Origin of the sequence: Vibrio rarus (assembly GCF_024347075.1) — a bacterium.
GTDB classification, from domain to species: Bacteria; Pseudomonadota; Gammaproteobacteria; order Enterobacterales; family Vibrionaceae; genus Vibrio; species Vibrio rarus.
This window is the reverse complement of the sequence record NZ_AP024901.1, coordinates 288356-749728: the sequence shown is the minus strand read 5'-3', so window position 1 is coordinate 749728 and position 461373 is coordinate 288356. Positions and strand designations below refer to the sequence as shown.

At 42.4% G+C, this 461373-nt stretch carries 381 protein-coding genes, 21 pseudogenes and 1 riboswitch (2 of these 403 only partly in view); of the genes and pseudogenes, 254 read left to right on the top strand and 148 right to left on the bottom strand.

Annotated features, from left to right (window positions below; genetic code table 11):
• The 10 genes from OCU56_RS16375 to OCU56_RS16330 form a co-directional block, all read left to right on the top strand.
• Positions 1 to 266 carry the end of a TolC family protein gene (locus tag OCU56_RS16375; RefSeq protein WP_390904871.1) on the top strand. Its footprint begins 1237 nt before the window's first position, so 266 of the gene's 1503 nt are visible here — the last part of the coding sequence; the start codon falls outside the window, past its left edge; its stop codon occupies positions 264 to 266.
• Positions 256 to 1236 (top strand): HlyD family secretion protein, encoded by a 981-nt coding sequence (locus tag OCU56_RS16370; protein ID WP_261875005.1) that lies wholly within the window; start codon positions 256 to 258, stop codon positions 1234 to 1236. Before OCU56_RS16375 ends, OCU56_RS16370 begins: the two co-directional genes overlap by 11 nt.
• Before the next feature lie 5 nt (positions 1237 to 1241).
• The gene (locus tag OCU56_RS16365; protein WP_261875004.1) at positions 1242 to 2390 is read left to right on the top strand and encodes an ABC transporter permease; all 1149 of its coding nucleotides are present in this window, start codon (positions 1242 to 1244) and stop codon (positions 2388 to 2390) included.
• On the top strand, positions 2377 to 3531 hold the full coding sequence (locus OCU56_RS16360) for an ABC transporter permease (protein ID WP_261875003.1): 1155 nt from the start codon (positions 2377 to 2379) through the stop codon (positions 3529 to 3531). Before OCU56_RS16365 ends, OCU56_RS16360 begins: the two co-directional genes overlap by 14 nt.
• 178 nt (positions 3532 to 3709) lie before the next feature.
• On the top strand, positions 3710 to 5098 hold the full coding sequence (locus OCU56_RS16355) for an efflux RND transporter periplasmic adaptor subunit (protein WP_261875002.1): 1389 nt from the start codon (positions 3710 to 3712) through the stop codon (positions 5096 to 5098).
• Positions 5098 to 5814, top strand: a complete 717-nt coding sequence (locus OCU56_RS16350) for an ABC transporter ATP-binding protein (RefSeq protein WP_261875001.1) — start codon at positions 5098 to 5100, stop codon at positions 5812 to 5814. Before OCU56_RS16355 ends, OCU56_RS16350 begins: the two co-directional genes overlap by 1 nt.
• Entirely contained in the window at positions 5811 to 7037 is a 1227-nt protein-coding gene (locus OCU56_RS16345) for an ABC transporter permease (protein WP_261875000.1), read from the top strand. The genes OCU56_RS16350 and OCU56_RS16345 overlap by 4 nt, the downstream gene beginning before the upstream one ends.
• A 101-nt stretch (positions 7038 to 7138) precedes the next feature.
• Complete coding sequence (locus OCU56_RS16340; RefSeq protein WP_261874999.1) at positions 7139 to 7354, top strand: DUF4177 domain-containing protein; 216 nt, start codon at positions 7139 to 7141, stop codon at positions 7352 to 7354.
• A 2-nt stretch (positions 7355 to 7356) separates the two neighbouring features.
• Positions 7357 to 7581 (top strand): membrane protein insertion efficiency factor YidD, encoded by a 225-nt coding sequence (yidD, locus tag OCU56_RS16335; RefSeq protein WP_315973185.1) that lies wholly within the window; start codon positions 7357 to 7359, stop codon positions 7579 to 7581.
• On the top strand, positions 7581 to 7970 hold the full coding sequence (locus OCU56_RS16330) for a TM2 domain-containing protein (RefSeq protein ID WP_261874998.1): 390 nt from the start codon (positions 7581 to 7583) through the stop codon (positions 7968 to 7970). The genes yidD and OCU56_RS16330 overlap by 1 nt, the downstream gene beginning before the upstream one ends.
• A gap of 243 nt (positions 7971 to 8213) precedes the next feature.
• Here the strand turns inward: OCU56_RS16330 and OCU56_RS16325 are convergent, their stop codons facing one another.
• The 8 genes from OCU56_RS16325 to OCU56_RS16290 all read right to left on the bottom strand — a co-directional run bounded on the left by OCU56_RS16325 (position 8214) and on the right by OCU56_RS16290 (position 19379).
• Positions 8214 to 9191, bottom strand: coding sequence for a transposase (locus OCU56_RS16325; protein WP_261874997.1), 978 nt, complete (start codon positions 9189 to 9191; stop codon positions 8214 to 8216).
• Between the two features lie 124 nt (positions 9192 to 9315).
• Positions 9316 to 9873 carry a VC2662 family protein gene (locus OCU56_RS16320; RefSeq protein ID WP_261874996.1) on the bottom strand — a complete coding sequence of 186 codons (558 nt, stop codon included), beginning with the start codon at positions 9871 to 9873 and terminating at the stop codon, positions 9316 to 9318.
• A gap of 197 nt (positions 9874 to 10070) precedes the next feature.
• Positions 10071 to 11777 carry an ABC transporter ATP-binding protein/permease gene (locus OCU56_RS16315; protein WP_261874995.1) on the bottom strand — a complete coding sequence of 569 codons (1707 nt, stop codon included), beginning with the start codon at positions 11775 to 11777 and terminating at the stop codon, positions 10071 to 10073.
• A 64-nt stretch (positions 11778 to 11841) separates the two neighbouring features.
• The gene (locus OCU56_RS16310) at positions 11842 to 12972 is read right to left on the bottom strand and encodes a M16 family metallopeptidase (protein ID WP_261874994.1); all 1131 of its coding nucleotides are present in this window, start codon (positions 12970 to 12972) and stop codon (positions 11842 to 11844) included.
• Complete coding sequence (locus tag OCU56_RS16305; RefSeq protein ID WP_261874993.1) at positions 12927 to 14630, bottom strand: M16 family metallopeptidase; 1704 nt, start codon at positions 14628 to 14630, stop codon at positions 12927 to 12929. The genes OCU56_RS16310 and OCU56_RS16305 overlap by 46 nt, the downstream gene beginning before the upstream one ends.
• Positions 14631 to 14705: 75 nt before the next feature.
• A complete protein-coding gene (locus tag OCU56_RS16300) occupies positions 14706 to 17141 on the bottom strand; it encodes a TonB-dependent receptor plug domain-containing protein (RefSeq protein WP_261874992.1) in 2436 nt (811 codons plus the stop codon).
• 403 nt (positions 17142 to 17544) lie between these two features.
• Positions 17545 to 17844 (bottom strand): hypothetical protein, encoded by a 300-nt coding sequence (locus OCU56_RS16295; protein WP_261874991.1) that lies wholly within the window; start codon positions 17842 to 17844, stop codon positions 17545 to 17547.
• 209 nt (positions 17845 to 18053) lie between these two features.
• Complete coding sequence (locus tag OCU56_RS16290; protein WP_261874990.1) at positions 18054 to 19379, bottom strand: alpha/beta hydrolase; 1326 nt, start codon at positions 19377 to 19379, stop codon at positions 18054 to 18056.
• A 165-nt stretch (positions 19380 to 19544) separates the two neighbouring features.
• Here OCU56_RS16290 and OCU56_RS16285 point away from each other — a divergent pair, with 165 nt between their 5' ends.
• The 4 genes from OCU56_RS16285 to OCU56_RS16270 all read left to right on the top strand — a co-directional run bounded on the left by OCU56_RS16285 (position 19545) and on the right by OCU56_RS16270 (position 23689).
• Complete coding sequence (locus tag OCU56_RS16285) at positions 19545 to 20165, top strand: 3'-5' exonuclease (protein WP_261874989.1); 621 nt, start codon at positions 19545 to 19547, stop codon at positions 20163 to 20165.
• A gap of 390 nt (positions 20166 to 20555) precedes the next feature.
• A complete protein-coding gene (locus tag OCU56_RS16280) occupies positions 20556 to 21218 on the top strand; it encodes a potassium channel family protein (RefSeq protein WP_261874988.1) in 663 nt (220 codons plus the stop codon).
• On the top strand, positions 21215 to 22582 hold the full coding sequence (locus OCU56_RS16275) for a TrkH family potassium uptake protein (RefSeq protein ID WP_261874987.1): 1368 nt from the start codon (positions 21215 to 21217) through the stop codon (positions 22580 to 22582). The genes OCU56_RS16280 and OCU56_RS16275 overlap by 4 nt, the downstream gene beginning before the upstream one ends.
• Positions 22583 to 22789: 207 nt before the next feature.
• Positions 22790 to 23689: a DMT family transporter gene (locus tag OCU56_RS16270; protein WP_261874986.1), complete on the top strand. Its 900-nt coding sequence runs from the start codon at positions 22790 to 22792 to the stop codon at positions 23687 to 23689.
• Positions 23690 to 23832: 143 nt separating this feature from the next.
• Here the strand turns inward: OCU56_RS16270 and OCU56_RS16265 are convergent, their stop codons facing one another.
• The 10 genes from OCU56_RS16265 to OCU56_RS16220 form a co-directional block, all read right to left on the bottom strand.
• Positions 23833 to 25137 (bottom strand): TRAP transporter large permease, encoded by a 1305-nt coding sequence (locus tag OCU56_RS16265; protein ID WP_261874985.1) that lies wholly within the window; start codon positions 25135 to 25137, stop codon positions 23833 to 23835.
• Between the two features lies 1 nt (position 25138).
• A complete protein-coding gene (locus tag OCU56_RS16260) occupies positions 25139 to 25639 on the bottom strand; it encodes a TRAP transporter small permease (RefSeq protein ID WP_261874984.1) in 501 nt (166 codons plus the stop codon).
• 81 nt (positions 25640 to 25720) lie between these two features.
• Complete coding sequence (locus OCU56_RS16255) at positions 25721 to 26680, bottom strand: TRAP transporter substrate-binding protein (protein ID WP_261874983.1); 960 nt, start codon at positions 26678 to 26680, stop codon at positions 25721 to 25723.
• A gap of 458 nt (positions 26681 to 27138) precedes the next feature.
• Positions 27139 to 28443, bottom strand: a complete 1305-nt coding sequence (locus OCU56_RS16250; protein WP_261874982.1) for a TRAP transporter large permease — start codon at positions 28441 to 28443, stop codon at positions 27139 to 27141.
• A 1-nt stretch (position 28444) separates the two neighbouring features.
• Positions 28445 to 28948, bottom strand: a complete 504-nt coding sequence (locus tag OCU56_RS16245; protein WP_261874981.1) for a TRAP transporter small permease — start codon at positions 28946 to 28948, stop codon at positions 28445 to 28447.
• A gap of 74 nt (positions 28949 to 29022) precedes the next feature.
• The gene (locus OCU56_RS16240; protein ID WP_261874980.1) at positions 29023 to 29982 is read right to left on the bottom strand and encodes a TRAP transporter substrate-binding protein; all 960 of its coding nucleotides are present in this window, start codon (positions 29980 to 29982) and stop codon (positions 29023 to 29025) included.
• Between the two features lie 522 nt (positions 29983 to 30504).
• The gene (locus tag OCU56_RS16235; protein WP_261874979.1) at positions 30505 to 32130 is read right to left on the bottom strand and encodes a phosphoethanolamine transferase; all 1626 of its coding nucleotides are present in this window, start codon (positions 32128 to 32130) and stop codon (positions 30505 to 30507) included.
• A gap of 230 nt (positions 32131 to 32360) precedes the next feature.
• Positions 32361 to 32789, bottom strand: a complete 429-nt coding sequence (locus OCU56_RS16230; protein WP_261874978.1) for a universal stress protein — start codon at positions 32787 to 32789, stop codon at positions 32361 to 32363.
• 125 nt (positions 32790 to 32914) lie between these two features.
• Positions 32915 to 33808 carry a LysR family transcriptional regulator gene (locus OCU56_RS16225; RefSeq protein WP_261874977.1) on the bottom strand — a complete coding sequence of 298 codons (894 nt, stop codon included), beginning with the start codon at positions 33806 to 33808 and terminating at the stop codon, positions 32915 to 32917.
• A gap of 316 nt (positions 33809 to 34124) precedes the next feature.
• Positions 34125 to 36203, bottom strand: a complete 2079-nt coding sequence (locus OCU56_RS16220; protein WP_261874976.1) for a DUF4962 domain-containing protein — start codon at positions 36201 to 36203, stop codon at positions 34125 to 34127.
• 624 nt (positions 36204 to 36827) lie between these two features.
• On the opposite strand from OCU56_RS16220, the gene hpf reads away from it, so the two are divergent.
• Positions 36828 to 37184, top strand: a complete 357-nt coding sequence (gene hpf, locus OCU56_RS16215; protein WP_261874975.1) for a ribosome hibernation-promoting factor, HPF/YfiA family — start codon at positions 36828 to 36830, stop codon at positions 37182 to 37184.
• Between the two features lie 268 nt (positions 37185 to 37452).
• Positions 37453 to 37641: a hypothetical protein gene (locus tag OCU56_RS16210; RefSeq protein WP_261874974.1), complete on the top strand. Its 189-nt coding sequence runs from the start codon at positions 37453 to 37455 to the stop codon at positions 37639 to 37641.
• Positions 37642 to 37697: 56 nt separating this feature from the next.
• Here OCU56_RS16210 and OCU56_RS16205 read toward each other — a convergent pair whose 3' ends face one another.
• Both OCU56_RS16205 and OCU56_RS16200 read right to left on the bottom strand, forming a co-directional pair.
• A complete protein-coding gene (locus OCU56_RS16205; RefSeq protein WP_261874973.1) occupies positions 37698 to 38756 on the bottom strand; it encodes a DUF3541 domain-containing protein in 1059 nt (352 codons plus the stop codon).
• Positions 38757 to 38934: 178 nt separating this feature from the next.
• Positions 38935 to 39420: an arginine repressor gene (locus OCU56_RS16200; protein WP_261874972.1), complete on the bottom strand. Its 486-nt coding sequence runs from the start codon at positions 39418 to 39420 to the stop codon at positions 38935 to 38937.
• Positions 39421 to 40022: 602 nt separating this feature from the next.
• On the opposite strand from OCU56_RS16200, the gene OCU56_RS16195 reads away from it, so the two are divergent.
• The 13 genes from OCU56_RS16195 (at position 40023) to OCU56_RS16135 (ending at position 51932) form a co-directional block, all read left to right on the top strand.
• A complete protein-coding gene (locus tag OCU56_RS16195; protein WP_261874971.1) occupies positions 40023 to 40424 on the top strand; it encodes an ATP synthase subunit I in 402 nt (133 codons plus the stop codon).
• A 1-nt stretch (position 40425) separates the two neighbouring features.
• On the top strand, positions 40426 to 41193 hold the full coding sequence (atpB, locus tag OCU56_RS16190; protein ID WP_261874970.1) for a F0F1 ATP synthase subunit A: 768 nt from the start codon (positions 40426 to 40428) through the stop codon (positions 41191 to 41193).
• A 46-nt stretch (positions 41194 to 41239) separates the two neighbouring features.
• Positions 41240 to 41476, top strand: a complete 237-nt coding sequence (gene atpE, locus OCU56_RS16185) for a F0F1 ATP synthase subunit C (protein WP_004730405.1) — start codon at positions 41240 to 41242, stop codon at positions 41474 to 41476.
• A 67-nt stretch (positions 41477 to 41543) separates the two neighbouring features.
• The gene (locus OCU56_RS16180) at positions 41544 to 42014 is read left to right on the top strand and encodes a F0F1 ATP synthase subunit B (RefSeq protein ID WP_261874969.1); all 471 of its coding nucleotides are present in this window, start codon (positions 41544 to 41546) and stop codon (positions 42012 to 42014) included.
• Positions 42015 to 42025: 11 nt separating this feature from the next.
• Positions 42026 to 42577, top strand: coding sequence for a F0F1 ATP synthase subunit delta (locus OCU56_RS16175; protein WP_261874968.1), 552 nt, complete (start codon positions 42026 to 42028; stop codon positions 42575 to 42577).
• A gap of 9 nt (positions 42578 to 42586) precedes the next feature.
• Positions 42587 to 44128: a F0F1 ATP synthase subunit alpha gene (gene atpA / locus OCU56_RS16170; RefSeq protein ID WP_261874967.1), complete on the top strand. Its 1542-nt coding sequence runs from the start codon at positions 42587 to 42589 to the stop codon at positions 44126 to 44128.
• A gap of 46 nt (positions 44129 to 44174) precedes the next feature.
• Complete coding sequence (gene atpG / locus OCU56_RS16165; protein ID WP_261874966.1) at positions 44175 to 45044, top strand: F0F1 ATP synthase subunit gamma; 870 nt, start codon at positions 44175 to 44177, stop codon at positions 45042 to 45044.
• Positions 45045 to 45072: 28 nt separating this feature from the next.
• Entirely contained in the window at positions 45073 to 46458 is a 1386-nt protein-coding gene (gene atpD, locus OCU56_RS16160) for a F0F1 ATP synthase subunit beta (RefSeq protein ID WP_261874965.1), read from the top strand.
• 13 nt (positions 46459 to 46471) lie between these two features.
• The gene (locus OCU56_RS16155) at positions 46472 to 46912 is read left to right on the top strand and encodes a F0F1 ATP synthase subunit epsilon (protein WP_261874964.1); all 441 of its coding nucleotides are present in this window, start codon (positions 46472 to 46474) and stop codon (positions 46910 to 46912) included.
• 914 nt (positions 46913 to 47826) lie between these two features.
• Positions 47827 to 48039, top strand: coding sequence for a transcription antiterminator/RNA stability regulator CspE (gene cspE, locus OCU56_RS16150; RefSeq protein WP_261874963.1), 213 nt, complete (start codon positions 47827 to 47829; stop codon positions 48037 to 48039).
• A gap of 590 nt (positions 48040 to 48629) precedes the next feature.
• Positions 48630 to 49871, top strand: a complete 1242-nt coding sequence (locus OCU56_RS16145; protein WP_261874962.1) for a M20/M25/M40 family metallo-hydrolase — start codon at positions 48630 to 48632, stop codon at positions 49869 to 49871.
• A 185-nt stretch (positions 49872 to 50056) separates the two neighbouring features.
• Entirely contained in the window at positions 50057 to 50629 is a 573-nt protein-coding gene (gene efpL, locus OCU56_RS16140; RefSeq protein ID WP_261874961.1) for an elongation factor P-like protein EfpL, read from the top strand.
• Positions 50630 to 50909: 280 nt separating this feature from the next.
• On the top strand, positions 50910 to 51932 hold the full coding sequence (locus OCU56_RS16135) for a S1 family peptidase (RefSeq protein WP_261874960.1): 1023 nt from the start codon (positions 50910 to 50912) through the stop codon (positions 51930 to 51932).
• Positions 51933 to 51943: 11 nt separating this feature from the next.
• Here the strand turns inward: OCU56_RS16135 and OCU56_RS16130 are convergent, their stop codons facing one another.
• Entirely contained in the window at positions 51944 to 52105 is a 162-nt protein-coding gene (locus OCU56_RS16130; protein WP_261874959.1) for a hypothetical protein, read from the bottom strand.
• Between the two features lie 213 nt (positions 52106 to 52318).
• Entirely contained in the window at positions 52319 to 53671 is a 1353-nt protein-coding gene (yegD, locus tag OCU56_RS16125; RefSeq protein ID WP_261875590.1) for a molecular chaperone, read from the bottom strand.
• A 392-nt stretch (positions 53672 to 54063) separates the two neighbouring features.
• On the opposite strand from yegD, the gene OCU56_RS16120 reads away from it, so the two are divergent.
• The 10 genes from OCU56_RS16120 (at position 54064) to OCU56_RS16075 (ending at position 63332) form a co-directional block, all read left to right on the top strand.
• Complete coding sequence (locus OCU56_RS16120) at positions 54064 to 54846, top strand: DUF3450 domain-containing protein (RefSeq protein ID WP_261874958.1); 783 nt, start codon at positions 54064 to 54066, stop codon at positions 54844 to 54846.
• Positions 54846 to 56219 carry a MotA/TolQ/ExbB proton channel family protein gene (locus OCU56_RS16115; protein WP_261874957.1) on the top strand — a complete coding sequence of 458 codons (1374 nt, stop codon included), beginning with the start codon at positions 54846 to 54848 and terminating at the stop codon, positions 56217 to 56219. The genes OCU56_RS16120 and OCU56_RS16115 overlap by 1 nt, the downstream gene beginning before the upstream one ends.
• Positions 56219 to 56776, top strand: a complete 558-nt coding sequence (locus OCU56_RS16110) for a MotA/TolQ/ExbB proton channel family protein (protein ID WP_261874956.1) — start codon at positions 56219 to 56221, stop codon at positions 56774 to 56776. The genes OCU56_RS16115 and OCU56_RS16110 overlap by 1 nt, the downstream gene beginning before the upstream one ends.
• Positions 56777 to 56809: 33 nt before the next feature.
• A complete protein-coding gene (locus OCU56_RS16105) occupies positions 56810 to 57214 on the top strand; it encodes an ExbD/TolR family protein (protein ID WP_261874955.1) in 405 nt (134 codons plus the stop codon).
• A 9-nt stretch (positions 57215 to 57223) separates the two neighbouring features.
• Positions 57224 to 57847: an energy transducer TonB gene (locus OCU56_RS16100; protein ID WP_261874954.1), complete on the top strand. Its 624-nt coding sequence runs from the start codon at positions 57224 to 57226 to the stop codon at positions 57845 to 57847.
• Positions 57847 to 59019: a tetratricopeptide repeat protein gene (locus OCU56_RS16095; protein WP_261874953.1), complete on the top strand. Its 1173-nt coding sequence runs from the start codon at positions 57847 to 57849 to the stop codon at positions 59017 to 59019. The genes OCU56_RS16100 and OCU56_RS16095 overlap by 1 nt, the downstream gene beginning before the upstream one ends.
• A gap of 278 nt (positions 59020 to 59297) precedes the next feature.
• On the top strand, positions 59298 to 59549 hold the full coding sequence (locus tag OCU56_RS16090) for a hypothetical protein (RefSeq protein ID WP_261874952.1): 252 nt from the start codon (positions 59298 to 59300) through the stop codon (positions 59547 to 59549).
• 146 nt (positions 59550 to 59695) lie between these two features.
• Positions 59696 to 60673: a transposase gene (locus OCU56_RS16085; protein WP_261874951.1), complete on the top strand. Its 978-nt coding sequence runs from the start codon at positions 59696 to 59698 to the stop codon at positions 60671 to 60673.
• A 257-nt stretch (positions 60674 to 60930) separates the two neighbouring features.
• A complete protein-coding gene (locus OCU56_RS16080; protein ID WP_261874950.1) occupies positions 60931 to 61437 on the top strand; it encodes a DUF3087 domain-containing protein in 507 nt (168 codons plus the stop codon).
• Between the two features lie 293 nt (positions 61438 to 61730).
• A complete protein-coding gene (locus OCU56_RS16075) occupies positions 61731 to 63332 on the top strand; it encodes a BCCT family transporter (protein ID WP_261874949.1) in 1602 nt (533 codons plus the stop codon).
• Positions 63333 to 63947: 615 nt separating this feature from the next.
• Here the strand turns inward: OCU56_RS16075 and OCU56_RS16070 are convergent.
• Positions 63948 to 64895 (bottom strand): IS30 family transposase, encoded by a 948-nt coding sequence (locus OCU56_RS16070; protein ID WP_261873425.1) that lies wholly within the window; start codon positions 64893 to 64895, stop codon positions 63948 to 63950.
• 164 nt (positions 64896 to 65059) lie between these two features.
• On the opposite strand from OCU56_RS16070, the gene OCU56_RS16065 reads away from it, so the two are divergent.
• From OCU56_RS16065 to OCU56_RS16045, 5 genes are read left to right on the top strand one after another with little or no spacing between them, the layout of a single operon-like run.
• Positions 65060 to 66886 (top strand): TonB-dependent receptor domain-containing protein, encoded by a 1827-nt coding sequence (locus OCU56_RS16065; RefSeq protein ID WP_261874948.1) that lies wholly within the window; start codon positions 65060 to 65062, stop codon positions 66884 to 66886.
• Positions 66887 to 66889: 3 nt separating this feature from the next.
• The gene (locus OCU56_RS16060; RefSeq protein WP_261874947.1) at positions 66890 to 69070 is read left to right on the top strand and encodes a cobaltochelatase subunit CobN; all 2181 of its coding nucleotides are present in this window, start codon (positions 66890 to 66892) and stop codon (positions 69068 to 69070) included.
• Positions 69045 to 70784 carry a cobaltochelatase subunit CobN gene (locus tag OCU56_RS16055; protein WP_261874946.1) on the top strand — a complete coding sequence of 580 codons (1740 nt, stop codon included), beginning with the start codon at positions 69045 to 69047 and terminating at the stop codon, positions 70782 to 70784. The genes OCU56_RS16060 and OCU56_RS16055 overlap by 26 nt, the downstream gene beginning before the upstream one ends.
• Positions 70781 to 71257, top strand: coding sequence for a MotA/TolQ/ExbB proton channel family protein (locus OCU56_RS16050; RefSeq protein ID WP_261874945.1), 477 nt, complete (start codon positions 70781 to 70783; stop codon positions 71255 to 71257). The genes OCU56_RS16055 and OCU56_RS16050 overlap by 4 nt, the downstream gene beginning before the upstream one ends.
• Positions 71257 to 71562 (top strand): DUF2149 domain-containing protein, encoded by a 306-nt coding sequence (locus OCU56_RS16045; RefSeq protein WP_261874944.1) that lies wholly within the window; start codon positions 71257 to 71259, stop codon positions 71560 to 71562. The genes OCU56_RS16050 and OCU56_RS16045 overlap by 1 nt, the downstream gene beginning before the upstream one ends.
• A 153-nt stretch (positions 71563 to 71715) precedes the next feature.
• Here the strand turns inward: OCU56_RS16045 and OCU56_RS16040 are convergent, their stop codons facing one another.
• From OCU56_RS16040 to potA, 4 genes are all read right to left on the bottom strand, one after another.
• A complete protein-coding gene (locus OCU56_RS16040; protein WP_261874943.1) occupies positions 71716 to 72750 on the bottom strand; it encodes an extracellular solute-binding protein in 1035 nt (344 codons plus the stop codon).
• 113 nt (positions 72751 to 72863) lie between these two features.
• Positions 72864 to 73634, bottom strand: coding sequence for a spermidine/putrescine ABC transporter permease PotC (gene potC / locus OCU56_RS16035; protein WP_261874942.1), 771 nt, complete (start codon positions 73632 to 73634; stop codon positions 72864 to 72866).
• Positions 73634 to 74491: a spermidine/putrescine ABC transporter permease PotB gene (potB, locus tag OCU56_RS16030; protein WP_261874941.1), complete on the bottom strand. Its 858-nt coding sequence runs from the start codon at positions 74489 to 74491 to the stop codon at positions 73634 to 73636. The genes potC and potB overlap by 1 nt, the downstream gene beginning before the upstream one ends.
• Positions 74475 to 75590, bottom strand: a complete 1116-nt coding sequence (gene potA, locus OCU56_RS16025) for a spermidine/putrescine ABC transporter ATP-binding protein PotA (RefSeq protein ID WP_261874940.1) — start codon at positions 75588 to 75590, stop codon at positions 74475 to 74477. The genes potB and potA overlap by 17 nt, the downstream gene beginning before the upstream one ends.
• Positions 75591 to 76060: 470 nt before the next feature.
• Between potA and OCU56_RS16020 the strand changes: the two genes are divergently transcribed.
• From OCU56_RS16020 to OCU56_RS16010, 3 genes are all read left to right on the top strand, one after another.
• On the top strand, positions 76061 to 77884 hold the full coding sequence (locus tag OCU56_RS16020; protein ID WP_261874939.1) for a toxin-antitoxin system YwqK family antitoxin: 1824 nt from the start codon (positions 76061 to 76063) through the stop codon (positions 77882 to 77884).
• Between the two features lie 100 nt (positions 77885 to 77984).
• Positions 77985 to 78731 carry a phosphatase gene (locus tag OCU56_RS16015; RefSeq protein WP_261874938.1) on the top strand — a complete coding sequence of 249 codons (747 nt, stop codon included), beginning with the start codon at positions 77985 to 77987 and terminating at the stop codon, positions 78729 to 78731.
• A 29-nt stretch (positions 78732 to 78760) separates the two neighbouring features.
• Entirely contained in the window at positions 78761 to 79234 is a 474-nt protein-coding gene (locus OCU56_RS16010) for a DUF4149 domain-containing protein (protein ID WP_261874937.1), read from the top strand.
• A gap of 112 nt (positions 79235 to 79346) precedes the next feature.
• Here the strand turns inward: OCU56_RS16010 and OCU56_RS16005 are convergent, their stop codons facing one another.
• Positions 79347 to 82115 carry an ExeM/NucH family extracellular endonuclease gene (locus OCU56_RS16005; RefSeq protein ID WP_261874936.1) on the bottom strand — a complete coding sequence of 923 codons (2769 nt, stop codon included), beginning with the start codon at positions 82113 to 82115 and terminating at the stop codon, positions 79347 to 79349.
• Positions 82116 to 82476: 361 nt separating this feature from the next.
• Between OCU56_RS16005 and OCU56_RS16000 the strand changes: the two genes are divergently transcribed.
• The 3 genes from OCU56_RS16000 (at position 82477) to OCU56_RS15990 (ending at position 86205) form a co-directional block, all read left to right on the top strand.
• Positions 82477 to 84339, top strand: coding sequence for a bifunctional metallophosphatase/5'-nucleotidase (locus OCU56_RS16000; RefSeq protein ID WP_261874935.1), 1863 nt, complete (start codon positions 82477 to 82479; stop codon positions 84337 to 84339).
• Between the two features lie 303 nt (positions 84340 to 84642).
• Positions 84643 to 85515 (top strand): hypothetical protein, encoded by an 873-nt coding sequence (locus OCU56_RS15995; RefSeq protein WP_261874934.1) that lies wholly within the window; start codon positions 84643 to 84645, stop codon positions 85513 to 85515.
• Positions 85516 to 85653: 138 nt separating this feature from the next.
• On the top strand, positions 85654 to 86205 hold the full coding sequence (locus OCU56_RS15990; RefSeq protein ID WP_261874933.1) for a hypothetical protein: 552 nt from the start codon (positions 85654 to 85656) through the stop codon (positions 86203 to 86205).
• A gap of 454 nt (positions 86206 to 86659) precedes the next feature.
• Here OCU56_RS15990 and OCU56_RS15985 read toward each other — a convergent pair whose 3' ends face one another.
• Positions 86660 to 87913: an aromatic amino acid transporter gene (locus OCU56_RS15985; protein ID WP_261874932.1), complete on the bottom strand. Its 1254-nt coding sequence runs from the start codon at positions 87911 to 87913 to the stop codon at positions 86660 to 86662.
• Positions 87914 to 88028: 115 nt separating this feature from the next.
• Positions 88029 to 89492 (bottom strand): tryptophanase, encoded by a 1464-nt coding sequence (tnaA, locus tag OCU56_RS15980; RefSeq protein WP_261874931.1) that lies wholly within the window; start codon positions 89490 to 89492, stop codon positions 88029 to 88031.
• A 1014-nt stretch (positions 89493 to 90506) separates the two neighbouring features.
• On the opposite strand from tnaA, the gene OCU56_RS15975 reads away from it, so the two are divergent.
• Positions 90507 to 91847 carry an NCS2 family permease gene (locus tag OCU56_RS15975; RefSeq protein ID WP_261875589.1) on the top strand — a complete coding sequence of 447 codons (1341 nt, stop codon included), beginning with the start codon at positions 90507 to 90509 and terminating at the stop codon, positions 91845 to 91847.
• 131 nt (positions 91848 to 91978) lie between these two features.
• Here OCU56_RS15975 and OCU56_RS15970 read toward each other — a convergent pair whose 3' ends face one another.
• From OCU56_RS15970 to OCU56_RS15960, 3 genes are all read right to left on the bottom strand, one after another.
• On the bottom strand, positions 91979 to 92317 hold the full coding sequence (locus OCU56_RS15970) for a DUF1971 domain-containing protein (protein ID WP_261874930.1): 339 nt from the start codon (positions 92315 to 92317) through the stop codon (positions 91979 to 91981).
• A 9-nt stretch (positions 92318 to 92326) separates the two neighbouring features.
• Positions 92327 to 92536: a hypothetical protein gene (locus OCU56_RS15965; protein WP_261874929.1), complete on the bottom strand. Its 210-nt coding sequence runs from the start codon at positions 92534 to 92536 to the stop codon at positions 92327 to 92329.
• Between the two features lie 365 nt (positions 92537 to 92901).
• Complete coding sequence (locus OCU56_RS15960; RefSeq protein WP_261874928.1) at positions 92902 to 94971, bottom strand: alpha-amylase; 2070 nt, start codon at positions 94969 to 94971, stop codon at positions 92902 to 92904.
• 250 nt (positions 94972 to 95221) lie between these two features.
• Here OCU56_RS15960 and OCU56_RS15955 point away from each other — a divergent pair, with 250 nt between their 5' ends.
• The 5 genes from OCU56_RS15955 (at position 95222) to OCU56_RS15935 (ending at position 102091) form a co-directional block, all read left to right on the top strand.
• Complete coding sequence (locus OCU56_RS15955) at positions 95222 to 95749, top strand: hypothetical protein (RefSeq protein ID WP_261874927.1); 528 nt, start codon at positions 95222 to 95224, stop codon at positions 95747 to 95749.
• 37 nt (positions 95750 to 95786) lie between these two features.
• Positions 95787 to 96647: an aldo/keto reductase gene (locus OCU56_RS15950; protein ID WP_261875588.1), complete on the top strand. Its 861-nt coding sequence runs from the start codon at positions 95787 to 95789 to the stop codon at positions 96645 to 96647.
• 70 nt (positions 96648 to 96717) lie between these two features.
• Complete coding sequence (locus OCU56_RS15945) at positions 96718 to 97575, top strand: DUF6279 family lipoprotein (RefSeq protein WP_261874926.1); 858 nt, start codon at positions 96718 to 96720, stop codon at positions 97573 to 97575.
• Between the two features lie 213 nt (positions 97576 to 97788).
• Positions 97789 to 98934: an efflux RND transporter periplasmic adaptor subunit gene (locus OCU56_RS15940; RefSeq protein WP_261874925.1), complete on the top strand. Its 1146-nt coding sequence runs from the start codon at positions 97789 to 97791 to the stop codon at positions 98932 to 98934.
• A 4-nt stretch (positions 98935 to 98938) separates the two neighbouring features.
• Positions 98939 to 102091 (top strand): efflux RND transporter permease subunit, encoded by a 3153-nt coding sequence (locus OCU56_RS15935; protein ID WP_261874924.1) that lies wholly within the window; start codon positions 98939 to 98941, stop codon positions 102089 to 102091.
• 192 nt (positions 102092 to 102283) lie between these two features.
• Here OCU56_RS15935 and OCU56_RS15930 read toward each other — a convergent pair whose 3' ends face one another.
• The 3 genes from OCU56_RS15930 to OCU56_RS15920 form a co-directional block, all read right to left on the bottom strand.
• Entirely contained in the window at positions 102284 to 105136 is a 2853-nt protein-coding gene (locus tag OCU56_RS15930) for an FAD-binding and (Fe-S)-binding domain-containing protein (RefSeq protein ID WP_261874923.1), read from the bottom strand.
• Between the two features lie 45 nt (positions 105137 to 105181).
• The gene (lldD, locus tag OCU56_RS15925; protein WP_261874922.1) at positions 105182 to 106318 is read right to left on the bottom strand and encodes an FMN-dependent L-lactate dehydrogenase LldD; all 1137 of its coding nucleotides are present in this window, start codon (positions 106316 to 106318) and stop codon (positions 105182 to 105184) included.
• A gap of 109 nt (positions 106319 to 106427) precedes the next feature.
• A complete protein-coding gene (locus tag OCU56_RS15920) occupies positions 106428 to 108122 on the bottom strand; it encodes an L-lactate permease (RefSeq protein WP_261874921.1) in 1695 nt (564 codons plus the stop codon).
• A 163-nt stretch (positions 108123 to 108285) separates the two neighbouring features.
• Here OCU56_RS15920 and OCU56_RS15915 point away from each other — a divergent pair, with 163 nt between their 5' ends.
• Positions 108286 to 109185, top strand: a complete 900-nt coding sequence (locus tag OCU56_RS15915; RefSeq protein ID WP_261874920.1) for a LysR family transcriptional regulator — start codon at positions 108286 to 108288, stop codon at positions 109183 to 109185.
• A gap of 130 nt (positions 109186 to 109315) precedes the next feature.
• Positions 109316 to 110263 (top strand): LysR family transcriptional regulator, encoded by a 948-nt coding sequence (locus OCU56_RS15910; protein WP_261874919.1) that lies wholly within the window; start codon positions 109316 to 109318, stop codon positions 110261 to 110263.
• A 3-nt stretch (positions 110264 to 110266) separates the two neighbouring features.
• Here OCU56_RS15910 and OCU56_RS15905 read toward each other — a convergent pair whose 3' ends face one another.
• Positions 110267 to 110857, bottom strand: a complete 591-nt coding sequence (locus OCU56_RS15905; RefSeq protein WP_261874918.1) for a pentapeptide repeat-containing protein — start codon at positions 110855 to 110857, stop codon at positions 110267 to 110269.
• A 279-nt stretch (positions 110858 to 111136) separates the two neighbouring features.
• Between OCU56_RS15905 and OCU56_RS15900 the strand changes: the two genes are divergently transcribed.
• A complete protein-coding gene (locus tag OCU56_RS15900; protein ID WP_261874917.1) occupies positions 111137 to 111652 on the top strand; it encodes a hypothetical protein in 516 nt (171 codons plus the stop codon).
• 111 nt (positions 111653 to 111763) lie between these two features.
• Here the strand turns inward: OCU56_RS15900 and OCU56_RS15895 are convergent, their stop codons facing one another.
• Positions 111764 to 112078: a DUF496 family protein gene (locus tag OCU56_RS15895; RefSeq protein WP_261874916.1), complete on the bottom strand. Its 315-nt coding sequence runs from the start codon at positions 112076 to 112078 to the stop codon at positions 111764 to 111766.
• Positions 112079 to 112302: 224 nt separating this feature from the next.
• Between OCU56_RS15895 and OCU56_RS15890 the strand changes: the two genes are divergently transcribed.
• Genes OCU56_RS15890 through OCU56_RS15870 form a run of 5 tightly spaced genes read left to right on the top strand, consistent with a single transcriptional unit; the run spans position 112303 to position 117843 of the window.
• Positions 112303 to 112956 (top strand): YceH family protein, encoded by a 654-nt coding sequence (locus tag OCU56_RS15890; RefSeq protein WP_261874915.1) that lies wholly within the window; start codon positions 112303 to 112305, stop codon positions 112954 to 112956.
• 3 nt (positions 112957 to 112959) lie between these two features.
• Positions 112960 to 113253 carry a GIY-YIG nuclease family protein gene (locus OCU56_RS15885; protein WP_261874914.1) on the top strand — a complete coding sequence of 98 codons (294 nt, stop codon included), beginning with the start codon at positions 112960 to 112962 and terminating at the stop codon, positions 113251 to 113253.
• Positions 113244 to 114335 (top strand): substrate-binding domain-containing protein, encoded by a 1092-nt coding sequence (locus OCU56_RS15880; RefSeq protein ID WP_261874913.1) that lies wholly within the window; start codon positions 113244 to 113246, stop codon positions 114333 to 114335. The genes OCU56_RS15885 and OCU56_RS15880 overlap by 10 nt, the downstream gene beginning before the upstream one ends.
• Before the next feature lie 2 nt (positions 114336 to 114337).
• Positions 114338 to 116896, top strand: coding sequence for a LuxQ periplasmic sensor domain-containing protein (locus OCU56_RS15875; protein WP_261874912.1), 2559 nt, complete (start codon positions 114338 to 114340; stop codon positions 116894 to 116896).
• Positions 116890 to 117843, top strand: coding sequence for a hypothetical protein (locus OCU56_RS15870; protein WP_261874911.1), 954 nt, complete (start codon positions 116890 to 116892; stop codon positions 117841 to 117843). The genes OCU56_RS15875 and OCU56_RS15870 overlap by 7 nt, the downstream gene beginning before the upstream one ends.
• 243 nt (positions 117844 to 118086) lie before the next feature.
• Here OCU56_RS15870 and OCU56_RS15865 read toward each other — a convergent pair whose 3' ends face one another.
• The 6 genes and pseudogenes from OCU56_RS15865 to yccS all read right to left on the bottom strand — a co-directional run bounded on the left by OCU56_RS15865 (position 118087) and on the right by yccS (position 126068).
• The gene (locus OCU56_RS15865; protein ID WP_261875587.1) at positions 118087 to 119553 is read right to left on the bottom strand and encodes a DHA2 family efflux MFS transporter permease subunit; all 1467 of its coding nucleotides are present in this window, start codon (positions 119551 to 119553) and stop codon (positions 118087 to 118089) included.
• 32 nt (positions 119554 to 119585) lie between these two features.
• A complete protein-coding gene (locus OCU56_RS15860; protein ID WP_261874910.1) occupies positions 119586 to 120581 on the bottom strand; it encodes an HlyD family secretion protein in 996 nt (331 codons plus the stop codon).
• Between the two features lie 464 nt (positions 120582 to 121045).
• Entirely contained in the window at positions 121046 to 122023 is a 978-nt protein-coding gene (locus OCU56_RS15855) for a transposase (RefSeq protein WP_261874909.1), read from the bottom strand.
• Between the two features lie 162 nt (positions 122024 to 122185).
• A pseudogene (locus OCU56_RS15850) lies at positions 122186 to 122575 on the bottom strand (FAD-dependent oxidoreductase); the annotation flags it as partial.
• A 610-nt stretch (positions 122576 to 123185) separates the two neighbouring features.
• Positions 123186 to 123890 carry a DUF2057 family protein gene (locus tag OCU56_RS15845; RefSeq protein WP_261874908.1) on the bottom strand — a complete coding sequence of 235 codons (705 nt, stop codon included), beginning with the start codon at positions 123888 to 123890 and terminating at the stop codon, positions 123186 to 123188.
• A 24-nt stretch (positions 123891 to 123914) separates the two neighbouring features.
• Positions 123915 to 126068 carry a YccS family putative transporter gene (gene yccS, locus OCU56_RS15840; protein WP_261874907.1) on the bottom strand — a complete coding sequence of 718 codons (2154 nt, stop codon included), beginning with the start codon at positions 126066 to 126068 and terminating at the stop codon, positions 123915 to 123917.
• Positions 126069 to 126268: 200 nt separating this feature from the next.
• On the opposite strand from yccS, the gene helD reads away from it, so the two are divergent.
• Both helD and OCU56_RS15830 read left to right on the top strand, forming a co-directional pair.
• Positions 126269 to 128347: a DNA helicase IV gene (helD, locus tag OCU56_RS15835; RefSeq protein WP_261874906.1), complete on the top strand. Its 2079-nt coding sequence runs from the start codon at positions 126269 to 126271 to the stop codon at positions 128345 to 128347.
• A gap of 239 nt (positions 128348 to 128586) precedes the next feature.
• On the top strand, positions 128587 to 128925 hold the full coding sequence (locus tag OCU56_RS15830; protein ID WP_261874905.1) for a hypothetical protein: 339 nt from the start codon (positions 128587 to 128589) through the stop codon (positions 128923 to 128925).
• 53 nt (positions 128926 to 128978) lie between these two features.
• Here the strand turns inward: OCU56_RS15830 and OCU56_RS15825 are convergent, their stop codons facing one another.
• On the bottom strand, positions 128979 to 129434 hold the full coding sequence (locus OCU56_RS15825; RefSeq protein WP_261874904.1) for a methylglyoxal synthase: 456 nt from the start codon (positions 129432 to 129434) through the stop codon (positions 128979 to 128981).
• A 146-nt stretch (positions 129435 to 129580) separates the two neighbouring features.
• On the opposite strand from OCU56_RS15825, the gene queC reads away from it, so the two are divergent.
• From queC to OCU56_RS15660, 34 genes and pseudogenes are all read left to right on the top strand, one after another.
• The gene (queC, locus tag OCU56_RS15820; RefSeq protein WP_261874903.1) at positions 129581 to 130267 is read left to right on the top strand and encodes a 7-cyano-7-deazaguanine synthase QueC; all 687 of its coding nucleotides are present in this window, start codon (positions 129581 to 129583) and stop codon (positions 130265 to 130267) included.
• Between the two features lie 710 nt (positions 130268 to 130977).
• Positions 130978 to 131328 (top strand): helix-turn-helix domain-containing protein, encoded by a 351-nt coding sequence (locus tag OCU56_RS15815; protein ID WP_261874902.1) that lies wholly within the window; start codon positions 130978 to 130980, stop codon positions 131326 to 131328.
• Positions 131329 to 131531: 203 nt separating this feature from the next.
• Entirely contained in the window at positions 131532 to 132476 is a 945-nt protein-coding gene (locus tag OCU56_RS15810; RefSeq protein WP_261875586.1) for a bile acid:sodium symporter family protein, read from the top strand.
• 648 nt (positions 132477 to 133124) lie between these two features.
• Positions 133125 to 134402: a polysaccharide export protein gene (locus OCU56_RS15805; RefSeq protein WP_261874901.1), complete on the top strand. Its 1278-nt coding sequence runs from the start codon at positions 133125 to 133127 to the stop codon at positions 134400 to 134402.
• 28 nt (positions 134403 to 134430) lie between these two features.
• A complete protein-coding gene (locus OCU56_RS15800; protein WP_261874900.1) occupies positions 134431 to 134859 on the top strand; it encodes an arsenate reductase/protein-tyrosine-phosphatase family protein in 429 nt (142 codons plus the stop codon).
• 132 nt (positions 134860 to 134991) lie between these two features.
• Positions 134992 to 137187 carry a polysaccharide biosynthesis tyrosine autokinase gene (locus tag OCU56_RS15795; RefSeq protein WP_261874899.1) on the top strand — a complete coding sequence of 732 codons (2196 nt, stop codon included), beginning with the start codon at positions 134992 to 134994 and terminating at the stop codon, positions 137185 to 137187.
• A gap of 417 nt (positions 137188 to 137604) precedes the next feature.
• Positions 137605 to 138036 (top strand): annotated as a pseudogene (locus OCU56_RS15790) (ISAs1 family transposase); the annotation flags it as partial.
• Positions 138037 to 138201: 165 nt separating this feature from the next.
• Positions 138202 to 139326, top strand: a complete 1125-nt coding sequence (locus tag OCU56_RS15785) for an ISAs1 family transposase (RefSeq protein ID WP_261874852.1) — start codon at positions 138202 to 138204, stop codon at positions 139324 to 139326.
• Positions 139327 to 139354: 28 nt separating this feature from the next.
• Positions 139355 to 140062, top strand: a pseudogene (locus OCU56_RS15780) (ISAs1 family transposase); the annotation flags it as partial.
• A gap of 109 nt (positions 140063 to 140171) precedes the next feature.
• Complete coding sequence (locus tag OCU56_RS15775) at positions 140172 to 141374, top strand: IS256 family transposase (RefSeq protein WP_261874898.1); 1203 nt, start codon at positions 140172 to 140174, stop codon at positions 141372 to 141374.
• A gap of 973 nt (positions 141375 to 142347) precedes the next feature.
• Positions 142348 to 143472, top strand: coding sequence for an ISAs1 family transposase (locus tag OCU56_RS15770; protein WP_261874852.1), 1125 nt, complete (start codon positions 142348 to 142350; stop codon positions 143470 to 143472).
• 24 nt (positions 143473 to 143496) lie between these two features.
• Positions 143497 to 144543, top strand: a pseudogene (locus OCU56_RS15765) (ISAs1 family transposase); the annotation flags it as partial.
• Between the two features lie 26 nt (positions 144544 to 144569).
• Positions 144570 to 144701 (top strand): annotated as a pseudogene (locus tag OCU56_RS15760) (ISAs1 family transposase); the annotation flags it as partial.
• 186 nt (positions 144702 to 144887) lie between these two features.
• On the top strand, positions 144888 to 146012 hold the full coding sequence (locus OCU56_RS15755; RefSeq protein WP_261874852.1) for an ISAs1 family transposase: 1125 nt from the start codon (positions 144888 to 144890) through the stop codon (positions 146010 to 146012).
• Positions 146013 to 146164: 152 nt separating this feature from the next.
• Entirely contained in the window at positions 146165 to 147229 is a 1065-nt protein-coding gene (rfbB, locus tag OCU56_RS15750; protein WP_261874897.1) for a dTDP-glucose 4,6-dehydratase, read from the top strand.
• Between the two features lie 4 nt (positions 147230 to 147233).
• Positions 147234 to 148115: a glucose-1-phosphate thymidylyltransferase RfbA gene (gene rfbA, locus OCU56_RS15745; RefSeq protein WP_261874896.1), complete on the top strand. Its 882-nt coding sequence runs from the start codon at positions 147234 to 147236 to the stop codon at positions 148113 to 148115.
• The gene (gene rfbD / locus OCU56_RS15740; protein ID WP_261874895.1) at positions 148115 to 148999 is read left to right on the top strand and encodes a dTDP-4-dehydrorhamnose reductase; all 885 of its coding nucleotides are present in this window, start codon (positions 148115 to 148117) and stop codon (positions 148997 to 148999) included. Before rfbA ends, rfbD begins: the two co-directional genes overlap by 1 nt.
• Before the next feature lies 1 nt (position 149000).
• Complete coding sequence (rfbC, locus tag OCU56_RS15735) at positions 149001 to 149552, top strand: dTDP-4-dehydrorhamnose 3,5-epimerase (RefSeq protein WP_261874894.1); 552 nt, start codon at positions 149001 to 149003, stop codon at positions 149550 to 149552.
• Positions 149549 to 151066, top strand: coding sequence for an oligosaccharide flippase family protein (locus tag OCU56_RS15730; RefSeq protein ID WP_261874893.1), 1518 nt, complete (start codon positions 149549 to 149551; stop codon positions 151064 to 151066). The genes rfbC and OCU56_RS15730 overlap by 4 nt, the downstream gene beginning before the upstream one ends.
• Positions 151059 to 151892: a polysaccharide pyruvyl transferase family protein gene (locus OCU56_RS15725; RefSeq protein ID WP_261874892.1), complete on the top strand. Its 834-nt coding sequence runs from the start codon at positions 151059 to 151061 to the stop codon at positions 151890 to 151892. The genes OCU56_RS15730 and OCU56_RS15725 overlap by 8 nt, the downstream gene beginning before the upstream one ends.
• Complete coding sequence (locus OCU56_RS15720) at positions 151893 to 152774, top strand: glycosyltransferase (RefSeq protein WP_261874891.1); 882 nt, start codon at positions 151893 to 151895, stop codon at positions 152772 to 152774.
• Positions 152775 to 152783: 9 nt separating this feature from the next.
• Positions 152784 to 153905, top strand: coding sequence for an EpsG family protein (locus OCU56_RS17555; RefSeq protein ID WP_390904870.1), 1122 nt, complete (start codon positions 152784 to 152786; stop codon positions 153903 to 153905).
• 10 nt (positions 153906 to 153915) lie between these two features.
• A complete protein-coding gene (locus tag OCU56_RS15715) occupies positions 153916 to 154821 on the top strand; it encodes a glycosyltransferase family 2 protein (protein ID WP_261874890.1) in 906 nt (301 codons plus the stop codon).
• Positions 154814 to 155389 (top strand): acyltransferase, encoded by a 576-nt coding sequence (locus OCU56_RS15710; protein ID WP_261874889.1) that lies wholly within the window; start codon positions 154814 to 154816, stop codon positions 155387 to 155389. The genes OCU56_RS15715 and OCU56_RS15710 overlap by 8 nt, the downstream gene beginning before the upstream one ends.
• A gap of 1 nt (position 155390) precedes the next feature.
• Positions 155391 to 156536, top strand: coding sequence for a glycosyltransferase family 4 protein (locus OCU56_RS15705; protein WP_261874888.1), 1146 nt, complete (start codon positions 155391 to 155393; stop codon positions 156534 to 156536).
• Between the two features lie 280 nt (positions 156537 to 156816).
• A pseudogene (locus tag OCU56_RS15700) lies at positions 156817 to 156939 on the top strand (helix-turn-helix domain-containing protein); the annotation flags it as partial.
• Positions 156940 to 157119: 180 nt separating this feature from the next.
• A pseudogene (locus tag OCU56_RS15695) lies at positions 157120 to 157286 on the top strand (transposase family protein); the annotation flags it as partial.
• Between the two features lie 175 nt (positions 157287 to 157461).
• On the top strand, positions 157462 to 158586 hold the full coding sequence (locus tag OCU56_RS15690) for an ISAs1 family transposase (protein WP_261874852.1): 1125 nt from the start codon (positions 157462 to 157464) through the stop codon (positions 158584 to 158586).
• A gap of 268 nt (positions 158587 to 158854) precedes the next feature.
• Positions 158855 to 159979 carry a glycosyltransferase family 4 protein gene (locus OCU56_RS15685; RefSeq protein WP_261874887.1) on the top strand — a complete coding sequence of 375 codons (1125 nt, stop codon included), beginning with the start codon at positions 158855 to 158857 and terminating at the stop codon, positions 159977 to 159979.
• A 7-nt stretch (positions 159980 to 159986) separates the two neighbouring features.
• Positions 159987 to 160616 (top strand): annotated as a pseudogene (locus OCU56_RS15680) (UDP-glucose 6-dehydrogenase); the annotation flags it as partial.
• Between the two features lie 173 nt (positions 160617 to 160789).
• Entirely contained in the window at positions 160790 to 161914 is a 1125-nt protein-coding gene (locus OCU56_RS15675) for an ISAs1 family transposase (protein WP_261874852.1), read from the top strand.
• A gap of 26 nt (positions 161915 to 161940) precedes the next feature.
• Positions 161941 to 162486: pseudogene (locus OCU56_RS15670) on the top strand (UDP binding domain-containing protein); the annotation flags it as partial.
• Between the two features lie 188 nt (positions 162487 to 162674).
• A complete protein-coding gene (galU, locus tag OCU56_RS15665; protein ID WP_068697997.1) occupies positions 162675 to 163541 on the top strand; it encodes a UTP--glucose-1-phosphate uridylyltransferase GalU in 867 nt (288 codons plus the stop codon).
• A 52-nt stretch (positions 163542 to 163593) separates the two neighbouring features.
• Positions 163594 to 164598, top strand: coding sequence for an NAD-dependent epimerase (locus OCU56_RS15660; protein WP_261874886.1), 1005 nt, complete (start codon positions 163594 to 163596; stop codon positions 164596 to 164598).
• Between the two features lie 343 nt (positions 164599 to 164941).
• On the opposite strand, the gene OCU56_RS15655 is transcribed toward OCU56_RS15660, so the two are convergent.
• The 4 genes from OCU56_RS15655 to OCU56_RS15640 form a co-directional block, all read right to left on the bottom strand.
• Positions 164942 to 166105 carry a site-specific integrase gene (locus OCU56_RS15655; RefSeq protein ID WP_261874885.1) on the bottom strand — a complete coding sequence of 388 codons (1164 nt, stop codon included), beginning with the start codon at positions 166103 to 166105 and terminating at the stop codon, positions 164942 to 164944.
• A gap of 264 nt (positions 166106 to 166369) precedes the next feature.
• Complete coding sequence (locus tag OCU56_RS15650; protein WP_261874884.1) at positions 166370 to 167581, bottom strand: hypothetical protein; 1212 nt, start codon at positions 167579 to 167581, stop codon at positions 166370 to 166372.
• A gap of 9 nt (positions 167582 to 167590) precedes the next feature.
• Positions 167591 to 170494 carry a site-specific integrase gene (locus OCU56_RS15645; RefSeq protein WP_261874883.1) on the bottom strand — a complete coding sequence of 968 codons (2904 nt, stop codon included), beginning with the start codon at positions 170492 to 170494 and terminating at the stop codon, positions 167591 to 167593.
• Positions 170484 to 172061: a site-specific integrase gene (locus OCU56_RS15640; protein WP_261874882.1), complete on the bottom strand. Its 1578-nt coding sequence runs from the start codon at positions 172059 to 172061 to the stop codon at positions 170484 to 170486. Before OCU56_RS15640 ends, OCU56_RS15645 begins: the two co-directional genes overlap by 11 nt.
• A gap of 417 nt (positions 172062 to 172478) precedes the next feature.
• Between OCU56_RS15640 and OCU56_RS15635 the strand changes: the two genes are divergently transcribed.
• Complete coding sequence (locus OCU56_RS15635) at positions 172479 to 172751, top strand: type II toxin-antitoxin system TacA family antitoxin (RefSeq protein WP_261874881.1); 273 nt, start codon at positions 172479 to 172481, stop codon at positions 172749 to 172751.
• Positions 172748 to 173245 carry a GNAT family N-acetyltransferase gene (locus OCU56_RS15630; protein ID WP_261874880.1) on the top strand — a complete coding sequence of 166 codons (498 nt, stop codon included), beginning with the start codon at positions 172748 to 172750 and terminating at the stop codon, positions 173243 to 173245. Before OCU56_RS15635 ends, OCU56_RS15630 begins: the two co-directional genes overlap by 4 nt.
• A gap of 14 nt (positions 173246 to 173259) precedes the next feature.
• Here OCU56_RS15630 and OCU56_RS15625 read toward each other — a convergent pair whose 3' ends face one another.
• Positions 173260 to 173556: a hypothetical protein gene (locus OCU56_RS15625; protein ID WP_261874879.1), complete on the bottom strand. Its 297-nt coding sequence runs from the start codon at positions 173554 to 173556 to the stop codon at positions 173260 to 173262.
• Positions 173553 to 173858 carry a helix-turn-helix domain-containing protein gene (locus OCU56_RS15620; protein WP_141346783.1) on the bottom strand — a complete coding sequence of 102 codons (306 nt, stop codon included), beginning with the start codon at positions 173856 to 173858 and terminating at the stop codon, positions 173553 to 173555. Before OCU56_RS15620 ends, OCU56_RS15625 begins: the two co-directional genes overlap by 4 nt.
• A 260-nt stretch (positions 173859 to 174118) precedes the next feature.
• On the opposite strand from OCU56_RS15620, the pseudogene OCU56_RS15615 reads away from it, so the two are divergent.
• The 4 genes and pseudogenes from OCU56_RS15615 to OCU56_RS15600 all read left to right on the top strand — a co-directional run.
• Positions 174119 to 174385, top strand: a pseudogene (locus OCU56_RS15615) (GNAT family N-acetyltransferase); the annotation flags it as partial.
• 293 nt (positions 174386 to 174678) lie between these two features.
• The gene (locus tag OCU56_RS15610; RefSeq protein ID WP_261874878.1) at positions 174679 to 175446 is read left to right on the top strand and encodes a hypothetical protein; all 768 of its coding nucleotides are present in this window, start codon (positions 174679 to 174681) and stop codon (positions 175444 to 175446) included.
• A 49-nt stretch (positions 175447 to 175495) separates the two neighbouring features.
• Positions 175496 to 176434: a hypothetical protein gene (locus OCU56_RS15605; RefSeq protein ID WP_261874877.1), complete on the top strand. Its 939-nt coding sequence runs from the start codon at positions 175496 to 175498 to the stop codon at positions 176432 to 176434.
• Positions 176434 to 177102, top strand: a complete 669-nt coding sequence (locus OCU56_RS15600) for a hypothetical protein (RefSeq protein ID WP_261874876.1) — start codon at positions 176434 to 176436, stop codon at positions 177100 to 177102. Before OCU56_RS15605 ends, OCU56_RS15600 begins: the two co-directional genes overlap by 1 nt.
• Before the next feature lie 133 nt (positions 177103 to 177235).
• Here the strand turns inward: OCU56_RS15600 and OCU56_RS15595 are convergent.
• Positions 177236 to 178135: pseudogene (locus OCU56_RS15595) on the bottom strand (IS5 family transposase).
• Between the two features lie 177 nt (positions 178136 to 178312).
• Here OCU56_RS15595 and OCU56_RS15590 point away from each other — a divergent pair.
• Complete coding sequence (locus tag OCU56_RS15590; RefSeq protein WP_261874875.1) at positions 178313 to 178567, top strand: helix-turn-helix domain-containing protein; 255 nt, start codon at positions 178313 to 178315, stop codon at positions 178565 to 178567.
• Positions 178561 to 179223, top strand: a complete 663-nt coding sequence (locus OCU56_RS15585; protein ID WP_315973184.1) for a HipA N-terminal domain-containing protein — start codon at positions 178561 to 178563, stop codon at positions 179221 to 179223. The genes OCU56_RS15590 and OCU56_RS15585 overlap by 7 nt, the downstream gene beginning before the upstream one ends.
• Before the next feature lie 227 nt (positions 179224 to 179450).
• Here the strand turns inward: OCU56_RS15585 and OCU56_RS15580 are convergent, their stop codons facing one another.
• A complete protein-coding gene (locus OCU56_RS15580) occupies positions 179451 to 179753 on the bottom strand; it encodes a type II toxin-antitoxin system RelE/ParE family toxin (protein WP_261874874.1) in 303 nt (100 codons plus the stop codon).
• Positions 179725 to 179961, bottom strand: a complete 237-nt coding sequence (locus OCU56_RS15575; protein WP_017100443.1) for a TA system antitoxin ParD family protein — start codon at positions 179959 to 179961, stop codon at positions 179725 to 179727. Before OCU56_RS15575 ends, OCU56_RS15580 begins: the two co-directional genes overlap by 29 nt.
• Positions 179962 to 180258: 297 nt before the next feature.
• Here OCU56_RS15575 and OCU56_RS15570 point away from each other — a divergent pair.
• The 4 genes and pseudogenes from OCU56_RS15570 (at position 180259) to OCU56_RS15560 (ending at position 182553) form a co-directional block, all read left to right on the top strand.
• A protein-coding gene (locus OCU56_RS15570; protein WP_261874873.1) for an IS3 family transposase occupies positions 180259 to 181409 on the top strand; the annotation gives its coding sequence in 2 pieces (ribosomal slippage) (positions 180259 to 180502 and positions 180502 to 181409; 1152 coding nt in all).
• 30 nt (positions 181410 to 181439) lie between these two features.
• Positions 181440 to 181865, top strand: a pseudogene (locus tag OCU56_RS17550) (SUMF1/EgtB/PvdO family nonheme iron enzyme); the annotation flags it as partial.
• A gap of 30 nt (positions 181866 to 181895) precedes the next feature.
• On the top strand, positions 181896 to 182360 hold the full coding sequence (locus OCU56_RS15565) for a hypothetical protein (protein ID WP_261874872.1): 465 nt from the start codon (positions 181896 to 181898) through the stop codon (positions 182358 to 182360).
• A gap of 49 nt (positions 182361 to 182409) precedes the next feature.
• Positions 182410 to 182553, top strand: a complete 144-nt coding sequence (locus tag OCU56_RS15560; protein ID WP_261874871.1) for a four helix bundle protein — start codon at positions 182410 to 182412, stop codon at positions 182551 to 182553.
• A gap of 343 nt (positions 182554 to 182896) precedes the next feature.
• On the opposite strand, the gene OCU56_RS15555 is transcribed toward OCU56_RS15560, so the two are convergent.
• From OCU56_RS15555 to OCU56_RS17545, 3 genes are all read right to left on the bottom strand, one after another.
• Entirely contained in the window at positions 182897 to 184117 is a 1221-nt protein-coding gene (locus tag OCU56_RS15555) for an ImmA/IrrE family metallo-endopeptidase (protein WP_261874870.1), read from the bottom strand.
• Positions 184118 to 184126: 9 nt separating this feature from the next.
• Entirely contained in the window at positions 184127 to 184423 is a 297-nt protein-coding gene (locus OCU56_RS15550) for a type II toxin-antitoxin system HigB family toxin (protein WP_261874869.1), read from the bottom strand.
• A gap of 397 nt (positions 184424 to 184820) precedes the next feature.
• Positions 184821 to 185018, bottom strand: coding sequence for an ATP-binding protein (locus OCU56_RS17545; RefSeq protein ID WP_390904869.1), 198 nt, complete (start codon positions 185016 to 185018; stop codon positions 184821 to 184823).
• A gap of 559 nt (positions 185019 to 185577) precedes the next feature.
• On the opposite strand from OCU56_RS17545, the gene OCU56_RS15545 reads away from it, so the two are divergent.
• From OCU56_RS15545 to OCU56_RS15520, 6 genes and pseudogenes are all read left to right on the top strand, one after another.
• Complete coding sequence (locus OCU56_RS15545; RefSeq protein ID WP_261874868.1) at positions 185578 to 185892, top strand: helix-turn-helix domain-containing protein; 315 nt, start codon at positions 185578 to 185580, stop codon at positions 185890 to 185892.
• Positions 185889 to 187145, top strand: a complete 1257-nt coding sequence (locus OCU56_RS15540) for a type II toxin-antitoxin system HipA family toxin (RefSeq protein WP_261874867.1) — start codon at positions 185889 to 185891, stop codon at positions 187143 to 187145. The genes OCU56_RS15545 and OCU56_RS15540 overlap by 4 nt, the downstream gene beginning before the upstream one ends.
• Positions 187146 to 187703: 558 nt before the next feature.
• A pseudogene (locus OCU56_RS15535) lies at positions 187704 to 188246 on the top strand (DUF4172 domain-containing protein); the annotation flags it as partial.
• A 57-nt stretch (positions 188247 to 188303) separates the two neighbouring features.
• Positions 188304 to 189339 (top strand): IS630 family transposase gene (locus OCU56_RS15530; RefSeq protein ID WP_261873529.1). Its coding sequence is split into 2 segments (ribosomal slippage): positions 188304 to 188762 and positions 188764 to 189339, totalling 1035 coding nucleotides; the frame shifts between segments, so codons are not numbered across the junction.
• Between the two features lie 7 nt (positions 189340 to 189346).
• Positions 189347 to 189922: pseudogene (locus tag OCU56_RS15525) on the top strand (Fic family protein); the annotation flags it as partial.
• A 96-nt stretch (positions 189923 to 190018) separates the two neighbouring features.
• Positions 190019 to 191695, top strand: a complete 1677-nt coding sequence (locus OCU56_RS15520) for an SWIM zinc finger family protein (RefSeq protein ID WP_261874866.1) — start codon at positions 190019 to 190021, stop codon at positions 191693 to 191695.
• Positions 191696 to 191705: 10 nt separating this feature from the next.
• On the opposite strand, the gene OCU56_RS15515 is transcribed toward OCU56_RS15520, so the two are convergent.
• Together OCU56_RS15515 and OCU56_RS15510 are read right to left on the bottom strand one after the other, a co-directional pair.
• Positions 191706 to 192155 (bottom strand): HipA domain-containing protein, encoded by a 450-nt coding sequence (locus OCU56_RS15515; protein WP_261875585.1) that lies wholly within the window; start codon positions 192153 to 192155, stop codon positions 191706 to 191708.
• A 70-nt stretch (positions 192156 to 192225) separates the two neighbouring features.
• Positions 192226 to 193263, bottom strand: a pseudogene (locus OCU56_RS15510) (IS256 family transposase); the annotation flags it as partial.
• An 80-nt stretch (positions 193264 to 193343) separates the two neighbouring features.
• Here OCU56_RS15510 and OCU56_RS15505 point away from each other — a divergent pair.
• Positions 193344 to 194759, top strand: coding sequence for a hypothetical protein (locus OCU56_RS15505; RefSeq protein ID WP_261874865.1), 1416 nt, complete (start codon positions 193344 to 193346; stop codon positions 194757 to 194759).
• A gap of 211 nt (positions 194760 to 194970) precedes the next feature.
• Here the strand turns inward: OCU56_RS15505 and OCU56_RS15500 are convergent, their stop codons facing one another.
• Complete coding sequence (locus OCU56_RS15500; protein WP_261875584.1) at positions 194971 to 195072, bottom strand: transposase; 102 nt, start codon at positions 195070 to 195072, stop codon at positions 194971 to 194973.
• Between the two features lie 329 nt (positions 195073 to 195401).
• On the opposite strand from OCU56_RS15500, the gene OCU56_RS15495 reads away from it, so the two are divergent.
• Both OCU56_RS15495 and OCU56_RS15490 read left to right on the top strand, forming a co-directional pair.
• The gene (locus OCU56_RS15495; protein WP_261874864.1) at positions 195402 to 195614 is read left to right on the top strand and encodes a DUF4258 domain-containing protein; all 213 of its coding nucleotides are present in this window, start codon (positions 195402 to 195404) and stop codon (positions 195612 to 195614) included.
• A 10-nt stretch (positions 195615 to 195624) separates the two neighbouring features.
• Positions 195625 to 196062 (top strand): helix-turn-helix domain-containing protein, encoded by a 438-nt coding sequence (locus OCU56_RS15490; RefSeq protein WP_261874863.1) that lies wholly within the window; start codon positions 195625 to 195627, stop codon positions 196060 to 196062.
• Between the two features lie 272 nt (positions 196063 to 196334).
• On the opposite strand, the gene OCU56_RS17540 is transcribed toward OCU56_RS15490, so the two are convergent.
• Positions 196335 to 196409, bottom strand: a complete 75-nt coding sequence (locus OCU56_RS17540) for a Fic family protein (RefSeq protein ID WP_390904885.1) — start codon at positions 196407 to 196409, stop codon at positions 196335 to 196337.
• Positions 196410 to 196564: 155 nt separating this feature from the next.
• On the opposite strand from OCU56_RS17540, the gene hipB reads away from it, so the two are divergent.
• The 24 genes and pseudogenes from hipB to OCU56_RS15375 all read left to right on the top strand — a co-directional run bounded on the left by hipB (position 196565) and on the right by OCU56_RS15375 (position 221111).
• Positions 196565 to 196810, top strand: coding sequence for a type II toxin-antitoxin system antitoxin HipB (gene hipB / locus OCU56_RS15485; protein WP_261874862.1), 246 nt, complete (start codon positions 196565 to 196567; stop codon positions 196808 to 196810).
• Positions 196810 to 198111 carry a type II toxin-antitoxin system HipA family toxin gene (locus tag OCU56_RS15480; RefSeq protein ID WP_261874861.1) on the top strand — a complete coding sequence of 434 codons (1302 nt, stop codon included), beginning with the start codon at positions 196810 to 196812 and terminating at the stop codon, positions 198109 to 198111. Before hipB ends, OCU56_RS15480 begins: the two co-directional genes overlap by 1 nt.
• 15 nt (positions 198112 to 198126) lie before the next feature.
• A pseudogene (locus OCU56_RS15475) lies at positions 198127 to 198296 on the top strand (type II toxin-antitoxin system Phd/YefM family antitoxin).
• Positions 198289 to 198477 (top strand): annotated as a pseudogene (locus OCU56_RS15470) (type II toxin-antitoxin system YoeB family toxin). Before OCU56_RS15475 ends, OCU56_RS15470 begins: the two co-directional pseudogenes overlap by 8 nt.
• A gap of 259 nt (positions 198478 to 198736) precedes the next feature.
• A complete protein-coding gene (locus tag OCU56_RS15465; protein WP_261874860.1) occupies positions 198737 to 199003 on the top strand; it encodes a type II toxin-antitoxin system TacA family antitoxin in 267 nt (88 codons plus the stop codon).
• Complete coding sequence (locus OCU56_RS15460) at positions 198994 to 199500, top strand: GNAT family N-acetyltransferase (protein WP_261874859.1); 507 nt, start codon at positions 198994 to 198996, stop codon at positions 199498 to 199500. The genes OCU56_RS15465 and OCU56_RS15460 overlap by 10 nt, the downstream gene beginning before the upstream one ends.
• A 183-nt stretch (positions 199501 to 199683) precedes the next feature.
• Positions 199684 to 199863: pseudogene (locus OCU56_RS15455) on the top strand (type II toxin-antitoxin system RelE/ParE family toxin); the annotation flags it as partial.
• Between the two features lie 184 nt (positions 199864 to 200047).
• Complete coding sequence (gene ahpC / locus OCU56_RS15450) at positions 200048 to 200605, top strand: alkyl hydroperoxide reductase subunit C (protein ID WP_261874858.1); 558 nt, start codon at positions 200048 to 200050, stop codon at positions 200603 to 200605.
• Positions 200606 to 200817: 212 nt separating this feature from the next.
• Entirely contained in the window at positions 200818 to 202410 is a 1593-nt protein-coding gene (gene ahpF / locus OCU56_RS15445; protein WP_261874857.1) for an alkyl hydroperoxide reductase subunit F, read from the top strand.
• Positions 202411 to 203174: 764 nt separating this feature from the next.
• Positions 203175 to 203318, top strand: a complete 144-nt coding sequence (locus OCU56_RS15440; protein ID WP_261874856.1) for a hypothetical protein — start codon at positions 203175 to 203177, stop codon at positions 203316 to 203318.
• A 133-nt stretch (positions 203319 to 203451) separates the two neighbouring features.
• Positions 203452 to 204558 (top strand): UDP-N-acetylglucosamine--undecaprenyl-phosphate N-acetylglucosaminephosphotransferase, encoded by a 1107-nt coding sequence (gene wecA, locus OCU56_RS15435; protein WP_261874855.1) that lies wholly within the window; start codon positions 203452 to 203454, stop codon positions 204556 to 204558.
• Between the two features lie 385 nt (positions 204559 to 204943).
• Positions 204944 to 206581 (top strand): hypothetical protein, encoded by a 1638-nt coding sequence (locus tag OCU56_RS15430; protein ID WP_261874854.1) that lies wholly within the window; start codon positions 204944 to 204946, stop codon positions 206579 to 206581.
• A 975-nt stretch (positions 206582 to 207556) separates the two neighbouring features.
• On the top strand, positions 207557 to 208705 hold the full coding sequence (locus OCU56_RS15425; protein ID WP_261874853.1) for an ISAs1 family transposase: 1149 nt from the start codon (positions 207557 to 207559) through the stop codon (positions 208703 to 208705).
• Between the two features lie 130 nt (positions 208706 to 208835).
• Positions 208836 to 209960 (top strand): ISAs1 family transposase, encoded by a 1125-nt coding sequence (locus OCU56_RS15420; protein WP_261874852.1) that lies wholly within the window; start codon positions 208836 to 208838, stop codon positions 209958 to 209960.
• A 706-nt stretch (positions 209961 to 210666) separates the two neighbouring features.
• Positions 210667 to 211791, top strand: a complete 1125-nt coding sequence (locus tag OCU56_RS15415; protein WP_261874852.1) for an ISAs1 family transposase — start codon at positions 210667 to 210669, stop codon at positions 211789 to 211791.
• A gap of 26 nt (positions 211792 to 211817) precedes the next feature.
• A pseudogene (locus OCU56_RS15410) lies at positions 211818 to 212891 on the top strand (ISAs1 family transposase); the annotation flags it as partial.
• A 118-nt stretch (positions 212892 to 213009) separates the two neighbouring features.
• Positions 213010 to 214509, top strand: a complete 1500-nt coding sequence (locus OCU56_RS15405) for a lipopolysaccharide biosynthesis protein (RefSeq protein ID WP_261874851.1) — start codon at positions 213010 to 213012, stop codon at positions 214507 to 214509.
• Between the two features lies 1 nt (position 214510).
• On the top strand, positions 214511 to 215671 hold the full coding sequence (locus tag OCU56_RS15400) for a polysaccharide pyruvyl transferase family protein (RefSeq protein WP_261874850.1): 1161 nt from the start codon (positions 214511 to 214513) through the stop codon (positions 215669 to 215671).
• The gene (locus OCU56_RS15395; protein WP_261874849.1) at positions 215661 to 216383 is read left to right on the top strand and encodes an IspD/TarI family cytidylyltransferase; all 723 of its coding nucleotides are present in this window, start codon (positions 215661 to 215663) and stop codon (positions 216381 to 216383) included. The genes OCU56_RS15400 and OCU56_RS15395 overlap by 11 nt, the downstream gene beginning before the upstream one ends.
• A 9-nt stretch (positions 216384 to 216392) precedes the next feature.
• Positions 216393 to 217421 carry an NAD-dependent epimerase/dehydratase family protein gene (locus tag OCU56_RS15390; protein ID WP_261874848.1) on the top strand — a complete coding sequence of 343 codons (1029 nt, stop codon included), beginning with the start codon at positions 216393 to 216395 and terminating at the stop codon, positions 217419 to 217421.
• Between the two features lie 11 nt (positions 217422 to 217432).
• Complete coding sequence (locus OCU56_RS15385) at positions 217433 to 218218, top strand: LicD family protein (protein WP_261874847.1); 786 nt, start codon at positions 217433 to 217435, stop codon at positions 218216 to 218218.
• A 128-nt stretch (positions 218219 to 218346) separates the two neighbouring features.
• Positions 218347 to 219321, top strand: coding sequence for an EpsG family protein (locus tag OCU56_RS17535; protein ID WP_390904884.1), 975 nt, complete (start codon positions 218347 to 218349; stop codon positions 219319 to 219321).
• Between the two features lie 35 nt (positions 219322 to 219356).
• Positions 219357 to 220304, top strand: coding sequence for a glycosyltransferase family 2 protein (locus tag OCU56_RS15380; RefSeq protein WP_261874846.1), 948 nt, complete (start codon positions 219357 to 219359; stop codon positions 220302 to 220304).
• Between the two features lie 27 nt (positions 220305 to 220331).
• A complete protein-coding gene (locus OCU56_RS15375) occupies positions 220332 to 221111 on the top strand; it encodes a glycosyltransferase family 2 protein (RefSeq protein WP_261874845.1) in 780 nt (259 codons plus the stop codon).
• A gap of 166 nt (positions 221112 to 221277) precedes the next feature.
• Here the strand turns inward: OCU56_RS15375 and OCU56_RS15370 are convergent, their stop codons facing one another.
• From OCU56_RS15370 to malT, 4 genes are all read right to left on the bottom strand, one after another.
• The gene (locus tag OCU56_RS15370; protein ID WP_261874844.1) at positions 221278 to 221826 is read right to left on the bottom strand and encodes a sugar transferase; all 549 of its coding nucleotides are present in this window, start codon (positions 221824 to 221826) and stop codon (positions 221278 to 221280) included.
• Positions 221819 to 222730, bottom strand: coding sequence for an NAD-dependent epimerase/dehydratase family protein (locus OCU56_RS15365; protein ID WP_261874843.1), 912 nt, complete (start codon positions 222728 to 222730; stop codon positions 221819 to 221821). Before OCU56_RS15365 ends, OCU56_RS15370 begins: the two co-directional genes overlap by 8 nt.
• 53 nt (positions 222731 to 222783) lie before the next feature.
• Positions 222784 to 224691, bottom strand: coding sequence for a polysaccharide biosynthesis protein (locus tag OCU56_RS15360; protein WP_261874842.1), 1908 nt, complete (start codon positions 224689 to 224691; stop codon positions 222784 to 222786).
• 75 nt (positions 224692 to 224766) lie between these two features.
• Positions 224767 to 227472 (bottom strand): HTH-type transcriptional regulator MalT, encoded by a 2706-nt coding sequence (gene malT / locus OCU56_RS15355; protein ID WP_261874841.1) that lies wholly within the window; start codon positions 227470 to 227472, stop codon positions 224767 to 224769.
• Positions 227473 to 228022: 550 nt separating this feature from the next.
• On the opposite strand from malT, the gene OCU56_RS15350 reads away from it, so the two are divergent.
• From OCU56_RS15350 to OCU56_RS15330, 5 genes are all read left to right on the top strand, one after another.
• Entirely contained in the window at positions 228023 to 230476 is a 2454-nt protein-coding gene (locus OCU56_RS15350; protein ID WP_261874840.1) for a glycogen/starch/alpha-glucan phosphorylase, read from the top strand.
• 156 nt (positions 230477 to 230632) lie between these two features.
• Positions 230633 to 232822, top strand: a complete 2190-nt coding sequence (malQ, locus tag OCU56_RS15345) for a 4-alpha-glucanotransferase (protein WP_261874839.1) — start codon at positions 230633 to 230635, stop codon at positions 232820 to 232822.
• A gap of 322 nt (positions 232823 to 233144) precedes the next feature.
• Positions 233145 to 235325: a 1,4-alpha-glucan branching protein GlgB gene (gene glgB, locus OCU56_RS15340; protein ID WP_261874838.1), complete on the top strand. Its 2181-nt coding sequence runs from the start codon at positions 233145 to 233147 to the stop codon at positions 235323 to 235325.
• A gap of 98 nt (positions 235326 to 235423) precedes the next feature.
• Positions 235424 to 235798 (top strand): MAPEG family protein, encoded by a 375-nt coding sequence (locus OCU56_RS15335; protein WP_261874837.1) that lies wholly within the window; start codon positions 235424 to 235426, stop codon positions 235796 to 235798.
• A gap of 97 nt (positions 235799 to 235895) precedes the next feature.
• On the top strand, positions 235896 to 236750 hold the full coding sequence (locus OCU56_RS15330) for an alpha/beta hydrolase (protein WP_261874836.1): 855 nt from the start codon (positions 235896 to 235898) through the stop codon (positions 236748 to 236750).
• A 160-nt stretch (positions 236751 to 236910) separates the two neighbouring features.
• Here OCU56_RS15330 and OCU56_RS15325 read toward each other — a convergent pair whose 3' ends face one another.
• Positions 236911 to 238095 carry an NnrS family protein gene (locus OCU56_RS15325; RefSeq protein WP_261874835.1) on the bottom strand — a complete coding sequence of 395 codons (1185 nt, stop codon included), beginning with the start codon at positions 238093 to 238095 and terminating at the stop codon, positions 236911 to 236913.
• A 249-nt stretch (positions 238096 to 238344) separates the two neighbouring features.
• On the opposite strand from OCU56_RS15325, the gene OCU56_RS15320 reads away from it, so the two are divergent.
• The 4 genes from OCU56_RS15320 (at position 238345) to queE (ending at position 241731) form a co-directional block, all read left to right on the top strand.
• Positions 238345 to 238923 (top strand): class I SAM-dependent DNA methyltransferase, encoded by a 579-nt coding sequence (locus OCU56_RS15320; protein WP_261874834.1) that lies wholly within the window; start codon positions 238345 to 238347, stop codon positions 238921 to 238923.
• Between the two features lie 639 nt (positions 238924 to 239562).
• Positions 239563 to 240546: a porin gene (locus OCU56_RS15315; protein WP_261874833.1), complete on the top strand. Its 984-nt coding sequence runs from the start codon at positions 239563 to 239565 to the stop codon at positions 240544 to 240546.
• Positions 240547 to 240701: 155 nt separating this feature from the next.
• A complete protein-coding gene (gene queD, locus OCU56_RS15310; RefSeq protein WP_261874832.1) occupies positions 240702 to 241064 on the top strand; it encodes a 6-carboxytetrahydropterin synthase QueD in 363 nt (120 codons plus the stop codon).
• A 19-nt stretch (positions 241065 to 241083) separates the two neighbouring features.
• Positions 241084 to 241731: a 7-carboxy-7-deazaguanine synthase QueE gene (gene queE, locus OCU56_RS15305; RefSeq protein ID WP_390904883.1), complete on the top strand. Its 648-nt coding sequence runs from the start codon at positions 241084 to 241086 to the stop codon at positions 241729 to 241731.
• Positions 241732 to 241793: 62 nt separating this feature from the next.
• Here queE and OCU56_RS15300 read toward each other — a convergent pair whose 3' ends face one another.
• On the bottom strand, positions 241794 to 242432 hold the full coding sequence (locus OCU56_RS15300) for a D-Ala-D-Ala carboxypeptidase family metallohydrolase (protein WP_261874830.1): 639 nt from the start codon (positions 242430 to 242432) through the stop codon (positions 241794 to 241796).
• 311 nt (positions 242433 to 242743) lie between these two features.
• On the opposite strand from OCU56_RS15300, the gene OCU56_RS15295 reads away from it, so the two are divergent.
• Together OCU56_RS15295 and OCU56_RS15290 are read left to right on the top strand one after the other, a co-directional pair.
• Positions 242744 to 243163, top strand: coding sequence for a DUF1353 domain-containing protein (locus OCU56_RS15295; protein ID WP_261874829.1), 420 nt, complete (start codon positions 242744 to 242746; stop codon positions 243161 to 243163).
• 227 nt (positions 243164 to 243390) lie between these two features.
• Entirely contained in the window at positions 243391 to 244746 is a 1356-nt protein-coding gene (locus OCU56_RS15290; RefSeq protein WP_261875583.1) for an alpha-amylase family protein, read from the top strand.
• Positions 244747 to 244830: 84 nt separating this feature from the next.
• Here OCU56_RS15290 and OCU56_RS15285 read toward each other — a convergent pair whose 3' ends face one another.
• The 6 genes from OCU56_RS15285 to nhaD all read right to left on the bottom strand — a co-directional run bounded on the left by OCU56_RS15285 (position 244831) and on the right by nhaD (position 249929).
• A complete protein-coding gene (locus OCU56_RS15285; RefSeq protein ID WP_261874828.1) occupies positions 244831 to 245268 on the bottom strand; it encodes a copper chaperone PCu(A)C in 438 nt (145 codons plus the stop codon).
• Positions 245265 to 245870, bottom strand: coding sequence for an SCO family protein (locus OCU56_RS15280; RefSeq protein ID WP_261874827.1), 606 nt, complete (start codon positions 245868 to 245870; stop codon positions 245265 to 245267). The genes OCU56_RS15285 and OCU56_RS15280 overlap by 4 nt, the downstream gene beginning before the upstream one ends.
• Entirely contained in the window at positions 245867 to 246292 is a 426-nt protein-coding gene (locus OCU56_RS15275) for a hypothetical protein (protein WP_261875576.1), read from the bottom strand. Before OCU56_RS15275 ends, OCU56_RS15280 begins: the two co-directional genes overlap by 4 nt.
• Positions 246292 to 247206, bottom strand: a complete 915-nt coding sequence (locus OCU56_RS15270; protein WP_261875575.1) for a DUF368 domain-containing protein — start codon at positions 247204 to 247206, stop codon at positions 246292 to 246294. The genes OCU56_RS15275 and OCU56_RS15270 overlap by 1 nt, the downstream gene beginning before the upstream one ends.
• 97 nt (positions 247207 to 247303) lie before the next feature.
• On the bottom strand, positions 247304 to 248410 hold the full coding sequence (locus OCU56_RS15265; RefSeq protein ID WP_261875574.1) for a M20/M25/M40 family metallo-hydrolase: 1107 nt from the start codon (positions 248408 to 248410) through the stop codon (positions 247304 to 247306).
• Positions 248411 to 248498: 88 nt separating this feature from the next.
• The gene (nhaD, locus tag OCU56_RS15260) at positions 248499 to 249929 is read right to left on the bottom strand and encodes a sodium:proton antiporter NhaD (protein ID WP_261875582.1); all 1431 of its coding nucleotides are present in this window, start codon (positions 249927 to 249929) and stop codon (positions 248499 to 248501) included.
• 270 nt (positions 249930 to 250199) lie between these two features.
• On the opposite strand from nhaD, the gene OCU56_RS15255 reads away from it, so the two are divergent.
• The 3 genes from OCU56_RS15255 to OCU56_RS15245 are packed head-to-tail and all read left to right on the top strand — an operon-like array spanning position 250200 to position 253983.
• Positions 250200 to 250844: an NAD(P)H-dependent oxidoreductase gene (locus tag OCU56_RS15255; RefSeq protein ID WP_390904882.1), complete on the top strand. Its 645-nt coding sequence runs from the start codon at positions 250200 to 250202 to the stop codon at positions 250842 to 250844.
• Positions 250845 to 250879: 35 nt separating this feature from the next.
• A complete protein-coding gene (locus tag OCU56_RS15250) occupies positions 250880 to 252808 on the top strand; it encodes a monovalent cation:proton antiporter-2 (CPA2) family protein (protein ID WP_261875573.1) in 1929 nt (642 codons plus the stop codon).
• Positions 252805 to 253983, top strand: a complete 1179-nt coding sequence (locus OCU56_RS15245) for an MFS transporter (protein WP_261875572.1) — start codon at positions 252805 to 252807, stop codon at positions 253981 to 253983. The genes OCU56_RS15250 and OCU56_RS15245 overlap by 4 nt, the downstream gene beginning before the upstream one ends.
• 181 nt (positions 253984 to 254164) lie before the next feature.
• Here OCU56_RS15245 and OCU56_RS15240 read toward each other — a convergent pair whose 3' ends face one another.
• Together OCU56_RS15240 and OCU56_RS15235 are read right to left on the bottom strand one after the other, a co-directional pair.
• A complete protein-coding gene (locus OCU56_RS15240; RefSeq protein ID WP_261875571.1) occupies positions 254165 to 255295 on the bottom strand; it encodes an HlyD family secretion protein in 1131 nt (376 codons plus the stop codon).
• Positions 255295 to 255681 (bottom strand): DUF3302 domain-containing protein, encoded by a 387-nt coding sequence (locus OCU56_RS15235; protein WP_261875570.1) that lies wholly within the window; start codon positions 255679 to 255681, stop codon positions 255295 to 255297. Before OCU56_RS15235 ends, OCU56_RS15240 begins: the two co-directional genes overlap by 1 nt.
• 130 nt (positions 255682 to 255811) lie before the next feature.
• On the opposite strand from OCU56_RS15235, the gene OCU56_RS15230 reads away from it, so the two are divergent.
• The gene (locus tag OCU56_RS15230; RefSeq protein ID WP_261875569.1) at positions 255812 to 256702 is read left to right on the top strand and encodes a DMT family transporter; all 891 of its coding nucleotides are present in this window, start codon (positions 255812 to 255814) and stop codon (positions 256700 to 256702) included.
• Positions 256703 to 256764: 62 nt separating this feature from the next.
• Here the strand turns inward: OCU56_RS15230 and OCU56_RS15225 are convergent, their stop codons facing one another.
• Positions 256765 to 258210, bottom strand: coding sequence for a hypothetical protein (locus OCU56_RS15225; protein ID WP_261875568.1), 1446 nt, complete (start codon positions 258208 to 258210; stop codon positions 256765 to 256767).
• Positions 258211 to 258346: 136 nt separating this feature from the next.
• Here OCU56_RS15225 and OCU56_RS15220 point away from each other — a divergent pair, with 136 nt between their 5' ends.
• The 3 genes from OCU56_RS15220 to OCU56_RS15210 are packed head-to-tail and all read left to right on the top strand — an operon-like array spanning position 258347 to position 261740.
• Complete coding sequence (locus OCU56_RS15220; protein WP_261875580.1) at positions 258347 to 259324, top strand: YbgA family protein; 978 nt, start codon at positions 258347 to 258349, stop codon at positions 259322 to 259324.
• Positions 259325 to 259369: 45 nt separating this feature from the next.
• Complete coding sequence (phrB, locus tag OCU56_RS15215) at positions 259370 to 260821, top strand: deoxyribodipyrimidine photo-lyase (RefSeq protein WP_261875567.1); 1452 nt, start codon at positions 259370 to 259372, stop codon at positions 260819 to 260821.
• Complete coding sequence (locus OCU56_RS15210) at positions 260811 to 261740, top strand: L,D-transpeptidase family protein (protein ID WP_261875566.1); 930 nt, start codon at positions 260811 to 260813, stop codon at positions 261738 to 261740. The genes phrB and OCU56_RS15210 overlap by 11 nt, the downstream gene beginning before the upstream one ends.
• 123 nt (positions 261741 to 261863) lie before the next feature.
• Here the strand turns inward: OCU56_RS15210 and OCU56_RS15205 are convergent, their stop codons facing one another.
• Positions 261864 to 262148 carry an Lpp/OprI family alanine-zipper lipoprotein gene (locus OCU56_RS15205; RefSeq protein ID WP_261875565.1) on the bottom strand — a complete coding sequence of 95 codons (285 nt, stop codon included), beginning with the start codon at positions 262146 to 262148 and terminating at the stop codon, positions 261864 to 261866.
• Between the two features lie 259 nt (positions 262149 to 262407).
• Between OCU56_RS15205 and OCU56_RS15200 the strand changes: the two genes are divergently transcribed.
• The 11 genes from OCU56_RS15200 (at position 262408) to OCU56_RS15150 (ending at position 273949) form a co-directional block, all read left to right on the top strand.
• Positions 262408 to 263742 carry a DEAD/DEAH box helicase gene (locus OCU56_RS15200; RefSeq protein WP_261875564.1) on the top strand — a complete coding sequence of 445 codons (1335 nt, stop codon included), beginning with the start codon at positions 262408 to 262410 and terminating at the stop codon, positions 263740 to 263742.
• Between the two features lie 461 nt (positions 263743 to 264203).
• Positions 264204 to 265025 (top strand): phosphate ABC transporter substrate-binding protein, encoded by an 822-nt coding sequence (locus OCU56_RS15195; protein ID WP_261875563.1) that lies wholly within the window; start codon positions 264204 to 264206, stop codon positions 265023 to 265025.
• A gap of 136 nt (positions 265026 to 265161) precedes the next feature.
• On the top strand, positions 265162 to 266073 hold the full coding sequence (gene pstC, locus OCU56_RS15190) for a phosphate ABC transporter permease subunit PstC (protein WP_261875562.1): 912 nt from the start codon (positions 265162 to 265164) through the stop codon (positions 266071 to 266073).
• 5 nt (positions 266074 to 266078) lie between these two features.
• Positions 266079 to 266942 (top strand): phosphate ABC transporter permease PstA, encoded by an 864-nt coding sequence (pstA, locus tag OCU56_RS15185; RefSeq protein WP_261875561.1) that lies wholly within the window; start codon positions 266079 to 266081, stop codon positions 266940 to 266942.
• A gap of 40 nt (positions 266943 to 266982) precedes the next feature.
• The gene (gene pstB / locus OCU56_RS15180; protein ID WP_261875560.1) at positions 266983 to 267732 is read left to right on the top strand and encodes a phosphate ABC transporter ATP-binding protein PstB; all 750 of its coding nucleotides are present in this window, start codon (positions 266983 to 266985) and stop codon (positions 267730 to 267732) included.
• A gap of 160 nt (positions 267733 to 267892) precedes the next feature.
• On the top strand, positions 267893 to 268093 hold the full coding sequence (locus OCU56_RS15175) for a restriction endonuclease subunit S (protein ID WP_261875559.1): 201 nt from the start codon (positions 267893 to 267895) through the stop codon (positions 268091 to 268093).
• A gap of 490 nt (positions 268094 to 268583) precedes the next feature.
• Positions 268584 to 269273, top strand: coding sequence for a helix-turn-helix transcriptional regulator (locus OCU56_RS15170; RefSeq protein WP_261875558.1), 690 nt, complete (start codon positions 268584 to 268586; stop codon positions 269271 to 269273).
• Positions 269274 to 269364: 91 nt separating this feature from the next.
• Entirely contained in the window at positions 269365 to 269934 is a 570-nt protein-coding gene (locus tag OCU56_RS15165) for a hypothetical protein (protein ID WP_261875557.1), read from the top strand.
• An 84-nt stretch (positions 269935 to 270018) separates the two neighbouring features.
• Positions 270019 to 270708 (top strand): fimbrial biogenesis chaperone, encoded by a 690-nt coding sequence (locus tag OCU56_RS15160; protein WP_261875556.1) that lies wholly within the window; start codon positions 270019 to 270021, stop codon positions 270706 to 270708.
• Between the two features lie 14 nt (positions 270709 to 270722).
• Entirely contained in the window at positions 270723 to 273134 is a 2412-nt protein-coding gene (locus tag OCU56_RS15155) for a hypothetical protein (RefSeq protein ID WP_261875555.1), read from the top strand.
• Positions 273134 to 273949, top strand: a complete 816-nt coding sequence (locus OCU56_RS15150) for a hypothetical protein (RefSeq protein WP_261875554.1) — start codon at positions 273134 to 273136, stop codon at positions 273947 to 273949. Before OCU56_RS15155 ends, OCU56_RS15150 begins: the two co-directional genes overlap by 1 nt.
• A gap of 39 nt (positions 273950 to 273988) precedes the next feature.
• On the opposite strand, the gene malK is transcribed toward OCU56_RS15150, so the two are convergent.
• Positions 273989 to 275113 carry a maltose/maltodextrin ABC transporter ATP-binding protein MalK gene (gene malK, locus OCU56_RS15145; protein WP_261875553.1) on the bottom strand — a complete coding sequence of 375 codons (1125 nt, stop codon included), beginning with the start codon at positions 275111 to 275113 and terminating at the stop codon, positions 273989 to 273991.
• 693 nt (positions 275114 to 275806) lie between these two features.
• Between malK and malE the strand changes: the two genes are divergently transcribed.
• The 3 genes from malE (at position 275807) to malG (ending at position 279533) form a co-directional block, all read left to right on the top strand.
• Positions 275807 to 276985, top strand: coding sequence for a maltose/maltodextrin ABC transporter substrate-binding protein MalE (gene malE, locus OCU56_RS15140; RefSeq protein ID WP_261875552.1), 1179 nt, complete (start codon positions 275807 to 275809; stop codon positions 276983 to 276985).
• 68 nt (positions 276986 to 277053) lie between these two features.
• Positions 277054 to 278631 carry a maltose ABC transporter permease MalF gene (gene malF, locus OCU56_RS15135; protein WP_261875551.1) on the top strand — a complete coding sequence of 526 codons (1578 nt, stop codon included), beginning with the start codon at positions 277054 to 277056 and terminating at the stop codon, positions 278629 to 278631.
• 11 nt (positions 278632 to 278642) lie between these two features.
• Positions 278643 to 279533, top strand: a complete 891-nt coding sequence (gene malG / locus OCU56_RS15130) for a maltose ABC transporter permease MalG (protein WP_261875550.1) — start codon at positions 278643 to 278645, stop codon at positions 279531 to 279533.
• Positions 279534 to 279644: 111 nt separating this feature from the next.
• Here malG and OCU56_RS15125 read toward each other — a convergent pair whose 3' ends face one another.
• Positions 279645 to 279887: a hypothetical protein gene (locus OCU56_RS15125; protein ID WP_261875549.1), complete on the bottom strand. Its 243-nt coding sequence runs from the start codon at positions 279885 to 279887 to the stop codon at positions 279645 to 279647.
• Positions 279888 to 280199: 312 nt separating this feature from the next.
• Here OCU56_RS15125 and OCU56_RS15120 point away from each other — a divergent pair, with 312 nt between their 5' ends.
• The 3 genes from OCU56_RS15120 to OCU56_RS15110 all read left to right on the top strand — a co-directional run bounded on the left by OCU56_RS15120 (position 280200) and on the right by OCU56_RS15110 (position 282740).
• Positions 280200 to 280823, top strand: coding sequence for a hypothetical protein (locus tag OCU56_RS15120; RefSeq protein WP_261875548.1), 624 nt, complete (start codon positions 280200 to 280202; stop codon positions 280821 to 280823).
• 270 nt (positions 280824 to 281093) lie between these two features.
• Positions 281094 to 282377, top strand: a complete 1284-nt coding sequence (locus OCU56_RS15115) for a peptidoglycan DD-metalloendopeptidase family protein (protein ID WP_261875579.1) — start codon at positions 281094 to 281096, stop codon at positions 282375 to 282377.
• Between the two features lie 15 nt (positions 282378 to 282392).
• On the top strand, positions 282393 to 282740 hold the full coding sequence (locus OCU56_RS15110; RefSeq protein WP_261875547.1) for a hypothetical protein: 348 nt from the start codon (positions 282393 to 282395) through the stop codon (positions 282738 to 282740).
• Positions 282741 to 282836: 96 nt separating this feature from the next.
• Here OCU56_RS15110 and OCU56_RS15105 read toward each other — a convergent pair whose 3' ends face one another.
• Both OCU56_RS15105 and OCU56_RS15100 read right to left on the bottom strand, forming a co-directional pair.
• Positions 282837 to 283457: a glutaredoxin family protein gene (locus tag OCU56_RS15105; RefSeq protein WP_261875546.1), complete on the bottom strand. Its 621-nt coding sequence runs from the start codon at positions 283455 to 283457 to the stop codon at positions 282837 to 282839.
• Between the two features lie 188 nt (positions 283458 to 283645).
• On the bottom strand, positions 283646 to 284569 hold the full coding sequence (locus tag OCU56_RS15100) for a porin (protein WP_261875545.1): 924 nt from the start codon (positions 284567 to 284569) through the stop codon (positions 283646 to 283648).
• A 585-nt stretch (positions 284570 to 285154) separates the two neighbouring features.
• Between OCU56_RS15100 and dbpA the strand changes: the two genes are divergently transcribed.
• A complete protein-coding gene (dbpA, locus tag OCU56_RS15095) occupies positions 285155 to 286534 on the top strand; it encodes an ATP-dependent RNA helicase DbpA (RefSeq protein WP_261875544.1) in 1380 nt (459 codons plus the stop codon).
• Between the two features lie 687 nt (positions 286535 to 287221).
• Here dbpA and OCU56_RS15090 read toward each other — a convergent pair.
• The 6 genes from OCU56_RS15090 to OCU56_RS15065 all read right to left on the bottom strand — a co-directional run bounded on the left by OCU56_RS15090 (position 287222) and on the right by OCU56_RS15065 (position 293162).
• On the bottom strand, positions 287222 to 288556 hold the full coding sequence (locus OCU56_RS15090; RefSeq protein ID WP_261875543.1) for a hypothetical protein: 1335 nt from the start codon (positions 288554 to 288556) through the stop codon (positions 287222 to 287224).
• Between the two features lie 173 nt (positions 288557 to 288729).
• Complete coding sequence (locus OCU56_RS15085) at positions 288730 to 289284, bottom strand: DUF1415 domain-containing protein (RefSeq protein ID WP_261875542.1); 555 nt, start codon at positions 289282 to 289284, stop codon at positions 288730 to 288732.
• A gap of 1 nt (position 289285) precedes the next feature.
• Positions 289286 to 290008 (bottom strand): oxygen-insensitive NADPH nitroreductase, encoded by a 723-nt coding sequence (gene nfsA, locus OCU56_RS15080; protein WP_261875541.1) that lies wholly within the window; start codon positions 290006 to 290008, stop codon positions 289286 to 289288.
• 161 nt (positions 290009 to 290169) lie between these two features.
• Positions 290170 to 291114, bottom strand: coding sequence for a 1-phosphofructokinase (gene pfkB, locus OCU56_RS15075; RefSeq protein WP_261875540.1), 945 nt, complete (start codon positions 291112 to 291114; stop codon positions 290170 to 290172).
• Between the two features lie 32 nt (positions 291115 to 291146).
• Positions 291147 to 292109 (bottom strand): LysR family transcriptional regulator, encoded by a 963-nt coding sequence (locus tag OCU56_RS15070; RefSeq protein ID WP_261875539.1) that lies wholly within the window; start codon positions 292107 to 292109, stop codon positions 291147 to 291149.
• 153 nt (positions 292110 to 292262) lie between these two features.
• Positions 292263 to 293162 carry a LysR family transcriptional regulator gene (locus OCU56_RS15065; protein WP_261875538.1) on the bottom strand — a complete coding sequence of 300 codons (900 nt, stop codon included), beginning with the start codon at positions 293160 to 293162 and terminating at the stop codon, positions 292263 to 292265.
• 114 nt (positions 293163 to 293276) lie between these two features.
• Between OCU56_RS15065 and OCU56_RS15060 the strand changes: the two genes are divergently transcribed.
• Positions 293277 to 294044 (top strand): sulfite exporter TauE/SafE family protein, encoded by a 768-nt coding sequence (locus OCU56_RS15060; RefSeq protein WP_261875578.1) that lies wholly within the window; start codon positions 293277 to 293279, stop codon positions 294042 to 294044.
• Between the two features lie 83 nt (positions 294045 to 294127).
• Here the strand turns inward: OCU56_RS15060 and OCU56_RS15055 are convergent, their stop codons facing one another.
• Together OCU56_RS15055 and OCU56_RS15050 are read right to left on the bottom strand one after the other, a co-directional pair.
• A complete protein-coding gene (locus OCU56_RS15055) occupies positions 294128 to 294427 on the bottom strand; it encodes an isoamylase early set domain-containing protein (protein WP_261875537.1) in 300 nt (99 codons plus the stop codon).
• A gap of 172 nt (positions 294428 to 294599) precedes the next feature.
• Entirely contained in the window at positions 294600 to 294827 is a 228-nt protein-coding gene (locus OCU56_RS15050; RefSeq protein ID WP_261875536.1) for a cation transporter, read from the bottom strand.
• A gap of 608 nt (positions 294828 to 295435) precedes the next feature.
• On the opposite strand from OCU56_RS15050, the gene OCU56_RS15045 reads away from it, so the two are divergent.
• The 4 genes from OCU56_RS15045 to OCU56_RS15030 all read left to right on the top strand — a co-directional run bounded on the left by OCU56_RS15045 (position 295436) and on the right by OCU56_RS15030 (position 318945).
• A complete protein-coding gene (locus OCU56_RS15045) occupies positions 295436 to 314836 on the top strand; it encodes a retention module-containing protein (RefSeq protein WP_261875535.1) in 19401 nt (6466 codons plus the stop codon).
• A 186-nt stretch (positions 314837 to 315022) separates the two neighbouring features.
• A complete protein-coding gene (locus tag OCU56_RS15040) occupies positions 315023 to 317383 on the top strand; it encodes a Lon protease family protein (RefSeq protein ID WP_261875534.1) in 2361 nt (786 codons plus the stop codon).
• A gap of 3 nt (positions 317384 to 317386) precedes the next feature.
• Positions 317387 to 318082: a class I SAM-dependent methyltransferase gene (locus OCU56_RS15035; protein WP_261875533.1), complete on the top strand. Its 696-nt coding sequence runs from the start codon at positions 317387 to 317389 to the stop codon at positions 318080 to 318082.
• A 176-nt stretch (positions 318083 to 318258) separates the two neighbouring features.
• Positions 318259 to 318945 carry a MaoC family dehydratase gene (locus OCU56_RS15030; RefSeq protein WP_261875532.1) on the top strand — a complete coding sequence of 229 codons (687 nt, stop codon included), beginning with the start codon at positions 318259 to 318261 and terminating at the stop codon, positions 318943 to 318945.
• A 231-nt stretch (positions 318946 to 319176) separates the two neighbouring features.
• On the opposite strand, the gene OCU56_RS15025 is transcribed toward OCU56_RS15030, so the two are convergent.
• Complete coding sequence (locus tag OCU56_RS15025) at positions 319177 to 320010, bottom strand: phosphate ABC transporter substrate-binding protein (protein ID WP_261875531.1); 834 nt, start codon at positions 320008 to 320010, stop codon at positions 319177 to 319179.
• A 169-nt stretch (positions 320011 to 320179) separates the two neighbouring features.
• On the opposite strand from OCU56_RS15025, the gene OCU56_RS15020 reads away from it, so the two are divergent.
• Positions 320180 to 320548: a DUF3024 domain-containing protein gene (locus tag OCU56_RS15020; RefSeq protein ID WP_261875530.1), complete on the top strand. Its 369-nt coding sequence runs from the start codon at positions 320180 to 320182 to the stop codon at positions 320546 to 320548.
• A gap of 3 nt (positions 320549 to 320551) precedes the next feature.
• Here OCU56_RS15020 and glgC read toward each other — a convergent pair whose 3' ends face one another.
• Positions 320552 to 321769, bottom strand: a complete 1218-nt coding sequence (glgC, locus tag OCU56_RS15015; protein WP_261875529.1) for a glucose-1-phosphate adenylyltransferase — start codon at positions 321767 to 321769, stop codon at positions 320552 to 320554.
• A 267-nt stretch (positions 321770 to 322036) separates the two neighbouring features.
• Between glgC and glpK the strand changes: the two genes are divergently transcribed.
• Entirely contained in the window at positions 322037 to 323563 is a 1527-nt protein-coding gene (glpK, locus tag OCU56_RS15010) for a glycerol kinase GlpK (protein WP_261875528.1), read from the top strand.
• A 57-nt stretch (positions 323564 to 323620) separates the two neighbouring features.
• Here glpK and pyrC read toward each other — a convergent pair whose 3' ends face one another.
• The gene (gene pyrC / locus OCU56_RS15005; protein ID WP_261875527.1) at positions 323621 to 324652 is read right to left on the bottom strand and encodes a dihydroorotase; all 1032 of its coding nucleotides are present in this window, start codon (positions 324650 to 324652) and stop codon (positions 323621 to 323623) included.
• A gap of 147 nt (positions 324653 to 324799) precedes the next feature.
• On the opposite strand from pyrC, the gene OCU56_RS15000 reads away from it, so the two are divergent.
• Positions 324800 to 325636, top strand: a complete 837-nt coding sequence (locus tag OCU56_RS15000; protein WP_261875526.1) for an MOSC domain-containing protein — start codon at positions 324800 to 324802, stop codon at positions 325634 to 325636.
• A gap of 63 nt (positions 325637 to 325699) precedes the next feature.
• On the opposite strand, the gene OCU56_RS14995 is transcribed toward OCU56_RS15000, so the two are convergent.
• The 3 genes from OCU56_RS14995 to OCU56_RS14985 form a co-directional block, all read right to left on the bottom strand.
• Entirely contained in the window at positions 325700 to 326290 is a 591-nt protein-coding gene (locus OCU56_RS14995) for a hypothetical protein (protein WP_261875525.1), read from the bottom strand.
• Between the two features lie 142 nt (positions 326291 to 326432).
• A complete protein-coding gene (locus tag OCU56_RS14990; protein WP_261875524.1) occupies positions 326433 to 328640 on the bottom strand; it encodes a bifunctional diguanylate cyclase/phosphodiesterase in 2208 nt (735 codons plus the stop codon).
• Between the two features lie 20 nt (positions 328641 to 328660).
• On the bottom strand, positions 328661 to 329488 hold the full coding sequence (locus OCU56_RS14985; RefSeq protein WP_261875523.1) for a sensor domain-containing diguanylate cyclase: 828 nt from the start codon (positions 329486 to 329488) through the stop codon (positions 328661 to 328663).
• A 195-nt stretch (positions 329489 to 329683) separates the two neighbouring features.
• On the opposite strand from OCU56_RS14985, the gene OCU56_RS14980 reads away from it, so the two are divergent.
• On the top strand, positions 329684 to 330292 hold the full coding sequence (locus OCU56_RS14980) for a histidine phosphatase family protein (RefSeq protein ID WP_261875522.1): 609 nt from the start codon (positions 329684 to 329686) through the stop codon (positions 330290 to 330292).
• A gap of 98 nt (positions 330293 to 330390) precedes the next feature.
• The gene (locus OCU56_RS14975) at positions 330391 to 331080 is read left to right on the top strand and encodes a pseudouridine synthase (RefSeq protein ID WP_261875521.1); all 690 of its coding nucleotides are present in this window, start codon (positions 330391 to 330393) and stop codon (positions 331078 to 331080) included.
• Positions 331081 to 331162: 82 nt separating this feature from the next.
• Here the strand turns inward: OCU56_RS14975 and OCU56_RS14970 are convergent, their stop codons facing one another.
• The 3 genes and pseudogenes from OCU56_RS14970 to OCU56_RS14960 all read right to left on the bottom strand — a co-directional run bounded on the left by OCU56_RS14970 (position 331163) and on the right by OCU56_RS14960 (position 334630).
• Complete coding sequence (locus tag OCU56_RS14970) at positions 331163 to 332725, bottom strand: polysaccharide lyase family 7 protein (protein ID WP_261875520.1); 1563 nt, start codon at positions 332723 to 332725, stop codon at positions 331163 to 331165.
• Between the two features lie 222 nt (positions 332726 to 332947).
• A pseudogene (locus OCU56_RS14965) lies at positions 332948 to 333811 on the bottom strand (polysaccharide lyase family 7 protein); the annotation flags it as partial.
• 438 nt (positions 333812 to 334249) lie between these two features.
• Positions 334250 to 334630, bottom strand: a complete 381-nt coding sequence (locus tag OCU56_RS14960; RefSeq protein ID WP_261875519.1) for a DUF2750 domain-containing protein — start codon at positions 334628 to 334630, stop codon at positions 334250 to 334252.
• Positions 334631 to 334932: 302 nt separating this feature from the next.
• On the opposite strand from OCU56_RS14960, the gene OCU56_RS14955 reads away from it, so the two are divergent.
• The 3 genes from OCU56_RS14955 (at position 334933) to OCU56_RS14945 (ending at position 337850) form a co-directional block, all read left to right on the top strand.
• Positions 334933 to 335892, top strand: a complete 960-nt coding sequence (locus tag OCU56_RS14955; protein WP_261875518.1) for a polysaccharide lyase family 7 protein — start codon at positions 334933 to 334935, stop codon at positions 335890 to 335892.
• A gap of 413 nt (positions 335893 to 336305) precedes the next feature.
• The gene (locus OCU56_RS14950; protein WP_261875517.1) at positions 336306 to 336815 is read left to right on the top strand and encodes a magnesium transporter; all 510 of its coding nucleotides are present in this window, start codon (positions 336306 to 336308) and stop codon (positions 336813 to 336815) included.
• Positions 336816 to 336818: 3 nt separating this feature from the next.
• Positions 336819 to 337850 carry an HlyD family secretion protein gene (locus OCU56_RS14945; RefSeq protein WP_261875516.1) on the top strand — a complete coding sequence of 344 codons (1032 nt, stop codon included), beginning with the start codon at positions 336819 to 336821 and terminating at the stop codon, positions 337848 to 337850.
• A gap of 53 nt (positions 337851 to 337903) precedes the next feature.
• On the opposite strand, the gene OCU56_RS14940 is transcribed toward OCU56_RS14945, so the two are convergent.
• A complete protein-coding gene (locus OCU56_RS14940; RefSeq protein ID WP_261875515.1) occupies positions 337904 to 338722 on the bottom strand; it encodes a LysR family transcriptional regulator in 819 nt (272 codons plus the stop codon).
• An 88-nt stretch (positions 338723 to 338810) separates the two neighbouring features.
• Positions 338811 to 339539, bottom strand: a complete 729-nt coding sequence (locus OCU56_RS14935; protein ID WP_261875577.1) for a nitroreductase family protein — start codon at positions 339537 to 339539, stop codon at positions 338811 to 338813.
• 300 nt (positions 339540 to 339839) lie between these two features.
• On the opposite strand from OCU56_RS14935, the gene OCU56_RS14930 reads away from it, so the two are divergent.
• The 13 genes from OCU56_RS14930 (at position 339840) to thiE (ending at position 348909) form a co-directional block, all read left to right on the top strand.
• Positions 339840 to 340193 carry a hypothetical protein gene (locus OCU56_RS14930; protein WP_261875514.1) on the top strand — a complete coding sequence of 118 codons (354 nt, stop codon included), beginning with the start codon at positions 339840 to 339842 and terminating at the stop codon, positions 340191 to 340193.
• On the top strand, positions 340193 to 340636 hold the full coding sequence (locus OCU56_RS14925; protein WP_261875513.1) for a hypothetical protein: 444 nt from the start codon (positions 340193 to 340195) through the stop codon (positions 340634 to 340636). Before OCU56_RS14930 ends, OCU56_RS14925 begins: the two co-directional genes overlap by 1 nt.
• A 4-nt stretch (positions 340637 to 340640) precedes the next feature.
• Complete coding sequence (locus tag OCU56_RS14920; protein WP_261875512.1) at positions 340641 to 341135, top strand: hypothetical protein; 495 nt, start codon at positions 340641 to 340643, stop codon at positions 341133 to 341135.
• A 47-nt stretch (positions 341136 to 341182) separates the two neighbouring features.
• Positions 341183 to 341623, top strand: a complete 441-nt coding sequence (locus tag OCU56_RS14915; protein WP_261875511.1) for a hypothetical protein — start codon at positions 341183 to 341185, stop codon at positions 341621 to 341623.
• Entirely contained in the window at positions 341624 to 342112 is a 489-nt protein-coding gene (locus OCU56_RS14910; RefSeq protein ID WP_261875510.1) for a hypothetical protein, read from the top strand. It begins immediately after the preceding gene.
• An 88-nt stretch (positions 342113 to 342200) separates the two neighbouring features.
• Positions 342201 to 342298, top strand: a riboswitch (TPP riboswitch).
• Between the two features lie 59 nt (positions 342299 to 342357).
• The gene (gene thiD / locus OCU56_RS14905) at positions 342358 to 343179 is read left to right on the top strand and encodes a bifunctional hydroxymethylpyrimidine kinase/phosphomethylpyrimidine kinase (RefSeq protein WP_261875509.1); all 822 of its coding nucleotides are present in this window, start codon (positions 342358 to 342360) and stop codon (positions 343177 to 343179) included.
• Positions 343180 to 343234: 55 nt separating this feature from the next.
• Entirely contained in the window at positions 343235 to 344005 is a 771-nt protein-coding gene (locus OCU56_RS14900) for an ABC transporter ATP-binding protein (protein WP_261875624.1), read from the top strand.
• A 34-nt stretch (positions 344006 to 344039) separates the two neighbouring features.
• On the top strand, positions 344040 to 344792 hold the full coding sequence (locus tag OCU56_RS14895; protein WP_315973195.1) for an ABC transporter permease: 753 nt from the start codon (positions 344040 to 344042) through the stop codon (positions 344790 to 344792).
• Positions 344793 to 344874: 82 nt separating this feature from the next.
• Complete coding sequence (locus OCU56_RS14890) at positions 344875 to 345792, top strand: ABC transporter substrate-binding protein (protein WP_390904889.1); 918 nt, start codon at positions 344875 to 344877, stop codon at positions 345790 to 345792.
• Positions 345793 to 345819: 27 nt separating this feature from the next.
• Complete coding sequence (locus OCU56_RS14885) at positions 345820 to 346788, top strand: ABC transporter substrate-binding protein (RefSeq protein ID WP_261875506.1); 969 nt, start codon at positions 345820 to 345822, stop codon at positions 346786 to 346788.
• Between the two features lie 9 nt (positions 346789 to 346797).
• The gene (gene tenA / locus OCU56_RS14880; protein ID WP_261875505.1) at positions 346798 to 347463 is read left to right on the top strand and encodes a thiaminase II; all 666 of its coding nucleotides are present in this window, start codon (positions 346798 to 346800) and stop codon (positions 347461 to 347463) included.
• Positions 347464 to 347486: 23 nt separating this feature from the next.
• Positions 347487 to 348278 (top strand): hydroxyethylthiazole kinase, encoded by a 792-nt coding sequence (gene thiM, locus OCU56_RS14875; RefSeq protein ID WP_261875623.1) that lies wholly within the window; start codon positions 347487 to 347489, stop codon positions 348276 to 348278.
• A 13-nt stretch (positions 348279 to 348291) separates the two neighbouring features.
• Entirely contained in the window at positions 348292 to 348909 is a 618-nt protein-coding gene (gene thiE, locus OCU56_RS14870) for a thiamine phosphate synthase (RefSeq protein WP_261875504.1), read from the top strand.
• Between the two features lie 679 nt (positions 348910 to 349588).
• Here thiE and OCU56_RS14865 read toward each other — a convergent pair.
• From OCU56_RS14865 to OCU56_RS14825, 9 genes are all read right to left on the bottom strand, one after another.
• Positions 349589 to 350722, bottom strand: coding sequence for a hypothetical protein (locus OCU56_RS14865; protein WP_261875503.1), 1134 nt, complete (start codon positions 350720 to 350722; stop codon positions 349589 to 349591).
• A complete protein-coding gene (locus tag OCU56_RS14860) occupies positions 350723 to 352138 on the bottom strand; it encodes a DUF6844 domain-containing protein (RefSeq protein WP_261875502.1) in 1416 nt (471 codons plus the stop codon).
• A 76-nt stretch (positions 352139 to 352214) separates the two neighbouring features.
• Positions 352215 to 352811, bottom strand: coding sequence for a penicillin-binding protein activator LpoB (lpoB, locus tag OCU56_RS14855; protein ID WP_261875501.1), 597 nt, complete (start codon positions 352809 to 352811; stop codon positions 352215 to 352217).
• A 9-nt stretch (positions 352812 to 352820) separates the two neighbouring features.
• The gene (locus OCU56_RS14850) at positions 352821 to 354203 is read right to left on the bottom strand and encodes a COG3014 family protein (protein WP_261875500.1); all 1383 of its coding nucleotides are present in this window, start codon (positions 354201 to 354203) and stop codon (positions 352821 to 352823) included.
• Between the two features lie 332 nt (positions 354204 to 354535).
• A complete protein-coding gene (locus OCU56_RS14845) occupies positions 354536 to 355483 on the bottom strand; it encodes an IS30 family transposase (RefSeq protein WP_261872596.1) in 948 nt (315 codons plus the stop codon).
• A gap of 626 nt (positions 355484 to 356109) precedes the next feature.
• Positions 356110 to 357216 carry a PD-(D/E)XK nuclease family protein gene (locus tag OCU56_RS14840; protein WP_261875499.1) on the bottom strand — a complete coding sequence of 369 codons (1107 nt, stop codon included), beginning with the start codon at positions 357214 to 357216 and terminating at the stop codon, positions 356110 to 356112.
• Between the two features lie 56 nt (positions 357217 to 357272).
• The gene (locus OCU56_RS14835; RefSeq protein WP_261875498.1) at positions 357273 to 358283 is read right to left on the bottom strand and encodes a helix-turn-helix transcriptional regulator; all 1011 of its coding nucleotides are present in this window, start codon (positions 358281 to 358283) and stop codon (positions 357273 to 357275) included.
• Complete coding sequence (locus OCU56_RS14830) at positions 358273 to 359016, bottom strand: FtsZ/tubulin family protein (RefSeq protein ID WP_261875497.1); 744 nt, start codon at positions 359014 to 359016, stop codon at positions 358273 to 358275. The genes OCU56_RS14835 and OCU56_RS14830 overlap by 11 nt, the downstream gene beginning before the upstream one ends.
• Positions 359003 to 360001, bottom strand: a complete 999-nt coding sequence (locus OCU56_RS14825) for a cell division protein FtsZ (RefSeq protein ID WP_261875496.1) — start codon at positions 359999 to 360001, stop codon at positions 359003 to 359005. Before OCU56_RS14825 ends, OCU56_RS14830 begins: the two co-directional genes overlap by 14 nt.
• Positions 360002 to 360226: 225 nt before the next feature.
• Between OCU56_RS14825 and OCU56_RS14820 the strand changes: the two genes are divergently transcribed.
• Both OCU56_RS14820 and OCU56_RS14815 read left to right on the top strand, forming a co-directional pair.
• On the top strand, positions 360227 to 361060 hold the full coding sequence (locus tag OCU56_RS14820) for a hypothetical protein (RefSeq protein WP_261875495.1): 834 nt from the start codon (positions 360227 to 360229) through the stop codon (positions 361058 to 361060).
• A gap of 19 nt (positions 361061 to 361079) precedes the next feature.
• Positions 361080 to 361706: a hypothetical protein gene (locus tag OCU56_RS14815; RefSeq protein WP_261875494.1), complete on the top strand. Its 627-nt coding sequence runs from the start codon at positions 361080 to 361082 to the stop codon at positions 361704 to 361706.
• A 579-nt stretch (positions 361707 to 362285) separates the two neighbouring features.
• Here OCU56_RS14815 and OCU56_RS14810 read toward each other — a convergent pair.
• Positions 362286 to 362525 carry a helix-turn-helix domain-containing protein gene (locus OCU56_RS14810; RefSeq protein ID WP_261875493.1) on the bottom strand — a complete coding sequence of 80 codons (240 nt, stop codon included), beginning with the start codon at positions 362523 to 362525 and terminating at the stop codon, positions 362286 to 362288.
• A gap of 246 nt (positions 362526 to 362771) precedes the next feature.
• Here OCU56_RS14810 and OCU56_RS14805 point away from each other — a divergent pair, with 246 nt between their 5' ends.
• Positions 362772 to 365606, top strand: coding sequence for a putative Ig domain-containing protein (locus OCU56_RS14805; RefSeq protein WP_261875492.1), 2835 nt, complete (start codon positions 362772 to 362774; stop codon positions 365604 to 365606).
• A 153-nt stretch (positions 365607 to 365759) separates the two neighbouring features.
• Positions 365760 to 366707, top strand: coding sequence for an IS30 family transposase (locus OCU56_RS14800; protein WP_261872596.1), 948 nt, complete (start codon positions 365760 to 365762; stop codon positions 366705 to 366707).
• A 282-nt stretch (positions 366708 to 366989) separates the two neighbouring features.
• Here the strand turns inward: OCU56_RS14800 and OCU56_RS14795 are convergent, their stop codons facing one another.
• Positions 366990 to 367364 (bottom strand): hypothetical protein, encoded by a 375-nt coding sequence (locus OCU56_RS14795; protein ID WP_261875491.1) that lies wholly within the window; start codon positions 367362 to 367364, stop codon positions 366990 to 366992.
• 317 nt (positions 367365 to 367681) lie between these two features.
• On the opposite strand from OCU56_RS14795, the gene OCU56_RS14790 reads away from it, so the two are divergent.
• From OCU56_RS14790 to OCU56_RS14775, 4 genes are read left to right on the top strand one after another with little or no spacing between them, the layout of a single operon-like run.
• The gene (locus OCU56_RS14790) at positions 367682 to 368908 is read left to right on the top strand and encodes an efflux RND transporter periplasmic adaptor subunit (protein WP_261875490.1); all 1227 of its coding nucleotides are present in this window, start codon (positions 367682 to 367684) and stop codon (positions 368906 to 368908) included.
• A gap of 2 nt (positions 368909 to 368910) precedes the next feature.
• Positions 368911 to 370911 (top strand): MacB family efflux pump subunit, encoded by a 2001-nt coding sequence (locus tag OCU56_RS14785; protein ID WP_261875489.1) that lies wholly within the window; start codon positions 368911 to 368913, stop codon positions 370909 to 370911.
• Positions 370912 to 370921: 10 nt separating this feature from the next.
• Entirely contained in the window at positions 370922 to 372355 is a 1434-nt protein-coding gene (locus OCU56_RS14780) for an ATP-binding protein (protein ID WP_261875488.1), read from the top strand.
• Between the two features lie 35 nt (positions 372356 to 372390).
• Positions 372391 to 373098, top strand: a complete 708-nt coding sequence (locus OCU56_RS14775; RefSeq protein WP_261875487.1) for a response regulator — start codon at positions 372391 to 372393, stop codon at positions 373096 to 373098.
• 431 nt (positions 373099 to 373529) lie between these two features.
• Here OCU56_RS14775 and OCU56_RS14770 read toward each other — a convergent pair whose 3' ends face one another.
• Complete coding sequence (locus tag OCU56_RS14770; RefSeq protein ID WP_261875486.1) at positions 373530 to 375074, bottom strand: ParB-like protein; 1545 nt, start codon at positions 375072 to 375074, stop codon at positions 373530 to 373532.
• Positions 375075 to 375172: 98 nt separating this feature from the next.
• Between OCU56_RS14770 and OCU56_RS17530 the strand changes: the two genes are divergently transcribed.
• Positions 375173 to 375481: a pentapeptide repeat-containing protein gene (locus OCU56_RS17530; protein WP_390904881.1), complete on the top strand. Its 309-nt coding sequence runs from the start codon at positions 375173 to 375175 to the stop codon at positions 375479 to 375481.
• Here the strand turns inward: OCU56_RS17530 and OCU56_RS14765 are convergent.
• A complete protein-coding gene (locus OCU56_RS14765; RefSeq protein WP_261875485.1) occupies positions 375419 to 376054 on the bottom strand; it encodes a TPR domain-containing protein in 636 nt (211 codons plus the stop codon). The two genes, OCU56_RS17530 and OCU56_RS14765, sit on opposite strands and share 63 nt — an antisense overlap.
• Positions 376055 to 376134: 80 nt before the next feature.
• Positions 376135 to 377520, bottom strand: a complete 1386-nt coding sequence (nrfA, locus tag OCU56_RS14760; protein ID WP_390904888.1) for an ammonia-forming nitrite reductase cytochrome c552 subunit — start codon at positions 377518 to 377520, stop codon at positions 376135 to 376137.
• A 508-nt stretch (positions 377521 to 378028) separates the two neighbouring features.
• Between nrfA and nrfB the strand changes: the two genes are divergently transcribed.
• From nrfB to OCU56_RS14710, 10 genes are all read left to right on the top strand, one after another.
• Positions 378029 to 378613 (top strand): cytochrome c nitrite reductase pentaheme subunit, encoded by a 585-nt coding sequence (gene nrfB / locus OCU56_RS14755; RefSeq protein WP_261875483.1) that lies wholly within the window; start codon positions 378029 to 378031, stop codon positions 378611 to 378613.
• Positions 378614 to 378621: 8 nt separating this feature from the next.
• Entirely contained in the window at positions 378622 to 379308 is a 687-nt protein-coding gene (gene nrfC, locus OCU56_RS14750; RefSeq protein ID WP_261875482.1) for a cytochrome c nitrite reductase Fe-S protein, read from the top strand.
• Between the two features lies 1 nt (position 379309).
• Complete coding sequence (gene nrfD / locus OCU56_RS14745; protein ID WP_261875481.1) at positions 379310 to 380257, top strand: cytochrome c nitrite reductase subunit NrfD; 948 nt, start codon at positions 379310 to 379312, stop codon at positions 380255 to 380257.
• 72 nt (positions 380258 to 380329) lie between these two features.
• Complete coding sequence (locus OCU56_RS14740; protein ID WP_261875480.1) at positions 380330 to 382294, top strand: heme lyase CcmF/NrfE family subunit; 1965 nt, start codon at positions 380330 to 380332, stop codon at positions 382292 to 382294.
• On the top strand, positions 382291 to 382725 hold the full coding sequence (locus OCU56_RS14735; RefSeq protein WP_261875479.1) for a cytochrome c-type biogenesis protein: 435 nt from the start codon (positions 382291 to 382293) through the stop codon (positions 382723 to 382725). The genes OCU56_RS14740 and OCU56_RS14735 overlap by 4 nt, the downstream gene beginning before the upstream one ends.
• 42 nt (positions 382726 to 382767) lie before the next feature.
• Entirely contained in the window at positions 382768 to 383343 is a 576-nt protein-coding gene (locus OCU56_RS14730; RefSeq protein ID WP_261875478.1) for a DUF2913 family protein, read from the top strand.
• A 40-nt stretch (positions 383344 to 383383) separates the two neighbouring features.
• A complete protein-coding gene (locus tag OCU56_RS14725; RefSeq protein WP_261875477.1) occupies positions 383384 to 383893 on the top strand; it encodes a hypothetical protein in 510 nt (169 codons plus the stop codon).
• Between the two features lie 658 nt (positions 383894 to 384551).
• Complete coding sequence (locus OCU56_RS14720) at positions 384552 to 385475, top strand: permease (RefSeq protein ID WP_261875476.1); 924 nt, start codon at positions 384552 to 384554, stop codon at positions 385473 to 385475.
• A 76-nt stretch (positions 385476 to 385551) separates the two neighbouring features.
• Complete coding sequence (locus tag OCU56_RS14715; RefSeq protein WP_261875475.1) at positions 385552 to 385944, top strand: ArsR/SmtB family transcription factor; 393 nt, start codon at positions 385552 to 385554, stop codon at positions 385942 to 385944.
• Between the two features lie 68 nt (positions 385945 to 386012).
• Positions 386013 to 386456 carry a pentapeptide repeat-containing protein gene (locus tag OCU56_RS14710; RefSeq protein WP_261875474.1) on the top strand — a complete coding sequence of 148 codons (444 nt, stop codon included), beginning with the start codon at positions 386013 to 386015 and terminating at the stop codon, positions 386454 to 386456.
• Between the two features lie 270 nt (positions 386457 to 386726).
• On the opposite strand, the gene OCU56_RS14705 is transcribed toward OCU56_RS14710, so the two are convergent.
• Entirely contained in the window at positions 386727 to 388283 is a 1557-nt protein-coding gene (locus tag OCU56_RS14705; RefSeq protein WP_261875473.1) for a DUF3612 domain-containing protein, read from the bottom strand.
• Between the two features lie 207 nt (positions 388284 to 388490).
• Here OCU56_RS14705 and OCU56_RS14700 point away from each other — a divergent pair, with 207 nt between their 5' ends.
• The 3 genes from OCU56_RS14700 to OCU56_RS14690 all read left to right on the top strand — a co-directional run bounded on the left by OCU56_RS14700 (position 388491) and on the right by OCU56_RS14690 (position 393971).
• A complete protein-coding gene (locus tag OCU56_RS14700; RefSeq protein WP_261875472.1) occupies positions 388491 to 390659 on the top strand; it encodes a malate synthase G in 2169 nt (722 codons plus the stop codon).
• Positions 390660 to 390726: 67 nt separating this feature from the next.
• The gene (locus tag OCU56_RS14695) at positions 390727 to 392325 is read left to right on the top strand and encodes an isocitrate lyase (RefSeq protein WP_261875471.1); all 1599 of its coding nucleotides are present in this window, start codon (positions 390727 to 390729) and stop codon (positions 392323 to 392325) included.
• 215 nt (positions 392326 to 392540) lie between these two features.
• Positions 392541 to 393971, top strand: a complete 1431-nt coding sequence (locus tag OCU56_RS14690; RefSeq protein WP_261875470.1) for a coniferyl aldehyde dehydrogenase — start codon at positions 392541 to 392543, stop codon at positions 393969 to 393971.
• Positions 393972 to 394046: 75 nt separating this feature from the next.
• Here the strand turns inward: OCU56_RS14690 and OCU56_RS14685 are convergent, their stop codons facing one another.
• Positions 394047 to 395054 carry a DUF4382 domain-containing protein gene (locus OCU56_RS14685; RefSeq protein WP_261875469.1) on the bottom strand — a complete coding sequence of 336 codons (1008 nt, stop codon included), beginning with the start codon at positions 395052 to 395054 and terminating at the stop codon, positions 394047 to 394049.
• 204 nt (positions 395055 to 395258) lie between these two features.
• On the opposite strand from OCU56_RS14685, the gene OCU56_RS14680 reads away from it, so the two are divergent.
• Both OCU56_RS14680 and OCU56_RS14675 read left to right on the top strand, forming a co-directional pair.
• Positions 395259 to 395870: a glutathione S-transferase gene (locus OCU56_RS14680; RefSeq protein ID WP_261875468.1), complete on the top strand. Its 612-nt coding sequence runs from the start codon at positions 395259 to 395261 to the stop codon at positions 395868 to 395870.
• 58 nt (positions 395871 to 395928) lie between these two features.
• Positions 395929 to 396369 carry an RNA-binding S4 domain-containing protein gene (locus OCU56_RS14675; protein WP_261875467.1) on the top strand — a complete coding sequence of 147 codons (441 nt, stop codon included), beginning with the start codon at positions 395929 to 395931 and terminating at the stop codon, positions 396367 to 396369.
• 106 nt (positions 396370 to 396475) lie between these two features.
• Here OCU56_RS14675 and OCU56_RS14670 read toward each other — a convergent pair whose 3' ends face one another.
• From OCU56_RS14670 to OCU56_RS14660, 3 genes are all read right to left on the bottom strand, one after another.
• Positions 396476 to 397201 (bottom strand): amino acid ABC transporter ATP-binding protein, encoded by a 726-nt coding sequence (locus OCU56_RS14670; protein ID WP_261875466.1) that lies wholly within the window; start codon positions 397199 to 397201, stop codon positions 396476 to 396478.
• A complete protein-coding gene (locus OCU56_RS14665; RefSeq protein WP_261875465.1) occupies positions 397194 to 397841 on the bottom strand; it encodes an amino acid ABC transporter permease in 648 nt (215 codons plus the stop codon). Before OCU56_RS14665 ends, OCU56_RS14670 begins: the two co-directional genes overlap by 8 nt.
• Before the next feature lie 152 nt (positions 397842 to 397993).
• Positions 397994 to 398734, bottom strand: a complete 741-nt coding sequence (locus OCU56_RS14660) for a transporter substrate-binding domain-containing protein (RefSeq protein ID WP_261875464.1) — start codon at positions 398732 to 398734, stop codon at positions 397994 to 397996.
• A gap of 837 nt (positions 398735 to 399571) precedes the next feature.
• Between OCU56_RS14660 and OCU56_RS14655 the strand changes: the two genes are divergently transcribed.
• Complete coding sequence (locus OCU56_RS14655; protein WP_261875463.1) at positions 399572 to 400633, top strand: AbrB family transcriptional regulator; 1062 nt, start codon at positions 399572 to 399574, stop codon at positions 400631 to 400633.
• 65 nt (positions 400634 to 400698) lie between these two features.
• Here the strand turns inward: OCU56_RS14655 and OCU56_RS14650 are convergent, their stop codons facing one another.
• The 3 genes from OCU56_RS14650 to rnb all read right to left on the bottom strand — a co-directional run bounded on the left by OCU56_RS14650 (position 400699) and on the right by rnb (position 405104).
• On the bottom strand, positions 400699 to 401847 hold the full coding sequence (locus OCU56_RS14650) for an iron-containing alcohol dehydrogenase (RefSeq protein ID WP_261875462.1): 1149 nt from the start codon (positions 401845 to 401847) through the stop codon (positions 400699 to 400701).
• A 270-nt stretch (positions 401848 to 402117) separates the two neighbouring features.
• Positions 402118 to 402912 (bottom strand): AraC family transcriptional regulator, encoded by a 795-nt coding sequence (locus tag OCU56_RS14645; RefSeq protein ID WP_261875461.1) that lies wholly within the window; start codon positions 402910 to 402912, stop codon positions 402118 to 402120.
• 206 nt (positions 402913 to 403118) lie between these two features.
• On the bottom strand, positions 403119 to 405104 hold the full coding sequence (gene rnb, locus OCU56_RS14640) for an exoribonuclease II (protein WP_261875460.1): 1986 nt from the start codon (positions 405102 to 405104) through the stop codon (positions 403119 to 403121).
• Between the two features lie 574 nt (positions 405105 to 405678).
• Between rnb and OCU56_RS14635 the strand changes: the two genes are divergently transcribed.
• The 6 genes from OCU56_RS14635 (at position 405679) to OCU56_RS14610 (ending at position 412102) form a co-directional block, all read left to right on the top strand.
• Positions 405679 to 407604 (top strand): DEAD/DEAH box helicase, encoded by a 1926-nt coding sequence (locus OCU56_RS14635; RefSeq protein WP_261875459.1) that lies wholly within the window; start codon positions 405679 to 405681, stop codon positions 407602 to 407604.
• 415 nt (positions 407605 to 408019) lie between these two features.
• Positions 408020 to 409213 (top strand): acetate/propionate family kinase, encoded by a 1194-nt coding sequence (locus OCU56_RS14630; RefSeq protein ID WP_261875458.1) that lies wholly within the window; start codon positions 408020 to 408022, stop codon positions 409211 to 409213.
• Between the two features lie 415 nt (positions 409214 to 409628).
• Complete coding sequence (locus tag OCU56_RS14625; RefSeq protein WP_261875457.1) at positions 409629 to 410459, top strand: hypothetical protein; 831 nt, start codon at positions 409629 to 409631, stop codon at positions 410457 to 410459.
• A gap of 158 nt (positions 410460 to 410617) precedes the next feature.
• Positions 410618 to 410953, top strand: coding sequence for a PBPRA1643 family SWIM/SEC-C metal-binding motif protein (locus OCU56_RS14620; protein ID WP_261875456.1), 336 nt, complete (start codon positions 410618 to 410620; stop codon positions 410951 to 410953).
• An 85-nt stretch (positions 410954 to 411038) separates the two neighbouring features.
• Entirely contained in the window at positions 411039 to 411659 is a 621-nt protein-coding gene (locus OCU56_RS14615) for a LysE family translocator (RefSeq protein WP_261875455.1), read from the top strand.
• Between the two features lie 92 nt (positions 411660 to 411751).
• The gene (locus OCU56_RS14610) at positions 411752 to 412102 is read left to right on the top strand and encodes a YajD family HNH nuclease (protein WP_261875454.1); all 351 of its coding nucleotides are present in this window, start codon (positions 411752 to 411754) and stop codon (positions 412100 to 412102) included.
• A 70-nt stretch (positions 412103 to 412172) separates the two neighbouring features.
• Here OCU56_RS14610 and add read toward each other — a convergent pair whose 3' ends face one another.
• Complete coding sequence (add, locus tag OCU56_RS14605) at positions 412173 to 413171, bottom strand: adenosine deaminase (RefSeq protein WP_261875453.1); 999 nt, start codon at positions 413169 to 413171, stop codon at positions 412173 to 412175.
• A gap of 293 nt (positions 413172 to 413464) precedes the next feature.
• On the opposite strand from add, the gene OCU56_RS14600 reads away from it, so the two are divergent.
• The 7 genes from OCU56_RS14600 (at position 413465) to OCU56_RS14570 (ending at position 421240) form a co-directional block, all read left to right on the top strand.
• On the top strand, positions 413465 to 413857 hold the full coding sequence (locus OCU56_RS14600) for a hypothetical protein (RefSeq protein ID WP_261875452.1): 393 nt from the start codon (positions 413465 to 413467) through the stop codon (positions 413855 to 413857).
• A 66-nt stretch (positions 413858 to 413923) separates the two neighbouring features.
• Positions 413924 to 415159 carry an NAD(P)/FAD-dependent oxidoreductase gene (locus OCU56_RS14595; protein ID WP_261875451.1) on the top strand — a complete coding sequence of 412 codons (1236 nt, stop codon included), beginning with the start codon at positions 413924 to 413926 and terminating at the stop codon, positions 415157 to 415159.
• Between the two features lie 338 nt (positions 415160 to 415497).
• Positions 415498 to 418056 carry a nitrite reductase large subunit NirB gene (gene nirB / locus OCU56_RS14590; RefSeq protein WP_261875450.1) on the top strand — a complete coding sequence of 853 codons (2559 nt, stop codon included), beginning with the start codon at positions 415498 to 415500 and terminating at the stop codon, positions 418054 to 418056.
• A 14-nt stretch (positions 418057 to 418070) separates the two neighbouring features.
• A complete protein-coding gene (nirD, locus tag OCU56_RS14585) occupies positions 418071 to 418394 on the top strand; it encodes a nitrite reductase small subunit NirD (protein ID WP_261875449.1) in 324 nt (107 codons plus the stop codon).
• A gap of 85 nt (positions 418395 to 418479) precedes the next feature.
• Positions 418480 to 419301, top strand: coding sequence for a formate/nitrite transporter family protein (locus OCU56_RS14580; RefSeq protein WP_261875448.1), 822 nt, complete (start codon positions 418480 to 418482; stop codon positions 419299 to 419301).
• 122 nt (positions 419302 to 419423) lie between these two features.
• On the top strand, positions 419424 to 420197 hold the full coding sequence (gene cobA / locus OCU56_RS14575; protein WP_261875447.1) for a uroporphyrinogen-III C-methyltransferase: 774 nt from the start codon (positions 419424 to 419426) through the stop codon (positions 420195 to 420197).
• 197 nt (positions 420198 to 420394) lie between these two features.
• On the top strand, positions 420395 to 421240 hold the full coding sequence (locus tag OCU56_RS14570; RefSeq protein WP_261875446.1) for a hypothetical protein: 846 nt from the start codon (positions 420395 to 420397) through the stop codon (positions 421238 to 421240).
• A gap of 117 nt (positions 421241 to 421357) precedes the next feature.
• Here OCU56_RS14570 and OCU56_RS14565 read toward each other — a convergent pair whose 3' ends face one another.
• The 5 genes from OCU56_RS14565 to OCU56_RS14545 form a co-directional block, all read right to left on the bottom strand.
• On the bottom strand, positions 421358 to 421885 hold the full coding sequence (locus OCU56_RS14565; RefSeq protein ID WP_261875445.1) for a hypothetical protein: 528 nt from the start codon (positions 421883 to 421885) through the stop codon (positions 421358 to 421360).
• A gap of 28 nt (positions 421886 to 421913) precedes the next feature.
• Positions 421914 to 424052 (bottom strand): LruC domain-containing protein, encoded by a 2139-nt coding sequence (locus tag OCU56_RS14560; protein ID WP_261875444.1) that lies wholly within the window; start codon positions 424050 to 424052, stop codon positions 421914 to 421916.
• Between the two features lie 253 nt (positions 424053 to 424305).
• Complete coding sequence (locus OCU56_RS14555; protein ID WP_261875443.1) at positions 424306 to 424944, bottom strand: sugar transferase; 639 nt, start codon at positions 424942 to 424944, stop codon at positions 424306 to 424308.
• Positions 424945 to 425015: 71 nt separating this feature from the next.
• Positions 425016 to 426206, bottom strand: a complete 1191-nt coding sequence (locus OCU56_RS14550; protein ID WP_261875442.1) for a glycosyltransferase family 2 protein — start codon at positions 426204 to 426206, stop codon at positions 425016 to 425018.
• A gap of 2 nt (positions 426207 to 426208) precedes the next feature.
• Entirely contained in the window at positions 426209 to 427291 is a 1083-nt protein-coding gene (locus OCU56_RS14545) for a glycosyltransferase (protein ID WP_261875441.1), read from the bottom strand.
• A gap of 315 nt (positions 427292 to 427606) precedes the next feature.
• Between OCU56_RS14545 and tnpA the strand changes: the two genes are divergently transcribed.
• From tnpA to tnpC, 3 genes are read left to right on the top strand one after another with little or no spacing between them, the layout of a single operon-like run.
• A complete protein-coding gene (gene tnpA, locus OCU56_RS14540; RefSeq protein ID WP_261875440.1) occupies positions 427607 to 427918 on the top strand; it encodes an IS66 family insertion sequence element accessory protein TnpA in 312 nt (103 codons plus the stop codon).
• Positions 427915 to 428268, top strand: a complete 354-nt coding sequence (gene tnpB, locus OCU56_RS14535) for an IS66 family insertion sequence element accessory protein TnpB (protein ID WP_261875439.1) — start codon at positions 427915 to 427917, stop codon at positions 428266 to 428268. The genes tnpA and tnpB overlap by 4 nt, the downstream gene beginning before the upstream one ends.
• A 59-nt stretch (positions 428269 to 428327) precedes the next feature.
• Positions 428328 to 429848, top strand: a complete 1521-nt coding sequence (gene tnpC / locus OCU56_RS14530; RefSeq protein WP_261875438.1) for an IS66 family transposase — start codon at positions 428328 to 428330, stop codon at positions 429846 to 429848.
• A gap of 325 nt (positions 429849 to 430173) precedes the next feature.
• On the opposite strand, the pseudogene OCU56_RS14525 reads toward tnpC, so the two are convergent.
• Positions 430174 to 430395 (bottom strand): annotated as a pseudogene (locus OCU56_RS14525) (AAA family ATPase); the annotation flags it as partial.
• 205 nt (positions 430396 to 430600) lie between these two features.
• Between OCU56_RS14525 and OCU56_RS14520 the strand changes: the two are divergent.
• On the top strand, positions 430601 to 431659 hold the full coding sequence (locus OCU56_RS14520; protein ID WP_261875437.1) for a DUF1254 domain-containing protein: 1059 nt from the start codon (positions 430601 to 430603) through the stop codon (positions 431657 to 431659).
• A gap of 61 nt (positions 431660 to 431720) precedes the next feature.
• The gene (locus OCU56_RS14515; RefSeq protein ID WP_261875622.1) at positions 431721 to 432149 is read left to right on the top strand and encodes a VOC family protein; all 429 of its coding nucleotides are present in this window, start codon (positions 431721 to 431723) and stop codon (positions 432147 to 432149) included.
• Here the strand turns inward: OCU56_RS14515 and OCU56_RS14510 are convergent, their stop codons facing one another.
• The gene (locus tag OCU56_RS14510; RefSeq protein WP_261875436.1) at positions 432150 to 433472 is read right to left on the bottom strand and encodes an MATE family efflux transporter; all 1323 of its coding nucleotides are present in this window, start codon (positions 433470 to 433472) and stop codon (positions 432150 to 432152) included. It lies immediately after the preceding gene.
• 293 nt (positions 433473 to 433765) lie between these two features.
• On the opposite strand from OCU56_RS14510, the gene OCU56_RS14505 reads away from it, so the two are divergent.
• Positions 433766 to 434554, top strand: coding sequence for a glycine betaine ABC transporter substrate-binding protein (locus tag OCU56_RS14505; RefSeq protein ID WP_261875435.1), 789 nt, complete (start codon positions 433766 to 433768; stop codon positions 434552 to 434554).
• A gap of 69 nt (positions 434555 to 434623) precedes the next feature.
• Here the strand turns inward: OCU56_RS14505 and OCU56_RS14500 are convergent, their stop codons facing one another.
• Positions 434624 to 435400 (bottom strand): RelA/SpoT domain-containing protein, encoded by a 777-nt coding sequence (locus OCU56_RS14500; protein WP_261875434.1) that lies wholly within the window; start codon positions 435398 to 435400, stop codon positions 434624 to 434626.
• 599 nt (positions 435401 to 435999) lie between these two features.
• Here OCU56_RS14500 and OCU56_RS17475 point away from each other — a divergent pair.
• The 3 genes from OCU56_RS17475 (at position 436000) to OCU56_RS14480 (ending at position 442104) form a co-directional block, all read left to right on the top strand.
• On the top strand, positions 436000 to 437865 hold the full coding sequence (locus tag OCU56_RS17475; protein ID WP_315973190.1) for a polysaccharide lyase family 7 protein: 1866 nt from the start codon (positions 436000 to 436002) through the stop codon (positions 437863 to 437865).
• 244 nt (positions 437866 to 438109) lie between these two features.
• On the top strand, positions 438110 to 439165 hold the full coding sequence (locus tag OCU56_RS14485; protein ID WP_261875433.1) for a hypothetical protein: 1056 nt from the start codon (positions 438110 to 438112) through the stop codon (positions 439163 to 439165).
• 431 nt (positions 439166 to 439596) lie between these two features.
• Positions 439597 to 442104 carry a polysaccharide lyase family 7 protein gene (locus tag OCU56_RS14480; RefSeq protein WP_261875432.1) on the top strand — a complete coding sequence of 836 codons (2508 nt, stop codon included), beginning with the start codon at positions 439597 to 439599 and terminating at the stop codon, positions 442102 to 442104.
• Between the two features lie 96 nt (positions 442105 to 442200).
• Here the strand turns inward: OCU56_RS14480 and OCU56_RS14475 are convergent, their stop codons facing one another.
• The 17 genes from OCU56_RS14475 to OCU56_RS14395 form a co-directional block, all read right to left on the bottom strand.
• On the bottom strand, positions 442201 to 443625 hold the full coding sequence (locus OCU56_RS14475) for a GumC family protein (RefSeq protein ID WP_261875431.1): 1425 nt from the start codon (positions 443623 to 443625) through the stop codon (positions 442201 to 442203).
• On the bottom strand, positions 443622 to 444740 hold the full coding sequence (locus OCU56_RS14470; protein WP_261875430.1) for a glycosyltransferase: 1119 nt from the start codon (positions 444738 to 444740) through the stop codon (positions 443622 to 443624). Before OCU56_RS14470 ends, OCU56_RS14475 begins: the two co-directional genes overlap by 4 nt.
• Positions 444733 to 445500, bottom strand: a complete 768-nt coding sequence (locus tag OCU56_RS14465; RefSeq protein WP_261875429.1) for an acyltransferase — start codon at positions 445498 to 445500, stop codon at positions 444733 to 444735. Before OCU56_RS14465 ends, OCU56_RS14470 begins: the two co-directional genes overlap by 8 nt.
• Before the next feature lie 162 nt (positions 445501 to 445662).
• Positions 445663 to 447051 (bottom strand): O-antigen ligase family protein, encoded by a 1389-nt coding sequence (locus OCU56_RS14460; RefSeq protein ID WP_390904879.1) that lies wholly within the window; start codon positions 447049 to 447051, stop codon positions 445663 to 445665.
• Positions 447048 to 448463 carry a lipopolysaccharide biosynthesis protein gene (locus OCU56_RS14455; RefSeq protein WP_261875428.1) on the bottom strand — a complete coding sequence of 472 codons (1416 nt, stop codon included), beginning with the start codon at positions 448461 to 448463 and terminating at the stop codon, positions 447048 to 447050. The genes OCU56_RS14460 and OCU56_RS14455 overlap by 4 nt, the downstream gene beginning before the upstream one ends.
• Positions 448460 to 449737 carry a glycosyltransferase family 4 protein gene (locus OCU56_RS14450; protein ID WP_261875427.1) on the bottom strand — a complete coding sequence of 426 codons (1278 nt, stop codon included), beginning with the start codon at positions 449735 to 449737 and terminating at the stop codon, positions 448460 to 448462. Before OCU56_RS14450 ends, OCU56_RS14455 begins: the two co-directional genes overlap by 4 nt.
• On the bottom strand, positions 449727 to 450974 hold the full coding sequence (locus tag OCU56_RS14445; protein WP_261875426.1) for a glycosyltransferase: 1248 nt from the start codon (positions 450972 to 450974) through the stop codon (positions 449727 to 449729). Before OCU56_RS14445 ends, OCU56_RS14450 begins: the two co-directional genes overlap by 11 nt.
• Before the next feature lie 132 nt (positions 450975 to 451106).
• Entirely contained in the window at positions 451107 to 452213 is a 1107-nt protein-coding gene (locus tag OCU56_RS14440) for a glycosyltransferase family 4 protein (protein ID WP_261875425.1), read from the bottom strand.
• Positions 452191 to 453684, bottom strand: coding sequence for a sigma-54-dependent transcriptional regulator (locus OCU56_RS14435; protein WP_261875424.1), 1494 nt, complete (start codon positions 453682 to 453684; stop codon positions 452191 to 452193). Before OCU56_RS14435 ends, OCU56_RS14440 begins: the two co-directional genes overlap by 23 nt.
• Before the next feature lie 32 nt (positions 453685 to 453716).
• Positions 453717 to 454154 carry an Hpt domain-containing protein gene (locus tag OCU56_RS14430; RefSeq protein ID WP_261875423.1) on the bottom strand — a complete coding sequence of 146 codons (438 nt, stop codon included), beginning with the start codon at positions 454152 to 454154 and terminating at the stop codon, positions 453717 to 453719.
• A gap of 56 nt (positions 454155 to 454210) precedes the next feature.
• Complete coding sequence (locus OCU56_RS14425; protein ID WP_261875422.1) at positions 454211 to 454894, bottom strand: P-loop NTPase family protein; 684 nt, start codon at positions 454892 to 454894, stop codon at positions 454211 to 454213.
• Positions 454894 to 456954 (bottom strand): SLBB domain-containing protein, encoded by a 2061-nt coding sequence (locus OCU56_RS14420; RefSeq protein WP_390904887.1) that lies wholly within the window; start codon positions 456952 to 456954, stop codon positions 454894 to 454896. The genes OCU56_RS14425 and OCU56_RS14420 overlap by 1 nt, the downstream gene beginning before the upstream one ends.
• Before the next feature lie 10 nt (positions 456955 to 456964).
• Positions 456965 to 457795 carry an OmpA family protein gene (locus OCU56_RS14415; protein ID WP_390904878.1) on the bottom strand — a complete coding sequence of 277 codons (831 nt, stop codon included), beginning with the start codon at positions 457793 to 457795 and terminating at the stop codon, positions 456965 to 456967.
• 47 nt (positions 457796 to 457842) lie between these two features.
• The gene (locus tag OCU56_RS14410; protein ID WP_261875420.1) at positions 457843 to 458175 is read right to left on the bottom strand and encodes an STAS domain-containing protein; all 333 of its coding nucleotides are present in this window, start codon (positions 458173 to 458175) and stop codon (positions 457843 to 457845) included.
• Positions 458176 to 458404: 229 nt separating this feature from the next.
• Positions 458405 to 460114, bottom strand: a complete 1710-nt coding sequence (locus tag OCU56_RS14405; protein ID WP_261875419.1) for an ATP-binding protein — start codon at positions 460112 to 460114, stop codon at positions 458405 to 458407.
• 137 nt (positions 460115 to 460251) lie between these two features.
• The gene (locus tag OCU56_RS14400; protein WP_261875418.1) at positions 460252 to 460827 is read right to left on the bottom strand and encodes a heme NO-binding domain-containing protein; all 576 of its coding nucleotides are present in this window, start codon (positions 460825 to 460827) and stop codon (positions 460252 to 460254) included.
• Between the two features lie 314 nt (positions 460828 to 461141).
• Positions 461142 to 461373: the final stretch of a transposase gene (locus OCU56_RS14395; RefSeq protein WP_261875417.1), read on the bottom strand. Its footprint extends 746 nt past the window's final position; only the last 232 of its 978 coding nucleotides appear in the window; its start codon lies beyond the right edge, outside the window; it ends in the stop codon at positions 461142 to 461144.

Here is a 461373-nt window from a genome sequence, read left to right as displayed (position 1 = left end):
AGGGTTTATCTAACTCTTTGGATGTAGTCGATGCAGAGCTTTATCTTGCAAGCATTCAAACTCAACAACATGTTGCACGTTTTAACTATTTAATATCTTTAAATAAATTACTCGCCCTAAGTGGAAAAATGAACACCTTTAGCCAATATGAAAATCGCCCTAATAAAACCGTTAATACAGCGCGTTTATCTACGCACGAACTAACTACTACGCACGAACTAACTAAGCAAGGCTCAACCAAGCAAGGAGAAACCCATGTCCACTAAAACCCCTATTGCTGTTGCTGTGTTAGCTTTAGTTGCCCTGGTCGGCTATGGCTTTTATCAAGCTTACCAGCCACAACCGATTCGTATTCAAGGTCAAATGACCGCTCAGCAATACAGCATTTCTTCTAAGGTGGCAGGGCGCATTGATACGATCAATGTAAAAAAAGGCGATAAGATACATAAAGGCGAGCAAATTTTTACGATTTATAGCCCAGAAATTGATGCTAAATTAGAACAAGCTCGCGCAGGACAAGAAGCCGCTGGAGCGATGGCTGAGCAAGCGGAAAACGGTGCACGCACGCAGCAAATTTCAGCCGCTCACGACCAATGGCGTAAAGCGAAAGCTGCGTCGTCGCTTATGGAGAAGACCTACCGCCGAGTGAATCATCTTTATAAAGATGGTGTGGTAGCAGAGCAAAAACGCGATGAGGCCTACACCCAATGGCAAGCCGCAAAATATACCGAAAATGCAGCGTATCAGATGTATTTATTGGCCAAGGAAGGGGCTCGCTCAGAAACGAAAAAAGCCGCTAGTGAAAAAGTGCGTATGGCAGCAGGCGCCGTTGCTGAAGTAGAAGCCTATGCCGCAGATACGCAAATTGAGAGTAGGTTTGATGGTGAAGTGTCACAAGTGCTTTTGCATAGCGGTGAGCTAGCACCACAAGGTTTTCCGGTTGTAACCGTTATTGATACGCTTGATTCATGGGCGGTATTTAATGTGCGTGAAGATCTGCTTAAGCATTTTGCTAAAGACAGTGAAATTAGCGCCTTTGTACCCGCTTTAGATGATGAGGTTCGTTTCCGCATTACTCATGTTGCTGTAATGGGTGATTTTGCTACATGGCGGGCAACAGACAGCACTCAAGGTTTTGATTTGCGCACTTTTGAGGTGGAAGCTCGCCCCCTTGATCATCAAGGAGAGTTTCGCATTGGCATGAGTGTGGTATTAACGCTTGATGAGCAAGAGTAAATAACATGCTGGTTTTTTTAGCCGATGAGTGGCAACGGCTGCGTCAAGACAAATGGCTATTGGCATCCATTACTTGGTTGCCAATCTTGATCGCCATTTGTGTGTGGTGGATATTCTCACAAGGTATTGCCCGCTCACTGCCCATAGCGGTGATTGATCACCAACACAGTAAGCTCTCTTATCAATTAACGCATAGTCTCGATGCAAGCGATATGCTGCAAGTAAACACTCACTTTCTATCGGAAGGCGAGGCAAAAAAGGCGTTAATCGGCAGTGATATTTATGCTTATATGATCATCCCAAAGCATTTTGACCGAGATATTTTATTATCGAATCCCCCGCAAGTAAGCGTGTTTTATAACAGCCAATATATATTAGTGGGAAAGCTGATTAACTCGGCTATTGTGCGCGCTATAGGGACCTTTGATGCGCAAATTGAAACCTTAAAGCATTTATCGTTAGGTGGGCAAACGGTGAAAAGCGCTCTTGGACAGTCAGTGACAGTGCGCAATCAGATCACGCCTTTATTTAACAGCAATAGTAACTATGCCCAATTTTTGGTTTCAGCCATTGTGCCTGCTATTTGGCAAATTGTGATTGTGGTCGGCACCATACTCACCTTAGCGTTACATAAACGGCAAGGATTGATGCAACACTGGCCAGAGCAAGGAGTCTTGCGTTGCCTAGTGAATACATTATCGTGTTATATCCCCATTTATCTCATTTTAGGGATGGGCTTTTTAGCTTGGTTTTATCTCTATTTAGATTGGCCGATGCAAGGAGGATTTGGCGTGTTGATTGTGGCGCAACTCGCGACAATCATTGCCTGTATGTTGGTGGGATGTCTCTTTTTCTTTATTACCTTTGATGCGGCCAGAGCCTTGAGCTTTGCCGGTGCATTTACCGCCCCAGGATTTGCCTTTATGGGGATCACTTTTCCGGTGACGGATATGAACACTCTAGCGCAGTTTTGGCGCAGCTTATTGCCGATTAGCCATTATATTGAAGCACAAGTTAGTCAAGTGTCTTACGGCGCTGCTACTTGGCAAACCCTTGAGCATCTTATTCCTATGCTGGGTTATTTATTACTGCTATTGGTGCTGGCAAAATTAGCCAATAAAAAGATACAAGGTGCGTCCAATGAACTGGCGTGAGATTTTTAAGCAAGAGCTAAAAGCTATTTTAACTAACCCGGTGGTAGTGCTTACTATCTTTGGTGGGGTTATATTCTATTCATTTTTATATCCGTTACCTTATGCCAATCAAAAACCAAACGAGCAACATATTACGGTAGTTAATTTGGATAAAAGCAAAGTCAGCTATGATCTTGAGCGCATGGTGGATGCCACATCCCAAATTCATATTACGCAAACCGCGCACAGTATTAACCAGGCAAAACAGCAGTTTTTAGATGGTGAAGTTAGCGGTATTTTAGTTATTCCTGAACACTTCTATCGTGATCTACTGTTAGGAAAAAGCCCAACGCTCGCATTTGCAGGGGATGCGTCGTATTTCCTGGTCTATGGCACAATAGTTGAAGGACTTGCTAGAGCAGGAGGTACATTAGCGGCAAAAGCTAAAGTGGCACGCTTGGTTATGGAAGGTGAGCCACTGGTAACAGCAGCAAGCCATTACAGCTCAATAAGCCTGAACATGAAACCTACCTTTAATGCCTCTGGTGGCTATGTCAATTACGTTGTTCCTGCCGTGTTTGTGTTAATACTACAGCAAACATTAGTCATGGGTGTCGGCATAGTTGGAGCCACGATCGCCAAAAGAGAGTCTTATGCTCGTTTACTGGCAAGAGTGGTCTGTTTTAGTGGCTTTTATTATGTATTAAGCGCCTATTATTTTGGTTGGAGTTTTAATTTTTACTCTGTATCTCGCTTAGCGCATCCGCTACAACTGTTTATATTCGCCACACCTTTTTTGCTCTCAGCTAGCATGATAGGGCTGTTATTGGGCATGGTCGTTCCTAGAAGAGAACTGGTCACTGTGATTGTATTAATGAGCTCTATGCCATTGGTATTTAGCGCTGGCTTTATATGGCCATTAGAAGCCATCCCTGAGCCCATTGTGTGGCTATCTAATCTATTTCCTAGCACACCAGCCATTCAAGGCTTTTTACAGCTAAACCAAATGGGGGCGGATTTTTCTCAAGTTACCCCTCAATATTTTACGTTACTTGCACAGGTGTTTGGTTGGGCCTGTGTGGTGTTTTGGGTGAGAAGAAGGCAAGACCTTGTTAGTGAAAAAAGTAAATGCAGTTCAGTTCCCCTTGCAGACAACAGCTAGGATGAAAAATAGACGCCCTTATTTTTGTTAAATACATAGGATATCACGGCTATATGCGGTCTATTCGATATCTACTGGTTGCATATAAAGCCTTGTAAAGTAAGGTAAATACGCTAGGTTAAAGCCTTTTATTACCTTTAAAATCAGAACTTGGAAATTTATTAATAAAGGTCGGACAATGAGCCGTTGGTTACGAAACTTCATCCTAGTTACCGTTATTTTATGCGCAAGTATTTTGTCTATTTACAAGATTCATCCCGATCTTTTTAGTACAAGCTCAGATGACAGCACGTCTTACCGAACCGAATCCGTTTCCATAGGAGATATTAGCCTGAATGTCAGCGCAACAGGGACTCTTGCCGCGGTCAATGATGTGGTGGTTGGGGCTCAACTTTCGGGGCAAGTGGTTAAGGTTTATGCCGATTTTAATGACAGTGTTGAACAAGGGCAATTGCTCGCAAAAATTGACCCTGCCTCTTTTGCATCAAAAGTGGCGCAGGCCCAAGCCTTGGCTGATAAGAGTAAAGCAGATGTAGCCGCACAGCGTTTTCAAATCGAGCGCTCAAAACTGAATTATGAGCGCTCAATAAGAGAATTACAGCGAGCAAAAGGGCTTTATTCTAGTCAAAATGTCTCTGAAGATGCCATAGACGATCTACAAACTCAGAGCAGTCAAAATAAGCTTGATTGGCAGCAAAGTCTTGTTCAATTAGACATTCTTAAAGCAACGTTGGCGGCCAACCTAGCCAGTTTAGAACAAGCGCAAATTGAGCTCAATCGCACCGATATTAGAGCCCCAATTAGCGGATTTGTGATAAACCGAGAAATCGAAGCGGGACAAACGGTCGCTTCAAGCTATAACACTCCCGAACTTTTTACTTTAGCGAAAAACCTTTCAGAAATGGAAATTGAAGCGTACATAGATGAATCTGACATAGGTTTAGTTAAAGAGGGGCAAGGGGTTCGATTTGGTGTGGATGCGTTTGCTGATCGTCAATTTAAAGGTGTAGTGAAGCAAATCCGAAAAGCGCCACAAAATAATTCCGGGGTGGTGAGCTATGTTGTTGTCATTGCAACTAATAACCCTAATGGCATCCTACTGCCGGGTATGACGGCGAATCTAGACGTTGCGATTCAAAAAATGGAACATGTGCAAAGGGTAAGTAATGCCGCAATTCGTGTTGCTAGTCGTTATTCAGTCTCTGGTGATAATAAAAACAAAGGGCCCCTATCTCGTTTAAAATACCTCAATTTAACACCTGATCAAGTACAACAAATAAAGCAAGGTTTGCCTAAAACAGCAGGCAAGCCTTCAGCGAATGCTAAAAAGCAGACACAGCAAATACTGAAAAAATTGTTATCTGAAGTGCTGACGACAGAGCAGAAAAAACTGCAACAACAAATACGTAAAGGTACGGTGAAAATGGGACCTCTTCTGGTGCTTCGTGATGGCAATATGACCTCAATACAGGCGCAATTTGGCGTGTCCGATGACAAATACACCGCAGTCATCACTCCCGATTTATCTAATGAAACCATCGTTACTCAGTTTAGGGAGAATAAGTAATGAGCGCCGCCATTACTTGCCATCAAATTAGCCATAGCTTTCCCATAGGAGAAGAGCGCTTTCAAGTTCTACATGAGGTTAATTTCTCTATACAACAAGGGGAAATGGTGGCGATTATGGGGCCTTCTGGTTCTGGAAAGTCTACGTTGATGAATATGATTGGCTGTTTAATGACCCCAGAATCAGGGGCAATAGAGATACTTGGTCAAGCCACTGACCGTTTAAATAGAAACGAGCTTGCTGACATTCGTCGCGATCACATTGGCTTTGTATTTCAACAGTTCAACTTACTGTCACGAACCTCGGCTCTTGATAACGTTAAAATGCCCTTAATGTATTTAGATGATGTGGTTAGCCATGCGGATCAAAGGGCAAAAGAGTGTTTAGAGTTGGTTGGGCTTGGGGATAAACTTCACTCTCATCCTAATCAATTATCTGGTGGTCAACAGCAGCGCGTTGCCATTGCCAGATCGTTAATTAATCAGCCTGATATTTTATTAGCCGATGAGCCCACAGGCGCCCTCGACAGTAAAACAGGCAATGAAATCATGACCTTGTTTCATCGACTCAACCAGCAAGGACAAACCATCATTATTATCACTCATGATAGTGAAGTGGCCGCTCAAGCTCGTCGGACATTACACATAAGAGATGGTGAGTTGATTGAGGTCGCAGTAGCGACACCTGTTGATTTAGCTCAGGAGCAAAGAGCATGATTTTATTAAAAACGGCTCTGCTCTCTCTTAAGCGAAATATGCTGCGCTCTATTTTAACTACGCTGGGTATCATCATTGGCATCAGTGCCGTGATTATCATGTTTGCGTTAGGAGAGGGGGCGCAACGTCAAGTTGAGCAACAAATCGAGAGTTTAGGGACCAACCTTCTTATGGTGCGTACAGGATCGATTCGTGCGGCGGGCGCGGCACAAGCGACGGGAGCCACCAATAAGCTGAATATGAGTGATGTATTAACCATCAAAAATGAAATTCCTGAAATCATGGCAGTAGGGGCTTCAGTTAACAGTCAAGCACAAGTGGTGTGGGGCAATCAAAACTGGAACACGTCTATTCAGGGCACCAACGCTGATTATTTAGTTGCCGCAAACTGGCAGATCACCCAAGGACGAGCCTTTGATGAGCGTGAGGTGAAAAGCAGCGCTAAGGTTGCCTTAATTGGCCATACCGTCGCAAAAGAGTTATTTGGTAGCGTAGATGGGGCTCTGGGCGAGATGGTTCGCATCAACAAAGTGCCGTTGCACATAGTGGGTGTTTTGGGGGCAAAAGGTCAGGACATGAAAGGTCAAGATCAGGATGATGTGTTAATCGTTCCCTTAACCACGGCTAATCGCCGTATATTGGGACGCAGTGCCGGTAAGGTGGACGAAATAAAGAGAATGACGGTATCTGTGGAGAAGCAAAGTGATATGGATTTTGTCGCAGAAGAGATAGAGCGTTTACTCATTCAAAAGCACAGAGTGCCATCTTATCAACCGAGTCCATTTAATATTAGAAACTTAACGGCCATGTTAAATACAAGAGCGCAAGCCAATAAAGTATTTTCATTGTTATTATCGGGCGTGGCTGGCGTGTCGCTTTTAGTTGGTGGTATTGGGGTGATGAACATTATGTTAGTGAGCGTCACCGAGCGCACTAGAGAGATTGGTCTGCGCATGGCAGTAGGAGCAAAGCCTAAAAATATTTTGTGGCAATTTCTTATTGAAAGCGTGCTGTTATGCTTATTAGGTGCATTGCTGGGGGTGGCGATTTCCATGCTAACAATTGGTATTTTACAATACGGGTTAGGCTGGCAACTTATTGTATCGCCCTTAATTATTCTCATCAGTATCTCGGCGACCGCACTTATCGGTATTGGGTTTGGTTTTTACCCAGCCTATAAAGCTTCGCAACTTGACCCAATAGAAGCATTACGCCATGAGTAGCTGGGCTTAGTGTATTCAATTTAAATTATATTGATATGCTCGAGTAATCATTATAACATTTTGTTTTTATTGATTTTTTAGTATTTTAATTAGGTGTAAAGATGACAAGATTTTCGGAATATAAAGTGGTTCATATTGTGGAAGGGGGTTGTGGCACCATTTTACTAGGTGCCAGTGGTTTGCCTATACAGCGTATGGAAGCGGAGCTGAACAAATATGCACAAGACGGTTGGCAAGTGGTGTTTCAATTCGTTGAGCAAAAACGCTTTATGTTGTTTTGGACGCGTGAGGCTGTCATCGTCACTCTCGGTCGCTAAGTTTGCTTAAGTCTCTCTCATTAAAGCTGATCCACCGCTACCAGGCTAGTGGTGGTTCAAAACAGCTATTGAATATTGAATGTAATTTTGAGCCTACTTGCTCAGAATACACAAAACAGTGCATTGCAAAGTACGGGGCTCTAAAAGGTTGGAAATTGGGTTTGGCGCGAATAAAACGGTGTAATCAACCTGATTTGGTAGAGAAAATCCATGATGAGGTGCCGTAATGCGCTTATTTGAAACAATTGAACAGCTAGAGCAAAAAGAAGAGCAGTTGAGAAAACAGGTGAAGTTATTACCTGAAAGCCAAAAAAAAGAATTTTACCGTAGTCAGTCCCAGCAACTTAAAGATCCTGACACCTACGCCACGCTGAACTGGTTTTTTCTTGGCGGTATTCATCATTGTTATTTAGGCAAATATGCGTTATTTATTTTGGAGTTAGTGTTGCTAATAACTAGCTTAATTGGCCTTGCGCTCAGTTACTCAATTGCCCTTATTATCCTAGCACTGCTGATCATCTATGAGTTACCGCAGTTATTCTTTGCACAAAAGATAGCAAGGCAACACAATTATAAATTATCTTGTAAGATCTTTAACGAGATAAGCAGACGCTAGAGTTCTAGTGAGTTAATCCGTGAGTTACTGAGTTAATCTGCCACCCATTGTTAATCTCCTATTAAGCATACCGATAGGTATTTTTATTCCATCATCGAACAATTTGTTGCTTGTGAAGAGAAAAAGGCGCAAAGAGGGACGGTTTACTAGAAATGAGTGTGGGAAACTTAAAAAATAAGCATGTTTACTCTACCAAGGAGCTAGTTGGTATCAATCTTCAATAAAATACGTACTACAGGGGCATTAACCGTGCTTCAGATGCTGACAACATTTAGAAAAATGTCGTCGTCGTTTTTCTAAATGCTCACAATAGGAGGTCAGCTCTTCTAGTGTCCCGACGGGGCCATGGAATAAATGGCCAAACTCTACTATCAGTTTCAGCCACGTCTCTTGAGAAAGGTTCATTTTTTCAAGAAGTGACGGATGAGCTTCATCCAAACTGCCTCGCTTATCATCTCGAATAATCCGTCCGGTTTCATTCACTAAACTGAGATAATCAGATAATGAAAAGTGAATCCCTTTATCTTGATGTTGCTGCTCATTTCCGACAAAGGGTAACAAGGTTTTAGGTTGCTCACCTTTTATTGCAGCTCGTATGCGCAGTTGAATGCTGGTGTGGTTTGATTGCTCAACCGTTGTGGCCATTTTCGCTCTAATGGGGTTTAAATCCACGTAGGCCATGCAGGTTAATAGAGCCGTCTCATCAAGTAGGGCTTGTGATTTAAAGCGCCCCTCCCAAAAGCGGCCAGTGCAGTTATCTTCTTGATTTGCTTGCCGCGCTATAGGCTCATTCAAACAACGCATAAACCAACTAATGTCACACAAGCGGCTACGGTAAGTGGCGATGGCGTGTTTGAGTTGGGGGAGTTCAAACGCTTCGACTAGGTCACCTTGGACAAATTTATGCGTTAAGGCATCGCCTTTAAAACACTTATGCCACTGCTCAAGGACTTCTTTATCACTCCAATTGTTCGCTTTATCGATATCAATGCGTAACACCACATGTAAATGGTTGGACATTATGGCAAAAGCGGCCACATCAATGGCAAATACGGTGGCTAGTTTGGTCAGCAGTGCCTCAACCCAACCTCGGCGATGGTCGTAGTTTTTACCAGAATATGAATCGTGACCACAGAGGAAAGCACGCCTGACAACACGGCTACAACAGTGGTAGTAGGGCGTATCTTCAATACTAATTTGAGTTCTGCGAGGGCATGGCATAAACGTACTCCAGCATTGGTGACTGAAATGAGTTTAGTTGAGGATAGGGGTTCTTGCTATTTACTATGGGTGGCTTGGTTGGGGGGGGCTGAGGCGATGGTTCGCCTCAGTGAATTTTTTGTGATTATTTGGCGAAGTTGATAAATGGGAAGCATTTTAAGAAGCCATTATCAGCACAGTTGATCAAGCCAACTTGTACGCCTTCAATGTTTCTTGTGTGGTTAAAGATGCCCACTTGCACTTTAGATTGTTTAGATAGGCTCACGATACCGATGTCTGCTGTGGTATTGCCGTCTGAGATATTCGCAATAGAGAAGTTAACACCATTTACATTGTGAGTGATGTTGGCTGCACCTAAGTTAACACCGGTTGTTTGACCTGTGTTCCAGTTGAACCAACCCCAAGACAAACCTTTCATTTCTTTGTTTACTTTGTTGGCACCAAACATCAAGTTGAAGTTTAAACCCGTAGTGCGGTCGGTTTCAGACATACCGATGAGGGATACATCTACCCCTTTTACTTCCGATACTTTACCGTGCAGCAATGACAGTCTTAGGCCTTTAACTGCGTTATCGTTTGGCGCATTCATGTCGATGGTTGAAAACATAACGGGCGCTTGTGCACAAGCAAATGAAGAAGCCATGACCGATGCGAGTGCTGCTACGACGAGACGTTTTTTCATAATGAATGTATCCTAGGGTTATAAATAAAGTGATAAATCCATCATAGTCGTGTAAACGATTTGATATAACTGACAAAAATGGAAATTTATCTTGAGTGGTATTTATAAATTAGAGGGAGGATATTTCTCTCCCTCTAGTTTAGGTAAAGCGTAAAGGCTTATGAGCGGTTGATAGGCGGGGGTTAAACGTTAATTGCCTATAGGGATTTTGCGTGGAGGTTAGTCTTTTTAAGCTCTATTGCTCGTTCGAACAGTTCAGTGAGATGGCTTTGATGGCTGACCATTAATAGGGTGCTGTGCGGTAATAATGTGCGTAATTCTTTAATAAGCAAATAGGCGGTAGGCTCGTCAAGGTTACTGGTGGCCTCATCAAGAATGAGCAATTCGGGTTTTAAAACCAATGCACGAGCAAGGGCTATTTTTTGTTGCTCACCACCGGAGAGGGTCAACTGCCATTCAGTTTCAATATCTAATTCTGTCAATAGTGACGGTAAACCAACGAACTTAAGGGCGGTGTGATAAAGGGCGTCATCTGTTGTCGGTGCTTGCGGATAACTTAAACACTCCCGTAGTGTGCTTTTGGGCAGATATGGCTTTTGTGGTAGCAGTAGTACATTGTTGCTGTCGGTTTGATACTGTCCATCATAAAAAGGCCAAATCCCCGCTAATGTGCGCAATAGTGTCGACTTTCCAAGGCCACTTGCTCCTTTAATTAACAAGGATTCACCACCGCTCATTTGTAAATTAACATCTGATAGTAAGGTTTGGCCGTTCGGTTTTTGTATAGTCAATTCTTGACAGGTTAAACCTAGGCTTTGTGCTTTGTTTGATGTTACATGAGCACTTGAATTTGTATGTTGCTGTGACAGTAATTCACACTTGTCCATAGCTTCGATAAATTGAGTTAATCGGACGACAGTGGCACTCCATCTCGTTAAATCATCGTAACGGAAGATAAACCAGCTTAAGGATCTATAAACGCGCATAAAAGCCATTCTGACCTGAAATAGCCCACCAACAGTGATAGCGCCTGCCATTAGCGCAGGAATAGCAGCAAAGTAAGGCACCATAGCGGCAATTTGATGGTAAGTGTTTACTACCAAGCCCAGCTTTTTCTCACGACCCATGAGGGATTTCCAGTTACTGGCGATATTGTCATAGGTTGAATCGAGTTGCTGTTTCTCCCGTTGTTGTCCATTCATTAGGGCTATTTGCTCTGCACTGTCACGGCTACGTAGTAGTTTCGCTCTAAAGTTAGCCTCTCGTTTTTGCTGTTGGTAATACAGTCTATGCAGTTTATGACCAAAGAAGTGAGTGACGCCTGCGCCGAGAATAGAATAGATAATTGCTAGCCATAATAGGTACCCTGATACTTTAATATCGTCAAATAAAGGCAGTAGGAAATTGCTGGAAAGATTCCATAAGATCACACTAAATGCGCTTAAGGTCGCAACACTTTTTATGAGTCCTAAAATCAGAGTTAGCGTATCGGTGGTGAGCAGTTTAATGTCTTCTGCAATACGTTGATCTGGGTTATCCGGTTCTTCGGTGAGTGTTAATCGATAAAAGTTTTGATGATTGAGCCAGCGACTGACCAGGCGTTCTGTTAATGAGGTACGCCAACGTATTTCTACCCATTGCTGTAGCCATTTGCCATAGACTTTCATAACCACAATAATTGCGACTATAGCAATAAACTTAATTAATAAATCATAAATTAAAGGCCCTTCCAACGCAGCTAAAGCATCAAAAAACTCTTTATTCCATACATTAAGCTCCACCATCACTTGCACTAACAATAAAGATAGAGCCACAGTGGCAGCAAAAAGTAGCCAAGAGATGAGGCTAGCGCGGCTCAGCCAATAGGGTTTAGCAATAGCGAAAAATTGTTTAAGGATTGACATACATTCCCTGATAGGACGAAAGCACATACAGCGCTATAGCTGTATGTGCTTATGTGAATAAGAGTTATTGTTCTACGCGTTCTTCTGGCACCAAAGAGGCATCTATCCAGTTCTCTGTAGTGAGAATTTGCTGAGCAACAGCGTTGATCTGCTGTGGTGTGACGCCATCGACCCAAGCTAAGAAGTCGCTTGCTGAGGTTAAGCTATCGCCATATTGCGCCGCATCTTTTAGGTAATTTAACCGTTGTCTATCGGAGATATTGTCCTCAGCTAGAGCATTTTTGGTTTGCATAACGACTTCTGAAAGCTCTTTTTCTGAGACGCCATTGAGCAGTATATTATCCAGTACGGCGGTCGCTTTGCTTTTTAGTTCAGTGACTCGCATAGGATCATGACTGTAACTGAGCATGCCAAAGGCTTGATTGCGATCGCGATCAAGTTGAATGCCAAAGCGCACCGAGTAGACCCCACCAGCCGCTTCGCGCAAAGACTCTCGGAGGCGGTTAGAAATAATCCGGCTCAATAAATAAGCTTTATCGTCTAGCTCAGTGCTATAGGTCACATCTTGGTTAAAAATCAAAGAGGTAATGCCAAGAGGCTCTTTCCCTGCAGCAATGGCGATATCATGCTTACCGCCTGCTAAAGGAGGCAGGGCTTTAGCCGCATAAGCGGTCGTTGTCGGCAGTGATCCTATATAGCGCTGGGCCAAATGGATGATGTCGTCAGCTTGAGCGTTACCCACAAAAATAATTTGGTGGTTTTTGGCGCTAGCAAACAGTTGCTGCCATGCGTTAAGTAAATCGGTGGCTTGAATAGAATCAAGCTGCTGCTTAGTTAAGCTTAATCGTTCAGGATTGTTCACGTAACGCACCGCATCGATAGCCGAATTAAACTGCCCGTTGGAGCTGATCTTTCGGTTTTCTATACCTCGCGCCATCAGTAGCTTTGATGTGTGCCAAATATCCTCATCAATTTGTGGTTGAGTGATTTGTAAGTAAAGGTTTTGCAACCAATTTTCCAGTGATTTGCTATCGGATGTGCCAATAAACCCATGGCTGTTTTGGTTGATAAATGAGTTGATTCTATTAGGGTACGGGGCGTTGAGGATCGCGAGTTGATCGCTGGTGAACCCGCCATAGCCAAATTTACTCATTTGACGCAGTTGTAATGCGCTATGACGCATTGCTGCAGGCAAGTGCTGGCTTCCCCCCAACCTCGATAATCGATGCGCAGTTGGTTGTTTGTTTCATCGCTGTATTCAAACCATACTTGGGTACCATTGGCTAACGTCCAAATGTTGACCCCTTCTTTTACCTCGTGATCCACAATGTTCGCTGCCGGTGGTATGTGTGACATGAGTGGTTTGTTGACATTCACCGCCGCTACTGCTGCAGGAGGGTTGGCTTTGGCCTGATCCCAAGCGTGTTGCAGTTGCTCTGTTGTCGGCAAGTTAGCTTGATGGTCTTGCTTTACTTGAGCAATAATTAATGGATTAAGGGTGACAACTAGCTTTTGCCAGTGAGCGTTGACTTCCGCTAGAGTAATACTATTGGCAAGGGCGTCGACGATGGGTGCCTGTTGCTTAGCATCCACAAACGGTGATTGTGAGCGCAGGCGATTAAAAGTGGACATTAACTCACGACGATTGGTGGTGTCGATAAGTGAATCGGCCATTTGTTGATAACGGCTAATGATATTTTGACGCACCGCGGTTAGGTCATCTTCAGCAAATCCATGGGCAGAAAAACGACTGAGCTGAGCAAAAGCCTCTTCGGCACTGGCAAGGTAATTGTTACTACTGAGCACGACCATTAAGCGGTTATTGCGATAGTGCGTGGCCATTGGACGGCTCATTAGCATCATTTTACTGATGTTTTCTGTTTCCACATGATATTGCTCACGTAAGCGTTTGTTGAGCACTTGCATGGTAATATCGTTGAGCAGTTTATCTCTTAACTCTGCTTGAGTGGTTGGCGTGGCTTGCGCTTCTCTAAAGTTAAATGACAGCACTTCTGTGGTAATTTCATTATCCGCGATGACTTCCAAGCGCAGCGTATTGTCCAAAGGTACGGTGAGATCAGGGCGAGGAGGCAGTGGTTGTGCTGGGAGCGGTGCAAAGTAGCGATTTAGCATTTTTTCTACTTCTTGCTGGGTTGCTGCCCCTACCACAATCAAAGTCATGTTATTTGGGTGATACCAATCATGCCAAAATGCTTGTATACGGCTTGCATCCACGTGACGTACTAACTCCATATCCCCAATAGGCTCACGATCACCAAAGCGACTTCCGCTGAGCAGAATTTGTCGATTGGCTTTACCTAAGCGCGCCATCATACTTAAACCCGCACGCCACTCTTCTTCAACAACTGGGCGCTCTCGTTCTAGTTCTCCTTGCTCAAATACAACGGCGCTAGCTTGTTGGGCCAGCATATTAAAGCCTTCATTGAGCATGTGTGGGGAGTTATTAGGCAGGTGCAAGAAGTAGGAGGTGGTGTAGTACTCGGTCATCGCATTGACATCACGGCCAAACACCATACCGAGTGCTTGTTGGTGCTCGATAAGCGTATTGGCAGGGAATTGCTGTGTACCATTAAAGGCCATATGTTCGACCAAATGAGCAATGCCTTTTTGGTCTTCAGCTTCATCTAAAGAGCCAGCATGAACGACCAGTTGTAATGATACTCGGTTTTTCGGGCGATCATTTTCAATTAAGATATAACGCATGCCGTTATCCAGTTCACCTTGAATCATATCTTGGCGCACGGGTAGGGGAGTATCGTTCACTGTGGGATTAATCTGTTGGCAACCAGTTATTGCGATACAGACTAAAATTAAAAACGGTATATATTTCATAAGATAATGGCGCTTTTAACAGCGCCGATCCTTGGTAATGAATGGCTCAATAGAGATATAGTGGACAGTTATGGATTAATTGCGCAGGTTGACGTTTAACCAAACTTGTCGACCGGAGTTGTAATGTTCATTAGGGACAGAAATGCCGGCTTGTGCACCCGATATGGACGTCACCTTCTGTGTATTCAGTACATTGGTGACGCTCAAACCTAAAATAAGGTGGTCATCTAATTGGGGAGGAGTCCAGTTGACGGCCATATCCCATGTGATTAATTCATCCAGTTTCGTGCTCTCTAGCGTCTTAACAGTTTCATTATTACCCTCAATGTCTACGGAGGTGACGCCCGTGTAGCTCGTGGCCTTTTTACCCTGTTGATAGTTCACCCTGTTATTTAAAACTACCCCAGCATTTGCCCAAAACATATTGAGATCTAATGTACTTTTTAGTGGTGATTGGTAGCCACTGACATCCATTTCGCTATAACGCACTAGCTCACCATCGAGCATTACCCATTCATCTTGATAACCACTTCCTAAGTCATTGCCTTGATCGTATGTGATCCCTAAATCGCCATGACCACGACGGTAGTTATAGGCAATTTTCCAATTGGCACTAAAGTAACCCCCCGCTAACTGATATGGCCGTTTAGTGGCAACATCAAAGCTCACAATTTGGTTTTCACTTTGTATATTGTTATGCAAAGTGGCATCGTCATCAGTGTAGGTAATGCCATCGCGTTGCATACGGTAAATATAGGTGGTGTTAAGAGCAAAATTGTTGATATCAATGGCCCATGAAGCACTCAGTTCATCAGCGTAGGGTACGTCCGCATCACTTAAAACTAAGCTGCTTGGATCAGTGGTACTTGCACAATCAAGGTTACTTTGGTCTAAATTACTCCAATCACCATCGATGGCAGTACAGGTTCTCGATGTTGACGTATATTTCCCTTGCTCAGCCTTGAGTGCCCAGCCTAATAGATTGCCACTGTAGTAGCGGTTGGCACCTAGGGTCACTCGGTTGGTGCTCGCCAAGTCAAAATCCCAACTGGCGGTAAAGCGGGGTGAGAATACGGTACTATCAAATACGCTCATATGATCGATACGACCACCCATATAGACACCTAAGCGATCCCATTGCATTTTACTGTCTGCAAATAGGCCATATTGCTGCGCGTCAGCACTATAGTTAGCCGCGTTATAACGGGTTAATGAGGAAATGGAAGCGTTACCGAACATGTCTAAATACTGATAGGCCACATGTTCATCAGGGCGATCAACGCTAGCTTGCTGGTGGCTCAGTTCAACCCCAAAGCTTGGTTGGATCTCAATGGCCCCGGTGAAAATAGGATCAAAATAGAAAGCCGATTTATATTGATAGGAGTCTTGTGTTTGCTTTAAATTGCCGTAACTCCCTTGGTTATAACTGTGAATTCCATTGGCGTCTATGGTCATAAATACCGCAAAGTAATCCGTATCAGCTTCACGTTCATCAATGAGGTGGTCATAGGAGAAAGAGTTACTCCAGTGGCCATTGGCCATGGTGTAATCCACCTTAAATGTGCCACCTAAGCCAGTATGGGAGTTAACGGTTTCACTACCTTGCTGAAACGCACCATCAGGGCTGTTGGTATCGTTTAAAAAGTTATGGCTTGTGTGCCCGGCATAACGTAAATCTGTGGTGGTAAGCCATGATCCCGACTCCCAGATATGGGTAATAAACAAGTTATCCATACTCTGATCCACATCTTTGTCATTAGCTAGAGGGATTTCTGATACTTGTTTACTGACGTTAATGGCCAGTTTTTGCGTGTCGCTAATGGCGCCACCCATATGCAGTGAGTGCATTCGTTTTTGGTAGTTAGGCTGATATTCACCTGAACCATCAATAGGCGTACCGTAACCATCTTGGAAGTTGTCGCCAACTTTTTGCGACGCATTCCAATCACTATCATTCATGCGATAGTTATAATCGATAACAAACTCATCGGTGGGTTTGCGGATATGCGCATCTATCACTCCCCCAGTAAAGCCACCGTATTCTGCGCCAATGTTATGATCCAACACGTCGACACTATCAATTAAGTTGGTGTCAACAAAATACCCTGCGGTGTGCCCAGAAGAGAGGTCGTTTGCCGTATTGCTGTTACCGTCAGCAAAAGTGGTGGTGTTGTTTACGCCAACCCCATTAATGGTGTATTTAGTCTGGTGGGGTCTGGCACCGGATAAAGAAATTTCTTCAGGCTTTAAATCCCCCCCCTGCATGGCGTTTTGCGCATCATTAATACCCACTCTCGGCTCATGTTTGAGCGCTTCAGATAAGGTGGGATTGTCTTTGGCGCTTTGCTCTAGATCGAGACGATCAACGGTCAGTGCTGTGCCGGTGACAGTGATCACTTCGTGATCGCTGTTTTGTGGTGTGTTCGGTACCTGATCGGCTGCTACATAGCCACCATATAAAGCGCTGATAATCCCTAAAGAAAGTGGGGTTATTTTGTTATGACAATCCATATATTTTACAACTTCTATTACTGAAAGAGTGATCGGTTATGATGTGCGCACTAAATAGAGTATTAGCCTATCTAGTAAATGATTATGCGAATTACTATCATTTGCATACCTATCATCCACAAATAGAAAACCAGCGCAAGCAATTATTCGTTTTTTGTATGCTAAGGCCATGAATTCATTTGTTTTTGTTATGTTTTCTTGCTGGAGTAGTGTGGTTTGAGTGAAAATTGGTCACATGAGAGTGCCGCATAGCAGTGATTAAGGGGGGTGGTGGTTTATAAATAAGGAATAGCCTAATCAGTTAGGCTGATCAGTGAGTTACGATTATGGATAAAACAAGCATGAGGTGAACGGTGCACATAATGTGATGCACCGATTCTATTTAAACGCAGAAGTGGTGTGATTAAGAGTTGGCGCACTGGCCTGTGTAACCGCAGTTTTGCGATGATTGAGGCGCCAGTACGAAGAGATCCCCTTGCCACATTCGGAAATCAAAGCACCATTTAGCAAATTCTTCGCGTTTAGGTTTAACGATATCCATCTTTACACAATGTTCTTTACAAAATCTTTCCCAGTTAAGAGGTTCTAAAAAATGTTTAGGGTCGGTTTCTGTTAAATATGTTTCAATAAATAAATGACGTTTTTGAGCTTCTTGTTGTTGGGATTGGCTTAAAAGTAAAAATCGTTTTGAGGTATAGGCCATAGAGTGGGTCTGCTGTTAATGAATTCCTGATCAGAATACTGGTGTCGCTAAGGGAAGGGCAATTTTTTCCGTTAAATTAAGCGTTATATCGTGACGCACCATACACTAAAATGAAATGTGTTTTTAGCAATTAGTTTCATGTTATTAACATTTGCTTACATTTAGAAGGGGTGCGCACCCCTTCTATTATTATGGACGATTCGCTGTTTTTACGACGGAGATCCCTCATTATTTGTTGTCACATCGAGTGTTGCTAAGGTGTGATCCCCCATTTTAAATAGCTTTTCTAAGACACGTTCACCATCGGCCCGTAGACCGTCATGCTCATATTCATTGGTTATCCAAGCTTGAGAATTTGCAATATGATTTAATGTATTACAACTAAAGGCCATTTCTACAAACATATCATCAGCGTATACCGCACAACTTAATGGGACAGTATTATTGGCTAAGATCTCTGCGTCATATAAAGGTCCCCAATCGTCTTTTTGCGCTAAAATATTGGCCGCTTCTGCCAGTGGCATAAGGTTTGTATATTGGCTAAATAGCCATGGAAACGTCATTTCGCCAGTAAAATAAAAGTCTTTGTCTGCTTGATAATTAAAGTGACTGTGTTGCTGACGCACGCGATGGGCACTCCACTGAGATGAAAAACCTTGGCAATAAATTGATTCATGCAAAATGGCATAGATAGGGTGGGTTTGAAATGCCTGCTCAGCCAGCATAGCGTTAAGAAATTCATAACGAAGTTGCTCTTTGCCATTTACGTTAATAAAGGCATTTTCAAGTTGATAGTAAGTAGGTAAAAAAGTATTGCTTACCCCAAAGTTAATACCAATTTGTTGGAACTGTTCTACGGTAAATCGTTGCCCGTTAGGGAGTAACTCTTCGTTATTGAGTAAGTGATTAGCAATTTTTTGGCACTGTTGTTGCGCCGTAGGAAATTGTCTAAAGAACGCCTTGTTTTTTTGTAATGTACGCTTAAATGTGGCTTGGTAAACATCATCAATATGGGCGTCAATGGAAGGGATCCCGCCGGTGACATAGCATTGCAATAGGCTACTTGGAAATAACGATAAATAGGTGAGTGTGCAAAACCCGCCATAACTTTGTCCAAGCGTTGCCCATTGCTTAATTCCCATGGCTTGGCGAATGATTTCCGCATCTCGTACTATGCTATCGGCGCGAAAGTGACTGAGATACTTGGCTTGTTCAGGGGCGCTCAAATGAGCTAGGGTTTGGTGATTAATCACCGTGCTGTGACCGGTACCGCGCTGATCTAATAATAGAACGCGGTAGCGTTTTAATGCTGCATTAAGCCACCCACTGTGACCACCTGCTCTTGGTGAGGGGAATCCAGGACCACCTTGGAAAAAGAGTAACCAAGGTTTAGTGGTGTGTTCATCCCCCGCAAGGGTCATTTCTCTGGCGAAAATAGAGATGTGTGGTGATTGCGGGTTGCTATGGTCCAGTGGTGCTTGAAAGGTATGGCTTTTATAGATGCAGCCATCATGGATAAAATTTGGTGCCAGCATGGTCTTTCCTTGAGAAGAATAGTCAATGTACCCTACTGATATAAAAGAGTTTTGCCAAGTAATACCCAAGGTTGTGAGTTTTAGATCCTTCTCGCGGAGTGCAGAAACCGTTCACAGAACATGATAAAATCCGCCGATGATAATTTTTATGAGTAAGTGATGGGTATGTCTTGCCTAGCAAATTCGGTTGTTGTTCTTGATTTTGAAACCACAGGTCTCTCACCCAATATGGGCGATAGAGCCATAGAGATAGGTGCGGTAAAGTTAGTTGACGGTATGGTTGTGGATACATTTCAGCAATTGATGAACCCAGGTTTTAGGGTGAGTGCTTTTATTGAAAGTTATACGGGTATTTCTAATCACATGCTCAGTGATGCACCAAGTTGCCAAGAGGTGATGGGGGAGTTTGCTCAGTTTATTGAAGGGTGCAATTTGGTGGCGCACAATGCGTCATTTGATAAGCGCTTTTTGGATGCAGAATTCTCCGCTATTGGTGCTAATTATACAGGGCAATTTGCCTGTTCTATGTTAATTGCACGGCGCTTATTTCAACAAGCCCCAACCCATAAGTTAGGTGATTTGGTGCGATATACGCGCATTGAACACGACGGTGTTTTTCACCGTGCATTAGCAGATTCAGAAATGACCGCTAAATTATGGATGGTGATGTTACAAGAGTTAAGTCAGCATGGCATCCATAACCCGCAATTTTCATTTATGCAGCGATTGTCTAAAACCAGTAAGAATGCGCTACGCCCCTTATTTGATAAATATGCCAGCCGTTAATCTTTAATACTAATCGTACTAAATAACTGATCATTCTAGCTTGTTAAAATACTCGATAACTGCGTTAGAATTTTTGATTGTAGAATAACTACTTATCGAAAAATTCCGCCTTGTTTTCGAGCATTTTTCCTGCGCTATTTCTGACCACTTACTTAGTGTGATTGGTATAATCTTCTTTATTACAAACGCTCATCTTGCTTCTCTTTGCTGTCTTTAAACATCTCTTTTTAGTGGTCACTTTACAGTGTAAATGGGCCCTAAATTAGGGGATGAGGTAACTACGATAACTATCTTTTAATATTTCATTATTTAGTTATGTAAATCAGATGTTTACTATACTTGAAAATGCAACCGTGTTTGGTTGGCCGTTACCGTATCGTGGGAGAGTAAATGAAATCTGCAAAAAAACAGTATGCAGTGATTGGTTTAGGACGTTTTGGCTTGTCTGTTTGCCAAGAGTTAAGCCATGCGGGCGCTCAAGTATTGGCCATTGATATTGATGAAGAGCGAGTTAAAAGTGCCATCGCATTTTCGAGCGACGTTATCGTAGCAAACTGCACACAAGAAGATACAGTGGCAGAGTTGAAGTTGGATGAATACGATATGGTGATGGTCGCCATAGGCAGCAATATTAACGCGAGTATTTTAACGACATTAGTGCTTAAAGAAGCCCATTGTAAAACCGTATGGGTAAAGGCTAACGATAAATTCCATGCGCGAATCTTAAGTAAAGTGGGTGCCGACCGCGTCATCATGCCAGAAAAAGAAATGGGGATTCGCATTGCCAATCAAATGATTGATCGACGAGTTAAAGACTTTCATCCGCTAGGCAGTGGTTTGGCTTTAACCGAAGTGGTCATTAGCTCCGCCATGCAGGGACAATCCTTATCGCAAATGGCTTTGTGCCGAGAAAAAGGAGTGACGGTCATTGCACTAAAAAGAGGCCCAGAGATCATATCGTCTCCTAGCTTTGATAAAACACTGGAGATGGGAGATGTCATTTTTATTGTTGGACCTGAGGTTGAGCTTGCTCAAAAATTACGCTCATTATGATACCTAGAATTCACCAAAGCCGTGTTTATGCCCTAGGTGCCGAGAAAAAAGGGCAACAAGGAGGGGAGCCAAGGATCATAGTGGCGAGCTTTTTGATGATACTTTTTCCTGCAGCGATATTGCTCACCTTACCTGTTTTCTCTGTTTCAGGGTTATCTATGACCGATGCCTTGTTTACTGCCACTTCAGCCATCAGTGTTACGGGCTTAGGTGTGGTGGATACCGGTCAACATTTTACGTTAAGTGGGCAAATACTGTTGATGCTATTGATGCAGATTGGTGGTCTAGGGCAGATGACACTTTCGGCAGTGTTGCTGTATATGTTTGGCGTCCGCCTCTCATTACAGCAGCAAGCTCTCGCTAGAGAAGCATTAGGGCAAGACCGTAGGATAAACCTTAAAAAGCTGGTAAAGAAAATCATTATCTTTGCTTTGGCAGCAGAGTTTGTGGGTTTTTTAGTGTTGAGTTATCGCTGGGTACCGGATATGGGCTGGAGTAGTGGAATGTATTATGCGTTATTTCATTCCATCTCCGCGTTTAACAATGCTGGCTTCTCTTTGTTTTCAGATAGTATGGTTCATTTTGTTGGTGATCCTATTGTAATTAGTAGCTTAGCGGCCTTGTTTATTCTCGGCGGTTTAGGCTTTACTGTGGTGGGTGATGTTTCCATCAACTTACACCGTGGATTTAGGCATCTGCAATTGCATTCTAAAATTATGCTCATAGGTACGCCGATATTGTTGCTGGTGGGCACGGTTATGTTTTGGCTATTGGAAAGACAAAATATGGCGACGTTGGGGCATTTATCCACCTCACAGCAGTGGTTAGCGGCTTTTTTTCAATCCGCCACGGCTCGTACCGCCGGTTTTAATAGTATTGATCTTTCTGAACTGTCTTCGGCTGCCATGCTCTTTATGATGCTACTTATGTTGATTGGCGCAGGCTCTACATCAACAGGGGGAGGGATTAAAGTCTCCACGTTTGTGGTGGCAGCAATGGCAACATGGAGTTTTTTACGGCAGAAGAAATATGTGGTGCTGTTTCGCCGAACGATCAGTACGCAAACCATTACTCGCTCATTGGCCATTATTGTGGTGAGTGGTATTTTGTTATTTTTAGCTATGTTTGCCCTTATGATCACCGAACAAGCGCCATTTAAAGTGATTATTTTTGAAACGATCTCAGCGTTTGCTACTGTGGGGGTCAGTGCTGGCTTAACGGCACACTTATCAGAGCCAGGAAAGTTAATTATGATCGTGGTGATGATTATTGGGCGTATTGGTCCGCTGACTTTAGCTTATATGTTAGCAAGGCCAGAGAAGACTCTGGTTAGATACCCAGATGAACCAGTATTTACTGGATAGCAATTTTCCTGCGCTATTTCTGATCATTTACTTAGTGTGATTGGTACTATCAGGCAGAGAATATAAGCTAAAAGCGCGCCACTGTGCTGATTGACAGGTGATAGCACACCTCTGTATGAGTGCAGTGGCGATAATTATGACGGTACTGAGCGAACTGTCGTACACTTGCCCCATTACCCCAATTAATGGCATCAGCCAATATCAATTATGAACCACTTTTCTTTGTCACCGATCCCTGTTGGGGTTCGTTTTATGCTTTTGTCTGCGGTCGGCTTTGCATTGATGTCGGCGTGTGTGAAATACATCAGCAATTATGGGATCCCCGTATTTGAAATTGTGGCAGCCAGAGCGCTGGTTTCTTTGATCATCAGTTATATCGATGTGAAACGTAAGCGAATCTCAGTGTGGGGCAATAATAAATCGCTGTTGTTGTTACGCGGTGTAGTAGGCACGTGTGCCTTGATGTGTGTCTATTATGCGGTGACGACTTTACCCTTAGCAGAAGCCACCATTTTGCAGTATGTTCACCCTATTTCAACAGCGCTATTGGGGCTACTGTTCCTTAAAGAGCGTATTCAGCGATCTACTATGATTTGCATTGCCTTTTGTTTGCTTGGTTTGCTGATTATGGTTCAGCCGGGCATAGCAGACGGCGCACAACACTTACCTCCTTTTAGTATCATGATTGCGTTATGCGGCGCTTTTGGTAGTTCTATCGCTTATATCATTGTGCGAAAACTTAGCCAAACAGAAGACAGCTCGGTCATTATTTTTTATTTCCCGCTGGTGGCGTTGCCGGTGTCCAGCTTACTTATTTGGCATGATTTTGTGTGGCCCAGTGCATTTATCACTTTGATTTTGGTTTTGGTTGGTGTTTTCACGCAAATAGGCCAATACGGATTAACTAGGGCGATGCAAACACAAGATGCTGGCAAAGCGTCGGCGTATTCTTATGTGCAGATTGTTTTTTCTGCATTGCTAGGAGTGTGGGTGTTCAATGAAATACCGTCTATGTGGACATATATTGGCGGTAGCTTAATTGTGACGGGTGCATTGATTAATGTGGTTGGTAATCGCAAACGCAGTGATACCAATTGTACTAAATAATGGGTCATTCTAGCGTGGTATCGAGCATTTTTACTGCGCTACTTCTGATCACTTACTGAGTGTGATTAATGGTATGAGTCGTTGATCCACTGAGATGTAAGGTTCTGAGAACTAGGCCCTAAATTGTGTAGGGCCTAGTCATGTTACTTAATCAATCCAAATGCTTGTGGTAATGCAAGGCTGATTGCTGGGACAAAGGTGATGAGAAGGAGTGTCATAATCAATACTGCACAAAATGGCAGTATGGATCGGATAACACTCTCAATTCTGGCACCACTGACACTACAACCGACAAATAGCGCTGTACCCACCGGCGGTGTGGCAATACCAATACACAAGTTAAAAATCATCATCATGGCAAAGTGCACCGGATGCATACCCAGTTGAGTGGCAATCGGCATGAAGATAGGGGTGAAAATCAATACCGCTGGGGTTAAATCCATAAACATGCCTACAATCAATAAGATTATGTTCATTAGGATAAAGATAGCGATAGGGTTATCAGAAATCGACAGCATCCACTCACTGATCATACTTGGTAGGCCAGTAAAGGCCATAGCCCAAGACATAATGGTAGACGCCCCAATTAAAAACAGCATGATGCCGGTAATTTCAGCGGTTTCCACACAGATCATTCGCAACTCTTTGCTACCTAACGTTCGATAACAAAGGGATAAGATAAACGAGTACAGCACCGCAATACATGCCCCTTCCGTTGCAGTAAAGATACCGCCAATGATGCCGCCAATAACGACGACAACTAAACCCATACTTGGGACTGCGCGCCAAGTGATGACTAATTTTTCACGTAAAGTCAGTGATTGTGGTGCACTTTTATAGCCCTTGCGTTTGGCAATGATATACGCCACTACCATACAGCTAAGGCCCATTAAAATTCCCGGCACGTATCCGGCAATGAATAGGGCTGCAATGGAGGTGCCACCACTTACAACAGAGAATACAATCAATGAGTTACTAGGTGGAATAAGCAAACCTGCCGGGCAAGAAGCCACGTTAACCGCAGTGGAGTAAGACTTGTCATAGCCTTCTTTTTCTAGCTCCGGCTCTAAGGTTTTACCTACGGCTGCAGCGGCGGCTACCGCTGAGCCTGATACAGAACCAAACAGCATGTTTGCCAGTACGTTTACATGAGAAAGGGCTCCTGGGAAACGTCCCACTAATAATTTAGCAAACTGAACCAACCGATTGGCGATGCCACCACGGTTCATAATATTGCCAGCTAATATAAAGAAGGGGATGGCGAGTAAACTAAAACTGTCTATCCCGGTGACGATTTTCTGACCTGCGGTCATAAAAGCGACATTGCTTGGCAGAATGGATAGCATGATCACCAGTGAAGACATGGCGATGGCTACCGCAATAGGAATGCTAAATGCAATTAACAATAGAAACAGGCACAGCAGCCAAAATCCAATAGAAATATCCATACTATTTGCCCTCGCTTACAGACTTGTTAGGGGTAAATACCTCAACAGTATTGAGGGCAAGATAAATTAACATCAGAGTGCCTGATATGGGCAATATGCAGTAAACGTATGCCATAGGTATTTGTAAAGCTGGAGAGAATTGGGTCATGGTGCGACTCATCAATAGCACTCCACCTTTTAGCATCGCCATACTGATAAACGAAGCGGAAACTAAGTTAATAAGTAAATGCACGTATTTACGATGTGGTGTTTTAATGGCATTACTAAAGAGGGTTATCGCCAGATGGCCATTTTTACCAAAGAGATAACTGGCACCAGCAAGACCAAACCAAATCATAAGGTATCGAGCTAATTCGTCGGTAAATGAGCTCGGATCGTTGAGTACATAGCGACTAAAAACCTGCCAAGTGACCGTTATTACAAGAGTGACTATGGCAAAACCGCAAAAGGTAAGCACCGCTTTGTCTAACAAGGTTTTAAACTGACGTAAAAATGAGTACATCTTTCCTCCACGTCAAGAACAGCAAAATCAAAAAATAAGCCCTCCAAGAGGGAGGGCAAACACTATTAAAAGAGGTCTTAATTACATACCTTCAATGGCATCGATATAAGGTTTCAGTGCCGCATCTTTTTTCGCACCTTCAATCATAGGTAGTACTTTTTCACGGAATTTGCTGGTATCCACTTCAATGAAAGTTACCCCAGACTCTTTAGCAATTTTCATGTTTTTCGCGTCAGTTGCAGCCCAGATCTTGAACTCTTCTTCCATAGATTCTGTGGCAGCTTCTTTAACAATTTTTTGTTGCTCAGGGCTTAGACTTCCCCATGTAGACTCGGAGATCATGATCAGATCCGGTGTCATCATGTGTTGGTCCATGGCATAAAATTTAGCCACTTCAGAGTGCTTCATTTCCACCAGGCTTGAAATGTTGTTCTCAGCCGCATCAATGACCCCTTGTTGCAGTGCGGTATACACTTCAGTAAATGGTACCGGTGTGGCGCGAGCACCAAGAAGACGAATCATTTCCATCATTGTTGGTGATTCAGGTACACGAATTTTGAGACCCGCTAGGTCATCCGGTGAGTGAATAGGTTTAGCACTGTAGAAGCTACGAGAGCCTGAATCGTAAAAAGTGAGACCGATAAAGCCTTTGCCTTTACTCGACATCAGCAGTTTTTCAGCTGAATCGCTACGTAAGAAGGTGTGCATGTGATCCACGTTGCGGAAAAGGTAAGGAATAGAAATGGCTTTATAGGTTGGCTCAAATGATTCGGCTAATGAACCATTAATTTTCGCCATATCCAATGCACCCGTAACCACTTGCTCAGCTTGGTCGCGTTCAGAGCCTAACATGCCATTTGGAAAAATTTTAACGTTGAGATCGCCGCCAGACTTCTCTTTAACTTTGTCAGCAAAAATAACCATACCAGCGTGAGCTGCGCTATCCAAATTCATTGCGTGCCCTAGAGTCAGCGTTTTTGCATTGACGCCAAACGCTGCGAGAACAGAAGCGACTGCAAGTGTTGCAAGAGCTTTCTTCATATCATTGTCCTTACTTTTGTGTGGGTAGTTATTCAAATAAGATGAAAAACCACTCACCCTATAAGCAAGTGGTTTTATATCATCTTATATGACAATTGTGTGATTTCTCGGATTTAGCTCACACAACAAAGTAACAATGAATTATTGTGGTTTTTTTGTGCCAGCCATCACAAACAGTATCTGCAACAATGAAAATCAAAGTGAGCGTTTTGTGATTTAGCGATTTAGATGATTTTTAGTGACTTTTTGCGGAGATTTAGTACAAAGTCGCCAATGGGATCCGGCTAAGCCTTAAATGACAATCAAGCAAAATAGAAATAGAAAGATAAAAAGAAGCAATATTATATGTGGAGGAAGACGTTGTCTTGTTATTAAGTCGCGAGGTGATTAATGAGGTTATAAGTGCATATTTATTTGAAAGATGGCTATGAGATATTTCTCATAGCCATCTTGTTTTATTACTTAATTAAGCCAAATGCTCTTGGTAGCGCTAAGCTAATTTCAGGAATAAATGTGATTAATAGCAGTGTGACAATCAAAACGGCACAGAACGGCAATATTGATTTAATAACACTTTCAATTTTCGCACCACTGACACTACAACCAACAAATAACGCAGTACCCACAGGTGGGGTGGCGATACCAATACATAAGTTGAAGATCATCATCATTGCAAAGTGGATAGGGTGCATTCCTAACTGAGTTGCAATTGGCATGAAGATTGGAGTGAAAATCAATACCGCTGGAGTTAAGTCCATAAACATACCTACAATCAATAGGATAATGTTCATTAAGATAAAGATAATAATTGGGTTATCTGAGATAGATAGCATCCATTGACTGATCATGCTTGGTAGACCAGTAAATGCCATTGCCCAAGACATGATGGTAGACGCCCCGATCAAAAATAGCATGATGCCGGTAATTTCAGCGGTTTCTACACAAATCATTCGCAACTCTTTGACACCTAAGGTGCGATAACAGAGCGATAAGATAAATGAGTAGAGAACGGCGATACACGCCCCTTCCGTTGCGGTAAAAATACCACCAATGATGCCACCAATAACGATAAGAACTAAGCCCATACTTGGCACTGCGCGCCATGTAATAAGAAGTTTTTCGCGAAGGGTATGCTGAACAGGAGCACTTTTATAGCCTTTACGTTTGGCAATAATATACGCCACAACCATACAGCTAAGGCCCATTAAAATACCAGGTACGTAACCGGCGATAAATAGAGCTGCAATGGAGGTACCGCCACTCACAACAGAGAAAACAATCAAAGAGTTACTTGGTGGAATAAGCAGACCCGCCGGGCAAGAAGCCACGTTCACTGCGGTAGAGTAAGACTTATCATAGCCTTCTTTTTCCAGTTCAGGCTCTAGGGTTTTACCTACTGCCGCAGCTGCCGCAACTGCTGAACCCGATACAGAACCAAATAGCATGTTAGCCAGTACGTTCACATGAGAAAGGGCACCAGGGAAGCGTCCCACCAACAATTTAGCAAATTGAACTAAGCGAGTGGCAATACCACCACGGTTCATTATGTTCCCCGCTAATATAAAGAAGGGTATGGCGAGTAAGCTAAAACTGTCTATCCCGGTGACGATTTTTTGACCTGCGGTCATGAATGCCACGCTGCTAGGCAGGATAGATAACATAATCACCAATGAAGACATGGCGATGGCAACTGCGATAGGAATACTAAACGCAATGAGCAATAGAAATAGGCACAGTAGCCAAAATCCAACAGAAATATCCATCTTATTCACCCTCACTTATAGACTGATGGTTAGACGAAAATGCTTCAATAGTATTGAGAGCGAGATAAATTAACATCAAGATTCCAGATAAAGGCAAAATGCAGTACACGTATGCCATTGGAATTTGTAGGGCTGGTGAAAATTGCGTCATAGTGCGGCTCATTAATAATAAGCCCCCTTTGATCATTGCCATGCTAATAAATGAAGCTGACACTAAGTTAATCAGTAAATAAACGTATTTACGATGCTTAGCTTTGATAGCGTCAATAAACAAAGTGATAGCTAAGTGTCCGTTTTTACCAAATAGGTAACTGGCACCGGCAAGGCCGAACCAAATCATAAGGTATCGAGCCAATTCATCGGTAAATGAGCTTGGATCATTGAGTACATAGCGACTAAATACCTGCCAAGTGACCGTAATCACTAGGGTGACGATGGCAAACCCACAAAAGGTAAGGATGGCCTTGTCTAAAAAGGTTTTAAATTGGCGAAAAAATGCGTTCATCTTTTTCTCCACGTTAAGATCAAATAATAAGCCCTCCACAAATAGGAGGGCAAAGGATAAAAGAGAGGACTTACTTACATTGCTTCAATAGAGTCAATATAAGGATTAAGTGCCGCATCTTTTTTCGCAGCTTCAATCATAGGAAGCACTTTTTCACGGAATTTGCTGGTATCTACTTTGATGAAAGTAACTCCAGAATCTTTACCGATTTTCATGTTTTTCGCGTCAGTTTCAGCCCAAATCTTAAATTCAGCTTCCATAGATTCTGTAGCAGCTTCTTTAACGATTTTTTGCTGTTTGGCATTTAAACTAGCCCAAGTAGACTCAGAGATCATGATAAGATCCGGTGTCATCATGTGTTGGTCCATAGCGTAGAATTTAGCCACTTCAGAGTGTCTCATTTCAACAAGGCTTGAAATGTTGTTCTCTGCAGCGTCAATAACCCCTTGTTGTAGCGCTGTGTACACTTCAGTAAATGGTACTGGTGTTGCGCGAGCGCCAAGGAGACGAATCATTTCCATCATTGTTGGGGATTCAGGTACGCGAATTTTTAAACCTGCTAGATCCGCTGGAGTGTGAATAGGTTTAGCACTGTAGAAGCTACGAGAGCCTGAATCATAAAAAGTGAGGCCAATGAAGCCTTTACCTTTACTAGACATCAGCAATTTCTGCGCAGAATCACTGCGTAGGAATTTGTGCATATGGTCAGTATCGCGGAATAGGTAAGGAATAGAGATAGCTTTGTAAGTAGGCTCAAATGATTCAGCCAATGAACCATTAATTTTGGCCATATCCAATGCACCCGTAACCACTTGCTCAGCTTGGTCACGTTCTGAGCCTAGCATGCCATTAGGGAAAATCTTAACAGTAAGATCACCGCCTGATTTTTCTTTCACTTTTTCAGCAAAAACAGTCATACCTGCGTGAGCAGCACTGTCTAAGCTCATTGCATGTCCAAGGGTTAGCGTTCTAGCGCTAACGCCAAACGTTGCCAAAATTGATGCAACAGCGAGAGTTGCGAGAGCTTTTTTCATTTGAGTATTCCTCATATTTGATTTGATTAAGTATGTGATATTAGCGTTTATTAATGCGATTTCTCTTTTTGTAGTTTCGTCATCTTATATTACAAAATTGCTTTTAATATGACTCGGATCACACTGTGAAATAAGCCTGATATGGCGTGTGGTTTTTGTGATCTGTCTTGCAGAAATGCGTTTCAATAGTGAGGAATAAGGTTTCTAATTTGGTTTTATAGTGAGTCACATCGACATTTTTAATGTTTGCTGTGTATGTTCAACATGGTTTTTATGAGTAGGGGAATGCGCTTCCTTGTTATTAAGTAGTATTTATTGGTGAGGTTTGCTATCGATAAATATTCAAGATGCGAGTGATTTACTATGCATGACTGTGCATAGTAAGTGCTGTGATAGATAAGACGAATTGGCAGAGATTAGCTGGTGTGAATAGTGCAGGTTCGATAGTGAGTGTAAAATCTGGCCACTGACTGATGTGGATGCTTGCTTGCAAAAGTCAGTGGTTGGTTTGAATAAACAACGCTATTTTTGGGTGTTTTCCTGAGTAAAGAAAATAGAGTCATTATGTGAGCAATGATGGGTGTTCACTTCTAATAAAGATAATACAGAACAATAAAAGTTATCTTGACTGAAAGGTAGGTCTTTATTTTTAACGACATCTTGGTATTTAAACGGGGAAGAGTCATTGAGCCATGCGATAGCTGCCACGTGTTTTTGCACTTCAGGAGCAAAGGCATAAGGCATACCATGCAAGTAAATATCGTCTTCACCTAATGATTCCCCATGATCGCTAATGTACAGCAGTGCGGTCTCGTATTGACCAGAATAGGTATCTAACCAATCAATGCTTTGATCAATAAAGTGATCAGTAAACAAAATCGTATTGTCATAAGCATTGATGATCTGCTCGCTGGAGCACTTATCTAACTGATTGCTCTTACAAACGGGTGCGAACTGAGCAAATTTTTCAGGGTAACGTTTGTAGTATTCAGGCCCATGACTGCCCATGGAGTGCAATACCACCACAATATCTTGCTTAGCATGTTGTTTTACATAGTCATCAAGGCCGACTAGCATGCCCGTATCGCGACACTCAGGGTTACAAATAGTGTTGAGATCTGAGGATTTATACGATTGATATTCAACACGCTCAGCCACCCCTTTTGATGAAGAGTTATTGTCGCGCCATAACACAGCTACGTTATTTTCTTTTAATGTGTCCAGTACATTGAGTTTGTTATAGATAGATTTGCTATCGAAATCACGACGGGGATCAGATGAAAACATACAAGGTACAGATACCGCGGTAGACGTGCCGCAACTGGTCATATGAGAAAAGCTGATAACGCCTTTACGTTGGCTTAGTTGTGGATTGGTGGGTCTGTGATAGCCATTTAATGAAAAGTGATCTGCTCGACCTGTTTCACCGACAATTAATACAATTAAGCTGTGTTTGTTGCTGTTTTTATGCTCAATTTTGGCGTCAGGAACGACATTGATCATTTGTTCAGCCGGTTTTAATAAGTCTTTATGGGCGGTTTTAAAAAACTTGCTGAAAGAATAAATAGGGAATAGCGGCGCTGAATAAAACCGAACGCTTTTGTATTCACGAAAGAAAGAGGCGTAATTGGCAGAAAAGGGCAACAATGCCAGCACTATGATAAAGAGTGCTAAAACAATAGACAGCGCTTTAGCACGGATTTCTAGCCAAATAGATTGATAGTTGAGGGATGTTTTGCCAATAAGATAGGCGGGTAATACGGCGCCTATGAGCATGACCAACACTAATTTAATGGAGAGCAAACCAAAGGCCTCTGCGGTATCAGTTTGCCACATGTTCTGTAGCATAGTGGTATCGATTACCACACCATAGGTCCATGAGAAGTACGCCGCACTAGCGCCAATAAAAAAGCCCAAAATAAGAACGATTTTAGTGAACAAACGTCCACCCAATAGAGAAAACACCAATGCGTGTGCGGCGACTAAAAAAATGGCGACACTGATAACAAATGCGGTATTTCCCTGAGAAAGAGGGAAGGCTTTAATAAAGTGTTTAAAGAAAGCGAAATTAAACAAAGCTGAAAAAAGCACCGCGCAAAGCCATATAAGGCGGTATTGTGGCGTTATCAAACGTGTGAGTATCTTCATCAAATGACCTCTATACAACACTAACTCTATTTCTTTATGCTTCAGTATGTCGCAAAATCATAAACTTAGCTGAAAAATCATAAGCATAAAACTAAGTTTTAATAATTATAGTTATTTAGGACGATGGTATAAGGTGCATTTTAACGTTTCTATTGCCCTGAATGGGCTCATGTTACTGACCAAGTAGGCTTTGCTCCTACTTGGTATTGTTAAGGCGTGTTAAGGGAGGGTTACTGGCCTTCTAATGGAACGACCAAAATATCGATAGGTGAGGCGTGGATAAGATGTTTAGAGTAAGAAATAATACGGCTCCAAAAATCATGATGATGACCACAAATCAAAAGATCGATATCAAATTCTGCAATGGTGTTAGCTAATTTGTCACTAAGATCTCCCGTACCAATTAAAAAGTGCTTAATGGGGAGGTCTGTGGAGTCGGTGATTTGTTTTAATTGTTGTAGCGCTGCTCGTTTGATGGGAGGTTCCTGCTTATCGACTTGAATATCAACTAAGTCTGGATATATCTCACCATGTGAACCATCGATGTGAACAAATGAAACATCAGCTCCAAGTATATCAGCCAGAATACTAGCCCTATGGATAAGAACCTTACTGTCTTCTGATAACTCTAGAGCGACTAGAATGTGTTGGTATTTCATAACGGCACCCTATTGCTTTTAGTGTTAGTACTGGTTAAAGCATAGCCACTTTTTATTAAAAAGAGTGCAATAGAGCTCGCATAACGACCTTAACCTTAAATTTAATAAGGATAATGTGATCAACTTTACGTTAGGCGTGTCTTATATTCGTTAAATCCGGCCACAATGGCATCGATAACTACTTGTTGTGCATTGGTTTTTCGGGTGCGGTATCGATAAACTAACGAGATATCCCGATGGGGAAACTCATAATCGGTCATCCACTCTACAAGGCGGCCTTCTTGCAACGCTTCTTCTGCAATGAACTCAGTGACAAAAGCAAAGCCTAAGTTGTTTTCTGCCATTTCTACTACCGATTGCGCGCTGGCCAGTGACACTTTTGGGTATAGTTTCACTGTCTCAAGGTTTTGCAATTTAGTGTTATACCCTGTGATGAGCTGATGTTGTAAATGGCCGATATAATCCAACTCTTTGAGTTGGGAGAGGGTTTGTGGGGCAGAGGTGACGAAATTAGGAGAAGCCACCACTTTGACGTCAATGGACATGAGTTTTTTGGCAATGAGATTACTATCGGGTAGATCGCCTACCAACACTCCAATATCTGCATCAGGGTCTAAAGCTGAGGTATCTGTTGCGGGAATAAACTTAAGTTTAAGTTTAGGGTATTTGATAAGCAGTTCTTCGATCTGCTTTTTTATAAAATAGTGATAAACAAAATCGGTACAGTCGATAGACACTTTACCTGAGATGTCATTTTTATCATTGTTAATATTATCAATTTCTTCAGCAAGGTTGAGGTAGTGTGGCGCTAAGCGTTGATAATATTGCTCACCGGTACTGGTGGGGTATAAGTTTGTTTTAGAGCGGATAAATAATCGTGCGTTAACATCATCTTCTAAGGAGGAAATACGCCTACTCACCGTTGATAAGGGAATCTCCAGTTCTTCACTGGCCGCTTTCATGCTGCCCAGTTTTACTACCTGACAAAAGATATAAAAATTATCAAAGTGCTTAGCCATTCTATTCCTTAGCATTGACGTATTGCAGACTATTTTTAAACATACTTCACTCGAAGCAAAGTTTCGAATGATACCAGTGGTACTCAATAACGGGTCATTCTAGCTTGTTAAAATACTCGATAACTGCGTTACAATTTTTGATTGTAGAATAACGACTTATCGAAAATTCTGCCTTGTTTTCGAGATTTTTTCCTGCGCTATTTCTGAACACTTACTTAGTGTGATTGGTATTATAAGTGTAACTACATTTATATACAAAAAAGGCCCTAAATCAAGAATCTAGGGCCTTTTGCTATTTAGTGCATACTAACGAAAATTAAAGTTCGATAGTCGCTGTTTCGCCGTCTACAGTGAGCTCTAGAGTATTACCTACTAATTTATGAGACACTTCAATTTGCTCACCCTTGTTCTTATTAGGAACAAGTAGAGTCAGAATATTGTGCTCTTTAGACGCTTTGAATTCCACTTCAACGTGACGGTGAACTTCAAGATCTTTAAATTCGTATGGGTCAACTTCACCGAAGCCTTCAACATTCTTCACAGAAGTGATGTTGTCTGCAGATTCGTTGATGAAGTTCACATCAAGATGCGCGTTTTCACCACGGATAGTGAATGACTTGTCAGCGACTTCGTTAGTGAAAGTTGTGTGCATTAGCCAAGTCATGTCTTTCTCTTCAGAAAGTGTTGCCTTGTCTTGCATTACAAATACTTTACCTTGTACAAACCAAACTTTACGTTTGTAAGATTCGATTTCTGGAACAAAGAATTTGTATGATGCTGTTGCATCGCCTTCAACCATTTTGATATCTGATTCAGTATCGTAATCGGTGATGTTACCACCTGCTTCGATACAGAAACGGTCTTGGTGACCTTCAAACTTGGTGTTTTTGTTCTCGCCGTACTGACCTTTACCACCGAATAGAGGAAGGTTTTTAGAGAACGTATGACGACGCCATTTAGTATGCATGTCCACACCGAAACCACCGTAGTAGCCAGTAACAGACGCAAGTGTTTCGCCAAATGCATGTAGAGTAAATGCGTTTTGGTCACCATGAGAGTGGCTAATAGAGCCAAATGGAGAACACTTAAATACCATATGGATGTGTTCTTCGCGCTCAGTCATCTTGTTGTGGAATGCAGCCCAACCTGTGATTGGGAATACTTTCAACAATGGATCATTTGATGGCGCTTGCTCTTCTGGTGCATCCCAAAGGATGTTAAAGCGAAGATCGTCGTAACCAAAGTCCCACCAACCGAAGTTGTAGAATTTAGTGTGCGCTTCAGTGTCACGCGCTTTAAGTTGGTTGTAGTACCAAACGTATTCAGGTTTTTGGTTAACACCCGCGTAATGCTTGATGTTGTAAGCCAATTTAAGACCTGGGAAATCACCAATTGAAGACTGGTCACAGAAGCTGGCGCGCTTAGAGTGAACTGGCATGCAGTATAGTGGGAAGTCACCGGTGTTTTCGTAGAATGTTTTGTTAAACATGTCTACACCACAGTAAGCTTTCAATAGGTCAAATGCTTCACCTAGGAATGCAGTTTGTGTGTTCCAGTAGTCAGGACCTTCAGCCCAACCGCCGTCTTCACCGCCCCATGGTGGGTAGTGTACTGCGTAGTATTCTAGTGCGTATGCGATGTATTCGCCTGCTTTAGGGTGATCGTGGTAAAGCGCGATACACGTTGGGATAATAGCAGAAGAAATTGAACGAACACCGTGGCTGTTAAGTGGGTTGTTCAGTAGATCAACCGTCACTTTAAGGTGGTGCATGATTTCGTCAAGGCGAGTGATCAATGCATTTTTAACAATTTCACGCTCTTCATCAGTGAAGTGTGCGTTCAACCAGTCGTAACCCCAAGCCATAGCTGCAATTACGCGGAAAGCGGCTTCATCGTTGTAACCACGAGATGTCACGCCTTCTGGATCGTATGTAGCGAGTTTAAGAGTCCAAGCTTTTGCTTTTGCAATAAGAGCGTCGTCTTCGTTAACAATACCAGCAATAGATAGGTTACGAGTTGCGTTCATTGCCATTTGGCAATCAACGTACATTTGACGCCAGTAAGGACGCCAAAGAGAGGCTTTATCTACTGTTTCTGGTGGGTATGCTTGAGGCTCTTCAAATGGTGCTGTTTCATAGAATTTCTCTGTAGAATTCTTGATGAAATCGTCGTACATGCAGTAAGAAGGATCAGCTTTAACTTTTGCTTTAAAGTCTGCAAGGTCTGCACCTTGTACAAGAAGACGAGGACGTGCTTCTGAAAGTGTGTCTAGAAATGAAAGGTCAAAGTCTCTTTTTTGTACTTCAATAGGTAGAAGATCAACTAGGTTACCTGCTGACGTATCATTCTCTAGTTTTATTCTTCTGATAGCATCAAGCGCTTTTTCGTTGCTCATTTACGAACTCCCGTGAAAAATCGTAGTGTGGGGGAACAAATATAATTCTATAAAACTTATTGTAATACAATTAGCTGTTGAACTCGATGGGCTTTTTTAGAAAATATCTATTTTGTGACAGCCTCCGCAGGTCGGGTTTTTTATCATGTCGTGTCGCGGTGGTCTATCGTTTGTTAAATCAAGTTACAATTACGTAAACTTACAGCCTACTTTGTCAGGTTAGGGGGTACCTTTATACGCTAAATATGGCGATAAAATCCTTTATAGCATGCGGTTTGGCAAAAAATCTTGGGGTATTAGTATGACTTTATGTTGCGGGGGGAAATTATAACAAATGACAATGGGAGCAATAAAACACAGCAACCCATTCATAGCGCTTATACACATATGCTTACATTTTGTTGCGTACATGAGCTTGCCTATCCGTGAGGCATTTTATTCGCTTTAACAAGCAAACTGACCTTTTGAGACCAATATATTCTGCCGACGGTTTCGTTATTCAAGGGGTAGCGAGAAGAAAATTTCATTACAAGGAAGTGAATCACAGATGTCTTGGAGAGACCTTGGTTAAACAGGCATCCTTTGCTAAGTTTAATCCATAGAGTGATAAAAAAGGTAAACGAAATGAAAGTAAATATTCAAACACATCATGTATCCATTACCGAAGATTCACGAGTAGAGATTGAAAGCAAATTTGCAAAGCTAACCAATCACTTCCCGCAATTGATCAGTTGCGACATCATTATTACTAAACAACATGGTCAGCATGAAGTTGAGATTTTCACTAACTATGAAGGTGTAAGAGTCACCGCGAAATCCGTCAGTGAAATCATGTATCCAAGCATTACTGCCGCTATCAAAAAACTCGAAGCGGGGCTTAAAAACCGTAAAGGGCAGTTGAAATCAGACTTACATGAAAAGCCAACCAGCACGAAACCAGAAATCGCATCAGATATCATTCAGGAAATGAAATTGGTTTAATCCAACCTAAAAAATGATAAATCTTGATTAGATCGTAAAGCCAGCATGCCAATGCTGGTTTTTTTTGCTTTGATTAACGGGTATCTGCTGCGCTATTTCTGATCACTTACTTAGTGTGATTTGTATTACTGTGATAACAATAACAGCCTGTACAAATTGCAGAAACCAAGCTCACATATTTGGCAGGTGCCAATATCATAACATTTAATTGCATATTAACATTTTCCCTAGTGTATTAACTATTTATTAGCAAAATCAAAGGATTAAGATGTCTATGCATAATGAATTAAGTCTAAAAAAAGAGTTCAAGAAAAATTGGGGCTCTCTATTGGTCTTAATTTTTGTGATAGCCGCTTTTGGCTACCTATTTATAGAGTTACATAATGCCATTTCTGCCATTAGAGAAATGGATCAATTAATAGATGCCGCGCCCCAGACTCTTCCTATAGGGGGGTAAGTCATATAATCCTATTCATTACCCGCTCTTGAGTCTGCTTTTAGCCTGCCATCAGGCTAATTCTGTTTTCGTTGCAAGCCAAACGGCAAGCTTTCAAACAGTTGTGGTGTGGTGGTGGTATTTGGACCCAAGGTAGGCGCATGCCAATCCAACAACATGATGGCCAGCACATTACGATGCTCGCCATGACTAAAGTCCGTACTCCCCGTGACTGAAGGGACTAATTTTGCTTGTGGATTGATGGCTTGTTTAATGGCTTGTCTCGTCTTGTAGACAACCGGATCATCTTGCAACCCCGCCAATAAGAAACTGATGCCGACCTCTGCAATAATATCTTGTTTAGTGTCACTAATAATACGGTCGATATGAGTTCTAAAGTAATGAAATACCCAAGGGTGATCGGCCTCTTTTACCTGTTTTTGATAATAGTTAGAGTCAGCGATGATGAGATGTGTCATGCCATACAGTTTGTTTTGGTATTGCTGAGCAGATAATAGGTGATCTTCATTATCAGGGTAGGTGTGTTGGAGGGTTTGGGTAAAGAGTGCTACATAATCTCCCAGTTGCAATTGCTTTAACCAATAGGCTTGATTCGCCAGTTGGGCCGCCCAAGCTTGCACCATAATTTTATTGGTAAACAGTTCGGCAAATGGATAATGCAAAAGTCGTTGGCGGAATTTGGCATTATTGCTGTGTTGCAGTCCATAGTCATCGATTCGCGCCATATAGCGCAGAAGATCAAGACCTAAATACACATAGGCCGGGTTATCTTGAATAGTGTTAACGCGTCTGGTGCTGCGCTCATCGTTACTCTGGTGGTAATCCGCTAATTTTTGTGTGGCATATTTTGACATGGTTTCTTCTGAAACCATGTCACTGGAAAATTGATTCAGTTTTATGGAGATATTGGCGATATCTTCTTGAACAAGAATTTGGTATTTAGGGTCATGTGTTTGGCGAAACATTCTTAACCCAAAATGAGTTTGCTTATAAGGGGATAAAGTAAACAGACCTTGTTCGTAATTGTGCTTAATAGTATTGGCTTCAAACTGATCAGTTTGTGAAGCATTATCTGCAATCAATGGGTAAAGAGAAAGACCACAAAATATTATCATTGCTATGCATAGCAAGGTCGAAGCCACTTTTTTCATGCGTTTATTGCCTATAATCGATGAAAACTATGAATACATTCTAGTTTAGATGATGACTATATAAGGTATAGAGTAAGTGCAATATAGCAGATGTTGGGGTGTTCGATAAACCTTTGAATATTGTGGTATTACGCTCTACAAATTAATGAAAGTTAAGTATTTTGCTCAACAGAGCCCTACACGGCGCAATATTGTCCACATCCGCTGGAATAACAAGCACTGTATCGTCACCGGCAACAGAACCTAAAATTGCAGCATCAGAGTCAAAATCAATCAATCGAGCAATCAGTTGTGCACTGCCAGGCTTCGTTTTCACAACGATCATGGATTTATTATTTTCAATCGATTCAATTTGAGAAGCAATAGAAGAGTTAAAGCGTATCGGGCTACTTTCTGGCGTCAGATAATACACTTTTTTCCCTAATGAATTAGGGACTTTAATGACACCAAGTTGGCATAATAGGCGAGAAACTGTGGATTGGCTGATGCCAGGAAAACCATGCTCAATTAAACTTTGTCTTAGTTCACTTTGATTATGGAAGCTATTGCTTTGAAGTAATTGTTTGCATACACACTCCAGAGAGCGCGCTTGACTGGGAATACGTGCCAAGTTTGAACTGTTATCCATAGAGATCCTTTTCTAGATGGTAAATCAGATTTACTAACAGGCGACGGATATTATCACTGAAGCTAAGGGCAATATATGAACAAGATCACCTTATGAGAATAACAATGCATTGTTATTCAGTAGGTTGCATAATTATTTGCTGTTTTATTGCTCACATTTATGAGTTCTGTTTCACTAACACAGATGATTTATTATAGAGAGATATACGCCAAGTCAATGCCTCAGTTGGTTATATCGCTCTAAATAGTAGTTTTCATTATTGAATATTTACCTTGCAATTTTGAAGGTCAAATCGAGTTTGATACCGCATCTATGCAATCCGTTACATAAATGCGAGGTATAAATGAACGCATCTAGTGTCAGATGTTATGTTTCATAAAAAAGTGATCCCGTTATCATAAATGAAATGATTGATGTCGATATTTGGTATTTTGCTAGCACACATTTAGGCGTAACTTAACTCTATCGAAATGATAGCCAATGAGTTTTATATGGTTAACTTTCGTGGGGATATATAAAGAGTAGCAATGAGTAATTAATCCGTTATTTACTTAAGTTGCTGCACTATATATAGAGTTGAACTGCCAAATACGAGGTTTATTATGAGGCTGGATGGAATCAGCGGTGACATTCTTGTCGCTGCAAAAAGAGTTGTTCTTTGCCAAGTAGTATTAGCCGTCGGTGTAGTTTTATTTGAAGTGTTATTCGGTAATAAAGTAGATATGGAATCTGCAGCGCTTGGTGTCATTGTTGCAATGCTACCACCACTGTTTGGTTTTATATATGCGAGTTTAAAAGTTCAAAGAAATCCTAATTATAGCTTACGCGATCTTATGCAAATGAGTCGTGTAGTTAAAATTGTTTATACATGTCTAATGTTCATTATTGCATTCCGATTCTTCGGTTTGGATAACCCAGTAATGTTAGAAGCGTATATAGTGACAATGATTGGTTATTTCTTTGCACCATTTATTATTGGCTCTCATAAATCGGAGTACGCGTAGTATGGAAAATATTACCACTGCTCATGAATACATAGAGCATCACTTAACATTCTTAACTACAGGTGATGGTTTCTGGGCTCTCAATATAGATTCTATGTTGGTGTCTTGGATTACAGGTTTATTATTTATCGGTGCTTTTCGATATGTTGTGACTAAAGGAACCAGCGGTGTTCCTGGACGTTTCCAATGTTTAATCGAAATAACATTTGAGTTTGTAAATAATCTAGTAAAAGAAATTTTTCAGGCAGAAGATAAATTGATTGGTCCGCTGGCATTAACCACCTTTGTTTGGGTGTTGTTAATGAATGCAGTTGACTTACTACCTATCGATTTAGTACCACAAGTCACCGGCGCTATGGGTCTTAGCCACTTTAGAGACCTTCCGACAGCAGACGTAAACGTTCCAATGTCGATGGCACTAGGTGTATTTATTCTTCTATTAACTTACACATTCAAAAATAAAGGACTGAAAGGGTTTATTAAAGAGTTAACAACTCAGCCATTTGATAATCCACTTTTATACCCAGTTAACTTTGTTCTTGAACTAGTAACGCTAATTTCAAAACCAATATCACTAGGTTTACGATTATTCGGAAACATGTACGCAGGTGAAATGATATTTATCCTGGTTGCATTAATGCCTTGGTGGATGCAATGGGCACTCAGTGTTCCATGGGCTCTATTCCACATCTTAATCGTTTTCTTACAAGCATTTATTTTTATGGTTCTTACAATTGTTTACTTAGGTATGGCAGTAGAAGAACACTAATAATTCACACAGATTTAATTAACAAATTTATATATCGGAGATACAAATGGATATCGTAAGCGCAGTTTTATATGTAGCAGGTGCACTATTGATTGGTCTTGGTGCGGCTGGTGCAGCATCTGGTATCGGTAACTTGGCTGGTAAATACCTTGAAGGTGTTGCACGTCAACCAGATCTAACCCCAATGCTTCGTACTCAATTCTTCATCATGATGGGTCTTGTGGATGCTGTACCGATGATCGGTGTTGGTATCGGTCTATACATCATCTTCGCAGTAGCTTAACTGAATCTCAACAAGCTTAGTAAAGATCGATTTATAAGTATTCAAGATTTAGTTTAGTGAGGAAGGTATGAACTTAAATGCAAGCATGCTGGGACAAGCAATTTCATTCGTGATTTTTGTTTGGCTATGTATGAAATATGTATGGCCACCTCTCACAGCGATGTTAGACGAGCGCCAAAAAGAAATTGCTGAAGGCCTACGCCATTCAGAAAATGCCGCTAAAGAGCTAGAAATAGCCAAAGCGAACGGTGCTCAACTCATCGAAGATGCGAAACGCAATGTGACTGAAATGGTTGAACAAGGCAACAAACGCCGCAGTGAAATCATCAGTCAAGCACAGCAAGAAGCTGAGCAAGAAAAAGCACGCATCTTAGAACAAGGTAGAGCCGAACTAGAAGGCGAGCGTCAAAAATTACGTCAGGAACTTCAGGCGAAAATGGCAGACGCAGTAATTGAAAGTGCACAGAAGTTGATTAGTAAGAACCTGGATTCTGAAGCGAACCGAGCTCTAGTTGATCAATTGATAAGCGAAATCTAAGCGGAGGCAATATGTCAGAGTACACCAGTATTGCTCATCCCTACGCCAAAGCATCGTTTGACTTTGCTTTGAGCGAGAACAAGTTACAAGAGTGGCAACAAATGCTGTCAATTCTTGTAGCTGTGGCAGAAGAAGAAACAATCGCCAATGAAATTTCTTCAGCACAAGGTGCAGGCGCACAACAAGCCGAAGGGCTAGCCGACATCATGATTGAGGTTTGCCAAGGGCTTGTTGACGAGCATGTTGTCAACCTAATTAAAGTTCTGGCAGAGAATGGTCGTCTTGCGGTTTTAAGAGAGTTGTTCGAACTGTTTACCGAGCTAAAGGATGAACATGATCGTGTAATTCCTGTCACTGTCACAAGCTCAGAATCGCTGACACATGAGCAAGTCGCGTCACTTACTGCCGCACTTGAGAAAAAATTAGAACGTAAAGTTGAACTAGAGCAAGTGTTAGACACCACTATGGTCGGTGGGATTATCGTTCAAGCGGGCGAAACAATTATTGATGGTTCAGTGAATACATCAATTAACCGACTAGCTAGTCAACTTCACGCGAGATAGGTAACAGATATGCAATTAAATTCAAATGAAATTAGCGATCTGATCAGAGAGCGTATCGCAAAATTCAATGTGAGCACTGAAGCTCGCAACGAAGGTACTATCGTCTCTGTTCGTGATGGCATCATTACCATCAATGGTCTTGCTGACGTAATGCAAGGTGAGATGATTGAATTGCCAGGTGGTAAGTTCGCACTAGCGCTTAACCTTGAGCAATACTCTGTAGGTGCCGTTGTAATGGGCCCTTACACAGATCTTTCTGAAGGTATGAAAGTTAAAGGTACAGGTCGTATCTTAGAAGTGCCAGTAGGTAACGGACTGCTAGGTCGTGTTGTAAACACACTTGGTGAGCCAATTGATGGTAAAGGTTCAATCACTTTCGATCAAATGAACCCGGTAGAAGTGATTGCCCCTGGTGTAATCGAACGTAAATCTGTAGACCAACCTATTCAAACTGGTTATAAAGCCGTTGATACCATGGTGCCAATCGGTCGTGGTCAACGTGAGCTTATCATCGGTGACCGTCAGACTGGTAAAACAGCGATGGCAATCGATGCCATCATCAACCAAAAAGATTCTGGTATTAAGTGTGTGTACGTGGCTATCGGCCAAAAAGCATCAACTATTGCTAACGTAGTACGCAAACTTGAAGAGCACGGCGCACTGGCAAACACTATCGTAGTTGTTGCATCAGCGTCTGAATCAGCAGCACTTCAATACCTTGCGCCTTACGCAGGTTGTACTATGGGCGAATATTTCCGTGACCGTGGTGAAGATGCACTGATCATTTATGATGATCTATCAAAACAAGCAGTAGCGTATCGTCAAATTTCGCTACTTCTAAAACGTCCACCGGGCCGTGAAGCATTCCCAGGTGACGTATTCTACCTCCACTCCCGTCTTCTAGAACGTGCCGCTCGTGTAAACGAAGAGTACGTAGAAAAATTCACTAACGGTGAAGTGAAAGGTAAAACAGGTTCATTAACTGCTCTACCAATCATCGAAACTCAAGCAGGTGACGTATCAGCGTTCGTACCTACTAACGTAATCTCAATTACAGATGGTCAGATTTTCCTTCAGACTCAACTGTTTAACTCAGGTCTACGTCCAGCGGTTGATCCAGGTATCTCTGTATCACGTGTTGGTGGTGCTGCTCAGTGTAAGATCATTAAGAAACTGTCTGGTGGTATCCGTACTGCATTGGCTCAATACCGTGAATTGGCAGCGTTTGCTCAGTTCTCATCTGACCTAGATGATGCAACTCGTAAACAGCTTGACCATGGTGAACGTGTAACTGAACTGATGAAACAGAAACAATACGCGCCTATGTCAGTAGCCGCTCAAGCTATCGTTATCTTCTCTGCTGAGAAAGGTTACCTAGCGGATGTTGAACTTTCTAAGATTGGATATTTCGAACAAGAGTTGTTGGCTTACGCAAACAGCCAAAACCCTGAATTGATGGCAAAAATCAATGAGAAGGGCGACTACAATGACGAAATTGAAGCGGGTCTACACGAGATTCTGAAAGGTTTTGTCTCAGTGAAATCACTGTAAAGCTCTGGTTTGTTGACTAGAAAACGAAACAAATTAGGAGCAGATAATGGCAAATACTAAAGAAATTCGCACCAAGATAGGCAGTGTTAGTAACACTCAAAAAATCACCAGTGCAATGGAGATGGTTGCGGCAAGTAAGATGCGTAAAGTTCAAGATCATATGGTGCAAACTCGCCCATATGCCGAGAACATGCGTCAGGTTATCTCTCATGTCGCGTCGGGTTCGTTGGAGTATCAACACCCGTACCTTCAACAGCGTGAGCCAAAACGTGTTGCGTACATCATCGTTTCTTCTGACCGCGGCTTATGTGGCGGCTTGAACAATAACTTGTTCAAGAAAGTACTGGAAGAAATGCAAGAATGGCGCGCTAAAGGTGTAGAAGTTGATACCACTTTGATTGGTTCAAAGGCCATCAACTTCTTCCAACGCGGCGGTAACGTCGTAGCGCAAACTGCTGGCCTAGGTGACACTCCAAAACTGGAAGATATTTTGGGCACAGTTAACGCGATGTTGAGCCACTATGATGAAGGTAAGATCGACAGTTTGTATTTGGTTTACAACAAGTTCGTCAACACCATGGTGCAAGAACCAACAACAGCACAATTGTTGCCACACCCATCAGATGTAGAAGCTGATGCGTCTGCTAAAAAAGAGCGTCGTTGGGACTACATCTATGAGCAAGCACCAAAAGATATTCTTTCTGAATTGTTACACCGATACATTGAATCGCAAGTGTACCAAGGCATCGTAGAGAGTATCGCGTGTGAGCAAGCCGCTCGAATGGTCGCAATGAAAGCCGCCACAGACAATGCTGGTCAACTGATTGAAAACTTACAATTGGTTTACAACAAAGCGCGTCAGGCAGCTATTACCCAAGAACTGAGCGAAATCGTTTCAGGCGCCCAAGCGGTATAGGGTTCGAAAAGAATTTGAGGATTTAGACATGAGTGTCGGAAAAATAGTTAAAGTGATCGGTGCGGTGGTTGACGTCGAATTCAGCCACAATAACGGTCCTCGCGTTTATGACGCATTGAACGTAAAAGGCGACGAATTAGGCTCGCTAGTATTAGAAGTTCAACAACAAATGGGCGGCGGTATCGTTCGCTGTATCGCGATGGGTACCTCTGATGGTCTTCGTCGTGGTCTTGAAGTTGAAAACACAGGTTCTCCAATCACAGTACCAGTAGGTGAAGAAACGCTTGGTCGTATCATGAACGTACTGGGTCACCCTATCGATGAGTGTGGTGAGATTGGTCAGAAAGAAAACTACGAAATTCACCGTGCTGCCCCTTCTTATGAAGAGCAAGCAAACAGTACTGAACTACTAGAAACAGGCGTTAAGGTTATCGACCTTATCTGTCCATTCGCTAAAGGTGGTAAAATCGGTCTGTTCGGTGGTGCTGGTGTTGGTAAAACAGTAAACATGATGGAGCTTATCAATAACATTGCTAAAGCTCACTCAGGTCTATCTGTATTTACGGGTGTTGGTGAACGTACTCGTGAAGGTAATGACTTCTACTACGAAATGAAAGAAGCGGGCGTTCTAGACAAAGTTGCCATGGTGTACGGTCAAATGAACGAGCCACCAGGAAACCGTCTACGTGTTGCGCTAACCGGTCTTACAATGGCTGAGCGTTTCCGTGATGAAGGTCGTGACGTACTGTTGTTCATCGATAACATCTACCGTTACACCCTTGCGGGAACAGAAGTGTCAGCACTTCTAGGTCGTATGCCTTCAGCGGTAGGTTACCAACCTACACTGGCAGAAGAAATGGGTGTGCTTCAAGAGCGTATCACTTCTACTCGTCAAGGTTCGATCACGTCTATCCAAGCGGTATACGTACCTGCGGATGACTTAACGGATCCATCGCCAGCAACCACGTTTGCTCACTTGGATGCAACCGTTGTATTGTCTCGTAACATCGCAGCGCTAGGTCTTTACCCAGCCATCGATCCACTAGACTCAACTTCACGTCAGCTTGATCCTCAAGTTGTTGGTGAAGAGCACTACAACATTGCACAAAAAGTTCAAACAACGTTGCAACGTTATAAAGAACTTAAAGATATCATCGCTATCCTAGGTATGGATGAGCTATCTCAAGAAGATAAGCAAACTGTATCTCGTGCTCGTAAGATTGAACGTTTCTTAACTCAGCCTTACCACGTAGCAGAAGTATTTACTGGCCAAAAAGGTGTGTTCGTTCCACTAAGCGAAACTATCTCTGGCTTTAAAGGCTTGCTAGAAGGTCAATACGACGATATCCCAGAACAAGCGTTCTTGTACTGTGGTTCTATCGACGAAGTGCTTGAAAAAGCGAAATCTATCTAAGAGGCGCAGTGCTATGGCTATCGGAGTTACAGAGAATACATTTCAACTTAACATCGTAAGTGCGGAAGGTACGCTGTTTTCAGGGCCTGCACATGCCCTTGCGGTTTCAGGTGCTGACGGTGAGTTGGGTATTCGCCCAGGTCACTCACCACTTCTAAGTAAAATTAAACCAGGGGTAACGGTTTTCGTTACTGGTGAGAAACAACAAGAGCAAGTGCTTTATGTTTCTGGTGGTTTAGTTGAAGTTCAACCTGATGTAGTTACCGTTTTAGCGGATACAGCATTGCACGGTAAAGATATTGACCGTGCTCGCGCTGAAGAAGCAAAACGCGCTGCGTTAGAGAACATCAACAAAGGCGAAACTGACGCTAATTTTGCTCAAGCTCAGCTTGAGTTAGCGAAAGCGATTGCCCAGTTGCGCGCTGTAGAGCTAACCAGCTCTCGTCGCCACTAAGAGCTTTCGGGCGCAGAGTTTTCGGACTCACTATACCAACTTGAGTTCATTCTTGAGTTGGTATCAGTTAAAAAACTGATTTGTTCTTCTATACTTATAAGGTAGTAAAACAGATCAGCTATTTCGAGTAAGCGGTTTACTGTAAGACTTACACGGAAACAACAGTTCTTTTAGCAGAGAAACTCAGAACAGTAGTAGTTCTGATCCCCTAAGGCCTCAGGTGACTCACCCTCTCTCTGAGGTCCTTTCCTTTGTGACGTTTACAATTCCATTAATCGTACTAAATCACTGATCATTCTAGCTTGTTAAAACACTTAATAACGGCGTTGCAATTTTTGATTGTAGAACAACGACTTATCGAAAAATCCCACCTTGTTTTCGAGCGTTTTCCTGCGTTATTTCTGATCACTTACTTTGTGTGATTAGTCTTATTCCAATCATAGCCAGTATCGGAGCATTTAGCATGGCTGAAATGAAGTTTGCTCAAGGGTCAAGCAAATGCCGTTGATGGTTTACGTGAAGGAAGATAGGCATGGTAGCCCCTTTTATCCTGTTCCATTGATTGGGCTAAAATGTATCAATGTATGTATTCATTAATGCGTCTATGTTGCCTCAATGTGCGCTTATCCTAATGAATTCAAGGGTCGATGGAGCAAGTGGGTTGCAGGTGAGAGGAAAATCACTCTTAGAGAATAAATAAACGCTTTACAGTAGCAATATATAGTGTATATTCCACTTTCACTCTGTGATTCAGAGTTATTAATGAAATATAAGTTAAAAGCAAAACCCTCAGTATTCCTTCGTTAGTGTAGTCATCCTCAGTGTTTCCTTAGCTTCATCGTAACATTAAATAATTCAAAATTTCAGCGTCTCGCAATATCGCGAAAATAAATGATTTTTATAAGGGACAGATTATGTCTAACAAAACTACTGGTATCGTAAAATGGTTTAACGAAGAGAAAGGCTTTGGCTTTTTGACTCAAGACAATGGCGGCCAGGACGTATTCGTTCACTTCCGTGCTATCGCATCTGAAGGCTTCAAAACTCTAGCTGAAGGCCAAAAAGTGTCTTTCACAGTTGAGCAAGGTCAAAAAGGCCTTCAAGCTGCTGACGTTGTAGCTCTTTAAGTTACAGCTATCTAAGCTAAGTTAGAATACTCTAATTTTTAGTTAGCGTAGATGATGCTTAAATCATCTACGCTATTTTTTACTTAACCCATTAGCAATTTATATCGTAATACCGCAAATAAATACCTCTCTAACATCTACAAACCGTAAACCTGCAAACTGTACATGTCATCAAGTTAGTTATTTCCTTCGCTACATCAATATAAATATCTATACGTCTATCTAATTCAGCGACCGTGGATCTCTGAAAAAGTATTGGTCGTCTTTAATTTAAGGAAATGTATGTCTCGTTCTATTGGACGCAAACGCTTTTGGTTTCAAAAGTTGCGCACGCAAACAAGCATCAAATTTAAAAAAGCCAGTTAATATAAGTTAACTCCCTGTCAGGTTATTCGACTCAAGCCGTTTTCGTGATCCAGAACGCTTTGAGTATAACCTTGTTATGTTCTCCTTTATTCCTCGTTCTGCCATCCTTCTTTCTGTCTCTGCTACAGCAATTAATAAACGTATTTTGGCTTACTGAATGCTACGTGATTTGTAAACCGCTTGAATTCATAGGCTTCTGGTATTAATTTAACGGCCAATAGTAAATGGATAGAGAAGTACCAATGACAACAGAAAACAGTAATACCCCTGTATGGGCACAACCGATGCCACAATCTCAATTTGAATTTATGTCGAAGGTATTATCAGCACCTTCCCCGATTGGCTTTGAAGCTGCAATGAGTTACGGCATTATCAAACCAGAATTTGACGCTTTTATGCCGCAAGAGTGGGGCACTCACCAATTTAAAGGTAATGCGAGCATCGTTTTTGATTCACATCCTGGACGTGACGATCTCACCAGCGTGATGATTGTGGGCCATGCAGATAAAATTCGTATGCAAGTACGTAAAATTGATAACGATGGTAAGGTGTGGATCAACACGGATTCCTTTTTACCAACCACATTGATTGGCCACGAAGTACAAGTCTTTTGCCAAGACCCGGCCAAATTAGGTTGTTACAAAGTGATCAAAGGTGGAACCGTCGAATCTTTGGGTGCCATCCACTTCTCAACACCTGCACAGCGCACTGGTGAGCAAGGTATTAAGCCAGAATCTATTTATCTAGAACTGCAAATGCATGGCGACGATCGCAAAGCTCAAGTAGAAGCGCTTGGTCTACGTGTTGGTGACCCTATTTTACTTGATCGCCCTATTAAACGTGGTGTTGCACCCGATACTTTCTATGGTGCTTACTTAGATAACGGCTTAGGCTGTTTCTCTGTTGCAGAAATTGCCCGCACTTTTGCCTCTGAAGGCTTAGACAATGTACGCGTTCTTTACACTATCGCCACTCATGAAGAAATTGGTCGTTTTGGCTCAACGCAAGTGGTTGGTGAGCTTAAACCTGATGTGTTGATCGCAACAGACGTAAACCACGACTATGAAGCAGCGCCAGGCATTGGTCATCGCAATATGAACCCGTTACAAATGGGGAAAGGTTTTACTGTGGGTCGTGGTTCTGTATCGTCAGAATTTTTGGTGCAAACCTTAGAAACCTTATGTCGTGAAAAAGGCATTCCAATGCAGTTAGATTTTTCTGGTCGAGATATGGGTACGGACGGCATGGCCGCCGCTCTTGCGGGTGTGGATAGCGCTGCAATAACCATAGGGTATCCGATCCGCAACATGCACACCTCATCAGAGTCTGCGCATACGGGCGATCTATTAGCGTCCATTGAGGCCATTAGCCAACTACTACGCCACTTCAATACCATGAATGATGGCAAAGGTATGACTCGTGACGATCTTAAAAACAGCCATATCAGATTAGATAATCTGTCATAGTTTAACGCCTTGAAGATAAAGCGCTCATTCTTTGAGCGTTTTTTTATGCGTGTCATTTAATGTCTTTTCATATAATTAAGCTGATTTTGTCTATATCAGTCACAATTAATCACTAGAGGGTGATCAACGCTTTTTGACCTTGTATACTCTGCAAGGAACGATCTTAATGAGACAAGGGAACCATCATGCCTAAGGCAAGTGAAATCAAAAAAAGTGCAGCGATTGAGCACAACGGTAAAGTGTACTTCGTTAAAGAAATCAATAAACTAACACCAAGTGGTCGTGCTGGAGCTAGTTTGTACCGTATGCGTATGTATGATGTCGCAACAGGGGCGAAGGCGGATGAAAGCTTTAAAGCCGATGAAATCATTAACCTTGCTGATTTCAGTCGCCACCCTTCAACATTTTCATACATCGATGGTGATGAATATGTATTTATGGATAGCGAAGATTATACGCCGTATAACTTTAACCAAGAGAGCATTGAAGAAGAACTTCAGTTCATCAATGAAGAGACTCAAGGTATCTTTGTATTGCTTGTGGATGGCAACCCAGTGGCACTGGAACTTCCATCAGTCGTTGAGTTAGAAATTATTGAAACTGACCCTTCCATTAAAGGGGCATCGGCTGCAGCGCGTACTAAACCTGCAACGCTAACAACAGGTCTTATCATTCAAGTACCAGAATACATTGCTGGCGGTGAGAAAGTTCGCGTTAATACTTCCGATAAATCATTCATGGGCCGCGCGGATAAATAAACCCGCTCGTCTTTCAGTACACAGTAAACGCAGTGGCTTATGGTCGCTGCGTTTTTTTTATGTTCTATTGTGAACTTTCCTACCGCTATTGAGTATAACGAAGCACAGTAAGATGTGTTTTGTTGCGCAGTTAATCCTATCTATCTTATTGTGTTCAACTTTATATTTGTTACTATATTGCTACAATTTGGTGATAATTCTGTTTAATTTATTGTTATTGAAAGGGCATTTTTACCTGATCAATGATGAACAAATTGAAAGTGGTATGGAGGATTAAGGTATGAATGTACGGATGGCATTGCAAATAGCGATTTGTATGACGGTCGTTCTCACTCCTGTTAAAGCCAGTACTGCCGAAGGTGACGCAAGCACCTACATTGTCAATGGCAGTGAGGTATCGGTGCAAACTTTCCCCTCCTTTGTGAGCCTGTTTTTTGATCAGTTTGACTCATCGGGCCTTTATCAAAATTATTGTGGCGGAACGATTCTCGACCCATACCATGTACTCACCGCGGCCCATTGTGTAGAGGGGGACTCTTACTACTACACATACACCTCTATTGCACCGCAATTGCAACATGAACAGCAAATCTTCAGCCCCTTTCGCGGTTTAGAACAAGTAGAATTAATTCGTGGCAGTGAGTTCTATTACCCAGATACATTTGTTGATAGTGCGTCTGCAAGTTGGCCTGATGACATTGCCATCATTAAATTAGAACAGCCAATGGCGGTGAGTTCGGCAGATTATGCTCAGTTAGCCACATTAAGCGATAAAGCCAGATACGATATTGTGGGTACCCCCATGACAGTGATCGGCCATGGTTATACGCGCTCTAGTAGCGATGATACGCAAGCACTGCAAGGTGTTACACAGACTCTACTTTCTAACATGCAATGTGCATCAGCAAATATCAGCAGTAACCAGCTGTGCTTACAAGGTGCCTTTAACAGTGTTAGCGGGTTATTAGATTCTACATGTGGTGGAGATTCTGGGGGGCCATTGTATTGGTATGATGGTAGCCAGTACATTCAGGTGGGCATTACGAGTTTTGGCCCTTCACAGTGTGGTGATCCGGATGCCGACTACTCCTCAGCGTATATCGAAGTGGCGGAGTATCGACAATGGATTGCCGCTGTATTGGATGGGCGAGTAACACCAAAAATTATTGTAACGGAGTTTGACCGAGAAAATTATACGCCCGAAGAGGACTCTGACGATTTTGCAACGCAGTCAGCTGGGGCTATAGGTTGGTTTTGGTTATGCATTGTGTGGCTAGGTCGACGACGGACGTTATTGCCGTAAAATTACGCCATTTACGAGTCTTTGGCTTCAATGGCGCAATTGGCAAACGTTATTTGTTCTTGACGTGCCACTTGATCGGTTTGTTGAGCATCTTGTGAGGCATCGTATAGGCCGTTCATAAAAAAGCCTACAATGACACCGAGAATAACAAATTGAATGGGCTTCATGTTCATGGCGATCCTTACAACAGTAACAGCGGAACCTTTATCATTAATCTTAGCTTTAAACGTCTTAGTTATCAAAAAGAGTGCATATCGAAAGCTCAGTCACAAAGATGCACACTACTTAAAGCCCAGTATTTGAAAATTTTAACTAACTTGGGTGCTTAGCTACACATTAGAATGCATACTATGTGATCGAGAGTATGTAATCAGAGGCATAGCAAGTTATTTAAAGCAGACCTGCGCCCAACGAGCTAAGCCAGAGGTGACAGAGCCAAAGTAGTTACCGCTGACGATGGGCACCTTAGGTAATAGGTTTTCTACCGCCTCTCGCAATACTCGAGAGCGCGCTGAGCCACCGGTCATAAAAACCACATCTGGAGTAATTTGAGATTGGCGCACTGCCTCTAGCACTAATTTGCAGATTTTTTCCTTGGGCACGCTAATGGCTTGTTCCATCTCTTTTTGGCGCATAGGGATGGTAATGACTTCACTGAGTAAATTAATGGTCGCCTCAAAAGAGGGGCTGTCTGAGAGGGCGATTTTGGCATTTTCTGCTTGTGAGACAATGCCATATCCTAGTGCCCCTTGATGAACCTCAAGCATGCGAGCGAGTTTGCTTGGTTGCTGTGCCTCTCTGCGCAACTGCTTTAAGAAGGCGAGATTTTCTTTACTGTAAAATTCACGTTGAGCTTGTACATTGTTGATCAAAATAGAGTGCCAAAACTGGCTAATGGGTATTTCAAGGCCAGAGTGTTTACGGCTACCTTTGCCAAATTCGGTCATAAAATGTTTAAAAGCAATATGTATATCCAGATCATTTCCGCCAACCATCTGACCTGTGTGCCCGAGTAACGTCTGTGTTCTATCCCTTTTCCCTACCCAAGACGGCCCCATTTGGATCATGGAACAGTCGGTGGTTCCCCCACCAATATCGACCACTAATACGTTGAGATTTTGTGTCAGGCTGCTTTCGTAATCGAGTCCTGCGGCCACTGGCTCAAATTGAAACTCTACATTTTTAAAGCCTGCTCGCGTTGCGGCGCGAAGTAAAATATCTTGCGCCTGTTGATTGGATTCCTCGCCACCACGGCCTAAGAAATTCACCGGACGACCAATAACCGTATCGTGGAGATCTTGCTGTAACGTGGCTTCTGCTTGGGATTTTACGTTTTCCATCATGGCGCAGACCAAATCTTCAAAAAAGGCCAGTTGCACATCTTTTAATCCACGAGCACCAAGGAAAGATTTAGGGGATTTGATGTAGTACACATCTTTTGGATCTTGTAAGTACAAATCCAGAGCGGGTTGGCCAAACAGTACTTCCTCTTCCAGTACATCAATCCCTTCTTCGAGATTGGTGCGAATGGCGCGTTTTAATATGGCTTTACCTGTATCCGTGATCGGTAAGATATTTTTATTGCGAAATAGATATTCAGACACGGATTCAGAGGTGGGTGCGCACAGTGTGGATGAGATATATTTCTCCCCATTGGCTAAGGGGATTTGAATAGCTTGGTTATCTCTAATATGGGCGACAGAGCAGTTTGCTGTGCCATAATCAAAACCTATTGCCACTGTTTGTTTTTGCATCTTACAGTCCGAGTCACCGATAACAGGGGCGCAATTAAACACTGTTTGGCTTTGTTGGGTCAAGTGATAGGGGAAAAATGTAATCTTATTGCATCACTTGTGGTTTATCTTTAGTATAACGATATTCGGTTTAAATAATATCGCTTCTCATTTGCGTTAATGGCATAATATAAGCGTTTCAATACTTTAAATGAAATATACCTTGCTAAAAAAGGATGAATCAAAATATCTCAGCAAGGTTTTCTTGTATTATATGCTCAGGTATTAGTTCGCAGAATTCATCATCATAGTAAGTGCAGTAATGGCGTGGGCACACACTCACTTTGGTGGCATGCCGTATTAAAAATAAGCTAAATCAAAGATTTAATGAGATAAATATGAACCACAAATCAGTGCGAGCGATGTTAGTTGCAAGCCTATCTATATTAAGCACTTTGGCTTTTGCCTCTCAGCAATCCAATTTGCAAAAATCACAGAATATAGAAACTCAGATCACCAAAAATGCAGCTGATAGCCAAACCAAAGTGGCTAAAAGTAGTGATGAATCCATAAAGTTAGCAGGGGATATTGCGGCTCTACAACAAGAGATCAATAATCTAAAGGTGTATCAAACTCACCTTAATGGCCTTATTACTAGCCAATCTGCTGAAATTAACAGTTATCACCAACAAATAGCGCAAATAGATGAAATAAGACAGAGCATAGTGCCATTAATGTACGCCATGCTCGACGGGTTAAAGACCGTTTTGCAAAACGATCGTCCTATTCGTAGCGCTATGCGCCATGCGCGATTAGAAAAACTTACCACTATGATGACCCAGGCTGATATTAGTGATGCTGAAAAGTATCGCCGTATTCTTGAGGCGTATCAGATTGAAATGGATTACGGCACTAAGATGGCCGCGTATTCAGGTTCTATTGTCATCGATGGTCAATCCATTATTGTTGAAAAGCTGTACCTTGGGCGTATTTCATTAGTGGCTCGCTCTAAAGATCATCAAGGATATTGGGCTTGGGATAACAGCCAAAAAATGTGGATAGCTCAAGACCGAAGCATAGGTCATTATATTGATAAGGCGTTTGATGTGGCGGCCAAACAAGCGTCACCTTCGTTATTAGTCTTGCCTGTGTCTGTTGCTAAAAGCGAGGGCAGTAAGTGATGAAATCTTCCAATATTATGATCACTTTGCTAGTGATGTCTCTATTTTCAGCTACTGCGAGTTATGCCAATCAGGACTTGCTGAAACAAACAGTGACAGCTAAGCAGGTGGAGCTGAAACAAAACCAACAGCGCGAACAAATTTTTAAAGATAAAGAGCAACAACTTAAACGTGAATATAAGGCGTTACTTGCGCAGCGTAAGACACTGAATAAAAGCATCGAATCATTAACTAAGCAATTTGATGAAAACGAGCAAACATTAGCGGATAAAGAGAAGCAACTGACTTTAGCTACGGGCAGTTTAGGGGAGATCTTTGGCGTGGTGCGTCAAGGGGCTAAAGATGTTCAGTTAGAGCAATCACGTTCGGTGGCCTCAATTGGTTTAGATGAGGATATTCACCTCATTCAGGCCATTATTGATGCTAAGTCCATCCCTTCTAAAGATCAGTTATACGGTTTGTGGCACGCCTATGAGAATCAAATTAGCAATGGTGCGCAAGCCTCGTTACTTACCGTGCCCTATGTGAATGGTGCGGGTGAAGTGCATAACAAGCGTGTTTTACGTATGGGGGCGTTTGCTCTTGCTGATGAGAATGGCTATTTAGCATGGGATACGGCTAAACAAAGGGCGACATCTTATTTGGTGCAACCCAGCAACGCTTTATCTGTGTCATCTGATCTGACTCACGGTACGACGCCAGTTTCCATTGATGCCACGCGCGGCGCGTTACTTGAACAATTAGCCAATAACCCCACCATAATGCAACGCATCCAACAAGGTGGCGTTGTGGGTAAAATCATCCTGAGTTTGTTAGCCATTGGCCTGCTCATTGGCGGATACCGTTCTATGGTGTTAGTGGCGATCAGAGCCAAGATTAATAAGCAATTGAAGCAGGTAGAGACACCGACAGCTGATAACCCTCTGGGGCGTATTATTTTAGTGCATAACGTGGATGAGAGCCCCACTATTGAGGCATTAGAGCTTCGCTTATTAGAAGCGGTGATGGATGAGCAAGAGCAATTAGATAAAGGCATTTCAACGGTGAAATTGCTGGCGGCGATTGCGCCTATGTTGGGGCTACTGGGTACAGTCACTGGCATGATTGATACCTTCCAAACCATCACTCAGTTTGGTAATGCGGATCCGCGCATCATGGCGGGTGGTATCTCCATGGCCTTGATCACGACCGTACTAGGTTTAGTGGCAGCGATGCCTCTGTTGCTGGTGCATAATATGTTATCTAGCTTATCTACGAGCATTCGTAATGTGATTGAGAAGCAAGGGGTCGGCCTGGTTGCACAGAGCGCGGAGCAGCAAGCAAAGCAAGGTGTTAATTCAGTTTCATTAGCAAACTCGGTGAGTCTGGGCTAATGATTGATCTGGTCACCAATTTTACTTGGTTGAGCGACCTTAGCCTTATTAACTCAATTGAGCAGTTAATGTTTCGTGGCGGCCCAGTGTTATGGTGGTTGGCGGTTGTGATGCTGTTTTTTTGGGTTTTGGTGCTGGATAGAGTGCTGTACTTGGTATGGGTTTTTCCTCAATACCAGCAACAGTGGGTGTTACAGTGGCAGGGACGTACTGACCGTCATTCATGGTTTGCTTTATCGCAAAGAGAGTCGTGGTTGGCGCAATCGGAGTTAGCCCTTAAACGGTGGCTATCCTTAATGAAAGTGTTGATTTCTCTGTTTCCTATGCTGGGTTTATTGGGAACCGTTACCGGTATGATTTCCGTGTTTGACGTGATGGCGGCACAAGGAAATAGTGAGCCTCGATTAATGGCGGCGGGCATATCAATGGCCACCATTCCAACCATGGCCGGCATGGTGGCCGCCTTGGTGAGTATGTTTGTATATTCGAGATTATGCGAAATGGCCGATCGCAAACAACTGCATTTAGAGCGCTTGTTGCGCATTCATACTCAATAGTTAATTAGTGAAGCATTTAGAGGTTTTATTCCAATGAGATTAGGGCGACGTCGCGAGAAAAATGAAGAAGCGCAGGTTGATATGACCTCAATGCTCGACATCGTATTTATCATGTTGATCTTTTTTATTGTTACCAGTTCTTTTGTTCGAGAGTCTGGAGTTGAGGTCAACCGTCCTCAAGCGGCAAACGCAACTAGCCAGCAAGATGCCAGTATTTTTATTGCCATTACCGATAGTAACCAAGTGTATATTGATAAACGTTTGGTAGATTCTGAACGCGTACAAGCGACATTAGAGAATCTATTAATCGATAAACCTGACGCTTCTGTGGTCATTCAAGCGGATAAATTTGCGTTTAACGGAACGGTAGTGGAAGTGATGGACGGGGTGAAAGGGGCTGGTATTGAAAAAATTGCCCTTGCCACTACGGCAAAATAGAGACAATAAATGAAACGACTATTTATTGCTCTGCCCATAGCGCTGTTGCTGACGGTATTTGTGTTTGGTTTTATGACTTGGCTAGTGAATTTAGGTAAAACGCCTTTGCAGGTGACTAAGCCATTATTGAGTTTTGATATTGTGCAAGTGGAGCAAGAGAGCCAAGTGCAACGACGTCAAAGACAGTTGCCGGAACCGCCACCAAAGCAGGTACAGCCTCCCAAAATGAAATCCAGTCATTCCAGTAATGTTTCGAGTACACCAATGGCATTAAGTCATTTTGAACTGCCACAAGTGTCCATTGATACCTCGGTCTTAGGCCTTGCTATCTCAGCTCCTGGACCTTTGAGTATTGGGCAAAATCAACAGGCGATGCCTCTGAGTCGAGTAGAACCTAGGTATCCTGCACGGGCACTGAGCCGAAAAATAGAAGGGTTTGTGGTGATGAGCTTTACGATCAACCCAAACGGCAGGCCAACGGATATTCAAATAGAGCAGAGCCAACCTAAGCGAATTTTTGACAGAGAGGCAAAAAGAGCCCTTCAGCGTTGGAAGTATCAACCACTTATCGTGGACGGAAAGGCCACGGCAAGAAAAGGGCAGACGTTAAAGTTGGAGTTTAAACTGCAATAATGACACATTTAGCGATTATTTTAAGTTTGGTGTTTAGTGTGCTGTCGATGCAGGTTAATGCTCAAGAGCTAAGCCGTTCGGTAGCCAGTAAAGTTCACCAAGCCTATGAATTACAAAGTAAAGATAACAATGCCACCGCGATACAGATCTTAGAAAAAATCCGAGGCAGACACGCCTATGACACCGCTGTTGTACAAAGGATGCTGGGTATTTTATATTGGCAACAGAAACAAAATATCCAAGCAGAAGAGGCATTATTTCAAGCGGTAAAGGTGAATGGGCTGCCCATTGAGCAACAAATAGAAACGCAACGTATGCTGGGTGATATTCAGTTATCTAATGGGCACACAGACAAAGCGTTAATGACATATCAGCAGGTGATTGCACAAAATAATCAGCATAAGGTTCTTGATGCTAAAAGTATCCAGTCAATTTGGCTACGCATTGCGCAAGGTCATTACCGACAGCAACAATGGCAGGAGGTTACCACTGCTATCGGTGGTTATCACAGCAGTGGCGGTAAAGTGACGGTACCTGTGCTTAATTTACAGTTGGGTGCGCAGTTATCATTACAGCGTTGGCATAGCGCGCTAAAATCGACACTTATGTTAAGAGGTTTCGAGCCCAAGCAATCACGCTGGTGGTTACAAGCACTGAATTTGTATTTAAGGGTTGAGAATTTTCCACAAGCGTTAGCCACATTAAAGCAATACGAACGAGCAGGGTTTGCATTAAGTGATGCTCAATATCGATTAATGGCGCAATTGTATGCCAAGCAAAAAGTACCTCAGAAAGCGGCTGAAATTCTGCATCGATTAAATAAACAAGATAACCGTCAAGGCAAAGATCTCGCGATGGAAGCCCAATATTGGCAACAAGCAAGATATTGGTCACACGCTCTGCAAGCGTGGTCACGAGCAACGAGTCTGGACAGCCAGTATCGCTGGTCCTATATTCAGCTTTTGATGACAAATAAAAATTATCAGACCGCATTAGTGGAATTAGACAAAGTGACAAGAAGTGCCAGAAGAGAGCTTAGTCGTGTGAATGCCTATTATCATTTAGGCAAGTTTCCGCAAGCACTGCACTATGCGCAAAAGGCCAATCAAATCAAAACCAGTGAAAGTACGTTAAGTTGGATACGCTATCTCAATCAACTAACACAGCCCTAGTCAGTACCAACGTATTTTCGCAGCTGAATTGAACACTATTTGCCGGACAGCCATAGTTAAAACCTAGAAGGCGATTGTTTTGCGGAGCACTGTTTAGTGGACAGCCATGACTATTTTCTAGACAGCCATAGTTAAAATCTAAAAGGCGGTTGTTTTGTGGATCACTGTTTAATGGACAGCCATAGTTAACATCTAGAAATGAACGTCAAAGTTGCATTTAACCATAAAATATCGCACCATCTACCCATGAAACATTTGCTCAATAAAGAATATAATTAATGAATAATGACGCTGATATCATCACAAGCCTAGAAGAGTTAGAAGCTTTCTTAATTGCGGTAGAAGATGGCGGTTTTAGCCTCACCAACATCTCAGGCATCGCCCTAGCCACAAGCAACAAAGACGGACGTCGCTTTGTCGCAGTATTAGATGATCAACATAAACTACTCATGTCCCGCTGGGTAACGGAAGATGTCTTCCAAACAGGACAAGATCTAGTAAGACGTGGCCCAAAACGTAAAAACCACTAACCCCAAATCATACCCGTGCCCAAAGCACAGGTATGCCCCCCAAACATGCCCCCCATGTTATGCCCCAAACATGCCACCCATGTTAAATCGTATGTTTCGTACAATCGACTAAACTAAATGGAGTATTTGAATGAAGGAGCAACCCAATGCCTCGCCCTCGAAGAACTCAAATTAGTCTTGAAGATACGCCTTATTATCATTGCTGCAGTCGCGTTGTCAGGCGCGCGTACCTTTGTGGCGACGATACTTACTCCGGGAAAAATTACGACCATAGACGTGGTTGGGTTGAATCATTATTACTAAAACTCACATCAGTATTTGCCATCGATGTTGCCGCTTTTGCTATTATGTCCAATCACTTACATGTGGTGTTACACGTTGATATTGAGGCCGCCAACGACTGGAGTGACAGAGAAGTACTTGAGCAATGGCATCAAATATTTAAAGGCGATGAACTCACTCATCGCTTTGTTAAAGGGCATTTACTGCCCCCTGCAGATACCGCAATATTGCAGCATAGGATTGCTACTTATCGAAGTCGTCTTTGTGATATCAGCTGGTTTATGCGTTGTCTCAATGAGCCCATCGCACGCCGGGCCAACCAAGAGGACAACTGCTCTGGCCGATTTTGGGAAGGACGATTTAAATCTCAAGCCTTGCTCGATGAAGCCGCGCTCATTACCTGCATGGCTTACGTAGATTTAAATCCAATTAGAGCCAAAATGGCCAAAACACTTGAGCAGTCAGAGCATACCAGCATTCAACTTCGCATTCGGGGTGCTTTAAGAGGAGAGCAACCTAAACGTTTACTGCCTTTTATAGAAAATGAACAGCACAATCAACCTAAGGGCGTGGCTTTTCCGCTAAGTGACTACTTACAACTCATTGATGAAACAGGGCGGTTAATTCGGGATGATAAGCGTGGCGCTATCAGTACTGGTAGTCAGGATTTACTAGTAAAAATGAATATTGCCCCCGATAACTGGATGACACTTATCACTCAATTTGGCCACTTGTTCCATGGCCCTGTTGGGACACTTGAAGAACTGACATCTTACTGTGAGCATTTAGAAAAACGGCGACGGCATTTTGCAAATTGTTGCCGATACTTGAAAACCAGTTAATTGAAGCGTTAATTAACTTAAGAGCCCCCCAAAAATCCCCAATTTGGCTTTGGGCGAGTATTTATATGCAAAAATCCCATGATTTAATCTGATTAGAAGCGTTTGGCTAAAAAAATGCACTTATCCCCTTATTTTCATAGTTATATATTGTCTAAATAATTTTAATGCAGAGCAGAGTGGCACTTTGAGTCTTAAGTGCTTGTTTTAAAATGGGTGGCTCGATAATCTTTTGTGTTTAGTCGTTGGTTGGGGGAAAAATGCAACTGAAGAAGGTTGATAAGCGGGTGTACCGTTCTCGTTTAAATGTGGTGATTGTTGCTTGTGTTGGGTGTCTTGCTATATTGAGTTTGAGTATTTCTCAGGTATTAATTCAGATATTTCCATCGGGGGAGGGGACTCATTTCCATTGGAACCTTCTTGGTGTTGTGGTGGCCGCGGGAATTTTAGGCCTTACTTTAATGAGATTGAAAACGCATTCATTGATGGTTGAAGTGGCTTATGTATGGGACTTAAAGCAGGCACTAAATCTGATTTATAGGAAGAATAGAAAGCTACTGCTTGCTGCAAAACAAGGTAATAAAGAAGCCATGTTAGCGCTTCAATTTAGTTACGAAGGTTCTAGGCAGTTATGGACACTAGATGATAATACCATCACCATGGACAGTTTAAACCAAGCACAGTTACAACTTGATGAATGGGTTGAACTGTATGGGGTGCAATTAGATATAACGCAATATCAATCTGAAATACTGAAAAAGTTCTAAATTTAATGTTGTTGTCGATAAACCTATAGTAAGGTTAAATACACATCATTAATAATGTAACACTTTATTAGTTTATTAACTTTAATGTATGTTAATTACAATATAAGCCTTTGTTTTTATTCATTATGCAAATTTATTTGCATATGCAATGCATTATTATGTGTATTTGTGTGAAATAGGGTTAACTGTTATTATTCTTAGTGCAGAATTTGCTGCACTATCTAAACGGAGGACAGTTCTGTTGTTTTTCTCGATGAAGAGAAATTTGGAAACGCAACCTAATTTTTATATATATGGATGATAAAAATAAGAAGTACAGTATAGACACTACGGATTATGAAGTAGGTCAAGACAATATTCAAAAATGGGGTTTCGATATACACAACCCCGTATTCGGAACTAGCGCCGCCCTCATTATAATTACCCTCATTAGCCTTCTTCTCGTTGGCCCATCAACTGCTTTAAATACATTAAACTCACTTAAAAATAACATTATTGAACAGTTTGATTTGTTCTTTATGTGGTCAACAAACTTCTTTTTAGTCTTTGCTTTCCTGCTAGTGATTTCGCCATTTGCCAAGATCCGCATTGGCGGAAAGAACGCCAAACCTGAGCATAGTACGCTATCGTGGATAGCGATGTTGTTTGCCGCTGGTATGGGGATCGGTCTGTTATTTTGGGGCGTTGCAGAGCCTGTTGCGTATTTTACGGATTGGTATGGAACGCCATTAAATGTAGAAGCCTATAGTACAGAAGCTAAGTCTCTCGCTCTTGGTGCCACCATATTTCATTGGGGTTTGCACGGCTGGACTATTTACGCGGTAGTGGCACTTTCACTGGCCTTTTTTACATACAACAAAGGGCTTCCTCTATCCATAAGATCGACTTTTTATCCCATCTTTGGTGATCGCGCATGGGGTTGGATGGGGCACATCATTGATATTTTGGCTGTTTTATCAACCTTGTTCGGTCTCGCGACTTCGTTAGGTCTCGGTGCTCAACAAGCTACCAGTGGCTTTAATCATGTGTTTGGTCTAAATGGTGGCATCGGAACCCAACTTGCAATTATCGGTTTCGTCACCTTTCTTGCGTCGCTCTCTGTTATGCGAGGTTTAGATGGCGGTGTGAAAGTACTTAGTAATATCAATATGATAGCTGCATTTATGTTGCTAATATTTATTACTATTGTCGGTTGGAACTCAGTATTACCATCCCTATGGGATACCATTTCTGGTTATGCGACTAATTTTATTCAATTGAGCCTGCCTACCGATAGAGAAGACGGTGTTTGGATGCACGCATGGACCGTTTTTTATTGGGCATGGTGGATTTCTTGGTCACCATTTGTAGGTATGTTTATCGCTCGTATTTCTAAAGGTCGAACCGTGCGTGAGTTTTTAATTGCCGTTATCTTTATCCCAACATTGGTGACCTTAGTTTGGATGTCGGTATTTGGCGGTATTGCGATTGATCAGGTCATTCATAAAGTCGGTCTCCTTGGAATAAATGGCTTAACTGATATTTCATTAAGTTTGTTCTATGTTTACGATGCGATGCCATTTAGTTCCATACTTTCAATACTATCCGTAGTATTAATTTTGATCTTTTTCGTTACCTCTGCAGATTCAGGATCTTTGGTTATCGATAGCATTACCGCTGGCGGTAAAGTGGATGCACCAGTGCCTCAGCGTGTATTTTGGACCTGTATTGGTGGTTCTATTGCCGCAGTCATGCTCTGGATTGGAGGGAAAGATGCGCTCCAAGCCTTGCAATCGGGGGTGGTTGCAACAGCACTTCCCTTTGCTGTCGTACTACTCACTATGTGTGTGAGTTTAGTTCGAGGCTTGCTGACTGAGTTGCCTAGCTACAAAAAAGAGCAACTACAAGCGCAATAACTTTCGATTATAAAATAAGAATTAAGCCCGTAGCGTACAGTGTTTGATACCATTGGCCACGGGCTTTTTAATAAGCTAAAGAAAGAGAGTTATTCATGTTTTGTAGTTGTATTTTTGTGTTATGAATAGAATTACTTCACTAAAATATTCGTCTTCTATATAGGTGATAATCCTGTTAAGTACCTCACTGTTGTCATGTATGCTGATGAGTAAAAATAAGGTATTTAATCCATCCTCACTTAACCCTCATGAAATAATATACCAGCAATGACAGGTAGCTCTAATTATCTGTAGATTTTCTATAATATTATTCATAATTATAGAGGGTATATGCTGTAATAATGTATAGTCACCAAAATAAATATGTTAATGGTTAGGATAAATAGCGGGTATAAAATTTCCTAGGCATAACATAAGTCCATTTAACCTTACTTAATTATAATTAAGATAGGGGGGTTATATATAAATCATGTACAGAACAATTCCTTGAAATAAGAATGATATGTTGTAACATAGCTGGCGATTATAGTTTAAATTAATGTATTATGGAATTTCATGAATAATGTTCGCTTAGTCCCTCCCGAATTCAACTCCGAAGTGCGACATTCTTAATATTCAAGTAGCCTCCATCATTTCTCTAAAAATGACAGCAGGTTGCTTGAACCCTAAACACTTTTTTGGACGATAATTAATTCGTTGTTGCGCCCTTTCAATATCATCATCACTGACCGTTCGTAGATCTGTTCCTTTCTTTACGTACTGTCTCAACAGGCCGTTAGCATTTTCATTCGCTCCTCGTTCACAAGAGCTGTAAGGGTGTGCGAAGTACACATCGGTTTCTAATGCCTGTGCTATTTCTTCATGACCTGCAAACTCACGACCATTATCTGCGGTAATAGTATGAACTAACGCTTTATAAGGCATCAGCATTGCTATGGTTGCGTTAGTCACGTCTTTTGCTGACTTAGAGGGCACTTTCTGTGTCAGATAAAAACGCGTTTGACGCTCTAAGAGAGTGACAATTGCCCCCGTTCCATGCTTGCCTAAGACCGTATCAATTTCCCAGTCACCAAAGCGTTCACGACTATCAACAATGTCAGGCCTTTCATCTATTGAAACTGCGTTTTTGATTGCAGGTGCTTTCTCTGTCTTGCCCCGTCGATACCGCTTATGGCCTTGGCGCAAGTGCTTAAATAGCTTTCCACCTTGTCGCTTATTACGAGCGACGAATCGGTAAATCCACTCATGGCTCACTTTAGCCCCTGCGCGGGTTAAGACATTAGATATTTGCTCTGGACTCCAATCGATAGACAACAGAACCTCAATAAAATCTATACGCGATTGAGGTACTTGATACTTACGGGCTTGCCGTCGTTTTTCTATTGATTGATGATGTGCTTTGTCTGGCCGATATTGTTCTTTCTTGCTACATCGTTTCAGCTCTCGATAAACGGTTGAGCGATGGCATTTAACTGTCTTAGCAATTTCAGATATTGAAATTCCCCGTTCCAAAAGGGCAGAAATTTGATATCTTCTTCCCTCGGTCAACTGCTGATAATTCATAGTAGTACTGCTTGTTTCTTTGGCGAGAAGAGCGTACCACTTTCGGCAGTTGGCTTCCTCTTCTATGCCTTTCCATGAATGTCGCAGTTATTATCTGAAATCGGGCTTTAGCTGCTGCTTTTTTTTCTTTGACTGTATTTGCTGCGCAAAGTACAGATGAAGTTATGGTTGTTACTGCAACCTCTTATAAAACGAAAGTCTCTGAAGCACCAGCAAGTGTTTCTATTATTACGAAAGAAGAATTGGCGTTAATGCCATATCAAAATTTAGCTGATGCGCTTGTAACGACCTCCGGCGTTAATATTGCTGATATAGGGCAAGGGCGTCAGGGTATTGAGATTCGAGGAATGGATGTTTCACAAAGCTTGATACTAATTGATGGTCGTCGTATTAGTCGTGCTTCAGATATGCTAGGTCACTCCAATTTCGAACTGCAAAATATCCCGGTTTCTGATATTGAGCGTATTGAAGTCATTAAAGGTCCTATGTCTGCACTTTATGGTTCGGATGCCCTGGGCGGTGTGGTTAATGTGATTACAAAACCAAAATCCAACGAGTGGTCAGGCAGTGTTCGCGGTGGTGGGTCAACTGCGATGGACAAAGACGGCAATACTGGAAATATTGAAGTTAGTGCCTCAGGTGCTCTTATCGACGACACTGTTTTGATGAAAGTGACGACTGGGCATGCTTATCAAGGTCTGATTGAAAACCGTAACCATGAAAATGAAACCGATATTGCTGGTAATCGCAATACATTTGTAGATGTTGAGTTACAAACTATCATAAGCCCGCAGCAAGAAGTGGATGTCTATACTCGCGTTGCACAAACAGATAGTTGGTATGACTCAAATGATGATGCCACGGGTAATAAAATCCGCAGTACCACAACTTACGATACCTTTGAATATGGCGTGACACATTCTGGTTACTGGGACTTTGCTGATACTCAACTGCGCGTGTATGGCTCTCGAGTATCTCAAACCAATGAAAAATCAATCGGTGTCCCCAACGATCCTAATGATGTAGATGAAGACATTGTTGATGGCTACATTCAATTTTTTGCTTTCGATATTCATCACGTAACACTGGGTGGCCAATGGAGTGAGCAGCGCCTTGATAGTGTTGACATTACCACAGGTGGCGGTTCGGCAAACCAAGGTGCGCTATTTTTACAAGATGATATAAGCCTAACGGATGAGTGGTCTCTGCTATTAGGTGGCCGCTATGACAATCATGCTGATTTTGGTAGCCATTTCTCTCCTCGTGCATATTTAGTGTATAAACCAACACAAAATTGGACTTTAAAAGGTGGATACGGTGAAGGTTTCAAAGCCCCAACCATTAAGCAATCCTCTCCAGAATACTACAGTACTGCTGTTGGTCGACCATTTGATCTTAAAGGCAATGCAGACTTAAAGCCGGAAGTGAATCAGTCGTATGAAATTTCGGCAGCGTATAATACTGAACGCTGGGGAAGTGCGGTTACATTGTTTCAAAATAATGTAGAAAATCTTATTGATTTGAAATGTATTACAAGCTGTGGTCGCCCTGTTGCAGGTTTAACAATATATCAATACTTCAATATTAATGAAGCTGAAATCAAAGGTATTGAATGGTCTGGTAATGTCACCTTATCTCCTGCTTGGTACGTAAATATGAACTTGACCCTGCTGGATACAGAAGATAAATCAACAGGTGAAGTCATTGAGAACAAGCCAAAATCACAAGCTTATTTAGCCATTAATTGGAAAACTACAGAGCAGTTAACCACTCAAGTCAGTATGCGCCACATAGGCTCTCAAAGTGACGAAGGTGAAAAGTTACCGGCATACCAAGTTTATGATTTTTCTGCAAACTACAGCTTAAAGAGCTTTGATATATCTATGGGTGTCTCAAATTTACTTGATACCTACTTAGAAGATGAATCGCCGTTTTTCACTTATGCAATCCAACCTCGCCAAGTATACCTAAACGGTACTTACAGGTATTAATGGATGTATAAATTTATCAACAAAGCAGCCATGATTATTGGCTGCTTTTTACTGTTTTTGTCAACGCCTGCTTTAGCAACAAAAGTCGCTATAGTGCATACGGATTTTGTCTCTCATACCAAAATAGAGCGCCTTAAACAATATGCTAACAATCAACAAGTTGAATTGGTTAGCTACACTCCAGCGGAATACAATGTTGGCCTGTTAAGTGATGTTGATTTAGTGGTATTAGATACCCCTCGTAGACCCGATCGTCAAAGGTTGATGGAGATTGTTTCATCCATTCCTGAGACTAAACGTTGGGTAATGCTGGGTGGGGGGGCACCAAGTGCAAGCGATCAAATGGACACAGGATTTCATCGTATTCTCATGGGCTATTACCTCAATGGCACAGTGAATAATTATAATGCTTTTTTTGCTGCTATAGATGCGAAAAACAAGGGTAAATCACTTAAAAACTTACCCAAAGTCGAACATGTGCCCTCTCATGGTATCTATTACAATGAAGGGACCTTTGTTGATCTTAGTGCTTACCTAAAAGCAATTAAACACAGTAGCAATAGGCCACTAGTCGGTTTTGTTACTGCGCGAAACCAAATTACCAATCAAGAATTTGAACCGCTCGACCAACTTATTGAAGCAGCTAATAAAGCCAATATCACGCCTGTTATTTTCTACTTAGATAATGAAAATGGCTTAGATTGGCCATGGAATAACATCAAACCAACCATGCTAGTCAATATGACGCACTTGCAAAAAGGTGAACAGCGTAAGAGTGAACTGGCAAAGCTGAATGTGCCCATGATCCAAACTCTGCATTTTCGTAGTGGTAATCTTGATGACTGGCGAAATAGTGAGGTAGGAATCGACCAGCGCAGTGCCTCGGTAATGCTTTCTACTCCAGAGACCTGGGGGCTTATCGATCCATTGGTGATTTCTGCTGAAAGTGATGGTGATAAGCATTATATCCCTGAGCAATTAGATCTGCTGTTTGGACGCGCCCATTCCTATTATCGCCTGCAAACTAAAGCGACCCAGGATAAAACTTTAGCGGTGATGTTTTGGAATGCACCGGCAGGGGCTGAAAATATTTCAGCTTCAAACCTGAATATTCCCCTTAGTATTTCGAGCATTGCTAGCGGGTTACGTGAGGAAGGCTTTGATATCCCTGAGATTGAAGAGCAAAAAATTATTACTGATGCAAAAGAGTTGTTATCTGGTTATTACCAGCCACAAAAGCTCAAGCAACTGCTAGATAAGGGCTATGCCGTTGCTTTACCTTTGAGAGCCTATATTCGTTGGTATAAAACCATGCCGATGGAAACGCGCGCTTTTATCAATCAATGGTGGGGACACCCATTAAGTTATAAAGGGTTGCTGCAAGTGAACGGCGAGCCTGCCTTTGTCTTTCCTTTACTTAAACAAGGCAATCTGTGGTTGCTTCCACAGCCTCCTCGTTCCGGAAAAGTGGGTCATGCGATTCACGCAGTAAAAGAGCCACCCAATCATTTATACCTTGCGGCATACTTGTGGCTTCAACTGCAATATCAAGACAACAAGCTAGATGCATTAGTACACTTGGGCACTCATGGCACACAAGAATGGACACCGGGTAAATCCAGAGGTTTATCCAGAAATGATTTTCCGTTTTTAACGTTGGGCGATCTCCCTGTTTTATATCCATACATTCAAGATAATATCGCCGAGGCGATACAAGCTAAACGTCGTGGGCGTGCGACCATTATCAGTCATCAGACACCCACCTTTGGCCCTGCGGGGTTGTATGGGGAATACGTTGAGTTAAATCGTCTATTAGGAGATTACAAAGCAGCGCTTCCAGGTTCGGTTAAAGATGAAATTCAACGATCACTACGAGATAAAATACTCACATTGAATGTCCTTGATGATATGGGTGTCTCGATTAATCAGCAGGCAAGTAAGCTTGATAATCACTTTGACGATGTGTTGGATGAGCTTGAAGAACATATCGACAGGTTAGCTGCATCGTCTGTGCCATTGGGTTTGCATGTGTTTGGGCGGACAAAATCTCGAAAAGAGATTTTGTATACCATCATGCAGCAGCAAGGTGATGATTATCTAAATTTATTTATGGGTGTCTCAAATAACGCATCAAATAACGCAAGCTTAAATAACGTGGGTGTCTCGATTAATTCATTCAAATAACATGGGTGTCTCGATTAATTCAGCTGATTTCTGGAAGCAGTTTGAAGGTGGTTTAGATTCTCTTGAGCAGACTCAGCCTTATTTGTGGCTAAGCAAGACGCTTGAAGATCCTAGCCAGGTGGAACCGGTTCAAGAGGCCGTTGCAAAAAGCATGGTGATCTCTTATCAATCTCTGTCAAAGCCAGGTGAAATTGAGGCTCTGATTACCGGTATGAATGGCGGATTTATCAAAGCGGGCAGTGGCGGAGATCCATTGAAGAACCCTTCTACAACCAGTGGTACTAACTTGTTTGGCTTTGATCCAGCCAAGGTGCCAAGCTCTCAAGCCTATAACGCCGCAGAAAAAGAGCTACAAAACTTATTGGATGCGCATTTAGCGGAAAATGGACAATACCCGAAAAAAATCGCCTTTTCGCTATGGGCAGGAGAAACTCAGCGCCACTTTGGCATGCTAGAAGCGCAAGTATTACGCGCGCTGGGATTAAAGCCTGTTTGGGATCGAGGGGGGAATTTGCAGCGTCTAGAGATTATCCCAACAGCAGATCTGACTCATCCGCGTATTGATGTGGTCATTCAAGCCACCTCTGTCTATCGCGATCAATTTGATGGTTTCATGCTAAAGCTAAGTCATGCCATTGAACAACTTAGTCAGTTAGATGACGGTAACGCCATTGCTAAAAATAGCCAAAATCTCAGCGATAAGCTCAGAGATCTAGGTTATAGCAGCGAACGTGCATCCATGTTGTCGGCACTGCGCATTTTTAGTAATGAGCCGGGTGATTACGGTAGCGGAGTTAACCACCTTGCGGTTCAGTCTCAAGACTGGGAAGACGATGATGCCCTTGGTAAGCAATTTACCCATCGACTTCAGTACGCTTATGGCACCCAAGTATGGGGTGAAAAATTGGGTGACACCAATTTATTTGAGTCTCAGTTAGCTTCTGTTGATGCGGCGGTTATGACTCGAACCAGTCGTCTGCACGGCTTGCTATCAACGGATCACCCTTTTGAATATCTCGGTGGCTTAGCTGCTGCTGTACGTCGAGCATCTGGTCAAGATCCTTCTTTGTATATTAATGATTTAAGAGAGTCTAACAGTCGCACGGTCTCTGCTGGTAAGTTTATTGCCGAAGAGCTCAATGCCCGCTACATGAACCCCGTTTGGATCAAAGCGATGCAAAAGGAAGGCTATGCTGGCGCACTTAACATGCTTGATATCACTAATAATTTATTTGGCTGGCAGGCAACAGCGCCTGAAACGGTCGGTGATTATCAGTGGGAGGCATTAAGTGAAGTGTATATTGATGATAAGCACGATCTTGGGATTAATGAGTGGTTTGAGCAACACCAGCCTGCCGCCCAAATGCAAATCATTGAACGTATGTTAGAAGCGGTGCGTAAAGGCTATTGGGAAGCTGATGAGGCAAGGTTAAAAGCACTACTTGAGCGACACCAGCAACTTGAGTCAATGGTGGATTATCATCAAACCCATAACGTGACCGCTGAGTTTATTGAGCAGACCGCCACAGGCTTTGGTCTTTCCGGTATGGCAGGTCAAGCACCGACTATTTCAGGCAATGTGATGCAAGAAATTCCAGCCTATGAAGAACCCTCCATGAGTGACAAAAAGATGTTGTTCCTCATCATTATTATCTTTGTCTGCATGGCCTTTGGGGCTGTGCGACAACACTTTATATATCGAGATTTAAAATGAACCAGTTAGAAAGCCTAATTTACCAATTTGCCAGCTTATTCATGCAGCCTATTATGGTGCTGGTGATTATTATTGCCGTTTATTCGCTCTATAGCGTTGGACGCTTTGGCATGGAATTTATTCAACGTCAGCGATCCAGTTATGTGCCAGTATTACATCGTTATGCTCAGGCGAAAAATGTCTATCAAGGTGATCAGCTAGAGCTTTGGATTATCAAGCAGTTAGAACCATTGCGTATTGTAAGTCGTTCTGGGCCTATGCTCGGTATTGTCACGACCATGATAGCCATTGGTCCTGCATTAGTTGCCATGGGAGAAGGGGCAATTGATAAGGTGGCACAAGAAATGATCGTCGCATTTTCCGCATCGATTCTCGCGCTTATTGCCGCCAGTATTACCTTTAGCATTATGACGATTCGTCGTCGCTGGATGCTTGAAGATATGTGCGCGATTGAGATCAAGGAGCAGCAGTAATGCGTTTCCTAGAATCTGATGATGCCGATGATCCCATCTTATCGATAATCAATATGGTGGATCTGTTTGCCATTATTATGGCATTTTTAATGATATTGAACGTAACAAGTAGCCAACTACCTGACAATTCAGTATTAATTGAAAATCCCGGGCAAGATAACATGAAAATCACCATTAAAGATGGTGAAACCATGACCCGCTATGAAACTTCTGACGAAATTGGAGAAGGGGTAGGTAGCCTCGCTGGGCAAACCTACATGCTAGATGATGGGAGACTCATTTACGTGCCCGCAGATAAAAAGTAGTTAATGTGGCCTATGCCGTTCTTATAATCATTTGCTTACGCCAAACGGTATAACAAGTACTCTACTCTTTATTAAGCGAAAAAATAAGCCCGTGATGACATCATCTACGGGCTTGTTCATATATAAGTAGCTGTTAGAAAAGCGTAATTACTGTTAATTCACTTTCAATTTTTGATAATACTCTTCATATAAAACATTGGCATCACCAACCGAATCTTGCCAAACACCGTTATCTAGCGCCTCTTTCGGCGGGTAAATATTAGGATCTTCAGCGAACGCTTTAGGTAATAAGGCCTGAGCGCTAGCAACGGGTGTAGGGTAACCAATTTCTAATGCAATTTTGGCCGCATTTTCAGGGCGCAGAAGGAAATCGATCATCATGTGCGCCGCTTTTGTATTTTTCGCGCCACTTGGAATCGCTAGGCTATCCATCCATAAAATAGTGCCTTTTTTCGGCCATACTATATGGATAGGTGCTCCTTCTTGGCGGGCCATATAAGCGGAACCATTCCACAGCATACCTAATGACACTTCTCCCGCCATATAAGGGTTAGCAGGAAAATCAGAGTTAAATAGCAATACATTAGGCATTAGCTTTTTGAGCTCTTCATAAGCGGCTTTAATTTCATCAGGGTTGGTAGTGTTAGGTGAATAACCCAATTTAGATAACGCAATGTGGAAGACTTCGCGGGTGTCATCAATCAGCATTAGCTGACCTTGCCACTTTTTATCCCACAGATCGCTCCATTGGCTGATAGAGGATTTATCTATCATGTCGGTATTCACCCCAATGCCGGTTGCGCCCCAAATATATGGGATAGAGTAACTGTTATTAGGATCGAATGGCTTATTGAGAAAGTTAGGATCAAGATCGGCAAAATGTTTTAGCTGTGTTTTGTCAATTTTTTGCAACATGCCTTCTTTACGCATTTTAGAAACGAAGTAAGTCGAAGGCACAATCAAATCATAGCCTGAACCTTGCGTCTTGAGTTTAGCGTACATGCTCTCGTTAGATTCATAGGTAGAATAAATTACCTTGATACCAGTCTCTTTAGTGAAGTCTTTTAGCACTTGATCTGGGATATATTCTGACCAGTTATAAAAATACAGTTCTTTTTCCGCCGACCATGCGGATAGGGAGAACAGTGTCGCTATTAAAAGGGCGCTCGCATACAGTTTACGTTTCATCACATTTCCATATTTTAGTTACTTCATCGCTTTCATAATAAAGCTTGAATGAACGAGAGTAGTTAACCTGCAGATGGTTATGATCCGCAGGAGGGGAACTTATTTATTTTAGACTATTTCACTTTTTCTCGCGCAATAAGCTGCGAAATTATCACCAAAATTAATGACACAATCAGCATCGAGGTCGCCAGTGCATTAACCTCAGGAGAGATACCCACTTTTACCATTGAGTAGATTTTTAAAGGCAATATCTCATAAGCTGGGCCTGTGACAAAGGAGCTGATAATGACGTCATCTAATGACAGGGTGAAGCTCAATAACCAACCTGCGGCTACCGCTGGCATCGCCAGAGGTAAGATGATTTTTTTCAATATGGTCCATTCACCAGCGCCTAAGTCTTTGGCCGCTTCTAACATCTTGACGTTAAAGCCATTTAAGCGGCTGTAAACGGTGACAACAACAAATGGCAAACAAAATGTAATGTGCGCTATCAATAAAGTGAAAAATCCCAATTGCGCGCCAATAACCAGAAACAGCGCCAGTAAAGAGATGGCCATAACAATATCAGGGGACATCATCACTACAAACAACATGCCATTGACCGCTTTCTTGCCTTTAAATTGATAGCGAAACAGAGCTACTGCGGTGAGGCTACCTATTAAGGTGGCAGCGGTTGCAGAGAACACGGCAATATTGAGAGAGTGCCACGCGGCCTGCATTAAGCTGTCATTATTTACCAAGCTTTCATACCATTTAGTGGTAAATCCGCCCCATTTCATGCCAAATTTATTGGCATTGAAGGAGTTGGCAATTAGCACAATGATGGGCAGGTACAAAAATGCGTACACTAAACTCATAAAGCTAAATCTAACTGTGCGTCCCATTAGTCCAGCTCCCCTTTTCTATTTAATAGCTTACCTGCTCGATAGTAGGCGTAGAGCATAATCGCCATCACTAAAGTTAACGCTATGCTAGTGGCTGCACCAAAAGGCCAGTCGCGGGAGTTGAGCACTTGGCTTTTGATGACATTACCAATGAGCAGATTTTTAGCCCCGCCCAAAAGGTCGGCCACATAAAACATCCCTAGGGCTGGTAATAACACCAACAAGCATCCGCCAATGATGCCAGGCATGGTCAGTGGCAGTATGACTTTAGTAAAGATGCGCAGTTTATTTGCCCCTAAATCTTTGGCCGCCTCAATATAGGTTCTATCTAACTTTTCGATAGCGGAATAAAGGGGGAGAATCATAAATGGCAGCAAAATATAGACCAAGCCAATCATCACCGCTGTTTCGGTGTACATAATTCGCATTGGTTTGTCGATAATATCTAAGGCCATTAACGACTTATTAAAGATGCCTTGAGTGCCAAGGACAATTTTTAAACCATAGGTTCTAATTAAGGAGTTAGTCCAAAAAGGTACAATCACCAAAAACAGCATTAATGGTCGCCACTTTGTGGGCATTTTGCTAACAATATAGGCAAAAGGGTAGCCGATAATGAGGCAAAGCATGGTCGCGATGCTGGCCATATAAAATGAATGCCACAGCACTTTGGCATACAAAGGATCAATCAGCCGAGCATAGTTATCGAAAGTGAAAGTCAGTTCGATAAGATTCGCATCATCACGAGTTAAAAAGCTGGTGGCAATGATCATTAGGTTAGGCACTAAAACAAACAGTGTTAACCAACAAACAATGACGGCAATGATGACGTTTTGCAGATTAAATCTCTTGTTCATCACGCAATACGACCTCCCAACTTTCCACCCAAGTAATGGCCACTTTTTGCCCTAAGGAGTGGTCAACGTCTGGGTCGTCTTCGTTAAAAAACTCACTGATCATTACTTTTAACCCAGATTCAAGTTCAATGACGGAATCTAAGGTCATGCCTTTATAGGTGCGCTCAATAACATGCCCTACAATGCCTTTTTGCTCCGACTCCTTAATCTCTTTTAGTCTCAGATCTTCTGGTCGCAGCAGTACTTGCAGTTTTTCTCCGCAGCGAATGGCCTGATCAAAATAGATAACAGAATCAATGCCTTCAATAGTTACGTTGATGCGCTTGTCATCAATGCGTTGTTTTGCCAACGCTTCAAACACATTAATTTCACCTATAAAACGTGCGACGAATAAGTTTTTAGGCTCTTCGTAAATTTCACGAGGCGTGCCGTCTTGTTCTATAACCCCATCTCGCATCACGATAATGCGGTCTGACATAGAGAGGGCTTCTTCTTGATCGTGAGTAACAAAAATAAAGGTAATGCCCAATTGACGTTGCAGTTGCTTGAGCTCTATCTGCATTTGCTTTCTTAGCTTGTAATCTAAAGCAGATAAAGATTCGTCCAGTAATAACACTTTAGGTTTGTTCACTACAGCGCGAGCAATAGCGACACGCTGTTGCTGACCACCGGAAAGCTGACTAGGTTTGCGCTGACTCATCGAGCCTAAGCGCACCATTTGCAGTGCTTCCATCACCCTAGGTTCAATATCCGCCTCAGGTACTTTTTGCATGCGCAAGCCGAAAGCCACATTTTCAAATACACTCATATGAGGGAATAAAGCATAACTTTGAAAGACAGTGTTGACGTGTCTATGCTCGGCAGGAATGTTGGTAACATCTTGGTTATCAAGAACAATATTGCCACTATCCACGTTTTCAAACCCTGCAATCATACGCAGCACTGTGGTTTTGCCACATCCTGAAGGCCCAAGAATGGTAAGAAATTCACCATGATTGACGTCTAAATTGAGGTTGCTAATAATCTCTTTGCCATCAAAACTTTTGCTTACTCCAGTTAAACGAATAACGGGCGGTTTAGTGGGTTGTTGTGCGTTCAACGTTATGTTCTCTCCAAACGATGGGATCTAGTGGTTAACGGTAACAGGCCAAATACTCATTTATCCCTTTCAGCCATTTTCTGCATCTAGGATGTCATGGGCATTGGAAGATTATAGGTGATTGTAAGAAAATCGACTTGTAACAAAACAAATAGATTAAATTTATGTGTCTATATGCCTATGATTTGGCAGTACTTAAATGAGTAATTGGTATTAAGGAGGGAAGAGTAACGAAAGAACGCACAATTATCAATTTCGGCACCTTAGATATCAAAATAACAGTCTGTGCTCAATGGATTAAAATAGGCTTCATATTACCAATATGAACCCATTAATTACCGGGTTTTGCGGATTTACGTCAATCGCCATAGCACCCATTTGATGACATTTTACTGAACATACAGCGTTGTGTCGTAGTGCTATCGTTGGCCAAATTCTATAACTGTATTTGCCATTGGGATTTTACCACTATGAACAATCATACCCGCCTGCTTATTGCCTTAGCGCCCCTAACTCTTGGGGCTTGTGCCTCGATGTTTCCTAAAAGTGGTGTGCTTGAAACTCAGTTTGATAATGGGGCGTTCCAGTCTAGCTATACCTATGTCAATAATCATATTGATGGTAAATGCAAAGTCTCCACCACGGATAATCCGCGTAATACAGAGATTTATGAGGGGACGTGTAAGCGTCCGGTACCTGAAGGATTTACTGGGGTAAAAAACCGTTATCAGCTAGGTAAAGTGATTCAGCGTTCTGAGTTTGTCGATGGCCTTAACAGTGGCACGAATACTTTGCTTTATCCCGACGGCTCAACAAAAGCGGTATATCAGGTTGTGGATGGTAAAAAGTCAGGGGACTGCACCACTTATGATGAGCGAGGCAATATAACCTCACAAGGGGTATGTTCAGTTAAAGGATTTGTCGGCAAACAGAACACTTGGTATGACTCAGGAACGCAAGCATCAGAAGTTGAAGTACTAATAGATGGGACGATTACACAAGAAACCCATTGGTATGAAGATGGTCAAAAATCTCAATACATTATCAATGATGAAGCTAAAGCAAACGCCTATGTAGAACAACATAATTTAATCTCAGTTTCAATCATGAGTCACTCTATTGAGCAACAATGGGATGAGAATGGAAACTTAATTAAAGAAGGTGTAAATAGTCTGGAAGGATTTAGTGGTTATTATTATGAATTTTATCCTAGCGGTAATTTGAAAAGTAAACGCCAGGTTTTCCACATATTATTAGCAGAGGACGAGACTGACTGGACACATACTACGTATTTCGATAATCCGAATCACACTATTAAAATTAAATATATTGCCGATCAAAAGATGGTAAATATCGCTAAACTTAAAGGTGAAACCAAAATATTTTTTGAAAATGGTAAGTTACAATGCCGTATAAATGCCTCATTGACTGAAGATTTCAAACATTATAAAGAAAGCTACGTTTGTTACCACCCTAACGGTCATAAAAGTGCTGAGTTTACTCAGGTTGATAGTAAACAAACTGGCGTTGAGAATATGTGGTGGCCAAACGGCATTAAGAAGTCTGCTATCACCTATGCTAATGGATTGGAAAGTGGTGTCTGCAATGGTTGGGATGATAAGGGACACAAAGTGTTAACCGGTTCTTTTCGTATTGTTGATGATAAATCCGTATTTACAGGTAAGACATTCTTCCCAAATAATGATGGAGATACAATATCTAGAACCATTATCGATGATAAGAGTCACGGTTTAGTGTTTGTTTTGAATAAGAAAAGTAAAAAATTAAAATATACGGCATTGTTCAGTCATGATTCACTATTACTGCAAAACCTTAATAGTAAAGCCATCCCTCACCGAAATAAACTTGGTGAAAGAATGTATGGATTTGGCACTTTTAAAGATCAATATGCATTTTCTGTTAATGACATGAATATCCATAATGTCACTGTGAATTATGCTCTTATTACACTTAGTAAAAACAATCAGCAACACCTTTATTTAGGATTTGAAAGTTTAGATAGAGATATCTGTAAAACGGCTGATGAGTTACCACACGCCATCAATATTAATGGACAGAACATAAAAGTGAATACTTGGTGTGCTAAAGATTCTTTAGATGGCATTCATCATTATGCTTACGTCACGCCATCCACACCAGCAGGTGTTAAGTACGTATTAAAAGCCTTTAATCAGAAAAAGAGCATCCACATGAATTATTGGGGCATGAAAACTGAGATCAGTGCTCACGGCTTTAGCAAAGCTTGGAAATCCAGTGGTGGTGATGCGTTGTAATTGAGTGTGTTAAAGAGCCACCATGAAAATTATCATAAACTGGGTTATGGTAGTGCCAGTAATAGCGACCGACCCAACAGTGGGCTAACCCAAGGTTTTTATGATGAATTATCAATTAGAAGTGGATCTGCATACCCATACTTTAGCCAGTGATCATGCCTATAGCACTTTGCATGATTATGTTCGTGAAGCGCCAAAACGAGGGATTCGTTTGTTTGCTAATACCGATCACGGTCCTGAGATGGAAGACGCGCCACACCGCTGGCATTTTGTAAATAGTTTAACCTTTCCTCGTGTTGCCGATGGTGTGGGCATATTGCGCGGTATAGAGAGCAATATTAAAGATCTAGCAGGGAATATTGATATTGATGAAGCGACTCGGGCCAGTTTAGACATTATTTTAACTGGATTTCATCCACCCGTATTTGCGCCACAAGATATTGATGCCAATACAGAAGCGATGAGTAACGTAATCAAAAGCGGTAAGATCCATGTTGTGACTCACCCCGGTAATACTCGCTTTCCCATCCATATAGAGCAGATTGTAAAATTGGCTGCGCAGCAGAATGTAGCGCTTGAGATTAACAACAGTTCATTCTTATATTCTAGAAAAGGCTGTTTTGCTAACTGTCTGAAAATTGCGCAATTGGCTAAAAAATATGATGCGCCACTCAGTGTTGGCTCTGATGCGCATAATGCTTGGGATCTTGGACGTTTTGATAAAGCGAAAGCGTTGATCACTGAGGTGGAATACCCTGCAGAGCGTATTATAAACAATACGGTTGAGTCGGTATTTGCCTACTTGGCAACGAAAGGCATTGATATTGCCCATGAATTTGAACTGTAGGTGTTTGCACATGAGAAAGGTTAAACAGGATGTTTAAAACAGTATCGGTCGCTTATGTCACTTTGCTGACGATTATTATGGGGTTTGCTTTGTTTTCTGGAGCGGTGGTAGCCCCAGTTATTTTTAATTCGGATGCTTTTCTTGGCGGTGCTCTTTTGAGTCGATTTCAAGAAGGTCTGTTGATGACTGAGGTGTTTAGGCGCCTATGTTATCCATTAGTGATAATGTGTCTGCTCTCTGTGATGTTTGAATTCGCTTATACCTTTAAGCGTAAACTGGATCTCATCGCTTTAATTTGCATGGTCTTAATGGTGTGCACAGGTTTGCTATTTGCCTTTTATTTTGTGCCACACATTATTCATATGCAAAATCAGGGTCCGCTTGTTACACAAACGGCGCAGTTTGCTTCTATTCACAAATTATCAGAAGTGTGCTTTAAAATTACGGTGCTTTCCGGTATTTGTTTGGCGATGCGACATGTGTTTAAACTAAGTAGAGGCTAATCCTCCGGATTTTTGAACCCTTAGATTTCGCCAAATGAAGCAAAATATGCGTAGTTAAAAATACAAAAGAGAGCATCACGCTCTCTTTTGTTTTAAGTACCTGTAGCTAGTGTTATTTATTTAGCTTAGCGCGACGGCGTAATACTACTGCGCCCGCCAGCAATATCAGCATCAACCCGTCTGTGCTACCACCGCTTGAGCCTTGTGCGTCATTGCCACCGTCTTGTGATTCATTATCACCGTTGTCATTGTCACCACTATCCGACTCGTCCCCAGAGTCATTATCCGAACCGTCCCCGGGACCATTATCAGGGGTATTGTCAGGGGTATTGTCACCGCCATCCTCTTCTGAATCATCCCCATCAATGTCAGCGTCATCTTGTGTAAATGCAAACACAATAATGGCTGGGTCGTGGTCAGAAGAACGGTAAGAATCGTTGTATTTTTGTAGGTCACCACTGTATTCGCTTGAGTACTCAAAGAGAGAGGACTCTACAGCATTAATAGGCCATACTTGCGCGTCAACCACATGCTCTTTTAGCTCAGCGTCTACTAAAATGTAATCCAGTGTGCCTAAAGTATCATTATAAGAGTAGCTGTAAGTGTTGGGATTCATCGCTTCGATAGCATCATGATAACCAAACGAACCTTCAATTAACGCCCCGTTATCCCCATGAAGCGGTGTTCCATTGCCTGCGTCACCACCAATGTAAGTATTACGCGCTGCATAGATTTCATAGTCTGCAGGTGCATTGTCACGGTTGGTCAATACTAAGATAGGATCTTCTTGGCCGTAGCTGTTAAGGTCGCCCATAACCACTTTGTAGCCGTCAATCTTATTGAGTTCTTGCGCCAGTTGGTAAGCGGCGGAGACGCGGAAGTGCTCACAGCTGCCTTGAATGTTCACGTCGTTTTCTTGATCAGTCGTGGCTTCATCTTCCCAACACGTCGAACCTTTTGATTTGAAGTGGTTGGTCGAAATCACCAGATCTTTGTCAGCATTTTCAACAGCAAAAGAAGCCGTGAATGCATCACGCTGATAAGCACTCTTAGTGCTACCATTTTCTGTTACGTGCTGCTGTGGCAGCTCAATCACGTAAGTGTCATTTAGCGTAGCAGTGCTAGGGCGATAAATGATTTTGTTCGTGATGGCATCAGTACCCACAAAGCCTTCGCCTTGAAGATCGTTAGGCATTGCAATCTGGTATTGATCAGCTTCGTCTAGGCGGCTATTTAGTGCTTCAACCAGTACATGAATAGCAGAGTCTTCGTCAAAACCGTTGTTTTCTATTTCAATTAGACCGTAGATGTCAGCGTCGATAGCCACCAATGCAGAAACGATTTTCTCTAATTGCACATTAAATTCAGCAAGGCTTTCTGCGCCACGGTTGCTGTTGGTTGGGTTATCGCGACCACCAAATGGAGAGTTGAAGAAGTTGAGAACGTTGAAGCTAGAAACAACTAACTCTCCTTCTTCTAGGTTAGGCGCTAGAGAGCGTTCGTTGTCAACAAAAGTGCCGTTGTCAGCCGTGTTGTGTACATATAAGCGGTATTCAGAATATGAGTAGCCCAGTACGCCAGTTAAGCCTTCTTCACTAAGCTGAGCACCAACACGGATATAGTCATCACTGGTGCCTGTACCGTTGTCTTGTGCAAAGTTAGGATACCAAGGTACAACGCCGTCAGCGGCCTCAATGGATGACTCTACAAATAGACGACGCTCAGCATTGCTTGCATCTTGCGCGCCAGCGCCAGCGGTGAGTGGGGTGTTAACCTGGTTTGGATGGTAGTTGACGGCTTGATGCGCAAGTACCATGTTGTTACGGTATGCGCTGTAATCAAAACCAAAAGTACGAGTAACATGCATATCCGTTGCATTGTTGACGCGAACCAGCATGCCTTCGTAACGCTCTAGCGTTTGTTCGAAGTTTTCATCACTGTCAAGAGCGGTAATGGTTGTTGGCTCGATGTTTTCACCTTCGCCAAGCACTTCAACAAATGCAGGTGTTGAGGTAGAACCTAGCTGAGTCCAAGAGTAGTGCTCTTGCACTTTTGCGATAACCGCAACTTCGTTACCAACCTGGATATTGCTAACATTAGCGTTAACAAAAATGCCGTTTGAAGCATTTGAGCTAGTGTCTGCTGCTGGATCTTGCATAAAGAAGCCAGTCAGCAAGTCATTACCTAAATTTGAGGTTTGTACGTGAGTAACGATACCCGTGACTTTAAACGTTTCATCTGACTCATATTTATAATTATCTGGATCTGTGTAAGGAGAATAGATGCCTTCGCCTTGCAACTGCATGATGGTTGCTTCTTGTGCAACCGGAGGTTCAGGGACTACAGCGCCTTCGCATGATGGCTCAATGTTGCCTAAATCAGTCCAATCATCTTTAAGCAGAGTAAACCACTGAGCCTCATTCCAAGTCCCATTTGCTTGATAGTCACAGCGAACAAAAGTGATGTCTTTATTAAAATCACCCGTTCCGCCCATTCCGCTAGGGCCAAATAGGTCAATAACTTCACCATTGAGAATAAGACGAAGAGGATCATTACCGTTAAAATTAGCAATAGTGCTGTTAAATGCATCTACTCTTAAGGCAAGATCGTCAGCAACATCAACATGCCCAACCACAAAGGTTTCAAACGGTTCAAGGGTGATGCCATCTAGTGGGTAATCGGCCGTCCAATTGCCATTGAAATTGGTTTCTTTTTGCAAGACATAACCATCTAAATTGACAGCACTCTCTCCTACATTGGCAATTTCGATGGCCTTATTGTGGCTAGAGCCTTCGATAACTTCTGAGATGATAATATTAGCATTGGCACTGCTTGCTAGTAAAAAGCAGGGTAGAGACCAAGCCATTTTTATTTTATTCACTATGTATCCTTACTTCGGGTTATTTTTCTTGTGCGGAATACTAAGTATCGAATATTGCAGTTTTGTTTAATTATAATTATTTATAAGTTTTTATTTAAATATTAATAAAAGTGAAATCTTTCTCAGTAGAAACCCATTAAGTTATTGAAAATCATTCACTTATCCCTTGCGTTGCATGTGTCTGGTCTACTCCAGATTACTATCCATTGCTCGCGCGAAATAATCTTAATGTCCATTTGAATGTGTCTTTATATTTAATTATATCTGTAATAATTTCGTAATTAATTACCTTTACGATGCAACGCATATTCAAGGGAATATTATTAATTATAAAAATGAAGTTATAAGTATGGAGATTAAAATGAAAAAGAAACTATTAGCAATAGCAGTGGTTACAGGCTTGGTAGGCTGTAACTCTTCTAGTACCAGTAATGATGCGCAAGATAGAGAAACATTTAATCTTCGTATATTGCACATTAACGATCATCACTCGAAACTGGATGCAACTGAGGTTGAATTAAACTTAGGTGGCGTTGCTACCGAAGTGGAAATAGGTGGTTTCCCACGCCTAGTGAGCAAATTTAACGAATTGCAAAATGACAATACGCTACGCTTGCATGCCGGAGACGCTATAACGGGCACTATGTATTACAGCCTGTTCCGCGAAGAGCTACCTGATGCCTTGATGATGAACCAAGTCTGCTTTGATGCATTCGCACTAGGTAATCACGAATTTGATGATGGAAATGAGCAACTTGCGCATTTCATTGATACTTTGCAAAACGGCGAAGATGCTTGCGGCACGGAAGTGCTTGCCGCCAACATCGAAGTGCCTTCTACAAACCCAATTTACGGTCTGTACGCACCGTATAAAGTATTTGACGTTTCAGGTGAAAAAGTAGGTGTCATTGGTATTGATATTGCCGCTAAAACGCAGGCTTCTTCATCGCCTTCTGAAGACACCACTTTCCTTGATGAAGTGGAAACATCACAGCGTTATATTGATGAGTTACAAGAACAAGGTGTAGACAAAATCGTACTTCTGACTCACTACACTTACACTAATGATGTTGCTATGGCCAAGCAACTAACGGGTGTTGATGTCATTGTCGGTGGCGATAGCCATACTCTACTGGCGGATAATGCACTACATACTGACATAGGTTTTGGCAGCGCATCGGGCGAATACCCAACAGTGGTATACAATGCTGATGGTGACGACGTTTGTATAGTGCAGGCTTGGGACAATAGTCTAGTCCTTGGTGAGCTCAATGTCAGCTTTGACGCACAGGGCAATGTCACTCAATGTGCGGGTACGCCTCACTTGTTACTTGGCGATACTTTTGTCAACACAGCAGAAGACAGCGATGGTATTCATAGCGAAGAGCAACTTGACACGATCAAACAATACATTGCTGAGAAAAAAGAATTAAGTTCGGTAATAGAAGATGAAGGGACTGCACAGAAGTTAGCGACGTTTGCCGCGCTAGTGGATGAGAAGATGGAAGAAATCATCGGTGACAGTGAGGGGCTGCTATGTAATGAACGTACGCCAGGCTCTAACCATTCATCAGGTGCATTATGTGTAGAAGGCAGTGCTGAACGTGACTTCATGAATGCTCATGGCAGCATCATGGGCAATGTGGTAGCAGAGGCGTTTGTGGATATGTCGATTCGTTCTGATATTGCTATTCAAAACAGCGGTGGTGTACGCGCCACAATCGAAGAGGGTGATGTATCGGTAGGTCATGCATTTAATGTTCTTCCGTTCACTAACTTCTTGGTTAACCTAGATATGACAGGTCAAGAAATTATTAATACTTTGGAAGATGCCATTGATTCAGTGATAGTTAATAATTCAAGCGGCTCATTCCCTACGGCAGCGAACCTGCGTTTTGATGTTGATATGAACGCTGAAAAAGGTAAGCGAGTGACTAACGTAGAAGCACGTCGTAAAAATACGGATGGTTCATTTGCCGATTGGCATGCCATTGAACTTGCTGATAGCTATGTAGTAGTGACTAATGATTACATTGCCGCGGGTAAAGATGGTTATGACTCCTTTGTTCCAGCATTTGAAGATGCCGATCGCCGTGAAGACACAGGCCTGCTTTACACGGATTCTTTGATTAACTACATCAAAAAATTAGAAAGTAACGGTGAGAAACTGCAAACTCCTGACGTATCAGAAATGGCAGTGCAAAATTTTACCGCGCTAAACTAAGTAGTCGATAAAAAAGAGAGTATTAGTTAGCCAAGGCATTGCGCTTTGGTGATGCAAAATACTGTGAAGGGGCTCATTACGAGCCCCTTTTTCATGGGACTTAGGTTGTAGTTTGTACTTTTTGTTTGTAAACAGGGTGGGGCAACGCATTCCTTGTTTTACCGAAGGTTCAGTCTCGTTTTGTCGAGGAGAGATTAAATAAGTTATTGTTAACCATAGGATTAGCGATGATCTTCCTAAGATAACTAGCATTGTTAAAAAGTGATAACACGCGTGCTCGTTTTTACGTAAAGTGTGATATTTATGCATTGTGTTTCAATGGTTTGTGGTAGTTTAAAGAAAAATAGGCCAGTAGAAAAACGAGCAGTAAGAGTGTTAGGCAAATGGAGAATCGTTGTGCCCCAATCTAAATTTGAATCTTCTTATCTTAAGGTTGAACGAGCAGAAGAAATTATTGATGAAATTATTTCCTTGCTTTCTAGTAGCCCCCCGTTTCTTTATGTTCTAGAAACTGATCTTGGTAGCTTTCAACGAGCAACGTTAGCCAAAAAGAATGGAAATGCGTTGGCAAAGCTCGTCGTTCGTTGCGGAGAGTTATTTCATAACCTTCGATCAGCAATTGATCAAGCATACTATGAAATGGTTTCGCCCGTGACTCCAGAAGGGAAGGAAAAATCAATACAATTTCCATTTTCAAAAGATGAAGTTGCTCTCGACAAAACAATTAAGTCACGCCAAGCAGAAAATGCTGGGCCTGCGTTTGTAGCAGCGATTAAGCAATTAAAGCCATACTCGTCTACTGGCGGGAATATGTTTCTTACCCTGCTTCATGAAGTCAATGTTACCGACAAGCATAAATTTCCGGCGCCTGCCGGAAATTTTTCGAGAATAGATAGCGCTACTATTCAAGAGCAAGTCCTTGATTTTCCGGGTGGAATTACCAACGGGGGAGCTGGAATGTGTGCAAAGGATGTTGTATGGCGATCCCAGCTATTCAATACCAAAGATATTGGAGAGCAGGTTCCCCCTTTTATGAATCTTTATCATAAGGTTTTGGATTTGCCTGTGGAGGTATGGTTTTATCTTGCTTCTCCGAGTTACTCAGGAGAAATTGTTTCAACTATGAGGGAGCTGGTATCAGAAACGAAGAAGGCGTTGATAGCAATGGATGTCTAGCAATGCCTAACAAAAAGCTGCACGCTGACATATACTGCTACGTTCGTTTTTGTGCATGTCGCTGCGCTCAATTTTCACACAAAATCGCTCTCTGCAGTAAGTGCAGGTGAGCTTAGCGCTATAAATTTAGGAGGATCAGTGGAAGTTGTAGCAAATGAAAGTCTCTCGGTATGCAAAGAATTATTACCGATTATTGCAAGTTTAATTACGGCTATATCTACTTTGCTAGGTGTATTTATCGCCAGTCATTTTAATCACAAAAATAATCAGAAAATTGTCGAGAAAAATATTGCACAAGATAAGCTCAAAATAAATCTAAGTAAGATAGAGGAAATTTATGAGCACTTTTCTATATGGCAGGCGTCGATAGATAGTTTTCAAATGGATCATCTTGTATTTTATTCTGGAAATTATACTGAAGAACAGTTTTATGACGCTATAAAAAAGGAGAGCAGCAAGGGTGTCGGAGACAATTTCAGAAGACTCCAAGCTCTTTGTGATATACATTTTCCTGAACTAAAGACCCCATTAAAAGATGTATTAAAGTCTAGAGATTGTTTATCTGAATGTTATTTTGGTAAAAAGCAATCCCAAGGGGCATGTGATCGCTTAATATCAGCGCATAAGGAATTTGAACAAGAAGCAGAAAAATTCAAGAGTACTCTAAGTTCGGTAGCAAAAAATTTATAACGATTAAGGATAAGTGTCGCCCGGCCGACACTTTATCAGGGTGTTGAACAAGCCCAATCGTGTAGTTGTCTTCTATTAGTAAATGGGTCATGTAGGCTTGGTGATCCCAATGCACGCCATATCATGTTTGCAGCAGGGGCATGAACGTTTGGCCTTGATTCGCGTAGTGGTTTATGGGATAAATTGCCAAGTGTGAGGTGAGAGCATTAATATAATAATCCATCTTAATCGTCGAGCACTGGCATGCATCAGGCCATAATCACGTCATCGTTTTTGTCCAATAATATATTGGATTTTTGTGGTGGAGGGTGAGCCATAAAACAACAGAAAAACGCCTTAATGAGTCTGGAATGACTGTACATTAAGGCGTTTGGGTGCATTTGTTAGGTTAAAGCAACGGCAAAGTACATTTTGTGCGAGGTTTTCAGGCTAAGCCGTACATTGCCTCTGTGTTTTAACCTGTGAAACTAGGCAGTAGCCCCACCATCGACAATAAATGGAATATGGCGGTTAGCACACCAAAAGCAATCACGGCAAAGACCATAGCGTTGCCGCCAGGGGCTTTAAATGAAGACTTATCTTTATGTGTTTTACGCGCTTTATACACCAGCAGTGCAGGGATGATACATGTCCATACCGTTGCTGCCGCTCCTGCATAACCAATGGCAATAACAAAACCAAATGGGAACAGTAGCGATAAAATCAGTGGTGGAAGGAATGTGATGCACCAAGTTTTCGTGCGCCCTTGCTTGTTATCTTCAAATTTAAACAAGTCCGCAAGATAATCAAAGACACCCAAGCCTACGCCAATGAATGAAGACAAAATAGCGGCCATAGAGAAGGAGTTAATGGCATTGCCTACTTTCTCTGACTCAATGACCGAATTTAATGCTCCTAGTAAAGCGTCAATGTTGCCACCTTGCTCAATTACGGGAATAAATTGCTCACGTGGTAGGTTGCCAAAAATGCTAAACAACCAAAGGCAATACAAGCCTAAAGCGATAGCTGTGCCTAATAAAATGGCGCGACTGGCTTTATGCTCATTACCATAATATGCGCGCATTGAGCTTACTGAGTGGTGATAACCAAAAGAGGTAAGCGCTACAGGCAACATAGCTAATACATAGGGTGTGTACTGACCATCGCTATTTATGGAATCAGTTAATATAGCCAAATCAACATTAGCCGCTAAGCCCGAGACACCAAAAACAAAGCTCAAAATCATGAAGGTAATCAGTACCACTGAAATACGATCAACTGCGCGAGTGGAGTGCCAGACAAAAGTGGAAAAAATTAACACAAACAGCACTGAAGATATCTGACTGCTCATGCCTAATATGTCTTGTAGGATCAAACCGGAAGAAGTGATATAGGCATACAGTAAAATCCCCCCGACAAAGTACACAGTTAAGTTATTTAATACATTAACTTTACTGCCTAATATATCCTTAGTGACCGTATTAAAAGAGGCTTTTAAATCGTACTCTTTATACGCTTCTAACAGCATCCATCCCGATAGGGTCATGACGACCATAGTTAAGGTAATGGCAAATATTGATAATGCAGTCCATGCGCCTGCACCCGCACTAGGTAGTCCGAGCATTCCCGCTCCAACACACACACTAGCAATAATACAAGCCCCCCCAATGAGAGATGGACTCTTGTCTTTGACATCTTTCTGCGATGACAAATTGATACTCTGTTCCATGGAAAATCCTTTGTTTCACGTTATTGGAATGATTACCCAAACCTATTTTTGTATGATGGTTTTTTGGGTTTTACTTATAAATAAGGCCTCACAACGAGGCCTTAACTTTGTTTTTTTATACGGTTTCCAACACCTTATCTTCGACTTGCTTAGTGGTGGCCGGCTCGATTTCTTTTAGTCGAGCGGTAAAGTGACGCAACACTTGAGGCTCATAGGTAAACTCAAGCCCTTTAACGTTAGCGGCATTTTCTTTTACCTTTTGGAACGCTTCAATGACAAAGTCCATATGTGTTTGCGTGTAAGTTGCACGTGGAATGGTTAAGCGCAGCAACTCCGCCGGACAAACATGCTGTTTGCCAGTGGCTGGATCACGACCGAGTAGCAAAGAGCCAATTTCTACCGCGCGGATACCCGCTACCTTATACAGCTCACATGCTAACGCGTGCGCAGGGAATTGACCTGCAGGGATGTGCGGAAGCAGTTTACCCGCATCAACAAAGGCGGCGTGACCACCCGCTTGCTGACAAACAACGCCAATTTTTTCTAGGCCATCCACTAAGTATTGAACCTGACCAATACGGTAAGCGAGCCACTCTTGGCGCATACCGTCATATAGGCCAACCGCAAGACGTTCCATTGCGCCGCCTTCTAGGCCGCCGTAAGTTGGGAAACCTTCTTGAACCACACAAAGGGTGCGACATTCAGTGTAAGAGTCCAACATAGAGTCATCTTTAAAGCACAATAGACCGCCCATCTGTACCATGGCATCTTTTTTAGCAGACATAGCCAATGCATCAGCGTACTTATAGGTTTCACGAGTGATGTCTAAAATAGACCAATCTTTATAGCCTTCTTCACGTTGCTGAATAAAGTAAGCATTTTCAGCGTAGCGAGCGGAATCCATCACGACAGGAATGTCGTATTTTTGCGCTATTTCATAGACGGCTTTAAGGTTAGCAATAGAAACAGGCTGACCTCCAGCCGAGTTACAAGTGATGGTGCTGACAATATAAGGAACGTTATTAGGGCCTGCTTCTAAAATAGCGGCTTCTAGTTTTTCAAGGTCAAAATTACCTTTAAAGTCTGCATTTACAGAGGTATCAAAAGCTTCTTCGGTGTAGACGTTTTTTGCTACACAGCAGTTCACTTGAGTGTGACCCTGAGTGGTATCGAAGAAGTAGTTAGATAGGGCAACCATTTTGCTGCGATCTAAGCCTTTTTCTTGTTCACGCTTCTTAATGAGCACCGGAATATAGATTTGCTCAGCACCGCGACCTTGGTGAGTCGGAATAGTATGCTGGTAACCGAAAATATCTTTTACGGCATTAGACAATGCGTAATAACTGCGGCTGCCACTATAAGCCTCGTCGCCCATCAGCATTGCCGCTTGCATTTTTTGCGTAATTGCACCGGTACCACTGTCGGTTAATAGGTCGATAAACACATCATCACTATCAAGTAAAAATGGGTTCATACCTGATTTAAGAATGGCTTGTTCGCGGTATTCACGAGTAGTGCGTTTTACAGGTTCAATAACACGAATGCGGAATGGTTCTGGTAGATGCTTAAAGTTTTCCATAATAATACCTATAATTGTTATATTTAATTTTGTTTTATTATTAATAAATAGTTGATGTGAAGAGTCGCACCAATTATTGATGTTTTATTTAATGTGGTAATTTGATGTAGGCTAATAATAACAAGCAATAAAAATGGGTAATACAAAACACCTCAATACATAAAATATGCCTGAGCGTTTAAATAATTATTTTTATTGGAGGTTTAACTCACATTAGTTAAGCGTATAGGCAATAGGATATTAAACAATAAACTATTGAATATTCACATTTACCAGTCAGTTATTATTAGCTTGCCCCTAGAGGGCAATAAAGAAGCTACTCTGAAGAAAGATGAAATGACAACTGATGATCAATATTATACCAAGCTAACATAGTTAACTCCGCCTTACATTGAGATTGAAGAAATACAGACATTGGACAACACCTTTTTACGTTGCAATATATAACCTGATGCCATTGATACTAAATGAAACTTTTATTAAATAAAATCTAAGTTAATTGTATTTGTGATGAGATAACAATTAGTGATCACAAATTTTTGCCACTTGTTGCATTTCTTGACTTGTAGAAAAAATAATCAGACAGTATGGCTTGCTTTTGAGCTTTGTAAAAAGGTGGGTTTGATTTGTGGGCCATGATAGAGCATGGACAAATGCATGAGTGAACGCTTATCGACCAATCATGACCATCATCTCCACAAGAGGCCGTGAAATCGTCCTTAATGGCATCATTGTGGCATCTAGGGCATAAAATTGGGTTCTATAATGCAGGGGGGTTCATATAACCTATAGATCTAAATGTGCTAATCAGATTTTTTTTATATCCTTTTTGGTGCATGGATACAACCTAGGTGATTAGCTATTGCACAGGCAAACGTTTAGCTGTATTTTCTCGCCACTGAAATTTGTACTAATATTTTATCGAAAAACGGCAATACTGGGTCGTTTTTCTAACAAAACAAAGGAAATAGCATGTCCAAGAATACATCAATCCAGCAAGAAAAGGAGGCTCAGATGGCCCAAAATGCTCAAACTGGAAGTTGGCTTGATCGATTCTTCCTCATTACTCAGCGTGGTAGTAATGTTCGCCGCGAAGTGATTGCTGGCTTAACCACTTTCCTCGCCATGGTGTATTCGGTCATTGTTGTTCCGAGTATGTTAGGTACCGCAGGGTTTGACCAAGGTTCGGTCTTTATTGCCACTTGTTTGATTGCCGCTTTCGGTTCATTGCTTATGGGTCTATGGGCCAACCTGCCTATGGCTATTGGTTGTGCCATTTCATTAACCGCATTTACTGCATACAGCTTAGTGTTAGGGCAAGGGGTGTCGATTCCTGTCGCTCTTGGCGCTGTGTTCTTAATGGGTGTGGTGTTCACGGCAATTACTGTCACAGGCATTCGCCAATGGATTTTAACCAACTTACCTGAAGGTATCGCACACGGTACCGGTATTGGTATTGGTCTATTTTTACTGCTTATCGCAGCCAGTGGTGTGGGTCTAGTGATTAAAAACCCTGTAGCGGGTTTACCTGTCACACTCGGTGAGTTCACCTCTTTCCCTGTAATGATGTCAATGCTGGGTCTAGCGGCTATTTTTGGCTTAGAAAAACGCCAAGTACCTGGTGGCATTTTGATTGTGATTGTGGCTATCTCTATTATCGGCCTTATCTTTGATCCAAGTGTGACCTTTCAAGGTATCTTTGCTCTACCAAGCTTTGGTGGTGAACACTCTCTAATTGGTAGCATGGATATTATGGGCGCTCTTAACCCTATCGTATTACCAAGTGTTTTAGCGCTGGTTATGACGGCGATTTTTGATGCAACGGGCACCATACGTGCGGTAGCAGGCCAAGCTAATCTACTGGATAAAGATGGCAACATTATAGATGGCGGCAAAGCATTAACGTCAGATTCTGTTTCTAGCATTGTTTCCGGTGCTGTAGGTGGCGCGCCAGCTGCGGTATATATCGAATCTGCAGCAGGTACAGCCGCAGGGGGTAAAACAGGTCTTACAGCAGTGGTTGTTGGTGTCTTGTTCTTATTCTTACTGTTTCTTGCTCCAATCAGCTATCTAGTACCAGGCTACGCAACTGCACCTGCACTTATGTATGTGGGTCTATTGATGTTAGGTAACGTTCGTAAACTGAACTTTGATGATTCTGTGGACGCTCTATCTGGCTTAGTTTGTGCCGTATTTATTGTTCTTACTGGTAATATCGTTACAGGTATTATGCTTGGCTTTATGTGTCTTGTTATTGGACGTATTTTTGCAGGCGAGTGGAAAAAACTGAACTTTGGCGTGGTGTTAATTACCATCATGCTTGTTGTGTTCTACGCTGGTGGTTGGGCTATTTAAGCCAAGCTAGCGATGGCATTAAACTAGAATGCCAATGATGTGATGAATACCCAGCCAAATTGGCTGGGTATTTTTTTGAGATCAATACCGTGGGTTATGCCTGCTCATTCACGCAGAGTTTGCACTACACGTTATTTTTTACTGTTAAACATTTTCTGGTTACTTTTATCAGAATCAGACCAAAAATTAATATTGAACTGTGCATCATCAGACAGTTCAATACGATGCCAATACTGTGGCGGGCTGGTGGCAAATTGGCCAGCGTTAATGACCACACGGATCTCAGGCTCAGTGGCGTGCTCATCGGCAAAACCAAAATAGGTAACGGTCCCTTCCATAACACACAGCTGCCCGAATACCTCGGCTGCGGTATTGTGATGGGTGAGTAAAGCCGGTGGTACGTTATCTGTTGTAAAAAAGGGAGTGGAACGTTGAATTGTCCAATTTTTCGGGATTCGTAAATGGCTCATAATATTCTCCTACACATGTGTTGGTGCGATTGAGGTAAAAGTGACTGTGTTTGTAGTGTCAAAGTGAGAGGGTTTCACTACGCAAAACAGCAGTTTTAGTTGAGTAAAAAACCGATTAAGCCATGATTGGCGCTGGGCAATACCGGTGTGTGCGGCGTGGCAACGTACTTGTTCAATAAAGGCTTCTTCAGTTTGATTTTCTAAAAACATTTGTAGCATAGGCTTCTCTCTTGAGTTTTTTCACTTCAACGAATGACGTAATGAGTCAGTTAGTTATATAGATAGCAAGAGCCGTGCCAATAAATAAAACCCTATAAAAACAGAGCGTTAAGAATTATCAATATAGAATGTTGTCATTTAGATAAAATGGAAAGATTCTCTTAAACACAAATAATTATCATTTTGATAATTGATTTATTTATAAGGGGCGCTTTTATAAAGCGTTGTGTTGAGGTCAAAATAGAAAAACAAGTGTGTAATCGCGCTGGGGGCGGACCAAGTGTAAGCATGCGTATTGCGAGAAGAGAACATTCGTTGTGTGCCCCACATATGATGCAGGGCACACTTTGCGTCAAGTAAAAACGTTAGTTTCCTGAGTAATAAACAATGACCGCGTCGTTCTCTAAGGTTCTAGAAAAAGCATAGCCACGAGCTTGTTTGAGATCGGTATGCACGCCGCCGCCAATGGCGGGATGACGCTGACGAAATTGACCTAAGGTTTGCCAATGATGGAGCAAAGCTTGCCTTTGGGCATCTAAGGTCCACAACATATCAGAGCGTGTTCCTTGGTGGAAATCATCAGCGTAAGGGCCAATGTCGCGGGCAATTTCATCGCCATAATAAATTTGAATTGCTCCCGGTGACAATAACAGCGCATTGGCCGCGTTACGTTGCATCTCAAAGGATTTAAAGCGAGCAAAAAACAATTCAGTATCGTGAGAGGACATATAACTTACCGGCGTGTAGCCAGGGTTTTGTTGGATCTCTGCACTGTAATTGGCGTACGTTTTACGCATATCAGAAAAACACACCGCCCCACGATCAAGCTGTTTTTGCATGTCAAAGTTAATTAATGCATCAAAACCTTCATCGGCATAAGGGGAACGATAGGCGGAGTGAGCCCATACTTCACCCATCATCCAAAACGGCTGTTGAGGTTGTTGATTGGCTTTCTGCCATTGCGCCAGTTTTGCGCTGGCTTGCGCCTTAAGATCAAGCCAAACCTCACCTTCAACATGTTTAACCGTGTCAACACGAAAGGCATCAATGCCAAAACGTTTAACCCAATCGGTTTGCCATTCGACGAGGTAATCGGCTACGGTATAGTGCTCTTTTGCCACCACATGGGTTCCGGGATTGTCTAATAACCATTGTGGCGGGGTAACAAATTTATCTGACTCGGTTTTAAAATCAGGCAGTCCGGCTAAGGTCAGTGTTTTATCACCTGTACCGGGTTTGTCGTATCCTGGCAGGCCACTGCGCACCCAATCGGCTCCCCACCACTGGGACCAATTCGGGCTTTTATAATCAATGAGTTCATGGGATGAGTGCCAATTATTACCCGCTTTAGGTTGCCATTGCGTCACATCTTGCGCTTTGCCTTGTTCGGTAAGCACATCTATATGGTCAAATTGCAGATCTGCTAAGGTGGCATAACCGGGATGGTTGATCACCGCATCTAGCATTACTTTCATGCCGCGCTTGTGTGCTTCTGCAACTAAGGTTTTTAAATCCTCATCGACACCAAAGTTTTGGTCAATTTTGGTGAAATCTCGCGACCAGTAACCGTGGTAGGCATAAAAGGGAAACGTGCCTTTATCGCCCCCGCCGACAAAACCATGCACTTGTTCTACTATTGGGGATAGCCAGATGGCATCCGTGCCAAGGGATTGAATGTAGTCTAACTTATCAATGACGCCCCGTAAGTCCCCCCCATGGAATGTCCCTATTTCTTGTTGCCCATCTTGACGACGCCCATAGCTATTATCATTGCTTGGCTCGCCATTATTAAATCTATCCACCATCACAAAGTATATATTGGCATTGCGCCAGTCTAACTGGGATGGCTTGTTGTGTGCTCGTTGTGCCTGTTCAAGGAGCATGATGCCACCACTTGCGCGACTAGGATTTAGTGTGACTTTTCCATCACTCACCGTAGCCGTTTGTCCGGTTAATGCTTCTTGTATCACTGTACCGTCGGCAAAGGTGCCCGCGACGTTGATTTCAGCTGGCATGTCGGTATAGGTTTCGCAGCCTACCTTTGGCAGAGGACGTACAAACTGGGATTTTTTAGAGGCGGTAGGCTGACGTTTGATGGAGAGAGTGTGTAACTGCTCATCATAGCTGATGGCATAATCGCCAGAAAAGCGAATAGTCAATGGCAGTTCGGTTTGTGTTTGGCAATTTAATGCTAAAGGGGTATTAAAGCGTATTTTTTGAGAGTCTGGCGCACGACAGTCTCCTTCTAGTCCATTGACTTTAAATAGATACTTATTTTTGTTTAAGCTAACAATTAAAGGCGTTTCACCACTGAGCGGAAAGTCTCTAGCGGTGGTTGACGTCGTAATAGATATATTAGGGCCGGCGTAAATGAAAGGGCTATGTAATGCCATAGCCGATAATAAAGCGCAGCAAGTGAGACTTTTATTCATCATGAGTTTTGTATCCACTTTTAATTTAAAATTTATTATTGTTATGGGGAAGTAGAATGACTAAGTCATTAAATTAGCTCAAATAAATAGAGTGGAATTTGTAATGAAGATCATTAATTGCGTAACTGTAAAGGTATAATTGGCTAAGAATGCTTTGTTATAGTGTACTTAAGATCTCATATTGAAGGCTGTTTCTGTGCGTTATAAAAATTGGCTATTATTAATAGCAAGTATACTGTTATCAACATCAGTAATGGCCGCACTTAATCCTTATTGGTACCTCGCTTTTATTTCATCACAACATCCATTTTGGACAGAACAAGATTTTCGCAGCTCTGGGCAATGGTTTGATTGCGCCGAGGATAAGACCCCACGATTTTGCACCGATAGAGTGACCCTTCATCATACATCCGTATTCGCTGAAGTAAGTTTTGCCTCACCGTCATCGCCTATATTGGAAGTGAACAGTGAATTTTCATTAACCCACTTTAATGGGTTGCAATTGGGCTTACGTCAAGACGGTTTTCAGCTCATAAAAATAGACATTGCGGGAGTGCTACTGGATATCGAACAACAAAGACAACAGCACAGTTTTGCAGAGGTAGATAGGCAAGTGCTGTCGTTGATTCATCGCCATAAAGCCACCACTTCACGTACCCTTTATTGGCGCAGTGACGATACCCAGCGCACAGTACTGTGGAAAAGTGACCAAAATGGCATACATCTCATCTATGCTCATAATGAGTTAATGACATCGCTTGGAGTGACCAACAGTGAATAGCACAAACACGGCTTGCAATGAGGCAAATTTATCGGAGATGGTACAAGGGTATTGGCGAGTTGCTGATTGGGATATGACCCCACAACAGCGTCTTTCCTTTTTACAACAGCATATAGAAATGGGCGTGACCACAGTGGATCATGCGGATATTTATGGCAATTATGAATGCGAACGTCTATTTGGTGAGGCCATTGCCTTAGAGAAATCCATTCGTCAGCAGATCCAAATTGTCAGCAAATGCAATATCATGCTATGTGGCGATAAAACACCGCAACGCAAGATCAATCATTACAACTCATCGAAACAGCACATTATTCGCTCAGCGGAGAATTCACTACGTAACTTGCAAGTGGAGCACCTTGATGTGCTGCTGCTCCATCGTGCTGATGCATTGATGGAGGCCGATGAAGTGGCCGAGGCATTTACTCAGTTAAAGGCATCGGGGAAAGTCAACCATTTTGGCGTATCCAACTTTACTCCTCGTGGCTTCGAATTACTGCAATCGCGGTTAGATGCTCCTTTGGTCACCAATCAAGTGGAAATTAACCCATTGAATTTTACTGTGGTGGACGATGGCACCTTAGATCTGATGCAAACATTGCGCATTAGGCCAATGGCTTGGTCATGTTTGGCCGGCGGTGCTATTTTTCATAACGATAACCAACAAGCACGGCGCGTAAGGGAAACCCTTGAGGACATTAGGCAAGAAATAGGTGCGAGCAGCATTGATCAAGTCATTTATGCTTGGGTACGAAAACTGCCGTGTAAGCCGTTACCCATTATCGGTTCAGGGAACATTGAACGGGTAAAATCCGCAGTGCAGGCATTGCAACTTACTGTGAGTAATGAGCAATGGTATCGAGTATGGGTGGCCGCAAAAGGTCACGGGGTGCCTTAGCAATACCAGAGGAGCGGGGACTGCAATCCACAACCGCTCCTAGTTCTGCTTCACTTTGGAGTCAACGATTATGGGTAGGGTAATACTCCCTCAATGGGCTTTAGTCATAGGGCTAGTCATCACGTTAAGTGGTTGTACGGCGAAGCTGCTGTATCGAAATATCGATTGGGTGATATTGGAGTACGTAGAGGATTACGTCACACTAAATTCACAGCAAGAGCAGAACCTAGAACTGCAACTGCAGCAACTGACCCAATGGCACCGAACCGAGGAACTGCCTCGATATCAGAGGCAATTGCAAGGCTTATACGATGCCAATTTATCGACGATAGATATCCCGTTTATTGAACAGCAACAACAGTTATTTCAAGATCATATTAAGCGACTAGCCCACAGGGTAACGCCAAACCTCTATTTGCTATCGCAATCACTGACTCAGGCTCAAATTGATGAATTTATTGATAATTTAACCGAGCAACATCAGCGATATAGTGAAAAATTTTCTAAAAGAACGCCACAACAAGCAAGGGTGCAGTATTTCGAGCGAATTGAGAAAATTTTGCGTCGTTGGCTAGGTCCACTGTCTGTTGAGCAGCAAGAGATCGCCATGCACTGGGCAAACAATATCGAATCGAGTCATCAACAATGGGCGATGTATAGACTGAGCACTCGTGATCGAGTTCAAGCTATGTTTGCCGCTAGAGGCGATGCACGCTTTTTTCAAAAAGAACTGACAAGCCTTATTAATCAACCCCAGCAAGGGTATTCCATTACTTTGACCCAACGACTTGAACGAAATCGAGCCTTAGCTCATCAAAGCATTGTGCAGTTGTTATCCACCGCGTCAGACAAACAAAAACAGCATTTTCGTCAACAGGTCGGTGAGTGGTTAGAGCTGACCGAAACCTTACAACAGAAGCCAAAATAAACGCAGATTATGATTGTTTGAGATATTTTTATCTTTTTCTGCCATCAAACAATCAATACTATTACAAGTGCAACCGATTGCGTAACAATTGGTTACACTTGCATGGTTAATCTCTTGGTTTTTCAATAATACACTGATTGATTATTCGTCTATTTAATTAGTACAAATGCAATGCTAGTTGGAGAGATTGTGGGTTCTGAGAAAGGTTATTCAATGAAAAGATCTTTACTGGCAGTGAGCTTAGCCAGCACTTTGTTTTTAGTCGGTTGCGGTGAGTCTGAAAATGCACAACCTAGTGCGGTGGCACCAAGGGTAGTGGTCGAAGCGGCGAGCGTGATTGCCCATCAACCTAGCAAATCCTATGTAGGACGTATTGAAGCGGTAGAAGATGCCGATATTACGGCGCAAGTGTCAGGATACTTAAAAGAGCGTCATTTTAAAGAAGGGCAAATAGTTGAAAAAGGCCAACTGCTGTATAGCATAGAACCGTCATCGTTTGCCGCTCAAGTTGCCAGCGCCAAAGCTCAAGTTGCGCAAAGCTCAGCGCATTTAAAGCGTGCCGATAACGATTATCAGCGCGCGAAAAACCTGCTCCCTAAAGGCAGTATCTCTAGGTCTGAATACGATACGAAATACGCAGAGCAGTTAGGCGCGTCGGCGCAATTAGAAGCAGCCAAAGCGGAACTGCTATTAGCGGAAGTCAACCTCTCTTATACCAAAATTACCGCCCCGTTCAGTGGTCGTATTTCTGACACTAAAGTGAGTATCGGTGATCTACTTTCCCCTTCGTCTGGCACCTTAACGACCTTAGTTAGCCTTGATCCTGTGCATGCGGCGTTTCAATTGAGTGAGCGTGAACGCCTTGAGCTTGGTGTGGATAAATACGAAGGAGATGGGGAGTCCGATAGTGGAGAAGTGGAAGTGACCTTGATGTTAGAAAATGGTCAAGCGCACCCACAAAAAGGTCGCCTAGATTTTGTGGGTAACCGTATCGATTTAACCACAGGTACGCTGGCAGTGCGCGCTTCCGTGCCGAATTCTCAGCACACCTTGTTACCCGGTCAGCATATTAAGGTGATGATTGCCGCCACACAAACCCAACCGGCCATCGTTATTCCTAGACGCGCCGTACAAACGGACATTGCAGGAGACTTTGTGATGCTCAAAACCGACGGCAATATTGCTGAGCGACGTAATGTGGAGTTGGGGGTGCAAACCCCGTCGGGCGTGATCGTGAAAACGGGTTTAGCGGAAAAGGATCAGGTCATAGTGGGGGGATTGCAACGAGTGCGTAATGGTGCTCCAGTGCAAGTGGCCGAAGCTAAGCCACAACCTGCTAGCTCACAAGCGTCGGAGTAAAGATATGCTGAGTCGATTTTTTATTCAGCGACCGAAGTTTGCGCTGGTTATTTCTATTATTTTAACCCTTGCTGGGGTGATTTCTTTAGCGGTTTTACCGGTGTCGGAATACCCTAAAATCAGCCCGCCGTCGGTAAGCGTAACCGCCTATTACACTGGAGCCAGTGCCGAAACGGTAGAGCAGGCGATTGCTGACCCCATAGAAACATCGGTTAATGGTGTTGAAGGCATGATTTACATGTCCTCGAAAAGTGCCAACGACGGCTCATATAACTTGAATGTGACCTTTGAAGTAGGCACTGATCCGGATATGGCGCAGGTCAATGTGCAAAACCGCGTCACGCAAATAGAGTCAAAACTGCCACCGGAAGTCCGTTCGGTGGGGGTTACGGTGAAAAAGCGTTCACCAGACATGTTAATGGTGCTGAACTTCTACTCCCCTGAAGGGAAGTATGACGATCAATTCTTAATCAACTACGTGAACTTAAACATCAAAGATCAGTTGACCCGCGTTAAGGGCATCAGTGAAGTGAATGTGATCGGGGGCGGTGAGTTCTCCATGCGAGTCTGGTTAGATCCAGAAAAGCTCGCCAGCCTAGGTTTAACCACCTCGGATGTGTATAGCGCTTTGTCTGAGCAAAACATTCAAGTGGCTGCGGGTAAAGTGGGGGCTCCCCCTTATGATGCAGCTACAGATGTGACCTTTAACTTAGTCACCAAAGGGCGTTTAGAAAGCGTAGAAGAATTTGAAAACGTGATGCTACGAGCCAATCACAACGGTTCGGCTGTCTATCTAAAAGATGTGGCGCGAGTTGAGCTAGGCAAGAAGTTTTATGATGGAACAGGACAGTTTCGTGGTAAAGATGCGTCTATTGTTATTTTAAGTTTGCAGTCAGACGCCAACGCCTTAGAAAGTGGCGAATTGGTAATGCAGATGCTTGATAACATGAGCGTTAACTTCCCCGACGACTTGAGTTACGAGAGCAGTTACGATACGACGCTGTTTGTGGAAGAGTCCATCAAAGGGGTAGTGAAAACCTTAATTGAAGCCATTTTATTAGTGATTGCCGTTACTTACTTATTCTTAGGTAGCGCCCGTGCCACCTTGATCCCAGTGGTGGCCATTCCTGTCTCCTTGATCGGTACTTTTGCGGTGATGCAAATCACCGGCTTTACCATCAATACAGTCACCTTGTTTGGTTTGATTCTCGCGATAGGTATTGTTGTGGATGACGCCATTTTGGTGATCGAAAACGTCGATACCACGATGGCAAAAGATCCCAGTTTATCACCTAGAAAAGCCACATTAATTGCGATGAAAGAGGTGACCGGTCCCATTGTGACTTCAACCTTAGTGTTGCTAGCGGTGTTTTTACCTGTGGCGATGCTACCGGGTATTACAGGGATCATGTATCGTCAATTTGCGTTAACTATCTGTATTTCGGTGGTGATCTCGTCTATTAACGCGTTAACTTTATCCCCAGCATTGTGCTCTTTAGTGCTAAAGCAAGGGGGAGGCAACACGTCCGGTTGGTTTACCGCCTTTAACCGAGGCTTAGATAAAGTGACGGCGGGCTACGGCAAGTTGGCGGGACAACTGGTGAAAAAAGGCATTTTGCTGGTGGTTTTTTTCATCGCAGCGTTAGTGGCAGTAGGCTATTTCGCAAAAACCACGTCAACGGCGTTTGTCCCACAAGAAGATAAAGGCATCTTGCTGGTTAACGTGCAGCTTCCTGATTCTGCTTCGTTGTCGCGCACAGAAGTGGTAGCGGAAGAACTCGTGACCCTCTTTGAAGAAGAGCCAGGGGTGGAAGGTATTACTGTCGCGACAGGCTACGCCTTTATGACCGGTGCGGCGGCATCCAATGGCGCTTCTTTGTTTATCAAGCTAAAAACTTGGGATGAGCGAGCTCAATTAGATGGGGATCACTCCTCTTTTGCCATATCCAAACGTATTAATGACAAAGCCACCACTCAGATCCCCGATGCGGTTGTGTTTGCCATGGGGCCACCTGCGGTGCCGGGCATGGGCTCAGCATCAGGCTTTGAGTTTGTACTAGAAGATACCTTAGGTCGCAGTCGAACCGATTTAGCTCAGCTAATGAATGATGTCATTCAACAAGCGAATCAACAGCCAGAAATCGCTTATACCTTTAGTACCTTCCGGGCCAATGTTCCGCATTACTATGTAGACATTGACCGAAATAAAGCAAAGCAGTTGGGGATTTCGTTAACGGATATTTTCCAAACGTTGCAAGGGAATTTGGGGTCGATGTACGTGAATGATTTCACTATGTTGGGCAAAAATTTCCGTGTCACTATGCAAGCGGACAGCGAATATCGTTCATCAATGGATGATTTGGGACGCTTTTTTGTGCGTAGCCAACAAGGGGTCATGGTGCCATTGAGTACCTTGATCACTTATGAGCAAGTGTTTGAACCGGATGTGGCTTGGCGTTACAACATGTATCGCTCTGCGGTGATTCAAGGGCAACCTGCAGACGGTTACTCTAGTGGTGATGCCATAGCGGCCATGGAGCGAGTGGCGGCGGAAATGCTACCTCAAGGGTATCAATATGAATGGACGGGAATGGCTTATCAAGAGAAGCTTGCGGGTAATCAGGCGATTTATGCCTTTGCTTTGGCTCTGATCTTCATCTACCTGTTTATGGTGGCGCAGTATGAAAGTTGGACCATCCCCGTCGCTATTATTTTGGTGGTGCCCGTGGCGACATTGGGTTCATTCCTTGCGCTCAATTTGGCGGGTATTCCTCTCAATTTATATGCGCAAATAGGCTTGGTTCTGTTGATTGCGTTGGCGGCGAAGAACGCCATATTGATTGTCGAATTTGCCAAAAATGAACGTGAAGAAAACGAGCTTGAACTGGATAAAGCGGCGGTAATGGGAGGCATCTTGCGCTTTAGAGCGGTGAACATGACCTCGTGGTCGTTTATTTTGGGCATTTTCCCGCTGGTATTTGCCGCAGGGGCAGGGCACATTAGCCAAAACTCCTTGGGTATTTCGTTAGTGGGCGGACTGCTATGTGTGCTACTTGCCGGAACATTATTGATCCCCGGTTTCTACGCTTTGATCCAAAAACTGCGTGAAAAAGCCCATGGGGGAAGCACTAAGCTCATTCCAATTGATGATGAATAGTTAAACGTACTAAATAGCGGGTCATTCTCGCTTGTTGAAACTCTGGATAACTGCGTTTTTCCTGCGCTATTTCTGATCACTTACTTCGTGTGACTAGTATTAAGAGCTCATCGCGTTTTAATTAAAAGGTTGCAATGAAAAGGGTCATGCATAATTGCATGACCCTTTTGCGTGGCTTACAGGTTAAGCGTTTTATGGAGCGCTAGAGACCTCATCGAGCAAATACAAAATAGATTGGTAGGGCACGCCGCTGTGATGTGATAAACCAATTTCACAGGTTTTACTGTTACTAAAACCGCGACGGCATTGGTCAGGCACTTGCTCTTTAAGAGAGTGCACCGCCGCTCGGTTGAGCTCTGGGGTGGTAAAACCTTTATCCCCCGCCCAGCCACAGCATTGAATATGCTCAGGCACGATCACCTTTGAGGTGCAAGCATTGGCTAGAGTGCGTAGAGTGGGTTCTAGCCCCATACGTCGTGAACTGCAAGTGACATGCAACATGACCGGTTCATCTAAGGGCGTGATGGCTAAATGGTCGAGTAAGTATCGCTCGGCAAATCCAGCGGGTTCCAATATCTCTAGGGGCTGACTAAATTGCTCAATGCTGCGTTTTGCGCAAGGGCTGGTATCCATCAGTACAGGGTATTTTCCTTGTTCGCTGGCTTGCCACAATACCGCTTCTAGTTGACGGGCCTTGTTGGATGCAAGGTCGTTTATCCCTTTGCTGTCATACGGCATACCGCAACATTGTTCGTTTAATTGCTGGGGAATAATGACCTCAAAGCCGGCTTTATTGAGCAATGAAAGCGTGACCTCGGTTAAGGGTCTTTGGTCTGGCGCATCGTTTTGCTGGCCCATATTACGGCTGGCGCACGATGGCATGTACACCACTTTTTTATGGTCATTATGCGGGCTATTAAGCGCTTCAGTTTGTAGGTCAAAATGATTAGCTTGAGGGTACTCTTTTAACCAAATAGGAGTGCAATCTTTGCTGACAGAGCGTAGGCCATTGGCCACTTTAGCCACGGTTTTTTCACCGAGCACTTTTGCCGCTGACTGATTGATCTTTAATCCTGTTTTTGCCAGTTTACTGGTGCTGGCAAAGTGGTCAGCGGTCCATTTGGCGGTCCATTTAACAATCGGGGATAGCTGTTGATATTTGGCCGTGCGCAACTGCTTAATAAGATCACCGGTGTTAATGCCCACCGGGCAGCGCTCTGCGCAGAGACCGGTGGCGGCACAGGTGTCAACACCTTGATAGTTAAAGGTCTGTTCAAGCTCTGAGTATGACGCTGTTTCCCCAGCATTTTTCCTACGTTGCAATTCACGGTACAGCACAATGCGTTGTCGAGGAGACAAGGTTAAAGTTCTTGATGGACACACAGGCTCACAAAACCCACACTCAATACAGCGGTCGATAATGGCGTCTGCGGCAGGCATCGGTTTGAGATTTTCAAGGTGCGAATGCGGGTTGTGGTTAATAATAACTCCAGGGTTAAATAGCCCTTGCGGATCAAATAGGGTTTTGATCTGCTGCATTAAGGCGTAACCCTCTTGCCCCCACTCCAGTTCTACATACGGCGCCATATTGCGTCCCGTGCCGTGTTCTGCCTTTAATGACCCTTGATACTTAACCGCCACTAATTCGGCGACATCATCCATAAAGTGGCCGTATCGCTCAATTTCGGATGGTTTATCAAAGCCTTGGGTAAAGACAAAATGCAGGTTGCCTTCTAAGGCATGGCCGAAAATGATCGCCTCACTGTACAGGTACTTATCAAACAGTGCTTGCAGATCGCGAATGCCATTGGCTAAGTTTTCCACAGGGAAGGCCACGTCTTCAATAATGACGGTTGTGCCCACTTCACGTACCGCACCTACCGCAGGAAACATGCCTTTACGGATCCCCCATAGGGTGGCCACTGTAGTGCTGTCGCTAGTAAAGGGGACAGATTGAATAATGGTGTAATCGCAAAGGGTTTGCATCACAGTATCACACTGAGCATTTAACTCCTGTTGCGTGCTCCCATGAGATTCAATCAATAGAGCGGTGGCATCGTTATCCAATGTTTGGATAAAGGTGGGCATGCCAGCGTTATCTGCCACGGAGCGTAGCGCCCGTCCATCCATTAATTCTACTGCGGCAACGGGCAGTTTAGACAACTCGGTGACCGCCAGACTGGCTTCTTCTATGGTCGAAAATACCAACAGCGCAGAGGCTTTATGGGCGTGTTCAATAACGGTGTTATAGGTGATCTCAGCAATAAAGCCGAGCGTGCCTTCTGAGCCAATCATTAAATGTTGCAGCACATCAATGGGGTTTTGATAGTCTACTAAGGCATTTAACGCGTAGCCTGTGGTATTTTTTAAGCGGTATTTGTGCTTAATTTTGTTCGCTAGTTGCGGGTTATCTTTTACGCTATCACACAAGGCTTGTATCTCTTTAATCAGCTCTGGTTTGCGGGCGATAAATTCAGAAACGCTCTGTTTTGATCCCGTATCAAGGTAGGTGCCATCGCTTAATACGAGTTTCATGCTGGCAACGGTTTTGTACGAGTTATGCGCGGTTCCACAACACATTCCACTGGCATTATTGGCCGCGATACCACCTATTTTACAGGTATTGATAGACGCCGGATCAGGGCCGATTTTACGCTGGTAAGGCGCTAAGTATTTGTTGGCATCTGCGCCGATAACTCCCGGTTGAAGGACAATCTTGCGCCCTTCATCGAGTATTTCATGACCACGCCAATCGTCGGTTAAGGTAATTAATACGGAGTCAGATAATGCTTGGCCTGATAAACTGGTACCGGCGGCGCGAAAAGTGCAGTGCACAGCAAATTCGCCACAACAATGGATGGCAAAGATCACTTCATCAAGGTTTTTCAGTTGCAATACAATGTTTGGAATGAGTCGATAAAAACTGGCATCGGTACCATAAGCCAGTCGCTTTGCCTGTTGAGTAATGATGCGCTCGGCAGCAATTTTTTGCGCCAGCCGTGTTGCAAGTTGTTGATAAGTGCCGTCTGAGAGTGTCTGGGCCATGGAGTCGTCCTAGTTTTATATTACAGCGCTGAAAATGGTGCTTATTTACAGTGTGATCAGAGAGTCGCTATTGAGCTCTTGTATGGATTTGGCTCCGGTCAATGTCATGGCGACGCGCATCTCTTTTTGGTAGAGATCCAATAAGTTCTCCACCCCTTGCCCCCCTTGAGCAGCCAAAGCGTAAACAAATGAGCGTCCTAGTAAGGTGCAATCGGCCCCTAATGCCAGCATTCTGACCACATCAAGGCCGGTGCGAATGCCTGAATCGGCAAGGATTTTTATCTCTCCTTTAACGGCATCTGCGATACGAGGAAGGGCTTTTGCCGTGGATAACACCCCATCAAGTTGGCGCCCGCCATGGTTAGATACCACAATACCATCCGCGCCAAAGCGAACCGCATCTTTGGCATCTTCTTCATCTAAAATGCCTTTAATGACCATTGACCCTTGCCAACTGTCACGAATCCACTGCAGATCTTTCCAAGAAATAGAGGGATCAAAATTGTCACCTAGCCAACCGATATAATCTTCAAGTTTGGTGGGTTTACCACGATAAGTCGAAATGTTGCCCAGATCGTGAGGTTTACCTAACACGCCCACATCCCATGCCCAGCTTGGGTGGCACACAGATTGCGCCATGCGACGCAGATGAGCATTAGGTCCGCTCATGCCCGAATGCATATCTCGGTAACGGGCGCCGGGGACGGGCATATCAACGGTAAAGACTAAGGTGGTGACGCCAGCGGCTTTCGCCCGCTGTAACACATTGCGCATAAACCCGCGATCTTTCAACACATAAAGCTGAAACCACATAGGGCGCTCAATGGCAGGGGCCACTTCTTCAATAGGACAAACGGATACCGTGGATAGGGTAAATGGAATGCCTTTTTTCTCGGCCGCTTTGGCCGCTTGTACTTCACCACGACGGGCATACATACCCGTGAGCCCAACAGGAGCTAAGGCAATGGGCATGGCCAGTTTTTCGCCAAACAGTTCTGTCTCTAAACTGAGATCGGACATATTTCTTAGCACCCGTTGCCTAAGTGCCACCTCGGCAAGATCTTGGGTATTGTGCTTTAAGGTACGTTCATCATAGGAACCACCATCAATGTAGTGGAATAAGAAAGGAGGCAGCTTTTTTTTAGCTACAGCGCGGTAATCAGTGGAAGAGGAAATAATCATAATTGCTGTTCTCGTATCTTCGTGATTGAAATAAGGGTCAGAAGTTGCTGGCGCTTTGAGTATAGGGAACAAGATAAGGGCACATATGCGCCCTTATTTTTTGCCACAGTTAGGTCATTAACAGGTCGCTAAATTGCAATCCATAAATGATGAGCATGCCGATAATGCCCGTCATGATGAGGTAGTAGATGGTTGGAATAATGGTTTTGCGCAATACCGCCCCTTCACGACCTAACAGGCCAACCGTTGCCGATGCAGCCACCACGTTGTGAATGGCAATCATGTTACCTGCCGCTGCGCCTATGGCTTGTAGGGCTACCATAATGACAGTGGAGATATTCAGAGTTTGCGCCACTTCAAACTGGAACTGGCTAAACATCATGTTAGAGACGGTATTTGACCCTGCAATGAAGGCCCCTAGAGCACCAATGGTGGCACTGAGCATAGGGAAGGCGCCACCAACGAGAGCGGAGGCAAAGTTTGCGGTTGTCACCGGCATACTCGCTAGATCAGCCCCATTGATACCAGAGTTAATAAAGATGCGTACCATAGGAATGGTAAACAGCAACACAAAGCCAGCACCGATGAGGGTTTTACTCGACTCACCAAAGGCATTGCTAAGGGCTTTCATACCACCGGACTGCAAAAGTACAGCCAGCAAAGCCACAAAGACTAAGATGCCACCCGGTAAATAAAGCGGTTGGATAGATGTGCTGATACCCACTTCACCTAAAATATTGGCGAAGGAAAGACTCACGCTTTGTAGCATGCCTTTAAACTCTGGGCTAACACGGCTAGCAACAAGGATGACAGCAAGCATGACATAAGGGGCCCATGCTTTAGCCAAACTCATTGGCGTGCCGGTTGTTTTCTCTTTTAGATCAATCTTTAAAGAGCCTAACCATTCTGCTGGCCATTTATCTTCGCTATCAAAGTCCCACGGCTTTTTAGGCACTAAGAAACCTTTTTTGGCTGCTGTAACCACAATAGCCAAACCAATCATTCCACCAATTAATGACGGGAATTCAGGGCCAAGAAAGACACCAGTTAAAGCGTAAGGAAGAGTAAATGCAAGGCCGGCAAATACAGCGAAAGGCAGAATATCTAGCCCTTCTTTCCAACTGCGATTTTTGCCAAAGAAACGCGTTAGCATCACCGCCATTAATACCGGAATTAGGGTACCCACAATGGCGTGAATAATGGCCACACTTGAGGTGATTTGTTGTAGGTAAGCCTCCCATGTTGAGCCGTTTACCAGTAGCGACTCACTAATGTTGTGGGTATCTAATCCTCGGTTGACTCCGACAATAATGGGCGTCCCCACAGCGCCAAACGAAACTGGAGTGGACTGTATCATCATGCCCATTAGCACAGCGGCAAGGGCCGGGAAGCCAATGGCGACTAACAGTGGCGCGGCAATAGCTGCCGGCGTACCAAATCCAGAAGCCCCTTCAATGAATGAACCAAAACACCAAGCGATGATAATGGCTTGTATGCGACGGTCACAGGAGATATCAGTAAAGCCATTGCGTATAACTGTGATGGCTCCGGTGTGCTTGAGAGTGTTTAATAAGAAGATAGCACCAAAGACAATCCACAATACTGAGACAGTAATGCCTAAGCCTTGAAAGATAGAAGCGATCACGCGATTTGCTGACATATCCCAACAGAGCAGTGCAATGGCCACCGTTAGAGCAAATGCCACAGGCATGGCTTTTTTAGCTGGCCAATTGAGGCCAACTAACAATATTGCCGCAACGACAATGGGTGAGAAGGCCACTAAGGCCAGTAGGGTTTCACTCATGGGTTTCCTTCCTCGTACGTTTGCATGGCACGGACAACATTGACGTTACCTCCATGAAAGTATCTTGTGATGAATTTGTTAATCGAGCGTGAATTTAATCCTTTATTTTTTATTGATATAGAGAAATAATGAAAATGATTATTTCCAAAAATGATGTAATAACATGCGAGCAGACGATTTAATTCTATTTTCTCAGGTTATAGAATTGGGTAGCTTTAGTAAGGTAGCTGAAAAAAATAACCTTACAAATTCGGTAGTTAGCAAAAGAATTGCTCGATTAGAGCAAAATGCAGGGACACAACTACTGTATCGAACCACCCGCAAATTAAGCCTCACAGAAGCGGGTAAGATATTGTTAAATAAAGCGAAAAGTGTGACTCAAGCCACTGAGGAAGCCAAAAAAGCGGTGTCTGGGTTGGGACAGAATATTTCGGGGCACATTAAGATGTCGGTGCCGACGATTTCGGGTGAGCTCATTTTGGCGGATGCGGTCGCGGAGTTTTGCAATCAAAACCCCGGGTTATCGGTGGATATGTCCCTAGAAAATCGCTTTGTGGATTTGATTTCAGGGGGGTATGACGTGGTGATCCGTACCGGATACTTAGAAGATTCTAGCCTAATTGCACGGCATATCATTGATTCACAATGGGTGGTGTGCGCGTCGCCCAGCTATATTGCGCAAAACGGCAAACTGCATCATCCTCGTGAGTTGGTTAAGCACAACTGTTTGCAGTATGCCTATCAAACCACAGGAGCGAGTGAATGGCAGTTTAAGGGCGCTGATGGCAACTACCTAGTGAAAGTATCTGGAGGGTTTTCCACTAACAATGCCACGGCATTACGTCGCTCTGCGCTGGGTGGGCACGGGATCGCTTATGTGCCAAGGTGTTTGGTGTATGATGATTTTTTAAATGGCGATTTGATTGATATCTTTCCTGATTTGGTGGGGAAAAAATTAGGTATTTATGCGGTGTACCCTTTTACTCGCCAACCCCCTAATAAAGTAAAAAGGTTGATTGAGCATATTCGTCAGCGATACTTGGCACTAGGGCACTGTTTTTGATGAGATTCAGAGGATGGCTTTCATCGCCTTTGACGTCTAAAATGGCAGAGGTTACAGGACTTGCGCTTAATAAGCGTAAAGCGCAATCAATACAGTAGAGAGTGAAAATGGTACAACATAGGAGAGTGGCATGTCATTGAGTCTACAGTTGGCCCTTTTTCGCGATGTGGTGCAGCAAGGTTCGTTCACAAAGGCCGCCGCCTTGCACGATATGGACAACTCGGCGCTATCAAAACAGATCAAAAAGTTGGAAACGGATCTTGGGGTGCAGTTATTAAATCGCTCTACACGCTCTTTCTCTCTCACCTCTGCCGGTGAGGAAATTTTACAGCAAACGCATGTGCTTATGGACACCCTCACTCACATTCATAGCATTGCTGATTCCTATCACAGTGAGCCAAAAGGCACATTGCGTATTACCTCCCCCATCTTTTTTGGCCAACAGTACCTACAACCAGTAGTGACGCGATTTATGAAGCAATACCCTGATGTACAAGTGATTTTGTCCTTAGATGATAAACGGGTCGATATTATTGCAGACCAATTTGATCTGGCCTTTCGGGTGGGGAAACTAAAAGAGTCAAACCTCATTGCCAAGCAGATAGCTAAAACCAATTTTGCATTGGTAGCATCCGAGGATTTTGTAGAGCTGCACGGATTACCGACAACGCCTCAGCAACTATTGGCGCTGCCTGCGGTGGTGTACAGCAATGGCAGTGTGACCCTAGACCGAGTTCGTATTAGTGACACCGCTCATTCATCTAATATGGTGACGTTGAGAATGCAGGGCAATTATAAAGTGAGCGATGTACGCACTATGATGGGCGCAGTAAAAGATGGTTTGGGCTATGCGCTCATTGATCTATTTAACTTAGACCGACCCATCGCACAATCAAAATTGCTACCATTGCTGACCGATCACCGATTATCCACCATGGATACGGGGATTTATGCTATGTATCCGCATCGCAAAAAAACCTTACTCGCCAGTGAATTTATTCGATACGTGGAAGATCATATTGGTTCTCCCGCCATTTGGGAGAGCCACATTCCTCATTATTCCACCTTGTACCAGTAACGCTTAATCTACCAGTTCGATATCGAGGCTATCTAACAGGCTTAGGGCTTCGTAACGAGAGAATTTGGCCCCTGCTAAGCGGTTATTATTAAGATCAATAGCCATATTTGATGATTCGGTAAAGTTCACTTTCTCAAGGTTTGAGCGCATAAACAGGCTGTGAGTAAAATCGCAATAAGTAAGGGTAGATGAGGAAAAATCCCCCTCTCTAAAATCGGCGTCATGCAGTTTGCACTCCACCATAGTTAACTCTTGCAAGGTCAAACCAAACCATGAGCAATCATTTAAAATACACTGTTTAAATGTCAGTTCATTATCGGCGTGAAAACTGGGCCAGTGCGCGGTAGTCCAGTCGATGCCTACCAGTTTACTCTCACAAAATGTGACCTGATACCAACGACAGTTGGGAACTTTAATTAAGCTCAAATTACAACGAACAAAGCGACAATTAATAAACTGACAATGCTTAAACTGTGTTTCGGAAAAATCACAGTCAACAAACTCGCACTCTTCAAACTCAATATCATGAAAAATCTGAGCAATATCGGTCTGTTTGGCAAAATGTTCATCGTAATATTGCTGCTGGTTTTTCATAAACGTTCCTAGTGACAAATAAAGGATAACTTTACCCTGCAAACGCATCATTAGCGAGGGCTATTTCGCTGCATAAAAGACGGCAAAATGCTAATGAGTGACAGGGTTTAATTTCAGCGCAGCGTCAATGGGATAAGGCAAAAGTCTAATAAGTAAAGACTATCATGTTGGTAATCTTTACTTATTAGTCAAGGGGAGGGTGGGGCTTTATTATCGGCGCAAATTTTCCCACGAATCACAAGGTGTGCGCAATAACTTGTGATGTTAAAAAAGCCGTTAATGATGAAGCGTTTTATAATTGTTCTTTTTATGCCATTTATGGTGCAAGGTCACGATTTGCACTTTTCCCCTCATATTACCGTTGGCCCTATGTATGGTACAGGGATCAGTGGTTATGGTGGTCAACTAGGTATCACAAATGTGTTTGGTAACAATACGCTGTATGCAAGTGTTGAGCAGATTGAGTACCGATATTTTACAGATGAAGAGAGGTGGAATACCTATCGTATAGGTATCCAGCACCCTTTAAAGTATGAGCCTAGAGTACAGTTTCAATTTGAACTAGGAAGCATAGATTATACTGGCTCCCGAGACTTGGCTTGGGATCTTCAGTCTCGCAGTGGTCATGGTATATCTTCATCTACTGCTGTGGTGTTTAAATTTAATTCTTATTTTGCGGTCAGAGGCGGGATTTCGCTGAACTATGTAGATCATAAAAATACATTTTTGCCTTACTCGGTATTTGGCAATATAGACTTAGGCATAGTATTGAATACGAATTTTAATGGCCACTAAAATACTTAAAGTTGGTTTTTTAGCGTGTAATGATAGGGGGGTGGTAGATAGGCAGAGATAAAAACGCGAAACCGGTGCGGCGTCGCGTTGTCATTGTACAAACACTAGAGGCTATTTTTTGCCGTGTGCTTGTTTGTCTTCTTCCGTTAGTTCGCGAATTTTACGACTAATTTCACGGCGAGTTTTTGAAATTTCAGCGCTGGTAATGATATGGTCATCAACACGATCTTCGTAGTCAGCTTTCATGTTTTTCACAATCATAATGATTTCATCGTGACTCATATTGGGCTTGATGTAATCCATTAAGTTGTCTAAAAGGTCGGCACGTTTACGGTTATCGCGAACTTTCTTTTCGTGATCGAGGATTTCTCGTTTCAGTTTGTTTTTACGGCGTGCCAAATTTACAATTTCATATACGTTGTTCATTTTTTACCCTTAATGCCAATATTAACTAACGAAATTAAACCACAAGCGTTAGTAAACTTACAGTGTGAAGTTCACGCAGTGACCGTTGTAGTACTCTTTTCTTTCTTTAACCATTTTTTTCTTTTTTTAGTGACAAAACAAGAATGATTTCACAGACTTGTTATCCCATCCTAGACGATACTTACACAATCTTAGTAAACAATATTTAAAGATGGAATTTGAGAATGTTATTGCAACTATCTGCGCTCGAGGCACGCATTATTGGCTGTCTGATCGAAAAAGAAGTCACGACTCCGGATTATTACCCGCTGAGCTTGAATAGTTTAACGGCGGCTTGCAATCAAAGGAGCAATCGCGATCCTGTCATGGCGTTAACCGATGCACAGGTACTTGATGGTATTAATGGATTGATCGAACGCCGTTTAGTGAGTGACGATAGTGGCTTTAATAGCCGTACCGCAAAGTATCAACACCGCTTTTGTAATACAGAATTTGGTGATTTACAGTTTAGTGAACAAGACAAAGCCATAGTTTGTTCTATGCTGTTACGTGGGGCTCAGACTCCAGGCGAGTTGCGTACACGCACAACACGTTTAGCGCACTTTGCGGATGGAAAAGAAGTGGAAGCGACCTTAGAAAAATTGGCTGCTCAAGATTTTCCTATTGTGGTGAAATTGGCAAGAGAGCCAGGAAAGAGAGAGTCACGTTATCAGCACTTGTTTTGTGGTGAAGTGGACATGGCGGCATTAGCCAGTGAAGCGCCAGCAGTTGCTAGCTCTGTGCCAATGCGCGATAAAATTGTGGCATTAGAACAAGATGTGGCTACTTTGAAAGAGGAAGTGGCCGAGCTGAAAGCCTTGTTTGAACCTGCGCACTAAGTGATGAGCAAGGAAGAAGCCACTTGGTTTGTTTATTTAATTCGTACACGCCATAACGCATTATATTGTGGCGTAACGAATGATCTCCAGCGACGCTTTGCGCAGCATGTTAATGGCACAGGCGCTAAAGCATTGCGAGGAAAGGGGCCGTTGAGCCTAGTTTGGTCTATTAAGGTGGCGAATAAATCACAGGCATTAAAAGTCGAATATAGGATCAAACAGTTGAAGAAACCGCTCAAGGAAAGTTTGGTGTCTGGAGAAAATCCAAAATTGTTGGAGTCTATGCTATGCGAGTGATGTTAGCTGCTGCGTTATTGTCATTTTATGCGTCCGAATGTATGGCTACCACCACAGTTTTGCGCGAATACTGGGAGTATGAATCTTATCTCAACGAGCACCCTGAGCAAAAGAAGTTAACACAGGAGATGACGTTGCGCATCTCCAACCCGCCTATTAGCGCTAACATCATTCAAGATAGACCTATTGAAATAGATATTGTGTACCCAGGGTCGCAATTGTCTGATTATTGGTGGCGCAACATTAAAGCCTTGGAGCTAAGGCTAAAAGAGCTCAATATTGATTTTCGGTTGCGTAAATACTCATCCCGCCCCAACATTGACCACCGTCAAGAGGGAGAAAGCCTGAAAAAGGCGCTACAAAATGAACCTGATTATCTCATTTTTACCTTAGACTCTAGTCGGCACAAAAAATTTGCTGAAAGTGTCTTAAGTAGTAATAAAACCAAGTTAATTCTGATTAATATTACCACACCCATTAAGCAATGGGATGAACGTCAACCCTTGATGTATGTGGGGTTTGATCATGTAAAAGGGAGTATATTGCTTGCCCAAGAGTACATGCGCAACTACCCTGAGCAGGCCAATTTTGGGCTAATGTATTTCTCGCCGGGCTACATTAGTGAAGCGCGCGGTGATACCTTTGTAAAATACATCAAACATCAAGGGGATTATGCGGTGAAAACGGCCTATTTTACCCATGCGAACCGTGCTTCGGCCTATGAAGCTACCTTAGCGATGCTTGATCAGCAGCCCAATATAGACTTTATTTACGCTTGCTCTACGGATGTGGCGTTTGGCGTGAGCGATGCGTTGGCGGAGTTAGAACGAGAAGATGTGATGGTGAATGGCTGGGGGGGAGGGTCTGAAATAGAAGCCATTAAAAGTGGTGATCTCGACTTTACTATTGTGCGTATGACAGATGAAACCGGTTTGGCCATAGCCGAAGGGATTAAGCTGGATTTGCAAGGTCTACCCGTTCCGAAAGTATTCTCGGGCAAGTATCAAGTACTCACTAAAGACGATGATCCGCAAATTGCACGGGATCTAAAATTAAAAGCCTTTCGATATTCAAATAGGTAGGTATGAAGCTAGTGGCTAGGAAAAAATCTCTGACGGCCCAGATTATTCGCGTGTCTTGGATTTCTTGGTTTGTGGTGATTGTGGGTTTTGTGTTTTATAACTATCAGTTAGGAACAAAAACCTTTGAAACTGAGTTAGAGAGAAACTTCAATCAAACGGCGCGTATTGTTAAGCAGTTGATGGAAAATCGCCTGCAAACGATTCAAGTAACCCAAGATATTACTGCAAAATCGACCACTCTTATCGACCTTTTTGATGCTAAAAACTACCAAGCTATTGATAATTACATGCTTAAACTTGAGGAGTTTGACCCTAATGGTGCGTCGGATTTTCGGTTTATATATCGTTATGGCGATTTGGCTTGGGATGACGGCAGTGCCGCATTTTATGGTTTGACCCATGCGCAATTATTAGCTCTAGGAGAGAAGGTTGATTTTAATAATAGTTGGTACTTCTTAGGGCCTTCGGTAAAGCTGGGTAATAAGCATATTATGATCCGTCGTTCGCCATTTATTAACCCTAAAAGTGGTGAAGTTGTTGGGCATTACTACGTAGGTTTGGTGATGGATAACAACGTAAGTTTTTTACGGGATGTAGTGATCGATGCCGATGTCAGTGAAATTATGCTGGTGGAAGGGGGGGAGATCATTGCCTCTTCCTCACCGGTAATCAGCAAGAAACTGCAACAAAATGAACCCGTTAAGCTGGCCGATCAAACCTTTTTTTCCTCTGAAATGATGAGTCAGGTAGACGTGATGGTCGGAGGGGTAGTTAGCCCAATTCATGCCGTTTTCATTCAAAATACTAGCCGATTAGATACGCTTGAAGTGAGTTTTGCGGCCTCTTTGCTGTTTGCATTATTGGCGGTTACAGCATCCGCTATTGCCATCACTCGGTTTGTACAGCGCCGGGTAGAAAAAGAGCTTACCAGTGTAATGGTGTTGGCTGATAGCTTTGATAGCGTCAAAAAGCAGCTCAGTTTTAAAGGTTCGAATATTATCGAATTTGATCGCTTAGGTAATACCTTGTTGCAGAGTATTTTGCGAGAAAAACAAAAAGAAACCTCGTTTAAAAATTTGTTTAATTTTGCATTATTACCAACGGTGCTATTTAGCAATAATAAAAACATTTTAGAGCTTAACCCTGCCGCCATTGAGGCATTTGAAAATGACCGACACGCTGTTGCCTTGAAGACACATCTCGATCAGCATTTAGATTTTGTTTTACAAACGCAAAAGCATACCGAAGTAGATATCTCTTTAGGGGAGCAAATTTATCGCTGGAGTATTGTGCCTATTTTGGTGGAAGGTGCTGCTCCTACCTTAGTGGTACAAGGGCGAAATATTACCCAGTTTATTGAAGCCGAGCGTCAAAGTGAGCGTGCCCGTAAAGAAGCGGAGCAAACGGCGGCGACACGAGCGGAATTTTTAGCCAAAGTCAGCCATGAAATCCGTACACCGTTAAATGGCATCTTAGGTATGGCGCAATTATTGGCTCAGAATGTGCAGTTGGATGAACAAAAAGTTCAAGTACAGATATTGAATCAAAGCAGTGAACATCTACTGAATATGTTGAATGATATCTTAGATTTTTCACGTATTGACAGTGGTGGTTTGACGATTGAACAGTTGGATTTTCCTCTTAACCAAGTGATCAAAAAAATCGAAAGCTTTGCTCAACCTAGTTGCATGCAAAAAGGCTTGAAGTTCTCCCTAGTGCGCAACTTTGATGATTCGATTATTGTGCATAGTGATCAGCTCCGTTTAACGCAAATTTTGCTTAACTTACTCAGTAATGCCATTAAGTTTACTGCGCGCGGTGCGGTGAGTGTGGATGTGCAGTTGCGTAGTGGGCAAGCGGGACGACAAGAGCTGTATTTTTCGGTAAGAGATACGGGCATTGGTATTGCTGAGGATCGATTGGAGTCGGTCTTTTTAGCCTTTACTCAGGCAGATATTACGATTAGTCGAGAATACGGCGGTACGGGCTTAGGGCTAAGTATTGTGCAGAGTCTGGTATCTCATTTAGAAGGAGACATTACTGTTGAAAGCCAATTAGACAGTGGCAGTTGTTTCTCGGTGACGATGCCCATTAAGATCATCAATGAGGTGCCTATTGCTCATGATGATGGCCATCAGTGCTCCGTTAAGGGGGGGCAGATAGTGCCTGCTGCATGGTTTGAACCGCGAAAAATTCAAGTATTATTGGTTGAGGATAACAAAACCAATGCTTCAGTCATTCAAGCATTAGGAAAACGCCATGGATTGGTTTTTGATTGGGTGACGGATGGCTTACAAGCCATCGAAAAAGTGAAAACCAACACCTATGATGTGATATTTATGGATAACCAGATGCCGTTTATGGATGGTATTGAGGTGACACAGAAATTACGTGAGCATTGGGGAGTGACTACACCGATCATTGCTTGTACTGCGGACGGGTATCAGTCCACCGCGGACGCATTTATGTCGGCGGGGGCCAATGCGGTGTTAGTTAAGCCAATATTAGAAGATAATCTTTTACTTACGTTGCAACAGGTTTTGGAGTCAGCGCAATGCTAAATTATCAAGAGATTGATGTTCCGTTTCAGTACCGTCACTGTTGCTGGTTTTGTGGTGAACCCAGTAATGATGCGGTGGATTTTCCTAAGGTGAACAGCGCTTATTTGGCTCATGTGCCACTAACGTTACCCGCATGCAAAGAGTGTAAGGTGTTGAGTCAGTCTTGTGTGACGGATTCTATTTGGGATTTACAATTAGAAGTTAACCATGGGCTCATGAAACGCTATGCCAAACATTTAGGTATTGGAGTAAATTGGACCCAACAAGAGCTTGAGCAAACCTGCTTAGAGGGGACATCTTTTAAAGGTTTTACTGACAGCGCTTGGATGATGTATGAAATAGCCAAAGGGCGAGTGGATTTTTCTGGCTGGTCTCTGGCGATTAATGGCGTGCCATTGGACATCATAGACGAAAGTTGTGGTTTTGAGTTTGCAGGCTCTCGATTTATTGATTTTGAGGCTGCGGTGGCATTTTATCAGCGCTCAGAATCGTTGAATAAATATTTATTAGAAGGGCTGGTGGCAATTTTAGGGCAGTCGCAATTAGCATATGCGTTACGTATAGCGCGCCTGCACCCTTCCATCACAAAGCGTTCTGCGGATAGCGTATTATCGGAAATTGCTCAGCAACAGCAAGATACAAAAGCGATGATCAATGCTGAGGTAATTTTGACACCACTGACATCTGTGACATTAGACGATGTATTGCCGGTGACCATAGACAAGCAACAGGCGACGGCGGAAAGCATCCTGTGGGCAATGCACAGAGGCATACAAAATTTGGCCCAATTGCAACAATGTGAGGACGCCTTTTTTGAGCAATACGAACACCTAGGTGGTGTGGTGGCATTTCAACTTTATCATGGCTTGCAATTATACCTAGAGGCAAGGAGCAACCCTAATTGGTGTGAGTCTCACGACCCTAACCACCAATTATGGCCTAAATAAAATCGAGACACCCATGATAAATCATGGCTTAGCAGTGAGTTTAACTGGGACACCCACAATAAAAGTTTCTTTAAAATCCAGGCATCAAATGATTGATTGATTATTGAGACACCCATGATTACGAGCGTGCTAAGAGTTAGAGATTGTTAATCGAGACACATATACATATTGATAAAAATATCATGGGTGTCTCGATTAAAAGGATTTAATTTAGTCGCAAGGGGCTGATGAGCTGTTTTATTGTTAGATGTTTTGTTTAGGGATCTTGAGTAAAAACAATATCGGGATGATGAGAACAAACATCATTGTGATAAACGAGAAAGTATGCACAAAAGCAATGATTTCAGATTGCTTCTGTACTTGCTCTTGTAAGATAGTTTGTGTGGTAGGATCGTTTAAGTTTAACCCTGTATCACTCAGCCATTGTTGAAGATTGGGATTGTATGGGTTAATCGATTGGCTTAACGAATTCCATTGCTCTTGTGAGCTTCTAAACTGATAGGTTGTAGCAATAGAGATACCGAATGAGCTGCCAATTGTTCTAAACAAGTTAAAGATACTTGCACCTGCTACACCTTGATCTGGTTTTAGTGTTGTGTAGGCAATAGAGGATAGGCTAGAAAAAACTAACCCCATGCCACATCCTTGAATGAGGCTTGGTATGATCAGCCAATAAAAGTCTATATTTTCTGAATATTGGGACATAGTAATGCCTGCAATACCGCACAAAATTGCACCGGATGCGACCATTCCTTGTAGGCGATTATTGTTCATAAACTTGGCTGTCGCAATAAGAGTGATTGCTGCAGCAATCCCCCTTGGTGCCATTAATAGCCCTGTAGTATCAACAGGATAGTTAAGAACGCCTTCTAACATCATTGGTAATTGTGCAGTTAAACCAAATAAAGCACTGGCAAAAATAGCCATCATTAAAGAGCCTAATGCTAGATTTCTATTACTGAGCATCCAAATAGGTGCAACAGGGCTTCGCGTTTTGAAACTACGATGAACAAAGAAGGCAATACCAACAAATGCCATTACCATACTGATCTGTATGACTCTAGATTCAAACCAGTCAAGTTGGTTACCTTGGTCTAAAACCATTTGTAGCATACCAATACCAACGGCCATGGAAATCATGGTGGGCCAATCGATGACTGCGGTGCGTTTATTTGATGCCTTAACAAACAGATAGATCATGGTTAGGCAGAATAAACCCACAGGGACATTCACGTAGAAAACCCAACGCCAATCCATGTTTTGAGTTATTAAACCACCTAATGTTGGGCCTAAAATAGGACCGAGCAGAATACCAATACTAAAGATAGACATCGCTTTGCCACGTTCATTAGCAGGAAAAACCGAAATAAGTAATGATTGAGATAATGGAATAACTACAGCGCCAAACATCCCTTGAATAATGCGAAATAACACCATAGTTTCAATGGATTGAGCTTGACCGCATAAAATAGATGCGATCATAAAGCCTGTTACAGCAGTCAGTAATAAACGGCGCTCACCAAGTTTGCTGGAGAAAAAGCTGGTTAATGGAATAAAAATGGCTTCTGCCATGGTATAGGCAGTTAACACCCAAGTGATAGTATCTGATGTCGCGCCAAGCGCCCCTTGCATTTGAGGAAGTGCGACATTGGCAATGGTCATATCGAGTAAAACCATGATTGCAGAAGTCATCACTGCAATCACAATCATAGTACGCTTGAAAGGTGTGATGTTTTCCACGACTATTCTCCAGCCGTTGTATCCACAGTTACTTGAGTACTAGAACCAATTCTTAATATTGGTGTAGAAGATAAATCATCGGTAATGATAATTTTAACTGGGAAACGTTGGCCTACCTTCACCCAGTTGCCAGTGGCATTTTCTGGTGGAAGTAATGAAAAACTAGTACCACTGGCTGGAGATATTTTATCCAACTTACCGTGCCATACTTGGTCTGGATACATATCTATTTTAATTTCAACAGGTTGCCCTTCAGATAGGCGTGGCATTTGTGATTCTTTGAAGTTAGCTTGAACCCATTGGCTATATTGTTTTACCACTGGAAATAGGGGTTGCCCTGTGGAGACAAAAGTACCTAAATGTATTTTTACGTCGCCGACATAACCATCAAAAGGTGAACTAATTTCTGTATAGCTAAGTTCGAGCTCTGCCTTTGCAAGATGAGCTGCAGCTTGCTGTACAGCTGCAGAGGCAACACCTTTTCCCCCCTGCGTATCAATGGCTTGTTGTAATCCAGCTTGGGCGGCATGAAGGTGCGCTTGAGCATCAGCAAGACGAGTACGGTCAGTATCACCTTGTTGGATAGGGACTAAGTGTTTCGCGACTAATACTTGCGTTCTTTTATATGTTTTTTGTGCATTAAGTAGATTTGCTTTCGCTTCATTGAGTTGAGCTATGGCCGCGTTAACCCCAGATTCTTGAGATTTATTTTGCTGAAGTGCTGCTTGATAAGCAGCCTGAGCTTCTTTTACCGCGATAGTATAAGGTTGAGAATCCACAGAAATCAGGTGATCACCCATATGCACAAACTGAAAGTCATCAACTGAAATTTTTGTAATACGCCCTTGTACAAGAGGAGTTACAGAAACAGTTTTACCGTGAACATAAGCATTTTCAGTTGATGGGTGAAGGTCACTGTAGTGCCAGTAATATGCAATACCACCAGCAAAGGCTAAAAGGATGATAGCGGTAATGTACCCTTTAATGTATTTCTTCATGACCAACCTAGTTTGACGTCAAATAATGATGATAATTCAAGGGGCTAGACTATAAGCTCTAATATGGGCATTGAATATGCGAAAAATTGCACACTTACTTTTAATTTCTGAATTCTAATTCAGTCGATATTATATTGACTACAAACGTAATTAATGTGCATCCGCCCCCTAAATCATAGATAATAGCGCTCAATTTTCCACCACCCTCCAATCATAAATCTGAAAACATAAGTTGCAACATAAGTTGCCACCCATTCTAATTCAATAAGATAGCATTGTATTTTTAGGTAATCGTATAGCAGGTACGCTTAGGTTCTCGATATATCATGAAAAAGAGTGAATTACAGTGTGACGGGCGTAGCGATATCGTTGATAACAAAAAAAGGTGATTTATCGCATGCAGGAACTCACCCAAAGTAAAATTGGGGGGATTTTTGGGGCTTATAAATTAATTAATGGCTCAATTAACTGGTTTTCAAGTATCGGCAACAATTTGCAAAATGCCGTCGCCGTTTTTCTAAATGCTCACAGTAAGATGTCAGTTCTTCAAGTGTCCCAACAGGGCCATGGAACAAGTGGCCAAATTGAGTGATAAGTGTCATCCAGTTATCGGGGGCAATATTCATTTTTACTAGTAAATCCTGACTACCAGTACTGATAGCGCCACGCTTATCATCCCGAATTAACCGCCCTGTTTCATCAATGAGTTGTAAGTAGTCACTTAGCGGAAAAGCCACGCCCTTAGGTTGATTGTGCTGTTCATTTTCTATAAAAGGCAGTAAACGTTTAGGTTGCTCTCCTCTTAAAGCACCCCGAATGCGAAGTTGAATGCTGGTATGCTCTGACTGCTCAAGTGTTTTGGCCATTTTGGCTCTAATTGGATTTAAATCTACGTAAGCCATGCAGGTAATGAGCGCGGCTTCATCGAGCAAGGCTTGAGATTTAAATCGTCCTTCCCAAAATCGGCCAGAGCAGTTGTCCTCTTGGTTGGCCCGGCGTGCGATGGGCTCATTGAGACAACGCATAAACCAGCTGATATCACAAAGACGACTTCGATAAGTAGCAATCCTATGCTGCAATATTGCGGTATCTGCAGGGGGCAGTAAATGCCCTTTAACAAAGCGATGAGTGAGTTCATCGCCTTTAAATATTTGATGCCATTGCTCAAGTACTTCTCTGTCACTCCAGCCGTTGGCGGCCTCAATATCAACGTGTAACACCACATGTAAGTGATTGGACATAATAGCAAAAGCGGCAACATCGATGGCAAATACTGATGTGAGTTTTAGTAATAATGATTCAACCCAACCACGTCTATGGTCGTAATTTTTCCCGGAGTAAGTATCGTCGCCACAAAGGTACGCGCGCCTGACAACGCGACTGCAGCAATGATAATAAGGCGTATCTTCAAGACTAATTTGAGTTTTTCGCGGGCGAGGCATTAGGTTACTCCTGCATTCAAATCGTGCATTTAGTTTAGTCGATTATGCAAAACATGCACTGTCGTGTAGGTGGGTGGCATAATTTAATTACAGTTTGATTTAGTTATACATAAATAAGAATTAACAATGGGTGGCATGATTAAATACGATTAAATAAGCTTTACTAGCTGGTAGAGTGTGGCGAGGGCTGAGGTAGTCATATAAATACAAACCGGCCCGGATCATCCAAGCAGGGCGAAGGTGAGGGCGATGTGGCAGGCGAAAGCGCATGGGTTTGATAATATGCGGAGCCTTTTTTAGTAGCACTTCTCTTTCTGCTAAAGCTTCAGACACTAGTCTAAATTGGTAGTGTTCTAAATAGCGTAAACCGCCATGAAGTAATTTAGAACTGGCCGATGAAGTCGCGCTAGCAAAATCTTCGGCTTCAAATAGCGCGCAAGAGAGTCCACGACAAACGGCATCCGCAGCAATACCGACACCATTAATGCCACCGCCTACGACAATAATGTCGAGTACATCTTGGGGAAGAGGATCGATATGTTGTGAGTCCATGGGCAATGTATCCTATATATCTTCTCATACCGGTGTCTGAACCGTTCGCAGTCAGCAATACCAATCGTACTAAATATCGGGTCATTCTAGATTGTAAAAATACTCGATAACTGCGCTACAATTTTTGATTGTAGAATAACGACTTATGGAAAAGTTCTGCTTTGTTTTTGAGCATTTTTTTGATCACTTACTTGGTATAATTTAACAGCCTAGTGAGTGTTAACACTTGATAACCGCGCGAAATTTTTGCTTGTGAACGGTATTGCAACGACGGTTATTCGCTCTAATAAAGAGTTTAAGACATTATTTACGATAAATCGGTAGGGTTAACAGGATTTTAGTGTCGTTTGTGAAGGGGGTAATCAGGCAGTGCATTTTCGCAAATGGCGCCCAAAAAAGGTGAGGGTCAAACTTTGTTGCTATGCCGAGTTGCTATCGCTATTACAACAAGGCATTTTACAGCAAGGCCTTGCAATTATCCGCCGTATTTTAGCGTTGGGAACTAAAAGCTGACATAGCAAGAGGAAAGCTGAGACAAGGTAGAATAATGACTCATCCCACCTTGTTTTTAAGAGAATTCCTCGCACTGTTTCTGTTTACGAGTTTGCCGCTATTTCTGGCCGTTTATATACGCTTTAAAACGGGCTTTGGTAGCATCATCGGCTTTGTTGTACCAAAACATCAGCATCTCTTCTTCGGTGGTAGCGGTACTTGCACCCGAGGTCGGAGCCTTAGTCTCTGCGCCTGTTGGTGAAACGGGTATTACAGCCACCTCTGTGCCCGAGGTTTGTGCAGCAGCAACCGCAGCATAGGCAATACTATTGGCCGTAGCGACAGCTGCAACACTGCCAGAAGCATTAAATTCAACCATTTCCGCTGCATAGTCACGACCAATTTGCATGCCGTTGTGCATCAATTTATCTTGAGCTATTTCAAGCTGATTTCCAGATTTATCAATTAACTGCCACTGAGGGTTTTTGTTAAATTGACGAGCCTCTCTGGTGTTACGATATCGAGGAAACTGAAATTTAAGCTGTTGATCATCCGCTGCAAATTTCGCCACAATGACATCAGAGGTCACTTTTTCTACTTTTTGCCCTTGCTTAAACATAGGCTGGTAACGAAATACGATTTGGTTTTCGCCATCGGGTAATATAGCGGTAGAAGTGGATGAGAAAAAACCACCTTCAATGATAGGTTTTGCACCATTGACGAGTAATAAGTCTACATGCTCAGGCAGGTCAATTTTAATGTCTGCAAATGCAGGAGCAGTAAATGAAAGTGCTAGTCCAGTTAGCAATATTTTCTTATACATTGATCATCTCTAATAGTTATAGGCTCAAGACCTGTTTGATTTTGAAAACGTCTGACTGAGTGTTTCAATTTTAGGTAACATTCTGTGTATCAAATGCAGTTGTTGCAAGATCATCTGTGCAGATGTGCCATCACTCTCACGCCATTGGGATAATTTTTGTTGAATATGATTGCTATCAAACACTTTTGCATCAAAGGTTTCATCGCGCAGCACTTTTTCAATAGCCACTAGCTTAACATGGATCTCCTGATAAGCATCAATCACTAATTTATGAGTGGTGGCGTCATTTAGTTGGGTGCGATGTGCCCCTAGCGCTGATACATAACTGAGCAAAGCATGGCTTAGCGTTAAAAAACGAAAGCTTTCGTTCACCGCCAGTTGATACTTGCCCGGCTCTGCCAACATATTACTAATTGCGGCACTCAGGTTTGCATCATGACGATGGGCGGCACGGCGGGCAATTCGATAAGTTAAGTCGTCCGCTTTGCCTACTCGATATTGAGCAATCGTCTGCCCTAAATAGTCATTATTGGCTTGAATGGCACTGGCCATCAGGGAGGGTATTTTCTTGGATTGCCAGTCGGGTAAAATGAAATACACCGCAGCCACAGCCAGCACGCTGCCGATCAGGGTATCAATCAAACGTGGCACAATGACCGCATATCCGGCCCCAAGTTGAGAGAATAGAAACAGCACTAGCACGGTAATAATTGCCGTGGCATAGGCATAATTTTGTAGGCGGAAAGCAAAAAACAGGACGCTAGTTACCACTATAACCAATAACTGACCTTCTACTTCTGGGATCATGGTAAGCAAAATAACCCCAATAATTAAGCCGGCGAATGTGCCACTGATCCGGTGAAAAAGCTTTTGCTTGGTGGAGCTAAAGTTAGGCTGACAAACAAATAAAGTGGTCAGCAAAATCCAAAATCCATGTTCAATAGAAAACGCTTGAATGATGAGGTAGCCCAACGTCAGCGCCGTTGCCAAGCGAGCCCCGTGACGAAATAGCAAGCAAGAGGGGGATAGATTATCGCGCACTCTTTGCCACATCTGTTTGGCCGTGTGCGCTGCTTTGTCGTCCAATACACTATCTATGGAAGGCACGTCTGGGTTGTTGATGTTATTTAATAAGCGATCAACAGTGCATAAGTTATTAAATAGATACTGTAATTGAGCTAACGATTGTTGCCATTGAGGATTGTTTTGCTGTTGCAAATGACTCATTGCACCTTGCAGTTCATCTAAAGCAATCACCGAGTCTTGGCTACGGATATAGGGTTGATTTAGGCGTATGGAGCTTGCAATGCGTTGACACTCTTGAGCGTAGGTTTGCAGTAAATGCTTAAAGCGAAACAGCACATCAGAGCGCTCAAAATGCCCAGCTAGGTCTCGATAGCGATAATGGCTAGAACTTAACCGTTCATGGATGTCTTGAGCTAAAAAGTAGATGCGTAAAAAGCGGTCACTGGGCCCATCCACATGTCCCTTTTTGGAGCGCACCAACAAAGTATTGCGACACAACTCTAGGGCTTCTACCGTATTGGCATTGAGGCTCGCCTCCTTGATACGCATAGCTTGGGAGCGATTATCTATGGAGGGGTGAAAACGATTACTTTTAGCGTGTAAATAGTGGGAGAGTTGCTCAAAAGTTTGCGCCAAACTTAATTGCACCGGTTGCATGGGCCACAAGGTTTGCCATAGCAGGGAGAGCAAATAAAACCAGGCCGCTCCACTTAATAATAAAATAGGCTGCGTCCAAATGTCGGCGCTTTGTTCTGCGCCAAGCATAGTATAAATGGCAATCAGTAACGAACCGAAGGCAATGCTCGCGTAACGGGTACCCACAGCGCCAAGCATTATAAAAGCAAACGTTGAGCAAAATAAGCCAATGGCAAAAAGTGTCGGGTATGGGTATAAAATCTCAATAGAAAAGCTGGCAATGGCAAAGCAGATAAAGGTTAATGTCAGCGCTTTGAAGCGGCCCCATAAATTCTCATCGGTTTCGGCAAGGGCGGCGGCAATGACACCCAAAACCAGAGGCGTAATTGCGCTGTATTGTTTGAAGTACCAACAAGGGATCACCACGCCTAACATGGTAATGAGGATCAATAAGCTGTAATTGATGGTTTTACTCGCCCAAATATGGCGAAAAGAGACGAGTGTCTTTACTGTCATTTAGGCTAACCTTTTCTTATATAGGGATATTTTACACAGGCTTGAGTGGTTTTGCACTTAATTGCAGTATAGGTTTGTGTTTTTATCACCTTGTTAATGAATAAAAAATTAAAATTTATATCCCGCTTGATGCGCGAGGCAAGTGAATCATAGTAGACTGAGCAAGTTCCCTCTCTTTTGCAAAGGACAAGAAAGCGCACATGCAGTTGCAAGCCACCTCTTCGGCCAAATTTTTTATACAAGACGAATACTTTGCTATTAAGTTAGATAAAGATCAGCTTATTCTCACTTCCTCACATAACAAAACGTCGATCCCATTTTCGGAATGGAACGGTAAAACGTTAATAGAGCGTGGGGTGAAATGGGGTCATTTAACTTTTTATGGGCATCCACAAGTTCAGGCTAATGGCGATAGTGTGCAAAATGCATGGCAGGTGCAAGGGTTACCGTGGGGCGAACTCAAATCCTTTAGTCGTACTGCAGTGCAATTTTATGAAAAGTGGCACCGCTTACAATGCCGTCAGCTCAATTTATACTTGCCTAAATGGCTGCAAAAGCTGCATTTACTGCGTCAACAACCCGCTTATTTAGCTAACTCTCAATTGGACGCTTGGCAACAGATGGTGCACAGCGACTTGCAAGAGATGAACATCAGTCTCAATGATGCCACGCAACGCATGGCGGACGGCATGCAAGAAGTGAATGCTTGGCTCAACCCAACTTATGACGTGGTGGCGGAGCGCAACCAAGTATGGCTCGATAATGAGATGAACAATTGGCAAGTGTTGTTTAATCAAATCGAGACGTCTCCGCTGAATGCCTCTCAACAAAAATCCGTATTATTAAACAACGATCATAACTTGATTTTAGCCGGTGCCGGTACCGGAAAAACCAGTGTGCTTATGGCTAGAGTGGCGTATTTGCTGCAAAGTCACCAAGCACAAGGGGAAGAAATTGCATTGCTGGCATTTGGTAAAGATGCCGCCGATGAAATCGCTCAGCGCCTGTCGGATAAAATTGGGGTGACGGCGCAAAAAGTGAATGTCAGCACTTTCCATAAAATGGCGCTGCACATCATAGAGCAAGTGGAAGGTCAGCGAGCCAATGTTTCACCATTGGCTTATGAGCAATCACAAAAACAGCAGTGGTGCTCTCTATGGCTCAAAGAACATTGGACCAACACTACCAACTTTAAGCGCTGGCAAAAACACCTGTCATTGTGGCCCATTGCCTTTTTAAAAGGGGATGTAGAGCTAGCCAGCCAGTTTGAAAATCAAAAGTTAATTGCTTGGCTTGATCAACAAATTGAACAGTTGTGCGCCATGGGTGTAACCAAAAAGACCATTCAACAGCAGTTAGTAGAGCATCCGGAGTACTCTAGATTAAACAGTGAGTTACAACTGGTGTGGCCATGTTACCAAGCGTGGAAGCAGTACCTAAAAGATCAAAGTGAGTTGGATTTCCACTCCATGATAGAAAAAGCCACTCATTATGTGCTGAAAAATCGTTTTAAAGCCCCATGGCGTTATGTGATGGTCGATGAATACCAAGACATCTCTCCTGCACGCTTGGCGTTAGTGGAAGCCATTGTCAATCAAGTGTGTGAACAGGGTAGGCGCTCGTTGTTTGCGGTAGGGGATGATTGGCAATCTATTTATCAATTTGCAGGTTCAGACGTTAATCTGACCACGCAATTTATAGAGCGTTTCCCGCATGCTACGACGCACTTTTTAGACACTACCTATCGCTTTAACTCACAAATTGCTGAGGTGGCGGGTGAATTTATTACTAAAAACCCACAACAATTGAGCAAAACACTGATTGCGCATAATCAGAAAAAGCAAAAATCGGTATCGGTTGTGGCGGAAAAGAAACTCGAGAAACTGCTACGTCGCATTGGTAACACGGATATCTCTTTATCAGTATTGGTATTAGGGCGTACACATAAAGATAAGCCGAAACAATTTGCACAATGGCAAAGGGACTACAACCATTTACAGTTTACTTACATGACTTGCCATGCCAGTAAAGGTAAAGAAGCGGATATCGTGCTGGTAATGGGCGTGAATGAGAACAACTTCCCACAAAAAGAGCGCGCTCCACATTTGGATGTGGCCTTAAAATCGAGCAATGAAGCTTTCCCATTTGCCGAAGAGCGCCGCTTGTTTTATGTGGCATTGACTCGTGCCAAAAAAGAAGTGGTCGTTTGCTATGACTTGCAGCCGTCCATATTTGCCACAGAGTTGCTAGAAGGGGCGTACGCAGTAAGCAAAAAGTAGCCTTTTTCTCATCCGCCATCCGTATTCGCTGTCTTTATTAAATAGACATTTTATTAAAGACAGCGATCCTGCTCATCTACTATCGACAATTGCGTAAACCTGCAAAATGGTATCTCTGCCGACTGTATCAGCATTTAACCGTTATAAAGCACTAAACCTGTAAAGTGCTGACCATTTGTATCGCGCTATACTGTATACAAATGTTTAAATAGAAGAGCAGAAGAACATAGCAGGAGAGCATGGTGAACATAAAAGGGATGGTGATTGGCTCGGCGGTTGTGGCGTTGCTGTATATGGCTTTTGTTAGCAATACCTTTTCATTGCGAAGTTTACAAGTTCACGCCTTACATGCTTTGCAACAGGCAGAACGTTTTATTGCAAGAAAAGGGGCAACGCCTTCTGAAACGCGGGTAGTGACAAGTCGTACAAAGAGTAAAGCGGAAGAAGTATGGGAAGAAGATACCGAGGATGACACTAACTTGTTTATAACCGATAGCAGTGAAGAGACAGTATCTGCTCAAGGTTCGGCTAATAAGCCTCGCATCAGTGCATCGAAAACCCATAATAAGAGAGAGTAGTAAGCCACGAAATATCAGTGGCTTATGCAGTAAATTATTGTTTTTCGCAATGACTAAGTGCGATTTGCAAGATAGTGTTCATAATCAGGTATGGAAATATCCACTTCTTGATCTAAAAGAGCAGAATCAAACAAGAAGTGTGCAGTAGCACGATTGGTTGCAACTGGAATATTCCAAACACTGGCAATGCGCAGTAGGGCTTTGACATCAGGGTCGTGAGGCGCGGCATTTAGTGGATCCCAAAAGAAGATCATCATGTCTATTTTGCCTTGCGCAATTAAAGAGCCTAGCTGTTGATCGCCTCCCATAGGGCCACTCATTAGAGAGTCAATTTCCAGGCCAGTGGCATCACTTAATAGGTGCCCAGTGGTTCCGGTGGCGTATAAAGTGTGGCGAGCCAGTTTTTGTTTGTTTTCAGTTGTCCACTGTAGTAGTTCTTGTTTGTAGTGGTCGTGTGCAACTAAAGCAATGTGCTTTTTAGCCTTCATAGTACGGGTGGTTTTTTGCATGCTAAATCTACCTAACTTTGTTGTTGTTACATTAGATACTACCACTAGTCTGCTTGAGTGTGGGATTGGATAGTTAAATTTATTTTTTAGCGCAAATTTGTTAAATTGAGCGCGATTAACATAACAGAATCAGAGATATATAAATAATGAAAAAAGCCGTTGTTATCTTCAGTGGAGGCCAAGACTCCACCACATGTCTAGTGCAGGCGTTGACTCAATTTGATGAAGTACATGCCATTACTTATGACTATGGGCAACGTCACCGCCAAGAAATCGATACAGCAAAACAGTTGGCCAAAAAATTGGGGGTAAAAGCGCATAAAGTAATGGATGTGACCTTGCTCAATGAATTGGCTGTCAGTTCATTAACCCGAGATGATATTCCCGTCTCTAATGAGCTTGGCGAAAACGGTTTACCCAACTCATTTGTCCCAGGACGCAATATCTTGTTTCTAACCCTAGCGGGTATTTATGCCTACCAAGTAGGAGCCACAACGCTTATCACTGGCGTATGCGAAACGGACTTCTCAGGCTACCCAGATTGCAGAGATGAGTTTGTAAAAGCCATGAATAATGCACTCTCCCTTGGTATGGACTATCCGCTGCAAGTGCAAACGCCACTGATGTGGCTAAACAAAGCAGAAACCTGGGCCATGGCCGACCATTATGATGCACTGGCAATGGTGCGCGACCATACGTTAACTTGCTACAACGGCATAGTAGGAAGTGGTTGCGGAGACTGCCCAGCCTGCCACCTACGTGCAAATGGCCTGCTAGACTACCAACAACACGCCGAACAAGTAATGGCGTCATACCGACAAAAAACACAGTAACCCTACGCACACCATCACTCACCTCTGAACGCCCCATTTTGAAGCTCATCACTTATTCACCATAAGTAATGAGCCTCACCCATTAAGCATTTAATCAAGACACCCATACTTAAAGCCCCTCTTTTAAGCTCTTTTTAAAAGCTCTTTTTAACGGGACACCCATGATTAAAGTGAGCTGGTAACTCAAGCAAATAAAGATAGCTAGATGCGCTAAGTATCTACGTAAACAGCAAGTTAGATTAGCCATTAAGGTTAATATTTATCGAGACACCCACCATTACTTATCAAGACACCCATCAATAAATGTGCAAAAAAATAACAATGACACCCATAGCTAAAAGTGGATTTAATAGCCCTTAAGCTAGCTTGCCTAGGACCTCCATCATCTCGTTTTGCAACCTATACACCCAACAGACAAATTTCAAAAAAAGAGGAACTGAAAAAATTTAAGTGGACACACATAATTACCCCCATCAATCTGCAAAAACAAAGAAAATCTTGCCTATTGGCCGTACATAAATGACACACCAGCCAGTGTCTAAGCGTTAGAGTGACCACAGAGTCAATTTATTAGAAGATTTTATTAAGCCACCCATTGTAAACAGCAGAATACTAGCAATATGCAAACAGTAACCTAACGATAATCTGACAATGAAGAAACACAGCAAAGAGACACTAGTGACCCCTGAATATGACATTAATTAAGCCCCATGAAATTTACCGAACAAGATCGCGCCGCACTTTACGAAACTTGGATGTCACAAAAAGCCAGAATGCGTCTAACGCAAATGGATATTTCACGAAAGCTTGGGGTGTCTCAGACGGAGTTTGGGCAATTGGTGCGAGGTCGTGCCCCGTTAACCTACCCATTTGTCAGTCGATTTTGTGAATACTTAAAAGTGGATCCTGCCTACGTCATCCCGTCATTAAGAATCAATGTAAGCGTCGAAAATAATGTGGTAACGCTATGCTCGCGAATGTCAGTAGATGGAGATATTCGTAATGTCTACGTAGAAGGCAATCAGGTGGTGGTGGAGTACGAGCATAGGATCGGTAATTAGCAGGGAAGGGGCTTTCAATAGTTAGCACCTCTTTTTACAAATGATGGAATAGGGTTACCAATCAATCTTATTTTTACTGGCTTAAATAAAAGAAACTGGGTAGCATCTCGCCTAGTTTTGTCAGTACTGGCTTTTGTGAGCGCCAAATTTAGAGATGTAAGATGCTATTAAGCAAGCTGAAAAAAGAGTGGTTCTTGGTAGGAATGGTATTGGCCATTATATTGGCAATACTCACCCCTCAGTGGGGAAAATCCGGTGGGGTGCTGCATTTAGACCGCATAACTGTGCTCGGTATCGCTCTGGTCTTTTTTCTACATGGCTTAGGTTTGTCACCAAAGACGATTGCCGATGGCGTAGCAAACTGGAAATTACATATTTATGTACAAGGGGCCACCTTTGTTGCTTATCCCTTAATCTGGCTACTGTTTGGTCAGGGGTTTTTAGCCAGCATGCCAATGGCACTGGCGCTAGGTTTTTGCTATTTGTTTGTACTGCCCAGTACTATTTCATCATCCGTTGCGATGACCGCCATTGGCAAAGGCAACCTGCCTGGTGCCATATTTAATGCCTCTCTTTCTAGTATTTTAGGTGTGCTGATTACGCCACTGCTCATTCACTTGTTTATGGATATGCAAGGGGCACAACTCCACCTGATGGATTCCGTACTCTCCATTTGCAAAATGCTGTTACTGCCTATGTTAGCAGGGCAGTTATTGCGACCGTTACTCTTGCAATGGAGCCAGAAACACAAAGCAATAGTAAATAAACTGGATAAATATGTGATCCTTATTATTGTCTACGGCGCATTTTGTGATTCCATTGAACACGGCGTATGGCGTAACTTTTCTGTTTCTCTATTAATTATGTCCCTTGTAGTATGCATAACTGTACTTCTAGTAATGGTGCATAGCATTCAGTGGGGAGCGAGAAAATGTGGTTTCTCACTGCCTGATGAAGTGACTGCGGTATTTTGTGGCTCCAAGAAAACCCTAGCTGCTGGCATTCCTATGGCCAAAGTCATTTTTGCTCATGACCCTAATTTAGGCATGATATTGTTGCCTATCATGCTCTATCACCCCATTCAAATTTTCTACTGTGCAATTTTAGCGAATAAATATGCGCAAAAAACAGAAATTGCAGAGAGTTAAAAACATACAGAATTGTATATGAATTACAGCTTTGTTTATTGGCTAAAATGGTAGGGAAATCGAAATGTTGTAAACATTAAGTAACAAAACCCATGTGGCAAACCGGTAACACATGGGCACCACTAAATTTTTTTGAATTATAATAATATTATTTGAGTGGGGGACTAAATAGGCGCATAATACCACCTATAAAGTGTTACAAAATGAAACTAATGTCTTATTGGTGTCACATTGATAGTTGAAAATATGTCGGCTGTATAGGAAGTGGGATGCGCAGGTTAAATTGCAAGTGTGATGCAGATCACAACTGTATAGTGTTGGTCCCTTGAATCCACAGTGTTTTCTTCGCTATCCATTAATTCTTTTTGTATGATAATAGCCAGTTATACTTCTAGCTTACACCTGTAAATATTCTAAATAATTAGAATATCAATAATCACATTTACTACGGTGATTCTAAAGAAAAACATGTATTGCAGATGTAACTAAATTATCAAAATAGTAACAAAACAACAATTTGGCTCGCAACACATTACCGAATGGTGGAATTTCGAATAATCCTCTGGGCGGTAGCGTACCTACTTCTCCTTTTTTCCTGTACTATGCTGACACTTGTATACAGAACAACCTGCTTTTAAGTTATTAATTATGAAACCAATATTCAAAACTGTGTTGCCATTGGCAGCACTATTAGCTATCTCTGGATGTACTATGCCAGGCTCCAGTGTAGATCTGGGTAATAAGCAGGTGTACAACACCGTTCCTGATGAATCAAACATGACGGAACAACAACTGGCCGACACACCAGTCAATGTGGTTAATGTTTACCCGTTATCGCCTTCTTTTGTTAATCGCTATGCATCGTTTACTCAAGTTGAAGCACACTCTCGTAGTAATCCAACATTAGATGCTGAAATAGCGGGCTATGAATATGTAATTGGGCAAGGCGATATTTTAAACATTACCATTTGGGATCACCCAGAGTTAACCATCCCTGCCGGTGCTTACCGCAGTGCCCAAGAAGCCGGGCATTGGGTTCATGCTGACGGTACTATCTTTTACCCTTACATCGGCTTTGTTAAGGTGGCGGGAAAAACGGTATCGGAAGTGCGTAAAAACATTTCAAAACGTTTAACCAAATATATAGAAAGTCCACAGGTAGATGTCAATATAGCAGGCTTCCGCTCACAAAAAGCCTATGTGACTGGCGAAATTCGTCAGCCAGGTTATCAGCCATTAACTAATGTCCCTCTTACCTTCCTAGATGCCATTAATCAGGCAGGGGGATTAACTGGAGATGCCGATTGGCGCAATGTTACATTAACCCGTGATGGCAAAACTGAAACCTTATCTTTGCATGATTTAATGCAAAATGGCGACTTAACAGAAAACCGTTTGCTGAAACGTGGAGATATAATCCACGTACCTCGTAACGATGCACAAAAAGTATTTGTGCTAGGCGAAGTCAACGATCCTAAACTGCTTAAAATTGATCGTTCAGGTATGACATTAACTGAAGCGTTAAGCGAAGTGGGTGGAATAAATGAATTGTCGGCGAATGCTACCGGTGTTTTTGTAGTGCGAAGCGGTAAACGTGACAAATCACACGAAAAATATCTAGCTCAAGTTCGTGAGCAATCACTAACTGAAAAAGAGAAACAACAAAAAACTACATCAAGAACCGAACCTACTAAGCAAGGTAAGCAGACTAGACCAGAAAGAATTGTCGCTAATGTGTATCAGTTAGACATTAGTGATGCAACAGCATTAGTTACTGGCACTGAGTTTGAACTTGAACCTTACGACGTTATTTATGTAACTGCTGCACCTATTGAGCAATATAATCGTGTTGTGCGCCAGTTATTACCAACCATTGGTGGTTTAAATGATGCAACAGAAGTCGCGGCTAGAATTCACAACTGGTAATATTACATTTACGTAAGGGACGAAATGAATGTTTGATAATATTTTAGTGGTTTGTATTGGTAATATTTGTCGTTCACCGATTGGTGAAGAACTGTTAAAGCAAGCTTTGCCTGATAAGAAGATTACATCTGCAGGCCTTGGTGCATTAGCGGACAAACCAGCCGATCCAAAAAGTGAACATGCGTGCAAAGTTCATGGTTATTCCTTGTCGAAACATAAAGCAAGGCAAATTACCTCTGAAATGATTACCGACAGTGACTTGATTTTAGTGATGGAAAAGAAGCACATATCAGAGATTACTAAAATAGATCCCTCAGCTAGAGGAAAAACTATGCTTTATGGCCACTGGCTAAATAAAGAGATCCCTGATCCATATAAACAAAGTATGGAAGCATTTGAGCATATTTATACTTTAGTAGAGAAATCCGCAGAAGCGTGGGTGAAGAAGTTAAAATAGTTAAATGGATCTCTTTAGAGATTTAGCCACTCCAAATCAGAGCCTTACAATCAATCAAGGTTGCACGAACTCAAAATTTAGGCCAAAGGGATAACTACCTTTGGCCACATTTCATCCGGAACAAACAACTCTATGACTCAAGAAACTCGTTCAAAACGTCCACAACAGACAGCACAACCTGATGTTATCGATTTAGGTAAATTATTAGGGTTATTGCTGGATGGAAAGTGGATAATCCTATTTACCACTTTTGTCTTTGCTATTGTAGGTATTGGGTATGCACTTCTCGCGACACCTATTTATAAGGCAGATGCACTGGTTCAAGTAGAACAAAAGTCTTCGGGATTTTCAGCTTTAACTGAGGGCATGAGTGATATGTTCGCCCCAGAATCTCAAGCAACAACTGAGATTGAAATAGTTAAATCTCGTATGGTGCTAGGTAAAACTGTAGATAAATACAATCTAACGACAATAGCAACACCTATTTATATACCCGTGATAGGTAAAGGATTAGCCAAACGGTTTGGTGATGAAGCTGAAATTAAAGTTGAACGATTTGATATTCCAGATTACGCAGATACAGTTGGCTATACTATAACCTTAGATAATGCAGAAGCAGGGGAATATAGTCTGCACCAAAACGATAAATTAGTGTTAAAAGGTAAGGTAGGGGAGCTTGCAAAAGCTAAAATAACACCAAATCAGAACGCACAAGGTATATCTCTATTCATTTCACATATCCGCGGTAAACAAGGTCAACAGTTTAGTTTAGGTAAACGTAGTAAGCTAGATGCTACTCAATGGCTCAGTAGTTTATTAACAGTGAGTGAGCGTGGTAAGCAATCGGGTATTTTATCATTTGGCTTCGAGGGTGAAAATAAAGCATTAATCATTAATATATTAAATGACATTACCAATAATTATTTTTTACAAAATGTTGATCGTAATGCTGCAGAAGCCGAAAATAGTCTTAAATTTCTTTCTAAAAAACTACCAGAAATAAAAGAACAATTAACCATTAATGAGAATAAACTAAACCAATATCGTCAAGATAACGAATCAGTAGATTTAGGCTTAGAAGCACAATCTAAGCTAAAAGTGATGGTTGAACTAGAAGCACAACTTAATCAGCTTACATTCAAAGAAAGCGAACTGTCACAGCGTTTCACTAAACAACACCCTGCATATATTGCGGTACTAGAAAAACGTAAAACATTAGAAAATCAAAAGCGCAGAATGGAGGCAGAAATCAAGAAAATGCCTAAAACTCAGCGCGAAGTATTACGTTTAACACGTGATGTAGAAGTCAATCAGCAAATTTATTTGCAACTGCTAAATAAATCACAAGAGTTGAGTGTTGTAAAAGCAAGCACAGTAGGTAACGTTCGCATATTGGATAAAGCAGAAGTTTACAGCAACCCAATTAAACCTAAAAAACCGCTTATTGTAGTATTAGCCACATTGCTTGGTGGGATGCTAAGTGTCGCATTTGTACTGCTTAAATCGGCTTTCCATAAAGGTATAGAAAATCCTGATCAAATTGAAGAACTTGGTTTATCTGTTTATGCCACTATTCCTAAATCTGACCAGCAGCTTAAAATTGATCAACTTACCATTAAAAAACACAGAGGCAAAAAATATGCTGCAGGTGAACTACTGTTATCTGAAGTAAACCCAGCAGACCTTTCTGTAGAAGCATTACGCTCACTGCGTACCAGTTTGCATTTTGCAATGATGGAAGCTAAAAACAACATCATTATGATTACGGGTCCTTCACCGGGTATAGGTAAATCTTTTGTATCATTAAATTTGGCTAATATTATTGCTGCTTCAGGGCAAAAGGTATTGGTTATTGATGCAGATTTACGTCGAGGCTATCTGGGTAAGCATGTAAAACTACCACATAAACTTGGCCTTAGTGATTTGTTGGTAAATGATAAAACCATTGATGAAGTGATACATAAAGACTTTACTCATAATCTAGATGTAATGACTAAGGGTAAAACACCGCCTAACCCTTCAGAGTTACTAATGCATGCTCGTTTTGAGGATATGTTGCAGTGGGCTAGTGAGAATTACGATATAGTTATCTTGGATACACCTCCTATTCTTGCAGTTACAGATGCAGGTATCATGGGACGTCATGCGGGAACCACATTGATGATCACTCGTTTCGCCGCCACAGGTACTAAAGAGCTCGAAGTAGCAGTAGACCGTTTAGACCAAGCAGGAGTAGCAACCAAAGGTATTATTTTGAATGCGGTAGAAAAGACTGCATCTAGCTATTATTCTTACGGCTATTATAACTATGCGTATAAGAGTAAGTAATCGCAGAAATTCACACTAAGTTGAGTTTTGCCACTCAGAAGAAGACCAGAGTACATTCTGGTCTTCACTAAAGTTCGATGCAAAATATGCCTAGGCTCAATAGCCTATGAAAGGTTCAAAAGAGTTATTTTTAGGGACCTATTGGGGCAGTTTTTGGAAAAGTAGTAGAAGCCAGGTTTTATAAGGGATAGCCTGTAATGGCAGGGAAAAATCATGTAGATGCCCATGTTTAAAGGCTTCGTGACAGGGAAAAATCATGTAGATGCCCATGTTTAAAGGCTTCGTGACGTATTGAGTTCACAATTTTTGAACTTCATTCGTTAGCGTTATCACATAACAATCAATGATCTGATGATCGATTTGTAGATCATTTTCAGTGTTATCTAATACCTCCATAGATAAATTGGAGGTCCAACAATGAGTAACCAGCACCCATTTATGCATTTCGATGTCATTCCAGATTACCGACAACAAGGCAAAGTCGAGCACAAGTTAACTGATATCATTCTGTTAACAATTTGTGCTGTGCTTTCTGGTCAAGATGACTGGAAGGCGATTAGTCTTTACGGTGAAGCTAAGTTGGATTTCTTGAAGCGATTTGGCGATTTTAGTCATGGTGCTCCATCTACTTCGACGATAGCTAGAACGATGGGTATGATTAGTGCGACTCGACTTCAAAAATGCTTCATTGAGTGGATGAAAGATTGCTGTGAGTTAACCAAAGGTGAAGTGATCGCCATTGATGGTAAGACTGTCAGGGGCTCTTATGATGACTCTCGTGGTCTTGGCGCAATTCACATGGTAAACGCTTTTGCGACTGAAAATGGCGTTAGTCTCGGACCAGGGAAAAATCATGTAGATGCCCATGTTTAAAGGCTTCGTGACGTATTGAGTTCACAATTTTTGAACTTCATTCGTTAGCGTTATCACATAACAATCAATGATCTGATGATCGATTTGTAGATCATTTTCAGTGTTATCTAATACCTCCATAGATAAATTGGAGGTCCAACAATGAGTAACCAGCACCCATTTATGCATTTCGATGTCATTCCAGATTACCGACAACAAGGCAAAGTCGAGCACAAGTTAACTGATATCATTCTGTTAACAATTTGTGCTGTGCTTTCTGGTCAAGATGACTGGAAGGCGATTAGTCTTTACGGTGAAGCTAAGTTGGATTTCTTGAAGCGATTTGGCGATTTTAGTCATGGTGTTCCATCTACTTCGACGATAGCTAGAACGATGGGTATGATTAGTGCGACTCGACTTCAAAAATGCTTCATTGAGTGGATGAAAGATTGCTGTGAGTTAACCAAAGGTGAAGTGATAGCCATTGATGGTAAGACTGTCAGGGGCTCTTATGATGACTCTCGCGGTCTTGGCGCAATTCACATGGTGAACGCTTTTGCGACTGAAAATGGCGTTAGTCTCGGACAACACAAAGTTTACGAAAAATCCAACGAGATCACCGCTATTCCAGAGTTGCTCGAACTGCTTGATATATCAGGCTGCTTGGTCACTATTGATGCTATGGGATGCCAAAAGAAAATCGCTCAAAAAATACTAAACAAAAACGCAGATTATTTGTTGGCGGTAAAAGGAAATCAAGGTCGTTTGGAGCAAGCATTCGATAATTATTTCGATATGAACATGCTCCAAAAACACGATGGCGACTCTTACAGCACGCAAGAAAAATCCCGAGGTAGACAAGAAACCAGGTTGGCATTAACGAACACGGATTTAAGTGTTTTAGGTGATTTGGCGTTTGACTGGCCAGAGCTAAAAACAATGGGTATCGTCGTTTCTGTTAGACAAGAGGAAACAGTGGCGAAAGAGTCAGAAATCACAGTGAGATACTACATTAGCTCGAAAGATTTAAATGCTAAGGAATTGTTAAATGCAACGCGTTCACATTGGTTGGTCGAGTCGATGCATTGGTCTCTCGATACGACATTTGGTGAAGACGCGTGCCGAAAACGGGCAGAAGAAAGTGCAGAGAACTTTGCAAGGATCAGACAGATGTGTTTGAACATGCTGAAGAGTGAAACGACTTTGAAAGCGAGTATTAAGCACAAAAGAGCGATGTGTGCGATGGATTCTGAGTACCTTTTGAAGGTTCTGGCAAGCCTTTATTGACGGGGATGTTCGTGATTTTTCCGTGAGTCTCGGACAACACAAAGTTTACGAAAAATCCAACGAGATCACCGCTATTCCAGAGTTGCTCGAACTGCTTGATATATCAGGCTGCTTGGTCACTATTGATGCTATGGGATGCCAAAAGAAAATCGCTCAAAAAATACTAAACAAAAACGCAGATTATTTGTTGGCGGTAAAAGGAAATCAAGGTCGTTTGGAGCAAGCATTCGATAATTATTTCGATATGAACATGCTCCAAAAACACGATGGCGACTCTTACAGCACGCAAGAAAAATCCCGAGGTAGACAAGAAACCAGGTTGGCATTAACGAACACGGATTTAAGTGTTTTAGGTGATTTGGCGTTTGACTGGCCAGAGCTAAAAACAATGGGTATCGTCGTTTCTGTTAGACAAGAGGAAACAGTGGCGAAAGAGTCAGAAATCACAGTGAGATACTACATTAGCTCGAAAGATTTAAATGCTAAGGAATTGTTAAATGCAACGCGTTCACATTGGTTGGTCGAGTCGATGCATTGGTCTCTCGATACGACATTTGGTGAAGACGCGTGCCGAAAACGGGCAGAAGAAAGTGCAGAGAACTTTGCAAGGATCAGACAGATGTGTTTGAACATGCTGAAGAGTGAAACGACTTTGAAAGCGAGTATTAAGCACAAAAGAGCGATGTGTGCGATGGATTCTGAGTACCTTTTGAAGGTTCTGGCAAGCCTTTATTGACGGGGATGTTCGTGATTTTTCCGTGGGCTTCGTGACGTATTGAGTTCACAATTGGTAGCGTTCAAAGTTCTGTGTCATTTCAGTAGAATATCCAAAACAGGAGTGACACATGACCCAACCATTTGATTTTGACCAAGCGCTTAAAGCACTTCAAGCAGGAAAAAGCCTTACGGGTAAAGACAGTGTACTTGGCCCACTTATCAAGCAACTTACTGAAGCTGCTCTGACTGCTGAGTTAGAGCAGCATCTTGAGAACGATCCCATCTCTAACCGCAAGAATGGTAAAACATCAAAAACAATCAAACATCCTTCAGGTAGCTTTGAACTCGATGCTCCAAGAGATAGAAACGGCACTTTTGAACCACAGCTCATTAAAAAGGGGCAAACAACATTAACTGATGAGATAGACCGTAAAATTCTCTCCATGTTTAGCATGGGCATGAGCTACCGAGATATCAATAAACACGTTGAGGATATGTACGGCATTAACGTCTCAAGTGGCACAATAAATAGTGTTACAGATAAGCTTATTCCTGAGCTTAAAGCTTGGCAGCAACGCCCCTTAGACAGCCATTATCCAATAGTTTGGCTTGATGCTATTCACTATAAAGTCAAAGAGGATGGCCGTTATATCAGCAAGGCTGTTTACACGATTTTAGCGTTGAACATGCAAGGTAAGAAAGAAATATTAGGGCTTCATTTATCAGAAAATGAAGGGGCTAACTATTGGTTATCGGTGCTGACCGATCTGCATAATCGTGGTGTTAAGGATATCCTAATTGCTTGTGTCGATGGGTTAACAGGTTTCCCTGAGGCGATAGCGACTATCTTCCCAGAAACAGAAACCCAGCTGTGCGTAATCCACCAAATCCGCAATTCCATGAAGTATGTCGCCTCAAAAAATCAGAAAGCCTTTATGGCGGATTTGAAGCCTGTTTATCGAGCGGTAAGTAAAGAAGCAGCTGAGCTTGCACTTGATGAACTAGAAGCCAAGTGGGGGGACATATACCCACTGGTCATCAACTCATGGCGCAGAAAGTGGAATAATCTCTCGCATTACTTTAAATATCCAGAGCATATACGCAAGGTGATTTACACGACTAATGCGGTTGAGGCCGTCCACCGTCAATTTAGAAAGCTGACTAAAACGAAGGGCGCGTTCCCTAACGAAAATAGCTTGTTGAAGCTACTTTATGCTGGCATATTGAATGCGTCTGAGAAATGGACAATGCCAATCCATAATTGGAGCCTTTGTTTATCCCAGTTAGCCATTTATTTTGAAGGGCGTTTAGACAGCGTGCTAGAAATTTAAAAATTAACCTGACACAGAATATTGAACGCCCTCTCACAATTTTTGAACTTCATTCGTTAGCGTTATCACATAACAATCAATGATCTGATGATCGATTTGTAGATCATTTTCAGTGTTATCTAATACCTCCATAGATAAATTGGAGGTCCAACAATGAGTAACCAGCACCCATTTATGCATTTCGATGTCATTCCAGATTACAGGGAAAAATCATGTAGATGCCCATGTTTAAAGGCTTCGTGACGTATTGAGTTCACAATTTTTGAACTTCATTCGTTAGCGTTATCACATAACAATCAATGATCTGATGATCGATTTGTAGATCATTTTCAGTGTTATCTAATACCTCCATAGATAAATTGGAGGTCCCAGGGAAAAATCATGTAGATGCCCATGTTTAAAGGCTTCGTGACGTATTGAGTTCACAATTTTTGAACTTCATTCGTTAGCGTTATCACATAACAATCAATGATCTGATGATCGATTTGTAGATCATTTTCAGTGTTATCTAATACCTCCATAGATAAATTGGAGGTCCAACAATGAGTAACCAGCACCCATTTATGCATTTCGATGTCATTCCAGATTACCGACAACAAGGCAAAGTCGAGCACAAGTTAACTGATATCATCAGGGAAAAATCATGTAGATGCCCATGTTTAAAGGCTTCGTGACGTATTGAGTTCACAATTTTTGAACTTCATTCGTTAGCGTTATCACATAACAATCAATGATCTGATGATCGATTTGTAGATCATTTTCAGTGTTATCTAATACCTCCATAGATAAATTGGAGGTCCCAGGGAAAAATCATGTAGATGCCCATGTTTAAAGGCTTCGTGACGTATTGAGTTCACAATTTTTGAACTTCATTCGTTAGCGTTATCACATAACAATCAATGATCTGATGATCGATTTGTAGATCATTTTCAGTGTTATCTAATACCTCCATAGATAAATTGGAGGTCCAACAATGAGTAACCAGCACCCATTTATGCATTTCGATGTCATTCCAGATTACCGACAACAAGGCAAAGTCGAGCACAAGTTAACTGATATCATTCTGTTAACAATTTGTGCTGTGCTTTCTGGTCAAGATGACTGGAAGGCGATTAGTCTTTACGGTGAAGCTAAGTTGGATTTCTTGAAGCGATTTGGCGATTTTAGTCATGGTGTTCCATCTACTTCGACGATAGCTAGAACGATGGGTATGATTAGTGCGACTCGACTTCAAAAATGCTTCATTGAGTGGATGAAAGATTGCTGTGAGTTAACCAAAGGTGAAGTGATCGCCATTGATGGTAAGACTGTCAGGGGCTCTTATGATGACTCTCGTGGTCTTGGCGCAATTCACATGGTGAACGCTTTTGCGACTGAAAATGGCGTTAGTCTCGGACAACACAAAGTTTACGAAAAATCCAACGAGATCACTGCTATCCCAGAGTTGCTCGAACTGCTTGATATATCAGGCTGCTTGGTCACTATTGATGCTATGGGATGCCAAAAGAAAATCGCTCAAAAAATACTAAACAAAAACGCAGATTATTTGTTGGCGGTAAAAGGAAATCAAGGTCGTTTGGAGCAAGCATTCGATAATTATTTCGATATGAACATGCTCCAAAAACACGATGGCGACTCTTACAGCACGCAAGAAAAATCCCGAGGTAGACAAGAAACCAGGTTGGCATTAACGAACACGGATTTAAGTGTTTTAGGTGATTTGGCGTTTGACTGGCCAGAGCTTAAAACAATGGGTATCGTCGTTTCTGTTAGACAAGAGGAAACAGTGGCGAAAGAGTCAGAAATCACAGTGAGATACTACATTAGCTCGAAAGATTTAAATGCTAAGGAATTGTTAAATGCAACGCGTTCACATTGGTTGGTCGAGTCGATGCACTGGTCTCTCGATACGACATTTGGTGAAGACGCGTGCCGAAAACGGGCAGAAGAAAGTGCAGAGAACTTTGCAAGGATCAGACAGATGTGTTTAAACATGCTGAAGAGTGAAACGACTTTGAAAGCGAGTATTAAGCACAAAAGAGCGATGTGTGCGATGGATTCTGAGTACCTTTTGAAGGTTCTGGCAAGCCTTTATTGACGGGGATGTTCGTGATTTTTCCGTGCTGATATCATTCTGTTAACAATTTGTGCTGTGCTTTCTGGTCAAGATGACTGGAAGGCGATTAGTCTTTACGGTGAAGCTAAGTTGGATTTCTTGAAGCGATTTGGCGATTTTAGTCATGGTGTTCCATCTACTTCGACGATAGCTAGAACGATGGGTATGATTAGTGCGACTCGACTTCAAAAATGCTTCATTGAGTGGATGAAAGATTGCTGTGAGTTAACCAAAGGTGAAGTGATCGCCATTGATGGTAAGACTGTCAGGGGCTCTTATGATGACTCTCGTGGTCTTGGCGCAATTCACATGGTGAACGCTTTTGCGACTGAAAATGGCGTTAGTCTCGGACAACACAAAGTTTACGAAAAATCCAACGAGATCACTGCTATCCCAGAGTTGCTCGAACTGCTTGATATATCAGGCTGCTTGGTCACTATTGATGCTATGGGATGCCAAAAGAAAATCGCTCAAAAAATACTAAACAAAAACGCAGATTATTTGTTGGCGGTAAAAGGAAATCAAGGTCGTTTGGAGCAAGCATTCGATAATTATTTCGATATGAACATGCTCCAAAAACACGATGGCGACTCTTACAGCACGCAAGAAAAATCCCGAGGTAGACAAGAAACCAGGTTGGCATTAACGAACACGGATTTAAGTGTTTTAGGTGATTTGGCGTTTGACTGGCCAGAGCTTAAAACAATGGGTATCGTCGTTTCTGTTAGACAAGAGGAAACAGTGGCGAAAGAGTCAGAAATCACAGTGAGATACTACATTAGCTCGAAAGATTTAAATGCTAAGGAATTGTTAAATGCAACGCGTTCACATTGGTTGGTCGAGTCGATGCACTGGTCTCTCGATACGACATTTGGTGAAGACGCGTGCCGAAAACGGGCAGAAGAAAGTGCAGAGAACTTTGCAAGGATCAGACAGATGTGTTTAAACATGCTGAAGAGTGAAACGACTTTGAAAGCGAGTATTAAGCACAAAAGAGCGATGTGTGCGATGGATTCTGAGTACCTTTTGAAGGTTCTGGCAAGCCTTTATTGACGGGGATGTTCGTGATTTTTCCGTGTGCAAGGATCAGACTGATGTGTTTGAACATGCTGAAGAGTGAAACGACTTTGAAAGCGAGTATTAAGCACAAAAGAGCGATGTGTGCGATGGATTCTGAGTACCTTTTGAAGGTTCTGGCAAGCCTTTATTGACGGGGATGTTCGTCAGGGAAAAATCATGTAGATGCCCATGTTTAAAGGCTTCGTGACGTATTGAGTTCACAATTTTTGAACTTCATTCGTTAGCGTTATCACATAACAATCAATGATCTGATGATCGATTTGTAGATCATTTTCAGTGTTATCTAATACCTCCATAGATAAATTGGAGGTCCAACAATGAGTAACCAGCACCCATTTATGCATTTCGATGTCATTCCAGATTACCGACAACAAGGCAAAGTCGAGCACAAGTTAACTGATATCATTCTGTTAACAATTTGTGCTGTGCTTTCTGGTCAAGATGACTGGAAGGCGATTAGTCTTTACGGTGAAGCTAAGTTGGATTTCTTGAAGCGATTTGGCGATTTTAGTCATGGTGTTCCATCTACTTCGACGATAGCTAGAACGATGGGTATGATTAGTGCGACTCGACTTCAAAAATGCTTCATTGAGTGGATGAAAGATTGCTGTGAGTTAACCAAAGGTGAAGTGATAGCCATTGATGGTAAGACTGTCAGGGGCTCTTATGATGACTCTCGCGGTCTTGGCGCAATTCACATGGTGAACGCTTTTGCGACTGAAAATGGCGTTAGTCTCGGACAACACAAAGTTTACGAAAAATCCAACGAGATCACCGCTATTCCAGAGTTGCTCGAACTGCTTGATATATCAGGCTGCTTGGTCACTATTGATGCTATGGGATGCCAAAAGAAAATCGCTCAAAAAATACTAAACAAAAACGCAGATTATTTGTTGGCGGTAAAAGGAAATCAAGGTCGTTTGGAGCAAGCATTCGATAATTATTTCGATATGAACATGCTCCAAAAACACGATGGCGACTCTTACAGCACGCAAGAAAAATCCCGAGGTAGACAAGAAACCAGGTTGGCATTAACGAACACGGATTTAAGTGTTTTAGGTGATTTGGCGTTTGACTGGCCAGAGCTAAAAACAATGGGTATCGTCGTTTCTGTTAGACAAGAGGAAACAGTGGCGAAAGAGTCAGAAATCACAGTGAGATACTACATTAGCTCGAAAGATTTAAATGCTAAGGAATTGTTAAATGCAACGCGTTCACATTGGTTGGTCGAGTCGATGCATTGGTCTCTCGATACGACATTTGGTGAAGACGCGTGCCGAAAACGGGCAGAAGAAAGTGCAGAGAACTTTGCAAGGATCAGACAGATGTGTTTGAACATGCTGAAGAGTGAAACGACTTTGAAAGCGAGTATTAAGCACAAAAGAGCGATGTGTGCGATGGATTCTGAGTACCTTTTGAAGGTTCTGGCAAGCCTTTATTGACGGGGATGTTCGTGATTTTTCCGTGGGATGTTCGTGATTTTTCCGTGGGGCTTATGAAAAATCGAGTCATTTTTCGTACATAAAATAAAGTGTAATTAATATATCTTTAAGTTCTTAAAGATATTCATGAATAAAAAAATTAAGAGAATCAGATGAAAATACTCGTCAGTGGTGGCGCTGGATTTATAGGTTCAGCGGTAATTCGTCACATCATAAATAACACTTCAGACAGCGTTGTTAATGTGGATGTATTAACTTATGCCGGCAATTTGGAATCACTTAATGAAGTGGATTCGAATGAACGTTATGCATTTGAACAAGTAGATATATGTAACCGTAGTGAGTTAGATAGAGTTTTTGCTGAGCACAAACCCGGCGCAGTAATGCACCTGGCTGCAGAGTCACATGTTGACCGTTCTATAGATGGCCCAGCTGCATTCATCGAAACGAATATTGTTGGTACATACACACTTCTTGAAGCAACGCGTTCTTACTGGAATACTCTTGAAGATAATAAGAAGCAAACATTCCGATTTCATCACATCTCTACAGATGAAGTGTATGGGGATCTTGAAGGTACTGATGATCTTTTCACTGAAACGACTTCCTATGAGCCATCAAGCCCTTACTCTGCATCAAAAGCCTCTAGCGACCATCTAGTCCGTGCTTGGCTTCGTACTTATGGTTTACCAACAGTAGTAACGAATTGCTCAAATAACTACGGGCCTTATCACTTTCCAGAAAAGCTTATTCCTTTAATGATTCTTAACGCGCTAGATGGAAAGGCGTTACCTGTTTATGGTGATGGTATGCAAATCCGTGATTGGTTGTTTGTGGAAGATCATGCGCGTGCACTTTATAAAGTAGTGACTGAAGGTGAGGTAGGAGAAACTTATAATATTGGCGGCCATAATGAAAAAGCCAATATCGAAGTAGTGCAAACTATTTGCCTACTTTTAGAAGAATTAGTACCGACTAAACCTGAAGGTATTGAAAACTACCTTGATTTAATAAGCTACGTCATAGACCGTCCAGGACACGATGTTCGTTATGCCATTGATGCATCCAAAATTGAACGTGAACTAGGCTGGAACCCACAAGAAACGTTCGAGTCTGGCATTCGCAAAACGGTTGAATGGTATTTGAATAACAAGCAATGGTGGAGCCGTGTCTTAGATGGTTCGTATGCAGGTGAACGTCTTGGAACTGGGGAATAAAGTAGTGAAAGGTATTGTATTAGCAGGCGGTTCAGGCACAAGACTGTATCCACTGACACGTGGCGTATCAAAACAACTATTGCCTATCTATGATAAGCCGATGGCTTTTTACCCCATTTCAACGTTAATGTTGGCTGGAATTAAAGATATCTTAATAATCACCACACCCGAGGATAACGCGGGGTTTAAGCGTTTGTTGGGTGATGGTTCAGATTTTGGTATTAATCTAGAGTATGCGATACAGCCTAGCCCTGACGGTTTAGCTCAGGCATTTTTGATTGGTGAAGAGTTTATTGGGGATGACAATGTTTGCCTAGTACTAGGTGATAACATATTTTATGGGCAATCTTTTACTCAAACTCTGAAAAATGCTGCCAACCGTGATAGTGGTGCGACCGTATTTGGTTATCAGGTGAAAGACCCAGAACGTTTTGGTGTGGTGGAATTTGATGAGAATAACAAAGCCATTTCTATCGAAGAGAAGCCAGAGTCACCAAAATCGAACTATGCGGTGACCGGGTTGTATTTTTATGATAATCGCGTTGTGGAAATGGCAAAACAAGTGAAGCCATCTCATCGTGGTGAACTGGAAATTACAACGTTAAATGAAATGTACCTTAAAGATGACTCATTAAATGTTGAGCTATTAGGTCGTGGGTTTGCATGGCTTGATACTGGTACTCACGATAGCCTGTATGAAGCAACCTCATTTGTGCAAACGATTGAAAATGTACAAGGGTTGAAAGTGGCTTGTTTAGAGGAAATTGCTTGGCGTAACGGTTGGTTAAGTGATGAGCAGGTTTTAATATTGGCAAAACCAATGATGAAAAATGAATATGGCCAGTACCTCACTCGCTTAGTCAATGATAAACAAGGTACTAAGTAATGCGCGTATTAATTACCGGTTGTCATGGACAAGTAGGTTCTTGCCTTACTCAACAGCTTAATGAATGTGGAAATATAACAGTCTTACCACTAGATAAAGCTCATCTTGATATTACAAATCGAGATGCAGTTTTTGCAATAGTTGAAGAGTTTCAGCCAACAGTTATTATTAATGCAGCAGCGCACACTGCGGTTGATAAAGCTGAAGAGCAAATTGAATTGTCTTATGCGATAAATAGAGATGGACCTAAATATCTTGCGCAAGCTGCTGCAACGGTAAGTGCCATGATGCTGCATATTTCAACAGACTATGTGTTTGAAGGCAATAAAGTTGGGGAATACGTAGAAACTGATATTACTAACCCACAAGGCGTTTATGGTGCTAGTAAGCTCGCAGGTGAAATGGAAGTTGCAAAGGCGTGTCAGCAACATGTTATTCTACGTACCGCATGGGTATTTGGCGAGCATGGCAATAACTTTGTTAAAACGATGCTTCGTTTAGGTGCTACTAGAAATGAATTAGGGATCGTGGGCGATCAGTTTGGTGGTCCCACTTATGCCGGTGATATTGCTAAGGCACTCATTCAAATTGCTCAACATTTTGAGCGAGGTGATAATGTTGAAAGTGGGGTATACCATTTTTCAGGTTTACCTCATGTTAGCTGGCTTGAATTTGCAGAGACTATTTTTGCTCAGGCAGCAAAGCAGAAAGTTTTAGATAAAAAACCAACGCTAAACGGTCTCACTACTGAACAATATCCGACGCCTGCAAAACGCCCAAGTAACTCGAAGCTACGCACTAACAAAATTCAAGAGACGTTCTCAATTGAGGCCAGTGATTGGTTAAAAGCACTTAATAATATCCAAGCATATACGGAAGAATAAAATGAAAGTGATTGATACAAAAATTCCCGATGTCAAAATCATAGAGCCTTCAGTATTTGGTGACGAACGTGGCTTCTTTATGGAAACCTGGCAGCAGAAGAAGTTTGAAGAATTAGTTACGGGCAAGCCTACACAGTTTGTTCAAGATAATCACTCAAAATCAAAAAAAGGTATTTTAAGGGGGCTTCATTACCAAACTGAAAATACTCAAGGCAAGTTGGTACGTGTGGTTTCTGGTGAAGTATTTGATGTTGCTGTCGATATTAGAAATGACTCACCTACATTTGGAAAGTGGGTTGGTGTATATCTTTCAGCGGAAAACAAGCGTCAATTATGGGTTCCTGAAGGATTTGCGCATGGTTTCTACGTAACGAGTGATGAAACTGAGTTCGTGTATAAATGTACCGATTATTATAATCCGGATGCTGAAGTTTCAATAATGTGGAATGATCCCGGGATCAATATCGACTGGCCTATTGCTGATAATAAAGATCTGTTACTATCCGAAAAAGACAGCGCTGCTTTACCACTTGAAATGAAGCCTAGGGTATGAAAAAACAAGTTTCAAAAAATATAGCTATAAATTTCTTTTCTTTTCTTTGTAATGTATTGGTTGGAATATTATTAACACCTTACTTAGTGAGTAAGTTAGGTGTTGTAGCTTATGGCTTAATTCCAATGGCTATGATATTTACCGATTATATAAACGTCATAACACAATCAATAACGTCATCAATAAATCGTTTGTTAACTGTTGCAATAGAAAAAAAGCAATATACTGATGCTAAAATAATATTTAGTACGGCATTGTCACTAATGACGATGTTTGCAATATTTCAATTTATTCTGGTATATTATCCAATTTTAAACTTAGATAAAGTAATTAGTATCCCTGACAATATACTTAAGGATGCGAAGAATTTGTTTATATTGGTATTTGCTAATTTTTCTCTATCGCTTGTAACTTCAGTTTTGTCAGTATCTATGTATGCAACAAATCGCCTAGATATAATGCAATCTTTACAAATAGTACGTGCTATTTCACGAGTGCTTTTTATTGTGATTTTATTTTTATATTGGGAAGTTAGTCTAACAGCAATAGGAATAGCATCAGTTATTAGTGGTATTGTTGTTATAATTATGACTTTAATAATATCAAGAAGACTAACACCAGAGCTTAAGTATAACTTATCATGCTTTGATCTTGGAAAGTTTAAAGAAATAAGCGCATTCGGAGGTTGGATATTAGTAAATCAACTGGGTTTTTTGCTATTATCAAAAGTTGATCTAATTATACTGAATCGATATGTTGGACTTTATGAAGCTGGTGTGTATTCAGCTATAATGCAAATTATTAATGTAGTTAAAAGTTTTGCTTTAGTCTTTGCTGGAGTAACTGGCCCTATGGTTATGATTTATTTTGCAAATCAAGACAATGATAAAATAATATCAGTAACTAAAACATTTATTGGGTTTCTTACCTTGAGTATTGCAGTTAGCATTGCTGTAGTTGTAATGAACTCGTATTCATTAATGGAGTACTGGTTAGGGGAAACGTACTCGGAACATGGTCAACTCCTTAGTTATATGCTCATGAGTATATTGCTTAGTTTAGGAATGCTACCTATATTTTCTGTAAATGTAGCAATTGGTAAAGTGAAGATACCTGCATTATTTAGTTTATTTTGTGGATTACTAGGTTTGACTATATCATATTACACCGCTAATTATACTCAACTGGGTGTGTATTCTGTGGTTTTAGGAACATTTATTTCATTAACACTCAAGAATGCTATATTCTCCCCTTTATATGTATCTCAATGCCTGGGTATTTCTTACAACACTTTTTTTAATGCCCAGTTGAAAGGACTGATAATGTTTGCTGTTTCTTTATTATTTTGTAAGTTATTTAATAAGTATGTTGTAGTTAATAATATGTCAGAGTTGTTTTTGGTAATGCTTACTCAGTTTTCGATATTGATTGTTTTGTCTGTGTTTTTTTACGATAAAAAAGATAAATCGATGTTGACTGATTTATTAAAGAATAAAGTGAGAAAAAATGAATAAGATAATTTCTATAGTTGATTTGTTAATTGCGTTCATAAAATTCAAATTGGGAAAAGTTGTTTTTGTTAAATATTATAGTAGAATTACAAATGTTGGTGATGTTCTAAATTTAGACTTAATTGAGCATTACTCGAATAAGAAAGTTTTAAATACACGAGGATGTTCAAAGTTACCGCACTATCTTGTCGTAGGTAGTGTAATCCATAATATGAATGAAAAAACGACTGTTCTTGGTAGTGGACTAATAGAGCGAGAATACATAAATCATATTAAATCGCTTGGGCAAGTAAAGGTTGTGCGTGGGGAACTGACAAAGAAAGCTCTTGAAGAAAATTTTGATATCAAATTGGATGATTTACCTTTAGGAGATCCTGCAGTATTGTTTCCAAAAATTTACTTACCTGAAGTATCAAAAACGCACTCTCTTGGTTTAGTGTTACATTATGTAGATGAAGACCACCCCATAAAAGAAGTAGTAATTAAACTAGGTGGAAAAATAATCTCAGTAAGACAATCACCAAAAAGTTTCATTGATGAGTTAATGGAGTGTGATCACATTCTTTCTAGTTCCATGCATGGACTGATCTTGGCTGATTCATATGGAATAAAAAATAAAAGAATTATACTTAGTGACAAAATAACTGGGGGGGATTATAAGTTTATTGATTACTATTCTACAACAAATAGGCCATATGAAGATTTTTTAACTATATCTAATGAAGTGAAAGCACAAGATATAACAGATTGTATTAAAAAATGTACAGTTAAAACATTCACATATGATATAGATAAACTTGAAAAAGTTTTTTTGGAAGAGAATTTTTAAATGTCCTTTCCAATTATAATTATGACCAAGGATGAATGCGAAGATCTAGAGACGACCGTAAGGTCAATTTTAGATACAGTTAGTATAGATATTCATATATTTATTGTGGATAATAACTCTAAATTAAACGCTCACAGAAAGTTATTAACTGAACTTGAAGAAATCGAAAATATTTCTGTTAAAAGAAACTCCACCAATAGATGGATATTAGGTCTGAACGAAACAATTATGGACATTTGCTCCCGATTTAAAACAGACTATTTTGTTTTGACCGATGGTGATATTGATTTTTCACAATGTAATCCATCTAGTTCTTGTTGGTTAACGTATCTAATTGAGGAAATGAACAAGAATATATCAATAGGCAAGTTAGGAATATCATTAAACTGGGATTATTTAAAGTCTGAACCTGAGCTTGCAAATATTCTTGAACAAGAGAAATCACTGTATAATAAAAATAAGATGATTGGTAATCTTTTTGTATCTCAAGTAGACACCACTGCAGCAATATATAGATGGGACTGGTCAATCGAGTTTTCACCTAAATTTTACCCAGATCACATCCGATACCTTAGGCCTGAATTATATTCTTGTAGAACACCAAGAAGAATCAATGTTGAGCATCTTGGTTGGAAAAAATACTCAGCAGGCAATTTATGCAAAGAAAGAATAGATGATAAAGTAGGTTGTTTCACGTTGATTGGGGGCAGTATTACTCCTGAAATAAAAAGCCAAGCATCATTTTCGGTAAGACTTTATCACTCGTTGTTTTCAAGAGTAATACATAAGGCATGGAAATTTAGACGCTACTATATGCTTTACAGATATATAACTTTGAAAGGAAGAAAGTTATTTGATGGACAAGAAAGTACAGAGCTATAGGTATTTATAATGTTTATATTTAGAAATGAATTACTTACTTTATACTTTCTAGTATATATATGCCTACTGCTATTATCGTTGTATGCAAACTATAAAAAAAGTAAAATTATCGACAACACAACTTTTGTTTTGTCAGTAATTATATTTATCTTATTTATATATTCCAGAGATGGCTATGGTGTAGATGAACCAACTTATTTAAAAGCATATGTTGATTATGTTTCATCTCCTTCTAATTTTAGGTTTGATTACTCTTTTCGTACTCTATACTGGCTTTTATCCGTACTTGATGTGTCTCCTACTGCTTTCAATGAAGTTATTGTATTGCTAATGTTAGCTTTTGTTTCATGTATTGTGTGGATATTTACTAGCTCACAATCTCGGTCTATAACTTTAGTTCTACTTTTATTTAGCTCTACATATCTAGATTTATTTTTCAACGCATATCGACAAGCTTATGCTCTTCTATTTCTTTTGTTTTCTTTTTCATTTCTATTTAGACAAAAACTAGCTTTATTTTTTGTATTAGCAGTTATTTCATTTGGATTTCATTGGTCAGTACTCGTAGTATATATATTATATATTATATCCAGATTAATTTCCTTAAAATGGTTGAAATATATATTATACACATCAATAATATTCACTTTAATAGCTTTGTTTAGACCGTTAGGGATTATTGGATCTATAGTTTATATTGTGAATTTCCTTCCAAGTAATTTGTTTGGTGATAATTTAAATAGGATATTAATGTATCTTCAGAGTACTGAGTATTCATTTTACAGTCTAAATCTATTTGGTCGAATACCTACAATAATGCCTGTTATGGTAGCCTTATTCTTTAGTGCGTTTTTTTTTGAAAGTATAAAAAAATCAAGATGGTTGCCACTAATCATATTGCTATCAGTCTATTGTGTCTTGCTCTTAGAAATGGCATTCAGTTTCCGTAACTATTATTGGTTATTACCATTATTTCCTTTTCTTTGTGCAGACTTTATAAATGAAACAGAAGCAAAAGTTAAAAATACTGATGTCTCTAAGCTAATTATTGTTGGTGGGTTGCATTGTTCACTAACTATTATTTCTTTTTTTTCATCGCCATTGCTGCCCTTAATGTTCAGATTTTCCTAGAGATTTACACATGATAAAAATCGCTATCTTACTTTCCACATATAATGGTGAAGAATTTATAAAGGAGCAACTTCAGTCTATTCTTGATCAAGACACTGATTTTCACGTTGATATACATGTTAGAGATGACGGTTCCAAAGATGGTACGGTTGAACTTATTCGCGAGATGAACCCTGCGAACACGAAAGTCTATCAAGAACAAAATGTGGGTGTTATTGATAGTTTTTTTGAATTAATATCGATGATCGATGATTATGATTATTATTTCCTTTGTGACCAAGATGATGTTTGGTTCAAAAATAAGATTTCAACGGCTACACAATTTTTGACGAATGACAACTCTAAATTATATTGCTCTGCTCTTGAGGTGGTAGATAAAGCTCTAAATCCTATCAAGATCATTAATCAAAGAACATTTATTACATACAAAAATAGCCTGATCGAATCTGGTGCTACTGGTTGTACTATGGCATTCACTAACGAATTTAGGACTGAACTTTTATCCGTATATAAGATGATAGATAAAAAAGATATCATTATGCATGATAGTTTGATTATCAAGGTAGCAAGCTTATTAGGTAATGTAAGTTATGATACAGAGCCTCGTATAAGTTATAGACAGCATGATAGGAATGTTATAGGTGCTTCTAGTTCAGGCTTTGGTAAAACTCTTAGTGCTATTAAGAATTTGTTTGATGTAAATAAAAGAAATTTACAAATCAAGGAATCACTATCAATAATAAATTGCTTAAACAAACTAAATTATGACCATCCTTGTGACGATTTATTCTTAGTAAGAAGTGGCTTCTTTTTAAGATTAAAATTTTTAGCTAAAAACAAATATTATAAAAGAAATAGGTTGTCAAGTATGATTTTTAAACTCTTCGTTTTTATAGGAGTGTTTAGAAATGCATAATTTTTTTACTGGTAGAAGTATAACCTATGTGCTTCATCCATTTATATTTGTTTTATCTTCTGTATTGAGAGTATTGCCGCTTTGTTTTAGAATGTTATTTTTTGAAATATTTAAAAATTTTCCGACAAAGATTGGTGTCTTTATTAGACTGATAATTTTAAAGTCTATGTGTAGGTGTGGGAACAACATTTATATTGCTTCTAATGTGACTATTAAAGGATTTGAACAACTAACACTGGATGACAATATATCAATTCATGAGAATTGTTACCTAGATGCAAAAGGGGGATTAGATATTGGTAGTGACGTGTCTATTGCGCACAATTCTTCAATTATTACGTTTGAACATATGTGGAGTGATCAAACAAATCCTATAAAGTATAATAATCTTGAGTTAAAATCAATTAGTATTGGATCTGATGTATGGATAGGTTGCGGAAGCAGAATTTTAGCTGGAAGCAGACTTTCTGACAGGACTATAGTTGCTGCTGGTTGTGTAGTAAATAATGTTTACGATAGCAATGTCATTATTGCTGGTATTCCAAGTAAAGTTTTAAAAGAGATTTGAGATGAAAACAATTTTTGCACATGACCATCGGTTTATAGTAAATAGTGATAATAATGTTTATTCAAAGGGGAAAGTTAAGCGTGAGATGTTTGATCTCTATTTAAATCATTCAGATTTAATTACTGTAGTATCGAGATTCGAGCAAACGGAACTATCTACTATTGAGTGTGACAACAAATTTAATGGAATAAATAATGAAGTTATTAACTTTATTGGATTTAAAAACCTATCTAATCCAATAGAACTATTTAGTAATAACCTTAGTTCTATGTGCGAAATTATCGCCGATTATGATTTTGTTATAGCAAGGCTTCCAAGTGAAATTGGTTTGCTAGCTGTAAAGTCTGCAAAAAAACTTGGTATTCCTTATGCTATTGAATTTGTAGCTTGTCCTTGGGATGCGCTTTATCACTATGGAAGGTTAGAAGCAAAGTTATATGCGCCAGTATTTTATTATAGAAATAGGAAAGCAGTTTTAGATTGTCCAAATGTGGTTTATGTCACTTCAAGTTTTTTACAAAGTAGATATCCGACTAATGGTAATTCCTTTGGAGTTTCTGACGTCGAAATCGACTGTGATACAAAAGTTCATCATATAAAGGAGTTTACACCATCAAAAAGAATTTCTTTAGGTCTAATAGGTTCCCTTGATTCTCCTCACAAAGGGATTTCTGATGCTTTAAAAGCCCTTCGATTACTGTTAGATAAAGGATATGACGTTGAGCTTAATGTTCTTGGTCCTGGTGACAATCTTCGTTGGGCTAACAGTATAAAGGGAATTGAGTCTAGAGTAAGGTTTCTAGGAACGAAAAAACCAGGTAAAGAAGTTCAAGATTGGCTGGCATCGCTAGATATATATATTCAGCCATCTCTGCAAGAAGGACTTCCACGTTCTATCGTAGAAGCGATGAATTGTGGATTGCCTATAGTAGCAAGCAATGCCGGCGGTATTCCAGAGTTGATACAAAAAAATTTTATACATAGGAAAAAAGATTATACAACTTTGGCTAAAATGATTGAAAAGTTATTCAATAGTTATGAATATAGGCAAAGCTCAAAATTTAGTATAGAAACATCTGAACAATTTGACTATCGGGAGTTATTTTCAAAGCGCAGTCACATATGGAAATCAATACTGACAAAATAGTCTTAGTCACTATAAATTTACGTCATTTGTAATGAAAGGAAAATACAAAATACTCATGTATTTTACGCCCCTTTCACCTCTAACTAAATGTAGATACCATATCTCAGAACCGAGTACAAACCTAATTTAAGGCTAATGCGGATTGATACCTTGTTTGGTTCTTTATTATACCAATCTAAGTAAAAATATGATCTAATTGAGGCGTTCACAATTAGGACTAATCGCTATGGATAGCCTTAACGACATCGACTTAAAAAAAATTGCGAGCCAGCAAAAATCCATGCAGATGAAAATGAGATTGCTGGCCCTTGCTCATTTCAAAGACGGGCACTCTCGCACTCAGATTGCCAAGTTTCTTAAGGTAAGTAGAACCAGCGTTAATAAATGGGTTCAAGTCTTCCTCAGGGAAATCGCATGAACATTCCCATTTTTAAAGGGTTAAGCCAGCGAAAATTTTTCAAACACTAGTCCATTTATTACTTATTTCATCATATACGTCACATCTGTATTGCTTAATAAAGGATCAGATTGTAGATCATTTTGATTGCTGTCTAATAGCTTCATATTCATTTGGAGCCAGACAATGACAAAAATGACCAATCCATTTATGCACTTCTCAACGATTAAAGATTACCGCCAAGCTGCAAAAGTTAATCATAAATTGTCCGATATAATTTTGCTGATAATTTGTGGTGTTTTGTCAGGTCAGATACCTGGGAAGGCATTAGCGATTTTGGTGAAATACGATTGGGCAGGGAAAAATCATGTAGATGCCCATGTTTAAAGGCTTCGTGACGTATTGAGTTCACAATTTTTGAACTTCATTCGTTAGCGTTATCACATAACAATCAATGATCTGATGATCGATTTGTAGATCATTTTCAGTGTTATCTAATACCTCCATAGATAAATTGGAGGTCCAACAATGAGTAACCAGCACCCATTTATGCATTTCGATGTCATTCCAGATTACCGACAACAAGGCAAAGTCGAGCACAAGTTAACTGATATCATTCTGTTAACAATTTGTGCTGTGCTTTCTGGTCAAGATGACTGGAAGGCGATTAGTCTTTACGGTGAAGCTAAGTTGGATTTCTTGAAGCGATTTGGCGATTTTAGTCATGGTGTTCCATCTACTTCGACGATAGCTAGAACGATGGGTATGATTAGTGCGACTCGACTTCAAAAATGCTTCATTGAGTGGATGAAAGATTGCTGTGAGTTAACCAAAGGTGAAGTGATCGCCATTGATGGTAAGACTGTCAGGGGCTCTTATGATGACTCTCGTGGTCTTGGCGCAATTCACATGGTGAACGCTTTTGCGACTGAAAATGGCGTTAGTCTCGGACAACACAAAGTTTACGAAAAATCCAACGAGATCACTGCTATCCCAGAGTTGCTCGAACTGCTTGATATATCAGGCTGCTTGGTCACTATTGATGCTATGGGATGCCAAAAGAAAATCGCTCAAAAAATACTAAACAAAAACGCAGATTATTTGTTGGCGGTAAAAGGAAATCAAGGTCGTTTGGAGCAAGCATTCGATAATTATTTCGATATGAACATGCTCCAAAAACACGATGGCGACTCTTACAGCACGCAAGAAAAATCCCGAGGTAGACAAGAAACCAGGTTGGCATTAACGAACACGGATTTAAGTGTTTTAGGTGATTTGGCGTTTGACTGGCCAGAGCTTAAAACAATGGGTATCGTCGTTTCTGTTAGACAAGAGGAAACAGTGGCGAAAGAGTCAGAAATCACAGTGAGATACTACATTAGCTCGAAAGATTTAAATGCTAAGGAATTGTTAAATGCAACGCGTTCACATTGGTTGGTCGAGTCGATGCACTGGTCTCTCGATACGACATTTGGTGAAGACGCGTGCCGAAAACGGGCAGAAGAAAGTGCAGAGAACTTTGCAAGGATCAGACAGATGTGTTTAAACATGCTGAAGAGTGAAACGACTTTGAAAGCGAGTATTAAGCACAAAAGAGCGATGTGTGCGATGGATTCTGAGTACCTTTTGAAGGTTCTGGCAAGCCTTTATTGACGGGGATGTTCGTGATTTTTCCGTGCGAACTCCAACCGATGACATGTCGGATCTCATGCCGTGGAACATTGAAATCGGTGAAGCTGATTAATACTTCACTGGTTAATTAATCGCTTACGATGAAAACTACCTAAGTAAGGTTCTCGGAAGCGTTGCATAACGGTGATGTTCATGCGATTTCCGTGCTCTCAAACTCAATCAATTTAGATAAATTACAAAGTTAGATATCCAGTTGTACTGGTTCAGAATATAAAGGTTAATATCAAAAATGAGTTCATCAAAAACCGTAGTTATTACTTCTAATACTAGTTGGTATCTTTATAACTTTCGGAAAAATACAATATTAGCCTTGGTCAAAGAAGGTTATCAAGTTATCGCTGTTTCTCCCAAAGATGATTATTCTAAAAAGCTAGTAGACTTAGGAATTGAGTATCAGCCTATTGAAATTGACCAAGGTGGTACTAATCCAGTTAAAGATGTTGGTACTTTCTTTGGGTTTGTTAGTTTATATAGAAAAATACGTCCGGATGTAGTTCTGAACTTTACGCCAAAGAATAATATTTATAGTACTTTAGCCGCGTCACTTTTTGGGACTAAATCTATTAATAACATTGCAGGACTGGGTATGGTATTTATCAATGAAAATATCACAGCCAAACTTGCTCGTTTTTTGTATAGAATTAGTCAACCTAAAGCACATACCATTTTCTTCCAAAATAATGAAGATAAAGAGTTGTTCGCTCAGCATAAATTAGCACCGCTTGATATCACAGATAGAGTGCCAGGTTCTGGTGCAGATTTGACTCGGTTTTCCTTATCTCCTAGCGAAGATGATGGTGTTGTTCGCTTTTTGCTTATTGCTCGTATGCTTTACGACAAAGGCATTGGGCACTATGTAGAAGCCGCTCGTGAGTTAAAAGAAAAGCACGGTGATAAGGTCGAATTTAGGCTTTTGGGCTTTCTTGATGTTAATAATCCTTCAGCTGTATCTAAACAAGATATGCAATCTTGGGTAGATGAAGGTATTGTTAATTACTTAGGTACCTCTGATTCTGTTGAAAAAGAAATAGCACAAGTCGACTGTATGGTATTGCCGTCTTTCTATCGTGAAGGGGTACCTAAGTCACTATTGGAAGCATGTGCAATGGGTAAGCCTATCGTTACAACTGATAATGTCGGTTGCCGAGAAACCGTTGATGATGGCATCAATGGCTATTTGTGTGAGCCTCGTAGTACGTCTAGTCTTGTCGATAAATTAGATCTTATGATCAATAATTCTCATCATGAGCGGTTATTGATGGGTCATGAAAGTAGAATTAAAGTTGAGAAGGAATTTGACGAAAAAATAGTTATTCAGAAATATTTGCAGGCTGTTAAGTCTGCTATTAAGTAGGTAAAAAATGAAAATTGCAATCGCCGGTACAGGATATGTTGGTCTTTCCAATGCTATGTTGTTATCTCAGAACCACTAAGTTACTGCTGTAGATATCATCGAAGAGAAAATTGATCTTCTAAACAATAGACAATCACCTATAGTGGATGCAGAAATATCAGATTTCTTAGCGAATAAAGATTTAAACTTCACGGCTACCTTAGACAAAGAGTTGGCCTATAGTGATGCAGAGTATGTAGTGATTGCTACCCCTACGGATTATGATCCGGAAACCAACTACTTTAATACATCTTCCGTTGAGGCTGTCATTAAAGATGTAATGGTATTTAATCCAAATGCCATTATGGTCATTAAGTCCACAGTGCCTGTTGGTTATACAGCTCGTATTAAAGAGGAATTAGGCTGTGCTAATTTAATCTTTTCTCCTGAGTTTTTACGTGAAGGTCGTGCCTTGTATGATAATTTGCATCCCTCTCGCATTATCGTTGGTGAGCAAAGTGAACGCGCAAAAGTCTTTGCCGATCTCCTAGTTGAAGGTGCAGTAAAAGAAGACATAAAAGTGTTGTTCACTGACTCAACTGAAGCAGAGGGAATTAAATTATTCTCCAATACTTATTTAGCTATGCGGGTGTCTTATCAGGGAAAAATCATGTAGATGCCCATGTTTAAAGGCTTCGTGACGTATTGAGTTCACAATTTTTGAACTTCATTCGTTAGCGTTATCACATAACAATCAATGATCTGATGATCGATTTGTAGATCATTTTCAGTGTTATCTAATACCTCCATAGATAAATTGGAGGTCCAACAATGAGTAACCAGCACCCATTTATGCATTTCGATGTCATTCCAGATTACCGACAACAAGGCAAAGTCGAGCACAAGTTAACTGATATCATTCTGTTAACAATTTGTGCTGTGCTTTCTGGTCAAGATGACTGGAAGGCGATTAGTCTTTACGGTGAAGCTAAGTTGGATTTCTTGAAGCGATTTGGCGATTTTAGTCATGGTGTTCCATCTACTTCGACGATAGCTAGAACGATGGGTATGATTAGTGCGACTCGACTTCAAAAATGCTTCATTGAGTGGATGAAAGATTGCTGTGAGTTAACCAAAGGTGAAGTGATAGCCATTGATGGTAAGACTGTCAGGGGCTCTTATGATGACTCTCGCGGTCTTGGCGCAATTCACATGGTGAACGCTTTTGCGACTGAAAATGGCGTTAGTCTCGGACAACACAAAGTTTACGAAAAATCCAACGAGATCACCGCTATTCCAGAGTTGCTCGAACTGCTTGATATATCAGGCTGCTTGGTCACTATTGATGCTATGGGATGCCAAAAGAAAATCGCTCAAAAAATACTAAACAAAAACGCAGATTATTTGTTGGCGGTAAAAGGAAATCAAGGTCGTTTGGAGCAAGCATTCGATAATTATTTCGATATGAACATGCTCCAAAAACACGATGGCGACTCTTACAGCACGCAAGAAAAATCCCGAGGTAGACAAGAAACCAGGTTGGCATTAACGAACACGGATTTAAGTGTTTTAGGTGATTTGGCGTTTGACTGGCCAGAGCTAAAAACAATGGGTATCGTCGTTTCTGTTAGACAAGAGGAAACAGTGGCGAAAGAGTCAGAAATCACAGTGAGATACTACATTAGCTCGAAAGATTTAAATGCTAAGGAATTGTTAAATGCAACGCGTTCACATTGGTTGGTCGAGTCGATGCATTGGTCTCTCGATACGACATTTGGTGAAGACGCGTGCCGAAAACGGGCAGAAGAAAGTGCAGAGAACTTTGCAAGGATCAGACAGATGTGTTTGAACATGCTGAAGAGTGAAACGACTTTGAAAGCGAGTATTAAGCACAAAAGAGCGATGTGTGCGATGGATTCTGAGTACCTTTTGAAGGTTCTGGCAAGCCTTTATTGACGGGGATGTTCGTGATTTTTCCGTGGGTGTCTTATTTTAATGAACTGGACAGTTATGCTGAATCATTAGGATTAGATGCTCGTCAAATAATCGAGGGTGTTGGTTTAGATCCTCGTATTGGCAACCATTACAATAACCCTTCATTTGGTTATGGTGGTTATTGCTTACCTAAAGATACTAAACAGTTGCGTGCAAACTATGCAGATGTGCCAAATAATATTATTGGTGCAATCGTTGATTCAAACACTACTCGTAAAGACTTTATTGCTGATTCTATTTTAAAGCGTAGCCCTAAAGTTATAGGTATCTATCGTTTGATTATGAAGTCTGGTTCTGACAATTTTAGAGCGTCTAGCATTCAAGGAATCATGAAACGCCTTAAAGCCAAAGGCATTGAAGTTGTTGTGTATGAACCAGTCTTGGATGAGGCTACATTCTTCAATTCAAAAGTCATCAAGTCATTAGAAGAGTTCAAATCAAGCTGTGATGTCATCGTTTCTAACCGCATGGTAAATGAAATCAAAGACGTTGCCGAAAAAGTGTACACACGTGACTTATTTGGCAGTGATTAAGTGTTAATTCAATACAATGTTTAGGCTTTAAATTTATTGTCTAGACATTCATCGAATAGACTCTTCCTAGTTCTAAATTATCCATCTATGATTTATATGTGCTAGTAAAGTGAACAGCAAGAATGTTTATTAATAAATAGAGTTCACAATAGGGCTCATTTAAAACAATACTATTATTAAGGCTAGATATGATTAAACACTGCTTATTTCCTGCTGCGGGCTACGGTACCCGCTTTTTGCCTGCAACTAAATCAATGCCAAAAGAAATGATGCCTATCGTCAACAAACCGTTAATTGAATATGGCGTTGATGAAGCTATCCAAGCAGGCATGACCAGCATGGCAGTTGTAACTGGCCGTGGTAAAAGTTCACTCATGGATCACTTTGATAAAAATTATGAGCTTGAGCATCAAATTCAAGATACCAATAAAGAACCGTTACTTGATGATATCCGTTCATTGATTGACTCGGCGCATTACACCTTTATTCGTCAGCGTGAGATGAAAGGCTTAGGACACGCCATTTTAACCGGTAAAGAGTTAGTGGGTGATAACCCATTTGCTGTAGTGCTGGCTGATGATTTATGTATTAACGAAAGTCAAGGTGTACTTGAGCAAATGGCAGCGCTTTTTCGACAGTTTCGTTGCTCGATTGTCGCAGTGGAAGAGGTGCCTGAATCTGAAACTCATAAGTATGGGGTAATAGCGGGCGAACACTTGAGTGATGATCTTATACGCATCACTGATATGGTTGAAAAGCCAGAGCAAGGCAGTGCGCCAAGTAACCTTGCCATCATTGGTCGTTATATCTTAACTCCAGATATCTTTGATATTTTGGAAGAGACAGAACCTGGTAAAGGTGGTGAAATTCAAATCACAGATGCACTTCTAAAGCAGGCTCAATCTGGTTGTGTTATCGCGTATAAATTCAAAGGTAAACGTTTTGATTGCGGTAGTGTCGAAGGGTATATCGATGCGACCAATTACTGCTATGAACATGTTTATTTAAAGGGAAGTAAAGTGAGTATTAATAAATCTTCTACAAAGAAGCTTTAATCTTAACATCTCAAAATAGTACTTCTGTAAAATGTAATTCAGGACAATTAATATGAAATATTTAGTCACTGGCGCTGCGGGTTTTATTGGTAGCGCCGTTGTTGAGCAATTGACAGCTAAAGGGTATGACGTTGTAGGCGTCGATAATCTAAATGATTACTATGACGTGGCGTTAAAACACGCTCGCCTAGAGCGCATTGCACATGAAAAGTTCACGTTAATTGAGCTTGATATTGCTGATCGTGAAGCTGTCGCTAAGCTATTTTTAGAACAACAGTTTGATAAAGTGATTCACCTTGCTGCGCAAGCAGGTGTGCGCTATTCAATTGAAAATCCTCATGCGTATGCTGACTCTAACTTGGTGGGGCATCTTAATATTTTAGAAGGGTGCCGTCATAATAAAGTGAAGCACTTGGTTTATGCCTCTTCTAGTTCGGTATATGGCTTGAATGCTAAAACACCGTTTTCAACGTTAGATTCTATTGATCACCCAGTATCTCTTTATGCGGCGACTAAAAAATCTAATGAGTTGATGGCACATAGCTACTCACATTTATACGATACCCCAACCACAGGTTTACGTTTTTTCACTGTGTATGGTTCTTGGGGCCGCCCAGATATGGCACCGTTTATCTTTACTAAGAAGATTCTTGATGGTGATACCATTGATATTAATAACAATGGTGATATGTGGCGAGACTTTACGCATGTGGATGATATTGTTGAAGGTGTGATTCGTATTGCTGATGTTGTTCCGCAACGTAACCCCGATTGGACAGTAGAAACAGGCTCTCCCGCTACAAGCTCTGCGCCGTATTCGGTTTACAACATCGGACATGGCTCGCCAATTAACTTGATGGACTTTGTTAAAGCCATTGAAGATGAATTAGGCATTGAAGCGAACAAAAATTTCCGAGGCATGCAACCTGGTGATGTTTATCAAACATACGCAGATACTCAAGACTTGTTCAAAGCAACAGGCTACCAGCCTAAAGTAACGGTCAAAGAGGGTGTTGCGGAGTTTGTTCAGTGGTACAAAGAGTTTTACAATAAGTAAAATTATTTCTTAACTATACTATTTCTTTACTAGCTTAATCGAGTCATTATTCGGCTGGGTAGGAATTTCAGTTTATTGCCACAGCGCAAAGTATTTAAACGGCAACTAGCTTCATGTTAGTTGCCGTTTTTTTTAGTACAATATTATGCAATATAGGTTTGTAATACCAATGCCATTAATTAATTTATCAATTGACGACGTAGCAGGCTTAAACGAAAGAGCTTAAACAAATTTAAAACCGATCTGACAGCTAATGTTTCACTCTTCCGAGATGTAACTAAGCTGGCATAGTTACATCTCAGGTTGTCTGTTCAAGTTTTTCAAGTGAGCCATTGAAAGAACGCTAAAGCCCTTCTTTATTCATCAATGCATTAAACGCACTGCCGTCATTTCGCGAAGCATTGGCGACATAAGGGGCATACACCTCAAACAGTAGTTGCGTATCGCTGTGCCCAAGCATCTGTGAAATATAGAGCGGGTTTTCTAGGGCCGCAATATGAAGCACCGCCGCCGTATGACGCGTTTCGTAGGCTCTACGTTTGGCAAGTCCGGCTTTTTTCAGCGTGGGATACCAAACGCCTTTACTTATCCAATGAGTATCTAATGGCAATCCTTTGTCATTGGTAAATACATAGTCACTGTCAACGTCACAGCGCGTTTGTTGACGTTTCAATGCCGCAAACAGCGCATCACACATCTTCAAATCACGTCTTGATTTAGGCGTTTTCACATCACACAGCTCCCCATTGACATAGTTATGCCTGACTTGAATGAGGCGATGGTCAAAATCCACGTACTTCCATAAAAGACCATGCACCTCACAACTGCGCATGCCTGTCCAAAAGCGCAAAATAAAGTAATCTCTCCACTTCTCATCCACCGCAGCTAAAAAGCGCTTCACTTCGGCAATGGTGAGCGGTTTCGAGTTGGCCTTTTCTTCCTTTAGTGCGCGATAGCGACGAAGCGGATACTCAAATTTAAATTCGTCAGCGGCCAGTCCCACCATGGCAATGATGGGCCATAAGATGCTGTTAATACGGCGATTCGACAGTCGTCTTGTGCCGTCAGGCTTGGTGTCTTCCATCAATTGATTGCGATAAAAATCCACTTTGGCCAGCGTAAACTCACTCATCAGCGTATTACCAAATTCGGGGATCAAGTAACGCTCCAGAATGTTGCGCATGGTGTTTTGATAGCTGGATTTCCACTTAGGAATTTGGCGCTGGTACCACTCTTTCGCGAAGTCCTCAAAGAAAGGGTACAAACGGTCGGGGTGTTTGCCACGCTGCAAAAGCTCGAATTTGGCAACCTTTTTGCTGTGCGGAAAATAATCGCGGTACTCAAAGCAATTTAAGTCTATCTCCGCGTTCATGCGTTTAAGCATGGCTTTGGCCTTGGCAAGGTTACTTGGCGTTGCCATCATCTTAGTGCCTTCGCGAAAACGCGTCCCATAAAGGTGTAAATCAAACTGAATGCGTCCATTCGGACGGATACGAATGTGAGCCATAATGGCCTCCATCAATTAAGTGCTACCCTAAACCGATGGCATTCGTTAGAATTTATCCATCGGCTGGTTCTGGTTTAAAGTTCCTGCAGCCGGTACGGAGGGAAGTGGTGGCCGCCACTTCTCTCCAACTGCGAGTTTTCTCTTTTCTTCTTTCACTTTTCACTTTCTCTTTTAGATAGCCCTCCTGCTTCTTTTCTATTTTTACCTCTAGCCTAACATCGCCTTTTTATTTCCAAAATCGACACTAAGCCTTTGTTTTTATAGTTAATCGTTAAAGTCGCTAAACAGATCCTTTTGCGCCGGTTTCATGCTTTGATGGTATTCAATGGTCTCCTCGATGGACGCTAACCCTTGCGGGCTTAACTCAATCGCCACCGTCGAATAAGGATGCTCTGCGCCGGTGTCTTTATACAGCCCCAAGACACGACTGCCATCAGGGGCAAGCAGCACTTGCAGATACACCTCTCTGGTGGAGAGTTTTCTGTACTGCGACAGCGCCTGTTTAAACTCGGTGGCTCTCAGGCTATAGAGCATTGGCGCATTGTTTGACGGGACTTTGTTTTCAAACAGCCTATGACAGGCTTCTTTATCGGTGGCACTGCCAATCAAAATGCCCTCTGGCGACACATACAGCGAGGTTTGGTTTTGCTGATGCAAGGTATCGACTTTGCTGTACGCGGTGAGCTCGCCCGCATGTACGCTAAATGTCGACTCCATACGGTATTGAATGGGCTTAGCCTTGATATCCGCCTCATCAAAGTGCAGCGCAAAACACACAGTGGTGATCTCATCGGAGAAATACGCCACCTCGCTATCGACGCACACATAAATGCCGTGAGCGCGAGAGTGGCGACACAGCGCTTTTAACCCCGCGACACTGGCGTTATCCACCTGCAGATCAATACTGGGGTTATTTTGATACGGCACGTCGAAAGTATGCAGCGTCTGCTCGCTGATGATCTCTAATTGCTCCTTGCGATGATTGAGCCTAAAGAGTGACAGTGCAGGGTGGGCGAGGGTGTGACTGAGCGCGCTTTCAAGCCAGCATTTTGAGACGAGCTCAAACCCGGCGCTTTGCACCGTCTTTAACAGTTCAAGATGGGTGTCATTGGCCGGTATGGCCTGCGCATCACGCCAGGTTGTCTGGTTCACCATCATGGTTAGCATCGGCAGTCGGCGGTTTTGATATTCCACATTCAGATGAATGGACTCCGCTCGGGTACAGCTCTCAAACAGTGGCTGGCAAAACATTTTAAACAAGCTGGCATTGATGGTGAATTTCCCGGTTTTCAGGCTGCACTCATCATCAATAGTCAAGGCGATCATATGCAGGTGCGACGCGCAGCCGGCAATGAGGATCAAGGTGCTCGCCTTGCGATCCACCACAAAGGTGACGCCACTTTCAGGGCCCTTAAGGTTAAGGGACTCCACAAACGCTTTAAGCTGCACGTGATACTGGGAATGAAATGTAAGCATAAGACCACCTTAAGTAAGAGAGTGAATGATGAAGTCAAACAGTAATGGACTGTGCAACGTGAAGGTGAAGGTCACGGTAAAGCGGCTGCTGCCACAAGGCACGGTCTCTACCGTAATGGGCTCAGAGCCTCTGGCGTAACGCCTTTTAATCAGCGCAAGCTTTCGCTCTGGAGGCTGCTTTCGGTTTTGCGCCAGATGAAACGACACATCAAAGCACGCCAATAAATGGCTGCGAAACAGCGCGTTAAAGGCTTCACTGTTTTTTTGATTGCACGCAAAGCTCACGGTAAAGGTGCGCGCCCCTGTCACTGTGATTGGACCCAGCTCGCACAGCGCGGTGCGCTGTCGGTTTGAGAGCCCAAACGAGCGATGCTGGCCGCATCGCTGCCAAAACACACTGATGTCGCTAAAGCGCTCACTGCCGTCTTGAAGGGCGGTAAGCAGCTCACGGGTTTGCCAGTCAAGCGCGGTTACCCCTTTCGCGCGAGCGCTGGCGTAATGGGTTTGATACGAGTTATACAGCGCGCGATTGTCCCACTCTCTGACCAATTCGTTACTGCCGTAAATGGCGGGTGTATCGGGCGCGTAGTAGTAACGAAGACGTCGCCCTGAGGGTGTTGTCAGTAGCGCGTCGATCAGCATGTTCTGGCTTAGCGTCACGACATCCTGCCCGCTCGGCGCTTGGCTAAGCTGCTTCGCTACCTTGGGATGTGACAGCAAATAGGCCGCAGTGCGTTTACCTAATAGGGCTTGCAGTGCGCAAATTTTATACGCTTTGGGGTGAGAGAAACACTCAGGAAGCCACTCCGCGCCGTGCAGATAACTCTGGCGAGTCGTGGCGTAATAGCGATGACCGAGCTGATCACTCATCACATCGAGTAAAATGCCATCGTTCATCTGTGAGAACGGTTTCTCTTCGAGCCAAAAAGCAAAGCGGGCCTCGCACGCCTCCTTGGTCAGCAGCTCTTCACTCATGCCATCGCAATGGGCATGCGAGTGAAAGTCGCACGCAAGGCTTATCCCTTGTAAAAACAAAAGGTGCGCCCCGGAATGGCGCAGGTGATGAAAACGCACCTGATTGCCATACAGCGCTTTGAGCACTTGCGTCACTGGATACAGATAGTGACGCTCCCTTGAGCTTAAGGTTTCACCTTCAAAGCCGATGAGCGGGGTGTGCGGTGCGCAAGACTGTTTGATTTGAATGAGAAGCGCCACTAAGTTGGCCGCGCTTTCAGGCATGACCACGAACACAAACCGCGATTGCCTGTTCTTGGTTTTTCCCTCAAGGGTTTGCGTAATATTCAGGCGAAATTGCGTACCGGTGGCCGAGGGGCGCATCACATCTTGCAGGCGAAGCCTAAGCACTTCTCCGCGGCGAAGTGCACCGTAAAAACCAAGCAGCAATGCTACTGCGCTGCACAAGCGTTGCAAATGAGTGCCGTGGTCACTTTCCAGAAGATGATGCGCCGCGTGATGCACGTGATCGGTTCGCAGCCTATAGGCATCGACATTCTTTGGCAGAGTAGGGCACTCAAACTGACTGACATCCAAATGATCGGTCAGGGCTTGCTGCGACACACTGCGAAGGAAGTTGTACACCAACCATTGCTGCGCCTCATTCTCTTGTGACTCGAACGCGGTTTTGGCCCAATCATCGAGTTTATGAGGATCGCTCGCCTCAAGGTACGACAGCGGGCGGGGTAGCTTTGAATAAATGCCAGTGTATTTGTACAAAGTGTTATGACCCAGATTAGGACAAATTGCGCCGCCATGCACAATCAACTCACGGGTAAACAGATACATCAAGGCGGGCACAACGTCATCGAAGGGCCATTCTATCGGCGACTCTGCGGCGAGCTGCGCCTTAAGACTCGCCCTTGGCTCATCTTTTGATCGTTTTAACAAGGCACGATGGGGCCACTGTGCGCCGCGTTTTCTCGCACTGGGCACAGACCCACTAGAATTCGCGTGGCGAGGTAACACATACAGCTGTTTTAACGCCTCTCGGGTATGCGCCTTGCTAGGCAGCACAGGATGAAACGCGCAGTGACGGCTCGGCACTGCCATATCAAAGAGTAGCTCTGGCGGGTACTGATGCTTGCAATGCCAAATGGCCTGCATCGCCAAATGCCACTGTCTCGCTGTTATGGGCTTAGCATAAGTGCGTGCGAGCAGTGGATTGCCAGGCACCAGCGCACGCACCATGTCATCAAGGCCCGCTAACAAGGCGGGCTCAGAGACGCGGTGCGAAGGTTGTCTGCGTCGCCAATAGTGCTGCAGTGCCACGTACGCGACAGGCGTTAAAGCGTAGCGCGTAAAGCTAAGCAGTTGCTGTTTGTGCTTGATAGGGTGCCAAAGAGCCAGTGTGAGCCTATCGTCGATGACTTCGATGCGAGGTTTTTTGCCCTTGCCCTTGCCCTTGCTCTTACTACGGTCACGGCGCAGCACGGCCAGCCACGTCGCCAAAGGAAGTGGAGCCACTTCGATGGCGAGCAGTGAGATGAGCTCACACGCCGATAGAGTTTTGACGCGCTCGGCCCAAGGCGCACGTTGATAGTGCCCAAATAATGCGCCGCCTAATTGGGCATGCTTCATCACCTGCACCAACCACTGATGCTTGTGATCTCGATACACATGCGCCTTTTGCTCTGGCAGTTGCCATTGGCACACTTGCTCAAGATAGAGCAACACATGATTGAGCGCGCGCTTTAGCAGGCGTTGACGTCCCCCAAAGGTGCTCTTGATCGTCGCTTGAATGGGGTCAAGCGAGGCTTGAGTGAGCACACGAGAGGTGTCGCTATAGAGCGCAATCTGCTCAATGATCGTGTCATAGTGAGCGCTATCTAGCGCCTCGAGCCCCATGTTATGAAGGTGATCTTGAATATGGCTCACGGTTAATCCTTTATTCTTCATGATGGGCCTCGCAGGTGTGAGATGTGCTTTGGTTTAGGGTGTTTCTGAACGTGCTAGGCGAATCGAGCCCTAGCTGATGGGCAAGCCGATTCAAGTGGTCTTGGGCAATGTGCTGGCTCGCCGGAAAGCGGTGCTCATTGCCTAAGTGCTCACCAAACTCACTGTGCCCCATTAAGCGGTCGATCAGTTGCGTGGATAGAGTCGGTAGGGTTGCGGTCAACGCCATTTGTGCAAAGGTATGGCGAAGCTGATAAGGCACCACAGACGCATCGGGTGAAAACGACTGCATTGCCAGTCGAACGGTTTTGGCCGTGAGTGGCTGCGCCTTGAAATTCTCATCCAGCAGGTACCAAAGACACAAGGTGTTTGGGGTCAGTGATAGGTGCAGACACACAACGTGTTGCAAAGCTAAGTACGCTTTAAGGGCCTGTGAGAAGAAATCACACAGCCACACAGTGCGATAGCGCCCTTTGTCGAACACCATAGCGTGGCGGCAGTCATAACACTGGCTCGCGTCTATTGAAATGGCATGCGTGGGCCTCACGCCGGTCAGGATTAAAAACTGAAACGTGATTTGATAGGTGCGCAGATTGTAATAGTGTCTGAGCCCCTCTGGCGTCGACACAGTGCGATACGCCTCACTGACGCTATCGGCGAGCACATGAAAAAACTGCCGTGTATCGTCCACCGACAGCGCTCTGTCAGAACCCATCACAATGGGCGCAATGGGTTTATACACATAGGTGCCGTTGGTTTGCACTCGCTCAAGTTGCGCAATGGTGCCACTGTGTTTTAGATAATCCGGTTTCTTTGTCTCTGGCTTAAACACAAAGCCAAAGAACTCCGTTAACTCATACAGACGGATTGCATCCGTAATGCGTTTGAAATAACGATTGTGCGCCTCAAATACCTTAAAGCGTATCTGATCGCTGGTTTCTCGTTGGTACGACTTCGCTTGATGATGGTGGTCTTGATGACGCGGTAGCATCACGCTTTTTGCAATGGTAGAGAGTTTAGAATCGCTTTGCCCCATGTGCATCCAATAGCGAAACAAGCGATCTTTTCTCACGCGAGGGTAACAGGCGAGCTTCCCTAGCGTTTTCCACTTGCGAGACAGATCCTCGCACAGCGCTTGATGCTGTTTATCCGTGAGCAATGCCCCTGAACTCGATGACAAGGCGTCCACAAATAGCGCATTAAACGCATCAGGAATGGGCTGCCATAAATATTCAGAGCCCCCCTTATGGAGATAGCAGAGGGCGTATTCCACTCTAGTGACATTGTTGGTGCGCACAGGCCTTAGCGTATGCGCCTCACATTGAGCCTTGCCAGTCACGCGTGTGAGTGTTGGAAGGTGCGCAATGTTGTCACTATTAATCAGCTCATGCGTCAGCCACCAAGTCAGAAACGTAACAACTTTGCGTTTACGAACCGTATCAGAATCGCCTTTGCGATGAATACGATGCAGTGCAATGGCCAGGGTGGTGGCAATGCGCTGCGCATCAGGCGCAACCCCGCCACTGTTGTTGCCGCGATTTCGTTTTTGTTGTGCAGTGAATTTGCTCATTACACCCTCCTTGGTCAGCTGATTGGATTCGTGACTTCCCCAAAGACGTGGAATCTTTTGGGGAGTTCATTACCAAAATATCAGTGAATTTTTATTTCCAAAATCGGGGGGAGTGAGAGGGTTTTGACAAATAGATGAAGATGTTAGGGCTTGTGGTATAAGGCTTTAGAGGTGTAGAGGGCCGTATAATATAATTAGGTATACATGGTTATATAAAAATAAACTTATAGAATAATTGGTAATATACCCGGTAATTTACGAGAGTCTGAGCCAGACAGTATTTAGGTTGAGGGAAATGATCTGTTCTTTGGAAATAGAGTGGTTTGAAATAGGTGCCAAAGTGACACGTATCTTGCTTGTTGTCGAGTTTAAGGTAATAATATTAATGTGCCACTTTGACACAGAAGGAGAAGCATTATGGCCACTACTTTACCTCGTATTACTGCTCGGGTGGATGTCGATACCCAAGACTTGCTGACCAAGGCTGCGGCAATAGCCGGTATGTCCAGTATCAACTCTTTTGTATTGAGTGCGGCAATTGAAAAAGCCAAACAAGTGATTGAGCGTGAGCAGGCTTTAAAATTGAGTCAGGCTGACGCGATGCTGTTGATGGATGCCCTAGATCGTCCAGCTAAATCGAATGCCAAATTGAAAGCAGCGTCTGATCGGTACGAGAATAAAACACAATGATGAACTCGGTGCTTCTCGATAAAGCTAAACACGATAGAAACCGGTTCAACTGTGGTATCGATGAGCTAAATAACTATTTAAAGGTGATGGCGAGTCAACAAGCAAAAAAAGACAATACTAGAACTTTCGTATTGGAAGATGATAGAAACAATTCACATATCATCGGCTTTTATACACTCACAATGACACCAATTGACTTAAAGGCATTACCCGATAGGCTACAAGAAAAGCACCATTCTTCGACATCGGGTGGCCTTATCGCTCGCCTGGCTGTTGACAATCGATATCAAGCGAGAGGTTTTGGTGAGTGGTTACTTATTGATGCACTAAGAAAGCTGGTAGCTGCGAGCGACAGCGTTGCGTTTCCAGTCGTGATTGTTGATGCTAAAGATGGTGCAAAAGACTTTTATGAAAGATATGGATTTCAGGCGTTTAGTGATACAGAAAATAAGCTTTTTATTACTATCTCAGATGTTAGAGAAAGCTTAGGTTAGTTAACCGCTCGCTTTTAGTTAACGAAGACATTGTCAATGCGATACCAAAGTGCACGACTCCACCATCTATCAGGCGATGAATCGAGAAATGCACGAAAGTTTTTATCGGCTTCATCGTTGTAGAGTTCACCGGAGTGAAGCGTCAGGATTGGATCAATTTGCAAGCGATAGGCTGAAGTTAAAAATACTTTATCGTAGGTAAAACTAAACACGCCACCCCTGCTTGAATCGCTGTAAGCAAGCTTCCCTATTAGCAAAGGCGCTTCCATTGGCAGCCAGTCGGCATAGACTTCAACGATTTCACGGCTCATCTTGAACCTTCCAGTAATTTTATATTTTGCAGCTTGATACCCACCTCATCATGGGCGGCCACTTCTGCAAAATTACTCTCCATGCCAAGAACGGCCATAACCTTTAAGTAAGTGCCTATGGCAACGCCAGGATCACCTGCGAAGACTTTGTTCACCGTTTTATGATCAAATCCAGTACGTTCACACAGCAGCTTCTTTGTAAAACCACGTCGTTTCATCGCCAACAGCAGGTCTTCACCAAAATGAGTCAGGATTTTGCGCTGCTTTGGAAACAGTACATTGTGCAAATTACGCTTAGCCATATCACCAATCTAAGGGACTATATTCCCATTATTTAATCATTACTGGGAATATAATCTCATCTTGAGATTTAAGCAACTCCATTAAGTTAAATGTGGGACTATATTCCCATTTAACTCAGTATAATTGGATTTATATCCTACTTTTAGATTTAGTTTGCGCGTTGGCCAAGGCGTTGATGTGAATCCCAAAGGCTATAAAAGTGTAATTCGAGTTATAGCATAGCCCGTTAACAATCTTAATTGGCGGGAAATGACTATGTAGCGTGACTTACTCAACACTGCCAATACAGAGAGCAAAGAAACTACCTAGATATCCAGTACCGGTTTTTTTATTAGCTCAATTAGCTGTGCACAAAGAATTTCATGGTTCAGGACTTAGGAAGATCAGTTAAATTCGCGCATTAAATTACTTGTGGGAAGTGAATCACCACATGAGAGCGTACGCTATTGTCGTCGATTGTCTTTCATCTGCTGCTCAAACATTCTATGCAAAGTTTGGATTTGAAGTATTGTGCGAGCACAATTGACGCATTGGTATGTTTTTGCCAATGAGCACGGTAGAGCAACTTTTTAATCAATGATAGGCCGTTGAACTATGGTGAACGCAATTGCACCTCATGCCTTTATTAAGTAATGCCTTGGATAAAATAGTAATGGGCATTTTTGTGTGTAAGAATTGGCTGCAAGAAACACTTGGGTTTGTCTGGTACACTCGGTTTTCTACATTGCTTTTATGAAAACGCTCTTTTATCTAAAGAAGCCAAAGTTTCAGAGTGCACAACTCATTGCTAATCCATCTCGACTCGACGATAATTTAACTATGAGTTCGTTAGAGGGTTATAGAATGTCGAGCAAGATGACCAGTATGGTTTGGGACCTAAAAGCAGTAGTAGGTGAAAGCAAGTTTTTATTAATGGCTTTGGCAGAGCTGGCCGATAGAAATGGCAACTTCCAAACTACATATGCTGAGCTTAAGTCGTTAACTGGTATTAGTAGCGGTGCAACCAGTACGATACTTCATCATTTATCTAGTAATCATATCAAGGTAATTAGTTTGAGTAGCCGTCGAATGAATAACAACAGCAATAACGTTGAGGGAAGCTTGCACTTAGAAAATAACGCGATGATTTCACCGCAAACGGCGCCTCCTGTTCCTGATTTATATGCTCAAGCGCAAACACAAAGAGATAATTTTAATAGACAACCTCAAAAAGGTCGGTTGAGCCGCAGCCAAAGGGCTCAAGTCGCCCCTTTAGATAAATTGGCTAAAGAAAAGACTTTTCATAAAATCCAGATTCACGAGCAAGAGGTTCATGATTGGGCCGAGGCGATCTTGTTCAAGATGGGCATGGGTGGCGATACTGAGATATGGAGATCGTTAGTGAAAGACGTGCATGAGTCAGATGATGAAATTTTCACGCTTAGTCAGCTAATAAACCGACTGTATCAGAAAATCAGTTTTTATAAACAATCACGACTGTCCGGTGGCGCTAACCATCCATATTCTCGACCAGCGAAACAATCGGCTATGAGTGAATTTGAAGAAAGGTTTAGAGACTATTACACGACCGATGAGTTTGATGATTAATCGGTTCACGCTAACTTTTTGTACTTTAGATATTACTAAGTGATTCACGATGAATAATAATGACCGCGATAAAATAAAAAAAGTGAGTGACGTTATAGGTACGTCCTTTGAAGAGCATTTAACTAATGTTGGAAAGCAGTCTAAGCAATCCTCGGTTGGAAAGGTGAGAGAGTCGAATGCGACGAGTTATGGCATTCGTAACCAGAATTCACCAGCAGCAAATCGAAACAGAACGACAGAATTTAAATATAATCCTTCTAACCGTCGAGGTTTATCGAACCCTAACGCTCAAAGGATCTTTGATGAATACCATAGGCGTGGTCAAAGCGAGCAGATATTACGCATCTGGTCAATGCTGTTGCAAGCGTTTGACTCAAAGATGAAGCATTATTTTGGGGAGGAGCCAGACAAGCATTTTATGCGCTTTGCCACCGAATTGACTCCTGATGCTTGCGTACGTCTGCATGATAATCTGCTCGAACGTTTAGATGAAGATCGAGAGTGGCCACCATCATTGGTTCGGCTAAGGCAGTTGGCTAACTCCCCGACCAAAGAGGTAATGTATCAAGCTAGGCAACGCCTTTTCCATTCGCCGGTTCCTACGGCTGAGTTGGATCGTGTAGAGCGATTTGTCAAAAAACATAAAATGCGGGAAGTCAAAAGCCTTTCCGAGAAATACTTTGAAAAAGAGTTTAATCGTAAATACATTCAGTGGTTTAGGGATGTGATCTTCGATGACATGGATATTAGACTTGAAGAGAAACAACGCGAGACCAACCAGTACGTGCATGCCTCTAATGAGTCCAAACACGATCAGAAGGTGGATAAACTCATCTCTGAGGGACGGGCGTTTGATGGTCCTTTAGGGAGTCGCATACAAGCGATGTTGAGTAAAAGTCACGTTGATGTAGAGGAACTCAGTGATGAAGAGGTCAAACATTTTGGCCATTCACATACCGGGCCTACAGACAATGTGGATCCAACCTGATGCGTGATTTCGAAGTTCTTGAAGAAGGCGAAGGGTACTTTCGATGCAGAGTTGACGGTAGAAGTCATTGTCGCATTATCATCGATGATTTCAGTAGGGACCTAACGGCAGGTAAGCACAGGCTTCATGTCGAAGAGATCACAGATAGGTATGTCCACTTTGCTCATGACGCAGTGTTCAGGCTTACCCTTCCGCTCTCAGAGCAAGACTCGATAGAGATCTGTACGCTGAAAGCTGGAAAAAAGAATGCGCTCACCTACAAAGAGTGTTTACGATTAGGGGGAAAGTGGGAGCCTATTATAAAAGAATGGGTCTTTTCGTCCTCAGTCAAAGACAAAGTTGAGCACTTGAAAAAGATCGTAAAATCCAGACAGAAGCTAGTTGAAGTTGAGTTCAAAGAAACCCTGTCACACCTTGGTAGAAGCTTGACCGTATTCGGTTATGATACAGTCAAAGGAATGAGAGTGAATAATACGCCTATATTGGGTGCAGGTATAACTCTAAAAAAGGGTGATATCACCTTTATCAACAGCCCCGTCAGTAAAGTGGTGATTCGTTCAGGAACGGTGCTGCGTTTAAAGGTGCCTGAGAAAATGTTGGAATCTGCAATATTTCGTGAAGACTATCTTGCGGCGGCAAATATAAAAGTGTTGAAACAACCAAAGTGAGTCTAAGGCTATACTGAGTCAAAATGGACAGAATTAAAAAGCACAGTGTAAAAGGGGGAGTTCTGACACTCCTGAACAGTTTGCAAACCTGATAGACAAAGAGTATGTTTGCCAAAGGTCACATATCGAACTCTTAAACAACATACTGAGTTTCAGGCATACCAAGCCCTGTAAGCTTGTTCAGCGCTTTGATCACAACCTGAGCATTGTAATTTCTTAGGTTTAATTTCCCACCTAGCAATGGTTTTACTCGGTACATTGCTGTCACTGATAGTGAGCGCTTGTGATAGCCATACCGTTTTTTCCACTTCTTGTTGGAGCCGTAGAGCTTTTGACAAGCTACTGCTAAATTGCGAGGGTGTCTCCCAGAATGCAGCCCCTTCTCGTGGTGGGATAAGCGCAACCGCTCGCTTAATCCGTATCGCATCATGACAATTCCTTGTGCCATAAGCACCATCACCTGATATTTCAATTATTTTACGACGCGTCTGCTTGAGTCAGTTGGGGAGCACTTCGGCATCGGTTACGTTAGATAAACTCAGCCCTGCTGCGACTATTTCGTGAGCGCGGGTATCTACTGCAATATGCAGTTTACGCCAGACCCTGCGCTTCCCATCAGTAGCATGCTTCTTGACCTTCCATTCATCCTCGTCATAAACCTTGAGGCAGTGGCATCAATGGCTAGATGTTGTATTACTCCTCTGGTGTTGGTTTTAAATGAAACCTCAACGTCCTTAGCTCGGCGGCTTATACAGGTGCAGTGCGGGCAAACAAGCGGGATGTTAGCCAGCTTAAATACAGATTCTAGGAAACCTTGTAGCGCTCTCAATGGCATAGAGAAAATGCGTTTCACCATCAGTGCGGTAGTAATGGCTAAGTCGCTGAATCGGCAAGGTCTACCACGCTTGCCTTGTTTGTTTTGTTTCCACTCAGCTATCGTTTTCTCATCAATCCAAAAGGTCAGAGAACCACAATTGATTAAGGCTTTGTTGTACTGCTTCCAGTTAGTTGTTTTGTAACGAGGTTTAGGTATGAGGCTACGACGATTGATGGGTGTAGCTGATCAGATCGTAGCTTCTAGATTTAGTTCCATCAATTTAAGCAACAAAGCCAGTGTAAAGGGCACTTATACTCTAGTTAGTATATTAAAGGGTATATACTGACTAGAGTATAAACTATGTTTTATACGCAAGTCAGTATAGGAAAGGATATGTACGTCAATAGTCCTAAGGCGCTCGCTTCATTTGTTCGGGAACAGCGAAAAATGCAATGCGTGTCGCAAGGTGAAGCGGCCGCCAAGGTTGGTATGCGCCAGGCCACTGTGTCCGAGTTTGAAAATAAACAGGACACTACCTCTATAGAAACCGTATTCAAGTTACTGAACTCACTGGGCCTTGAGGTGCACATTCTTCCTAAAGGGGCTACCTCTGAATCCAACCTGAGTGGTGAGGACTTGGAATGGTGAGCAACCTGACTGTTTTGATGAACGGTCTGCGCGTTGGCACGTTAAGTAAGGCGAGTAATGGTGCTCATTCGTTTGTCTACAGTGAGACGTGGTTGACACAACGAGGTCGTCGCCCAATCTCTCTGTCGTTACCATTGCGAAGCGACCGCTTTGAGGGTGATGAAGTTTTCAACTTTTTTGACAACCTCTTACCTGACAACCCAGCAGTACGCGATAGAATTGTGGCGCGTCACCAAGCCTCGACCACACAACCCTTCGATCTGTTAGCAAAGGTGGGACGAGACGCAGTAGGAGCGATCACTTTATTGCCAGAAGATGAGCCCATCCCTGACCATACGATCATTGATGCTAAACCGCTGACTGATGATGAGGTAGAAGCGGTTTTGAAAGGTTATCTCTCGGATGCACCGTTGGGCATGATTGATGAACAGGACGACTTTCGAATCTCGATTGCGGGTCAGCAAGAAAAGACCGCGCTGCTTTGGCATAACGGTTGTTGGAATATTCCTAAAGGGCTAACACCTACCACTCACATCATTAAGTTGCCGATAGGGGAGTTACCCACCGCTCACTGCGACCTTTTGGTCGCCAACGATATGCGAGTCTTAGCTGTGGAGCGCTTTGATCGTCGATTATCAAGCGATGGCAGTCTCTAACTCGAAAGTGCTCCATTATTGGCTAGACCTTTTACTCATTCACACCCTGTTCATGGGTTTTTACCATACTAAAACTTATCCACTCTTCTCATGCTGTTAATCCCCGTGATGTATCACGGGAGTAGATTCCACCTTTCCTTCAGCGTTAGCTAACCTTAAGCTCTTTTTCGATCAGTTTGTAGGTGTTTGAGGGGCACAAAAAAGCCTCGCGTTTGGCGAGGCTTTGGTTATCTAAATGTTCTGGATGCATCTCGATAAAAGTTTTCATGACTGCCCAACGCCAATAAGGTCAGGACTAACGTCCCGTCTTCATCGTAGTTGTACCCAAGCAAGGTGAGCTGCTTGTTCATCTTAAACTTGTGCACCCTAAGAAAAGACAAATCGCCTTTCTTCATCACGCCAATAAAAGGGTTTTCTATAACCTCTTTCACTGCTTTATCTAGATCTTGTTTCTGGTTTTTGTGTAGCTTTTTTACGGTCTTGGCAAATGTCGTAGTTTGCTCAATCTTTGTTACTTTCGCTAAATTCATAAGAGGTCGTATTCCCGTGCTCTAATTCGGCTTTAGCGATGATTGCCTGCAGTACGAACTCGTAGGTTAAGTCAGGGTTATCCTCCATGATCTTGCCTATTTTCGCCCAATGCTCAATTTGCTTGGGGGTCGTTCGATTTAAAGCTGTTCCAATGGTTGCAGCTCTATCTACTAGGCTCTCATCAAGTCTAACGCTTGTAGTAGCCATATGTATTACCTTGGTCGATGGTCATTTGTTTGTTGATACCAATTGTAGCGCATTGCATCATATGTGGCAACTTGCAACAAAAGTCCTGCTGGTGGGCTTTTTCACTTCTCATCAGTGACTAATGAACTTAGCCTCTAAGGTCGTGCTCTTCTGATGTATCCCCCATATCTGAGATAATGCATCACTTACTAAATTAGAAAAAGCTTCTGTCCAGAAGCTTCATAGACCTGAATTTTGATCTGCTCCAGAAGTTTTGGACACTGAGTTAAGTGAGTATAATCACTAACGAGGTGAACAATGACAACTAAAAAAACACGAATCAAACATGCTCTTGAATTCAAAGCCGAAGCGCTTAAATTAGCAGATAAAGTCGGTGTCGCTGCTGCCGCACGACAACTATCGTTACATGAATCTCAAATCTATGGATGGCGTAAAGCCGTCAAAAAAGACGCGAAAATCAGCGATAGAGAAAGAGAACTCGCCACTGAAAATGCCAAACTCAAACGATTACTGGCTGAGCAAACTGAAGAGCTAGATATTGTAAAAAAGGCCGCCACCTACTTCGCGAAAAATCTAAAGTAGATTGTTATGAGTTTATGCTCGAACACCTTATGCAGTATAGAGTTGTCCGTATGGTTAAGGTGTTTGGGGTTTCTCGAAGTGGGTTTTATTATTGGATTGATAATCGCCATAAAGTCACTCAACGCAACGAGCACCGAAAGCAGCTTGATAGCAAAGTTAGAGAAGTCTTTGATGATAAAAAAGAACGCGATGGTGCAAGGCGTATTCAAAAAGAACTTGAGGCAAATGGTAATAAGCACGATGTAAAAACCATTGCCGCGAGCATGAAACGTCAGAGCTTAATCGCGAAGGCCGCCCGTAAGTTCAAATGTACAACAGACAGTAAGCATAGGCTTCCTATTGCCTCGAACTTGCTTGAGCAAGACTTTAATGCGACAGCACCAAACCAAAAATGGGCTGGAGATATTACCTATCTAGCGACAAGCGAAGGTTGGATGTATTTAGCGGTTGTTATCGACTTGTACTCACGGCAAGTAGTTGGTTGGTCAATGGGCACCAGAATGACCGCGAATCTGGTCTGTGATGCGCTATCAATGGCATTGTTCCGTAGAGGCATGCCCGAAGGGGTGATTATCCATAGTGATAGAGGTAGTCAATATTGTTCAAAAGACTACAGAGACTTAATCTCAGCTCATAATCTAAAACAAAGTATGAGTAGGAAGGGGAATTGCTGGGATAACGCATGTGTTGAAAGCTTTTTCCACTCAATGAAAGTAGAAGCCGTCCAATACGAGCCGATAATGACGCGAGAAGAGATGCGCCAAGCACTTTTTGAATATATCGAAGTTGATTATAATCGAACAAGAAGGCACAGTGCTCTTGGGTATGTAAGCCCAGTTAACTTTGAAACACAATATGTCGCTTAATGCGGTGTCCAGTCTGACTGGAGCAGATCAATATCAGCTGCAATCAAAACTAGAACAGGAGCGGATTTAGATCTTGGCACTGGATTACACCCTGCATTTATTGTAAATGGCAAGCCTATCAAGCGATTTTGGTATGCCAAGTATATTGCTAGTCACGGAACTGGTGGTACTTGCTCTGTCATTCCCGACGTACAGCCGTGGACTTATGTTGATTATGATACCGCAAAAAAAGCATGCACTGATAAAGGCTCCGGCTGGCATTTAACGTCGGGTCATGAATGGGCAGCTGCAGCATTATGGTCTATAGCTAACAACTCAGTCCCGAGAGGGAATACGCATTACGGACAATCTCATGAAGAACACTTTGAAACCGCCATTCGTGGGGACGGTGAAACTCCCGGGACCAATACTGGCATAGGGAGAAGCAATACAGGTTCAGGTCCCTCTTCATGGAATCACGACGGGACTGTCGCTGGAATATGCGACTTGGTCGGCAATGTTTTGGAGTGGGTAGATCAGCTTAAGCTAGTCGATGGTCTAATAATATCGACGGCAGATAATGACCCTTCAGTAGATGAGGCGAATTGGATATCACAGGAGGCATTTCTTGATGCTGTTGCTGATATAACGCTTTCCGATAAAGTTACTATTAGAGATGGTGTTGCTGGTGATAGCAGTAATTCTGGAGCATCTCGTCATAAATTGATTGCAGATGTCACGCTATCAAATTCTTACACACCAAACTTACTGTTGCGGCGTCTCCTCATTGAGTTTTCCGCTAAACCTCAAGACTTGGGGGCGTTGTACATGCGAAATTATGGCGAGCGTCTTCCGATTCGCGGTGGCTACTGGGCCTACGCGTCTAGTGCAGGGCTTGGGGCGCTTCACTTCAACGCTTCGCGCTTGAGCTCGGACAGTAGCATCGGCTTTCGTCCCGCTTTCTTTGAGTAATGTCTCATGCTCTTTGCTTGCAGTGCGATAGCACAGATTTGGATAAATAATGAATGATACACCCGCTCTTATTCTTGATGAGAAGATACGAGCCATGCTTGAGTATGGTTATGGTGCAATATTGCAATTTCCAAAATATGAACGGCATGTGTTGGGGGCTGAAATTAAGCCCCTAACTTACGCTAGGGACTAGGTTGCTTGTTATTTCTTTTGGCAATCACAGATTGGAATAGGAAAAGGTCGCCCTTTAGAGTAGATTGTTTTCCCATTCACAGTGCGCGAACGACGAAAGATAATACTGCAAATATTGCCGCAGTGCTGACATGTTGTAGTAGCCATAATGGCACCTCTATTTTTATTATGAGAGGCCACCCGGGCATAATGCCTTGTTCAATATGAGCAAAAGGTCTATAATTTTATTGCTTGTAAATTATAGCAACTTCGGGTTCTCTCGTTGATGTTATGTCTTTGTTTATGCGTCAACATGAACTAAGACGTTAATAACCCTGTCCTTTTAAGGATGGGGTTTTTTACTTTTATGTGAATTTAAAGTGCTTTCTTACCTCTCCCTGCCCAATCAATCTTGCGAATGTCCTGTAGTTGCCATCTTCTTTCCGGAATCTTCCAGCCAAAATTGAAGGTGATCTATTAGCTAGCTTTGCTTGATACTGAACGTGTGCAGGAGACACTAAAGCTGGTTTTATTTCTCTCCATAAGCTCGAAGGAATAAGCGTTTCTCTGGCTGAATCATCAGCTTCTTTCTCCATGCTGTCTAATTCCAAAGCATGCTGTTCGGTATCATCATAAAATACCTCGTCTTTGTTCAGGTGCAGTTTAACGTGATACAGCTCGTGCATTAAGGTAAACCAGAAGTTATCTTCTCTGTCGTATCGAAGTGTTAAAGCAATTATTGGATGGTTGTTTTTCGACATAAAAGCTGCACCATCAAGATAGGTCTTTGGAAGGTGCTTCTCTATTACTAGATGAATACCTATATTATTGAGCTTTTCTTTTGCTAATGGAGCACCATTGTTAAGAGTTGATAGTGAAGCCAGTTGCTTCATAAAATCATCAGTTAGTAGGGATTTTTCATATTTACACTCTAGTCTTTCATCGAGCGATTTTTTATGGACAATAGCAAACCAAGCAGATAGCGCGTTTGGATCCATTGCTTTAGCTGAGTTGCCATGAACAGCTGTTTTTAAAAGTGCTCTCTCAGGAATAACACCAAAACTATCAAGTAGTGGTTTTACTAAATCTTCCGCGTACTCTTTTAGGTCTTTTAAAGCACTTGATACATGATGCTTGCTGTCAGTAAAGTAACCATTATCTGACATTTGGCGTAATGGGAACTTCGCATATTGAATTTCTGGTTGGCTCAGATTTAATTCCGATTGCTCTTGAAGTAAGACTTCTCCAGAAATACCCAGACCATGATGCAGTTTACGTAGCATTTCAGCGCTCATTGCGCGTTTGCCATTTAATATTTCTGATACTCGAGATGCAGGCCCAAAGTATGCTTGCATATCTTTACGGCTCAGTTCTCTTTGATCCATTTCAAACTTTACGGCTTCTAGTGGTGTAGGCAGTTCAATTGGAAATGTGTTTGATTCATATTGTTCAATTAGAACTCCTAATACTTCAAGTTCATCAGACCCTGTTGTGCCTTCGGTATAGTCATGATTCATCAGGTCCATTAGACGTGATAATGCCGCTTGATGGTCTGAATCATTTTTTATTACCTTGAAAAAGCTCATAATAGACCCTTAATTGAATTTCTTTTTGCTGTATTCAGCATGAGTTTCAACCCATTCAACAACAACCATCCCATTTTTACCATAGCGCACTTTTACAACAAGCCTGTGGTGATTACCTTTTATATTAAAGATGACCCTGTTATCGCTCTGGCCCAGAAAATCTGCGCTAGAGAAGCGCTCCTTGACATCATGGGTGTTCTCCCATTCCGCATGGAGAACAGCATTCTGCCATGCAAGTAACGGCTTCTTGGCGTCAGCATGTTTTTTGATGTACTTCTCTAGTTTATCTCTGCCAAGTAACTTCATCGGATGATTTATACATAAGTGATAACGACATATTAGTATCCAAAAATGATAACGTCAATATGTATGTTCTCATTTGTGATAACAGATTTAAGTATGACTCTGAACTGTGCAAATAAACAGGCATGATATCTATAGAGCTTTTCAAGGGAGAGTGTCATGGGTTTGTGTGTCAATATTGAGGAAAGATCCTTGATGGTGGTGCAAGTAGTGTTTATTGCGTGGCTGATATTAATATTGGTACCAGATTTTGACGACGGCAATGTACTAGCCAATTTTTGGCAACACAAGATGTGCGCCCACATTTATCTGACTGGTTCGCCTGAGCGAGCAAAGATTAATTACTAAAGCGCATTAAATGAAACACCACTCTTTATTTCACTTCACCCGCTTCTTTATTTCACTTCACCCGCTCGGCTCCCCCAATAATACTTTTTCTATCGGCTCCAAAGAAGAACGGAATGAGCTTGAGTAGACTTGTTTTTCCCGCACCATTTGAGCCGGTGACTCGTGTGGCGCCGTTAAAGTCGAATTCGCTGAGTAGGTGCCCATGAGGTTTGCTGTTGACTGTGATTATTCTTTTAAGGCCTGGGGTCATGGCGTATCCTTTAAATGCAGAACGAGTAGATTGAGCGATCTTAATTTCAGATAGATACAAATAGCACATCTAAGCGACAAAATCAGTCTCTAAAAGTTCATGGTAAAAATCTGCTCGGCACTTTATAGAATGACAGACGTCATCAAAAAGTTGAATGGGAAAAATTAACAAGCACTTTAAGCCTCACAAAAACAGTTGGGTGGCCTCAGCTTTGCTTCCAATTGAGAGCTCTACGAATGTTCTTGAATTGTCTAAACCATCTCCAACGTGTTTTACCGTAAGCAAGTTTTAACGCCCTAGGCATTTGTTAATTAACTTACAGCTATAGTGAACAATTGACCTGCTTATCTAATTGAATTTCTGATACGACAAAATTTCAGTGTAAAGTCCCGGTAAACCCTTCAAGATTGAGTACAGTGCGAAAGTGGCTCTTTCATTATAAACAACTTAAAAGTTGTATTGATGCAAATTAACAACTGAAGAGTTGTAAGTGTTTAAATAAACAACTAATATGCTGTTAATGATTTAATGTACAATAATTAGGCTGTTTGAGGGTTGGATGAAGACGATTGATGACATAGCTGAGCTGCTTGTTGCACAACGTAAAACGTTGGGAATTGAACAAAAAGACATGTATATGCGCATCGGTATGAAGCAGCAACAGTATCAGCGCATCGAATCTGGTAGTGACGTTAGATTGTCGACCTTACTGAGGGTTTTAGAAGGACTAGATTTAGAACTTTCGATTGTCCCAAGGAGTAAAAAGGTCACTTCTACCCTTACCGAGTCTACTGGCAACCATGCAAAGAACGATGAGTTAAAAGACGACTCTGATGATCTTAGCTTTTGGTTTAACTCTGAGGACGAGGTATGAACAAACCACTAGAGAAAGTGGAAGGCCTTGCTATTTATTTACACGGCAATCGTGTGGGTGTCATCGCGCATTATGCGGGTGGGAAAAACATCCTTACCTTCGACCCTGACTTCATAGCGATATCTCCGCAGGCGCGTCAGGTATTTACTCTTAGGCAATTATTTGACCCTGATTATCTGAGTAAATCACAAATTCGAACAGATAAAATCCCCCCAGTGTTATCGAATCTACTCCCAGAAGGGGCATTGAGAGAGCTTACTGCTAGGGCACTTCAGTGTCATATCAATAATGAATTTACGATCTTAGCTTATATGGGGGCGAATTTACCTGGTGCGATTATTGCAACGCCAATAAATGCAGGTGACGTTCCGAAATGGGCATTAGAGCAACGATTATCTACTGCGCCTCAACAGATCAATGTGAGACATACAAATAGTAAGTTTTCTCTTGCTGGGGTACAGATGAAGTTTTCGTCATCATTTAGAGATGGACGTTACCACATTGATAAAGAGTTTTCTGGGGATATGTGGATCATCAAAACACCCTCATCTGTCCACCGTGGCGTTCCGCTGAACGAATTTAGCTGTATGAAACTCGCTGAAATGGTGGGAGCTGAGATACCAGAGGTTCGATTGATTGAAATGAAAGAACTGGAGGGGATGCCGAGTATCAAGTTACCTGATGAGCAATACGCGTATGGGATAAAACGTTTTGATCGGAGTGACATTGGGCGTATCCACACCGAGGATTTTGCTCAGGTACTCGGTTTGTATCCTGCAGATAAATACCAACGCGTCAATTACGAGCAAGTGGGTAAGATAGTGTATCAATACAGCGATCAACGGTTGAAGAACATTCAGCAATTCGCCAGAAGACTTCTCATCAATATATTGTTGGGAAATGGCGATGCGCATTTGAAAAACTGGACGCTGATATACTCTGATCAGAGATCTGCAACTTTATCACCACTTTATGATGTGGTATTTACATCTCCTTATATCGTTGGTGATAGCCTTGCCCTTAACTTATCAGGCACCAAGAATTGGTTTGATATTTCTTTGGATGACTTCAAGTTATGGGCTGAAAAAACGGGTGCTCCTTGGGTTGCGATCAAGCCCCATCTTTTGGATGTTCTTGAGAGAGCTCGAAGCTATTGGCCTGATACGCTCGAAACATTACCCATGCTGGATGAACATAAAATCGCACTTAGAAAGCATTGGTCTCAATTGACCCCAGATTTTAGATTGATTTAAATGAGGGAGCAGCATCCGTGTAGTGTGACTTTTTCTATTTATCTGTGTTGAGTAAACCTAATGTAAATAGAGTTACTGTAATTTCTATGACAGTAGATCGGAAAGTATTGAGCGGTGTGATGATGTGATTATGAAGCCTATTCGAATCATATTGTGATTAGATTATCTGGTGGATTCGAATCACTGAGGTTTTTGAACTGCGAGTGAAACTGTCTCAAAACGACGATTTCGGAGCAAAAAGTGTCTCACCTCAGTTTGGGATTGCCATAAAAATTATTTATAATCAGTGTCTTATGTGAGTTTCTAGAATCCCTTCGAATACCCCTAACTTTTGCTCTGATCCTCGAAACTGCATGTTTAATTCATCTAAATCAATTGCTTACCTAGTCACCATGTAATCGAGATCCTTTTTGAGACGGTTGATCTGTTAAAAAAGTGTCTCAGTTTACGTTTAAGGCTTGCTATATGGGCTAGTGTTGACTTTTGATTTGAAACTACACTTTATTCTAATCATAATGTGATTAGAATAGAGTGTATAAACGAATCAGAGAGTCAGATATGTGGATATGGGAACAATTGGATTGGCCTGATTTTCAATGGGATAGGGAGCGTATCGAACCTATTTTGCGTGAGAGCAGGTTGAACCAGGGAGTATTGCTGGGAAAGATGTCGACTCAGTCGCTCGACCATAAACAAAGTATGCTCGATACCTTGTTAGCCAACATCGTTCATTCAAGTGCGATTGAAGGTGAAAAATTGAATGCGTTTTCGGTTCGCTCCTCACTCGCGAATAAGTTGGGGGTGTCGGAAGAAAAACCGTTTCCAACCACTGAGCAAACCGATGGACTCGCGGACATCATGTTAGATACTATCGAGCGTCTAGAAGAGCCTCTGACGTTAGAGCGTATATTATATTGGCATGAGAAACTGTTTCCGAGTGGGTATGCGTTGTTCAATCCCGTGGTAGGCGGAAAGTGGCGAGGAGATGCGCCGATGCAAGTCGTGTCAGGACGTATTGATAGACCGAATGTCCATTTTGAAGCACCACCACGAACGGTGCTGGAAAAGGAATTGGGTCAATTCGTAGAATGGTTTAATACCATTCTGCCTAAAAATATGATCTAATTATATCATTCGAATATAGCTCACTTAACCGATATGAATGACTTAAGAAATACTGACTTTAAATCACTTGCCCGTAAACAAAAGTCGAATCAAATGAAGATGCGTTTACTTGCACTTTCTCACATACAAGATGGTCACTCACGAACACAAACTGCCAAGTTTCTTAAAGTGAGCCGAACAAGTGTTAATAAGTGGGTCGCCACTTTTCTTGAGCAAGGATTTGAAGGTCTAAAAGATAAACCTAGAACAGGTCGACGTTCTTATCTTTCATCTGCGCAAAAGCAGCAGTTATCCATATTTATTAATGAAAATTCCGTCAAACCATCAGGTGGTCGCCTGACTGGCATGGATGTCCGTAGTTATATCGAAGATCATTTTGGCAAAACGTATCACCTTGATTCCGTCTATGTACTACTGAAAAAGCTCGGCTTTTCATGGATAACCTCACGCTCAAAGCATCCTAAGCAATCCAAGCAAACCCAAGAAGATTTTAAAAAAATTCCAAATCGAAACGATCTTTAAGATCCCCGGCCATGTTGCTTTGAATACTGTCGATGTTTGGTTTCAAGACGAAGCTCGATTTGGTCAACAGAACACAACGACCAAATTATGGGCGACGAAAGGAACAAGGCCAGAAGCCATCCAGCAAAAACAATTTGAATACAGTTACCTATTTGGTTCCGTATGCCCTAGTCGAGGGATTGGTGAAGCTCTCGTTGTTCCGTGTGCCAATAAAGAAGTCATGCAATTGCATCTAGAGCAAGTCTCGAAAGCAACGTTATCTGGCAGGCACGCGTTAGTGGTTATGGATGGTGCAGGGTGGCACACGGAAGAGTTAGCAGACAATTTAGAGAATGTTTCGATTCTCAAAATTCCACCATATGCACCAGAGTTGAACCCTATAGAGCAAGTGTGGAGTTGGATGAGGCAGCATCACTTGGCGAATAAAACATTTACTGGTTTCAATGACATCGTAGATTGCGTAAGTAAGGCATGGAATGACTTCTTAGCCCTACCAGAACGAGTTACAAACATGTGCACAAGACAGTGGATTAATCTGACCAACTAATTAAGCAGAATGGTATAACATGTCTAGAACGGATGCCCTTGTAGACCCTCTATTAAGGGCTGCCATCACGCATCTTTGGTTTGTTACCTTGCATCCGCTTGATGATGGCAATGGGCGTATCACTCGCCTTCTGACCGATTTGGCATTGGCCCAGGCCGATAAGCAATCGGTTCGTTTTTATGCCATGTCTGTGGGGATCATGGCTAATCGCAAAAGCTATTATGAAACACTCGAACAAACCCAGAAAGGTGACCTTGATATCACTGAGTGGATAGTGTGGTTTTGTAAGGTCCTCAATGAAACGTTCGCTGATGTCTTAAATGAGATTGATCTGACTATACAGAAAACCAATTACTGGAGGAAAGTTGAACAGTCAAAGCTCTCATCTGAACAAACCAAAGTACTTAATCGACTATTAGATGGTGATTTTCCTGAGGGGATAAATACCAGTCAGTACCATAAGGTCGCAAAGGTCAGCAAGCCAACCGCCACTCGGCACCTTGCTTATTTGGTAGAAATAGGGTGTCTAAAGAGGACTGATGCTGGTGGTCGAAGTACAAAATATGTGCTCAATATAGCTTGATATACATAGGGTGGCACAGGGTGTTACTGTGGCGGGAGTTTTGTTTGGGTGAAGTCTCCTCAATAGGTCTAACAACTCGATAAAAGGAAGAACATTGTGAATCTTGGAGAACTGCGAGAGTGGGCAGGTATTGCGACCTTTGAGCGTGGTGAGCGACTGGCCAAATATGAACAGGTCTACCACTGTCGTCACCATAATGGGCGCATTACCGCACAGGTACAAGGTGAAAACCTTTACGATGTCTCGATCATCGGCGAGCACATCAAATGTACGTGCCTTGCAGCCTCTTACCAGCCCATCTGTAAGCATGCCGTCGCCACCTTGCTAGTGTACTGGGGGCAATACACCGCAGCGCAGGCACCACTGGTGCAAAACGGTCTGACTCTGCCTGATGAACGCGAGGTGCACCGTTGGCTTGCTTCGCTTGAAAAAGAGCAGTTACTTAAGATGTTCCACGCACAACTTGAGGACAACTCAACACTGTTTGAGGCTCTGCAGTACCGCTGTTACGTTGAAACGCAAAATGAGTCACTCACCGCCAGACAAGTCACGGATTTGATTGATGACGCCTTACCCTATGATAATGCCTGGGACTACGATGAAGCCGGTGCCTATTTTGAGGCCTTAGATGATAAATACCACGCACTTGATCAGGCACTTGCTGCCTTGTCTGATGATGAGTGCTACCCTGTGGCTTGGCATGGGATCAAGCGCCTCAACACCGTTTGTATCGACTACGTTGATTCCACTAGCGGTGACTACACCCCCACCTTAGCGCTATTTTTACAGCACTTGTTAGACTCCCTTATGGCAAGCAGTGCCGCGCTCACCGATAAACTCGCGTTCATCATCCCAATCATTGAAGCACCAATTGATATCAGTGATTCATTCTTAAAGATCTTAGACAATAACGTGCCAGCCCTCGGTATGGCCCTTGAGCAAGCCCTTCATTCGGATGCACTCTTTGAAGCTTTACCATCATCTACGGCGAGCGAAATTTGTCGCCACTACAGCCATAAGGCAGCGACACAAGAACAGTGGCAAAAAGCCATTGAATGGCAGCTCAAAATGGAGCTCGATTGGCACGATTGGCTAAACTTAGGAAAATATCACCTCAGGCTTGAGCAATACGCACAAGCTCAGCACTGCTTAACCCAAGCGGGTGAAGCGGTGCAAAACCCAGAGCATACCTCACTGATTAACTTTGCATGTCAGCTCGCAACGGTACAGGGACAAGATAAAAAAGCTTGGCAGATCCGCTGGCAACAGTTTGAAAAACGCCCTAGCGCAGAAACACTAAAACCGCTACAAGCCCTGATGCCTACCAAAGGAAAGCTCAAGGAGCAGCAACAATCTGATGTAATTGAGTTACTGTTGCGACGCACCAATTCACGCTCTCATTCTCATACAGACGTACCGTTATTGGTGGAAACGGCTCTGAACTACCAGCGGATCGATATCCTATTGATGTGGGCGCGTCACCAAGCCGTGAGTGCTTACTTAGGTGTAAGCGTCGCCGATAGTCTGCCTTCAAAACACTATGATGTCGCCTGTACACTGTATCACACAGCCATTACGAATAAGGTAGAAGAGACAAATAACAGCGCCTACCTTGAAGCGGTAAAAATGATCGCTAGATTTAAAATAATGGCCTGCGTTGATAAAACGCAACATGAACTCAACTGGTCCCGATTTGTCCGGCAGTTAAAAGAGCATATGAAAAGAAAACGAAACTTTATTCGTTATTTGGAGGAGCGCTTTACGTTTCAATAAGCGAGTTCTGTCACATAATGTCCACGTGTTCAAATTGATTTAAGTCATTATGACGACTATCAATCCATTTAATCACCTTCATGATATCCGCTTCGGGCATAAAACTATTTCTGTAGATATCTTTAATTTCATCCGCCCGCGCACAAAGCTGCTCAATCAACTTTTTAGCTAGTTTGGGGCGAATTCCAATATTGTTCGCAAACGTGAGGAAATCATAGCCTGTATAGGTACAATGCGATGTATAGTCGCTGGTATTCCCATTATCGCCTTCTTCGCTGGCTAATAGCGGCAATGCTAATGAAGCTTCATTGGCAATGTAGTCTGGGTACGGGGCTATAGATACATAATCATAAATAGGGGCTAGCTGTGCATAGCCTTTCTCGGGCAAAAGTAAGCCAATATTCCGCAAATGAAAGTCATTGTTACCAAGATAGTACGCTGTTAGTACCCGATTAAACAGCTCCCTTTTGAAGGATAAGCTACTGTCTACACGAGAGATGAGGCTGTAACAGATTCTGTGTAACTGACATTTAGTTTATGTGCTTCTCGACACGATCTTCGAACTCGATGATAAATCGACTCATCGCCTGACGCCAGTTTTGAATGGGCATCGTCCATTTTTTACTGGCATCTTTAATCGCTAGATAAACCATCTTAGTTGCCGCTTCATCATTTGGGAAGATTTTACGCTTCTTCAAAGCCTTACGTATCACGCTGTTGAGTGATTCAATCGCATTGGTTGTGTAAATTGCTTTTCGAATATCTTGCGGGTAGTTAAATAGCGTATTCAAGTTTTGCCAGTGATTGCGCCAAGACTTGGTTATTTGAGGGTACTGGGCGTCCCAGGTTTCACCAAAACGCTCTAATTCAAGTAACGCTTCGTCTTCTGTTGCAGAACGGTATACTCGCTTCAAGTCAGCCGTGACGGCTTTATAGTCTTTCCAAGAGACGTATTTCAGAGAGTTACGTACCATGTGAACGATGCATAGCTGAATATGTGTTTCAGGGAACACGGTATTGATAGCATCAGGAAAACCTTTGAGGCCATCCACGCAAGCTATAAGTATATCCTCAACGCCACGTTGGTTAAGCTCCGTCAAAACATTAAGCCAAAACTTTGCACCTTCGTTTTCTGCTATCCACATGCCCATCAATTCTTTTTGCCCATCAGTATTAATTCCAAGGGCAAGGAAGATGGATTTGTTGATAATACGTTTATCTTGACGCACCTTAATCACAATGCAGTCAAGGTATACTATGGGGTAAAGGGCATCAAGCGGACGGGACTGCCACTCAACAATTTCATCGATGACGGCGTTTGTCACTCGCGAAACGAGACTCGGTGAAATCTCAGCACCGTACCATTCCTCAAAGGCATTGACGATGTCACGCGTGCTCATGCCTTGTGCATAGAGCCACAGAATCTTATCGTCCATAGATGTAAATCGAGATTGGTGTTTTTTAACGAGCTTAGGCTCGAAAGAGCCATTGCGATCACGAGGTGTATCGAGTTCGAACTCCCCATCTTCGGTTTTGATCCGCTTGCTACTCTTTCCGTTACGGCTATTTCTTGATTTGGATTTGAACCGTGATATTTAATCATCGGTATGCTTATACCCAATTAACTTGAAGATGCTGGTTTAAGAACTTGGAAATTATCATTTATCCTGAACGTAGACACGGTAACTCCATTCGCATCCCAGAGGATTTGTTGAAATGCCTCATGCCAATTATCCCGAAGCCTCCTGAGTTTAGTATTGAGGTTGCCTCTTTTGACGCTGAAAACATCATGCTGTTAGAGTCTTCGAAGCAAACTGAGAGTGAACTGAATGCTTTGATTAACCTTATAAAGGATAAAAAATTAAAAGTAAGCGCAAAGACAGGCATGCCATCAAAAGCGCTTTTGAAGAAACTATCGAGTCAACTCAATGAACCGTATTCAGAAAGTGTTGGGGAATCATTAGAGACAATAAAAGCGTTTTGCTGGGTGCAGGTATTGAGGGCGTCTTCTTGGATAAAGGAGAGTCATGGCCAGTTAAACGTTAACCTGAAAACCGCGACGCTCCAACAAAAAAACAGTGATGCCATGAAGCAACTGTTTTGGGACTGGCAACAGAACAGTCAGTTCGACGAATTCTCACGTATTAATGAGGTCAAAGGGCAGAAAGGCAAAGGTCAGCGGTATTTTACCACGCCAGACAGTCGAAGAGAGGCGTGCACTGAAACCCTGAAAGCTTGTCCTGTAGGTGAGTGGGTTTCTTTTACTGATTTTTTGAGATTGATGGCCGCGAAAGGACACTATTACTTAGTGACTGAAGAACCATCATTTTTATACATTGGCGATGCGCATTATGGACGTATCTATGACGAAGAGTCGTTAAGCAATGTTCATACCCGATGTCTAATAATGGAGTATTTCGTGACTTTGGGTCTGGTTGATATCGCCTACTATCGCCCCGAAGAGGCTTCTAATGACTATTACAACCGCATCGGACACTTCGATTTAGATTATTTATCTATTTATGATGGACTGCAATACCTACGTTTAACCGAACTCGGAGCTTATATACTTGGCCTTACTGAGGATCACAGCGAAGCATCGAGTAGCGAAACCCCCGTGCTTTTATTGTCCAATAAGCGAATACATTTTATGCAACCTCCTACCTCGATTGAGAGAGTTTTTCTTATCAATTACGCCGATGAGCTTGCTAATGATGTTTGGCAATTATCGAAAAATAGGATGCTAGCATACATCGAAAACGGCGGTGATTTACAAGAATTACAAGCGTTTATCCAAGCTAGGGATGAAAAGCCCTACCTACCGACGGAGATAGAAAATATCTTTAAAATGCTGGATGCAAATAAGCAAGCCGTAAAAGTGGTCGGCCGAGTGTTATTGCTAAGATGCAACTCAGAAACAACCGCAAACAATATCGCCTCAACCCCTCAGTTGAGTAAATGGTGTCAACGAGTTGGCAAAGATCAACTGATAATTCCGGAGAAGAAAGAGTCACAATTCAGGGCGCTGATCCATGAGTTGTCTTATGCAATGCCAATTGATTAACGTGTCCTTAGGTACATTTTAATCCGACGTTTACGGTTTTTGGTGTAAAGCATCGATTATATGTCGGTGAGTATCTGCGAAGCGGCTCGCCATTATGGTGTCTCTGTTCCGGCAATGAGGCGCGAGGACAGGCGGCTCGGGTTTAGTCATGAGCTTATTTTCCAGTTTTGTCAGTGGTCAGGTGCTAAGGTTATCCTTCATGAAGGTTCGCCTAGCCCTGATCTTCAATGTATTTTCTCACGGTGTCAGCACTAGCATTTCCAACAGAACAAACGAAATAACCGTCCGACCCAAAAGTCCTCTTTTTCCAAATCGTTGCTTTAGCTTTGGTTGCTTTGACCTTGTTATTTTAGTAGGAAAGGTCAAAACTTATTCGATTGAGTTGATAACTCATCATCGAAGGATAAAAGACGACAAAATGTTGCCTAATAATCGTTATGACTATTTATCAAATCTTGCGTTTAATCTTGTTGTACCTCATAATTTAAACTATCAAATTGATAGGTTTCCCGTATATCAAAAAGTAAACTTGAGGGAATAGATGAGTTTCCGCTGACTTCAGCGTCAGCCAAGAAACTTATCAATGAACTGGCAAGTCATCATACCGCTAGAGTCTTTATTGGCTCACATGCTCGAGAGCGCATGGAGCAACGTGGCGTGACTCGCATGCAAATATTCCAAGTGCTTAGCAATAAGCACAGTAGAATAACGGAAGCTCCCCATCAAACACCTAGAGGCGATTGGAAATGTAACCTTCAAGGTATGGCTGCTGGTGAAATCGTAGAAGTCGTTGTTTCGCTGAAGAGACACGAAGACGATCCATCTGCATTTGTTGTTACGGTTATAGTTAAGTAAAGAGGCTAATATGTATCACTATAAAGAAAGTGGTCTACCGTATGTTTATTTAGCAAATGGTTTCACTATCGACAAAGTAGAGGATGAAGAGTTTGTTAGTATTGATAACCTTTATGAGCTACATGCTCTTATTGGTCGAAATATTGTATCTCAGGTAAGACCAATATCTCATCAAGAGTTCAAGTTCATTCGTATTGAACTCAATATGTCTCAAAAAGCGCTTGGTCATCTGTTGGGTGTTGACACTCAAACTGTCGCTCGTTGGGAAAAAGGGCAATCTGTCATCCCGAGAACCGCAGACGTTACTCTTCGAGCTATGTTTGCGGAGTTCAATGACGATGACAGCCAAATAGGTCTTCTGCTCAATATGCTTTCGGACTCCGAAATTGAATCAACAATGGCTGAATTGCATCTAGAAGAACAAGATAACAAGTGGCGTGTCGCATAGTCATAACAAATTAGATAAGGCGGCTTAGCCGCCTTAGAAGCTCAGTGATCAGCTAGAAAGAAGCTATGCTGTCGCTGAGTAGTTCACACATCAATTCATTAACCGCACTCCGGCAATGTCTGAGCATCAGGCATAATCCCAACATTGCTATTCGAGCGATTTTGTTTTTGTTGTGCAGTGAATTTACCCATTACACACTCCCTTGGTAAGCTGATTGTGTAACTATCTCTGTTTTGGTCGCATTGTGACTAAATTAAACATAAAGCTATCTTCTACTTAAGAGCATGACCAAGTGCGGTTAAACGGTATCTCTGCGAACGGCTACGTGGTTTTTCAGGGATAGTCATTTCAATATTCCCACTAAAGGATAAATGAGTTTTTATCCTTTAGTGGGGATAATATGGACTTTATCCTCTAGTGGGGATATAATTTCAGCTATCCCCACTAAGGGATAATTAAATATCTTGAAGGTGTGCCTTAACTCTATGGAAAGCTGGAACAAATGATATATAGCCCAAAACAATTAGCAGATATGATGCTACTGATACGCCAGAAGAATGGATGGACACAATCAGAACTAGCAAAAACAGTGGGTATCAAGCAAGCGACGATCTCGAACTTCGAAAACAACCCTAACAAAACAACTCTTTCTACCTTCTTTAAACTTGCCCAGGCAATGGATCTCACATTGAGTATCCAAGAAAGATCACAGGTAGCTCCGTTAAATGAAAATGATGATAATTGGTAATGCAGAAGCTAACCGCATACATGAATGGTGAACTTGTTGGCACTCTAGAGAAACAAAAGAATGGTGCGCACAGTTTTCAATATGATAAAAACTGGTTGACCAATGCGGTGACTCGGCCAATCTCATTGTCTTTAAAACTTCAATTACCAGCCATCACTTCCGATGCAGTTATAAACTATTTTGACAATCTCTTGCCAGACAGTCCTCAAGTCAGAGATAGAATCGTTGCTAGGTACAAAGCACCATCCAAACAACCCTTTGATCTCCTGAAAGAAATAGGAAAAGACAGTGTTGGTGCAATTGCTTTACTTCCTCCAGAAGTTCTTTATAAAAAAGAGCCACTTAGCTACGAAGTTCTGAATGAAAAAAAACTAGAATCGGTTCTTTCTGCATACAAGTCTGATATTCCACTCGGTATGCTTGAAGAAGAGGAAGACTTTAGAATCTCAGTCGCAGGTGCTCAAGAGAAAACGGCTCTACTATTCGTTGATGGGCAATGGTGTATACCGAAAGGTCACACGCCGACGACCCACATAATCAAACTGCCTATTGGAGAGATCCAGCAAGCGAACGCGACCCTCGATCTCAAGGATAGCGTAGAAAACGAGTACCTTTGCATTGAGCTAGCTAGAGCTCTTGGTTTCGCAGTTCCCAACGTTCATATAATCAAAACTGGCAGCATCAAAGCTTTAGCGGTAGAGCGTTTTGACAGGCGCTGGACAAAAGACAGAGCAGGATTACTACGCTTGCCTCAAGAAGATATGTGCCAAGTATTTGGTATGCCATCGTCGATTAAGTACGAATCTCAAGGCGGTCCAGAGATAGCACAGATAATGGAGTTGTTAATGGGATCAAGCAATGCGATAGAAGATCGATATAACTTCATGAGGTTTCAAGTCTTTCAATGGCTCATTGGAGCGACAGATGGGCATGCTAAGAACTTTTCTATCTATATTGATAGGGGAGGAAGCTATAGACTTACTCCATTCTACGATATTTTGTCAGCTTACCCACTACTGGGGGGGAAAGGGCTCAATATCAGAAAGTTAAAGCTGGCGATGGGATTGAAGGCAACTAAAGGCAAGAAGTATGAAATCTGTAAAATCCTACCTCGCCACTTTTTAGACACAGCTAAAGTTGTAAACTTTAGCCAAGACACTATGCAAGAGGTAATTGATGAAATGAAAGGTGCTTTGCCTAAGGCAATGTTACAAGTCAGTGCTGCATTGCCTGAAGACTTTCCTGAGCATATCGCTAATTCAATTTTTGAGAATACTGAGAAAATAGTTAAGAAGATTTAGGCAGACACAACAGTCATTACACGCCGCGACTCTGAAGATGCTGTGGTTATGTCATTAGACTACTACACAGTCTAATGGAGACAGTGCTCTTACTACGCTCTCCCAAAAATGTTGAGCACCTAAACCGATCAATAGCACAGTACCGTGCTGGTAAAACAACCGCTCGAGAGTTAATAGATGAGTAGCAGTCAACGTTTACTATCGTCGACTGATGAGGCTTGGAGTGACTATCTGTATTGGTAAACCAGAGCAGTTAAAAGAGAATTTATAGCGTTTTGGTCTCGCCGCATTGACGACACTAATAGACTTGTTTACGCAGTCGATGATCAAGCCATTACAATAATTTCGTTACCACTACTAAATTAGCAAAGTCATTGAATCACTTTTGTCCGAATGTGAGTTTAGTGGTTATGTATGATTGTGTGATCAGGTCAAATCGAACCACTGATTTTGTCAGACTAAGTATGAACCAGTACATATAAAGTCACATACAAGCTACGATCATAATCCTACCAACTACAACCGATTTTTCGTATCGCAGATCCAAAAAGATAATGTATATCTATTGACTACACACAAGAGCCGTATAGACTGTATATTAAATAGATATACAGAGGATGGTGCCATGGCAACAAAAACAGCGCCAATCAACATGCGAGTATTACCATCGGTAAGAGACATTATCGATGCCGCTGCAAGTTTAAAAAAAGTCGATAGAACCGTGTTCATTCAACAAGCCGCTCTCAATGAAGCCCATAGCGTACTGGCAGAACATCGGGATTTTGTTCTTGAAGCAAAGGCTTTTGAAGCATTCGATAACGAACTTAGCGCAGAACCACAGACTCTTGAAGGCATTAAAGACCTGTTTAAAAGGAAATCGCCTTGGGAATAAGTGCACCAACCCTGCTCACTAATGATCACAAGATTAGTGCCTTTCAATGTGGCATCGAAGAACTCGATATTTGGTTAAGAAAACAGGCTTTAAAGAATCAAAAGCGGGGAACCGCGAGGGTGTATGCTGTCAATAACACTGATACCCATCAAGTTGTTGGGTATTATGCCATTGCCATTGGCTCTGTTTCCAGAGAGCAAGCATTTAGTTCACTACGGAGAAATAGCCCTGATCCCATTCCCATGGTGATTCTAGCCCGGCTTGGGGTAGATAATGCCTATCAAGGTCAAGGCATTGCAGCGGGTCTTTTAAAAGATTGTATCATTCGATCAGTACAAGCAATGAACGCTGTCGGTGGGGCAGGAATCTTAGTCCATGCTATTGATAGTGGTGCGCAAATGTTCTACAAGAAATTTGGCTTTAAAGAATCGACATTTGATCCTTTAGTACTTATGGCAAGGATCTGCGATATCGAAAAATCATTGTCAATAGACTGAGGTGACGGCCTACTTCCTTAAAGTGACTCCCAACGCATGGCATTTTTCATTCCATCGTTGGGTTTTATTTTACGGTGGCCTGGTTAAGTTTCGAATAATGGAAAAACCAACATACCTCAGCTCATGAAGGGTGAACGTTTCTTAAAGGACTTGTAATTAAACAATGCCAAAAGACACTACAAATTGAGCAAATTAGCGCCGTTTCATTTGTACAAAATCAAAAGGTACACCAGCAATAACTTGTCTGAAGAGCAGTGGCAGATTTATAAGGAGAGGCTGTTATCTGGATTTCAGATGCTCGCCGAAAATCCAGAGTTAGGTAAGAGTTGCGATGACCTTTACCTCGGAGGATTCTATTTCCCTGCGCTATTTCTGACTACTTAATGACTGTGATTGATATTATTTATCGTTTTGCTTTTTCAAAGATAGGAACTACCTATTGAATCTATAGAAATATCCAACTTCACTAATTTTCGGTGTGAATGCAATATATCTCCATCGACGCGGGATAGCGTCATACACAACAAATTAGAAAGAGAGTCAAAGCATGATCAACACAGAAATTAAACCATTTAGCGCAACAGCATTCAAAAACGGCGAATTCGTAGACATTACTGAGCAAGACGTTAAAGGCAAGTGGGCGGTATTCTTCTTCTACCCTGCAGACTTCACATTTGTATGCCCAACGGAACTGGTTGACCTGCAAGACCAATACGCAGAGCTTCAATCTCGCGGCGTAGAAGTTTACTCAGTATCAACTGACACTCACTTCTCTCACAAAGCGTGGCACGATACTTCTGACAAAATCGGCACTATTGAATACTTCATGGTAGGCGACCAAACAGGCAACATCACAAACAACTTTAACGTGATGCGTGAAGGTCAAGGCCTAGCAGACCGCGCTACGTTCCTAATCGACCCTGAAGGCGTTATCCAAGCAATGGAAATTACAGCTGAAGGCATCGGTCGTGACGCTGAAGACCTTCTACGTAAGGTGAAAGCTGCACAATACGTAGCCGCTAACCCAGGTGAAGTTTGCCCAGCTAAATGGAAAGAAGGGGAAGAGACTCTAGCACCTTCTCTAGACCTAGTAGGCAAGATTTAATTTAAGCCTAGCGAAATAAGAGTCGCTAAAAAGAACCGTTAAATGTTTCTACAGGCGCGCTTCGGCCTCCCTCCTAAAGGGTCGTTGCGCGCCACCCTTTCAAACCATATACATCACAATATTTGCCGACTTGCGCCCCCTTTTTATTTTCCTTTTTCAGCAAGAAGGTATGGGTTAATACCCAAGCACAGAATTTAAGAGCAGGCACGATTATGTTAGATCAAGCAATGAAGCAGCAGCTAAAAGCATACCTAGAAAACCTAAAAACCCAAGTTCAGTTAGTGTTGAGTCTGGATGACAGCGATACCGCACACAAACTTCAAGACTTAGCGAAGGATATCGCCTCTCTCAGCGATAAAATTGAAGTCACTCGTGATGATAACGCAAGCACTCGCCACCCTATCATGCAGGTGGTGAACCAAGATAAAGGCACTGCGATTGGCTTTGCTGGTTTACCCATGGGTCACGAATTCACGTCACTGGTACTTGCACTGCTGCATAGTGGTGGTCACCCTATCAAGCTTGAAGCTGACGTAATTGAGCAAATTAAAGAATTAGATCAACCGCTTAATGTAGAGATTTTCATCTCACTATCGTGCCAAAACTGTCCAGAAGTGGTTCAGGCGTTTAACATGATGTCCGCCATTAACCCGCTGATTAAGACAACCATGATTGATGGCGCAGCATTTCAAGATGAAGTGAAGTCTCGTGACATCATGGCCGTGCCAAGCGTGTTCATTAACGGTGAGCTATTTGGGCAAGGCCGTATGTCACTGGCTGAGATTTTGAACAAGGTTGATTTGGGCGCTGCAGAAAAGAAAGCGGCGAACCTCAACCAACAAGCACCGTTTGATGTTTTGGTTGTTGGCGGTGGCCCTGCGGGATCTTCAGCGGCAATTTATGCTGCACGTAAAGGCATTCGCACGGGGGTGGTTGCTGAGCGATTTGGTGGGCAGGTTATGGATACCATGGCCATTGAGAACTTTATCTCAGTGAAAGAAACCACGGGTCCTAAGTTAGTGGCAAGTCTTGAAGAGCACGTAAAAGAGTACGGCGTTGATATCATGACAGAGCAGCGCGCAGCGAACATCATCGCAGCCGACGACACAGAAGACGGTTACATTCATGTTGAGTTAGAGAGCGGCGCAACATTGCGATCTCGCACTGTCATTACCAGTACAGGTGCTCGCTGGCGTGAAATGAACGTGCCGGGTGAGCAAGAGTACCGCAATAAAGGGGTTGCTTATTGCCCACACTGTGACGGTCCTTTATTTAAAGGGCAGAAAGCAGCGGTAATTGGGGGCGGTAACTCAGGTATTGAAGCAGCGATCGACTTGGCCGGCATCGTGGAGCACGTAACAGTACTGGAGTTTGCCGATACACTGCGCGCAGACCAAGTGCTTATCGACAAAGCGAACGCGACGGCAAACATCGAAATCATCAAGATGGCACAAACAACGCAAGTGCTCGGCGACGGCAACCGTGTTACGGGTCTGGAATACAAAGATCGCAATACGGATGAACTGAAACAGATTGAACTGGCGGGGATCTTTGTTCAGATTGGCCTAATGCCCAACAGTGAGTGGTTGAAGGGGTCAAAAGTTGAGCTGTCACCACGCGGTGAAATAGAAATTAACGCTCATGGCGCAACATCAATGAAAGGGGTGTTCGCTGCGGGTGATGTAACAACCGTACCTTACAAACAGATCATCATTGCGATGGGTGAAGGGGCGAAAGCAAGTTTGGGCGCATTTGATCACCTAATCCGTAACCCAGCGCCAGTTAAAGAAGCTGAGAGCGCATGATGTGTAAACTAAAAAGCGTTTAGGCTTAAAATATGTCAACTCAAATCCCTTGAATATTTGTTAAGTTAACCTTTTACTTTTAATGACTTAGTCAGAATTTAGACGCCACTCCTATGGATTTAGGAGTGGTTTTTTTGTTATTTTATGTGGGTTGATAAAGTATAAAAGGCACCATGAATGGTTATACTTCCACCTTAAACGATTCACAAACATCCTCTATCTGCATCATTCTCATCCATAAGGGCTTTTTTGAGGGGGTGATACAGGCCTAACACGTGCCTTTCACCTTCAATGGGGTCAAGTGCATTGGCGCTCTGCAATTTTGTAGTAATAACAAGATGCTTTCACTTATCCACTTAATGCCACTATGGGTGACAACTGTCTTGTAGGAAGCTGACAAATGCTTTGGCTACGGTTGAAAGAACGTGTTCATTGATTGAACTTACCACTCGCTCTGTAAATAGTGACTCCGTTAATAATTGTCTCTCATGTTCGCTCTATCTAAAAAGAATCTTTATTCTCATGAGTGCATAAGGCGGTGCAAATTAATGATATTCGAGTATTCATAACTGTGATGAAGTAGGTTGATTTTATAAAAAGCTATGATTATTTAAATATATTGTATGACTTTATAAATGGCGGTGGTATTGTAGGACAAGTGATACATAATATGGATGTTTGACCTCAACCGTACCTGCTTTTTATAACTGCAAATCACCACGCAACACTTATTCGCGTCGTTGCGAATCTTGAGATGAAAGTCGATGAGATCTTCACATGGATGGGCGATTTTTTATGAAATGTACCTAGGTTTTAAACATTCCATCAGTCAAACAAGATTGACGCCTTTCTTGTTTACCACGCCAACGGTAGGGGATGATTTTCTTATTCGTTCTAATGAACAATAAATAGAGAAATGACCCATTACTGTCATATTGGTGTGTTAACTTGTGCGCCCCAAATGTCTGTTTTTTATTATGTTGTACGTAAAAGCGTTCGTGTCACTTACCTTATATTTGTTATTTGCACAGGCTTCAATTCATGTCCCTTTTTGATTATTTTATTGAATTATCGATGTTTTTCTTCTTATCACTTGCCGTGCTGTACTGCATGCGAAAAGTGGGCTACGCAATCGGTCTAGTAGATAAACCTAATGCACGAAAATTGCATCAGGGGAGTGTACCACTGGTAGGGGGGATCTCCATTTGTATTACGGTCATGTACTTTTTGTACGTGAACAGAAATCACATCTTTAATGCGGAACTTTTTGCGGCGTGTTTGTCTGTGCTGGTACTCATTGGTGTGGCCGATGACCGTTTTGATATCAGTTATAAACTGCGTATGGGCATTCAAGCTGTTCTCACTTTAATTATGACCCACTACACAGGACTGACACTTACCCATATTGGTAATGCATTAGGGTTTGGTGTTTGGGAGTTCCCGAAATACGTGGATACAGTAGTGACCTTGTTTGCCGTGATTGGAGCGATTAATGCCTTTAATATGGTGGACGGCATCGATGGTTTACTGGGTGGATTGACCATTGTGGTGTTTGCTTCATTAGGGATTGTGTTTTGTGCGCACGACTTAATGCAGGCGGCTTATTTTACTTTAGTGCTGATTGTGATCATCATTCCTTTTGTTTTGTTTAACCTCGGATACTTTGGCAAGGTACGTAAAGTATTTATGGGTGATGCGGGTAGCATGATGATTGGCTTTACTGTGATTTGGATTTTAATCGGTGGTACCCAAGAGGCGCAACATGGCCAATATGTCATTAGGCCAGTAACAGCACTTTGGCTTATTGCAGTGCCTTTGATTGATATGATGGCGATCATGATCCGCCGCATCCGTAAAGGGCATTCACCATTCCATCCTGATCGTGAACATTTTCATCACATTATGCAGCGCATTGGTTTTACACCAAGAGAGTCGCTGGTAGTGATTTGTCTTGTGCAGATTATATATTCTACTATTGGCTTGTTAGCTGAGTACGCCAATGTGCCTGAGTATATTATGTTTTATACGATTGTGCTGTGCTTCTTATGTCACACTTATTGGATGACGCACTCGTTTCAAATGGCAAAAATTGTAAGAAAGTGGAAAAAAACACAAAACCTGCCAAGTGAAGAACAACCTACCTCATAATGATGCAGCACGGTTAATACCGTGCTGATGCAATAAGAAATGAAAAAACCAATAATGGCATTTGCTGTTATTGGTTTTTTTCGTTTTAAGCTAAGCCAATTATCACACCAAGTAAGTGATCAGAAATAGCGCAGGAAAATGCTCGAAAACAAGGCAGAATTCTTCGATAAGTCATTATTCTACAATCAAAAATTCTAACGAAGTTATGGGGTATGTTAACAAGCTAGAACGCCCCGTGGTTTAGTACGATTGGTATCATTACTTTGAAAGTTATAAGGAATGAAAACAAGAGTTTCTGTAACACTTGCTAACGCAAGGGAGAGTGAAAGACGGCGTGTGTCACTGCATAATATGCGCCTCAATCCATACCTCTGCAATGAATGTCATGATCGACGACCCACAACTTGAATCCTTAGCCGGTAAGACCTTCTTTGAGCAAGGCCAAGCACTGGCCAATCAATATAAAGTGACCATACAAAGCCAAACGGATCTCGAATTACGAGCACAGGTGGCGGATGATGTGGTCTATACCGTGCACATAGATTGTGAGCACCACTTTCACTGTGTGTGCAGTTGTGCTGAGAGTCGTTATCACAGCGTGTGCCAACATGGGGTGGCGGCTGTGATTACAGTGCGAGATAAGCAACAGGCGTGTCAAGATCTGCAACTTTGGCTTGCAGAGTTTCCGGTTGCTGAACTGGCGAAGATCACCTATTCATTGATTGCCCATGATCCTAATGTGTACAGTCGTTGGGTACAGAAAATGACCATAAGCCAGGCTCGTTTGTCTGTGAGCGAATTAAAGCCGTTGATTGATGATGCATTGCCAAGGGTTTCCATATGGAACTTTCCCCATGTTGCCCAGTACTTTGGTGTGGCATTAGAGAAAATGCACACTGTACAAGAGGCAATGCAATGGATGCCGTTGAATGAACAATGGGAAGTGGTGGAGTATGCCGAGACGCGTTTCTTTAAAGCGCTGCAAAATATAGAAGACACACATAACCTCCAGCAACCATTGTTTCATTATTTACAGCAACAGCAAAAAGCGTTGTTTGTCACCCTAGATTGGGATGACAATCAAAAGGTGGATTGGTTATATGCCCGTTTTACTCAACAAGAGAGCTTAATGTCCATTCCAAGGGACGTTGAGTGTGCTGAACTCAATACTGTTATCCAATTATTTTTACAGCGTTGTAGACAGGCATTGCAACAAGAGGAAATTGGCCATGATCTTGCGATTCATCTTGCCGATCCGTTACTTAAACAAGCGACACTAATAAAAGATTGGGCTGAACAAGTTCATATTTTATCGTTTATTGCATCTCGTAGCGCTGATTATTTACAGATGGCGAAAATCTGTTTGGCACATAATGATGCACGGGAAGCCAAACGCTGGCTGACAAACGCCGAGAACCTTGCTTATAAGCATTGCGACCAAATTGAATGTGTGCGTGTGGAAATCGACATCTGCATAGCACTGCAACATTGGGTCCGTGCGTGGAATTGCGTGTTAGATGCTTTTAGTGGTCGTCCCTCATTTGCCACCTTTATCGCCCTTGAACCATACTGCCAAATACTAGAACAAGACAGAAACGAGTTTGTTGACTGGTGCGAAGGGTATCTGTTTGATGTCTTCAATAGGGCAGAAAATCGTTGGTTACAAAAGCAAAGTAGCGCGCAGTTGATCTTATTTTATCTCTATTTAGACAAAGCACAGCAAGCAAAAGACCAAGCGGACATCTGTGATGGACCTGACGATGTGATGTTTGAGTTGTGTGAAGCCGTAATTAATGAACATGTAGAATGGGTGTTTGACCGTTACTTTCTGATGATTTCACAACACATCGACCTCGCCACCTATAAGGATTATGTAGAGGCCAATGAACTTATAAAGCGCATTGAGAAAGAAAGTTCGGGTTTTAAGGAGAGGGAGCGTTGTTATGCCATGCTGATAGGTCGCATCAAAGAAACGTATAAACGTAGAAGAAGTATGATGGCATTGTTGAACAAGAAAAACTAACCACACAGCAAATTATAGTTTGGGTAATTATTCATGTGCCAAAGTAAGGGAGGCTTTGTGATGCTGCTTATCATTGCCTCTGTTTAAGCGAGAGTCCACAACCAGGCAGGAGTCAGATAGGAAAGTGATGGCGAGTTGTGTGGCGTAGGTAAAATGCTTAGCCAATTAGAAATGATGCGATAACATGCAACAAACTATCAGGTGTCATAACAAAGTATCAATAAAAAAAACATACAGAGAGTTGAACTGGAGAAGGTTATTTACCTTTGGTGCTTGAAATTCTGCCTATTTCAACGCTACAGTGTATGTAAGTTATTGATATATAGTAAGAGCTGGTGGAATTTCTGTTCTTGTTTTTAAAGGCTAGTCACCACCTTTTGATTATGTGATCATACGCACCTTTTGATCGCGCGCTATTGTTAACCCACTATTGACACGCGTCAGAATAAACGGCGTAAGGTTATGTTTTTAATTGGTATTTAAAATACTTTTTTGAAAAGGGGAGACATGACTCGGCGACCCAATAGAGTGAAAATCACTCAGTTAGAGCTTGGAGTGTGTCACTTAAACGGGTTGTGTGGAATAATCACGTAAAATTTGTCATTAATATTCAGTGCTTATTGGGGCTTTCCCAAGGGCGGTAGCGTGGTTGAATGTCTCTCATTTGCTGTTAGGTTCAGGGCGAACAAGTGGTATTTTCGCACTGATTCTTAAATTTTCCGGATGACATTACAAAAAATAGTTTGATGCGGTGAACTGGCGTGAGCTTATAATGTTTGAGGTGAAAACTAGGGGAGAAATTCAGGGAAAAATCATGTAGATGCCCATGTTTAAAGGCTTCGTGACGTATTGAGTTCACAATTTTTGAACTTCATTCGTTAGCGTTATCACATAACAATCAATGATCTGATGATCGATTTGTAGATCATTTTCAGTGTTATCTAATACCTCCATAGATAAATTGGAGGTCCAACAATGAGTAACCAGCACCCATTTATGCATTTCGATGTCATTCCAGATTACCGACAACAAGGCAAAGTCGAGCACAAGTTAACTGATATCATTCTGTTAACAATTTGTGCTGTGCTTTCTGGTCAAGATGACTGGAAGGCGATTAGTCTTTACGGTGAAGCTAAGTTGGATTTCTTGAAGCGATTTGGCGATTTTAGTCATGGTGTTCCATCTACTTCGACGATAGCTAGAACGATGGGTATGATTAGTGCGACTCGACTTCAAAAATGCTTCATTGAGTGGATGAAAGATTGCTGTGAGTTAACCAAAGGTGAAGTGATAGCCATTGATGGTAAGACTGTCAGGGGCTCTTATGATGACTCTCGCGGTCTTGGCGCAATTCACATGGTGAACGCTTTTGCGACTGAAAATGGCGTTAGTCTCGGACAACACAAAGTTTACGAAAAATCCAACGAGATCACCGCTATTCCAGAGTTGCTCGAACTGCTTGATATATCAGGCTGCTTGGTCACTATTGATGCTATGGGATGCCAAAAGAAAATCGCTCAAAAAATACTAAACAAAAACGCAGATTATTTGTTGGCGGTAAAAGGAAATCAAGGTCGTTTGGAGCAAGCATTCGATAATTATTTCGATATGAACATGCTCCAAAAACACGATGGCGACTCTTACAGCACGCAAGAAAAATCCCGAGGTAGACAAGAAACCAGGTTGGCATTAACGAACACGGATTTAAGTGTTTTAGGTGATTTGGCGTTTGACTGGCCAGAGCTAAAAACAATGGGTATCGTCGTTTCTGTTAGACAAGAGGAAACAGTGGCGAAAGAGTCAGAAATCACAGTGAGATACTACATTAGCTCGAAAGATTTAAATGCTAAGGAATTGTTAAATGCAACGCGTTCACATTGGTTGGTCGAGTCGATGCATTGGTCTCTCGATACGACATTTGGTGAAGACGCGTGCCGAAAACGGGCAGAAGAAAGTGCAGAGAACTTTGCAAGGATCAGACAGATGTGTTTGAACATGCTGAAGAGTGAAACGACTTTGAAAGCGAGTATTAAGCACAAAAGAGCGATGTGTGCGATGGATTCTGAGTACCTTTTGAAGGTCAGGGAAAAATCATGTAGATGCCCATGTTTAAAGGCTTCGTGACGTATTGAGTTCACAATTTTTGAACTTCATTCGTTAGCGTTATCACATAACAATCAATGATCTGATGATCGATTTGTAGATCATTTTCAGTGTTATCTAATACCTCCATAGATAAATTGGAGGTCCAACAATGAGTAACCAGCACCCATTTATGCATTTCGATGTCATTCCAGATTACCGACAACAAGGCAAAGTCGAGCACAAGTTAACTGATATCATTCTGTTAACAATTTGTGCTGTGCTTTCTGGTCAAGATGACTGGAAGGCGATTAGTCTTTACGGTGAAGCTAAGTTGGATTTCTTGAAGCGATTTGGCGATTTTAGTCATGGTGTTCCATCTACTTCGACGATAGCTAGAACGATGGGTATGATTAGTGCGACTCGACTTCAAAAATGCTTCATTGAGTGGATGAAAGATTGCTGTGAGTTAACCAAAGGTGAAGTGATCGCCATTGATGGTAAGACTGTCAGGGGCTCTTATGATGACTCTCGTGGTCTTGGCGCAATTCACATGGTGAACGCTTTTGCGACTGAAAATGGCGTTAGTCTCGGACAACACAAAGTTTACGAAAAATCCAACGAGATCACTGCTATCCCAGAGTTGCTCGAACTGCTTGATATATCAGGCTGCTTGGTCACTATTGATGCTATGGGATGCCAAAAGAAAATCGCTCAAAAAATACTAAACAAAAACGCAGATTATTTGTTGGCGGTAAAAGGAAATCAAGGTCGTTTGGAGCAAGCATTCGATAATTATTTCGATATGAACATGCTCCAAAAACACGATGGCGACTCTTACAGCACGCAAGAAAAATCCCGAGGTAGACAAGAAACCAGGTTGGCATTAACGAACACGGATTTAAGTGTTTTAGGTGATTTGGCGTTTGACTGGCCAGAGCTTAAAACAATGGGTATCGTCGTTTCTGTTAGACAAGAGGAAACAGTGGCGAAAGAGTCAGAAATCACAGTGAGATACTACATTAGCTCGAAAGATTTAAATGCTAAGGAATTGTTAAATGCAACGCGTTCACATTGGTTGGTCGAGTCGATGCACTGGTCTCTCGATACGACATTTGGTGAAGACGCGTGCCGAAAACGGGCAGAAGAAAGTGCAGAGAACTTTGCAAGGATCAGACAGATGTGTTTAAACATGCTGAAGAGTGAAACGACTTTGAAAGCGAGTATTAAGCACAAAAGAGCGATGTGTGCGATGGATTCTGAGTACCTTTTGAAGGTTCTGGCAAGCCTTTATTGACGGGGATGTTCGTGATTTTTCCGTGTTTTGAAGGTTCTGGCAAGCCTTTATTGACGGGGATGTTCGTGATTTTTCCGTGGGGAGAAATTGAAGCATTTGCAGCAGATAATGGTGTTTTGTTGATAGAATCCCAGGGAAAAATCACGAACATGCCCATGTTTAAAGGGTTCGTGACGTATTGAGTTCTCAATTTTTGAACTTCACTAGTTAGCGTTATCACATAACAATCAATGATCTGATGATCGATTTGTAGATCATTTTCAGTGTTATCTAATACCTCCATAGATAAATTGGAGGTCCAACAATGAGTAACCAGCACCCATTTATGCATTTCGATGTCATTCCAGATTACCGACAACAAGGCCAGGGAAAAATCATGTAGATGCCCATGTTTAAAGGCTTCGTGACGTATTGAGTTCACAATTTTTGAACTTCATTCGTTAGCGTTATCACATAACAATCAATGATCTGATGATCGATTTGTAGATCATTTTCAGTGTTATCTAATACCTCCATAGATAAATTGGAGGTCCCAGGGAAAAATCATGTAGATGCCCATGTTTAAAGGCTTCGTGACGTATTGAGTTCACAATTTTTGAACTTCATTCGTTAGCGTTATCACATAACAATCAATGATCTGATGATCGATTTGTAGATCATTTTCAGTGTTATCTAATACCTCCATAGATAAATTGGAGGTCCAACAATGAGTAACCAGCACCCATTTATGCATTTCGATGTCATTCCAGATTACCGACAACAAGGCAAAGTCGAGCACAAGTTAACTGATATCATTCTGTTAACAATTTGTGCTGTGCTTTCTGGTCAAGATGACTGGAAGGCGATTAGTCTTTACGGTGAAGCTAAGTTGGATTTCTTGAAGCGATTTGGCGATTTTAGTCATGGTGTTCCATCTACTTCGACGATAGCTAGAACGATGGGTATGATTAGTGCGACTCGACTTCAAAAATGCTTCATTGAGTGGATGAAAGATTGCTGTGAGTTAACCAAAGGTGAAGTGATCGCCATTGATGGTAAGACTGTCAGGGGCTCTTATGATGACTCTCGTGGTCTTGGCGCAATTCACATGGTGAACGCTTTTGCGACTGAAAATGGCGTTAGTCTCGGACAACACAAAGTTTACGAAAAATCCAACGAGATCACTGCTATCCCAGAGTTGCTCGAACTGCTTGATATATCAGGCTGCTTGGTCACTATTGATGCTATGGGATGCCAAAAGAAAATCGCTCAAAAAATACTAAACAAAAACGCAGATTATTTGTTGGCGGTAAAAGGAAATCAAGGTCGTTTGGAGCAAGCATTCGATAATTATTTCGATATGAACATGCTCCAAAAACACGATGGCGACTCTTACAGCACGCAAGAAAAATCCCGAGGTAGACAAGAAACCAGGTTGGCATTAACGAACACGGATTTAAGTGTTTTAGGTGATTTGGCGTTTGACTGGCCAGAGCTTAAAACAATGGGTATCGTCGTTTCTGTTAGACAAGAGGAAACAGTGGCGAAAGAGTCAGAAATCACAGTGAGATACTACATTAGCTCGAAAGATTTAAATGCTAAGGAATTGTTAAATGCAACGCGTTCACATTGGTTGGTCGAGTCGATGCACTGGTCTCTCGATACGACATTTGGTGAAGACGCGTGCCGAAAACGGGCAGAAGAAAGTGCAGAGAACTTTGCAAGGATCAGACAGATGTGTTTAAACATGCTGAAGAGTGAAACGACTTTGAAAGCGAGTATTAAGCACAAAAGAGCGATGTGTGCGATGGATTCTGAGTACCTTTTGAAGGTTCTGGCAAGCCTTTATTGACGGGGATGTTCGTGATTTTTCCGTGACAACAAGGCAAAGTCGAGCACAAGTTAACTGATATCATTCTGTTAACAATTTGTGCTGTGCTTTCTGGTCAAGATGACTGGAAGGCGATTAGTCTTTACGGTGAGGCTAAGTTGGATTTCTTGAAGCGATTTGGCGATTTTAGTCATGGTGTACCATCTACTTCGACGATAGCTAGAACGATGGGTATGATTAGTGCGACTCGACTTCAAAAATGCTTCATTGAGTGGATGAAAGATTGCTGTGAGTTAACCAAAGGTGAAGTGATAGCCATTGATGGTAAGACTGTCAGGGGCTCTTATGATGACTCTCGCGGTCTTGGCGCAATTCACATGGTGAACGCTTTTGCGACTGAAAATGGCGTTAGTCTCGGACAACACAAAGTTTACGAAAAATCCAACGAGATCACTGCTATCCCAGAGTTGCTCGAACTGCTTGATATATCAGGCTGCTTGGTCACTATTGATGCTATGGGATGCCAAAAGAAAATCGCTCAAAAAATACTAAACAAAAACGCAGATTATTTGTTGGCGGTAAAAGGAAATCAAGGTCGTTTGGAGCAAGCATTCGATAATTATTTCGATATGAACATGCTCCAAAAACACGATGGCGACTCTTACAGCACGCAAGAAAAATCCCGAGGTAGACAAGAAACCAGGTTGGCATTAACGAACACGGATTTAAGTGTTTTAGGTGATTTGGCGTTTGACTGGCCAGAGCTAAAAACAATGTGTATCGTCGTTTCTGTTAGACAAGAGGAAACAGTGGCGAAAGAGTCAGAAATCACAGTGAGATACTACATTAGCTCGAAAGATTTAAATGCTAAGGAATTGTTAAATGCAACGCGTTCACATTGGTTGGTCGAGTCGATGCATTGGTCTCTCGATACGACATTTGGTGAAGACGCGTGCCGAAAACGGGCAGAAGAAAGTGCAGAGAACTTTGCAAGGATCAGACAGATGTGTTTGAACATGCTGAAGAGTGAAACGACTTTGAAAGCGAGTATTAAGCACAAAAGAGCGATGTGTGCGATGGATTCTGAGTACCTTTTGAAGGTTCTGGCAAGCCTTTATTGACGGGGATGTTCGTGATTTTCCCGTGGATGAAACGGCTTTCATAAAGTACTCGGAAGGCTTGAATGACGGAGATGTTCATGCGATCACCGTGTATATATAACAGTAAAGAGCAATAAATTTGAATTTAAATAGAGCTTTCAAAAATACAAGTTTTATGTATATAAGACTGATTATTGTAACATTATTATCATTATTAATTGTAAGATATTTATTAAAATATTTAGGAGTGTTAGATTTTGGGATATTTAATCTAATTAATGGTGTAATATTATTAATGGGATTTATCAGTACTGCAATTTCCATTGGAGTACAAAGAAGTATAAGTTACTCGATACCCCTAGGGAAAGACAAAATATTAGAATCATATAATAGTAATTTAGTCCTTGTAAGTTTAGTGGCAAGCATATTATTAGTTACCGCATTAGTATTTTCAAAATATATAGTACAATCATTAAATATACCTATAGATAAAGTCGACTCTACATTAATATCATTTAAAGTGTTAGTTGTCATAATGTTTTTAACCCAAATTGGTTCAATCAATACAGCTTTAATCCAAGCAAATGAAGATTTTCATCTTGATGCATTATTAAGTATTATTTTTACTACCTTGAATTTGGCTTCAGCATACAGTTTACAGTTTATAAATGATAATCAAATAATTACCTATGTATATAGTTTATTATTTATAACAATAACTGTTGAGCTTATAAAACTCATTTATACTAGAAAAAGATATCTAAATGTTTTCTTTGATTCGAATAGTATTTCTTATAAAGAAATACTATTGTCGATGAGTTTTATTGGTTGGATGTCAATTGGGACTGCATCAGCAAGCGCTCGAGTCAATGGTACCAACATAGCTTTGAATCTGTATTTTGGACCAATAGTCAACTCTGCATATGCGATTGCCAATCAAACTGCATCTAAAGTACAGTTATTGTCAACAAATATAATAGCAACGTTAAAGCCAATGATTTACAAGTGTGAATCGAGAGGAGATAGAGAAGAGTTATTGTCCTTAAGTACCTTTGCGAGTAAATGTGGTCTAGTAATGATCATGATACCTGGTCTTGCATTCATATTTGAAATGGAAACAGTTTTAAATTTGTGGCTAGGTGATGTTCCTGAATATACAAGCACTTTTTGTAAAGTCATGGTATTAACTATTATGGTTAATATGATGACAAATGGATTGCAAGTTGCAATACAAGCTATTGGTGATATGAAATTGTACCAGTTAGTTGTTGGTGGATTATCATTATTAAGTCTACCGATAATTGTGATTTTAGCTAGTCAAGGTGTTGAGGCAGAACCGTTAATATTGGTAGCTCTAGTTATAGAGGCCATAGCCGTGATTGCAAGAGTATATATATTGTCGATTAAAGCATCCTTAAATTGGAAGGTTTATATAATTGATGTTATTTTCAGTGCGATTATTATGGGGCTTCTATTAGGAGGAATACTTTACATTGAAACAAGAGTTATTGAACCTAGTATAATTAGAGTTCTGTATTCAACAGCAATATCAGTGATCTCTGGAGCTATATTAACCTATTTAATAATGTTAAATAGGGATGAAAAAATGATTGTCAAAAAAATACTTATGAGAAGATAATATGAAAAAAATAGGTGTTGTTTCATTTAACAAATACTCACATCATATGAATTATGGCGCGGTGCTTCATTCTTGGGCATTTCAACAGTATTTAAATAGAGAAAACTTAGATGCTCAAATTATTGATTATATGCCGAAAAGCCTAGAAGGATACAACATTAAGTATCCAGTATTAAATGTTTTTAGAGAAGGGGATACTTTAAGGCATAGAGTGTCAAGTTTTGTTCATGGAATAATATCATTTCGTACAAATTTGATAAAATATGATAAGTTTGAGAGGTTTTTTGAACAACATTATAAAATGTCAAATCGAACGTATAGTTATAATGAATTAATGCAATTAGAAAAGTTAGACGAAAAATATGATACGTTTATTTGTGAAAGTGATGTTATTTGGAAAATAAATTCTACTAAAGGTTTTGATGAGGTATTTTTCCTTGAGTTTCCTGCAGCAAAAAATGCAGTAAAGGTTGCTTATTCCCCTTCAATAGGGCGAGATAGTATGACCAAGACTGATGAATTGAAATTTTTAGATAAAATTAAGAAGTTTGATGCAATTAGTTTAAGAGAGCGTCAAGGTTCTGAATATGTATCAAGTTTACTTGAGAAAAATGTCGATTGGGTTCTAGACCCTACACTTTTATTAAATAAAAGTGATTATGAGAGAATTGTTTCTGAACCGGCTAAAAAAATAAAAGATTATCTACTTGTATATAATTGTATGCAAAATAATAGACGGATGCTAAAGCAAGCAACGGTATTAGCTAAAAAGAAAGGGCTAAAGTTAGTTGAAATTAGTAATTTCACTGCGAATAAATACTTATTTAATCATGAGGTACTTAGCTCTGTAGGTGTAGGTGAATATCTATGGTACTTCAAAAATGCAAGTCATATAGTGACTAATGCATTCCATGGTGCATGTTTTTCTATTATATACCAAAAAGACTTTAATTTATTCCTGCGAGACAATTCTGATTTTAGAATGCAAAACATAACATCAGCCTTGGATTTAAAAGAGTGTTTGATTGGATTGGAAGATAGTATTAACCTACATCAAAGTAATATTAACTACCAAGAAGTTGAAAAGAAACTTTCTATTCATCAAAATAGGTCTTATTCTTATATTAAAAATAATATTATTGAGGAAAATTATGACAAATAATGTTGCTCTTATATTTGCTGGTGGTGTTGGTTCCCGAATGGGTAATAAAGGAAGACCTAAGCAATTCTTAGAGGTTCATCGAAAGCCAGTAATAATTTATACAATTGAACATTTTGAAAAAAATGAAAATATATCGTCTATAGTAGTTGTATGTAAACAAGATTGGATTGATTATTTAAAAAAACTAATTGTAAAGTTTAATATTACGAAAGTTAAATTTATTATTGAGGGTGGTGATACAGGACAAGAATCTATCTATAAAGGATTGAAATGTATTAGTAATAACTATCCAAGTGAATCAATAGTTTTAATTCATGATGGAGTTAGGCCAATAATAAATAATGAATTAATTGATCTTAATATCAATGCAGTTAAGCAATATGGAAGTGCAATCACTTCATGCCCTCCAGTTGAAACATTTGTTCAAGTTGATATAAATAAAAAGGTGAAAGGTGTTCATAACCGGAATTTGTCTAGATTGGCAAAAGCACCGCAGAGTTTTTATTTAAAAGATATATTATCTGTACATGATAAAGCAATAGCAGATAATTACACAGAAGCTATAGATTCATGTTCATTAATGAACCATTATGGATTTAGTGTACATTTAATAGAAGGTATTTCAGAAAATATAAAAATCACAACACCAATTGACTTTTTTATTTTCAAAGCTATTTTGGATGCAAATGAACAAATGGCTATTTTCAATTAAGGGCTTTTAATGAATAATTTCACTAATGATTTTGATACTTTAGTAAACCGCCATGATAAAGAATTCGAAAAACTAAAAGATAAAACAATACTTATCTCTGGTGCGCTTGGAATGTTAGCCGCTTGTACTGTTGATTTTTTACTTTTTTTAAATGAAAAAGGCTATAATATTAATATCATTTTATTGGGTCGTTCCAAAGAACGCTTAATCGAAAGATTTGGCATGGAAAATGATCATTTGATGTTTTTAGTTCAAGATATTAAAGATGAAATTACTTTAACTTCTAATATTGATTATATTCTTCATGCTGCTGGTAATTCGAGCCCTTTTTATATTAAAAATGAACCTGTAAATATAATAGAAGCAAATGTCTTAGGTTCTTTAAATATTGTTAACCTTGCTAAAAAAAATAACATCATTAATTGCCTTTTCACATCGACTAGAGAAGTCTATGGCAATGTTCAAGATAAAGATGAAATTTATGAAACCACTATGGGGTGTTTTGATCCATTAGATGCACGTTCCTGTTATCCTGAAAGCAAGCGTATGGCCGAAAATATATTTAAGAGTGCCAATATTCAATATGGAATCCCATTCAATGTTGTAAGAATTGCACATTCTTATGGTCCTGGAATGAAGTTAAACGATGGCAGAGTTATGTCTGATTTTATAGGTGATACTTTACAGTCAATAAATATCAGACTTAATAGTGATGGCTTGGCTATACGTTCGTTTTGTTATGTAACGGATGCTATAAACGCAATGTTGTTAGTATTACTAAAAGGTGAAGTATCAACGGTATATAATATAGCTAATGAAAAAGAAGACATAACGATCTTTGATCTTGCAAAAGAAATCATAAATAAATCAGGAAAGGGTATAGAATTAACAAGAATTGAGCCTGTCGATGGACTATATTGTAATTACCCTCGAACTCGATTAAATACTGATAGAATTGAACAGTTGGGTTGGATACCTTTAGTTAACTTATCAAACGGAATTGAGAGGACACTAAATAGCTTTAGTGATAAATTATGAATGAATTATCAATGAAGGAATTACGTCAATTTCAAATAAAGATCTTAGATTATGTTCATGAATATTGCTCAGCGAATAATTTAAAATACTCTCTAGCCGGTGGTACTATGTTAGGCGCAATTCGCCATAAAGGCTATATTCCTTGGGATGATGATATAGATATTATGATGCCACGAGAAGACTATGATTTTCTTATCAGTAACATTACCAAGTCTATTCCAAACTTAGTCTCATATTCTTCAATGCCTGAAGGTGATAAGCCGTATTTTAAAAATTGTGGAAAATTAGCCATTAAAAACACATTACTTGTTGAGCCAGATGCACCTTCATATATAGATGGGATTGGAATTAATATTGATATATTTCCAATAGATTATTTCTCTGGATCAAAAAAAATAGCATCATATAAATCTAATTCTTTTGTGTTATTTAAAAAAATATATTTCTCAAAATATATTTTTAATGAACGATTTAATAGTAAAGTGTCAAAGGTTGCATATATTATTATGGGGAAATTCCCTGGTGTTAACCTAATCGCTAAAAAAGCTATCAACAAATTTTTTAATTTCAATAAAGTTAAATCTAATTTTGCTATTAGTACTGGTAGTGTTTATTATAAAAAAGATATCTTTGAAAAAGAAATATATGATAATTACTCTAAATACACATTTTGTGGAAAGCAATATAATGGCATTCAAGATTATGATACATATCTTGGCCAGTTATATGGAAATTATATGGAGTTACCCCCTGAAGAAAAGCGGGTGTCACATAACGTTAATGCGTTTGTGAGGTAAAATTGATTTACATTATCTTACTATCATTACTAACAATACATTTAGCTGTTATTGATAAAATTACAACAAAGACTTTTCATTATAGAGCATTTATTGTACTTATACCTATTATAGTAATATATATTGCAGTGGCGAGTATACAGTATGATATCGGAAGAGATTATTTTTCATATTCATCTATATATAATAACTACCAATATGAGTTAGGTTACTATCTAGGAAATCATGAATATATATTCTCTGGTATAGTGATCATGCTTAATAAATTAGGGTTATCATCACAGTATATATTTGTCACATATTCTTTACTACATTCTGTGTTACTGTTTGGTTATCTTTCTTTGGTGAAAAATAAGTATAATAAAGTAAGTCTAGCTTTGTTATTTTTTGTGATGTTTGTGATAACAAATTTCTATCATTATCAAATGAGTCAATTAAGACAGTATGTCGCAATTATACTCTCTCTCTACTTTGTCTTTTTTCTGGTAAATGGAAAAATTTTAAAAGCATTATTGTTTTTTTGTACTGCAATATTTTGTCACCCTTCATCATTTATAATGCTTATTTTTATACCTTTGAATTACATATCTAAGTTTAAAAGAAAATATACATTAGTTTACTTTTTAGCTTCATTTATTTTGTTTGGTTTTATATATGTATACTGGGGAACTCTTTCATCTTTATATACTGGTACTTATGCTAAATATTTCCAAACTAGTTTGAATGAAGGTGTCGGATTAAAAACAACAATACTAAAATTAGTAAACATACCTGTCTACATAGTTTTTTATTACCTCTATCTAAAGCATGGTCCAATATGTAAATTCACTCAAAGTAATTTTTTTAAATTTAATGTTACAGCTTTCTCTTTTTTATACATGTCAATAATACTTGTTGATATTATTGGACTTTATCCTAGAGTGTATGCATACTTTATTTGGTTTAATATATACCCTATTTATTATGTTTGTAAGTATTTTTGTTTAAAAAGACGTTGGTTGGAGTTTGTTTTGGTTACCTGTTTCATTTCATTACCATATTTGTATAAAGTTATCGTTTACGCTGATGATGTATATAAGTATAAAACAATTATGTTTAATTAAAAAAATTAATACCAAATCAAATACAAGAGACTGAGATGTTATTATCGATAATTATTCCTGTATATAATGTAGAAAACTATATAGAAGACTTACTTAATTCCCTTTCTTGCGATAAATTTGATAATACAAAGGTTGAATTTATCTTTGTAGATGATGGTTCTCCTGACAACTCTATAGACATATGTAAAAAGCATATAAGCTCTAATATGAAGCTATACACAAAAGAAAATGGTGGATTATCTTCTGCAAGAAACTATGGTTTAATACATGCATCTGGAGATTATGTATTTTTCATTGATTCAGATGATGTGATATCTTCTACTGCTATTGCTCTATTATTAGAGACGATAAGTAATCAAAGTGTGGACTTAATTTCATTTAACGCATTTAGATTTAAAGATGCTCCATCATTAGTAACTAGTCATATAAATTGCTCTGTAAAAAAAATAGAGGATTATTACACTAAACCTCTTTATGCTTGGAATAAGGTGTTTAAACGTAGCCTTCTTCTTAATTTATCACCACTATTTCCAGAAGGGAAAGTATTTGAGGATATATCTACAATACCCTTATTGATAAATATGACACGTTCATTTGTTCATATAAACGAACCTCTTTATGGTTATCGAATTAGGGAAGGTTCAATAACCACGACAAATAGCGCTGTTCTTGGTAAGCTTTTAGAAGCTTTAGAGCTGCTAAAAATAAGATCTAATACATCTAATTATGCCAACATTTGTATTGTTAAAGAATGCTTTGGTATTGTTATAAATTTAATTAGAAGTGACGATTTTAACAACGACTATTCTAATGCTAATGTTTGTATTAAACATATTATTTCTAGAAATGAATTTATTTCTGTATATAGAACTCAATCATTTAGAAGTATTATTACGTTTATGATTGTATATTTTAAATTGTTTAAATTACCATTAAAATTATTGAATATATTTTTCAAGTATTTGATTAAAATACGCGCTTAAATAAATCGTTCTGGAGACAAACACTTAATGAACTGTTCTGAACTATCAATGGTATCAGTTATTATGCCATCATATAATAGTGCTACAACGATTGATAAATCAATTGAGTCAGTTTTATCACAGTCTTATGCTAATTGGGAACTTATAATAATTGATGACTACTCAACTGATAATACAGTTGAGTTAGTTAATACATTTTCTGATAAACGTATAAAGTGCATAGAATTAGATGTAAATTCAGGATCTCCAGCTAAGCCCAGAAATATTGGTATTGACCATGCCAAAGGTGATTATATAGCTTTCTTAGATTCTGATGATATTTGGTGTAATAATAAATTAGAAACTCAAATCAATTTAATGGTGCAAAACGACATTAGTTTTACTTGTTCTGGTTATAGATTAGTAAAATCTGGTATTGTTATTAGTAGTTACGTGCCACCTAAAGAGGTGACGTATAAAGATTTACTTACTAACAATAGTGTTGGGTGTTTGACTGCTATGGTACGTAAAGATTTATTAGGTGATTTAAGGTTTCCAATTTGTGGACATGAAGATTTTGCTTTATGGTTAAAATTAGTTAAAAAGTCAAAAATCATTTATGGGATGCAACAAAATTTAGCGGATTACAATTTAATTGAAGGTTCGGTGAGTTCGTCGAAATTTAAGTTAATACCATTTTTTTGGAATATATATAGGAATGAAGAGAAACTATCTATTTCATTGAGCTTATATTACTGTATTGGTTATCTTATTAATGTAATACTGTTCAAGTATAAAAAGACATCTAATACAAATCGTACTAAATAGCTGATCATTCTAGCTTGTTAAAACACTCGATAATTGCGTCAGAATTTTTGATTACTTACTTGGTGTTATTGGTATAACTAATACTTATCTTTGTTAGAAAAAAGCCCTTATTTATAAGGGCTTTTTTTTGTTTCATATATAGGACTGATGCATCAGTTATATTTAACTACTTTATTGTGTCGCCACTTCCTTTTCCCGTGACCGTTTTTAAAATCAGTTCAAAATAAGTGGTCAACTTCATATTATCTATCATTGTTTTATCGGTTTTTGCCAATAACTCGGGTGTGGACATATCTATATTATTTACTTGTGACAAGCCTGTAATCCCTGGAAGAACATCATATACGCCATGTGCATCCCTAACTTCAATCAAATCTAATTGATTCATTAAGTTTGGTCTTGGTCCCACTAAACTCATTTGCCCTTGAATAACATTAATTAGCTGAGGTAATTCATCTAATTTTGTTTTCCTCAAAAAATGGCCAAAAGGTGTAATTGAGGCGCTGCTTGCTAAATGACTGGCCACAGATTTTGTATCGACTCCCATAGTACGGAACTTAATAAGAGTAAATGGCTTTTTATTTTTTCCCATTCGTGTTTGTATAAATACAGGTGATCCTGTATCAAAATACCCAATGATTGTGACAATAATTAAGATTGGAAATAGAATTAAAAGCCCAAAAAATGCAAAGAGAAAATCTAATATTCTAGTCATTATTGCTCTCATGTAGTTGTGTCATTGTTTGTGCCATAGTGTGTGGTGGCACCCAATCTAAAATCTGTTGTGATTTATCTGAGTTAATGGATAAATCTTTAAAAAGTTGTGTATACAATCCTGGCTTTCTAATTAACGCAAAAGCAAGTTTTGCGAGTGATGGTGGAATAGGGAGTTGTATGATTTTTTTCCGTAATCCTAGTGCGATTTGATTGGTAAAGTCTTTTGTGGAAATTGCAGTACTTTCTGAACCTAAAAAAATGTTGCCTGCCGCATTTGAATGATTTGAGCAAGTAACAATTAGGTCGACTAAGTTTTCAACGGAGATAAAACTTCTTTTGTTACTAGACAGACCAAATGGTAAAAAAGGCGTTTTATTAATTAATTTACATAGTAGACCGAAGTTACCTGGTGCCTTGGGTCCATAGACAAGGGTAGGGCGGATAATGACAACCTCTAGTCCAGTTTGTTGAGCTAGCTTTAATAGTCCATTTTCAGCATCTAATTTAGATCGTGCGTAATCATTATGCGGCTCAGGTATTGAGTTATCATCAAATGTACCAGACAAACCTAACACGCCAATAGTACTAATAAAAACAAACCTTTTCACTCCGGCATTAATGGCATCTTGGGCTAATTTGATGGTGCCTAAATGATTGACTTCATTATATTCTTCACATGAGATATTGCTCTTATGGGCGATACCGGCAAGGTGTACTACGACATCGATATTTTCTAAGCAATGAGTCCAATCAGTATCTTTATTAATGTCACCAATAACCGTTGTTTCATGTAGATCTAAGTTGGTCGGTTTTCTGACCACCGAAGTTGCATTTGTTCCCAAACGTTTTACTAACGTTGAGCCAATAAATCCACTTGCTCCAGTGACTAAATATTTTTGCAAAATATACCTTTAAATAAATGAGTTCATTTTAGTGTGTGGTTTATTCGAAACCATCAAGCCTGGTGGTGATCCTTTTTGTTCCATAGCAAATCACTGATACCATCGCTTGGAGTAAACTGCGTGGGTGCATTAATCAGCAAGTCCCTAATCGCCTGATGATCAAAATTATGGCACGCTTTATCCATGTCATCCAAAATTACTTTGAACTCGGCAAAGCTTAAGAAGCTCTCTTGAGCGGTCATAATTCTAGTATGAGCGGTATCTTCCACATTGTTTCCCACCAACAGCTCTTCGTATAACTTCTCTCCAGGGCGTAGGCCTGAAAATTTCAATTCAATATCACCATTTTCATTATCTTCATTTTTGACTTCTAAACCGGAGAGTTGAATAAGGTTGCTTGCAAGATCGACAATCTTAACCGGTTCTCCCATGTCTAAAACAAACACATCCCCACCTTTGCCCATAGAGCCCGCTTGGATGACCAGTTGAGCCGCTTCTGGGATGGTCATAAAGTAACGGATGATATCGGGGTGGGTGACCGTCACAGGCCCCCCTTTGGCGATCTGTTTCTTAAATAATGGGATCACTGAGCCTGAGGAACCTAATACGTTACCAAATCGAACCATGCAAAAACGGGTGTTATGGTTGGTTTCTGCGGCAAGCGCCTGTAATGACAATTCAGCCATGCGTTTACTGGCTCCCATCACGTTGGTCGGGCGCACGGCTTTGTCCGTTGAGATAAGCACAAAAGATTCGACGTTGGCCTTAATGGCCGCTTGCGCGGTTTTGTAAGTACCAAAAATGTTATTTTGAATGCCTTCAATCACGTTGTATTCCACAAGGGGTACATGCTTGTAGGCCGCCGCGTGATAGACAGTTTGTACAGCAAATGTGTTCATGACATTCAGCAGACGACTGCTGTCTTGCACTGAGCCAATAATAGGTAGGATGTCGATGTTTAATGCATTGTCCTGGCAGAATACCTGTATCTCTCTGTCTATTTGGTACAGTCCAAATTCTGAGCGTTCAAAAAGCACGATGGTTTTAGGGTGTTGATTGATGATTTGGCGGCATAATTCTGAACCAATGGAACCACCGGCACCAGTGACCATTACCACCTTGTCTTTGATGTTCGCTTCCATCAATGATTGTTGCGGAGTCACCGGATCGCGGCCCAGTAGGTCTTCAATAGCGACGTCTTTGAGTTCATCTATTTTTGCTTTGCCGGAGATGATGTCACTCATATCAGGGATGGTGAGTACTTCGGCAGAAAGGTGGACGAGTTCATTGAGTATTTCTTTACGTCTGGTGCGCGTTGCACTTGGCACGGCCAGTAAGATTTGTTGCACGTTGTAACGGTCAACTAAGCGCTCAATTAGGTTGACGTTGGCAACTTTAATTCCCATTAGTACGGTATTTTCTAATGTTTTATCTTCGTCAACAAAACCAATGACTTTATGGGTATCAGAGGTACGCAATGCATAAGCAAGTTGCCTGCCTGCGGAGCCTGCACCATAGATCAATACGCTTTTACTGGTTTTAGAAAACGACTGGCTAACTAATACCCGCACAATGAGTCGCACACCGCCACAAGACAGTGCTAAAAAGGCGCCATAAATAACGGGTACGGAGCGAGGTACGGCGGAATTGAAATAATACGCCAGCAAGCCAATGGAGATGGTGGAGATGATCGTGCCCAGGCTGACCACGTACAATGCATGAAACGTGAGGTAGCGTAAGACGGCACGATATAAGCCGAGCTTAGTAAAGGTAAAAATAGTGATCAGTAGGGTAACGATTAATACATTGTGGTTGTCGTATTTTGGTAACCACATTAAATCACCCAATCGAGCCCAATGTGCGGCGTAATAGGATGAAATAATAAAGAAAGAGTCTATTAAAACGCTGATAATGCGTTTAGAGGCTCGTGATAAGTTCCAAATGTATTTGAGTTTAAACATTGAGTTACATCTTTCAAACTGTCCAACCTCTATGTTAACCGCTAAATGCTCTTATGTCTTCTATATACGTGCGAATTAATATCCCATTAAACGCAACAAATTTTCCGCAGTCTCTATGGCTTCCTTCCTATTTGCTATGTTGAGCTTCTGATAAAGGTTGCGAATATGTGTCTTAATTGTTGTGCCGGCCACGTCAAGCTCTTGAGCGATTTGTTCGTTACTAAAGCCGGAGTAAATGAGGTTGAGTACTTGCCATTCGCGCTGTGTTAGGGGACTGGTGCGGATGAGTTCTGGGATGTTTTTATGATTAACCAGTTGATTTACAAAGTCTTCATCAAAGTGAACTGCACGACTGCGCTGTTTGTTGCCTATCTCTTTTAATAACTGCAAAGCACGATGTCGTTCTAAGTCGCCAATTTGTGTTTTGTTAACCAGTTTTTCTAGTAGTGTATTGATGGAGGCGCCATCAATAATAAAGTTGCCGACCATTCCCGTTTGATTGGTTAAGGCCAATGCCTGCTTGAGTTTATCGCGAGCCATGGTTTCATTTTCTTGTTTAATGTACAAAACAGATTCCACGATCAGGTTACGATTGTTGTCAGTGACGAGTTTATGTTCGATAGCTTGCTGTTGTAGCAGAGTAAGGGTTTGCCGTGCATCATCAAGCCTATCGCAAGCAATTTGAGCACGGGCGATATTGCGCCATTGCAATTGGTTAAAGTGATTGTTTGCGTCCTGTGGTTGCTCTGTTTGTACCAACCAGTTATGGATAGCCGACGTGTCGTTACTCGCTTGCCAATACAGCAGTAAAGAGAAGGAGGCGTTGGCCGACCAATCCACATGATAGTTGGATTCTAAAAGCAGTTCTTCAATTTTTTTAACAAATCGACCGGCTTTATCCAGCTCCCCTCGACCTAACGCAATTCGAGTCAACATTGAATAGCTATGTAGGTGTAAGCTCTCTTGATCGGCAAGCACATCAATGCCTTTAAACGCAGTTTGTTCCGCTTCATCTAAGCGGTTCCAACACCATAAAATTTGTGCCCGGCCACGCAATAAATGCTCATGTAAAGGCACTTGTTGAAAGTGATGTTCTTGAATAACTTTGAACGCTTGGTCTTGCAATTCAAACGACGCTTGCGTGTATCCTTGCGCAAGTAATATTTCGCTTTGTTGGATCAGCGCCCACAAAACGTGGTGGTACACTTGATATTGACGCGCCAGCTTTTCTGTTTGCTGCATCATGGGAAGGGCGCGGTCTAATCGCCCCAGAACGTGGTTTACTTCGCCAATAACCGAAGTACCTACGATGCGGCTTCTAAAATCGTTGTTGTCAATTTGGCTGAGTGCTAATTCGGCCAAATTGAGCGCTTCTTCAGGGTTTCCTTGGTTAATGGCCACCTGTGCTCTTAGTGCGCTCACTTGCCCTTTTTCTTGGGTGGAGAGCGTGATGTTTCGTTTGTTTAATTCGGTTTTCGCTTCTGACAGTAAGTCACCCACGTCGTTGAATCTGTGTTGGCTTTGCGCCAGCCACGCTCGCAAAAGGGGCAGTTTTGCGGTTTGGTAGAGTTGTTCGGTATCCAGTTCATCAATGGCTTTTTCAAGGGTACTTAGCTCGCCACTATTGAACATATGCCAACCGTGTTCTTGCATGATATGGGCACACAATTGTGGGTCTTTACTTCGCTTGGCATGTTGTAATGCTTGCAAAGGACGGTTGTGTGTGAGCCAGGCGTTGGCAGCCTTACTTTGTAATTGAGCTTCTTGATGTGGCATATGCAAGAGACGTTGATGATTTAAAAATTCACTGAATAAGTAATGGAAGCGATACCAGTGTTCATCCACGGAATCAATGCTCAAAAACAGGCCGAATTTGCTGAGGTTATCCAGCATGTTTAAGGCATCATCGCGACCGGTTACTGCGTAGATTAATTGGTCATTAAAGTTATCTAAAATGGAGCATTGCATAAGAAAGTTTTGGATATCACTGTCTGCAGAGTCAAACACCTCTTCGGCAAGATAGTCCCAAAGATGAGAGTGGTTAAACTCATTCATACAGTGCAGTGATTGCTGAATAGGCTTATTACATTGCTGGGCTTGGACGGCAATTAATTGCAATGCAGAGGCCCAACCTTCAGCGTAATTGCGCACTTTATCTGCAGTGGACTCATCAATGTCTTCTTTCATTCTGAGATTGAAAAAACGAGTGGTCTCTTCTAAGTCAAACGCTAAGTTGCGATCGTTTATTTCAATCATCAGATCCCGAACTCGCAGATTGGCAGTACCCAGTGGAGGGTTGGAGCGGCTAGTGATCACAACGGTAATGTTGTCAGGCATGTGCTTGATAAAAAAGCGCATGGCTTGGTGGATGTCTTCGTTAGTGATGAAGTGGTAGTCATCAAACACTAGATAAGATTGATGAACATTGTTGGTCAGTTCTGCAAAAATTTCGCCAAATAGGCTGTGCAGAGACGAATATTGTCGTTTTTCAATCAAAGCTTGCGATTGCAGGCAACTGTTTCCTGTGGCGTTATTTAATACTTGGATAAAGTAGTTAATAAAGCGGTAGCTGTCATTATCGCTCTCATCGAGATTATACCAACCTACATTTGGTTTTTCGGCGAGCCATTGTGCGGCCATGGTCGTTTTACCGTATCCTGCCGGTGATCGTAGCAACACTAACTTATAGCAAGGCGCTTGCTGTAACAATTCCAATACTCTTGGGCGCACAATCGCATTGTGTAAGCGTCCTGGACGGGTGAGTTTTGAAGGGATCCACATGGTGACTGACCTTTTGTTAGTGTTGTGTACGGTAATAGACATGCTTGGCCTGATGAGTCGCGGTTAATTTGCACGAAAAACGTATAAGCAAATCAATCAGTGCTGCATATGCTGTGCTCACTTATCCTGCAACGTATCAAGGTGAGAATCCTCAATTATTTGCTTTCTACGCCTCTGTTTTGTGATGAATATCTCTAATAGGCGTTTTTTGTGAGGTCACTCTTACTGGCTCTGCACAAGCTGTGCGGTGTTTCTTTGTCTTTGTAAAAAAATAGCGTGACCGAAGTCGTGTTATTGGCAACGGGCAATTTTACATCTCTCAAACATTCTTATTCATCCAATGCATTGTTGTGCATATTTTTGTGACCTAAGTCCTGTTATGTGCGTCGCATCCCCCCTTTTTTGCGAGCTCGCGCAATAAGTGATTTTTTCTCCTCCCTACGCCCTCATGACTCCTCCTATTGGCCTTGGTGGTTGGGATGATGAAGGAGAGACGGGGTTACTAGATGATGAGTGTAGATGAACAAAACTAAGCGAGAGAGTTCCTATTATGAAACCAGCTCAACAAAAAAAGTTCGATAAACAGCATTTTCAAGCCAGCGTTAAGAAACATCTAACCGCCACTTATGCGACGACGGAAGAAAACGCATCCACACGTCAGTGGTATTTAGCGATGGGCCAAGCGCTGGCGGAGTTCACGACCCTTGATTTGTTACAAACGGAATCCGATAAGAAAATCACTCATGCAAAGAGTGTTAACTACCTTTCTCTTGAGTTTCTTATTGGTCGTTTAACGGGTAATAACCTGATCAGTATGGGACTTTATCAACACGTTACGGATGCCATGCAGGAGTTGGGTTTTAATTTAACGGATCTTTTAGAAGAAGAGCGTGACCCATCATTAGGTAACGGTGGTTTAGGTCGCTTAGCCGCATGTTTTATGGATTCATGCGCAGCCCAAGAGTACCCAACCGTGGGTTATGGCCTGCACTACGAATACGGTCTATTCAAGCAATCATTTAAAGAGGGCGCTCAACAAGAGGCTCCCGATGCTTGGCGCGGTATTGATGGCTATCCGTGGGAGTTAGTTCGCCCTGAAATTGCTCAGGAAATTGGTTTTTACGGGCAGGTTGAAACTGTGATTGAGAACGGCGAAGAGAAACGCCGCTGGGTACCGGGCATGACAGTGAAAGCGATGCCTTGGGATCTGCCGATTGTGGGCTATGAATCCAACACGGTTTACCCACTTCGTTTATGGGAATGCCAAGCTATTGCCCCTTTCTCTTTAGAAAGTTTCAATAACGGAGATTACTTTGAAGCTCAGCACTCATTAATTGATGCGGGCAACATTACCAAAGTGCTGTATCCAAATGATAACCATGAGAAAGGCAAAACACTGCGCCTGATGCAGCAGTATTTCCATTCAGCGGCCTCCATTCGCGACATCTTGCGTCGCCATGAAGCAGCCGGTCACGCCTTAGTGGATCTGCCTAAGTACGAGACAGTACAGTTGAACGATACGCACCCAACGGTCGCTATCCCTGAACTGATGCGCATTTTGGTGGATGAAAAAGGCTTTGGTTGGGATAAAGCCTGGTCTATTTCCACTAAGACGTTCGCATACACCAACCATACCTTGCTTCCTGAAGCACTAGAAACCTGGTCTGAGTCGCTTATCCAGCGTCTGCTTCCGCGTCATATGGAAATCATCTATCGCATTAACCACGAATTTCTAATGGAAGTGCGTGCTAAATGGCCTGGAGATGTAGAAAAACAACGCAAACTGTCGATCATCCAAGAAGGCTTCCATCGCATGGTGCGCATGGCCAACCTTTGTGTAGTGGGCTCTTATGCGGTAAACGGCGTAGCGGCACTGCACTCGGCACTGGTTAAGAAAGATCTGTTCCCAGAGTTTAATGAGTTGTACCCAACACGCTTGCATAACGTGACTAACGGTGTGACACCGCGTCGTTGGTTGAAGTTCTGTAACCCGGGCTTGTCTGCGCTTATTACGGAAAAAATTGGCGATCAGTGGGCGGCAAACTTAGATCAGCTCTCGGATATCTCTAAATTTGCCGATGATGCAGAATTTCAGCAGCAATACATGACGGTGAAGAAGCACAACAAGCAGCGCCTCGCCAATTGGGTTAAAGAGAACATGGATATCGAACTGGATACCAATGCCATCTTTGACGTGCAAATCAAGCGTCTACATGAGTATAAGCGTCAGCACCTCAACATGTTGCACATCTTGTCTTTGTACCACCGTTTATTAAACGATGCTGATTTTGATATGACGCCACGTGTGGTGTTCTTTGCTGCTAAAGCTGCACCGGGTTATCACTTAGCCAAAGAGATCATCTACGCCATCAACAAAATTGCAGACAAGATCAATAACGATGTGCGCATTGGCAACAAGCTAAAAGTGGTGTTTATGCCGGACTACCGCGTAAGCCTTGCGGAAATCATTATCCCAGCGTCGGATGTGTCTGAGCAAATCTCTACTGCAGGTAAAGAAGCCTCCGGTACTGGCAACATGAAAATGGCCCTCAACGGTGCGCTGACTATCGGCACTATGGATGGCGCTAACGTTGAGATCCGTGAAGAAGTCGGTGATGAGAACATCTATATCTTTGGTCTTGATGTGGATGGCGTGAACGAAACGCGTGCTAAAGGCTATAACCCATTTGACTATTACAACTCGGATCACTTGCTAAAAGCGTCGATGGATCTGTTGTTGGGTGAAGAGTTTACTCCGGGTGAGCCAGGTAAATTGCGCGCCACATTTGACAGTTTGTTAGATGGCGGTGACCCCTATCTTTGTCTTGTGGATTTCGCCTCTTATGTGAAAGCTCATGAAGAGATGGGCGAGCAGTATAAAGATCAAGCGGGTTGGGCGAAGAAGGCCATTTTAAATACGGCGTTAGTGGGCAAGTTTAGCTCCGACCGTTCAATTCGTGACTACGTGAACAACATCTGGAAACTCGAGCCGGTTCACCGTTAGTCATTAAAGTGAGGGCGTAATGCCCTTGGTATAGCGTCATCTTACGTTGGTATAAGGTGGCGCTATCGCAACTGTTAAAGCGAAGCATAAACAGCGTGGCTGTTTATCAAAACTCAATTACTTGTTTGAAGGCGTGTTTCGTCTTCGGAGAGAGCGATGAAAGAACAATCTGTATTAAAAAAAGTCGCTGAAATGGCTCGTATTTCCGATAGCTATGTCAGTGCTTGGGGAGACCAAGCAAATGTTGAAGACGACACCATTGAACAATTACTGACCGCTTTAGGCTACGATACTAGCTGTGACGAAGCACTGCTGAAATCTGCCCAGAAAAAACACAAACAAGAAGTGTTGTCGCCAGTATTGGTGGTGCGTGATGGGGACGCGCTGGAGGTGGAGCTGTATTTAGGTGCCAGTGCTCGTGAAAGTGAATTTGCATGGCGCTTAGAAACCGAGCAGGGCACTGTCCTTGAGGGGTATCTTCAATCTCAGATAGTAAGAGATGATCGCAAACAAGGTGGACCTTTGGTATTTGCTCTACCGGCGGACATTGGCTGGGGCTACCATACTTTATATGTGACCCGTAAGCGCCGTAAAACCCCTTATCAAATGAGCTTGATAGTGACGCCAAAAGCGTGTTTTAAACAAGATGACATCGCTAAAGGAAAAAAATTGTGGGGCCCAAGTGTGCAACTTTATACACTTCGCACCCCGCATAACTGGGGCATCGGTGATTTTGGTGATTTAAAACAGTTAGTGGGTGATATTGCTGCCCGTGGCGGTGATTTTGTGGGTTTAAATCCCATTCATTCGTTGTTTCCTGCTAACCCAGAAGGCGCCAGCCCTTATAGCCCGTCTTCTCGTCGTTGGCTTAACATCATGTACATTGATGTGAGTTCAGTGCCGGAGTTTGCTTTAAGTGTTGAAGCCCAGCAAACCGTAGGTAGCGCCGAGTTCCAATTGCGCCTGCAAAAGGTTCGTGAAGTTCAGCATGTCAATTATAGTGAAGTATCCGCCCTTAAAATGGCCGTGTTACCGCTGTTGTTTGCCCAATTTAAATCACGTCATTTAGCGCATAACACACCACGAGCACAAATGTTCTTACGTTTTGTAGAGGAAGGTGGGGAAAGCCTTGTTCATCAAGCCGCCTTTGATGCCATGCATAAAACATTACATGAAGCGGATGGTTGCGTGTGGGGCTGGCCGGCATTTCCTGAAAAATATCGCCATTTTGATAGCGCTGGAACAAAGAAATTCATTCAAGAAAACCAAGATCTGATCAATCTTTATATGTATCTGCAGTGGGTTGCCGATACGCAAATTAATGAAGCGCAATCTTTAGCAAAAGAGAAGGGCATGACGTTGGGGCTATACCGAGATTTAGCGGTAGGTGTGGCAGATTCAGGTTCTGAAACTTGGGCGGATAAGGGCAATCTCATTTTAGATGCCAGTATTGGTGCACCGCCAGATGTATTGGGGCCTCTAGGTCAAAACTGGGGTTTACCACCGCTGAATCCACAACAATTACAAGCTACTGGGTACGATGCGTTTGTGCAATTGTTACGTGCCAATATGAAGCATTGTGGCGCGTTGCGTATTGACCATGTATTGGGACTGTTGCGCCTATGGTGGATACCAAAAGGTAAGAACGCGACGCAAGGGGCGTATGTGTATTACCCCGTACAAGATATGTTGGCCATTTTAGCGTTAGAGTCACACCGTTTCCAATGTGCCGTTATTGGCGAAGATTTGGGCACAGTACCCGATGAGATTGTTGATATTTTACGTGATGCTGGCGTGCATTCTTACAAGGTATTCTTCTTTGAAAATAAAGCCGATGGTGGCTTTATTAAACCATTAGATTACGCTGCTCAATCCATGTCGGCATTGTGTACTCATGATATGCCGACATTGCGTGGATTTTGGCATTGTGACGACTTAAAGTTAGGTGAGGAATTAGGTCTCTATCCTGATCCTGAACAATTGCAAACGTTGTTTGCTGATCGTTTAGCATGTAAGCAAGGGATCTTAAATACCATCAGAGAATACAATCCACAGTTTTTATCTACTGGTATTGGTGACAATGCGCAATGGGTTCCTATGGATCGTTATCTGGCGGATGCCCTGCAGTTGCATGTGGCAGCCGGTTCGTCGGCGCTTCTTAGTGTGCAGTTGGAAGATTGGTTGGAGATGGATAAACCGGTCAACATTCCGGGCACAGTAGATGAGTATCCTAATTGGCGTCGTAAGCTTTCAGTGAATCTGGAAGAGATGTTTGCTCGTGAACCCGTTAACCACATAGCAAAACGTTTAACAGAAGTTCGTGATCAAGCGTCAAAAAATGGCTAAATGCTCATTTTATTATGAAAACTAACGCACTGCTCAAACTTTCATTTTGGTAATTTTGTTACAGTCCGATAGGGACTGAAATGCCCGCTTTGTATGCGGGCATTTTTTGTTGCTCATTTTGTGATAAACGAACGACAATTTGACACTGGGTAGACGTAAATTCGTTTAAGTACAGTCAATAAAGTGTATGTTTTTGTTAACAATATAGCTTAGTGGCATCAGGATCGCTAAGATGAACAAAAAATGGCTAGGGTGAGGGAAGGCAACTTTCACACACTCTCAAAAAATTATAAATAGAATGAATTATCGAAGGAGAATGGGCGTGCAAAAGGCTCAAGACAAATTTACCACGGCTTATGAAAAGTTGAGTCAGGCAGCGCTGACCGACCCGTTTTCACTGTTAGGTCCATTCGTGCGTGAAAAAGGACGCAATTTAACCGTTTGGATGCCGGGAGCACACCGCGTGGCCGTGCTTGTAGACGGTAAACGTATTGAGTTAGTGCGTGATGAAAGAGACGCGTTCATTTTAACTCAAGAATGTGATTTAAGGTTTACTCATTATCAATTAGCGGTTCATTGGGGCAACGACGTTGAGCAAATCATCGATGATCCGTATCAGTATCACGCTTTGTATGAAGAATTTGATCATTTGCATACACCCAAAGAGATGTATCAGCACATGGGGGCTCAGTTCATCACTTTACAGCGTGATGGTAAGAGCATTGCCGGTACGCGATTCTTGGTTTATGCCCCTCATGCCCAAGCGGTGAGCTTAATTGGTAACTTTAACCAATGGGACGGTCGTCGCCACCCTATGCAACGTTTGGATTACGGTATTTGGGGGATCTTTATTCCTGAGTTGGCCGAAGGTACTCAGTATAAATTTGAGATCAAAGGCCCGCAGGGTGAAAGTTTGCCACATAAGCAAGACCCGTGGGGTTTTCAACATGAGCAGCACCCATCCTTTGCTTCCGTGACGTACGATCAAAACAAATACCAATGGCAAGATAAGACTTGGCAAACTCGCCCTGTAACAGAAAAACGCAAACAAGCGTTGTCTTTTTACGAGTTGCACGCGGGTTCATGGAAAAGAAACGCGCAGGGTGAATTTTTAAACTACCGCGAATTGGCCGCTGAGTTGATCCCTTATTTGGTTGATTTAGGCTATTCACATGTTGAATTGATGCCTATTTCAGAGCATCCGTTTTACGGTTCGTGGGGGTATCAGCCGATTGGTTTGTTTGCTCCGACTAGTCGTTTTGGTTCCCCTGACGATTTCAAATACTTTGTGGATCAGTGTCACCAAGCGGGCTTAGGTGTGGTGCTTGATTGGGTACCGGCGCACTTCCCTTCGGACGATCACGGTTTGGCCAACTTTGACGGCACGCCTTTGTATCATGATCCCGATCCTCGACGTGGCTGGCATCAAGATTGGAACTCGTTCATTTACGACTTAGGGCGTGAGCATGTACGCCGCTTTATGGTGTCGAATGCGCTGTTCTGGTTTGAGCATTATCATATTGATGGCATTCGTGTGGATGCGGTGGCGTCTATGTTGTACTTGGATTACTCTCGAAGTCACGATCAGTGGATACCAAACCAAGATGGTGGCAATGAGAATTACGACGCCATAGCCACCTTAAAGTGGATGAACGAAGAAGTGTACAAACACTTCCCGAACGCTATGACCATTGCTGAAGAGTCAACGGCATTCCCTGGGGTATCAGCACCGACATTTTTAGGAGGCCTTGGCTTTGGTTTTAAGTGGAATATGGGCTGGATGCACGACAGTTTGTCGTACATTCAACAAGATCCTATCCATCGTAAATATCATCACAACACCATCACATTCCCGTTAATGTATGCACACAGTGAAAACTATGTGTTGTCGTTATCACACGATGAAGTGGTGTATGGCAAAGGGGCTATCCATGACAAAATGCCGGGTGATGAATGGCAAAAAACCGCCAACTTACGCGCTTACATGGGCTATATGTACGCCCAGCCGGGTAAAAAGCTTAACTTTATGGGGGCTGAATTTGGCCAAACGGCGGAATGGAACCACGATGATCAACTGCAATGGTTCTTACTGGATTATGAACGTCACCAAGGGGTGTTGAATCTAACTCGAGATTTGAACGCTTTGTATAAACAGCAACCGGCGTTGCATGCCCTTGATTATGACCCGCGCGGGTTTGAGTGGCGTTTGCAAGATGAAGCAGAGGCGAGTGTTCTTGCTCATGAGCGTATTGATGAGAACGGAGAGCGAGTGCTGGTGGTTTCTAACTTTACCCCTGTACCTCAGCATGAATTCCGTTTGGGGATCCCTAATGAGTCTCAATATGAACTGTTGCTCAATACCGATGATGCTAAGTACCAAGGCTCTAATGTAAGCATACCGGCACTCTTGGTGACAGAAAATATTGAAAGCCAAGGTTTGTCACAGTCTGTGCCTATGGTGTTGCCACCTCTTTCTACTGTGTTTTATAAGAAAGTTAACTAGTATAGACGCTTATCACTACGATTATCTTTAAGCCCAGTTAAGCTGGGCTTTCTTTTATCACTGACTATGATGATGGTGGGGATTGCATAGGGAGAATTATGATTACGTCATTATATGCGGCGATTTTGGCCGGTTGGATTTGTTACTTATCGGTGCAAGTCATTAAGCAAAGAAGAAAGCATCAAGTGTCTCACTCTGATGGGCAAGTGGACGATCTTGCCGTTGCCCGTGGCGCACATAGCAACGCGACGGAATACATTCCTATTGGTCTGATCCTATTGCTCTTAGCCGAGCTGAATGGTTTGCCATTATGGGCCTTGCATCTATTAGGCGCAGTGTTTGTAGTGGGGCGCTTTGCCCATGGTTACGCTGTGCTTAATAAGAATATGAAAGCGCGGATCTTTAGCATGTTGACCACGTTTGGTGTGATAGGCGTGCTTATGGTGATCAATATTTGGCAAGTATGGATGTAAATGCGCTTGCCGCGATTAAAAGCATTTTATTACAACATCTTATAATGAGATCAAATATGTTAGAGTAAGCATTCTATTACGTGACATATGGACCACCATGAGCGACAAGATCTACTTTAATACTTCTGAAAAATTTAATTTGCGCCGTTCTTTGATCAACATGGGAACGCGAGTTCACCATAAAGTGGCGCCAAAACATGCACGCAAAGTGGCAAGACAACTGCTATTAACCCCTGTGCGCAGTCAGCCAAAAAATGCAGAGCCAGAAGGCTTGATGAAAGGTACGGTGGCGTCAATGCATGGGGAACTGACCACTTATACTTTAGGCACTGGTCCTGTATGGGTGTTAAATCACGGTTGGTCAGGCACAGCCAATCAGTTTTTCCCGTTAATGGAATACATTGCCCAAGCAGGCTTTACGGCTTTGGCCTATGATCAGCCCGCTCATGGAAGCAGTGGCGGTGCATATGGTCACATCCCAGCGTTTGTTCAAGGGTTAGAGGCGGTTTTAGATAGTGTGGAAGAGGTGGCAGGCATTATTGCCCATAGTATGGGGACGGCCTCTACAATAGAGTGTAAGCATCATAAAGCCATAAACAGCCCTCTATTGCTCATTGCCCCCGTTTTAGAATATTTAGATAATTTATTTGGTAGTGTGCAACGGTCGGGTTATTCAATGAAGTTGTTTGAAGAAGTGGTGAAAGAGGTGAGTGTGGAGTATCACTACCCAATTCATAGCATTGACCCTTACGGGAAATTAAAAATGCGTACTCAACCGACCATTATTGTGCATGATAAAGCGGATAAATTCACCAGTTTTGCTGTATCCCAACAGGCCGCTAATGAAATGGACAAGGTGACACTCGTCGCCACTCAAGCCTTGGGCCATGGTCGAATTATGAACAGCGATCCTGTGAAGCAGACATTTATACAATTGGCCAATAGGAAGTAAAAGGCTGGGCTGTGTGATTGGCATGACTCATTGACACAGCGATGTTATTGGCTCTTCACCTTTGTGGCGTTTTCACTTTTTTCCTGTCGCTTAGATACCACAACGCCCAGTAATGTGTTTGGCATTACTGGGCGTTGTGTATTTTGTCCTTAGAGAAGGATTAGCCTGGGTGTCCATCGGCTCTGGCTGTCATGAGCATTTTGCCAAATTTTAATAGATATAGGCCAAAGCTCAGCATCCAAAGCACGGTTGCCACATCCAACAGCTGTAGAGTAAATTGTGGCCAGATGCCAACCCCAATACTTCTTACAAGGGCCGATAACATCAAGGCGGCAAAAGCGATGTGCATGGAGGGGCCTTGATAAATATTTCTGCCAGTGTGTCCCATCGTCACCCGCGCAATCATTGCTAAAATCAACCCAGCTAATGCTCCTATTGCAAACAGATGCAAAGACGTGTGTGCCAGCCACTGATTGGTGGTGAGTCCTTTGAGCAACAGGTAACCTGGAATACAGGCATAAGCGGCATGTAATGACCATACTAAAGGCTCAGTCAGTGTGGTCCAGGGTTTCCACCGCAACACTTTAATTAACTGAAACACCCCTGCCAAAATAAACAATGGTGTTTGTAGCGTTTGCAAAGTAATAGGGAAAAAGCTTAAAACGAACAGCAGCATTAAGGGTAAATTACCCGCCACTTCAATCCATAATATAGGTTGAGGCTTATCAAACTGGAAGCGACGGGAAGTAAAGAAGGGGATAACACGTCCACCCATCACCGATAGCAGCAACATGAACCACCACAACATAGCCTGCCATACCGCGCTTGAGGTAAAAGGGGCCAGCCCATTAATGGTCGCATAACTTGCAAAATTAGCCACAATGGCTAACGCAAATAAGGGCACAAAGAATAGATTTCGCCAGCCTTTGGACTTAAAGACTCGAATGGCAATTTCATAAGCCACAGCAAGTAGAAATAAGCTTTCTACAATGGCAATGAGCCATAATGGGGCAGGAGTCCAAAATAAAATTCGTGGCGCGAGCCATAGGCCGACAATCACACCTAAACGAGTACTTTTCGTGCCGTTAATACCGGTCCAGTTTTGTACAGCAGTTAAAACAAAGCCTGCCACAATGGCCATGGCAAAACCGAACAACATTTCATGGGCGTGCCACCATAGCGCCGGTGCTCCTAGAGCTGTAGGTTGACCATGCTGAAAAGCATAAATCCATACAGGGATGGCTATAAATGCGTATAACGCGCCAAGCAAAAAAAAGGGACGAAAGCCAAGTCTTAGCAAGGGAGTGATGGCTTCCTCTTGTGCTTTATCCGTAATATTTAACATGGTCAAAACCTTAAAGTTGCAAATGAGATGCAACTTTAAATTAGAGTGCAACATAATGCAAGTATAGCCTTGACCTCAACGGTGCGTGTAAACTCTGTTTTGAGCAAGTTATGGGGAAGGAGTGATGAAAAATCAAGCGTCACATGATCGACGCCCAATATCTCTTTGTATTACATGTAATTTGGTATCTTTTTTTAGCAAGATTTGCTTTACTCAGCGTACGCAACAAATTTTAGGATGGATAGTCATATGAAGCACAACTGGGATGATTATGCTGCTCAGTGGGAGAGCGATCCTGCCACCGCTCAATTTTCAGATCAGGCCTTTGCCGAACTGCAAGCGTTACAGTCAGTGACGGGAGCCAATATATTGGATTTTGGTTGTGGCACCGGTTTATTGAGTCAACGAATGGCGCCTTTAGCGAAAAGCATTGTGGCACTGGATGCCTCAGAAGCCATGATTGAAGAGTTGGATAAAAAAGCGCTACATAATGTAGAGCCAGTTGTGGATGAACTCACCCGTGGTTTAGTTGCCCAACACCCCGCATTTAGAAAGCAATTTGATATAGTGGTTGCCTCTTCGGTGTGTGGTTTTGTTGCGGATTTTAAAGAAACGGCGGTCATCATTCACTCTTTGCTAGATGAATTGGGTGTCTTTGTGCATTGGGATTGGCTAAGTGACGATAGCGACCAAGGTTTAACGCAGCAATCTGCCCACTCTATTTTGCATGGTGCCGGCTTTACTGATATAGAAATTTCAATTCCGTTTGATATTAAAATGAAAGATGGCTCATCAAAACCGGTATTAATGGGCGTGGCTTACAAATAACATGATTATTCAGCAGAGATTTTAGCGCAGTATACGCATATTGCTTTATTCTATAAAATCATGACTCTCTGCTGGATTATTTAATTCTCTACTCGTTATTATTATATTTATTTTCTAACTATTGTTAATACTAATCGTAGTAATTAATGGAGCATTCGAGCTTGTTGAAACACTTAATTACTGTGATTGGTATAATTCGAAAATACAAATTCGAAAGTTGATGTTTTCTGTTGCATTTCTACCTTAATGTTGATGCCCATGCCTGAGCATCCTGTACCTTTACTCTTCTTGTTACTATTTTCAATCACCCACTACCACGACTAAAGAACGCATATACAGTTCACAAATGGACTTAAATAGGCAGTAATATGCATTTTTTGTGATCTATGCACGCTTTTTGATTGGTTTATTAAAAAATCATTACTACGCTTTTTATAAAAGGCAATCTTTGTTTTGAGTGAAAAATGATCACTAAAACCAAATATGGGGGGCATACACTATCTATCTTCCACAGGTTGCTTTATAGCAAAAAGCCTTGAGCGATTTGCATCATAATAAAAAATAAGTCGATTGAGTTGTACGATATTTACAGTGTTTTTAACACAACTTTTTATACACATAGGTAAATGGAAAGACATTATGAAAAAGACGTTATTAGCAAGTGTAATTGCAGGTGTGACCTTTGCCGGTCAAAGTTTTGCGGTAGAGTTATATAACAATGATGGCTCTACGTTCTCTGTGGGCGGTCATATCTCTATGGGGGTGGGCAATGATGCGGACGATGATGTTAAAGTTCAGTCTGTATCCCCCCGTATTAATATTAACGCCACGCAAGATATAGGTAGCGGTTTTACCGTGGATGCTAAAGCCGAGTGGGGGCTTAATACGTTAGAAGGTGGAGATAACTCCTTCTCAACCCGTCTTGGTTACATTGGTATAACCCATGATATGTGGGGCCGAGCGGTGGCTGGTACACAATGGTCCCCTTATTATGATGTGGCAGGTGTTGCCGATATGCCTATCGCCTTTGCCAATGACTTTTTGTACACCAATCACTATAACTTAGGTTCTGCTCGTGCTGAACGAATGCTCTCCTATCGTAAAACCTTCATGATGGGGGATAACTTTGGTCTAAATTTAGGTGCGGGTTGGCAGGGTAAAAACAGTGATGGTGGCCTGGATTATGGCAATCGTGGTCAGATAGCACTGTCTGCAGATTTTGCAGGTGTTAGCGTGGGTTATGCATTTAATACCGGTGCGGTGTCCTATGACAATGATGATGCCATGGCCAACGTACTGTCGGCTAAATTCGGCTCATACGGAGACGGTCTCTATTTAGCCGCTGTGTATGAAATGGGACAGCAATTCCAAGGTAATTTTGATTCCACCGCTATTGAAGCCATTGCCGCCTTTGCGCTGGCCAACAGCCTGAATTTTTCATTGAACTATGAATCAGTAGAAGATGACGACAGCAATGAAACGTTATTGAGTCAAATGGCCCTACAGGTTGAATATAACTTTACGCCGAAATTTATTGGTTATGCAGGTTATGAAATTGACTTAGGTGATGATGTTTCAAGTGATGATAATCTATACGCACTAGGTGTTCGATACCTCCTATAATTCTTTTTTAGAACACTATAATATAAGGCAGAGCATTGGCTCTGCCTTTTTCTTTTATTAGCTTATTTCGGTTTTTATTGGGGCTTTCATATAAACTTGCTACAATCCGTGCCTTTCTCTATTTAGGTCCTATGACCCACGCACAGAAGAACGTTATGACTACTGAAATCTACAAAGAATTTATGTTTGAAGCCGCTCACAAACTGCCTCATGTACCAGAAGGGCATAAATGCGGTCGTTTGCATGGCCACTCATTTCTAGTTCGTCTTTATTTAAAAGGGGAAGTGGATGCGCACACAGGCTGGATTATTGATTTTGGTGATGTTAAAGCACAATTTAAGCCTATTTATGAGCGTCTTGACCATCATTATTTAAATGACATTGATGGCTTAGAAAACCCAACCAGTGAGGTATTGGCCAAGTGGATTTATCAGCAAACGAAACCACTGTTGCCACTGCTAAGTAAGGTTGAAATTAAAGAAACCTGTACTGCTGGTTGTATTTATACGGGTGAGTAATGTGCTTAAAATAAACGAGATGTTTGAAACCATTCAAGGTGAAGGCTTTTTTACTGGTGTGCCTGCGATCTTTATTCGTTTGCAAGGTTGCCCGGTAGGTTGTGCTTGGTGTGACACTAAGCAAACATGGGATATTGACCCTGAGCGTGAAACCGATTTTGCACAAATCATGGTGAAACAAAGCGATAATGATGATTGGTGTCAGCGAAGTGAACAAGACTTGGTGCGTTATTGTGTAGAGCATTACCGTGCTAAGCATGTTGTGATTACCGGTGGGGAGCCATGCCAGTATGATTTGCGCCCGTTAACATCGCTGCTAGAAGACAATGGTTATCGCTGTCAAATAGAAACCAGTGGCACCTTTGCTGTTCAGGCCAGTCAAGGGACGTGGGTGACGGTATCGCCAAAAATTGCCATGAAAGGCAAACTGCCCATAGAGCCAAGTGCTATGTCTCGGGCGAATGAGATTAAGCACCCTGTTGCTAAGCAGTCAGATATTGATGCTCTCCAGGCTTTATTGAGTAGCAGCACATTGCAACCGCAAACGGAGATCTTGTTGCAACCTATCAGTCAAAAGCCAAGAGCAACCCAGTTATGCATTGATACCTGCATTGCCAATAATTGGCGATTATCGGTGCAAACACATAAATATTTAGATATCGCCTAGAGCTTTAAAGGTAATCCCTATCGCCCCTAACTGCTATACCTCTGCAGTTAGGGGGCTCTGCGCTACCAATGCCGATATCCGCAGGTATCTATGTGGAAACGTACCCCAGAATAAAGCCCCATTCCCATATTGTGTTCTTTGCCAACACTTTTATAAATACTCCATAGCTTTTTATGCAGCTCCTCTCGAGTGAGGGGATTGATGGGGACTAAATCTAATGCACAAAAGCTCAAGTGTTTACTCTTAGTGGCCCCTCCTGAGGTCTGATTATAATATTGAGTCCTATCACCAGAAACGGGCACTAGCGGCCCTAATACGGGCTCTACATGCTGTTGAATAAACTTTACTGTGCGCACCATATTGGGCACCAGTTTTCGTTCGGGAACAGTAAAGACTGAGGTGCCATTCATGGCCCAGTTAGTTCCTTGTAACAAAATAAGGTGTAAGGGCATGGTTTTTAAAGGCACTTCTGTTACACCTGCATCCTTTAACTGCTGGGCAATTTCATTTACTCGATCTTGAGCGCCGTTCATCAGCATCCAACCGCGAAATGCTGCGCGGGTGGGCACCTTATACCCTTTAACATCAATGACTAAATCACTGTATTCCAATTCATTTTCTGATTGATACAGCTTTAAGTAATCATTGGAATAGGCAGCAAAACTGATACTGAAAATAAGTAAGTAGATAAAACGAATCATTATGGCTCTCCCTTGCATTTTATGATCCCAGTATAGTCGCTGTGGCTATGACAGCAGTAAACCGCGCCTAATTTGCGCAGGCAAACTCAGTTTAATTTAGCTGTGTCCTTTGTAAGTAATTGTTTTAAAAACTAAAGGTTACAGATAAATGAATCTAGAAAGAGGCACATTAATGACTTATGAGCTTGTTACCTTTCTTATATGATCATAATCACGATTTGTCAGTTCAGCTGTGACGTTACCTATTTTGGCCTCCAAAACGCGCAGAAATCCACTAACGTTATAATCACACCCGTTAATTGGAGCCGTTAATGTCTCAATGTATTTGTTATCGCGCTGGGTATAAATACCAGCTAGCAGAGGATTTTGTACTTCATGTGGAAATGTTTCCCAAGCAAAGCGTGCAACTGAAATTTATTCAACTAACCGAGCAAGGGCGGCTGACAGTACGGGCAGGTTATGCGTGGGATGGTCCTTCGGGCCCTGTGGTGGATCGTTCCGATAATATGCGGGCCTCATTGGTTCATGATGCCCTGTATCAGTTACTTCGCTGTGAGAAGCTGCCTATGGACGATAAAGACCATGCCGACCGTTTATTCAAACGCTTATGCATCGAGGACGGCATTGATGAGATTACCGCTCATGTGTATTACCTCGGCCTGAAACTTGCTGGCAAACCGGCCGCAAGTCCGCTCAATAAAAAGCCGACGTTGCAGGCGCCGTGGCGTTAAATGAAAGAGGGTAACGGGTGAGTAAAATTGGCTATCTCAGCCCTAAGGTAAAGCCTCGACGCAATGAAACGGTTGAATCTCTGCGCCCTAGCCATGGTCATCTCACCCTTTAATTTTATGCTAGGGAGGATTTTGCTATTGGCATATATCTTGTAGGGTATCCCTACTGGCTAAAAAAGCCGCCCAAGTGGTAAAGGTGTTGTATGCGAGATCTCATGACTTTAACTATGGATAGTGTAAGGGCGACGGATGTGATTCTACATGCGTTTGATTGGCCCTATAAAGAGGTAGCAGAGAAAGCTCTGCAAATGAGCCAGTTAGGCTACAAAGCGGTGTTAGTCTCACCGCCAATGAAGTCGTTACAGCATGAAAAAGGCACGGCGTGGTGGCAACGATATCAACCGCAAGATTATCGAATTATTGATAATCAGCTAGGTAATACTCATGATTTTAAAGCCATGATTGAATGTTTGCAGGCCGTGGGCATTCGGCTATATATCGATGTGGTCTTTAACCATATGGCGAATGAGTCGGACCGTCGTAGGGATCTGCAATACCCCAGTCAATGTGAGTTGGAAAAGTACGCCAAGCATATGGAATACTATCAATCATTAGCCTTGTTTGGGGATTTGAGCCAGCCCTTATTTACCGAAAACGATTTTGTTGAAGCCTTTGATATCAAAGATTGGCGAGACAAATGGCAAGTGCAAAACGGCAGGATCAGCGACGGCGCCCATGATCCCGGATTGCCCACATTACGAGATTGTGAACATGTAGTGCAGCAGCAGCAGTCCTATCTGTTAGCGATGAAAGCGCTGGGAGTGAAAGGCTTTCGCATTGATGCAGCAAAGCATATTTCTATCGAGCAGTTACGTAAAGTTTGGACACGAGACATCACCGAAGGGGTGCACATTTTTGGTGAAATTATTACCGACGGTGGTGCAACCAAACAAGAGTATGAACTCTTTCTAAAGCCCTATCTAAGAAAAACCAAATTAGGGGCCTACGACTTCCCGCTCTTTAACACCGTATTGCATGCGTTAAAACCTGAAGGGCGCATGTCGGCTCTGATTGATCCATACAATGTGGGTGAGGCGTTGAAACGACAAAGAGCCATTACCTTCGTTGTGACTCATGATATTCCTAATAATGATGTCTTTCATGGGCTTATTATGGCGCAAGCGTCAGAGTGGTTAGGTTATTGCTATATTTTGTGCCGAGATGGTGGCGTACCTTTGGTGTATACCGACTTAAATCCGAGTGCTATTACCGATGATCAAGGTCAGCCTCGCTGGATGAACGCTTGGAGCGATCCTCGAATGAAAGTATTGATTGATTTTCATAACTTTGTTCACGGCTTACTGATGCAGGTGTTGGAAGTGAGTGATGATCATTTACTGTTTAGTCGCGGAGACCGTGGCTTAGTGGCGATCAATAAAGGCTCTACCGCCAAGGTGATTCGTTTGCGCTGGAATAAGGATATGTTTGATTTGGTCCAGCAACAGCGCCATTTATCCACTGAAGGGTACCTAGAGTGGGAAGTTGCCGCCAAGAGTTACACTTGCTTGATTAGCCCTAGCTAAGTGCAAGTGCTACTTGTGCCCGTAGACGCTGAGTATTGGCAGCGTTTACGGACAAAAAGATAACAGGGAGAGACCATCGCCAGATTAATGCTTCATCATCTTCATTTTTTTTACCGGTACAGAGAGGTTTAACACTCGGCCACTATCAAAAGTGAGGGTCAGTGGCACAATCATCCCTTCTTTAAGAGGTTCTTTGAGACCAAACAACATGACGTGCAATCCATGGGGTTTCAGGACCGTTTTGCTTTTGGCTGGCACGTTAATACGTTGTAGCTTACGCATTTTCATGATGCCATCTTGCATGGCGTGGGTATGTAATTCCGTGACTTGCGCCATAGGCGTGACGGCTGAAATAAGCGCACGATCATGTGTCGTTGGGTTGTCAATGGTGAGGAATATCGCGCTGGTGGTTGAGGTGGGTGGCGTCTCCTTAGCAAAGGCATCGGACACTTCAATCAAATTATGCGCGTAGACAAACGGTGACAGCAGAACAAGGATTAAGGCAGTAAAACGGGTGATCATAGTCGGGTCTCTTTAGTTATGGTGTTTATAGTTTGGATGAGAGGAGCCGGAGTCAGAGTATGGGGGACTTTAGCGAGCTCGCTTCCATTGGGTGATAGAAAGTAGAAATAAGAATTATGGTCAAGGGTGTATTTCAGCGCAGAATCTTCCAATTCAGTCTTGATATAAATGACCCCATATTTATTCGCCAGCGCTTCTAGGGTAGCGGGATCGGCTCGGTAGCCTTCAAAATTATCGTGGAAGTATTGAGCGTATTGATGAACGTCGTCACCTGAGTCTCTTTGTGGATCTAAGGTCACTAATATAGGACGAATTTGGCGTAAAGTGTCCTCAGGTAACTGGTTGAGCGCCGCCCCAAGCATCGCTAAAGAGGTGGGGCAGACATCGGGACAACGGGTGAAACCAAAATAAACCACGTTGATGCGCGGATCATCGGCATTAAACAAAGGCACTGTGTGTCCATTCACTCCGCTGACCATAGGCTGGTTAGCATAGTGGTTTTGTTGGGCGGTTTGTTTTTGCTTGTGATTGTCAATAAAGGCTTTGACCCCAAAACCTAACCCTGCGGCAATGATTAGGGAAAGCATCCAGCTTCTACTCATTTTTGCATCCTTACTGAAATAGGTAGCGCGTCGTTTTGTGATCGGATAGAACCAATCCACGTCATGGCGTTACTATGGCAAACGGGCAACAGTAACTGACCGGCAAATGATCCGTCGTCTTGCTTGGCCAGTACAAATTTGGCGGTACCCATAGACATTTCTTTGCCTTCCAATTCGACCCAGATTTGTGCTTGCGGGTGAGAAGGCCATTGAACGTGGATGTCCACGGGCTGCATGGGAGAAACGACATCTTCAGCTATGGTGATGGTGGCATTGTTGATGTTGCAGGGTTGCGTTGACAATTGACAGTAGTGAGTAGCGTCAAGGTCGGTAGGTGTTTGCAGAGCGTGGTAGATGTCGTTGGCAAAAAAGCCTAAACCCAGAGCGAGGAGCACGGTTAGGCTTTTAATCATTTTGGTCATTATTTATCTTCGGCGAATTTTTCCAAAGCTAATACTAAACCAATTGCAAGTAACATCATGACAATAGCAACCACAAGTTGTGATGATGCCCCTGTTATCAATTCAAAATTGTGAGGTAGAAGGTTGTGCTGAAGGAGTGGAACTTGTTCGCCACTGGAGTTGACACGCCAAGTAAGCGTTTGTTTCCAAGGCCAAATTTTTGGCAATGTGCCAACCATTAATCCCACCAAAAACATAAAGGTGACATCTCTAAACCGCTTAAGCAACCAAGAAAGTAGGTGCGAAAAACTGAGCAAACCGCACAGGCACCCGCCCATGAATAAGATCAGAAAACCAATATCAAGTCCTTTTAAGGCGCCTAATACAGGGCTGTACATGCCAATCAATAATAAAATAAAGCTTCCTGAAATACCGGGTAATATCATCGCACAAATGGCGATAGCGCCGGACAACATGATATTGATGGCAGTGGGCTCTAAATGCAGCGGGTTTAGCACCGTAATGGCATAAGCCAAGGCGACGCCCAGAGCAAGACTTAACCAGCGGCTCAATGAGAAGGAGTGGACTTGTCGCATTATGTGCCAAACAGAGACCAATATTAAGCCAAAGAAAAAAGACCACAATGGCACAGGGTGGGTGACTAACAACCAAGAAAGTAGCTTTGCTAAGGTCAACAAACTGGTAAAGATCCCCGCAAATAAGGAGAGCAAAAACAGCCCATTAATATGCTCAAAAGCCCCTTTAAGACCTCGTTCACGAATCACTTGTATAAGAGAAGGATTAACCCGTCGAATGCTTTCTAGCAAGGTGTCGTAAATACCAGTAATAAAGGCAATGGTACCACCAGAAACGCCAGGCACGACGTCAGCGGCCCCCATAGCCATTCCCTTAAGGAAATTAATGAAGTAATTCATAGAGTTAGATTTAATGCTTAATGTATGTGTAGGCTATTGTAAGGGAAATGCCAGATGGGGGGAAGTGAGAAGAGAGGGGCGAGGGCCCCTCGGTTATTTACGCCCCTAAATACCCCACCAACACTTGACTGATTTTACGCATGTCGTCAATGGCAATGTACTCTTCTGTGGTGTGTACCTTAGCCATGCCAGTGGATAGGTTGACGATAGTCAGCCCTTTTTCGGCAAAGACATTTGCATCACTGCCGCCTCCGGTTGAGGTGACGATGGGTTGGATATCTAATTCAGTAAAGACGTTCTTCACGGATTGAATATGCGGATGAGATTCGTCGATTTGAAACGGGTTATAGGCGCGAGAGGATTCGATATGAATCTGCGCACCATGTTTTTCTGCGGCCGCTTCAAAAGTGGCCACCATGTGAGCGGCTTGCTCGGCCAATTTTGTTTCGTCTAAAGAGCGGGCTTCTGCTTCAAGATAAAGACTTGGCATGACAATATTGGTGGCTTGGCCACCTTTGACCACACCAATATTGGCTGTGGTTTCAGCGTCGATGCGCGATAGTTTCATATTGGAGATAGCGTCTGCGGCCACCGTTAGGGCGTTAATGCCTTGCTCTGGGGCCAAGCCTGCGTGCGCAGGTTTGCCGGTAATGGTGACTTTTAGGTTTTGTTGTCCGGGCGCGACTGCAATGATAGTGCCGATGGGGCCACCAGAGTCGAGTACGATACCTGTTTTAGATTCGATTTTAGTGCAATCAAACAGTTTTGAGCCCTTTAAGCCTCCTTCTTCAAAGACAGTGAAGGCAATTTCAATGGTTTTGTGAGGGAGGGCATTGTTTTTAAGGGTGTGCACCGCTTCAATAATGGCCGCAATACCGGATTTATCATCGCCACCGAGAATCGTCTCTCCTTGGGAAGTGATAATGCCATCATGGATCACCGGTGTAATACCATTGCCCGGGGTGACGGTGTCCATATGACAACTCAGTACAACACTACCGTCTAAAGTGCCGGGTAACTTGGCGTAAATATTAAAGCCATTAGATAAAGAGTCAGGAACCGCTAAGCGCTCCACATCAAACCCCAACTGCTGCAGTTGGGATTCAATGTCGATGGCGACGTTTCTCTCGTTACCCGATTCGCTATCAATTTTTACTAAGTGTATAAAGTTATCGACTAAACGATGTTGATCTATCTGTGTCATGTGTCTACTTCATATTGATTTATAATGCAGCTAGTTACACATATCGCGTGCCACATTTTGTTGATTTAAATCAATTTTCACGACGATTTTAGAATAGGTGTCCGTTAATCCAAAGGTGCGTGACGATACTGGCTGCGTAGCCGAGTGCAATCACCGGCATCCATTTTAGATGACCAAAGAAGGTGTATTTACCATGGGCGGCGCCCATTAACGCCACACCTGCCGCAGAGCCAATAGACAATAAACTGCCCCCAACACCGGCGGTTAAAGTGACTAATAACCAGTTCCCCATAGAGAGTTCCGGCTGCATGGTCAAAATGGCGAACATCACCGGGATGTTGTCTACTAGTGCGGAGAGTACGCCCACCATAACGTTGGCCCAAATAGGATCCCACTGGGTGTACATAATTTCAGATACGAGCCCCAGGTAGCCTAATAAACTTAACCCCCCAACGCACATAACAACGCCGTAGAAGAACAACAGCGTATCCCACTCGGCATGGGAGACACGTCTAAATACATCAAAAGGCACCACAGAGCCTAAACGTTTAAGGGCTTTTTTATCGTCCTCTGCTTCTGCTCGAGCTCTTTTCTTCGCCAAAGAGGTCGGCAGGGTTTTGCGCAGATAAAATCCAAAAAATTGCAGGTATGCAAGACCCATCATCATGCCGATAACTGGCGGGAAGTGCAGTAATCCATGGAAGCCCACGGCGGTGGCGATGGTAAGAATGAACAAGCAAACAATTCTACGCGCGCCGCGTTTGAGCTCAACGTGTTCATGTACCGCGTCTGGGTTGGTTTTCGGCACAAATAGCGCCATGATCATTGCCGGTACAATATAGTTCACCACCGATGGGGTAAAGAGCGTCAAGAATTCCATAAATTGGACATGCCCTGCCTGCCATACCATCAGTGTCGTAATGTCACCAAACGGGCTGAATGCTCCGCCGGCGTTGGCGGCGATGACGATATTGACACAGGCTAAGTTAATAAACTTTATGTTTGAGCCACCCACTTTCATTACCACAGCACACATGAGTAGCGCCGTTGTCAGGTTGTCGGCAATGGGAGAAATAAAGAACGATAAAATACCGGTAATCCAAAACAGTGAACGCAGATTAAAGCCTTTACCTACCATCCATGCTTGCAGTGCATCAAATAGACGTCGCTCTTCCATGGCGTTGATATAGGTCATGGCGACCAGCAAAAACAGCAATAACTCTGAATATTCTAACAGGTTATGATCTAAGGCTGACTTAGCAAGATCTATGTGTCCGAGGCGCTGAAAACTAAAGCCAATCAAGATCCAGATAAGTCCGGCGGCTAACAGCACCGGTTTGGATTTTCGAAGTTTTAGCACCTCTTCTCCCATGACCAAGCAGTAGGCCAATACAAAAATAATCACAGCGGCATAGCCCACGCCAGATTGGGTAAAATCGGGCATGCTTACATTGGAATGTGAGGAAGACGCCAGTGCCACAGGGGATAGCAATAAGGTGATTAGCATCAAGCCAACCATAGACGAGAAAGATTTCACTGCGACTCCTTGTAGACAATAAATCAAATTAAGAGCAGGGACGCTATTTTCAATGTGCGCACGAGAAATAGCGAACTTTTGCATACAAATATTCAACAAATATAACAATTCTATGGCGTAACTAACCCATATTGAGTCGAATGCTTGAACTGAGTCACTGTTTATGCGGTTTTATCTTTTTCGACCAAGCTTGTTTATTCCTGATTTTACTATTAATTTTAACAAATTAACCGTGATGCAGTGAGGCGTATTATGAGTGACGAAACCGACTACCCAGTAATGAAGGGTGTTGCTAAACGGGTATTGCTGTTATTTGCCCATCCTTCTCAATCTCGCTCAGAGGTGAACGGTCAGTTGTTTGATGTGGCAAAGAGCATCGCAGGGGTTACCTGTGTGGATCTCTACCATGATTACCCTAAATTCAACATCGATATTGATAGAGAGCAACAAAGACTGATGGACCATGACGTCATTATTTTTCAGTTTCCTCTGTATTGGTATTCCACCCCGGCAATTTTAAAAGAGTGGCAAGATTTAGTACTGGAATATGGATTTGCTTATGGGCATGAAGGGTGCGCTTTACACGGTAAATCTTTTTTATGCGCCATTACCGCCGGAGGGCGAGAAGAGGCGTATCAAAGTCAGGGTTATAACCACTTCACCATTCGAGAGCTTTTGCATCCAATTGAACAAACCGCGGCCTTAACGGGCTTGCAGTTTTGGGCCCCTTTTGTGCTGTTTAATTCACGTACCGCCATAGAGCAAGGACGCCTTACGGTGCATTTACAACATTGGGAGGCTCTGTTGCACGGCATCGTCGCGGATAAGGTCGATACTCAATTGGCGCAATCGTTACCACAATTAAGCGGTAATTTATCCGCAATATTGCCTCAATAGCAGAGCATGAACAGTCTTAACTACGGAGCATTGCAATGACCGACTACTTTTTACAAGCCTTCATCTATTTAGTGGCGGCGGTGATTGCCGTGCCCATTGCCAAGCGTCTTGGCTTAGGGTCGGTACTGGGGTATTTGATTGCCGGAGTGATCATTGGACCGGTGACGGGCTTGGTTGGGGAGGAAACCACCACCATACAACACTTTGCTGAGTTTGGTGTGGTGATGATGCTGTTTTTAGTGGGCCTTGAACTGGAACCTAAGATGTTATGGGGGATGCGCAACCGTTTGTTGGGGCTCGGGGGATTTCAGGTGCTGGGTACGGCCAGCATAGTGATGGGCATAGCCTACGCTTGCGCGGTGCAATGGCAGGTGGCCTTGGCGATAGGCTTGATATTTTCTCTCTCCTCCACGGCCATTGTGCTACAAACTTTCAATGAAAAAGGATTGAGTAAAACTCAAGGAGGGCAAAACGCTTTTTCTGTATTGCTGTTTCAAGACATTGCCGTTATTCCGATGTTGGCCTTTATACCGTTATTGGCCCTACCAGAATTAATTGAGCAAGCGCAATGGGCGGTGACCGAGCACAGTGAACACCATCCACCATTGAGTTTAGTGGCAGGCTTACCCGGTTGGGCATATGGTTTAGTAATTACCGCTTCCATTGCTGTGGTGGTCGTAGGTGGGCATTATGCCAGTCGTCCTCTATTTCGCTTTGTGGCCGCTTCAGGCTTACGTGAGATCTTTACTGCAACGGCATTGATGTTGGTTATTGGTATTGCCGCGTTGATGGGGTTGGTAGGGTTATCTCCTGCATTAGGCACCTTTTTAGCGGGCGTGGTGCTTGCAAACAGCGAGTTTCGACATGAGCTTGAATCCAATATTGAGCCGTTTAAAGGCTTATTATTAGGATTGTTTTTTATTACGGTTGGCGCGGGAATCGATTTCAGTATTTTGTCTCATCAACTGCTACTGATTATTGGGCTGACACTGGGTTTAATGTTGCTTAAAGGCGTAGTGCTGTGGTGTCTGGCCATCTGTTTTAAAATAAAAGGCACCAATCGTTGGTTGTTTGCTCTCAGTTTGGCTCAAGCCGGGGAGTTTGGCTTTGTGTTGCTAAGTTTTACGGTGCAAAACAATGTGCTACCCAGTGACATTGCCACAATCTTATCCCTAGTGGTTGCCTTGTCTATGTTTTTAACTCCGGGGCTGTTTATCTTATTCGATAAGGTCATTGTGCCTCACTATGAAAAGCAAAATAATGCCACCACAGAAGCGGATGTCATTGATGAACAAGGGACCGTTATCATCGCAGGGGTGGGCCGGTTTGGACAAATCGTTAACCGATTATTGGTGAATAATGGCGTGAAAACCGTAGTACTGGATCACCAAGCTACGCAAGTGGAAAATTTACGCAAAATAGGCACAAAAACCTTTTTTGGGGATGCCACCAAGCCAGATTTACTGCATACGGCAGGCATAGACAAAGCAAAAGCGCTCATTGTCGCCATCGATAACCAAGAAGCCTCATTGGAGATGGTTAAATACGTCAGGCATACCTACCCACAAGTAAAAGTGATTGCTCGTGCCTTTGATCGTGGCCACATCTATCAATTGCGTCAAGCGGGAGCACATCATATAGAAAGTGAGACATTCCATTCTGCCCTTGAGGTTGGAACGGTGGCTTTGCATTGTATGGGTTTTCATCCCTTTCAAATTGAACAACAACGTCATTCTTATATTTACGTAGAGAAACAGAGTTCAGATAGTTTGTATAATGCTTGGTTGGACGATTCTGAAAGTGAGCGATTTGATAATAACTTTATTAAATTGTTTATCGAGTTAGAAGATAAAATTCGAGATGCCATGAGCTCCGAACGCCATGACAGTAATTCGCGATCCGAGCGCGGCTGGACACCTCCGCCTAAGGGATACGCAGACCAATTTGAGGATAATGAGCAGTGACACAAGGTAAATCATGGCAAACCCCGCAGAATTTTTTAATTCTGATCTCGATTGTTGTGCCCGTTGCGTTTGCCAGTTGGATGGCACTATTAAATAATTTTGTGATTGAGAAAGCCCATTTTGATGGCGCTGATATAGGCTTGTTGCAGAGTGTTCGCGAAATTCCGGGTTTTTTAGCATTTAGCGTGGTGTTTGTGCTTTTGTTCATTAAAGAGCAAAAATTTATGCTGATCTCTTTAGTGATGCTGGGCTTAGGCACGTTATTGACCGGATTTTTCCCGAGTCTAACGGGCTTATTATTGACCACCTTATTGATGTCCAGCGGATTTCACTATTTTGAAACCCTCAAGCAATCTTTGTCGTTACAGTGGTTAACGAAAGAAGAAGCCCCAGAAATGCTTGGCAAGTTAATTGCGGTGGGCGCATTGGCGTCTTTGATCACCTATGGCGCTTTGTGGATCATGCTACAAGTGCTGAAATTGGACTATTCGTTGGTGTATGCCATAACGGGCGGCACTGCCATAGTGCTGGTGGCCGTGATGGCGCTGTGTTTTCCTCAGTTTAAAAGCGATACTGTGCAAACCAAAAAGCTAGTACTTAGAAAACGTTATTGGCTCTACTATGCCTTGACCTTTATGAGTGGTGCGCGTCGGCAGATATTTACCGTCTTTGCTGGATTTTTGATGGTCGAAAAGTTTGGTTATTCCGCAGCGGATATTGCGTTGTTGTTTTTAATTAACTATACGTTCAACTTCCTATTTGCAAAAAAAATTGGCCGTTTTATCGGTAAAATCGGTGAACGAAAATCGATGATGTTTGAATACATAGGATTAGTGTGTGTGTTTGTGGGTTATGCGGTGGTGAAATCTGCCCATTGGGCTGCCGCTTTATATGTGATTGACCACCTGTTTTTTGCTTTAGCTTTAGCCATTAAAACCTACTTTCAAAAAATTGCCGATCCTGCGGATATGGCTTCAACCGCTGGCGTCAGTTTCACCATCAATCACATTGCCGCCGTAGTGATCCCCGTTACCTTTGGCATGATATGGCTAACCTCACCTTCGTTAGTTTTTGTTATCGGCGCTGCAATGGCCGGTGTATCGCTGCTATTGTCATTAAATATCCCTTCTAAACCCAGCGAAGGTAATGAAGTTAGGGTGCTGAGTTGGGGTTAGGGGCCTAGAGTTTAGGACCTAGGTTGACCTATGGCTCTAGGGGGAGCTGAATTTTGATTTATCACTGTCAGTAACTGATCGACTTAGCCGGTTAAACGTGTTTTGCTGCGCTATTTTGACCATTTACTGACGGTGATTGATATTATAGAGCTCACCAGTCCTTTAGAGCCTAACTGACGAGTTAATGATCTAAGTACAAGTAATTTTGCCAACTTTTCATTCGAATTAGAATTTTACGCATGATGGATACGTGATGGAAGCTATCAGAATAGACGGCGACTTCAACAGAGGTACCTAATGGCAAATGGTACTCAGAGAGATCGTCGTTTATGCGTAACTTCACCAGAGCACGTCCTTGAGCATTGAGTGCTTGCGTGCCAAGTAAGCGCCCCGATGCTTGTATTTCACCTTCTGCCATGGCGGGAATCACATTGACCACTTCACCGCTAAAGACTTTTCCGGGTAGGCTTGGAAACATAAATTCTGCTGCAAAACCTGGAGCGAGACGTTGTAATGAGTTTTGCCTAAATGCGGCCACATAGTAATGCTCCTCGGCATGGATGAACACCATAGAGGGCGCTAATGGTAAGGGGACAGCCATTTGACCGGGACGCAAAATTAATTGGGTCACATAGCCATTGGTGGGGGCTCTGACTACGGTTTGGTCTAAGTTAAACTGCGCTTTTCTGACCTCCGCCATTAACCTGGCAACGGTGGTGTTTTCGCCATCGACTTCTGATTCAAAGGCAATACGTGCGCTGTTTTCCATTGCAATCTCAGCTTCGAGATCCGCTTGGGCCCCTCGAAGGTTTTGACGACGTGTATCTACTTGTTGTGCAGTAAAAGCGCCTTTCTTATATCCCGCATAATAGCGGTTAAACTCTCTTTTGATTCTATCTCGTGTGGCTTCTGCGCGAATGACTTCAGATTGCGCGGCTTTGTAAGTGGACTCCAGTTGATAAACCGCTTGAACAGCGGCTTCAAGATCCGCTTTTTTTCTAAGTAGCTCCGCTTCATAGGGATCCGATTCTATGCTAAATAGCGGTTCACCTTTGACGATGAAGGTATCTGGTTTGACATTCACCTCAATTACACGGCCTCGCACTGTCGGAACGACGGGGGTCGTGTTATAAACTTGGCGGCCTACTTGAGTAAATGGATGGTTGTAATTCATTAACAGGATCAGTGTACCTATGAGTACCACACCACCTAATACTGCGGTGGGAACCGACCACTTATTTAGTGGGATTTTAAATATTTTAAAGATGGCAACGCAGAAGGCGGTGTAGGTCAGTATGAGTAGTAAGTCCATTACGCATCTCCCTCACTGGTTTTTTGAGCAGGCGCTGTTGATGCTTGATGGCGTGTTTGTTCGAGATCAGCCACTTGTTTTGTTAAATCTTGTACTTGTTGGCTAAGTTGCGTCAAATCATGATGAAGATCGGATTGCTCTTGCTTAATTTGATTCATACCCCAACCACGGTCGTCACGCCACAATGTGGCCCATATCCATAAAAAAGGCCACAGAGTGTGCAGGGTAAAGAGACTGATCCATCCTGTGACATGAATGGCATCTTGATGAGGGTGGTTGCGCTTTTTTGCTATTTCATACGGAATATCATGAATGACAATGATTCCGTAAAAAAGAACAAGAGCAACAAATATGAGCAACCCTAAAGCAACGTAATCGAGAAACATGTTTCATCCTTGTAATGTTTGTTCGAATATTGTTGCTTTATCTTCCTGCTTTTTGTTAACGAATACAACTGTTTTATGGTGTGTAGAGGTGATTTATGTGCTTGTTTTGTAAAACTTTGAAGGGGCAAGTTTGACGTTTTTAGGTGAAGGGGCGGCATTGGGTGCCGCGTTAGTTTGGGCCATTGCGACTTGGATGTACGGTCAGTGCAGTCATCGTTTTAGTGCGTTACAGCTGAATATGATTAAAGGGGTGGTTGCCTCTGTCATGATGACAACGGTGTTATCTATTTTACCTGCACCGAGTCTGCATATTTCGCAACAACATGCGCTTATTTTGGGGGTGTCAGGGGTGATTGGTATCGCTGTTGGTGATAGCGCCTATTTTGCGGCGCTTAAGCGTATAGGGCCAAACAACACCTTGCTTTTAGAGTCATTAGCGCCGCCATTGTCGGGCTTACTTGCTTTGCTCTTTCTTGGGTTGGGATTAAGCCTGTTTAATTGGTTGGGGGTGTTAGTGACCACCATCGCCGTCACTGCAGTCGTGTTGCAACCATCATCAAGGCAAAACACCCTTTGTAAATCTGGGATTGCTTTTGGTTTATTGGCCAGTGTTTGCCAGGCCAGCGGTGTGGTCATTTCTCATTTTGCATTGGTGGCAGGTGATGTAAACCCATTACTGGGGGCATTAATTCGTTTATCCATTGGTGTGTTGTGCGTCGTTATTTTTGTTTCTTTAACCCAAGCTAAGCCTTTTAGCGCACTGTTTTCTTCTTGTAAATCCATGTCAAACTCCGATAAGTGTACGCTGCTGGCGGCTATTGTCGTGGGGACATTTTTAGCGTTATGGTTACAACAGGTTGCGGTTAAATATGCCAATCCAGCGATTGCCCAAACCTTAATTGCCACCAGTCCTTTATTTATGCTGGTGATCTATAAAATCAAAGGACAACGCATTTCAAGGCGCTCAATCGTTGGCACTCTAGTGGCCATTCTTGGTGTTGCCATGTTATTACTGGGCTAATATTCGCAATAGGGTGCCGTTGTTTATTACCGTTGTTTATTGCAATGGTTCATTGAAGCGGTTTATTGGAGCAGTTGTTCCAGTGATAAGGGTTTTTCTGAAATACCCGCTTTTACAGCAGGGGTTTCCCCCGGCTTATTTTGATGACAGAGGTTGTGCCACGCTCTGTAAATGTCGAGCAGTGGTAGTAAACCTTCAGGCCTTCTTTTTCTGCGCGGTTCATTGACACAGCTTTTAAACATAGCGTGAAAACGATCCATATATTGGCTGATCGGGCTGAGTTTAGGGAGTTGATGGGCTTGTTTTAGGCTCAGGTGTTGTTCCACTACTTGGCAAATGGCTCGTTGCTCGGCTTTACCTCTTAATCGCCACTGCTCTGATAGCGACCAAGGTTTATCATACTTATTTATCGATAAAACCTGCGGTTTGCTGCCAGCTTTGTGTTCGGACCACTGGGCATCATCCATTTGATATATAAGATCTAAGGCATTGTTGTGGCGTAAGCGTGGGGAGCCGTAAAGGGCCCCATTGGCCAGCATAGGTTCAAAAGGCATGCTAAAAACGACGTGCTCTTTATCATCCATCCATTGATCTAACTGCATAAAATGCGCCGTTGCACTATATAGCGGTGTCACCAGCAATGAAGTGACGGGGTAATTGAGCTGGGTTTTATTGTGTAAAGGATTACTACGATGACTTCTATTGTGGTGATTTACTCGCCATGCCTGAAGCACATCGATTAAGGCATGGCTCGCCGGATGAGAGGGAGCGGTATTGATGCTCGTTACTGTGTCCTTGGCTATCAATCGACGGCTATTGGCGCGGTTTTTGTGACTTAAATTGAATGTTTGCTGCGGCACATAGTGCGAATCGAGATCGGCACTGCATATCCATAACACACCATTGTCACTTTCAGGTTGTAGGTGACAATAGTCAGTACCCAACAACAAGCGTTTTGCTGAGTTGTGCCAATGATGGTCAAAGACGGTGGATTTTTGACGGCACATATTGGCCATGGATTTGAGATGGTCATTGAGTGTTTTAGCTTGTATTGTCAGCTTATCGGCCACCTCTTTTAAACTAAACCCCGTAAGAATTAACGCTAAAATGGTCACATGCACTTTTAGGTGTGGATTGGTGACTGAAAATCGGTCCACTAACGTTTTTTGGCACGCTTTGCAGCGATAGCGACGTTTATCGCCACTAAAACCGAATGCGTAATACTGCTCGGGATAGAGCTGAATATTGTGTCCAAGATTCGGGCATTTTTTGTTGCTACAAGAGGACAGGTTATGTTGGATGTATTCATCTTGGGAGCGGATTTCGTCACTGAGTTCATCGGGCCACATAATGGGGGAGATGCGATGGCAACGAATACAGGCAATTTGAGGATTACGGCGATCTTTAGCCATGGAGTAATCAGTGGCATTGACCGAACCAAACGCTGAGCAGGCCGGGTTGGTACAAAAATTTAATGCCAATAAGGGGGCGGAGATGCTTTCAGACACGGCGTCGGTTTATGATGAATGATGCTCTGATATTACCTAATTTTTAAGTAAGTACTATTTATTTAATCTAGAAATGCTCCATTGCGCGCGTTACTGCGTACAACTCTTTATTGTAATTAATAACAGGGATTGAATGATGAGCAATACAAGCTGTGAACCGACCGAGAGAACCTCTATTAAAGTTGGAATAAGCGCCTGTGTATTAGGGCAAAAAGTACGCTTTGATAGTGGTCATAAATCCAATAAGTTTGTGACTGAATCTTTAACACCTCTGTTTGAGTTTATTGCTGTGTGTCCTGAGGTGGGAATCGGTATGAGTGTGCCACGCCCAGCGATTCGTTTGGTGTCTAATGAAGAGCGCTTAGCGTTAGTGGAAACTAAGGACAGTAGCAAAGAGTATACCGATGAAATGATGGCGTATTCCCAGCAAAAAGTGCAACAGCTTAAACAGCAGGATCTTTGCGGATATATTGTGTGTGCCAACTCTCCTACCTGTGGCATGGAAAGAGTGAAATTGTACTCCAAAGGCAGCGCCACAAAAAACGGAGTAGGTTTGTACACGCACACCTTAATGAAACAAATGCCATGGTTGCCTGTTGAGGAAGACGGGCGCTTAAACGATCCGGTATTAAAAGAGAACTTTATCTCTAGGGTGTTTGGCTTAAAGGACTTTTACGACTGTATGGGGGGGAAACCGAGTCGAGGCAAGATAGTGGCTTTTCATTCTCGTTATAAGTTGACCTTAATGGCCCATGATCCGCGCGCGTATAAAGCGTTGGGAAAACTGGTGGCCAATGTGGCTGACTTTGCCGAGGATGAATTTTACGACCTGTATCGATTGAAGTTTATGCAAGCGTTAACCCAACGCGCCAGTCGCAAAAATAACAGTAATGTGCTTATGCACATTCAAGGGTATTTTAAAAAATGCCTCTCATCTCAACAAAGACAAGAATTTAGAGATGTCATTGACCAGTATCGACAAGGCTTTCTGCCTTTGTTGGGCCCGCTAATCTTAATTAAACATTATCTGTCGCTATACCCTGATGGTTATTTGCAAAGCCAAAAATTTCTGACTCCTCATCCTCAAGAATTAAAGTTACGTTATAGCTTGTAATGTTAGCACTCATGGATACAAGGGGTTGTAATAAAGGGAGAGGGCATGAGAAGTTTACTTTGGTTACGTAGAGATTTACGCACCATAGATAACACCGCGTTGATTGCTGCTATTAACGCCACTTGCCAAGAAAGTGAGGGGGCACAAGGCTTGATGGCGCTGTTTATTGTTACCCCAGAACAATGGCATCAACACGGGCTTTCGCCAATACAGGCCCAGCTAATCGAGCGCAGGTTACAGGCATTATCTTCTGAGTTTCAGGCATTGCGCATCTCATTACGTATTGAGGTGGCCGAGTCTTATAAGCTGTGCCCTGACATAATAGCGCGGTTATGTAAGCGCTATAACATAGGGCATGTTTTTGCCAATCAAGAGTATGAAATTAATGAGCTAAATCGTGATAAAGCGGTGATGAGCATTACCCAAACACTGGGGGTTGAATTTTGTGTGTTTGCGGATAAATGTGTGCAGTCACCCGGTCAGGTGCTCAATCAAAAGGGGCTCTATTTTAAAGTGTTTACACCGTTTAAAAATACTTGGTTAAAGAGTTTTAATCGTCTTTTTATAGCGGTAGCCCAGCCCAAACCATTACCAAGCAATGATTTATTTGATGATGTAGAGGTGTCCATTGACCTATCTGCCTATTACCCAACCGAGGGAGCCAAGAAAGTCACACCATATTGGCACTCGACCAGTAAGGCCATCCTCGAGCAGTTACGAGCCTTTACTGGGAGCAAGGCACAGGATTATCAGCACCATAGAGATTTTCCAGCGCTGCAGGGAACCAGCCAATTGTCGGCCTATTTATCCTTAGGCATGCTTTCGGCTAGGCAATGTATAGCCAGTTTGTTAGATGGGCAAGATGTGCATCAACTCAACCAAGGACAACAAACTTGGCTAAATGAGTTGATATGGCGAGAGTTTTACCAACATCTCATTTATTTTGAGCCAAAGTTGTGCCAAGGGGCTTGTTTTGTGCCTTGGGGTAAGCACCTGCAATGGTTGGGAAACCCACAACATTTTGAGCTATGGCAACAAGGTAAAACAGGCTATCCGCTGGTGGATGCAGCCATGAGGCAATTAAATCAAACGGGTTGGATGCACAACCGCTTACGTATGGTGGTGGCCAGTTTTTTCACTAAGGATTTATTGCTCGACTGGCGTAAGGGAGAAGCCTACTTTATGAGTAAGCTAGTGGATGGGGATTTTGCTGCTAATAATGGCGGTTGGCAATGGGCCGCTTCCACGGGGTGTGATGCCCAGCCTTACTTTCGCATTTTTAATCCAGTGACCCAAGGGCAAAAATTTGATCCACAGGGAGATTTTGTTAAGCGTTGGCTCCCGGAGTTGAACCCGGTGCCCAGAAAATATATTCATTGCCCTTGGTTGTGGGCTGATTTTGCCAGTTTGAACTATCCTAACCCTATAGTTGAGCATAAACAGCAAAGGGTAAAGGCTTTGCGCATGTATAAGGAAGCTAAGGATCGTGGGAGTTAAATGGGTTTGTTACATTGCGGTATTGTTGAGCCTGTGTCTAGCGCAGAGTGCCTGGGCGGCGACGTTTTTATTGCCTACTGATGGCAGTCAAGTGGCTGGTCGATTACAGCGTCACCAAGTGCAAAAAGGGGAAACCTTTGCCTTGTTGGCTAAGCGTTATGATGTGGGACTACTGAGCTTAATTGCCGCCAATAGGGGGGTTGATCCTTTCTTGCCTGATGATGGCGAAGTATTAACCATTCCTACCCGTTTTATTCTGCCAACGGCTAAGCGTGACGGCATTGTGATAAACCTAGCTGAATTACGCTTATATTATTTTGATCCTGATGGGCAACATGTACATGTGTTTCCGGTGGGGATAGGGCGTATTGGGCGTGAAACCCCACAAATGATTACCTCAATCAGTTCACGAATAGAAGGCCCGACATGGACACCGCCACAGTCAATACGTATGGCGTATGAGGAGCAGGGCATTGAATTGCCAGAAAAAGTCCCCGCAGGACCGGATAACCCTCTTGGGGAGTATGCGTTACGCTTACGTTATGGGGCGGGACAGTATTTAATTCATGGCACTAATAAAGAATTTGGTATTGGTTTAAGGGTGAGTAGTGGCTGCATAAGGATGGAGCCGGGAGACATAGAGTGGTTGTTTAAGCAAGTGCAACGAGGAACAAGAGTGCAAATTGTCAATCAGCCGGTGAAAATAGCCGTGGAACCGGATCAAAGTGTTTTTGTGGAGTCTCATGAACCATTGACCGCAAAAAACGGCATGAAGCAAACGTTTGATTGGCCGTTAGAGTTGCAGGTTTGGTTAGATAGTTATCAACAGGCCAGTGCTCGAGTGAATGCGGTGATACAAATACAAACGGGTATGCCTACTTTGGTTTACGACGGCAGTTATACCCATCGCTCTAAATAAGTGATCAGAAATAGCGCAGGATAAGTGATGAAGGTGTTATTGATAGGATGATGCAAAATTAAAAAACCAGCATGTTCAAATGCTGGTTTTTTATTTTAAGTACTGTGATTAATGATAGTAAGACTATTTTGTGTACGATTGTGCGACATTATCTAGGCGTTCGTTAGCACGAGCCGATTCGTCTTGTGCTGCCATTGCTGCCTCTTTAGCGGCCATCGCGGTGGCTTTGTTATCCGCAGAGTCTTTTTCATGTTCCGCTTTAAGTGCGGCTAAGTCTTGCTCTAGTTTCGATACTCTAGCATCGGTATCGGCCATTTTAGCGGTTGTTTCTTCATCTGGACCTGAGGCACAACCAGCTAATAATAAAACCGAGCTAACCCCTGCTGCGAGTAAAAATTTATTATTCATACGAACTCCCTGATTTTTTTTAGTAATGCCACTTATTTCTGCTGGCATAAATAGTGTAGACGTAGAATAAAATATGTTCGAATAATTTATAAAAATTAGTCAATTGCCAACAATTTGTGCGCTATTTAGTGTCGAATCACAGGATATTTTGTGATCTAAATCGTCAAGTAGGGTATTATGAGCCAGATTTTTATATAGCGCGTTTCTTATTATCTACTCTTGAATAGGAAGCGGACTACCCCCTACTTAGGAGAGCACTTTGAAGTTTAGAGAATTAGGCTTAGACAATCGTTTAATGAAGAATTTGGATCACTACTCATTTAAGAGTGCGACCGAAATTCAGCAACAGGCTATTCCTGTCGCGCTTGCGGGTAAAGATTTACTGGCATCGTCTAAAACTGGTTCAGGCAAAACCTTAGCCTTTGTGTTGCCTATGCTGCATAAAGCGCTGAAAAACAAAGCGTTCTCGGCTAAAGACCCCCGTGGTGTTATCCTTGCTCCAACACGAGAGTTGGCCCGCCAAGTTTATAATGAATTGCGTACTATGTTGGGCGGTCTTTCCTATACAGCAACCTTGATTGTTGGGGGAGAAAACTTTAACGATCAGGTGAAAGCACTGCGTAAATACCCGCGTTTTATCGTGGCAACACCGGGACGTTTGGCCGATCATCTGGAGCACCGCTCACTGTTTCTTGATGGCCTAGACACTTTAGTGCTAGATGAAGCCGATAGAATGCTTGATCTTGGTTTTGCTCCTGAGCTTCGTCGAATTCATAGCCTTGCCAAACATCGTCGTCGCCAAACTCTAATGTTTTCTGCGACACTCGATCACGCTGAAGTGCATGATATGGCGATGGAAATGCTAAACAATCCAAAACGTATCTCCATAGACAGTGGCAATGCCCATCACACTGATATTGAGCAGAAGTTTTATTTGTGTGATCACTTAGATCATAAAGAAGCGTTGTTGCATCGCATCATTGATGATGCTGAGTACAATCAGATCATGATATTCACGGCGACGCGTTCGGATACTGAGCGTTTAACGGCAGAGCTGAATAAAAAGAGCCTTAAAGCTGTCGCATTAAGTGGTGGCTTAACGCAAACTCAGCGCAATACGATTATGAGCCAGTTTGAGCGTACCGTATTTAAAATTTTAGTGACCACGGATATCGCCTCTCGTGGTATCGATATTGCTAATGTGTCTCACGTGATTAACTTTGATATGCCAAAGCATACCGAGGAATACGTGCACCGTGTGGGCCGTACTGGCCGTGCGGGTAATAAAGGTACAGCATTGTCACTGGTAGGCCCTAAAGATTGGGATAGCTTTAAGCGTGTGGAAAGCTTCTTACAACAAGAGCTGTCATTTGATGTGCTGGAAGGTTTGAAAGGTAAGTTTAAAGGCCTTAAACCGAAGAAACCGGCATTCCGCGGTAAAGCGGGCAAAAAAGTGAACCCATCTACCGCCCCTAAAAAAGTGGCTAAGAAACCCGTTAAACGAGATAAAACCTTCCATACCAACGTGGCTGTGGGAGATGCTGTCTTTATACCTAAAAAGAAAACGCCACCTAAAGTGGACAATGAAGATTAATTTATTGTGATTGTAATGAGCGAAGCCATAGTGCTTCGCTTTTTTTTTAGGTGAATTATTAGCGTGTCATAATACCAATTCCCGCTCCTTCTACTGCCTTTCATCAACAAGCGTTGTTTAGAAAAGCAACTGTCTGTCTGATTTTTATTCTTTGCCTTTCTTTTGTTTAAATGGCCCGTCACATAAGTAACTCATTGTTTATATTGAATTTAAGTTAATCTCGCCTCGTTTTCTTTGCGTAATATGGGGTCATTGATACTGATTATTTATCGTTCAGCAACCTCGTAGCCTACCTGCGTGAACGAGCAATAAGAGGGGGCAAAGGGCGTTAAAATTGTCATTTACCTTTCAAAGAACTGAAACATAAGTGTCATGCAACACCCTTAAAGTGTCCCTCGTCGATTAAACAAACCCGCGACAATATGAATGTCGTGAAACTGATCCCCATTAAGGACAAACAGATGAAAAAGACAGTAATCGGTGCAGTAGCACTTGTAGGCGCACTATCAATGACTCCAGCTGTAGCTAAAGAGACAATCTCTGCTGTTGGTTCAAGCAGTGTCACTCCACTGATGGAAGTTTTCTCTGAAACTTACATGAAGTCGAACAACAACGTATTTATTGAAGTGCAAGGCCCTGGTTCTTCAGCAGGTGTACGTGCGGCTAAAAGCGGTACAGCAAACCTAGGCATGTCTTCTCGTAACCTTAAAGATTCTGAAAAAGAGCCAGCACTGAAAGAGCTGACGATTGCTCTTGACGGTATCGCTGTTGTTGTTAACCCAGCAAACGCTGTAAACAACCTAACGTCTGAGCAAGTTAAAGGGATTTACAAGGGCGAAATCTCAAACTGGAAACAAGTGGGTGGCGAAAACAAGCCAATCGTTACAGTTACTCGTGACACTGCGTCTGGTACTCGTGGCGCATTTGAAGACATCATGGGCCTTAAAATGAAGATTAACGATGTCACAGTATCGGCTATCTCTCAACGTGCACAAGTGGCTAACGGTAACGGCGCACTGAAAACTCAAGTGGCTTCTAACCCATACGCAATTGGTTACATCTCTCTAGGTACTGTGGATAGCACAGTTAATGCAGTGGCGATTGATAATGCAGCCGCTTCTGTAGCCAACGTTCAAAACGGTACTTACAAAGTGGCTCGTCCTTTCCTAGTACTGTACAAAGACGCACAAACGTCAGCTGAAACGAAAAAGTTCCTAGAGTGGATGCAGTCTGCTCCTGCTCAGAAGTTGGTTTCAAGCAAAGGCTACATCTCAGCTAACTAATACAAAAGATTGAAATTTTGCTCAGCCTGCAAAGGCTGAGCTTTTACTCGCACCCCACAGCTGTACATTTTTGTATCTGCCTTTGGGTTTCGTGCGTATTTAGATTTACCATCGCAAATTAATAGTGAATTTTTCAATGAAAAATGAAAATGTTCAAGCTTCGGCTTTTGCTTCTTCTTCATTAAGAGAAGCCCGTGGCGTTGACTGGAGAGAGCGGATCTTTCACGGATTGTTCTTGTCCAGTGCAGTTATTGGCATTGTTTCTCTTGCCATTATCGCTTACTTCATCGTTAAAGAGAGTATCCCTGCCTTTCAAGTAGCCGGTGTGAGCGGTATTGTTATGGGGCAAAATTGGCTGCCACCTGCATTATATGGTGTGGCAACAATGATAGTGGCCTCATTAGTCTCCACTTTAGGCGCGGTTATGTTCGGCGTTCCAGTTGGCGTACTCACCGCGATATTTATTGCCGAAATCGCGCCAAAACGTGTGGCGAATATTATCCGCCCTGCCATCGAGCTACTAGCGGGGATCCCATCTGTAGTGTATGGCTTCTTTGGTCTGGTTATTATTGTTCCGCTAATTCAAAACATTTTTAATGTCCCTGCGGGTAACACCATTTTAGCCGGTATTATCGTGCTAGGTGTGATGATCTTGCCAACGGTAATTACGGTATCAGAAACGTCTATTCGCGCGGTGCCTCGCACCTATAAAGAAGGCTCTTTAGCCCTTGGCGCTTCAAAAATTTACACCATCTTCAAGCTTCTCGTACCTGCGGCGCGTTCGGGCATTATGACGGGCGTTATTTTGGGTATTGGGCGTGCATTAGGTGAAACAATGGCGATTATCATGGTTATGGGTAATGCTCCAGCCATGCCAGAGGGTTTGCTTGATGCCGCGCGTACATTAACCGCCAATATCGCTATCGAAATGTCCTATGCCAGTGGCATTCACGCCAACGCCTTGTATGCAACCGGTGTTGTACTTCTGGTCTTCATCATGATGTTAAACGGTGCACTGTTGTACCTTAACCGTCAAAAAGCGAGATAATCACCATGGATACAGTAAAACTCAAACAATCTCGCCAGCGTAAAGATCATATGCTTAGTGCATTTGTATGGCTATCTGCTGGTTTAACCGTCGGCTTTTTGTTCTGGATTATCTGGTACATTTTGTCCAATGGCCTGCAATTTGTGAACTGGGATTTCGTGACGGGTGACTACACGCGTACAGGGGATTCTCAGGGCATCTTCCCAATGATCGTTTCAACAATTTATATGGTTATTGCCTCCATATCCATTGCTGCACCATTGGGAATTATGACGGCTATCTACCTTACTGAGTATGCAAAAGTAGGCAGCAAGTTCGTTAAAGTGATTCGTTTTTGTACCGAATCATTGGCGGGTATCCCGTCTATTATCTTTGGTCTGTTTGGTATGACCTTCTTTGTGACCATCCTTGGGTTAGGTTTCTCTATCCTGTCGGGTGCTCTCACGTTAAGTATTTTGATTCTGCCAGTGATTATCCGTGCAACGGAAGAAGCACTTATGGCGGTACCTCAAACTTTCCGTGAAGGTTCGTATGCTTTAGGTTCTTCAAGAATCTACACCATTTGGCGCTTGATTTTACCAAGTGCGATGCCAGGCATTTTAACGTCAGTTATTTTAAGTATCGGTCGTGTTATTGGTGAGTCAGCACCTGTGTTTTTGACCGCAGGTATGGTGGCACGTATCCCAGAATCGTTATTGGATTCTGGTCGTACATTAACTGTGCACCTATATAAGCTAACTACAGAGCTATTTACGATTGATGAATGGAACCAAGCCTACGGTACGGCAACAGTACTGATTGTGGTTGTTCTGATCATTAATATGCTAACCAAACTTATCGCTAGCCGCTTTAATAAAGCCACTTACTAATTGCAGCGAATAGACCTAAAGAATTTAAGAGATACAAATAATGAACAAATTTAATATTGAAAACCTAGATCTTTATTACGGCGAGAACAAAGCATTAAAAAGCATTAACTTGCCTATTCCTCTGCGTCAAGTAACGGCGTTAATTGGTCCATCAGGTTGTGGTAAATCGACGTTATTGCGTTGTCTGAACCGTATGAATGACTTGATTGAAGGGGTCAAAATTGACGGTTTGGTTGAAATGGATGGCCAAGATATTTACGGCAATATTGATGTGGCAGATCTGCGTATCAAAGTGGGCATGGTATTTCAAAAACCCAACCCATTCCCTATGAGTATTTACGAGAACGTGGCTTACGGCCTACGCGCTCAAGGCATTAAAGACAAGAAACACATTGATTCAGTAGTTGAGAAGTCACTGCGTGGGGCAGCGCTTTGGGATGAAGTGAAAGATCGCCTTAAATCCCATGCGTTTGGTTTGTCTGGTGGCCAGCAGCAACGTTTATGTATTGCGCGGACTATTGCTATGGAGCCGGACGTGATCTTGATGGATGAGCCTACCTCAGCACTGGATCCTATTGCCACGCACAAAATTGAAGAGTTGATGGAAGATCTTAAGAAAGATTACACCATAGTTATCGTGACGCACTCAATGGCACAAGCGCGTCGTATTTCTGATCGTACGGCGTTCTTCCTAATGGGAGAGTTAGTTGAACATGATGAAACGCAAGTGATATTCAGTAACCCAAGAGATGATCGCACTCAGGGTTATGTTAATGGCGATTTCGGCTAATCATTTGATTAACTGCGCTATTTTTAAACAAAGTTAACTATAATAATAAGCGATGGACTTTTGCCCCTCAATATAGAGGGGCTTTTTTGCGTTTGCTTAGGATTGACCTTGTTATCTAGCCTAAGTAAACTTACATCAGTTTAGATATGAGGTATAAACAGTGAGTGATTTCGAAAAAGACCTAGAAGCTATGGTTGAAGAGGCGCAAGACCAGCCTGAGCAACAATTGCCCTCTATCGAAGAGCAAAAACAGATTGCCGCCGAGCTGAAAAAACTAGAAGAAGCGGGTGAGTTAACCCCTGAAGTGCTTGAGCAGTATTTTGGTAAATTCTACGCAAAGAATGAAGCGCCGGTTCATTAATCCCAATCGTACTAAATAACGGGTCATTCTAGCTTGTTAAAATACTCGATAACTGAGTTAGAATTTTTGATTGTAGAATAACGACTTATGGAAAAATTCTGCCGTGCTTTCGAGCATTTTTCCTGCGCTATTTCTGATCACTTATTTAGTGTGACGGGTATAATATACCGAGCCTAAAAAGACCGAGTTTATAGAACTCGGTCTTTTTACAAATAAAGCATGAATGTGATAAAAAATATTATATATATACCTTTTTATTCTAAAAAACATTAAATAAAACTCCTTTTTAATATCAATATCTTAGTTGTTAATCAATGTTAGTCTCTGTTTTAAATAACTAGATTAAATTTGAATAACCCCAATAAAGTCCTACCTTTATAGTGCCTTCAAACGGAATTGGAATAACGCACTATTTGTGTTTATTTTTCATCATGTTGATTATTTCAAATAGACTCCTTCCGTTTGTCGATGAGACGTTTAGGGAGGAACTATGTCTCTTTCATATGCTTGTGGATATGTGGTAACACGCTCAGATGAGTTTGCTAGTGCATCAATTGCTATATTCAAACAACATTTCACCGAAACTCGATTTTCTGCCTTCACTAGTGTGAGTGACTGTTTCTGTCTCAATAACAATCGTCAATCGCGCTCCATTTATCTCATCGATGCGCAAACGGTGAGTAATCCCGTTCGAAGTGGGGTGAATCCTGTGCATGAACATGGTGACTGGTTGGCTGTTAATGTCGATGAACGAAACTTTCAAGTCGGTGACTGGATCATGAATGGTTTTTCTGGGGTGGTGATGAAGAAGTGCTGTTTGGAACAACTCGCGCCTGCGGTGAAGGCCATTAACAATGGTGAGTTATGGTACAACCGGCAAGATCTGAGTAAATTAGCCAAAGCCTATGTGGCCAATGAGTTTGATCCACATGTTGCGGCCGACGACTTTGCGTTAGAGCACGCTTTAACGCCAAAAGAGCGCCACATTTGTCTCATGATCTTGAAAGGGCTGAATAATCCGCAGATTGCAGAGTCAGCCAATGTGAGTGTTAACACGGTAAAAACCCATGCTTCCAGTGTGATGAGAAAAATAAATGTACATTCAAAAGCTGAGCTGATTGCTCGTGCTGTGCAACAAACGGTAAATTCACCCAAAAATCACCCTCTAAATGGCCGTTAACTCACCAGATAGGGTGACGTGAAAAAACCTAAGCAACACTATGCTTTCCTCGCAACGTGGGTAAATGTGAACATTAAGCGAGGGATTGAAAATGAAGAATATATTTTTTACAGCTATGTTGGGGTTAGCGCTATTTGGGTTGATTATACCCGATGCTGACGCAGGTAAACGTCATAAGCACCGCATGTGTCATAACGGTGGTGGCCCTGGTGGTGGTGGAGATGATCAGGGTGATGATCCAGGTGATTCAGTGTTGTGTGAAATTGAGTTACCGTTAGAAATATCTGGGGACGTCCCTTGTGAGTGTGAGCTTGAAGTACAAGATAATGATCTTGATGTCTTCTCATCTGGGAAAAATGTGTCCGGTTTAGCTATTGGTTCTGTCAGTGCTTATTGTAATACGACAGCAGGCTTTAGGGTGACAATGACGTCAGATAATGGCGGTCTAGCGCATGATAAATCAGATGCGTTGCTAGATTATACTTTAGATGTGGCGGCTATTTCGTTTACCCCATCGGAAGCGGATAAAGATCTGGTAGAAGATATTCCTGAAGCAAATGCTCTTGAAGATGTGGCTGTTGAGTTAACAGTGGATGCAACTGGTGCCTTAGAGGGTAATTATTCGGATACAGTAACAATTGAGGTAGCGGGTATTTTGTAGTGCGACGTTAATTGTAGATGTTCTGTAACCTTTAATGAGGCGAGTATTTTGTACTGGCCTCATTTTGATTTCATTGGAGGAAATATGAAGGTTATTTTGGGAGTGTGTTGTATTTGGTTGTTATCGGTTGGCCATGTCTTGGCTTATCAAGTAACGCCTATGTATTTAGAAATGGAGTATGTGGGGTCAAAAGCTCAATCGAGCTATCAAGTGACGAATAATTCGAGCAAAAATGTATTAGTCCAAGTGTCCGCTTATAGGGTTGTGATTGACCCTAATACCAGTGAAGAAACCATCACTCCAGCGGATGAAGACTTTTTAATTTTACCCCCGCAAGCCAGTGTTACGCCAAATAATGTGAGGCGTTTTCGGGTACGGTATTTAGGCGGCGAGCAGGTCACTTCAACTCAAACTTACCGAATCGTGTTTGAAGAACTGCAGACCTCAGATGGTGATAAAAGCGATTCACAGGTGAAATTCCTGTTCAATTTCTCTACGGTAGTGTTTGTATCACCTACATCAGAAGAGTGTACGACTAGGTTAAACTCTAGAGTTGAAGGGGATTTCTTAGTATTAAAAAATGAAGGCAACTGTGTGTTGAATATTGGCCAGGCAAAACTGACTTTTTCAAAGGATGGTAAATCAGAGAGTTCGAGTTGGAATAATTTAAAATTTGAAAATAACTCTATTTATTTGATACCTAATTTGGTTAAAAGATACAAGTTGCCAGTGCAGTTCCAAAATAGCGATGCAGTTGAGTTTGATTTGAACTGATTCTTGGTTTCTATATGAAATTTCATATAGTAGTCATCTTATTATTAATAAGCTTTTTTGCGATAGGAAAAGAGTGGACCTTTCCTGTTCCATTGTATCGCGGACAAACACTTATTTCTGATGTGAATATTGTAACGGATGGTACATCATTTAATGGTGTGAATGCGACGGAATTACAGTCGCGTTTAAGAAATTATATTACAGCTGAAATATCACAAAAATTATTGGACTTTGGTAATAAAATAGTCACTCAAGAGGAACTGAAAAGTATAGGGATTAATATTGAATTTGATAATTTAGATTTAAGTTTAAATTTATCATTAGCAGAAAACAATGCTAAGAAAAATCAGTTAAGTTTCGATATCCCCTATGAGTCACCTATTTACAGTGAATCGGGTTTTTTTTCTTGGCACAATATATTTAATGCTACATCAACATATATAGATAGCAACCAAGACATTGATCCTCTTAACTGGCGCTTAGAATGGATAACCGCGACTAATATTGGCGGATATAAAGGGCTAAATATAGATGGATCTATTTATGTTTCTCCGAGCAACCGTCTTGGAGAGGATAGCATTGATGTCTATCGAGGTGATGTGAGGGCTTTTGTTGACCGACCAAGTTACCCATTGCGCTTTACTATTGGTGATATTCAACCCTATAACACAGGACATTTGCCGTCAGTGACGTTAGGAGGTTTTGCCATGGAGCGGTTGTGGAATAGGTTGCAACCGACACGAAATATTCAAAGTGGGGGTTCGCAAGATATTTACTTGGTCGAGAGTGCTAATGTAGGGGTTTATATTAATGATACATATTATGGCGATATACGTTTACCTCCTGGGCGCTACAGTATTGATGACTTGCCGTTACGTCAGGGAAATAATGACATAAGACTAGAAATTAGATATCAGTCTGGTCGTAGAGAACAAATATCTTACAGCCAGTTTTTTAATACACGGTTATTAAAAAGTGGCTATAGTGATTATGGCATTTATATTGGTGTGTCATCGAGTGTAGAAAACAGGAAATATCAGTATGATAAAGAACAATATATAGTTCAGTCCTATTATGAATATGGCATTAATGATTGGTTTACCTCTGGATTAAATGGTATTTATCACCCGCTAGGTCAAGTGGCAGGAGTGACACTTGGTTTAGGTGCTGGTGGTGGAAGTGTGGGTTTTAGGGGCAGCGCTTTAAATTATACTGATGTGGAAAACTTTGGGGCAATTGCCTCTATAGATTATACCAGTTCAATTTTTGAGGGGGTCAGTACCGGTGCAGAAAACTTTCGAGTGAGTTTAGAGACCTTTTATGATTATAGGTCGGTTCCTTGGGACACAACCCAAGATTTGCTTACCGGTTCTAGTGCCATTATTGACTATACGTATCAATTTACTAGCACTTTAAATATTAACCCTTCATTTCAAATTGATTCATTGCGTTCGCCTAATCGATATGAACTCACCGCTCAACTCGATGTGGAATGGGTTTATGATAACTTTGATATAACCGTTGGCACTGAATATTTACAAAGTTTTGATGTTGTAGAGCGTAATGAGACGAATTTTTATTTTATTGTGGAATGGGACTGGTACTCAAATGATGGGGATTATGAAGCACTGGCTCAATATTTTAGTCAGGGCAATCGTTCTAGAGCCAGTTTTACCAAGTACAGTAACAACTCAGTAGGCAGTTATGGTTACCAAGTGGCGGGGGAATACAGTGATGCTTTTGAAGATTATGAGATGCGAGCGGATTATATTGGTAATCGATATTCCGCTGAGATGGATGTTGAGCGTCTTGTAGATAGAGAGAGTGGCTTTGAAACCAATACGGTTTCAGGGCGTATTTCAAGTGGCTTTACTGTGGTGGATAGTGACTTTTCTTGGAACCGAGGCTATCGAGGGCCTGCTGCTATTGTCAATATTCATGATTCGCTAAAGGTTCCTGTGCATATTAATGAGTATATAGATTCAGAACCGGAAGCGACAGCTACGGCTGCGCTCAATAATACCGTTCCTTTGTACGGTGGGCACTCTTCTAGTTCGTTTGATGTGGTGATTCCGGATGCACCCATCGGTTATGACTATGGTTCAGGATATTACCAAATCACCCCAGGGACTTATACTGGGCATACGGTTTTGGTGGGGTCAGATAATACAAAAACCGTTATTGGTTCTTTGCTTGATGCCGCGGGAAACCCGATAGTACTTAGAAATGGAGTGATAGAGGGGCAAGGGCTTAGCCGCAGTATTTTTACTAACAAGGCGGGGCGATTTGCCATTGAAAGAATGGGCGATGGGGAGTTTTCAATCACTATCATAGGTTCTCCTTCGTTTCATGGGCAGTTGATCATCGAGGACAGTGAAGACAATTTGATCTATTTATCGCCTTTGACTTTACAGGAGGTTAAGTAATGAGATTATTTATTAGCATATTGATATTTCTGTATACCCCTTGGGCTATGGGGCAATGTACGGGCAGTTGGGGGGTATCCACTAAGAAAACCTATTCTAACGATCCTCAAAGTGCGCCAAAAGTTAGGGTGGTGATTGAACTTAGTGATGCACTAAAAAAATGCAACCTTGAAGGGGTGGTTGTAAAAACAGAAGAGAGTGGTCAGTTACGTTTTCGCCATAAGCAAAGTACTTTATTGGCGAGGGTGACCGATGAGTCGGGAAGGGCCTATACAAGGCTAAACAATAAACGCTTGTTTATTCCATTCAAGGGAAATGCCTCAAGACAAACGTTTGAGTTGAGATTTGACGATATAATGCACAGTACGCCGGGGACCTATTCTGCCAGTATTGCACTTCACTTAGAGGGGGCGAGTCGAGGGTCGAAACGTGTTAAATCATTTGTACAAATTTATCCCTATTTGTCTATGGACATACAGAGTACATCCTTAAATAATAATACCTTAGATTTAGGGGTGCTAAAGTCGGGGCGCTCAAAAAGCCTCGATCTGACCATTAATTCCAATACGTCTTATTCTTTATCTATTGAGTCAAAATATGGCGCCTTGCAACACGAAAAGAATGAGAGTAAAAAAATTCATTACTCCATAAGTTTGGATGGCAGAACGGTCCCTTTTGATGCAAAGATGGCGTTTTCATCGCCACCGTCCGCAGGGCATAAAAAACAAATGCAATTTAAGGTGGGATCGGTCTCTGGTGCAGTGGCTGGGCGTTATAAAGATTATGTAACGATAACAGCAACCGCGAGGCCGTAACCGCTCCCTTTACAGTAAGTGAGCGGTGTTGATGCAGGGTTAAGCCTCAGCTATTGTGGCTCCAATTTCTTGATGTAGGCGACGACAAGCACGGCCATCATCATGAAACAGGTGACAACGTTTAGGGTCAATACCAATAGAGTAGTGGTCACCCACCTCCACTTGTAGTGTATCGGGCTGGCGGAAGTTAATGTCTGTGTCGGCGCTTTCAACGGACAGATACACTTGTGTTTCTTGCCCCAGTTTTTCAACAATCGTTACTTCACCGCTAATCGTCGCTTCTGATGAGTCGGACATGAGTAAATGTTCTGGGCGGATGCCTAAAGACATGCGTTGGCCAGGTGTTACTGTGCGGCCGTCCACCGGAATAGTAAACGCGACTTTATTTTCTAATTCTACTTTTACGTATTCACTGCTGGCTTCAATAGCATGTACGCTGATGAAATTCATTTTCGGTGAGCCAATAAAGCCGGCCACAAATCGGTTTTGCGGGTAGTGATATAAGTCTAAAGGGCGTCCCACTTGAGAGACATAGCCGCCATCTAATACCACGATTTTATCAGCCATAGTCATCGCTTCGACTTGATCGTGAGTTACATAGATCATAGTGCAACCCAACTGACGTTGCAGTTTGGTGATTTCACTGCGCATTTGCACCCTAAGTGCCGCATCTAAGTTAGATAGCGGTTCGTCAAGTAAGAAGATATCGGGTTGAGAGACTAAGGTTCTGCCTATGGCCACACGCTGGCGCTGCCCCCCTGAAAGGGCTTTTGGTTGTCGGTCTAATAAATGCGTTAATTGAAGAATATCGGCCGCGTGTTTTACTCGTTTCTCAGTTTCGCCTTTATCTGCTTTAGCTAACTTCATGCCAAACGACATGTTGTCATATAAATTGAGGTGAGGGTAAAGAGCGTATGATTGAAACACCATGCCCACTCCACGTTTGGATGGCTCAACGTCGTTCATGCGTTGTTCACCAATGTAAAGGTCACCAGATGTAATGTCTTCAAGGCCGGCAATGCAACGCAGTAACGTTGACTTACCGCAGCCTGATGGACCAACGAATACCACAAACTCGCCTTTATGAATCTCTAGATTGACGTTTTTAGAAATTTGCACATCGCCATAAGACTTATATACATTTTTTAACGTGACACTGGTCATTTGAGTCCATCCTCAATAATAAATTTTTCACTTAATGCTTACCTATGACGAGTCATAGCATAGGCGCAGTAAAGTAGGAATCTGCCATTATTTTATTAAGTACCTTGCTAAGGTTGGGAAGAAAAAGGTGATGATCACTAAACATGAAATTAACCCTTCCCCCCTAGAGGGATTAATCACCGTTAATTTTTAGTGTCATCACCTAACCATTTTAAAATTATTATTATATTACAGTCACTTGTTTGTATTCCCCGGTATGGATTTGTTCACACAAACTAAGGGACTGATTCTTCTTTTAAAATGTAAATCTAACTATCTAGTTAGAAAAGGTACTTATCTATCCATAATTTGGATGAGAGTAGTTTGGGGGATTTTTTAGGGAAAGGCATCATCCTGTATGACGAATAAATAGGGGGGAGGAATAGGGGTGGAGAGAGGTCGATGAGATTGAGTGGAAATCGGACTCATATCACTTTTACAACAGTCGTTGTGGTGACGTGAGTCACAAGCATGTTCTTTCTGTGAATGGGGTCACGCACCTTGAGAGAGGGGGATCACGAAAATGGGCTCACTGTGCTAGGGCGTAGGAGTCAGGATGATGATGAGTAGACGTGACTAGCGGATGATAGAGACTGAAACTTGGCTTTCACCGATGACGATAGCCCTACATAAATAATAAAAAAGGATTAACCGATGAAAAAAGCTCTAAGTACAGTGGCACTTGGCACCTTAGTTGCCCTTGGTTCTTTTGGTGCGCATGCAGCAATAGAAGAAGGTCAGCTGACAATTTGGATTAATGGTGATAAAGGCTATAACGGCCTTGCTGAAGTAGGTAAGCGCTTTGAAGAGGATACAGGCATTAAAGTGACTGTGGCTCATCCAGATGGTTTAGAGTCTCGTTTCCCACAAGTGGCTGCAACGGGCGATGGTCCAGATATCATTTTTTGGGCTCATGATCGATTCGGTGGTTATGCTGAAGCGGGTCTACTTGCAGAGATCAAACCGTCTAAAGAGACCAAAGAAGGTATCGTTGACTTTGCATGGGATGCGGTAAGTTTTGACGGAAAAACCATTGGCTATCCTGTGGCCATTGAAGCTCTTGCTCTTATCTACAACAAAGATCTAGTGAAGACGCCACCGAAAACATGGGAAGAAGTGGAAGCACTGGATGCTAAGTTAGCCAAAGAAGGCAAAAAAGCCATCATGTGGAACTTAAAAGAACCGTACTTCACATGGCCATTAATGGCAGCAAACGGCGGCTACGCATTCAAGCACACTGATACCGGTTATGACGTGAAAGATGTGGGTATTGATAAGCCTGGCGTAAAAGATGCAATGAACTTTATTAAGTCTCTAGTGGATAAGAAAGTGATCTCTGCGGATATGGATTACTCCATTGCCGATTCGTCATTTGCCAAAGGAAATGTGGCCTTAACGATTAATGGACCATGGGCTTGGGGCGGTTACGACAACAAAGTGGATTATGGTGTAACGACCTTACCAACATTTGAAGGCCAGCCGTCTTCTCCATTTGTAGGGGTTCTGACCGCAGGTATCAGTTCTGCGTCACCTAATAAAGATCTCGCGGTTGAGTTCTTAGAGAATTACCTACTGACAAACGATGGTTTACGTGAAGTGAACAATGACAAACCATTGGGCGCAGTCGCACTGAAATCTTTCCAAAAAGAGTTGGCTTCTGATCCGCGTATTGCCGCGACAATGGCCAGTGCCGAAAACGGTGAAATCATGCCGAATATCCCACAGATGAACACGTACTGGGGTTCTGCTAAGAATGTGATTGTTAACGTTGTTGACGGTCGTCAAACCGTTGATGCCGCATTAGCGGATGCTAAGCAGCAAATGCTTAAGTAAGCCCTTTTTAAAGAGGGGGTAACCCCTCTTTATTTTTTGTCTATTTTCTTCGCTAGTAGGTTCTTATTATGCAGACAGTTCAATCTTCTGATTCTGTTGAGACGCCTTCCTCTACCACTAATACTAAAGCAGTATTGAAGTGGGGTACTCTTGGTTTGGTGGGCATTATCAACGGTTACGCGACCGTGGTGATGCATTTCCGTGGTGAGACGGCTTTTGCCCTTCTTACTCTGATTTTAACGGCATTAGCGCTGTATATTTTTGGTAGTAAAAAGACCTACGCTCACCGTTACATATATCCGGGTATTGCCGGGATGATCCTGTTTATCCTGTTTCCATTAGCCTATACGGTCAACTTAGCTTTCACCAATTACAGTGCCAAAAATCAATTATCTTTGGAACGAGCTCAATCGGTATTGGAAAATCGCACCTTTCAAAGTGGTGATAGTTACCCATTCCAACTGATCAAAACCAGCAATGGGCACATTCTTACCATCCAAGATGGTGATGTGACTTTAGCCACCCAAGAATTCAATTTAACCAATGATATTGTCGGTAACGATTTCAATTTGGTTGAAATAAGCGCTAACGCTATTTCTGGCGATAAAGCGTCCATTAAAAGCATCATTCAAGCTCGGCCAATATTAAGTAAAATTGATTTAATTAAACCCAGCGGCGAAGCGGTTCGTATGAGCGGTCTGCGTAAGTTTGCCGGTGTTGAATCTCTGTTTACCCTGCAAGACGATGGTAAAACCATGGTCAATAATGAGACGGGTGAAACCTTCATGCCAAATATGGATGTAGGTTACTATCAGCCCGTTGACAATAACGGCCAATTTGTCGGGAATACCGTTTCTCCTGGTTTTATTGTTGGCATCGGCACCGCAAACTTTGAACGCGTATGGAAAGATGATGGTATCAAAGAGCCGTTTATCTCCATCTTTATTTGGACCGTTGTATTTTCGGTATTAACGGTGGTGTTTACCTTGGTCATCGGCTTAGTGCTGGCCAGTGTGGTGCAGTGGGAAGAGTTGAAAGGGCGAGGCTTATACCGCGTGCTGTTGATACTGCCGTATGCAGTGCCGGCTTTTATCTCTATTTTGATTTTTAAAGGATTGTTTAACCAAAGCTTTGGTGAAATTAATTTAGTGTTAACGCAACTCTTTGGTATTTCCCCTAACTGGTTCTCGGATCCTGCATTAGCGAAGACCATGGTCATGATTGTGAATACATGGTTGGGTTTCCCATACATGATGATTTTGTGTATGGGGCTGTTAAAGGCCATACCGGATGATTTATATGAAGCGTCGGCTATTGATGGTGCAGGGCCATTTAAGAACTTCTTTCACATCACGGTGCCGTTAATGATCAAGCCAATGACTCCGTTATTAATTGCAAGTTTTGCCTTTAACTTTAATAACTTTGTCATGATCCAACTGTTAACCAACGGTGGACCAAATATGATTGGCACCTCCGAGCCTGCCGGGTATACAGATCTGTTAGTGAGTTATACCTATCGCATCGCATTTGAGGGAAGTGGCGGTCAAGACTTCGGTCTCGCTAGTGCTATCGCAACACTCATTTTCTTACTGGTGGGCGGTATGGCACTACTTAACCTTCGTTTCACTAAATTGTCTCAAGATTAAGGAGCAATATAATGGCTATGGTACAAGGTAAAAACCTTAAATACCGTGTGTGGGCAACACACATTGCTCTGTGGGTATTTTTATCGTTAATCATTTTCCCACTACTGATGATCATTGCAATTTCATTTCGTGAGGGTAACTTTGCGACGGGCAGCTTGATCCCTGACAATCCATCGCTTGAGCATTGGAAATTAGCATTGGGCTTTTCGGTAACGCATGCGGATGGTTCGGTCACGCCCCCTCCATTTCCTGTATTAACTTGGTTATGGAACTCAGTGAAAGTGGCTGGGATCTCTTCGATTCTCATTGTGGCGCTATCCACCACATCCGCGTATGCCTTTGCGCGTATGCGATTTAAGGGAAAGAGCACCATCTTAAAGGCGATGATGATTTTTCAAATGTTTCCTGCGGTACTGGCGCTGGTGGCCATTTACGCACTGTTTGATAAATTAGGGCAATATATTCCTTTCCTAGGGCTGAATACCCATGGGGGGTTGATCTTCTCGTATTTAGGAGGGATTGCGCTGCATGTGTGGACCATTAAAGGTTATTTTGAAACGATTGATAACTCCTTAGAAGAGGCCGCCGCCCTTGATGGCGCCACGCCTTGGCAAGCATTCCGCTTAGTGTTGTTGCCTCTGTCTGTGCCCATTTTAGCTGTGGTCTTTATCTTATCTTTCATCGGTGTTGTCGGTGAGGTGCCGGTAGCTTCGCTATTGCTATCGGATGTGGGTTCTTACACATTAGCGGTGGGAATGCAGCAATACCTCTACCCTCAGAACTATTTATGGGGTGATTTCGCCGCGGCGGCTGTGCTTTCTGCACTGCCGATAACCATAGTGTTTTTACTGGCGCAGCGTTGGCTAGTCGGTGGGTTAACCGCGGGTGGAGTGAAGGGCTAAGCGAGACTCTGTGATAGATAAAGGGCAACAAATAAAAGGGAAGCGGAAATGCTTCCCTTTTTTACGTTTGAGTACATACAGTACATGGTGGTTGACGACTGACGTAAGCACTCAGATCTTTTCTAAGCTCGATGGAGCATGACCTAAATGCTGCATCAGTACATAAATACTTTCTTGATGTAGGGCGACCTTTCTAAAAAGGTGAGCGAACACGGCACCGCCACCAAAACATTGATTAATATAGTGCTCAATTTGTTGTTCTGAATAGCCTTCCACATACATGCTTCTGACCCAGTGATACTCCACAGATTTTTGATTACGAATCACATCAATGCCTAGTTTAACCTGTTCCATTTTTCCTCTTAGAGTGTATTTACCCGCATAAAAATGTTGATAACTGGGGCTATGACGACTTTATCAATGGATTAAAACAGATAAAAATGAATAAATGATTACAGTCTCATTGCATTGCCATGACTCATAGGTAGTGAAAGTGTTTAAATTAAAAACAATAACTTAGGCTTTTGTGATGGGGCTCTGTTTTTGCCACTCATTATATGCAATCAAAGATTGATAAAAGTCAGTGATAATTAAGTGTATTGCTTGTTAGAATATGCTCCGAATAGCTCTGCTCATTGGTAGATAGCTGAGGTCGAGGTGAGTTAAGTGCAGTTTAACATTTTAAAAGTCATTACAATCTGCTTTAGCATCGCGGCAAGTGCGACGGCTAGTGCAGGAGTGAAGAATCACTTTATGGCAAATACCGGTTTTGCACCCTCACAATCAGTTGCTCTTGATAGTCAGTGCGGGCCTTCTCAATTTGATTTGCCGACATCTTTATTGGTTAAGCCGGGCGCATTAACCGATGTGGTAATGCAATCAAATGTGCAATTCCTGCGCGGTATAGAGGATCCGTATCTGTATGAATCTGGGTATACTTATGATCAGGTCAAAGGTAAGTTTTTCTTAGATACTCATTGGTTATGTGAAATTAAGCAGCAGGGTTCACATCCTGCATTGTGGATAGTACCGTCCATTGTGACCACCTCAGGCAGTGGAGTCTTTTACTATTTAGATGTGAATGAAAGAAAGGCTGACCACTACTCAATTGCTCAAGAGTTATTTTTGGGTGACCGCATTAAAATTGAATCCTTGGTTTATCATCATGGCGTGGTTGAGTTGAGCTTCAAACAGCACTCTTTGCATCAAGCTATGGCAGAACATCCGAATGAGTTGATTACTAAACGATTTGTAATCAAAGGCAACCAGCTGGTGGATTATTCTGAGTGAACTTTTTATCTATTTTGTTGTTTAACTGTTGAGAGTGTAACAGCATTCATAATGACGAAAGTATCCATTACATCGCTGTGGTTTGCAGTACTGCGGGTTTTTTAGTGAGCTTACTGATTGTAAATGAGTAGGCGCCCATTGTTTGTTTAAAAATTTTCTTAGTAGGAGGCTTATCTTCTGCTACTTGGTTTCATTGTTATTTTAGTAGGTATATCGGTGTTTAAGCTTAATCAACTGAGTCAACAGTCACGGTCAAAAATCAAGAAGGCCATGTTGATTTTGCCATTCATTATTATTGCTGTTTGTGTGATTTTGTCACATTCAAAAGATCAACGAAAATATGTGCCATTAAATATACAAAGCACCGCTGCGCCTAAGGCAGAGGTGAAGAGCACGCAGGGGAAGGCACACACCAAGACTCACCATGTTGCATCGGTACCTAGCTATAGTTACACCATAAAAAATGGTGATAATTTGAGTGTCATTTTCTCTAAGCTAGGTCTGTCGTATAAAAGTTTACTAAGTATTATGGAAGAAGATCTTAACCATCTTTCTTTAGATACGCTTCGCCCTGGTAATAAGTTACTGTTTTGGATCGATCAGTCATCGAGTACGCTGACAAAAATGCAACTGCAGTTTAATCCTGCGGATATTGTTCAGTTCACTCGAGTAAAAGGTGGCGCTTATTCCTATAAAGATATTTCCATCAAAGGCGACTGGAAAACCACCGCTTTGGTGGGGAGTGTACATGGCAGTTTCTCTCAATCAGCACATAAGTTGGGCTTGAGTATTACCGAAATTCGCACCATTACCGACTTAATGAAAGATAAATTAAATTTCACTCGTGATTTACGTGCAGGAGATAAATTCTCTATCGTACATAAAGTTCAGTCAGTGAGAGGCGTGAAAACGGGTTCCCGTGAGCTTGAAGCCGTTAAAATTGTCAATCGAGGTCGAGTGATCAGTGCCTTCTTACATACAGATGGTCAGTTTTATGATGAGAATGGCGACAGTTTACAACGTGCGTTTATGCGCTACCCATCGAAATACCATCGCATAACGTCTAAGTTCAACCCGTATCGCTTACACCCTGTTACTGGGCGTGTGTCACCACACAATGGTACCGATTTTGGTGCGCCATCAGGATCGGATGTATTAGCTACTGGCGATGGTAAGGTTATCTTAACCCGTGACCATCCTTATGCGGGTAAATACATCGTTCTTCAACATGGTTCTACCTATAAAACGCGTTATTTGCATTTAAGCCGAATTTTGGTGAAAAAAGGGCAGTTTGTAAAACGAGGTGATCGTATTGCGTTATCCGGTGCCACGGGTCGGGTTACCGGTCCTCACCTTCATTATGAATTTTTAGTGCGAAATCGCCCAGTGAATCCAATGACGGAAAAAATCCCAATGGCGGAGTCGGTAGCAAAAAGCGACATGAAGAAATTTGCAGCAAAACGCGACAATTTAATGCAGATGATGAAAGAAAAAGAAGTATTACTTGCGAGTCAACATCATTCACAGAATAATACGTCTCATCAATCTTTGTAATCTAGGTGTATATCAGTGAACCAGAATGAGTTTAATCAACTAGTTAAGTCAGTCAGCGAATGTGCTGCTCTCCCTGAGGCGCTTACTTTTCTACAAGAGTGCGAATATGAGGAAGTGGCAGAGGTGGCTTTGTCGTTAAAAGGGCAATTTGCCGTTGCTGAAGTTGAAGGTGAGCTACGTGTTTATCACGTCACCACACAACAAAAAGGCGATGATCTGGAAGAGTTTGTTGAACACATAATGAATACCGATGAACATGTCATTCGATTTGTGGCTTGGTTCTTTGACGCCTACTTTGATGTTAAGCAAAGCGAAACTTATAAATTGGCGGGTAAAACCTATAGACAGCCAAAGCGCAACTAGCGGTTTCGAGTTGTTCTGTTTTTATTAAAAGCCTCAATGTTTAATAGCATTGAGGCTTTTTTATACCCTATATGGTATTAATTGTATCGCTTGCTATCAATCACTACCTGTGCGTGTTGGGATGCCGACAACGTTATCAGGAATCACCGTGTGCTGATGTTCAGCTAGCCACTTCTGTAGTTGATCTGCGCCGCCAATATACTCTCCATCCATCCAAATTTGTGGCACGGTTACTGGGGTTTTTTGTCCAATATGGGCTTTGACTTCAGGGATCATGCGATAGAGCGCGGCACTGTCTTTAACCACGTCGTAATAGGTATAATTAATGCCTGATTCATCGAGTATTTTCTTTGCTTTAATGCAATAAGGGCAACTGGCTTTACCAAATACAATATTGCCTTTTAGCTGATCTCGTTGTGTCCATTGTGCAATCACCGATTGAATCAGTACCCCACGATTTAATGCTTCTCCTTGGCTTACTACTTTGCCTTCTACCACTAATATGGGCGCATGCCACGCACCTAGCTTTAATGGCTCCCACCAGTGAGATAACCAATCTTTTACTTCCAGCTCAATGTCGACATCTTTGAGTTCATTGTCAAAGGTATCTTGTAATATGTCTTTGGTTAGGGTGCATTCTCCGCAAGGGATATTGACTTTAAACGGCCCCCATTGGCCAGCCCAGCGGTATAGGGTAATTTTAATAGGGTTGCTCATGGTGCGTTTCCTTGTGGCAACGATAGGTTATTAGAGTAGAACAAGTAAAGTAGAAAAATCTTTCAAAAATAGACAACTAGGGGCGTTTAAAGGAAAAAAAGCCAAGTTAATGATAACTTGGCTCTGTTTATTCGCTCATTAGGCTTTTTTAAACCTCAACCGTAAGGGTTGAGGTAAGGTGTGATAGATTAAAAGTCGTAACGGATGCCCGCTTGAATTTGGTCATCGTCGCCTTCTACTTGCTCAAACTTGTAGCCAGCATAAGTGCGTAGGTTACCGTTGAATTTGTAAACAGCTTCGATAGCCGCATTATCAACAGTCGCATCGTCAAGGCCGTCAACATCTTGATAGTTATAAACGGCAACAAATGTCCACTTGTCTAGTTTGTATTGAGCTGAAACTTCGAAAGAGTTAACGTCTTGGTCAGCAACAGAACCCAAAGCGTATAGACCGCCTAGAGTTAGGTCTGCAACAGAGTATTGAGCCGCGAAGTTGATTTGGCTATCGTCATCATTGCCGTTTGTTTGTGCAACATAACCTAGACCAAGTTCAAGTCCAAAATCAAAAGCATATAGACCGGCCACACCATAGCTATCGCTGTCTTTTTCATCGTTTGCTAGGTAGTTAGCTTGAACTGCAAAGCCTGCAAACTCACCTGAGTAAAGGAAGTTATTAGCACGTTTGTCTTTGTTACCATTAACAATATCAGCCGCGTCAGCACCAAAGGTTGCCATGGTATCGGTAATGTCAGTCAGCATGACTTGCGCTGAGTCTTGTTTACCGTAAGAGAACTCACCAATGTTAGTGCCGATACCTGCAAATACGTAACGGTTAGTAATGTCAGCATCGGTATCAAACTGAGCTTCGTATTTACCAAAGCCATATAGATCAGTAGTAATCTGAGATTTACCTACAATGTTTAGACGAGCACGTGATTTATCTTCAAATGCGCTATCGCTGTCTGATTTATTATTATCAGAGATGTTAAAGCGCGCTTCTGCACGACCGCCGATTTTTAGCTCAGAAGCATCATCTTTATAAACAGTTGCTGCCGCTGCAGAGCCAGAAGCCATTAGAGCCAAAATTGCAGTAGTTAGTGCTGCCTTTTTCATGTTCAATTCCTATTGTGTATAAGTTGAGTGCATACTCAGTTGATGTAATTGGGCAAGAAGCCGTTTGATTTGTGGCTAATTTAGAGCTCAAATATGAATGTCTAATGACTCATAAATGAAAGAGCGGTGACGCTTTGATGACGAATAAGTGAATCGGTGAATAATTAACCTATTGATATCATGGGGATTTTAGATGTGAACTGGGCACTATAAAGCGATGGGGTAGGGTTTTAGCTGTGATTAACTAATTGAAAATAAAGATAAAAAACAAAAGAATGTGCTATGTCATCCTGTTGACGGTGAACTTAAATCACTTTGTTTATCTTCTGCTTTTTTTGAATCGCACCAATATTGCGATTCAGATCAAGTTATTACATTAACCGTGATCGTGGTCACTCTTTGTTGTGAGTGCCTTTTTAGTGGGCGAGGGAGGTAGGCTAAGTGGCTAATCGTTTTGCTGTCTTTATTCGGTGTTAAGAGCGCTTGTGCTACGCGGATAGAATTAGCGCTTGCATTTCAGTGGTCTACCCTTTAGGGTCACACCCGTAATATACTGCTGTATCCAATTCATATAAGGAATCTCCCTTGAGCGACAATAAATTTTCAACATTATCTTTATCTCAGCCTCTGCTCGATAATTTGGCGTCGATGGAGTATTCCGAGATGACACCAATTCAAGCGCAAAGCCTACCTTTAATGCTCAATGGTAAAGATGTGATTGGGCAGGGTAAAACAGGTTCAGGTAAAACCGCAGCTTTTGGTTTGAGCCTACTCACCAATTTGAATGTGAAACGATTTCGCGTGCAGTCTTTAGTCTTGTGTCCAACCCGTGAGTTGGCGGACCAAGTGGCGAAAGAAATTCGTAAGTTGGCGCGTACCATTCATAACATTAAAGTACTGACATTGTGTGGTGGTATTCCAATGGGGCCACAAATTGGATCTCTAGAGCATGGGGCGCACATTTTAGTGGGCACGCCTGGTCGTATTTTGGATCACTTAGAAAGAGGCCGTATTAATCTCGCTGAGTTAAATACTTTGGTGCTTGATGAAGCGGATCGCATGTTAGATATGGGGTTCCAAGATGCGTTAGATGCAATTATTGCCGAAGCACCAAAACAGCGTCAAACCTTGCTATTTAGTGCCACTTTCCCAGAAAAAATTCAACAAGTCGCTTCGCGCATCATGCAAGATCCACAATTGGTGAAAGTCGCATCGACACACGATAAAAGCAGCATCACTCAGCATTTCTATAAAGTAGACAATAACGACCATCGTCTGCAAGCATTACAGACATTGTTATTAGCGCATCAGCCAGAGTCGGCGGTAATATTCTGTAATACGAAACGTGCCGTACAGGAAGTGGCCGATGAACTGCATTATAAAGGTTTTAGTGTAATAGATTTACACGGGGATCTAGAGCAAAGAGAGCGCAATCAAACGTTGGTTCAGTTTTCTAATAAGAGTATCTCTATTCTTGTTGCGACGGATGTGGCCGCTCGAGGTCTGGATGTAGAAAATCTGGATGCGGTCATTAACTACGAGCTTTCCCGTGATCCTGAAGTGCATGTGCACCGTATTGGTCGTACTGGCCGAGCGGGCAGTAAAGGGGTTGCGTGCAGTTTGTATAATGAAAAAGAGTACCATCGTGTTGCACTGATTGATGAATATATGGACACGGAAATCGTACCTGAGTCTTTGCCTCAAGCGAATGACGCTAAAGCACTACAACCTGCGATGGTAACCATTGAAATCTCTGGTGGTAAGAAACAAAAAGTAAGAGCCGGTGATATCCTTGGTGCTTTAACCGGACAAAACGGCATTGATGGTAAGAAGGTGGGTAAGATCAATTTATTTGATATGCGTGCCTATGTCGCGGTGGATAAGTCAGTGGCTAAAGTTGCGCATAAGAAATTAGAAAATGGCAAGATGAAGGGACGTAAATTTAGAGCTCGTATCCTTTCGTAATGGTGGCTGAGGCCATGAATAAACTCAGTTGTTAATGCTTTTAATGCCCTTATATCTTTTAATATAAGGGCGTTTTTTTTTCGACTAATATAAAACTAATCACCCATGTGTTTTCAACACAAGCCTGTGCTTAAGATGATTAATTCATTTGCAATGAGTAGATAAAAATCCGCCTAAAATCACAAAAGAACAGATTCCCTTGGATTAATACTTTGCATAAATAGGCGTTTTACAAGAAATTAAATGCTGTAAAATACCCCCAAAGTAACTTTTATGCATAAAATGCCTGTTATTGATAAGGGCAGTTATGAGTTTGTTCATAATGTAATGTGTTATAACTAATTGTTGCATATGCATATGCATATGATAGGCTATATAAATCTGATAGATTAATCATTAGCACTGACGTACAGTCAATCTAGGGGACTGATAAATGGTACACCGCTGTAAAGTTTGTAAAGCACAACTGCCTTACCTGCGAGAACGAAGAAGCATGTTAGAAAAATTTATTCTACAAAGAAATAAGCGTAAGTACATTTGCTTAGACTGTGGAGAAGTCAACTTTCGTCACTAAGCGTCAGTTATAGATGGATGAGTAAAGGTTATGTCTCATCTTTTTAGCTAAACAAAAAACCGTGCTATATAGCGCGGTTTTTTATTTGTGTTGCTGTTATGTCCTAACGCAAATTACTTGGCAAAGTTCTGAGTCAAGAAATCGATACCACGAACGCCATTGGCTGTGATGACTTTAAAAGAGAGCCCCGTTGTGGTTGCCCAGTCCGCCATTTCATTTTGGCAATGCCCAGCATGTCCTGTAAAACTATTCGCACCTGCATTGTTATAATATGGGTTATTTGGGTTGGCATTTTTAGGTGCCATATAACCATAGATGGCTTTTAGTGCGCCAGTGAAAGGCGCGCCCCCTAATGGGGAAACGGAGAATGCATTTTGCGTTTGATGATGCTGCTCAAAGTGGCCTTGCTTGTTGTTTTGTTGTTGTAAGTTAGTGTTGTCCATCGCAAATTTATATTCTTGATCGCTCCAAGCCAGTGGGGAGGTTGCTGGTTGCATGCCAGGTAGAAAAGTTTCAATGCCTTCACAATAACGTTTTTCAGAGCGGGCACAGTTAACGGCAATCATGGTTTGTGCTTTTTGACTGTCGAGATCGGTGCCTTGAGGGATATTGATAATACGACACCACTTATCACTAGCTACAGCGCCTCCAGGGGTATTGCCAAATACCGTTCCAGCTAATAACTTTGAGCGGTCAAGTGTATTAAAGTCCACCATTTCAGCTGGGATGTGCTGATATTTAACGCGGTTGCCTGCTAGAGTGACAAAATCATTGCCCGCATGTTGAGCTCCTAGCTGCCATTGTGCAAGCCATGCGGAGCCAAACTGCTGTTTAATACCGTCGGCCATACTTGTCAGTAGAATTTGGTTCGCTTTTAGTGTCTGCTGATGGGTTAGGTCGGTAATGCTGCCAGAGTCGATAATGAATTGAGTGTTGATATGGGCATGTTTGAAATTATAAGAAAAAACGTGTGTGTTGCTTGTTCTACAACCGGAAGAGTATTGGTATTCGCTTAGGGTACCATCGATAGTCATACCTTGATTATCAAGCACAACGGTTATTGGCGATGAATCATAACAGTGCCAATTTTCTAGTTGCAGCGTCACAGATCCCGTTTCAGATGAGGTTATGGGATGGTTACCATCAAATGTTAGATTTTGTTGGATACCTGTGTTTGATTGCTTGGCAAAGACGCCCGGTTTGAGCCATTTAGCAATGCCTTCAGTGATACCAGCATTGATTTTTTGTGGGGTAATTTTGTCTTGTGCTGAGAAAAAGTATAGAGCGTTTAAAGCGGTGTAAAGGCTAGAATCGTTTTTAAACTCAAAGCTTTGCGATGTGGATTCTACAGCGTTGAGGTTTGCGGATGGAACATGTTCTGTCTGCCCTCCACAGGCACTCAACATAAATAGACTTGAGACAATAGCCGTTACTTTAAATAGATGCATACAAACCCCATTATTTTGATATTAGCCTGAAGGCTAAAGTAATAGGATGAATTATAAAGAAAAAGTACTTAAGAACGGCAGATGAAGCAATGTTCTCATATTTGCGCAATATCACAGAAATTGGCCTATGGACGTGAGCGCAATGTCTGGAGAGTCATGCTTTTGACTGTCGCCTATGTAAATAGGTAGGGAAACAGCGTGTTTTTTTGTTGTTGGGTGAGGCTTTCTACACGCTCAATATTATTATCAGGAATGGCTTCAGGGTTAGGGTAGTGCTTTAGTTCCTTTTCCATCGACGCTTCACGTATTAAATGAATGGTAGGGTAAGGAGAACGGTTGGTGAGGTTTTCTGCATCTTCAGGCTCGGTGCCACCAAAGCAGTAGTCTGGATGAAAACTGGCAATTTGGTAAATGCCTTCGTAGTCTTGTTGTTTAAGTAGTGCATCTACCCAGTCTAGAAAGAAATTGTAATCCATAAAGTCAGCAAGCAAATGACTGGCCACCACCAAAGTGGTTTCCAACTCCTCGGCAGTGTGACTGTCTAATTGCTTGAGTTCTAATAAAATAAATTCGAGTAGCGCTTCTTCAGAGTTGGCGTCAGATACCGCAATTTTTATCTGCTTTTTCTTGTTGGGCTTGTGTGCAAAAGGACACAGGTTCAGTCCTATCACAACCTCTTCGAGCCACTGCTGGGTGTGCGTTTCTACACTTTTTAGGTCAGTTTTCATATTATTTGGTGTTGAACCCTTGTTGTTGTAGAAAGTCATGCATAAATGGACGTGCTTCTTTACTTAATATTTGCGTAATTTGTTCAGACCAAGATGCGGCTTTTTTGTTGTCAGTGCGTGTGGCGTAATATTGTTGAATGTGCGCGTCATACAGCGCCAGTGCATTTTTATCTATAGCTTGATAGGTTTCTTGATGCAGCACAATTGATTGCGGTAAACGAGGTTTGATTTCAGGTTGTTGGTTGGGGTAACCCAAGCACAAGCCAAACAAAGGAAGAACATGTTTGGGTAGGGCTAAAAGATCCGTGACTTGTTGCGGATTATTTCTCAGGCCGCCAATGTACACGCCCCCTAAACCTAATGATTCAGCTGCTGTTAGGCAGTTTTGCGCCACCATAGCCGCATCGATGGAACCTATCAGCGTTTGCTCTGAAAAACCAAGTTGCGCTTGTGGGTGAATACGTTGATGACGATGAAAGTCTGCGCAAAAGACCAAAAACTCGGCGCAATCCTCAACATAAGGTTGTCCACCGGCGTATTGCGCTAACTTAGTTCGACTATCTTTCAGAGTAATACGAATAACGGAAACACACTGTATAAAGCTAGAGCTTGAGGCAGCAAAGCCACATTCTAAAAGGGTATCGAGTAACTTAGGCTCAATAGCTTGCTCGGTAAAAGAGCGAATTGAACGGTGTGAGAGAAGAGTATTTATAGTGCTATTCATCGATCTTTCCATGCAAAATGATTGAGGTCCAGAGTAACAATAATGTGCAACAGAGCAAAGTAACTTTATGCCTATGAATAGTCAGTGCCGTCAGTGAGGAAAAGAACACCAAGATACGAGGAGATGGTGGCTATGCACTTTCTACATTCAATAATGGCCGATTATGGAAACACTGTTACGCTCACTTGTTTAATCATGTGTTGTAACTGGGCGGGGCGGGTTGGAGTACCCACACCCACTTGAGTCACCGCTAATGCCGACAGAGCGGTTGCAAGTTGCAGGGTGCGTTGTTGACTCATGTTTTGCATATGTCCCCAACACAGGCCGGCCACTAATGTATCTCCCGCGCCTACAGTGCTAATGATAGGAACTTTAGGCGGTTGCGCGATGAGACATTGCTGATTATTTTGCCAAATGACGCCGTGTTCACCCATAGAGACCACCACATTGTCTACTCCCATCGCCATGACTTGCTGAGCCACCTGTTGGCAATGCAGTGGCGTGGTTAAGGGGTGACCTATGTAGTTGGACAGTTCATCATCATTGGGTTTAATCATCCACGGCTTGGCTTGGATGCCAGCCAATAGAGCTGCGTTGCTACTATCAAATATGACTTTCTTGTTTTGTTGTTGCAGCGCTGTTATCCATGAGGCGCAACGCTGTGCGGATACTCCCGGTGGTAAGCTACCGGCGATAACAAAGTAGTCATGGTGTTGGGCTAATTCAAATAAGGTGATTTCTAAGCGCTGAATATCGTCTTCAGTGACACTGATGCCGGGAAAGTTAATATCACTGACTGTGCCATTATCTTCTATGAGTTTTACGTTGGTTCGATTGTTGCCGTGCACGCGAATGAATTTATCTTGCCCTTGGATATTTTGAAACAGTTGTTCAAATAGTTGCGCGTTGTTCTGTCCTAAAAAACCGGTGACGGTGACATCGGCTCCCAGTTCACTGAGCACTTGTGCAACATTGATCCCTTTACCTGCGGCATGCAAGGTGGCGGAATCGACGGCGTTGACCGTACCCAGAGTCACATGAGTGAGACTGCCACTAAGATCTAGGGCAGGGTTGAGGGTGACGGTGACAACCTTGTTGGTATGCATGAGCGTTATCTTTTTGTCGGTAGTGAAATGGGTTATGCGCGGTTATCAATGAGAAAGGCTTTATTGCGCAAGGTATTTAAAATGAGCTGTTTAAACCATTGATGTGCGGCACTGTTTAAGGTGCGCTTGTGTTCAATAAGATACACGTTAATGTCCATTATCGCTTGCCCTTTTAATTCAAATACTGGGGTTAAGCATGCTTTGAATTCGTTTAAGTTACGCAATGTATGGGTTGAAATTAGCAGTTTGTCGGTTCCTTGCATCGCGTCAACCAAGGTATTGAGTTGACCACTTTTAAAGACCACATTACGTTTTAACCCTTTTTGCTCTAAGTAGAAATCAACGGGGTTATGTGTTCCAAAGATGGAACGAATATCCAAGTTAAGATCAACAAATGGGTAGTTAAGGCAGTCATTAAGTGTGACGTTTTGCTGTTGAGTGAGGGGGTGAGTGAGGGGAGCATAAAATACCGCGTGAGTATGACCAATCTCTTCACAGGGAAATTCGTCACTTTGGCTAGGTTTTTCTATATGTATGGAGAAATCGACGGATCTATCTTTAAGTAAAGCGGTAGGGTCTAGAGCTGCTGGGTATTCCACCAGACTGGCATTGGGGGCTTCTTGCATCAATTGTTTTATCAGCGGCACTGATAATTGTCGACTCATGAGAGGAGGCAAGGAAATTTTAAAGGTTTGGTCGCAGCTTTGCGGTGAAAATTGAGTACTATCAATTAACTTACTGACACAGAGCAGTATTTCGCTTAATGGCTCTTGCAAGCTCAGAGCTTTAGCTGTGGGCTGTAAACCGGATGATTCACGATAAAATAGGGGGTCATTAAACACGTCGCGGAGTCTTTTTAATGTTCGGCTCATTGCTGGTTGTGATAAGAATAAAACTTCGGAAGATCGTGAAACGTTCTTTTCTTTTAGCAACACACTTAATGACACGAGAAGGTTTAAATCGAGCCGTGATAATTGTTGTTCGAGAGTTTTCATGCTATCCACTTTAGTTATATTCGGGGCTTATAGAAAAATTCCTATTTATGAATATTACTATAGGTAGGGAGAGTAAAATTTCAACATCTTGAGGTGTTTGTCTTGATCAGACAGATGCAATATCCATTAAGTAACGCTGATTTCAGATAGGACTCAGGTGGCGGTGGCTTGATTAACCGATTGTTCGATGAGGGTGATAAATTGCTGATAGCGACTTGGCAGCGGGCGATCTTTTTTGTAGATCAGATATAAGCTGTCTTCGACTTTGTTCATGGGAGTATGCACATACAATTGTGTATAAAAAGGCGATGAGCGCACGGCACTAAGGGGCAGTACCGTAAAGCCAATACCGTGCACCACAGGATACAGAATTTGGCTGATTTGATTAATATAGGTGTTGTGGCGTAACGTCTTTAGGGAGACGTCATTGAGTTCTTGATTGTCACACTCTTGTAGATATTTACCTAGGTAGGTAGTGGCATCTGGGTGATCAACCAGTCCCAGTTGTTGTAAGGTTTCGCTTGTCACTGGATGGTGATGACTTTTAGGCAGCACCAAACATAGCTCTTCTACCCCAAGGTGTTTAACGGTAAATTCTCCTTGATCTGGTGTTTGAGTGACCAAGCCAAATAACGAGTGATCTTGTCGCACTCTGTCAAAGATGCGTTGATTTGGTGCCGCTTCAAAGCGCACTTCTAACTGGGGATGCTGGCTCTGTAAGGCGATGAATTTTGGGTACAGCCATTGGGCTAAAGCGCCGGAGCAGGCCAGTGTGATACTGCCACTATAGGGGTCGTCGGTTTGTAATGTGTCTAACAGTGCTTGTTGCTGTTCAATGAGTTGGCAGGCATAGCGATAGACGGTGTGCCCTTGCTCGGTGAGTTCAAAGCGCTTGCCTTTTTTAATCAGTAAAGGGGCATGACAGGCCTGTTCGAGTTTTTGAATATGTTGAGTGACCCCAGGTTGAGTCATAAACAGCGTTTCTGCTGTACGAGTGAAATGATTTACTTCCACTAAGGTTTTAAACGTTTTTAGCCAAAGGGGATTCAACATATTAAATAAAATTTATTTATGAATATATCTATAAATCATAATTTTTTGTGCAGGAAATTCAAGTACCACTTACAATTAAAATGAGTCATAACAAAAGGAAGTGCTGTGGGTATAGTGGATGTTACGCTGCTTTTTTTGGCAGGCATTGTCGGTGGGGTGATGAACTCTATTGCCGGAGGAGGCAGCTTTGTTACGTTTCCGGCGTTGATGCTGTCGGGAGTGCCGCCAGTGATGGCGAATGCCAGTAATACGTTGGCTTCGGTAGCCGGTTATCTTAGTGGTGCTTATGCTTTTAAAGAGGATATTTTAAAGGATAAGGGGAATGTATTTAAGGTATTAGTATGCAGTGTATTGGGGGGAGGTATTGGCGCTTGGTGTTTGATTCACGTTGAAGAAAATACCTTTTTAAAAGTGGTTCCATGGTTACTGCTTTTTGCTTGCGTACTGTTTTTAGTGGGGGCTCGTTTAAATAGATTTTTGCAAAAAGTCGCCACAAAGTATCAACATGCCTCAAAATTTGGCGCGTTTTTTATAGGGCTAGGTGTGCTGGTTATTTCCATCTATGGCGGTTTTTTTAATGCGGGTTTAGGCATTATTTCATTGAGTTTGTTAGTGATTGCCGGTTACCGCGATATTAATACCATGAATGGCGTGAAATTGTTAATTTCTTGTGGCGTATCGCTCACGGCGGTGGTGATTTTTGTTGTGCAAGGTGTGATTGCTTGGCCGGCCACTTTGGTGGTATTGCTGGGGACTTTGCTGGGCGGGTATTATGCCGCTAGAATTTCACGTCGACTACCACAAGTATGGGTGAATCGAACAGTGATAACGATCAGTGTGTCAGTAACCGGTTACTTTTTCTACACTAGCTATTTTGCATAAGTTTTGGGATGAGGATGCCATTAGAGTTCTTCTGCTAGTGAACTCTAATGACATGAATTTTGCTTGTTAGCTCTTAGTGCCGATTAGGCTTCTGCTGTGCACAACATGCTGTTATCTGTGCCACAATCATTAGGCACATAGGCATCGGCTTTTGGATCATTTTCCCATATTTCACCATCGATAAGATAACGGAATTGGAACTGCTCATTTTTTGGAAAGCGCGTTTTAAAGTTGAACGCCTTTTTTGCTTTACTGTACTTCATCATCACGGGTTGCCAATCGGTAAAATCCCCGGCTATTGCAATAGATTGCTCTGTGGCTTTTGGCCATTCAAAGGTCACTTCAACTTCATCTTTGGTTTTGAAAAATCGTTTTTTCAGCATGGTTTAATTCCTTGTGTAAGTAACTCGATGCATATGTGATTTTCAAGGATCAAAATATGAACTTCAAGTATTTTTGTATTTTTGTAACTTAATTTTATATTTTTATAAAATGTTTGTGATTTTCAACAAAGCTATGGGTCACAGTCAATGGCTGATCAGTACATACTGAGCATTAATCATACTCATTAATGCATTGGTAGGTAGCACGCCATATGAGATCACGAGAATGTTGTATTGTATTTAACAGTTCTTTCCCCGTGATCTGAGGAATGGCCAGTAATACTCTTAAGTCCATCTCACAGTCACTGGCCTGATAGGCACGAACATGGGTAAATGTGGTTTGTTTATGTTCTCGAAGCATAGCGCTAGTGATACAGATGCCAAATGAGTCTTTATTCATGCCTAATCCCTCCTTATATGAGCCTCGACGTATAATAGCAAGTACCACTTTATGGGTATAGCATTTGTTGGCTAATTATTGAGCTTGATCAAATCCTATTATCGGCATATTTCACTCAAGCAAAGATCGTAATTTACGACTTTGTAGTCGTTAATATTGACATGTTATCTGACAAAGCATTTTGCTCTGTCTAGATTCGTTCTGATATTCTGAAAAATCAGTGAAGCTTATTTATTAAGGATAAAATAAACGATTACATTTTGTTGAATCCTTCTTAATGACGCATTGCATAATAATCGCCATTTGTAGCGGTAATATTTTGCCTGTGGCCATCTTCTTACCATGAAACGCATGAAACTATCTAATAATCAATGAGTTAAATTGATCTAGCGGTGTCATACCTGTTGTTGGATAAATGACCGATAATCAATGCCTGTAAAGTCAATTACATAGAGATAATTTTGTTGTATAGATGTTAATTAAAAGGTTTTAAATTCAGTCTAAATTGTTATTATGTTAAGTGTGAAGGTTAAAGTAACAACGTAGTTGTATTGTGGAAGTACTGTCTTGCTCAAGGAGTATCAAGACAGAAGACAAGGATGTAGGTTATGAAAGAGCAAATACTGATCACGGATGTTTCTGTTGTAGAAGCGCAAGGCAAGGCAATTGTTATCAATGCGTCCATCCCCGCCAAACCGATTCAAAAGGGTGACACTCTGCAAAAAGGGGACGTGTTGCTCATTGGTGATGATTCTAAAATCATGGTGCAATATGGCACAAAAGCCGAAATTTTTGACCAAGCGTGTGCGGTGTGTGTGGCCAGCGTACCTGCAGATGAAGCAACCGACGTTGCTTGGACACAAATAGACGCCTCCCTGCAGTTTCAGCAATTTCCTTCTCAGTTTTCTCAGCAAGATATTACCTTTTTACAAGACGCTATCGCCCGAGGTGATGATCCTTCCGCAGTACTCGATGCCATGGTGGCAGGCCATCATGTGGATGCACAAACCTCCGCCAATGCTGGCTTTGTTTCTGTCGATATGACGCATGTGGAAACCCACCCGCAAACCTACTTTGAAACCGATGCGCGGGTGATGAACGCCCCTGATATTGACGATGATGGCCTTACTATTAACTTTGCTGAAGGTGGGGGGGAGATAGCCTTAAGCCTAACCGAAGGCTCCCTTAGTTCACTGGCAAATTCACGTGACAGTGACCCCTCACAGGGTTATCCACAAACCACCAAGGGCAGTGTATTTATAGAGCAAGCTACGTTTGCTTTAGATCCGCAGACCTTTATTGTTTCCCCTATAGATGTGGACTCGGTGCTTGCCGAGTTAAACGCTAAGATTACCAGTGGCGGTGAAGCGGTGCTGTTTGTGTATGACGAGGCACAAAACAGCTTAGTGGGGACGCTCAATGGGGAGGAAGTACTCTCAATTACTATTGAGCAAACTGTCCTTGATCGTGGTATAGAACTGACGGTCACCACTTTAGTCTCCCAGCCGATTGATCACATAGATGCTGGGGGCCAATACGTTGTTATTAACAATGACCAATTAACCATTAATTTTGCCATAACAGGTCAGGATATTAGTGGTTTTGAGCTGATCAATCCGGTGCAATTTAGTGTGGTTGTCACCGATGGCGATAATAGTGTTGTGGACGCGGTGGTTAGCGATGAAGTGGAAGCAAACGGGGCGAGTACGAATGTATTAAGTGGTGAGTTATATCAACTGGGCAGTGACAAGCTCGAGACGGTGGTATTTGACCAAGAATCATTGGCACTGTTTGAGGGCTTATTGTCCAATAACTCGGCTACTACAGCCATCCTCAGTGATGATGGCACAGTACTGACGATTGTGCTAACCGCTGAGTTAACGAGCAAAGTATTTGAAATTACCTTAGACCGTGATGGTGGCTATACATTAGAAGCATTTCAAGCCATAGAACAAAACTCCCTTGATACTTTAAGTGTTGCGCTGCCAGTTACCGTCACCGATAAAGACGGTGATATGACACAGGGATTTTTAACCTTAGGTCTAACCGATGGTGATGACCTAAGCATCAATAGCGTTATTGCGCCAAGAATCTCAGAAGATGATATTGGCCTAACGTCTCCTTCTGCAACAGGAGACATTGGTCTTGTCCAAGGAAGCGATAATGTGGAATCAATTATTATCGCCCCTTCGGTATTGCAAGACAGTGCGTGGAATCTATTAACCTCAAATGGGGAAGCGACCGCTCTTAGGCTGGAAGATTCTACGGTTCAACAAAACGGGGTTGGGGATCGCGTTCAAGATACCTTAGTGGTGTATTTGCAAAGTGATCCTAGCACCATTGTGATGCAGGTGGTGGTCAATGTTGATGGCACCTATCAAGTTTTTCTCAATCAAGCCTTAGATCAAGATAGTGCTAATCTCACTTCATTACAGTTACCCATTGTTGCGGTGGATACCGATGGGGATTTCAAGCAAGAAACGATTAGCATTGACATTGAAGATGGTCGCGATCCAACCGGGCAAGATAGTCTACTCGATTATACGGAAATTGTGGGTGAATACAGTACGTCTCGTGAGATCGTTTTTACTCAAGGCAGTGACAAAATAGCTGATGTTTCTTTTGCCGCTAGTGTGGAGTCCGATCCCACTTGGCAGAGTATTGTTAGCAATGGTGAGCAAACTAGCGTTACTGTGATTGACGGGAAAACCATTCAAGTCAACACCTTAGACGGTGATCCGGTACTGCTAGTGACCATTGATAATGATGGTCAGTACACTCTTACTCAGTATCGCGCCATTGAACAAGACAGTGATGTGGTTAATTTAATTATTCCAACCACGGCCACCGATACTGACGGTGATTTCGTGACGCACAATATCACTATCACAGTGCGAGATAACGTCAGTCCATCAGTGGCCCCTAGTGAGGTGAGTTATCAAGAAAGTGGTGAGGCAGGACAAAGCCATACCGGGCAAATGGATTTTACTGTTTTAAGTGATGCCATTGAAAGCGTGCAATTTCTCCCTTCCAGCATCGTTGCGCCTATTTGGGCCGATTTACAATCTAATGGTGAGGACACTACGGTTAGCTTGTCCAGTGATGGCACCGTCTTGACCGTATCCACGGCCACGCAAGATGTGCTTGTCGTGACCATTAATCGCGATGGCAGTTATAGCATTATGCAAAACGCTGCATTAGAGCACCCTGGCATGGGAGACAGTTCCGATAATCTCTTAGTATTACCCATTAGTGTTCTCGCCACCGATTTTGATGGGGACACGGCCTCAAATAGTCTCACTATTAATATTAGCGATGGTCTAGATCCCGCAGCCTCTGACAGTAGCATTCAATATATTGAGTTTGGCGATACCGTACGCACGGTTTCAGCGCAAGTGGTGATTACTAAAGGGGCAGACGCTATTGCCTCTGTTGTTATCGATCCACAATTGGTCAATGACCCTGTGTGGCAAGGTATCACTAGCGGCAGTATGGCCACCGAAGTCAAAGTGGAAGGGAATACGCTGACGGTGTATTACCTTGATGCCGACAATGGCAATGCTCAAGTTGATGTACTGACGGTGAGCATAGATATCGATGGCAATTACACTGTGACTCAGTCTAAACCCATTGACCAAGACCCAAGTACAGATCAAATTTTACTAGAGATCCCAATATTGGTGACGGATGCGGACACCGATGTTGCCACGGCCACTATCGGTGTCACCATTATTGATGGCGCTCCACCTATGGTCAGCGATCAAACCGTGACTTTTACTGAAAAAGCCACTCAGCAGAGCTTCTATGACCAATTTTTGATTGTGGTGCAAGATGATCCTATTGCTGAAGTGGTGTTCAATGCAGAGGCGCTTAATAACGATGCGGTGTGGAGTGGCTTAGTCAGCAATGATCAACCCTTGAGTTACTCTCTGAGTGATGACGGCACCTTACTGACCTTGTATGTCACAGGAGATAGCAGCAATAAAGTGCTAGAAGTTGAGCTGGAAGATTTGCAGGGCAACTTTAGAGTCACCCAATTCCAAGCATTGGATCACAGTGTATTAGAAACATTATTGTTGAATTTACGCGTGGATGTGTTTGATACCGATGCCATGAACAGCGAACCGCAAATTGCCAATATTACCATTCAAATCACTGACGGTGATGATGCGAGCATAGTGCCAAGTACCGCGCCAATCATCAGCGAAACTGGGCAAGAAGTGGCTGTGAGCGGAACCATTAATGTCCAGCCTGGCAGTGATGATGTGTTTAGTGTGGTGTTTGATAAAGCCAGTGTTGAAAGTGATAGTGATTGGACGGGGTTATTGAGTAATAACCAAGCCCTGCAGGTGGTGGTGACTGATAACGGCCTAGTGGTGAGCGTGGTAGGAAACGCATCGGATGTGGTCCTAGAGGCGACGATTAACCCAGACGGCAGTTACACTGTCACGCAGTATCAAGGGTTAGAGCATAACGGCAGTGATTCTATCATCTTAACCTTGCCCGTAATTGTGACCGATACGGATGCAGACTCAGTCACAAGCAATATCACCATACAGATTAACGATGGCATCGACCCTGTTGTGGTCGATAGCAGTGTGGCGCTGTTTGATAACGATACCGCAAACCCGGTGACAGCAAAAGGGGATGTGGGATTAGTGGTCGGTAGTGATGCGATTGAATCGCTGGACGTGATGTTAACATCGGCCGAGTTGCTTGCGTGGCAAGGGATCACCAGCAATGGTATGGCGACAACACTCACCACCTCTCAAGGCCGTTTACTCGTCGCTTTAGAGGACGGCACCCAAGTATTAAAATTTGAGATTGGTTTAGATGGAGAGTATTCCATTACCCAATACCTGCCGATTGATCAGCCTACAGACAGCAACCAAAATAGGCTCTCTGTTACCGTGACGGCCACCGATACAGACCAAGACGTCGCAACGTCAGTGATTGATGTCGTGATTAATGACGGTTTAAATCCAAGCTCTGCCAATGAGGTGAGCACCGCCCTTGATGAAAATGAGATCAGCAACCCAGCACAAGGGCCAGAAACCGGCAATATTGGACTCACCGAAGGTATCGATGCCTTTGCCAGTGTGGTGTTTAATGGCGCGGTGGAAACCGACGATGCATGGCTTGCCTTACAAAGTGATAATCAACAAACCGAAGTTAAGATCAGTGAGGATGGCACAAGGGTCATCGTGCATTTGCAAGGGGATGAAAGCGCTATTGTGCTTACTGCCACCATTAACTTTGATGGTTCATACACCATTGAGCAGTTCTTGCCATTAGAGCAAGATGTTGATAGCAATCTCAATGAGTTAACCTTACGAGTGGATGCGACAGATACCGATGGTGATATCACCTCAACCACCATTGTAATCCCGATAACAGACGGTAAAGATCTGCAGATCTCAGATGCCACTTCCACCCTTGATGAAGACCAAATTGGTGATGTTAACTTCCAACCCCAACAAGGCAGTGTAAACCTAGTCGCAGGTACGGATTTAGTGGAAGCCATTGCCATCGATAACACGGTATTAAATGACCTAGACTGGACCTCTTTGACCAGTAATGGAGAAGGGGTGACCCTTACGCTCTCTTCCACCCAGCAAGTGGGCAATGGAAATAGCGTGAACGACACCTTGTTGGTCAGTCGCACCGATAATGACACTCCGGTGTTAAAAATTATCATCAATCTCGATGGCACATACACCATTGAACAACTGCAACCTTTAGATCAGTTAAATGGCGATGCATTAGATCTTACTCTGCCTATCTCTGCGAACGATGCCGATGGTGATGTGGCCACCGCCAATATTACGATCACCATCAACGACGGCGCAGACCCAGTAGGCGCTGACAGCACCATTAATTTGCAAGAGACAACCGGTGTGGTGACGGGCAGTGAGCAAATCATGTTCAGCGCAGGAAGTGAAGATATTGCCGATATCTCCTTTGCCGCCGATGTGCTTATGGACGCCAATTGGAACGCATTGCAAAGCAATGGTGAAGGGGTGACCGTTGCATTAACGGACAGCAAAACCTTAGTGGTGACCTCGCTATCGGGTAAAGAAGTATTACGAGTGACTATCGATAATGATGGTCGTTATATGGTTACGCAGTCACAACCCATTGAGCAAGATCCAACAACGGATCTAACGAAACTGCTGTTGCCGGTGATTGCCAGTGATTCTGAAGGGGACAGTGCCACTGCTAATATCAATATCAATATCAGCGATAATGTGCCCCCCATTGGCCTAACCAGTACCACATCTTACACAGAAACGGGTGAGGTAGGGCAAACTCACACGGGAAGCATTGTTTTTACTCCCGGCAGTGATAGCGTGGAAACTATGGTGATCGATTCTGCTGTTGAATCGGACCCGATATGGAATGCACTGACCAGTAATGGACAAGCCACCAATCTCTCCCTTGATAGCACAGGTAAGATATTAACCTTATCCAGTGTGACTGGGGACAAGGTACTGGTATTAACTCTGGCCGATGATGGCAGCTATACCTTAGTGCAAAACGGGGCATTGGATCAGCGCGCGCTGGACGATATTAGCGATCTCCTCGTTCCTGTTATTGGCACGGATTACGATCAAGATTCGGCTACGGCCAACATTAGTATCAAGATAAGCGATGGTAAGAATGCTACGGTCGAGGCCAGTTCACTGAGTTTAGATGAAGATGATGTCGCCGATAACAGCGCCACCGATACGGGCAGCATTAATCTGCAAAAAGGGAGCGATGCCATTGCGTCGGTTGAGTTGACCCTTTCTGATGAGCAACAAGCTCAATGGCAGTCATTGACCAGTAACGGGCAACAGACTCAGCTGATCATTACCCCAACAGGGGTCACGGTACAGTTAGCCGATGGTACACCTGTACTGGCATTAACCATTGATATAACAGGAACCTATACATTAACCCAGCTTGGTGCTCTTGACCAAGTGGATGATGTGAATACTTTGCAGGTTGGCGTAACGGTCACTGACAGCGATGCAGACCCAGTGTCAACGGTGATAGATATTACCATTAATGACGGTGATGAGTTTGCAATCTCGCCAGATGATGCGCAATGGAATGAGGATAGCCTAGGCGATGGTTCCGTATTGCCTGTCACGGGTGCGATTAACTATCAAGGAAGTGATGCCATTGCTAATGTGGCCCTTGAACTGACCCCACAGCAACTTGCCCCTTGGAATGCCATTACCAGCAATGGCGAGGCAACGTCATTAACGATTACCGATAGTTCGATTACGGTAACGACCAGTGGTGGCGAGGTGGTGCTTGAGTTAGTGGTGAGTACCGACGGCACTTACACCATTAATCAGTTCGCCGCCATAGATCAAGATAATAACGATCTCATTAACCCAGACCAAACGGTATTAGGCGTGGGCATCATAGTGACGGATACGGATGGTGATATTAATACATCGCCTGTTTCCTTTACCATTAGCGATGGCACGGATCCTGTTATCCTCAATGATACGGCTGATCTGTTTGAAAACGACATTGGTGATGTCACCAAACAGCCCTTTGCGGGTGATTTAGCCTTAGATTCTGGTATTGATTTAGTCACAAGCATTGCGATTGATGCTGGCGTCGTCGCCGTAGATAGCCCTTGGCAGTCGCTAACCAGTAATGGGTTAGAGACAAGCGTTGCCTTGTCATCCACCACGCAAACGGGGGTTAATGATACCCTGACTGTATCCCTGCTTGATGGCACAGTAGTGATGACGGTGACGGTTAATTTAGATGGCACTTACCGTATCGATTTACGTGAACCTTTAGATCAAGATGAGACGAATCTAACGCAATTGACCATTCCAGTACAGGCGACCGATAGTGACTTAGATGTGAGCGATGCCGTTATCACGGTTAAAGTGAGCGATGGGGATGATCCAAGTGGCACAGAGAGTGAGGTGGTGCTCGATGAGATAGTCGGTGAGCAGTCAATCAATGGCACTATTGATTTCGTTGCAGGCAGTGACCAGATACAAAGCTTGAGCTTTGATCCCGCCAAAGTGCCCGATGGGACATGGGATGCTTTAACCAGTGAAGGAAGCCCAACCTCAGTGGCTTTATCTAATGGTAATAAAACCATTACCGTCACGAACGCGATGAATGAAAAAGTTCTAGAAGTGACCATTGGCGATGATGGTCGTTATGTGGTGACTCAGTTCAAACCTATTGAGCAAGATGAACTCACAAACCTAACGGATCTGGTTTTACCTGTGCTTGCCAAAGACTCTGATGGGGATTTTGGTAGCGCGAATATAAACATTAAGATTAATGATGCCGGTGATCCGCTAGGCACGGATGTTAATGTGAATTTTAAAGAACAGGGCTTGCCTCTTGAAATCACAGATCAAAGCATTGCATTTAGCCCCGCCAGTGACGCAATTGAAAGCTACACCTTTGATGCCACGTCAATTACCAGCGATGCATGGACAAACTTAACCAGTAACGGTGAATCGACCTCAGTCAGCATTGTGGGTAACACATTGTCGGTGACGCTAGACAGTGATCCTGATGCGGTGGTTTTAGCGCTGATCTTAGCCAGTGACGGCACCTTTAGTGTTAAGCAATCTCTGCCTTTGGATCAGGATGTGCTTAGCAATGTTAATGATTTAACCGCCACGGTTATCGCCACCGATTTTGACGGTGATAGCTCCAGTGCCGACATCATTTTGAAAATAACCGACGGTGCCGATCCTCAAATTTTAGACTCTACCATTAACTTTGTTGAGGTCACGGACGGCACCACCTTCACCGGTATTATGACGGTCAACAAAGGCATTGATGACATTAAGAGCGTGGAATTTGCTCCACTGGCGGTAGATTCACCTTGGCATTCCATTACCAGTGATGGTCAGCAAACGGATCTATTGATCACGGACAATGAAATCACTGTGTATAAATCAGGAGATACCACACAAGTGGTATTAGTGGTGAGCATTGATAGTGAAGGCCGTTATGTCATCACCGAAAGTGATGCCGTTGACCAACCTGTGGGTGGACCCCTTGAGCTAGAACTTGAAGTGGTGATTACCGATACCGACCTTGATGTGGATTCCGGCACACTGAAGCTGAATATTTTTGATGGTGCCGATCCTGTGGTGCTGGACGGCGCTATCGACATTGTAGAAATTTTCGGTGAACAAAGCTTCTATGAAAGCTTTGAGATTATTGAAGGTACCGATGAAATTGTCTCTATTACCTTTGATGATGCCATTGAATCGGCTGCAGCATGGACCGGTTTAGTCAGTAATGATCTTGAAACCAATGTCGTGTTATCGACAAGTGCCGATAATGGTTTACCCGGCCTGACGCTATTGACCGTGTATATTGGTGATGACCCGACTAATAAGGTGTTAGAGGTTGAAATCCTTGATCTAGACGGTAACTATCGCGTCACTCAATACCAAGCGTTGGATCATGAAAGCCTAGAAAAACTGTTGTTAGATATCCCCATTTTAGTAGAAGACAGTGATGATATGAACGGCCCGATTGAGGCCAATATTGCCTTAACCATCTCCGACGGTGATGATCCTGAAATCGGCAGTGATACCCAATCATGGAGTGAAGACGATTTAAGTACGCTGTTCCCTATTTATTCGGATTTAGGCCTAGTGATGGGCAGTGACGACATTGCGAACATTCGCTTTGAATTAACCGCCGAACAGCAAACCGCCCTAGAAAATTTAACCAGTAATCATTTAGCCACTGACGTCACTGTGACTGACTCTACCATAACCGTGAGTCAAGGGGGCAACCCAGTGTTAGTGGTCACACTCGCCGAGGATGGCTCTTATTCCATAGAGCAAACCTTGCCGTTAGATCAAGACGATACGGGAAAAACTCAGCTTATCTTTGATGTGGTGGTGGAAGACAGTGATGGTGATGACAATATTGATGCCATTACCAATCGACCTCCCTCTGCGATTGATATCACTATTAGCGATGGGACGATCATTACCACAGATCCTGCGGACGTGGCATGGAGTGAAGACGAAATAGGGCAAGTTGGTTACGAATTTAGCGGTGATTTAAATTACCAAGGCAGTGATGCCATAGCGTCTGCGGTGATAGATCTGACTCCTGAGCAACTCACCGCTTGGCAGAGCATTACCGTAAATGGCCAAGCCACGGTATTAGAACAAGGTTCACAAACCCTGATCGTTCGCGCAGGTGGCATGATTGCCTTGCAATTGACCTTAAATGGCGATGGCAGTTTTAAGTTAGAACAGTTTATTGCCGTTGATCAAGATAACAGTGGCAGCGATCAAAGCGCATTAAGTGCAGGGGTAATCTTTACCGATACGGACGGGGATGTGACGCCGTCAAGTATCAAGGTCACCATTGATGACGGCACGGATATTTCGAGCAGTAATCAAAGTGAAAGCTGGAATGAAGATGATATAGGCGGCAGCACACAACCTATTTCAGGCGATATTGAGCTAACGTTGAGTCCTGATGACTTGGCCAGTCTAGACTTTGAATTAAGCGATGCCGAGCGCAGTGAATGGAATGCTATAACCAGCAATGGACAACAGACCTTTTTGCTAGAATCTGAACGTTCCCTTGAACTGCAACTTGCCGATGGCACTGTCGTGCTGTCATTAACTATGGATATTGACGGTAATTATCAAATTGAGCAGCTAGCCTCTGTTGACCAAGATGCGTCGGATCTCACCAAACTCTCTGTGGGCACTATTGCCATTGATGGTGATGAAGATGAAACGCGCAGCAGTATAGAGATTACCGTCGAAGATGGCACCAATATAGGATTAAGCAATCGTCGCGTTATTTTGAATGATGATGATATTGGCACAGTCAGTTTGCCGATAACAGGAGACATGGGGTTAACCCAAGGCAGTGATGCTCTGGCCAGTTTTGGCTTTAACTTAACGAACGGTCAAAGCAATGCACTGAATGCCATCACCAGTAATGGTGAGGCCACCTCTTTTACCATCACAGAAAATGGCACCTTAATTACGGTGTCATTGAGCAACGCCCCCGAGAGCAGCGTATTAACTATTCGTTTAAACACGGACAGTGATGGTCAGTTTGACGGCACTTTCACCGTTGACCAACAACAAGCCATTGACCAAACGGCCAGTAATGATCGCTTGAATCTTGCTCTTCGTGTTGAGCTTAAAGACAGCGACGGTGACATCACCCGCGCCAATGCCCAAGTGCGCATTAATGATGGTCAAGACAGTACTTTTAGCGATGAAACCATTGAGCTTGCCTGGAATGAAGACAATATTATTGGCGCGGTTGATTTCCCCGTGACAGGTGATGTTGGCTTAACAGCAGGAGCGGATGCCATTGAGTCTGTGACCTTATCATTAAGCGCCTCTCAGCAAAGTGCTTGGGATGCACTGACCTCTAATGGCATACAAACCAAAGTGGTGATCAGTAATGATGGGCAAACGCTCTCGTTAGTCACCGATAACGACGCTGAAGATATTGTCTTTATCGGCACCATCGACATGGGGGGCAATTATCGCTTTGAGCAATTATTACCCCTTGATCAAATCGCCGCCGATGATAGTAATCGTCTGGCAGTCACCGTCGAAGCAATGGATACCGATAATGATGTGGTCAGCAAAGAAATTGGCTTAGTGATTAGCGACGGCACTGACCCTGATGCGACGGATCAAAATGAAGCCATTGACGAGAATGTCATTGTAGATGTGGGTGCCGATCCCCTCAGTGGCACTATTGATTTGGTAAAAGGCATTGATGCCGTTGCGAGTGTGACATTTAACCCCAGCGTATTGAACGACACGGCTTGGACTGGTTTATTGAGCAACAATCAAAGTGTTGAACTGCTGCTAAGCGCTGATGGCACAACGTTCACTGTGCATATTGCAGGTGATAGCTCTGCGGTGGTATTGCTTGCCACAGTCAACCTTGATGGCAGTTACAATATAGATTTACGCCAACCTCTAGAGCAAGACAATGCCAGCTTAGATATTAACGATTTAACTTTGATTGTGCAGGCCACAGATAGCGATGGGGATGTCACTTCAGCGGATCTCAATATTGAGATTGCCGATGGGGATGATCCGCAAATAGATACGGCGCCAGCGTTAACGCTCAATGAAAGTCATATCGACCAAGGGGATACTGGGATACCACCAATACAAGGGGGCAATAGCCCAGATGGCGCATTGGAAGTGGGCCGTTCAGCTGTCACGGTAATTAAAGGCACTGATGATATTGAAGCCTTCTTTGTGGACAGTGCCAATATTAAGGTGAGCTATGTCGATGCGGGAGGGCAAACTCAAGCCTTTGCGCTGACCTACCAAGGGGTTGCAGTGACATTTATCAGTGTTACTGGTGGTTATATGGGGGTGGCGAATGTCAACGGTGCACAGCTTGATATCTTATCCATTCAAGTGAATAACGACCAAACCAGCAGTGACTTTGGCCAGTTTACTTTTGAAATCCTTCGCGCCATTGATCACCCGATAGCAGGGGTCAATACCGAGCTTACATCCGCCGATACCTTAACGATTAGTGTCCCTGTGTACGCCCAAGATATGGATGGGGATAATTCAACCACTAAAGATGTCATTGTGAGTGTGGTGGATGATGTTCCTGAAGTGATCGAGAAATCCATTTCCCTAACTGAAGGGAGTGATAGCGCCACGGTGAACGTGTTAAAGCAAAATGGTCTCACCACTGAGGGGTCCGATGATGGTGCACTGACGCAAATTCAAATTGGTTCGACCATTTTAACCCTAGATAGCGATGGCGGATTCCAGTCATTTAACCTATACAGCGATGGCAGCGATCCGGCAAACCCAGTGGATAGTACTTTGCTTATGGGCATAGTTGAAGTGCACCCTGACGGGCGAATACGTTTCACTCCAGCCGATGATGTCAAACAAGAGGGTAACAGCGTCAGTATTGATGTGCAGGTTACAGCCACCGACAGTGATGGCGATACCAGTACCAACCCAGTCACGATTGAAGTGGATGATATTCGCTCGCAAATTACCCTATCTACGGCCAGCGGCTCTGAAGACGCGGGACGCAGTATCACAACAGGCGATAGCAACGCGCAAGATAACTTGCCCGCTGAGGATAAACCCATCCAGGTTGAGATCCGTGTGGATACGGGGGACTTTGATAATGATGAAGCCCTTGGTGCCATCACCATTAACAATGTGGATGCCACGCAAGGGGATTTCTATTACTTTGATGGTGCAAACTACATCGCTTTAACCGTTGTGGATGGTGCGGTAGTGCTGAGTAAAGATCTGCTGGCAAGTTCAAGTTCGGATAATGAAAACTGGAGTGTGGACAATTTATTCTTTGTCCCTGCTCGTCATCAAAGTTCGGAAGCGGCGGAGTATCACTACGACTTTAGTGTTGAGGTGTATCGCAATAACGCCGTCAGTGAAACGTTAGACGAAACACTGTCTGTAGAAGTGAAAGCCATCGCCGATACAGCCACTTGGGAGCCTTCTAGCGGTAACTTTACAGTGAACGTTGATGAAGATGGCGATGATGCACTGTTGCAGATTTTGGCGCAAACACAAGATAAAGACAGTTCAGAAACCCTGACCTATGAAGTGAGCTTTGTGGCTGACTTTGGCCAGCAGTTGTTAATTGATGGGGTTGTGCAAACTGCCGATGCCAACGGTCTGTATATCATCTCCGCGGATGATATTGGTAAAGTCACGGTCAATCCAGCCGATGACTGGAGTGGAACCATTCAGCTGAAAGTGGTCGCCATTACTACAGAAGCGGACAGTAATGCGCAGCTTGTCGAAGCGCGCTCAGAGGAGCGTTATTTCACGGTGAATGTGAATCCGGTGGCTGACGATGGCGCTCTAGTGGTATCACGTATTGTGATTGATGAAGACACCACAACGACGCTGGATCTGCATATAAGAATGAATGCACCTTTAGATGCGGATGGTTCTGAAAGTTTGTATGTGCAAGTGACGGGTTTAGCGGACAGTAACGGCAACTTAGCCACGTTAAGTTGGTTAGGCGATGTTGATGATAACCCGATTGTGGAAGTGTCACCTGGTGTGTATGAAATTCCATACGAGATGCTGTCTATGGTTGAGTTTACCCCTTATACCAACAGTAATGTGGACTTTGCAATGACGGTGACTGGCATCATTCGAGATGTCAGCGAGCAAATACAAAATGTGGATGAAACAAGCGGTAATGGCACCTTAGTGACCGTGACGAACGATCGAGTATTGGATTCAAGGCAAATCGTTGTGGATCTAAAAGGGGTGCCTGATGCCCCCTCTATCAGTGTCGATGGCTTAGGGGATAGTTGGCATCCTATTTTTGATAGTAATGGCGTCCCTAAAGGGGTGGAAACCCTAGTGGATGAAAATAGTGATGTTCCTCTGAACTTTAAAATCTTAAGTGGCGAGCTTAAAGATACTCCTCTAGATGATTCAGAGTCGGTCACTGTGCTGATCTCAAATATTCCCGATGGTGTCAAAGTACTGGATAGCGAAAATAACGAAGTTGATTTGGTGTTTGTGGGCTATGACTCTGCAGGAGGGCCCATTTATCAGGCGAATTTAACCGAAGCGGGGATCAACACAGGGGTTATTTTACGTCCAATCGCCTCCTTTACTGGCAATATCGATCTCACCGCCACCATAGTGATAACTGAAAGTGACGGTGCAGTGAATATCATTGAAGGGGATATTATCATTAACGTTCAGCCGGTTATCGATGCGAAAGATAACTTTGAACGCACCTCGAAAGGGGATGAAGATACCTTTATTGAAGTGGATTGGCATCCAACCGGACTCGACTTCCCAGATAGCGATGAAGTGATTACGTTACTTACCCTTACCGGCTTTCCTGAAGGGGCGGAAGTGCGGGTGAATGGCTCTGTGGTGGCGGTGGATGGTAATGGGAATATAGTGATTAGCGACAGCAATGGCTTAGCTGATCTTTTAAGCGGTGTCGGCATTGTTGAAGTGAAACCGCCTAGTGATGACAGCCGTGATTTTCAGTTAGGTGTCACCCTTGAGGTGAGAGAAGATGATTATGAATTTAGTGACGGTCAATCAGAGTATGAAAACAGTGCCAGCGACGTTATTAACGGCACGGTTGATATTGTGGTGCGTCCAACGGTCGAGAGTGATGCCAACCTGTTTGTTACCGATGTAGACGATAACATGATAGGTGCGGTGGACAACCCCATTGTTGCCGATGCCAGTGGCATGATTAACTTCACTATTAACGATGTTAAAGAGGATGCTTACAGCATTAATTTTGAAGATAGTGATGTCACACAAGCGGAGCAACAGGCTAAAGATAAGCTCGACCTTGACCCTAATGCAACACTGACCGCAGAAGAGCAGCAAGAGCTTGACCAGAATCCCGATGAAATTATAGAAGAGCTGGTGGTGGATTTTTCAACAACGGATCAAGGGATTCTTGATCAGTTAGTGATCATTGGCGCGGTGAATAATGGTGATGGGAAATGGGTGGTCACTAATGAAGAAGATTTTACTATTATTGCCCCAAGTGGTCTGAAGATACCTGGCGACGGCGATGCGGACTTCTCTAACATCACCATTACACTCACCGCTTTAGTGTACGACAAAGGCGAGGAAGGGGAACAAAGCGTTCGCCAGCAAAAAGAAACGGACATCACTCTGCGTTTTCCTGAATCGGTAGTAGTGAATGATTCCATTGCCGCAGAGGTGATTGCCAATACCGATCCCGATGACATTATTATCGGCACCGAAGATCGCAATATCGATCTTGGTCAACAGATCATGGATAAAAACCTGTTGTCTACCACCTCCGACCGAGATGACGTCACGGATCTCTTTACCTTAGTGTTTGCTGAGTCGGATTTGCAAGGTTTTAGTATCCTAGGGGCGGAATATGACTACACCATTGGTGAATATGTATTTAAAGGCACAGTGGATGAAGCGGGAAATATCCTTGGTTTAGAAAATTTGATTCTGGTACCACCGCAAGATTATGCCGGAGACGTTAACATCAAATTTACCGCTATTACCACAGACACCAAATCCGGTGATGAAAGGTACCATGATTTGATTTTGCCAGTGGCAGTATCCCCTGTAGTGGAAGCGGACCAAGTGGTTTCTGTGGTGGTGAAAGGCACGGCCGGTCTTGATCAGGATTTGCAACCTATCGGTGCCGATGGCACAGAAGAGTATCAAGATGGTCTGGCCTATGAAGACGGTATTATTCACCTTGATATTGGTGTGACCTCGACAGATATTGATTCTAGCGCAGATAGAGGGGTTGAAAGCTTTCAAACGGTGACTGTCGCTTTAAAAGACCCATCGGAAGGGGTGCTTATTGATCCGCAAGGCAATGAAGTCAGTTCATTTACGTTGACCTATGATGCGGCAAACCCTAACGCCATTGAAGATTTCTTAAAAGATGTGCAATTTAAACCGGCAGAAAATTTCCCTACGGGAGATAACGATAATACCGTGGAATTGTCCATTTCTGGCACGCTCAATGATGTGACTGTGTTTGATGAAACGGCAGGTTATGATCACCCCTCTGACACGGACTCTGGAAAACCGTTTAATGGTGAGCTCTCCTTTGAAGTGATTCCGGTGGTGGACCCTATCGTCATTGAAGGGGGGGATCGCTCGAATAAGATTGTCATTACAGGGAATGAGGACAGTGCCATTTTCCTTGATCAGATCCAAGGTACGCCTTTCAAGGTTTCTCTTGGAGACGATGACGGCTCTGAAGAATTTGTCTCCATTCGTTTATCGGGTATTCCAGAGGGCTTTCTTGTCAAATCCACCAGTGAAAATGACGCCGATGGCTTTGTGGTGAAAAATAATGGTGATGGTTTTTGGACCATTCAATTAAACAATCCATCAGTGACCTCGGTGTCGTTTAGTGATTTAGAAATCACTCCAGCAGAGCAATTTAGTGGCACGGTAGATCTGGGAATTATTGTCTTTACTCAAGAGAAACTACTGGGGGTGCCAGTTGAACACAACGCTAACTTTACCTTAGTGGTTAACCCTGTTGCTGATGCCGTGGATACGGACATTGATACTGCCGCTGTTGGGGTGGAAAACCAAGATATTGCCATTGACATCAATGCAGCCATTGTTGATGACCGCTATTCGCTCTCCGGGGATGGCAGCGGTTCGAATTATCTCGAAAGCGCCCCTGAAACCTTGAGAGTAACCGTACTGGATGTGCCCGATGGTGCGAGCATTCGTTTAATGGATGGCACGGCGTTTATCAACAATGGTGATGGCAGTTGGACGTTAGATGTGGATGCTCAAGATCTTGAGATGATTATTTTTAATCCGGGCAACAATAACAATTTAAATTGGGACCCTGCGCAAATCACCATCCAAGTCCAATCTGTTGAATACGACATCAATAATAATGAAATCACGGATAACAACGCCATTTCAGAGCAAGTTGTCGACCTAACGATAGAGGCGGTAAACGACCAACCCGTGTTCGGTGGTTTGGCGGATCTGACGTCTATCGAAGATGACCAACTGAATATTAACGGACTTTCTATTGCCGATCCCGATACACAAGATAATCCGATGGCGGAGTATACGTTTACCATTTCGGTGGACAGCGGATTGCTCAACTTTATTGACGATGCGCAAGATCTCTTTGGTGTGGTGCTGTCGAGCACAGATCCAAGCGCCAGTATCACCCTTACGGGAACGGTGGATGCCATCAATGCGGCTTTAGCCGATGGTGTGAGATTTAATCCACTGGATAATTTTTACGGAGTAGTGAATGTCACCGTTGCGGTAAATGATGGTGGAAATAGCGGTGTTGAAGGCGAACCGTATACCAATGATGATAGTTTCATTATTACCGTTGAGGCGGAAAATGACCAACCCGTGATTGACCCTATCAGCGATCAAACCGTAGCGGAAGAGGATGTATTGGACATTACCTCTATTCAGATCAGTGATGTGGATAGTGCCACTGAGCCTGATGCGCCTTATGTGGTGCTGTTATCGGTTAGCGATGGTGATGGGACCTTTAGTTTCACTTCTGATGCGATGAGCTTCGGTGTGACCGTCACCGGGGATGCCACATCGGGTTTGCGCATTGAGGGAAGCGTTAGCCAAATTAATCAATTTTTGGCCTCAGGTGTGACCTTTACACCGGCCAAAGATGTGACTGGTATCGTTAGCGTCACTGTGCTGGTGGATGACCAAGGTAACTTTGGCGTGGTGGGTGAACCCAATACCGCATCTACCCAGTTTGATGTCAATGTGACCCCCGTTAATGATGCTCCTGAGATTTCTGTTATTGCGGACAAAAGTGTCATTGAAGATGGCGTGTTAACGATTAACGACATTCAACTCTCCGATGTTGATATCAGCGATGTTCCAGACGGAGAATTTAAGTTTACGGTGATGGCAAACGGTGAGGGGAATTTCGATTTTGCTCAGGCCGATAAAGATCTGTTTTCAGGCACGGTGACCATTAGCGATGGTCAGTTGGAGTTGCTAGGGTCATTAGATGAGATCAACACGCTATTAAACAGTGGCTTGTTGTTTACGCCAAACAGCGATTTTTCTGGGGATGTGACGGTCAATGTGACGGTGGATGACCAAGGAAACGTTGGCAGTGGCGATGCAAAAATTAGCAGCGAAGCCTTTGATATTACGGTTATTGCGCAAAATGATGCGCCCATTAATAGCATGCCGAGCACCATTATTGCCGAGGAAGGGGCCACCAATAAAATTGTGGGCATTCAAGTGTCAGATGTTGATTATGTCGCCGCCAATAGCAATGGGGAAATAGAAGTGATTATTGCTGTGGATGTGGGCGTGCTTGAGTTGGTCACTTCTAACAGTAACGTGACGATTTTAGATAACAATACCAGCACCATTACGCTAACGGGACCCATTACCGAAGTCAATGCCGTACTGGCGGAGATGGATGCGGACAAAGGTCTTTTCTATACCAATGCACAAGGAACTAATAGTGCAGAGTTAACGGTGACCACTAATGACAATGGTATTTTTGATGATGTGGATAACAGCAACAAACAAGACAGTGATACGGTACCGATTACCATTACACCGGTCGCCAATGCACCTAGCTTAACCTTAAATAGTGATTCTCAGCGCAGTTTGAATACGGTGATATCGGAAAGTGCCTTAATCTCGAGAGGGATCCCATTATTAGGGTTGATGGCAGCATTATCCGATGCCGATGAAACTCTGACTATTGAGGTGAGAGGTTTAGACAGCGCTTTATCGGTGCAGTCAACGTCCGGCAATGTACAGCCTGGTAACGAAGTGGGAAGTTGGATTTTAGATGCCGCCGCCCTTAGTGAGGCAAGCATAGTGGTGACAGAGTCAACGGTGCTACCAAGCGCTGCCATTGCCTTTGATGTAGTGGCGGTATCAACGGAGAGCGATCCCAATATCTCAGCACAATCGAGTGCTTTGAATTATACCGTGGCTGTTGTTAGTGATGGGGAGGATGTGGATGCGTCACTGGCTACGCAAGCGAGCAGTGTGGTTGATGGCGACCAAGACTCCATCTTACGCGGCTCCGATTTTGACGATGAACTTATTGGCGGAGCAGGCAACGATACCTTATTGGGCGGTTTAGGCTCGGATATTCTTACCGGTGGCGAGGGGGAAGATCTGTTTGTTTGGCAAGAAGTTGATAACGGTCAACAAGACGTTATCACCGATTTTGACCTAAGTGAAGGAGACAGCATTGATTTGCTCGGGGTGTTAGATGAGCTTAGCTCAGTGCCCGATCTGAACGATCTATTAGATAACTTTGCCAATACTCAAGAGCTCACCGCTACCTTGATTGAAGATAGCGACGATGTGCTGGTCAATGTGGCATCCGATGCTGACAGTCAGTCAATAGTGGTGAAAGGGTTAAATAATCAATTGGATTATGGCGGCGATCCGGATAAAGATCTACTGACAGCGATGTTTGAAAATCAAGTGTTCAAATACGATGGCAGTTAAGGTGAGCGTTCTTTACTAGCAGTCAATGCATCAAGGGAGCTATTGGTCAATAAGGGCCAATAGCTCACTTTGTCACATTAAATTGCCCGTATCAGTATTACACTAAAGCTAACTATCGCACTCAATGGGACCTTGGCGGTATTACTGCCTCGTTATCCTATTTTCCCTTTCTTACATGAGGTGACTATGGCTACAACGTCTTTAAGCCCGCAAGCACTCTACCGCGAAGCATCGCTGGATGAATTCTCCTGTAAATCCACCAAAGATGTGCCCCCCATAGATGAAATTGTTGGGCAAGAAAGAGCGCAATCGGCGGTAGAATTTGCCATGTCCATTCGTGAAAAAGGCTACAATATCTACGCCATTGGCCGCAATGGATTGGGTAAGCGCACCATGATTTTACGCTACCTAAAACGCCACCCCTTTGATTTACATGAACTTTATGATTGGTGTTATGTGGCGAATTTTGAGGATATTCGTATTCCAAAAGTTCTCAAATTGCCTCGCGGGGTGGGGCAAAGTCTACGGGTTGATCTCGAAAAACTCATGACCAAATTGCTCAAAGGAATCCCATTAGCTTTCGATAATGAGATGTACTTTTCCCGTGCGGATAGGCTCAAAAATCAATTAGCGAAAAAGCAAAGCCTTGCCTTAGAAGCATTAACCAAACAAGCCAAACAGAAAAGTATTAGCTTGACGGTGACCAATCAAGGTGACTATCAGTTTGTGGCGTTAAATGGGGAAGAACCTTATACGGAAGAGTCGTTTGAGCAACTAGATAAAAAGACTCAGGCAAGCTTTGAAAAAACCATAGATAACCTTGAAATCGCCTTGCGCCACATCATTCGTGATCTCACCGAATGGGAAGAAGAGTACACAGATAAAATCCAAAAGCTGAATGCGGATGTGACCTTAGAGGTGATAGGGCATTTTATCAAAGCGTTGCGTGTAAAGTATAAAAAACATGGGGTTATTAAGCAGCACTTAGCAGACTTGCAAGCAGACATAGTGGAAAACGTCGATATCTTTTTAGAAGAGAGCAATGAGCAAGGGGAAATCGCTACCGCATCCTTAGATAAAAAACTGCCACGCCGCTACAAAGTGAATGTATTGGTTTCTCAACCTAAAGAGAGTTTGCCGATTATTGTTGAAGAAAGCCCCAATTATCACTCGTTATTTGGCTATGTGGAAACGGCAACGTTTAAAGGGACAGTGTTTACGGATTTCTCTTTGATTCGAGCGGGGGCATTACATAAAGCCAATGGTGGCGTGTTATTAATGGATGCGGTAAAAGTGCTAGAGCAGCCATATGTTTGGGACGGATTGAAACGTGCCTTGCGATCGAGGGAGTTGAGCTTAACCGCCCTTGAGAAGCAAGTAACTATGACAGGTGCGGTTTCTTTAGATCCTGAGCCTATTCCATTAGATGTAAAAATTATTTTGTTTGGTGATTATCGAACCTACCAATTGTTGCAGCATTACGATCCTGAATTTGCTGAGTTGTTTAGAGTCACCGCCGATTTTGAAGATGAAATGCCACGAGATACGGACTCGGAACTGCATTATACACGGTTTATTTCCAGTATAGTGCACGACAATAAACTGCTTCATTGCGATAAAAAAGCCATTGCACGCATTATTGAACACAGCTCTCGTCTGGCCGGAGACCAAAATAAAATCTCATTGCATTCCGCCAATATTGCCAACTTATTGCGGGAGGCAAACTACATCGCCAGAACCGCTAGAGCCAATATTATCCGTGGCACGCATGTAGAAAAGGCCTTGCGTAATCAACTTTCTCGCGTGAGCCGTTTACAAGAAAGTGTTATGGAAACCTTTGTTAATGGCACCACCTTAATTCATACCCAAGGGGAAGCCGTAGGGCAGGTGAATGCTTTGTCTGTGCTGAGCACCAGCGATCATATGTTTGGTGCGCCTAATCGCATCACCGCCACCACCTCTTTTGGCAGTGGAGAAGTGATTGATATTGAGCGTAATGTCGATCTTGGGGGAAGCATCCACTCCAAAGGGGTGATGATTTTATCCGCTTATCTCTCTTCGGTATTTGGTAAAACCGCAAAAATCCCGCTCACCACTCATATCACCTTTGAGCAATCTTATGGTGGAGTGGATGGCGACAGCGCCAGTATGGCCGAATTTTGCGCGGTAGTGTCGGCATTTTCTAAACAAGCCAACCGACAAGACATTGCCATTACCGGTTCAATGAATCAGTTTGGCGAAGCGCAACCCATTGGCGGGGTTAACGAGAAAATCGAAGGTTTTTTTGATGTGTGTAAAATTAAGGGGCGTTTAGATAGCCAAGGGGTCGTCATTCCACAATCAAATGTGCATAATTTGATGCTGCGCGCCGATATTGTTGAAGCGGTGGAAAAGGGCACTTTCCATATTTGGGCCATTGAGCATGTGGCGCAAGCCATTAAGTTGTTTACTGGTAAGGATGCGGGGATTGTTAGTGATGAAGGCAGTTACCCTATTGATACTATCTATGGGATAGCCCAAGCCAAATTAAACGCGTTAAGGAAATAAAGTGTGAGTAACCCTATGTACACAACTCATGCCACAGAGTATGCCAAGGTGGTCAAGAATAACATCTATAACGCTCATTTAGAGCGGCCAACAACCTTATCGTTATTAGATATTCAGCCTCAACAAAAGGTACTGGATTTAGGTTGCGGTTCGGGAGAGCATGCTAAGGCGATACAGAGCCAGGGTGGTGTGGTTACTTGCGTTGATTTGTCACCGCAGATGATTGAGCTTGTTAACGCTAATATCCAGCCACATCATGCCTACGTACAGGATCTATCCGCGGGATTGCCTAATGAAGAGGAGGGAACTTATGATTGGGTTATTGCCCCTTTAGTGATTCATTATATTGAAGATATCACCGCTTTATTCAAAGAGATCAAACGCGTATTAAAGCCCGGTGGACAATGGGTTTTTTCCACTCACCATCCATTAAATGATTTTGCTGTCTCCCCTAGCGGTAATTATTTTGCTTTAGAACACATTAGTGAGCTGTGGGACACCATTGGTAAACCACTGCCGGTAAGTTACTACAGAAGAAGCTTACAAGATTTGTTTGCCGCCATACATGACGCAGGTTTTGTGGTATCACAACTGTCGGAAGGGGCACCCTCGCCGGAGATCGCCGATAGGGATCCTGAGACCTATTTACGCTTAACTACACAGCCAAGTTTTGTGTATATGCGTTGTTTTTTACTATAATTTTCCATGGATTATTGAATAATTTTAAAAAAAACATGAGATAGAGTCAGATTTTAGGGTAAAGTGCAGTTTTTATTGGTATTTTTACCGCGAAGTAGATGTCTACGTATTGAGTTAAAGTGTGATTTAGTTCAAAATTGCCGAGTTATGGCTAGTTTAGCTTCACTGGAGCGTGCATGAAAGTTGTTGATATTCTTAAACACAAACGAGGATCTCTTTCGAGACATCATACGGAGTTTATGGATAGGATGTCCCCATCTCTTAGAGAATACTGGAGTGAATTGGTGAATCGCGCCCATGCGCAGCACTTGTTTCGCTCATGGGGCAAAGATTTTCAGTCGCCAGCGGTGAATGAAGAAGTCGATAATCCTGTTAAAGATACCATTGAGATGAATCCCGCAGCGGAAGCGCTGTATTTGGAATTGTCGCAAAAATTGGGTGAAGAACTGCATGTTGGCGAATGGTTTGAAATTAACCAAGAGCGTGTGGATGCGTTTGGTAAAGTGACCGAAGACATGCAGTGGATCCATACTAATCCTGAAAGAGCGCAGCAAGAATCGCCTTTCAAGAGCACCATTGCCCATGGATTTTTAACTTTAGCCTTGTTACCGCGTTTATCCGATGCCGTTGATCCGGAAAAACCGTTGTTCCCAACGGCAAAAGTGACCGTCAATATGGGGATGAACAGTGTCCGATTCCCGTATCCGGTAAGAGTGGGAAGCAATATCCGTGCTCGTAGTAGTCTATTGAAAGTGACCCCCATTCAAAAAGGTTTGGAAATAACCCGTGAATTAAAGGTAGAGATAGAAGGGGTACGCAGACCAGCATGTGTTGCTGAGTCCGTGATCCGATTGTATTTTTAACCGATTAGCCCAAATCATAAAAAGCCAAACGTTATGCGACGTTTGGCTTTTTTTATGACATTATTTTTTAATGCCAATTGTAGTCATACCTATCGTACTAAATAACGGGTCATTCTAGCTTGTTACAATACTCGATAACTGCGTTATAATTTTTGATTGTAGAATAACGACTTATGGAAAAATTCTGCCTTGTTTTCGAGCATTTTTCCTGCGCTATTTCTGATCACTTAATTACTGTGGTTGGGTATAATTAACAAACGGGGTATAGCCTTGGTTTTCCACAATGGCGCGAGCCTCTTTAGAGGTGACGTACTTAGCAAACTCCAGAGCTTTTGGGTTGTTCATTTGTGGATGATAAAAAATAAGGAATGGGCGAGCCAGTTCGTACTTCTTATTTAACAGGTTGGTAGAATTAGGCACAATCCCATCAAAATTGAGCGGTTTAACAGAAGCATCAATGGATCCCATACTGATAAAACCAATGGCTTGTGGGTTATCACTAATGAGGGTTTTCATCATGCTATTGGTGCTCACCACTAGGCTTTTGGGATCGATGGTGGAGACTCGGCGGTCGTTGAGTACGCGAGTTAATCCCACTTGATTTTCAAAGGCAAAGCGAGAGCCCGATGAGGTTTCACGGGTGACGACGGCAATGGCTCGATCTTGACCCCCTAACTCTTTCCAATTGGTAATTTTGCCCGTATAGATGTTATACAGTTGCTCACGGGTAATGTTAGTTACACTATTTTGCTGGTTAACGACTACGGCTAAACCGTCATAAGCGAACTGCTTTACAATCAAGTTGTCTTTATATTCACGCTCAGTAAGCAGTCTTGAGCTCATACCTAAATGTGCGACGTTATTTTTTACTAAAGTCACCCCTGCGGTAGAACCTACACCTTGTACTGCGATAAAGGTATCACTGTGGGTGTTGTTAAAGTTTTCCGCCAAAATGTCCATTACGCGAGCAACGGAAGTGGAGCCACTGACATTGACTTCTGCTGCTTGTACATGAGTGGTAATAAGTGTCAAGGCCATGGCTGCCATAGTGATCACTTTAAACATAACTGTCCTTCTTCAAACTATAATTAAATATCTGCATAGAGTAAGAGGCTTGTGTTACAGGCCTGTGACATTGGCGGACAATATGAGCCAATTGTTGCGCTATGATTGAATTTATTTTTGGCATATTTTTTTGCGTGGCAAAACTTAGCAAGTCATGTTGAGGTTACTAATGGCGTTATCTGAGATAGAGCAGCATCAATTAATTAAACTGGCGGGGGATACTTGCCAGTCTCGAAATCACAGTGTCTGTGTTGAGTTGGCTAAGGCGGAGTTTGAATTAGTGGATAACGGCATTGAGTTTTACCACAGCTGCTTTAAGCTCGACTCTAGCCAGGCGGACTATCGATATCTGGTGGCGAAAATAGTGTGTTTAGATACGCAGTGGCACTTACTGGTGGCGCATCGAGATCCTTATGAAATGTTTGAAGGCTGGCATGCCTATCCTGCACGGTTGCATGCCAATGAGTCATCTCTTGGGAATCCATTGCATCGTTTGATGAAAGAAGTAGAGCAAGATCCCCAAGGGTTGATTTGGTGACGCTTAATCGAAGCGATACCCTTCAGGAACCACAACAATGCCTTGTTCTGAAATAGTGAAACGTTCGCTATCATACTGTTTATCATAGCCAATTTTCGTACCATTGGGCACAGACACATGCTTGTCGATAATGCAGTTTTTAAGCTGGCAATGTTCGCCTATTTTAACCTCATCAAATAAAATACTGTTCATGATCGTTGCGCCATCCCCCACTTTTACATTGGACGATAAAATGGAGCGCTGCACCGAGCCGCCACTAATGACGACGCCATTGGCCACAATTGAATTAATAGAAATCCCTTGATTGCCGGTCACCGAAGGAACGGTTCGTGATGGTGGACGCTGGCGCTCGTAGGAGCGAATGCCCCAATCATCTTGATAAAGATCGATGGGGGGAACGGGATCTAATAAATCCATATTAGCTTGATAGAAAGAGTCAATGGTACCCACATCTCGCCAGTAGGTATCTTGGGACACACGCCCTTGTTCAGAACCAAATCGATAAGCATACACGCTCTGGGTATCAATCAGTTTGGGAATGATATCGTGGCCAAAATCGTGGCTCGAACTGTCAATGACAGCATCTTGCTCTAGTGCTTCAACTAAGGCATCCATACTAAATATGTAAATGCCCATAGAGGCCAAACTTTTATTTGGATCGTCAGCTAAAGTCGGTGGCGTGTGGGGTTTTTCGAGAAAAGAGATAATACGGTGATGGGTATCGGTATCCATGACGCCAAAGGCGCTGGCTTCGGTAACGGGCACTTCCATACAGGCGATGGTTAATGCCGCTCCCGTGTCTTTATGCTGCTTTAGCATGGGTTTGTAGTCCATACGATAAATATGGTCACCAGAGAGTACCACAACATGTTTGGCTTCGCTGCGTGATAGTAGCCATAAGTTTTGATAGATAGCGTCTGCTGTGCCTTCGTACCAAGTTTCCCCTTTGCGCATTTGGGGAGGCACGGCGGTGATGTATTCCCCTAACTCTGGGTTAAAAATGGACCACCCATCGCGTAGGTGTTTTTGTAGCGAATGAGATTTATATTGAGTGAGCACTAATAAGCGTCGTAATCCAGAGTGCAAACAGTTACTGAGTGTAAAATCGATGATGCGGTATTTACCACCAAAGGGAACGGCAGGTTTTGCTCTATCTTGGGTCAAAGGGGCAAGGCGAGAACCCATTCCTCCAGCCAAAATGACGGTTAATGTATCTTGCATGACGGCATTTCCTTATTAGCTCATTAGTATTGTTAATTAAGCAAAATCCGCGCCATAATTTAAGTTGTTGTTTTGTAAGGAGTATTGTTAGGGCTAAAAGAAATATGCACCATATAGCATAGCGGTTTATTTTACTTGCACTTTATTGGTGCGTAGCTGTGTAAGAGGGGGCGGTACAAGTTCTAAAGCAGGTCACATCTCGATATTGGTTTTTATGCCAATCTTAATAGATGGATCGCAATACCTAATTATTGATAGGAATTTAATATGACTTCAGGCTCCTATATCATTGCCTTAGATCAAGGGACCACCAGTTCAAGAGCGGTTGTTTTTGATGCCCAAGCCAATATTGTGGCGTCATCACAAAGAGAATTTACTCAGTATTATCCACATACGGGTTGGGTGGAGCATGATCCCATGGAGATCTATGCCTCACAGCGTTCTACGCTTATAGATGTACTGGACGAGTTGGCTATTGCACCGCAGCAGGTGTGTGCTTTAGGCATTACCAACCAAAGAGAAACCACCATAGTGTGGAATAAAGAAACGGGCAAACCTGTCTATAACGCCATTGTGTGGCAGTGCCGCCGTACCAGTGCTCTATGTAAAGAGTTGAAACAACAAGGTTGGCAAGAGTACATAAAGCAAGCGACAGGATTGGTTTTAGATCCCTATTTCTCGGCCAGTAAAATCAAATGGATTTTAGATAATGTGCCAGGCGCTAGAGTTTTGGCCGAACAAAGCAAGTTACTGTTTGGCACTGTAGATACTTGGCTGATGTGGAAATTAACGCACGGCAAGGTGCACGCCACCGATTATAGCAATGCCTCTCGTACTATGATGTTTAATATCAATACCATGCAGTGGGATGAACAGATCCTAGAGTTATTTGGTATTCCTAAGTGTATGCTGCCAGAGGTGCAGGCCTCCTCTAGTTATTTTGGTGAGACATGTATTGGTGAAGGGGAAAGCTTACGCATTGCTATTGCCGGCGTTGCAGGGGATCAGCAAGCGTCTTTATTTGGTCATCGCTGTGTGGATTCAGGCCAGGTAAAAAACACGTATGGTACAGGCTGTTTTTTGCTGATGAATACCGGTCAAACCAAAGTGGACTCGCAACATGGATTGCTGACGACATTGGCTTGTGATGCAAATGGTCAACCTTGCTATGCGCTGGAAGGGGCGGTGTTTATGGCGGGGGCGTCAGTACAGTGGTTAAGGGATGAATTGCGCTTACTTAATGAAGCGAAAGACTCTGAGTATTACGCCAATAAAGTGGATTCTTGCGATGGGGTTTATGTGGTGCCGGCATTTACTGGATTAGGGGCACCTTATTGGGACCCTTATGCCAGAGGCACTATGGTGGGACTGACTCGAGGTACCAGCGCAGAGCATATTGTGCGTGCCACTTTAGAAAGTATTGCCTATCAAACCTGCGATGTTATTCAAGCTATGCAGGCCGATTCTGCCATTAAGTTAGAGAGTCTTAGAGTGGATGGCGGTGCGGCAAAGAATAACTTTTTGATGCAATTTCAATCGGATATTCTTGATTGTGAAGTGCAACGACCACAAGTGACAGAAGCGACGGCATTAGGCGTGGCTTTTTTGGCCGGTTTAACGGTGGGAGTGTGGAAAGATGTTATGGATTTAGACGCTAAGTGCGAAATTGAAACGCGGTACTATCCGCAGTGTGATGACAAGAAGCGCAAACAGCGCTATGCCGGATGGAAAAAAGCGATTCAGTGTGCACAGATGTGGAGTCGTCTACAAAGTGAAGAAGATGAAGATAAATAGGGTGGTGTAAATAAATTAAAGGTTGTTAATAACAACCTTTAATTTGATGAGCAATGCTTATGCTTTCACTTTCCAAGATAGGGTTTCGCCACCTTTAATTGGCACAACGATATCCTGACCAAACGGCATGCTTTCGGCTACTGGCCACTCTTCTTTTACTAAAGTGACGGTGTCGCTGTTGCGTGGCAGATTATAAAAATCAGGGCCATTATGGCTGGCAAAAGCTTCTAAATTGTCAAGTTTACCTTCTGCTTCAAATACTTCCGCATATAACTCTAGTGCGGCGTGGGCCGTGTAAGATCCAGCACAACCACAAGCGGTCTCTTTGCGGCCTTTAGCATGGGGGGCAGAGTCGGTACCAATAAAGAATTTTTTATCACCACTAGTTGCCGCTTCTACTAATGCTTTTTGGTGTGTGTTGCGCTTTAGGATCGGTAAGCAATAAAAGTGCGGACGTATGCCTCCCGCTAGCATATGATTACGGTTATACATTAAGTGATGGGCGGTAATGGTGGCCGCCACATTGTCATTGGCATTTTGAACAAACTCTACCGCATCGGCCGTAGTGATGTGCTCTAAGACAATTTTAAGTTTAGGGAAGTCATTGACGATAGGTGCAAGCACGGTGTCTAGAAATTGCTTTTCGCGATCGAAAATGTCCACATCGTGAGAGGTTACTTCACCATGAATAAGCAGCAAGATGCCTTGTTTCTCCATCTCTTCAAGCACAGGGTACACTTTCTTAGCATCGGTGACACCTGAATCAGAGTTGGTGGTCGCGCCAGCAGGGTAGAGTTTACAAGCGACGATTTGTCCTGATGCTTTGGCTTGCTGGATGTCTTCTTTGGTGGTGTTATCTGTTAAATAAAGAGACATGAGCGGAGTAAAGGTTTCACTATGGTTGTGCTCATTAATACGCGCTAAATACGCTACCGCTTGTTCGGTATTGGTTGTCGGCGGGACGGTGTTTGGCATCACCAAAGCTCGACCATTGTATCGACTGATATCACGTACCGTGTCTTTGAGTACGTCGCCATCGCGAAGGTGAACATGCCAATCGTCAGGGCGTGTAATGGTTAAGTTGGTCATAAGTGTGCTCCCGCCAAAATAGTCAATAAGAAGAAACCGTGTTGTGGTAAGGTAATTAAAGCCACGCAAACGATTACTTGAATGCGGGCGAATAATAGCGAAAATGCGATAAGATTGCATTAACATTGAGAGAGTTAGAGGTATAAAGTGAAGGATATCGCTCAATTATCGGGAATAAATGTTTATCCCGTAAAGTCTACGTCTGGTATTGCTCAATCTAGGGCTTGGGTGGGTTTGGAAGGCATCAGTTTTGACCGCCGATTTGTGGTTACGGATCTTGCCGGAAGAATGGTCACCGCACGAAAATACCCGAAGATGGTCACCATAAAAAGTACCCTGTTAAGCGATGGTATTGTGTTGCAAGCACCGGGTATGACACGCCTTCATCTGTCTGTTAACGATTTTCAACGTGATGAATTTGAATGTAAAATTTGGAGTGACCGCTTCTTAGCTTATACCACAACCGAACAAGCTAATGCTTGGTTTAGCCAGGCCATAGGTTCTGATGTTCAATTATTATATTGTGGTGAAGAGTCTAACCGCTATCGTGAAAAATTAGACACTCGAGTCAGTTTTGCCGATGGTTACCCTCTGCTGGTCATTTCACAAGGCTCGTTAGATGAGCTTAATCGCAGAGCCTCTTCTCCTCAGTCGATGGCGCAGTTTCGTACTAATCTTGTTATTGATGGTGTTGACGCTTTTGCGGAAGATAGCTGGGAAAAAATTGCCATTGGTGAAGTGGAGTTTAGAGTCGGTAAACCTTGCCAACGTTGTGTGTTAACCTCAGTGAACCCCAACACTGGAGAAAAAATGGCAGCCCAAGAGCCCACCGTCACTTTATCCAAATTTAGAGCCAACGAAAAAGGCGCCATCTTCTTCGGCATGAACTTAATTGCCCTAAACGAAGGTGTAATCGAACTCGGTGACAAACTAAAAATACTAGAAACACGCACCCCTACCATTTACCCAGACACCCATAATTAATCAACAGCCAAAAGGGACACTGTATCAAAGCATACAGTGCCTTTCATGAGACTCATAATTAAATTATTTGGTTCTATTATTAAACCAACTTTTTTTATCAACATAAATACCATTTTTGATTAGCTCATCCTTGGAAAGGATATATTCCTTATTACTTTCTGTTTCGTACATTTTATTAACAAGTGCAGTTGCCATTTTAGTGTTATTTAATATATGTGACAATTCATTTATTAAAAAATAGTGTAAGGAACTGCCTTTAAAATCCGGTTCAAAATGAGTATTTAAATTGCCTTTATAGGGTTTATGTAAACTAATTTTTGCTTTTTCAAATAATGATGCACTTTCTCCAGAAAAAAAAACTAAGAGACAACTTGATTCACAATAAGTTTCTACTCGTGTGTTTAAATGACGTACACTAATAAATTTTGCTAATTTAAATGCATCTATAATTAAACCCCCATGTGATTGTAAAATAATATTTCTGATATTTGAATGATGAAGATTATAATTATACTCAAATTTACGAGTTTCTTGCTTGTCTATGTCACCATTAACAACCAATGCATCCCATTTCTTTACAAATTTGTAAGAGGCAGATAAACAACTATAAGAGAATAATAAAGAACTAATTAGTATAAGAGATTTAATATGCATTAACTTAATAAACCTTATGTATTGGATACGTTTAAATAAATATATTATCGTTGACTTATTGAATTACTTTCTAATAATCAATTTGACTAAAACTAAATGTATAAAACAGGCAAATTAAATAACACTTAGTGGTGATACTATATCATCGATTAATAAATAATGATAAATCAGCCAAATTTAATGGTTTAGAATAATAATATCCTTGGTATATATCACACCCATTCTGATGTAGAAAATCTAGCTGTTGATAGTTTTCAATACCTTCAGCTAACACAGTAATACCTAGGTCCTTACCGATTTTTATAATATTTTTAACCATTATATTATCTTTTTCATTATCAATCACATTATCAATGAAGCTCTTATCGATTTTTAGCTCATCAATAGGAATTTCTTTTAATAATGATAGAGAAGAGTATCCAGTACCAAAATCATCTAATGAAAGGAGTATATTTTCTTGTTTTATGTCATTAAAAATAGGTAATAATTTATCCATTCGCTCAATAAATAAATTTTCAGTTATTTCTATAGTAACTTCCAAATAGGAGCTTTTAAATTTATTTAGCTTAGAACGCAGTATATTAATAAAGTTGTCTTGAACAAACTGACAAACAGAAATATTAATGGAAAGTTTAAAAGAAATATCGTGTTCCTGCTGGAAAGCAGAGATTTCTTTCAATGACTGTTCAATTATAAACTCTCCAAGTTTTGGCATGATACCTATTTTTTCTGCCGCAGGGATAAATAGGTTGGGTGAGATAAAGCCTAAAGTTGGGTTTTTCCATCTAACTAAAGCTTCAACACCATATAGTTCACCAACTTTATTAACTTGAGGTTGATACATCATGCTAATTTCATTGTTCACAACTGCTCTTTTCAGTTCAGATTCCATTTTTATATTGTTAATAATGTTGTTATTAATTTCATCAGAAAATAAAGTGAATTGATTATTTGTGTTTTTTGAAATTAACATACAATGACTTGCGTAGCTAATTAATGTGTTAATATCAACTTTCTGTTTTGAATCACACGGAACTATCCCAATAGATACGGAAAGATCAATATGTGAGACATTAGATGTTTTTTTAACACAATATGTACGACACAGCTCTATTGATAGTCTTTGACAAAAATCTTTAATTTCATTTTGATTCTCGACCAATAATATAAATTTATCAGAAGTGGCACGAATAGCAATGCCATTAATATTCGTTACAAATTTATTTAAACGTTTACTGATCTTAATTAATATTAGATCACCAAATTCATAGCCATATAAATCATTTACAATTTGAAAGTTATTTATATTTATATAAACCATAAGAAATCTATTGTATTTCTTATGTATATACTTACTTGTCAATATGTTACGGTTATATAATCCTGTTAATATATCATGCTGGGATTGATATAGTGCAGCAGAAATCGCTTTCATTTTTAATCGATCATTCCATTTGAAAACAATAAAAAGAATAGCTATAAAGAATAAGTAGATACAAGAATAAATACAGGAAGTCTTAATTAAATTAATAGTAAGTTGTTTAGTTGATGATGTTGAATAAAACCATAAATCAAACTTTTTATTATAAGTTAGTATTGCATTACCTTTTCTAATAAATCCACTAGACTCATGTAATGTGCTTAAGGTATGAGATTTGAAGATACTACTGAGATCACGAACAAAAGAGTCATTGTAAATAACAGGGTATTTATTTATTGAAATATGACTGCTAAATAAAGTTAGGAAACTATCATCAAAAATTATTTCTTGTTTGAATTTTTTATCAACCTCTTTATTTAACTTCTCTGATAACTTATATAAATCAAACGCTATTGAAAACACACCAATCGTTTTTCCATTTTGATCTATTATTCTTTTTCTTAAAGGAACAATCCATGTTTTAAGTTTATTATGGTAGTAAGGTTTGCAAATAATGACATCATTTGTTTGAGTTGACTTTATAAAGTCATTTTTAGTGCTTGTATTATTTAAAGGATTAATAGAAAATTGATTATTTAAATTACTACTAAGTGATTTTATTTTGCCATTAGCATCACTAAATGCAAATCCAATAATTAATGGGTTATTAGAAATGATATTATCAATAAGAGTATTATGTAGATCTATATATATATGCCTGTCGGTACTGATTAACTTTAAAATTGACTGCAGTTGAGATAACTTAGATATAGTATATGATTCAAAAAGTTTAGATGTATATAATTGTTTGGTTTGTAGCTTTTTTACTTCTTGGTGATGTAAATTTACGACACTGAATATTACTATAAATAAACTAATTAATGAAATGAAATTAAATATCATCCAGTTTTTTTTAAAAGTTTTAATCATATAGAGACCATTTAATATAATTAGGCATAGCTAACTTTATTTTTACCTGTTAGTTTTGAATGATATAAAGCATTATCAGTAGTTTTAAGTAAATTCTTACGATTGTTATTGCATGAATAAATAGTGGCGCCTAAACTTATGGTTATCACCGTATTATCTAAAATAGATGTAGATTCAATTTTATATCTTATTTCTTCGGATACATTTTTCAATGTTGATTTGTCATTAATATTAAACAATATAATTGCAAATTCATCACCTCCAATTCTATATACTTTGCCTAATGGATTAATAATATTTTTTAAAATATCACCAATTCTAGATAAGACTGTATCACCACAATTGTGACCATTTAAGTCGTTTATTTGTTTAAAATTGTCGATATCTAAAATAATTAGTCCGTAATTGACATCTGGCTTATCACTTAAAGTTAAATGTAAATCATTTTCAAATTTTCTTCTATTACAAACCAGAGTCATTGAATCTATATTGGATAAGTATTCAAGTCTTTTTTCTTCTGTTTTATTTATAAATAATACGGCAAAACCTGTTATGATAAGCTTATCTTTAATTGGAGATAAAGTTGCGGAATAATAATGTATAGTCCCATTATTATTGATGAAATAACCGTTAAAATTCACAGTTTCATCATTTAAAACTTGTTCAATATATTGTTTATTTATCCCAGAGCCTTTTTCACAAGGTAGATCTGACATAGGTAAACCAATAGATTCGGCTTGTTTTATTTTGAAAATATTAGCCCCATATGAATTTATATATGTTAATTTATGATCTAGATCAAAAGCACAGCAGATAACAGGAGCAGTGTCTATTAAATCAAAAAGCATATAGGTCAGCACTTTAAAAATTAAGTTACATTAAATTTAACATGATAGTCGAATAAATAATATGAGATAAAGTGATATCTTAATTTACCTATATAGTAAGCACTTTTTAAGATCATACATAGAGCTTTTATTGATTATAAACGTAGCTTTGTGAGACAGTGCTTCAGAACAATATGTATAAGGTTAGAAAGCATTATGACAAGAATCATTGTATTAAGGCATGGGGAAACGCAATTTAATTTTGAACGTAAGTTGCAGGGGCATTGTAATTCGCCATTAACCAACAAGGGTACTGTGCAGGCTAAAAACTATGGGATTGTGTTGCGCGAGCATCTGTTAGGTTGTGAGTTTGAAGTGCATGCCAGTCCTTTGGGAAGAGCGATGCAAACGGCTCGATTGGTGTGTGAGGAAGTAGGCTATCCAGAGAAGGCCATTTTAGAAGATGTGAGATTAAAAGAATTTAATTTGGGAGACTGGGAGAAAAGAAGTATTCCTACCCTTGTTCAAGAACAACCGGATCTTCTGGCGAATAAAGACTGGTATTTACAAGCTCCTAACGCTGAAACCTATGATGAGGTGAGAGCGAGACTGAGCAGTTGGCTTGTGGACACACCTAATGAAAAAGATTTAGTGGTTGTGAGTCACGGCCTTACGGGGATAGTGCTTAGAGGTTTATTGTTGGGCATGGAATACAATGAAACTTGGCAGCAAGATTTACCTCAAGATGCCTTTTTTATCATAGAAAACAATAAAGTAAGACGAATTAGCTGTACTGATACTCCCGAAATGGCGGAAATGCTCTGATGTGAATCATGACAGATTACAGATATAGCCTGAGTGATTGCTAAATTGGCGTAGAGTAGCATAATGCACATCTATTCTCTGCTTGAGCTTTGTTCATTATGCGCCTTGATAAGTTTGTTTGTAAAAGTACCCAATTAACTAAAGATGAAGCCATTGCACGCATTCACTGTGGTGACGTGCTCGTCAATCAAAGCGTCGTAACGAATGAGTCCACTCAGGTACATGAAAATAATGCCATTTTATTGAATGGCTTCCAGCTAACACCGCGTGATTTTCGCTATATCATGCTGAATAAACCCGCGGCAACCATCTGTTCAAATATTGATGAAGTCTATCCATCACTGTTTAATTTGTTAGACATTGACCATGTGTCTGAATTGCATATAGCCGGCCGTTTAGATGCAGATACGACAGGAATGGTGCTGATTACCGATGACGGGCGCTGGTCATTTAACATTACGAGACCAACCTGCCATTGCGCAAAAGTATATCAAGTGACGTTATCTAAGGCGATCACTGACGATGCTGCCATACAAATTAAAAGTGGCATAAAGCTACAGGGCGAGGACAAATTAACCTTACCAGCCAATTTAGTTGTAATTAATTCAAAAGAAGTATTGTTAACCATTACCGAAGGGAAGTTTCACCAAGTTAAGCGAATGTTTTCTGCTGTAGGTAATCGAGTTGTTTCTCTGCATAGAGTAGCGATTGGTGAGGTGTCATTAGATATAGACGTGGGGCAGTGGCGTTATTTAACTGCACCCGAAATAGAGTCCTTTATTAAATAGCCTCCAAACAAAATTAGATAAAATAAAAAAGGCGCTCACATTATGAGCGCCTTTTATCATTTAAGCGATACTTTAGTAAATATTATTTAGCTTTGTAAGTATCGTGAGATGTTTCAAGTTTGTAGAAAGTTGCTTGAGCGTAGTCATCTAGGTCGCCGCTGATGTTTTGGTTGTAAACACCTGCTTTGAAGTACATGTAACGACCACCTTCATCATAGCCACTGTCGCTCATATCAACAACTTGAACAACGTCGTCATGACCTTTACGAGATAGTGTCACTGTCATAGTGTTAGCAACAACTTTGATTTGGTAGCTGAATTTTTCACCTAGAGCGATACCAGTATCACCAACTTCAGCAGTCATACCACCAACTAGAGGGTAGAAATCTTCTTTAGTTGCGCCTTTGCTTTCGTGTGCAAAGTAAACCGCGCCTGTTGCTTGGTTTGGTAGTTTACGGTAGTAAAGACGAATTGGCTCATCGTTTTTATCGTGGATTTGACCAATGATAAAGCGACCTACTTCGTTAGCATTACCAGTTGTTGTAGCGTGGTCGATTTTTAGTGTTGCGTTTAGAACACCATCGATAGCGCCAGCAGCTTCTTGGTCTGCAATAGGAGCTGAGCTGAATACCCAGTTGTTTTTGTTTACGCCAGTAGTGCTGATTGAGTAATCACCACGACGCAACATTTCACGTAGCTCAGTACGAGCGTATTTAGTATTTTTTGAAGTACGAACACCTTTAACATAAGCGCGGAAAACCATGCCGCCGTCGTCAGCTGTGTAGAATACTTCTGGGTGTTGGTAACCGTTAGCTAGGTCCCACTCACGAACGTTGTCTGGCTTGCCATCTTTATCATGGTCAAATGGTTGAGATAGGTACCAGTGCGTCATATCGAAGTTTTCGCTTGGCGCATTAGCTGCTAGAGGTGTTGCTGGTAGGCCAGTTGGTACTGGAAGTGCACTGCGAGTGTCACATTTTACAGTAGTCTTACAAGGGTAAACCGCTGGTACACCAAAGTTACCTTTACGTAGGTCTTTACGTGCTGCTTTACGTGCTTTCTCTGCTGCTTTCATATCAGCAATCATTGTTTGCTCAGCTGCAACAACATCTGAAGTGATGATTTGGTTAGCAGGACATGCGTTGATGCCACAGTTAACAGCCGCTAGCTCAGTTACACTGTTCCAACCATTTTTAGTGTTACCGTGACCGACATATTTAACGTAACGTGCTTTAACAGCAGGAGCAAATTGGAAACGCTCAAGGCCAATCGCTTCACCAGAACTGACTTGGTCAGCTAAAACGGTTGTCCAAGTTTTGCCATCTTCACTAAATTGAATGTCGAAACGAGTTTGACGCTGATTACCTTTACTGAATGCCGCTTGAACTGCGTCAAATTCGTGAACTGAACCGTAGTCTAATGTAGCTGACTCGCCGTCACCCGCTGAAGACCAACGAGTAGTTAGATCTTGGTCAAATAAACGGTCAGGACCGTTACCATCGTGGCTAGAAGCCGTGATTGCAACAGGAGTCAGTAAAGCTGCACCTGTTTCTTTGTTGTTAGGAAACTGAGGCGCTGTTGAGGCACAGCCCACTGCTACTAGGACAGACGTCGCTAGTAAGCTTTTAAGATAGATATGTTTCATTTTTATATTCACCTAATGAGGATAAACTAACAATGTTTAGTGCGATATATGCACGATGTTAATGCCATATGTTGATGGATAAGTTACTGCTAACTGACATCCATCACTTAAAAAATTCTTTAGAATCGATGTTTCATCGTCCTGAGCACATAGAATACATATTTTAATAATACAAATGTAAGTAAGTGTTAATAAATGCGATCAAGATCTAATATGAGGGCGCTAATAGTGATCTATGTTCAAAGAACGGAAGCTTACATCAAAGATTTCACTGGAATATTCAGGTTTAAATTGTGGATAAATACCCGCTTTAAAGTAGAAAGCTATTTCGGGATCAGTCCAATCTTCGGATAGCTTAACGGTTTTACCGTTTTTATCTTTGTAGTTTTCGCCCCAAGGAAGAAAGTGGTCTACTGCGTTCTTACCATTAGCGTCAAAAGTGGCAAGATAAATCCCATCCTCATCTGCGCGAATAGTGTATGACCATTCTTCGCCCGTAGCGTAGGTACCTAATTCGACACTGAAGTTATAGCAACTGCCACAGCTCTCATTATCTAGTTCATAGTCATTATTTAAAATAACGCGCACCGGTCGATCATCTCCTTCCCATAGTAGCTTGACCAACGCTTGGCTTATTTTCCAGCCATGAATTTGCCCTAAAACCACTTTGGGTTGGTCCATATCAGGATGTTGCTCAATTTTAAGTGTGGCATTGAGTTCGTGAGTGGAAACCTTTGTTCTAATGTCGTCTAGATACCAACTGGTATCTTCATTGCTACTGCTGCAATTGGAGCTATCAGAGCTAATATAAAGCTCACGAAACTCAGAGCGTATATAGTTTGAGTTCTCAGTGGTAGAGCCGTAACCCATATCAGCTCTAAAATGCATACGTCCATCTTCTACAGAAAAATAGGCGATATCATAGGCCGCGTCGTATATAGGTTTTTCATTTGTAAGAACATCTTTCGAGTCATTACAACGGTCTGGCATGATTTCCGCAGCACCTTCACCGCCTGAATTATACCAATCGTCTTTACTGGCAGGGATAGTCAGTTTCCAACTCTCAATATTCCAATTAAAAGAGCCATCTTCTGGCGATTCTTCAGGTGGTAGAGGCGAGTTATCCTCTGGAGGCAGAGGTGAAGTATCTTCAGGTGGTTGTGGCAAAACATCTTCAGGTGGCGTGTTATTGTCGTTGTCAGTATTATTACTGCCGTCACTACTACCACCACACCCGCTTAATATCGCAGAAGTAAGGGCTAAAACTAGAGCTGTCTTTTTCATGTTCTTTTACACTTCGATCAATAGATATATGCAAATAATTGTATTTGTACTATTTTATGTCAAATTGTAAGGTTTGAAACTGTGAACTAATACGAGTTGCACATGCCACTCTGTGAGTGTGCTCTTAACATTTTTTTAGAAAAAGTGATTTGCTTTTACCGTTTATAAAACTCTAGGGTAGGTAAAAGAGAGGGGTGGGGAGGCCGAAGAGGTGTTCGGCCTTAATGCTAGTTTTTAAGATTATCGTTTTAATTTAGACTCTTGCTTAACTAATTCCATTTCAAACTCATCAGGAAATAGCACAATGCCTTCTCCTTCTTGATCGGGAAACACCACCAATGATAACTCATCGTCTTCCAATCCATGGGTCCAGCGACTTTTCCATTTCGCTATAGAGATAGGCTCTGCCGTAAATCCTTCCCACTCACCCGTCGCCCATTGCAAAGCGTGCTCTTTTGTTGGCCATACCGGTACACAATCTTCATCTTCAGTATTTAGCATGACACTGCCATGCTCATCAATGAGTAACCAGATAGTTTTATGAGTGACGGCGGTTTTGAAAAATAGGTTAAAACGCTCAGCAGGATCGCGTGAAATAGAAGGAGTATTAGCAGAAGTCATTAATGGCCTTTAGCAAGTAATTTTGGTGTAGGCATACTATAAACGTTTTTTCGCAGTTTGTATGATTTGTCCTGCATAATTGCCCACAACAAAGTATAAGAATATTCATGCATAAATATTCAAGTGAGCATATTAACGGATTATTCTTTACAAGAAAAACAATAGAATTGATGAATATACTATCAGTTATTTTTGTATTTCATTATAAAAAGTACGATCTAGATCACAGTTTAAAGGTGACGACTGCGAGGAAATGAGGCTAATATCTTTAGTAATACAATACGACAAAGAGTGTAAAGATAATGATGAACTTTAAGACATTAAGCACTACAAAGAAAAGCAAGAAACTGGCTCTCGGTGCTATTGCTACTTTGGTGACGGCTTTAACTATGAGTGCCGGCGCGCATGCGGCCACTAAAGCTCCGTCAGATAGCTTTGATCTGCTAGGTTGGAGTATCAGTGTTCCTGTTGATTCTGATGGCAACGGTAAATCAGATCAAATAAAAGAGAAAGAATTATCCAGTGGCTATTCTGATTCAAAATTCTTCTACCTAGATAAAGACGGTGGCATGGTATTTAATGCGCCAATTTCTGGTGCGAAAACATCTAAAAACACTCACTACACACGTTCTGAACTACGTGAGATGATGCGTCGTGGTGATACGTCGTTCAAAACCAAAGGTGTTGGCGGCAACAACTGGGTATTCTCTAGTGCGCCAAAAGCCGATCAAAAAGCCGCAGGCGGTGTTGACGGAACATTAGAAGCAACTCTTGCCGTTAACCACGTAACAACTACGGGTGAAAACTGGCAGGTGGGTCGTGTGATCATTGGTCAAATTCACGCTAACAACAACGAACCTATTCGTTTGTACTACCGTAAATTGCCACAAAATAAAACCGGTTCAATTTACTTTGCTCACGAACCACGTAAAGGTTTTGGTGACGAAACTTGGCATAACATGATTGGTGATTCACTACCAAACTACTGGCATCAAGATGCGAAAGCGGTTGAACCTACTGATGGTATCGCTCTTAACGAGAAGTTTAGCTACAGCATCAATGTGAAAGGCGATCTACTGACTGTAACGTTAAAACGCGATGGCAAAAAAGATATCGTGAAAACAGTCGATATGTCTAAGAGTGGTTACGGTGAAGGCGGTCAATACATGTTCTTCAAAGCGGGTGTATACAACCAAAATAAATCTGGTAAAGCAGATGACTACGCACAAGCGACGTTCTATAAGTTAAAAGTGACTCACTAATTAGAGTCTGCTTTGGCAGTTAACCATCATTATTGATGCAACTTCCATCTCTATTAGCCCTCTTTTAAAGAGGGCTTTTTTGTACTTAAATTAATGAGACCAATCTCAAAATTAACGGATCATTCTAGCTTGTTAAAATACTTGATAACGGTGTTGCAATTTTTCAATGTAGAACAAGTACTTATAAAAAATATCGCCGTGTTCTCAAGTGCTTTTCCTGCGCTACTTCTGAGCACTTAATTACTGTGATTAAAACCCCATAAATACATGGGTAATCCACCATTGTAAGATCTTCCACAAACACCGAGTGACCGGTGCCGATCGTGTTAATGTTTAGGAATAACGCATATTCCCAAACCGCACCGCTATTACATTATGATCTCTTGCGAACCCATCACTAGAAGCGAAAACGAATGTCTGTTGCCTCTTTACCTACTGCCAATGATGGCAAAAGGAAATTTATTGCTAGGAGCATCATTTTACTTCTCTCATACCTGTTAAAGGCCGTTATTGTATTTAGCATCATTGCAGGTGCGTCTATTGCGTTGTCCTATATGGGCAGTATTCATGGAACGGATTTACCGGCCGAATACTTCAGTAATGGGCATTCTACGATCATCACTTTGCTCGATTCTGAAGTTTTTATGGGCTTTATATTTTTTGTCACATTCTCTGTTGTGATTTATGTGTTGTATCTACTGTGGCAACTGCACGAAGTGGCAGTACACAAGGCATCAAAAATGTCGAGCGCGCATACTCAAATTGTGTTTGCTTTATCGTTATGTGGCTTATTTATAGATAAAACTTGGTGGGTGCTGGCCATTATCATCGCCTTTACCCGTTGGGATGTTATTGGTCAATCAGTCTCTAAAGTGATTGGCAATGGTCTGACTCACAATAAACCCAAGTCAACTGAGGAATAAGTCATGAAAGAGATAATGCTACCTTACATCCTTATTTGCTGGATATTAGTAAAATTGGGCGTAGTTAAATGGAGCTTAAAAAATGCCACGATTATGGTTTGCACAGGGGGCCTTATTGCTGCATCCCTGTTTGTGGCTCATCGTTTTTGGTCTCCTGCGGATCTAACCGATAGCACCACAGTCAAAGCGCCTCACGCAGTATTGAGTCCCTTGTTCGGTCAAGAAGTGGATCAAGTGTACGTCACCCATAACCAGATGGTGAAAAAAGGTGATTTGATTTATACCTTGCGTTCAGAAGATACAGAATCGCAAATCGACAGTTTAGTGGCGCAAAAGAAGGCCAGTGAAGCGGAGATCTTGTCATTGAGGCATCAACAAACCAATGATCAACGTACATTAGTGCGTTTAGAAACACTGAAAGATTTTGCACAAGAGTCGGAGCGTGACGATATTCGAACGCGCATTGAAACAGCAGAAGCTAAAATTGCCGCCGCTCATGCACAAATAATGAATATAGAGGCGCAAATGGCCACTGCACAATGGCAAAATGACCGCCGTGAAGTGCGCGCACCGTTTGACGGGCAACTCTCTATTACGAATGTCACGAGTGGAACACGTACCGGTAATATGCATTTATATGCCACAGATAAGAAGTTTGTGGAAATGCGCATTCCAGAGCAAAGTTATCGCGGGATTAAAATTGGTCAGTTTGCCGAGTTTTATGTGGATGCCTATCCAGGAGAAATTTTTAGAGGACGCGTACACAGCATCACCACAGGTACTGGTGAGGCCCAAGTTCAAGTGCGCCAAGGTAGCCAGCATGTTAGGCAGCATGTGGGAAATAACACCAATAACCATGGTCGAACTATCGTCATCGAATTTAATGAACCGCAAGGATATAACATCCCCATTGGTTCAACGGGGTCGGGCTGGGTTTCTGCTGATAAACCTCACTCAATGCTAGGGTTTATGGATATTATTGGCGCGGCTACCGTTCGCTTAAAAGCGTATAAAGCGTATTTATCGGCAATGTAAATTCCGTTATTGCCAACATGACATAGCCCAGTCTGTTGATTGGGCTTTGCCCATTATGCCGTGGTGTTGGCTTTTAATTCCTCAGACACACACTTTTCTATCAGCTTGACAAGCCAAATGTTTTTGGGCGATTTTCGTTTCGATGCTTTTTGTACTGTGGCGGTATCAATACCAAGGTCAGGGATATCCGAGTCCGCTTGATACGCTTCATGACGCATGGTGTAAGCAATATCCATTAACTCTTTCATTAACATATAGTTATCGACAAAAAGGGTCGCCTCTACATCAGGAAGTGCCCTTTGAAATCTATTTTCATAATCGTTCACCCCGGAGGCAATGTACTTGATGTATTCTCCTTGTGTATTGCCCATCACAATGCCACAGCCGTTATACAGTTTCTTTTGCGATAACGTTTGCGGTTTATCACTTAATATATGAATCCCCATATCCACTTCTTCATCTAAAATCATGCTTTCAGATAATTTATTCCAGTTGCGCATTTCTATAATGGCATCGGTTTGTTGTCGGATATTTTCAATAATACGTTTACCAAACCGAATCAACATAGGCTCAAGTATGTGTAAAACAATGCGATCAACATTTTTGGGTGAAAATTGTTCTGGCTCTAAAGAGTGGGAGAGTTGTTCAAGGGCTGTGTGTAATTTAGGTTGAATGCTAAGCGCATACGAGGTTGGGGCGAGCCCTTCGGCACTGCGCGTAAAGAGTGGGTCGTCCAACTCATCGCGAAGTTGGGCAAGCACTTTAGACACATAGGATTGCGAGCGTCCGAGCTTCTTGGCGGCCCGCTGCGTTGAGTGCGTTTGCATTAACGTCAAGAACACGTGCAGTGAGTTTAGATCTGTAATTCTCATCCATTTGCCTATCTTTATTTATTAGGTTAAAGATAGGCAAATATGCAACAAAATCAATAAGTTTATCAAGTTTGATACACGGGAATTTTTAGTGTGTAAAAATAACTTCTGTGGCGGGTACTCGATGACGCTCTCCATAAATGCCCTCATCGGTACGCTTGCCGACACTGATTATCATAGTGATTTCATCATTTTTACCTAAACCAAGCAGTTTTTTACTCCGTACAGAGTCAAAACCCTCCATTGGACAAGTGTCGTAACCCTGATCGCGAATGGCCATCATAAATGTCATAGCCGCGAGTGAGGTACTTTTGTGCAGGCAAACCCTAAGATCTTGTTTAGTGACTTCACGAAACATAGGCTTTTTTAGTCCTAAACAGGTGACCAATAGTTTGCGTATACACCCTTTGATCCCCCAAGGGTCATTACTGTAGATGAAGGGAATGAGTTTTTCATAATATTTTGTGGCGCGTTTGGCTATGCCATCAATGCTGCGGTGAGCAAAATTTTCTCGGATTTGCGCCGCATTCATTGCAGCACGTTGTTGCCATTTATCCGGTGTGGTAACGAAGACAACCAACTCATTAGCGGTAGTGGCCGCGTTTTGCCCCATACACAATCTGGCTAACTGCTCTCTTTTCTGCTGATTAATGACACGATGAAACTCCCATAATTGCATGTTACTGCTATTGGGGCTTAGCAGGGTCAGATGCAAAGCGTTCTTTATAATATCATGATTAAAATCTGTGGTTTGATCGTATTTGCGCACGGAACGTCGTGAGTGGACCAATTGCTTAAAAGAGTGGTGTTGAGTCATAGGGATTGAGTATGAAAAATGATGCACGAGTTCTAACACGTTACAGCACAGCAGACAATGGCTTTTCGGCGTAGCAAACCTCACTATTACCTAAATGAATATCAGCTATTTATGTAAATCATTGTTTATTTACGCGGATAAAAAATAAAGTAGCTCCATGAAAATTAATAGTAATAACTAATGTTTAAACTAGAAATGATAATCCTTGCATACCATGTACGGGGAACGTTTTATTTTAATGTAAGTGATGCGTATTAATTGCCTGACCATATTATTTCTGTTTAACAAATGGGGGTTAACATGAAAAAACAGTGCTTTGCTGCTGTTGTTATTTGTTGTATTGGCATTGCCATGCCAGCTATGGCCAATGTACATAAATGGAAGGAAACAGATTTTCAAACGTATTCAGATAAAGCCCATGTGAGTTTTATTTTAGTTAATCGTTATCATAAAACAGCGGATTTTTATTTAAGTATAGATGATAAAAAATTCCCTAATAAAATTACATTACAGGCTAATCAAGATATTAAGCTAGATATCTCGGTGAATACCCCAGCCAGTCAAACAACAAAAAAGCAAGTGTGTACATTAATGGATACTGGCAGTGCTAATAAGTATGAGGTATGTACGCACCTTAAATTTAGGAGAATGTGATGGTGATGAAACACTATATAGGGTTGGCTGGCATCCTTCTTTGTAGCAGTGCATTGGCTAATCCTATTCCTAGTTTATCGAACCCGTCGGGCACCGATCGCATTCGTACCGAATCAGGGGCCTCGTGCGAGCAGGCGGTATCTACCGGAAAAACCTTTCAGGTGGGTACCTATGGAGCACAGGGCAATGAAGACAGTGACAATTATTACGACAACTATTATCACCAAAACCAGGATGAGGCAGGGATATACGCCGCAGTAACCATTCAATTTGGTGGAGAAGATAGGGTCGACTGTACTCGCTTGTATGAATATGAATTACGTCAGCGCAGTCGAGAGGAAGAGTTAGCTGAGGCAGAGCATGAGCTCAAGTTACTGCAAATTCAGGCGGAGAAATACCGTCTCTTAAAAACCAAACAGACCAATACAACATTTTCGGAGTAACTATATGTTGAACAAAAAACACCTGCTTTACATAGCAGCAAGCTGCGCTATCCCTTTGAGCACACTGGCGATAGCGGCTGATAATGGTGATCACAGTGATGCCACCACGAAATTTTCTGTAGAGGTAGAAGGTGAGTGCGGTGTGTCTTCTCAAAATGAAGGTACTTTGGCTATAGGGGATAATTATGACAATGGTTCATCGGCGGATCTTATGATTAATAATAACCAATATGCCAGCGTTGATCTTGAGTTTCATAAGCTGGACACCTCCAATGGAGTTAATGATGACCTGTTGTATTTTAAACTTGATGGCGCGGGTATTGATCCTAGTGAGAAGTCCGCTTCTGATTGGGACAAAGAGCGTGTGCAGATAAGTTTTGCGGAAGATGAAACCGTTAGTGTATGGGCGCGTACTTCTCAGTACCTACCCGATGGTCAAAATACGGTTGAAGTGACATGGCGACTGCATTGTCATGGTGATGCTGCAAAAATTCAGTAACAATCTGGCAGTTGATTTTTAGTCAACTGCCTTTTTTAGAGGTGCTAATGTTGCGTTGGATTCATTTAATACTGTTAGGCTTTTCTACGTCAGTGATAGCAAATTCAAATATAGAACCACAACAAAATAATGCCCAAATGGGGATGGATACTGAGCAGGTAAAGTATTTAGATAAGTATTGCCATCAAGGTGCAAAATATCATGAGCGACGTATATTTGATGCTATTTCAGATTCAGAGTTGATTAATTGGAGTAAAGTAGATTTGATTGATATATCAAGTCGATTAAATTACACCAGAACCTTAGTTGAGGATAATCACCCACAAGTGGTGAGTTGCGATATTGTGATTAATTACTTCTATGATGATAAGGATATTATTATTAGCTCACAGTACCGCGTACAAACCCAGAGTAATAAAACCTTAACCAGTACCAACATTACGAGTAAAGCGGTGAATGATTTCATGGTTCGAGTTATGGTTAATTAAATGAAGTATCTATTAGTTTGTTTGTTATTTTTCATGGGTACGTTTTCAGTGAGCGCTCATCATGAATTAAATATGAGAGCGTTGCAGCACAATCAGCATGATGTAAATAAGCACAAAAACAACCAATGTCATCTGGAAACCATCAGAGACTTAGGGGATATCGTTTTTGGTGCCCATTTTGATGGTAGCGCCTCGCAGGTCAAATTAAACGTGGATAAACACAGGCGGCGGGTGTTTCTGAGACTGAAAAGAATTGAAATGATGAGTGGGACGAATGAGGTAGCGAATCATTGGCTACAAATCCAAGTAGATGGTGACGAACGTTTTACTGGAGATATCGATTACTGGCAGCGTGGGGTCGAACTCAGTCCCCAAGCGTTTACCCAAGATGGGTATCTGGAGGTGAGATTAAGAGTCAACATGGCTAAAAGTCGCGCACCTGCTGGACGCTATGAAGCAACATTAACATGGGTCCTTTACTGTGAATAATGTGAGTTTTTGTGTATGCGAGCAGTAATTTCTGTTTGGTGGTGATTTTTAGTTTCAACAATATATTGACTCTGTTAGTATCGCTCAATCGTATTAGTCGGGGAGCCAATAGGCTGAGATCACAATAGTGAACCCGTTGAACCTGATTCAGTTAGTGCTGACGTAGGGAACTAATCGCTCTACATGTCCTCCTTGTGTTGGCTGATAGGCATTGGTTTCGTTCGTCGAGCGAAAAGGAAGTGTCTGTGTCACAATCAAAAAAAACTCCCATTGTATTAACTATTGCTGGCTCTGATAGCGGTGGTGGTGCGGGTATTCAAGCGGATATCAAGGCCATTTCAGCCACTGGAAGCTATGCTTGCTCTGTCATTACTGCTTTAACGGCGCAAAACACCCAAGGCGTGAGTGGCATTTTGCCCATTCCTGCTGAATTTATTGAGCAGCAACTTGATGCGGTATTTAGCGATCTTGATGTGGTTGCGGTAAAAGTGGGCATGTTAGCAGAAGCCTCCCTCATTCACGCTGTCGTTAACAAGCTTAAGCAGTATCAGCCTCGCTATTTGGTTGTAGACCCTGTAATGGTCGCCACCAGTGGTGATTTATTACTGCAACAATCCGCTATTGAAACGCTTAAAACGCAATTGCTCCCTTTGGCCGATGTGATCACTCCTAACTTACCTGAAGCGGCGACCCTGCTTGGTCAAGCCTTACCCACAACAGAATCACAAATGAACGCCATGATAGAAGATTTACGCGCATTAGATTGCCAAGCTGTACTTCTTAAAGGGGGCCATTTAGAGGGGGAAGCAAGTAGCACGGACTTATTGATTACCCCAGACAATGTGCAAACCTTTACGGTGCCGCGCGTGAATACGCAAAATACTCACGGCACAGGGTGCACTTTGTCATCGGCCATTGCCTCATTTATGGCGCAAACGGGGTCGTTAAGTGAGTCTGTGACTTTGGGCAAAGCGTATATTTCTAATGCTATTGCTCACGCTGATGAATTAGGTGTGGGTCATGGTCATGGTCCTGTGCATCATTTTTACGCTTTAAACGGTAAGTAAATTGGCCATGTTACCATCGCAACAGCGAGAGTCTCACACAGGGTTGCCTGAACAGATGAGTGCTAAATCGTTTCAGGGCATCGTTATTGAGAGCGGCTATTTACAGTTTTCGGATGCCACTTCTCCTTTGTTTAAACAACTGAATCTGTGTTTTGCCAAAGGAAGTTGGAGCACGGTACTTGGTAAAAGTGGCTGTGGAAAAACCAGCTTATTGCGTTTGCTGGCAGGACTTTTGCCAGAAGACATACAGTGGCAAGGGCAGATCCACAGCAGTTTCCCACAACAACTGTCCGATTCTATTGCCTATATGGCCCAGCAAGATTTGTTGATGCCATGGCTTAGTGTGCTCGATAACGTCTGTTTTAGTGACCGATTCAGTGACAAAAAACTGAGTAGGCCACAATTGGCAGAGCGCCGAGAGCAAGGGATGACATTGCTTGAACAACTGGGCTTAGCAGGGCAAGAGAGTGCTTCTCCTAGGCAGCTATCTGGTGGTATGAGGCAAAGAGTGGCACTGGCGCGCACCTTGATGCAAGATAAGCCGGTGGTATTAATGGACGAACCGTTTTCCGCTTTAGATGCGGTGACCCGTTATCGCTTGCAAGATTTGGCGTGTAAAATGCTGGAAAATAAAACCGTGGTACTGATCACCCACGATCCTCAAGAAGCCCTTCGATTAAGTGACCATATTTATCTTATGCAAGACACGCCCATTGGCATTGAATCTGTGCCCATTCCACAGGGGGCTACGCCGCGACTGATTGACGCGCAAATGGCTTCCCTTCAACAGCAGATTATTGAGCAGTTAGGAGGCCGAGATGACTAATCAAGTGCTGGCTCAACAAGGATTTACCGCCCGCATGAAGGCCAATGGCTCCCATGTAATTCGGTTGCTCATCTCTTGTTTGGTTGTGCTAGGGGTATGGCAAGGGGCCGTAACAGTGTTTGATTTACCCAGCTTTATTTTGCCTGAGCCCATCTCGGTATTTGCACGTCTTGGCAGTCGTAGCGATGTCCTGCTCCAACACACAATAGTCACCTCACAAGAGATTGTCTTAGGGTTATTACTTGGTTTGAGCATGGGGCTGATGTTTGCCCTGCAAATGTTGTTATTTGAGCCGTTACGCCGCTGGTTACTACCCATTTTAATCGCTTCTCAAGCCATTCCTGTTTTTGCTATTGCACCTATTTTGATGCTTTGGTTTGGCTATGGCATTACCTCAAAAGTGGTGATGGCGGCATTGATCATCTTTTTCCCTGTGACTACCTGTTGTTATGACGGTTTGAGAAATACCCCCAAGGGCTATCTTGATCTGAGCAAAACCATGGGAGCAACCCGCTGGCAGCAACTCACCCAAGTAAGATTACCGGCAGCTATGCCGGCATTAGCTTCGGGGATTCGTGTCGCGGTAGTGGTGGCACCCATTGGCGCCGTCGTGGGGGAGTGGGTAGGCTCTAGTGCCGGTTTAGGCTATTTAATGCTACAAGCCAATGCGCGAATGATGATCGATGAGATGTTTGCCGCGTTATTTATTCTGGCTCTTATCTCGGTTACCTTGTATTTCATCACCGATAAGTTACTCAATAAATTTGTCCCATGGCAGTTTGATTAACGGCCATTTTTTATGTCATTAAGGAAGAGACATGCGTTTATATAAAAAGAAACGGACAGCTTGGATAGCGGCGACGGCCGTAATGTTGAGTTCCCTCCTGTTTAGCTCAGCAAGCTTTGCCAAAGATAAAGAGTTAACGTTAATGCTTGATTGGTTTGTTAACCCAAACCATGGGCCTATTATCATTGCCAAGCAACACGGGTTATTTAAGGCGCAAGGACTAAAAGTCACTATTCAAGAGCCTGCCGATCCCAGTGTGCCATCCAAACTGGTCGCGGCCAATCAAGTGGATTTAGCCATATCCTATCAGCCCTCTTTTTTGATTGATGTGGCCTCAGGTTTACCTTTGGTATGGAGCGGTACGCTGCTGGCGACGCCATTAAACACCTTAACCGTATTAGATAACGGCAAGATCAACACCTTATCTGATTTGAAAGGAAAAACCGTAGGTGTATCGGTATCGGGGAGTGATGAAGCCATTATTGGCCGAATGCTTGGTCATGAACATATAGACGATTCCGATATAAAAATTGTTAACGTAGGGTGGGCGCTTTCATCATCATTAGCCTCCGGGCGAGTGGATGCCATTTGGGGCGGAATGCGTAACTTTGAGTCTCATCAACTAGAGCTTGAAGGTTTTAAATCAAAAAGCTTTTTCCCAGAAGAGCACGGCATTCCTCCTTACGACGAACTGATGTTTGTGGCAAACGCTAAGCATTACGATAAGGAGGCCATTCAACGCTTTAACAAAGCGCTAGAACTGGCCACACAATACATTGTCAATCACCCAGAAAAAGCTTGGAAAGAGTTCATTACCTATAACCCAGATACATTAAATAACGAGCTTAATCATAGAGCATGGCTAGATACATTAAGCCGATTTGCATTGCGACCATCAGCGGTAAATAAGCAACGTTATGAGGATTACAGCCAGTTTATGTACGATTTGAAAATTATTTCTACCATCCCCAATAGCAACACCTATTTAATTGATTTTTAACTATTATTTTAGGAACAAGGAAGCCTTATGAAACGATTTACATCAAAGTTGTTTACTGCAAAGCTGTTTGCCGTACTAGCTAGTACCCTTTTGCTTTTTAGCCCACTTTCACAAGCTAAGCAAACAGAATTGACCTTAATGCTCGATTGGTTTGTTAATCCAAATCATGGGCCTATTGTGATTGCCCAGCAGCACGGGTTATTTAAAGCGCAAGGTCTAAAAGTGAATATCCAAGAGCCGGCCGATCCTAGCGTGCCCGCAAAATTAGTGGCGGCCAATAAAATTGATTTGGCGGTCTCCTATCAACCCACTTTAACTATAGATGTGGCCGCAGGTTTGCCGTTAATTCGCAGCGGTACCTTAATTTCTACGCCACTGAATACCTTAATGGTGATTGATAATGGCAAGATCAATTCATTAAAAGATCTTAAAGGGAAAAAAGTCGGTATTGCCATTGCTGGCAATGAAGAAGCGACGGTAGGCACCATGTTGCGCTCGGCGGGGTTGCAGTTCTCTGATGTGGAAATTATCAACGTTGGCTGGGCGTTATCGTCATCGGTAGCGTCTGGCAAAGTGGATGCGATATGGGGCGGACTGCGCAATTTTGAAAGTAACCAACTGGCTTTAGAAGGCTTTAAAGCTAAAGCATTCTTCCCAGAAGAGCACGGCGTTCCCGCTTATGATGAGCTTGTGTTTGTCGCTAATGCGAATAGCTATAATGCCGATGCATTAAAGCGTTTTAACGCGGCCATTGAGCTTGCAACGCAATACATAGTTAACCATCCAGAGAAAGCGTGGAAAGAGTTTGTCGCTTACAACCCAGACACACTTAATAACGAATTAAACCATCGTGCTTGGCAAGATACGTTGACTCGATTTGCCTTACGACCAGCGGCGGTTGATCGTCAGCGTTACGATAATTACGCCCAGTTTATGTTTAACAATAAAATTATCTCTAGCGTACCGAATAGCGCTAAATACTTGCCAACATTTTAAGGTGATTTAATGAATACTCAGCAACTTATTCAAGCATGTCAGCAAGAGTGGCAAGCGTATATTGAACATGATTTTGTGCACCAGTTGGCCAATGGCACACTGCAACATGACGTGTTTTTACATTATTTAAAACAAGATTTTTTATTCTTAAAGCAATACTCCCGCGCCTACGCATTGGCTATTTATAAAGCAAAAAACCTTGCTCAAATGCGCCATGCACTGCCGAGCCTTCATAACCTGCTGGACTGTGAAATTGGTCATCACATTGAGTTTTGTCAAAAGTGGGGTGTCAGTGAGCAAGAGATGGAAGCGGAAACCGAAGATTTTGGTACGGTTGCCTACACTCGCTATGTATTAGATACCGGGAGTGCAGGGGATTTAGTTGATCTTTACGTTGCTCTTGCGCCATGCGCCATTGGTTATGGCGTGATTGGTGACAACCTGGCCCAGCGCGAAACGACAGTATTGCATGGCAATCCTTATCAGAGTTGGTTGGAAATGTACGCTAGTGAAGAGTTTCAACAAAGTGTTGTGGCGTGCATTGACAATCTTGATCAGCTTATTGCGGATATTCCGGACCAAAGCGAGCGCGCTAAAGAATTAATTGAGGTGTTTAGAACGGCAACCCGCATGGAAATTGCGTTTTGGGAGCAGGGCTATAACGCGGTAAAATAGGAATAAGGGATTTAAAATACATGATGGATAAGAAGCAAATCGTTGCCAGTTTACAAATGCTGCGTGACAACAAGCCACTCGTTGTGAATGTCACTAACTATGTGGTGATGAACAATACTGCTAATGCACTGTTGTCTATTGGCGCATCACCGATTATGGCGCACTCCGCTCAAGAAATGTCAGAGATGATGGGCTTTGCTGGCAGTTTAGTGGTGAATATTGGTACCTTAGATAGCGTATGGATCACGCGTATGTTATTTGCCGTTGAACAAGCCAATATTAATGGAAAAATGGTCATCCTTGATCCTGTTGGCTGCGGCGCAAGTGTGTTACGTACTGAGGTTTCTCGACAAATAGCAGAGCAGGCCGATAAGCTGATCATTCGTGGTAATGCCTCAGAGATTATTGCCCTTGCTGGAGATCACGCTCAGTCAAAGGGGGTCGATGCCCTTGATAGCAGTGATTCGGCGTTACATGCGGCAAAATTTTGCGTAGAGCAATACGGCGCCAATGTGGTGATTTCTGGTGCCAGTGATTATGTCGTGACCTCTGAGGTAACCTATAAGCTTGATAACGGCCATCCTATGATGCCTTATGTCACCGGCATGGGCTGCTCTCATACGGCTATTACTGGGGCATTTGCCGCGATTGGTGAAGTGACAGGCGTTGCGGCTACTGCAATTCTTGGAGTGGCTGGGGAAATTGCCGCAGAGAAATCAGCAGGCCCAGGTTCATTACAAATGAATCTACTAGATGCTTTATATCAACTGAATACGGATACGCTATTAGCCCGTTTAAAGTTTGCTACCGTTTAATTGGAATAAATCTATGAACCCTTATGAACTCTACTTTGTTACCGACGATCAGCAAGATCTTGATACCTTGTGTCAAGTGGTAAAACAAGCTATTGCTGGTGGGGTAACTATGGTGCAAATCCGTGAAAAACACGGTGATGTACGTGCATTTATTGCCAGAGCACGAGCGGTCAAAAAAGTAATGGCAGGGACAGGTGTCCCTCTTATTATTAATGACCGTGTAGACGTTGCCCTAGCTGTGGATGCATGTGGTGTTCATTTGGGTCAATCGGATATGTCCGTGGAGGATGCTCGCCGTTTATTGGGGGAGGATAAAATCTTAGGTCTATCCGTTGAAAGTGAACAACAATTACTCAATGCACAAGCATTATCGGTAGACTATTTAGGGGTGAGCGCTATTTTTGCAACGCCCACAAAGCGCAATACAATAAAGCACTGGGGTATTGAAGGCTTAACTCAAGCGGTGAAAATGTCGGCCAAGCCTTTAGTGGCTATAGGTGGCATTAATGACAGTAATATCCATAGTGTGGTCAGCACTGGCGTCGAGGGCATTGCGTTGGTGTCGGCCATCTCTGCCGCCGACGACCCAAAAATCGCCAGTGAGAAACTGTTGCTGAAGATGCGCTCATAGCTTATATACCACTGCCAATCGAACCTATTTCATACCAAAGCCAGTCAAATAATCACCACAGTTTGGACTCTTATTATTTCTAAAAATAATAGAGTCTGAACGAGTTACTCGCCATCAAATGATACCTTCCAATTTATGTCCGATATTGAGTTTTGCAACATCAGCAAAGGATCTGAGCCATCGTTCATCTGAAAATATGGCCACCCATTGTAAATAACAGCATGGAACACCGTAGCTAAAAGCGATTCCCTGCTGAAGTTGCTGTGCCTGACCTATAAATGTTAGGAACTCAATGTATGCGCTAATGAAGGTTTAACTATGGGTGTCCATATAAATCGCTAAGGATAAAAATATGGCCACCCATTGTAAATAACAGCATGGAACACAGTAACTAGAAGCGACTCGCTGTTGAAGTTGCTGTGGCTGACCTATAAATGCGAAGTGCTCAATGTATGCGCTAATGAGGTTTAACTATGGGTGTCTATATCAATCTTTATGAAGAAAGGTGTGGTAGTACGCCTATAGATATATGGATCAATCTGGGCTGAAAAGAATCTAGCCCAGATTGAATCTGACAGGTACTGAGTTTAAGAGAGTCTCGCCTTGCTTGTCTGATTGATATAATCAGTACGTTTGTACTCCATCATAACTATGCGATATATAGATCGAATAAAAAGCATTAAAGAATGATTCCACCTACTGATGGCGTGTCGTCTTTTTTCTTAATTGGTAATGCTTTAGGCTTTGCTGCTGATTTTGTTTGTCGAGGAGCATAAGTAGACTTTCTCGCTATACTCTTCGATTTAATCGCACTTGCATCGCCTTTAATTACAGTAACGTATGCCAGTTTAGGCAAAACCTTCGTCACTTTTACTGTAGCCACTTTGATTTCATCACGACCAAGGCTTTCTTTAGTCACAGGGTCAACAAACTTTTCACCTAGACTAAATACATCGTAGTACTGACCTTTTTTGACCGTTGAACCACCAGAGTTAAGTACCATTGAACCATTATCACCAACAAGCAACACTAAAGGGTAGATATTGTCTTTCAATTGGGTAAATACTTTCTTTGAAGCAATATCGACAAGTAAGCTCAAGTTATTTCGACTAGACGTTGTTGGAATTGTTGCAGACCATTTAACTTGGTTATTGATGACATCCACAATACGAAATTCAACGAGCACTTTAGAGCTGTAGTAAGTTTTGACATCTTTAATTTTCTCGCCTGTTAATTCAACTATGCGAGAATTATCCACAACACGTTTATGTGTCTTAGCTGAAAGGACTTTTCCCGTAATAACGTATTGAAGCGTTGGATCTTTCTGATCACTTAAGACTTTAAACTTACGATCTTGTACAAGGAATTGTTGTACTTTTTTACTGATAGTAGAGCCTTTAGGTCCTGAGAATTGTCTAACAGCAATAGTACGACGGTTAGAGTTAAGATCTTTTATCTTATCTCTTGGGTCAACTTTCACGCTAACTTCAAGTCTCACATTACAGAAATCATTTAAGCACTGTTCATTTAAAATTCGGTACTTAACATTCCCTTTTGCGGTTGTATGAACACCATCAATCATCGCTTCTTTTGCTTCGCTCTTTTCTCCATTTGAAGAATAGGTCGTAGTCGAAATTCGAGAGCTATCAATGGAAACGCCAGATACTTGTTCTACAGCCCTACGTAATCCTACATCAATCGCTTGATCTAAAGTTTCAGCTTGTCCAGTAGTCACCACTTTTTCGTAGCTCGCAGCCTGCCCAGAGGATGCACCAAATAGAAATGCACAAATTAATAAAAGCTTTTTGATCATTTAAAAATCCGCCGCATCAAACGTATCTTCAGATTCGGCAGAGTGTCTAGAGCTTGCCACCTCTTTTTGTACTGCTTGATCTAGTTGCGTTTCGCTCTTACCACTGGCTAAGTTCTTCGCATTAGTCACTTTCTTTGGGTGCCATACAAGTACAGAGCCTACCATTTCATGCCCCGTTACAGGGTGCTTACGACGCCAATCATATTCAACACTCACACCTGTCATATTCTGAATGGAAGACTGCATTGCAGCACGCTCTTCCATACTTTCAATCAAAGACTGTGTTAAGCCTGAAGAGGTAGAGCGAACAGAGTCGACAATCCATTCAAATTTTTCACTTTCACTTTTTTGTGTCTCTATTGACGTTTTATTCTTTAAATCACCATTGAGGTTGTAGGCTCGTGATAGGTTGGCCCAGGCATTGTTGGTGGCAAACTTCTTGGCAATCTTACGCTCAATTTTCTTTTTTGTAGGTGATTTTGAATAAGCCACACCAGACTGACCATATGCCACAATCATTGGGTAACCTTCAGCGTCATAGAGCACGTCTGTACCGGTTTTAAGATATAAAGAATCTTTCTTAGACGACAGCATTTGGTGCAAGGATGCAAACTGCTTGTTGGCTTTATATTCACGAGGAGCAACTTCACCATGCGAGTCAATCATCGCTTTAATTTCATCACGCTTATTAGCGGATAAAACCATGGCTACACCGATAGTACCATGTCCAGATTCGGTAATTTCTTCGTATTGCTTAACCACTACCATGCCAGATAGATTACCGTAAGAAGAACGGACAGTTTGCTCAACAACAGATTGCTTATACAGGTCTCGTTTTATTGAAGGTGTTGCAGCGTTAAATTGCTTAGGGTCAATGCCCATTTCATTTAATTCACCATCAAGCTTACCATCAAGAACAGCAATAACTTTATCAATGAAACCTTCCATTTTAGAATCAGTTTTGAAATCATCTTCTGTTGGAGTTGGAAGACCATTATTGCTTGTCATTGATGAAATTACATTGTTGGTAACACTCGTATTTAATGTTTCTAAGTATGATATACGAGCATTCATCACTGCCTCCTCTAGTGCACGCTCACGGTACTTTGCCCAGCGAGCGTCATTACGATCAACACTTAATTCAGCAGTACCGCTAAAAACAAAAACTTTATGTGCTTTACCTGACTGCTTTAAGCTACTTTTCACTTTAGAGATATAACGATCGAGCTTACCTTCAACAACATCGAGGGTATCAACATCTTCTTCTACTTGAACAACATCTTTATCCGATTGCTCACCTAATACTTCTGCTGATACTTCTGCCGTTGTGGTTGTGTCAACTAATTCGTCTGCCAAAACAGCAGGAGCGCTTGCGCCTGTCAGCATCATGGCTAATAGAAGTTTATTAAATTTCATGGGTCACCTAACTTTCTTAATAATAATGGATAGCCAAAGCTATCCATTATTTATGTGTTACTAATCAATCACTCTATTACCAGCTTACGCTAGCACCATCAGAAATTTTTCCGACTACACGTTCGCCTTCCCAATATGCCAGACCATTTTCTATATTAGTCATTGATAGTTGAAAGTAGTATTCGATGCGAGTGTCGTTATTATCTAACGATGTATTACGTTGTAGAATTTTTCCTGATAGGCTAAAGTCGGGTGCAAACACTTGGTTATCACCTTTCACTGTCGACTGCTTAACCATTTTCGAATCTTTTAATTCACGCATCTTCTTAGTTGCGTCATCTTCACCGAATGCAGTCGTAACTAAGAACTTACCTGATTGAAGTAAGTTAACGCGTAAACTTTTTGTTAGTTGGTCTGTGTCTAAACGCTGCATAGTGTCATTTTCGATGTCATTTACGTACACGATGTAACGACCACCTTCATCTGCCTGAGGGTGGGTCATTAATTTACTTGCGATGATCTCGTTTGACATCTCATTAGCTGCTTTTGAGAAGTCAGCGTATGACAGACCTGCGACAACATTCGTTTGAGTGTCTGACGCGTCGATATACGTTGTTTTTGTTGCACAACCAGAAAGAGTTAGAACTGCAACTGCAAGTACCAGTTTTTTCATTGTATGTCCTTAGATATTAACTACTTTGATTGTCGGCTCAATTACCGGAGAAATCGCTTTTACATAGATGATGTGCTTGCTTGCATTTGCATCAAGTTCGACAGGGATCGTGAATGCTCCCGCTTTAATTTTAACTGTGTTATTTTTTGCATCGATACGTGTGGCTTGATACTCGCTTGGTAATGCTGAGAATGAACGGATATCAGCGCCCGTTGTTAGCATCTGTACCATTGCGAATGCATTACCCAGTAACGGATCATGATCTTTCACTTGTTTCTGAGCGATAGTTTTCAATGTGGCACGAGTAATTTCACGAGCAAGAATATATGGGAAGTCTTGGTCGAACTCTGCACCAATGATCCTATCCATGTCTGCGATAGTTTCAGTATTGTGCCCTTCAATAGTGATGTTATTCAGCGCTTTTCCTCGTTCTTTTAGACGTGGAATGGCAATACCTGTGTATGAAACGTTGTTAGAAAGGATGAAAACAGGGAGGTCAATACGCTTTTCTTCGCGTACTGTTGATTGACCATTTTCGAAGATAACCCAAACTTTGTTTGCTAGTTTATCTTGGTCATTTGAACGAACCATAGAACGAGCAAGCTCATAATCAGCTTTCGCCGCTTCAGAGTTGGTTAAGGAATATACACGCTTGAACGAATCAGCCGCTTTCTGGAAGTCAGATTTATTTTTACTAGTAAGAAGAAGGTTTAGACCATAAGAGTAAGTGGTAAAAGGGTTTATGTAGCCTTCATAAGGTTTCCAATGGCCTTGGTCGATACCTGCATTAGCTAGAATCTTCTTGGTTGTTCTAGATTCCATTGATTGCTTTACAAGCGCACCCGACTCTCCCGCTTCTTCTTTGATTTCAGCTTGGCGTTTTTTAATCACATCAGCGAAGTACTTAGCTGCGCGGCGTTGGCGCTCTTCAGCACGGTTTAATTCCACACGAGCGTTTTGGTAATCATTTTGAGAAATGAAGTTCCAAGCTTTAATGGTGTTAGACATGACGCCATCGTAATGAGCTTGCTCATAAGAAAGCATCGCATCATTACCGAGCATAGATCCCACCAGCTCAGCGCCTTCTACTGCTGCGCTTTCAGTATCCTCACTCTTCATCATATGTTCCGTAGAATCTAATAACTTAGTGGATAAGTCATACTGTCCTACGTAGTTTAACGTAGCGCCTGCTTGAAGCGTCCATAGAAGGTCACTGGTTTCACCAGACTTTTCATTATAACCTGCATGATCAAGAGCCACTTCAGCCGCTCCATTATAATCACCGGTATTGAGCTTATTGTTAAAGCTTTCAAAATCATTTTTTTGCATCATTGATGTACAGCCTGAAAGCATAAGCATGCTTACTAAGCCACTGATAAGTTTTAATTTCATAGCACCTGCATTCACAACAATAAATTTATTGATTGCGAATATACTTGAATTATTAACTATTCACAGTATGAATTGATTGATATTTGATCTACCTCATTAATATCTATATTTCTTTATAATTCTGTGGGGCATTAACAGGCAGTTTGACTTTTCTATTAATATTAATATACCAATCAAATACATATTTAAGATTTTTCAGTTTTCGTATATCAAGAGTCTGGAGGATGTGCAAAAAATATTTTGATGAAAACTAAAAACATAACAAATAGAAGCGCTTTGTTAATAAAAGAATGAAACCCGAATTCAACTCCGAAGTGCGACATTCTTAATATTCAAGTAGCCTCCATCATTTCTCTAAAAATGACAGCAGGTTGCTTGAACCCTAAACACTTTTTTGGACGATAATTAATTCGTTGTTGCGCCCTTTCAATATCATCATCACTAACCGTTCTTAGATCTGTTCCTTTCTTTACGTACTGTCTCAACAGGCCGTTAGCATTTTCATTCGCTCCTCGTTCACAAGAGCTGTAAGGGTGTGCGAAGTACACGTCGGTTTCTAATGCCCGTGCTATTTCTTCATGACCTGCAAACTCACGACCATTATCTGCGGTAATAGTATGAACGAACGCTTTATAAGGCATCAGCATTGCTATGGTTGCGTTAGTCACGTCTTTTGCTGACTTAGAGGGCACTTTCTGTGTCAGATAAAAACGCGTTTGACGCTCTAAGAGAGTGACAATTGCCCCCGTTCCATGCTTGCCTAAGACCGTATCAATTTCCCAGTCACCAAAGCGTTCACGACTATCAACAATGTCAGGCCTTTCATCTATTGAAACTGCGTTTTTGATTGCAGGTGCTTTCTCTGTCTTGCCCCGTCGATACCGCTTATGGCCTTGGCGCAAGTGCTTAAATAGCTTTCCACCTTGTCGCTTATTACGAGCGACGAATCGGTAAATCCACTCATGGCTCACTTTAGCCCCTGCGCGGGTTAAGACATTAGATATTTGCTCTGGACTCCAATCGATAGACAACAGAACCTCAATAAAATCTATACGCGATTGAGGTACTTGATACTTACGGGCTTGCCGTCGTTTTTCTATTGATTGATGATGTGCTTTGTCTGGCCGATATTGTTCTTTCTTGCTACATCGTTTCAGCTCTCGATAAACGGTTGAGCGATGGCATTTAACTGTCTTAGCAATTTCAGATATTGAAATTCCCCGTTCCAAAAGGGCAGAAATTTGATATCTTCTTCCCTCGGTCAACTGCTGATAATTCATAGTAGTTCTGCTTGTTTCTTTGGCGAGAAGAGCGTACCACTTTCGGCAGTTGGCTTCTTCTTCTATGCCTTTCCATGAATGTCGCAGTTATTATCTGAAATCGGGAATACCATAGGTGCAAGGGAAGTTGGTAGCCCTGACTTATAAATGCAAGATTTTCAATATATACGTTAATGAGAGTCTAGTTATGGTTGTCCTTATAAATCTGCATATAAACCTTCTGGCGATTAAAAATTATCCAGTGAGCAACTGTTGCTGAAGTTGCGTTCATAGTTTGTATACCACTGCCAATCAGCTAATTTCAAGCCAAAACCAGTCAAATAATCACCACAGTTTGGACTCTACCATTTCTAAAAATAATAGAGTCTGAACGAGTTACTCGCCATCAAATGATACCTTCCAATTTATGTCCGATATTGAGTTATACAACATCAGCAAAGGATCTGAGCCATCGTTCATCTGAAAATATGGCCACCCATTGTAAATAACAGCATGGAACACCGTAACTAAAAGCGATTCCCTGCTGAAGTTGCTGTGCCTGTCCTGTAAATGTTAGGAGCTCAATGTATGCGCTAATGAAGGTTTAACTATGGGTGTCCATATAAATCTTTTATTTTGTTTGAAACTTAATCACATTCAACAACTGCATCCAGAACAGTCATAGAATATACAATATTTAAGACTGACATTACCTCACCTGCTAAATCTGAGTCATGATTCAGTGGCCAACGTAAAGTAGCAGAGTTATCGTTACTACCTTCCCAAAAATCAACGGTTTTGCCTTTTAAAGCATTTTGAATATTACTAAATAGAGTAGGGTTTTGATCTTTATTAATATAAACCTGAAGATAGATGAGTTTACCTTCATTTCTTTTTCCTTGCATCGCCTTTGGGCTACTAAATAGTATGACGTTAACTGGTGAATTAGCAAATCCATATTTAAAAGTAGGCAGTGGTTTGAACCAAGTTTCTTTTTTATAGAAAAAAACATTCCCAAACTGTTCTTTGCATTGATTGGTAATCTGGGTGTTTAAATCATAGAGACCATCTATGAGTAAGTCCCACATGCCACTAATCTCAGCCATATTTTCTAGGGCAAAGGTGAAGTTTGGGTTCTTGTTTTTTTGCATGGCTAGCCTCTCTAAATGTAGTAAAAAATCACGTAATACAAATACCCATTTATTAATTTCACTTAACATAAAATGAGTGTGCAGGTTTTTTGAAACAGTAGTTTTTAGGTCGTTGAATGAAATTCCCACCCATCGTTGCGCAACCGATGGGTCATTAACCTTCCCTGAAGGAGATAAAATCGCATAAAAGACCTCCTTGTTAAATTCTGAGCCTAATTTTTCACCGTAACTTTCGTATTCATTGAAAGGGTTCACTTGGTCATGTTCGACCTTAACTTCAATAATGACGAAGTAATCATTGTATTCAAGTACTAGGTCAAGTCGCTTGTTGTTTTCAGTGGAGACCTCTCTGTCACAAGTTATAGGTAGTGAAGTTTCAGTTATATTTTTATCTGAATTTCGGTTGATTAATTCAATAATGCTGTTGCCAAATAAATTTGCCATACCGTGTTGTTCTGTGCTATTGCAGAAAAATGCTATGATGTCACTGGTTGGATTTTCAAAATGACCTCGGGTGCCAATATCGAATATAGTTTTCTCGCTTTCAATCACGGGAAGATTACGATATTTATTTAGTAATATCTCAAGTTGTTCTAGTTCCATTCATTAACCTCATTGTCAGTACATAACTCTTCAGATTTAGTGCCATTACAAAGTTTTTATTTATATAGCTTTGTCATTTTCTCGAGCCTACCGCGTATTTCATCAATTAATAGTTGTGGCTCCATGATGACGGCGTCGACAGAGAACCTAAGGACCCAACCCACTATGTCATAGGTAGGCTGAGTTTTCAGTGTCACTTGATGCCATTCTTCATCCAATGGAATGACTTCTTGAGAAGGGTGAAGTTGACCATGCCGTACCCAGTCCAATGCAAAGTGACGTACTTTGATTCGGATAGTGGTGGGTTGTTTTAATAATATCCAGCCCGTCGGATTGGCATTGATATAGTCATGTAATCTAAATGCCTTTGGGGCTTGATATGGTAAATAGGTCTGCTTTGCATCATGCATACGTGTGAGATTAAAAAGTTGTGGTTTCTCGGGAGTTTCAGACTTAGTTGCCACTAAGTAGTGTGCATGTTCACGTACAACAATAGCTAGAGGGTTTAAGATATAGGTACTAGCGTTTTCGGCATCAAGTTTTTGATAAAGAAATTCTAGCTGCGTTTCGTTGATAACAGCTTCATAGACTTGCTTGATGAGTTCCGCATCTATTGGAATGGTGGTATGGGGGTGTTGACCATCGACAACATGTAGCTTCTCTTGCCATTTTCGTAAATTGTTTCGTCCACTCAATACTTTTTTGGCTTTGTTGACACGAGTATCGAGTATATCGATTGATTCTGGCGGGACGATACGACGAAGTGTTTTTTCGATAGTTAACAGTAGAAATGCTTCTGTAGGCTGCATCGTTGGTACTAGTTCAGAATTCTTGTGTGCGTGTTTCCAAGTATTCCCATCAGGTGTTCGCTTACTGTCTATATCGATAATGTGTTGCAGTTTGATCAGGTCGCGTTCAGTCGTGCGCTTGGTAACATCAAATCCCTCGTCAACAAGTGATTGATGTAATTCATGTGTCGAGATACCAGCAGCGTTAGGGCTAGGGAGTTTACGGCAAAGTTCAAACAGTCTTAGCACCGTGCTGTTAATGGCATTATTATTGGGCATATTGGTCGATCCTGTTCTCGTAGTTAAGAAATATTGAAACTCTTAAGCTAGATATATTTAAACACTCAGGTCGAATTCTGACAGCACCAGATAAGCAGCAAGTGTCTGGAAGTCGTTGTTCTAAATTGTTCATTGCTAATTCAAACTCATTAAGTTGGGCATCTATACCACCAAAGATAATCAGTAGAGCCGTGGTTGGCTGGAAGTGTTGGTTTCCGACAGCATTCTCTATGGCTTGGGTGATTCTGGATTCCCCGTAACCTATGCCTTCGTAAAACTCAGTTTTTGTCATTTTGCTAAACAAGCAACGAATGTCTGCAAAGTCTAGACAGACAAGCCCTTCATGTTCGATAGTCTCAATCAAACGACAGGTGAATAGATCTATTGTTTCACGTGTTTGAACTAAAAAGCCATCGCTTAAGTCACCCCAGTAAGGTTGGCTTTCTGTCGATTGACTCGTAATGATAACTATCTTGCTTTTAAATTGCTTGAGACTTGCCCTCAGTTGTTCGATTTCTTCGATAGTGAAACTTGTATCGTCAATTATGATCAAATCTGAGCGGGCCACATGAAAAAGTAGTATGTCTTGTGGTCTCGCTATGGTAATTCTGTGTAAAAGACAAAATAATGAAACCGAAAGCACGGGAATATTCTTTCTTATGAGTAAATATTGAACTAAATCAACGTCCATAGCTACCGGTAACCTAGATGAGATTGACTCAGTGGTACTCATGTGAATCCCCTTGGATGATAGTTAACGGTTGACTTAATGTTTTAGGCTGAACTCCTGCAAAAATGGCATAAATGTTTATATCTTCAGTTTTGTTGTCAGAGATAGCGGTGCCTATGATTATTGGGATGTCGCTATTTAGATTGTTAGTTATTAACTCTCCAATATCGTGAATATCTTGCAGGCGCAATGTACTGCCACCGCTGATGTTAATCAGTGCAGCTTTAGATTTACTTAAATCGTATTCATCTAATAGCGGATTTATTAATGTGGATTGAACCGCCTCTTCAACGCCACTGACTTGGCTTCCCTTTCCGTAACCGATGACTGTTGCACCAGCCCCTTTTATTACAGTTCTGACATCCGCAAAATCAAGATTAATATAACCGCTAGTCTTAATGAGGGAATAGATACCTAGTAACGATTGTTTAAGGGTTTGATTGGAGTAATCAAATGCTTCTACTAACGTACTGGATTTTGCTAGATGCTCAAGGAGTTTTTGATTTGACACGGGTATCACGGCATCTGCATTTTGCAATATGGATTTTAGAGCACTTTCTGAAAAGTGTTGTTTCTTTTTTCCTTCAAAATGAAAGGGAAGAGTAGTAATAATAACGGTTATTGTATCTGATGCCTTTAAAGCTTCAGAAATAACAGGAATAGCGCCGGTAGCAGTACCTCCACCTAATCCACCACAAATAAAAATGATGTCGTATTGTTCAAGTGAACGAACAATGTCATCCAATGCTTCTTTCATGGCTAATTCACCCATTTCAGGATTAGAGCCTGCACTGCGCCCCATGGTTATAGTTGTTCCAATTGGTTTTTTTGTAACACACTCACTGGAAACTAAACCCCTAGCGTCTGTATCAAATACAAATAAATCGACATCTCTTTCGACAGCGTTTTTAATGTGCTCAACAGTGTTGTGGCCACAACCGCCAACGCCCACAACGGCTATTCGGTGAATATACTCAGGTAAAAACATGCAGTGTGCTCTCTATTTTGTATTTAGATTCAATAATAAATTGAAGTGCGACACTCAGTGTCGCGGATGGTTGTTTAAATAAAAATTATTTGATCTTAGATATACATACACCGGAATATGATGAAGTTTAGAGTGAGTCACAAAAATAACATTCACCATGACAATAATAAACTTAAAGCGGTTAAGAGGGAGTACTGTATTAGGTTTCATCAGGGAGAAAAAAGCATGCTCAAAGCAATACTGTATGGAAAGGCAGGAAGAGTTGAGATTGGACAAAGCGAAAGTGTTAGTTGGCTCAATTTATATAAGGCTAGAGAAGACTTGCTCACTTCCACTGTGTTTGAGCGAATCGCGTATTTATCAGAAGCCATGAGAAAGTTAATCATAACTGAATGGTTTGAATTCGATCATAGAGTAATTGGTATTAATCTAGGTGATTTTTTGGGGATTGATTATTGGCCTAGGTTTGCTCACCGTCATACTCTCGGCACAAATACCGTGGAACCAGACTTGATACTGCGATTTTCTCATTGCAATATCGTTGTGGAAATTAAGCCCCCGAACGGTGGTGTGCAGTATTTTGAACAATGGGAAAAAGAGATAGAATCCTTTTTGCAAAATAAGGAAGAGAATAAGCCACTTTATTTTTTAGCCATAGGAAATATTGGTAAGAAACAACTCTATGAATGGGCACCTAAACTATTGACAAAATTTGAACCCCTTAAGTCTGTAGCAGGTATTAAGTGGGACTTCGTAGCACAGAGATTAATACAGCATAACAATAGCCTAGATATAAGGTGTCAAGACAAAGCAATTCTTAGCGATATAATCCTAGGATTAGAAATATATGGTATACAAACAAACCCTTTTCTTTGGAAGGATTTCTATAAGATGTCTATGCCAAATTTGTCTATCGATGAGGTTAGATTGAGCAGTAATACCTTAGATAAGAAATATCATAGTAAGTTGGAGAATATGGTTTTTGAAAATACAAATATGCCTATATTGGACTTGACCTCATTTGCAACATCAATTCAAACACTCGAAAAAAACATCTAATCATAGAAAGGACTCTAATATGAGCAATGATAACGAAGCGATCCTATTACAAATGCGAACTGCACATAGAATATTGGTGGGTTATTATCAGAGGTTGCTACCTTGTATTGAAAAAATTGCGCGGGAACTTGATGCTGACTTCTACTATTGGGGACCAAAAGATAATACCTTCCCTAGGTCTAACACCAATCCCTTCCAGAGGTGGCAGTGGGATTTGTTACCAGCGATGAATGGTCGGTACTTGTTTAAGAATATAGATGACACGAGTAAAACTAAATCTGGAGATTATGTTGTTGAGTTCTTAGTTATTAATGATGATGGTTATTTATCAGAGCATAGAAACGTGGAACCTGATGCCTTGAGTCTCAACATTTCAGTAGAAAAGGCTAACAGCATATTGAGAGTGGGGATTTACACAGCGTTAGAAGATAGTGGCAATAATTTCTATAGTCTCTGGGAGCACCTTGATTATCCCAAATACAGTAAGGATGGTAACACCATTGAAATTAACCAACAGAAAGGCTTTGCTGTTGGTGGGGTTGAGATACCAATTATCAAACTAGTTCAAGAAGAGGGATTAGCAGAAGTCGGTAAGATCTTGCAGAAATTGTTAGATGAAGAAAAAATGGCCACCCATTGTAAATAACAGCATGGAACACCATCGCTATAAGCGATTCCCTGCTGAAGTTGCTGTGCCTGACCTGTAAATGTTAAGAGCTCAATGTATACGCTAATGAAGGTTTAACTATGGGTGTCCATATAAATCGTTTTGAGTTATACAACATCAGCAAAGGATCTGAGCCATCGTTCATCTGAAAATATGGCCACCCATTGTAAATAACTGCATACATGATTACAGGAGATACACAGTTTCCCTAAATACGTCTCTGACAAACGTTTTAATACTGGATTGAAAAGTGTAAGTGTTCACAAACACGTTCAATATACTCGTTGACTTCTGACTCTAAGAATCGAACGCTATTATCTCCAAATTGAGCAGATGAAATGAATTCTTGGCGTTTTATTCAGCGATCAAGTGTTGTTTTTGACGTTTGTAATATTTGTAGAACATCGGCTTTGCGTAGACACTGCGACATGTGATTTCCTTATTTTTGTTATGATTTGATTACATCGTAAAACAAGGAACGTATCTCGCGATCTTGAGATGAGATACTTTTTTGAAAATTTTTAAGCATTGAAAAAGTGAATGCTATCTAACTTAAATCTATATTTCTTCTCCAAAGAAACTGCCTACAGGTGTTTGTAAAACATCAGCAAATGCTTTCAGCATTTCGTCTGTTACACGAATCATACCAGACTCAATTTTTGCAATTTTACTTCTTGTAAGGTCAATCCCTTGCAAGGTAGAAATGCGCTCGACATCTTGTTGAGATAACCCTTTGCCAAGTCTCATCTCTTTGATTTTAATGACATCATTGTTCTTTCTGTTTGTGATATTAGTCACGTTGTAGATACACTGATCTTGGTGCATCTATATATAACCGAATTGTGTACTACTGTGTACTACTGTGTTCACCCATATGGGTGCGCGTGATTCTTAACCTGTATGTTGATAACTAAATCACCTAAAAAGCAAAAAGAAGGTTGGTTTTTTATCTCGGCAGAATAAGTAAAAGGATTGAATGAATTTAATTAACTCATTCACTAAGTAGTGGTGTATGCCACAGATAACGTCAACCTAGGAAGACAAATGCAGAAGTACCATTATGTAGCTCTCTCCATTGCTGCTTTAACAGGCTGTGATAGTGACTCAAGCAACACATCAAATGATCCAACTCCAGAAGTAACTACCTTTACGACCACGGCAATTGATGGTTATCTGAAAAGTGCCGCAATTTATGCCGATCGCAACAATAATAGCGTGGCTGAACAGAGTGAATTCATTGGTAAAACCGATGAAAATGGTCAACTTAAAGTACCTGTCACTCAGCGAGATTTTGCACTAATTGTGAAAGCGATTGCAGGTGAAACTGTTGATACATCACGTGGCTTGGTAACTGATTCGTTCGAGCTAACCGCTCCAGCGGGTTTTGATGTGGTGAGTCCGATGACGAACCTCGTCGCAGACCAATTGGCTGGAAATCCAGGGCTATCTGTTGAAGAAGCAAAAACAGCCGTTGTTGAGTCGATTGTAGGCGATAATATTACCGCCGATGAGCAAGATGTGTTTGGTGATTACATCGCTAATATTGAGACTGATGTGGTTGCTCAAGCCATCAATGCCATTGGTGAAGCATTGGTCGATCTTGAGAAAGATGGTACTGAAGTGGACATCGAGCAGCTCCTTTCTGTTGTTAAGAAAATCGCTGAATACTTGGAAGTTATCATCGAAAATGAGCAGCCAATTGAAGATTTTTCACCTGTGATTGACATCCCTGAAGAGGGTGAACCTGTAGTAGAAGAAAACTATCGTCCAGGGGCAATAGCAGGAATACCAGATCAAGAAATCGAACTTGGTGAATCCATCACTCCAATTTCGGTAGCAACGTTATTTAGCGACCCTGATGATGATGCAATAACTTACCAATTTTCTGACCAGAACGGTCTGTCTCTGAATGAGTCTAACTACATTCAAGGCCAGCCAGAAACAGCAGGTCAATTCACTTACTATATTACTGCCACAGATGAGCATGGTTTAGTATCGAATGCTGTTGTGTTTGAATTAACAGTCACAACACCAAATAGCGCTCCTGTTACAGATAGTGGCGTACAAGTTAGCCTTCAAGCTGAATTAGATGTTCTTTCGGTAACAGTGGGAGAAGTTTTAAATGATTCTTTCGACATTTCAGAGCTATTTACTGATGGAGATGAGTTAACGATTTCAACTCAAGTTATCAGCTCAGAATTCGCGATTTCTGCAAATGTTTCAAACGGCGTGCTTACACTAAGTGGTACTCCCGCTAAATCTGGTGCGTTCAGTTTTATGTTAATTGCGACAGATGGCGTAAATGATATACCTGCAATAGCGGAATTTGCCTTTGAAGTATCTGAAGCTGTTGTAGAAGTTAAACACCCTCTGGAAGAGACTGTTTGGTACTACGCTGAGCGCGGTAGCAGTGACGGTGACAATGATGATAGTAATGACTACACGCGCGTATGGTGTGATGCAATACAGCTAATGGATGGCAAAGTTTACATGGGCGTTCGTGCTGCTGCAAACCGCACAAGCTGTGAGAACATTGAATTAGAAGAGTTTGAAGGTGCTTCTTACACAGTCGTTGACGGTGTACTGTCTGTGTCCTGGGATGATAGTGAAACAGATACACCAGATATCAGAACAGAAGAGTTTACTATTCTTGACGATGGTTCTTTAATCGCAGAAAGTGCGATGATTGCAAACGTTTGGGGTGAAAGAAAAGTTCTATTTACTAATAGTGCTGATCTAGAAGAGCGTTTGACGCTAACTTCTGACTACTCGAACGGCAACACCATGTTCCCTATTTATTTGCCAGACCCACAGGGCGGTGACGATCTTGTTGGTTCAGTATCTGTTACAGCTCAAATGAATATTGAGGAATATGGTTACCAAGCTGATATAGATATTTCTTTCAAAAATGCTGATGGTAATGACATTACTTGTGCTGTAATTGAAAGCAAATATAATTCTTTCGCTGTAACTGGTAACTTTGAATCAGGTGCAACTCAATATTCAACTTATGATTGTTTTAATATCGAGCTAGAGGGTGGCATTCGTGCTGGTGTAGAGCTTGATCTAAGCTTTGATAACTTCAAACAAAGCGAGATTTATAGTGTGATTGGTAAGTCATCCGATTTATCAGATGTACTGTTTAATGTTAAATGGGTAGGTAACTCTAGTCCTGTTGACCCTGAGGAACCTGTAGACCCAGAAGAGCCAATAGAACCAGCTGAGTCACCATTCAAAGATATCGATGCAGAAGCATACTTAAAGGGCAAGAAAGTATTCGCAAATTCGGTTAGTTTTTCTGATGATGCAAATTTAAGTAATGGCTCTGAGTGGACATTCTCGGATGCTGAAACTTATCAAAATAATACTTGGTCATATGATGGGGATAGTGATGAACTAGTTTATATCAGCGATGAGTTTACTTTTGCTTTATCAACATTATCGGACAAACCTGATCTGCAAGTTTACGTGTTGGGTGAGTTTGCAGGTGAAGGTACTTTACTTAGTTCAGATGTAGCGGGTCAAACTTTTTATGTATTGCAAGATGATGCTGATTATGGGAGTGACTCTAATGCCAACCCAGATCCAATACTAATTGAGTATGCATTTAATAATGATGCTACTGGTACTCTTGCGGTAGGTGAAGAGTCATGGCCTCTTACTTGGACTGTAGTGGATAATACATTGGCTATTACAACGAATGTCGGCGAAGGTATTGAAACTTGGAACTTTTACCCAACCAATATCAGTAATAGTGACTTTTTGTATCTAGTTGAGGAAGATGCGGATAATAGTAATGTAACTTACTCTATGCCATTTGGTAAATCAGAAGAAAAGACGAAGGAAATCTTTGATTACTGGGTTGCAAGACAGCAATAATCTCTCCGTTTTGACGATATAAATTGAAGCCAGCCAAAATAGCTGGCTCCCGATTTCAGATAATAACTGCGACATTCATGGAAAGGCATAGAAGAAGAAGCCAACTGCCGAAAGTGGTACGCTCTTCTCGCCAAAGAAACAAGCAGAACTACTATGAATTATCAGCAGTTGACCGAGGGAAGAAGATATCAAATTTCTGCCCTTTTGGAACGGGGAATTTCAATATCTGAAATTGCTAAGACAGTTAAATGCCATCGCTCAACCGTTTATCGAGAGCTGAAACGATGTAGCAAGAAAGAACAATATCGGCCAGACAAAGCACATCATCAATCAATAGAAAAACGACGGCAAGCCCGTAAGTATCAAGTACCTCAATCGCGTATAGATTTTATTGAGGTTCTGTTGTCTATCGATTGGAGTCCAGAGCAAATATCTAATGTCTTAACCCGCGCAGGGGCTAAAGTGAGCCATGAGTGGATTTACCGATTCGTCGCTCGTAATAAGCGACAAGGTGGAAAGCTATTTAAGCACTTGCGCCAAGGCCATAAGCGGTATCGACGGGGCAAGACAGAGAAAGCACCTGCAATCAAAAACGCAGTTTCAATAGATGAAAGGCCTGACATTGTTGATAGTCGTGAACGCTTTGGTGACTGGGAAATTGATACGGTCTTAGGCAAGCATGGAACGGGGGCAATTGTCACTCTCTTAGAGCGTCAAACGCGTTTTTATCTGACACAGAAAGTGCCCTCTAAGTCAGCAAAAGACGTGACTAACGCAACCATAGCAATGCTGATGCCTTATAAAGCGTTCGTTCATACTATTACCGCAGATAATGGTCGTGAGTTTGCAGGTCATGAAGAAATAGCACGGGCATTAGAAACCGACGTGTACTTCGCACACCCTTACAGCTCTTGTGAACGAGGAGCGAATGAAAATGCTAACGGCCTGTTGAGACAGTACGTAAAGAAAGGAACAGATCTAAGAACGGTTAGTGATGATGATATTGAAAGGGCGCAACAACGAATTAATTATCGTCCAAAAAAGTGTTTAGGGTTCAAGCAACCTGCTGTCATTTTTAGAGAAATGATGGAGGCTACTTGAATATTAAGAATGTCGCACTTCGGAGTTGAATTCGGGCTTTTTTTTCAAGGTTCAACTAGTTATTAACATTGAATTATTTGAAAAAAATACTTAGCTAATCCGAGGCTGTAACTGAAGAAAAATATGGGCACCCATTGTAAATAACAACATGGAACACCGTAACTAGAAGCGATTCTTTGTTGAAATTGCTGTGCCTGATCTATAAATGCTAGGAGCTCAATGTATGTGCGAATGAAGGTTTAACTATGGGTGTCCATATAAATCTTTTATTTTGTTTGAAACTTAATCACATTCAACAACTGCATCCAGAACAGTCATAGAATATACAATATTTAAGACAGACATTACCTCACCTGCTAAATCTGAGTCATGATGCAGTGGCCAACGTAAAGTAGCAGAGTTATCGTTACTACCTTCCCAAAAATCAACGGTTTTGCCTTTTAAAGCATTTTGAATATTACTAAATAGAGTAGGGTTTTGATCTTTATTAATATAAACCTGAAGATAGATGAGTTTACCTTCATTTCTTTTTCCTTGCATCGCCTTTGGGCTACTAAATAGTATGACGTTAACTGGTGAATTAGCAAATCCATATTTAAAAGTAGGCAGTGGTTTGAACCAAGTTTCTTTTTTATAGGAAAATGAAAATATGGCCACCCATTGTAAATAACAGCATGAAACACCGTAGCTAAAAGCGATTCCCTGCTGAAGTTGCTGTGCCTGACCTATAAATGTTAGGAGCTCAATGTATGCGCTAATGAAGGTTTAACTATGGGTGTCCAAATAAATCTATGATGGGTGTCCATATAAATCTATTGTGACGACTTGTATTATTTCTACACATTTAACACACAATTCAACTAAGCTTAGTTATATATTATATTTATCAGTCACTTAAGTTTTTCTCGCATCTCAATCTTCCCTCACATTTGTTGGTTATCCTAGTTACAGTTAGATAGATTAGGAAACTGCACATGAAAAACATCAAACAGTTAGTGACAATCTCTTTACTTGTTATCGCTACCGGTGCCGTCGCTGCATATTTTTATTTTAAGAATGATACCTCAACCGTGACTTATTCTACGGAGGCTGTTCGCGTCGGAAACATTGAAGATGTGGTGCTAACTCACGGTGTGTTATACCCCTATAAAATGGTCAATGTTGGGGCTCAAGTATCCGGTAAATTAGCGTCGATAGCCGTCACGGTCGGCGATACACTCAAAGCTGGCGATGTTATTGCTAAGATTGATAGTCATTCACAAGAAAATGCACTGAAAGAATCCTATGCATCACTCACCAATATCAATGCGCAATACCGTGCGAAGCAAGCGCAGATTCATCAGTCAGAGCTTTCTTTTGAACGACAAAAAGCGATGTTGCTAAAAAATGCTGGCTCGCAATCCATGTACGATGCGGCAAAAGCAGAACTGCTAGTTTATAAAGCCGAGCTTGATCAGCTGGCTGCGGAAAAAGAGAAGGCACAGATCAGTGTCGATAATGCGCAATTGGACTTAGGTTATACCACGATCGAATCACCCATTGATGGCACCGTTGTTTATGTTTCTGTTGAAGAGGGGCAAACGGTTAATACCAATCAATCAACGCCTACCATTGTTGAAGTTGCTCAACTTGATGTTATGACAATTAAGGCGCAAGTGTCTGAAGCCGATATTATCCATATCGAGAAAGGGCAAAAAGTGTACTTCTCTATTCTAGGCGCGCCACAGCACAATTTTTATGCTGAATTAAGATCGATAGAGCCAGGGCCAACCCTTCTTACTGGCAACGATAGCGAACTAAATATTGGTGACAATGACGCCATTTATTACAACGCCGTATTTGATGTCGACAACACAGAACAGTTGCTTCGTTTTGGTATGACAGCGCAAGTGTCGATTGTGTTAGATGCTGCGCAGAAAGCGCTATTGGTGCCATCGCAAATTTTAACTCACAAGCTTTCGGGTGAAAATCGTTATCGTGTGCCTGTGTTAGTTCAAGGTGCATTAGAAATGCGAGATGTTGAGATTGGCATCAATAATAAAGTGTATGCTCAAGTGCTCAGTGGTTTAGAGCAAGGCGACCAAGTAGTTATAGGTCAAGCCAACACCAAATCGTCATCAAGTTTTGATATGTCATCGACATTAGGGCAAGAAAAAAGCCGACGAAATAATGGTAGGCCAGGTAATGGCGGGAGACCTTAAGTATGAGTGACGTACTATTAGAAGTCTCAGGTCTTAGTCGCCACTTTCCTGCTGGTGATGATCAAATAACGGTATTGAACAACGTTAATTTGAGCATACGCCGCGGAGAAATGATCGCGATCATAGGAGCATCCGGCTCGGGTAAATCAACCTTGATGAATATTTTAGGTTGCTTAGACACGCCAAGTGAAGGGGCTTATATCGTTAATGGTCGCGATACATCAGCAATGAATCCTGAGCAATTGGCCGAATTACGACGTGACTATTTTGGCTTTATATTTCAGCGTTATCATTTGTTAGATGATCTCACGGCTATCGGTAATGTTGAGATTCCCGCGCTGTACTCGGCAGAAAATAAAACGTCCCGCCAAGCGCGTGCAGAGCAATTGTTAGATAGGTTAGGACTCGCTGACCGTATGGATCATAAGCCAAGCCAACTCAGTGGAGGGCAACAGCAAAGAGTCAGTGTTGCTCGCGCTTTAATTAATGGTGGCACGGTGATCCTTGCTGATGAACCGACCGGTGCGCTCGATAGTCACAGCGGTAAAGAAATGATGCGCCTGCTGCGTGAGTTACATCAACAAGGGCATACCATTGTTTTGGTGACTCATGATCCTAAAATTGCTGCCACTGCTGATCGCGTTATTGAGATCTCGGATGGTGAAATTGTCAGTGATATAACCTGCGATGCGAGTGACGACTTAACGCAGGATCCCGTAACAGTGACTTCATCAAGTGTTAAAGACAATCCAAGTATCGAAGATGAAAATAGCCCAAGTAAATTCCCATCAAAACCCTTCTCCGCTTCATGGTTTAGTGTTGTTGAAGCGTTCAAAATGTCGTTGTCAGCGATGGGCAGTCATCGGTTAAGAACATTTTTAACGATGTTGGGGATCATCATCGGCATTGCATCTGTGGTGTCTGTGGTCGCGATTGGTAATGGCTCTCAAGCTCAGGTATTGTCTCGAATGGCTTCAATGGGAACCAATACCATTGAAATCAAACCCGGTTCTGGGTTGGGTGACCGACGCGTAGGACGAGTTAGAACGTTAACGGTAAATGATGCCAAAGCCTTAACTCATCTACCCTTTGTTGATAGTGTGACACCGACCGTGCGCGCCAATGTTGCGGTGCGTTATGGCAGTAAGGCGATCACAGCAGAAGTGCAAGGCGTTGGCCCTGATTATTTTCGCGTTCGGGGTTTTAATGTTGCGCAAGGGCAATTATTTAATGAGCAGAGTGTTGATGCACTAGAGCAAGTGGCGGTTATTGATCATAATACCTTTAATGCGCTTTTCCCTGATGGTGATGCGCTTGGCAAAGTCATCTTTTTAGGTCGCTTGCCGGTACGCATTATCGCGGTGACACAAGCAAGGGAAATGGCATTTGGTAATAGCGACGCTCTGAATGTATGGCTGCCTTATAGTACAGTAAACTCACGTATCTATAGCCAAAATCACGTTAATGAGATTACGGTTAGAGTGAGCGATGACGAGTCCAGTATTGCAGCTGAGCAAGCCATAATCAACTTAATTAAAATGCGTCATGGTGTGCAGGATTTCTTTACCGTCAATACAGATACGGTAAGAGAAAATATTGAACAAACCTCGTCTTCGATGACTATGCTCATTTCGGCCATTGCCTTTATTTCATTGGTGGTTGGTGGTATTGGTGTTATGAATATCATGTTGGTGTCGGTAACCGAACGAACCCGAGAAATCGGCATTCGTATGGCCGTTGGCGCAAGACAGGCCGATATTTTAAGACAATTCTTAATCGAAGCTGTTTTAGTTTGTCTGTGTGGTGGCGTTTTGGGCATAGGATTAGCTTATGCTGTGGGTTTAATTATTTCATCGACGGGCAGTGGTTTGAGTATGATTTATTCCACAAACTCAATTACCGCCGCTTTCATTTGCTCAACACTGATTGGGGTTCTCTTTGGTTTCTTACCTGCCAGAAATGCAGCAAGATTAAACCCTGTAGACGCGTTATCTCGAGGATAAGGAAAAAACGTTGAAGGTACATTATAAACTGAAGCTCATTCATAAGTTCTTTTTCGCTTTTTGCATCACCAGTTTTGTAGCGGTGTGCGTTATGCTCGCTCTGATCATGCAAAACCTGTCATCGGGATTTCATGATTTTATTAAGGAGGCAGAATCGAGCTATATCGAACAAGTAAGCCAGAAGTTGGGTTATTATTATCAAGCGAATGGCTCGTGGCAATCATTAAAAGAAGATGAGAATAATTGGCGACGTTTAGTTGGCACTCGAAAAGGGGATGAGGAGAGTGAGTCACTCTCTTTGCCGACCGATACCACAGGGATGAGCCAATTACTGCAAACGCAGAGAAGACTCAGTTTATATGATGCTAATAAAGTGGTCGTGATAGGCAGAGACCGAATTGGCGAAGACCGCTTTACTCAAAGCATAGTGCTAGAAGGGCGCGTTATTGGTTGGTTAAGTTATATTCCTTCACAATTGGCCGATCACAGCCCTGCCAATGTATTTTTGGCGGAGCAATACCAAAGCTATATTGCAATTACCTTGATTGTTATTGTGGTTGCGTTTGTGACCGCCTGGATTTTCTCTCGTCATTTAGTCGCGCCCATCTTTAGGGTGAATGAAGGTACGACACAGTTAATTCAAGGTAATCTTGCAACAAGAGTGCACAGCAGTAGTAATGATGAACTTAGTTTATTGACTGACAATATTAATGTTCTGGCTCAGACATTGGAGCAGAACAAAACGGAACGTTCTAAATGGATGTCAGATGTAGCTCATGAACTGAAAACCCCACTCACAGTGGTTCGTGGGCAGCTCAACGCCATTCAAGATGGGATTTTTAAAGCGGATGAAAAACGTTTACAGGTGATGATTGAGCAAATTGATGGCATGGGTCATTTAGTGGATGATATTTACCAGTTGTCCAGTAGTGATATTGGCGGTTTATCCTATCAAAAATCGTCATTCAACCTTGTTGAACTTGTTAAGGATACCTTACTTGGTTTCAAGGTTAAAACTGATGACTTAGGGCTGAGTTTACAGTGTGAATCCTTATATACAAAAGAGAATGCAGCGTGTCTTGTGGTTGCCGATCGGGAACGTTTGACACAATTATTTAGTAATATATTGGAAAATAGCTGTCGTTATACCAACACGCCGGGAAGCATCGCGTTATCGCTTAATCAAGATAAGAATACCGTTACGGTGATTATCGAAGACACGTCACCATCTATACCTGAGCAAGACCTGACGCGAGTATTTGAGCGTTTTTATCGAGTAGAACAATCACGCAGCCGAGAGCATGGCGGTTCTGGTATTGGTTTAGCATTGTGCCATCAAATTATTGAGGCGCATCAAGGCACTATTTGTGCGTCAAAATCAGTTTTGGGCGGTGTTAAAATGATGATAACTCTGCCGGTACATCACCAAAGCTCATCAATATAATGGCTCGCAATAGACGTCGATAGAGGATAAATAGAATGAATACGCACATTTTGATTGTGGAAGACGAGGAATACATTACCGAAGTCTTAATCGCGTATTGCCAAAATAGCGGCTTTGAAGTGACCCATCTTGCATCGGGTGCAAAAGTGGTAGAGACGGTGAAATCGCACACATTCGACTTAATACTGCTTGATTTGATGTTGCCCGATATGGATGGCATCGAGATTTGCAAACAGGTACGCCAGTTCTCTCAATTACCCATCATTATGGTGACCGCAAAAAGTGAAGAGATTGACCGATTAATTGGTTTAGAGCTCGGAGCCGATGATTATATTTGCAAGCCATTTAGCCCTAGGGAAGTGATTGCGAGGATCAAAACCGTACTGCGCCGCACTCAAGTTATCACTCCAAACCAAACAGCTAAACCCAGCACCGAATTAGTATTGGGACAATTTGTATTGAAGCCCGACGAATATGAAGCTCGATTTGGTGGCAATTTTCTCGATTTAACGCCTAAAGAGTTTATGTTACTTAAAATATTGGTTGAGCATCCAGGCCGAGTATACAGCCGTGATGATATTCTCAATGCGCTTTACAGTGATCTTGCAGATGTATCAGACAGAAATATAGACACCCACATTAAGAATATCCGCAAAAAAATACATGCGGTTGCACGAACAGCAAACCCTATCCGCTCGGTTTATGGGGTAGGGTACAAATTGCAGCATGAGAGTTTTAAATAACTTATAGACAGCTTGATCAAACTATGTGTCGATTTGTACTATTCGTAAGCGCATCCAAAACCCCACACTCTCGCTTTGTGGCTGAAATCGTAAAGAAGAAAGCACCAGTAATGTATAAAAAAAATATGGCCACCCATTGTAAATAACAGCATGGAACACCGTAACTAAAAGCGATTCCCTATTAAAGTTGCTGTGCCTGACCTGTAAATGTTAGGAGCTCAATGTATGCGCTAATGAAGGTTTAACTATGGGTGTCCATATAAATATCTCACCTTATGATATGAGATTTTTAACAAGATTTTGTCTAATACCTTCGCAGCGAAGCATGTGGTGAGTCCTGTATATGTAGATACCTTTCTACAACGCCAAGAAAAAAGCCCTCATTGCAACGCAACGAAGGCTTAAATCCATTCCAATAATCTGACTGCCGCTTAATTCACAACGTAGTGCTTTCTTGCAGCGTCAAGGATCTTGGTTGCTTCTGCTTCATTGCCCCAGCCTTGAAGTTCCATGCCACCGTCTGGGCCTTTGTAGTTTTCAAACCATAGACCAACGATGTCTTTTACACCTGGGTAGGTAGTGTTTAGCTCGTTTAGAGAAGCCACATCTTTAAATGGAGAGTCGTTAGTGAGTACGCCAATAAGTTTATCGTCTTGCTCGCCATCATCTAGCATTTTCATCACACCGATAAGACGTACAGGAACAACGTCACCACGTGGTACTGACTGACCAAGAATAATCACATCTAGCGGGTCGCCGTCACCACCAAATTCTTTGGGTAGTGACGTACGTGGGATAGAACCGTAGTTCCCTGGGTAACCAAGGTAGTTTACCACGCGTGGTGCGCCTTTTTTGTGTTCCCAGATAACATGCTTGTCATTGTCTTTGCTTAGTTCCCACTTAGCGGAAGTCCCTGTTGGGATCTCTACAATTGCATTAACGATACCATCAGCAGAGGCTGCCGGGTAATCATTAAAGCTTGTGTTTGCTTCAAGGGTAAATTGGTCTACTTGCTTGAGTGTAGGAGCTGATGCCGCTGCTAAGTCATAGCTTAAACCATTGGCGGTAGATGTTGTTTTATAACGCAGCATGTAGTCAACCTTACCGCGCTCTTTGAACAGTTTATCGAAGCCTTTTTGATTGTATGCGTCAAACTGCCCCATATTCTTAACAGAAAGCTTTGAACCACCAACATTGTTGGTATCCATAGATAGGATATGGTTACTGACCGCATTAACGGCCTTTGCGTAACCTTCGGTAGAATTTAGATCAAAGTCTGCGGTATCAATCGCTTTACGTACTTCTTTAGACCAGTAGAACTCTAAGAAAGGAACTGTCTGTTCTGGCTTGTTCCAACTCACACCACGAGAAAAGTACATCAGTGAGCGGTATTGATCGTTAGCGAAGTTGGTTAGCCCAAGAGAGGTTGGAAGTTGTTGATAGCTAATCGATTCACCGTTGTTGTCAAACAGCCATGTATTGCCGTCTTTAGCCATTTGGTTCCAGAACGCATCCATGTTTTTGAGGTTGCGGTAATCTTTATCAACCACCACATTCACATTGAACGATGCGCCACCTTGCGGCATGCGGTAGAACACATTGAACGTATGGTGACCATCAGTCAGGTAGTATTCACCGTTAGGGGCGATAGCGACTGTCTTCATGTCTTGTTTACGTGTACCTGTTTCCATTTCACAGGTGAAAGTTGAAGAAATATTCGGGTGTGCTTGGTCTTTGATGCTCGCTACGCCTTTTTGGCCGTTGGCTTCGCAGATTTCATCAAACATCTTTTCTTGGTCAAATTGGTAACGACCCAACTTGTACATAATTTGATCATAGCCCACAGATGGTTGAGTTGGTTTTAACTCATGGAGACTAAGGTTAATAACATCGCCTTCAGAGACATTGCTTGCGTGAGTTGGTAAAGCGAAGATAGCCAGAGCGCCAATCGTGGTAAAGATCCCGGTCTTATTCATAAGTCCTTCTATAATATGGAATGAAAATTCATGCGTTAAATTAATATGCAATCGTGACATAAATATTTCATTCTGATAAAGAAGATGTTGCAGTCGTTGTGGGATGGGTGACTGATGTAGGCCTACCGATCAGAGCGAACCTGAACAAGGCAACGTTCCGCGATGCAGATTTACGAAACGCAAACATGAGCCACGTGCAAATGCTAGACATTGATTTGTATGGTGCAGCTCTATTTCGAACCGATTTCAGTCACGCTAATCGGAGCGATAGCGCAATCAACCGTGTTGACACTAGCCATTATCAAGCTACGGAATCCAAGTCAGCAGTGTATTTCAGAAGCTTTTTATCGAATAAAAGACTGAGCCTGATTGATGCTACTGATGACTTTAGCCCTATCAACGCCTAAACGGCCAGAATCTAACATCATTGTCCAATGGACTATAGCTTGTTCATATCTCGCACTCATAAAGTGGTCTGAAGCTATCAGTTGCAGCGCTGTTTCGTTGAATGGATCCATCTCTAGAGTCATGTCCAATAAACGGCGTACATCAGATGTGATGGTTTGTGAGTTTTGATAATACTGGGCAGTGGCTAGAGCGGAAAACTGTCCTGCGTAAGGGACTTTAGAAAGCCTTATTGCATAATCAAAGCAGGTCGTTGCGGAGTCAAATTCATATTGGCTCATATAAAGCTGACCTAGTTCGAACCATGCATTGGCATCGTTAGGGCTGTCAGTTAGCTGTCTCTGTTTGTCCTCCATCACTTGTTCAATGGTGAGAGGCGCTTTAGCAAGAGGTGGGGAAGGTAACTCATTTTTTAGAACAAACCAAACACCAGATGCCAGAGTAAAGATAACTACAGTCGCTAAACTTGAAAAGGAAAGACTGGCAGTATTTGACAGCTGTTTTCGCAGCGCTGCATAGAGTATGCCTGCAGTGATTAAGACCAAGCTGAATAATATAGCTGCCGTACTTTGCATTGATTCTCCTGTGACAATGAGGCTCCGGAAATATCGGAGCCTCGGTTAGGTTATTGTAGCCTGCCTATTTTAAGTGGCGTTTAATAATTGGCTTCACGTGTTTGAGCATCTTCTTCCCATTTTGGTACTACAGTTTTCAAGAAGTGTTCTTTCTCTGCATTCATCGCATCCATATCCATACCAAGAGCCGCTTGTGCTTTCTCTTTGGTCGAGATATCAGGAATTTGTACTGGGTCTGTAACCCCTTTCTTCGCAAGAAGTCGAATGGTCTTCGTTCTAGCATCTGCTGCTCTATCAACAGCCGTACCTAGCACTTCTAATGCAATCTCAGGAGCGTGCATGTGTATGCCATGTGATGCGATAGCGTAATCCCAGCGCCATTGAGCATGTCGAATATCTTGTAGAATAGGCTCCATCTCTTGTTTAGTGGCACCTGCATCCCAAGCTGCTTTTGCCTCAAAGTGAGCAGCAACAATTTGCTTCTCAGCAGTCAGTTTCATGTTAAGTACTTGCGCTTTACGCGTTGAAACTATGCCTTGAAGCTGTTCTTTACTTTGGGTATGGCAGTTAGCACAAGTATCCTCGAAGCGGTCTAATGGGTTACCAATCTTATGGTCTGTGTACACCGTGCCGTCTTCGCGCTCAACTTTAGGCATATGACAGTCAACACACACGACGTTGTTTTTACCGTGAATACCGTCACGCCACGTTTCGTAGCCAGGGTGTTGAGCTTTCAGCATTGGGGCTTTAGAGACGCCATGCGTCCAATCGGAAAAACCAATGGCGTCGTAATAGAGTTCCATCTCGCCGACACTTGTACCCATATCCCAAGGAAATTTAACGGCGTTTTTCGCGTCTTTAACGAAGTAGTATTCAACGTGGCATTGTGCACAAACACTCGCTTGTTGATCTAATCGAGATTGCTTTTCAAATGGCTTGCTAATCGCTTGCATGGCGCGATCGACATAAGGGCGGGTAATGGCTAGCTCAGGCTCTCCATTTTTGAATTTCTCACTACCTGTATCATGACAGTCAGAACAGCCAATAGGGTTCACGATTTCGCTACCAAGACGAGCCCATTTACCTTCAAAATATCCATCTTCACCACGTTCATCAATGATACGAGCAACGTCAGGGCTCTTACAGCTCCAACACGCCATTGGCATAGGACCAGAATCGGCATCAGTAGGGCCACCAGTACGTAAGGTTTCCCTTACATCATCAATGGCATAAAAATGCCCACGGGCTTTATTATAATCTTTGGCAAAACCATAGCCCGCCCACATGATCACCATATTCGGGTCTCCTGCGAGCGCATCGTCTATTTCTTCACTTTCGCTGGTGGCTTTCCAGCTATGGTATTGATCTGGATGTGCATCTTCGAATGCTTGATTACGCGGATCAATGCGTACTCCATCCTCGGCAGACGCAAAAGCACTGCAGGTCAAAAGACCTAACAAAGCTATAGGCGCGAAAAACCTTACTTTCCACTGTTTGTTCACAATGCTATCTCCATATTCTCATTTTATGAATTGCGTTGTGGGGCAGGTTCCTAAAAAGAATTGGAGGTGAAGCCTATACGGTTGAGCAATATAGACAACGACATAAGTGTAAGTGAAAAATAGCAGAGCTCATTTGTTAACATAACTTAAATTGATTTATATCAATTTGCCGAGTAGACATAGGTCACAAAAGGTAATTTAAATGTTAAATCAAGGTTAATGAGATTAAATGTCATTTAAAATCAGTGGATTACTACTGTTTTTAATGATGTTTTTTCTGGGTCTGTCTCACTAATACACATAATTTAATTAGGTATGTAGCGCATTTGTTATTATTATTAATTAAAGCGTTGTGGCTTATCCTAAATAAGAATTGATTGCACTTGGCTTCAGTAATATAGAGCCGAGAGGTGTTAATTAGTGATCGAAATAAATTGGACTCAATTTTATCTCGATTTAAGGAAAGGATACGATGGGCAATGTTAAATTGACCATAGGTACAATGCTTCAAGTCTTACTAGCACTGTGTCTATTTGGTTATTCTATTAATGTTTTGGCCAAAGATAGTGCCCCAAGTGATTCAGCGACATCAGAACGCTATAAAGTAGAGTTTACAAGGGACAAAGATTACAAATGTATTCAATGTCACAAGGACTCTAAACACACTTTATCTGGATCTCATGGACAAAATGTCATCGATGCAATGGGTAAAGAAGCCTATTGTACAGATTGTCATAGTAACATCGGGCCAGATCATCGCGACGGTGGATCAACCGTCATCAAATACTCTGATGCACAGTCTCAAGCAGGGACGGATAAGCAACAGTTATCTCCTGAAATGATTCTTAAAGCCAACAGCACTTGTATGGATTGTCATACGTCTGAAAGCTTGCGTGAATCAAGTTGGACACATGATGTGCATGCCAAAAACTTAACATGTTCGAATTGTCATATCGTTCATGGGACCGATGCTAAGGTATTGTCCTATGATCATAAGGCTGTCGTTGGTATGTGTGTCGACTGTCATTCAGACTTCAACCACAAGCGCGAAGAGTAGGAGATGATATGAGTTGTTCTAGAAGAAACTTCATCGCTGGCGCAGGCGCCGTCATCTTTACTACAGGCGTTGGCACAACGGCGGCTTTATCTAGTCGACACTCGTTTGCCAGTGGGGAAGAAGAGGCGAAGATCAAATACGGCATGCTTCATGATGAAAATGCCTGTATTGGTTGTACAGCTTGTACCGAGGCATGTCGAAAAGTGAATAATGTTCCTGAGGGAGTGAGCCGTTTAGAGATTGAACGCTCTGAGCCTATTGGCGCATTTCCCGATGTGGAATATCGGTTTACGCGAGATGCTTGTCAGCATTGTGAGAACCCGCCTTGCGTGTATGTGTGCCCAACAGGAGCAGCATACAAAGACGAAGCAACAGGCATTGTCGATGTTCATAAAGAGAAGTGCGTAGGTTGTGGCTATTGCTTAGCCGCATGTCCTTATCAAGTTCGCTTCTTCCAACCAGAGACGAAATCAGCTGATAAATGTAATTTCTGTCGTGATACCAATCTCGCAGAAGGTAAGCAACCTGCTTGTGTAGAGAGTTGCCCAACCACTGCATTAGTGTTTGGTGATCTCAATGATCCTAACAGTAATATCAGTCAAGCAATTAAGACGAAGCCTGTTTATCGTGACAAAGTCACTTTGGGAACTAAGCCTCAGATGTATAAAGTGCCGTTTGATAAGGGGGAGGTGTAATATGAACAGTGCATTTCATTTTGATTCTTTGGTTTGGGATTGGATCATTGCTATCTATCTTTTCCTCGCAGGGATGTCCGCAGGTGCAGTAATTGTTGGCTTATACCTAAAGCGCAAGGTAATTACTGGTGACGCATCAGAAAACGGCATCATGAAGGCCATCGCGTGGCTTGCGCCATTTGGCATTATTGTGGGTCTATTGATATTGGTATTCCACCTGACCAAGCCTCTTCATTTCTGGAAAATCATGATTTACTACAACCCAACGTCGGTCATGTCGATGGGTGTTGTCCTATTCCAAGTCTACATGGTGGTATTGTTTGTTTGGATTGGCATCATCTTTAGAACCACGATCATGAACTTCTTGGGCGGTAAGTTTCAGTTTGTGGACGGTTTGCTGCTCAAGTTCAAAAGCTTTGAGAATGGTATTGAACTGTTCTTAGGTTTCTTAGCTATAGCCTTAGCGGCCTACACTGGATTTTTGTTGTCAGCGTTGCAAACCTATCCAATGCTGAATAACCCTGTATTGCCTATTCTTTTCTTGTTCTCTAGTTTGTCATCCGGTGCTGCGGCATGTTTGTTGTTTGGCATACTGGTGTTCAAGGAGGATGCGCATAGCTCCAGTGTGGCTTGGATTCATAGTTTTGAGCGTCCAGTGGTACTGTTTGAACTGTTCGTGCTAGTGACATTTTTTACTGGGCTCATCTTCACTGGTGGACAGCATGAAGCGGCCGCTTGGAACGCCATAGGTGGAGGCTTCTGGTCTAACTGGTTCTGGTTTGGTGTGGTGGGTATAGGTATGTTGTTGCCACTGGCAATGAACTACTTTAGTCCTTCTAGCACTAAGCATAATCACGGATTTATTCTTACCGTGACCATTTTAAGTTTGATTGGTGTCCTGATGCTACGTACCTTTGTGCTTTACGCAGGACAGATGACGGTTATTTAATTTCCGTCTGGTTATTACCCAAGCATCTTGGATTCTTTCCAACTGCTTGGGTTTGTTTTTATAGGAAAACGGATGCTAGCGAATCTAGGGTTGTTTTGTTTGATTCTGACAGCAGTTGTCAGTAGTTGTGGCGCAGGAATTGGGCTCTATAGTCTTTTACTGCGCAAGCAAACCCTAGTGCCCGCTGCAATCTCTTGCTCTTTCTCCGTTGTTGCCTTTCTTTTTGCTGGGTTATCACTGTTAGCACTAAGTGTTGCTTTCGCTAGCGATGATTTTTCCCTTTCTTATGTTTCAGAAAACTCAAATAGTGCCTTAGCGTTACCATTTAAGATCGCGGCTACTTGGGGGGGACACCAAGGCTCAATGTTGTTTTGGGTGGCCATAATTTCTGGTTGGGCTGTGCTAGTTTCTAGGCGCAATAGTCACCTTAGTGATTTTCATGCTAGCTGGCTAATGCTGGCGCTGGTATCCATTTTCAGTTGGTTTACTTTGTTTGCATCCAACCCCTTTGCATTGAATGAAGTGTTGCCACTTGAAGGGCGAGACCTTAATCCAATGCTTCAAGACATTGGCCTTATTATTCATCCACCTTTGTTATATGTAGGTTATGTAGGATTTGCGTCCGTACTAGCACTTACCTGTGGCTACTTGATAACGGCTAAGTCAGAAGAGGATGTCTTTGAGCGTTTGACCCGCCACACCTTATTGGCTTGGGTTTTTCTTAGTGCGGGTATTATTGTTGGTTCGGGATGGGCGTACTACGAGCTAGGCTGGGGCGGTTGGTGGTTCTGGGATCCTGTTGAAAATGCGTCGCTTCTACCTTGGCTAACCGCCACAGCGCTAGTCCATTCAGTGATGGTTAGCCGTAAGCAAGGGCAGTTAAAAGTATGGACCTTCTCACTGGCTATCGTGACATTTTGCCTGAGTATTTTAGGCACGTTTATCGTTCGCTCTGGTGTATTAACCTCAGTGCATGCGTTTGCGGTTGATCCAAGCAAAGGGCTGACATTGCTGGGTATTCTGAGCTTGGTGTTTGTTAGTGCCTATGTCTTGCTTATTAATCGCAGCACTTCAATAAAGTCCAATGCTATCTCACGATTTGCTACTAAAAACACCTTGATCTTATGGGCTATCAACCTGTTTGTATTAGCAACCGCAATTGTTCTTTTGGGTACGTTCTACCCTCTGCTATACCAACTGTTTGGCTTAGGTAATATCTCAGTGGGTGCGCCTTACTTTAACTTGTTATTTGCGCCATTAACCATCATTGCTCTAATGACTATGGCGTTAAGTCCACTACTCAAGTGGCAGGCACAGCCGGGTGTTTTTCCTCGAAAATTAGCATTAATAACGGGGTTAGTGAGTGCCATACTGGCTTTGATGTTTATTCGTTACTACATCCATCATGACAATGAGGTCGCTGCCACATGGTCGACCTATTCGTTTATCACCACTTGGGCTGTAGTTTGGTTGATCGTTACTCACGCTCTTCGCTGTTTTCGAGTGCGCAAACAGACATGTCGATATAAGGTTTATTTAGTCTCGATTGCTCATATTGGCGTTGCGATACTGGCCTTTGGAGCCAGTATGAACAGCCATTACTCTTATGAGTTGACGGCCAAACTTGGCCCGCAAAATAGCATGCAATTTGGCGACTATAAGATACATTACCAGCAGACCCAACTCTACGTTGCTCCAAGTTTTACCGCAGAACAGGCTGTTATTAAGATTACTCATACATCAGGGAATAGTGTGATAGTAAAGCCAGAGAAGCGACATTATCCCGTTCGCGTAATGGATATGACAGAACCCTCTTTGACGCCGTATTGGAATGGAGATGTTTATATTACCCTTGGAGAAAAGCTAGACCCTCAACACTATGCTGTTCGAATTCAGTTTAAGGCCTTCATTCGTTGGATTGGTTTGGGGGGGCTATTGGTGGTTTTCGCAGGTGTTGGTTTACTTGTGCGAGGAGTGTTGGTTAAACAACTTCATCTTCGTAATAAAAGAGCCATAACGCGGGAGTCTCACGCATGAGAGCACTATGGCACTTGACGGTATTGTTGGTATTAAGCCTCGGCTGTCTATCCGCAGTTTTTGCTGCGGGCTATCAAGCTATTTCTCACCCTGTCGATCTGTTTGAATTTGATTCTGTAGCTCAGCAAAAGCAGGCGATTTATCTGGCCAAAACCTTGCGCTGTCCCATGTGTCAGAATCAAAATTTAATCGAATCTAATTCTGCGGTGGCTAAGGATATTCGACTTAGGGTATTTGAGTTGATCAAGACCGGAAAATCAGATGATGAGGTGAAAGAGTATATGGTGGCGAGATACGGTGAGCACGTCCTTTATCAGCCTTCATTTAGCATTAAGAACGCCATGCTGTGGGGGATTCCTATCTTGCTTGGGTTGCTCATGATTGGTTTTGGTATTGGGGATATCAAACGCTCAATACGAGACATAGTATGAGCAACTGCTACCCGAACATTGTACTCTTTGAGTTAAAAATACATGAGTTATGCAGTACAAATTGAGGCTATGACCTGTCACAGTCTGCTTCACTTAGAAATGCAGAAACCCGACACAAAAGGTTTTCTAAGCACTGAAAAACGTAATCAGATACTTGTTAAGTACCTAAAGGGGATAGTGAAAAGCCCTAAGTACAAGTTAATCAAAAAAGAAATTAAAACTCTCATTCTACTTGGGAGGAAAAAGGGGCAAGACCTAGAATCACGTATAGTTGCACTACTGGTTCTAGAGAAGCCAAAGGGTAACAATGACTTAGAGCATTTCTATTTCTTGATTAAGGATATCGAGCGACAACTATCCACGTCGGTACAATACTCACCGAATTTTAAACTGGAAAAACAAGAAACTAAGCAATCAGTAGAAATATTGATTCACCATGCAGATCTGCATAACTGTTTTGATGATAAAATGACGCTAACAGACACACTCGACTGGCTTGTTAGAGCATCAGCAACAAAAGAAGCAAAGCTGTTGAACATCATAGGCACATACAAGATGTTTGCTGTGGAGCATGAGAGGAAAGAGGAGTTGTTGCGAATTAAGCTAAAGAAAGCGTAAGAAGCAACATGTTTTTCTAAGGGATGGTGAGGTTTTGAGCATGGAAAGAAAATTTATCGTGGCCACAGCACTTATGACGCTATCTAGCATGGCTGTAGGGTCGGATGGCTCAACAGTCATCGCAAAAGAGCGATATAGTGCCGCATATCACCGAGCGTACGAGGAAGGTCAGTCCTGCGTTGCTGTTTCACATACTGGTAATGCGCTGGAGCAGGCAGTCATAGCGATCACATCCTATGATGATGGCAGACGCAAGCTTTTACTGTTACTAAAGCGCAGTCAAACGGGCATAATCGCCAACTTCGACCTGGACAAATCAGTACGCTTTACCACATATACCCATGACGACAATATAGAGTTCGAGCTAAAACCCACAGGACTTCGCTCATGGGCGGCTGATACTGACTTCTACCCTGAGATTAAGACAAACATCAACTCACCAATCAAATTAACGTTGAGTCAAGGGATGCTGACTAAAGACTCTTTTTTCTATTTTGATGACGCAGTTATTCAGTCTTATACCGCATGCACTAACCAAATATCAACATAACACAGCTACCATGATCGCCAATCAGAAAAGCTAAGCCTTGTAAGTCAAAAGCGAGCATGGCTTAACGTATCACTTGTAATAAACATAAACTTGGGATGCCTTGCCACCAGTCATAGAAACTTAGAATGAGCGAGTTAGCTTTGGACTATCAGCCATGACCAGCCGACACCTCATTCCCTATGAATAATTTGATCACCTTTAATTACACCGTTCATTGTAAAAAATATGGCCACCCACTGTAAATATCAGCACGGACACTGTAGCTAAAACCGATGCCCTGTTGAACTTGCTGTGTCTGACCTATAAATGCTAGGTGCTCAATGTATGCGCTAATGAGGTTTTAATTATGGGTGTCTATATAAATGCTTATATAAATGTTCTTCTTGGTCGCCTTAATAGCGATAGAAACGTCGATAATGCTTTGAGCATCCCCCACAATTTCTTCATCAATATTTTTAAATACCTCTCTTTATCGACAGCCTCATTTTATACTCAACGTTATGATTCATAATGTTTTATTAATTATGAAGGCTGTTTTTTCGACAAAATCCTAAGACCAAAAACACACTGATAATGCTCAAACTAAATATACATACTTGCACGATTGTGCATGTATGTATATTATGACGCATCTTTCCATTTACTAGAGATTACAATTGTGGATGCTAAATTAGTTATTGCGTTAAATGAGTTCTTTCATGTGGCCAAAGGGCTGGTCGTTATCATCGCTATAGTGTCGGTATTGACGGGTATCGTACGAGAGTATATCCCTCAAGATAAACTCCAAGCGACGCTGACCAAACATGATAAATGGGGAACCTTATTAGGTGCTTTGTTCGGAATGCTAACCCCATTTTGTAGCGCATCCGTGATTCCTGTGACTATGGCAATGGCTTCAATGGGGACATCATTAGGAACTGTAATGAGCTTCATCATTTCGGCACCACTGTGTAATTTCATCGTATTAGCGATGGTGTATGCGGCATTCGGGTTGAAGATCACAGTGGTGTACTTCTTAGTGACATTTACAGCTGCAGTGCTGGGTGGTTACTTGATTTCGAAGTCACCTTGGAGAAACGAGATTAAACGTGGTGCTGAACTTGAAGGCACTAAAGGTAAAAGTTGCTCAAGTAAAAGCACAACCAACACTTGTGGCACAACCCCCTCATCAGAATCAAGAATGCGTAATGCAATGGGCGGAGCTTGGTCTTTGTTTAAGCGAATCATCCCTTATGTACTATTGGGTGCCGTGATCAGTGGGTTTTCAGCGGTATACCTGCCAGCGGACTTGGTAGAGAAATATGTGGGTGGCGATAGCTTCCAATCTATTGTGGTCGCTTCATTCATTGGTATCCCGCTTTACTTACGTATCGAGATGGCGATTCCGCTACTTAACGTATTAATTGCAAAAGGAATGGGCTTAGGTGCCGCATTAGCCTTAATTATTGGTGGAACAGGTGCCAGTTTGCCTGAAATCGCGCTAGTATCAGCAGTCTTAAAAAGAAAAGCCGTAATCGTGTTTGTAGGAATCGTCTTAACGACAGCCATCATTGGTGGCTCTATCTTCAAATATGTTGTGTAAATTCGGTTGCTCAGGATAGTATAAAACTTCGCGTCGCTCATAGTGAGTAGCGTGACTCAGTTGAAAGGGTAAAACCATGATGGATGAAAAATATATTGATTCACTAAAAGCCTTATCAGAACCAAATCGACTACGATTGTTCTGGTTGTTCCTGCATGTGGATGAATGCATGGCGGTGGCTGAAGCAATGGACATCATTGGTGAAACTCAATACAACGTGTCTCGTAATCTTAAAATGCTCTACAAAGCCGGCCTGCTGAACCATGAAAAGAAAGGCAAGTGGGTGTTCTACACCTTAAAAGATCAAACCACTCCGCACTGCAAAGCCTTGGTCGACTCAGTGAGATATTTACCCGAAGACGATTTCAAAGAAGTCGTCAAACGCTGCCTGATCCGTTTATCAATGCGAGTTGATGGCGAATGTGTCATTGGTCCAGACAGCGAGATATGGCATAGCAAAATTAGCTAGCTCTTAACAAATAAGATGCAATAAAGGGATACTCCCGCTATCCCATGTCGAACATGGTGGTGTGAACTATGAATACTTACACTCAGCAAGAACTTAATTATATTCTCGAACAACATAAACTTTGGCTGACAAACCAAGGTGGCCTGCGTGCACAATTGCGTAATGCCGACCTAAGTCACTTAGCACTTCAAAACCTTGATCTGCGTTGTGCCAACCTAACCCGAACCAACTTTAGTGGCGCAGATCTATCGGGGACAAACATGGATGAGGCTGACATCACTTACGCCAATTTTAGCCATGCGAACCTGAACAAGGCAACGTTCCGCGATGCAGATTTACGAAACGCAAACATGAGCCACGCGCAAATGCTAGACATTGATTTGTATGGTGCGGATCTATTTCGAACTGATTTTAGTCACGCTAATCTGAGCGATAGCGCAATCAACCGTGTTGATACTAGCAACACCATTATCAAGCTACGGAATCCAAGTCAGCAGTGTATTTCCACATGAAGTCGTTCATTTAAAAAGATGGAAATTAGCAGGCCGAGGCGTAATTAATGGGTTTTTACAAAGAATATGGCCACCCATGGTAAATAACAGCATGGAACACTATAGATAAAAACGATCCCCTGTTAGAAAAGCACAATACGTATAGTCGCATCAAACCTGCAAATGGCCTTGTTCATGACGCTGTAGCTTAGAGGTTACAGAGTCAATCTTGGCCACGTATTTGAACCTCAAGCCATAGAGTGCCATTACTGATGGCATCGATACCTTCTGTTATGACAATGTATTGGCGACATCCTCGTCTTTATCAGACTGTCTTTTGCACTGTGGCTGGCGAGGGCATACCGAGCCTCTGGAGCAAATTAGCCTTGCGCTGTTATCCATGCCTCTTTTAATCCAGTTAATATTTAAGATGCGTCCCACCGTAAGAAGTAGCTCTTTAATATCTTTGGGGATAGGTCCCGTGCCACCGTTGTGAATACAGGACTGCTTAAGCCTTTGCGCCACATCTATGGCGTCAAATCCTTGCGCTTGAATGGCTGGATTAAGGTCAACACCACTGCATAAAACATGCGAGTTACCCGCAAAATCTTTTACTTTTACCGATTCACAGCAGTAGATGTGTGGTACATCGTTTTGTAGCAAAATGGAAATTTGCGCAACGCTGACATTAAAGTCTTTGTCTTTGGTCGTCATGCGAAACACGGACCAATGCTGACACGGATCTTCCACCATTTTCATGTTGCCCCAAGGCAAAGGGATGCCGTTGCCTCTATATACGGCTTTTAACGTTCCTGGATGATACGCATCAAAATAGTGCCAGTGAGGGTAAGGTGAGACGGCCGTCATACGGCGCATAGCGATAGATTCTGACACGCCGGCTAATTTACATACGCTAATATCGTATCCACTGCGGTCTAACAACTGTCTAAATGGCACTTTAGGGCACAGTAGTGCACCAGCAAAAAAAGAACATTCAAAATCGCGCCATGCATGCAATATTTTTGTGGAATCCAACTCCGCTGATCCCGCGTCTAAATTCTCATCACGCACCCCGTAACTGGGTTTACTGTCAGACATCAAGTTACTTTTTTCACCATCCCCGTGATGAAGCACCATATGACCAATATTCACCGCCAGATCATATTTAAGACGCTTAGGGTCTTTTTTCAAAATACTGTTGATGTGTAATTGGTTAGGGGCTTTGAAATAGGAGCGCACTACGCGCTGTTTTTCTTGCCCATTGTCTTCGGTGACGCTTTGCGGCAGTGCTTTGAACCATTTTACTTTTAGACCAATATCGGAGCAGATCTCTAACAGATCATCCACCGCAAGGGGCATTCTTTTTTGACCAATTTCTTCTGCCGCGCGCTCTAAATCGGGAAAATGATTTTGATGGTGCTCTTGATGGGCGCGGATCAGTAAATGCGCAAACTGGCGTCCTGTCGTGCCTGTTTGAGCGAGCATTTCGGGAATGGCAATTTGTAATATTTCTTTAGAAAACAAAAAACTAGGTTCAAGTGCCATGCCGGTGATCCCACCGCGAGTGCCTTTGTCTGGCACCAGTTCATTTTGTTCATTGCTATCGTCTAAAAACCAATTAACCGGTTTTTGAAAGACACTGGCAATCACTTCAAGCATGTCCTCACTGGGGACGCGTTTGCCTCGTTCAATCATAGATAAATAAGACACAGACGGGGCTGATTCTGCATCAAGCTTCACGCAGCGCGACGAAAGATCCTCAAGAGTGAGGTGATTACGTTTGCGCAAATTGCGGATTTTTGTACCCAGAAAATGCGACTGTCGAAATAAGCGAGTTTGTGTCTTCATATTTGTAAAATTTACACTGTGTAATTCTATTTGTGAAATTTTAGTTAAATTTTAGTTAAAGTAAAAATGTAGAGAGAAGAAATTCGATAGCGGTAACAGAATGCGCTTTTTTCTTTGCTAAGTGGGCACGCGATAAAGCGATAAGTAACAACCAGCTAATGAGCACTTCAATAGCAGTGACAAAAGACCAGCACGAGGAATAATGCCATGAATGTACCAATGACTAAGCAATGCCAAATACAACAAAGTTTTTGCCAGTTTATCAATACTGAAGTGCTGCCACTGGTTGGTTTAGATGTGAACCAATTTTGGAATGATTTTACGCAATTAGTCAGTGAACTTACCCCCATCAACCAAGATTTATTGGCTGAGCGTGGTGAAATGCAAGAGAAGATCAATGAATTTCATGCCAATAACCGCTCATTTAATGCCCAGCAGTATCGTGCCTTTTTAAGCCAAATTGGTTACTTGCAACAAGAGGGGCCGGACTTTTGTATTGAAACCTGCAATGTTGATCAAGAGATAGCGACATTGGCGGGCCCGCAGTTGGTTGTGCCAATCAAGAATGCTCGATTTGCTTTAAATGCTGCCAATGCTCGTTGGGGAAGTTTATATGATGCTTTATATGGCTCCGATGTGATTGCACAAACGGAACCGGGCATGAAAGCGGGTAAGAAATACAACCCAGCGCGAGGCAAACATGTGATTGCTTACGCCAAAGACTTTTTAGATCGCGTGTTCCCACTCGATCAAGGTTCTCATCACGATGTAGAGAGTTACACCGTGTATTTTAATGGCCTACTGGCGCACTTCCCTGACGGCACACACACAGGTTTGAAGCGTCCTTGTCAGTTTGTCGCAGCCAGCGATCCTGAGCGCGAACCGACCTCGATTTTACTAAAAAACAATGGCTTACATGTTGAGATTATTATTAATCGTCAAGGAAAAATCGGTAAGCATGATTTAGCTCATATAGACGATATTAATATTGAGTCGGCACTGTCCACCATTATGGATCTAGAAGACTCCATTGCGGCTGTAGATGGCGAAGACAAAATTGACGCGTATCGCAACTGGTTAGGTTTGATTACCGGTTCACTGCATGCCTCTTTTGAAAAAAATGGTCTCACGCAAATCCGCCGTTTAGAAGGGGATAAAACCTATACCGGTCGCAGTGGTGAAGATTATAACGTACATGGCCGCTCTCTATTGTTGATTCGAAATGTGGGTCACTTGATGACGAGCGAATTGATGATGTTGGACAATGGCGAGCAAGCACCAGAGGGCATTATTGATGCGGTAGTCACCGCTTTAATTGCTGCTATCGAGATTAAAAACCCCGAGTTATGCCGCATGAAAAACAGCCGTACCGGTAGCATCTATATTGTGAAACCTAAGATGCACGGCCCCGTAGAAGTGGCGTTCTCTTGTGAGCTATTTGACCGCGTAGAGCGCATGTTAGGTCTTGAACCCAACACCATCAAAATTGGCATCATGGATGAAGAGCGACGCACTTCACTCAACTTAAAAGAGTGTATTCGAGTGGCTAAATCTCGAGTGTTTTTTATTAATACAGGCTTTTTAGACCGCACAGGAGATGAGATCCATACCAGTATGCAAGCGGGGCCTTTCCTTGCGAAACAAGAGCTTAAACATCAAACATGGATTGATGCTTATGAAAAGAACAACGTCTCTATTGGCTTAAACAGTGGTTTTTCTGGTAAAGCACAAATCGGTAAAGGTATGTGGGCGATGCCTGATGAAATGGCGAAAATGATGGAGCAAAAAACCGCGCACCTTGAAGCCGGCGCGACCACCGCTTGGGTACCCTCACCGACAGCGGCCACCTTGCATGCTTTACATTACTTAGAAATCGATGTGAAACAACAGCAACAACGCCTCTCCGCCAATAGTGAAGATTATAAAGACGGTATGTTGACCATTCCATTGATGGCTCAAGAAAATCAACTGACAGAGCAGGACATTATTCGCGAGCTAGAAAACAATATTCAAGGCATTTTAGGCTATGTGGTGCGTTGGGTTGAAATGGGCGTTGGTTGCTCGAAAGTACCGGATATCAACAATACCGCGCTGATGGAAGACCGAGCCACCTTGCGTATATCAAGTCAACATATCGCCAATTGGCTTAAGCACAACATCTGCACCGCAGAGCAAGTGTGCCAAGTGCTGGAGCAGATGGCCAGCACCGTCGATGAGCAAAATGAGGGGACGTTTGGTTACTACCCAATGACACCTAATACCGCCACCAGTAGGGCATTTCAATGCGCTAAGGCATTGATTTTTGAAGGGGCGCAACAGCCTAATGGTTATACGGAGCCGCTATTGCACCAATACAGATTGCAAGTAAAACAATAACAAGACACCCCAAGACTTTTACCTGAACACCATTGAATTAAAACAGATACAACGGAGAGAGAACATTATGGATAATTACAAATCAGTCATTGAAACCGCTAAGGGAACGATTGAGCAGCAAGGTCAAACATGGGCAGCCATTAACCCGGAATATGTGGCGCGCATGAAGCTGCAAAACCGTTTTAATTGTGGCTTAGATATTGCTCGTTTCACGGCAAAAATTATGCGTGAAGATATGCAGGCCTATGATGAAAACAATGCCAATTACACCCAATCTCTCGGCTGTTGGCATGGATTTATTGGTCAACAAAAAATGATTTCAGTGAAGAAACATTTTGCTACGACACGCGGTCGTTATCTGTATCTTTCTGGCTGGATGGTGGCGGCAATGCGTTCAGAGCTCGGGCCACTTCCTGATCAATCTATGCATGAGAAAACCTCGGTGCCAATGTTGATTGAAGAGCTGTATACCTTTTTAAAACAAGCGGATGCTCGTGAGTTAAACCATCTTTATAAAAGCCTTGATCAAGCACGTACTTCAGGTGACGCTGTCACGGCTCAATCGGTACAAAATCAAATTGATAATTTCGAAACTCATGTTGTGCCTATCGTGGCCGACATTGATGCCGGCTTTGGCAATGAAGAAGCCACCTATCTTTTAGCTAAGAAAATGATAGAGGCAGGGGCCTGCTGTATTCAAATAGAAAACCAAGTCTCCGATGCTAAACAGTGTGGCCACCAAGACGGCAAGGTAACCGTACCCCATGAGGACTTTTTAGCGAAGATCAACGCGGTACGCTATGCCTTTCTTGAGCTCGGCGTGGACGATGGAGTGATTGTTGCGCGTACCGATTCATTAGGCGCAGGTTTGACACAAAAAATACCGGTAAGTCAAACAGAAGGTGATTTAGCGGACGTGTACAATTCGTTTATTGATGGGGAAGAAATTACAAAACTCGAAGAGCTTGGTTGCGGTGAGATGGTCATCAAGCAAGGGGAAAAATACATTAAACCGACGCGTTTACCTAACGGCCTAGTACGCTTTAAACCAAATACAGGGGAAGATCGCGTGGTGCTCGATTGCATTACCTCTTTGCAAAATGGCGCTGACTTGTTATGGATTGAGACAGAGAAGCCTCACGTACAGCAAATTGCCGGTATGGTGAACCGAATTCGCGAAGTGATCCCCAATGCGAAGCTGGTTTATAACAACAGTCCATCGTTTAACTGGACCCTTAACTTCCGTCAGCAAGTGTTTGATATGTGGAAAGAGCAAGGGAAAGACGTGGCCGCTTATGAGCGTGAGAAACTGATGAACAGTGTTTATGATGAGTCGGAACTGGCGCGAGAAGCGGATATAAAAATCCAAAACTTCCAACAAGATGCGGCCCGTGATGCGGGAATATTCCACCACTTAATCACCTTGCCAACGTATCATACCGCGGCTCTATCTACCGATAACTTAGCCAAAGATTACTTTGGTGAGATGGGCATGTTGGCATACGTCAAAGGGGTGCAACGTAAGGAAATTCGTCAAGGATTGGCTTCGGTGAAACACCAAGATATGTCCGGCTCCAATATTGGTGATGATCATAAGGAATATTTCTCTGGGGATCAGGCGCTGAAAGCCTCCGGTGAAAATAACACCATGAATCAATTTGCCTAAAATAGCGTTAAGGCATGTTTGATGATGAAAGGTCGCAACTTAGGTTGTGGCCTTTTTTGCTTATTGAAAGAGGGGCTGATTCACATTCCTGATGGTTGCTTGGTTAAAGTGGAGGTTTATAAGAGTAAAGGATAGGAGTAATGATCCTAGTCACCTACAATTTTTAAAATATAAGTAACATTTGAATTACTATTAATAGAAAAAGGAACATGCGTATGGGTCACCTTAATTTGGTTCCAGACAATTCTCTGAGTCAAAGTCACGATATCAAGGTGCAGCTACAGACGCTGAAAACCCGTTATTCGGCAAATAGAAATCCCACTTTAGCGCAAAGAAAACAGCGTTTATTATTGATAAAACAATCACTACTTGACCATCAAAAAGCGCTGGTGGCCGCTCTGTGCAAAGACTTTGGCTACCGTTCAGAATTTGATTCGGTATTGTCTGATATTATTCCCACTCTGAACCATATTAAATATACGCTCAAACATTTATCGCAATGGATGAGCCCCTCCAAGCGGCATTCAGGACTACTGTTAACCCCGTCTAAAGTGCGCGTGCAATACCAAGCTGTGGGCGTGGTGGGCGTGATATCCCCTTGGAACTTTCCAGTGATGTTAAGTCTTCCTCCTGTGGTTTCGGCTATAGCCGCAGGTAACAAAGTGATGCTCAAGTTGAGTGAGTTCACTCCGCAAACGAACCAAGTGATTGAAAAAATATTTTCAGTTGTGGATGAGGAGGTGATAGTGGTGCAAGGGAGCGCAGATATGGCAGCTCGTTTCAGCGCATTGCCTTTTGATCATATGTTGTTTACCGGTTCTACGTCAGTGGGGCGCATGGTCGCGCAAGCGGCGGCGAAAAATTTGACACCCGTAACCCTTGAGTTAGGGGGCAAATCCCCGGTGGTGATAGCGCCGGATGCATCACTCGATAAAATTATTGATGCGGTGCTACTTGGCAAGTGCATTAATGCCGGACAGATTTGCGTGGCCCCAGATTATGTATTAATTGAACAGGATCGAGTGGATGAATTTGCTGAATTATTTATCCAACGGTTTCATCGTTATTTTGCTGAGGATATGACGCAATTTAGCCACATTATAAACTCGCGCCAATATCAACGTCTGCAAGGGTACTTAGAGCAAGCTAAGGCAAAGCCCTCTGTGCGTGTGATTCCTGTCGCTGAACCACAAAGCGAGGCAACAAATAACCAATTACTACCCCATTTGATCATCAATCCAGATGCGGATTTAGAGGTGATGAAAGAGGAAATATTTGGCCCTATTTTGCCCATAATTACTTATCAAACCATTGATAATGCGGTTGAATTTATTAACGATCGTCAACGGCCTTTAGCCTTATATATCATGAGTGACGACAAGCAAACTATTGAGTATGTGATCAGTCACACGCACTCAGGTGGAGTGGCAATTAATGATACTCTGTTTCATGTAGCAGCAGATGATGCACCATTTGGCGGCATTGGCCACTCTGGAGTGGGTCATTATCATGGTGAAGAGGGTTTTAGAACATTCAGCCATGCAAGAACGGTATTGCATACGCCAAGTTGGTTAATGAGATCGAAAATCATAATGCAACAGCGGCCACGAGTGTTGTCGGTAATGAAAAAAATCTTTGTTCGCTAGTTGTCAGTTAGGGGTTAGGGTGAGGCTTACAAAGCGGAATGGCAAGTCTGCGTATCCGCTTTTTTACCTTACTGCCTACATTGGTTCATTGAAGTTGACGGTGACAGTCGCATTGGCCGTCACCCTTACTGCTTCATCTGCCTGCTGATAAATAGTAAATTCGTCTATGGATGGTAAGGTGTCTTTATTGGCAGAGCAGGTGTAGCCAAGGGAATAGGCCCCTTCGCCTAAGAAGCCTACCTCGTATTCGAATAAACCTGACTGCTCATTGTATGTCACCGTTGCCGAGGTTGTGGGCAGAACTTGGTTGTCTAATGGGGTGCCATTAAAGCCGAGCATGTTGGCTTGTGTTACTGTGCCGCTATAGACATAAATCCCATTGACTGTGTTGTCGCTATCTCCAGAGGCGCAATTGGCAATAACGTCTTGGCTGACGACGCCTTTAATATGACCGGCTTCAACATGATTGACCAACTGAACGGAGGTTCTTTGAATCGTATAGTGAGCATCTTGTCCTGTGGGCTCTTTTAATCCTTTTCTTAAGTCAAATTCCGCCACAAAGTGGTTATTGCCGTTGTTAAGTGAAAAGGTTTTGTTGAAATAAAGTACCCCAGCATCCGCCTCTTTGCCAACACCTTGTGGGCAGGCACCATCACCTTGCACCTGCAATGGCGCAAGGTGTCCTGATTGTGCGTCATCACCAATGATGACGTGGGAGAGGGCACTATTTTGCTCTTCACCATCTAAAGTAAATAAGCACAGCTTGTAATCACCTGCTGGTACTAGTTGATCTGTTACAAGAGGCGCGACTTTGCTCCCTTGATAGTCCAATAAATCCACCGCAATACTTTGCTGCCCTTGCGCAAAATTTAACGTCAATTCAATGGGGTCTCCCGAGCCTACCGGCAATAAGACTGCCCGTGGATAAAACACAGTTACAGAAGCAACATCATCGATAGCCGCATCGGATACGGCAAGGCTAAAATGAGTTGGGGTATTACTGGTTGAATTATCGTCGCCACCACAGCCATAAAGCGTGGTGATGAGGGCGATGCTCAGTGCTAGGGGTTTAAGCCATTTCATACTAGTGTCCATACATGGGAATAGAATAAGTGTAGCTGAAATATGCTAATGGTTGCATTGTGGTGAGTGTCAGTAATGTGTCAAGGTTTATAAATGAGTCAGCATAAATAAAAATCTAGGCTAGACTCTTTGTAAGCCATTTTTATATGGTACAAACGCCTATTTTATTTTGTGTATCCAATTGTTTTTATAAGGGAATAATTAATGAAGTTATATGAATCGGCCGCGACACCAAGTTGTAGACGCGTTTCCATTTTTCTCAAATTTCTCGGAACTGACGTAACAAGAGTTGCCGTTGATCTTAAAGGTGGCGAGAATATAACCCCTGAATTTCAAAGTAAAAGTGCCAGTGGTACCGTGCCATTGCTTGAATTAGACGACGGTACTTATATCAGTGAATCTACGGCTATTTGCCGTTATTTTGAGCACAGTGTGCCCAATAATATGCATCTTTTTGGCCGTCCGGGTTTGGAGAGTGCACAGGTAGAAATGTGGCATCGTATCGTGGAGTTTCAAGGTTTGATTGCGGGTTTCCAAGCCTTCAGAAATATCACGGGTTTTTACTCCGACAGAGAACACTGTGTCAGTGAATGGGGAGAAGAGTCAAAAAGTCGCGCCATCGCTTTTCTTGATAAATTGGACAATCGTCTAAGCCACTCAAGCTATATTGCTGGGGGTATTTTGTCTGTTGCTGATATTACGGGCTTTTTGTTCATCAACTTAATGAAAGGTGCGTTTAAGGTAGATATAGAGGGAGGGTATTCACACATTCACGTTTGGCATACTAAACTTGCCGCTATGCCTGAGTTCCAATAGCAGTTAGAATGGACGCAGAATGCGAGAGTGACTCGTAACACGACATGTTGGAAATAGTGTGGACCATTTAGAAGAAGAAATCGAAATTGAAGCCATTGGCGTTGAAGTCTCGACTCAACCGGTAGAGCTGTATAAAGTATTGAAAATTGCCGATGCTGTCGGTGGTGGTGGTGAAGCGAAACAAGCCATCAGTCAAGGTTTTGTGGCGGTCAACGGTGAAATAGAAACACGTAAACGTCGTAAGCTGGTGGACGGTGATTTAGTTCAGTTTGATGAAGAGTTCTATTTGGTTATCTATGTAGATCCAGCTGATGCTCCTGAGGTGGAGTACGTAGATAACAACTACGATGCTGGTGATCAAGGTTATGATGAGCCACTAGAATATGTGGATGCCCAACAGTTTGAGTCGCCCACTCAGGAGACCACGGCTTCTTCTGCAGAGGATGACGATACATCTGTCAGCCCAAGAACGGGTCGTAAATCTATTGATTTCTTCTGATCAGAGCAAGATAAAAAAAGGCCCAGCTACTTATAGCAGGGCCTTTTTTGTATTTGTGCTTTAAGCGGATTTTGTTAACGAGTTAATTGGTTAACAAAATAGCAGATTAAAGTACTTTTGATAAAAAGTCTTTAGTACGCTCATTTTGAGGGTTATCAAAGATTTCGCAAGGTTTGCCTTGCTCAATAATTTTACCGTCTGCCATAAAGACAACGCGATCACACACTTCACGAGCAAAGCCCATTTCGTGAGTGACTACTACCATAGTCATACCGTGTGAACTGGCAAGATCTTGCATTACTTGTAGTACTTCACCTACCATTTCTGGATCGAGCGCAGAAGTAGGCTCATCAAACAGTAGTAGGCTAGGTTTCATAGCAAGAGCGCGGGCAATAGCGATACGCTGTTTTTGACCACCAGACAAACTTTTAGGATAGGCGTCTGCTTTATCTTGTAGGCCCACTTTATCGAGTAGGTCAAAGGCGATAGCATCCGCTTCCTTTTTGGTGCATTTATTTAAGGTCAGTGGTGCAAGAGTAATATTTTCTAACACGGTTAAGTGCGGAAATAGGTTGAATGATTGAAACACCATTCCGACACGTTCGCGAAATTTATTAATGTTAAGATTTTTATCTGCGAGATCATCACCTTCAATGATGATATGTCCGCCATTCAATTCTTCCAATCCATTGAGACAGCGAAGCAAGGTGGACTTACCTGAGCCAGAAGGGCCAATAAGAGACACTACTTCATTTTCGCCTACATTAAAGTCAATGCCGTTTAGAACAACATTATCACCGAAAGCTTTTATTAATCCATCTACCTTAATCATTGCTCAATCGTGCCTCAATTTGTCTAAAGATAGTGCTCAAAATAAAGATAAGAGCAAAGTATAGAATACCGACCATGGTCCAAATCTCAAAAGAACGATACGTTGACGAGATAATGATTTGGCCTGATTGGGTTAATTCATTTACGCCAATTACTGTCAAGATAGAGGTATCTTTTAAAGAAATAATGAACTGGTTTAGGATCGCAGGGATCATATTTCGAAACGCTTGTGGCAGAACCACTTTAATCATTGCTTGGGTGTAAGGAAGTCCTAGGCTTCGAGCCGCTTCCATTTGCCCAACATCAATGGCTTTAATGCCACCACGGAAAATTTCTGCCATGTAGGCACCCGCATTGATACTGATCACGATAGTACCGGCAACTTCTGCACTCATGTGGAAACCAAGGTAACCGGTCATGCCGAAGTACAAAAAGAAGGCTTGAACAATAAGAGGTGTACCGCGCACAACGTCGATATAAATCTTGGCGATGCCACGTAAAAAAGTGTTGTTGCCGATATTAATAAGGCCGAGTACTAGGCCAATGATTGTTGCAAAAAATAACGAACATACCGTGATGATGAGAGTGATTTCCAACCCATCAAGAAAGGCAGGTAGGCTATCCGTGAATAGCTCAAACATACGAGTTTCCTTGTGTAACGAGGTAATCTGATAAAGACAATTCCGCTTATTCAATAAGAGGCATAGCCAATCAGCTTACTTAGGAAAGCAAGGAGGAGTTTATAAATAAACTCCTCCTTGAGTGAAATTATATAGCGATTAAGGCTTTGATATTATTGGTATTTGTTGAGAATTTTCTCGTAAGTACCATCAGCTTTAATTTTTGCTAGGCCGTCATTGAACTTGCTAATAAGTTCAGCGTTTTGACCTTTTTTAACACCAAAACCAAATTGAGCACTAGTTAGTTTGTCACCAGCCAGTTTCAACACAGGTGTTTTATCTAGAGAAATTTTATAAGCAATAACCGGGTAATCTTCAAAAGCCACATCGGCATTACCATTGATTACTTCTTGGAACATAGAAGCAGAATCATCGAAGTAACGAATAGTCGCATTTAATTCTTTACGGTTAGAGTTGGCCCAATCCGCAGATGTGGTGCCTTTTTTAACAGCAAAACGTTGATCTTTCAGATCGGCTTTAGTAGCGATTTTGCTGTCAGCTTTAACAACAGGGACAACACCAGACTCATAGTAGCCATTAGAAAAATCTAACACTTTTGCGCGTTTTTTGGTAATTGTCATACCCGCAATCGCACCATCAAGTTGGCCTGAAACAATGCCAGGAATGATGCCATTAAAGTTCATTGGGGTAAGCTCGTATTTAAAGCCTTCGGTTTTCGCAATAGCGGCAAGAACGTCAACGTCAATACCTGTATATGCGCCGTCTATTTTGAAAGAGAAAGGTGCATAAGCGGCATCAGTGGCAATCTTATACACTTTTTCTTTAGCAAAGGCAGTTGAACTCGTTGCAACTGCTGCTAATAGCACTGCAAGCGTGATTGAAATCTTTTTCATTTGCTAGTTTCCTTTATATTAAGCCTCGGTTAAGAGGCGAAAGCAATGAATGAAAATATAGCTTAAGGAACAAAAAATCAAGTAATCATATTAAATGAACTGTTATCAATATGCATCAATGTTCATTTTAACTTCTGTTTGAATAGATATTCAATCCATAAGTTTCATATGAATAATGCATTATTTATTATGATGTTATGCATATTTAAATTCAATGGTCTGCTTTGTCACAACTCATAATAAAATGCCGAATAAAAACCATGTAGAGCCTGTGCTATATAGAATATTAGATTTTGAATTTAACGGTTGCTAAAGTGTTTTTGTGTTTGCAATGAAAATTAACGCGCTGTTTTTGACTGATTATTCTTTAGGTTGAAAGAATATCCACGCCAGATCTGGCGATTTGTGCCTTTTTCGACCACTTGGGGGGACTGTCACTCATGGGTAAAAAATCACTGAGGCAAAGGGCGGGGTTGCTGGTGAATGTTCACTAAAATCCGATTATCTGCAGAGTAAAAACACAGATAAATACACCTCGCCTAATGAGTTAATGTGCATATTAAATGGCGTCAATTTATCTGTTCAGGTTTAAACGATAAGATCATGGGTTATCTATAATAATGATGTTTTACTCTTCATATATAGTTTGCGGGAATAGGTCGGGGTGTGTTTTGAGTTATTTTTATTACAAACACTGCGTTTAATTAACAATTAGTGCAAATAATAAATATGTGATATTACTTTTTATTATTTCTTGCTGTGGAAATACTCTTTATCTTGTATGGTGTGCTCAATTTAATAAACATTATTTCTAGTTTATATAAGAAGCGACTTCCTATGCCTTTATTACGAGTGTTCATTATTTACTGCACTTGCTTCTTTGTGGGTGTGCTATTTGATGCCTTTCATTTTCCAGCGGCAACGTTATTGGGGCCTATGGTGATTGCCATTGTATTTAGCTTACAGGGTTGGCGTGTGAGTACCCCTAAGTCTGCAGTGTTTATGATTCAAGCTGTGATTGGACTTGTGGCGGGAAAAGCCCTTAATGTCACTATTTTACAACCGTACTTGTCCAGTTGGTGGGTATTTATGGCAGTGGCATTATTGGTGCTAGTAGTGTGCCAGATGATGGGATACAGCTTGGCAAAATTGCGCGTATTACCAGGGAGCACGGCCATCTGGGGTTGCGCTCCTGGGGGAGCGTCGGCCATGGTGTTAATGGCAGAATCTCATGGTACGAATCCCAGTTTAGTGGCATTTATGCAGTATATACGTGTGGCTATGGTGAGTTTTTTGGCCGCCGTAGTGGCTCATTTCTTGTCTTTGTCTGCTGATATTCACCCAAGTATGCACATGAGTCATTGGCTGGATCATTACTCAGTGAGCACTGTGATACAAACGATACTGATTATTGTGCTGGCCTCCTATTTAGGGGTTAAATCGTGCATACCGGCAGGGTGTTTATTAGTGTCAATGCTGGTGAGTGCATTGTGTATGAATACACATGCGGTTGATTTACAAGTACCTGTATGGTTATTGGATCTCTGTTATTTGGTGTTTGGGGTGAACATTGGCATGCGCTTTAATCGAGGCATAGTAAAAGAAGCGTGGTTTGCATTGCCAAAGATTCTACTGTCGATTGTGGCTTTGATTGTTTTATGTGGCACTATTGCGATGCTATTAGTGGTGGGTTTTCATGTTACCCCCTTGACCGCGTATTTGGCTACCACACCCGGTGGCCTTGATGCGGTAACGGCCATTGCGCTTTCCAGTCATGGAGAGGTAAATCTTGGCTTTGTGATGAGTATGCAAATTGTTCGGTTATTACTGGTGGTGTTGTTAGCACCACCCATGGCCAACTACGCTTCAAAACGATTTAATCGTCATTACAGTGCTTAATGTGAGCGGCCTTACTCATTATTTTAAACAGTAAGACCGCAAATCACTCTAGGCCGAGGTGGAAACTAGCCGATAGCGCTCTCTAAAATGAGCTGCATCTCTTGTAATGTAATGGATTGATTTTCACCTAAAACCAGCATGCCATGAGACTCCAGTTGCGCCAGAATATCTGCAATGACTTGAGTTTTATCACCGCCGTGTTCAGTGAATCTTGTGGCAACCCCTAAACTCAAATAGAAGCCTTCAATTTCAGCAATGGTACGTTCAGCAAGATCCGTTGTTGGTTGTAAGCCAAATACATTGATGCCCATTTGCTCAAGTTTGGCGCGTTTAAACTCAATTTGGTTACGCAATAACGACGGTTGAATAATGGTCAGGGAGCGAGCGTGATCCACCCCATATAGGGCGGTGAGTTCATGGCCTATCATATGTGTTGCCCAATCTTGTGGTACCCCAGTACCAATTAAGCCATTGAGCGCTTGATTGGCACTCCACATCAAGTTGGCTCGCCAAGCATCGTCATCGTGATTGGAAAAGTTGTCACCCAATTGCTTGAGGTTTTTGAGTAACGCCTCAGCAAACCCGTCTTGTACCATCCCTTGAGCAGGCTTAGTGATATATTGTTCGCACACATGTACCCAAGCATCCACTAGCCCATTAATTAATTGGCGTTCGGGAAGGGTTTTCATGGCATCAGGATCCAGTACTGCAAATTGTGGCTGTACGTGAGCAGATAAGAAACTCAATTTATCTTTAGTGGCTTTTTTGGTGACAACGGCCGCTTTGTTGGACTCAGATCCTGTGGCAGGCAAGGTCAGTACAGCGCCAAGAGGCACCGCTTTTTTAACTTTGTGCTTTCCGGTTAGAATATCCCAGCCATCGCCGGCATAGCATGAAGCTGCAGCAATGTATTTGCTACCATCAATCACCGAACCGCCCCCCACTGCAAGTAAATAGGTAATGTGATCTTTTTTGACTATTTCAACGGCTTTATCAAGGGTCTCAACGGTAGGGTTAGATTCTACACCAGAAAATTCTTGCCATTGATGATCTGACAGTGCTTGAGCAACTTGATCATAGATGCCATTGTTTTTAATCGAACCGCCACCGTAAACAAGCAACACGTTACTGTGAGGAGGAATAGCCTTAGCGATAGCGGCTATTTGCTGTTGACCAAAATAGATTTGGGTCGGGTTTGAATAATTAAACTGCATGTAAGGATCCTTTTATGAGGTCATCACATTATAAATTAAATAACTGTGTGACGGAGAATAAGCGTGATAGCAACCGTACTAAGTAACTGGTCATTCTAGCTTGTTAAAATACTCGATAACAGCGTTAGAATTTTTGATTGTAGAATAACGACTTATCGAAAAATCCTGCCTTGTTGTCGAACATTTTGCCTGCGCTATTTCTGATCACATACTGAGTGTGATTGCTATTATTTTCTGATATTGGGCCTAGCTGAAGGAAGTGACCTTGAGCTAGGGAGTGCGCCGTTCTTTTCTAAATACCTTTGGCGTACAACCGTAAACGTTCTTGAAAGTATGGCTGAATTGAGCCGCACTGCTGAAGCCACATTGTTTGGCAACGGCATTAATTTGGCTGCGTCCCGAACGTAAAATGGTAGCGCCTTTATAGGCTCGTTTGTGTTGTAACATTTGGCTAAATGACAGCCCTTCTTGTGCCAGTTTACGTTTTACACTTGAGATGGAAAGAGATAAGTGTGTAGCAAGCATAGGCAGAGTTATTGGCTGATCCAACTGAGCCTCTAAAAAGTGTGACACTTTCTCTGAAAATGGGGTATCGGTCGCCTGTTTCAGCAAGGCCGTTATACTGGGCTGTTTAGTCGTTAAATGTGCCAGAAGTGCCGTTAATAATGTCTGCTGAATGTGCCCAGAGCAGGCCCCATCTTGCAAGCTTACCTGTAATGTTGTTAGTAATTGTTGCTCTAATGCACCGCATGGGATGCTCGGATGCCCCTTTTCTGAGTAACGCTGTTTCGAGTGAGTGGCAGAGGGGGCGCTGTTGAGAAAGGTGTCTATTGTATTGCGCCCAATGATGATGGCTTGCGCGTCATAGGCGTGATTGTTTGTTGCCAGTAACCCTTGAGTGGCACTCACTGTTATGTGTCCTGCGGGGATGGTATAGGGTATCGAGTTACACTGTAGAACAAGAGCGCCAGAATGGACCAGCACTATGATAATGGGTTGGTGAATCAGTGGGTCTAAGTTTGGGGGATGGGCACTTGAAAGGTGTAAATAACAAAAATCTGGCAAGGTAAAACCCATATCAAACGGAGATGATATGAGAGTACGTTAATGTATGTTAAATTGCTTTGAAGGGGATCGAAGCTTTACAAAAAAGAAACGAAATCTTGTGGGGAGGTACCCAAAAAAACAAGCCTGTAATTGATGAACCTAAAGGCTCTTACAGGCTTGTAGACAGCACCCCATCAGTAAAGTGATGCTGTATTCAGCTTACGCTAGGCTTGATGAGTGGGTTGGTCACTAAAGACTTCTACCGGCTTGGCCACAATATTACGCTTATCAATATTAACCTCGGTTAGTACCACTTCAAGCACATCGCTGAGTTTGTAAATCACCTCGTTGTCGATAGAAACCGTGCCTTGATCAGCATTGGATTCAATACGCTCTTTATTATCCATAATCAGTGAATTAGGAATGAAGGCCGCCGCCCCATTTTCCAGCAGTCTTACCCGCATGCCACTACGGCCAATATCAAAGATTTCCCCTTTGAATGTGCTTTCGGCCTGTACATCTTGATGCAAAGTACGGGCATATAGCCAATCACTTACTTTACGCTCCGCCATTCTGTGGTGTTTACGATGCAGTGCCAATTCGTCACCCAGTTCATCATCAGGGGTTTGCACTGGGGCTTTGTTTAAAATGATGGCTTTAAGAAGACGGTGGTTGATCATATCGCTGTATTTGCGAATCGGTGAGGTCCAAGTGGCGTAAATATCAAGCCCCATAGCAAAGTGTGGCGCTGGAGTATTGCCCATTTCACCATAAGCTTGATGTTTACGAATGCGATTGTCTAAGTATTGTGTCTCTTGAGAGCCCAACCAGCGGCGCAGGGCGCTAAAGCCTTCTAAGCTCACGACACTATCGGCACTAAATCCTTGCGCGCCATACTCAGTGACAAGATCAATAACATTGTTGATCTTGTCTTCTTTTAATCCTGAATGAGTATTAAACATCCCCATACCTAGAGTGTCACTCAGTACACGACCGGCACAAATATTGGCGGTGATCATCGCCTCTTCAACCAGTTTATTAGCACTTCGACGATAATCCGCATGAATGGCGATAACGTCATTGTCTTCGCTTAACTCGAAGCGGTAGTCTGGTCTGTCTGGGAAAATCACGGCATTAGTTTGACGCCATGTATTGCGAGCCTTAGCCATTTGTGCAAGATCGGTCACCACCCCTGCAATAGCGGCATCTTTGGCCCAAGCTTCATCACTATTATTGTCAAGGTAGTCGGAAACCGATGTGTAAGCCAAGCGTGCATGAGAGCGGATATTAGCAGCAAAGAAACGAATATCATCTTGAATGGTGCCATCTTGGGCAACCGTTACCGTGCAACATAGGGCAGGGCGCAGTTCATCTTGAATAAGAGAACAAAGATTGTCCGCCAGATCTCGCGGTAACATCGGGATATTGCGACCCGGAAGGTAGATGGTAAAGCCGCGCTGACGAGCCACTTTATCCATATCATCATCGGGGGTAATGTAGGCTGTAGGATCGGCAATGGCGATAGTGAGCGTAAAGTCACCGTTGTCTTTTTGATGGGCGTATAAAGCATCATCCATATCTTTGGTGGACTCACCGTCGATAGTGACAAAAGGGATGTGGGTGAGATCTTCACGAACTAAGTCGGCATCATCGTGCAATTGCCACTCTTCAATACCCATAGGTTCCGTGTTGGGCAAATCATTTTCCGCAAGGGTTACCCACCAAGGAGCAATTTTATCATTGGCATCGGTGATCTTCTCGGTAATTTCGACCATGAAGCCGTTATCCCCTTTTAGGGGATGTTGGATCACCTGCGCGACCACCCAATCACCTTCAGCAAACATGTCGTGCTTAAGGCCTTTGGCGGTTTTCGCTTTGAGAGACAGGTTTCTCAGTTGTGGTTGGTCCGGTACCACATTGAGTCGACCTTTAAACAACTTAATTCGGCCTATAAAGCGTGTCACACCTTGTTCAACTAGCTGATCGGGTTCGGCAAATTCTTTGTCATTTTCACTACGAATCAGCGCCACGACACGATCACCGTGCATACATTTTTTCATCTGAGGTGGCGGAATGAAATAACTGGTTTTGTTGTCTACTTCTAGGAAACCAAACTTCTTATCTGTGGCCTTAATGGTCCCTTCTTTAGTAGGGATAGTATCTTTGATCTGCTGTTTTAGTTGAGCGAGCAACGGATTATCTGCAAACATTGAGTATTTTATTTATCTTCATCAATAGTGGGTGGCTAATCATGTGCCTTGGTTGCGCTGTGTTACAAAGCGCAAAGGGTAGGGCGGATATAGGGGCTATATTAACGATTCTTGAGGCAAATGTATAACTCCCTCAGTTTGCGCTGTCTTTTGTCTCATCCACTAAAATAAAAAGGGCGCATAGACAAGGAAATAAATAGCGGTTTAGGCGGACTTATGGCCCTTTCTTTTCTTATTATGGCCTATTTGACGGGTTTTCAGGGCTGAAATAAAGGGCGTGACACACTAAAAATGGGTTAATAGATGGACATAAATAGGCGATTTTTAAAGCATAGCTACTGCAAATGGGGTAAATTAAAACACAATTGTCTGTAATTTGTGATCTGATTCAATTTTTTCTTGTAATTATCTGTTTTATAGGGCAGAATTCGCCACCTTATTTTGTCCCTAGCGGCTTGATGCGTTTTATATACTTATCCCTTCTGAATGGATTTAGTGTGTATTGCTGGATCGGTGTATGAATTTAGAGAGCACCTGGGACCGTTTTTATGAACACACTTATAGTGGGATCCCGATGCAAGAATCTGAAATTAAATTCAGCGATTTAGAACTTAACGAACAAATCCTTTCTGCCCTTGACGCGATGGGTTTTGTTTCTCCTACACCTATTCAATCCGCTTCAATTCCATTGCTTCTTGAAGGTAAAGATGCGCTAGGTAAAGCACAAACAGGTACAGGTAAAACAGCTGCTTTTTCTCTTCCTCTTCTTAATAAACTTGAACTAGACCAACGTAAGCCACAAGCTATTATTTTGGCACCAACACGTGAGCTAGCGATTCAAGTCGCAGCAGAAATCAAAAACCTAGGTAAAAACATCCGCGGTCTTAAGGTTCTTGAAATCTACGGCGGTACTTCAATTGTTGATCAAATGCGCGCACTTAAAAACGGCACGCACATTGTTGTAGGTACGCCAGGACGTGTACAAGATCTTATCAACCGTGACCGTCTGCACCTTGATGAAGTAAACACTTTCGTTCTTGATGAAGCCGATGAAATGCTAAACATGGGCTTTGTAGAAGACGTAACTAATATCCTTGAGCACGCACCAGCGTCTGCTCAACGCGTATTGTTCTCTGCAACTATGCCTCCAATGCTGAAGAAAATTGTTGAGCGCTTCTTGCGTGATCCTGCATTTGTTGACGTGGCGGGTAAAAACCACACTGTTGATAAAGTAGAGCAACAATTCTGGGTTGTTAAAGGTATCGAGAAAGACGAAGCGATGACTCGTATTCTTGAAACTGAAGACACTGACGCTTCTATCGTATTCGTACGTACTCGCCAAGACACTGAACGTCTCGCTAGCTACTTATCCGACCGCGGCTTTAAAGTGTCTGCATTACACGGTGATATTCCTCAGTCTCAACGTGAGCGCACTGTAGACAACATCAAACGTGGCGTTATTGATATTCTAGTGGCAACTGACGTTGTTGCTCGTGGTCTTGACGTGCCTCGTATTACTCACGTATTTAACTATGACATCCCATTCGATGTTGAGTCTTACATCCACCGTATTGGTCGTACTGGCCGTGCTGGACGTAAAGGTAAAGCGATCCTTCTTGTTCGCACCAACCAAATGCGTATGCTTCGCACTATTGAGCGTGTGACTAAGTCTTCAATGGAAGAGATTCAACTTCCACTACGTGACCAAGTAGCTGCAGCTCGTGTGAACAAGCTTGGTCTTGAACTTGAAGCAGACAAACAACACTCATCACTAGAGAAATTCTCTGAGCTTGTTGAAACACTGCAAGCGAACCTAGAAATTGATGCGGCAACGTTAGCTGCGATTCTACTTCGTCGTCAGCAAGGTAAGCGTCCTTTATTCTATGTTGGTGAAGATCCAATGATCTCAGCTATTGAGCGTGATAAGAAACGTCGTGCTGATCGTCGTGAAGGCGGTCGTGACGGTGGCCGCGATGGTCGTCGTGAAGGTGGTCGTAGCTACGGTGGCGAAACTAAAGATTGGGATACATACCAATTACAAGTGGGTCGTGATCAAGGCGTTCAAGTTAAAGACATCGTTGGTGCTCTTGCAAACGAACTTGGCCTAACTAAAGGCTCTATCGGTGCAATTAAACTGGCTCAAGGTCATACTTTTGTTCAGCTTCCTAAAGCAATGAATTCTGAAACTGCGGGCAAACTACGTAAACTGCGTATTCGTCAAAAAGAAACGGCAGCAGAAATCTCTGATTTCAACGACTTCCGTGAGTCTCGTGGCGGTCGTCGTGATGGTGGTCAGCGTCGTAGCGGCGGTGAAGGTCGTCGCGGTGGCGAAGGTCATCGCGGTCAACGTGATGGCGGAGGCTACCGTGGTAACCGTGACGGTGAGCGTAGCGGCGGTGGTCGTGATGGTGAGCGTCGTTTCGACAGAAACCGTGGTGGCGACAATCGTGGTAACTTCCGTGGCGAACGTGGCCATTCTCGTCGTAACTCTGGCGAGTAATTAATCACACAAGCATAACGAACCGAGGCATGGATAATGCCTCGGTTTTTTTTTGCTTTAAAATTATATGCAACACTGTCATTAGCGCATTCCGCTGACGAACGTCATTGGACTATCAGTTAATGCAGTGGTCTGTTTGTATGATTAAACCCGCATATTTACTCAGGATAAAGTGAACTTTAACCTTGCAAAGATGGTTAGTGAAAGGGAGCGAACACCTTTTTATACTTATAGTTATTGGATTTATTCTTTTTTCATGAAAAATTCGACGGTTAAATAAATTTGCAGATTGATCCAGATCAAAGTATCTTATTTTGTATGATTTTTTAACTAAAAAAAATTTGAATAATTTCCAAATTATTTGATAATCATAAACACAGATTGAATGCCCCCTCGTCTAATTAGGATTTAACTCATGTCAAACAAGAACGTACTCGTTATCAATTCAGGCAGCTCTTCATTGAAGTTTGCTGTTATCGATTCTGAATCTGGTGAAGCGCTAATCAGTGGACTAGGTGAGTGTTTCGGCCTTCCAGAAGCAACTATCGGATGGAAGTTCAACGGTGAGAAAACACAAGAAGCAATTACTGCTGCTGGTAATCACCATCAAGAAGCTATCAACCGTATCGTTAAATTGATGGAAGAGTTATCTCTTAAAGAGACAATTGTTGCCGTTGGTCACCGTATCGTTCACGGTGGTGAAAAATTCACTAGCACTGTTCGCATCGACGAAACAGTACTTGCAGAAATTGAAAGCCTTTCAGATCTTGCACCTCTTCACAACCCAGCAGGTGCTAAGGGCATCAAAGCGGCTATGGCTGCATACCCTTCATTGCCTCAGTTTGCTGTATTTGATACTGCATTCCACCAAACAATGCCTAAGAAAGCATTCACTGGTTCTATCTCTCATGAGCTATATGACGACTACCGTATCCGTCGTTACGGCTTCCACGGTACTAGCCACTACTTTGTGAGCCGTGAAGCTGCTAAAGCATTGAACAAGCCAGTAGAAGAAACCAATATCATCACTGTTCACCTAGGTAACGGCGCTTCAGTTTGTGCAGTTGCAAATGGCGAATCTGTTGATACTTCAATGGGCTTCACTCCACAAGCAGGCCTAATGATGGGTACACGTTGTGGTGACCTTGACCCAGGCGTTATTGAGTTCCTTCTTAAGAAAGGTTGGTCTCAAGAGAAAGTATTTGAAACCCTATACAAAAAATCTGGTTTCCTAGGTGTGTCCGGCCTTACTTCTGATGCTCGCGGTATCCTAGAAGCAATGGCTGAAGGTCATGAAGGCGCTAAACTAGCATTCCAAGTATTCACATACCGTGTTGCTAAATACGTTGCTTCTTACCTAGTACCACTAAACGGTCTAGATGCCATCGTATTCACTGGCGGTATCGGTGAAAACGCATTGGATATCCGTAGTGAAATCCTAAGCAGCCTAAACATCCTTGGTTTTGTTGAAGACAAAGCGGGTAACGAAGCGGCTCGTTTCGGTGCGGCAGGACAAATTGGTGAGTCTAAACTTCTAGACGCTAAAGTTCTTGTTATCCCAACTAACGAAGAATTCGTTATTGCTAAACAATCTGTAGAACTTATCTAAGTTAGATTGCATTACACTGATAAAGGCGCCCCTATTTAGGGGCGCCTTTTTTATTGGGTAATACCAATCGTACTAAATAACGGGTCATTCTAGCTTGTTAAAATACATGATAACTGCACTACAATTTTTGATTGTAGAATAACGACTTATCGAAAAATTCCGCCTTGTTTTCGAGCATTTTTCCTGCGCTATTTCTGATCACTTACTTAGTGTGATTGGTATTAAATAGTGAAAATTAAAATGCAAACTCATAAAAGTGCCCTGAACTGGTAAAATCACTGGCAATATTAGTTTCATAGTGTCCAGTTTATAGGGGAGCCAACTCGTTATTTTGTGTTTCGTTTAGTATACGCAATACAAAATAGGCCCAGAGTTCACCTTTGATTAAGACAGCAGAAGTAAAGCGGAGAATGTAATGGCAGATTGTCGACTTTGTGGAGCACCAGCGGGCTTTTTGCGCTGGAAGCATAAAGCGTGCAAATTAAAGCACAGGGATGCCAAAAATAACATTAGGGAACTCGTTGAAAATAAAGGGGTGACTGGGGGGGATCTTAAGCTGTTAGAGCAGGAGATAGTGTATCACTCTGAAGAGGGATACGTTGATATGGACACCGCCACTCAACTTATGATTACCGGTTGGGAAAATGCCGTTGAGCGTGCATTTGAAGATGAAATCTTAAGCGAAAGTGAACAAACTAACCTGACTAATCTTGCTGATTACTTTGAAATGTCACCTGCTGCACTGGATAAAAAGGGTGCTCACACCAGAATGGTGAAAGGGGCGGTGATCAGAAATATCCTTGAGGGTCGGATCCCCGAAGAGTTAATCGACCTTGGCACCCATCCGTTTAATTTGCAAAAGTCGGAAAAGCTGATCTGGATCTTTCAAGATACGAATTATTACGAACAAAAGAAGAAAACGAAGTACGTGGGTGGGTCGAGTGGCGTCAGCGTTCGCGTAGCAAAAGGTGTTTATTTTCGCACCGGAGGCTTTAAAGGTAAGCGCGTGGAAACCACTGAGACTGTCCATGTAGGTAAAGGTTTATTGGGTGTGACCAATAAGCACATTTATTTCTTCGGCAAAGGTAAAAGTTTCCGCATTAAGCACGAAAAAATTGTTTCCTTTGAACCATTTTCAGATGGCATCGGGGTACAACAAGACAAAGCTTCGGCGAAACCACAATCCTTTATTACCGGTGACGGTTGGTTTACCTATAATTTAATTGCCAATGCCGCGCAACTGTAATCGCCTTTAACAGATAAGTGCCGATTAAGTCCAAACAATACCGGCTATGGGCTAGACAAGCATAAAGCGCCGGCCTTAGTTTCATCTAACGCCGGCAATGGTAGCCAAGCCTAACAGAGAGCTGTACACTGCTTTCTTTGTCAATTTTAAGAGAGCTCATGTCTAAATTTTTCTACCGTGGTACACCGGATATCATGAATAACTATGGTAAAAGTGGTTATAACCCAGATGCTACGTTAAAGCTGGGTAGTGAAGGTGCGCCGCTGTCTCTTGTGGTGGCCACAATAGAGCGAAAAGACCAAGTTCAATCAATGGTGGATGAGCACAATTTATTTGCCAATATCGACATTGATGCCTCTGTAGAAGAGAATCTTTCTGAGTTAGATGCTGTATTAAATAAGCCTAAAACGCAACGTTTCGAAAAAACCCCGCAACGTAACGATCCGTGCAGTTGTGGCAGTGGTAAAAAGTACAAAAAATGCTGTGGTCGCTAATAGACTGATTTTTTTGCTAACCATTACATTTATTGCCATAGAAGTAACCTATTAGCATTATTTAGTAAATATCAGGAGTAAAGCCATGGAATGGGCGACATTATGGGTATTTATCCCCACGTTTTTCTTTGTTTCAATCACCCCAGGCATGTGCATGACCTTAGCACTTGGTTTGGGCATGAGCATAGGTTATAAACGTACATTATGGATGATGCTGGGTGAGGTATTTGGTGTTGCCGTGGTGGCGATTAGTGCGGTGCTTGGCATTGCGACAGTGATGATCAAAATGCCAATGTTGTTTATGGCATTTAAAACGGTGGGGGCCTTGTATTTAGGATACTTAGGTATTCAAATGTGGCGTTCAAAAGGCAAAATGGCCTTATCTAATGATGACCTCACCCCATCAAGTACCTCGAACTACGGTTTAATGGCGCAGGGTTTTATAACCGCAATCGCCAATCCAAAAGGGTGGGCTTTTATGATCTCTTTATTGCCTCCTTTTGTCAGCCCTAGCATTGCTCTTGCGCCTCAGTTGATTATTTTAGTGAGCATTATCATGCTGTCAGAATTTATCTGTATGACGCTTTATGCCTCCGGTGGCAAGGGGTTAAGAGCTATGCTAGCCAATCGTAATAACGTCAAATTTATGAATCGAATCTCAGGTACGCTAATGATGGGTGTCGGAATTTGGTTGTTTATGAGTTAACGGTTCAATATTGATTTGTCTCACCTGCACAGCCTGACAAAGTATGCTAATTTATCCGTTATATCGATAATTTAATTAATCTGGGAATAAAGATGTCTTCATCATTAGATTATACAGGCGGCAGTGCGGCTTATGCGCGCAAAGAAGCGGGCTATCGCGATAAAGCGCTTAAGTTGTATCCTTGGGTTTGTGGTAATTGTGCACGTGAATTTGTTTATTCAAATCTGCGCGAGTTAACGGTTCACCATAAAGATCATGACCACACCAATAACCCTGAAGATGGGAGCAATTGGGAGTTATTGTGCCTGTATTGCCATGATCATGAGCACTCAAAATATACCGATCATGAGCGTTACGGTGTCGATCCGGTGGCCAGAGCGGATGATCATAAAGTCGCCACTCATAACCCATTTGCAGATCTCGCTAAGATGATGAAAAAATAACCCAATCAGCGTGTGCTTTGAGACGGTATTGCAAACGGCCTCTGCTCATCACATAGGCCGTTTTTTATCTTTATTCATCTATGCATTGTCGCAGATAATTTTTGACGTCATGGCTGGCAAAGCTTTGCTCGACACTGTTGAGGTAAATGATTCGATAATCTTCTGCAGATAGAGAAAACAGCTCACACACCTTTTGCACTTCTTGAGTCATGGTGGTGTTGGAGACCGTTCTATTATCTGTATTGATTGTGATCGCAAGACCTTGCTCATAAAAACGTTTCGCAGGGTGTGATTGAAGGTCATTAACCGCTTTGGTTTGCACATTACTGCTAGGGCAAGTCTCTAAGCCTATGCGATTATTTTTTACCGCCGCGTAGCCACCATTATGGTTAATGATATGGATGCCATGTCCCACGCGTTCCGCGTGTAGGAGTTGCACCGCATCTTGTACATTCTGTCCATCCCCTTGTTCACCAGCATGAATGGTGACATGAAATCCTTTACTGCGGGCATAGTGGGTGTACTCGATAAAATCGTGGCAGAACCCCGGCAGCTCAGCGCCTGCTAAATCAAATGCTTGCACACCATTGCCCAGCCATTTAGCCCCTTCCTCTATCACCTCATTAATACGCTCTTTTGTCATAGTGCGTAAAATACATAGGATATAGTTCCCGTGAATATCATAATCACGTTCGGCCCGTTTCATCCCTTTTACCACCGCCGCAATGATTTGTTGGATAGTGAGGCCTTGAGTGACATGCAGCAGTGGGGCAAATCTCACTTCCAAATATTTGACGTTTTCTTTAGCGGCATCTTCAAATACTTCATAAGAGATACGCTCTAATGCGTGCTCGGTTTGCATGACTTGCAGCGGCAAATCAAAGCGAGTTAAGTACTCGGTTAAGTCGCTGCAGGTTTCCGGTGCAATCATTAACTCACGGACCACCTCAACATTATTACTCGGCAGAGAGAGGGATTGAATCTGAGCAAGGTCAATGATGGTTTGTGGACGAACGCTACCGTCAAGATGGCAATGTAGGTCAATTTTTGGCAGAGAGAAAAAGTTCATGAGTTCTCAACATAATCAAATAAATGAACGAGATAGGGGCAAAACTGCAAAAAGAGCCCGTGGCGAATGAGGTGATAATGGCACCCTCATATAAGCAAGTAAAGTATGGGTAAACAGAAAAACATTAGCAAACGTTTGCTTGGTAATGAATGTGCTCTCTTAGTGTAACAATAAGTCGGTTGCTCTTTACTTGTCGAGGGTAGTATTATGCACAACCTTGCGTAATGGTGAGTATGACTTAGTGTGTTGTTGAGTTTGAGTTATCACTATCATTTAAATTTAAGCGTCGGAGTTTGAAAATGAAGAAAATTTTAGTATCGATCTTTTGTGTATTTTTGTTAGCCGCTTGCTCAAGAGTGAACCCTATTCTTAATGTCGATAATGCACCTATCGGCTACGATTTGCAGTCCACTCAAGTCAAAGCCGCGATTGAACAAGCGGCTAAAGACCGTGGCTGGATTGTTACTGAGGTGCAATCTGGTGAGCTCAAAGCCGATCTGTTGGTACGTAGCCATACGGCTCGCATAAACATAACGTATGACGAGAAGTTTTACTCAATTCATTACCTTTCATCCACCAATTTAAAAGCCGGTAACGGTAAGATTCATCGAAACTACAATCGCTGGGTCAATAATCTAAACGTGGATATTCAAAGAAACCTAGCAACGATTGCGGCTGCCCAATAGCGATCGTTTAGGTGAGCGTGCGGATACGCCGTACGATTCACGCAATTATGGACGATAGAGTATAAAATGGATATTGAAAACAAGCAGGTGGTGATCATTGGCGCTGGGCCTTCTGGCGCCATTGCGGCGGCCTTACTGCACGCGCAAAATATTGATGTATTAGTGATTGAAAAGACACTCTTTCCTCGTTTTTCTATTGGTGAAAGTTTGTTGCCAGCCTGTATGGAAGTGATTGAACGAGCGGGCATGATGGATGCGGTCATGCAGGGTGGATTTCAGAACAAAGATGGGGCCGCTTTTCGTAAGCAAGGGCGATATAGCCAGTTTCACTTTCATGATAAATTTTCCGCAGGCCCCAGTACTACCTGGCAAGTAAAGCGAGGGGACTTTGATAAAATACTGGCCGATTCTGCGCAATCTCAAGGGGTTGAAATACGTTATCAAAGTGAAGTGCTAGCCCTTGAGGTTCAGCAAGAGCGCACGCTTATCACAGTGAAAAATCATCATGGCATACAGTATGCGATTCAAGCGCAGTATGTATTAGATGCGAGTGGTTTTGGTCGAATTTTACCTAAATTATTGCACTTAGAGAAACCGTCTTCTTTTCCAATCCGTAAAGCCATTTTTACCCATATAAAAGACAATATTTGTCCATTAGACTCTGTCCATGACCGTAATAAAATACTGGTTTGTGTGCATCCTCAGCACAGCGATGTATGGTATTGGCTCATTCCTTTTGCCGATGGCACCTGTTCATTAGGTGTGGTGGCACAGGCGCAGTTTTTTGCCCAAAGCGAAGTCAGTAATATTGACCTAATTAAGCGTTTAGTAGAGCAAGATCCTGATTTGTCCCAGTTATTGCAACAGGCTCAATATCCGAATCCTGCAGGGGAGTTGTGTGGCTATGCGGCCAATGTAAAACACCTTGCCACCGATCGTTATGCACTATTAGGTAATGCTGGAGAGTTTTTAGATCCCGTATTTTCATCGGGTGTGACCATAGCGATGAAGTCAGCAGAGTTGATAGCGGACTGTGTGGTGAGAAAAATGCAGGGCAATGACGTTGACTGGCAGAAAGAGTATGCCGATCCTTTGATGATTGGAGTCAATGCGTTTAGAACTTACGTTGAAGGTTGGTATGATGGATCTTTTCAGGATGTGATTTTCCATGAACCGGCTAATGACAAGATTAAGCAAATGATTTGCTCTATTTTAGCTGGGTATGCTTGGGATGAGTCCAATCCTTATGTCCACAAATCGCAACAGCGATTGCGCACACTGGCGGAAATTGTCCGTACATAAACTCCATATTGACGGTATTCTCAGGGCCTTACTCTCATTGCAGATTAAGGCCTCTTTTGTTATTGAACACGGTTCATATTGATATTTTTTGTGTTACATAAATGAAGTATTAAATACCGTTTATTTTAACAGCAAATGTGGAGTATTTATGCTTGCCTGTCACAAAGTGTTGCAAGTCAAAGACATACGAATTATTCAATAAATCAGATACTTATTTGTGGGTTTGTATTACAAATACCTAAAAAGAGGTATATTTGTGTGATCTTGATCATAGTCAATTTTGTTATGTGATTCCTACTTACAATCGCGCCAGTTTTTATATTTTGTAAGGAACCACTATGAGTAAGACAAAGCTGGTTATTATCGGAAACGGTATGGTGGGGCACCGTTATATTGAAGATTTGCTTGAGAAAGCCGATATTTCAAATATGGACATCACGGTGTTCTGTGAAGAGCCACGTGTCGCCTATGATCGTGTTCATCTTTCTTCCTATTTTTCTCATCACACTGCAGATGAACTCTCTTTGGTAAAAGAAGGTTTCTACGACAAACATGGCATTAACGTATTAATCGGTGAACGTGCCATTAATGTGAACCGTGAAAATCGAATCGTGCATTCTAGTACCGGTCGTGAAATTGAATACGACAGGTTAATTATGGCCACCGGCTCTTACCCATTTGTGCCACCCATTAAGGGGAACGAGAGCAAAGATTGTTTTGTATATCGCACCATTGAAGATCTTAAATCCATAGAAGCGACGGCGAAAAACAGCAGCGTGGGTGTGGTTGTTGGGGGCGGATTGCTCGGTTTGGAAGCCGCAGGGGCGTTACGCGCTCTGGGCGTTGAAACTCATGTGGTTGAATTTGCGCCGAAGTTAATGGCCGAGCAGTTAGATCAAGCAGGGGCGAATCAGCTTCGTAATAAAATAGAGCGTATGGGCGTGAACGTTCACACCAGCAAAAATACTCTGGAAATTGCCCCAGAAGGAAAAACCTTACGTAATGTGATGCGTTTTGCTGATGGTACTGAACTGGAAACGGATTTCATTGTTTTTTCTGCCGGTATCCGACCTCAAGATAAATTAGCCCGCCAAATGGGCCTAGATATCGCCCCTCGTGGGGGGATTGCCATTAACAATCATTGCCAAACTTCAGATAACCACATCTACGCTATTGGTGAGTGTGCTTCTTGGAACGAACGATTTTTTGGCCTAGTGGCGCCAGGTTACAAAATGGCGACAGTCGCGGTTGATCATCTCTTAGGTAACGAGAGCCAATTTACCGGCGCTGACATGAGCGCGAAGCTGAAACTATTAGGTGTCAAAGTTGGCTCCATTGGTGATGCTAACGGTCGCAGTGCTGGTTGTAAGAGCTACGTTTATCAAAACGAAGAGCAAGAAGTGTATAAGCGCATCATAGTGTCTGCAGATAACAAAACACTGCTTGGTGCCGTCATGGTCGGTGATACTTCCGATTATGGGGACTTGTTGCAATTGATGCTCAATGAGATTGAATTACCAGAACATCCTGATGCTCTGATTCTTCCAGCCCATGCGGGCGCAGAAAAGCCCACATTAGGCGCCGACGCTTTACCTGAAAGTGCGGTAATTTGTTCTTGTTTTGATGTGACTAAGGGCAAAATAGCTCAAGCGGTGGCCGACGGTCATCATACGGTAGCGGATATAAAAGCGGAAACGGGCGCAGGCACAGGTTGTGGCGGTTGTCTTCCTCTTGTGGCGTCAGTGCTGAATGCTGAGCTTGCTAAAGCGGGTATTGAGGTGAAAAGTGACGTTTGTGAGCACTTTGCCTATTCTCGCCAAGAGCTATTTCATCTTATTCGTATTGAAGAGATCAAAACTTTTGATGAGCTATTAGAAAAATACGGTAAGGGTTATGGCTGTGAAGTGTGTAAACCACTGGTTGGTTCTATTCTAGCCTCTTGCTGGGGTGAGCACATTCTTACGCCGCAATTGGTAAAATTGCACGACACCAACGATAACTTCTTAGGCAACATTCAAAAAGACGGCACATATTCGGTTATTCCTCGTATGGCGGGGGGGGAAGTGACGCCTCAAGCTTTGGCGGCCTTAGCGGATGTGGCGGCGCAATACCATTTGTACACTAAGATCACGGGCGCGCAACGTATTGGCTTATTTGGCGCACAAAAAGATGATCTTCCTGCTATTTGGCGTCAACTCATTGATGCCGGATTTGAAACAGGCCAAGCCTATGCTAAAGCACTGCGTATGGCTAAAACCTGTGTTGGTGCTAAGTGGTGTCGTTATGGGGTACAAGATTCTGTGGGCTTAGGCTCTATGATCGAAAACCGTTACAAAGGGATACGAACGCCTCATAAAATGAAATTTGGTGTGTCTGGTTGTACCCGTGAATGTGCCGAAGCTCAAGGTAAAGATCTGGGTATTATTGCCACTGATGCGGGTTGGAACCTGTATGTGTGTGGTAACGGTGGCATGAAGCCTCGTCATGGGGATTTATTGGCAACAGACTTAGATGAACAGACTCTGATCAAATACATCGACCGTTTCATGATGTTTTATATACGCACCGCAGCGCCACTGCAACGCACCTCAGTATGGTTAGAAAACCTTGAAGGTGGGGTGGATTATCTGCGCGAAGTGATAGTGAATGACAAACTGAACATTAACGCACAACTCGAAGCGGATGTGGCTAAGTTAGTGGCAGAGTATCGCTGTGAATGGACCGATACGCTCAACGATGAGCAGCAGTTAAAGCGTTTTTCTCACTTTATTAATTCCGATCTTCGTGATGATAACCTCGTGTTTGTTAATGAACGAGACCAACACCGTCCTGCGACGTATGCGGAGAAACATCCCCATGGCAAAGGCGATATCTTTCACCAAGCCATTACCGAATAACAGGAGCTGACATCATGAGTTTTGAATCCATATGTAATATCGAAGATATCGTACCAGGCACAGGGGTGTGCGCATTAGTGGCAGGCCAGCAAGTGGCCCTTTTTAGACCATCTAATGAGCCACAGGTCTTTGCCGTGTCTAATTGCGATCCTTTTGCTCATTCTAATGTTCTATCTCGAGGCTTGATTGTGGAGCATAAAGGTGAGTTATGGGTGGCGAGTCCATTGAAGAAACAACGCTTTAATTTAAGTACCGGTGAGTGCATGGAAGATGCGCGCTTTAACATTAAAGCCTATTTTGCCCGCGTGGTGGATGGCGTGGTTGAAGTGTCGGCATAAGAAATTGCATAGCGAAAGGGCTCCTTTATTTAAAAAGCAGGGGAGCCTTTGACTATACAATTTTAACTTTTATGTGGATGACAAAATGAATGATTTAAAACCGGCAGAATTTGTGCAAACAATGATAGATATTGGTGAAGCCAAAGTAAAAACCAGCGCGAGAGATCTGGTGCTAAGAGGCATTATGGCCGGTATTATCTTGTCCATTGCTGTGGTGGTGGCGATTACGGCCATTGTTCAAACCGGCGTAGGCGTAGTGGGGGCTTTGGTGTTTCCAGTCGGCTTTTGTATTTTGAGCTTAATGGGGTACGACTTAGTCACCGGCATGTTTGGATTAGCGCCATTAGCGAAGTTTGAACAACGGGCTGGAGTTTCTTGGGGGCGTGTTTTTCGTTGCTGGGGACTGGTTGGTTTAGGGAACTTGATTGGCTCCTTGCTGGTGGCGTATTTGATTGCCTTATCTTTAACTGCCAACTTCTCTATTGCCCCTAACGCCATCGCGCAAAAATTTATCGCCGCCTCTACCGCCCGCTCTGCAGGTTTTGAGCAGTTAGGCTTTGATGGTTGGATTACCTGTTTTGTACGCGGCATCTTGTGTAACTTGATGGTGTGCCTTGGGGTTATTGGCAACATGACTGCGCGCACTGTGGCAGGCAAAATAGCGGCAATGTGGTTGCCTATTTTCATCTTCTTTGCTTTGGTGTTTGAACATACGGTGGTGAATATGTTCTTGTTCCCACTGGGTATGATGCTTGGTGCGGATTTTGGTATCGCGACTTGGCTGAACTTTAATTTGATCCCAACGATTTTGGGTAACATTGTTGGCGGTTTAGTCTTTACTTGTATTCCTTTGTATTTGACACATGCGAAAACGGCGCCTTCCCTTGACTCGAAGACTCATGCTTAAATGATGAGCCGAGTATAACCGCAGCAACTACAACAGTCGTAACCACTGGGCAATAGGCATGAGAGTCGTGGTATGACACCGGTTGGCAGGTTGTGTTTTGCCGAAGATGAGAGAGCGTTACTATGACAGAAAAATCAATATCAGCAAATCAAGGTGGGTTTGTTTCTTTGGTCGGAGCAGGCCCGGGGGATCCCGATCTGTTGACAGTAAAAGCGCTGCGCTTGATTCAGCAAGCTGACGTGGTGGTGTACGACCGCTTAGTGTCTGAGGAAATCATGCAATTGGTTAATCCGGCAGCGGAGCGAGTGTATGTGGGGAAGCAGTTAAACTATCATTGCGTACCGCAACAGCAGATTAATCAAGTGTTGATTGAGAAAGCGCAACAAAATTTGCATGTGGTGCGGTTGAAAGGGGGCGATCCGTTCATTTTTGGTCGTGGTGGAGAAGAGTTGCAAACACTGGCTCAAGAGCACATCTCTTTTGAGGTCGTTCCGGGGATCACCGCAGCTTCAGGGTGTACGGCCTATGCAGGGATCCCATTAACCCATAGAGACCATGCGCAAAGTGTCCACTTTATCACCGGGCATGTGAAAAAAGAGGGGATGGATATTGATTGGCCAAATTTGTCAAAGGGTAACACCACATTAGTCTTTTATATGGGCTTAAAAGAGAGTGGTAATATTGAGCAAAAGCTACTTGCGTCTGGCTTATCTGCCGAGACCCCTGTGGCCATTATTGAGCGGGGAACAACGCCAAATCAGCGTGTCCTGACCGGATGTTTGACACAATTGTCACACCTTGCTCAGCAAGCCATCAGTCCTGCCTTGATTATTGTGGGAAGTGTTACTCGTTTACATTCGCAATTAAACTGGTTTAATCCCTCCTCCACGCACTGACCTGATGCCCATTCTTGTGTGTGGAAAACCGAGTATTGGCTGATGGCATTTAACTTTGCACCACAGTGCACGGTTTTGTTATCCAAGTGTGCAAGAGTGCATAAATAACACTATGGTTAAATGGATACACTCTACGAGTCAGGTTTAGGATGAACCTTCTCATTAGTCTGTGAGCCTTTAGCAAGGATAGCTAAACTATGAAAATACCTCTCTTCAGAGCAGAAACACAGTCAGTGTGCTTTTTCTGTGGATTATCATTGGCAACGGCACTGTCTATTTACCAAGGGTATTCTGCCCGTATTACCCCCACTTCGTTTTTGGCCAACAGTTGGCAGTGGTTATCCAGCATTCTTTTTTGTTGGGGCCTGTTGTTGCTTTTGTTTACAAGTGCCAGGCCGACCGTTCGCGCCGTATGGGCGCTGGTGGCCATTGTTGCCGCTTTGGCGGTAGGGCGCTTTATGGGTTCACAATCCATAAACAGTGTGATTCCGTCCTTTTCATCGCGATCCAACCCGCCTTCGTTGCCCGTTTTACATATCACGTCACCTGCGCCATTAGTATTAACCGAGGCCATTGATTTAACTCAAAGTTACCAGCAGGCTATCATGGCGTCAGGTTGGCATTCTATTTTAGATCTCTCTCGCTTACAAAATGACACTGATTTGGTGGAGAGTTACGCCATTATCAATGATACCTATTCGGTGATTTATCAACATTTGTTGTTAGCACAACAGCAAGTGCATAAATTGGAATTAACCCATTACGATAATGACGTAAATGGGGGGATGGAGCGGCAATATGTCGATGCGCAAATTGTTCATTTACAACAACAAAATGAAGGTTGGAGCATTGAACTTTCTATTTTAAAGCAGGTACAAGTTATCATTCAAATGCTGGATATGGGGCGTGAACAGTGGACCATTCAAGATGGTTTGATCGTGTTTTTCGCCCAAGGGGATGAACAGCATTATCAAGAGACTATGCAGCGCATAAATGGATTGATAGAACAGAAAAACGCCTACCAAGCGTCTCCCACATTATAAATGACAATCTACAGTTTGATGAATGCTTGACCGTCGTTGCGCATTGTTATGGAAAAGCATTCCGTCTAGGTCTGAGTTATACACTAACAGGGAATGCTTATCCTATTTGAGAAGGGATCAGTATCTGATCTGATCCTCGGTGGTGCTTATGATCTTTTGTATAGGCTCTGTCCCATCATAGAACCAAATCTCAGCGAGTATAGAGCGGTATTGCTCGGCGTAACTTACCTCAATGTTGCCTTGCCCATTATTTAGCGCGCCATTTGCAATGCGATACGCGTAATTAGGTTGCCATGTACCATCGGTATTGAGTGCATAGTCACTATACAAGGAGATATAGGCGCGTTTGCGGCTAAAGTTGCTGATGTCGATGTGCACCGTTAGTGATTGCATGGGATCATAATTAAAATCATTGGGAATGGATAAATCTTGCATCGAACGTTGTGGGGTGTGTATCTCTTGTGCTGCGGTCTCGATGCTAGGTTCCTCGGTGGGTGAAGGGGTGGCGATGGGATCTTGTACAGGTGTTTCTTCTATAACGGCAGAATCTGTACTGCTATCGCTATTACCACCGCTGCCCCCGCCACAGGCGGTTAGCATTAACATTGCCATAAGGGTGCTTGCTTTGTTAAGTGTGTTCATCATCTAGTCCTTGATCTATTGCGCTGTAGGGTTAACGTTGATAAATGCGTGATGTCACTGAGCGGTTGGCTTTATGCCAGGTGGTGTTTTGTTCCCCCCCTGATTCGGCATAAGCGGCAAATTCAGGGTAGGCATGCACTAAATCCACACGCTCAATAGGCCATTGCCACTCTTCGGTCATTAATAGCGCCCAAGGAAGATGGGTGTGCGTTTTAAAGTAGGTGCCTTGATCTGGCTCACTGGCATCCACTCCTAGGTTAAACATTGCGTCACCGTTAAATTTTTCTGTCGGGGCGTAATCGGGTAAATGGACCTCCCATTGACGACCTGGTTGGAAAGGCAGTCCCTCACCATGGTAATAACCTGGGGTGGCAAAAATGAAGGGGTCGTAAGGCATGGCAATTAAGCCACTGCGATCACTGTCACTGTGCAATGTAACGTGCAGTTCAAAGCTAAAGTTTTCCTGCTCTACACAGTGAGATTGAGTTCGGAAAAAGGCGCAACGACTGCTTTTATAGTGGGTTAAGTCGTTGTCTATTATGAAAATGGCTTCATTACTGTCGGTCTCTAGTCCATGATCCTCAAGCAATATACCGTTGTGATATTGACGCGTTAATAGGCTATCGATATCCGTTTGTAATACACCTTGTAGGCGTATCGCAAAGCCATTGTGATAGTCGGCTCCTACTGCGGCCAGTCGTCCTTGAATCAGGGTTTTCTGCACTTGATTGTCACGCAGTATTTCCGTAATACGGTAATGCATCACCACGTCGTTCATATCGTAATCGGCGGTGTAGGGCCAGTTATCTTCGTAGGCTAAGGTGGCATACCCCTTTTCGTTAGGGAAGTGCCTAATGGTAATGCCGTTGCTCGATACTGTGATAGGGTGATCTTCTACTTCTCCTGAGGTTGCTCCGCCAAAGTAATCGAGCCCTGCTTGCTGACTAAAGCGAAAACGAGTCCAGGTTCTACCATCAACAGCGTTATAATCCACCGTATAGGGAAGGGCATTAAAGCCGGTTTCTAGTTGAACATCGGAGAAAACTTTTTCGCCCTCATCGTCAAAATCACCATCTTGGTTCCAGTCAAACCACGCCGATAAGTAGCCTGATGTTGAAGCTTGTATATTCACGATAGAATCCAATCCCGGCTCTATGGCGGTTACAAAACCGACGCCATTTTCATCAGCGTGTCCTGTGGTGTCATCACTTAAGGGGGCAATGAGGCCATCTTGTTCACCGTCTGGAGCTGTTGTGCCTAAGAAAGTCACACCATCGAGTTGATGGCGAGGGCCATTATTGGCAAGGGTGGTAAAGTAGCTATCGGGAGCATCCGCAAAATCAATGCTGGAATCCTCATCAATAAGAGGGGCATTGGCACAACGGGCCCCATCGTTTTGTGATGAACTAGGACCGTCGGCAAATTTAACCGCGGGGACAATACCTTGTGCCATTTTGTTGGCATCGGAAAGATCCACTCGATATACGTGTCCATCTTGATTTCGAGAGACGTAGTAGTTGCCATTGACGTCAAAATACCCTGCGCCAAATGTGCCGGTTATGCCCGTGTCACCAATGGCGGTAGCCGCTCCGGTACTTGTGTCAAAGCGATACAAATAACCGCTATTGTTGTCGATACCGTACAGTTGGTCATTACCAGGATGAAAGGCAAAGTCGGTTAAGGTGATAGTGGCTGTGGTGGTGATTTTTTCTACTACCAAATAAGCATCGGGATCATCACTTAGCGGTGCTAAATCAATTTTAAAAAGACCTTTTCCTTTTCGATACAGAAAGTAGACATTGTTCGCGACATCTCCCACATAAAATGTATGGTCGGTGGGTAGTCCGATGGTGTTGAGTGTTTGTGCTTGAAAATCCTCGCCTAATCGTACGATTTGCTTATTGGTGGTGTCATAGCCATAGATGTAACGACTGGTAAAATCAAAGCCGACGCCATTGATGTTGGCGTTCAAGCCAGTGTCACCTTGCTGTAGTGTCGTTTGGCCGGTAACTAGGTTAATCCCATATACCTGCACTGGATTAGATTGGAACAAATAAGCCTTGCTTGGACAGGTTTGAAACGCCCCAGCATAGACGTTAGCGCTGAGTAAACAGGCGCTGGCGATGAGGCGACACCATACTTTTTTATTGGAGCCTTTTGTCTTTAACATGTGGATATCCCTATACGTTGTTGGCGGCAGAAGCAGACCATGTGAAATGTGTTGTGTTTTCGATTTATTGGTTACTGCTAAGGGTAACTATCCAAGATGTGTGCCAGAAAATAGGGGGCATTTACGTTTAAATTGGCCTAACAATACGGTTTTGATTCTCAAAATGAGAATCGGTGCATTAGCAGAAAAAAAGCCCAACAAAGTTGGGCTAAAAGGGGGAGCAAGAAGATGTTGTCGTCAGGATGAGGGACGGTTATTGTCCCCGTCCGTCTAACATAATACGCAGGGTTTTTACGGTAATGTGAAAATCGGTAATGAACCAATTCCATACAGAATGGTGCGATAAGGCGTAGCTATGATCATAACCCACCTTTGAACGCACATCTTCAATAGAGGTGTCATACCCTTGATTGACTTGCGCTAATCCGGTGATGCCAGGGAGTACGCCGTAGGTGCGATCAGCAAAAAATGGGATGTGTTGTTCTAATGTTTTATAAAACACGGGGCGTTCAGGGCGAGGTCCAATGAGGGACATTTCTCCTTTTAATACATTGAACAATTGCGGAAGTTCATCAAGGCGGGTTTTACGCAGAAAGCGCCCCACAGGGGTGATTCTAGGATCATGCTGTGTTGCCCATGCCGCGCCTTTGGCCTCGGCATCTTGATACATGGTTCTAAACTTTATAATTTCGAACAGAGCCATTTCGTTGGGGGTGGATTTACCCACTCGCAGTTGACGATAAAACAGAGGGCCTTTAGACGTGCTTAAAATGGCAATGGCAATGAGTGGTAGTAATGGAATGAGCGCCGCGATACCAAGCAGTGAGCCGCTTATATCAAAAAAACGCTTGCCGATAGTAATGGTGTTATTTTTCTTCGTCAGTGTATACATGCTGGTTTCCTTTTTTAGCAAACAGGGTTAGACGCACTTATGACATGGGTTGGTTAGTGTCCAAGTTACAACTAGGTGCTGTGATGGCGGTTGATGAATAGATAGCGCAGCCCACCAATAAAATTTGCTGTGTGTCCCATCAACAAGTAGTGAATTAATGCCAATGGTTTAAAGCGAATTAGGGTAGGGAATATCAGGCAAGTGAGGCTGCTGGCGTAGATAAGCAGTTGTAAAATTAACGCCAGTTGAAAAAACCACATATGTTGTAGTAGCAGGCTGCTAAGCAACGCGGTAAGCAATAGGTATGGAGTAAGCAATCTTAATCCTTTACCGGAAAAGAATGCAAAAGCGATGCGTTTAAACTTAGGATGAAAAAGGGAAAATAAAGTGATCACTTGCTGCATATTGCCTGACGAAATGCGTAAGCGACGAGCAAAGTCATGTTGAAGAGGTGTGGGTTCCATTTCAGTGGCGATAACTTTGCTATCATAGTTGGCTAAATACCCTTGCTGTACGATACGCATAGGTAAAATAAAGTCATCGTTAATACTGTTGGCCGCTAGAGGCTGAAATAAATGACTGCGGAAGATATAAAAAGCCCCGTGGGAGCCGATGCTGGTGGCTAAGTCCGCCTCTGCGGATTTTATTTTACTCTGGTATTGCCAATATTGGGCTTCACCATCGCTAGCATGGGAGTACAGGGTATATATGCCATTGACCACCCCCACTTTATGATTGCTAAAGTGCTCTTGTGCAATTAATAAGGCATCAATAGAAATCAAAGCGGTTACATCACTGAGCACAGTGAGATCTGAAGTGACACCGGCCATTGCCTGGTTGATGACCGCCACTTTACCTTGATTTTGTTGATACTCAATGACTTCAAACAAGGTATCGGAGCATATGGCTTCTTGGATGGTGGCCTTGGCAATCTCTGCCGTGTTGTCGCTGCAACCATCACAGATAATCTTTACCGAAAGTTTATGTTTGGGGTAATCCAAAGAGGCGGTGTTGCGGATCTTGTCCGCTATCCATTGCTGTTCATTAAAGGCTGGAATAATAAATGTCACAGTAGGGCGCAGTTCATCTTGACGCATCTTTTTAAAGTGTCTCTTGCTGTGCCTGTGATTGGAATGACTGGCTTTGTGTATTTTGTTGTGGGCGATAATTTTCAGTAACAAAGGGTAGCCGAGGTGATGATACACAATAAGAGTGCTGGCGGTGACAAATAGGGTGATGAGTAGGGCATCGAAGTTAAACATACTTACGCTCCTATATTGATCAAGTGTTGATATTGAGTGACGGTGTCACGGATATCGTGGTGATTTACTACAAACTCTCGCGGGGAATGTGCTGAAGGTTTAAAGGCTTTAATTGCAAAAGCCAGTTTCTTTGCACTATGGGGCGCAACTAAAAAACCACTATTGGGACACAGAGTTTCTGCCGATGCCCCCACATTAGTGGCCATTGTGGGGGTGCCACACGCTTGGGCTTCAATGGCGCTAAGGGGGAAACCTTCATGTCGAGAGGGCAGACAAAATAGATCCAAGCTTTGATAAAACAGCGGCATATTCGACACTCTTCCTAGAAATATCACCCTATCTTGTACCCCTAACTGTTTGCTTAGTTGCATCAGTTGTTTTTTTTCTGAGCCGCTACCTGCGATAACAAGAGTGAATTTTTGCGGAAGTTCTACCATGGCTTTGATTAAAATATCGTGACCTTTTACTCGTTCTAACCGCCCAGCACTGCCGATAACGGTTTGTTGTAGTGGGAGATGCAAATGGTTACGGGCGGCTTGTTTATTGCCTTGCACAAAATACTGGGTATCAATGCCATTATGAATGGTGGTTAAGGGCGAATAAGCAAATAACTGTTTAAGGCGACGCTTTACGGCGTTGGCATCGGCGACTAAATGCGGTTTTACCCACATCAGTAAGGCTCGTTGAATTTGTCTATGTTTAAAACGGTTGAGATGCCACACATCGTGTTCGGTATGAAGTTTGGTTTTAATGTGACACTGTGTGGCCGCAAGACCACCATACAGTAGCGGACCAATATGATGAGTATGAACAACATCGACGGATAACTCTCTAAATAGACGACACAGTTCAACTAGAGTGTCGAAATGGAATGAGTCCGGTTTATTTAAAAATATGAGTTGGTTAGCAAAAGGCTGCAAGCGAGGCCAGCGCGCTAGAGCGTGTTGTTTGTCCCCTTGCAAGCTAATGATATAGACATTGTGCCCAGGATGACTGAACGAGACAAAATCAAGGGCAAGACTCTCAATGCCTCCCGGAGCTAAATGCTGCACTACATGAACCAGAGTTTTACGATCATTTTGCATATCTCATCCTTACGCTACGCGTGCTATCTACAGCATTGACTTGCTGTATTGGGTATTACCTTGCACGTTGCACAAGTTGTGCCAACTTAAATGGGATGAAAATGTCAAAAAAGAGGGGATAAATTTTATTCTGAGAATCATTTTGATAGCTTGGCAATAGAATTAATCAGGACACCCACACTAAAATTCCTCATGCCCGCAGGCACCTTAATCAACAGTGAATGGCTGATTAAGGGTAAGCGCACCATAAACCCCACATTCTAATCGCCTATCACGAATATTAAGATCCAGTCTCCAATAAAGAGGAGATTTAAAATGGCAAAACGACGCACCAAACAAGAATGGCAAACGCTTATCGAGCAATCTGAATCGAGTTCATTATCTACACTAGCATTTTGTAAGATCAATGAACTCAACCCCTCCACATTTTATGCTAAGCGCCAGCAATTCAATAAGACTGACGTATCTCAAGGCTTTGTTCGGGCTGAAGTCATCGAGAAAACAACGAAGTATCAAGCTCAAATAGCTACCGCTAATATGACTCTTCTCGTCAATGATGTTGAGCTGAGCATTCCGCAAGGTACGCCAGCGGCCTATCTTGCAGAGCTTATCGGTGCCTTATCATGAAACACATGCTCAGCGCTCCAGAGATTTATCTATATCGTGAAAGCGTCGATTTTAGAAAGTCCATCAACGGTCTTGCTGCAATTATCGAAAGTGACACCGACTTACCTTTAGGAAGTGGCGCACTGTTCCTGTTCACCAATAAACAGCGCGATAAAATCAAAGTCTTGTATTGGGATAAAACAGGCTTCGCCCTTTGGTATAAACGCCTTGAGAAAGCCAAGTATAAGTGGCCTGCAAAAGAGAAAAATGAAGTGTTTACCCTGACCCAATTCGAGCTTGATAGACTGCTTTCTGGCTTCACTATTATCGGCCATAAACCCGTCAAAATAAACGATTTTACAATGACTTAAGCGATAAAAAAGCCTTATATACCAAGCGTTAACGGCACGGTTTTAGTATAATTAATGCCATGAAAAAGACACCAAATATCAACCCGGAAAGTCAAGATATTGCCGAGCTACAAGCGATGGTAGCCGCACTGATGTCGGAGAAAAATGACTGGAAACAAGAGCGTCAATCTCTACTTGAGCAACTTAAACTTGCCTTCGACCGCCAGTTCGCGAAACGCTCGGAGGCGTTAAAACCTTACGATGAATCACAAGGTGACCTTTTTAACGAAGTGGAATGTGAAGCTGCTAAGGAAGAAGAAGTTGAGGTGACGACCACCACCACAACGAAGAAACGTGGTAAACGCAAGCCACTTCCAAAGACGTTACCTCGTGAGATTATCGAACTCGATATAGACGACCATGAAAAGCAGTGCGCTTGCTGCAATCATGACCTTCATAAAATCGGTGAAGACCGCAGCGAGAAATTAGAGTTCACGCCAGCGGTACTCAAAGTACTGGAATACGTTCGTCCTAAATATGCTTGCCGCGAATGTGAAAAAACAAGCGACACTAGCCGTATCGTTCAAAAGCCAGCACCGCAGAGCATTATCCCTAAAAGCTTCGCAACAGAAAGTTTGTTGGCTAATATCATCCTTGGTAAATACCAATACGCAATGCCACTTTACCGCCAAGAATCTCTGTTTACTCAGTCGGGTATCGAGCTATCACGTACCACTATGGCAAGATGGGTTATCCAAGTCAGTGAGAAGTTCATTCCACTGTATGCCGCCTTGAAAGAGCAGTTACTTAAACAAGTGGTCATTCAAGCTGATGAAACCCCACTTAATGTGCTTAAAGAAGATAAACAGTGTTACATGTGGCTCTACTGCTCGGGCGCGGACTCGCCACAAGCTGTACTACCGAATGTAAAAAACATAGTCTTGTACGACTATCAAAACAGTCGCGCGAGGGCGTGCCCTGCGACTTTTTTGGGTGACTATGGCGGTTATCTACAAACGGATGGTTATAGGGCTTATGATGGTCTTAGCCAAGTGACCAATGTTGGTTGTTTAGCCCATGCTCGGCGTAAGTTCATGGATGCGAAGAAGCTTCAAGGCAAAGGTAAGTCTGGTAAAGCACTGGCTAAAATCCAGAAGCTCTATGGGATAGAATCTCGCTTAAAAGGAGTATCTGCGCAGAAACGAAAAGCAGAACGTCAACAGCATGCCAAGCCGATACTGGATGAGTTGTATGAGTGGATGACGACTCAACAAGTGATAGGGTCTAGCTCACTGGGTAAAGCGATTAAATATACGCTTGGGCAATGGCCGAAGCTTATTCGCTATATCGATGATGGTCACTTATCGATAGACAATAACCGTGCTGAACGCGCAATTAAACCGCTGGTCATTGGTAGGAAGAACTGGTTGTTCTCGAGCACACCAAATGGGGCTGACGCGAGCGCGATGCTTTACAGCATAGTCGAAACAGCCAAAGTAAATGGTCTTATCTTGTACGACTATCTGGTCAAATGCATGCAGGCGCTAGCGAAAGCTGAACCTAATATCGATGCACTCCTACCTTGGAACTTCAAACACTAACAATATCGCCCCGTGGGATCATGGGGCGCATACGATTAAAGTGCCTGCGGGTACATGTATTCATGTCCATCTGCGACGAAATTTATCTGGAAAATTTACCTGGACACCCATACAAAATTTACCTGGACACCCATACTAAAAGTCCTCAAATTAATCAAGACACCCACACTAAAAGTTCCCCTGCACGCATGCTTTAATCAACAGTGAATGGCTGACTAAGGTGTCTGCGGATGATATGTGCTCATGTGCATCTGCGATGTTTTATTTTGGTTTTTACAATGGGTGGCCATAATTGTTCCAGCCACAATTGTTCACATTTGTTATGTTCCACCTCTTGGTATTCCTCGGTTCCTGTGACGTCCGATGGTAGCAAATTTGGGGTAAATTGGACTCGTCCCAAATCCACTTTTAAAGGCGATGCCAATGCTTTTATGGATTGTGTTTTTGCTGTGCCCAGTAAGCCTTCTAAAAGTACGTTGTCGTTTGTCTACAGGGCAACGAGCAAGGTATCCACCATGTATTGTTGACCTATCACGGATAACGTCATCTGCTGTTTGTTCTTATTAGGTTACTGGATTCTATAGAGATAGGGTTATGCTTTTAACGAATATCTCTTATCACTTTAAGTCAGTGGTCTTATGAGAGTGATGGGCTAAACTGAGAAACATGCAAGACACAAATCAAGTTAATATTTAACGGTTCCACTATTAGTTTGACGTGTTTTATTTGAAGTGAACGTATAGGAAAACAGAATGAATAAATTGACACTAAGCATAGCTCTAGGAGTGAATATCATTGCGTTACCCACTCTTGCTGCCACTGAAGTGACAACGTTGAGCGATTTTTTTAATGACAAAGGTGAAGTGACCACTAAAGATAATTACGCTGTCTATGAAACGGCTCGTCAATATTTAAAAGTTCAGCAAGCGGCGGGTGTCAATAAGTTTCAACACAAACGTGTGTTAACTCCTACAGATCAACAACCTGTAGTGCGTATGAATCGAGATACCTTCTACTCGATGGCAGTGATCAATGTCTCTCAAGGTGCTACCGTTACCTTGCCAGAGATCCCTGAGGGCAAATACATGTCTATGGAGGTGATTACACAAGATCACCGGATTCAAGCTATGCAGTATGGTGCAGGGACATTTGATCTCTCTACTCATGTAGGTGATCATGTGTATATCATAGTGCGAACGGACGCCACGTTTACTAAAGAAGAAGTGCATGCCATTCAAGATAAAATGCGCATAGATGCCAAAGCTACCGAACCCTTCTTCGCACCACAAGTGAAAAAGAGCACTTTTGAAGAGGTGGAAAGAGATCTTAAAACGGAAATGCCGGTACTGCTTAAACGAGATGGGGCCCAAGCCACGTTTGGCATGTTTACCGATCCTAATGATCAATCTAAAGAGTTGTATACCAAAGAAAAATACGCAGTAGGTGCTGCCATTGGTTGGGGGGGAGCGCAGATGCAAGATAATATTTATGAAGTCTCTGGGAATTACCCAGCAGATGTGTGCCATCAAGCCACATTTGATGACCCTAAAAACCAAGCATTTTGGTCGGTCACTGTTTATAACAAGCAAGGCTTTATGTTTGATGATGTAGCGAATGTGAGTTCCAATACCGCGACCAAAAATGCAGATGGAACGTACACCGTCAGTTTTGGTTGTGGAGATGATGCGCCAAATAACATCAAAACAAAAAATGATTCTGGGGTATTTAACCTTGCATTTCGTCATTATATGCCGAGTCAAAAAGTGCGAGATGGCTTTCGCGTCATACCTTTGTTAAAAGCGGTTAAATAACCAAAATATCAATATTTGAAAGCCTCACTTTAACACTGTGAGGCTTTTTTCTTAGACGTAAATAGGTAGCAGGGTGACACAACAACATATTGGAAATATCGCCGTAGTGGTGGATAACTATGATGAAGCCATAGAATTTTATACCAAGAAACTGAGATTTACTTTAGTTGAAGATACAGACTTGGGGGACGGAAAGCGTTGGGTGCGAGTGGCACCAGCACACTCACAAGGGACTCACTTATTGCTCGCTCAAGCCAGTAATTCACGGCAACAACAGGCGGTAGGCAATCAAAGTGGCGGTCGGGTATTTTTGTTTCTGCACACCAATGATTTTTGGCGAGATTACCACTTTATGAAAGAAAAAGGCGTCGTTTTTGCTGAAGAACCAAGAACAGAAGCCTATGGTACCGTCGTTGTCTTTCAAGATCTTTATGGCAATAAGTGGGATTTATTAGAGCTAACCCCTTCGAAGACCAGTGACACTCTATGATCAATCGTACATTAACTCTTTGGCCTTATTACTATCAAATTCGCGTAAGAATTTTTTTGCTTGATGGCGCATAGGCACTATTTTTAATGCCTGCTCAAATACGGTTATGGCATATACCCAAAAGATGGATGCGTCCAGTACTAACACGGCAAAGGCACATAGAGGAATGGCAATGACCCAACGTGTGACAAAGTTGATATTAAACACCGCCGTTGTTTTACCTAAGGCACGCAGTACCTGCCCATGCACTGTGGTGTAGCCTTGGATCAGTGGCATTAAAATATAAAGAGGGGCAATAGTGGCTAACGCCTGATAGGTCGTGTCCGAATGGCCTGGGTAGATGTCATCAATGAACAAACTTAAAACAAACGATACCAAAGCGATGATGGCCGACACCGCAATGGTGACCTTGATACTTAAATTGACATCTGCATCTAACGTTTCGAGATTGTTTGAGCCAATAGCTTGGGAGATGGTAATGGCTGAGGATACGGCCCATGCCACAACAAATTGCGCTAGAGATGAGAGCCAAGGGGTGACCATAACCACGGCAGCATAGGCTTCGGTGGGTAATTGGGTGTATAAAAATCGATATGCGGCCAGTCCCATAGCCAAGACCATCATATTGGCTGCAATAGGGGATATTTCTTTAAAGTGCAGGGCAATATTGCGACGTATTCCTTGCTTTGCTAAAGCTAAAGAAAGTAGAGAGTTTCGTTGATATTTAAGACAAACTAATAGAAATACCATTCGTATGCCAAGGGCAAAGATAGAGCCCAATGCGGCCCCCGCCACACCGATACCAGCAAAACTTCCCAAGCCATTAATGAGATAATAGGAAACGACAGCATTGATCGGCATCGTCAATAGGTAGCTTAGTAGTGGCAGCTTAGTTTTGCCCATTGCGTTATAAAGAGCGATGGAAACTTGCGAGATCCCAGTAAGAAGCAAAGCGTATTTGATGATAGAGAGGTAGGCATCAATGTCACTATAAAGGCTACTTTCGTGGCTCAGTAATTTAATCAAAGGCCACTTAAATAGTGAAATTAACGCAAAAAAGAACACAGCAACAGATAGATTGATAATGATGCCGGATAAATAGGATTTGGATACCAGTTGATTTTTACCCGACCCCACCGCTCGCGAGAGTACATTTTGCGAGCCATTGGCCAGAGCATTTTGCACCCCTAACATTAAAGAAACAATGGCACTGGCGATACCCATGGCAGCCAGTGAGCCTTCACCTAATGGTGAGATGAGCAGGGTATCTATCATTAACATCCCTTGCATAAGCAAGGCGTTAATGGCGATAGGCCAGGCCATTTTGATGTTCTTTTTAATGTAAGAGCGGTGGTTGGACACGGACAAGCCTTTTGGTCTTCATTTGAGATAATAGGTGTTAATGTAGGGACCTAAACAGATATTTTATCAACTTAGAATAGAGAATAATTCAAATATTAGCCTGTTTATCCACGGTTAACAGCAATCTATGATACCACTTCTCGATAGCAGGCAATGGCTAAAGAGAGGCTTTATATGGTGGTAGGGCAATGGTCACCTCTCGCTATATTTAATATTTTACGCGCATTATGTGCCCTTGTATAAGTGAGATTTACATGTCTGAAGTTATTAACCTTGGCGTTACCGATTTATCTTTTCACCGCGTGACAGCATCGTTGGTTTTTCATGTTTTAAGCGATATGGGCTTTACTGTTGAGCGTAAATATTCAGCACATCAAGATAACTTTGCTCGATTAAAGAGTGGTGAAATTGATTTGCTTGCATCGGCATGGCTACCGTCGAGCCATGGTATCTATAAAGCAGATGTGGAAACCGTCATTCCAGTATTGGAGTTGGGTCTTCATTATGAACCCTATGCATTATGGGGCGTGCCGGATTATGTGCCGCAGGAGATGGTTGCTCAAATTAGTGATTTAACGAAACCTGAAGTGGTGTCTCGTATGAATAAGCATATTCAAGGGATCAATCCAGGGGCGGGGATCACGCGTTTTTCCATCCAAATGATGAAGGATTATCAATTAACGCAAGCAGGTTATGAATTTTCTTCCGGTACTGAAGAGGCGTGTTTTGCAGCGTTTGAGCAGGCGGTATCAAAACAGCAATGGGTAATAGTACCCTTATGGAAGCCTCAATTTTTACATCACAAACACAATATTCGTGAATTGATTGAACCAAAAGGGGCATTAGGTATTGTGGATAGAGCGGTACTGATGGTGCGTCAAGACCGAGCACAAAGATTTACTGAAACGCAATTGGCTACATTGGACAGCTTACGCTTTTCTAACGAGATTATTGCTGAGTTAGATTATAAAGTGAGTCGAGAAGGTCAGGAGTTAGACCAAGTCACTCGCCAGTGGCTTGATACCTCTTTTCATCATAGCTAATGGCAATACTGATAGGTCGCCTACATTAAACAATGTTAGGCGACATTTATGCACAGAGCCTTTATGGGATTAAGCGGCCTCAATATTGGTGGTGATATAAGGTAGCCACGCTTGTTGATAGAGCTCTTTTGATTGGAAACGGAAGCGTTTTAATTGTGATTGTTCTAATGGCGTCAAATCACGCTTTTCTATTGCAGCTAAGCGTTCCATTTTCTGCACTTGTTCATAAATATGGTGCTCAGGCCCATTTTTTACGTGGGCAATGTCTTTTAAGTGCAGTTGAACTTCTGCAATCATATTTGTTTTAGGGAGTTTTACTAATACATTCAAATCACGATAGCCTGATGGCGTTGGTTTTTTGAAGCGGTTTTTAACTTTCACTACCGACCCTTCACGTTCTAAAATTTCATAAACATTCATTAAGCTCGAAATATCGTTAGCAACAATAGTGGCACGAGCCAAGTCGGTGATTCGTTCAGCTTGACCATTGAGCTCAAACATGACTTTCTGTTTTGCCCGTGGCAAAGATTTTACACCAGAAAAATACGCATCAGATGAGGTGAGTAACGCGGTGCTTTTGCACAAGGTTTCTAGTTCTAATTGCGCTTGATGTGCTTTGCTATACAGTACATCAAAATCGGAGTAGGGCTGACGGGGGGAGACATCCATATTAGGAATGCCGTATAGGCCACTCAAGCTATGTTTAAATTTAGCTGAGCACACTTCTCCTTGATTATTACCTAACTTAGAGTTGTCGTTGTTTGGCGCAGTAGGGACTGCAGCAAATGCTGGAATACGAGTTAGTACTAGCAGAGATAGTACAGCGGCACGCAAGAATAAGCTCATTGGCTCTCCTATTTTGTAGTGACTCAAAACGGTAAAGTTAGAAGGCAGAGTTAGGACAAAATATGTTCTATTTAAGATATTGGGCGCTAAACTCAAAACCCAATGGTTTGAGCGCTTTTTCATCAATTAATGTGAATGCCATCACAGCTTGTGTCGGGTGGGGCTAACAGGGATTGAGTGTGATCATTTGCAAAAGTCTTTTTTGAACTTAAAGACAATATGCATCACGTTGCTCTTTGGTTATGAGAATGACAGCGTATGCCTTCATAACATGATAAAAATCGGCGAATAAGGGTGTTAAAGAAAAAGGTGTGTTTATCAGTTAATTATTTTCACCGTACAGCATATTATAAAGATATTCTGATCCTAAATAGAGTTTTATAACGTGATCGCTGTGGTATTTCTTTGCAGGCAGTTGTAAATTCTTGCTGTTTTTGTCTTAAATACGACTTAGTTAAAAGTTTTGCATGCTCGGCAAGGTTATAAAAAAAGGGTGATAGCAAATTGTATTAAAATATGATCAGCGCCATGTCTCTCTATAAAACAAGGTGTTTATCATATGGTTATCGCACTTTTTTAATTTATTCAGGATAATAATCATGAGTTACAAAACAAAAGTAAGATATGTCACCGTAGCGGTCGCTGCCGCTTTGTCTCTATCGGTAATGTCTGCGGCAAACGCTGCTTCTGTTAATATTAGCAATTCAAGCTTTGAAAATGGTTTCTCTCATTGGAGCGACACGGATCCTTCCGCTGTTTCAGGTGATGCTCATAGTGGTAAAAAATCCGCTAAAATTACCGGTTCACATGGTAAATTCGAACAAACAGTTACAGTGCAGCGCAACCATAGTTATGAGTTGACGGCTTATGTTCGAGATTCAGGTGAAGTGGGTGTTGTTGTTAATGGACACCGTTATTCAGATACTAGTAGTAGCCACCATGAATATAAAAAAGTGACCGTACCGTTTAACTCTGGTTCAGCAAACAAAGTGACAGTATATGGTGCTTACCATAGTGATGAAGGCCGTTTTGATGATTTCAGTATCACAGAGGTAAGTGGTTCAGCACCAAGCCATCAAGCGACTCAACCAAAAGTCACTCAGACTGTTTCGCATCCTGAACATCATAATTCGCAATCACAAAAACAACAGCTATTGCTGATTAAATCGGCAATGGACGATGGTAGTAACGATGGGCACTCTCCTAAAAATACCATTGACGGAAATACATCTTCAAACTCTCGTTGGTCATCTGAGGGTGTAGGTAAGAGCATTACTTATGATCTTGGCCAACAAGAAAAAGTACAAAAAGTCGCTATTAAATGGTTTAAAGGTGACTCACGCAGCTCATACTTCCATATCGATACATCAAATAACAAACGCGATTGGACTCCTGTGCTAGAAGGAGGAATGTCCTCTGGTGATAGCTCAGGCTATGAAAATGTGGATGTGACTGATACTAACGCACGTTATGTACGTATCACTGGCGAAGGGAACTCTGATAGCTCTGAATGGAACTCAATTATTGAGACTAAGATCTACGGTGTACAAACTCATGCAACGTCACAACAACCGGTGGATAACTCAATTCCTGCTTCCTTGTTGACTAAAGCGCATACGATTCATGTAGATAATTCAATCCCTGCTTCATTGCTGACTAAAGCAAATACGATTCAGCATGCTAGCAACTCTCAATCATCACATCATGCGACTAGCGTAGCCCCTGGCAATGCTGAATATCCATCTGATGTAATGAGCAACTATAAGCAATGGAAAATTACTTTCCCTAATGGTAAAGAAGACAAACAGCTTTATCATGTAACCAATGAGTTTTTCCATGTGAATGACCAAGGTAACGGTATCGTATTTAAAGCGCCAATCCGTAGTAATAATGGTACAACGCCACATACTCACAATATCCGTTCAGAATTAAGAGAACGTACTGTTGATGGTAGCTCTGATATTTTCTGGACAACCAAAGGCACACACGCTGTTTATTCTAAACAAGCAATTACTCACTTACCTATCGTTAAAAATGAATTAGTAGCAACACAAATTCATGGTGATAAATCAAGCGGTATTGATGATGCGATGGTAATGCGCCTTGAAGGTCAGCACCTATTCTTATCATTTAACGGTGGTAAATTGCATCACGATGTAACCATTGAAAATAACTACAAACTTGGTACAGAACAAGAAGTTATCTTTAAAGTGGTAAATGGTAAACACTATGTTTACTACAGTGAAGACGGCAATTTGCAACAAGCTTATGAAAATGGCAATGCAGATCAATACCTAGTTAAAGATGGTGCAAATGACTATGTAATGGATCGTAGCTATAAAGATGCTTACTTCAAAATTGGTAACTACACTCAGTCTAATGCAAAAGCTGAAGGTGATTACACGGATAACCCACAAGATTATGGTGAAGTTGTTGTGTATGACTTCTGGGTTAGCCACGATTAATATAAATCTTTAAACCTATAGATTTAAGGATAAGTTTAAAGGCTAACAATATTGTTAGCCTTTCTTGTTTTAATATATTGAAATTAATATAACTGTTAAAAACAACGGTTCAGTCTAGTGGGTTTAATAAATATACTGAAATTGTAGAATCAAGATATTAATAATTGAATCCATTGCTGAAATAAATAAAGGTACGTTATTAATAGACGATGGAATTAATACTCAATTAGAGTTGAGGTGCTCAATGAAAAGATGTTTTATCAATAACAAGTGTTGTTCGTTTATATTAAATTTTTTTATCTGTATGTCGATTGTTTTTACTCACAACGCTCTGGCTAAAGGCAAAAACTATGCCGACCAAAGTAAAGCGCTAGGATTTATTATAGGGCAACAATACACTTTAAATAGAATAAAAACAGAATACCCACAATTGACATCTCAGGTATCAATAGCAGAGATAGAGTTCCATCGCTCTTTTGGGTTAGCGGAAAGAAACCTGAAGAATGAACTGAAAGCCAAACTTGCTGATTATCCCTCCTATATCAATCGTGTAAGAAGCGAAGCTTACCCCATTCTAAAGTTACAAAAGCTTAGCTATGAAATTGCCAATCAATTTATCCATGAAGTTAGGGTAAGATCTCAAGGTAAAATAGAGAGTTCAATACTTAACACCTTGTTAGCCTACCAATATAAAGACAATCCTGAAATTGAATTTATAAGGGGGTTTAAAGACATTTATCGAACAAAAGGGCATGCAAAGTCAAAAGGATTAGACGTTCAAATCGAATATCCGAAAAGCTGGTCGATACAAGAAGGGAAAAGGCCTAATATAATTAAATACTTTAATAACAATAATGGGAATGGTCTTGTTTCTGCAGTGATAATGACGCGTGATTTTTTAAAAGGTATGCAAGGTGCCTTAACAAAGCATGAAGTTAAAAAGATTAAAACAAAGAAAGGCAGTAGAGAGTTAGCATCGGAGATATTTTCAAAAAATACAGTTTCAGAAATGACCCAAGGCATGAATAATGTAAGAGATTTAAAATCAAAAAGAATTGTAATGGATGGTTGGCCCGCCGCTATGATTGAATTTATAGGAGAGAATAAACGGTTAGATGTTACTATGACTGTGTATACTAGAATGTATATGACCATATATAAAAACTATATGATAATGTTACAGTTTAATGTTGGTAAGTCACCAAATGAAAATAGTAAACAATTCAAGGAAGAGATTAATAAATACTCTCCGTTGTTTGTTAATATGGCAAATAGTCTTGTGATTCAAAGTCAATACTAGAAAGTAAGTAATATTTCCAGCGTCCCTTATATCGTACCCAATGCATATTAATGGTATTGATATGCCCTTATGTGAATAGTGATATAGCAAATGTTTTCCAATTCAAGATAAATAGGGAATTGTGACATGGCAACAAGATGGAAAAAATGGATATTGATATAGTAATGATAATAAATTTACACCTTATAGCCATGATTGAGTCAATTATTAATGTATAAGAAGTTGATTTTATACGGGATAAGTTTCACTTGATTTCAAATTAACAGGAATTTTCCTGACGAATTTATTTAATATGAAGCGATACGACTATGAGTCGTTTCTAGTATAAAATATTTTCAGTGCGTCTATTAAAGTAATGTATTGGAAATTAAATGTTATTCAATGTCAGTGTTTGTTAGATAAGATACTTGGCGTTAAAAAATGCACCATTAATGATGAGTATTTATGTACCTCTTTTTTGGATGCAATTATCTGTTTATAAAGGTATGCCTGTGTTCAATAAGAAATTTTTAACTGTAGCCGTGTCTGCAATTTTGTTAGCAGGTTGTGGTGGAGAAGGCGGTTCTTCATCCGCTTCCGCGACAACTGCAACGTCTACTGCTACCTCATCTACCGTTACCCCCTCTACTATGAGTAAAAAAAGCCAACCATTCAATGTGACGGTTATTGATGGTTACCTTAGTAACGCCGAAGTATGGTTAGATGTTAATGGTAACTTTATTCATGACAATGGTGAGCCTATCTCAATGTCAGGTCGTTCAGGTTTGGCTGTGCTGGATGTAACAAACATTGATAACCCTTCTTCTTTTCCTATTGTTGCACAAGCGAATAAGCAATCAACCAAGGATGAATCAACAGATAATTTAGTCACCGTTGATTATGTGTTAGTCGCCCCTCCCGGCGAGAACATTGTTACCCCGTTATCTACCTTAGCCTATTTGAAACTATTGCAATCAAATGCAAAAGATAACGCATTAAATGCTAACAGCGATGACTTTAAAGAAGCGAAACAGAATGTGGCCGCATCTGTTGGCATTCAATCTGATGATGTTATGGGGGATTACATTAAAAGAGGTGATGGGGATGCGCTATATGCTGCCTCGAATATTGTCGCCTCTGGAGTGTTACCAAAAACGCCTGCTGAGGCTGCAACCTTATCTCAAAGCTCTAAAAGCCGCCACTTCACTGATAACCTGATACAGGTGACAGCAGAGATAAAAGCGGCCATTGACTATGCTAATTCACATGAAAACAATCAAGATATCGCTTCTATGGCGCCGGTTTATAAAGCCGCCGGTGATAATCAACAATGCGATTCAGGTTTCACTCATGTTGATGGTACGACGGTGTGTGAAGTCGATTCAGACAAAGATGGTGTTGCCAATGCCATCGACGCTTTCCCATTAGATGGCACTGAATGGCTAGATACGGACTCCGATCATATTGGCGATAATGCGGATAAGGATGATGATAATGATGGATTGCCAGATAGCGTCGAAAAACAAAACGGCACTAACCCATTATTGAGTGATACCGATGGGGATGGCGTCTCAGACATGCACGATGCGTTCCCATTAGATAACAGTAAAACTGCTACCGTTTCCCAAGTGGCACAGACTCAATCTCAATCTCAGCCGAAACCTCAACCGCAAGGTCAGCAGTTATTAGTGATTAAGGCGGCTGAGGACGACGGCAGTAATGACGGACACTCACCTAAAAACACGATTGATGGTGATACAACGGCCAATTCTCGCTGGTCATCTGAGGGGGTAGGTAAGAGCATTACTTATGATCTTGGTGCGCAAGAGCAAGTACAGACGGTTGCAATTAAATGGTTTAAAGGTGGCTCACGCAGTTCTTATTTCCATATAGATACATCCATTGATAAGCAACACTGGACTAAGGTATTAACGGGCGCGGCCTCATCAGGTGACAGTTCAGGTTACGAAAATTTTGATGTTACTGACACTAACGCCCGATATGTGCGTATTACGGGCGAAGGTAATTCAGATAGCTCTACTTGGAATTCAATCATTGAAACTAAGATCTACGGTGTAGCAGCCAATGGGCAGTCAGTGCCACAGCAACCTCAAGTGGATAACTCCATTACCGCTTCATTACTGACAAAAGCCAACACCATTAAACCAGTCAGTGAACATCCGCAAACCTCTCAGGCGACACAGAATGTCGCAACAGGTAATGCGCAGTATCCTTCTGATCTAATGGGTAACTACAAGCAATGGAAAATCACCTATCCAACAGGTAAAGAGCAGCATAATCTGTATCATGTTAGCAATGAATATTTTCATGTTAATGATGAAGGTAATGGCATTGTATTTAGAGTGCCTATACGCAGTACCAATGGTACAACCAAACATACCCACAATATCCGCTCTGAACTAAGGGAGTTGACGGCCAGTGGCGGTGATAATATTTATTGGACCACGAAAGGCACGCATATCGTCTATTCACGCCAAAAAATCACTCACTTACCGATTGTGAAAAGTCATTTGGTAGCGACGCAAATTCATGGTGATAAATCCAGTGGTATTGATGATGCTATGGTACTTCGCCTAGAAAATCAGCACCTATTCCTATCATTCAATGGGGGTAAATTGCGACACGACTTAACTATTGAAAATAACTACAAACTGGGTACAGAACAAGAAGTTCTCTTTAAAGTGGTGAATGGTAAGCACTATGTTTATTACAGCGAAGACGGTAAATTGAAACAAGCTTACGAAAATGGCAATGCAGAGCAATACCTCATTAAAGATGGTGGTAATGACTATGTGATGGATCGTAACTACGATAAGGCCTATTTTAAAATTGGTAACTACACACAATCCAATCCTGGAGCGGAAGGGGATTATACGGATGATCCACAAGACTACGGTGAGGTGATTGTGTATGACTTTATGGTCAGTCATGAATCATAAATCACCTGTAAGTAAGATTATTATCTAAAAAATTAAAGGCTAACCTTGTTGTTAGCCTTTTTTGTGGGTATCAATCCTGCCGTTACACTTACGTCCTCAATGGTGTGCAGGGGCGACTGTGATGACCGCAATGGAGGTGACGAATTGTGCGTCACTTTTGTTTCTTATCGTGGTATCAAAAAGCTCGAATAATAGTGCCAAACCAATGCCTAAACCCAAACCGCCCACGATTCCCATGATGAGGTAAATAACGGTTGGCCAGTTAGAGGGGGAGCTTGGTGTAAAGGGTAAGTCGATGATTTTTACCCGCTTATTTTCTTCAAATACCCCCAAGGCTCCCGTTAACTGAGCCATCTCATAACGTTGCACAAGCTCTTCATACAGTTGTCGTTTCATTTCTACATCACGTTGTATACGATAAATTTCTTTGACATTGTCACCATAGCCTTGGGTTTTTTGTTCCAATTTGGCAATCATGCTAGTGAGTCGCTTCGTCTCTTCACTGAGGGCTTCAAAACGGCTTCGCACTTGTTGCAAGTTTTGCAGTTGGCTCATTAACAGTGGTTGAATTGCGGTGATATCACGCATGTTTTGACTGCTGGCCATATTACGCAGTTGGTCGGTATTGAGGCGTGGCTGGTTTGAGCTTAGCAACACTTCTCTCTCTTGTTCTAAGCGGGTTAACTCTCTTTTCTTGGCCTGGACTAAGCTGTGATTTTCTGTGTACCTGGCTTGCAGTAACGTTAACGCGCTACGAATTTCGATGATTTTGTCTTCTATGCGACCCACTACCGGGTTGGTACTTGAAAGCTGTTGATCCAGTGAGTCTAAGCTGCGTTCCACCCCAAATAACTCCGCTTCTTTTTCCGCTAAACTCTGTTTTAGTACGGCGATGCGAGCGTAGCTTTGTGATTGTATTTCAGGGGTGAGGGACGAATGAATATTGGTATAATCCGCCAGTTTTTGTTCCGCTTGCTGCAGATCTTTAAAGCGCTTTTCTATATGTTGGTTTAAAAAGGTACTTGAATCGCGAATAGAAGATCGTTCTGGGGCCAGCAGTTGCTCTATAAAGTGGTGACTCACCGATTGTAATAGGGCTTTCATTCCCACGGGAGAGTGAGCGGAATACTCTATTTTGAGAAGATCTTTACCTTGTTGGATGACATTAAGGTTAGCGGCTATATTACCCATCACTTGATCTTTTTCATAATCAGAGCTGTTTTGGTCAATTAAGCCCAGTTCCGTGGCGACCAGTGACAAAACATGGCGACTTTTGAGCAAGGTTTGCACCGCATTTAAGCGATCATTGAGCATTGTTGAGACGGCGAGATCTTGTAAAAATGGATTCATTTTCGCCGTTTCTTGGATCAGCATGCTGGTATGTGCCTTGTATTGAGCCGGAGCCAGTTTTGCTACGGCAACCGCCACAAACGGCAAAATCAGCGTTGGAAGTAAAATGATATAACGGCGACGCCAAGTGCTGATGATAATTTGTGCGATTCGTTTCTTTAGTTCGATCATAACAACTCCAAAATCCAATCAACAAATTGTGCTCTGTGTTGCCAACTTTGCTGTTTCACGCTGTGACTGACGCTCGGGGTTAAATCTTGATGTGTATGTAACGCTTGGCAAAGTTCTGACGCTGAGCGGATGATATTTATTTGATCATTAAAGGGTTTTAATGCGGGGAATGAGGTACTGATAATTGGGCGACCACAGGCAATGTATTCCATTAATTTTAAAGGACTGCATGCTTTTATTTGTTCATTTAACACAAAAGGCAGTAGGCTCACTTGCCAATGTTGACAGTAGCTAGGCAGTTCATGGTGTGCGCGTGGGCCGAGTAAATGGATGTTGTCTCGCTTTGCAAAGGGGTTATATCCCAGTTCATTTTGACCAATAAACACAAAGTTCCAATGCGGCATCGCAGCAGCTGTGGCATTGATCAAGTCATAATCTAACCAATTAGATAAACTGCCATAAAAGCCGGCGATGGGTTTTGCTGAGGGTAAATCCACGGCACGGGGTGCAGGTTGGCTAAAGCGTTCGTAATCCACACCATGCTGTAACAACTGTGTTTTATAGGCAGGAAAACGGCGCTGCATAGCATGACTGGCGGTCAATATGAGATCGGTTTTTTCGGTGAGTGTCTGCTCATGGTTTAAAATAGTTTGATGATCCACTCCCGCCAGTGCACCAAAATCATCCCCGCAATAATACACCACAGCAGAATCACTAATTTGTCCACACAGATCAGCGGCAGTGGGCAGTGAAGTCCATAAAATCGGCTTATTAAATTGCAGTGTGTTTAATATGGGGGTCAGTTGAGAGGCCATCCACTTTTTAGCCAATGACCGCTCCCAGTGATATCGAGGGGCAGGTAATGTTTTAATATTAATCACATTTATATTATCTGGAATAAGGGACGTCGATGGCTTTGACGGGGTGTTATTGACATGACTCGCGCGCAGTTTGCTGCAAGCTCGCTTGAAATCGTGCAATGAAAATCGCGGTTTACGTAAGCCGATAGAGTTTACCCAAACAATGCGACGCTGTGGATTAAGACGGCTAATAATGTGTTGAGTGCTCGATGGATGGCCACCAAAGTCTTCACCAAATACAATGAGATCACGCATGAGCCTCTCCTTGTGTGACCGTGCATTTTTGTGAGTGCTCAAGGTGAGAAGGGGCAATGCTTTTTATCACCTTAGCCGGAACGCCTGCGGCAATCACATAAGGGGGAATGTCATGAGTCACGACACTGCCTGAGGCGATTATGGCTCCTTCTCCTATGGTGACTCCCGCTTTTACGATGCAATTTGTCCCAAGCCAGCACTCTTTTTTTAAAATAATGTCACCAATTTGCTGGAGATCGTCCGGCTCACCATTGGCACGTCGTTGTGCATCTAGCGGATGTCCGGAATAGCCAAATAGATTTGCTTTACCTGCAATGCGCACGTTATCTTCAATCACCACTTGAGTGCCTACCGCAATAGTGGTTTGCCAGCCAATACCCACATTTGTGCCAATGGTCAAGGTGGGGGTATCTGTGTGGGCGCTGGCACTCAAGGTTGTATGTCCTGAGATGCGACAACGATCACCTAGAGTAATCGTGAGAGGGCCACTAACAAAAGGAACGCCCCCATAAAGGTAAAGTCCCTTGCCACAGCGTAGACAGCGTCCTTTAAATGCTGGGGTGTGCAGAAAGACTCTAAGTAGAAATTGCACGCTATTTCTGCAGGCCACATACAACAAGTAGGCAATACGATGAATGAGGTGAGGTAAGGGAAGATCGCAGGTAATAACCGTTTTGGCCAGTGCAAATATTTTGCGTCCTATGGGATTTTGGGTGGTTTTTAATTGCTGTTTGAGCTGATTTACCGTTAATACTTTCATGAGCATTCCTTACTGTGTGGTAGCACGTTTGCTTTTTGCAAAAGGTGTTAAAAAATAACGACGTGCGTACATTTGCATTTGTTCCTTGTATACAGTGAGTAATACACAGAGCGTGCCAATAAAATTATTTTTTAAAATCAGATGGTTAATTTAATGTGGTGTTTAATTCTCAATCTGAGAATCGTTTTGCACTATGCGTGACACACAGATGATCAATGCCGCTAAAATGTAAATAGGCCACACAAACGCTTGGGTAAGAAAGGTGCCTGAGACAATGGTGCCGATTAAACCTGCATAAACGGCGTTGGCTGAACTGAGCAGGTATGGAGAGGGTGAAGAGAGGCGGCAAAGACGAGTCAGGGAGTGCTTTGCTGTGCGTAATAAAGAGATAATTAAAGTCACAAAGACAAGCAAACCTAAAAAACCAGTTTCTGCCAGAACACCAAACCAAGTGCTATGTACGGCATGGTTTAATCCATCCCAATGTGAGCTATAGAAGTAATAATTAGAATAAAAATTGTTGATGCCGACCCCAGTAAATGGATTATCTAGGGCCATTTTTCCTGCCGCTTGCCATGCGTATAAACGTCCCATAGAGGAGGAATCAATCCCTGTTTCTGCCGCCCCTCCTGAGGCACGCTCAGAAATTCCAGCGGCCATATATAAGACAAACAACCCCACAGAACCCAGCGTTATCAGTAAAGTTTTACTGCGAATGGCTTGGTGAATAAAGAAGCCATATACCGCCACCATTCCCAGCAGACCCCCGCGACTTTGTGTGGCAATAATCGCCATGGACAGCAACAGTAAAACCAATACACCGACAATTCGGTTGCGCCGTTTGTGTTGACGGTTGAAAAAGAAACTGGCGCAGAAGGCGAGGGGAAACAACAGTACTAATGCTAAATCGTTCGGATCCCCAAGCATAGAGCCAAAGTGTCGGCCAATGGTCACTCGGCTTCCTTCCACTAAACCGATGCCGTTTACAGAATTAAACAGAGCAACACTGGCCACTAAAGCGCCCGCAAGGACGATGGTCCAACACATTTTCGCCAGTTGCTGTTTTGTGGTGATAATCCAAATAATGGCGACAGTCATTAGCATGATTTTCCAGTAGATCCCTTTAAACATGCTAATGGCTTCAGTGCGATTGGTCGCAAAGATCAACCCAAGGGTGACTAACAGCCAAAACAGTACTAGCCAGCCCATTGTAGGGTGCCAATAGAGGCGAAGTGTTCTGCTGACAAGGGCATGCCAGCAAAGAGACGCTAAAGCCCCAAGAGACAAAAGTAAAGGTAACTTCAAGGGCATTAATAGAGGGATCACTTCGTGGATACGAAAAAATGAAAACACCACAAACAGCGTCACAAACCAAAATAGATGTCGTACCACCACCAGCATAGCCAAGGGTAATAGGCACACTGCCAAACCCAGTATAGGATGAGGCGCTCGCCACCAGAGCAAAGCCACCATGCTTATAACCAATAACGTGGTGATTGTGGCTGCGTTAATGAAAGGGGACGTTTCAGGGGAGATGTGGGTATGTTTCATGCGCCCGCCTTATTAAAGTGCGCGCTATATTCCTTTGGATAGCGAAAAATAAGGGCAAGCGTCATAACAGAGAGCACGACAATGCCACTTTCTATATAGACATTGTTAGGCAGACATTGCAGGCTGATTAAACCCGTTAACGTGACGAGAGGATACAGGCCCATTCTGATATGGCGATAAGGAAGCGCATGGTAGCGTTGAGAAAGGCAATACAGTAATAAGGCTCGAATTAACTGGGCTGCGCCAATGTTGAGCATGATCATCCCCACCCCCCATTGATACGTAAAGCTACAGCACAATAAAGTGCTTCCTGTGGTAGCCAGGTTGACCTTAAAAATAATAGGGGTGTTGTGACTGTGCAGTAGACCCAGGTTTACCAACTCAGCCAACTCTTTACCAAGTACCATAAATATGGCCCCTACCAGTAACTGTCCAGCCATAGCGTAGGTATCGGTTAGCGTGAAGGTGAGCAGCCATTGCCCTATGACTGCTATTGCAGTGGCTAAGGCGCACACATATACCACACCAAACTCTGTGGTATGTGCCGCCTTTATTGGGGCTTGTTTGGCCATCACAAAACGTTTTGGCATCCACCACATACCAAAGGGCTGCACTAGGACGCACATCGCTAAGGCAAATTTAGCCGCGATGGCATAGTGTCCTACCATGGCCAGTGATTCGCCGTGCAGCATAAACCAACGCTCAGCACCGTTTAAACCAAAGGCGATGAGCCCAGATAACATCAGAGGCAACGAATAACGTAAGCTAGTGTGAATAAAAGCCCACTGAGGGCGTTGTAGCGTTAATTGCCCAGAAGAGATCAATAACAATAGCTGCATGAGGTGTGCCAGTAATCCGCCCCATAATACCCCAATAACGCCAAAATCTAATTGTAGCGCCAGCAACACTAGGGTCACTTGTAACAGGCTCGTACCCATGCAGATGCGGCAAAAGTGTTCAATTTTATCCTGCATTCTCAGCCAGGCAAGGGCAATAGCAAGGGCGCCTTCTATGGTCAAAGAGAGCCAGACAATGAGCAGTGATTGTTGAGAAATAGGCCAGTGCTCCTGCCACTCAAGTGACGCGGTCACTATTAGCCCGAGTAATGAAAAGGATAAAGAAATCAGCAGGGTAAGGGTAAATAACTGATTGGCAATGAGACGTTTGCGGTTGAGACTCTTGTGTTTGGCGCAGTAGCGGTACAGCGCTTCATGTAAACTTGCCGACAGTAATATGCCAATAAATGAAGCACTCACGGCCAGCAGTTCTAACTCACCAATTTGCATCGGAGAAAGAAAGCGCGTGGTAATGGGCAGCATAATCAAGGATAAGCCTTTCATAAAAAACAGCGCCAATCCGTAGCCGAGCATTTGCTTTTGCATAGGAGAAACAGACACAGGTAGCAGGCTCATTGTTGCTCTCCTGTATTATGGGGGCTGCATTTTTTCAGTTGTTGTGGCTTTAGATGATGTTGTGCCGATGGTACTGGTGGCAAATGGGCATGTTGAGCGTGTTTTTGCAGGGAGGACGACGCGTGATAGTGACGCTTTGCCATTGCCTTTTTGTTTGGGGCCGTATCGATGGCGTTGCAGATGGCCGCATAAGTCTGTTTGGCAAGATAGCGAGCCGCGATTTTTCTGCCTTGTTGGGCGATAGGTTGCAAGCGTGCCAAGTTATGGGTGAGTGACTGCATGCACTCATTTAAGCTGTTCGCATTATTGCTATCGTATTTTAAGCAGTGCACGCCATCTTGAAGCTGTGTGTCCCAAAAAGCGCCGTCTCTTGGGATCAGCACAATCAAGCCTGCGGCTAAAGCTTCTAAAGTGGAAAGGCCAAAGGGTTCATTGATGCTGGTGGAGATATACACATCGCACTGAGCGCGAATGGCATCAAGGTTATTCGGTTCATGGTACCAATGTACTCCGCTAAGGGTTGGATCAATGGCAGATTGCTCCGCTTGACCAACGGCAGGGCGGATATAACAAATATGTAAGGCACTTTTATTCTGCCATTGGGTCATATTATGCGCCTGTAATAGCAGATCTAATCCTTTCCATTTTAGTAAGGAGGCAGCCCAGTAAAATTGTACCTGCGGTGTGGTGTGACAAAAACGGTGCAAGGTTGGATAGTGTGCATCATCTAAGCCGTTGACAAAGATGTTTAAATGGTGAGGTAGGCTTTGGTTATGCGTCAGTTGTAGACAATGGCGCAAACTGCTCTGCGCTGCGGGTAAATAAAACGTTGGGTAGCCTTGGGTTAAGCACCACTTAGTTGCACGGCTTTTACCTACAGGGCCATGGATCAGTTGAATTATTTGCAGGGCAAAAATGTGGCCAATGACGTAACCGGCAAAGTCTACACCAGGCCCTGAAGCCAGCAATAGACTGACTGGTTTACAGCGCGTGCTAATGGCGACATACGCAGTAAAGAGCGCTAAGTAGAGCATTAAAAACAGTTGCTTTAACCAGTACCCTTGTCCCTGTGTACACCTTGCAAGGCACTGTGGCAGGCAAAAGTAGCGGGTGTGGCTGTGCGTAGTATGTGGCTTTTGCCAACTGTGTTTGGAGGCGCTCAATATATAATAGTGCGTATGGCTATTCGTCCATTGCATGGCGAGTTGTGTGGCGACCTTTGATCCGCCGTGATAAGGGATTGGGTCGAAAACAATGCAGTGATTACGCTTCATGTAGCCCCCTTTGTTTTTTAATGAATAAGGCTTTTATGGGGTTAAGGCATCGAGTCTTGCAAAAAGTCCTTACGGGACGAAAGAGTGCGCAACTCCAGCTAAACCAAGTTTGTTCGACTTTGCCTGATATTAATTGGCTATATATGGCTTGGATATGGGCCGTGTTACTTGCTAGAGAAAAGCGCTGCTGGGCGATTTTTGCGCCATTAATGGCCAGTGTGTTACGCAAAATGGGATCGCTAAGTAGTGTGCCAATGGCGTCCACCATCTCAGGAATGGCTTGCTCGCCTTGGTTATACAATAACCCTGTGTGTTTATGTTGGATCACTTCTGGTATCCCCCCAACATTAGGGGCCACAACGGCAAGCCCTGCTTGGGCCGCTTCTAGTAATACGAGGCCAAAAGCTTCACTGGTTGCGCCACTGACAAAGAGATCGCATCCTCCTTGTAGCCACTGCTGAACATTAGATTGTTCACCCACTAAATGAACTTGGTTTTGCAGTTGTAATTGATGGATCAATGCGATTAGATTCAGACGCTCGCTCCCTTCTCCAACAATCACCAGATGATGCTGATGTTGATTGTTGTTTAAAAGAGCAAGGGCCTGAATGAGTTTATCAAAGCCTTTGCGTTTAATGAGCGAACCGACACTGATCAGCACTTTTGCTTGGTGTGGGATCGCCAGGCGAGAGCGTATGTTTAGGCATGGACTTTGATTCAAATATTCAATGCCGTTATGCACAACAGACAGTTTATGTTTGGGATAACCTTCTTGTAGTAATGAGGTGGCCACTGCATGGCTTACCGCTATGATGCGTTGGGCCGAATGCAGTGTCAGAGTGAATCTATCGTGTAAATTGTATGGACTATGAAGTTGGCACAGCATAGGAACGCCTTTGGCTTTTGCGACTAAGGTCATCCATTGGCATGGGGCACCGCTATTAACATGAATTAACTTAATTTCATGTTCATCAATAATTTGTGAGGCTTGTTTGCACAATGACATCCAGTGTTTAACATTGAATGTGCCTTGCTGGAGATGAATAAGTTCAAAGGTGTCGAGATAAGTGAGAATCCCTTGGGCCTGTAACTGTTGCTTCATCACTTTATTATTGGTCCACACCACAGGAATATAATCGTGGCACAAAGTGCTTATTAAATTGAGCAAACAGGACTCACTACCGCGAATCCATTGCTCCCCATAATGCACAATAAGTAGGTGTTTAGCCTGTTGCATTGTCTCTCTCCCTGAAACCTAATAATCACATGTATTGATGGTTAATCAGAGAGTTGCAATTACAGTGCCAATTTTAACTCATTGTTTTATTAGCAATTTCAGGGAGAGATTATGCGGTTCTCATATTGAGAATCAAATTGATGAACGATACATTCTATTGTGCAGGTGTTGGCTATAGAGGGGGATAATCTTAGGTATTACCGCTTTTGTCGAATAATGATGTTGGATGGTTTGTCTGGCATGATGAGACAAGAGTGCCCGTTCATTGTCTGTGCACTGTAACCATTCATTTAAGTATAAAGAGAGCTGCTGCATATCATCGGCTATCCAGCCATTTTTGCCATGTTCAATAAGAGCATTTAAAGCCCCAATATTTAAAGTGAGCACAGGGATCCCCCGAGACATGGCTTCTAATGCCGTCATAGGCAATCCTTCATAGCGAGACGTAATAATGAGTAGCCCAATGTTATTCCAAACCTCATGCATATCCCGTTGAAAGCCCAATAGATGAACGTTATCAGAACGCTCCTGTGTGAGTGTGGCCATCATTGGACCATCACCATACACATAAAAAGGGTGATCTAAATGTTGCAAGGCTAAACCACACAAGCGATCGGGGCCTTTTTCATGGCTTAAGCGACCCACAAAGGCCAATTGAGTGCCAAGGGTGCGTGGCGCTTCATTCATAGAGACAAAGTTGTTGAGGTGCAGGCTTTGGCTAGGTAAACGAGATTGGATCTCGGGGCTGACACACAGGCTGACATCAGACAGTAGGGCGCTGTAACGATCTAACATATCATAGAGGCGGACTTTGCCTTTAGGGATCTCTCCTGCATGATAGGTGGTTAATTGCCGAGTGCGACCTTGGGTGGTTTTTACTGCTAACTTACTGATGATACTGGCTTTATAGCCATGCGCATGTACCGCAATAGGATGATGTTGCGCCACTGCCATTCTCAGTTGCTGAACGTGCTGAAACAGGGATGTGGTATTTTGCTTATTAGTGGAGGTTAGGGCGCTTAAGTAACAGTAGGGGATATCCCACTGCTGCAGTTTTTCGATGATGGCCGAAGGGGGGGAGTAACGGGTTAATAAGATCACGCGTAGGGGAATGGTGTCATGGACAAGGCCTTTAGCCAATTCAAGCACATGAGTTTCTATGCCCCCAAAAGTGAAGCTGTCTAATAACAGCCACACTTCATTATGATCATGGCCATTATTGGCTAAGGTGTTGTGCATCTTCCGTTTCCCATTGCTGTTTTTTGCGATAGACAGTCGACGGGCTAAGGTCGAGTAAAACCGCCGCGTTTAATACGTTACCGTCACAGTGTTGTATCGCGTTTTGAATGGTCTCTCGCTCTACTTGCCACATAGGCTTGATGACATATTCTTTAGTTTGCGTAGGCTCAGGCGTTATTACGGGATCTGGCGCTATGACAGCGTTGGTATCAACTGCAACGGAAGGGGACGCTGTAGGGGGATTTTGAGTTGAATTGTGTACAGTATTTACGGCAGATGGCGCAGGTTTAGCCACAGGATTGACTTGATTCAAAGGGGGCGGTAAATGACTGGCTTCCACTTTTATCCCGTCATTAAGCACCACAACATTACGCATGACATTTTGCAATTGTCTCACGTTGCCAGGCCAAGGGTAGGATTTCAAAATGGATTCCACGTCGGCGGATAAGCCAGTAAAACGTTTATCATCTTGTTTGGCATACAGTTTGACGAAGTGTTTGGCTAGGGTAACAATGTCTTTATCTCGTTCACGCAGAGGGGGCAACTCGATAGGGATCACATGCACTCGATAGTAGAGATCTTCGCGAAAATGCCCCTCTTGGATTTGTTGTAAAGGGTCTTTATTGGTGGCGCAGATGATACGCACGTCGGCTTTTAACTCTTTACTGCTACCTAATGGAGTGACCGCGCCCGTTTGCAAAAATCGCAGTAGCTTCTTCTGCATCTCTAGCTCCATTTCACACAATTCATCGAGGAATAATGTCCCACCATGAGCTTGCATTGCCGCCCCTTTGCGGTCGGTCGTGGCGCCAGTAAATGCTCCTTTAACGTGCCCAAAAATTTCACTTTCCATGAGATCTCGTGGGATCGCGCCACAATTAAGGGCTACGAAAGGTTTATTGGCTCGTTTACTTTGCTTGTGGATGGCTTCGGCGCACACTTCTTTCCCCGTGCCACTTTCACCATTAATAAATACGCTGGCTGTGGTGGGGGCGGCGGATTCAATGATTTTATACACCGCTTGCATCGGTAGGCTTGCGCCAATAAAACCGTGAAAATGAGGCCGATCAAACTTGCTTTCCAATGTGTTGACTAAGGATTGTAATTTTGAACGCTTAAGGTGTAGGGCTACGGAGGTTTTGAGGCGGTCGGCAGTAATGGGTTTTTCTAAAAAATCATCCGCGCCTTTTTGTATCAAATGGACTGCGGTTTTGACTGAGCCGTGTGCTGTGGCAATGATAACTGAGGTTTGAATATCATTGTGTTTGATCCAATCAAGGATCTCTTCGCCACTGGTGTCGGGCAGTTTAAGATCGAGAATAACCAGTTGCGGGCTATGGTGCTGAATAAATCGCTTGGCATCTTTGCCTGTTTCTACATGAAATAGGTCATAAGGTTCGTCTTTGACATATTGCTTATATAATATGGCCAGTGAGTTAGAGTCTTCAACGAGAAGTACTTTTGGTCCCATAAAACATCCTTTTAAACCAATTATTTACTAAGTTATAGCTGCTCTTTCAACTGTTGCAATGCTTGCTGAGAATGAAAGGCGAGATCCTTGAGTAAGCGAGCACTATTGATGGCATCTGAGTGCGCCTTGCAAAGACACGCCTGTTCAATACTTTTTGCTAATTGCCCAAGAGCGCAGACACCCATAGCTAAAGAGGTGCCCGCTAAAGTGTGCGCTTCAAACTCTAGGGTGGCGTAGTCTTGTTGTTGCAATGCTTGCTCAATGATCGCTAATCGCGTTTGAGATTCTTGTACATAGCTGTCAATAAGAAGGGGTAAGACCTCGATACTGGTATCGCTAATGATCTGTTGAATGACGTTTTCATCGATAAGTTGTTCTTTTGCCACTATCGCGTCCTGTGATGGTTGAGTGTAGTTACAATCTTTAAATGAGGCTTGTTTGTAAATGGAGTGTAGCCATTTCTTTAACATTTAGTATTCCTTGAATGACGAATGATTTCTAGCTTAGTTAGAGACATTTTTGATGTTTATACGGTTTGCTTGAAAAGTTGTGCGCGATTAATCACTTTGTGTAACCATTGCTGCAAACGTTGGGGGAGAAAACGGCAATACTTTATGGCTGTGAGTAATTGAAAAGCGAAGGTTTGTTGAAAGTATTGATTCACAATGACGCCACACACATTGGCTTTAGCCTGCTGTAAATACTCAAGGGCGACACACAACTCTTCTTGGGTGGTTACACCGCCGCTGCATGTAAGCAGTGTGGCGTCACAGGCATTGACTATCGCTGTATTATTACTTTGTGTTTGCGAGTTATGTAAGCTCCCAGCATCAATGACAATTCGCTCATAATCTTGTTGCCATAGCTGCATTTGTTGCGCCAATGCGCGAGGCTCTTGATAGAGCCTGAGTTGCGATTGAGTGGTTGGGGCCACGAGACCGGCAAAGAGTTGACGTGTGTGTTGATGGGCTATCCACTCCCCTTGATTTTGTTCTGATTGCAGGGGACATTCAAAAGCAGGATTATCTAGGTTCAGGTCGAGCAGTAAGGTGCGATAACCGGCTAATAGGTAATGTTCTGCAAGGGCTGTGGCAAAGTGGGTAACACCGGTCTTACCTTGGTCTCCTATGAGACAAATCGTTTGGGTGTTGTCCTGTTCTAACTGTAAAACCAGCTGTTCTAATTGTGCGGGCAGTGGACGGCGATTCATTACAAGGCTCCTATTAATACGATGGTGGTCGCAATGCGTAATACGTCATCTAAGCTGTCTCGTGCCTTTGACATAAAACTCTCCCTTTGGTGCGGGATGTAGACGGTGTCGCCTGAGCGGATCACGGGCAGACTGCGGAAGTTAGCGGTTTTACTAAATTCTATGAGATCAAATGTGCGGGCGTGATGTTGACAGCAAGACATATTAACGACGCTGATTTTCTCAAGGTAGGCTTGTTCACTGGGGCCACCTGCTTCGGCCAGTAAGTCTAAAATGGTCATGTTGTCATCAAATACATAACGTCCCGGCTTATTCACTGCACCTAAGACACGGACAGTGGACTCCTTGGAGCGGTCCAACCAATTTTTGTCTTTTTCTGGGATATAAATGGTGTCGCCAGTGGTGACTACGGGCAGCAATGACTCATCACCTGTTTCAAAGTAAAGAGAGAGATTTAATTTGCTTACTCGAGAGTAACTCTTGTCTCTGTGGGTGATGCGTATGTTGTGGATGTCCGCTTCACCAGTTGGGCCGTCAGCGGCGGAAAGGATATCGAGAAAGTGCATTTCTTTGGTAAAACGATAACGCCCTGGAGCATTCACTTGCCCAAAAACATAAATAGAAGCATCGGACTTTTGGCGTACCCATTGTGACTTATTATCGGAAGGGTCTTGAGGTAAATCATGCACTCGTATTATGGAACCGGCAGCAATATTGGGCAGTTGTGAGCGTTTCGCACCATGACGAATATACGCATCTAAATCAAACACCTGCACCTTACGTTCGCTATCGACGACTTCAATGCTGGTGGTATCTGCCCGAAGAGTTGGGCCACCCACATGCGCGAGCAAATCCATTAAATCCATTTCATCGGACCATTCGATACGGCCAGGGCGTACAACCTCACCAATGATATTGACGGCGCGATCAGGGGCTATTTTTAACCACGATTTTTCGTTCATATCGGTTTTTTCGGGAACGAAGATGGCGTCTCCGTTATCAATTTTGGGGGGACGAACGCCTCCTAGTCCTTCAGTAAAGTCGGTGAGGTCAAACTTAATCACTCGGCCACTGGCTTTAATAAGACGAATTTGCCGAGATTCCGCGAATCGAGTGGGGCCCCCAGCATTGGCTAGAATATCCATAAAGGTGGCATCAGGCTTACTTTCAAAAGCACCAGGTGCGGCCACTTCCCCCATGACGTATACCATATTAGCCCCTGATTTAATCTCCTCTTCCATCTTAGGCACAAACACAATAGCCCCAGGAGTTAAACGTGGAAGTAAGGATTCATCACCGCTATCCAAGTAGCGCTTTAAGTTAAAAATCATAGGGTTATCATCAGATATGACACGGATTTGCTCTACGCTGGCGTAGCGAGTAACGCCCCCAGAGCGCATAATAATATCCACTAAATCCGTATTAGGCTTGAAGGTAAATGAACCTGGGGCATTCACTTCACCAAATACTTTAATGGCTTTTTGTGAATCGGCGCTATCTCCTGCATTAGCCAATTTTGCGGCATCAAACTCTTGTTCAATATTGCCAACTAAGGGAGATGCAGGGACAAATATGGTATCTAACGATTGCAGTTTGGGTAGGGCGGAGTCATCCCCAGAGTCTAAGAAATTTTTGTAATTAAACTGGTTGTTTTGCTTGCCTCGTTTAATGTGTAATTTGTTCAATTGGGCGCCCGGACGTAAACCTCCTGCTGCATACAGGGCCATTTGTACGGTGGATGATTCTGGCAGTGTATATTCCCCAGGAGAGCGTACATAACCTTGAATAGAGATCAAAATTTGACGTTCTGCTACGTAAATTCGCGCGTTGGATAAATCACGAAAGACCTCAGATAACGCGCTAGATACTACGGTTTGCAATTGGTCTTCTTCGTATCCGGCAACATAAGTAGGGCCCACTTCTGGCAGGTTAATTCGCCCAGATTTATCTACCTGAAAACCTTGATTAAGTGTCGCTTCTCCCGGTAGGTTCACTTGGATTAAGTCACCAATTTGCACCGGTTTAGCCCAAACACTCATGCTGATGCTGACCATTAACATAACGACAATCTTAAGGACGTTCATAGTCGACTCCTTGGGCTTTAGTTGACACAATATCAATGCTCACTCGACGATTGGTTAGGCGAATAGCGGGACTATCGCCTTCCGTTAGGGGGAGGGTTTCCCCTACAGATAGGGTTTGTATTCGAGCGCGAGCTAGGCCAAAAATAACCAGATAGCGCTGTACTTGTTGAGCGCGACCCATGGCCAGTTGCTCATTTTTCATGGCGCTGCCGGTCATATCGGCATGACCCGTTACGCTAAGGTTTAAATGGGTGTGTTGTTTTAATAATTGGGCGGCCTGAGCGAGATGCCCCATATATTTGGGATTGATCTCTGTAGAGTTGATAGCAAATTGGTTGTCAACATTAAGCAAGGTGACAAGTTGAGTAATAATGGCTTTATCACTTTGAAATGTGGCATTTTTTGAGGGGGGAACGCATTGAGTTTCATTGGTGACGTAATCTAATTGCAGCTCAAGTTTATTCAGGTTTTTTCGTAAAATTACGATGTCGTTGGCCGCATCCAGTAATAGTCCAGCCTCCAGTTCACGGGCAATGCGTTTTTCTTTGGTTTCGGCTTGTACCACGGAAGCGGGGAAACACCATTCGGCCCCCTGATTGATTAAGCTATCCAATTGCAGACGTGCAATATGAAAATCAAAGCGCATTCCATGTTCGGGGCCAAGAGGCTCATCAGGAAAAACGGGAGAGAAGTCAGACATGACACTGTGTTCACCCAAGCCACCTTTGCCTTCATCGGGGTAACTGCTACAACCCATCATGATGAGTGTGCCAAGTAATGTACTGCTGAGTTTGAGTTGTTGAGTCCAGGTCATCATTGCTCTCCTACCTTTGATAGTGCGATTCACATCCATGTGATTGATAATCAATGTGTACGTTTTGCTTGCTGAGTGCTTAGGGGAATGGCTTGGCCGATTCGCAGCAATTCCATCATTTTTAAAGGTTGGCCGTGGACGTTTTTAATGCTCATATTGCGGTTGCTTTCAATTAAGCGTTTATAGAAGTAAACAATGGCACCAATGCCGGAGGTATCCATAAAATCGACATGTTCTAGATCGATTTCAATTTGCGGGTGGGTGTCATCACTTAATAGGTCGTCAATACAAAGTTGGGCTTCTTTGCTTGATTGAGCATTAAAATCACCAAATACGGCGAGAGTGAGTAGCTGTTCATTGGATTCAATTTTGCGTAATTCCATTATGTTTTCTCCGTTTAATGAATCGCTCACAGAGCGTATTTCAACAATGTCAGGAGAACAGTTGCAGAATGCGTGCCAGAAAAATTATGATTAAAAATCAGGGGCTTACGGGGTTGTCTCAAAATGAGAAATGCAGATTCTTATTTTGAGAATAAAAAATAACGGGGTAAAAGGTATTATAAAGCTCAGCTCACTACGGCGAAGTGAGCTTTATATAGGGTAGGAGTGACTAGTGTTGGCACCATTTCACTAGCATATTTTGAATATCTGCTGAGCGATAAGGTTTGGTCAGTACATCATTCATACCGGATTTAAAACAGAGCTCTCTTTCTGAAAGAGTCGTACTGGCTGTGAGCGCAATTATTGGCATATCCATGCTTAACGAGCGGATCTTTTTGGTGGCTTCAAATCCATCCATTTCAGGCATGCGACAATCCATTAGTATCATGTCGTAGCGTTTATTTTGCACTGCAGTGACCGCTTCAAGGCCATTATTTGCAATATCCGGTTTTATATTGAGCTTGGTCAGCATTTCATTAATGATGATCTGATTCATACGAATGTCATCCACCACCAACATCGATAAATTTTGTGGTAACAATTTATTGATCTGCTTTGCGGGATCTTTAGCCGCGCTAGGTAACGCCCTCACTTTTCGCAAAGGAATACGCCCAGTAAATGTCGTCCCCACATTAACCGCACTGCACAAATTAATAGAGCCACCCATTAATTGAATGAGTTGATTACAGATAGCTAGGCCTAATCCAGTGCCTTCAACATTGCGTTTACTAGAACGATCCACTTGAGTAAATGGCTGGAAGAGTTTGCTTTGCGCGGTATCACTGATGCCTATACCTGTGTCTTTAACTTGAAAGTGCAGCTGTTTATCTTGCCAGTCTAAAGTTAATGTTACCGAACCTTGATCGGTGAATTTAACGGCATTACCGATTAAATTCACAAAAATCTGAGTGATTCTTTCCATATCGCCTTCAACAGCGCATGGTACGTTGTCACTGATTTTTATATCAAAGGAAAGAGACTTTTCTTGGGCTTTTGAGGTGAAAATGCTCGATAAAGTATTAATTAATGACTTTATTTCAAACTTTCTTGGCAATAGAGTAAACATATCTGCGTTGATTTTACTGTAGTCCAGAAGATCATTAATAATGACTCTCAGGAACTCACCAGATTGAATGAGATTTTGTACTAATTGTTGCTGGTGGGTGTCTAATAGAGTGTCTTGCAGTAATTCAGAGCTTCCAAGTAGTCCGTTTAAAGGGGTGCGAAGTTCGTGATTGATCATGGCGAGAAAATCACGAGTCGCCCGTTCTGAATGTTCCGCTTTTTTGCGTGACTCTATGTTTCTATAGATAATTTGCTGGCGGTTTACTGCACGGCACAGTAGATCGGCCACTAACCTTAAGGGTTGTTCAATAAATTGATTATCTTGTTCCGTATCTTGAATTTTTAGACTTAGAAGGCCAATTTTCTCTCGATTGACTATCAATGGAATGTCCAATTGGCTGCCGTGCCATTGCAACTTTAAACTGTTTGGATCAACGTTAATCTCAGAGCCATAAAATGGCTTTTTAAGCCCGAGCATCAATTCGGCATTTAATTTTAAATAACATGCACGAATTAACGTACTTTCACACACTTTAGCAACAAAATTAGACAATATGATGTCATCTAAATGGTGGTCTAAAAAGGCTCGACCAAAGTAGATGAGTAGGGCATCTATTTGCTGCTGGAACTCCAATTTTAGAATATCTTGTGCGGAAGATTTTTCTAATTGAGCCACGGCCAGTTCAAGTTTTTGCTTAGATTCGAATAGCTCTAAGCTTTTTTGTTCGAGTAACGTTTCTGCTTGCTTACGAGAGGCCACTTCTCGGGTTAACTTCCTTTGTAGCAGCTCAGTGTCTAAATTGGGTGTCGTCATACTCAAATACTCAGTATTTAGGCTTATCGCCGTAAGTAGCGGTTCAGTTGTAGCGGGTATTAATATTTGATGAATATGTTTTTTCTAGTAGAACAATGGCTTATGAATAATATAATCAAGTGTTTTTTGTGCGCTATTTATGCAATGTTCTTACTCTGGTTGGTATGGTTTGGGTTCACTAAAGTAATATTGAAGCGTACTTCACTGCCACTTTCGTTGAGCGGTTTCATTTGTATATTTAAAGTTTGACCAAAATGGTTGGCACACCCTTTAATCAACCCTAAACACACGTGGGACATGCAACGGGCACTTTTGTAGTTGAGAATAAGCTCAGTTTCAGTTTCTGAAATGAACTCAAAAGCAGGAGGTACGGCGTCGGGGTACAGTTTTTTAACTTCCACATGAATGTAGTCTTCCACATGACGTATGAACTCAAAACTGGTAGTACTGTGCGCAATGGCCACTTCTTGTGGCATGGTTGCCAATAGCTTTTTAAACACAGACTCCCCAAAAACTTGCTGTAACTGCTCGGCTGGTACATCAGAAGTTTTGCTTAGATTAACAATAAGCTTAACGAGGTCATTATGGTCATAACTGCCAACAGAAGTGTAAATTCCTTGATCTTCTGACATTTCAAGTACTTGGTCTAATACCTCTAAACCAAAATGGTGTTCCACTAACTCTAAAAACTCGGTAAAAATGATTCCCTTCATTATCGCATCCTTAACAATAACATCACCTTAAATACGATTCTTGTACAAACGGGCAATAAAGACAACAAAAATCTAGCCACCCATATCAAAAATCTAGCCACCCATATTAGATTTGGGCACCAATTTATCAAAATTTATTAAGCCACCCATTTATTCGTCTCATCTATCATCAGAAATCAGGTGCTTGGGTATTACATACAGACTGATTGGAGGATGTTTCATGGTAGATAAATCGCTAAGGAAGTGACACTTTAAATAACAGGGGATATCAAACCTGTTAGTGATAAGGTTTGAGTAATAGCGGTAAAAACGTATTAACTTATATGGAGGTATTTACAGCAAGAAGCAAAATGTCGTCGTCTTTTTTGCAAATGTTGGCAGTAGCAAGTGAGTTCTTCAATACTTCCTACAGGGCCATGAAAGAGTAGACCAAATTCCATCGTTAACTTAATCCAGTTTTCATGGGGAATATCCATCTTATCTAGTAACTTTTTACTGTTGCTACTGATAACACCACGTTTATCGTTATGAATAATGCGCCCAGTT

Bases quoted from the DNA above. Each gene is read 5' to 3' on its own strand.
- OCU56_RS16370 (WP_261875005.1), top strand. From the start codon at position 256: ATGTCCACTAAAACCCCTATTGCTGTTGCTGTGTTAGCTTTAGTTGCC.
- OCU56_RS16365 (WP_261875004.1), top strand. From the start codon at position 1,242: ATGCTGGTTTTTTTAGCCGATGAGTGGCAACGGCTGCGTCAAGACAAA.
- OCU56_RS16360 (WP_261875003.1), top strand. From the start codon at position 2,377: ATGAACTGGCGTGAGATTTTTAAGCAAGAGCTAAAAGCTATTTTAACT.
- OCU56_RS16355 (WP_261875002.1), top strand. From the start codon at position 3,710: ATGAGCCGTTGGTTACGAAACTTCATCCTAGTTACCGTTATTTTATGC.
- OCU56_RS16350 (WP_261875001.1), top strand. From the start codon at position 5,098: ATGAGCGCCGCCATTACTTGCCATCAAATTAGCCATAGCTTTCCCATA.
- OCU56_RS16345 (WP_261875000.1), top strand. From the start codon at position 5,811: ATGATTTTATTAAAAACGGCTCTGCTCTCTCTTAAGCGAAATATGCTG.
- OCU56_RS16340 (WP_261874999.1), top strand. From the start codon at position 7,139: ATGACAAGATTTTCGGAATATAAAGTGGTTCATATTGTGGAAGGGGGT.
- OCU56_RS16330 (WP_261874998.1), top strand. From the start codon at position 7,581: ATGCGCTTATTTGAAACAATTGAACAGCTAGAGCAAAAAGAAGAGCAG.
- OCU56_RS16325 (WP_261874997.1), bottom strand. From the start codon at position 9,191: ATGCCATGCCCTCGCAGAACTCAAATTAGTATTGAAGATACGCCCTAC.
- OCU56_RS16320 (WP_261874996.1), bottom strand. From the start codon at position 9,873: ATGAAAAAACGTCTCGTCGTAGCAGCACTCGCATCGGTCATGGCTTCT.
- OCU56_RS16315 (WP_261874995.1), bottom strand. From the start codon at position 11,777: ATGTCAATCCTTAAACAATTTTTCGCTATTGCTAAACCCTATTGGCTG.
- OCU56_RS16305 (WP_261874993.1), bottom strand. From the start codon at position 14,630: ATGAAATATATACCGTTTTTAATTTTAGTCTGTATCGCAATAACTGGT.
- OCU56_RS16300 (WP_261874992.1), bottom strand. From the start codon at position 17,141: ATGGATTGTCATAACAAAATAACCCCACTTTCTTTAGGGATTATCAGC.
- OCU56_RS16295 (WP_261874991.1), bottom strand. From the start codon at position 17,844: ATGGCCTATACCTCAAAACGATTTTTACTTTTAAGCCAATCCCAACAA.
- OCU56_RS16290 (WP_261874990.1), bottom strand. From the start codon at position 19,379: ATGCTGGCACCAAATTTTATCCATGATGGCTGCATCTATAAAAGCCAT.
- OCU56_RS16285 (WP_261874989.1), top strand. From the start codon at position 19,545: ATGTCTTGCCTAGCAAATTCGGTTGTTGTTCTTGATTTTGAAACCACA.
- OCU56_RS16280 (WP_261874988.1), top strand. From the start codon at position 20,556: ATGAAATCTGCAAAAAAACAGTATGCAGTGATTGGTTTAGGACGTTTT.
- OCU56_RS16275 (WP_261874987.1), top strand. From the start codon at position 21,215: ATGATACCTAGAATTCACCAAAGCCGTGTTTATGCCCTAGGTGCCGAG.
- OCU56_RS16270 (WP_261874986.1), top strand. From the start codon at position 22,790: ATGAACCACTTTTCTTTGTCACCGATCCCTGTTGGGGTTCGTTTTATG.
- OCU56_RS16265 (WP_261874985.1), bottom strand. From the start codon at position 25,137: ATGGATATTTCTATTGGATTTTGGCTGCTGTGCCTGTTTCTATTGTTA.
- OCU56_RS16260 (WP_261874984.1), bottom strand. From the start codon at position 25,639: ATGTACTCATTTTTACGTCAGTTTAAAACCTTGTTAGACAAAGCGGTG.
- OCU56_RS16255 (WP_261874983.1), bottom strand. From the start codon at position 26,680: ATGAAGAAAGCTCTTGCAACACTTGCAGTCGCTTCTGTTCTCGCAGCG.
- OCU56_RS16250 (WP_261874982.1), bottom strand. From the start codon at position 28,443: ATGGATATTTCTGTTGGATTTTGGCTACTGTGCCTATTTCTATTGCTC.
- OCU56_RS16245 (WP_261874981.1), bottom strand. From the start codon at position 28,948: ATGAACGCATTTTTTCGCCAATTTAAAACCTTTTTAGACAAGGCCATC.
- OCU56_RS16240 (WP_261874980.1), bottom strand. From the start codon at position 29,982: ATGAAAAAAGCTCTCGCAACTCTCGCTGTTGCATCAATTTTGGCAACG.
- OCU56_RS16235 (WP_261874979.1), bottom strand. From the start codon at position 32,130: ATGAAGATACTCACACGTTTGATAACGCCACAATACCGCCTTATATGG.
- OCU56_RS16230 (WP_261874978.1), bottom strand. From the start codon at position 32,789: ATGAAATACCAACACATTCTAGTCGCTCTAGAGTTATCAGAAGACAGT.
- OCU56_RS16225 (WP_261874977.1), bottom strand. From the start codon at position 33,808: ATGGCTAAGCACTTTGATAATTTTTATATCTTTTGTCAGGTAGTAAAA.
- OCU56_RS16220 (WP_261874976.1), bottom strand. From the start codon at position 36,203: ATGAGCAACGAAAAAGCGCTTGATGCTATCAGAAGAATAAAACTAGAG.
- hpf (WP_261874975.1), top strand. From the start codon at position 36,828: ATGAAAGTAAATATTCAAACACATCATGTATCCATTACCGAAGATTCA.
- OCU56_RS16210 (WP_261874974.1), top strand. From the start codon at position 37,453: ATGTCTATGCATAATGAATTAAGTCTAAAAAAAGAGTTCAAGAAAAAT.
- OCU56_RS16205 (WP_261874973.1), bottom strand. From the start codon at position 38,756: ATGATAATATTTTGTGGTCTTTCTCTTTACCCATTGATTGCAGATAAT.
- OCU56_RS16200 (WP_261874972.1), bottom strand. From the start codon at position 39,420: ATGGATAACAGTTCAAACTTGGCACGTATTCCCAGTCAAGCGCGCTCT.
- OCU56_RS16195 (WP_261874971.1), top strand. From the start codon at position 40,023: ATGAGGCTGGATGGAATCAGCGGTGACATTCTTGTCGCTGCAAAAAGA.
- atpB (WP_261874970.1), top strand. From the start codon at position 40,426: ATGGAAAATATTACCACTGCTCATGAATACATAGAGCATCACTTAACA.
- atpE (WP_004730405.1), top strand. From the start codon at position 41,240: ATGGATATCGTAAGCGCAGTTTTATATGTAGCAGGTGCACTATTGATT.
- OCU56_RS16180 (WP_261874969.1), top strand. From the start codon at position 41,544: ATGAACTTAAATGCAAGCATGCTGGGACAAGCAATTTCATTCGTGATT.
- OCU56_RS16175 (WP_261874968.1), top strand. From the start codon at position 42,026: ATGTCAGAGTACACCAGTATTGCTCATCCCTACGCCAAAGCATCGTTT.
- atpA (WP_261874967.1), top strand. From the start codon at position 42,587: ATGCAATTAAATTCAAATGAAATTAGCGATCTGATCAGAGAGCGTATC.
- atpG (WP_261874966.1), top strand. From the start codon at position 44,175: ATGGCAAATACTAAAGAAATTCGCACCAAGATAGGCAGTGTTAGTAAC.
- atpD (WP_261874965.1), top strand. From the start codon at position 45,073: ATGAGTGTCGGAAAAATAGTTAAAGTGATCGGTGCGGTGGTTGACGTC.
- OCU56_RS16155 (WP_261874964.1), top strand. From the start codon at position 46,472: ATGGCTATCGGAGTTACAGAGAATACATTTCAACTTAACATCGTAAGT.
- cspE (WP_261874963.1), top strand. From the start codon at position 47,827: ATGTCTAACAAAACTACTGGTATCGTAAAATGGTTTAACGAAGAGAAA.
- OCU56_RS16145 (WP_261874962.1), top strand. From the start codon at position 48,630: ATGGATAGAGAAGTACCAATGACAACAGAAAACAGTAATACCCCTGTA.
- efpL (WP_261874961.1), top strand. From the start codon at position 50,057: ATGCCTAAGGCAAGTGAAATCAAAAAAAGTGCAGCGATTGAGCACAAC.
- OCU56_RS16135 (WP_261874960.1), top strand. From the start codon at position 50,910: ATGAATGTACGGATGGCATTGCAAATAGCGATTTGTATGACGGTCGTT.
- OCU56_RS16130 (WP_261874959.1), bottom strand. From the start codon at position 52,105: ATGAACATGAAGCCCATTCAATTTGTTATTCTCGGTGTCATTGTAGGC.
- OCU56_RS16120 (WP_261874958.1), top strand. From the start codon at position 54,064: ATGAACCACAAATCAGTGCGAGCGATGTTAGTTGCAAGCCTATCTATA.
- OCU56_RS16115 (WP_261874957.1), top strand. From the start codon at position 54,846: ATGAAATCTTCCAATATTATGATCACTTTGCTAGTGATGTCTCTATTT.
- OCU56_RS16110 (WP_261874956.1), top strand. From the start codon at position 56,219: ATGATTGATCTGGTCACCAATTTTACTTGGTTGAGCGACCTTAGCCTT.
- OCU56_RS16105 (WP_261874955.1), top strand. From the start codon at position 56,810: ATGAGATTAGGGCGACGTCGCGAGAAAAATGAAGAAGCGCAGGTTGAT.
- OCU56_RS16100 (WP_261874954.1), top strand. From the start codon at position 57,224: ATGAAACGACTATTTATTGCTCTGCCCATAGCGCTGTTGCTGACGGTA.
- OCU56_RS16095 (WP_261874953.1), top strand. From the start codon at position 57,847: ATGACACATTTAGCGATTATTTTAAGTTTGGTGTTTAGTGTGCTGTCG.
- OCU56_RS16090 (WP_261874952.1), top strand. From the start codon at position 59,298: ATGAATAATGACGCTGATATCATCACAAGCCTAGAAGAGTTAGAAGCT.
- OCU56_RS16085 (WP_261874951.1), top strand. From the start codon at position 59,696: ATGCCTCGCCCTCGAAGAACTCAAATTAGTCTTGAAGATACGCCTTAT.
- OCU56_RS16080 (WP_261874950.1), top strand. From the start codon at position 60,931: ATGCAACTGAAGAAGGTTGATAAGCGGGTGTACCGTTCTCGTTTAAAT.
- OCU56_RS16075 (WP_261874949.1), top strand. From the start codon at position 61,731: ATGGATGATAAAAATAAGAAGTACAGTATAGACACTACGGATTATGAA.
- OCU56_RS16070 (WP_261873425.1), bottom strand. From the start codon at position 64,895: ATGAATTATCAGCAGTTGACCGAGGGAAGAAGATATCAAATTTCTGCC.
- OCU56_RS16065 (WP_261874948.1), top strand. From the start codon at position 65,060: ATGGTTGTTACTGCAACCTCTTATAAAACGAAAGTCTCTGAAGCACCA.
- OCU56_RS16060 (WP_261874947.1), top strand. From the start codon at position 66,890: ATGTATAAATTTATCAACAAAGCAGCCATGATTATTGGCTGCTTTTTA.
- OCU56_RS16050 (WP_261874945.1), top strand. From the start codon at position 70,781: ATGAACCAGTTAGAAAGCCTAATTTACCAATTTGCCAGCTTATTCATG.
- OCU56_RS16045 (WP_261874944.1), top strand. From the start codon at position 71,257: ATGCGTTTCCTAGAATCTGATGATGCCGATGATCCCATCTTATCGATA.
- OCU56_RS16040 (WP_261874943.1), bottom strand. From the start codon at position 72,750: ATGAAACGTAAACTGTATGCGAGCGCCCTTTTAATAGCGACACTGTTC.
- potC (WP_261874942.1), bottom strand. From the start codon at position 73,634: ATGGGACGCACAGTTAGATTTAGCTTTATGAGTTTAGTGTACGCATTT.
- potB (WP_261874941.1), bottom strand. From the start codon at position 74,491: ATGAACAAGAGATTTAATCTGCAAAACGTCATCATTGCCGTCATTGTT.
- OCU56_RS16020 (WP_261874939.1), top strand. From the start codon at position 76,061: ATGAACAATCATACCCGCCTGCTTATTGCCTTAGCGCCCCTAACTCTT.
- OCU56_RS16015 (WP_261874938.1), top strand. From the start codon at position 77,985: ATGATGAATTATCAATTAGAAGTGGATCTGCATACCCATACTTTAGCC.
- OCU56_RS16010 (WP_261874937.1), top strand. From the start codon at position 78,761: ATGTTTAAAACAGTATCGGTCGCTTATGTCACTTTGCTGACGATTATT.
- OCU56_RS16000 (WP_261874935.1), top strand. From the start codon at position 82,477: ATGAAAAAGAAACTATTAGCAATAGCAGTGGTTACAGGCTTGGTAGGC.
- OCU56_RS15995 (WP_261874934.1), top strand. From the start codon at position 84,643: ATGCATTGTGTTTCAATGGTTTGTGGTAGTTTAAAGAAAAATAGGCCA.
- OCU56_RS15985 (WP_261874932.1), bottom strand. From the start codon at position 87,913: ATGGAACAGAGTATCAATTTGTCATCGCAGAAAGATGTCAAAGACAAG.
- tnaA (WP_261874931.1), bottom strand. From the start codon at position 89,492: ATGGAAAACTTTAAGCATCTACCAGAACCATTCCGCATTCGTGTTATT.
- OCU56_RS15975 (WP_261875589.1), top strand. From the start codon at position 90,507: ATGGCCCAAAATGCTCAAACTGGAAGTTGGCTTGATCGATTCTTCCTC.
- OCU56_RS15970 (WP_261874930.1), bottom strand. From the start codon at position 92,317: ATGAGCCATTTACGAATCCCGAAAAATTGGACAATTCAACGTTCCACT.
- OCU56_RS15965 (WP_261874929.1), bottom strand. From the start codon at position 92,536: ATGCTACAAATGTTTTTAGAAAATCAAACTGAAGAAGCCTTTATTGAA.
- OCU56_RS15960 (WP_261874928.1), bottom strand. From the start codon at position 94,971: ATGATGAATAAAAGTCTCACTTGCTGCGCTTTATTATCGGCTATGGCA.
- OCU56_RS15955 (WP_261874927.1), top strand. From the start codon at position 95,222: ATGGCCGCACTTAATCCTTATTGGTACCTCGCTTTTATTTCATCACAA.
- OCU56_RS15950 (WP_261875588.1), top strand. From the start codon at position 95,787: ATGGTACAAGGGTATTGGCGAGTTGCTGATTGGGATATGACCCCACAA.
- OCU56_RS15945 (WP_261874926.1), top strand. From the start codon at position 96,718: ATGGGTAGGGTAATACTCCCTCAATGGGCTTTAGTCATAGGGCTAGTC.
- OCU56_RS15940 (WP_261874925.1), top strand. From the start codon at position 97,789: ATGAAAAGATCTTTACTGGCAGTGAGCTTAGCCAGCACTTTGTTTTTA.
- OCU56_RS15935 (WP_261874924.1), top strand. From the start codon at position 98,939: ATGCTGAGTCGATTTTTTATTCAGCGACCGAAGTTTGCGCTGGTTATT.
- OCU56_RS15930 (WP_261874923.1), bottom strand. From the start codon at position 105,136: ATGGCCCAGACACTCTCAGACGGCACTTATCAACAACTTGCAACACGG.
- lldD (WP_261874922.1), bottom strand. From the start codon at position 106,318: ATGATTATTTCCTCTTCCACTGATTACCGCGCTGTAGCTAAAAAAAAG.
- OCU56_RS15920 (WP_261874921.1), bottom strand. From the start codon at position 108,122: ATGAGTGAAACCCTACTGGCCTTAGTGGCCTTCTCACCCATTGTCGTT.
- OCU56_RS15915 (WP_261874920.1), top strand. From the start codon at position 108,286: ATGCGAGCAGACGATTTAATTCTATTTTCTCAGGTTATAGAATTGGGT.
- OCU56_RS15910 (WP_261874919.1), top strand. From the start codon at position 109,316: ATGTCATTGAGTCTACAGTTGGCCCTTTTTCGCGATGTGGTGCAGCAA.
- OCU56_RS15905 (WP_261874918.1), bottom strand. From the start codon at position 110,857: ATGAAAAACCAGCAGCAATATTACGATGAACATTTTGCCAAACAGACC.
- OCU56_RS15900 (WP_261874917.1), top strand. From the start codon at position 111,137: ATGATGAAGCGTTTTATAATTGTTCTTTTTATGCCATTTATGGTGCAA.
- OCU56_RS15895 (WP_261874916.1), bottom strand. From the start codon at position 112,078: ATGAACAACGTATATGAAATTGTAAATTTGGCACGCCGTAAAAACAAA.
- OCU56_RS15890 (WP_261874915.1), top strand. From the start codon at position 112,303: ATGTTATTGCAACTATCTGCGCTCGAGGCACGCATTATTGGCTGTCTG.
- OCU56_RS15885 (WP_261874914.1), top strand. From the start codon at position 112,960: ATGAGCAAGGAAGAAGCCACTTGGTTTGTTTATTTAATTCGTACACGC.
- OCU56_RS15880 (WP_261874913.1), top strand. From the start codon at position 113,244: ATGCGAGTGATGTTAGCTGCTGCGTTATTGTCATTTTATGCGTCCGAA.
- OCU56_RS15875 (WP_261874912.1), top strand. From the start codon at position 114,338: ATGAAGCTAGTGGCTAGGAAAAAATCTCTGACGGCCCAGATTATTCGC.
- OCU56_RS15870 (WP_261874911.1), top strand. From the start codon at position 116,890: ATGCTAAATTATCAAGAGATTGATGTTCCGTTTCAGTACCGTCACTGT.
- OCU56_RS15865 (WP_261875587.1), bottom strand. From the start codon at position 119,553: ATGATTGTGATTGCAGTGATGACTTCTGCAATCATGGTTTTACTCGAT.
- OCU56_RS15860 (WP_261874910.1), bottom strand. From the start codon at position 120,581: ATGAAGAAATACATTAAAGGGTACATTACCGCTATCATCCTTTTAGCC.
- OCU56_RS15855 (WP_261874909.1), bottom strand. From the start codon at position 122,023: ATGCCTCGCCCGCGAAAAACTCAAATTAGTCTTGAAGATACGCCTTAT.
- OCU56_RS15845 (WP_261874908.1), bottom strand. From the start codon at position 123,890: ATGTATAAGAAAATATTGCTAACTGGACTAGCACTTTCATTTACTGCT.
- yccS (WP_261874907.1), bottom strand. From the start codon at position 126,068: ATGACAGTAAAGACACTCGTCTCTTTTCGCCATATTTGGGCGAGTAAA.
- helD (WP_261874906.1), top strand. From the start codon at position 126,269: ATGCAGTTGCAAGCCACCTCTTCGGCCAAATTTTTTATACAAGACGAA.
- OCU56_RS15830 (WP_261874905.1), top strand. From the start codon at position 128,587: ATGGTGAACATAAAAGGGATGGTGATTGGCTCGGCGGTTGTGGCGTTG.
- OCU56_RS15825 (WP_261874904.1), bottom strand. From the start codon at position 129,434: ATGCAAAAAACCACCCGTACTATGAAGGCTAAAAAGCACATTGCTTTA.
- queC (WP_261874903.1), top strand. From the start codon at position 129,581: ATGAAAAAAGCCGTTGTTATCTTCAGTGGAGGCCAAGACTCCACCACA.
- OCU56_RS15815 (WP_261874902.1), top strand. From the start codon at position 130,978: ATGAAATTTACCGAACAAGATCGCGCCGCACTTTACGAAACTTGGATG.
- OCU56_RS15810 (WP_261875586.1), top strand. From the start codon at position 131,532: ATGGTATTGGCCATTATATTGGCAATACTCACCCCTCAGTGGGGAAAA.
- OCU56_RS15805 (WP_261874901.1), top strand. From the start codon at position 133,125: ATGAAACCAATATTCAAAACTGTGTTGCCATTGGCAGCACTATTAGCT.
- OCU56_RS15800 (WP_261874900.1), top strand. From the start codon at position 134,431: ATGTTTGATAATATTTTAGTGGTTTGTATTGGTAATATTTGTCGTTCA.
- OCU56_RS15795 (WP_261874899.1), top strand. From the start codon at position 134,992: ATGACTCAAGAAACTCGTTCAAAACGTCCACAACAGACAGCACAACCT.
- OCU56_RS15785 (WP_261874852.1), top strand. From the start codon at position 138,202: ATGAGTAACCAGCACCCATTTATGCATTTCGATGTCATTCCAGATTAC.
- OCU56_RS15775 (WP_261874898.1), top strand. From the start codon at position 140,172: ATGACCCAACCATTTGATTTTGACCAAGCGCTTAAAGCACTTCAAGCA.
- OCU56_RS15770 (WP_261874852.1), top strand. From the start codon at position 142,348: ATGAGTAACCAGCACCCATTTATGCATTTCGATGTCATTCCAGATTAC.
- OCU56_RS15755 (WP_261874852.1), top strand. From the start codon at position 144,888: ATGAGTAACCAGCACCCATTTATGCATTTCGATGTCATTCCAGATTAC.
- rfbB (WP_261874897.1), top strand. From the start codon at position 146,165: ATGAAAATACTCGTCAGTGGTGGCGCTGGATTTATAGGTTCAGCGGTA.
- rfbD (WP_261874895.1), top strand. From the start codon at position 148,115: ATGCGCGTATTAATTACCGGTTGTCATGGACAAGTAGGTTCTTGCCTT.
- rfbC (WP_261874894.1), top strand. From the start codon at position 149,001: ATGAAAGTGATTGATACAAAAATTCCCGATGTCAAAATCATAGAGCCT.
- OCU56_RS15730 (WP_261874893.1), top strand. From the start codon at position 149,549: ATGAAAAAACAAGTTTCAAAAAATATAGCTATAAATTTCTTTTCTTTT.
- OCU56_RS15725 (WP_261874892.1), top strand. From the start codon at position 151,059: ATGAATAAGATAATTTCTATAGTTGATTTGTTAATTGCGTTCATAAAA.
- OCU56_RS15720 (WP_261874891.1), top strand. From the start codon at position 151,893: ATGTCCTTTCCAATTATAATTATGACCAAGGATGAATGCGAAGATCTA.
- OCU56_RS17555 (WP_390904870.1), top strand. From the start codon at position 152,784: ATGTTTATATTTAGAAATGAATTACTTACTTTATACTTTCTAGTATAT.
- OCU56_RS15715 (WP_261874890.1), top strand. From the start codon at position 153,916: ATGATAAAAATCGCTATCTTACTTTCCACATATAATGGTGAAGAATTT.
- OCU56_RS15710 (WP_261874889.1), top strand. From the start codon at position 154,814: ATGCATAATTTTTTTACTGGTAGAAGTATAACCTATGTGCTTCATCCA.
- OCU56_RS15705 (WP_261874888.1), top strand. From the start codon at position 155,391: ATGAAAACAATTTTTGCACATGACCATCGGTTTATAGTAAATAGTGAT.
- OCU56_RS15690 (WP_261874852.1), top strand. From the start codon at position 157,462: ATGAGTAACCAGCACCCATTTATGCATTTCGATGTCATTCCAGATTAC.
- OCU56_RS15685 (WP_261874887.1), top strand. From the start codon at position 158,855: ATGAGTTCATCAAAAACCGTAGTTATTACTTCTAATACTAGTTGGTAT.
- OCU56_RS15675 (WP_261874852.1), top strand. From the start codon at position 160,790: ATGAGTAACCAGCACCCATTTATGCATTTCGATGTCATTCCAGATTAC.
- galU (WP_068697997.1), top strand. From the start codon at position 162,675: ATGATTAAACACTGCTTATTTCCTGCTGCGGGCTACGGTACCCGCTTT.
- OCU56_RS15660 (WP_261874886.1), top strand. From the start codon at position 163,594: ATGAAATATTTAGTCACTGGCGCTGCGGGTTTTATTGGTAGCGCCGTT.
- OCU56_RS15655 (WP_261874885.1), bottom strand. From the start codon at position 166,105: ATGGCTCACATTCGTATCCGTCCGAATGGACGCATTCAGTTTGATTTA.
- OCU56_RS15650 (WP_261874884.1), bottom strand. From the start codon at position 167,581: ATGCTTACATTTCATTCCCAGTATCACGTGCAGCTTAAAGCGTTTGTG.
- OCU56_RS15645 (WP_261874883.1), bottom strand. From the start codon at position 170,494: ATGAAGAATAAAGGATTAACCGTGAGCCATATTCAAGATCACCTTCAT.
- OCU56_RS15640 (WP_261874882.1), bottom strand. From the start codon at position 172,061: ATGAGCAAATTCACTGCACAACAAAAACGAAATCGCGGCAACAACAGT.
- OCU56_RS15635 (WP_261874881.1), top strand. From the start codon at position 172,479: ATGGCCACTACTTTACCTCGTATTACTGCTCGGGTGGATGTCGATACC.
- OCU56_RS15630 (WP_261874880.1), top strand. From the start codon at position 172,748: ATGATGAACTCGGTGCTTCTCGATAAAGCTAAACACGATAGAAACCGG.
- OCU56_RS15625 (WP_261874879.1), bottom strand. From the start codon at position 173,556: ATGAGCCGTGAAATCGTTGAAGTCTATGCCGACTGGCTGCCAATGGAA.
- OCU56_RS15620 (WP_141346783.1), bottom strand. From the start codon at position 173,858: ATGGCTAAGCGTAATTTGCACAATGTACTGTTTCCAAAGCAGCGCAAA.
- OCU56_RS15610 (WP_261874878.1), top strand. From the start codon at position 174,679: ATGAGTTCGTTAGAGGGTTATAGAATGTCGAGCAAGATGACCAGTATG.
- OCU56_RS15605 (WP_261874877.1), top strand. From the start codon at position 175,496: ATGAATAATAATGACCGCGATAAAATAAAAAAAGTGAGTGACGTTATA.
- OCU56_RS15600 (WP_261874876.1), top strand. From the start codon at position 176,434: ATGCGTGATTTCGAAGTTCTTGAAGAAGGCGAAGGGTACTTTCGATGC.
- OCU56_RS15590 (WP_261874875.1), top strand. From the start codon at position 178,313: ATGTACGTCAATAGTCCTAAGGCGCTCGCTTCATTTGTTCGGGAACAG.
- OCU56_RS15585 (WP_315973184.1), top strand. From the start codon at position 178,561: ATGGTGAGCAACCTGACTGTTTTGATGAACGGTCTGCGCGTTGGCACG.
- OCU56_RS15580 (WP_261874874.1), bottom strand. From the start codon at position 179,753: ATGAATTTAGCGAAAGTAACAAAGATTGAGCAAACTACGACATTTGCC.
- OCU56_RS15575 (WP_017100443.1), bottom strand. From the start codon at position 179,961: ATGGCTACTACAAGCGTTAGACTTGATGAGAGCCTAGTAGATAGAGCT.
- OCU56_RS15560 (WP_261874871.1), top strand. From the start codon at position 182,410: ATGAATGATACACCCGCTCTTATTCTTGATGAGAAGATACGAGCCATG.
- OCU56_RS15555 (WP_261874870.1), bottom strand. From the start codon at position 184,117: ATGAGCTTTTTCAAGGTAATAAAAAATGATTCAGACCATCAAGCGGCA.
- OCU56_RS15550 (WP_261874869.1), bottom strand. From the start codon at position 184,423: ATGAAGTTACTTGGCAGAGATAAACTAGAGAAGTACATCAAAAAACAT.
- OCU56_RS17545 (WP_390904869.1), bottom strand. From the start codon at position 185,018: ATGACCCCAGGCCTTAAAAGAATAATCACAGTCAACAGCAAACCTCAT.
- OCU56_RS15545 (WP_261874868.1), top strand. From the start codon at position 185,578: ATGAAGACGATTGATGACATAGCTGAGCTGCTTGTTGCACAACGTAAA.
- OCU56_RS15540 (WP_261874867.1), top strand. From the start codon at position 185,889: ATGAACAAACCACTAGAGAAAGTGGAAGGCCTTGCTATTTATTTACAC.
- OCU56_RS15495 (WP_261874864.1), top strand. From the start codon at position 195,402: ATGGAGCAACGTGGCGTGACTCGCATGCAAATATTCCAAGTGCTTAGC.
- OCU56_RS15490 (WP_261874863.1), top strand. From the start codon at position 195,625: ATGTATCACTATAAAGAAAGTGGTCTACCGTATGTTTATTTAGCAAAT.
- hipB (WP_261874862.1), top strand. From the start codon at position 196,565: ATGATATATAGCCCAAAACAATTAGCAGATATGATGCTACTGATACGC.
- OCU56_RS15480 (WP_261874861.1), top strand. From the start codon at position 196,810: ATGCAGAAGCTAACCGCATACATGAATGGTGAACTTGTTGGCACTCTA.
- OCU56_RS15465 (WP_261874860.1), top strand. From the start codon at position 198,737: ATGGCAACAAAAACAGCGCCAATCAACATGCGAGTATTACCATCGGTA.
- ahpC (WP_261874858.1), top strand. From the start codon at position 200,048: ATGATCAACACAGAAATTAAACCATTTAGCGCAACAGCATTCAAAAAC.
- ahpF (WP_261874857.1), top strand. From the start codon at position 200,818: ATGTTAGATCAAGCAATGAAGCAGCAGCTAAAAGCATACCTAGAAAAC.
- OCU56_RS15440 (WP_261874856.1), top strand. From the start codon at position 203,175: ATGAGATCTTCACATGGATGGGCGATTTTTTATGAAATGTACCTAGGT.
- wecA (WP_261874855.1), top strand. From the start codon at position 203,452: ATGTCCCTTTTTGATTATTTTATTGAATTATCGATGTTTTTCTTCTTA.
- OCU56_RS15430 (WP_261874854.1), top strand. From the start codon at position 204,944: ATGATCGACGACCCACAACTTGAATCCTTAGCCGGTAAGACCTTCTTT.
- OCU56_RS15425 (WP_261874853.1), top strand. From the start codon at position 207,557: ATGAGTAACCAGCACCCATTTATGCATTTCGATGTCATTCCAGATTAC.
- OCU56_RS15420 (WP_261874852.1), top strand. From the start codon at position 208,836: ATGAGTAACCAGCACCCATTTATGCATTTCGATGTCATTCCAGATTAC.
- OCU56_RS15415 (WP_261874852.1), top strand. From the start codon at position 210,667: ATGAGTAACCAGCACCCATTTATGCATTTCGATGTCATTCCAGATTAC.
- OCU56_RS15400 (WP_261874850.1), top strand. From the start codon at position 214,511: ATGAAAAAAATAGGTGTTGTTTCATTTAACAAATACTCACATCATATG.
- OCU56_RS15395 (WP_261874849.1), top strand. From the start codon at position 215,661: ATGACAAATAATGTTGCTCTTATATTTGCTGGTGGTGTTGGTTCCCGA.
- OCU56_RS15390 (WP_261874848.1), top strand. From the start codon at position 216,393: ATGAATAATTTCACTAATGATTTTGATACTTTAGTAAACCGCCATGAT.
- OCU56_RS15385 (WP_261874847.1), top strand. From the start codon at position 217,433: ATGAAGGAATTACGTCAATTTCAAATAAAGATCTTAGATTATGTTCAT.
- OCU56_RS15380 (WP_261874846.1), top strand. From the start codon at position 219,357: ATGTTATTATCGATAATTATTCCTGTATATAATGTAGAAAACTATATA.
- OCU56_RS15375 (WP_261874845.1), top strand. From the start codon at position 220,332: ATGAACTGTTCTGAACTATCAATGGTATCAGTTATTATGCCATCATAT.
- OCU56_RS15370 (WP_261874844.1), bottom strand. From the start codon at position 221,826: ATGACTAGAATATTAGATTTTCTCTTTGCATTTTTTGGGCTTTTAATT.
- OCU56_RS15360 (WP_261874842.1), bottom strand. From the start codon at position 224,691: ATGTTTAAACTCAAATACATTTGGAACTTATCACGAGCCTCTAAACGC.
- malT (WP_261874841.1), bottom strand. From the start codon at position 227,472: ATGTGGATCCCTTCAAAACTCACCCGTCCAGGACGCTTACACAATGCG.
- OCU56_RS15350 (WP_261874840.1), top strand. From the start codon at position 228,023: ATGAAACCAGCTCAACAAAAAAAGTTCGATAAACAGCATTTTCAAGCC.
- malQ (WP_261874839.1), top strand. From the start codon at position 230,633: ATGAAAGAACAATCTGTATTAAAAAAAGTCGCTGAAATGGCTCGTATT.
- OCU56_RS15335 (WP_261874837.1), top strand. From the start codon at position 235,424: ATGATTACGTCATTATATGCGGCGATTTTGGCCGGTTGGATTTGTTAC.
- OCU56_RS15330 (WP_261874836.1), top strand. From the start codon at position 235,896: ATGAGCGACAAGATCTACTTTAATACTTCTGAAAAATTTAATTTGCGC.
- OCU56_RS15325 (WP_261874835.1), bottom strand. From the start codon at position 238,095: ATGTTAAATATTACGGATAAAGCACAAGAGGAAGCCATCACTCCCTTG.
- OCU56_RS15320 (WP_261874834.1), top strand. From the start codon at position 238,345: ATGAAGCACAACTGGGATGATTATGCTGCTCAGTGGGAGAGCGATCCT.
- OCU56_RS15315 (WP_261874833.1), top strand. From the start codon at position 239,563: ATGAAAAAGACGTTATTAGCAAGTGTAATTGCAGGTGTGACCTTTGCC.
- queD (WP_261874832.1), top strand. From the start codon at position 240,702: ATGACTACTGAAATCTACAAAGAATTTATGTTTGAAGCCGCTCACAAA.
- queE (WP_390904883.1), top strand. From the start codon at position 241,084: ATGTTTGAAACCATTCAAGGTGAAGGCTTTTTTACTGGTGTGCCTGCG.
- OCU56_RS15300 (WP_261874830.1), bottom strand. From the start codon at position 242,432: ATGATTCGTTTTATCTACTTACTTATTTTCAGTATCAGTTTTGCTGCC.
- OCU56_RS15295 (WP_261874829.1), top strand. From the start codon at position 242,744: ATGTCTCAATGTATTTGTTATCGCGCTGGGTATAAATACCAGCTAGCA.
- OCU56_RS15290 (WP_261875583.1), top strand. From the start codon at position 243,391: ATGGATAGTGTAAGGGCGACGGATGTGATTCTACATGCGTTTGATTGG.
- OCU56_RS15285 (WP_261874828.1), bottom strand. From the start codon at position 245,268: ATGATCACCCGTTTTACTGCCTTAATCCTTGTTCTGCTGTCACCGTTT.
- OCU56_RS15280 (WP_261874827.1), bottom strand. From the start codon at position 245,870: ATGAGTAGAAGCTGGATGCTTTCCCTAATCATTGCCGCAGGGTTAGGT.
- OCU56_RS15275 (WP_261875576.1), bottom strand. From the start codon at position 246,292: ATGACCAAAATGATTAAAAGCCTAACCGTGCTCCTCGCTCTGGGTTTA.
- OCU56_RS15270 (WP_261875575.1), bottom strand. From the start codon at position 247,206: ATGAATTACTTCATTAATTTCCTTAAGGGAATGGCTATGGGGGCCGCT.
- OCU56_RS15265 (WP_261875574.1), bottom strand. From the start codon at position 248,410: ATGACACAGATAGATCAACATCGTTTAGTCGATAACTTTATACACTTA.
- nhaD (WP_261875582.1), bottom strand. From the start codon at position 249,929: ATGGTTGGCTTGATGCTAATCACCTTATTGCTATCCCCTGTGGCACTG.
- OCU56_RS15255 (WP_390904882.1), top strand. From the start codon at position 250,200: ATGAGTGACGAAACCGACTACCCAGTAATGAAGGGTGTTGCTAAACGG.
- OCU56_RS15250 (WP_261875573.1), top strand. From the start codon at position 250,880: ATGACCGACTACTTTTTACAAGCCTTCATCTATTTAGTGGCGGCGGTG.
- OCU56_RS15240 (WP_261875571.1), bottom strand. From the start codon at position 255,295: ATGGACTTACTACTCATACTGACCTACACCGCCTTCTGCGTTGCCATC.
- OCU56_RS15235 (WP_261875570.1), bottom strand. From the start codon at position 255,681: ATGTTTCTCGATTACGTTGCTTTAGGGTTGCTCATATTTGTTGCTCTT.
- OCU56_RS15220 (WP_261875580.1), top strand. From the start codon at position 258,347: ATGAGCAATACAAGCTGTGAACCGACCGAGAGAACCTCTATTAAAGTT.
- phrB (WP_261875567.1), top strand. From the start codon at position 259,370: ATGAGAAGTTTACTTTGGTTACGTAGAGATTTACGCACCATAGATAAC.
- OCU56_RS15205 (WP_261875565.1), bottom strand. From the start codon at position 262,148: ATGAATAATAAATTTTTACTCGCAGCAGGGGTTAGCTCGGTTTTATTA.
- OCU56_RS15195 (WP_261875563.1), top strand. From the start codon at position 264,204: ATGAAAAAGACAGTAATCGGTGCAGTAGCACTTGTAGGCGCACTATCA.
- pstC (WP_261875562.1), top strand. From the start codon at position 265,162: ATGAAAAATGAAAATGTTCAAGCTTCGGCTTTTGCTTCTTCTTCATTA.
- pstA (WP_261875561.1), top strand. From the start codon at position 266,079: ATGGATACAGTAAAACTCAAACAATCTCGCCAGCGTAAAGATCATATG.
- pstB (WP_261875560.1), top strand. From the start codon at position 266,983: ATGAACAAATTTAATATTGAAAACCTAGATCTTTATTACGGCGAGAAC.
- OCU56_RS15170 (WP_261875558.1), top strand. From the start codon at position 268,584: ATGTCTCTTTCATATGCTTGTGGATATGTGGTAACACGCTCAGATGAG.
- OCU56_RS15165 (WP_261875557.1), top strand. From the start codon at position 269,365: ATGAAGAATATATTTTTTACAGCTATGTTGGGGTTAGCGCTATTTGGG.
- OCU56_RS15160 (WP_261875556.1), top strand. From the start codon at position 270,019: ATGAAGGTTATTTTGGGAGTGTGTTGTATTTGGTTGTTATCGGTTGGC.
- OCU56_RS15155 (WP_261875555.1), top strand. From the start codon at position 270,723: ATGAAATTTCATATAGTAGTCATCTTATTATTAATAAGCTTTTTTGCG.
- OCU56_RS15150 (WP_261875554.1), top strand. From the start codon at position 273,134: ATGAGATTATTTATTAGCATATTGATATTTCTGTATACCCCTTGGGCT.
- malK (WP_261875553.1), bottom strand. From the start codon at position 275,113: ATGACCAGTGTCACGTTAAAAAATGTATATAAGTCTTATGGCGATGTG.
- malE (WP_261875552.1), top strand. From the start codon at position 275,807: ATGAAAAAAGCTCTAAGTACAGTGGCACTTGGCACCTTAGTTGCCCTT.
- malF (WP_261875551.1), top strand. From the start codon at position 277,054: ATGCAGACAGTTCAATCTTCTGATTCTGTTGAGACGCCTTCCTCTACC.
- malG (WP_261875550.1), top strand. From the start codon at position 278,643: ATGGCTATGGTACAAGGTAAAAACCTTAAATACCGTGTGTGGGCAACA.
- OCU56_RS15125 (WP_261875549.1), bottom strand. From the start codon at position 279,887: ATGGAACAGGTTAAACTAGGCATTGATGTGATTCGTAATCAAAAATCT.
- OCU56_RS15115 (WP_261875579.1), top strand. From the start codon at position 281,094: ATGTTGATTTTGCCATTCATTATTATTGCTGTTTGTGTGATTTTGTCA.
- OCU56_RS15105 (WP_261875546.1), bottom strand. From the start codon at position 283,457: ATGAGCAACCCTATTAAAATTACCCTATACCGCTGGGCTGGCCAATGG.
- OCU56_RS15100 (WP_261875545.1), bottom strand. From the start codon at position 284,569: ATGAAAAAGGCAGCACTAACTACTGCAATTTTGGCTCTAATGGCTTCT.
- OCU56_RS15090 (WP_261875543.1), bottom strand. From the start codon at position 288,556: ATGCATCTATTTAAAGTAACGGCTATTGTCTCAAGTCTATTTATGTTG.
- OCU56_RS15085 (WP_261875542.1), bottom strand. From the start codon at position 289,284: ATGAAAACTGACCTAAAAAGTGTAGAAACGCACACCCAGCAGTGGCTC.
- nfsA (WP_261875541.1), bottom strand. From the start codon at position 290,008: ATGAATAGCACTATAAATACTCTTCTCTCACACCGTTCAATTCGCTCT.
- pfkB (WP_261875540.1), bottom strand. From the start codon at position 291,114: ATGCATACCAACAAGGTTGTCACCGTCACCCTCAACCCTGCCCTAGAT.
- OCU56_RS15070 (WP_261875539.1), bottom strand. From the start codon at position 292,109: ATGAAAACTCTCGAACAACAATTATCACGGCTCGATTTAAACCTTCTC.
- OCU56_RS15065 (WP_261875538.1), bottom strand. From the start codon at position 293,162: ATGTTGAATCCCCTTTGGCTAAAAACGTTTAAAACCTTAGTGGAAGTA.
- OCU56_RS15055 (WP_261875537.1), bottom strand. From the start codon at position 294,427: ATGCTGAAAAAACGATTTTTCAAAACCAAAGATGAAGTTGAAGTGACC.
- OCU56_RS15050 (WP_261875536.1), bottom strand. From the start codon at position 294,827: ATGAATAAAGACTCATTTGGCATCTGTATCACTAGCGCTATGCTTCGA.
- OCU56_RS15045 (WP_261875535.1), top strand. From the start codon at position 295,436: ATGAAAGAGCAAATACTGATCACGGATGTTTCTGTTGTAGAAGCGCAA.
- OCU56_RS15040 (WP_261875534.1), top strand. From the start codon at position 315,023: ATGGCTACAACGTCTTTAAGCCCGCAAGCACTCTACCGCGAAGCATCG.
- OCU56_RS15030 (WP_261875532.1), top strand. From the start codon at position 318,259: ATGAAAGTTGTTGATATTCTTAAACACAAACGAGGATCTCTTTCGAGA.
- OCU56_RS15025 (WP_261875531.1), bottom strand. From the start codon at position 320,010: ATGTTTAAAGTGATCACTATGGCAGCCATGGCCTTGACACTTATTACC.
- OCU56_RS15020 (WP_261875530.1), top strand. From the start codon at position 320,180: ATGGCGTTATCTGAGATAGAGCAGCATCAATTAATTAAACTGGCGGGG.
- glgC (WP_261875529.1), bottom strand. From the start codon at position 321,769: ATGCAAGATACATTAACCGTCATTTTGGCTGGAGGAATGGGTTCTCGC.
- glpK (WP_261875528.1), top strand. From the start codon at position 322,037: ATGACTTCAGGCTCCTATATCATTGCCTTAGATCAAGGGACCACCAGT.
- pyrC (WP_261875527.1), bottom strand. From the start codon at position 324,652: ATGACCAACTTAACCATTACACGCCCTGACGATTGGCATGTTCACCTT.
- OCU56_RS14995 (WP_261875525.1), bottom strand. From the start codon at position 326,290: ATGCATATTAAATCTCTTATACTAATTAGTTCTTTATTATTCTCTTAT.
- OCU56_RS14990 (WP_261875524.1), bottom strand. From the start codon at position 328,640: ATGATTAAAACTTTTAAAAAAAACTGGATGATATTTAATTTCATTTCA.
- OCU56_RS14985 (WP_261875523.1), bottom strand. From the start codon at position 329,488: ATGCTTTTTGATTTAATAGACACTGCTCCTGTTATCTGCTGTGCTTTT.
- OCU56_RS14980 (WP_261875522.1), top strand. From the start codon at position 329,684: ATGACAAGAATCATTGTATTAAGGCATGGGGAAACGCAATTTAATTTT.
- OCU56_RS14975 (WP_261875521.1), top strand. From the start codon at position 330,391: ATGCGCCTTGATAAGTTTGTTTGTAAAAGTACCCAATTAACTAAAGAT.
- OCU56_RS14970 (WP_261875520.1), bottom strand. From the start codon at position 332,725: ATGAAACATATCTATCTTAAAAGCTTACTAGCGACGTCTGTCCTAGTA.
- OCU56_RS14960 (WP_261875519.1), bottom strand. From the start codon at position 334,630: ATGACTTCTGCTAATACTCCTTCTATTTCACGCGATCCTGCTGAGCGT.
- OCU56_RS14955 (WP_261875518.1), top strand. From the start codon at position 334,933: ATGATGAACTTTAAGACATTAAGCACTACAAAGAAAAGCAAGAAACTG.
- OCU56_RS14950 (WP_261875517.1), top strand. From the start codon at position 336,306: ATGTCTGTTGCCTCTTTACCTACTGCCAATGATGGCAAAAGGAAATTT.
- OCU56_RS14945 (WP_261875516.1), top strand. From the start codon at position 336,819: ATGAAAGAGATAATGCTACCTTACATCCTTATTTGCTGGATATTAGTA.
- OCU56_RS14940 (WP_261875515.1), bottom strand. From the start codon at position 338,722: ATGAGAATTACAGATCTAAACTCACTGCACGTGTTCTTGACGTTAATG.
- OCU56_RS14935 (WP_261875577.1), bottom strand. From the start codon at position 339,539: ATGACTCAACACCACTCTTTTAAGCAATTGGTCCACTCACGACGTTCC.
- OCU56_RS14930 (WP_261875514.1), top strand. From the start codon at position 339,840: ATGAAAAAACAGTGCTTTGCTGCTGTTGTTATTTGTTGTATTGGCATT.
- OCU56_RS14925 (WP_261875513.1), top strand. From the start codon at position 340,193: ATGGTGATGAAACACTATATAGGGTTGGCTGGCATCCTTCTTTGTAGC.
- OCU56_RS14920 (WP_261875512.1), top strand. From the start codon at position 340,641: ATGTTGAACAAAAAACACCTGCTTTACATAGCAGCAAGCTGCGCTATC.
- OCU56_RS14915 (WP_261875511.1), top strand. From the start codon at position 341,183: ATGTTGCGTTGGATTCATTTAATACTGTTAGGCTTTTCTACGTCAGTG.
- OCU56_RS14910 (WP_261875510.1), top strand. From the start codon at position 341,624: ATGAAGTATCTATTAGTTTGTTTGTTATTTTTCATGGGTACGTTTTCA.
- OCU56_RS14900 (WP_261875624.1), top strand. From the start codon at position 343,235: ATGAGTGCTAAATCGTTTCAGGGCATCGTTATTGAGAGCGGCTATTTA.
- OCU56_RS14895 (WP_315973195.1), top strand. From the start codon at position 344,040: ATGAAGGCCAATGGCTCCCATGTAATTCGGTTGCTCATCTCTTGTTTG.
- OCU56_RS14890 (WP_390904889.1), top strand. From the start codon at position 344,875: ATGTTGAGTTCCCTCCTGTTTAGCTCAGCAAGCTTTGCCAAAGATAAA.
- OCU56_RS14885 (WP_261875506.1), top strand. From the start codon at position 345,820: ATGAAACGATTTACATCAAAGTTGTTTACTGCAAAGCTGTTTGCCGTA.
- tenA (WP_261875505.1), top strand. From the start codon at position 346,798: ATGAATACTCAGCAACTTATTCAAGCATGTCAGCAAGAGTGGCAAGCG.
- thiM (WP_261875623.1), top strand. From the start codon at position 347,487: ATGGATAAGAAGCAAATCGTTGCCAGTTTACAAATGCTGCGTGACAAC.
- thiE (WP_261875504.1), top strand. From the start codon at position 348,292: ATGAACCCTTATGAACTCTACTTTGTTACCGACGATCAGCAAGATCTT.
- OCU56_RS14865 (WP_261875503.1), bottom strand. From the start codon at position 350,722: ATGATCAAAAAGCTTTTATTAATTTGTGCATTTCTATTTGGTGCATCC.
- OCU56_RS14860 (WP_261875502.1), bottom strand. From the start codon at position 352,138: ATGAAATTTAATAAACTTCTATTAGCCATGATGCTGACAGGCGCAAGC.
- lpoB (WP_261875501.1), bottom strand. From the start codon at position 352,811: ATGAAAAAACTGGTACTTGCAGTTGCAGTTCTAACTCTTTCTGGTTGT.
- OCU56_RS14850 (WP_261875500.1), bottom strand. From the start codon at position 354,203: ATGAAATTAAAACTTATCAGTGGCTTAGTAAGCATGCTTATGCTTTCA.
- OCU56_RS14845 (WP_261872596.1), bottom strand. From the start codon at position 355,483: ATGAATTATCAGCAGTTGACCGAGGGAAGAAGATATCAAATTTCTGCC.
- OCU56_RS14840 (WP_261875499.1), bottom strand. From the start codon at position 357,216: ATGGAACTAGAACAACTTGAGATATTACTAAATAAATATCGTAATCTT.
- OCU56_RS14835 (WP_261875498.1), bottom strand. From the start codon at position 358,283: ATGCCCAATAATAATGCCATTAACAGCACGGTGCTAAGACTGTTTGAA.
- OCU56_RS14830 (WP_261875497.1), bottom strand. From the start codon at position 359,016: ATGAGTACCACTGAGTCAATCTCATCTAGGTTACCGGTAGCTATGGAC.
- OCU56_RS14825 (WP_261875496.1), bottom strand. From the start codon at position 360,001: ATGTTTTTACCTGAGTATATTCACCGAATAGCCGTTGTGGGCGTTGGC.
- OCU56_RS14820 (WP_261875495.1), top strand. From the start codon at position 360,227: ATGCTCAAAGCAATACTGTATGGAAAGGCAGGAAGAGTTGAGATTGGA.
- OCU56_RS14815 (WP_261875494.1), top strand. From the start codon at position 361,080: ATGAGCAATGATAACGAAGCGATCCTATTACAAATGCGAACTGCACAT.
- OCU56_RS14805 (WP_261875492.1), top strand. From the start codon at position 362,772: ATGCAGAAGTACCATTATGTAGCTCTCTCCATTGCTGCTTTAACAGGC.
- OCU56_RS14800 (WP_261872596.1), top strand. From the start codon at position 365,760: ATGAATTATCAGCAGTTGACCGAGGGAAGAAGATATCAAATTTCTGCC.
- OCU56_RS14790 (WP_261875490.1), top strand. From the start codon at position 367,682: ATGAAAAACATCAAACAGTTAGTGACAATCTCTTTACTTGTTATCGCT.
- OCU56_RS14785 (WP_261875489.1), top strand. From the start codon at position 368,911: ATGAGTGACGTACTATTAGAAGTCTCAGGTCTTAGTCGCCACTTTCCT.
- OCU56_RS14775 (WP_261875487.1), top strand. From the start codon at position 372,391: ATGAATACGCACATTTTGATTGTGGAAGACGAGGAATACATTACCGAA.
- OCU56_RS14770 (WP_261875486.1), bottom strand. From the start codon at position 375,074: ATGAATAAGACCGGGATCTTTACCACGATTGGCGCTCTGGCTATCTTC.
- OCU56_RS14765 (WP_261875485.1), bottom strand. From the start codon at position 376,054: ATGCAAAGTACGGCAGCTATATTATTCAGCTTGGTCTTAATCACTGCA.
- nrfB (WP_261875483.1), top strand. From the start codon at position 378,029: ATGGGCAATGTTAAATTGACCATAGGTACAATGCTTCAAGTCTTACTA.
- nrfC (WP_261875482.1), top strand. From the start codon at position 378,622: ATGAGTTGTTCTAGAAGAAACTTCATCGCTGGCGCAGGCGCCGTCATC.
- nrfD (WP_261875481.1), top strand. From the start codon at position 379,310: ATGAACAGTGCATTTCATTTTGATTCTTTGGTTTGGGATTGGATCATT.
- OCU56_RS14740 (WP_261875480.1), top strand. From the start codon at position 380,330: ATGCTAGCGAATCTAGGGTTGTTTTGTTTGATTCTGACAGCAGTTGTC.
- OCU56_RS14735 (WP_261875479.1), top strand. From the start codon at position 382,291: ATGAGAGCACTATGGCACTTGACGGTATTGTTGGTATTAAGCCTCGGC.
- OCU56_RS14730 (WP_261875478.1), top strand. From the start codon at position 382,768: ATGAGTTATGCAGTACAAATTGAGGCTATGACCTGTCACAGTCTGCTT.
- OCU56_RS14725 (WP_261875477.1), top strand. From the start codon at position 383,384: ATGGAAAGAAAATTTATCGTGGCCACAGCACTTATGACGCTATCTAGC.
- OCU56_RS14715 (WP_261875475.1), top strand. From the start codon at position 385,552: ATGATGGATGAAAAATATATTGATTCACTAAAAGCCTTATCAGAACCA.
- OCU56_RS14710 (WP_261875474.1), top strand. From the start codon at position 386,013: ATGAATACTTACACTCAGCAAGAACTTAATTATATTCTCGAACAACAT.
- OCU56_RS14705 (WP_261875473.1), bottom strand. From the start codon at position 388,283: ATGAAGACACAAACTCGCTTATTTCGACAGTCGCATTTTCTGGGTACA.
- OCU56_RS14700 (WP_261875472.1), top strand. From the start codon at position 388,491: ATGAATGTACCAATGACTAAGCAATGCCAAATACAACAAAGTTTTTGC.
- OCU56_RS14695 (WP_261875471.1), top strand. From the start codon at position 390,727: ATGGATAATTACAAATCAGTCATTGAAACCGCTAAGGGAACGATTGAG.
- OCU56_RS14690 (WP_261875470.1), top strand. From the start codon at position 392,541: ATGGGTCACCTTAATTTGGTTCCAGACAATTCTCTGAGTCAAAGTCAC.
- OCU56_RS14685 (WP_261875469.1), bottom strand. From the start codon at position 395,054: ATGAAATGGCTTAAACCCCTAGCACTGAGCATCGCCCTCATCACCACG.
- OCU56_RS14680 (WP_261875468.1), top strand. From the start codon at position 395,259: ATGAAGTTATATGAATCGGCCGCGACACCAAGTTGTAGACGCGTTTCC.
- OCU56_RS14670 (WP_261875466.1), bottom strand. From the start codon at position 397,201: ATGATTAAGGTAGATGGATTAATAAAAGCTTTCGGTGATAATGTTGTT.
- OCU56_RS14665 (WP_261875465.1), bottom strand. From the start codon at position 397,841: ATGTTTGAGCTATTCACGGATAGCCTACCTGCCTTTCTTGATGGGTTG.
- OCU56_RS14660 (WP_261875464.1), bottom strand. From the start codon at position 398,734: ATGAAAAAGATTTCAATCACGCTTGCAGTGCTATTAGCAGCAGTTGCA.
- OCU56_RS14655 (WP_261875463.1), top strand. From the start codon at position 399,572: ATGCCTTTATTACGAGTGTTCATTATTTACTGCACTTGCTTCTTTGTG.
- OCU56_RS14650 (WP_261875462.1), bottom strand. From the start codon at position 401,847: ATGCAGTTTAATTATTCAAACCCGACCCAAATCTATTTTGGTCAACAG.
- rnb (WP_261875460.1), bottom strand. From the start codon at position 405,104: ATGTTTGCAGATAATCCGTTGCTCGCTCAACTAAAACAGCAGATCAAA.
- OCU56_RS14635 (WP_261875459.1), top strand. From the start codon at position 405,679: ATGCAAGAATCTGAAATTAAATTCAGCGATTTAGAACTTAACGAACAA.
- OCU56_RS14630 (WP_261875458.1), top strand. From the start codon at position 408,020: ATGTCAAACAAGAACGTACTCGTTATCAATTCAGGCAGCTCTTCATTG.
- OCU56_RS14625 (WP_261875457.1), top strand. From the start codon at position 409,629: ATGGCAGATTGTCGACTTTGTGGAGCACCAGCGGGCTTTTTGCGCTGG.
- OCU56_RS14620 (WP_261875456.1), top strand. From the start codon at position 410,618: ATGTCTAAATTTTTCTACCGTGGTACACCGGATATCATGAATAACTAT.
- OCU56_RS14615 (WP_261875455.1), top strand. From the start codon at position 411,039: ATGGAATGGGCGACATTATGGGTATTTATCCCCACGTTTTTCTTTGTT.
- OCU56_RS14610 (WP_261875454.1), top strand. From the start codon at position 411,752: ATGTCTTCATCATTAGATTATACAGGCGGCAGTGCGGCTTATGCGCGC.
- add (WP_261875453.1), bottom strand. From the start codon at position 413,171: ATGAACTTTTTCTCTCTGCCAAAAATTGACCTACATTGCCATCTTGAC.
- OCU56_RS14595 (WP_261875451.1), top strand. From the start codon at position 413,924: ATGGATATTGAAAACAAGCAGGTGGTGATCATTGGCGCTGGGCCTTCT.
- nirB (WP_261875450.1), top strand. From the start codon at position 415,498: ATGAGTAAGACAAAGCTGGTTATTATCGGAAACGGTATGGTGGGGCAC.
- nirD (WP_261875449.1), top strand. From the start codon at position 418,071: ATGAGTTTTGAATCCATATGTAATATCGAAGATATCGTACCAGGCACA.
- OCU56_RS14580 (WP_261875448.1), top strand. From the start codon at position 418,480: ATGAATGATTTAAAACCGGCAGAATTTGTGCAAACAATGATAGATATT.
- cobA (WP_261875447.1), top strand. From the start codon at position 419,424: ATGACAGAAAAATCAATATCAGCAAATCAAGGTGGGTTTGTTTCTTTG.
- OCU56_RS14570 (WP_261875446.1), top strand. From the start codon at position 420,395: ATGAAAATACCTCTCTTCAGAGCAGAAACACAGTCAGTGTGCTTTTTC.
- OCU56_RS14565 (WP_261875445.1), bottom strand. From the start codon at position 421,885: ATGATGAACACACTTAACAAAGCAAGCACCCTTATGGCAATGTTAATG.
- OCU56_RS14560 (WP_261875444.1), bottom strand. From the start codon at position 424,052: ATGTTAAAGACAAAAGGCTCCAATAAAAAAGTATGGTGTCGCCTCATC.
- OCU56_RS14555 (WP_261875443.1), bottom strand. From the start codon at position 424,944: ATGTATACACTGACGAAGAAAAATAACACCATTACTATCGGCAAGCGT.
- OCU56_RS14550 (WP_261875442.1), bottom strand. From the start codon at position 426,206: ATGTTTAACTTCGATGCCCTACTCATCACCCTATTTGTCACCGCCAGC.
- OCU56_RS14545 (WP_261875441.1), bottom strand. From the start codon at position 427,291: ATGCAAAATGATCGTAAAACTCTGGTTCATGTAGTGCAGCATTTAGCT.
- tnpA (WP_261875440.1), top strand. From the start codon at position 427,607: ATGGCAAAACGACGCACCAAACAAGAATGGCAAACGCTTATCGAGCAA.
- tnpB (WP_261875439.1), top strand. From the start codon at position 427,915: ATGAAACACATGCTCAGCGCTCCAGAGATTTATCTATATCGTGAAAGC.
- tnpC (WP_261875438.1), top strand. From the start codon at position 428,328: ATGAAAAAGACACCAAATATCAACCCGGAAAGTCAAGATATTGCCGAG.
- OCU56_RS14520 (WP_261875437.1), top strand. From the start codon at position 430,601: ATGAATAAATTGACACTAAGCATAGCTCTAGGAGTGAATATCATTGCG.
- OCU56_RS14510 (WP_261875436.1), bottom strand. From the start codon at position 433,472: ATGGCCTGGCCTATCGCCATTAACGCCTTGCTTATGCAAGGGATGTTA.
- OCU56_RS14505 (WP_261875435.1), top strand. From the start codon at position 433,766: ATGTCTGAAGTTATTAACCTTGGCGTTACCGATTTATCTTTTCACCGC.
- OCU56_RS14500 (WP_261875434.1), bottom strand. From the start codon at position 435,400: ATGAGCTTATTCTTGCGTGCCGCTGTACTATCTCTGCTAGTACTAACT.
- OCU56_RS17475 (WP_315973190.1), top strand. From the start codon at position 436,000: ATGAGTTACAAAACAAAAGTAAGATATGTCACCGTAGCGGTCGCTGCC.
- OCU56_RS14485 (WP_261875433.1), top strand. From the start codon at position 438,110: ATGAAAAGATGTTTTATCAATAACAAGTGTTGTTCGTTTATATTAAAT.
- OCU56_RS14480 (WP_261875432.1), top strand. From the start codon at position 439,597: ATGATGAGTATTTATGTACCTCTTTTTTGGATGCAATTATCTGTTTAT.
- OCU56_RS14475 (WP_261875431.1), bottom strand. From the start codon at position 443,625: ATGATCGAACTAAAGAAACGAATCGCACAAATTATCATCAGCACTTGG.
- OCU56_RS14470 (WP_261875430.1), bottom strand. From the start codon at position 444,740: ATGCGTGATCTCATTGTATTTGGTGAAGACTTTGGTGGCCATCCATCG.
- OCU56_RS14465 (WP_261875429.1), bottom strand. From the start codon at position 445,500: ATGAAAGTATTAACGGTAAATCAGCTCAAACAGCAATTAAAAACCACC.
- OCU56_RS14460 (WP_390904879.1), bottom strand. From the start codon at position 447,051: ATGAAACATACCCACATCTCCCCTGAAACGTCCCCTTTCATTAACGCA.
- OCU56_RS14455 (WP_261875428.1), bottom strand. From the start codon at position 448,463: ATGAGCCTGCTACCTGTGTCTGTTTCTCCTATGCAAAAGCAAATGCTC.
- OCU56_RS14450 (WP_261875427.1), bottom strand. From the start codon at position 449,737: ATGAAGCGTAATCACTGCATTGTTTTCGACCCAATCCCTTATCACGGC.
- OCU56_RS14445 (WP_261875426.1), bottom strand. From the start codon at position 450,974: ATGCAACAGGCTAAACACCTACTTATTGTGCATTATGGGGAGCAATGG.
- OCU56_RS14440 (WP_261875425.1), bottom strand. From the start codon at position 452,213: ATGCACAACACCTTAGCCAATAATGGCCATGATCATAATGAAGTGTGG.
- OCU56_RS14435 (WP_261875424.1), bottom strand. From the start codon at position 453,684: ATGGGACCAAAAGTACTTCTCGTTGAAGACTCTAACTCACTGGCCATA.
- OCU56_RS14430 (WP_261875423.1), bottom strand. From the start codon at position 454,154: ATGTTAAAGAAATGGCTACACTCCATTTACAAACAAGCCTCATTTAAA.
- OCU56_RS14425 (WP_261875422.1), bottom strand. From the start codon at position 454,894: ATGAATCGCCGTCCACTGCCCGCACAATTAGAACAGCTGGTTTTACAG.
- OCU56_RS14420 (WP_390904887.1), bottom strand. From the start codon at position 456,954: ATGTTAATGGTCAGCATCAGCATGAGTGTTTGGGCTAAACCGGTGCAA.
- OCU56_RS14415 (WP_390904878.1), bottom strand. From the start codon at position 457,795: ATGATGACCTGGACTCAACAACTCAAACTCAGCAGTACATTACTTGGC.
- OCU56_RS14410 (WP_261875420.1), bottom strand. From the start codon at position 458,175: ATGGAATTACGCAAAATTGAATCCAATGAACAGCTACTCACTCTCGCC.
- OCU56_RS14405 (WP_261875419.1), bottom strand. From the start codon at position 460,114: ATGACGACACCCAATTTAGACACTGAGCTGCTACAAAGGAAGTTAACC.
- OCU56_RS14400 (WP_261875418.1), bottom strand. From the start codon at position 460,827: ATGAAGGGAATCATTTTTACCGAGTTTTTAGAGTTAGTGGAACACCAT.